A 461,373-nucleotide genomic window follows, 5' to 3' on the forward strand; every position below is an offset into this window, starting at 1 on the left:
CAACGCTCAAGCCCTGGTAGGCAAGGTTAGGAACCTTGGTCCACAAACATGACAGGCGCGGCGGCCCTCAGCCTTGCGTTTTTTCGTAAATTTGCACAATTCCCTTTATCGTAAGCAACTCGTCGATGTGGTTGAGGTAATCGCAATTTCTGAAAAGGCCCACTCCTCCCCCAGTGGCTATAACACGCAGGGTCCGGGTGCTCTCGCGCATTATCTGCTTTGTAATGCCTTCAACCATTGCTCTATATCCCCAATAGAGCCCAGCTTCCAGCGATGCAGCTGTGGAATCACATACTATTTTTTCTGATTCCCGAGCAAGAGTTTGTGGTAGCAGTGCCGTGCACTCCCTCATACTGTGTACCAAGCAGGATACACCCGGGGCTACAACCTGGCCATACAAGCCGCCATTCCTATCTAGCAGGTTAAAAACGGTGGCTGTGCCCATGTCAATTACCAACAGGTCGCTTGTAGGCCACACGGTTTTTGCAGCAACCAAATCGGCCACCCTATCCGCGCCTATGGTGGGTTGCGCCAGACAAATTTTAAGTCCAAATAAGTCTGCATGGGAGTTCGTAATGAACACCGGAGAAATGTTAAAAAAGCGCTCAAACAGCTCTTCTACATGTCTGTTAACGACTGGTACAACGCTAGAAATTGCAGCCCCACGCACCCCTGCGAGAATATCAGCAGACCTGCGCGACGCCAGCACGCTGATACACGAAAAATACTCAGCAGCAGTTCTTTTCCCGCAGGTAGATATCCTCCACTTGTCTACAACTGTGCCATTTTCACATAACGCAATCTTAGTGCTAGTATTGCCAACATCGACCGCAACTATCATGCTGCTTTACTGCACATCTACGCCCACAGCCTGCTCTACTTTCGAAAACCCCTCTTGTGTCAGAAGTTCGGCTAGCTCCATATTGATCTTTTTCACTACTCCAAAACCCTCGTACACTAGGGCGGTATACAGCTGCACCAACGATGCACCGGCTTTTATTTTTTGTAAAGCCTGCGCTCCGCTGCTCACACCCCCACACCCTATTAGTATCACCTTGTCCCGGAGCAAGGAATACATTTCGGAGAGCACTGTTGTGGACAGGTCAAACAACGGCCTGCCGCTTAACCCGCCCTGCGTGATTGACTTATTTCTATCTTTTCCCAAAAGGCTGAGGTCGGTAGTAGTGTTACTAACTATCAATCCGCTGATTTTGTGCTTCACAATCTCTTCAGCTATGTCCTGCTTGAGCTCGTCGCTTATATCTGGGGCTATCTTCAAAAATATGGGAACAGACTCCGCCTGGTCAACGGAACGCCGCGCATCTCTTACGGAGGAAAGAATCTCACTCAAAGGGCCCCTGTTCTGAAGGTCACGCAGCCCCGCGGTGTTGGGCGATGAAACGTTAATGGTGATATAGCTGGAAAGCCCGTATACACTCCTGACCATCTCGGCATATTCCGCGGGAGGATCAGTACAAGTTTTGTTGATACCCAAGTTGGCGCCAAACACCAAGTTGTTTAGCTCTTTTCTGTCAATTTTCTTGATGAAACGCTGTATGCCCTTATTGTTGAACCCTAGGCGGTTTACCACAGCTTTTTGGTCCACTATCCTGAAAAGGCGTGGCCTTTTGTTTCCCGACTGAGGTTTTTTTGTCACAGTGCCGGCCTCTACGAACCCGAAGCCCATGCCTATGAGGGGTTTTATGACCTCGGCGTTCTTGTCAAACCCAGCGGCCAGCCCTATAGGCGTCCTAAACCTTAAGTGGCACACCTCAATGCTTAAACACTCGGGCATTTGCCCCCGCACCTCCGGGAACAACCCATGCTTTAGTCCAAAAATCACAAGCCCGTGGGCGACTTCAGGTGGCACCCAAAAACGTGGACTATGGCTAAACCTGAAGAACGACACTGCTGCACCTAAACCATATTCCGAAAATAATACCACGCACGACAGCAAACACCAAAGCTCCTGTGAGGTGTATTTACCACTATCTGCCATAACTGCAACAACTATCAATACATACTAAGTAACGACGTGATATACTGGCGGTTGTGTGCCCAGATAGGGATTCACGCCCGGCAATCGCAGCAATCGCAACTGCGGCCGGAAAACGCACATTTTCCACGCGCACCAAAGCGCCGTTCTGACATTTTATAGTCTCTGTATTAGAGGATAGGTGATGCGGGTTTTGTCTGTGGACAACACGCGGGAGTTGAGAGTCCTACAAACTAAATCTTCCCCGATAGAAAAGGTAGACGATGAAGTTTTAGGGCTTGTTGACCGGATGACAAAAGTGATAAATACCAGCGGAACCGTTGGGTTTTCTGCTATCCAGCTGGGCGTTTCCAAGAGGGTTTTTGCAATCAACGTGGCTAGCGGGCTGTTCGACGCGGCGCAGGACATCAAAGTGTTGTCTGGTTATCACTCACTCAATGGGAATAACCTGGTTTGCGTGAACCCCAGAATAGTGAGCTTTTCGGGCGAAACGGTGGTTTTGTTTGAAGGGTGTCTTTCAGCCAGCTCTTACGGCTTGATCGGAATAAGTAGGCCCAAGCATCTCGACCTAAAATACACGGATCTCATGGGTAATGAGTGCGTTATAAGGGCATATAACTGGCTTGCAAGGTGCATACAACACGAGATGGACCACCTCAACGGGGTGCTGCTCGCCAATCTGGTTGACAACATCAGAAATCCAGAGGCAAACAGCGTTTCCGAAGAAGATCTTAATACTGTTCACATACTTTTGGTGGATAGAAAATCCTAAGCCATGCAGATGGCGCCTGACTTGCAACCTTTCTATTCTCGCTTGCGCGCTCGGATTGCCGTTCGCCCATTATAGCGCGTTAATATTGATACGCACGATGCGATATACCACACGGGTACGCAACACAGACAATGGTATATACAATTGGTATGCACAATATTGGCTGGTGCGTGCTGGTATTGCCTGATACAATGCCGGACTATCTTTGTTTATGTGCGGAGGAGTGCGTGGTTATATCAATGAACGGCCCTAGTTTCTTTTCTGGAGACTCAGTAAAAAATTTAGTAGTAATGCTGCATGGTAGGGGAGCAAGTGGCGATAACATGATCTCTCTCGCTCCGCATATGTCAAAAGAACTTCCCTCTGCTCAATTTTTAGCTCCACATGCACATATGAACTACGGCAATGGCTACACTTGGTTTTCAGACAGTGTGCGAGACATGGAAGAAAGCACTGCGTTCGTTGAAATTATGCAGGCAGTTCAGGATGTGAACGAGTTTATAGACGCGCAGCTAGCTAGATTCTCAATAGGTGATAGCGAGCTGTCTTTGGTAGGGTTTTCCCAGGGGGCAATGCTTGCCATATACGTTGGGTTGTGCAGAGCAAAAAAATGCGCCTCCATTGTGGCCTACTCTGGGGCTATACCGTTCCCCCATGCTCTGGTGCCCAAAATCCGCTCGAAACCCAATGTTTGTGTCGTCCACGGAACTGATGACTATGTAATTCCAATCCACTATTTTAGCGAATGTGTGGGTTTTTTACGTGAGCAAGGCGTGCCTGTTGTTGAGCACAAGCTGCAGGGCCTTGATCATTCGATTAACAGTGAAGGCGCAAAGATTGGTACGAAATTCATCAAAGACAATTTTACAGTGCCTAAACCATAGCAGCTCCTACCGCCACTCTGTGGTGTGTTGCACAGATATCTATGATAGGGTGTGTTTTGAGTGCCGCGACGTAGTTCGTTGATGCTAGATTGCTATATGCGCGTGGTAAATATACCCGGGCTAGTTATGGCGCAAACGTCGGACCACGGCTTGTTTGGCCGTGCAATGAGGAAATGTCATTTGGTAGATGCGGTACGCAGCATTGTGTTCGGGTTGCGCGGCCCTGAATGAGATTAATGTGCTTCGTAACCCTTATGCTTTGGTCAATAATTTTTACCTCAAGCTCGACATATTAGGGGTAGTATGGCCAGATACGTTCTTTCTGTTGATGGTGGCGGTATACGGGGCATTATTGCCGCCAAAGTGCTTTATGAGGTAGAGCAAAGGCTCGGCAAACCCGCCGGTGAAGTTTTCGATTTGTTTGTAGGAAGCTCAGTAGGGGCGATTATAGCTGTCGCTCTCGCTCTAAGGAATGGTCAGGGAAGGGCCGAGCATACGGCTTCTGACTTATTGGGATTTTTTCTAAAATTTGGTCCGCGCATATTTGCCTTTTCATTGGTGAGGCAAGCGCTGTCTGTAGTTGTAGGTACAAGGTTCTCCCCGAAAAATTTGGAAAATACGCTCAGTGGCTTTTTTTCTAACCTGAAAATGGGTAACGTTACGGCGAACATTATGATACCGAGCTACGATCTTCATACGGGGTACACCTTCATGATGCGCAATTGGGAGCCTAAGTTTCAGGACCTGAAACTCGTTGACGTTCTGCTTGCGGCATCGGCGGCCCCCACAATTTTTCCCCCAAGAAATGTCGTTATCCAAAACACAAAATGCTGCATGATCGACAGCGGGCTTGTTGCTAACAATCCATCCATCTGCGGATATGCCGCGTCCAGCGTGCTGTATCCGGGCGAGGAAGTGTATTTCCTGTCGGTGGGGTCGGGTGAGCGGTCTAAGCCCGTATTGCGCGTACGAGATAGCCTAGCGTTTTGGGCGCTAAACGTAGCTAACGTATTTCTTGATGCAGGTATGGATGCTGTAGATTACCAAATGACCAGGATGGTCGGCAACTACCGGTACACCAGGATAACTGGATTCCTGAACCGGGCGAGCCACAACTTTACCGATGCCTCGCGCAAAAACATGCAGGCACTGCAGAGTGACGCGGATGACATTATAGCGCAAAACTCAGAGCGCATAGACCGGTTTATTGATGCGGTTGTTGGCGGGTAACGCGGCCGCATGGCTGGTTGTTTTCGCAGGCGTCTTTATGGGGCATGCGGCGCATACTATCTGGTGCTTTGTGAGCGGGCTTGATAGATTTTTTCGAAGGTGTATCATGGCTGATAATGCCTTTCAGCGGTGTTTGCGTGAGGGAAGCTGATAGTAGCCCCATGGATGTGTTTGGTCTATGGTATTCTGAAATGCTGCGGGCCACTGGCGCCCATATGCGTGAGCCGTCTGCAATGGTGCTTGCTACTTGCGATGTTCAAAACAGGCCATCGGCCCGGGTCGTACTGCTCAAAAAGTATGGTGAAGCGGGGTTTGAGTTTGTTACAAATTTTAACAGTAGAAAGGGTAGGGAAATTGCCGACAATCCGCAAGTTGCACTAGTTTTTGACTGGCGACATATCGGCAGGCAGGTGCGTGTGGAGGGGTTGGCGACGCTTATGGATGCGAGCGAGTCTGACGCATATCATGCTTCCCGGTCCCGCGAGAGTAAAATCAGTGCATGGTGCTCGCAGCAGTCTGCGGTTTTAGAGAGTAGAAAACTGTTGCTTGAGCAGTTTGAACGCGAGCGGCAGAGGTTCGATGGCCAGGAGATTCCCCGACCGGGGCACTGGGGGGGTGTTAGAGTTGTCCCGCACGTGGTGGAGTTTTGGGAGGATGGAGCGCACAGGCTTCATTCCAGAAAGCAATACAGCCGCGGAGATAGTGGCTCATGGAGCTGTGTTGATCTATACCCATAGTGGCCTATGCGTACTGCATCTCGCTCAGGCAACGCCTAACCGCGGTTCCATCGTTGAATTCTACCGATTTTCCCGCAATTTGTTGGGTGGTCTCGTGCCCCTTGCCGGCTATTAGTAGTACATAGTTGTTACGAATTGCAAAATTTACTGCATAATGAATCGCGTCGCCCCTATCTGGGATTTCAATTGCATTTTCGCAGTGCAACATGATTTCTTTTCGTATGGTTTCTGGGTTTTCACTTCTCGGATTATCATCTGTCACTATAACCACATCAGCGTACTGACTGGCCACCATACCCATGGTTTTGCGTTTCTCTCTATCGCGGTCGCCCCCGCACCCGAACACTAACACTGTTTTTTGGGGGAATCCGTGCCACTTCAGCGAGGTTAGGGCATGCTTCAAAGCATCGGACGTGTGCGCATAATCAATAATTATGCGGTCACCTATAAGCTCCATGCGCCCTCGTGGGGATGCTAACCTGTCAATGGGAACATCTCTGTGTCCGGATCCTGAAGCCGCTACTATAGCCAATGCGCATAGCAAGTTTGATATTTGAAATTTTCCCAAAACTGGAAATGCCCCGTCGTAAATCACCTCACCGCACATTTTTACTGTTATGTTGTGCCCTTGTGTATTGCGTTCCAGGCGGGCCAACTTTACGTCACCGGTGTCAACCCCGTAGGTAATTATGTTGCGGCCCGCCGCCAACTCCCTTAACTCCTCATACTGTTCCGAGTCCGCGTTTAGCACCGCGCATCCCTCACGTGACAACACCTCGGAGAATAATTTTTGCTTTGTAGCCCAATATTTTTCCATACTACCGTGGTAATCCAAGTGGTCACCGGAGAGATTGGTGAAAGCTGCAGTGCTGGCTTTTACCCCATACAAGCGCTTTTGTGCCATGCCGTGACTCGAAGCCTCCATGCACAGGTATTTGACTTGCAGGTCACGCAGTGTGCTCAACGTTTTATGCAGCTCCACCGCGTCAGGTGTGGTAAATGAGGTGCTGCTGGGCAAAGTTGTGTTGCCTACTATGGCGCCCAAAGTGCCCATGCTGGCCCCTGTGTGCCCGGTAAGACACCAAATTTGCCTACAGAAATCCGCCACAGAAGTTTTTCCATTCGTGCCCGTCACTACTGCGACGAACTCGGGCTGACTGCCGTGGTAAAACTCGGAAGCCAATTTGTAGTAAAGATCATGCTGCATGGGGCAGATGATTATTTGCGAATGATCTACGTGCGGTAATCCACCAGCATTGCCGGCAACTATAAATTTTGCCCCAGCCTTGACTGCATCCGGCACGAACCCTTTTGCGGCTTCTGACAAGCACACGAAGATAAATCCGGGCTTCACGCTTCTGGAATCAGCGGTGATCCCGGAAGCCTGACCAACCAGCTCCCTGACAATGCTGTCGATGTTCATAGGGCGTGTAGCAGCAATTTTTTGGGGGAGTAAAGCATACAACGTGGTGTATCACAAGCACATTTTGACGTCTGTTACAACATACTTACAGCTGTTGAAAGACGTGGTTTTTGGTGGAAAGCGGGTACTGGCTGCCCGACTGCAACAACTCTCTGCGGCGGCAGAACAACTCCCAGCCATTTGCCTGGCCCCCTCATGATGCGCGTAACCCCAGTGTGAACTATGGCAGCCTGGACAATGCCCTTTCCACCGATGATATTATTTCCTCTGGATCTTCCAAGCCACAGTAAACCCGCAGCCCGTCAATGCCAGCTTGCGGCGCGTTTATTAGCGACCCCTTGGAAACTATGGGAATCACTATGCTTCGACACCCTCCCCACGACAACCCAATTTTGAAAGTATCGATTCCCTCCAGCGCGCGATCCACCTCTTCGACCGAGTAATTTCCGTCAAACATCAAATTAACGAGGCCCAAGCCATACTTCCCGCGGCAATACTTTTCCCAAACCTCGCGATGCGGGTACGATGGCAGCCCCGGGTAAATTACCTGAGATATTTTTTTGTGTGCCTGCAGCCTAGAAGCCAGGGCGATCGCAGTACTTTGCACTTGCTGCATGCGCACTCTCATGGTTTTCATCCCGCGCTGTACCAGGTAGCAATCGTCAGATGATACGTAAATGCCGTAGTTCCGGTGGTCCACATACAGCCTGTCAAAAATCCCCTCGTCGTTCACTATCAGGGCGCCCATCATTACGTCTGAATGCCCGCCAAAATACTTCGTTAGGGAATACATCACGATATCTGCTCCACAGTTGAAAGGGTTGAACACCGTGGGAATGCAGGAGTTGTCACACAAAACTACTATGCCACGCTTTTTCGCGAATGCTATTATGGGCGACACGTCCTCTATGATTAACCTGGAGGAGCTGAGGGTTTCAATAAATATCAAGGACGTCTTCTCATTTGCCATCTTTGGCACATCCTCGGCTGATTCGTACACAGAGACACTTCTCCCAAGTCTGGGGCAAGACTCCTGTATGAATCTGTGCAGCTTGAAGTACGCCTTTTTTGGAACCAGAATGTGCGACCCTGCGTCACAGAATGTTACACAGGCCATGGTCAAACACAAAAGGCCCGACGGGAATAGCAGCGCATATTTTCCCCCATCTATGGCCCGTACATCCTCAGCAAGAGACGTGCAAGATGGAGCAGCGATGTTTCCGTAGCTTGCATCCACGCCAACCATCTTACCCGATGAGTTGCAATACCCACCGTACGCTCTTATGATTTCTCTAATGCTGGAAAAAGGAACAGTGGAACGCCTATACACCGGGTATGTGGTAACTACCCCACAGCTTTTTACCTCCAACGGATCCGCATCTGGTTGCTCCTCTGGGCGCCTAGTTGTTGTGTCGGCCATCTTTCCCCTCCGCCGTCTGTTCGTCACTGGTTACCAGAAAAAAGGAAACAGAGTGCACCATTTTCACCTCGTCTGATAAAACCTCGTGCATCAACCGCCACCTGTTCAGTCTACTCATGCCCGCAAAGCGATCTGAAACTACCAGGATTTTCATGTGGGATACAGCATAACCCCGGCTCCCCACATGCCCTGCATGATTATGCGACTCGTCAACCACTTCCACGTGTGCCCCAGCCACGTGTGCGAGTATTTTCTCCCGCACCAGCCCAATGATTTCTGCACGCTTACCGTCAAGTGGTGTGCTCGAAACACCAGAACCAGCACCTCCAGCTGGCCCTGTACTTTGAGCTAAACCAAGCTTCATACCGAGGCACCGCATATAAACCGGGGCAATTGTGGGCGACACCGTGTTAATTGTCAACACAAACCACGCCCCATTGCCGCATTTAGCCACACAGTTAGTGAAGTGTATGTAATGTGTACAAGCAAAATTAGCGTGAAGAGTTAATCGCGTGTTAACGCTCGGTAAGATACAACATAATTGTTTTATGCCTTAAAGGAAAAGATGCGGGAGTTATTATGACTCCTAAGTGGTTTTGGAGATTATTATGAGAGCCAGTAACATAGCGACGCCTCTTTCCGTATTCTGTGCGTGCGCAGGGATATACCCTTTCCTCGCCGTGAGTGACGCCGCAGATAACCCCGATGACGGTGATAGGTGCATGTTAGGGAAGGATATTCTCAAAAAGGATCAAAAGGGCGGTCAACCCTATGCCCTGACCGCATTGCATGTGAATGATTGCCGCCATGGTAGCGCTGAGTTTAACCTCTTCTTGGGGATAGAAGCCGACGACATGTGCAAATTGCCACATGCTCCACAGATACATGGCTTCGACGAAGCAATTATCGGTATGTGCGGAAATTGGGGATACGCGCCAAACAAGCGTGACTTTTTGGATATGCTTGAGAACTCCTCCGCTGCTGAGGTGGCGCAGCGCATTTATGACGGACTCAGCCATAAAGTGTTTGCTACCGATGCTGATCTCGTACTCTTTAAGGAGGAGCTGGCTGAGCTATGGTCTGGCGGAAATGGGGCTGCAAGCGCATTTTGCGGTGTGCCAAGCAGTGAGGAGCCACGAGGTATGCACTTTTACGGAAGGTATGTAGAAGCCCAGGATAAGCAATGGGTCGAGAGAAACTATGATGGCCTGGAGAATGCCGATGATTGGGATTTTGCCCCATCGGCCAAATTTGTAATTCCGGGAGGTGGTGTGAGAGTTGGCAACAAAGAGGAAGTGGAAGTCAATTTTTCTCATGCCGGTGATATAATGAGGGCGACTGAGACTTACAATGGGTTGGCTCCTAGCTTACTATACGATGAAGGAAAGCTCTGCGTTTATAAGAGCGATGAAGGGCATGTCTACGCTCCAGCAGTGGCAACTAGCGGCGGCAAAGAGAAACCACGCATCCTACTGCCTGGCCCAGTGGCGCTCGTGGGAGATGCCGGAGTGTTACTGTATGAATGAATACTTGGAAGGTGGCAGCTATTAAGGTGGCAAACCAACGTGCATAGCCATTGTAGCCATTAAAGTCAGCGCGATGCCCACGTTGTTACGGCTCGGTGAGATGTTGTACCACTGGTGAGTGGACGTAACTCCGCGCGGCGGCTACCCGACCGACACATGTGTAGCATTCCAAGCTACAGCGGCCTTGGGGACCTAGCGAATTCTACCAACGAAGAACATTCCCCCATTGTGGCAGTAATATCCAAGCAGCGCGTAATGTGCCATGAGCGGAGTTCAAGCACCGAGTTGGCACTTGCATAGCGCATGTCCTGCCCAACTGTTGGTGATAGACGCAGATTATGCCTCGGGCCTTTTCACGACAAGTCTTGCCTGTATAATGTTCCACTAAGTTTAGGTGTTCATGGGCTTGCATGATTGATGGACTTTTCGTTCATCTTAGAACGCACAGCGATTACTCCCTTCTGGAGGGGATGATCAAGATAGAATCGCTGGTGGCGATGTGCGTGGACCAGAACATGCCGGCAGTTGCCCTGACCGATTCTGGAAATCTATTCGGCTCCCTGGAATTTTCTGATTGTGCCGCAAGTTTTGGTGTGCAGCCCATAGTTGGGTGCAACATCATGGTGCACGATGCGGGCGAGGACTTGGGAAACATTCTAATGCTCACGAAAAGCCACGAAGGCTTCGTGAATTTGATTAGTCTAGTAAGTAACGGATTCAAAGAAAATCAATCAGGAAAGGCTAATAGGGTTGATGTTAACAGCCTACTGCGGCAAGGTTCGGGGTTGCTCCTGCTAACCGGGGGGCACGATGATATTTTAGCCCGCGCCCTGCTTGGGAAAAGCGCCGGGATGGGGGCAATAAATGCGATTCTAGAAACGTTTGGCAATGATGTCTACGTAGAGCTGCAACGCCATGGGTTAGAATCCCAGAAGGAGGTAGAGGGGCTATTGATTGGTTTTGCATACGAGCGCAATATTCCCCTGGTTGCCACGAACGACGTGTTTTTTGTACGTAGGGGCGATTTCCAAGCGCATGACGTGCTATCTTGCATTTCGGACGGGACATATATAGTGCAAGAAGGTAGGCGCAGACTCACCGAAGAGCACTATTTTAAGACGTCCAAGGAGATGTTCGAACTGTTTTCTGACATCCCAGAAGCTGTGCGCAACACTCCGATGATTGCCCGAAGATGCGCGTTTATTGCGGAAATTAGAAAGCCGTCATTGCCGCACTTTCCGTGTTCAGGTGGTAGAACTGAGGCTGAAGAGTTGACGGAATGCGCGAAAACAGGATTGGAAGCGCGATTGCGAGCTAAAAACATTGATGGAGATAAGAAGGAGCAATACCATAACCGGCTACAGTACGAACTTGGCATAGTGATATCCATGGACTACTCTGGGTACTTTCTGATAGTGGCAGATTTTATCTGCTGGAGTAAAAAGAACGACATAATGGTCGGCCCAGGGAGGGGATCTGGTGCGGGGTCATTAATAGCTTGGTCTCTCGGAATTACTGACCTAGACCCTATAGAGTTCGGGCTAATTTTTGAGCGGTTCCTGAACCCGGAAAGGGTCTCCATGCCTGATTTTGACATAGACTTCTGCCAGGAAAAACGAGACAAGGTAATAGAGTATGTCAGGGAAAAATATGGATACGTAGCACACATTATCACCTTTGGTAAACTACAAGCCAGGGCCGTGCTCCGCGATGTTGGTAGGGTTATGCAAATACCCTATGCGCAGATCGACAAAATATGCAAGATGATCCCCCATGATCCCGTAAGCCCGGTGACACTTTCTGAGGCTATAGAGATGGACCAGAACCTCAAGCGGGAACAGGAGAGTGATAACACGGTCGCTAAACTTTTTGAGATATCACTTAAACTAGAGGGGTTGTACAGACATGCTTCGGTGCATGCAGCGGGAATTGTGATATGCGACAAGCCGCTTGAGGATTTTGTCCCCCTGTACTACGACCAGTCGTGTTCGTTGCCAATCACGCAATACAACATGAAGTACGTGGAGAAAGCTGGACTGGTGAAATTCGACTTTCTGGGGTTGCGCACCCTTACGGTCCTAGACCAGGTACGATCTCTTATACAGGATAGAGGGGTCAGCATAGAGCTTTCCGAGCTGCCGCTTGATGACGGCAAAACATATGAAATGCTATCGACAGGAAACTCCGTAGGCGTGTTTCAGCTTGAAAGTGCGGGCATGAGGGAGGCTATCAGCAAACTCCGCCCCGACGGAATCCAGGACATAATTGCTCTGATATCGCTATATCGTCCCGGCCCCATGAACAACATTGCCATATATATAGCCCGTAAACACGGATTGGAGAAACCCGATTACATACATCCGATGCTGGAAGGGGTCCTGAAGGAAACGTTCGGGGTAATTATATATCAGGAGCAGGTTATGGAGATAGCCAGGATTCTGGCTGGGTACAGCCTTGGTGGTGCTGACTTGCTCAGGCGTGCGATGGGTAAGAAGATTAAGGAAGAGATGGACAAACAGCGCCAGGATTTTGTAAATGGCGCGATCAAAAATGGTATAGATCGCGGTAAGGCCAGCTACATATTCGATTTGGTAGCGAAGTTTGCCGGATACGGATTTAATAAATCACACGCTGCCGCATATGCACTCATTAGCTTCCAGACCGCATATCTGAAGGCAAACTATACCAAAGAGTTCTTCACTGCATCAATGAACCTTGATATCGGCGACAAAGACAAGTTAGAGCTTTTATGCCAGCAGGCCAGGGCGTGTGGTGTCCAGGTGTTGCCGCCTGATGTGAATTCCTCGGGCGTGTTGTTTACCATCTCAGGTGATGCGATCAAGTATGGATTGGGTGCATTAAAAAATGTAGGACAAACCGCCGCCAGGGAAGTTGTACCAGAGGCTGGCAAGAAGTACAGCGACATATGGGATTTCGCGCGTAACATGCGGGCGAAATGGGCGTGTAAACGGGTTATGGAAAGCTTGATAAAATCTGGCGCACTGGACAGCATACATCCCAATAGGAGGCAGTTGTTTGAATCTTTAGGGACGATACTGGATGTGATTGATGATACCAGAAACAGTGCGGAATCCAAACAATTCAATCTGTTCGGGATCACGGAGGGGCACAAACTCTTGGAGGTGGAAGACTGGTCTGAGGAGGAAAAAATTGAGCACGAGTTCTCCACCTTAGGTTTCTATCTGAGGTACCACCCCTTGGCCAAGTATGAAGGAATTTTACGGGGCCTGGGCGTAAAGTTTGTTAGTGAGTGCCAAGATTCTTCAGAGTCAGGTGTTAAAAAGTCTGCAGGTGTGATCTCTAGTGTGAGGATAAGATCTGCGAACAAAGAGAGATTTGCGGTTGTAAGGATCTCCGATCCTTACGGGGTTAACGATGTTGCATTTTATAACAGTAGGGTCATAGAGGCCGGTAGAGACCTGTTTCACAGCGGAGTTTCAGTAATGATAGACATGGACTATAACTCAGTAAAATCGCGGCTGATCGGAAAAAATATATACAGCTTTGGTGATGGGCTCACCGCCATGACTCAAAAAATGAAAAACATAGTTATTCACTTCAGTCAAGGTCATTACGAACCCAACACGCTTGGGAAGATCTTGCGCAGAGATCGGGGTAAAACAGAAGTATTTGTCGAAATGCCTTCCAAGGGTAACTTGGTGCTGATAAAACTACCTGGCGTGTTTCAGATCACGGCTGAAGCTTACATGAAAATTTTGGGGCTGAGCTGGGTGCAAAATATTAGCGTCAATCATCAGAGGTTTTACCAATAAACAGGAATGGGTGTTGTGCCATAATTTTTCCAATCCGGTGCACGTCTAATTGTGGCTGATGCTCCACTCCTGCTCCTTTGCCGCGCATCTATTCACAGCCGCTGTGGCGAAGGGCTGGGGTGTGCTGTGGCGCACTATAGCCCGCGTTTCCGCAATAACCGGATGTATAGACCCCGTGCCCGAACGCTTTGCATCATTTGGGTGAAATGGTGTAGAATCCGCTTTTCACTCGTTAAGATATGTCCAACATGGAAGGGCATGGATGCAGGTTGGCGTCCGATGAATTCACATGCGTCTACGGCGCGGAGCTCGGGTGTGCCGTAATTAGGATTCCCGGGTGCGCGGAGGCATCGTGCATCTCGCTACTTCTGGCCGCGCAGGCTGCAGGTGCTTCGAGGGTTTACGGTGTGCAAAAGTGCGCGCAGGTCCTCGATGTTGTAGGAGTGCTGGACGCTTTGGGAATAAGTGTAGCACACGAAAATGGATGCTACGTCGTTGAAGGAGCAGGTGTTGGAGGTTTGGCCGAGCCCCACCGCGAAATTTGTGTCGGATATTCCCCGCTTGTTGCGTGTATGACCATCGGTATGTTGGCCGTGCACCCGTTTTCTACGTTTCTGTTTAGGGGGCGCAATTATCGCATTTCTCCCGACATTGCCGTGTACGGAGATAATGATGTTAGCATGGTAATGGCAATGCTTACGTCTATGGGCGCAAGGTTTATGTCCAATGGAGCGGCGTTTCCTGCGCTGATAATTGGCACGGACGAATGTGTGCCGGCCGCGTTTGACGGGGTAATTCCTTCCGATGCGGTGAAGTCTGCAATGTTGCTGGCATGCATAGGCGTAGGTGGGAAAAGTAATATACGCGCAAAAAGCGCCCTGAGCGGGTACACGGAGCTGCTGCTGAAACAATTGGGCGCCAGAATTTGTGTGGAGAGGAGAACCGACTGCGGCGCAGACACAATAGTGATAGACGGGCAACAAGAGTTAGTTGCGGGGGAAATTTGTGTTCCTGCCCCCGCGTCTGAGGCATTACACGCTGTGGCGGCCGCAGTGATGACGCGCGGTTTGCCCGTCCTAGTCTCGGGGATTTTAGTGGATGACGCGGTGAGGGGTGTGCTCAATGTATTTATCAAAATGGGCGCATACGTAGCCTTGGTCCCCAATAGGGGCCTGTATGATGCGAAAATCAGGGTAGGGGTGCTACGTGGGGCCAGAATCGAGTGTGCGGAGTTGCGCAGCATAGCCATGGAGCTACCCGCAATATGTGCTGTATGCGCATGCGCTGTGGGAGCCACGACGATTACCGGGCTGTCTACGCTGGGGGATAGCGCGCGCGATAGGTTAGACACAGCCGCCACGGGGCTGGCAAAATGCGGCGTTGAACTCAGTATGGGGGATGACTCTCTCATAATTCACGGGTGCGGCGACGAAGTTGCTGCGGGTCGTGGGAATGATAAAGCAGCGATTTCGGGCATGGCCGCCCGTATCGCCACATCGGTTGGTGGGCACGCAAGCCACGGGTTGGTGAAATTTGTGGAGATGTTGAGCAATTTTAGGGAGGAAAACCCGTCCGTGGTGCTTTTACGTGGGACACCAGCGACGAAAAAAGTTCTTAAAAGTTGTTGACAGGGTTTGGGCTATGGTAGATACTCCTACCCGGGGCTGAGGTGGCCCTGTTGCTTGATTAGTTGGAAGGGAAACTTTAGAGTAGAAATAGAGGCGGCGGTGCGCGCAGCTAAATATTTTATTTAGTGCACTTAAGCTTATTTTGTTTTTGGTTTTTGCATGAGTCCAGATCATAATTTGCTTTTGTGATTTTAATCAAACTTGAGAGTTTGATCCTGGCTCAGAACGAACGCTGGCGGCAAGCTTAACACATGCAAGTCGAACGGACCGTATACGCAGCTTGCTGCGTGTATGGTTAGTGGCAGACGGGTGAGTAATGCATAGGAATCTACCTAGTAGTATGGGATAGCCACTAGAAATGGTGGGTAATACTGTATAATCCCTGCGGGGGAAAGATTTATCGCTATTAGATGAGCCTATGTCAGATTAGCTAGTTGGTGGGGTAATGGCCTACCAAGGCGGTGATCTGTAGCTGGTCTGAGAGGATGATCAGCCACACTGGAACTGAGACACGGTCCAGACTCCTACGGGAGGCAGCAGTGGGGAATATTGGACAATGGGCGCAAGCCTGATCCAGCTATGCCGCGTGAGTGAGGAAGGCCTTAGGGTTGTAAAACTCTTTCAGTAGGGAAGATAATGACGGTACCTACAGAAGAAGTCCCGGCAAACTCCGTGCCAGCAGCCGCGGTAATACGGAGGGGGCAAGCGTTGTTCGGAATTATTGGGCGTAAAGGGCATGTAGGCGGTTTGGTAAGTTAAAGGTGAAATACCAGGGCTTAACCCTGGGGCTGCTTTTAATACTGCAGGACTAGAGTCCGGAAGAGGATAGCGGAATTCCTAGTGTAGAGGTGAAATTCGTAGATATTAGGAGGAACACCAGTGGCGAAGGCGGCTGTCTGGTCCGGTACTGACGCTGAGGTGCGAAAGCGTGGGGAGCAAACAGGATTAGATACCCTGGTAGTCCACGCTGTAAACGATGAGTGCTGAATGTGGGGGCTTTTGCCTCTGTGTTGTAGCTAACGCGTTAAGCACTCCGCCTGGGGACTACGGTCGCAAGACTAAAACTCAAAGGAATTGACGGGGACCCGCACAAGCGGTGGAGCATGTGGTTTAATTCGATGCAACGCGAAAAACCTTACCACTTCTTGACATGGAGGCTAGATCCTTCTTAACAGAAGGGCGCAGTTCGGCTGGGCCTCGCACAGGTGCTGCATGCCTGTCGTCAGCTCGTGTCGTGAGATGTTGGGTTAAGTCCCGCAACGAGCGCAACCCTCATCCTTAGTTACCAGCGGGTAATGCCGGGCACTTTAAGGAAACTGCCAGTGATAAACTGGAGGAAGGTGGGGATGATGTCAAGTCAGCACGGCCCTTATGGGGTGGGCTACACACGTGCTACAATGGCGACTACAATAGGTTGCAACGTCGCAAGGCTGAGCTAATCCGTAAAAGTCGTCTCAGTTCGGATTGTCCTCTGTAACTCGAGGGCATGAAGTCGGAATCGCTAGTAATCGTGGATCAGCATGCCACGGTGAATACGTTCTCGGGTCTTGTACACACTGCCCGTCACGCCATGGGAATTGGCTTAACTCGAAGCTGGTGCGCCAACCGTAAGGAGGCAGCCATTTAAGGTTGGGTCGGTGACTGGGGTGAAGTCGTAACAAGGTAGCTGTAGGTGAACCTGCGGCTGGATTACCTCCTTTAGGCTTTTTGTCTGCTGTTCCGTCTTATGGCAGAGCGCAGGCAAACGTGCCGCCGTCTCTATTTCTGTTTTTGGTTTCGGAGGCCGCGTGGTGTTAAGGTCCAGACCTTTGTCTCCACATTTGCAGGTCTACAAGCTGCCTGTTGCTGCCTTGCTCTCTATCACTCATAGGGCTTCGGGCCTTTTCCTCTTTTTTGGATTGTCGGTGCTGTCGTGGCTTTTTGTCCTGCTGCGTTGTGCGCCAGACTGTATCGCGCCCTTCTTGGCTAATCCCTTGGGATTCTTTCTTGTGAAGCTGCTATCGTTCTCTTGCTGTGTGGCTTTTTGTTACCACTACTTTAATGGGGTGCGGCATCTTTTGTGGGATTGTGGTGTTGGTCTCGACAAAACAGCTGTCACTGCCAGCAGCGCTTTTGTGCTGCTGCTGACGGCCGCGTTCTCGGTCGTCGCATTCTTTTTTGTTTGGTTGTAGTTCTGGCTCTTATGGGTGGAAGGTCTGTATATTTTTGGTGGATGCAAAGAATAGCTGGGCTGGTTATGCTGCCCGTACCGTTTTTGTTTGCGTTTTTCTACCGCTCTTACGGTTTTGAGTCTGTCCATGCTGCGGACTATGGCTTTTGTGCCAGCGTATCTGCTATTGCGCTTCTTGTTGCCGCGTTTTACCACGGGGTTTTGGGCGTGCAGGTGGTCCTGGAGGATTACGTCCACTCCGAAGTTCTGCGCGCCTTCATGATTACATTCTTCAGGCTATTTGCCCTGGTCACCGTGTGTGCGGTAACCTTGGCGATGCTTTTTGGACATAACATTAGGTGAAGCTGACGGCGTGTCTGCTGGTGTGCTACCCCACTCTTGAGCTATGGGGCAGGTTGGTTGGGCCGTGTGCCCTGTTGTGAAGTTTATTAATTTTTAGAGAATTTTCTCTAGAATGTTCCCCTTGCGTGTTGGGTTATTGAAGCGGGGATTATGTCCAGAGAGCTTAGAAATTTGTGGACATCGGCGGCACGTGGTGCCAGTGATGTTGGGACGAGTATTAAAGAGTCTAGTGTACCGGGGAAAGTTTTAAAAGCTTTGAAGGTCACTTTTGCTCTTAATCTCAAGAACATTGCCAGGTTGGACCCCCAAGGAAATGGTGAACAGCAGAAGGTGCGTGTTCCCATGCTCATGTCGCAGCTTGTGGATCGCAGCCAGCCATGCGAATTCCTACCTCCCTCATGCTTCAGCGGGAAAGGTAGTAAGATGAGGCTCGAGAAGGGGCAGCTTATAGTTAAGGGCAGGGCGCTCCCGCTAGAGCCGATAAAATCAGAGGGTCTGGGGCTGGATAGGGCCGTCACTGCTGACGGAAAGCTTCTTTACGCGATTAACACCAATCACCAGAAAGAGGCGTTGCTGGCCTTGGGGTTGGATTTGGAAAAGTACAAAAACAAAAGGCTGGTAGTGGCATGCGAGGGGGATACTGTAGTCCCCACTGCTGTGGGTGATGCGGAAGCAAAGGTCATGCGGGCTATCTACAATGCTGAGGTGACGGCTGAGACCAAGCGCATTGTGAACGAGAAAACTGGTGCTACTTCGTGGCTTCTTACTGTAGCAATGGCTGTGCCTTTTAACACGTGTGCGGCCGTACTCAACTTTGCTTGTATGATTCCGCAGGGAGCTCTTGACGTTTGCGCGCGCCTCCTAGGTGCTGGTGCTGCCAGTATGGAGCGCGAGGCACGACACCGCATTGTAGCCAAACAGAAGGGTACCGTTACGGGCCTGGGTTCGCCTGCGGGGTTTATAATGTCGGGGTTTGCCCTCAGATGCATGGAGAAAATTGCGCTGCTTGGCAAGGGCGCGATCGGGAGTATAAGAAAGGTTTCCGTGAGCACTGCCAGGGCTATCCCGATTCTGGTAAACTCGGCATATAACCTTAACGCTTCCCAGCTGCAGGTCGGGAAGCAGCTTCTCATCAGTTCCGGAGACGAGGCACTTACTTGCTTTATAGACAGCATCAAAGACATGAGTGAGGGGTTGGGTTTTTACTTGGATCCCAAGGGAGAGAGGTCCCAAAGTGCGTCGGCGCGCGATGACGTACCTGCTATAGACACGGGAGTTGGGGAAAGTCAGCAGGACAATTTTCCTGAAGCAAAGGGTAGGGGACAACAGAAGGGCGCCGCGTCCGCGCGTGGAGCGAATGATGATGGCTGTATTGTCCTGAGCGAGGCTGATATGCTAAAGGTTGTAGGTGCGGGCGCAGACCTCATGAGTAGCGGGACTACCGTGAGCTATGGCACGAGTAAGGGACTGCAGGATATCTTCGCATCTGCCAGGAACCGCGGTCCCGGCGCAATGAGATAGCAACGAAGCGCTGTCGGCTGGCCTGTATGTGGGTGGATGCGGATAATAGCATGCACTTGGTCAGTGGTACGGCTTCCCTGTAGTGCGCTTCCTACAAGTTTTGACACCTGTGAAGCTGTGGTGTGTTGGCATCTAGTTCCGCCAGTAGTGGGCATAGTGGGTTGTTGGTGTTGAACAGCGACGGCTGGTTAAAGTCAGCAGGACAATTTTCCCGAAGCAAAGGGTAGGGGACAACAGAAGGGCGCCGCGGCCGCGCATGGAGCAAATGACAGTACCCATATTGTTCTAGGTGCGGGTACAGATCTAAGGAGTAGTGGAACTACTGTGAGCTATGGTACACGTGGGGAGCTGCAAGACAACTTCATATCTGCTGTCAAGAGCCGCGGTTCCGGTACCGCTAGATAGCGACAAATAATTTGCCGCGGGACGTTTGCGATATTATTGATGCAAGTGCCGGGTGGTTGGTACGGGTTTGGCGCCCGCGCACACCCTATACTCCTGGCGTGAAACCGTCCACCTCCGCCGAGTTTTCAACCTGGTGCACTAAGGCGTATTAGCGTCTGGGAACAGTTCGTAGTTGTGAAATACGGGGTTGTATCCATGCCCAATCTTGGGTGCAGCACGCATTGTGTTTGTTAGATAGCCTATGGCTGACTCCACGCTCTCCTCCGTTGACAGGCCGCACGCAATGAAGCTTGCTATGGCGGACGACAGTGTGCATCCAGTGCCGTGAATCTTCCCAGGAATTCTGGCGTTTCTGAAGCATAACACGCCGCTGTCCGTGAGGAGTATATCCTCCACGTATTCTTCGTCTGAGTGCCCGCCCTTTACTAAGACGCCGCCAACCCCCAAAGCTTTAATAGCCTCTCCCGCCTTGATTGCGTCCTGCTTCGTGCTTATCTTCACCCCAGATATGTGCTCGGCTTCCGGAATGTTGGGTGTGAGTAAAGATACCTTCTTCAGAAGCGCGCCAGAGCATTTCATAAACTCCGTGGCCTCGACCAACTCAAACCCGGATGTTGCAACCATCACTGGATCGAGCACCACAGGTATTCCGACGGGAATCAAACGTGCTACAGTTTCCATAAGACTAGGTGGCAGCATTCCTATCTTAATTGAGTCTATTTGTATGTCTGACAAAACGGCCACAACCTGCTTCTCAACGGCTTCTGGAGCCAAGTTCCAGGTTCCGTAAACTCCCGTGGTATTTTGCGCAGTTACGGATGTTATGCAAGTGGCAGCGTAACATCCCAGCATAGTGATGGTCTTGATGTCCGCCTGTATCCCGGCTCCTCCTCCAGAGTCAGAGCCAGCTATGCTTAGCACTTTTCCTCTATACAGGACCGCCCCTCCTAATTACCGACCTAACAAACGGAATGGTAACACCCCTGGCGTTGGTTGGCAATTCAGTATCTATAAGGTTTACCACATCGCTAAGTTTTTTGAATGACCGCTCAACATTGTTGAGTATGTAGTTAACAGTGCGAACATCTATGTGCATCTGCCGATCGGTAAATAATTTGACCAGCATTATCCGCAATAATTCCTCGTCCGGATCGGCAAGGCTTGCACTCATAGCGGATACTATCCGAGATTCCAAGTCTTTCAGTTGGTAATTGAGCATGTGCGGCGGCAGTGAGGATGTCATCAAAAGGGGTTTTCCGGCTTCGCGCGCAAAGTTATAGCAGTGCAATACCCACGATTCATCCCTTAGGTTGTCTATGTCTTCAATGATAACAGCGCTGCTTTCTCTTATGGTGCCTATCGCTTCGCCTATCACCTGGCCGTGGCATATGAAGCTTGCCTTTCTGAGTTTTTGCCACATGTGTGCTAGGTGAGTTTTTCCCGAACCAGATTTTCCGTAGAGTACGAAACAACCCCAACTGTAGGTGTTCATTAACAGGTTGTAAGTGTGCCTATTGTGGTCCAAAAGTATGTAGTCAGAGCATTGGTACGAGTGCACTTCCTGTGTGTCAAACAGCTTTAGTTGCCTGTACATTCACTTACCAAGGTAGAAGTTGCTGTGTTTGTACTTCTCCACAGCAAAATGCGTCAAAACGCTCACAATTGCAGTGACCGGAATGGAAACTAGCGCCCCCAAAAGGCCGGCATGCGCGCTAAAAACCACCATCCCAATTACCACCCACCCGGGATTCAGATCCAATTTTTTGCTAAGCAGGACCGGAGTGATGATGTTCGATTCTACTACGTTCCCAACCACAAATACCAATATCACCGCCGCAGTGCCGGTCCAACTGAAATCCTGGAGTATGGCCAGGCAAGCACCGAGCGAGGCACACAGAATTGGTCCTATATACGGTATAAACGTCATGATGCCAGATATGACGCCGAGTACCAAAGAGTATTCTAGCCCCACTACTGCAAAACATATGCAGTAGTATATTAGCATAATCAGACACACGGTGGTCTGGCCCCTTATGTATGCGGATACTATGCTGTCAATCTTTGACATGCAATGGGAAAAGCCTTCTAGATAATGCCTGGGGACCATGAGAAGGGCGTTTTTTACCACGATTGGCCAACTTCCCAAAATGTAGAATAACAGCAGCAGGGTAATGAAGACCTTTGCAGCGATTGTCCCAATCCCAACCCCGGATTGTACCACTCCAACGGCTACTTTGATGAAATTTTTGTACAAGCCGTCAAGCAGTTTGATAAACTCTACGTGGTTGCCGCTGAAAAGGTTATGGGGGGACAGCGCTTCGGGGTTCATCGCGCCAATGACCCCGTCGTAACGTAACATATCATAAGCCAGCAGGGCGTTTTTTATACCCTCAACACCCGCGAAGGGCAACTTGTCAACAAGTAGCTTGGCTAGTGCTAGCGTTTGGGAATACGCTATTGGTACCAAAAATACCAATAGGGCTGCAAACACACCGACCGAAGAGAATATTATTGCGAAAGACGAAACAGGCCTGGGGAGACCTATGGACTCTAGCCTATTCACCAGGGGGTTCAGCAAATACGCCAGCACGGCTGCAACGCAGCACAATGGCAGCACGGGCCGCATGACAAACACGAGGACAGCAGCGCAACCCGCCCCCAACAGGCAGTTTAAGTACTTCACCCCTTCACCCTTAGCAACTTTGTGGGACAGTACGGGCAGCAACCCGCAGGCATTGTATAATATTAGTGAGCTTGGTTCAATAATTATAAGTATGTTATATCTAGCCGGGCTCTGGTGCCGGTATGCCCAAAAAATATGCTGACCGTGTGCGTTGCTGACCAACCGTAGGCCGAAAAGTTTACGAGCTAGGCAAAAAGTGCGGCGGCCTACCGACACCCAGCGAATTTCCACATTTGCTGTAGACCAAATACGTGCGACAAACAATACTCCACCGATTTGCCCGCTCTGCTCTTCCCGCTATTGACCGGGTGTTAATTCTAAGGGCTGGTCGGCACGGTTCCTCCGAACGCTCCCGCCACGGGGTTGAGGGCGAGGAACAGTCGCTTATTTGCAGGCTCTGCCCACGTAGCTGGCCCCGATTTCAAAACTGGCCCCGCGAAGTTCCTGCATCCCACACATGTTCTTCATGGGGGGCGAAGACACGGCTAACAAAAATATGCCCTATGTATGATTGGAACGAGTAGGGCGAGCTTGAATCACTCATCCCTTTCTGCGCTCCAAGCCATTTGTATTGCTTCTAAGATTTTTTCGTTGCACCCGTCGGTGTCATCATCAAACTCTGGCAAACCGACCACCATGGACTTTAACTCGGTGAATCTGAGGGCGAAAATGTCCTGGTTTGGGTAGGCATCTTCCAGCGAGCAAGCTATATCTTCCACATCAACCCACTTCATGGATTTGACTCTCATAAAAAGTACGTTGCAGGATGTTATCGTAACTGGTGTTGCAGTCAAAGACAAACTATCCGTTTCGCAGTTTGGGTTCCAGCTGTATTGTTGGTAAACTAACTGCCAAGGTGTGCGGCCCATACACGTGCGGGCAATTATCATTCAATGCAGGCGCTACGATGGCCATTTAGGTGGCTCATGATTGGATACGAAATTGGTTGACACACTTGCTTAAAATGATCATACTTCCTCCCCGTATGGCGTTAATTCGCATCGTGGAGCTGTGGGGGTGTTCTCATTCTCCATTCGGTTGTTGTTGTGTAGGTTGTATTGTGGCGGTTGTAGAGAGAAAATACAGGGCGAGTCGTAGGTTGGGGGTAAACCTTTGGGGGAGGTCCAAGGACCCCGTTGCTACCAGGAATTATCCTCCGGGCCAACATGGGAGCATGGGGTACAAGAAGCTCTCAAGTTTTGGTAGGCAGTTCGCGGCGCATCAGAAGTTTAAATGCTACTACGCGATGTCTAGTAAGCAGCTGAGGAATACATTCCTCAGGGCCTACAATAGAAAGGGTGACACTGGTGATAATCTAGTTGGGGCTTTGGAGTCACGCCTTGCTGTGGTTGTATACAGCGCGGGTTTTGTACCCACTGTGTTTTCTGCACGGCAGTTGGTTTCCCACAAGCATGTGACTGTAAACGGCAAGGTGGTGAATATACCCAGTTTTTCGGTGAAGCCTGGTGACGTTGTGCAAATAAGAGAACGGGCAACAGAGCTTCCTATGGTGCTTGCTGCTATACAGTCGCAAGAGAGGCGCGTTCCAGATCATTTAGAGGTTGACACTGCACAGCGCTCTGCGCGTTATCTCAGGGTACCTAAGTATTGCGAGGTTCCTTATCCTGCCAACATGGAAGTGAATTTGGTCGTTGAGTTCTTTTCCGGGTAGTGGCTACCCCTTTTGTCCATGTGGCGGAATGGTAGACGCTGCGGACTTAAAATCCGCTGACCTTGCGGTCGTGGGAGTTCAAGTCTCCCCATGGGCACCACCGCGCGTGTATGCTGCCATTGTGCTTGCAGGTGTGGTTCGTGTTGGCGTCGGAAGGTTAACTAGGTGAACTGGCCAAGACGGGGTAGTGCACTTCCCGCTGCTGTAGTCGCGCCTTCCTTCATTGTTCTGGATCTTATCGTTGGGAAGTTGGTCCCATATCACACGTTTCGCATATAAATTCGGAATCGTATACTCCTGCTCTCGGCTTGTGGTCCGTTGTAATGTCCGCGATTTTGCACTCGCTGTACAAGTGCCAGGGCTACGCGACGTACGGTTTAGCAACGAACCGTGATGCGATATTCGGGGTGTGAGAGCTAATCTTGTGCGCGACTGTAGAGAAATAGGAGCTCCTGTTTGTGGTTGGGAACCACAGAGATTTCCAGCACGGTACCGTCTTGCAGGGTTAAAGCGTCATGATACGGCTCCGCTAGCTTACCGAAGAGCTCATACTGTTGCTTTTTGAGTAGCTCAAAAGACCCGTCATCCACAAATTCCTTTTCATGTATCTTGTGTATAATCTCTGAGTAGATTGCGCCGCCCCTCATCCATGACTGGTCCAGTTGCCAGAATTTGCTAAAGTGGCTATTGAAGAACAGCAATCTTCCGTCGCTACCATAGAGAGCCGCAGCACATGGCAGACTGTCAAGAAGGCTCTTTTGCGCTTTCGAGTGGCCTTTTACTTCTTGTGTGAGCTGCCAGCTTTGTGTGATGTCTTGCCCGTATCCGACAGAGCCTCCATCCGAGGTTTTCACTTCTGTTAGTAAATAGAGCCTTCTCTCGTTATCGACAATCATGAATGCCTTTTCCTGAAATTCGGTTTCGCTGCCCGCAACCTTGGAACTGAGCTGCTTGACTAGCGTATCACCCTGGTTGTTCTGTACCAACTTCAGATAAAAAGGATTGTGCAGCTCCACTTCGGCATTTTTGTTTCTTTTCCACACCGGGTAGGGTAGTGCATCAATTACGCTGCTACAGTTGCTAAGTTCCTGTGCCAGCTTTGTGTTTTTGCGATTGAGGCTTGCGATTAGCGACCTTCCCCCGGTCACATTCTGGATCCACAGCAACACACCGACTATCTTGTCCTGGTCGTCAACTATGCTTTGCCCGTAGCACGAGCAATAAATTTCTGCGTCCTTCCCCTTTAGATCCATCGTAAAAGATTTGTTGATCTTGCGCGCTTCGGTAAAGTTTTTCCTCAGCTGATCGGACTCTTCAAAGAAGTTTGCCAGTTCATTGAAGGAACAGAACACGCTGTTCAGCAGCATCTGCAAGTTGGGAGAGAAGCGTTCCACCCGCTTTTTCTCATCCCAAAGATAGAACCCGTCCCCAAGAGACAGCAGCAGACTTGTGAGCAAATTGTTATTGTGGCGAAAATCGCTTATGCTTAAACTAGCATAAAAGCAGAAAACCGCCAGCACTGCTAGGACAAAGACCAATACATAGCCGGCAGCATACGTAAACATTAACTAACTTTCTCTTATACTCCTCCACCGAGCACTAGTCTACCTTTCCCAGCTATGCTTCATGCCATGAGCGAGGCATACAGCGACAAATTTCCAGTCATCCTGAACCCTAACCTGCAGTACAGATCTACGGACCGCTTGACGCACTGCGCCACGGCGTACCTGCACCTGTATAACTCCCTGGCCATCTCTAATCTCTGTAGTACCATATCACTAGCTATGCCCATATTCCTGTACTCCGGTAGCACCCCGTCGCTATAAAGGCCCACTACCTGATTACGGACGTACATCCCACACAGCCCCACAGTAGCACCGTGTAACTTAGCAAGGAAGAACCTGAGGTTCGAAGGCTTATGCCTAACCATCCCCCTCAACAGTATTGCCAGATCGTTTATATTGCAATAGAAAATTTTCGATGCCATACAATCGAGTTCAGTTAGTGCAGAATCCGTGCTGACAGCTTCTAGCACAAGATTTGGGCCGTGATGCTTAATATGGGCATGCGTTGGTATCTTCATAAATGCCTTCTTCACCACTGTTGGTGCGGCGAGCCCTAATTTATTTACTGCCCTACTGAACTCCTTAGTGTGGGAATCCACAACCCAGGTCGTGTCGATTTTTTCTTTTTCCAGGTAGTCCAGGGTACTTCTGGCAGATTGCTCGCACTCCTCATATGTTCCATCTGTGGGGAATACGTAGTTAAAGGAGGAGTCCGGACGACCGTTTATTGTGAGTATCAAATTACCTACTTTGCGGACTGTCCCCCCTGACATGTTAATCGCATACGACATGTACTCCCTCAGGTTGTCCGTGGCTAAAGAAGAGAAATGCATTTTGGATTCACCTCCTACATAGAGCTTGCGCTCACCACTGCGAGACACGCAATAGACGCCGGTATAGCAGCGAATATGTCGTCAAGCATAACGCCCAGAGCTCCCCCTACTTGGGCATCTACCATGCATACCGGCCACGGCTTTGCCACGTCAAAAATTCTAAAGCACACAAACCCGGAACATAGAAGGATTGTCTGATGTAGCGCATCACTAGGCAAGTGTACGCCAAAAACGCCATGTTGTGTGAGCATGCAGGGTATCACAAGCACAAGCGTCTGTCCGCAGACCTCGTCAACAACAACCTCAGCAGGGTCATGCCTTCCGGGTTTATCTGCAAGGTAGCGAGCTACGGCCCACAAGCCCAGGACGAACGTTACAACCACCAAAAAGGCACCACACGCCGCACTAGAAACTATCAAGGGAAAAAACACGAGAGCTGCTGCGCTCCCTGCAGTGCCCGGAGCCACAGGCGACCTGCCACACACCCACACAGTGGATACACACCGCGCAAACGCGGACAAAAAAGGACTACGCGGCACGCCGGCGCGGCAAATACCAGCAGCAAGGGTGGAGACAAAGCGCCAGCGGCCACTGGCCAGGGAGCATCACCCAAGCCACCACTGGTTTACTGGGTGGCGTTCACACGTCTGGCTGCCACTAGCCCTGACACAAGGACTCTTAATCCTGCGCTCTCCCTTGGAAAACAGACCGCCGCATCCCTGCAACCCGCACGCAGCAACAAGCAAAAGGAGCACCACCCTAGAAAATCTCATACAAACCACCACAAAAACCCACCGAGAGGCGAGGGACCCCTAACGCCGGGCCACGCGCCATGCAAGCCAAAAACAAACGGTCCGCATTATAAACCAATAAACCTTGCAGTCAAGTCTGTAGTGAAGACGATCTTGCTATTGACATACCGTTAGTATGGTAGTATCAAGGACCGCTGAAGCGGTGTGGTGCGGAGATGTCTGTGGTAGCTCGCGTTCCGCTGCTTTAGGGTTCCGTAGCTCAGCGGTAGAGCACCTGACTCTTAATCAGTGTGTCGCGTGTTCGAATCACGCCGGAACCACTCAGCGCTTTTGCTGGAGCATCCTGTGTCAGAGTTTTTAGGGGGTGGTGCTGGGGCTTAGTAGTTGGGTTACCGCCGCGGCTATGCCTTTAAGTGAGAGTAGTCCAATGCGGCAAACCCGGGCTGCTCGTGCGGATATGGCGGAATTGGTAGACGCGCTAGGTTTAGGTCCTAGTGGGCCCGGCCCGTGGGGGTTCAAGTCCCTCTATCCGCATCCTGTGTGCTCCCTTAATTGTGGTGGAGTGTTTTATGCAGCGGTTCTACGTTGTAAAAGAGGTCTTGAGTGATAAGCTGAAGCGGGTGTACGAGTTTACTGTCGGTAACGAGTACCTGGAGCAGCAGGTGGATGACAGGCTGCGCGAGATTGCAGCAAATGTCAGAATGGATGGGTTCAGGAAGGGTAAGGTTTCGCTGGACCTTGTGCGGCGCAATTGCGGCGAAGATGTCGTAAGAGAGGTGCTTTCTAAGGTTGTTGACGACGCCTCATCGCAGTTCATGCAGGAAGGCGGCTTTGGGGATGTTGTAACTTCAGAGGTCAGGATCACTTCTCACCCCAAGGTGTGCTCTACAGAAGGGAAAGGTGGGGATCTGGTATACGAGCTGCAGTTTGAACTGATGCCAGAGGTTCCATCCGTCAATCCAGAAGACATTGCGCTCAAGGAAATGGAGGCAGAGGTCGGGCAGGAGGATGTCGAGAAGTTTATTGGCGAACTCAAAGCTCGATACCCTAGTTTTGTCGTGTCAGATAGCCCAAAACGGCGCGCAGCCGCTGGAGACAAGGTTGTAATCGACTATAACAGTTCGTTCAAGGGCAAGGCACTGAGGGGCGGAAGCGCGAAGGGCTTTGTGGCAGTGCTCGGCGGGGGCCATCTACCCAAGGAGTTCGAAGACAAAATAACCGGGATGAAGGTTGGGGACGTCAAGGAGTTCAAGCTTGGGTTTCCGAGCGATTATAGAGTGAGGCTCTTTGCAGGCAAAGAAGTTGAGATGTCAGTTAAACTTGTGAGCATCATGGTCCCCAAAGACGTTGGTGACCGCGAAGAGCTAGCGAAGAGTTGCGGGTTTGGCTGCGCTGAAGATATGGTAAACTTTGCCACCGAAAGCCTAAAGGGCCGTTTTGCCTTCATGAGCGATGCTCTGATGCGTAAAGAGTTGTTTGACCATATGGAAACAATCTACCAAGGCCAAGTTCCGGAATCTGTGGTGTCTCAAGAGTCCGCTAGGATTAGGCGTGAACTTGCCCCGAGCGAGCTTGAAGCCATGGGGGAAGATGGCATCTTGAAAGAAGCTGAGCGGCGCGTGAGGCTGGGTATGCTGTTGATGAAGGTTTCTCAAGATAACAACATCGCCGTGGAGGCACGTGACATTTCGGCGTTTGTTCAGTCTAACTATCTGAACTACGGGGCAAGTTTGGAGAGTGTGCTCAAACTTTTGAGGTCTAATCAGGGAGTTAGAGATCACATAAGGGGGAAGGTGCTTGAGGACAAGGTGGTCAGATATATGGTTGCCAAGGCCAAGAAAGAAAGGCAGAATGTGCCCGCCGGAGATCTAAAGTCGCTTTTCGAGAGTATCTAGAGTTTTGCTGGGAGCTGTTGGTCCTGGTGCTTTGTGGGGGTTTGAGAGGGAAATTATGAACTTAGTACCGATGGTGGTTGAGCAGACCAGCAGGGGAGAGCGCGCGTATGATATATACTCCAGGTTGTTGAAGGAGAGGATAATATTCATAACCGGCACCGTGGAAGACAATATGGCCAGCCTCATTGTAGCGCAGCTCGTGTTTCTCGAGGCTGAAAATCCCGAGAAGGACATATCTCTATACATAAACTCTCCCGGGGGAGTGGTCACCGCGGGCCTGTCTATATACGACACCATGCAGTATATAAAGCCTAAGGTATCCACATTGTGCTTGGGCCAGGCGGCGTCTATGGGCGCGCTGCTGTTGGCAGGTGGGGAGCCTGGTATGCGATATGCACTTCCAAATTCTAGGATAATGGTGCACCAGCCTTCTGGTGGCTTCCGCGGCCAAGCTACTGACATAGAAATACATGCCAGGGAGATATTGGAGATCAAACGCAGGCTGAACGAGATATACGTCAAGCATACTGGAAAATCCCTTGAGGAAATAGAAAGCAGCATGGAGCGCGATAACTTCATGGTTGCGGAAAAGGCCAAAGATTTTGGTATAGTCGACAAGGTGATAGACAAGCGGGGAGGGGAGCAGATATAGGAAAGATGGATGTCAGAGGCTAGAAAAGGCGCCTATAGCTGCTCGTTTTGTGGAAAGCTTCACAGCGAGGTGAGGAAGCTCATAGCTGGGCCTAGAGTTTACATCTGTAACGAGTGTGTAGAGCTCTGCAGCGGGATATTGCAGGAAGAAGGCAGGCCCGCGAGGCAGGGTGGGTTTGACCTAAAGCCTCCGGAGATAAAGCAGGTGTTGGACGAGTACGTCATAGGGCAGGAGCACTCCAAGAAGGTGCTGTCGGTTGCCGTCTACAACCACTACAAGCGTCTGCGAAATTCTGGAGTCATCAGCGAGGTTGAGATATCAAAATCCAACGTGTTGCTGATAGGCCCAACTGGCTCGGGGAAGACCTTGCTCGCACGTACGCTGGCGAGAGTGTTGCAGGTCCCATTTGCCATGGCGGATGCCACAACGCTGACCGAGGCCGGGTACGTTGGTGAGGATGTAGAAAATATTCTGCTTAAGCTATTGCAAGCTGCCAACTTTAACGTGGAGGCGGCACAGCGGGGCATTATATACATTGACGAGGTCGATAAAATCTCACGGAAGTCGGAGAATGCCTCAATAACCCGCGATGTTTCTGGGGAAGGAGTCCAGCAGGCATTGCTGAAAGTGATCGAGGGCACCGTCTCTTCTGTTCCACCTCAGGGCGGCAGGAAGCACCCCCACCAGGAGTTTATACAGATAAACACTGATAACATCCTGTTCATTTTCGGTGGGGCGTTTGACGGCCTTGAGAAAATTATTGAGGCGAGGAATCGCGGCAGCTGTATGGGCTTTGAAGCAAATGTTCAAAAGATCGCCGATAAACGCAAGGACATTTTGTGCTATACTGAACCTGAGGACCTCGTAAAGTTTGGATTGATACCAGAGTTTGTCGGGAGGATACCGGTTGTCACCTCCCTGGGCAGGCTGGACGAGGAAACCCTTTATCGCATATTAGTGGAACCAAAGAACTCTTTGGTTAAGCAGTATACTAAGCTATTTGAAATGGACAACCTTGAGCTGAAATTCGACAACGCAGCTCTCTTAGCTGTTGCAAAGAAGGCTGTTGCTCGGAATACTGGAGCCAGAGGATTACGGGCCATTATGGAATCTTTGTTACTCGACTTCATGTTTAACCCTTTAGGCTGCGAGGGCGGTAAGGTTGTTGTCGACGCTGCCATGGTTGAGGATGTTATGATGAGCAGAAACTGTTTTGAGAGTGGCTAGGTAAGGTGGGGGTTCTTTATGGAAGAGAGTAAGGTTTTGTCGCTGCCTGTTTTGATGCTGCGGGACACTGTAGTCTTCCCCAGGGTCGTCATGCCCCTTTCCGTAGGTCGGGGTAAATCTGTAAGTGCCTTGGAGCATGCTGCCAAGAATGATAGTTGCTGTAAAATTCTACTCCTAACGCAAGTGGATGGCTCCATAGACAACCCGAGTAATGATGATCTGTACAGGGTTGGCACAGTCGCAGATGTGGTGCAATTGCTAAGGCTTCCTGATGGAGTGTTGAAGGTTCTGATTAAGGGCGAAAACAGAGCCAAGGTTCTGAATTTCATCGATGGTGATGATTTTTTGAGCGCGGAGGTTGAGGTTGTTGAGGATGATGAGAGCATAACCATAGACAACAAGATAGAAGCGCTGAAGCGTTCTGTGCTGAAGGAGTTCGATATATGGCACAAGCTCAGCAAAAAAACCCAGTCTGAGGTTGTTGCCTCCGCATATGAAATAAAAAAACTAGGGCACCTGTCCGATATTGTTGCATCCCACCTCACCATCAGCGTTGAAGATAAGCAGAAGGTGATGGAGGAGTTTTGCGTCGTCAAGCGCCTAGATATGGTTTTTGGCCTCGTGAAGCTAGAAATTAGCGTGCTTAATGCCCAAAAGAAGATTGATGATAGGGTAAGGTCGCAAGTTGAATCTACCCACAAGGTGTATTACCTAAACGAACAGCTCAAGGCCATACAGCGCGAACTGGAAGAAAGCGACGGTGCTTGCTGTGATAGCGACTCCGCGAGTGAGTTTGAGAAGAAGATAAACACCGTGTCTCTTTCTGAAGAGGCCAGGGAACGCGCCTTAAGCGACCTTAAGCGCTATAAAAAGATGAACTTGATGTCGCCTGAGGCTAACATCATTTCCAGCTATCTCAAGTGGCTGCTAGATCTCCCCTGGGGCAAGTTTAAGAATACCAGGATAGACATGGAGAATTCACTGAAAATTCTCAATGGGAACCACTATGGCATGGACAAAGTAAAGGAGCGGGTTTTGGAATTTTTGGCTGTCCTCAAAAGGGTGAAAAAGCCAAAAGGCCCGATTATATGCTTTGTTGGGCCTCCAGGTGTGGGGAAGACTTCACTTGCGAAATCTATAGCAGAAGCCACTGGGCGCGAGTTTGTCCGCGTATCCCTGGGTGGTATCCATGATGAGTCCGAAATACGTGGGCACCGCAGGACGTACGTTGGGGCAATGCCTGGGAAGATCATCAAACAGTTAAAGCAAGCGAAAACATGCAACCCTTTGTTTTTGCTAGATGAGATTGACAAGGTAGGATCTGATTATAGGGGTGATCCAACCGCCGCGCTGCTTGAAGTGCTCGATCCGGACCACAATAAGCACTTTGTGGATAACTATCTGGAGGTCGAGTTTGACCTTTCTAATGTGATGTTCGTTGCAACTGCAAACAGCCTTAATATGCAAAAGCCGCTGCTGGATCGCATGGAGGCTATACAGCTATCTGGTTACACCGAGGAAGAGAAGCTGCATATAGCTAAGTCACACCTGATTCCCAGCCTGCGCAAGGAACACGGTTTGCGCGACAAGGAGTGGGAAATCTCCGATGGGGCGATTTATGATCTCATGAGGTTCTACACCAGAGAGAGCGGAGTCAGGAACCTGAAGCGGGAGCTGGCTTCTCTTATGAGGAAGGGAATGAAGGAGATTTTAACTGATAAAACTAAGACCGTAACCAGCCTGTCTATAACCTCTGACAACATCGGCAAGTATGCGGGAGTGCGTAAGTATGATTTCGGCATTATAGAGAAGGACAGCCTGGTTGGTGTGGTCACAGGCCTTGCATACACCGACACCGGTGGGGACCTGCTTACTATAGAGTCTGTAACCATGCCGGGTAAGGGGGGCGTGAAGTATACCGGAAAGCTTGGCGAGGTTATGCAGGAATCTGTAAAAGCGGCCTATAGCTACGTTCGATCCAGGTGCGTAGGGTTTGGTATAAAGTCTAGGGATTTTCAAGTCAATGACATACACATCCACGTTCCCGAGGGGGCTACCCCCAAAGATGGGCCATCTGCCGGCATTGCGATGTGCACTTCTATAGTCTCACTCATGACGGGTATCCCCGTGAAGAATACCGTAGCTATGACCGGCGAGGTTACACTGAGGGGTAGGGTGTTGCCCATAGGTGGCTTGAAGGAAAAGTTGCTGGCCGCGCTGCGTGGTGGGATTACAACTGCTATAATTCCTAGCCAGAATAAGAAAGACATTATCGAGCTTCCGGAAAGCGTCACTCGGTGCATGGAAATAGTGCTGGTCTCTAGCGTTGATGAGGTGATACAGGGCGCCCTCATGGGCAAGATTGTGCCGTTGAGCGAGGATGAGGTGTTTGTAGACAAGGTCCCCAGCGTTGATGAAGGGGGGGACTGCACCCTGTTCAACTAGGAGGCGGTTGTGACGCACACGGCCGCGTTGCCGTGCTGTTGGTGCTAGGTTGCGGTGTGCGTGGCACGTTGCATATGTTTTGGTAGTGTTGTGGGTGGTGCCCAGGCTCTCCACGCGCTTGGTGTAGAATTGTGTGACGCGGAGTGTGCGCGGTTTCCGTGCGGATCTTTGTGTTGTGGGTCCGGGGATGCCGGAGCCTTGTTCGTGTAGGTTTACGGTGTTGGCTTTATAGCCTGTGCGCTCGGCTGGCGTGTGTGCATGTGGTTGAGGGTGCTTGACCGGTGGTTTTTGGTCCACTAGAACCGGAATACTCGTTGTAATTTGCGTGCGGTGTCGTACAATGGGCTAGTGATGGGGCTGTAGCTCAGGGGTTAGAGCAGCTCGCTCATAACGAGTTGGCCGCAGGTTCAAATCCTGCCAGCCCCACACTCTAATCAGGCTTGCCGGCTTCTGTTGCGTGTACGTCTCCTCTGGGAGCTATGGCCCAAAATTGCGTGTCCGGCCTTTAGTTGTGGAGGTGTTGTGAAAGTAATTTTCATGGGATCTTCAGAGTTCTCTGTGCCGACTCTCGAATTTCTAATAGGCTCTCAGCATGAGGTTTTAGCTGTTTATACCAAGGCCCCAAAACCTGCGGGCAGAGGGCATCTGTTGACGAAAACACCAGTGCATGCCTATGCAGATGCGCATAATGTTCCCGTTAGGTCACCAGCGTCGCTTAGTTCTGATAGCGAACGGGACATAATTGAAAAGTACATGCCTGATGCCATAATTGTGGCCTCCTACGGAATGATCTTGCCGCGGTGGATGCTTGAAGTTCCCCGCTTCGGGTGCATAAATGTCCATCCCTCCCTGCTGCCTAGGTGGAGAGGCGCAGCGCCGATGCAACACGCAATATTGTCCGGAGACGCGGTGACCGGGGTTACCATAATGCAGTTAAATGAGCGACTGGACGCCGGAGATATCTTTTTGCAGGAAAGCACGCCCATAGGTAGCCGGGAGAACATTGTCGCGCTGAGCGAGAGGCTATCAAGCATGGGTGGTAGAATGCTCCTTAAAGTGTTGGATAATTTAGATACCATGAGGTCCGTAAGCCAGGATGATGCCGGGGCCACCTATGCCGCGAAACCCTCAGAGTTCTGTGTGAATTTCAACGATGCCGCGGATTATATATGTCGGCAGGTTAGGGCATTTTACCCGAGGATGTTTTTCTTTTTGGACGGTAAGCGAGTTAAACTTTTGGAAGCCGATAACTACGAGCTTGCCGGGGCGCAGATCGGTGATGTAGTAAATGACGAGCTACACATACAATGTGGGAACGGCACCGTCCTCGCGCCGAAGATTGTGCAACCAGAATCAAAAAAGCCCTGTGACATACGCAGCTTCCTACGCGGGTTTCGAGGTTGTGTGTCCAATGTGTTGCAACGGTAATCAGTCTGTTCGCATCAGTAGTGTAACCTCACAAATGGTTATGCTACACAGAGAGCATGGCCTGGCGCGTACCGATTCTTGATCAGTGTGGTATAAAGCTTGGAAGGGGCGGAATTGACAATTTTGCCTTTCTGCAATAGCATTGGGGCCATTGATTAGTGTTATCCGTAGCTATGGGTTACGTTATTGCGGCCTTTTACCGCTTTGTCCACCTGCACAATTACTATGACATGAAGCCTGTGATTTTGGAGTTTTGCTTGTCACGCGGCATTAAAGGAACTGTGATTCTGGCCGAGCAGGGCATCAATGCGACTATAGCCGGAAGCCGCCAATCCATAGGGGAGTTTTTTTCTTTTTTAGACTCGGATGACCGGCTGCGTGGCATGAAATATCACGAGAGCCACTCCGATAGAGAGCCATTTGCCAAGATGAAAGTTCGGCTGAAGCGTGAGGTGGTGCGCCTGGGCATCGACGGGTTTGACTGCTCGCTTAGGGGAGAGTACATTGACCCCCGCGACTGGGACGAGTTTGTGTCTTCTCCTGATGTGCATGTGATTGACACGAGAAACGACTATGAAGTCAGGCTAGGTAGGTTCAAAGGTGCGATAGACCCCGGTACTTCCTCGTTTAGAGAGTTCCCTGAGTGGGCAAGGAACTGGGCACTGGATAAGGAAAGAGATACCTGCGTTGCCATGTACTGCACTGGGGGCATAAGGTGCGAGAAGTCTACTGCCTTTATGCGTAGTTTGGGCTTTCGGAACGTTTACCATCTCAGAGGTGGCATACTGAATTACCTGGAAACTGTGCGCGGCGATGATAGCCTGTGGGAGGGAGAGTGCTTCGTTTTTGATGATAGAATAGCTGTCGATCGAAACGTGTCTCCCAGCGAGGATATAAAATGCATTAAGTGTGCGGGTGAGGTGGATGCCAGCGATCTCCGCTCTGTGTCCAAGGGGAACATCATGTGTTGGGACTGCAGGCTACAGGCATGAGGAGGTGCGCTACGCCTTCTCGTGTCGGTGGCCATACGGTGAGTTTTTCCACTAATCTTCAGTCCTTTCCCCGCGGTCTGTCTGCCTTCCGTCCCGGTTGGCTGCGTTAGGATTTTCTGCTGCCACGATGGGCCCTTCCCGCATCTGCTATTGCTGGCGGTCATGGTTTGTGTTACCCTGGCGCAGTGCTCTCTCACTCTGCTATGCGTAATAAGGCTGTTTTAGACTTGCATCTTGTCTCTGATTCCACGTGTGAGACCGTAATTGCTGTGGCAAGGTCTGCGGTTGAGCACTTTAAGTCTTTAGAGGTCAACGAGTTTGTATGGTCGCTGGTTGGCAGCAAGCGTCAGGTGGATAAGGTTATGCTGAACATCAACCCCGAAAGGCATAACCTCATAATGTACACCGTGGTTGATGATGACCTCAGGAAGTACTTGAAAGAAAAGGCGACGGCGCAGAGCGTCCGATGTATACCGGTTCTCGCGCACGTCATAAGGGAGATTTCCTGCTACCTCCAGGTGACAAAAGACCCTAACGCGCATCCGCACAAGCTCGGTGACGAGTATTTTAATCGCATTGATGCCATAAACTATACCATTTCCCACGATGATGGCCAGAATTTGTGGGACATAGACCAGGCCGATATCATCATAGTGGGCGTGTCGAGAACTTCCAAATCTCCCACCAGTATATACCTCGCATACCGCGGGTACAGGGTTGTGAACATTCCTCTGGTGTGTTCCGTTCAGCTACCGGTAGACCCGGCCACAATTGCGGACAAGCTCGTTGTTGGGCTCACTATTGACGCTGATAGATTAATACAGATTCGCAGGAATAGGTTAATCTCGATGAAGCACCAGGAAAATTGTAACTACGTAAGTTACGAGCAGGTTGTGGAGGAGATTAACGAGATGAAAAAAATATGCGCGAAAAACAGATGGCCCACAATAGATGTGACGCAAAAATCTGTTGAGGAGATTGCAGCCACGATCATACAATTTTTCAACAGGAAGAATAACCGAACTGGGGATGCCCTCTACTAGCCATGATGCGTGCTTTTGCCTGCTGGGGCGGGGCTCATAACCTAGTGTGGCGGCATGTGCCACGGAATACTGCGAACTTAGTAAAACTTAGTTGGTGTGAAATGCATCTGATGCGCGGAGACAATATGGCCAGCTGCGCGGTTGCGGAGGGAAAAATATGGGTGCTTTCGGCTCCGGGTGGCGTGTAAGTAATCTTGTATAACGACATTCTTCGGGGAATAATGGGCAAAACCTCAAGCGAACCTTTATCGGTATGAAATGCATCTGATGCGCGGAGACAATATGGCCAGCTATGCGGTTGCGGAGGGAAAATATGGGTGCTTTCGGCTCCGGGTGGCGTGTAAGTAATCTTGTATAACGACATTCTTCGGGGAATAATGGGCAAAACCTCAAGCGAACCTTTATCGGTGTAAAATGCATCTTATGCGTGGAGACAATATGGCCAGCTGTGCGGTTGCGGAAGCCGTGCGTGATGCCCATTTGCAGGGTGAAGGGGACGTTTACGCCGTCAATGCGGAATGCGCTGACGGCACCTATGCGGATTATTACTTTGATGGGAATGAGGAAATAAAACTCCTGTACAAATGCCCCGGGCCCACCGACTGTGATACCTTTGCCCGCTCCTACAGGCACGTGGCCGATCATGTGCTAAACACGACAAAGTGCAAGGATATGAAAGACGCGAGGCTTGATTGTATTGTGCTGGCCAGGATGCTAGCGAGCGCAGTCGTCTCTGGTGGCTCAGTTGCAGATTGGAATCCGTACAACATCAATGGTGAATACTTTCCTAGGATTGCAAGTGGGTTTGATTGTCGGGATACTATGTATGGCTTTGATAAGCTTGAAAACATAGGTTTGTATCTCATTGTGCCTGACGATACCTGGTTTGAGCGAGCAGTGCGTTGTGGCGTGAAAACCATCCAATTGAGAGCCAAGGAGGCGCCGATAGGCGAGGTTGATAGAATGGTCCGGCGCTGTGCGCAGCTGTCTAAAGACAAAGGGGTATGCTTGATTGTGAACGACCATTGGAATATCGCCATAGAACATGGGGCACATGGTGTACACCTGGGCCAGGAAGATGTGCAAACCGCAGACCTGGAAAGTATCCTAAAATCTAAAATGAAGCTGGGCTTGAGCACGCACTGCTATCATGAACTGGCACGCGCATGCTTTATTCGCCCTTCCTACGTCGCTCTTGGGCCGGTGTTTCATACTACCTCGAAGGATATGAGGTTTAAGCCTCAGGGGTTACAACTACTAAAGCAGTGGGTGCAGTGCGCTAAGCTTCCTGTGGTAGGCATTGGGGGGATAGATGCGTCTAATATAGGGTCCGTCGTCAACTGCGGTGTATCAGGTGTGGCCGTGATTTCAGCCGTCACCGGAGCTGAAGATCCAGAAGCTGCCATGCTGAACCTTCAGCGGGCCTTTGATGTGTAGAGGTTTTTTGGGTACACGACGTACACCTGGGCCAGGAAGATGTGCAAACCGCAGACCTGGAAAGTATCCTAAAATCTAAAATGAAGCTGGGCTTGAGCACGCACTGCTATCATGAACTGGCACGCGCATGCTTTATTCGCCCTTCCTACGTCGCCCTTGGGCCGGTGTTTCATACTACCTCGAAGGATATGAGGTTTAAGCCTCAGGGGTTACAACTACTAAAGCAGTGGGTGCAGTGCGCTAAGCTTAAGTCTCCTCCGAACCATTCAACGGTATGCTTATGCCAATTAGTGATATTATATTCCCGTTTTTCTTCAAAATTTTGAATGAGAACCCGTGCAACTGAAAGGCCTCGCCTTCTTCTGGTATTCGCTCTACTTCATGTAAGATAAGGCCGGCCAGTGTAGACGCCTCTTCCGGTAAACTCCAGCCCAATTCCCTATTGACGTCTCTAATCGGTGCCTCACCGCTGATGTAATACTCGCTATTGCTAATGGCCGTTATGAAACTCTCAGGTACAACATCGTGCTCGTCAGAGATATCTCCAACTATCTCCTCCAAAATATCTTCCAACGTTACTGCGCCCTGCAAGGTGCCATATTCATCAACAACTAAGGCCAAATGCCTACGCTTTTTGCGGAAGTTGTGCAGTTGGACACTAAGAGGTGTTGTATCGGGTACAAACCAGGGCTTGATCATTATCCTGTAAATGTCTTTTTTGGTGACGTTATTGCTTTTCTCGCGCACCAAATCGGTCACGTCTCTGACGTGCACAACACCAACTATCGACTCTTCGCTCTTCTGCCACATTGGGATTCTACTATGGCTGCCCTGTAGGATCTGCTTTACCAGAACATCTACGTCCTCGTCTATGTTTAGCGCGAACAAATTCTTTCTGTGCGTCATTACCTGAGATATTTCGGTTTCCGCAAGGTCTAGCACGCTGCTTAGCATGTCTAGATCCTGCTTTAACATGGTGCCCTTGCTTCCGTGCATTAATATCAGGCTTCGCATGGCTTCCGCCGCCGAAACTATTTCTTTTTGTCCTTGCACTCCAAGTATTCTCAGTGTGTAGTTGACGATATGCGTGATTAGTGAGCACAACGGCGAAAGAACGAACGAACAGCAGGCCACAAGCCTGGCGGAGCGCAGGGATATCTTTTCAGGATTGTGTATGGCATACGTTTTTGGTAGGACTTCCGCGAACAGCAAAATAGAAAGGGTAACCGTAACTGTGGAGACCACAATTCCCTCTGGGCCCAAAAAGCCCAGAAACATAGCAGTTGCGACTGAGGAGGAAGATATATTAACTATCGTGTTGCCAACAAGCATGGCGCTGATGACCATCTCTTTCCGCCTGCTGAGCGATTCCACAATTTTCGCCCTTCTGTCCCCGCCAAGGACCAATCTGTGTATGGAGGAGGCGCTCACGGAAGTCAGCGCGGTCTCCGCAGCCGAAAAAAAGGCGGAGGCCAACAGCAAAAAAGCGAAAATAAGAAACACTACAGGGAACAAAACCCACTCCGGGCCGACTATACACAATAACCGTACATCCTTCAAGATGAATTTTTCCCCGTGATTTTGAAGTGGTTTTGAAAAACCCGGGCGAGAAAGCGTATTTTTACGGTTTTTTATTGTTTATGATTCTTGTATAATGGCCAACTGTTGTTGGATTCATGGCGTAGTGGAGAGGTTCAGTGATGCACCCGGTGGCCTACCTTGTTGATACATTGCTGAGCATATATAACATGGCGCTCATTACCTGGGTGTTGCTGGGGTGGTTGATTGCCATGGGCATTGTTAACAGGTATAACGAGTTTGTGTACCGGGTGTTCTCTGCGCTGTCTAGGGTGCTGAACCCTGCTATCTCCGTGCTCCGTAGGTATATACCCAATGTTTCGGGTTTTGACTTTTCTCCTCTGATACTCCTGGTGGCTATAAGCTTTTTCAGATATGCCCTGCGCTACTATTTTGGATAGGTGGTACATGCTGAAGGATTGCGTTGCGGCTTGGTGCAGGTTCACTTTCCATTTTTTGGCGGCCATATTTGTTACCCTGTCTGTGCTCACGTACGATCCTTCTGATGCATCGCTGAACACGGCTGGTATGCTGAGTGATGCCACCATCCAGAATTTGATGGGTATTCCAGGTGCGTATGTAGGGGATATTGTAGTGCAGTTGTTCGGGCTCTCCGGGGCTTTGTGCGGGGTGCTTGGCCTTTTTAGGTTAAAGCGTGCGCCCTCTCTAGTGCGCAAAATACACATGCCGTGTGTCCTGAGTGTTGCCGCTGGGGTGGGTGGTATACTGTCAAAGCTATCTCTCGGCGTAACGAGTAAATTCTACCATGGGGGTTTCATAGGGGCCAAGCTCGCATCACTACCCACTTCCGTGCTGGTAGGGTTGATCGTTGTGGGGATGGTTGGCTCTGCCGGCTGGGGGCCGATTGTTGCGCTGTATGAGCTTTTTGTGAAGTTTAAATCTCGGATAAGCGGGCTTAACGTTGGCGATTGCAGTGATGACTTACTGGTGGTGGAAGGGATTCCTCATTCGGTCGAGTATCCGGCGCTGTTGCCTACGTTACCACAGTTTGTACCTGAACCTACTACGTCTCCGCCGCAGGCTCCGCGCGCCACCGCGGAACAGCCGCGGCCCTCGCCGCAGCCGCGCACCTGTACCGAGGATGACGCCGCGTTGGCTCGTAGCGCTGTTCCAAAGCAGCCAAAAAATAGAGCAGAAAAGCCTGCAGTGTTTGCTCTGCCGAAGGTGAAATTACTGGCGGAGCATTTGCCGTCGACTGGGGCTAGTTGCGACAATATGCCCGACCACCGGGACGAAACCGATGCCCTGTATTCAGTGCTGAAGGATTTTGGTGTATATGGCAAGATAATCGACGTGCGCCACGGGCCGGTGGTGACTTTATATGAGTTTGAGCCCTCTGCTGGGACAAAATCATCTAGGGTGATAGGATTGTCAGACGATATTGCTCGGTCCATGAGCGCGCTGTCTACCAGGATTTCGGTGATTCCTGGGAGGAATGTTTTGGGTATAGAAATTCCCAATCAGCGCAGAGAAATTGTGATGTTGCGCGGCCTCATAGAAAGCAGGGAGTATGCTGATCCTGACCTCAAGCTTCCAATAATTCTCGGTAAAGGCATAGATGGGGAAGCGGTAGTTGCCGACTTGACTAAAATGCCGCACCTGCTGATTGCTGGAACCACCGGTTCTGGTAAATCTGTGGGCATCAATACCATGATTTTATCGCTATTGTACCGCCTCACTCCCGAGCAGTGCAGGATGATCATGATTGACCCAAAAGTGTTGGAGCTATCTATATATGACAACATTCCTCACCTGCTTACTCCGGTGGTTACTGAGCCCAAAAAGGCGGTGGCTGTGTTAAAATGGGTGGTGTCAGAAATGGAAGAGCGCTATAGGCTCATGTCCGCGGTGGGTGTGCGGAATGTTACCGGCTATAACGCGAAGATCAAGGAGGCAATAAGCAGCGGGGCCGTGCTTGAAAGGGTATTGCAGACGGGCTTCGACGCGGATACGGGGGAACCGGTGTTTGAGAGGACGCCCATAGAGAAGGTCCAATTTCCCTACATAGTTGTTGTGGTGGATGAAATGGCCGATCTCATGATCGTGTCGGGCAAGGAGATTGAATCATCCATACAGAGATTATCGCAAATGGCCCGTGCTGCCGGAATACATATAATAATGGCTACGCAGAGACCTTCGGTTGATGTTATCACAGGTGTTATCAAGGCGAATTTCCCCACTAGAGTCAGCTTCTCTGTGACTTCCAAGATAGATAGCAGGACAATTCTTGGAGAGCAGGGTGCAGAACAGCTACTCGGCATGGGTGACATGCTATATATGGTCTCCGGGGGGCGAATAAGACGGGTCCACGGTGCGTTTGTTAGCGACAATGAAGTGCAGGATGTTGTAAACCACTTGAAGATGCAGGGAAGGCCGGATTACATAGATGGTATTGCCAAGGTTCTTGAGTGCGAAGAAAAAGATGTGGAAGACCTTCGATATTCCTCTGATGACAGCCTATACGAAAAGGCGGTGGCAATAGTTCTTCGAGATCGTAAAACGTCTATAAGCTACGTACAAAGACAACTAAGAATAGGGTATAACAGGGCGGCAAACCTCGTCGAGCGCATGGAAAGGGAAGGGGTGATAACCTCAGGGCAGCTCGGCAAGCGGGAGATTGTGGAATGATCTGCAGCTGATACTGCCTCCAGCAAGTACCCACTGTTGTGACAGTTATACGCCAAATTTTTTCAAGGGAGGGGATTAAGCCTTAGCGCGCAAAAAGGACGCATACCGACGTGTTGCAGTAGCAAACACTGTTTGTGCTCAGACTGGTACAACTTCCAAAGACTGGGTGCCGATGATGATCTGCACCAGGTTACTATTGGTGCTCGAAAGGGAAACCAGTTCCACGTGAAGCACACGCTACCATGCGATCATCAAAAAAACAGTAATAGGTGGCCTAAGCCATCGCAGGTGCGGTACGTGCGTTAGACGCCGAGCTATGCTGCACTAAGGTTGCAGTGCTAGCATATTCTGGCGTGTTAGAATTATCGCCCAAACTTCTATCTTCAAAGCTGTTCACAAGTGAGGACTGGGGCGATTCGGCGCCCTTTTCTGTGTACACCTTAGCAATTTCAAGGAGGATAAATACGCAGGTAAGGAAGATCTGCGTCCCCAAAAGCACCCTGTCTTGTATGTTATAGAGGAGGTGTGTATTGCCCTGGAGCAGGTACGCCTCGTACACATGGCATAAAAAGTGCGCAAATTCAAACAGTGCAATAGTCAGGAATAAGCCAGACTGGAAGCAGTACCAGTTTTTTCTGCGCTGCGACATTACGGCGGGGCCAGAGGCGGAATCTCCCCTGCGGGCTACATCTAGCTTTTCCTTCTTGTATGATACGGAAACCTCATAGACCCTCAAGAATGCCGAGAGAGCACCAAGCGCGGGCGCCATGACGGCCAAGCACATAGCCGCCAGTTGCATGTGCACGCTTGATGAGAGGGCCATTGTGATTGAAGCTAAGGATATTGTAATCCACATCAATCCCGTTGTTATGGTTAGAGCCTCCCCTGCAAGTTGCACCGACTGCTGTTTGGCGTTTATTTCCTTTTTCTTATATGCCTGCCTCACCCGTATAGCGGAGAGCACTGCGTTCACTAAGAGAATACAGGAAAGCGCGGCGTATAATGCATAATACGCCACGACGACTTTGGCTTTGACACTAGCGTTTGCGCCATAGTCCAGGCAATATATGGTGAAAGAAGACGAGAGCGCTTCTATCACCATCAGGGAAAAGGAGGCGATCAGAAAAATATCTGTGCTATTTGATTGGCGCTTTTCTTCAATTTTTTGGATGAACCGCGACGCTCTGCCTATACGGCCCCTTGCCGAGTGGGTTTTACTTTCTTCTTCAAGAAGGTCTGACAAAAGTGGTGCAGAGGAATGCCTGCACCTGACACGTTTTAAACTAGAAGGCACACTACACCCCAAGAAGAAACCTGCACAGCGCAAGTATTGTAACCTTTATTGGTTAAGAAATCAATAAAATACTTACGTTATTTTTTTTGTTCTGAAACTACATAGAGCGCTTAATAAGGTGAGCATCGCACAGTACCCACACAGAACTCAGAGTTACCCGGGTGGCTGCCGACTTGCGGGGCACTTACAGCTGTCCAGCAATACGATCTGATGCTCCGGGCAGTGGCCACTTCTGGCTTCATTCCTGTGTAAATTCTGCTCTATATCTCCTCCAGGCAGCGCGCAAATATGTGCAATGCCTCTTCGATTTCGCCTTTGGAAACTACGAGCGGCGGCAACATCCGAAGCACGTTTCTGCTGTCAGCTGTGGAGAGAAGCAACCCTTGCTCCAAAACCTTACCAGCAAAAGCACGTACGTTTACCTTGGTGTTCATCTGCAGCCCAACCATGAGGCCGAGCCCCCTCACTTCTTCAATGATGCCACTGAATTTTCCTGACAACTTTGTGAGTTCATCAACCAGATATTTTCCATTGTTGGAGACATTTTCAAGGAACCCCTCGCGGAGAATTTCGCTCACAGCTGCGTACGCTACAGTTGTTGCTAATGGGTTACAACCGAAGGTGGACCCGTGCATGCCCACGGCAGCAAACTGTCCGGCATTTTTTGTGATGAGACAACCACCTATAGGGAACCCCCCACCCATGCCCTTTGCAATTGAACACACGTCCGGATGCACGCCAAAATGCTCATACGCGAAGAACTTGCCGGTCCTTCCCGCTCCGCACTGCACGCAGTCAAAGAATAACAGCATATCATGCTCATCGCATATGTCGCGTAAGCCTTTGAGAAACTCTCCTCCAAGAATATGCACGCCGCTCTGGCCCTGTACCGGCTCTACCAAAATCCCACCTATGTTGCCTTTGCTGACTTCACTTCGCACTGAGTCTATGTCAGGATTAACACTAACGAACCAGTCTACATATGGGTGCAGTAGCCGCATAAAATGCTGCGGTTCGTTCGCCGAGCAAGCAGCGTAGGTTCTGCCGTGGAAAGAGCGCCTCATGGTTAATATCTTGTATCTTTCCGGCCTTCCCTTGCCGTTTTGGTACGATCTGATGATTTTAAATCCGCACTCTACGGCTTCAGCACCGGAATTGCAAAAAAACGCCAAATCCGCAAAGCTACAGCCCACCAACTTTTCTGCGAGCCGCTCAGCCTCAGCTATGCGGTACATGTTTGATACATGCCAGAGAGTTTTACCTTGGGTTTCTAGTGCGTTAACCAATGCAGGGTGGCAATGTCCAAGAGAAACGGTGGCAATTCCAGACACGAAGTCTATGTATCGCTTGCCTTGCGTGTCGTACAGATAAACCCCCTCACCGCGCGCAAAACTTACATCAAACGGTGCGTAAAACGGAACGATACAACTATTACCCACAACTGCCCCTCAACTTCCGGCTATGACTGACGATACTGTGAAAGTCCTCTGTAGGTCAACAAGATTACTCTTACCTAAAGTTTATATAGACGTACAGTTTAGAAGGGTACGCAATTTAAGTATTGATGTGAGCGCGTTATGCTATTAACCTCGCCCATAGCTAGTGGTCGGGTGCGGATACGTGCTTATCAGACACTTTAAAAATCTATCTTTAGCGATGCTTGTTACACTATTTATCGGCGCGACTTGGTATGTGCATGTGAAAGTGCTAGAGCGCACTTTAGATATGGCTTCGGCAGAGGATATTGCCGACATAGGCCAGGTGTTGTCACATACGATACTAGACAAATATACTGACTTGCTTCGAACTATTCCCACACACGTGAGCACTGACCCTTACCATGTTAATTTGATGATAAAACTGCGTGCAGAGTTTGTACAAGCGTTGCAAAACCTTACTGGAGTGACGGTGGTGTTGCACGGTTCTGGCGGTATCATATTCACTGTGGGGGAGGGCTCCGTTGAGGGCTCTGCTGGCGGTGAGTCTTTATCGGAGGCACAACTCGCAGCTCTCGCGAATGGCGATGTTTTACGGGGAGTGGTTGCGGATGGTCGGATTTTTACCGTATTTCCGATCGTGTTGCAAGATGACGGCCCCAAAGTTTTTTTGCAGGTGATAAAAAATTACGGAAAGCTTTCCCAGGCCCTTAGAGGCGTGCACGGAATGTTGGTCATACCCGTTGGAGTAGCAATACTGAGCTGCGTGTGTTTGGTTGTATTGTTTTACAGAAGGAGTGCAAGGCTGCTTAGCAGCCAGTATGATGCGAACCTAGAACTTCAGGAGCAGAAGGAAACTGCTGAAAGAGAAAGCGTAAGCAAGTCTCAGTTTTTGGCCAACGTCAGCCACGAGTTGCGCACCCCTCTCAACTCTATTATCGGCTTTTCTGAAATCATTCAGTCGGAGTCGCTGGGCCCAATTGGCAGCGAGGAATATAAGGAGTACATAAATGACATTCACCAATCGGGTGTGCACCTGCTGAGCTTGATAAACGATATTCTAGATTTTTCAAAGGCGGAGGCCAACAAGCTCACCGTAGAGTTCGTCAAATTTGACCTAGGTAAGATTGTAGATTCGTCCTTCACAATGGTGCTGCCCCGGGCAAAAGATGCTAAGGTGGAGCTCAAAAAGGAAATGCCAGAAGAGCCCATTGTTATGCTTGCGGATCCGAAGAGGATGAAGCAGGTTATCATAAACGTACTGTCAAACTCGGTGAAATTTACCCCGGAAGGTGGGCTGGTTAAATTGTGTGCCGAGATCAGGGGTGAGCAACTTATAGTGGAAATCAGTGATACTGGTATTGGTATTGCCCAACAGGATTTGTACAAGGTGATGTCCGTCTTCGGGCAGGCCGACAGTACGCACTCTCGCAAGTATGAGGGCACAGGGTTGGGGCTGCCTTTAAGCAAAAAGCTTGTGGAGCTTATGCAAGGGACCTTCAGCATAAAAAGCGAGCCGAACCTGGGCACTATAGTGACATTAACATTCCCGCACAAGCAGGAAGGTGCGAAAGAGGGAAAAGCCTTTTAGATCACCCGGCTTATCACAACTCGGGCTTGGGGTTGAAGGTTAGAACTATCTCGTGCCACAGGTTGTAATCGTTTCTGTTTAGCCCCATGAGTGGGCTGCACTTGTACACCGCTCTCAGTGCGCTATCCGCTACGGCGCGGAAGAAGGGGTTGCTGTTGTATAAATGAGTATCTGTGATGCCAGCCCTAACCACCTTTCCGCTGGGAGCCAGCACCACGCCGACTTTCACCACCATGTTTTCTACATCTTTTGCGCCCGCGGGGACGGTCCAGCATTCAACGAACCGACTCCTGATGGAGTTTGCTATCCTTACCGCGAGCTCGTGCTTTTCGTCGTATTTAGCCTCACCGGAATCCACTTCATTTTCCGCGCCGGGCGGCCCGATATTAGCCTCACGCTGCACTGCTTGCAGTATTCCTGACAACTCCTGCTCTGCGGTTTCTGGGAAATCTTGCGCGTCAGCAGCAACGGGAAGCGGTTCCACCGCCGGAGGAGCAGCCTGCTGCTGTGGCTGCGTAACCAACCTCTCCCTTTCCATGGCCTTCCTCCCCGGGGGCGGAGGTATTCTTTTTATCGGCTCCACAACGACACGCTCAGCCTTTTCTGTGGGCCTATACTCGACTTTTCTTTTCTGAAGGACGACGGGCTGCCTACCCGCCCGAACATTATCTGCTTCCGCCACGGGAACGGAACCGAACACTATAACCGCATTTCCTGCGTCATGCTGTACCTTGCCTCGCTCCATAGCCCAGGTGCCTGCGAAGTAAACACCACCAGCGACCACGTGCAAAAGCACTGACAAAGCCACGTGAACGTTGTTCAAAAGCACACTACGTGCGGCCTGCACTGCTCCCAACATCGGCAACCACGCTATTATCAGCAACCAGAGCCACCTTCCTGAGGCCGTAACCAGACAACAAATTAACCACCCTCATGATCGCCCCGTAGCTCACGCCCTCGTCACCACGCAAGAACACCTGGGCCTCCTTGCCCTTAGTTGCGGACATGAGGTCAGTCTCCAGATTTGCCTCTCTGGAAAGCTTATCGTTCACATATATAGTACCTTTCTTGGTAATGGTCAAGACAACTGATTGCTCGGAGTCCAAGCCCAGAGCCCTACTTGCGTTGGGAAGATTTACAAGGAGCGATGGCAGGGCCTTCTCTGTATGCGAAACCGCGAATATCACCAGAAGTATGAGCACTACGTCCACGAAGGGTGTTATATTTATCTCGGAACGAAACCTGCGAACTTCCCTGCGCTGCTCTGACAATCTGTGCGATGCGGACCTACTCCTCATTATCTGCAAATGCCTCGAGCTCGCACACCAGATTGCTTAGACGGTTGGACATCCTTGTTATAAGTGCTGTGAACCTGTTATAGAATATGTTGGCGGGTATTGCGACAAGCAACCCCAAGGCGGTTGCGAACAGGGCTTCAGCCATGCCTGGGCCGACAGACGCAATGCCCACGCTTGCCCCAGCTGGGATGGAGCGCAAACTGCCTACAACCCCCCATACGGTTCCAAACAGCCCTATGAAAGGGGAAGAGGACCCGATGGTTGCCAGAAGCTCTACGTTGTCTTCAAGCTTGTCTAGGGTTCTACTTAATTCTGCGCTCACAAACCTGTGCAACCCCGCCTGCTTGTTCGTAACCAGCTTGGAGTTTTGCATTCCGTAGTTCAATATTTGCGACACAATGCCCGTGCTATGACCTATAATCTCGGTTAGGTTGGTGAAAGTTCTTCTGGAGCTGAAACGCTCCTCGAGCTCCCGGATTTCCCTGGCCCGTTTTCTTAGCACCAAATGCTTCTTCAAAATTACTGACCAAGAAATTACAGAAAACGCAACTAATATGAGCATGGTGGCCTTAACTACAATGTCTGCGTTAGAAAACGCACCAAGCATAGACAAGCTGTTCTGGATATCAATGGACGATTCGACTACATCCCTCATAAACAAAAACCACCGAACCACTGCCAATTTCTATACCCTTAATCTGCTGCGGTCAATGATAAAAAAAGAAAGTGCTGCCGCCGTAAGTTGTTTATGCACTCAAGTGTGCGGCTGTGAGGCCTGCTAGCGCGTTGTTTGCTTTCCCTAGTACAGGGTAGTAGTTTTCTCTTTGTGCGCTATAATGACCTTGTGTTGCACTGGTTGTGTGTGGTGACGTCGTGCCTATAGTTGTGTTAGATGCCAAGACTGTAAATAAAATTGCTGCTGGGGAGGTAATAGATTGTCCCGCTAGCGTGGTGAAAGAGCTTGTTGAAAACTCGATAGATGCGGGTGCCACTACCATAAATGTGCTAATAGACAAAGGCGGACGCAACCTCATTTCCGTGATTGATGATGGATGTGGCATACCCAGGGATGAAATGGAGAGAGCGTTTATCTGTCATGCCACGTCTAAGCTTCCGGATAATGACCTCAACAATATTAGGTCGATGGGGTTTCGGGGAGAGGGGCTGACGTCCATTGCAGCTGTTGCCAGAACTAAAATGGTTTCAAAATATAGAGGGTGCACCGAGGCCTGGTCTATAGTGCTCGAAGGAGGGGAGAAAACCAGAGATTTGTCACCTGAGGCATTACCGTGCGGGACTTCTATAGAAGTTAGAGATCTGTTTTTTGCCACTCCCACCAGGCTGAAGTTTTTGCGCACGGAGAAGGCGGAAACCCAAAGCATTGTTGATCTGATGTACAGGTTTGCCACAGCCAGATTCAGTACTGCGTTTTCCCTAACCATAGCTGACAAGCAGATTTTTAAGTACCCTGCCAGGGAAGATTTGATGTCGCGTTTGTGGGAGATGAAACCCTTTGGTGATGCGTTTCGGGAGCAGTCACTCGAGGTACGTTTCCATTCAGATGCCATAAACATCACCGGGTATATTAGCGTCCCCACGTTTAATCGATCAAGGCCCGACATGATATACACATTTGTAAACGGTAGGCCTGTACACAGCACCCTCTTCATGGGTGCGATAAAGTCCGCATATAGCGAGTTCATTCCCAGAGATCGGCATCCAGTGGTTGTGATGTGCATGGAGATCTTGCCAGGTGATGTCGATGTTAACGTGCACCCCAGTAAGCTGGAAGTAAGATTCCGGAATCGCAAGCAGGTGTACAGTGTGGTTGTTGAGGCGCTGGCAACGGCCTTGTCTAGCAATGTGTACAGAGAACTGCCTCCCCGTACCCCAGTTGGGGGAGGATTGGACCACTTCGCTGTGGATAATACGCCAGTTTTGGATACACCACACTACGGTAAAGTACACGATTATGGTGTGGCAGTAGGCCCAAAGCTTTCCGTACAGCAGACGGGGGGGGGGGGAGAATTTTCATCAAAGCCTGAGCATGCCATCGAAAACCCCCCACGCGCGGCGGAGCTGTTTTCTTTTTTGGGAAGCGGTAGCAGTAGGCGCACAACGCGTCCGGTTCTAAGCTATGACTCAGAGGCTCATATCGTGCCACTGATAGAAGAATTACCGCTAGGCAATGCGGTATGTCAGCTTTTCGACAGGTATATAGTATCGAGGGCCGGGGACCATGTAATCATAGTAGATCAACACGCTGCGCATGAGAGGCTCACCTATGAGTACATGAAAAAGGTAACAGCCGATGAGGGGATGAAACGCCAGGTGCTACTCATGCCTGAGTTAGTTGAGCTAGACAATGAATACGAATTAGAGTTGCTGGGCGAATATAAGGAAAAACTGCTAAAATTTGGGCTAGTAATCGAGCCTATGGGAAGCATGGTTGTGGCCGTGAGAGAGGTTCCGGCAATTCTTGGGGTGTTTGACGTCAAGGCAATGATTGCCAAAATAGTGGAGAGCATTGTCGAAGTGGGTGACGCGTTGTTCATGCGCGAAAAGATAAAACACGTGTGCGGAACCATTGCCTGCTACAGCTCAATAAGAAGTGGCAGAACGTTGAAATTGGAAGAGATGAACAGCCTGCTGAGGCAGATGGAAGATACTCCACATTCCGGCCAGTGTAACCACGGTAGGCCGACGTATGTAAAACTCAGTCTGTCTGAAATAGATAGGCTGTTCGAACGCAGGTGACAGGCAGTGTTACTAGTTTTCCAGAGACAGGGCGAATCTGTTACCGGGAAATCTGTGCACCTTTCTCAATAGCTCCAACTCAATGAGTTCAGCGAGTAATGTACTTGTGCCAATTTTTGTGCAAGCTGCCAGATCTTCAATGTCTGTGGGAGAAACGCTCAGTTGTTGGAGAATCGCGCGTCGAATTGCCGCAGAGCCTGCCCCATCTGTGGCAACGTCTTGCCGGGCGGCATGTCGCAGGCTGTTCGCCGCTATTGGACGTGCGCTGGGGTTCAACGCTTGTATAATATCTTCCGCAGATTCTACCAACGTGGCACCTTGCTTGATGAGATAATTGCTGCCTGAGTATTTGGGGTCCAAAGCCAAGCCCGGCACCGCAAATACTTCCCGGCCCTGCGACAAGGCAAAATTTGCTGTGATGAGGGACCCAGATCTGCGTGATGCTTCTACCACAACTGTGCCCCAGGCCATGCCGGATATTATACGATTGCGTTGAGGGAAAAAGCTCGCCTTCGGCAGCGACGAAAATGGCAGCTCAGTCACAACTACGCCGCCGTTGTGCACTATTGCGCGGTACAAGTGCAGGTTATCTTTGGGATATACAACGTCAATCCCGCTCGCAGTAACTGCGACAGTAGGCATTTTTTCAAATATCACGCTATGCACCGTACTATCGATTCCCCTTGCCAAGCCTGATACCGTAACAAACCCGGCTTTAGATAGGTCAAATGCTATTCCATATGCAATACGTTTTCCATTCGCCGATGCATTGCGACTCCCCACCATCGCAACTTTATTGTTTTTGTTTAACAAAGCTACATCACCAAGCGCGGTTATAACCGGGGGAGGATCGTATATGTGCAGCAGCATTTGGGGGTACTCCCGCTCAAACATACTTATCATCCTTGCGCCCAGTTTTCTGCACAGCTCAACTTCCTTTTCCGCATCGTCTTCTGGACATATACGCCCCACGTTACCGAGCTCTCCATGCGCGAGTGCATCGAGCGCAAGTTCCGGAGTTTTATATAGTTTTATGAGTTTCTGAAAGGCAATCGGGCCGATTTTTGCAGTGCGCATGATGCGGATGCAAGCGACTAAACAGTCGCGGATGACTGCCGCGCTAGTGATGTTGGTACTGGGGTCCAAAAAAGCCCGTAAAAGTTACTTTATTAACTAATATAATAACTACAAAAAGCAATCGTGCAACGGCTCAAGCGTGACGTGCACACAATTCTGTGATGTGTCTCAATAGTTTATCCAGGGTGCAAGTTTGGTCTACGGGGCCATAGATGCGAAAATGCGCCCAACTGCGACGGCGCCATGGGGTAGGGCTCCAGCCGGAAACCTGGTCATCGCAGCCGCGCCGGAACCAGTACAACATTAGGGCAGGGTGGACTGCTGGGAGGTTTGAATTGCTGGGGGTTATAACCGAATGGGCTTGGGCTGGCTATGTGGAATTTTCTGGTACGCACGACAGATTTAGGATTGCCCCAGTAAAGGTTTTCTGGAATCGCGCGCATTGTGTGCATGGGTGGGTGAAACATGCAAAAAGCTCCTCAAGTGCCCGCGTGCAGCAAGTGCATACTGCCTGGCTGTGGCTCGCCCCGGCCATGATGCGGCAGCCGGGGTAACGCATGGTGCAATACTAACCCACAACTGCTGCAAAAGCCCCCGTTTATCTCATGCCCCTTCGTGGCACAACTTGTTGTATATCCATCCGCCTCCTAGCAACCTTTCTTTGTCATACAGCACACACGCCTGCCCTGGTGATACGACGCAGTCCTCTTCGAGTACCACCGTTCCATAGCCGTCCCCGTCACTTGTTATAGTGGCACGGACAGTGGCGCCGGATGATCGCAGCCGGGCATCAACCGCCAGTCCGCGCTTTGGAATGTTGTAATCAGGGAGCCAATTCAGATTCTTCACGAACAATGCCCTCTTCATTAGGGCAGACTGCGGCCCAACTACCACAGTGTTCTGCGCCGCATCTAATCTTACTACATACAGCGGATATGGTGCAGAGATGTTCAGGCCCCTGCGCTGCCCAACGGTGAAATTCGATATGCCATCATGCTCGCCAAGCAAGCGGCCGTCGACGTGCACAATCTTGCCCTTTTTGACCGATGCGGGGTCCAAATTCCGCAGAACCTCCCGGTAGCTATTTTCGGGCACAAAGCATATATCCTGGCTGTCTGGTTTATCTGCCACCTCCAAGTTGAGTTGCTGCGCCAACAGCCTAACGTTGCTCTTCGCCAAATCACCTAGGGGAAATCGCAGGAATTTTAATTGTTCAGAGGTTACGGAGAACAGAAAATAGCTCTGGTCCTTCTGCGGGTCTTTACCCCGCAATATTTGCTGCTCACCGGCAATCTCAACCCTTCGAACATAGTGTCCAGTTGCTACAACATCGCCGCCTATAGCTCTGGCTGCCTTGAGCATATCTCTGAACTTGACTGTTTGGTTGCATTTCACGCACGGTATGGGAGTTTCACCCCGCTTGTATGAATTGATGAAATCGTCTATAACCTCCCTCCTGAACACTTCTTCATAGTCCAGGACGTAATGCGGGAACCCGAGCGTTGATGCAACGCGCTTTGCGTCATATATATCCACACTGCCGCAACAAGACTTTGCTCCAGACGCCGGTGAGCTGCTGTGCAGCTGCATTGTGGCCCCTATGACCTTATACCCACGTTCATGCAGTAGCGCGGCGACCACCGAGCTATCCACACCCCCCGACATTGCAACGACCACGGTTGTCTCTTCGGGTGGCTTGCCAGAAACTAGCGGATCCAAATTTAAGCTGCCATCAAACACCATTGCGGGGGAGGGTATAAACTGCACGGTAGGATTCTATGTGGGATTTTGCCGCGTCTCAAGTTGAAAGTGCAAGCACACTAAAACCCCGCGTTCACGACCCATGTAAACTGCGGTGCCTGCGGGTGATGGGTACAGACTTCCCGGTCAGTCGGCTACAGACTTGCTTGTCGCCCTGTGACGACGTGTTGGTCAGCATGAAGATATACTCGGACTAAAATTCATCCTCCACGTTGCTGACGTGTCGCGAGCTTGCGCCACCAACGAGATGGGCCAGAACGGGTTGGGCATCAGAATGTGTAAGTTTATTCTCTTCAATCAACATGTTGATTTTCGCTATTATATCCGAGTTCTCTATTTGTGCCACGTTCCCACTTCTTATCGTTTCTTTGACCTTGTTGTCGAACATTATAAAGTCATACACGTAAACACACGGCTTTCTCATTAGTAGCACTTGTAGGGTTGCGCCTAATACGTGTGAAGCCAGGAAATTAATTCCTGACTCCATGTCTGGAAATAGGGTGAGAACTCTTTCCAGCATGCACGAAGTTGAAACAGCGTCTACAGCTGCTATGACCAACATTCCTGTAGTAACACATCTGTGTACCACGCTTATCAGATTGCTGTTGAGCTCTGCAAACACTACAATGTCCGCCGCTTGCTTTGTGATGAAGTCAAAATTTGCCTGAGATGCGTCATAAGTGCTTATTATGGAATTGTCTGATCTGGGCAAGAATTCCGCTTCCATGCCGAAAGTCAAGATATGCTTTTTCTGGGTCGTACCGATTTTGTGCAGCAAGCACTCTATCGTGTAATTTTTGTTGTGGTGCGCCGCTCCTCCCAGCAATATTACTCCCCTAGGTGCATATGTGGCTATGCGAACAAGCTCCTGTGGGATGTCATCCTCCGATGGGAACACCAATTCCCTAATATGAACCGTAACCTTCGCTTCAGACCCGGGTTTGCTGACGTCTCTTGCTGCGTGGATATTCAAAAAATGCGTCTCGTCAAACTCCACATTCACGCCGATCTCCCCATCACTATCGAACTTGGCTTGCGCCTCTGCCGACAGCACTGCGGACAATATGCTTGTAATGTCGTTTTGGTCGATCTTTCTCACTTGCAGGAATTCTATGTGGCCTAACCTCTTGATTGCAGGAGGCTGGCCAACGACACAGTAAAGGTGGGACGCGTTGTGCTGTATAGACGACGCAACCAACTGTTTGAAATACTCCATTGCTACGTTCTTGCATGCCCTGCTGGCGCAATGCTAAGGCATTTTTATTTCACAACTATTAAATATGATTCTTGTAGTATATGCCCACTGTTGTGGCTGTTTCAAACTCGCATCACGCGCGTTACGTTACCGCGCCCAGTGCGTTTCCAGTTGTTGTGAGCAGAGCTTGTGCACCCGCAACGGGCGATATCGTGGTAAATTGAAGACCGCGCTGGTGCGCAGCGAAGCCCACAACGCCTCAGGCATGTGTAGGGATCGGTGCAATAAGGAAACGCATCAAGTATGGGGCCGGCGTGGAACCTACACGGCCCCGAACACCAGCGATGCATTCACTCCCCCAAACCCGAAGGAATTTGACATCGCACTTGACACCTTATGTTCCTGCGCGTTCAAAGGCACCAAGTTCAAATTACTGTCTTCCGAAGAATTTTGCAAGTTTAACGTTGGAGGCACGACCCCATTGCGGATAGATAGTATGGAAAAAATGGCTTCCACACCCCCGGCTGCCCCCAACAGGTGGCCGATAGAGGATTTTGTGGAGGATATGGGCATACGGTATGCGTGGTCACCAAACACCGATTTTATTGCGGAAATCTCAACACTGTCTCCCACCGGCGTTGAGGTTCCATGCGCGTTTATATACCCCACACTTTCTGGAGCAATCCCAGACATTTGCAGCGCGCGTTTCATTGCGTCCGCTCCCCCCCGACCTTCAGGGTGTGGGGCTGTCACGTGATAGGCATCTGAAGTTATCCCGTAACCGACGAGCTCCGCGTATATATTCGCACCCCTCATCTTTGCGTGCTCATAGCTTTCCAGTACCAGAATGCCGGCACCCTCTCCGATCACAAAGCCGTCCCTGTCCCTATCCCAAGGACGAGAAGCGAGCTCTGGTGTATCATTGAATTTTGTCGATAGGGCCTTTATGATGCAGAACCCAGCCACTGCCGCCCTACACAACGCACCCTCCGCTCCACCAGCGAGCATAACGTCCGCCTCTCCTGATGCTATGACTCGCGCCGCGTCGGCAATGGCGGCGGCCCCCGTCGCGCAGGCACTCACTGATGCGTTGCAGTACCCCGTCAGCCCGTGTCGTATGGAAATGTGTCCAGGGAGTAAGTTGACCAGACTTCCTGGTATGAAAAACGGGCTCACGCGCCTAGGCCCGCGCTCGTGCACGGCTATAACATTTCTTTCTATGCACGGTAAGCCGCCTACGCCGGACCCTACCAGTACTCCGATCCGGTCAGGGTCAAACTCCGTGCCCAGCAAGCCGGCGTCGGACAACGCCATATCTGCTGCGGCCACCCCGAAAATGATGAAGCGGTCAGCCTTTTTTACGTCTTTTTCTTCGACCCACTGAGTGGGGTCAAACACGTTCTCCCCTGACTGGCCTTCGGAAATCACCTGGCCCCCGACTCTGCACTCAAGGTCATGAGTGTCAAACCCGCTAATGGCACTTATTCCCGACTTCCCATTGACTAAACGGTCCCACACATCGGGGATCTGAAACCCCAGCGGTGTTACCAGGCCCATACCAGTTACGACAACCCTAGCCCTATCAGCCATACAAAACCGAAACAACTCCCGAATATTGGAAGCAAACCCTCAGAGGACCAAAAGACCGCGTGACAGCGAGATTTGATGAAATTGGAAGATCCAAACGCCGCACCGCAAACGGGCAGATGCTACTCAGACTTAGATTTGCCATGTATGTATTTACATATATCATCTACGGTTTCCAATCCCTGCGCCTCCTCGTCGGTAATCTCTATGGAGAACTTCTCCTCCAGGGACATAATCAGATCCACAAAATCCAGGCTATCCAGGTTGAAATCCTTGGCCAGGTTGGTAGTCCCAGAAAGAACCTGCTTCTGCTCATCCTTCAATTTTAGACAGCCAATCACGGCCTCCATGACCTTAGATTTGATGTCTTCCAAAACAGCATCGTCAGACTTCAAGTTCCCTACCTCACCACCTTCCATGACGCACCCATAAACTAAAAACAGAAACCACGGACCGTGCCAGAACCGCACAGCACTGGCAATATATACCTCTAAAAATCAAAAAATCAAATAGAATTGCCGCGTGAAATCGTAAAAACAGTCAGAGTCCCCGCCGGATTTTACTGTGCGTCTTCCAAACTTGATAGTCTGCAGAGTTGTATACATGTTGGCTAAATGCCACATTACTGCCTGCCTTAGGCCGTTCACGTACGGCGGTTCCACAATATGTAATATGCTTCTATTGCCGGCATGCGCGCGTAGTTTCATGTACACTGAAGGGTTCCTGTGGCCGTGTTGGGTTGATATGCTGACATGGAAATGTTTTTACCGATCTAAGCGCAAGACAGGGACACTGCTCCCACCAGAGGCATCGCGTAGCTCCTCGACGTGTTGCTCTGTGCGGCCGTCATGCCTCACACCAACTCCCAAAAAACTACGGAGCCACGAATGGCGAGGTTTGAACAAATTGCCAATACAAACACCAGTGCCGGCAATAGCACGCCCACACAACTAGCGCACCGCGCGCCATCGACGCGAGGACGAACACCCCAGCGAAAGCAGCGGCAAGCTGTGGACGTTACCTCGCCATACTGGTGCCGGTGCACCAGACCATACCCTACCTAAGCTTTTCTTCCTTAAACAGGACGTGCTTCCTAGCAACAGGGTCATACTTACGGAAAGAGAGCTTCTCAACCAACTTTTTAGGGTCACGCTTTTTGACGTAAAAATAGCCAGTACCCTCGCTGCTGACCAACTTCACCAACAGACCAGAACCTTTTTTAGCCACAGCAGACCCACGAAACGCAAAACTGCAGAATTCTACATGTACGGATATCGTCGGTCAAGCTGTTTGGTAAAAACGGTTGACATACCTTGTGGAGTAGGTATGTAGGGGGGCTAGCCCCCGCGTGTTGGAGGTCTACATTCGTGTTTGTGGCTTCGTGATATGCTTAAGTCGTTATTCAAAGTTGTGGTCAGGCTCGTAGGCTTTCTGATTCCCGTGAAGGTAGTGAGCACTTTTTTGGGCATAGGCCATCTACCTGCTTGGCAGGAGCACTGGGCTGCCCTTGCTGCACTGTTGATTGCCCACGTGTCTTGTTACTTGGTGTATGGGTTTTTCCCTCCCTTGTATGATGCCGCGTTTGCTACCGGCCTCAAGCTTGCTCCGTTCTTCCTACAAGCGGCGGTTTTCCTGCTCATTATCGGCATGTCGTCTATTTTTATACTGCAAAACGGCGATAAAGGTGCGCCCGATATGGGGCATGACACCATAGTCATTCAATCAGCGTTTGGTCAGTTACTCACTGCAGCTGTATCAATGCCGGCGTCTGTTGCTCTGTACGGTATTGCAAGCGGTGTGTATGACAAGGTTTGTGCCGACATCTTTACATGCCCGCTGTGGGCGAACTATTCCATGCACCTCTTCATATTCTTCATAGTGCCGTTTGTGTTTTATAACCTCATGGTTGTTATCAGGCCTTGGCCTGCCTCCCTGCTCAAGTTGCGGTACAGCAACTGGTTTTCGGTTATGATGGAGGGGATGACGCTCTCGCTGTATGCCATGCTAGCAATGTATCTCTTGGCGTTCATCTGTGCAGGGTTGCAGGTGTCTTATGCCTTGAAATACAGTGCCGCGGTTTTGCATATTGCGTTTATGCGGTGGGTAGGGTAATGAGAGAATGCGGCGTTCTTTTCTTCATCAGTAGCGTATTGGCGCTTGCTGCCGCCTATGTTGGGGAGGTTGTGTATCACTTGATTCCGTGCAGGTTGTGCCTGTATGAGCGGGTCCCATACTTTGCCGCGCTTTTTTTCTCCATTGTTACAATGTTGAGAGGAGATAAGTACTCACTCTATTGCACTGCCATGTGTTATGTGGGCAGCGTGGCCCTTTCAGCGTATCATGCAGGCTTGGAGTACGGTTGGTTTACGGATTTCTTGCACTGCGCTGGTGATGTAGACCCCCGTGCAAGTGTTGATGACATAAAGCGCAATCTGCTAAGCAATGACGTCGCTCCTTCGTGTGGTGTTCCGAGCTTTGTCTTTCTTGGGCTCTCGATCTCTGGATGGAACGTCGTATACGTGACCGGGTGTCTGCTGTTGGCTTTTGCGGTGAAGAAACGCGGCTTCAGAGGAGTGTGCAGAGCCGTGTTGGATGTCGTAGCTGCCAAAGGCAAATAGCCGCAGGGTGCGGTTTTATTGTCAAACTTCGGAACGGCTTGGGAGCCTGCCTACATCAGCGCATGACCTGGTTGTATACTGCTTTTTTGGGAGCCTAGCATCGCGCAATTGTGGTCTGAGCCGGAGGCGGGAGGCCGATCGGGGATTTGAGCATGCCTTTATTGGTGATGATGTGTTGGTCACTTGGGATGTTGCAATCTATGCACATTGGAATATTTCCTGGCGGCCCATAGACATTCCGTTGTGGGTGACCCGAATTTCAAGCGCGTACAGTGATGTGTGCATGCGGTACGCTGGTAGAGTTGCTCAAATTTGCTGTTTAAATTCTCAATACGGTGGCGAGGCCACACTTCCGGCTCCCGATGGTGTGCGTCTGCGCTGTGTGCATTGTGGTGCTGTATTTGCCGGGCTTTAGCGCCACAGCAACAACCGATGTGTGGCATGAATGCACTTTTCGCAATCTAGATGTGTTACACGTAACATAAACATCTTTTCGTGCACGACTCAGTGCATTTTCGGTGTGGATGCGCCAATAACTGTCATATAGGTTTGTGTTTACGCAGCGTTTATGTTGCATGCTGCCTGCACCCGCGCTAAGTGCAAAATGCAATATTTTGAATGTGCACTCGGGTTCTGCTGTACGGCGTGGGAACTGCGCTGTGATAAACTTACAACTAGTGGCTAGTTATTACGTTTTAATTTTTATATTATGCCCAGGGTTTGGCTGCGCGTGATATGCCGCCATGCACGCCATCAGGGGGTTAACAGTCGGGTATTTGGATTATGCTCCGAGCGCACGGCTAACAGCGCAATAACCGAATTGGATGTGCATTTGGGTATCATATTTTCGAAAAACAGTTGCAGTTACACATTACCTGTTGACCACTTGCCCTAAAATGTGTATGGTGACCGGAGTGTGTGTGATGCCGTGTTTGCTCTGTATGGGGCGAACGCCACGGCTCGCAGTTGAGTTGTGCTTATAATGGGGTTTGCCTTATGTCTTGGGAGCAGTTTCTAAGCGGTGATGATTCACCACGCCGCGATGTTGTCCTGCAAGTGCCGGAGGATGGCGGTTCCGGTATTGGTTCGAGAGTTGAGTTGATTTTGCGTTTGCCGCTGTCGCTTGTGTTGCTTGCCACTACGTTGCTCCTGACCACTGTCACCTATGTGGCGATGACTGTCGCGATGATTGTTGTGCTGCCCGTCAGGTTTCTTGCTGGGTTCTTTTCCAAACGGGGCCGTCAGGCATCTGCTGGTGAGGAAGAGGAGGGTAGGGAGCCTGTCAATGGGGTGCGTAACTTCTTCACGTCCCTCGTAAAGCTTGTTCCCGTCATCTTCCTGTGGCCCTTCATAGCCATTTTCACGTCTGTTCCGGCGATGATTGTTTCCACCTTTATGTACGTGAGTTCGATAGTGAAGAGCTGTGTGGAATATTTGACGTGTGCGGTCACCTTCGGCGATCCCACGAAGGTGGGGTATTTGGGTCGCGCGCTGTACGACAACTACGTGAATGCCTCTGGTATCAGGGCTGCCACTGATCTGGCAGTTGGCTTCTTTGACGAGAGTGGTCCCCACGCTGGTGCGACTAATTATTGGAATGAAGTAAAGTCCGCTGTCGTAGACCAGCCCATGGATATCATGAAGAGCATGCTTGGCGGGGGCCTTGCGGCAGGCGTCAGTGGCCTCGGTAGTATTGGTGGTCTCATTGGTGGAAAGACTGCGGCGGGTTCAGCGGGCCTTGACGGGGGTGCGGTGGCGGATGTTGCTCCAGGGGCGCGCCTCGCTGTTGATGACGTGGCGCCTGCTATGTCACAGCATACTGCAGCAGGGGCAGACGGAACACAACCGGCGGGGCACGGCAGCCAGGTGTGGGGACTGAGCGTATAAACCTACCTTTGTCCCCCCCCCCCGGCGGGGGGGGGTTGTAGTGTAGTGCTCTCGGGCTGAGGCCCCCGCGGCTGGTGGGTTGTGGTGCGCCGCGGTTACCTTCTGGCCTGGTGTTGCGGCATATCGTATTGCGGCCCCAGCCGGTGCTCGTGAAGTTCTACGAATGATGGCCCGCGTGTCGCTGCGCCCTTGCCTAGTTTGTGTGGGCAGTCCAGCTTGGTGCTAGGAGGAGATGTGGCTGCTGGGGCGTTTGCCTCCTGCTCGTGTTCCTCTCCTTGCGGGAGGGTGCCGTTGTGTTCGTTGCTGTGAAGCGGTGAGGGCCCGGCTGTTCCGGTGTCTGCCGCGCTGGCGCCCTGTTGTGCCGGTTGGCGGCCGGCGTGAGGCTGTCTTTCCCTCTCTTCCTGTACGTTTTCTGCGGTGTTGTGTGTGTCGGTTGTTGCGATCTCCCCGCTATCGTTGGTGAGGGTGTCATAATTGGAACTGCAGCTGCACCTGAAGATGTTCACAATAGCGCGTGCCAGCCGGGCTATGAATGACCCTATAGCTCTGAACATACCGCATAGGAGGTTCCACGGTGCCATGTACCATGGGGTGCGTCTGGTGTTTTGGTCTTCATCAACACCTTGGTTAACAGCAGTCCCTTGGTTGGCGCTCGTCTGTGGTGACGGTCTGGTTTCCTCCACCATGGGGGTTGCCCCGCACTCCCTTAACCTAATGTGCAAAGTTTCTTCCACTGCTGTGTGTTGCTCGGTTGTATTGCTGGTGGTGGTGGCTGCTTCACTACTCCTCGGGAATGCCCTAACTTGCCCCTTCCTGTTCTGTTGCAGCATTTCTTTCACGCTTATTTTCATGTCCTCCATTTTGTGGACAATCACCATACCCTCAGCTGGTATAGCATCCGGTATGCTTACAGTTTCTGGCTGCGCGTACGAGCTTGTGAGCATTTTCAGTGGAGGTAGCATTGCTTCTCTGCCAGGCAGGGCTATACGCGTGTACACGTTTTTATAGGATATCGTGTTGTCTTCGGGGGAAAAATGCAGCTCGTAGCTAATGCTTGTTCTCGCCAGCCCCAATACCCATGGTGCCGTCGAGTGCAGTATGAGAATGTTTACTTTATTGCTATCGGTACAGTTGATGAATACACTGTGTGTTGGTGTTTGTTCGCCGGCAGGGGATGATCTATTTATAAGCCCTTCTTCCTTCCACAACACGCCAAAATTTTGCAGTTCCCACTGTGTGGTAATGTTCATCATATCAAGTTTGGGCCAAGCAACCGCTCCTGCTTGATTGAGGGAGCTCACCATTTCCTCTATAAGCGCGGGGTGCGGAATGGCATAATTAGATTCCGTTGAATTTTGTGTTGCCCTGACGAACATAGCTTTGAGCGCGGAAAATGACTTCAGCCTCTGCCCCTGCGGATCAAATTTAGGCATGTATTCGCTTTTGTACTGCATGCCGTGCAATGCCGCCAACTGTTCCGCATTGGCAGTATCGCTGTGGTCGGCACCAAGGACGCTGGCCAACTCCTCTGCCGCATCTTCAGCGCGTGTCTGAACCTCATTTACTGTTATGTCCTCTCTTGGGAAGTCAACAAAAGATGTGCGACCGGTTTTAGTCGGCCCATATAGTTCCAATCCCCCCCTTATTGCGTGGTTCACATCACGCCTACGTAATGTGTGTAATAAAATCTCGGCGGCCACTTGACTTACTGCACTGCTTTGGTGCTTTGGTGTTCGTGTGGTGCCCTCTGCGTCGGCCAGCTGGCTGACTATTGATTCTATTTCCTCGTTCGATAGTTCCACGTAGGTGTGTGTGCGCACGTTGTGTAGCGAGTACACATCTACGAGTGGCTGGGCAGCCGCTGCCGCAGCTTCACCTACCGCGACGTTGCTGCTACTTGCTGGTTGCGGTGCGGTTGCCGGACCAACGGTTGCCTGCGCATGCGGCGCGTTCTCCTCTAGGTGGGCTGAGCTGCTGCTGGCGACCACATGCTGCGTGGGAATGCGCCGTGCGTCACCAATCTCCACAAGCGGTTTACGCTCTTCTTCCGGTGTTATGACAAGCTCCTCACCACCACTATCAGCGCTTAGAAAGCCGCTACTGCTCCGGTCACTAAAATTTTCTGGCACCAAGGTTCTCTCAGATCCGCTACTACTTTGCGCATCGTCGCTAAGTGATGTTGCATCATTAAGGCTCGAAGAACGACTGAGCGCGGGGCTCTCGGGCACAGTAAAGACGGCCTTGATGCCGGCGCCCATCAAAGGTGCAATTGCAATAGGCCTTTGAGTTTTTTCAGTGTCTTCGTTCGCCAGCGCATTTTCGTGCTGATTGCCCTCCCTCCGTACTGCCGTGGATTTTCCTTGTGCAAGTAATTCATAAGTTGGTGCTGTCGGTTGCTTACGGAACCAATCCGTTATAAACGCTTCCTCATGCTTCCAATCAGTTGTGTGTGGGAATGTATGCCCAACTATGCCATGCAATGCGTAATTTCCGCTTTCTTGCGCCAGCGCGCTATCAACTTGGTGCTTGATCTCCATTGTTGAGAAGTTTGTTGGGGAATCAGCGCGGTCTAGAATTGCAGCCCTACATATAGTCCTTTCGTTTTTCAGGCTTTGTTGCTGCTCCGGTTTTGGTGCATTCCTCCCCAGGAAATTGCCTATCCTGGCCAGTGTACCTGCAATTAGTGTTTGAGAGGTATCATCAGATGCTTGTTCCCCTTTCACGTGCTGCCGCGCATCTCCTGCAACGCCAGATTTGTCGCCCCTCGCTCTGGCCTCGTCCAGTTGCACTACTAGAGAAATCTCCTCATGCATTTGGCTGAACGGTACTTCAAAGTGTGGGTATTGCATTACCACAACAAGATCGCTATCTCTAGGCTGATAGTCGCTACCCGCGCTCCTCTTCCTGATTATGTGGTTTAGTATTTCCTTGGCGATCTTGAAACGTACGGTGGTTTCATAACGTACTGCGCCTTCTACCGCGGAAACTTCCGTCTCCATTAGTACATCCAATTTTCCTGTGCCTTCTGACTCTGCGGGGCCGGTGTGCATTTGTGCTGGTGGCTGGGGGATTATCTTGAGAGACAAGTCGTATTCCAAGCGCACTCTGTCATATGAAATCCTGTGGACATGGCGACTTTCTTCTACTCCTCCACCTGTCATATCGTGCTTATGCACAAACTGGAGAGCTGCTTCGGCACAGCTTCCTGATATACATTCGGAATTGAAAGCTTTCACTATTTCAAATATCAGCGCCTGATGCACGTGTGATTCAGGAATTGCACGCACGTTCCCGCGTATTCTTTGTATGGTTTCCTCTGGACCCATGACTGAGTACTGCCTATTAAGCAATAGATGGTGCATGACATGTACCCCGACGGCTAGGTTCGGCAGGTGTCTGTTGCACCATTTAGCGGGTGCGGGCATAAAATCCGGTGCAAGCACGAGAACACCGCCCTCGACCTCTCGCCTTATGCGATCCAGGTCTTCTACCGATATTTTAGGAACCTCTCCTCCGTCTACTGTTGTGAGTAGCCCCCTATGGATGCAGCCACAGAACTCTTCTCCAGACAACGCTTTCAAACACGCATGTTGCGTGATGGCCGCCCTTGCCGCGTGCGGATCTGCTACGCGTCCAAGTTCTGCGATATCTTCGCGCCAAAACTCTACACTGTTGGCATCAAGTTCGACAGCGGGCATGTTATTACCTCAAGAAATACAATAGAGCGCTTAAGGTAACAACACACTACGGGCGAGATGGTAACACAGTTTCAGTGAAAAGGAAATGTTGACGGTGCTGTGGTACGCGTTACCCCAATATAGCCGCAGAGAATTTGCAAGTGCTAGCTGCAATTCTGCAACGTACTGGGGGAAGATTTGCTTGCTCAAAATGCGTGTAGTCGCATGGCGCGCACGTGCTGTGGAGTTAGTGTTAGGCGGATGCATGTGTAGGAAAATTGACGTGCGTAGCGTGGCAGGAATAGTTTTTTTTGCGGGTGATATATGTTATCATCCTCTGTGTTTGGTGTGGTTCTGCGATGCGAAGTAAATCTGTGGAAAGCATGATACGGGTTGACCACGCTGGTGAGTATGCGGCGGTGTGCATATACCACGGGCAAGGCATTGTGTTTTCGCGCACGCAGGATGCTGATAAATTCAGGAAATGCAAGAGCACGAACGGGTGCACTTCGGATACTTTAATAACTTGATACTTCAGAGGAGGGTGCGCCCCACGCTATTTCTGCCTGTATGGCACGTTGCAGGAGTTGCACTTGGTTATGTAACTGCCATGATGGGTAAGGAGGCGGCGATGGCGTGTACGGCCGCGGTTGAGGAGGTTATTTGTGACCATTACAACGGTCAGGTTGCGCAGCTAGATGACAGTGAGCGTGATCTAAGCGAGAAAATACTACAGTTTTGTGCCGAAGAACGCGAGCATATGGAAACTGCTATCGACTGCGGTGCTGAGAAGGCTTTTGGGTATAAGCTGCTGTCTTCCGCAATAAAAATGGCTTGTAGGGCCGGAATTGCGATTTCTAAGGTCCTGTAAGATTGTGCCAATTGGTTGCTTAGCTAAAAAATTACAAGAGGGTCGGTGTTTGCTAATTGTAAAATAAGCATGGTCAGGAGCGCTAAAAGCATGGTTGCTGCTGTGCTGATGTCAGCGTTGGTGTTGTGCGAATTTCTACTCAGCGGAGTGATGCACAAATTTACTCCCAGGTTTGACATGCTTTTCATGGTTTTGGCGTACAGCAGGAATATCCCTCTGGCAAATCTTCCGCTGTTTATCGTTGGGGTGTTTAGGGACATAATATATTTTTTCCCCGTTGGGGGTTCTTCAATATTTTACGTGGCCGCCAATATCGTTCTTTCCGAGGTACAAAAGAGGCTTTCTGGTAATCTGGGTGTGGTTATTTCTCTGTTTTGCGTTAATGGAATTCAGTGGATTGTTTGGTATATGACGCTCGGCGAAGCATCACAGATATTTTACCTGGGACTACAAATGTTGTGGGGCGGAATTGCGCATATACTAGCATCCAGAAATTGGAGGAGGAGGTACAGTATACTGCAAGTCCGCAGGCCGTGGTAGGGGGTATTACGCTGTGGAACATGGCTTTGTGCGGTTTCTCCACAAATCTCAATACACTATTGCTGGCCGTGCCTTCCCGCACCAGTGTGTGGGAGGTTTTAACCAAAATTGTGCCGCATCACGCTGGGTATAACGCACTGTGTAGTTCAAAAAAGGCATTTTCGATTTTAGGTTCTTGCAAGGTTGAGGGAACTTCGGCCTGATCGCTTGGGTTTTCCTCTGTATTACTTTTTGTGTCTGTTGGCACGGTCTTGTTGCATCTATCCTGTTTTTTTGGTTCAGAAGTAGCCGCATCTGCCTCGTTGTCTGCCTCATTGGTTGCGGCAGATAAGTTTTTGGCACGTCGCAAAAATTTTGGGAAGAAAGAGGTGTTCTCTTTTTGTGTTTCAGTAGCTGATTGTTTGTCAGATTTATCACTTGCCTCTCCAGGCGTATCGGTTGCAGTTGTCGGAGATTGAGCCGCATGTTGGGTGCATAGTTTGTATATGCAAACCAGGGGGGTTACTATCAAAAACTTTAGTATGAGTAGAATGCTTTTCCATATTGCTGATAAGAGCCACAACAAGCGCGATTGTGGCTTCTCTTCCGAGTGCGGGAGCGGTTTTTTTACGTTTGATCTACCGCGTCGGTGAGATGCACTTTTCCCTTCAGTAGGCTGCCCAAATTCTAACCCACGCTTTTTTACACTATCCAAACCGCGGAATCCTTGCGGTATATCATAGTCGGAAGCCTCTTTTCCTGAGCGGCTGTCAGCGCTTGGCTGTTTGTGTGCCTCTACGAACCTCGCAATATGAGACTCAAACGAGCGCTCGTCTGTGTCTGCGCCTTTTGTAGAAGCCTGTGTCACCATTTGTTCAATCCACTGGAGTTGCGCCATGTTTGGTCGGTACTCCGGCTTATCTGATTCCACGAATGTATCACGGGTATCGCTCCCACGTGCAGCGTGATCTGTACCACGTTTCCCGTCCTTGGTGTCTGATTGTACCCTTGGCGTTTTTGCCAAATCCCCTGTTGTCACCAGCGGTTTCTGGTGTGCGCTCTGTTCCGGTTGTACCGTAGGGACTGTGGTGTGATGCTCCGCCAGTGCAATGCCTCTATGCTTGGGGGCTACCCCGACAGGTTTCCTGGGGTATGGGCTCAAAAGTGTTCTATACTCTTTCGCGCTGTGCCAGCAGGTTGGTAGGGTGCTTGTCACGCAGGTGTGTGTCAGCTCCGGTATGGCGAACGTAATGAAATCCGTTGAGCGATAGCGTGCCCAAGAGCAATGGTGCAACTTGAACCCTCTTGGCACACGTCTCACTCCTAACTTGGCTTCGCTTATAACTATCTCAGGCCTATGTTCGCTGCCTGCTGCACGCTTTGTCACTACGTAGGAAAGTAGTGCGTGTATATTTTGCCCAGACAGGGGTATATGCACAGAGCCGTGTTCGATTACTTTATATCTCTCTTCTTGCTCATCCGGGACCTTTAGGGGGACTTTAAAGGATATTTTTTGAAAATACTCCGGCTTCGTATTCCGCCTGTCGGCACAGCTATCAGCTATAACCGTATGCAAGAACTTACTCAGCAGCTCTTCCGCGTCCTGGTGTGGTGATACAAAAATGTGTGTGCAGATGTCCTTATTATTTTTCAGGAACCCAACATCTTTGAACAGAATTTGTTTCTGTGGGTTTTCGCAGGAAAACTTAGGCGCGATGCGTGCATGCATATCTGCGTCTCGCTTTTGCATCTCTTGCGCATCTAGAAGCGCCTGGAGACGCTGCTTGTACGTTAGAACTTGTTGGGGGCTCAGGCTACTGCTGCCTAGCATATCTGCGGCTTCCAACTTGCTTGCAGCCCTAATAAGGTCGAGTTCAATAGACAAAAACACGCGTTTAAGGCATTGCTTTGCCTTCCACGCGCATTCGTTAGAGCTGTTGTTGCCATCCTCCGATTTTGCGGTAACGCGGAACGATAGATCGCGCAGTTCTACGTCATCGGTGCCAGAAGATTGATTGCGTACTGCAACAAGGTCATAGTTTATGGTCATTATTACGTCTTCCACAGGCGCGTTGTTGTAGACATCCTGAACTTTGAATGTGATGATTTCTTCGCAACGCATGCCTATGGGAGGGCAGTTTGGATCAGGTGCGGCAGCTTTTTGTGTTCGACTGCTACTACCAAAAAACGAGTGTATCCAAGACCGCTGCTGGGGCTGTTGTGGCACGGCACTGTTGGGGATAATGTTGCAAATTTTGATATCGCTTCTACAGGCACTTATCTGTGGGTTTGGGGGATAATCGATACATGCTTGCAGTATATTAGTGAGGATCGTTCGCTTCTCCGGAGGGGTGTACAATGCAACCCAAGCTGTAATGACGTGTGCGGGTGCTTTAGGGGCGTCGCTTGATCGCAGAATTATGTCTGTCAAGGCATCGACGCCGGCTATTGCAAGGCGTCTATGGTCTACAGACGATCTGATTATGAGATTTTTATTCATAATCACATTGGCCGCGCCTTCAACGCCAGTTGGCTCTTGCGTTGTGAACAGCCTCTCTCCCGCCCCGTACAGGAAATGCGCCTCTACAGCGTCATCCAACTTGTTTTTGAGTCGTACCCTAGATGTTCCCCCGGCACTATGTTGTGACACCTGCTGCTGTGTAACAGCGGGTGCCGCCCTCTTGTCTCTTTGTTGCTGACTCATTACCATATGCGCAACGAGGTGCCTGTGTACTCTACAGGAAGGCATATGGCGTTTTAAGGAAAAGCGCCTCACACGCCCGCCAGACAGCAGGCATGGTAAAACAACGTTAATGTATGGGGGACCGACAACCGTGAATTGCGGCACGCGCGGTTTCTTGGGTGGAGCAGCTTAGCCCTGTGCAACAGCCCGCGTTACAAGTGTGGCGCCACATGCATGCAAAGACGTATCCCGGCGGCGTACGTTCCCGCTCCGGGAGTGTTATGTTGTCACATTCTTGCGCGCCTACTCACGCCGCCGCTGCGTGCATGTAACTGGTCAGCAGCGGCACTATCTACAACTGTGGTTGGATTGCCACCACGATGACGGCCTGGCCTCGTGCTGGCGGTGCGCGATGTGCTGACACTGGAGACAGGTGCTGTTCTGCTACTGCTGGAATATGATACGGGTGTAGCATCGGGTGTGCGCCCCTCTGATTGATAGTACCCATCATCAACCGAGTTCACGCTGCTAAGGTCAACTTGCGGCCTTGCTGTCTGAGCTTTAGGATGGCTTTTGGCTCTGGAATCGCTCCCGTGTGCGCGTAGTTCGTCATATACATATAGCACATCTGTTGCGCTATTGCGTGTGGAAAAGCACCTAAATGTCCAAGAAAACATGGTTTTTATGCAGGTCCAAGCCAAGAGCAGGACCCGGACAACGGCGTTAAGGATTCTCGTGTACCACGCAACCCGACTTACCGGTTCGAATACGGTTGATGCGAAGCTGTCATCCATCCGTCGTGACCTGTAACTGGGCGTCTGCAGGTCATCATCTCTGCTATCATAGCTGCTATCATAGCCACCATGAGCCGCCGTTATGGCGCCATACAACGATTCCTGTGCGGTGGATCTCTCCCTCCTTTTGGCTCTTGTTGGTTTTCTGAGCGGGGCTGTCTCGCTTGCCTGAGCCCTACTTGGTCTACTTGGCCTACTCGCCACTTCCTGGTCGGATAGGCTACACTCGGTATCGGCCGCACTCAGACATGCTGCTATGTCTTGTGATAGGTCATTCACTGGCTCCACCGCGCCACGAGCGGCTTCCGCTTTGGATGCAGCGCTGTGCTTTGTGATGGTATGGCTTCCCAACTCCATTTCTTCGGGTTCCGCATCCCCACCTTTTGATGCGAGCACCTCATCTTGGTCTTCTTCTTCATCCACTGTCTGATCTTCGGATTCAGAAGAACCACCATCACGCGTCCCAGATAGCATTACTGCTGCGGGTTCTGGGCTAACAACGTGGGCCTCCTCATCCTCATCTTTTTGCTGTGGAGCTGTAGCTTGCAACTTCCGCACAAACTGCTCTTCTTTGTCATGCGGCTTCTGAACATGCCGCTCCTTCATGCTTGTGACCGCGATTATCGCCTGAAGTGGCAAGGCGAGCGCATCGCTCCGCAAAGACGCCTCTCCCAGCTTTCTGCCATCTTTTGTAGACATACTTACTGTTACTGACGGGTTACCCATTGCAAAAAAATTCTTTCCGTCTTTGGTGCCGCGGTATCGCAAGGTGTATGACATAGTGACCTTGATGTTCAAAGGCGCGTCAGTAACGACGCTTTTTGCGCTGAATGCCAGCTCATGAGTCATGCCAATCCCTCCGCCCAGCCGTGGGGGGAGACGGTCTTTGAACACCGAGGTACCAATATCCTCCCATTCAGACTCTCTGTCGTCTATTCTGGTTATGCCCAGTGCTGTACAGAAGAACTTAACAAATTTATCGTAGTTGGCGCGTGACAATGTGTTGGCGACTTCATCGTAGCATGCAGCAATGCTACCTTTGGGCTGCGTGAACCCCTGCCCACCTAATTCACAATCTTCAGATAGCACGTCATACGTGCGATCAGGGGCGGAAATGTACTCACTGCCCAAAAGCTTATCGATGCCGTGAAGCCCAACGAACTCCATGATGCACGTCCGCATTTTTTCGGAGACTGACTGCCCGGGACCACGCGACTCGCTGGAACCCTGTATAAGATATTTATATCCAGCGAAGTTATCTTGTGCTGACTGCATCACCGCCAGCGCCTTCACGGGTTCAGGCATGCGATTACTAGGTATCCTTACTATTCTGAATTCGTTATCCCGTTCCAACTGAAGGGAAGTGTACGGTTTCGCTGCCTTCAGATTTGTGTTGCTACACGATTTCACTGCAGCAACCGGATGTGTGATCCTCAGCTGCTTGAGCCCGTTGTCCATTTGCGCTACGCAAACATCGTAACAAACCACCAGGTGCAAGTTTTCTGTCTGCCACCACGCCATCGGAGCCACAAGAGCGTGCTGCACAACGCGAATCTTATCCTGCGGCTTTCCGTCTTCAGAGGTGGATTGATCAAATTGCAGAAATAACTTCTTGTCAACGATAGCAGCCTTACTCGGGAATCGCGTGTAATCTTGAAATTGGCTGAGCAAAAACTGCGTGAAACCCTCATGCGAAAAGTTGCCACATAGGTTAATTGTGGCCTCAAAAAGCGAAGTGTGAGTCTGGTGGCCAATTTCTTTTATCCATGTTTCCAGCAACTCCAGGAGTTCAAGCCTCTTCTGCGCGAGTTCGGATAGATTGTCGCTGTGACAAGGCGCGAACCTTACTGAGCTTACAGATGATGCACCTTGCGCTGCCCTGCCGCGGCGACTGCGCCCCACGACGTGTATCGCGTCCATATCATACAAGCGTAATAGTTTTCCAACCGCACCCGAGGCCAATGTGCGTGTTTTGGGTATGATAGGCCCGGTGATGTCGTGCGCTACATGCACACTTTCCTCTTCGCTGTCATTGAATGCCGCGGCCCCATAGTATTTCGCCATCTGCTCAAAGACCACCTTGCCCTGGTCTACCACCTCGACCGCTTCCTTGCGCTTTCCGCCTACACCATCTCTGCTCTGGCTTGGGGAGAATAAAGCGCCATCCTTGGCAACATCAATTTTCCCAATAGCGTCTCTGAATTTGTCACACCGTATGCGTGTGTCCCCTTTCAGTGCGATGTCAAACACCTGAAAGCTGCCTGAATCAATGCTGCTGTTGCCTACTTGCAGGCACTCATCCAGATTGAACTGTGGGTTTACAAACCGCATGCCCAATTGCGCTTTTGTCCCCAACAACGCCACTTTTTCGCCTTTTTTTGTTACCCAGTCGTATCCATGTACAATGTATGATACAAAAGCGTGTACCTTCAGGCTCGTATTGTTAGGCCTACTGCCCTTTGGGTAGAGGATAAAGTGCTCTTCGACTCTGTGCTGGGATCCTGATTCCTGATGCTCCGTGTTGATACTACTCCCGGATACAAGCCCTCTATGGGAGACACAGTGCTTTTCTATCTCCATGGATATAGGGTCGACATTCTGACTGGCCTCGTTATACACGGCTTGACTGACGAGGAAGTTCAAAGTATCACGCTGCACGCCTTCACTGGTAATTATCGGCCTGTCTGGGTGTGCCACCCCATAGCGCTCGTAACTATCCTCCAATAGGTCTTCTGAGACGAAGCACCACTGGTCTTGGCTGCTTGCGCTGTACTGCGCCGCAGGTGTTTGCTTTGCTGCTAAGTTGGTGTAACCACAGCGTTGTGCCGTTGCAGCATCATCCCACGCGGCGTTTGTGCTGAGCTCCGCGCGCCTCTTAATGTTTATGCGCTCAAACGATGCGGTGTCCACTTCGTCCTTGGTGAGGAACAACGAATTTCCGCGTCCGTTATCTACTATCTTAACATGGAGCTTAAGATCCTCTATCCGGGTGGCGCTTTCGCAAGAATCTGGAATCTCATATTTATGCACAACGTCATAGCGGAGTACGGCGTGCATATATTTTCCGCTTTCAGACCCGATGACTGCACGCTTCTCCACGCTAGAGTGCTGCTCTCTATTCCTACTGGTGGGGAATGAGCGTTCATGGGCTATTTTGCTCTGTTTTAGAAATGTTGCGTGCTTGACTACATCAATGTCAGTCGGATTTACCTGCAGAGCTGGGCCAAGAAGACCCCGGAAAATACGTGGGGTATACTCCACACCAGCGGCGCCGTCAAAAAGCCTACCGAGGTAGTCATCGCTGCTCAAGAGCCTTGTCGGAGTTTCAGTAATGTCACGCCGTACACCCGGCGTACCGTCAGCTGCTGCTGGCGGCAGGTAGATCTTGTATTTCTTTGCTGCGGGCTTGTGGGTGCATTTGTAACCCTCTTGCCTCAGGTTTCGACACAAGTCATTGGTGATTTGGATGTTTGTATTCACCGCATCCATCACCACCGATTTGTCGCTCGATAACTGCTCGTCCCGGCTTAAGGTGCACGATGTGTGCATCGTAAATGTGCCCAGGCTCTCTCCTTTGGTGTTGACAACGTTAAACTGTACACGCTCTTCTACAAGGTACGCAGGCGTAATTTTCCCCTTGCGTTTTTCAAGCTGACCACGCACACCCGAATATTTGGGGATTGCCGAAATTGTGAAGTGCGAATACGGACAAACCTCGAATGTTGCGAACTGTATGCAGTCAGGATCAAAGCACTCAGCCAAAAACTTAGGTAAGTGTGTGCGCGCATCGGGCGTTGCCTCAACGAGTTTGATCACGGCCCGCCACGCCTCTTTAGGGATGCTGGAATACGGCGATCCTATGACATTCGCCACCTCTACGAATTTGTCCGCAAGTAGGTCGTCACTCGCTGCCTCTGGACCGTCAAAGTCTATAGAAGTTAGAACCTGCTTGCTATTCAGCCGCTGCGCAAGCTCGTACATGTATTGAAGTAGTGCGAGAGCGGGTTCGAATTTTCTGTTTTCGCTTTCCCCTCTGTATAAGCACCCCGGGTCCGTCATGAGCGACTTACCCAAGTCGCTGGGTGCTTTCAGCAGTTTTGGACCCATTGGAACCTCAGTTTACGGCAGCCACCGACCTATGATCGTGCACCAAAACAGCGCCAGAGCCCAAAAAGGGTGCCGAGACCGTGCAACACGCACCGCCCACCACTGGCAAGCCACTGAAACTGGGGGTGCACAACCCCGCGCCGGTATTGTACCATTTATGTACCAGTTGTGCAACACCGCACACATTCCGCTGTATTGTCTGTTCCCGATAGTCTTTGAGATCGTCACCACGGTGCATGTATCATTTGCAAATTGATAACAACACTTTACAGTTTACGTGATGCGTGCTTCGGGAGCGACATATGCCGATGTAGGCATTATTTTTTGATGTAAGCATCTTATTGATGATTTTTTGTTCATTATTGGCGAACGAGGCCGCGCGGTAGTAGGGCACAACACCCATGATAGAACCCGCAAGAGTGCCCTACAGGTGCGTGCTACCTGCAGCCGAGCATACGGCACTCCCGTGGACTGAAGCTTGCGTAAATGGTTACGTGCTCCAGACTGCTACCAAACTCTAGGCTCCGCTCATCATGGCGGCGGCACTGTAGTTGGATGTCACTACGCTAGCCACCTCACTGTCGTCCAGCACGCTTCCGGGCGCGCATTTCTGTGCACCTACCCTTTCAGATGAAACCGCCGCTAATGAGGCGCCAATATCTTGCTGCGTGCGGGCATCTTCCCGCGTCTCAATGTCATCATCAATGGGGCTATTGAACAGATGTGTGTACTCATCGCTCCCCAACTCTTCCACGCCGCTTCCGTGCATACGTGGCTGCTGTTTGGTGCGTTTTAGTGCGGCGAAATCGCGCAGGTTTACTGTGCTAGTGTTGTCTGCCGTTTCGGGAGCGCAGCAGCAACAGCGTAAGATAAGGCTATAGCACCACAACGCCGCTGCAACGATACACGCCCACAGTTTTAGAAGCAGTCCCACAAACCACCAAAACCACACCACAATGAAACACCGCTCCTTTTTTTCGTGATCGTCCGGTGAACTTTCCACGACAAACACGGTATTCTCAACCCACTTACTCGCTTTTCTTTTGGCTGTAGCTCTCTCTTTTGATGTTGCTGTAGCCCTTTCCTTCAACGTTTCTGTAGCCTTCTCCTCTTCCAACGGTGTTTTGACCTTCTGCTCTTCCAACGTTGCCGTAACCTCCTTCTCTTCCAACGTTGTTGTAATCCCTTCTTCTCGCGACCCTGTTGTAGCTCTTTCCTGCAACGTTTCCGTAGCCGTTTCCTCCTTCAACGCTGTTTTGACCTTCTTCTCTTCCGACGCTTTGGGGGCTGACGGGTGTTTTTTGTGCGGATGTGCCGTTGCGTACTCAGTTTTTGCATTTTGGTACGGAGCAAGTACCGATTTAGACCTCGTATCGGGGATTGAAAATATGGCAGCCTGGGCCGCTCCGCCTCGCTTTTTGATAGTTAGCTTGGCATTGGTGATCACGTAAACAATATAAGTGTTTCCGCTGCCATCATCCCGGTTACGGCGCTGTTTGGATATTGCATACTCCACAGATATGCTGAGCACGTCACTATCCACACTGACATCTGCGGCTTTGGTCACCTTATATGATTTGTGCGAATCCCCAAGTTTTGTAACATTGCTGCTTATGTTATAGATGGTGGGGGGTGTTGCATCTCCCCGATCGAGGCATATTTGCGCCATGCGCGATATTACATGTGAGGTATAGTTTTTTGCATCAACATCTTTCGGGAATAGTACTGCGCGCAGCGACTCTCTATTGTTGAGGGCGCGTCTAATTTTGTCCGCATTACGAAACTTACCGCTTGTCAGCCACAGACTGGAATCCTCCTCACTTTCGGTACTGGAGGAGCAGGCCGCATCCCTGTTTACCTCACGAGACTCATCACTACGTAGTGGCTGCACAGGTGGCTGCACAGCATCCTTCTTGCTTTCGGTGTCGGAACGGGTTTTATACTCATTTGCCCTATGTTCGAATGAGACAGCAGAGATGTCGCTGTTGTCCTTCTGCTCTGACGTGCCACCTGTCGACGAATCTGGGGTGCTATCGGCAGACTTGGAGGCTGTTGTGGACGCTGTTATGGCGGTTCGTGCGGTGGATGCATTGCTTATGATACCCCGCGAAGACCAGACCGTGACCGGGAATTCCATCATGTTGCAACTACTGGCACCTGACTGGCCCTGCGCACATCCTACTTTCAGGTTGCATATTACATACTCTGTATCTTTGCCATGCTCAAGATTTTTGGAGTAAAACTCGGTTTCAACGAGCAGTACATCATATTCGACGTGCACAAATATATCTTCAGCAGTGCTTGATGTTGGCGATATCTTATAGATCCGCTTCACTCTTGTGCCCGCTATTACACCTACAACCTCGTTCCCTCTGATTGGGTAGCTTGCACTACTTTGCTCCGTAACGTCTTTTATTGTGATTCCAAAATGCTTGGCAACGGCCCGAACAAGCCCGCTTATCTCGAGAGCGTTGTCTGCGCCTCGACGAGATAACGGTGGCACGAGAGAGCGCAGAGTGCTGTTGCTTATCTGGCTCAGCTGCAGCACGGAGCCACTACTATTTTTCGAGAAAAATTGTGATATTCTCTCCTTAGCTGCGTTTGTGGTGCACTGAAACTTGCTGCTGCCACCTGGCGACGACGGTTTTAGGAACATGCCTTCATACAGCCCGCGCTGGCCTATGAAAGCACTGACTGCCAAAGAAGGTGCGCATTTCGCGGCAAGAAGTTGTGACAAGTCACTCACCACGGAATCTTTGCACCATGGGTATGAGAGAACTTTGGGCGAAGCATGACCTTCTGTAAGGATAGGGGCCGCAGTAGCGCAGATGTTTTCGATTGCTAGCTCTGCGCGCCCGTCTTCGCGCGTATTCAAAGATAGTTTATAGCCCACGTTCACAGACGTTTTAAAAGCTTGATCACCAATTTTGTACTCCAGCTGCAGGTTTCTAGTGATCGTGACTTTACTATGCGTTGCTGGGTCACTACACAGTTTCAGTTTCTGTGTAATTGTTGGCTGGATTCTGCTCAGCTCTTTATCACTGTGAACCACGGTGAATCCGTTAGAGGTTGTATCGCATGTGTTTATTATTGCGCGCAGCAGCAGGTCAGCCATACCTGGGTGCCATTTTAATGCCAGTCTGAGCGCACTTAATGCACTGTCGACGTTATCAGAGGAGTCGCTTCTTTCAGCTGCAGTAAGTACCTCTCCGTTTACCTCTACATCTCCGTTGCGCAACAATGCAGCAAAGCTGTCGTCAGCGCGCTTTAAGCTTTCCTCACCGGCACAGGTAATTCTCACGAGGCTTTCGATGAGCGCTGCGTTCATATCCGCACTCACCGCGTGCTGTTCTGTCACGCGTTTTAGGTATTCAACATGGTTCGAGGCACTGCTGATAGTTGGCCGCAGGTCCCGCTCGTAGTCGTTCACGACGATAATGGGAAGCGCGATGGGATTAGCTTGAATATCGGCCTCATCGTCTCCGGAGGGGGAATGTGTCCCGGTATCTGTGCCCCGTTCTCCGGCACCATTTTGCTCTGATGCCTCATGTGACCTCGGTGCAGCGCTGCCATGTATAGCGAACTGCTGCTTCACCGCACTGGTTTCTGCGCTACACGAGGCAGCTAGAAAAGGACTCAGTGTAAATGTTTGAGCATGCACAAGGCGTACTGCCAGCGTGGGTGCAGATTTAGGGTCTTGTACATTACTAGCTGAATGTCTCTTCGGTGCGGGGTATGACACGAAGGCGTGGACGTTATACGGCGCGTTGTCCACTCTGAACACGTAATGTCGCTCCAGGGCGTCATGACCACTACCACTGGTTTTTATGGTTCCTCTGTGCAAGATGCTATGCTCTGCCAGGCGCGTCAGGGCAGGGTGCTTATCAGGGGCGTCTGCGTAGTATAGAGTTTCGGCTACAGCCTTCATCACGGCATCGTACCCATCGCTTGTTATGCCACCGTATTGCGCGTCTTTGTGCAAGAGCGTCGTGTTCTGGTACACATACGCATCGGTTAGCAGCGTTCCATATACATCTGCGGTAAGGTCGACCATGCCGAGTGTTATGATGTCGGACTGTGAACCAGGCTCGAATGCTGTGTTAGGTGCTATTATGGCGTCGTGCACATGAATATCACTGCTTCCACTGTCACTAGGTGTGGATTCTGATGCGTTTGCTGCGCCCTCTGGCTTCCACATCGTGTCGAGCACAAGGCGCCCGCTGGGTGCCACAATGTTTTTGTTGGAGAGGGCGTTCCTGACCCCGAGCTGCACGTCATACGCCTTATGCTCGGTACTTTGCCCGCTGCGGGGGGGAATTAGTTTATATGCGAGGTGGACGTAAAAGCACTTGTCGGGTGTGCTACCATCGCTAGACGTTACGCGTGCTACATAGCGCTTGTCGATCCTCAGGCCACCATGTGACCCTGTGAAACTACGGGTGGAAACGTGTGCTAAAACCTGTGCACTCTGCTGCCCATTACTGCACAGCACCTTCTGCACGATATCTTGTACCTTGCCGCTTGCAAAAGTGTTTTTCAGCTGTTCGGTTTCGTTGTCTGCACTGTGCGTACTGCCACTTACGGATGTTGTGCCACCTGCTACGCCACCCTGGACAGCTACCGCGTTTATGTCACTACTGCTCATGTCTAAGGTCCCCCCCCCCCCTCCTTTCTCTATCCAGTATGCGGCGATAAAGGGTATGCATGCGCGCGGTAGAACCGCGTTGGCGACGGTAACGTGCGCCGAACAGCCAAATCAACAACATATTGTTGACTGTGTGAGACAAAGCTACGTTCCCTTTCAGCGGTGACGAAAACCAGGAGGTCGCTGCCGCAACGGTGCTCCGCACCTCCTTGATGAAAAACCACCAGGCCAGGACCTAGACCGCGCTTCCACCTCTTCTATCCGTGGTCACCACGCACGCCAACATTTTATTTGGTTATTTGCCAGCACTCACGGCCGCAGGCCAAGAAACTCCTCCACCCAGCAAGAGTACCCAAGTATGCCAAAACCCAACAGCGTCCAGTGAACAAGAACACACCTGCACCTTCTGCTGTCTCGCCTTAACTACCCACGACGCGCCCGCAACTTCAGCGGTAGCCGGGCAACCCATGACGAACATGAGCAAAACCCAGCGCGCACAACAGGCGCGTGTATTGTAGGCGATACCGGTAAGTAAGTCAATAGTTTTTTGCGCTTTAAGCACGAGTAATTGAGCCGTCATTTCTCGTAATACTGTACGATGCCGCTTATGTAGCCCAGAAAATTTATGCTATTTATAGCAATGCACTATTGCAGATGGGCAAAACTAGAGGGAATTTGGTTGCGGTGAAGTTCCTGTAGTGATGATGCCGCATATGGTGCGCTTTGAGCGTGTAAACGCCAAGGTTGCAGATGCCCAAACTCTGTGCCGGAGAAATCAGAAATACGCCCCCGTGAGCTCACTGTTTTCACAAATACGTAAGGCGGTTTTTTGTACAGTCTCTGCACAATTGCAACGCGTCTTGTATGCCCTTTGCAGCTTTTGCATTTAGCAGCGCTCCCGCACTACGCTCAAACTACCTGCGACCTCTCCTGGCAGCTGTTGCGCGCTCACCTGCTGGGTGGACTGTGCTGTCGCTTATCACTTCGGAAGGGGGGCGCTTGGGACTATGGCGAGGAAGGCGTTCAAAGTCATCATACTCATCGTGGTATATGTCATCGACCTCTGCCTGTGCGTTATGGCGTACATCGCCATTTGTGTGGGACAAATGTGCCCCGTGTGAGTCACCAGGCTTGTTCTCGATGAACTTGCCGATGTCCATTCCGTATTTTGCAAAATCGTCATGTACGGTGCTTCGCACTCCGAAGAGATTCTTGAAGAATTTGAATATCTTCCCAAAGAATTTACAAACACAACCCAGTATTTTGCTGAACCAGCCGACCTTTTCTGTACTTACTGGTACGGTGTGCAGCGCATTTTCCTCTGTGAATTCGGGTATGGGCTGTCGTTTTTGTTGAGCGCGCCTTTTCTCTTGCTTGTCCGCACCTTTGTTCTTTTGTGCGCCACCGCCGGCCGTTAACGTGCCAGCACGGAATGCGCTTTTTTGTTTTGCTTCATACTCTGCTAGAGCGGTGCGCCATGGCGTGTTAACCGCAGAGACTACATCATCTATTGGCAGGACGGTTGCGCCTGAATTCTCGGTGCGCCCCAGGTGGATGGCAGCGTTTTTTATTACGTAATTGGTTGAATATACAGAAGCTTCTTTCGCAACTTGGTATCGTACGGAAATGTAAAGTGTTCCGTGGATCCCGGCATCTACTGTAGCGCTCTTTACGACATCGAACTCCTGCTGTAGATCTGAGAAGTCTACTTCGCTTTTTATGTTACCCACGACTTGCACATTTTCAGCCGCTTCAGGCCCACCAAGAGGAGTAACGCTTGCCTCTGCTATGCGCATGAAGAGGTTTGTTTCAAAGCTAATATCGTCATCTGTGGGGTAGAAAATTTCTTGGCACAACAGGTTATCCCTATCCCTAAGCGCGTTCCTTACCTCATCAACGAAGTTAAACCTTCCGTTGTCAGCGAATAATTGCGTTTTCTTGATGACAGTGCCACGCGCTGACTGGCGGGTCTGGTGCCACACCTCGGATTCGTCATATACACCGGCTGCGCCACCTTGTGCTCCTCCACTTCGGATATGGTGCGCTGGCTTAGCAATATGCGCCGCCCTGTTTTCTGTCTCGTCATCTTCTAGCAGATCATAATCCTCTTCCTCGTAGTCTTCCTTGTAGTCTTCGGAATTCAAGTCCTCGTCGTCACTACCATAGGTATCAAACTTTGCTGCCTTGCTGTGTGCATTCCGTGCCGCCATGCCTGCTTCGCGCCGCTGTTCCATTGCCTGCAGTACGCGTGTTGCGCTCCACCGCCCTGATTTTGGTGCTGTGATATCTGTGATATCATATTCTTCTGCATCACTGTCGATGGTATCGTCCTGCCCCACCTGAGTGCTGCTGGTTTTATGTGTAGGTGTTACCCCTGCATCCTGCGCTGTTTTCATCGATGACGACACCTTGCCGGCAGTTTTGCTCCATTCTTCCTCATCTGCATCGGTTTGGGCAACGGGGGAAACGCTGTCTTTATCCTGCGATGCTTCAGGATGCTGTGCCCTGGTTGTGTGCTGATTTATGCTATCCAATTTAGATTGTGTTGCAGCGATACTGCCGCGCCTACCAGGGCCGATTCCTGACTGTGTTCCTACCGAAGTACGTCCACGCAATTCCTCAACGACGCCCTGCAGCACGTCGCCGGTAATGGGAACAACTACGCTCTCCGCGTCTTCAAACCTGATGTTTTGTACATCGTCTTCTGTTGCTACTGCCAACTCTATATTCGAGATTACGGCATAGGCGCCACCATCATCTATTTTGGTAGATATGATGTAAGACAAGACAGCGTGCACATTGCCCATATTTTGGGCATTTCTGGCTGCTGCGCGTCTAACAGCACTACCATGGCGTGTGCTGCTGCGCCAATACTTTGCTGTAGCAACATGTTCTTCTCGAACCAAAATTGCCACAGAGCCATCGCTATTAGTTATCTCTTCTGCGGTCACTATTGGTTTGCCATTCGGCGAGTCAACCAATACAACATCTGGTGTGCCTATGGTCTTTTGCAGTGCATCTAGCAGGCATCCGTTAGTAACATTCGGTACCGCACCCAATACCCCGTGTAGGAGCGAGAATTGCGCATCCTGCCCCGAAAACGTCTGGGGATCAAATATGGTGGTGCGGTCCATGACGCTGCGTGCATGCCTAGCGTGCCACTCATTACCCAGAACCAATTTGGACAAGTCGGATTTGGCGCATATTGCATCACAGTTTTGGTCTGGGCTAAGGATGATCGTACTAGGTGGTGCACTTACGCTGCCAGCCTGAGTTGCTGTGGATTTTGCGTAAGATTGTGCGCCGCCTTGCTGCACCGCTTGCAATAGTTTTTGCGCTGACTGTTCCCTAAGCTTTGTTGCAGCATCTTGTTCAGCGCTCAATGCTGGCACAACGTACTTCGTGAATTGAGGCGGATGTTGCCGTGACACACGTTCTTTGGTGTTTATTTCATACGTTAACTCCGCCTCAGATGGGCTTCTTCCGTCACTTCCTAGTGATTTAACCAAAACTTTCAAATCAGATAATTCGTACTCCCCATCGGTGTCCGTGCTGCGTATGTTGTAGCTTACCTTTACCGCCAGAACGTCTAGCACTTCTTTTGTTTGCGTGTCCTTGACCTGGATGTTGTGTACTTCTTGCACGTTTTGGACGCCATTCTCAACCGGAGGTTTTATTATTTTGGGGCCGTCTGTGGCATGCGTGCTAAGACTACCACCATTGTACATGCACGCTTTGGCGAACTCTAGCAAGCCCTCACGCTGTCTTGTAGGCTTTAGCAGGTATTTCTTCAGGAAATCTTCTATGCTCTCACTGCCGGCGCTTTCTTCAGTGTTTTCGGGCCTGTGTCCACCATAAATCAAGCTCCAAGGAGTTTTGGCTGCAGAACGCATTACCTGATCTGCCGCACTCTTTAGCTGAAAGGCGGGTGTAGCGGGCGCTTTGGGCTGTGAAGCGGGTTGTTGAGTGCCGGCTTGTCGCGATTGCGCAGTTGTGGTACCTACACCCGCTGCCACACTTTCTTCGGGGCTGCTGGGTCGCGATATTTCCTCCAGGTAATTAGCTATATTCTTATCTTGTTCAGGGTCACTGCTCATACGTGCGGGAGCCAACGCGCTAGCCGTAGCAGCAATCCGCTGTTCCGAGCTTGCAAATGTTGTAGCAGGCTTTTGTGCTGCATCAGACGACGTAAGCGGCCTCTGCGGGGCTTTGGTGACGTCGGGCACCGGTAGGGAAACCTCAGAGGTTCTGGTGCTTTTGTACAGCAGTGTGGTGCTTGAGCCTGGAGATTTTATATTGACCGTCAGATTGCTGATTTTATATTTATCCTGCTGGATAGTGGGCGTTACTTCATACCGTATCTCTGCTGTTAGGGTGCCCACCCTCTCATCTTCGTTATTTTTGACGATGAAGTTATGATGCTCGGTGACCACTACTAATGCGGTTTTTTTGTCAGGGTCACTTTTGAGGCTCTTAGCGGATGTGTGTGCTTGTATACGCTCCCCTGCGACAACTTTGAGATCAGCGTTTGGATCGAAGCAGATGCTTGTCTTTATGAAATTCAGCAGGCCATCACGCTTGCTGGGTTCCTGATATAGGAATTTCGCGCAGAAGTCCTGCATGTCGCCGGATTTCGCACTCTTGCTATTGTGCCCATGATGCTGTCCGGCATAAATCAAACTCCAAGGATGCGGGACCGCATCTCGCATTGTCTGGTCTGGTGCGGTTTTGAGCGTGAAAACGGCGTTACCAACCGGTTCTGTGGGTGCAGGGTGTTGTTCACCATGTTGTGCGCCACTTGATGATGCTTGCATCGAACTACCCGCCGTATCCTGATCTGCTACCGCGGTACTGCCTGCGCCAGCTGATGGTTTAGCGTGTGTTGCGTCGTGCGACGGCTTCTTTTGCCCCGGTGTAGCGCCACTGTTGCTGCGTGCATCCACCAAGCTTATCCTCGATTCTTGTTCTTCATTTGGGTCATGGCCTCTGAATTTATCAGCCACCGCTCGCAGTAATTTATTGGGAAGCTTAACTGTTTCTATGCCGGAAAAGCTTATTTCTTTCTTTGCATGTCCAGTGGCTACGTTAAGCTTTACATCTGATATGATGATGTTCTGTGCGTCTTTGTCGACAGAGATCGTGTAATGTAGCGTAGCATCCACATAGCTTGGCGTTTGGTGCGCCTGTCCTATAGTCGTACTGCGTTCCGCCCCTACACTATGTTTTGCTTCAACTCGAATCGCTGCACCACCGCCACTGTCTGTTATATTACTCTTGTTTATCTGCATTGATCTGGCGGTTAATGTTACACTTGGTGTGTTTATGCACCTTTTCAGTGCATCCAGTAATAATGCGTGCGTACTACTCGGTGTTGTGTCTAGCACCGTTGATAAGAGAGTGAGCTGCTCATCTATACTCAGGTGCTCAAGGTTAGGGGTTGTACCGGAATCATCCATATGATTGGTGCGCCAGTCTCTCCCAAGAACCAATGCGGCCAACCCCTGATCCTCTACTAGCTGCTGGCAGGCCTTAGGGTCCGCTAGAGCTAAGCCTGTTTTTAACTCCGTCGGTAGACCATTGTGCAGTGTTGCAGCCCCTGCAGACGCGCTGGTAGCACCCTTACGCTTATCTTGTCCCGTGACGAGGCTCCCCTCATCAAGCTCATCTTCTTCAAGTTCAGTCTCCTCTTCGGGATCATCTGCTTCCGCAACAGCGCTCTTCTTAGCAACTCCTTTAGACTTGGCGCCCTTCCCGGATTTGGCACCTTGTTTTACGTTCCTCGCAGGTTTGGTATCCTCCTTGAGCTCATCTTCTTCAAGTTCAGTCTCCTCTTCGGGATCATCTTCTTCCGCAACAGCGCTCTTCTTAGCAACTCCTTTAGACTTGGCGCCCTTCTGCGATTCATCGGCAATTGTGACTATTTCTTTGCCACCAAAGTTTATGTTTTGCTCGATGCCTTCGTCTTCAACGACTAGATGCAGCTTCACATCTGATATGAAGAAAACATTCTGTGCGGCGCTGTCAGCGGAGATCACGTAAGACAGCGTAGCACTTACATCACCTAGCTCTACTGTCTCAACATCTGCGATACTTCTCGCTTTGACATTATGTTTTTCTTCAACTTTAATCGCTGTAGCACCACCACTGTCTACTATATTCCGCTTTTTTACTGTCACTGACTGGGCGTCTAATTCTACATGCGGTGTAGCTATGCACGCTGCCAGTGCGGTTAGTAAAAGTTTGTGAGCATTGCCGCCCGGTTTCGTGGTCAGTACCTGCGTCAGGAAGGCTAGTTGCTCACTTGTATTCCATGACGCAGATGCTCTGGGGGTTGTCGCATCATCCACGTGCTCTCTGACCCAGTCTTGGCCCATAACAAATTCGCACAACCCGCGGTCATCGACCAGCTTCTGACAATCCTTGGGGCTGGCTAGGAATATGTTGTATGAGGCACCTTCATTAGCTGTCCCGCGGGCCTCAGCAAGCCCGTTACGAAGTGTTGCACTGCCATATTCGTCTTCTTCTGTCTCAAGATGCTGTGTTTTTGCAGTGCTATTCCCGGCTGTAGGTTTCTTGTGTGCCAACTTTGGGACGCGCTCGCAAGCCTTTATGCTGTGCCTTAGCTCTTGCGTGGATGGACTGCTGCCACTCCCTATTGACTTGACCGCGACTTGCATATCGGACAGCGTATACACTTTCGCTACCTGGGTTTTGTTGACCTTGTAAGCTACCTGTACCAATAGGACCAAAACTTTGCCGTCTCTGGAAACTCGGATGAAATGTTTTTCTGTAACCGTCACAGGGCTGACCGGTTGCCCATCTCCATCTTTCTCAACATCCACTCTTATTTCTGGAGTGTTAGTTTCCATATACAGATTGCTACCGTCCTGCACACACGCCCTTACGAACTCTAGCAAGCCTGCACGGCATTTTGTAGGCTTGAGCAGGTAGTTCTTCGTGAACGTTTCGACGTTGTCACAAGATGCAGCTTGTACAGTTTGTTCGTGCTTATCCCCGCCGCAGATCAAGTCCCAAGGGGTCTTGGCTGCATTACGCATTGCCTGATCTGGTGCATCCTTGAGTGTTATATCGGGTGCTGTGCTACCCAAGCCAGTTCCGCCTGCAGCGGATGATACACCAGCCGACTGTCCCCCTACTCCCTGCTGCAGAGCTGTCGCTGCTTTCGTTCGAAGGTATGCACTTGATTGTTGCATGTCATCTCCCTCTAGTGTTTCGTCGTGGCGGTATCTTGCATTGAAGTTCACCACCAGTGGGCTTTGTTGCGGCCTGTTTCCATTTTGGCCCATGGATTTAATCTCAGCGCGCATGTTTTTAAATAGATAATTCGGGCTATGGTGGCTGATTTCGTAAGATAACTTTACTTCCAACACATCTTGCACGGATATTCCGTTCGGGTGCCCGACAAGCAAATCACTGAGAATGCGTCCTGATTTACCGCTTATATCCACCACATCAACCAAGTGCGTTTCTTCAACCTTCACCATGGGAAAAGTGACACCCTCTGTTACGTACGTTAGTGTCGCTTTTAGTGATGGTTCGTTGGAAGAGTGGGCCAAAACCCTAATGGAGGGGTTTTTGGTATCAATGCATTTTTCCAGGAATTGCAGTAAGCCAGGGCGTATACTCGTAGGCTGGACTACATTGCGCGCGAATTCCACCATCTGTTCGTCACGCTGGATGGTGCTAATACCCCTACCAATATTGTCAAACAACAACAGCTTGCTGTGTGCCCCAGGTTGAGTGTTTGGTGTACCGTAAGGCGCTCCTGTTTTAATTAGGTCCCACGGGGTCTTGGCTATATTACGCATTGCTGTATCTGCGCTGTGCTTGAGACTTACTCTACTTGTGGGCAGTATTCCTTTCTTGTCTTTTGGTAGGACAACATCCTGCACGTAAGGTACGTGAAATTTTTCATCACCCAGTTTTGTATGCCCATGCAGCGCTCTGGGGTCAAGGGGCAGAGTGTGTGCGTACGTAGAATTGTGAGTAAGCTGATTCTTGATTGCGCGCCCGGCCAAGCTTATGGGTTTGACTGTCACTCTTAAGTCGCCAAGGCTGCACTCTTCAGAGTTGTCTGTGGTACAAAGTGTGAATTGCACAATTGCTTCCAACGCGCCGATGCACTCTACTGTGCCTGTTATTCCGCTGCGTTTCATAACCTTCACACAATGCACTTCTGCCACCCGCACTGCAGAAACAGAGGGATCGCCCACAATGATGGGGTGTACTACCGTGACAGGGTTTTTTGTGATTCCAGTTGCAGATATTTTGATATTGGTGCTTTGTCCGCACGAGTCGACAAGACTCCGTAGGTTACTATTCTCTGCGGTGTGGCTACGCGCGTATCTGAGAGGTGTGGAATCGGTGCTTCGTATGCACGATTCGAGAAAATTCAACAGGCAACCACGCTCTGTGGTGGGTTTAAGCGTGTGTTTGAGAACATTGACCAATTTTGGGTCACATTGCATTCCTCCCAGCAGCGCTACGCAGTGCAGCTGCATTTTATTGCTGGGTTCTATTTGCGCCTCTATAATCTGGGCTTCGCCTTCTTCGGCAAAGTCATATGCAACATCAGTGCGAATCAGATCCCACGGAGTTTTACCGCGGTCACACGTAACTGCATCGGCCTTTTCCTTAAGCCTGAATTTAAGATCTTTAGGTATGCAACTGACATCGGGAATATTATTTGTTCTTCTGCTCAACAGGCTAGCGCAGTACTTCTCTACTGCATCGTCGCCTGCCTCCACGACATCTTGCTGTATTGTTGGCATGTAAACCATGCCCCGATGCGCGCTTAGTACCCGTGCGGAGGTGTCTGCTCCTGCAAAACTACCAACCTCTAACTTCAGATCACTGAGCAAATAACGGCCAGGGGTAAGTTTGGGAGATGAAACTCTATATGCCGCGGTGACCCACATATTTCCCATAGATTGCAGGTCTGCATATCCTTTTTTGCTTACCTCGAAGACCTGTACAACGTGCTTCTCCACAACCTTGATAGCGGCATGTTCGTTATAGCGTGCCTTGTCTGGTTGTATTGTAATCAGTGGTGTGGGGGCGCTTGCTTCTTGCGAGATTACTAAGGTCCGCGAATCCTGGACAATTGATTCAAGTGCTAGGTTCAGCAGCCCAGCACGCTGCCCTGTGGGCTTTGCAATGGTGTGCAGCACTTTTACCAAGGTTTCGTCGCAACACAGTTCGTCATCATTGCGGAGTTTCTGGGAATACACGACCGGTGCGCATGATGTCGTTCCGAAGCCTGGCGGTGGTGGCTCGCTACGCCCTAGTACTGCATCCCACAGGTTGCCAGCATCGCTATCATCCATTCGCAAGCGGAGCTGCTTCGGCTTTTTTCTGAACAATCCCATGATACAAATCCCACGTGTATGGGCTCTAGACGCGCCTCCCATCCATGCACACGCTGATGATCTACAGGTGTTGAATTTGAGCGCAAAGAAACACGACGTAACTGACGCGAGTATGCCAGATTGTACTCTCGCGCGGTGAGAAATGTGTAAACAAAGGAGGAAACTTGCCTCAGAAGCTGTTTATATTATGCATTATTTTGGTTGAATAGCTTCATTGCCGCGCACATCTATGTCGCCCGTTTGTAGGGATATCTGTGCTGCGTGGATCTGAGCGTTTTCTCCAGCCCTAAGTCTAGTATGTAATGCGCAGATTGCTAGCCAATTAACGCTAAAAGGTGCCTCGGGCCATTGGGATACTGAGGGAATTCACTTCTATGTTACTCATTACTGTTGTGGGAGCATCATCGATATCTGCTTTTCTATCTGGGCGACTATGGCGTACTTGAATGCGCTGTTCTTCTCTGCTACTCTGGGCTTTATGTCGTGCCCTACGATGATTGCCGCGTGAGGAGCTGTGTGCCTGTGGGTGCCTATGGGCCAGATTTTCTGTGGTTACTGCCGCATTGTCGCTTGTGGTTTGGCTACCATGCCGCTTGAAACTGAGACAAGAGGCGAGTAGGGTGAACGGGTAGGTGATGAACTTCCATATTGCGCACAAAATTGCTTTGAGGGCTGCGCAGATTCCGCCCAAAATTTTTTGGTGCTTTTCTTTGGTGGGTGCTTGTTGCGTTTGCAGATCACCATGCTTGTGTTGCGACCTTTTTTCGCGGGTCTTATTGTACATGGCCTCCGCATCAGTAAAGGGTAAGCTGTCCTTGGAAGCCATGTTTTCAATTTTGAAACATGCCACCTGTTCTGGATCAGTCCCCAACACTGAAAGTTTTGGGTTTGTTATCCTGTACTTAGGCCTATTGGCAGATTTACTGGGGTGTACTGTGTAGCTAAGGTACACACCTATTTCTTCGTGGCTATGTATGTGCGCCACAGTTGCCTTATGTGTGACGTGGTATGATCCTCCCTTCCTCAGTCGGCTCCTGCTGGAAATCTTACCCTCAATTTTGAAGTCGGAACCCGCTAAGGAAGACCGCTCAGTGATCCTTTTAATTATGCCCAGGATTAGATGTTCAGCAAGGCCACAATTGCTCTTTGGTTGCGCGAAGAAGAGGTGTTTTACCCAGGGTGTGTCGCCCAAAATTGCTGTGACATCATTTGCAAGTTTGAATTCTGTGCCTGACCACAGAAAAGCCGCCTCCGCTGCGTTACAATTTCCCAATTGCTTACCGAGTTGTAAAGGTTCAGGTCCTTCGTTGGGTTGTATTCCTTCAAAAAGGTCTGCATGGTAGCGCACAAAAAGTTTAGCGGCCTTCTGCTTGAGCTTGTCGGTAACGCTCCAATCCGTCAGCGACACGCCATCATAGCTTTCAACTACTTTTAGGACGATCGATGTCATTTGTTGGATGAATCTGCTGTCGCACTCGAACTCCTGGCCGGTGCAGGATAAAAATTTTTCGCTAATTTCTTGCTGACAGGCTGTAAACACCTCACGGATGCGCGCCTCGGAGATTGCGACGTTATTGTCTTTGCGCGATGATGCAAGTAAGTTGGCTACCAGACGGCTAATCTCTACGTTTGTAATTAACTCGATTTCGTATTCTTGTTGGAGTAAATCGCAAATACCCATCATTGCCGATGCGAAAAACATTGCCGCGGACCAAAATGGCATTGTAAATACCGGCTCAGTGGGCAAAGATCGATCGGGATGGGTTTTGCCGTTTTCGTACATGGTCTCCTGCTCCTCCGAATCTGGTGTTATGTCAACGTGCTCGTCCTGCACGGGCTCAATCATCGCGTCTGTTGTTGGGATGTCAGGGGCCAGCTCGGCCAGTATTTTTTGTCGAACCGTTTGCGCAATGTCGTTTTCATGCACGCCGGTTGCCCCCTGTGCGGCCTCTATAACAGTTGTTACTATGTACTGCGCGTGATTGTGTATACAGTCAATCTTCTCCTGCTCTGCAGCGTTTGGTATATTATCCCCCACTATTGCGGGGTCATTCAGCATTTCGCGAATAAATTCACCATAGGCTTTAGCAACAAGTTTGGGGGATATCCTAACCGTTGTGCAGTTAGGTATTGCGTCTGATCCCAGAACATCCTCACTTGGGTCTGCCAAATGCTGCGTGTTGTTGCATAGACTTATGATTACCTCGCGCACGGTACGCATGGATGCCGCTAGCGCTGTGACGTAGCGGTCTTTAGGTACATCTATTTCATCACTCGGTGCGGCCTCCGGCGGGGATATAAAGCTATTGCGGGTCTGCTGAGTATCCGCATTCTCCACGTCAGGCGCGACATCTACATCTTGTGTTGTTGTAAACTCGGCAGATTGTGTAAGCTCGGCAGATTGTGAATACGTATCATCGCTGGGTGTTGCAAGATCTGCATCGGGCGTTACACTTTGGGCATTATCATCTACATCATCTACACTCTGCGCTGGTACGGTGTTTTGCGCTCCAGATGAGGGCACCTCTGATATATTTGTGCTAGTATATGTTAGTTCGGCGCCATCGCTGTGCCTTATTGTAACTTCTAGATCGCAGATTTTGTACTTACATGGCTGTGGTGTGGGCCTAACTATGTATTTCATATCCGCTGCAAGAGCGCCGATGTCGCTACCGGCACTTTTTACGGTAAATGTGTGCTTCTCTGTAATCTTCGCTGCTACTATTTCAGTTTTGTCGTTCCTTATCGCCCGCATGCTCGCCCTTGTGGTATTGGCGGCAACGTCTATACTGGCACTAACGCCCTTATCAATGGAAGCGGCTATGAACTTGAGCAGGCCGTGCCGGTCTTTGGCGTGCTTACATAGATATTGGCTGCAAACATCCTGAACGTGTTCATACTGTGCTGCCTTGTTGTCATCGTGGTGCTTCGCGGAATAGATGAGGCTCCAAGGAGTAGGAGCCGCGAGACACATTTCCTGGTCTGGTGCACTTTTTAATTCGAGAGCGGGTGTAGCGGGGGCCGCAGAGTGTGTAGTGCCTTCCACTTCTGGTGCTTCAGACGATCCTTCGGATGTGCCTATCTCTGGGGGAGGATGCGCAACCGTCGCGCCCCTCTTCAGCTGATGGCTCACCACTGCCATCTGTTTGTGTTGTGTCTTCATTGTTGTTGTGCACTGGACTCCGACCTATGCCAAGGGGCAAATGAGCGGCCCCATACGCGCTGATATGCGCAATACCGTAGCTCCTGCTAGTGGTCCACGCGGATGACACCACATGCCCCTGCAGCAACCAACGATATACTGGGGTGGTGCCATTGTAGCCATACCAGGTGTGTGTGCAATTTACACTTGCAAATTGGTGCCCATTGCGCACATTTCGCGAAAGCATGAGGTAAGTTTTCTGGGGTGCAAGTGCTGAGTATCTTGTCTAGCGCCGCTTCGGTTTGGCATATACTCTGTACAGTGTTAGTGATCTCTGTAGTGACACAAGAGTCCGTTGGATTGGAGCTACCAAATCAAGACGGCACCCCCACGCTTGTGTAACCATGTGGTAACCGCGGTCTACCTGAGCTTTCATCTCGTTTGTGCGTTGTTTGCGGAATGCTTATCGCTGTGCACAGTCTTCATTTGAAGTTGTGTATCTATGGTATAGGTTGCGGTAGTGGCTCACCTGATGGCCTGCTGCGCTTCGCGAAAGTATTAGGTAAGTCCCTGGGAGTGCAAGAACCATGTGGCTGGTCCATGCGGGTTTGGGTTTGTTCTGCCCTTATATTTTCCATCAAAAAGGGCTACCCAGCAAGCGGTTAGAGCTGTGGGGCAGTGGGCTGGATGCTAACAACCATGCTGCATGGAGCCATCTACATTTTTTAGAACTTGCACGTGCTCTGCAGGGAGCTCCTTTATGAATCGCGATATCTTCATGGGCTGCCTCCAGTTGTTTACCTCCCTCACCGCGACGCAGGATATAAACAGCTGCTCTCGTGCTCTGGTCATGCCCACGTACGCAAGGCGACGTTCTTCTTCCAGGGCATTTCCAGTGGAGTCATGTATAGATTTTTCGTGGGGGAACACTCCCTCCTCCCAGCCGGGTAGAAACACCAGTGGGAATTCCAGGCCCTTAGCCGCGTGCAAAGTCATCAGGTACACATGGTTGCTGGCCTGCTCAGGTGAGTCTACCTCAGTTACCAAGCTGATGTGCTCTAAAAACTTGGTTGCATTCTCAAAGTTCCCCACGGCGGCGAACAATTCTCTAATGTTTTCGATTTTCGATGCGCCGGCATCCCCCTCGTCTTTCAGCATGTTCATATAGCCAGAACCCTCAGCTATAGCCTGCATCACGGTTGTTAGAGACGTAGTATCCAAGGTTTCTCGCCAGCATTTGAATTTGTCGAGCAGATTTTGCAGAGTATTGGAGGTCCTTTCTGGCAGTAGTCCGAAGCGTATCATAGACTCCCCAGACTCGAGCAAAGACAACCTATTGTCCCTGGCGTATGCCCGCATTTTTGCGACCGTAGAGGCCCCAAGCTGCCGCTTCGGTTTATTCACTATCCTCTCAAACGCTATGTCATTTTTAGGGTTCGTTACCACCCTGAGGTATGATACGAGATCTTTTATTTCCTGTCTGTCGTAGAACTTGGTGCTACCTATTATTTTGTAGGGAATTCCGCACCTGACCAAATACTCCTCGAACACTCTGGTTTGAAACCCGGCCCTGACGAGTATTGCAGTTTCGTCGAATCTATATTCGCTGGAGCCTTTTATGTACTCACTAATAAACTGAGCTTCCATCCTGCCATCCCAGAATTTCATTAGGCCAACTTTTTGCCCCGCATGGTTTGTGGTCCAAAGTTTTTTACCCAGCCTGGACTTGTTGTTGTTTATAATTGCGGAGGCTGCACACAATATGTTAGAGGTTGAGCGGTAGTTACATTCCAACCTGACGATCTTCGCTTCAGGAAAATCGTCGGCAAACCTCAATATGTTCCCAACTTCAGCTCCGCGCCAACTGTAGATAGACTGGTCATCATCCCCGACACAGCAGATGTTTTTACGTTTTTGGACGATTAGTCTGAGCCACAAGTATTGTACTGTGTTGATGTCCTGATATTCATCCACCATCACATACTTAAACTGTTCCTGATAGTGGGAAAGAACGTCTGCATGGGCACTGAACATCGATACGTTGTACAGAAGAAGATCGCCAAAGTCAGCACAGTTGAGGGCCTTCAGCCGTTCCTGATACTCATAATACACGTCACGCACTATGTTAGGGCACTTTTGCAATTCCGTATCTGTAACACCTGCGGGTAGTAGCCCCTTTTCTTTCCACCTCTGTATCGCATGCATCATTTTTTTGCATTCCTCTGCGGGGTGCCCGGGTTGTGTATCATTCACAATGGCTTTTATGAGCTGCAGCTGGTCATCTGGGCCTATGACTGTAAAATCTCTCCTTAGGCCGACTCGCTCCGCGTTGCTACGCAGTATTCTGGCCGCAATTGCGTGAAATGTTCCCAGCCATATACCAGTGGTATCGACAATCTCGCTCACTCGAACAAGCATCTCCCGCGCGGCTTTATTTGTGAATGTTACTGCCAGAATCTGGCTGGGAAACGCGAGCCCACGCTTGATGATATAACCCATCCTTGAGGTTATGGTGCGAGTTTTACCTGTTCCAGCTCCCGCTAAGATAAGAACAGGCCCATCAACACAAAAAACGGCCTCCTTCTGCTCCTCGTTTAAGGATAGCAGAAAACTTTCCTCTGGATTGCACCCCGACATATGCTGGGCATCATCTACTGGGAAGTCACAATGTTCCATAATGTCAAGGCTCCGAGAACGTGGGCGCAAGCACCTGTCCCATTATGGACCCTAAGGGAACGCACAATCAATAAAAACTAAACAGACGCCCAATGCAAACTGCCATGCTACGCTGGTTGCACGCATAGCGCCGTGTATTGTTGACAGTATTTACAACGTTGTGGCACACTCGTATGTTATTAATTCCTTAACTTTGTGGAGTGTGTGTTATGGATAATAGCACTGCCATGCAGAGTAGTACTGCTGGGGGGGGGGGGATCCTCCAACAACGTGGAACGTTACTTCCGCACCTGCCGGCGTGTAGTGTGGATTATCAAGCCGGCCTATTCTGCTGTTGCTATTGTGGCCACGACCCTTTCGTCGCTATTGTTGGTGACTTTTGCTATTGTGGCCACGACCCTTTCGCCGCTATTGCTGGTAATTTTTGCTATTGTGGCTTACGTAGCAGATTCCCGCACTACCGGAATCGACGCCGAGACGAGTGTGACCACCCGTGCCGCTGAGGTTGCTAGTTGGCAGCTGAAACAAGAATGTCGCAATATCGATGCTAAGTATGGGCTGAGCGCACCCGATGCTGACAGCATCAACCACCAAGCAACTATCCACCGTGCTGCTGAGGTTGCTAGTTGGCAGCTGAAACAAGAATGTCGCAATATCGATGCCAAGTATGGGCTGAGCGCACCCGATGCTGACAGCATCAACCACCAAGCAACTATCCACCGTGCTGCTGAGGTTGCTAGTTGGCAGCTGAAACGCGAGTATGAGAGGCTTTGTTTCAGAAGTGCGGTGCGCCTTGTCTCGATTGTCGGGGATTTACACAGGGTATGCTATCTCGGCGGACAAGAGATTACTGGAGTTCGTGAAGATGTGCGTGCTGCCATACTTATGGGAACTATCAACTACATAGCACGTGCTGCAGGATGCATCGCATGGGACGCATGTCTTAGCTTAAGAGGTGCCGATCCATCGGCAACGCTCAACGGTGTCTTGCTCACTCCACAAGCACGGCAAGGGCGGAGTGCTGGTGGGTCAAGGGCAGGACTCTACTCTCGGATCGTAAATGATTTGAGATGGAGGGGGAGTCGCAGCACTGAAGAGCTTTGTTCAGGAATTGCGCGAGCCCTTGTCTTAACTGCCTGGGATTTATGCAAGGCAAGGCATCCCGAGCAAGATATTGCTGGAGTTCGTGAAGATGTGCGTGCTGTCATACTTATGGGAACCATCAACTACATAGTGAGTAGTGCGACGAATATCGCATGGGACGCATGTCTTAGCTTAAGAGGTGCCGATCCATCGGCAGCACTCGACGATGTCCTGTTATTAGCATGGCAAACACGGGAGATAGCGTGCAGGTATGAGAGGCTTTGTTCAGGAATTGCGCGAGCCCTTGTCTTAACTGCCTGGGATTTATGCAAGGCAAGGCATCCCGAGCAAGAGATTACTGGAGTTCGTGAAGATGTGCGTGCTGCCATACTTATGGGAACTATCAACTACATAGCACGTGCTGCAGGATGCATCGCATGGGACGCATGTCTTAGCTTAAGAGGTGCCGATCCATCGGCAACGCTCAACGGTGTCTTGCTCACTCCACAAGCACGGCAAGGGCGGAGTGCTGGTGGGTCAAGGGCAGGACTCTACTCTCGGATCGTAAATGATTTGAGACGGAGGGGGAGTCGCAGCACTGAAGAGCTTTGTTCAGGAATTGCGCGAGCCCTTGTCTTAACTGCCTGGGATTTATGCAAGGCAAGGCATCCCGAGCAAGATATTGCTGGAGTTCGTGAAGATGTGCGTGCTGCCATACTTATGGGAACCATCAACCATATAGCGAGTAGTGCAGGATGCATCGCATGGGACGCATGTCTTAGCTTAAGAGGTGCCGGTCCATCGGCAACGCTCGACGATATCTTGTTCGCACCGGCACAGCAAGCGCAAGGGGCCGCTCTTTAGCCAAAAAGTTTGCTGAAGACAGAAGGGGGAGGCGAAAAGCCTTTCCCTCACCAAAATTCTAAATCCAACCACAACAATTGCCTCCTCTATAGCGGAGAGTTTGATGTAAAGGAGTGTGCAGTCGTACTTTATTGTTGAGAGTTTTACAACGTTGTGACACACTCATATGTTATTAATTCCTTAACTTTGTGTGGTGTGTGTTATGGATGATAGTACTGCTATGCCGAATGGTACTGCTGGTGATGGGGGGACACCACTCTAGTGGTGTACGTGTTGCTTCTGCAGTTACTGTTGCGGACGATACTATATCTGGGGTAGAGAATTCCTCGCCAGATTAGGGTACACCTACGGGAGCAATCGATAAGCAATACAAACTACGCAAGGAACTTAGCGCTATCGACATAAACCGCAAAGCATACACAGCCCTCCGTGCCATCGATGAAAAGTACAGGCCTCGTACTGGGCCGCCTGGAGACGTTAAGAGCGCGCTTACCACCGTTGCACGATACGACTCGACACAGTCCAGTAAGCAACAACTAGCGGAGAATGCGGTACTTGGACAGTTACCAAGTGAAATACTTGGTTTTGTTGAGAATTACATCAGTATTGTTGATCGTGCTAAAAAACTGCGCTAGCCTCTTCTGCGGGTTCACTTAAGGCAAAGGACTCCTCTCGCATTCAAGGTACACCGAGTACACCTGCACAATCTGCTACTTCTCCGGGACAGAGGCCCACTGCTGCTGCGTCCGCACCTACGGCCACCAGAGGAAGCACAACGGGTGGGGGAGATGCCGCATCGACTGCGAGTGGAGGTACACCTACAGGCACCACCCCATTGACAACAATATCCAGCTATGCTTCAGTCACACCGGCACAATCTGCTACTTTGGGACAACGGTCCGTTGCGTAACCTGCTTCCATCCGCGACTTTAAACTGCGTAATTTGGTGATACGCTACGGTGCGTTTCAGATGTTGTGTATATCAGCTATGCCATACTTTGAGGTGTAATAGCCGCACGGCAACCGAGACAAGGCGTTGCTTGCTGGGGATGCGGGGCACATTTCAGACTTGAATTTGGTGTGTGTTCTGCAAACAATTGCCTTGACCTCGGTGATTCGGGGAATTAAGATGGGTGGTCTTATAGATTGTGGTGTTCCTTGTCCAGATGAGCGGGGGCGTTTTACCGGTTTCCATAGAGCAGGAGTTAGAGAGCTCCTACCTTTCTTACGCCATGAGCGTTATTGTAAGCAGGGCGATACCTGATATCCGCGATGGCTTAAAGCCCGTTCACAGAAGGATTTTGTACTCTATGTACAAGTCTGGGTATGATCACAACAAGCCCTACAAAAAGGCTGCCCGCGTTGTGGGTGACGTAATGGGTAGGTATCACCCTCATGCGGATACCGCCATTTATGACGCGTTGGTGAGGATGGCTCAGGATTTTTCCCTCCTGGTGCCGCTGATTGATAGCCAGGGAAACTTCGGTTCGATAGACGGTGATCCTCCCGCTTCTATGCGATACACAGAAGCCCGGTTGTCTGAGGCCGCGCACTTTCTACTTAATGACATTGACGAAGACACTGTAGATTTTCGTCCCAACTATGACGAGAATGAGGAGGAGCCCGTAATACTGCCTGCCGAGTTTCCAAACTTGTTGGTTAACGGCGCAGGTGGGGTTGCTGTTGGGATGTCCACGAACATTCCGTCGCACAATTTGGGTGAGGTTGTTGACGCGTGTGTAGCGTATATAGAGCGTCCTGAGATCACCCTGGACGAGCTGATGGCCATAATTCCTGGGCCGGACTTCCCAACCGGTGGGGTGATCATGGGAGACGCCGGAATCAGGTCTGCATTTGCCTCTGGTAGGGGCACCATAGTCGTTCGTGGTAGAACCCATACGGAAGAACTGCCTTCGGGTAGGCAAGCCATCATAATTGATGAGATTCCGTATCAGGTCAACAAGGCGAAGCTTGTCGAGAGGATTCACGAGCTTGTTAAGGAGAAAAAGATAGAGGGTGTTGCGGATCTTCGCGATGAGTCTAATAAATCTGGTGTGCGGGTAGCCATAGAGCTCAAGCGGCAGGTGGATTCTCAGGTGGTGCTCAATCAGCTTTTGGGGCTCACGCCTCTGCGCACGAGTTTTAGTATCAATACGCTTGTGTTGGAAAACAATAAGCCTCGGGTTATGTCTTTGCCCGAGATTATTGCCACGTTCGTTGACTTCAGAAAGGAAGTTATAGTCCGCAGGACGAGGTTCAGGCTCAAGAAAATTAGGGAAAAAGCGCACCTGTACATAGGGATGTATATTGCGGTGCTGAATATCGATGAAGTTGTTTCCATTATCAAATCCTCAAAGGATAGTGCGGAAGCTTCTGCCGCGCTGCGGGAGCGTAGATGGGCCCCCTCCGCGGATATTAGAAACATGATAGAGCTAGTGTCTGACAGTACTGGTGTTGTTGAGGGGGGGATGTACCAGTTAACCGTTCCCCAAGTCAAGGCTATTTTGGAAATGAGACTACAGCGCCTTACTGGGCTTGAGAAAGACAAGCTGGAGGCGGAACTGGAATCCATGGTTGCCTTGATCACCGAGTACACCAAAATTCTGAGCACGGATTCTCTGCTTATGGATATAGTCAAGCAAGGGTTGCTTGATGCAAAGGCGAAGCTTGCCACACCCAGGAACACGGCTATAGAGCAATCTGTTGATGAGATTGACGCGGAAAGCCTGATCCCCAAGGAAGAGATGGTCGTCACGGTTACCATGAACGGGTTCGTGAAGCGCGTAAAACTGTCTAACTACAGGGCGCAAAAGCGCGGTGGTAAAGGGCGTGTGGCCCAGGGCATAAAAGAAGAGGACGTCACCACTAAGCTGTTTGTGGTGGACACCCACACCAGCGTGCTATTCTTCTCCAATGTGGGTAAGGTATATAAGCTCAAGGTGTACAAGCTCCCATTGGGTGAGCCGAGCTCCCGCGGTAGATCACTAGTGAATATTTTCCCGCTCTCCGATGGGGAGACCATTACCAGTGTTATGCCACTTCCTAGCTGTGACGACGAGGTAGGCATAGCGAACCTCGATGTAGTATTTGCAACTGCCTCTGGCAACATACGGCGTAATGCACTGTCAGATTTTCAGTACGTTCCATCGAGCGGGAAAATCGCTATGGTTCTGACTCCTGGTGACCAGTTGATATCTGCACACGTATGCGGGTATGCTGATCATGTACTGCTTTCCAGTAGGTTGGGTAAGAGCATCAGGTTTGCCGTGAGTAATGTGAGGCAGTTTCGTGGAAGGACGTCAGACGGGGTTAGGGCTATCAGGCTTTCTGCGGGTGATCAGGTGATTTCTATGTCCGTGCTGCATGGCATAGAGGCGAGCTCTGAACTCAAGGAATCTTATCTGAAGATTCCGGTGGAAGCCAGGGTTGCTGCATCCCACAGTGGTGTGGTCAGTGATGAGGTCGCGCCAATGCTCGAGGAGCACACTATCGAACGAGAGCAATTTTTGGAGATGGCGTGCAGTGAGCAATTCATACTTACGGTAACCGAAAATGGGTTTGGGAAGAGGACATCTGCGTACGAGTATCGCATCACTTCCAGGGGTGGAGTAGGGGTCGTAAACATTCTAACTACGGTAAGAAACGGCAATGTGGTTGCCAGTTTTCCTGTGTCTCAGACCGATCAGGTTATGTTGATTACCGATAAAGGCAAGCTGATCCGTATAGCGGTGACTGATATCAGAGTTGTCGGGCGTAGCACTCAGGGTGTTACTTTGTTTAAGACCGAAAAAGGCGAAAAAGTTGTGTCTGTGGCCACTGTGGTTGATGGCAGCAAGGAAGAAGATGAAGAGCGGCCTTCAGGTGATGAAGAATAATGAAGGACGTTGATTTGCTCTTCGGTAGGTTTTCGGAGGATAACCCGCACCCACGCATAGAGCTGCGGTACCGGAATGAGTTTACCTTGCTGGTTGCTATAGTGCTGTCTGCGCGCACCACCGATGTTAGCGTCAATAAAATCACAGATAAGCTGTTCGATGTGGCGGATTCACCCCAGAAGATGCTAGCCTTGGGGGAAGATGGGCTGAAGGGTTATATCGACAGCATAGGGCTATACAACTCCAAGGCAAAGAACATAATAAAGCTGAGTGAGATAATTGTAAAAGATTATGGCGGGGTAGTGCCACAGGACTTTGATGCCTTAACTGACCTTCCAGGGGTCGGCAGAAAAAGTGCCAGTGTGTTCTTGAATTCCGCGTTTGGAATTCCTGCTATCGCGGTTGATACGCATGTTTTTAGGGTGAGCAATAGGATAGGGCTGGTCAAGGAAAGTACTGTCCTAGGGGTGGAGAACTCGCTTAACAAGGTTGTTCCGGAAAAGTGGAAGCTGTATGCCCATCACTGGTTAGTCTTACACGGGAGGTATGTGTGCAAGGCGCGCGCTCCCCTGTGCCATAAGTGCATTATTAATGACTTGTGCGATAGCCGCGATCAGTGGTCTCAGAGCTAGTTAACTGCATGCTGGGTCTGCGGCGGCGGTTCCATACCCGTCGATGTGGTTTACCGTAGTTCCGGTTGTAGAGCTGAGGTTTTCTCGTGCTCTTGGGTTGCCATGGGGGGTTGCTACTAAGCCTCTGCCCAATATTATGGCACTGCTGTTCCTAATACGCGAGATTTGCTAAGTTGAGTGTATCACGGCGCTGGCATATTTCTTCGATGCGCTGCAGTGGCTGTTTGTATCCCGGTGGACCCGCGTTGCTGAGTCAATATCCGGTGCATTATCTCTGGATACCACCAAAACCTTGACTACGAGAATAGGTGTCACTACAGTACTATGGCGAGGTATGTGTTTGGTGTAGGTAATGGAAGGAGAGGCCGTCAGGGGGTTTTTCGTAAGATTTAGGGGGTTGGTTGTTGTTTTAGTGCTGCTTGTGCTGGGCGCCTCTGGGGCTGCGTTTCTGTTTGAGAATCGTCGCGAAGAGATGTTTGAACGAAGTGGTGACGCAGTATACTTTGCGTTAAAGGGTACCGGTGAGGAAGGCATAAAAAGCCTGGAGGAAGTATCGCGTGATGAAGGTGCAGGTGCCCATCTGGCGAAGTTTAGGTTGGCGCATTCCTATGTGAAGGATAAGAAGGATGTGGCTGCCGCGCGTGATATGTACGCGGAGCTGGCTGCGGTTAAGGGGCTTGCCCGTGAGTTGAGAGAGTTGGCTGAGTATTTGAGTGTTGTTTTGTCTATGAGTTTGGGTGAAACTGGCCCTGAGCTTGAAAGCAGGCTCATGCACCTTGCCTCGAGTAAGGATGGGGTATACAAATCTTCAGCAAAGGAGGCTTTGGTGGTGCTACAACTTAGGCGCAAGGATGTAAACTATGCCGTTAGTATTATGCGTGAAATATTGGGAGATACGGCCTCTAGCCCCGAGGTCAAAAGTAGTGTAGAGAGCCTGTTGAGAGTTTATGGCGATTAGATTTTTATGTGAGCAGGGCTTGAAAAATTCGTGCCTAATGGCTAGGTAGAGTAGAGCTGTTGGATTGGTTGGAGTAGGGGGTACTATGGGCGACGTCGAGGAGTTGAAATTTAGCGCTGAAGTGGGCAAGGTTCTGAGTCTTGTGGTCCACTCCCTGTACACTAATAAGGACATCTTCCTGCGCGAGGTCATCTCAAACGCCTCTGACGCCTGTGACAAGCTCAGGTATTTATTTTGCTCTGACCAAAGCCTCATGGAGGCGGGAGAAGAGCTGAGGATTGTTATCAGTGTAGACAGAGACAGGCGCGAGCTCACTGTGCGGGACAACGGTATAGGGATGAGCCGCAAGGAGCTGATAGACAACCTGGGGACTATTGCTAGTTCTGGAACCCAAAGATTCTTGGAGGAATTCAAGGGTGGCAAGGCGCAGGGGTGTGACCTAATCGGGAAGTTTGGCGTCGGGTTCTACTCGGTGTTTATGGTTGCAACCGATGTTGTTGTGGAGTCATGCAAGGCCGGGGAGAAAGTTGGCCACAGGTGGCAGTCTTCAGGCGACGGTGTCTTTTCCGTATCAACAATTGAAGGGGATGTAAGCAGGGGTACCAAGGTTATCCTAACACTCAGGGAAGACGAATTCGATTTTCTCGATAAGTTCCGCATTGAGCACATAGTGACCACATACTCCGACCATGTTGGTTACCCGATATACCTAATAGCGAGTGACGGCACCGAGGAAAAGCTCAATAGCGGGGTTGCGATATGGACAAAGCCGAAGGACGAGATTTCTGAAAGCGAACACATGGAGTTTTTCCGCTCTATTTCGCACATAGGAAGCAATCCGTGGATGGTAATACACAACAAGAATGAGGGGACTATAGAGTACATAAACTTGCTGTACGTTCCTTCTGTGAAGCCATTCGATTTGTTTCACCCGGACAGGCGGTGTTCTGTGAAGCTGTACGTGAATAGGGTGTTTATCACTGAAGATAACGTGCAGGTTATTCCGCAGTATATGCGGTTTCTTAGGGGTGTGATTGATTCATCTGACTTGCCGCTGAATATTAGCAGGGAGACTTTGCAGAACAATATGGTGATCGAGAAGATCAAAGCTTCTGTGACCAGGCGGGTGCTCACCTCACTCCGGGAAAAGGCGGATAGTGACCCGGTAAGTTACAAAACATTCTGGGAGAATTTTGGCCCGGTGCTCAAGGAAGGCCTGTGCGAGGCAATGGATACCGAATCTAGGGAGTCAATCCTCTCCGTGTGTAGGTTTTATAGCAGCAACAGCAAGGAGGGGGAGCTTATAAGTCTGGGAGATTACATATCCAGGATGAAACCCGGGCAGGAGCACATTTTTTATCTATCTGGGAATGACCTTGAATCCGCAATGCGCAGCCCGCAAATAGAGGGAATGGTCAGTAATGGGATTGAAGTGGTGCTGCTTGTGGACCCGGTGGATGACTTTTGGACTAGCGTGGTGCTTGAGTATAAGGGGGTGCCGTTTAAGTCTGTGACGCGGGTGGACGAGAGCGACCTGGAGAAGTTTACCGAAGGTGATGACCAGCAGAGCACAAAGAAGAAAAAGGAGAAAAAAGACACTGACGACGCACAGCAGAAGGAAAATGTGGAGGCCTTTATCGATTACATGAAAAAGGTGCTGGGGGATTCTGTAAGTGATATAAAAGTTTCGCGGAAGCTCACCACTAGCCTCGTGTGTCTTGCCGTGCCGGAACACGCGTTGGATATTAGAATGGAGAGATTCTTGAGAGAGCAGAAACAGCTTAGTTACAAGGGCAGCAGGATACTCGAGCTCAATATTAAGCATCCCGTATTGAGTGGGCTGCTCAGGGAATACAAAGACAACGGGGAGAGCGAATTGCTAGAGAACATGGTGCATGTTCTGTTCGATCAGGCCTGCATCATAGAGGGCGAAGAAGTCAATAGCGCGGTTGATTTTGCAAACCGCATGAATCAAGTGCTGGCTAGACTGTTCAAGAAGTAGAGGTGTGCGCTTATATACCAACCCACGAGTTTTTAGGATTGAGAAGAATGCCTGCAGCCAGATAGCTCGCTGTACGCGAATCTCTTGCCCAGAAATGCCCATGCCCACCAGTCGCCGTAGACAGCTCTAGGTGCCGCCATACGTGCGCCCTGTACCATTTAGTTTTTTGGAGTTGCAAGGGTGCCGTTTTGGAATTGAAAAATGCCTGTGGAGAAGCCGGGTAGCCTAGTCTCCTTCAGTCAGCTATGGTCTGGGCTTGTAACGTCGCCGCTCTGGGGCCGCTGCGCATTGTTGTGCGGTGTTCAAAAATGCGTGCCAAGGCCGCTTCGAGGCAGTTGCGCCTTGCTTTCGGAGGCATTTACTTTGTTTGTATGAGCTACAGCCTGCACGGTTGTGCGGGCCTAGGTTTGGGCGGTGTGTGTTGTAGGCAGGCTTGGCCGCACTGTGGGTCTCCCCCACCCGTTTTTGTCGGAGTGTTGCGCGGGACATATTGTGAGTATGATCCAGCGGTCCCGCACCAATGTTGTAACCACAGCTCGTGCGCTGTGCCACCAGGACGACGGATAGCCCGATGTACGCGAATCTCTTGCCCAGAAATGCCCACCAGTCGCCGTAGACAGCTCTAGGTGCCGCCATACGTGCGCGCTGTACCATTTAGTTTTTTGAGTTGCAAGGGTGCCGTTTTGGCATTGAAAAATGCCTGTGGAGAAGCCGGGTAGCCTAGTCTCCTTCAGTCAGCTATGGTCCGGCGGGCTTGTAACATAGCCGCTCCGGGGGTACGCATTGTTGTACGGTGTTCAAAAACACGTACCAGAGCCAACTTCGAGGCAGTTGCGCCTTGCTTTCGGAGGCATTTACTGCGCGCCCTGCACTGATCATCCAAGATTGAGCGCTAAAAGCAGATATGTCTTGTGCTGGTGGATGGAATATGTGGATGCATAAGTCTGCACCACCCCAGTGGGAGTGCAGATGTGAAATTGCGGAGCAGTTGCCCCAAGCTATTCAGGCCAGAATCTCCAGAGCAGAAGAACGTATACCGCACACATTCTTGGAGCGAGGCTTTTACAACACAACACCAACGCACGAGTAGCCAAAAAGGCACACGCCAACAAAAAACACTTGCGATTCTTTGGTGAAGTATGTAGAATTACCACCAAGCGGGGAGCTTAGGTGGCTTTGTTCTACTAAGATAAAGTGTGTGTGTGTTACCTAATGGTTATGCATTGACCGTAGAACAAAGCCCCAGTTGCCCAATTAATTTCTTAATTAGGTTACCCGCATTGTAGCCGGAGTGCTTCCCTTAGTCAATAGGGATGTTTGATTTTTGTGCGGGGGAGCCGGATTTTTTGTTCTTGTGCGTTCCTTTGCTGTGTGGGGTTTTTGCTTGTATCCTGCGTGTGCGCGCTAGTCTTCGCGATGGTTGCGGCTTATGCGCCAGACAGCCGGGCTGCGCACAATTTCCGCCACTGTTGGCCTTTCTTACTGCATGTGGGGATGTTACATACGTGCGGCTACTACCGAAAAATACTCTGGTGATGCATGGCGGTACGCGTCTCTGGGCCCCCTGTTTAATAGCGACAAATTCCGGTCCTCTTCCGGCTCCTGGTGCTGTACGTACCCTGCAACATTTGCTGGTTGGGTGCCTATACGTGCGCGGGCTGACGACGTTGCCCTTGTTGAGCGTGTTTGCGTGTAACCATAATGGCTTCAGTTCGCATTTCCAGCTTTGGCGCTCATGGCGGCTGCATATAGCTAGATCCATATAATGCCTCGCTGAACTGAGCTGGTTGTTGTGTCATGATGGAGTAAGTGGTAGCTGGCAACGCTCCTGTAGGAGGGTGAGACATATACAATCTCTCGACGAAAAACGCTAGGTAATCTAGTTGGCCTTCCCCGGTTGCGCCCCCTCACCAATGGGGCTCCGGCAGTTGTGTGTGGTTGCCGGCTACAGGAAGAGTGGTGGAGGCGCCTCTGTGCGATCTTGCCAGAAAATTCCGCAGGTCTTCTTCACATTATTTAAAGTCACCATCATTAAGGGTATTGTATGGGGTACCACCATTGGACCGTACATTTGCAATACATGTGATGCCGCACAATAATTTCGGTTTTCGTTCCCAGCTTTGCTCATGGCGGCTGCATATAGAGCGGGGCGACCTTCAGCACAAGATCAGTTGTTGTGGCCTGTTTTTGGCCACAAAGCGGCATCAGCAGCCACTTTTTGTGTGGGTGCAGTGGGGACATTCTGCCGCTGAGAATACCGGTTGTGTAAAGTTGGGGCCTGTGACTCCACGCATACTCATGGCGGCTGCACATAGAGTGGGGTGACCTTCCCCGGTTGCGCTCCCCCATGCCACGGGGTTCCAATTGTGCGTGGTTGCTGGCTACAGGAAGAGTGGCGGTGTTTCCTCTGCGGTGGGGCGTGTACCATTCATAAAAGTCAAATTGCTAGGTAATGACGTACCTTGAGGAGAGAGCCGCGCGTAGCGTGCCCTCGTCTAGGTAGTCTATCTCTCCCCCAAGAGGAATGCCACATGCAAGCCTAGTCACCTTGGCATCAGTGCCCTTCACCATCTGAGCTATGTAATGGCACGTCACTTGTCCGTCCATGTCATTGCTCGTTGCAACGACAACACGCAATTTCAATCCCATCCCCGGTTTGGTGCTGCCTCTGCGATGTATCTACGCTTCGTGCTCTTTGAACGTTTTACTGAATATGAAGTCAACGTGTTTCGTGTAGTAATCAAGATCGGAAAGCGCGTCTAAAACGTCTGGTGAGATTTTGCCGAGAAGTTTGTGGGCCTTCACATTATTTATAAAGTCACTACCACTGTTCAAGGCGTCCATTGCGCTGTCCTGTACAACTTTATATGCGCTTTCCCTGCTCATGCCCGCATCTACCAGCGCCAACAAAACTCGCTGTGACAGCAATACACCCCTAGAAGAGTTCAAATTTGCTTTGACCCTCTCCTCATCAATTTTCATATCACGTAAAACACCAGCTAGGCGCACCAGCGCGAAGTTCAGGGTTATGCAGGCATCTGGTGCTATGAACCGCTCAACCGAAGAGTGGGAAATATCGCGCTCATGCCACAGCGCAACGTTTTCCATGGCGGGAATAACATAGCTGCGCACCATCCTGGACAGGCCAGTCAAATTCTCACCCAGAATGGGATTTTTTTTGTGAGGCATGGCAGAGCTGCCTTTTTGTCCGGACGTAAATGGTTCAGCCACCTCCAAGACTTCCGTTTGCTGCAAATGACGGAGTTCCGTGGCGACTCTTTCTATCGAAGAAGCTATGACACCGAATATTGCAAACAGTACCGCGTACCGATCCCGCGGCACCACCTGGGATGCTATGGTCTCAGGCACCAGCCCCAATGCCTGTGCAACATGCTCCTCCACATATGGGTCAAGATGTGCGAAATTGCCCATAGCACCGGAGATCTTGCACACGGAGATTTCTTGCTGTGCGCTCACCAAGCGTTGGTAATTACGCGCAAATTCGGCATAGAACCTTGCGAGCTTGAGCCCAAATGTTATTGGCTCTGCGTGCACACCGTGGCTCCTGCCGACGCACAATAGGTATTTTGTTTCTTTTGATCTTGCCTCTAGCGCGCGCATGACTTCTTCAATATTTTTCAGAAGAATGTCACAGGACCGTTTTAACCTCAGCGAAAGGCATGTGTCTAGCACATCGGAACTGGTCATACCGTAGTGCAAATACCTTATGTCTGTGTTTGAGGATTCCGCAATGTAAGAGAGAAATGCTATGACGTCGTGCTTCACTTCCGCTTCTATGGCTTGAATCCTGCTTACGTTGAAGTTACCCCCAAAATTGCGCAAGCCGTCCAGTACGTGCTGAGGGACAACTCCCAGCTTAACCTGGGCCTCGCACGCCAACACCTCTATGGCCATCCAAATTTCGTATTTTGTTTTCTCTTCCCAAATTGTAACCATTTCCGGAAGACTATAACGCTCAATCACGCCAGGGCCCAAAAGATTAACGGATTAATGATGCAACAGATCCGCAGTTTTTGCAATAACATACGGTACGTCATCACATGCCATTTTACACATTTTGCCAGACGTGCAAACGTGCCATATCGCCCGTCGGGAGTGTTCAAGCACAGCCGACCTGGGTGAGGTGATGATAAGCCCCTCATTTGTGACCAAACTTAATTGATGTGGTGCCCATGGTTGGGCCAAAATGTGGCATTGCACAAAAAGTGTGTGGCGTATAGGGCCTATATCTGTGTGCTGCCCGGCGCAGGCTCCCATTCGATGCCTCATCTCTGCCCATGATTGGGTGCTGAATTTAGTAATTTATTTTCTTGATTCATAATTTGTGCTCATTTATGATTGAGCGCTGCAGTTGCGGGAGTAGCTCAGTGGTAGAGTATAACCTTGCCAAGGTTAGGGCCGAGGGTTCGATCCCCTTCTCCCGCTCATTGCTCCTGTGGGTCTGTCTGCCTGGTTGCACGGTGTGGCCGTGTAGTTTTTTGCGGGAGTAGCTCAGTGGTAGAGTACGACCTTCCCAAGGTTGGGGCCGAGGGTTCGATCCCCTTCTCCCGCTCTTCAGTTGGGGTACGTTTGGTGTTGCGCAAAGTAGGGTTATACCGGCACCTAATTACCAAGCCCAAGTATGCTGCTGAGTTGGAATGACGGCGACCACAAGCCATAGGTATATCAGGTATCTCGTGGAGTTTTGATAGATGTGTATTCACCTACTCCATGATGAGTACGATATAAAGCATTGCCAGACATGGCATCTTGATTTTTAGCATCATTAGCGCGAGACTTAACTTTGTGGCTTTGATAAGTTGTGTCTGTGCTGAAAAAGAATCTGGCTGGTAGGCTCCTCATTGCACGTGATGCGGTAAAGAAGGCGCTCAACTCTATTCCCTGCGATGTAGCTGGTGTCTACAAGATGTTGGGTGCAAATGGCCTGGTTCTGTATGTAGGGAAGGCCAAAGATTTGAAAAAGCGCCTGCGCAGCTACTACAATTTTAATCAGATGTCGGACAGAATCCTGGCGATGGTGGGCCATATAACCGAGCTTGATGTTATAGTAACGCAGAGTGAGGCGGAGGCGTTGCTGCTGGAGGCGCAACTCATCAAAACTCTCAAGCCGAAGTATAACATCATAATGAGGGACGATAAGTTCTACCCGTACATTCTGCTTTCGAAGCACGAATACCCGCGTATCGTCAAGTATAGGGGAAGAAAGGAGGCCGGGCTGGGAAAATGCTACGGGCCTTTTATATCGTCACTAGTGGTCAAGCTGGTTATATCTGCGCTTAGGAAGGCGTTTCAACTTCGGTCATGTTCAGACAACTTTTTCGCCTCGCGAGATAGGCCATGCATTGAATACGAAATGCGCAACTGCTCGGCGCCGTGTACCCGCAAGATTTCAGAAGAGGATTATGCGAAATCTGTACATATGGCGCACAAGGTTTTGACGGGCAAGAGTAAGGAGCTGCAGAGAGAGTTATTTGACTCAATGCGCAAGTTTAGTGACAACCTAGACTATGAAAGTGCTATGGTCTACCGTGACAGGCTGCAGGCGCTAAAATCCATTCAAGAGTGTGTGTCATTCCAGACGGAGATGTCATGTGATGCCGATTTTGTCTCAATATATGGGCGCTCTGGCACATATTGCTTGCAAGTTATCTCCTTCCGGGGCGGCATAAGCTACGGTAGCCAGCCATATTTTGTTGATGATGGCAATTATGAAAGTGAATCAGACGTGCTAGGCATGTTTATGCTGCAAGTGTATAGCGATCCGCCCGGTAGAGTATACGTAGACTGTGAAAGTGACTATTGTGAGGTGATAAATGCCGCGTTGGAGGAGCTGTTAACACGCAAAGTTGATATTCTTACTGCAAAATCGCACGAGGAATTGAAATTTTTGAGGCTGGCGCGCAACAGCGCGATGGAGGCCCTTAATCGCAGATTACGTGACAAGGCGCTTCCCGCAGAATTGGAAGAGCTTGCCGAGCTTTTTGGGCTTCCAAACCCCCCAGAGAGGATAGAGGTGTATGACAACAGCCATATTTCTGGCACGCACCCATTTGGAGTAATGGTAGTATGTGGCAAGGATGGGCTGCTGAGGAAGGAATATCGCAAGTTTAAAATTCAGACAGTGCTCAATGGGGATGACTATTCAATGATGCACGAAGTGCTCTTCAGGAGGTTCAGTGAAGAGAGCCCATCAGTGCCAGATTTTGTACTCATTGACGGGGGTAGGGGGCACATTTCCTCGGCCATTCAGGTGCTGGGTGACCTTGGCATTCCCTTTGCATGTATGGCCAAGGGTAGTAACCGTAATGCAGGGGAAGAGGTGTTTTACCTGCCAGATGGAAGGAAGATATGTCTAGATCCTGATAGTAAACTGATGCTATACATGCGAAAAATACGTGATGAAGCGCACAGATTTGCAATTACCTCCCACAGGAGTAGCAGGGATAGGACGCTATCGTCGGCAGTGCTGTGCGATATACCGGGAGTTGGTAGTGCCAGGCGTAGGGCCTTGATTACATATTTTGGCTCGATAGATGGCGTGAAGCGTGCCAGAACTGATGAAATTAGTAAAGTGCCGGGAATTAGTATAAAGCTTGCACAGAGGATATACGCCTATCTCAAACAAGGTATGGCGCAACCTTGACCGCCAGTAAGCTGAAGTAAGAATGGCTGGATATTGCAAATGCGAAACACGGGACGAGAGCGCGCAACTGCCCCGATTGGTGTGTTGTGGCAATGATCTACCAGGATGAGCGGTAGGGCACAGCCAACTATTTTCTATGATTACTGCGATGTTCTGGTTGTATTGCAGAGGAACCCGTCATGATTCCACTTGGCCCTGCGCCAAGGTTGTCGTCCCAAAGCTGGTCTAGGGTTACTTTGCCGGCGGGACGTGTTACCGTCTTCTGCGGCAGTCTCTGTGCCGACTGCGCAGCGTATGGCAATTGCGCATCATCAATTTCTGCTTCTACATCAGGAGCGCGCGCTCCTCCCCTCGATGCCTTTGCGCCTTTACCGCGGGCGCGGTCAGACGGGGGCACGCAATTATTACCGCCTCTCTGGGCTAAGCATCGAGCGTACATTTCGAACATAGGGTCATCTTTACTGGCCGGGTCAATGTCAATGTCAGCGTCATCATCTCCTGCCAAGGCACCAAAGCCCGCTCTAGCCGTCATTCGCGATTGCTCACCATATTCTGCTTCCGCGGCAGGGGCGGTTTTTGGTCGTGCTGCCGCCATCGGACGAGATTTTTTCGGCGTTTCAGCAGAGGGGTATACGAAATCGGGTGCAAAAACGCTCTCAAGGTTATCGTAAGTGCTCGACGTGACAGGATTTAACGACCCGTCTTCCCCGAAGAAAAACTCGACGCTTTCGCCGCCACCGCCATCATCTTGCACCTTTTGATCTTTTGGTTTCAAGTTCTTTAGGCTAACCCCAGGGTGTTTCTTGGGGAGATTGTCTATCTCAAGAAGCGCCTCATTGTATTCGTCAATACCAGCACTCGTTATCGTTTGTGGCTGCCTCAACCCAGCAGTGCCACTCTTCTGTGTGGGCTTCTGTGAATCTGAGTATTCAAAAACTGTTCCCGCTTTTTTGCTCGATGCGCCACCGAAGAAATCTCGGAGCTCACTACTATTCATAACTGCTATATCATCACCGCCACCACCAACGTCCCCGCCGTGACTTGCCAATGGGGTCTGCGCCGCCGCCCCTTGCGCGCTACTTGCTCCCTGCTGCGCGCTACTCTTAGGAGGCGCACCGAAGAGTGCGTTCATGTATTCTTGAATCTCGTCATCACTCCTCCCTTGCAGCTTTTTGGGCATGCTGAGTAACGCCTTAAACAAGGCCGCTATTTCTTTGTCATCGGCGTCATCTGCTATGGTACTGTCGGGAGTATATGCAGCTTGTTGCATGCTAGGTGCTACGCCCACTTGCCCTGGCGGTGCCGAATAAGCTGCAGCATATTCTTCCTGCGCACTCTCACCCCGTTGTGCGGATTGTTGCGGTGATTCTCCCTTCAGCAATGCGGCGATTGCTTCTTCCCTTTCGGTGTCATCTTGTTCCAATATTTGCCTAACCAGTTCTTCCCAGACTGTTGCTGGCTTAGGAGCACTGTTGCTTGCCTGTTGCTTAGTAGCAGGTGCGGCCTTGCCCTTGCCCCCTCCTGTAATCAGTTCCCCTTCAGCCTCAACGTACTTCTTGCTGCTGGAGCCAGCTTGCGCGTTTTTGGCAGGCTGTGCCTTACCAGCTGCTGGTTTAGGGGTTGTACGCTGTTGTGTAGAGGAAGAGCCAACTAGTTTCTCCCCCTTGCCAAAAAACTCACTATATTTTGATGGCGCGCCTGCATCAGTAAATTGCGCATCAAATGCTGAGGGGCCGAACGGATCAAAGACAGCTTCATCTGTGCCAAAGAAGTTTAGAAATTCATTGTAACGCTTTGGGTCTTCCAAAATCTCATTAAGGTCAGACATATTAAGGTCGGATGCTGCGCCGTACCAGGGGTCCTTTTTACCATCCCAAGCCCTAACGCGGTCCCTAAAACTCTCTACTGACTTCTTCAAGTCGTTTTTCTGCTGTCTGGTCAGTGCATCTGGTAGCTTGATATTATCCAGCAGCTGGTCTACTGCTTGAGCCAACATCTCGCGCTGCTTGTCCGTCATGGTGGCTATGAGCCGGTTATGGTACTCCTCCTCAAAATCATCCAGCGCTTTGTTTATTCTCTTCTGTGTATCCGCATCAAGCTTGCTCAGTTTCTCAGCCGAAGCCTTCATAGCTGCTTTCTGCTCCTTGGTGAGCTCTGAGCCCCTGAGCACTGCAAGGAACGGGTGCTGTCCTTCTAGTGCGCGCAAGACTGTTTCTTCGTCTGAATTATTGGCACCCTTATTAGTATCAGACTTACTGTAAACTTCTGCCAATTCTCGTATTAAATCTTGCACCTGGTCTGCGCTTAGGTTTACTTCCCCATCCTCTGCATCGGACGATACCGCATTCTCTATGACCGCTCTCCACTTGCGCTCTGCCTCTAGGCTCAGATTCCTGGTTCCATCCTCGTCCAGTTTGATATCCAGCCCCAGGTCTTTATACTGATCCTTGCCAAAATGTTTTTCTAGTAAGGTTTGTAGATGCTCCTGAGCCGCAGAAGGTTCTTCTTGCACTGCCATTGCAACACTCAACTCGAGTAGCGACTTTTGGCTAAGGGCGGTTCTCATCAGTGATTCTAGGGCGACGATTTTGCCCGCGGTAACGTTCAGTGCTCCAAGCTTGTTACCGCAAATAACGTCCGGAATCACTGAGATAAGTATGTCCCCAGCCAATACTGCAGTGTTAAACGTTGGGGATGAGCTTGCGATTTCGAACAATAACAATATTGGTGGGGCAGTAAGTGCCTTGAAACCGTCGGTCCAGAAGACTTGCTCAAACTCTCTGGTGTAGACCGGGTTGCCATGCCTTCTTGCATGGATAATCGGCCCGATCCACGCCCCAATCCTTGCTGTTTTTACAAGGAAGTTTAAGGCCTGTGATACTGCTGTCGGCATAGTGCCAACTGCGGCGTGCAGCGCAAGTTCGACTGCAAGGCCGACCAGACAGCACAAAATGGTAGTTTTAGTGCTGTACGGAAAGTTCGAGACGTCCTTCCTGGAAGTTGCAGCTATAGCAACCTCATACGCATTACGAACCTTTGATGGTTGTTCAATCAGTGAGAGTGGCAGGTATAGCCGATATAGGCTCCATCCCAACGCGGTAGTAAGGGGCTTGTACTCTATGTGGGGAGTAAACCCAAGCATTGTGTTCATCATCAGCTTTATCCCCATGGATGCAACCAGGGGGGACCACATGCTTGGTGGTTTGAACTCTTTTTTGCCGCCGTCTGACTCTGTATATTTGCGAATCCACTCACCCTCATATCCAGAGAACATGATTCTGGGGAACGTTATATACATCATGAGCGTTTGCATTATGGTCGCAGGTAACGCTACAGGGCTTGTGAACCGGGCTACTTCTGCCGCTGTTGCTGTTGCCGCCGCCGTTGTGGATTCTACTGCCGCTCCAGCCGCCGCCGTTGCCGCTGCTCCCTCAGCAGCAGTTATTCCAAGTGTTTTACCCAAAGATTTCACGCCCTGTGCAGCCAGCAGCCCTAGTTGAGGGGCGCTCAATGCCAACGAGCCCGCAGCTGCGGTGTATCCAAGCGCTGCACCGCAAACTGCTGCTGGACCTACACCTCCAGATGCCAAAGTAGCAATGAGTGACGCTGCCATGAAAGATGTGTATGCAACCAGAACCTTTCCCGAGTGTTCGGATATCTTCTTACACATTTTCAGGATTTTCGACACCTTTGGGTTGGCTTTCTCATATGCCCGAATTGCTTCTTGCCTGATTTCCTCCACATACGTAGAGAGCAATACGCACCCGTAAAGTAGCGCCGCACACTTCCTTTCCTGGTGGAACATCGCCTCCAGGTCTTCTTCATCGGGGCATCGCTCCTCTACGGGCAGCCCCATCTCCTTTCTTTTGAGCAAATATGCTATAGCCAATGACCGCATTATCAACCAGTCAGGCGAGAGGAGCCTATAATCTTTCCCAATCAAGATCTCCACGGCTGACTTTGCCGCGTCTTCCCGGTTGCCGCTACTGCCGCCGCTCCCTAGATACATACCGGCAGTTTGGGATTCCGCCTTTTTCTTCTTAAGTTTGACGCCTTTCTTATCATTAAGCGCCCTTTCCATGGGGGTGGGGTCACCTTCTTTGGGGATGGTGTCATCCATGGTATCGATGACCACGCCTTGTTCGTACGTTATGCCGCCAACCGATTGATTAACTATCTTTTCTACAAAGTCAGTAAATGTGCTGAGATCTGATAGGGAGCCCTCGATGTGTCCTGCTTTGAGTGCATTCCTGAACTCTATCAGCATTCGGGCGAACGTTTGCGAGCGATTTGGCCGCAGATAGTGCTCTCTAACTTCCTCATCTGCTAGGGATAACACGGTCATGAACGCGCCGCCGACGTGCTCGCGCTCATAGGTTCCTGCGATCTTTGAGAGGAAATCTTCTGTTACAAATACGGACAGGTTATGCGCATCTTGCGGCTTGGGTATGGTGATATCGCGCAGTAGCCCCACAGCCTTCCCCTTGAGCCCCGTCCAAGGGTTGTGCTGCTTCATCGTTGTTTGGAGCAACTCTATGAGATGTGTCTCTGTTGCGTCGATAAATCTTTTCGGCACGGCTCGTGATGGCTAGTTTGCTGGCTCGAAGATCGGACCACTCCCCCCCCCCCCCGTATCGGGGGCCGGTCGCTAGGCGAAGCTCCGGTGCTATCTAGCACCTAAAACCACACACTCAGCACCATAAGTCCAACCCTGAATTGTACCACATGTGTGGCATATTGTCAATGCACCGCACCCGTACACGTGCCTTACGTCACATGCGGTACCTTAACTAAACTGAGCGCGCAAACGCGGCACTGAAGGGAAAATTACGGGAAAAAGCCTCAACAACCGCACACACAACCACTAGCATAAGCTAGCCACAAACCATCTCCTGTAGTGTACAGCAATATCATAGAGCGCGCAACAACAGTGTGCGGGTTTGTGCAGCAAATCAGCCTTCATGGCCGGCTACTGCGCACGATAGCAGCGTACATTTTTTTGAAAAGTATGACTAAATCGTTACCAGGTGGTGATACTCACAGAATTTCTCCGTAATCGACGGCAGTAGGGATCCCACCGTCTGACTCAAGCACCATTGCTCCATGGGTATCTATGTTCACAAACTTTCCTTCAATTATCATATTATTGTTGGTTATGACGCGAATTTTGTCTCCAGGGGTGTGACCCCGGCGCATCCACAGGCTTCGCAGCTGTGCGAACCCCATAGTTTCGAGGACATCTAGGAGTTTGGCAAAATTTTGCAGCATTAGGTCAAGGAGTTCCAAGTTCGATAGCTTCAGCTCCGGGATATAATCATGCAGCGAAGCCGCATATGGGGGAGGGGCGTACATGTTCACTCCTATACCGCACACGGCCCAATCAATTTCGCCGCCGATCATTTTGGTCTTGATCAAAACCCCGGAGATTTTCTTTCCGTCTACCATTACGTCATTTGGCCATTTATATCGGATGAGAGCGTTTTTTGTGCTGCAATTGTGTGCCTCGAAAACCTGTTCCAAAGTCACTCCCACCGCTAGTGACGATAAGAAAGAAAGAGCCGCCACCTGCGCACTCCTTCTGGTAATTATGCTACAGTACAAGTTGCCTTTAGGAGAGTGCCATTCCCTTCCGTACCTGCCAGTGCCTGAGGTTTGCTCATCAGCTATGATTACCGTACCATCCGGAGCGCCGCTTTGGGCGAGCTCTATTGCCTCTAAATTGGTGCTGCGTGACACGCTGGTGTGATGTATAACGAACCCATGCACGGCTGGGCTCAGAAATCTAGCTGTGCGTAGTGCACTGGGGGCGAAAAACCTGGTATCCTATCCCCCAAAATCTGCGAGAATGACGGCTTAGACTTTATCAGAGAGTACCACTCCTTAAGGGTCGGGCTCAAGTCCCAAGGGAAAATGCCCATGTAGTCTAGTAACGAGATGTGCGCGGACAGTGCAACGTCTGCAAGGGTAAACTCACGAGATGCAAGCCACCCATTGGTGTTTATGAGATGCTCCATATATCTGACGTGAGACTGCAGGTTTGACATAGACGCCCGAATCAAGTTAGGGTTCGGACTGCCGTGCTTGGTGTATTGCTTAGCGATTTTCTCGTTGATTACATACCTTGTGACTTCGTGATAAAACCTGCAATCTATCCAGTAGACAAGCCTACGCACCTTGGCGCGCTCGTAGGGAGACTTCCCCATACGCGGCTCACCACCGCACACCTCTTCGATGTACTCACAAATAGCCTGGCTATCGACTATAACACTTCTGTCACTGACCAACACCGGAACTTGGGATACCGGATTTATCTCTAAAAACTCCTTTCTACGCCTCCAAGGGTTTTCCTCCACCAGGGAAAAATCCAGCCCTTTCTCCCTCATGAATACTCTTACCTTTCTGGAGAAGGGGCAAGGTGGGAAGTAGTACAGAGTATTGGCCATTTGGCAACTGCATGAACGAATCGTGCATCAATACCACACTCAAGCCAGAAGCACAACGCCCTGGCTTGAGTACTGAGCCAACTTACCTGTTCTTCCACTCATCAATAAGATCCAGAACGGTACCGTTTTCAAAACCTTGTTCTGGCACATCAATAGTGAGAACCCTGCTCTGAGGTACACAAGATGGTCCACAAGCTGCGAAGCTGACGTTTAGCCTGACATGTCTTACGCCTTCGGCAACTTCAAGCTTTACCGGGAATACTACGGTGCCTGAGTATACATTGCTTTTTAGAGTTTTGTCTGCCGCCTTATCGACAATTTCAGAATGTTTTGGCCAGTGGATGGTATGCTCTTTCACCTCTTCGCTTTCAAATGAGAACACAGTTGGCATGCCGGTGTCCCCTGGCTCCTTAGCGCATATATGCCACCCCGATTCGACGTCAAACGTTACTGCAGCATTCACAACATTACCGGAGACTGAGCCAACGTCGACCTTAGTGTTCACGTGGTTCAAATACTTGCCGCTGTCAGCAGCATGTGCGGCCGACACGCAACACAACAGAAGAGAGAATTGCAACGCTGCCAAACGCATAAAAGTACCCATAGGAAGCCTCATATCACACATTACTAGAGCGTAGGTTATCCTCTTTTTTTTGTTTTTGCAATGATCTGTGCCTACCTAATTTTTTTGTACCACACAGTAGGGGGGCCGTAGCTTTGCTCAGAACCAAGCGCGTTCACATTTCTGGAAAATTTGCAATCCTTGCCGTTGTACTATTGCCCCTTGGTGACACGTGTGGATGGGTCTATACCCTAAAAACACGCAGGTGTTCCACAGCATTTCTGGGTTGCTGAACAAATGGTGGGTATACAGAAAGAGTTGACTAGCTCACATATCGCACGCCTGGGTTGTCGTCATTATTTTAAGATCTGGGTGCACTTGTGAATAGGTACAGTGAGTGGTACCATGGCTTGTGGCAGCGTCAGCGGTAATACTGTGGTCGAGGGACTGAGACTGGATAATGTGTCGCATAAGTACAGGAAGACAGATTTCCTGCTGAGCGTTGACTGCTTTTCCGGAGATAGGGGAGAGGTCATATGCCTACTCGGCCCGTCCGGATGTGGGAAGTCCACAATTCTAAAATTAATTGCCGGGTTGGAAAGGCTGCGCACCGGCGTGATAATGGTCAATGGAAGGGTGCTAAGCGATGCACAAAACAACACGCACGTTCCCACAGAAAAGAGAAATGTGGGGCTGGTATTCCAGCATCCATCGCTGTTCCATCACCAAACCGTGGAGGAAAACGTTGCGTTCGCGGTAAAGGAGCAGGGCAAGGAAAGAAAAACCCAGCGCGCGCTACACATGCTGCGCTTGCTAGGTATGGATAGCCACAGGGGTGCGTACCCCCACATGCTTTCTGGGGGGCAGCAGCAGCTTGTGACGATTGCCAGAACTATGGCCCAGAATCCAGAGATCATCCTGTTGGATGAGCCGTTTTCTAATCTGGATATCATTTTGCGATCTAAAATTAGGGCTGATGTATTGTCCATAATAAGGCGTGAGCGTATTACCACTCTTTTGGTAACGCATGACCCGGAAGAAGCGCTTGAGGTTGCAGACAAGATCTATGTGATACGTGAGGGCAGGATAGTGCAATGTGGCGCCCCGGGCGAAATATACAATAATCCAAAAGATGCACACTTGGCGCAATTTTTTGGGAAGTCAAATTACTTTGAGTCCGTTGTGTGTGATGGAAAAGTTGCAATATCGGGAGTTGGTGATATTGACGCAAGCTCGTTTGGGGACGGGAGCAAGGTGGCTGTGTGTATGCGGCCCGAGGCCATTTTTTTGCGACAGAGCAGCGGAATTCCTGCTACGGTGAAACTTGTAAGATTTTTTAACAGTATGGTATACATAGAGGTACAAGGTTGCGCGTATTGGATGAAGTTTACGGGTTCTGTTTTGCCCGAAGTTGGTGATGTGATATCTGTATCTTTTGATCTGGGCAAGGTTTTGTTGTTCAGGCTATAGTTGTTTGGGCGGGTTGCGTATATGAGTTTAGGTCCGTGGCAGATTTTTCTTATATTTCTGATCATTCTAGTGTTGTTTGGTGCTGGTAAATTACCTCAAGTTATGGGTGATCTCGGAAAGGGCATCCGTAGTCTGAGAAAGGAGTTAAAAGATGGCAAGCTGGCGCATAACAACGATGAGTCTAACAATTGACCTGAACAGTCAGCAGTGTGCAGAAGCGGGCCCCTCTTTGTGTATCGTCTTGGTTGGGTGTTTGCGCTGATATGGACATAACTAAGCTTATAAATCTTTTTGCCAAGCTTCCGAGTTTGGGCCCTGCCTCTTCACGTCGCATAGTAGTTGCATCTGTTGCGGCATAGGCAGGACGTAATGGTGCCCCTCGCTGCCGGAATTAGAGAGTTAGAAATGCACACTAAGGAGTGCACAATCTGCCACAATTTAGACACCATTTCTCCCTGCTCCATATGTTCCGATAAGGGTCGGGACCAAAGCATTATCTGTGTTGTTGAGGAGTTGGGTGACTTGTGGGCTTTCGAGCGCGGGAGAATATATTCCGGGGTATACCACGTGCTGGGGGGAGCATTGTCTGCCCTCTCTGGTATTGGTCCGGAAGACCTAAATCTGGGTGGAATTGTAGATAGGATTCGCACGCATGGGGTTAAAGAAGTCATCGTTGCAACGAGCAATGACATGGACGGACAAGTGACGTGCCATTACATAGCTCAGATGGTGAAGGGCACTGATGCCAAGGTGACTAGGCTTGCATGTGGCATTCCTCTTGGGGGAGAGATAGACTACCTAGACGAGGGCACGCTACGCGCGGCTCTCTCCTCAAGGTACGTCATTACCTAGCAATTTGACTTTTATGAATGGTACACGCCCCACCGCAGAGGAAACGTCATCGGCTAGCAATTTTGCATTGGACAGGATTGCAACTCCCAAGGCTTAAGGTGCCTCCACCCATTTTTCCTTGTAAAGTCACATCGGGCTAAAATGTCTGGCCCCGTTCAGCGAGGCATTATATTGATCTAGCCACATGCAGCCGCCATGAGTATGCGTGGAGTCACAGGCCCCAACTTTACACAACTGGCAAGATATAGCTAATCACCACGCTGCTGAAGGCAGCTCCGGAAACTGTTTGCGATTGTCTCCATCAGTTCAAAATACCCGTCCGTACCCCGGATGTTGCGTCCAAGCGGATCTAGTGCGCATATTTTTATTTTCTTGCTTACAAGCCTGTAACGAGATGCACTATGCAACGGGTCAGTAAAAATACATCGCACTTCATGCTCCTTTGCAGCCTTTTTTGCGAATGACAACCCCTTTGCGGTAACACTGACTGTATGCCCACTGCCAGACAGTGCGGCCACGAAGTTCAGCCCGAAGTACCTGTCAAAATATTGATAGGCATCATGCTCTGCCATGTACGGTGTGTCTCTGATAGGTGCGAGCACTGCGCTGATTCTGCCAGCCATGTCTTTTATCTTTGCAAGCGCAGCTTCCGCGTTTTGCCTGTAGGCATGAGCATTTTCCGGATCCTCTTCAGAGAGAACCGTGCAGATTTTTTGTACCATTTTGCTGGCGTTATCTGGATCTAGCCATATGTGCAGGTCCTTTTCATGCGTGAAGCGCCCACCGACGGCCCTTTCTGTGAGCAACGTTACCTCATCTGAAAGTTTCACGAGCCTCCTGCCTGCTCTGTTGTCCAGCCTTCTAACGAAGGACTCCAGCCTGTCGTCGATATAAAAAACTATGTCTGAGGAGTTTAGCTTTGCCATGTCGGAGGGCTTGAGCACGCAATCGTGTACGCATGATGCGCCAGTTGTGGGCAACGATGGCTCTACCACCCCATGGGCCACTGCGCTTATCAGAAAATATACGGGATTTATGGTTGCAGCTACCCTTGGAACGGTATATCCTCCTACCGGCAGCAGCACCGTGAGCGCTACCATGAATGAGATCACATGTCGTCTAATCACCAGCATTTCAGGCAGCCCGCAATAAAAGGAGGAGAGTCGAGAGTCTCGTCGAGGCGCGCGATACTCACGGCCGATAGTCTAACACTATTTTACGAAGATAAAAAGGTTATAGATAACGTTAGCTTTTCGGTAAAATTTGGGGAGATTGTAACTATTTTGGGCCCAAATGGGGGCGGCAAGACCTCGTTGGTGCGCGTTCTTGTGGGGATAAACAAGGCATACAAGGGTACAGTGCGTTATTTTGGTAAACTGGGAATAGGCTATCTTCCCCAGAATATCAAGATCAATCGTCTTATGCCCATGACGGTCGAATATTTTCTTCTGCATACCTACCTGGGGAGACGTGCAGTCTCAGATTTGGAAGACTCGATGAAATACGTTGATGTTGAGCGGCTGTTGAAGCGGCAAGTGGCCGAGCTATCCGCTGGCGAAACCCAGTTAGTGCTACTTGCTAGATGCCTGATGATGAAGCCTGATCTTATAATTTTGGACGAGCCTGTGAGCTGCATGGATATTGAAGCGAAGCACAATTTCTACAAACTAGTTGCACGGCTGGTTACAGAGTGCGGTGTGAGCGTCCTCATGACATCGCACGATCTGCACTGCGTGATGTCATGCTCTGACAGGGTTATTTGCGTAAACCACTCAATACGCTGCGAAGGCACGCCCGAGGAAATCACAGAAAACGCAAAGTTTCTGAGCGTGTTTCCGAATAATGTTTAGCGTAATAAAAAGCTGCGCCAGAATGTTGCGCATAGTGACGGCTATTTTGTGCCATGGCATCTTGCCGTACACGGGCTTCCTATCGCTCAGATTGCGTTCAAAAACCCGTGCGGAGAGGTTGTGTATTCTTTTACAAAGCTTGGGCCCAACGTTTATTAAGTTTGGCCAATTTCTTGCTGCTAGGGTAGACATAGTGGGGGAAGACGCGGCGAAGAACCTGCTCCGTTTGTGTGATGCGCTACCACCATTTTCATTCGACGACGTCGTAAAAACGATTGAGTGTGATTTGCGCAGACAGATGGGTAGCATCTTTCGAGAATTTGATACGGTGCCGGTTGCCGCGGCGAGCGTTGCCCAGGTTCATAAGGCAAAAACACTAGATGGTGAACTCAGGGCGGTGAAAGTGCTCAGACCCGGGGTGGAGCAAGATTTCCGCAGGGATATAAGACTTATGCGTCTATTGGCGCGTATTTTCGGTGGGTGCCGCGGGTTGCAGAGATTCCAGCTTGGGCAACTGGTTGAAATGTTTGCGAGCATATGCAGACTGGAGCTAGATTTACGCTTCGAAGCGGCGAATGCGGAGGAGTTGAGGGAGAACACAAAGGCGGATCGCGGGATATTTTGTGTGCCAAAGGTAGACTGGAATTGCACCTCCAAACGCGTTCTTACTTTGCAGTGGGTAGATGCTGTGCCGATTTACGAGATTGACAAATTGCAAGATCGTGAGTCTTTGGCCCGCAATCTGATTTTGTGTTTTTGTAACCAGGTGTATAAAGACAGATTTTTCCACGCTGACATGCATCCCGGCAACCTCATGGTAGACAGCAACAATCGGATTGTTGCGGTGGATTTCGGCATCATGGGCAGGATTGATGAGGAAACCTGTGTGTATATCTCCGAAATATTCATAGGCTTTTTGAGTAGGGACTACCGCAGAGTTGCTGAGGCACACCTTGATGCGGGGTATATTCCCGGAAGGTGCGATGAGTTTATCACGGCCTGCCGCGCGATATGGGAGCCTATAGCTGATATGAGCGCGCAGGGGTTTTCCATGGCGGAGTTGCTTACCCAACTCTTTATGGTTACCAGTGAGTTTAACATGAAAGTGCAACCACAGTTGCTTTTGTTGCAGAAAACCATGGTGTTGGTTGAAGGGATATGTAGGCAACTGGCGCCGGATATGAACCTGTGGAAAATTGCAGAACTGTGGGTGCAGGAACATGGTGACAATCACGGATATACCGAGCGGTTTAAAAAGTCACAGGTTTATAGGTCCATGAGAGGCATGCGGATGTTGGCGTCCAAGATTGACCGCAGCCTTGATATTATAATTTCCCATGATGGATACAGGCAAGGCCGGGGGCAGACCACGCAACTCGGCGCTGCCCCGTTTTTGATGCTTGTCATAGTTGGGCTGTTGGTCGTACTAGTGATAGTGAAGTGAGCGTGGCAGATATGTTGATTATAGATCAGGTCTGATTATGCTCTCTGAACGCGCAAAGGCCTACTTTGGCTGGTTGACTACAGTTATGATGTTGGTATCTCTGAGCTGCTCAGAGTGCATGTACTCCGCGTTTGGACAAGTGGTGCTGCACAGCGAGCTCAGAGTTGCCACACTCATGTTTGCACGTATGTGTTTTTTTGCCCTATTTCAACTTTTTTCTGGAGCGTTAATAGACCACTATGGCGGTAAATTAATGCTGCCGGCGGCCGCGTTGTGTATCTGCGTAGGCGTACTTTTTCAAATGCTTGCTGGTGAGCAAGGTTTCCTTTTTATGGTAATGCTTTCACAGCCGATTCTAACCTTCGGAGCCTCTTTTTGTTTTATCGGTGCTGGATATGCAAGCATGAACTTTTTTACGCCACCCATGTCTGGTGTCATGTTCGGGCTTGCCCAAATGGCCCACGGCCTTTCGTATGCGCTGTTTGGTGTGCTTTCTTTTTACCAAAATCACTTTCTCATGGAGCACTTCAAGTTTTTGGTATCGTGCATCATCGCGGTACAATTTGCAGTTTTTCTCATGGCGTTGTGTGCTGTGCAGAATCCTCCGGGCTATAGAGGGGCCTCAGGGCACATGCAGTTCCTCCAGGTGGTGAGGAATATGCGCGATATCGTCACAACCAGGGATGCGCTATATGCCTCCATAGTTGGTGGTATGATGTTTGGCATGTTTTTTGCCGTCGCGGGTTTTCTGTTGTATAAACTGGACTCTAGGGTGGTATATCTGGTTTCCGTATATGCATGGGTAGGCTTCTCCCTTGGGGCGCCCTTTGCATGTTGGGTGCTGGCTGTGTTGCAGGATAAAAAACGCGTCCTTTTCGCGTTTTGCGTATTTCAAATGTGTAGTCTACCGATAGTTGCACTGCTTATACAGCGAATGCTGTCTGCCGAAGATCCCGCATTGGTGGCGTATTTGTGCTATTTTGCATCGTTTTGTTTCGGATTTGCTGCCGGTGGGCACATGATAGCATTTACTTTCGGGTGTAACATGACGGCTGCAAGGGTTACAACCTTCTGCGCGATCGTCAATGGCGCGATGTGCACCATAGCTGGCGTTGTAATTCTGGTGCTTACTTTGCTGTCAGAATACTACAACCTTACAACGTTGTTAAGATACTCCGCGGCTGTGGCTTGCGTGCTAGGCTGTGTGGCGCACTGTAGCCTTACTAGAGCGCGCGGTAGTTAGTACTGTTGCAGGGGTGTCGCCCGACAAAAATTTGCTCAATGAATTGGTGCTGCCCAGTCTATTGGCTTTGGTACGCACATAAACGGTGCGGCTGGTTTGGCCGATTATTGGCTGATTATTGAACCAGACACAGCTCAAGCCTGTACGGCGGATCGGCAGGGGCTACATGCTGTGGGGGGGAAGGGAGATTGTATCGGTGCAAATAATGCCCTTCAAAGAGCTGCGCGCTCCTTCTTCCAGCACTTTTACGCTGAATATCTTGTTACGGTACCCCGCCGGGTCTCCATCCACAGAGATGTACACCGGCTGCATGTGTTCGCTCTTGCCGAATACCTCGTTACTGCAACTGCGCGAGCCTTCTGTGCCGCATACCAACACTGATACAGTCTTGCCTATCATGCTCTTGGTGAAAAGGCGCTGCTGGGTGAGCAGCAGGTGCTGCAGTCTATGCAAACGGCTGCTTTTTTCCTCCTCCGGTACCTGGTTCGTATACTCTGCGCCGGGGGTCCCAGGCCTTGGACTGTACTTAAAGCTGTAGGATGTGGCAAACCCAACGTGCCTGACTAAGTCCATTGTAGCTTCAAAGTCTTCTTCGGTTTCTCCGGGGAAGCCCACGATGAAGTCTGACGAAAGTGCAATATCGCTCCTGGCCTCTTTGAGGGTGTCTATTATATCCATATACTCCTGCACCGAGTGTTTGCGGTTCATTTTACGTAGCACGGAATCTGAGCCAGATTGCACTGGTAGGTGGACACAAGGCAGCAACTTAGGTTCGTGCTTATGTGCGTCATATAGTGAGCTATGCATATCCTTTGGGTGGGAGGTTGTGTATCGTATCCTCTCAATGCCGTCAACTTCCGCCACCTTCCGTATTAAACGCCCCAAGTCCCACTCGTTACCCTTGTAGGTTCCATGGTATGCGTTTACATTTTGCCCAAGCAGTACAACCTCTTTTGTGCCTCCGTCGGCGAGTTTTCTCACTTCCGCCAGCACATCTTCAACCGATCTTGAATACTCTGGCCCCCGAGTGTAGGGCACTACACAAAAGGTACAGAACTTATCACACCCTTCTTGGACTGATACAAACGCCGAAACTCCGCGGCTGACCAGCAAATCTGTAGATATTACATCAAACTTAGAGATGGCGGGGAACTCAACATTCATCTGCTTTGCGTCCCGAGTGGCTTTCATGATCAGCTCGGGCAACGTGTGTATGCTCTGCGGCCCTACCACAACATCAACAAACGGGGCCCGCTCAAAGACTGCTTCTCCCTCAGCCTGTGCAACGCACCCTGCCACCACTATCAACGCACCTTCTTTGCGGAGCATACGCATCCTTCCAAGTGCGGAATATAGCTTTTCTGCTGCCTTTTCTCTTACGTGGCAGGTGTTAACCATTATGATATCTGCGTCTTCCGGGCGCTGGACCGCTGCAAAACCTAACGGCCTGAGGATATCCTCAACCATCAAGGAATCATAAACGTTCATTTGGCACCCGTAGGACTCTATATACAGCCCTTTTGTCATAAACCGCGATGTGAAGGCGATCGTGAATTCTATAATATTTTGTGCATAGACACAACACGAATCTCTGCGCCGTATACTCTGCGCGCGTGGCTAGAAATCTCTTAGTGCTTTGATTACCAATGGTATATGTATACTGCTATTTGGGGGTGTATGATATACAAGAAAAGCTTTTGCGTTTAAAACGCGTTGGAGTGTGGATAAACCCCCCAAGGTGCACCTGTAGGCCTGCAATCCTCACGCTAGCAATTTTTAACGTGTGTTGCCTGTGCTCCCATTCCACGCTGATTACATCTCCCACATTTAGTGAAGCATATTTTATGGGCAGAGATATCCTGAAAAAGCAATTCTGGCTTGCGGTGAGGTGTTGTAAATCATCCACTATGGCCTCCGCATGTAGATCATCAAGCACCAGTGATGTTTGTAAAATGCCTGAGGCTTTTGGCCCACCAACTTGGCATGCCTGCGGGTTTCTAAGCCTCGGCTGGTAGCCAAACCTGCGGCTTACGTATAGCAGTGCTTGCGCTTCGCAGGGGGCTGTGGGTGCGTAAGTTACCTGGTAGCTTCCCGGAACTACATCCTCGTCCGGTATGTGCAGTACAGATTCCGGGTCAGAGTCCGAGAAGACCAATTCCCCCGCCTTTTCCCTGACGTCCAGGCAGTATATTTTTTGTAGTTCCTTGACCACGGCCTCCGCTGATGTGTAATTGTGGATTGAATATCCCAGCACGAGCTCGTCCGCTTCCTTTGCGGTTGTGGAACGCAGGCCTACCTTGCTGGTCACGCTTTGGAGGATTGCAGACAGTGTGGTCGCGTCTATTTTTCCGTTTATCCAATGGCCAGTCTGCCAGTTTTGGTAGAAATATGGCTCCGTTTTAACGTACGGCTCGAGATTCCACGCGTAAAGGAACATCCTCTCCACAATTTCTGAGGGGTGCCACGCGTCAAAAGTGCCTTCTATAGCGGTTTTTTGTGCGACAAAATCTACGCTATCTGGTGTTGCGTTTTCTGCAGCACTAGCGTGTTGTTCGGGCGATAGCGGCCTGTATGTGCAGTCTGCCACACTTCGGAAACCATATTCTATGAACCATACCCTTTTGCTTTTAGGTTGCCACGCGGTTTTGGTATTGTTATGCCGGTTTACATGGCTGCTGCTCCACCATTGGCCTATGTTTTTGTACGCAGAGCTCAGATGGGAGCTTTCAGATTGTCCTATAGTCGGGTGCTTGTAGGGGCCATCATACCCTTCACTGCTGTGCCAAGATTGTGCAACGCTTTGTGCGCTGAACCTATGCGTGGGATTTGGGGTGTCTGTAAGGGGGAAATACGCGTTGATGCCGACGACGTCAATATGGTCAGATGCCCACAACGCGTCTAAGTTGTATACCCCGTTGTGCGAGTGATATTCGTCCCAATTTGCCGCGTATGTTACAACTGTGGCGTTTCCAAGCACCTGCTTTGCCAGTTCAGCCAAGCGTATGAGTGCCTCTACTGCCGGGAACGATTCTGCGTCATCTTTGATTCTGGTAAGCGATGTAAGACCGCTGCCTATTACGAACGCATCTATGGTTCCCCTGGTAAGTAGGCAGTAGTGTTCTATGAATGGCCGGTATCGCCGACTGAAAAACTGGTCGATGTCTTGCGGGTTCTCGCACGTCAATTGTGTGCCTTCTTCGAAATTTACGATCAATTTCGGCAGTAATAGTATCTTATAACCCCTGGATTTAAGCTCCCATATGTATCGCACTAAGGACGCATCGTGGGTGGTTCCCTTGGGCGGCTGCCGGCCATCTTTTAGCCTAAGTTTGTATGCATTTGTTGCGGTAAAATTACCAACCTTCCAGGCGTCTGGAGTTATCTTGACGTCATGCTCGTATATGGTCGCGGGGCGGACCCCGCAATGCTTAATGTTTTGTCCGTCAGTAAACCAGTGAACCGTTACTGCCACCCATTGCACGTTAGGTAAAATGCTCTGCATCGCATCCAGGGCTAATAATGCGTTTGACCGCGTATAACCACCCATCCCGTTGATTTTTGCTGCAGTTCCATATGCAACTGTTTGTGTACCTACAACCGCGACTTGTATTGCCCTGTGTATTTCAGTGTCATAAGAAAATTCTCCTCTACCTATGGTGTGTATGCTATTGATTTTCTGCGTAATATGGCCTTCCAAAAAACCTTCTGGATACGCAGTGACCTCAAACACAAAATTCGGCACTGCATTGTTGTAGTCTTGAAGTGGCAGGTCCTCTATCACGATGTACGCGATGCCGCGGTATGCGGGGGTGTGTTCCCCTGCGGGGGACATTAGTGGATCGGGTGCTTGGTCTTCGGTGCCCTTGTATAGCCTGTGTTTTATTGTGGACAAATCTAGCGGTTTTCCATTTGCCCACATGCGAGAGAGTCTGTGTATTGGTCCCGAGCATATGGCAATTGCCAGTGTTGCGTGGCTGCTTGTGGTGCGTTTTGCTGATTGTGAGCCACGTGTTGTGTAGGTTTCTTGGTGCCTTGCATACCTGATTGGTTGTGCCCATATTATGTTGCCTTGTACTTGTGCAGTGCCATACACTTTGCACAATGTCTTGCCGTATGTGGATGTTTGCACCCTGGTTTCCTTTGGGGGTTTTTTGGCTTGCGTGCTGCCTCTGTTCCGCAAGTTGGGCGCTGATAGCCCTTCGGTTGTAACTCGGTTGAGTGCCTCTTCGATAGATTGTGTGACAGACTTCCAGACTGCTTGATTTACTACGCTAGCGATGGTAGACAATATTGGTGTTGTTGACATAATTTAACCCGGGATAGTTGCAGTAATTTTCATACAAGGTGTGCCGCAGTTGTGGGTGGTATTGCCCGGTGCTCTGGTGGGGACAGAGCGCCCCAGCATCGGAATGTTAGCATATGCCTTTGCCGCGGCAGAGCACGAAATGGCCGTGTGGATTTTGTCACGCCGCTATGCAGGTGATGCGTCTCAGGTTTGCTAGTGTGTTCAGCTACGACGCAGTTTGTCTACATCTGGTGTTGCTAAGGCGCCATGCTGGGGTATTGTGCAGACCATCGGCTCGTGGCACTAGCGGGTTTGCTCACTCCTCAAGAGGTTGGTATACGGAATTTAAATCTGGTACGTGGGGCTCTCCCCGGAAGTTACTCGTATTGTCGAATTTTCTACTGCAAGTGAGAAAGTTTTTGTCACACCCGGCGATTATTGAGTACGCATCTCCCGGTAGTATTGGGTAGGGCGCACTTCTGGCCAGGTGTACCATATAGTGTCTGTGGCCGCGCACTTCCACGGATATTCCCCGATTCTCTCCATCCAGAAATGTGACCACTCCGTGTTTATAGTAGCAGTCTGCGTAGGGAAGCTTGGTATCCTCCAGGGTTAGGTGATCCACCACTTTGTCTACTGTACTTTGAAACGTGAATTTCTTCCTGTCGAGCTTACACTTGCTGTCACAAAATTGTGCCCTGCAATGGGGAGAAAATAATATACCAATTTTGTCGGATAAGGCGCTCTGGATTCCCTCGAGTGAGATTTTTAGCCTGTGATTTTCGACCGTGATAGTGCTTACCATTCCGACGAACAGCGTTATTTTTTCCCGCGATACATCATCATAATCGATTGAAAATATCTCTACCTCAATGCGGCTGCGCTGCCCACTTGCGAGAGCTTGCTCTCTCATAATGCTGCCATATTTTGTTATCTCGATCGAGGCTATGCTACGGTCCTTGCCACGATATATAGGGCCGAAGTTTATGCCATAGCCGGAGCTATAAACAGCATTGTCGATTTCGAGGTTTTCGTCATGTTCTGTGAGCCTTATGTCAGCGTTTTCGGCCGATATCCTGCAACAAAGCGCGGTGGTTATTACTGCGTGAGAGGTGTGAGCTGGCAGTTTTTGTGCTGCATTTTTCATGGGCGTTATCCTCAGATATTAATAAATTGATTTTGTAGAGATCGGTGTACAAGGATCCCGTACTAGAGGGTAAAACCCAGCCTGACAATTAGTAAGCAAAAGTTATCCAGGCTAGGGAACCAACATAGCGCCGGGAGAATGTTAGCTTTAAATGACCGTGAAAGTATGTTAGAGTGGTCGCGATTCTCCACACTGTGCGAGGATTTTTGTTGCTGCGTGAAGGTGTACGTGGTGTCTTACAGGAGCCAGAAGGATTGTTTGTTTGGGGATAATGCACTTCTTGTGGAAGAGGTGTACAGCAGGTATGAGCGGGGAGATGCGGAGCTTCCGAATTGTTGGAAGAGCTTGTTCACTCGCGCATTGGAGGATAAATACCCTGCCGAGTGTGCGCAAGCCACTTCTGGTAATGATATAGCTGTGGACTCTAAGGTTCTGTGTCTACTGCATTTTTTTAGGTCTTACGGGCATCTTGCAGCAGATCTTGATCCCCTAGGCATGGCAGGGAAGGTTGCGCTTGATCATGATAAGTTTATCGCTTCTATAATAGGGGACGGCGAAGCTGCTTGGCGTGGGTCTGGGTCTTCGTTGCCTTCAATTTTGCAAGCTCTCAAAGAAACCTACTGCGGCTCAATTGGCTATGAGTTCATGCATATACCCTCCAGTGAGGAGCGCGATTGGCTGAGGGATAAGATTGAAAATACCAGCAGGGTAATCGCGCCTGAGCGCAAGAGAGAGACCTTGCGGTGTTTGCAGGAGACCGAATTGTTTGAGCAGTTTCTGCATGTAAGATATCCAGGATACAAGAGGTTTTCTGTTGAGGGCGGGGATGTGCTTGTTCCCTTGCTTGAGAGAATAATTGCCCTTGCGCCGGGGTTTAACTGCAAAGAAGTTGTGCTAGGTTTATCGCACAGGGGGCGGCTGAGTGTACTTACTAGGGTGATGCGCAAACCATATGCTGCAGTGCTGTATGAATTTTCTGGGGGTATGGCGTACCCAGAAGGGTTGTCGTTATCTGGGGATGTGAAATACCATTTGGGGTACTCGACTGACACAAAAATTGGGGGTGAGACGGTGCACCTGTCGCTCGCGTATAACTCCTCTAGCTTGGAATCTGTTAACCCTGTCGTCATGGGTAGAGTGAAGGCTAAGAGCGACGAAAAACGCCAGCCTGTGCTTGGAATTTTGGTGCATGGGAACGCTGCCTTCATCGGCCAGGGGGTGGTCTCAGAGGGGTTTACCTTGAGTGGAGTTGCGGGCTACTCTCCGGGCGGAATTGTGCATGTGGTAGTGAACAACCAAGTTGGCTTTACCGCGGACCCCGAAAGTTCTATGACGTCTTTCTACTGCTCGGATGTAGCGAAGATGATAGATGCCCCCGTGTTTCATGTTAATGGTGATGATCCGGAGTCAGTACTGTTAGTGGCGGATCTGGCCATGGAATACAGAAGCAAATTTGGGAAGGATGTAGTGGTTGATATAGTCTGCTACAGGCGCTTTGGTCACAATGAGGGTGACGAACCTATGTTTACCCAACCGCTGATGTACAAACGCATTGCCGCGCACAAGACCGTTGCCAGCTTGTATGCAGAACGGCTCATAAGTGAGGGAGTGGTTACCAAGGAGGATGTTGATAAGTCGCGTGGGGAGTTCCGCGCAGTGTTGGAGGAGGCCTTTGCCGAGTCTGCGAAGTACAAGCCAGAAGAGGAGGATTGGTTTCAGGGTTGTTGGCAAGGTCTCAGGCGCCCAGATCCGGGCAACTTTCAGGATTATCTTTCAGAGACTGGGGTTGAGAGGAGCAAATTGCTCGCCTTGGTAGACTCTCTATGTGCCATCCCGGAGGGGTTCAACGCGGAAACGAAAATCGCCAGGATGCTGGCTGGCAGGCTCAAAGGTGTGCAGAGTGACTCAATAGATTGGGGTACGGGCGAAGCTCTGGCTATTGCCTCGCTGTTGGTCGAAAAATTCAGGGTTCGCCTATCTGGGGAGGATTCTGCCAGGGGCACGTTCTCCCATAGGCATGCTAGGCTTGTGGACCAGGTTACTGGGGAGCACTACGTACCTCTGAACAATCTAGGCGTGGAACAGGCCAGGTTTGACGTCATGGATAGCCCGCTTTCTGAGTATGCGGTTATGGGCTTTGAGTATGGGTATAGCTTGGATTCCCCCAATGTATTAGTCATTTGGGAGGCGCAGTTTGGTGATTTTGCCAACGGTGCGCAGATAATTATTGACCAGTATGTCGCTGCTGCTGAAACCAAGTGGATGCGGTCCAGCGGATTGGTACTATTGCTACCGCATGGGTATGAAGGCCAGGGTCCAGAGCATAGCTCCGCGAGAATTGAAAGGTATTTGCAGCTCTGTGCCGAGGACAACATGCAGGTTGTCAACTGCACGACTCCCGCGAATTTTTTTCATGCGCTGCGTAGGCAGCTGCATAGGGATTTCAGAAAGCCGCTGGTGGTGTTCACTCCGAAATCTCTACTGAGGCATAAAATGGCTGTGTCCAAAATCTCAGACTTTGAAGGTCATTTTATTCCGGTGATTGGCGAGGTTTCGGATGTTAATTCCAGTGCGGTACGTCGGGTAGTGGTGTGCAGCGGGAAGGTGTACTACGATCTTCTAGCGGCAAGAGCTGATAAGACAGATGTTGCACTTCTGAGGCTGGAGCAATACTACCCGTTCCCGACCGAGTTATTGGCTAATGAGCTTGCGAAGTACAAAAAAGCTTCGGTAGTATGGTGCCAGGAAGAGCATTTTAACATGGGCGGCTGGAGTTTTGTGCGCGATCGGATTGAAGAGTCCATGCGGTGTGCCGGCATTTCCGGGTCCGTATCCTATATCGGTAGGTCTGAGTCTGCGTCCACGGCGGCAGGGTACCCAAGCGCACACGCGACGCAACAGCAGGCTATAATAGATTCCGTATTTGCATAGTGGTCCTGCCAGTGTTTGTACAGTAGGTGTAAAAAGCTTTTCCCGACCGATAGGTTAGTTGCCGCAGGTGCACCAAGTGCTTATGTGCGTCCTTTAAGTGTGCCGGCATCCCTTTGCGGGCATATCTGAGCCACATGAAATTGCAGCGCGCACCCTCGCATAGAGCCCCGTACAGGTTTTGTAGCAATGACAAGTGGCTGGATGAAGTGTCACTTACCTGTATGCCGAGACGCAGACTGATCATCTGTTTTGCGAAGTGCACATTAGGGTGTATTGATGGACATATATGTATGCCGAAGGTGCCTCCTGCCGTGGTTGCGGAGCTATGCAAACTCTGAATGCATGTATTGTTCTTTACGAACCAGCAGCCGTGGTGTGTGCCACAAAGCAGCGCCCAATCCCGCGAATGGTGGCACCTGCACAGGTTTTAACCGCCACGTATGCCTACCCATGCCACCGCTCTATGAATGTACAACGGTAGGTTGTGTATGCGGGCAGCTTAATGCCCTCCTCAAACCGCTTTACCGCGCACTAAATGCACAATGGGGCGTGATGAACGCCCCACCCGTACAGGTTGTCGAGTTTTTATTCAACCGTGGGCTTGCTGCCTTCGATCTTCAACAGCTTTATTGCACTCCCGTTTATGATGCTCCCGCCCACACGCTTTGTTGTGTAAAACGCGACGAAAGCTTTGCTCGTAAACGGGTCACGCAAGATTTTCATATTTCGATTTTCCACAATTTTGTACGCGTTTTTAAAATCCCCAAACGCTATTATCGGGAGTTTGGCATTGGCGATAGCCGGCATATCTGAAGTTTGGTATACCGGTGCCCCCAGCAGCGTTTCCTCCCCGGATGGGCCAGGTTGCAGTAAATACTGTCCGGAACCGGATTTGAGTGAGCGTATTGCCTGCAGCACGCTTCTGTGCATTATAAACGCTCCTCTGCCGGCAAAATATTCGTCCAGGGAGTAGTACAGTGAAATGATGGCGTCGCTGTTCAGCTGTTTTGCGGATACTCTTTCAATTTGTCCTTCGTCCTTCCCGTCCTCAGATGACAGTATACCGGATGGCTTCTTGTCCCCATCCCCGGAGATGAAAGCCTCATTTTCTTTCCTGCTGAACGCATCTACCAGGTTGTCTATGAGCCAGCCTTCCAGATCTACTAAGGAGTCATCCAAAAGCTTTTTTGCAATCTGCGGTTGCGCGTATAACTCGTGCAAGTATATGGTCGTCTTGCTCATTTTTGGGGCTGCTGTATCGCTTTGCACTTCTCCTCCCCACCCCACGAAGGTATCCTTATTGTTGGTGGTGAAATATTCGAGGCTGTCTCCCGATACCTTCTCCACCGAGCACAGTTTGCGCATTACAGAGCTTTGAGATAAGCGCTTGTCTATATGCATGGAGATTTCTCTCGGCATGAGGTACGCTAGTGCTGAGCTGCTATCAAGGCCTTTTTGTTCAAAACCTGTAACTTGTCCGTTGCGTATGTATTCTGATAGTGACTTGCGCTCTAGCGCTTCGGGGTCCTCGCAGAGGTTGAGGCGCTTTGCGGCGAGCTCCAACCTGTCTAAGCGATCACTTTGCTGGTCAAATTTGCGATTAATCTCCTCTATATGTCTGACTTTCAAGGGGAGTCGGTTTTCCTCATGAGGGCCGTCATCGTGCTCTTGGAGCTCGTTGTATGCGGGTATGAGGCTTGTAACGCTGTCTTTTACTTCAAAATTAGGTACTGTCATGTAATTCCTAGAAATTATGAAAATATGCAGGTAGAGAGATTCTTGGTGAGAATCATAGTAGCGCTCTCCAAGGGCATTATTACCTGATTACCTGCTTGTACGTAAGCAAGAAACTTCGAAAAGCTGATAATGCATGCGAGAATTGAAATGCACGCACGGCAAGACGGCTGAACACTGCACCTTCGCCGCGATTAAGTTTTGCCACTCCAGAGCGCGCTACAGTTGGCTATGCATTGCCTTCTGTTGCCGTAGCAAGTCTAATGTTTCTAGCACATTCTTGACTGCAGTCTGGCCGCTGCTAGTGAGCTCGACCAGGGGCAGGCGCACTTTCGGCCGCATTTTACCCATCAAGCTGAGTGCATATTTGGTGGGTGATGGACTGGGCTCGATGAATAACACTCTGCTTAACGCTGCCAAATTTCCGCTCACTTGTTTTGCCATGTTTATTTTCCCCAGTGCATGGAGGCGATACAATTCCACGGCCATCTTTGGCGCAACGTTAGACACTACAGAAATACACCCGGAACCCCCATTCATGTAAGAAGCAAGCGCGGTTTCATCCTCGCCAGAAAGGATCGCAACTTTCTCGGGTAGAATTGCCTTCAGCGCTGCCACCCTCTCAGCCCCAGTGCAGTCTTTTATGCCAACAACCCTGGGCAATTCCGCAATTCTTCTAATCGTGTCGTTAGATATGTCAATCGCTGTTCTTTGTGGGACATTATAAAGCACTATCGGTATGTTGGTTGCGTCATGCACGGCTCGGAAGTGTTGATATACTCCCTCGTCACTCGGCCGATTGTAGTACGGCACTACTATCAAAGCTGCATCCGCCCCGGCAGATTGCACGAACAGCGCCCTACTTATAGTTTCTGTGGTACAGTGAGACCCCGCACCCGCGATGACCAGGATGCGCCCCCGTGCAGTTTCTATGCACAGCCTCACTACTGTGCAGTACTCCTCAAAATTCAGGGTAGCAGACTCTCCGGTAGTGCCGCACGGTACTATCCCGGAGATTCCTGAAGAAATCTGCCAATCCACAAACGAGGCCAGCGCTCTTTCATCCAGGGATAAGTCATCTCTAAAGGGGGTTGCCAACGCGGTAAAGACTCCACTAAGCTTCATGGCCGGCCCGTTTTACATAGCGTCGAGTTAGCAATAACACTTTTACGCCGCAAGCGCAAGTTAGCACCGGCACGTACCCACACTTTGTGGATGAAAAAGTGCAGAAGCCCAGTGGGTGCGGCATAAGAGACCGGTAGCCGCGCCACCGACAACAGGCAACCTGCATCCATGGTGAGCTAAGCTCCCTGACCGTGGCCGCCGTCAGGATTTTTGTGCTCAGGGTTTTTCCGGATGGCCGAGTATGTGAACGTGAAAATGTGGCACCACTTGCCCGGCCGATTTCCCATGGTTGGTGACCAACCTATACCCTCCGTGGTGGAGCCCAAGCTCTCTGGCTATCGCGCCCACTGTCCTGAAGAAGCCTGCGATATCGCAGTCAGATCTTATGAAGTCATCGTATGATATGTACTTACCCTTGGGTATCACAAGAACATGTACTGGAGCTTCCGGACGAATATCGTGAAAGGCCAAAACCTGCTCGTCCTCGTACACCTTTCTACAAGGTGCCTCGCCCCTCAAGATGCGGGCAAACACATTGCCGCTGTCATACTCCCCTATTGCTGCGCTATTGGTCATGCATCTCTGCCGGTTGAGACAGCGCGTGCGGACGCTGCGGCCTGTCCTGGGGCTGAGGTGGGGGTGAACGACGCTGCCTCTGACTGCGACACTCCGCTATTGACTACCCCATCAAGCCCTGCGGAAGCGCTATGGACCAATGCTTCATCTAGGGTGATATCTGCTGTAGCCTTGCTGATATCCTGAGAAGCAGCTGCGCCGCTGCACTTTTTTAGGAACTCAGATTGCAACTCCGCTGTCTCCTTTGCGCTGGATTTTCCCCCAATCTGGGACCTGGCATACGGCCCCACTGTTGCTGCTAGGGAAAAGCTTTCCGGTGTAATATCACCGGGGCCAGCTCCTGATTGCTGTGCTGCACTTAAACCAAGAACCATGTCATCTCCCACTTCAGATCCACTACTATCTACGCTGTGCTGAGCATTGCTGTCAACATCTGACTCTATATTATGCCCGTGTTGCGCCGTCTGAGAACTTGGCCCGGTCGCGTCACTGCCGCTACGTGCAGACCCGTCATTTTTTATATTGCTGACTTGATCACCAGTTTGGGAATGCCCCATATCCCTCTTGTACGCCATTTCCTTTGCGAGGCTGTGTGCTAGTGTACGATTTTTTATCCCGACGCACTCAAGAACGGATTCAATTTCCTTTTGTATCTGATCTACAGTTTTGTTTTCGGTATCTAAGGTAACCTTAAGCGTCCTTTCAAAGCCATCTCGAGTGCGAGTAACGGCAATCTTGCCGCCACATTTTGCAAGATGTTCTCGAAGCGCTACCAGCTTTTCATAGCCCTTCATGGCCTCTTGGTTTTTCATCATCCCCTTTACGTCAATGAGGGTGTCGCTGGAAAAATTCACTCCAAGTGCTGAGCTCTTCGGATCGAGTCGCTTCTCTTCGCTGCTATCAACTGCATCCAATATTTTTAGTGCGTCGTCGTTGAAGACGTAGTTTGCAATTGTAAGAGTCAGCTTGCCGGATTGGCCATAAGATGCGCTTACGTCGTTACCGCGAGCCCTCTCGCTAGGTGTGTTCTGTATCCTACCAACCCTGCTTTTAAATGGGCTCCACTCGTCCGAACTTCTAACTCTACTAACCAAGTTTTTGATATTCTGCCAAGTATTGCGGGTGGTTGAGGCATGTTTATTTGTTTTTGGTGGGGTAGTGGCGAAATCGGCGGCAGTTGCGGCACCAACTCCCGCTTTCTTGAGAGCTTCACTCGCCTTTTCCTGCAAATTTTTATCGGTGCTCATACTGACCCCCTAAATCTCATACCCATCACGCGGCATCTAATCGGCTTAGATCCGCAATTGACCAAACCTAAACGCATCAGACAACGGCGGCAGCACCCCATCCGGCACCCCTCCATGCTGGCTTGATGCAGACCCGTCAAGCCCCGTGCAACACGTCAAAAGCATCAAGAAAACCACAGGATTATAGATACTCAGCGTACAGCATGCAAAAGTTTAAAACATCAACCCACCAAACGAACGCAAAAATTTTGGTGTACGTATCCGGTATTGTGTATAAAATCGCAACCCAAGCACACGCAACGGTTAGCGCATACTTAAGCACGCAAAGGTTAACACATGGTTAAGGCAAGCGACAATACGGAATATACTCCCATAATCAGGCAGTATAAGTCACTAAAAGACCAATATGAGGGGTGTTTGCTGTTTTACAGGCTTGGGGACTTTTACGAGCTTTTTTTCGACGATGCGGTTGTGGCATCTAGGGCTTTGGATATAGTGTTAACCAAGAGGGGCGCTGGAACCCCTATGTGCGGTATACCCACGCACAGTGCAGACAGCTATTTGGGAAGGTTAGTAAAACTTGGCCACAAGGTTGCCATATGTGAGCAACTTGAGACGGTGGAGGAAGCGCGCAAGCGGGGGCATCGGGCCCTGGTTAAACGAGATGTAGTGAGGATAGTAACGCCTGGCACTTTGCTTGAAGACGGGTTGCTGGAAGCGAGTGAGAACAACTATCTGGCGTGCCTTTCGCGTGTGGGAGATAGCTACGGTGTGGCGTGGATGGACCTATCTGCAGGAATATTCAACGTGCGTTCCAGTAGACTGGAGAACATTGACAGCGAAATACAGCGGATACGCCCCAGGGAGTTGCTAATTTCCGATCGACTGAAAGAGCAACGGGAAGTTGAACTGATTTTGCGTAGGCATCGGTGCGCAGTTACCAGCCATAGCGAGAGTTTCTTCGATGTCAAAAAAGCAGAAAAGGTCTTGTGTGGGATATATGGAGTGAATACCCTGCGGGGATTAGGAAATTTTACAGATGTGGAGGTGTCTGCATGTGGCTCTTTGGTTGAGTACGTGCGCACAACGCAGAAGAATAACCTTCCGAAGTTAGGCTATCCGAAAGTGTGCGATAGCAAAAGCTTTGTACTCATAGACGGTGCAGCGCTGCGGAACCTTGAGTTGTTTTGCACCCAGTCTGGGGAGAAAGAGGGGGCCTTGGTATCCGTCATAGATAGAACCGTGACTGCGATAGGAAGCAGGCTCCTAAAGCGACATCTTGCGTTTCCATCCTCCTGCCCACACGTCATAAATAGCAGACAGGATGCTGTGGAGTTTTTCGTAAAAAGCCGAAATATATGTGAGAGCATAAGAGATGTCATGCGTGGGATCCCTGATATGGAACGTATCCTGACTCGGATCAAGCTGCTTAAATGCTCGCCGCGGGATGTTTGCATGTTAGGAAAGGCCCTCGCAAAGATTCTGCGACTGCAGCAGATCATGCTAGAAGTGGACAATCCTATGTTGGTCAGGATTGTTGGTGAGTTTGGTGAGCATGAGAAGCTGCTGAAGTTAATAAGCGGCACCATACTTGAAAATAATGCAGCAAACGCCAGAGATGGTGGGTTTATAAATCCTGCATGCAATGCGCGTCTAGCCACGGTTGTGCGCATTGAAAGTGAAAGTGATAAACTCATGCAGGACCTGCGTGATAAGTACCGTAAGCTTACTGGGATAGGCAGCCTCAAGATTGCGTACAACAGCGTGCTCGGGTATTACATAGAAACCCCTGCTTCGCATAAACTTAAAGATACAATCTTCATACACAGGCAGAGCCTGGCACATACGATGCGCCATACCACCGCGGAGCTTAGGGAACTTGAGGAGACAATCACCGCTGCCAAAAGTGAGATTATGGAGCTTGAGGCTCAGATTTTCCGCGGACTTTGTCTACGAATTTCGGAGGAGGCGCAAAGCGTCGAACTTGCGGCCAATGCGGTTGCGGAGCTGGATGTTTTGATTTCACTTGCCAGGTTGGCGGTGGAGAACAAATATGTCAGGCCTATTGTTGATGATAGCAGAGAGTTCGCAGTAAAAAGAGGGCGCCATCCCGTGGTTGAGACGGGTGTGCGGTTCATTGCCAATGATGTCAACCTCTCGGAAGATGGCAGGATGTGGCTCATTACAGGGCCAAACATGGCCGGGAAGAGCACTTTCCTCAGGCAGAATGCACTCATAGCGATTTTGGCGCACATCGGGTCATTCGTGCCGGCGGAGAGTGCGCATATAGGGGTTATAGATAAAATTTTCAGCAGGGTAGGGGCTTCGGACAGCATATCGTTGGGATATTCCACATTTATGGTAGAAATGGCTGAGACCGCGGCTATCCTAAACCAAGCAACCGATAGGTCTTTGGTAATTCTGGACGAAGTTGGTAGAGGCACGGGGATCCACGACGGATTTTCCATAGCTCTGGCGGTTATAGAGCATATTCACGACGTTACGAAGAGCAGAGCTATATGTGCCACGCATTATCACGAACTGCCGAAATTTAGTTCTTATCTGAAGAACGTGCAGTGTTTTTACATGAAAATAGAAGAGTGGCAGGGCCAAGTTGTATTTCTACATGAGCTAGTAGCGGGGATTTCGGGCAAATCTTACGGGATATACGTTGCGGAACTTGCCGGGTTTCCCAAAAATGTTCTGGAGAGAGCCAGATTTTTTATGGGGGAGCTCGGTGAAAGTGGTAGTCTGAGTTCAAATTGTGAGGGTCTAGTTGGGCAGCACAGCACCTGAAGTGGTGCAGGTGGAGGATTGTGCTGAGGTTATACATGCTGCAAAACAAGGTTTCAAGGAGCTCTTGCTGCGATATGCAGAGCAAATGACGTTACCCCGGGAAGACTTTCTACCTTTTCTGCATATGAACTTCTGTCGAGGATACGTGGAGGTGTGCTGTGCCCGGCATCTTGTGCGCTTTAACCACGTGCGGCACGACGCCCTGAAGTGCCGAAATAGCTTCCGCACCGGATCTGTGTCGGAAAGTGGTGATCCGCAGCAGTAGGTTTACTATTAGCGGTAAATGCCGGGGTGTAAGCTGCCTGCTGCAGGATACTGTCATATGCGTGCGGCACTACGCCTGGGGTTGTAGGCGTTACTTTAGGTTATACCCGTATCCGGCTGTAATATCACTTGAGCGCACATATCCCCTGTGCTAAACTGGCCAGGTTGCGGTGTGGTGTGTTGGCTTGTGCGTAAACTCTGGAAAAGAATTACCGGCCTGAACGAAGTTGTATTCGCTGTGCTGCTGTGCATGAGCATAGAAAGCTACGACTTCATCGTCTACGGCATGCTTAGTTCCATTATGGCAAAAGTGTTTTTCCTGCAGAGTGCCTTTCTGTCTGATCAAGGAGATCGCGCCACATACTTGTCCTCGCTCATGGGTTTTTTAGTTTTTGCGTCTGCTTTTGTCGCGCGGCCGCTGGGCGCAACGATGTTTGGTTATTTGGGTGACAGGAAAGGCAGAGGACTGGCGCTCAACATCTCTGCTGGTATGCTGGCAGGTTCAGTTTTCCTCATATCTGTGCTTCCGACTCCTAAAACTTGGAGTCTTGCTCCTATTGCGCTGGTTGTGTTGAGAATCATTCAAGGGTTGGCCTACGGCGCCGAAGTTGGTGGTGTTGTACTAATGGCTGAGAGTGTTGAAAAACACCAGGTGAAGATGACGTGGGTCATCGGAACTGTGTTTGGTAACGTTGGGCTATTTCTTGGTGCGTTTGTGTTGCGATTGTGCGAGACTGCCCTTACGGAGGCCCAGATGCACGAGTGGGGGTGGAGAATTCCATTTTTGGTTGCGGGTGTGATTAGCTGTGCGCTTCCTTACCTGCGATCTAGAATCAAAGAAAGCCCGGATTATATGGAGTATAAAGCAACTGGGCGCAAGGAAAACATCCTCAAATCTCTGCTGCAAAACGCCGGTGGAGTGCTGCTGGTTTTTGCTATGGCTGCACTTTCCTCTGGGTTTTTTTATCTATCCATGGTTTACATGGACTTGGGCCACAAGTCAGGTACTTGGGAGTACGCAGTCTTACTATCGCTACTGACGCTAGCTCCTTGCTGCAGTTTGTTTGTGTCTGATGCTGGCAAGAACAGGAGCTACTTTCTGGTCTTGTTGGCCCTCATAATAGTTGCGATGTACCCGGTTGTGCACTTCATCTACGAAGGCCACATGGTTGCGCGCATAGTGTTTGTGCTAATATTCAGCGTATACTGGGGGTGGTGGGGGCCGTTGGTTGTGCTAATTTTCCCAGTGGGTGCGAGGCAAACATGTTTTTCAATGCCGCTCAGCATGGGATGCACGCTAGGTGGATTTTCCCCCGCAATTTGTCTGTGGCTTTCCCATGCAACGGGGCTAGATGGCGTTCCTGCATTTTACCTGATCTCCTTTGCCGTCATAGTTTTCGCAATGGTTGCGCTTTTCCTGCGGGTTGAGGGTGGATCGTACAAGTTTGCATTTTCCAGAAGAAAAGAAGGGGGGGGGGACGGAAGTGGCCGAGGCTGAGGTACCTGAGGTTTTTTAGGTGTGGGCCATGCTTCTGATTGTGCACCACCCGTATCTGGTGTGTAATGTTCTTGATCGCACATCGCCCCTGTGCTAGTCTGTAGAGCTGTCCTGTGGTGTGCTGATTCGTGTACAAACTCTGGAAAAGAATTACTGGCCTAAACGAGGTTGTGCTTGCCGTTTTGCTGTGCACTGCCATAGAAAACTACGACTTTACTGTTTACGGCATGCTTAGTTCCGTTATAGCGCAGGTGTTTTTCTCAGAAGGTGCCTTCCTGTTTGACCAAGGAGAGGGCTCCACATACTTGTCCACACTTATGGGATTTTTAGTTTTTGCATCTGCTTTTGTTGCCAGGCCGCTGGGCGCAACAATGTTTGGTTATTTGGGTGACAGAAAAGGCAGAAGGCTGGCACTTAACATCTCTGCTGGTATGCTAGTGGGATCGGTCTTTTTCATGTCCGTCCTTCCAACTCCTACTACTTGGAGCCTTTCCCCCATTGTGCTTATTGTGCTGAGGATTATTCAGGGATTGTCATACGGCGCCGAAATCGGTGGCGTTGTGTTGATGGCTGAAAGCGTCGGCAGGGACCAGGTGAAGGTGGTATGGGTCATCCGTATTATACTTTGCAGCGTTGGGATACTTGTAGGCACGTTCGTGTTGCGGGTATGTGAGGCCACCCTTACAAAGGTTCAGATGCACGAGTGGGGGTGGAGGATTCCATTTTTTATCGCAGCCGCGGTGAGTTGTTTTCTTCCCTACCTCCGTTCCAGAATTCACGAAAGCCCGGATTATTTGGAATATAAATCTACCGGGCGCAAGGAAAACATTCTCAAATCTTTGCTACAGAACGCCGGTGGAGTACTGCTGGTTTTTGCCATGGGTGCACTTTCCTCTGGGTTTTTTTATCTATCCTTGGTCTGCATGGACATGGGCCACAGGTCGGGTATCTTAGAGTATGTCATCTCATTGTTGCTTTTGATGCTTGCATCCTACGCGAGCCTGCTTGTGTCTGATGCTAACAAGAGGAAAAGCTGCTTACTGGCTGTTTTGGCTATTATAGTAGTTGCGATGTATCCGGTTGTGCACTTCATCTACGAAGGGTCAATGATCGCACGCATGGCGTTTTTCGTGATGTTCGGCTCATATTGGGGATGGTACGGGCCGTTTGTTGTGTTAATGTTTCCGGTGGGTGCGCGGCAGACATGTTTTTCTGCGCCTTACAGCGCTGGGTACCTTCTAGGTGGTTTTTCCCCAGCCATTTGTCTGTGGCTTTCCCATGCCACTGGGCTAAATACTATTCCGGCATTTTACCTGATCTCCTTCGCCGTCACAGTCTTCGTGATGGTTGCGCTTTTCTTGCGGGTTGAAGATGGATCATATAAGTTTGTACTTTCCGGAGAAGGGGGGGGGGGGAAGTAACAGCCCCGCACCGGAAACTTATGGGCTGATGATCGGCCCACACGGGGCCTGTTGTAGCTTGAAGGATGACTTTTGCACCAGGTTCATGACTGTCTCAACCAACTCTCCACTGAACCCTGACCGCACAATTTCCTCCTGCGTTTGCCCGAGGTCTACAAGTGCGTGTAACACGCGATCTAGGACGGAATATTCCGGCAAGGTGTCTTGATCCTTTTGGTCCGGCCTTAGCTCGGCTGAAGGGGCTTTACGTATTATCTCTTCTGGTATTACATTTGTCTTTTGACAAAGACTACCCCGCGGTATTTTGTTGTTCCGCCACTTCGCAAGTTCGTATACTCTGGTTTTGTACACGTCTTTGATTGGGGCAAAGCCCCCGCACATATCACCGTACAGAGTCGTATATCCCGTTAGTAGCTCGGATTTATTGCCAGTGGCGAGGAGCAACCATCCCATTTTGTTACTAGCCGCCATCAGGGATATTCCCCGTATTCTAGACTGCATGTTTTCCTCGGCCACGCCTGAGAGAGAGTTTGCAGGGAGTGTACTCAGCGCCCCAAGCGTGGTGCGGTAAATTTCCTCTATAGACATTACTGTATGGCTGGTACCAAGATTTAGCGCACACTTTGCCGCATCTTCCACGCTCGAAGGAGTAGTATATCTTGTTGGTAGCATGAACGTGTGTACGCACTGCGGCCCCAGGGCATCAGTAGCTATGGTGGCAACCAGCGCGGAATCTATCCCCCCGGACATGCCTAAGACTACGCTAGCAAACCCATTTTTGTGGGTATAATCCCTAAGCGCGAGCATGAGGTTTTGATAATCTTGCTCCTCACTTGTTGGAGGTTCTCCGACGCTGTCTAGCGTAGCGCACGGATTCATAATACTCTGATCTTCGGACCAAAGGGCACACAAGTGTGCTTTGTCGTTGTTACAAAGCAGAGATCCTCCGGGAAACACTCGGTGCTCATATCCGCCGAGTAGGTTAACGTATGCCAATGTGGCGCCGCATTTGCCAGATAGCCTGACACACGAGGATAAGGCATTTGGCCACCCGTGCGTAGATTTTCCCATTAGTATCAGTAGATCTAGCCCATTTGATGGTATACTTGCGCCACCGTGCTCCACGTCTGGGCTTTCCTCAAGCAGTAACGCGGCGGTCAAACCACTCACACTAAACATCACAAAAGCATCTCTCAAACGCTTTGGTATGTGCATCAAGGTTCGTATTGTGCCGCCGGATAGCAGGTAAATCACCTCACAAAGCTGTGCATCTCTGCGCTCAACGCCACCCACCACAATACAGGTTTGTTTGTTCAGTGTGTGCGAGGCCAGGTTTTCTAGATATTTGCGGTACAACGCTGTAAACTCCCCGAATGGTAGAGGAGCCTTGTCCAAGTATCCGGATATCGCACATCTGCTTAGCAGCATGATTCTAGCCCCGCTACTTACAGCTTTTTCATACCCTGCCAATATCTTTTCAAAGTTGCCTCGCACATCTCTTGCGTTGTAATTTAGCTGCGCAATGAAGACGTCAAACACCGCTTTCTACCGAGTTTTCAGCATTCTTGCCACTTCTAATGCAGCATAAGTGATAATACACCTGGCTCCTGCGCGTTTCATGCTGATTAGTGCTTCATACATGCATTGGTTGTAATCCAGCCAGCCACTTGCCGATGCGGCCTTGATCATGGCATATTCGCCACTGACCTGATATGCAAAAACCGGCACTTCAACCGCGGCACTTACTGCTGCGATTACATCCAGGTGAAACATCCCCGGTTTGATCATTAGCATATCGGCACCTTCATCGACGTCAAGACGTGCCTCCAGCAGGGCTTCCCTGGAATTAGCGACATCCATTTGGTATGTGCTTTTATCTATGGACTGAGACATCGTGCGGGAGCCGACTACCCCGCGAAATGGCTTATACAGGCACGAACAAAACTTTGCGGCGTAAGAGAGTATACAAACATTACTGAAGGCGCAATTATCGAGAAACTCCCTAATGGCGCCAATCCTACCATCCATCATATCTGAAGGAGCGACAACGTCACAACCCGCAGCTGCGAGCACTGCAGCCTGTTTGCAGAGTGCAGTTATTGTTGCGTCATTATCCACCTCGCCATCCACTACTATGCCATCGTGTCCGGAGGTTGTGTAAGGATCAAGCGCGACATCCGCAATAACCCCAATTTCGGGTACGCAGTCTTTTATATGGCGAATTGCGCCGCAAATTAGGTTGTTTGGATTATATGCCTCCTCCGCGTCGGTGGACTTCTTACATCTGGACGGGAACACAATTACGGCGTTGATTCCCGCCTCTAGCGCTTCACGCGCCAAATGTGCCGCACCTTTGGCGGATACATTCCGCATACAGTCCAGACCTTCTACCGGAATTATGTCTTCGTCATGCTCATGGACGAATATTGGCAGTATTAGGTTGCCAGCGCAAAGTGCAGTTTCCCTGACGATATTGCGCATCCAAGCGTGGGCGCGCCTGCGCCGCATTCTTGTTTTTGGAAACTGCATTTGAAACTCGGTCCGCTCTTCCACACAGAGTTTATTTTCTTTAACTGTATGCAGCAACTAATTTATATCGCAAAATGCCCAGCGCAGTTTCGGAGTAGTGGCCAATAGAGCAGCACACAATGGGCACGGCAGCGACGGGTAAAAAGTGAACAACAATAAGGGCTTACGCGTATAGATTATTGTGATTCTAAAATTAGTTGATGCAGCCAAGCGTAGCGTCTAACCTTCGAAGGTTTTAGTTGGGAAGTTCAACATGGACCACGTGGGGCAAATTTTTGACCGCTGTGAATTGCGGAATGAAACCCTTAATAAGAGTAAAAAGCGGCTTTTGTGTGCTACGATTCCTTTCGTGGTCTTTTTTATTATCATAACATTTAGGTTGATAACGCTCACGGCTGTGCCGCACGAGGAGATCAAACCCGCGGTGAGCAAGAATGCGCAGCCTAAAGGTCGGTTCACTATACTAGATCGCAATGGTGAAATACTTGCGACGGATATAGCCACGGTGTCGCTTTCTGCCGATACGACTGTGATGTCCAATCCTGAATTGGTGATAGAAAAAGTATCGGCCATTCTGCACGATGATAGTGAGCGTATACGCAGGCTGCTGTCGCCGAAGAAAAAGTTTATTTGGATTAAACGTGACATAACTTCCACAGAAGCGGCAGAGATCAAAGAGGCGCGGTTGAAGGGGCTACACTTAACGCAGGAAGTCAAGCGCGTATATCCGCACAACAACTTGCTCTCTCACATACTAGGCTATGTTGACCCGGATGGTAGGGGAATTTCAGGTATAGAGAGATATGCAGACATATTCGGTGTGCAGGGCGACGTCAAGCTGTCAGTAGATGTTAGAGTGCAGAATGTTGTAAGAGAAGAAATACTGCGCCAGATGGAGAAGTATAACGCGGCTGCGGGGATTGGGATCGTAATGGACGTGAGGAATGGTGAAATCCTCGCTGCAGTGAGTTTGCCAGATTTTGACCTCAATAACCGCTCAAAAGCCGAAAACTATCAAAAATTTAACCGAGTGACCTTGGGTGTGTATGAAATGGGTTCTGTGTTTAAGCTATTCACGGTAGCAAGCGCCATAGACTCCGGCAAAGTCTCAGTTGAAGATACGTATGATGTCTCACAGCCTTTTATCATTGGCAGGTACAAGGTCAACGATATGTACAAGTCGCGCAGCCCGGTGTTGAGCGTGAGAGAAATTTTTGCGCAGTCTTCAAATGTAGGTATGGCAAAAATCGCCATGGATTTGGGTAAAGACATTCAGCTGGAGTACTTTGAGAGGATGGATTTGCTGTCAGATTTGGGCTTGGAAATTCCAGAGGTGGGGTTCCCAATTTTCCCCAGAGAGTGGAGTAACAGCACCGTTGCTACAGCTTCGTACGGATATGGAGTTGCAGTTACTCCGGTGCACGTTGTGCAGGCTGCGGCCGGGCTCGTAAATGACGGCATCATGCATGATGCCACGCTTATCTTCGGAAAAGGGACGGAGGGTAGGAGAGTAGTGAGCAGCGAGACATCGCGCAAAGTTAAGCAGCTACTGAGATTTGCGGTTGAACGCGGGACTGGCAAGCGGGCAAACGTCAAGGGATATCTGGTTGGAGGGAAGACGGGATCGGCGGAGAAAGTCATAGATGGTAGGTACCGCAAGGACGCAAACTTGGCATCATTTTTGGGCATATTTCCCATTTCTGAGCCGAAATATGCGATCATGGTGATGATTGACGAGCCCAAAGGCTCAAAAGTTACGGGTGGTGCCGTGTCTGCGCCGGTTGTGGGGAGAATAATAAGTAGAATGGCCCCCATACTGAGCATTGCTCCGGTGGCGGGATAGTGACAGGGTTTCCCTCGCTGTCACACGGCTGCGTAAACATTGTGCCCTGGAGCGGTCTCGCGTAACATGTGCGCTAGTGTGTTTGTAACACTCAAGCTTATGAACGCCAGGGTTTTGACTGTACACTGCAGTGAATCGTTTGTAGAAACGGTTGCACGGTATGCGATTGCGCACCGGATAGACGCAGTAGTAGTGCCTAGTTCGACGGATGCACAACTACTCAGCCATGAAGTATCCAAGCTTACGGCACATGGCGCCAACCTCGACATTCTGGCATTTACAAGCGTTGATGGGTGTGCGGCCACCGCTTACGATGCCTCTATGGGTGCGGCAGGGCAACTTTTACTACTGGCCCAATTTGTGGCACAGTGGAGCGCCGCCCACCGCGCAGATTACCCGCTACAGATAGCAAGCGAGCTGTCGCTCCTATTGGATGAATTGCACACAAATTGTGTGGGGCCGGATGCATTACAAGTTTTCGGTGATGATGAGCTTTCCGGACGCTGTCGCATGATCGATTTTTTGTGCGATCTGGTGCCGTGGTGGGAGCAGGAGCGTAAAAGCCGCGGCTTGGCCCCATCGGGGTGCGGCATTGGCCCACTTGTAGAGGGTTTCGAGCGGTCCGGCAAGAGGATTATGGTGGCAGGGATTGTGTTTGGCAAAGTATTTACACGCTTTCTCCGGCTGCTCATGCACAGCGTTTCGGATGCCGTAATTGTGCTCCCGTACGTTGATCTTGGGCTTTCTGATCGTGAATGGCAAACTCTGCACAGCGAGCATTACCAATACTATGTCATGCAGCTACTGAAAAATCTTGGCGTGGGTAGAAATGAGGTGGAGAGGCTTGGCCAAGTTAAGGTGAATCATGTAGTTGAGCGGCTGTTTAATTTTGAGCTAACCAGTCACCTGGCCATGAACTATGGCACTGGGGAGGATATTGAGCTCATTGCGTGTTCCTCTGAGGCCGAGGAGGCTGTTAAAGTTGTGGAAATTCTGAAGTCATGCACAACAGAAGCACACCGTGGTGCGAAGGCCGAATTTTCCTGTATCGGTGGATGGGCTGCGAGTGCAAAGCCCACTCAGACAGCGGTCGATGTTGATAAGGACACGATTAGATCTTTGGAAGGGAAGAGCGTCACGTTTGTTGGGAGTGACTCGCTCGCTGCCAGAGTAGATGCGCTGTTGCGTATTGGTGCGAATTATTGCGATTATGACGAGATAATTTCCGCGCTGGTGCTGTGTTCAATTGAGGTAGTGGTTTCGTCCGGGAATGCGGTGCAGCTGCTGTGTATGCTTAAGCATCCACTAGTGAGGCTTGGATACGATGCTGACGAGTATCGCAAACTGCTGGCCGAGTTTGAAATTAGAGTAGTGAGAGGACACTCGGCTACAGGCTTTGAAGCAATAGGCAGTGCCATTAGGGAAGAGTTTCAGCAGTTGGAAGAATTTTGGCGCAAAGTTGTTGAAGCAATATCACCGATGATTAATGTGCGCGAAGGCTCCACGATTGGTGAAATAGCTGCCGCGCATGTTCAGTGCCTAGAAAGATTGATGAACAAGCTAGACACCAGTGAATGCACGCACGCGCTGAATAAAATAAGCACATTTTTTTCCTTGTTTGATAACTATTGCATGGGCGTGGCGGTATTTTCTCTGACGAGCTACAAGGAAGTGTGCACTCTATTGGTGCGGGCCTTCTTTACGATAGAGCGCAACAAATTGTTTGGGGTCAACCTTGCGACCAGAGACGCTGTCATACTTTCGGGGTTCAGCGAAGCCGAGTTCAAACCGCGCTGCAGCCACCTACTTAACAACTGGGTGCGTGAAAGGTTAGGCCTGCCTCTTTTGGAAGAGTATTGTGGGCGCATGATGTATGTGTTGTACAGCTTTTTTTATGCAAAGAAGCTTCGGATTACGAAATCAGCTGAAAGCTTTGGCGTGGCGGTGGCAGAGCCGATTTGGATTAGATATCTCACGTTTCTACTAAAAGATCGTACCGAGCGCTATGCAGCCACCCAGGCTGTTGTCAGTAGCAATGTCGTTGCCGATCCGCATCGTGCATCGGCCCCCAATCCTGGGTTGGACGTCAGGAAAAAGGCGATGTCTGTGCTTACCGCAAAAGCCGTAGACACCCTGATCAGCAACCCGTACGTGTTCTATGTACAGTACATTTTGAAGATGTTCCCCACCAAAACTGTAAACACGCAACATTCAGTGCGGGGTTTCAACATTATTGCACACAAGATCCTGCGTGAATATCTGGTGAGCATTGGAACGGAGGCTGGAGATTATAATCTTCTGTTGGAGATAGCAAAGCGTCAGTTTGATGCCATTGCCGTTACCCATCCGTACGCGCATGTGCTATGGTGGCCGAAGTTTGAAGAGATGGCGCGTAACTTTTTTGCGGTAGACAGTGAACGCAGATCCGCAGCCTCCCGTACAGAGTCGGGAAAAAGTTTTGTCTGGTACGTAAGTGAAGAGATACAAGTAATCGCCCGGTGTGATAGGGTAGAGTATATGAAAGATGGCAGCGTTATGGTTGCGTGCAACAAGGTTGGCGCGGCGCCTTCTAAGGCTGACATGCGATGTGGATTTGCGTCAAGGGCCATAGTAGACGCTGTATGTGTTGCGGAGAGTACCGGAGCGAACGTGGCCTCTTTCGCGTATTGGAAAATAGCCCCGTGGACAGTTGAAGTGGTGCAGGTGGAGGATTGTGCCGAGGTTATACACGCTGCAAAACAAGGTTTCAAGGAGCTCTTGCTGCGATATGCAGAGCAAATGACGCCATTTTCACCCCGGGAAGACTTTTCTACCTTTTCTGCATATGAGCTTCTGTCAAGAATACGTGGAGGCGTGCTGTGCCCAAATGCTGAAGCGTGAAGGGTTAGACGCATCAGTTGTGTGCCACACTTGGTGGCGATATCACTTGAGCGCACATATCTCTCCTGTGCTCGTTCTGTAGAATGCCGAAAATGGCTTCGTGCCAAATCTGCGTCAGAAAGTGGTGATCCGTAGTAGCGGGTTTACTGTTAGCAGCATAAATGCCGGGGTGTAAGCTGCTTGTTTTTCGCGGTAGATGCGCGTATTGTGTGCGCTGCCAGGTGTGGGGTGTGCCGGATGAAAATTATTTGAATACCCGTACCCCCTATGCTAAACTGGTGAGCTGCCCCGTGGTGTGCTGTTTCGTGTACAAACTCTGGAAAAGAATTACTGGCCTGGACGAGGCTGTGCTCGCCGTGCTGCTGTGCGTGGCAATAGAGTATTATGACTTTGCAGCTTACACGGCGCTCAACTCTACAATTAGCAAAGTGTTTTTCTCGCAAGGCGTTTTCCTGTCTGGCCAAGGAGAGGACTCCACGTACCTGTCCACGCTTGTTGGTTTTTTAGCCTTTGCAGCTGCTTTTGTCGCACGGCCGATGGGCGCAACAGTGTTCGGTTATTTGGGCGATAAGATGGGCAGAAGGCTGGCGCTCAACATCTCTGCTGGCATGCTGACAGGGTCGGTCTTCTGCATAGCGATCCTCCCAACTCCCGCTACTTGGAGCCTTTCCCCTGCTGTACTTATTGTGCTGAGGATTATTCAGGGATTATCATACGGTGCGGAGATAGGTGGCACTGTATTGATGGCCGAAAGCGTTGATAGGAGCAAGGTGAAGACGGTATGGGTGGCAAGGTTGACATTTTTTAGCGTCGGGATACTTCTAGGCACATTTGTGCTGAAGGCATGCGAGGCCACTTTTACGGAGGCCCAGATGCACGAGTGGGGGTGGAGAATTCCGTTTTTAGTTGCGGGTGCAGTTAGCTGTGTGCTTCCTTACCTCCGCTCTAAAATTCACGAAAGCCCAGATTATGTGAAATATAGAGCAACTGGGCGTAAGGAAAACATTCTCAAATCTCTACTGCAAAACGCTGGGGGAGTGCTGCTGGTGCTCATGATGAGCTCGCTTGCCTCTGGGTTTTTTTATCTATCCATGGTCTACATGGACTTGAGTCACAGGTCAAGTATCTGGGAGTATTCGGTTGTGTTATTACTTATGACACTTGCGAGCTATAGCAGCCTGCTTGTGTCTGATGCTAACAAGCGAAGGAGTTACTTTTTGGTCCTATTGGCCTTTATAATAGTTACGACGTATCCAATTGTACACTTCATCTATAAGGGTGACGTGACGGCCCTTATTGTGTACCACGTAATGCTTGGCACGTACATAGGATGGTGTATACCATTTGTTGTGCTAATTTTCCCGGTGGGTGCGCGGCAGACTTGTTTTTCGATTCCCTACAGTGCGGGGTACCTTGTGGGCGGGTTTTCCCCGGCGATTTGTCTGTGGTTTTCTCATGCTACCGGGTTCGATAATGCCCCAGCATTTTACCTGATCCTTTGCGCTGTTGCAGTTTTCGTTATGGTTGCGCTTTTCCTGCGAGTTGAAGGTGAATCATACAAGTTTGCATTTTCCAGAAGAAGGGGGGGGGGGGAAGTAACAGCCCCGCACCGGAAGCTTATGGGCTGAAAGCACGCACCTGAGGTTTTATAGATGCGGGTGGTGATGCGTACGCCTAGCGCGTCTTGTGCGCTTTAACCGCGTGTAGCTTGGGTGGTCAAGGAGTGTGGATACCGTAGCGGCACAATGCCGGCCCTGCTACTTACAGCTTTTTCGTATTCTGCCAACACTTTTTCAAAATTGCCGCACAACCTCCAGTGGTTGCAACTTAGCTTTGCAATGAAGACGCCAGCACTGCTTTCCATGGGTTTTCAGCATTCCTGCTGCTTCTAATGAGGCATAAGTGATGCCACGCCCGGGCACCTGCACAGCTGGTTAGCGCCTAGATTAGCTCCTAATACGCTGGTTGCAGTCCAGCCACTCGCCGATGCTACGCCCCCTCAGAAGGGTATTTCATCCATATCTTCGTCCGCAAAACTGACCTCTTCAACGATGGCGTTCTCAGGTAGGCCAGCATCATCCACGCACATCCCAGGCTCCTCATGGGGACCTGCAGCGTTTTGCAATGCATCCTGGGTGGCGGCTCCACCTCCCCTAGGATCGAGCAAACAGAGCGCGGAGTTAAACCCCTGCAGCACTACCTCTGTAGTGTACCTATCGTTGCCGTTCTGGTCTGACCACTTCCTAGTGCGCAACGAGCCTTCTATATAGACCTTACTGCCCTTGCGTGCGCAGGTCTTCACAACGCGAACGAGCCCCTCACTGAACACGACTATGCTATGCCACTCCGTCTTTTCGGTGCGTGCCCCAGACGCCTTGTCTAGCCAGCTCTCAGAAGTTGCCAGGGAAAAACTTGCCATTTCTTTGCCATTTTGCATAACCCTGACGTCTGGGTCTTTCCCCAGATGCCCAATCAGGATCACCTTATTAACACCAAGCGAGGACATATATCCGAACCGAAGTACCAGAAGCGCGCACAATCTTAACCGTGTAAGGTATCCAGTTCAAGCTTTTGTTGTGGGTCCCACCCGTACGTCGGGGTCATAAGCGCGGTTGGCACGGATTATGCACCATAACGGGCGAAGTATAGATGGACGGAGTCTGCTAAATGTTATAAAACTGCAAGGTTTGTATTAGCCTTCTAGCTTGCGTGGAAAGCTCGTTGCTCAAGATAAAGCATAGAACACTTAGCAGTGTGGCAAGGGTCGTCGGTGAGGTGACCGATGTTGTCATGTCCTGGGTTGGCAACATAAGTAGCGATCTTGCCAGAAGCCAGGATATGGACAAGCTTCTTGGGAAAATGCAGGAGTGTGTTAGCCCGAAGGGTGGGGAAGTTAAGGCGAGGCACAATACTATATCCCTTGGAAATCTCTACCTGCACCTGTCTGATGTGGGCAAGGCCAAGTTTCTGCGTATGTTGAATGACCAGTTCAACTCTAGTAAGGAGGATATAAACCGCAAGATCAGTGCATACGTAAACAACAGCAACGCAGATCTCGAGGAAAAACTTAAGTTCGAGCTCATCTCCGTTCTGCTCTCTCCCAGGTTGGCCATTCTTAGGCAGTTTATGTCTCTGTCGGAAGGAGTGAAGTTTCTTGTGGATATGCGGGCCGATGTGGTTACGCTAATCAGAAAGGGAGAAGATTTTTTCGCGCTTGAAAGAGATTTAAAGAGTGTACTATCTTCGCTGTTTGATGTTGGCTTGTTAGATTTGCATCAAATAACCTGGGATTCTCCGGCATCACTACTGGAAAAGCTAATATTCTACGAGGCGGTGCATGCAATATCCTCCTGGGATGACCTGCACTACAGGTTGGATTCCGACCGTCGGTGTTTCGCATTTTTTCACTACAAAATGCCGGGGGAGCCGCTGATATTTGTGGAAGTTGCCTTGGTTGACACTGTGGCGGACAACGTGCAGGCACTGCTGGATGGTAGCATTCCTAAGAAAGATCCTGCCGATGCCAAGGTTGCGGTTTTCTACTCGATCTCAAATACTCAAGTTGGTCTGAGTGGGATTAATCTGGGAAATTTTTTGATCAAAAGAGTGGTTGAGAGGCTTTCTTGCGAGTTTCGCAATATAAAGACCTACGTGACGCTCTCTCCCGTGCCTGGGTTTGTGCAGTGGCTCAAGAGCCTGACTCGGGATGAGGTGGTTATACTACAAAAATTGGGCATTACGCACACTCTTGGTGAGGTACAATCACTTGTGGGCAAGGTCAGTAAGTATGGGAGCTTTGCTCTACCAATACAGGAAATGTTCCTAAAATTGTGTGCACATTACCTAATCAATGAGAAGAAGGGCAACAGAGTATTAGACCAGGTCGCGCACTTTCACCTCAGCAATGGTGCGTCGGTTAAGCGGCTAAACTGGATGGCTGATAAGTCAGAAAAGGGACTAGCGTGTTCCATGGGCATTATGGTAAATTACTACTACGAGATTGCCAAAATTGATGACAATCATGAGTCGTACGTGGTGCACGGGAAGGTGATTGCTTCCAAGGAAGTGTCGGCCTTGTTGAAAAAGGGTTGATGTGGGGCGAGTGTGGCGGCAAATACTGGGATAATTAAGGGAAACACCCACGAGTGGGAGATGGTTATAGGCCTTGAGGTGCATGCTCAGGTTATTTCAAATAGCAAGCTATTCTCCGGGGCCTCTACGGGTTTTTGTTCCGAGCCCAATACGCAGGTAGCGTTGTTTGACGTGGCAATGCCGGGTACTTTGCCGGTGCTGAACGCCCGTTGTGTGGAGCAGGCGGTTAGGACCTCACTGGCGCTCTCTTGCGAAGTTCACAAATACTCGGTTTTTGACCGAAAAAATTATTTTTATCCTGATCTTGCATCTGGCTATCAGATAACGCAATTCTACTTTCCAATCGCAACTGACGGGCATATCACACTTGACGAGTGTTGTAGTAAGGACGTCAGGATATCCAGAATCCACCTGGAGCAAGATGCCGGTAAGAGTATGCACGTTGGGGATAAAACCTACCTAGATTTTAACAGGGCTGGGGTGGCCCTGATGGAAATTGTGTCTGCACCCGATTTTCGATCTCCGGAAGAGGCTGCTGAGTACATCAAAAAACTGCGTATAATATTGCGCGCAATAGGGACTTGCGATGGCGACATGGAAAACGGTTCCTTGCGTTGTGACGCGAACGTTTCTGTCAGAAAAGTTGGTGATAGCAATCTGGGTGCGAGGTCTGAGATCAAAAACCTCAATTCTATCAAGCATCTGGCCCAAGCAATAAGGCATGAGGCGTGCAGACAGGTGGAGGTGCTCGAGAGCGGTGGGGTAGTCAGCCAGAGTACCATGTTGTTCGACGTTGATACGTGCACTACCAGATCTATGCGCGAGAAGGAGGATGCATGCGACTACCGCTATTTTCCAGACCCGGATTTGTTGCCGTTGGAGCTCACTACGGCATTCATCGACAATATACGCGCGTCTCTACCTGAGCTTCCGTCGGAGAAGAAGCGTAGGTATATGCAAGACATCGGCCTATCACGGTACGACGCGGATATTTTGTCTTCGGACAAGGACGTGTCAGCATATTTTGAGTCTGTCGTAGCCAAGCACGCCCCGGATTTGGCCGTGCCGTGGATCACTGGAGAACTTTTTGGTGCGTTGAATAAACGTGGGTCAAGCATTGCGGATTCACCCGTAAGCGCGGGACGTCTGGTGGAGCTGTTAGACTTGGTTGCTGATGGCACAATATCTGGGAAAATGGCCAAGCAAGTTTTTGCGTTGATGTTTGAAACAGAAAAATCTGCCTCCGATATAGTGCGTGAGCAGGGCTTGTGCCAGATCACCAGTGAAGAAACTTTGGCCCCTATAGTGGATAGAATAATAAGTGAGAGCCCCGATGAGGTTGCGGAATATAGGCAGGGCAAAACAAAACTTTTGGGGTACTTTGTTGGGAAAGTTATGAAGGAGACCAACGGTCAGGCCAACCCGGGGCTTGTGAATACATTAATAAAACGCCGACTTGCCGAAGACTGAGTGCGTACTGCCACCTTTCGATTTTTTGGTGCTTCGGTACGCACTTAACCGCGTGCCATTTTGAAGGTTTCGGTGTGCTACTGTGGGGCTATAGCGTCTTTGCTGCAATTACTGGGGTTGTATTTTAACGCTGTACCGTGCACAATTGCTCTTCTGTAGCTTACTGTTGACCTGCCTGTGATTGCATCGTAGCTTCACGGGTGCACTGCCTGCGGTATTTAGGCGGTTATGCACTCTTGTCTGTATGTTTTGCTCAATGCCTGCTTGCAATGGGCTGCTATGGGCCGCTTTGCGCTGTATCGTACTTGTAGTATTTATCGCAAGAGGTGCGTGTTATACAATGTTCCGCGATCCGTGTGCGCGGCAAAACTGTGATTGACAACGGATTTGTAAGACATTAGCATTCTGCTTGGCTTGTGGGGGTGTAGCTCAGTTGGTTAGAGCGCAAGCCTGTCACGTTTGAGGTCGCGAGTTCAAGTCTCGTCACTCCCGCGTCGATGTGTTTTTGAGAGTTAGTGGGTTGTCTGTGCATACCGGTGGGCTGATGCGTGGCAAAAGAGGTGTGATTATTGGTGTTGCGAATGACCGGTCCCTGGCCTGGGGCATAGCTAAGGTTGTTTGTGAACATGGCGCCGAAGTTGCATTTACCTATTTTTCTGATGCTTTAAAGAAAAGAGTAGAGCCGCTTGCTGAGTCCGTTGGCTCTAAGTTGGTCATGCCGTGTGATGTTTCTGATCATGAGTCCATTGATAGCATGTTTTCCGTGCTTGAGAGGGAGTGGGGCAGCATAGATTTCATAGTCCACGCAGTAGCTTTTTCTGACCGCAATGAGCTTCAGGGTAGGTACATAGACACCACGCTAGATAACTTTTTGCTGTCTATGCATGTCTCCTGCTATTCCTTAACTGCCGTCGCCCGCAGGGCTGAGTCTATGATGGAAGGTGGGGGAAGTATTCTAACTCTCTCTTACTACGGCGCTGAGAAGGTGGTTCCCAACTATAACGTGATGGGTGTTTGTAAAGCGGCTCTTGAGGCCAGTGTCAGGTACCTTGCGGTTGATTTGGGCAAGAAGCAGATTAGGGTGAATGCGATATCTGCTGGCCCTGTGCGTACTTTGGCTGCTGCGGGCTTGGGCGGGTTCCGTTACATATTGGCTTGGAATAGATATAATGCTCCCCTCAGACGTAATACCAGTATCGAAGAAGTTGGAGGTGCCGCTATGTACCTGTTGAGTGATTTGGGTAGGGGGACTACCGGGGAAGTCTTGCATGTGGATTCTGGATATCATGTTGTGGGAATCAAGGATGCTGATGCTCCGGACATAACTCGCGTTAAGGATGAAGTCTAGGCTCAGGTGTTGCCCTTTTGCGTGTCGGTGGGTTCTAGTTTTAGGTGTGTGTTGTCCTTCGTGTATGGTGCATGGGTTGCTTACTGTTGGTAAATGTGCAGCAATTGGCGCGCATGGGTGCCGTGCTGCGCTCTACTGCCGTCAAACTCTTTGTGGGGGCGTTATGATGCGATAATGCTCTGTGCGTTTATTAAGACTTATGTGACACAAAGTAGGTGGTGTATTATTTGGGTTTGGCTTTATGGTTGATGTATCCGAAACTACTGAACGCTGCGTGGTTCACAAAAGGCAGGGGCAAGATGGAGGCGATGCGGCATGGCGCGGTGTTCAGAAAAAGTTGCGGGATTTTTACGGCAGCGCCATATACGACAGTTGGCTAAGCGCACTGGTGTATTCCGGCAATGAAAACGGCCGGGTCGTCTTGCTTGTACCCACTAGGTTTATCAAGGAGTGGATTCTCGTACACTACTTGGAACGCATCCTCAAATATTGGCAAGACGAAAGCGACGCCGTCTATTCCGTAGACATATGCGTGAGCGATGGCGTTGGTGTGCAGCCACAAATGGCCGAACACCCCGATGGGGCGGTAGATGGCCCGCCTGTGGTGATGGTAGGCGGCACTTATGATCACCTGAGCTCTCCTCTGGATCCGAGATTCACTTTTGACAATTTTGTCGTTGGCAAACCAAATGAGTTGGCGTTTGCTGCTGCCAGGAGAGTTGCAGAGTCTTCTGCCCCCATTCCTGGAAGTAATCCGCTGTTCCTATACGGGGGAGTGGGGTTAGGTAAAACGCACCTCATGCATGCCATAGCGTGGTATATACTCAACTCTTCTGTGAAGCGGAAAATCGCGTATCTATCCGCTGAAAAGTTCATGTACCAATATGTTACCGCGCTGCGGAGTAAAGACATCATGCTGTTCAAAGAGCAGTTTCGCTCGGTCGATATCCTCATGGTTGATGACGTGCAGTTCATAAGCGGGAAGGACAGCACACAGGAGGAGTTCTTTCATACCTTCAATGCCCTAATAGACCAGAATAAGCAGTTGGTGATTTCTGCGGATAGGTCCCCTAGCGATTTAGACGGCGTTGAGGACAGAATAAAATCCCGTTTGGGGTGGGGGTTGGTTGCCGATATAAACGAGACCACCTTCGAACTGAGGCTTGGCATTCTGCAACTTAAGATCGAAAAGATGGGCGTGCACGTGCCCAACGAAGTTCTGGAATTTTTGGCCAAGAACATAAAATCCAACATCAGGGAGCTGGAGGGTGCGCTGAACAAGGTTGTGGCCCATTCTTCTTTGGTTGGTAGTAGCGTCACAATTGAGTCTGCGAGCGGCATACTGTCTGATTTGCTCAGGGCCAACCACAGGATGGTTACTGTTGGTATGATCCAAAAAAAGGTGGCCGAGTTTTTTGGCATTAAGCTTGAGGACATGTACTCTGCAAGGAGGTTGCGGGCCCTAGCCAGACCGAGACAAGTTGCTATGTACCTAGCCAAACGGCTCACTCAGAAAAGTCTGCCTGACATCGGTAAAAGCTTTGGGGGGAGGGACCATGCAACGGTTATCCACGCCGTGAAGCAGATAGAAAAGTTCATGGAAGATGACGCCAAGCTTGCTGACGATATAAACCTCTTGATCCGAATGCTCAGATAGCCGCGCCTGGAGCCGCTGTCTTGTGTGTTGCTGGTGTGTAGGCGCACAAAATTCTGGTTCCAGCTTTGTCCGCTGTGGTGCAGCAGGTCGAGGATGTTTCTTGCTAGCTACTGCGGTGCCTGAGGTCTTGGTTAACTTCAACTTCGGACTTTTTACGCTCCTCTCTGAGGGCGAACGTTTCATCTTCTCGCGGTTTTGCCCAGGTTTGCTGTCTTGGCTCATCTCTGGAGAACATTCTCGCGGCAACATGCCCGCCTAATGGGTTGTGTATACTAGCAGTAGTTGCTCTGTCGTCAGCAGTTACAGTTCTCATTGCTCCCACCACGGCGAGAGCCGCCTGTATCGGGAATATCGTGGCTACCATTCCCCCGCTACCGACGATGCACAAGAGGCATACTATCGCGATCGCGCTTGTCACACTACCCAAAAATTCGGGACACATCACATCCGAGCTCCTCGGAGGTTTTTTAGTTCTTATCATATTCTGTATAAACTCTAGTGCGCTTTTTGCCACAGCCTTCATATCGCCATCGCCCCCAGTAATCATCTTCATTTTTTCTGCTACTGATTCCATTGTAGAGGCTTTTTGCTTGGCGTATTGCGCTTCGCGTTTGCTCTGCTCTTCTCGCAAGTCACTTTCAGACAGTGTGTTGGCGAGGTTAGACGCCACGTCGACGAAAGCAACAAGCTTCCGAAAATCTTCACTATCCAGAGAATTTACGTACTCAGTGGGGGTTTTGAGCTTCGTAAGCTTATACATTGCTAGCTCAAGATTAAACCTGGATTCATTGTCACCGTGAGGTAACTCTGAGTCAATATATCCGCTGAGAACGCCAGCTTTTGTGTCGCCAAATGCACGCCTGATTTCTGGCCTTGCTGTGCCGTTCAGAAATGCATCCTGCGCTTTCTGTATTGCTGCCTGCCCCTCTTTCGAACTTGCAAGATTCTGCAAGGCCTCCATACTGTCGACCTGGTTGGCTTGTTGCGCAACAAGTTTTGCAATCTCGGCAGACACGGCCTCTTCCACAGCCTTGTCTACCTCATTGGTTACAGCTGTGCACGCAGCAACAATTCCCTCTGCATCCATTAAGGCCCGCATTGGTATACCTCCATATGCTTAAACTATTGTAACACCCAACCCCGCAAGCGCGATACGCAAGCGGCTGCTGGAGCGGCATATGACCGCAACTGAAGAGTTGTGCAAATGCCCAAGACTTCCTGCCGCGCGGCACGCAACGAACGCGGCCAACGCAGTGAGTGTAGGGTTAGCACAAATGTATTGCAACCGAATTAATTATGATCTTGAATACCAACATGCCGCCGTTGCGATAAGGTGCTTTGTGGTAGTTGGAATACTTGGAGGGTCGTTTGATCCCCCGCATGAGGGGCACTTACATGTTGCGAGCAAGTTAATGAAACTGCTGCGGCTTGATGCCGTGTGGTGGATTGTGGCGATTAACCCACAAAAGTTAGCGGGTACCTACAGCTTGAAAGAGAGGATGTCTATGGTCAAGAGCGTGATTGCGCGCTGTAGGGGCATGAGAGTGATGTGTGCGGATAGCCAGTATAGTTACAAAATGGTCAGAAACTTACAAGCAAGATATCCACAAACCAGGTTTGTGTGGATAGCGGGTTCGGATACCCTATCAACCATGCATAAGTGGTATAGGTGGAAGCAGTTTTGCGAGTCACTGCCAATAGTTTTGCTGGAGCGCCGAGGTTATGTGTACAACGTCTTAAGAATGCCATTTGCGGTTTACATGGAAGATGAGCGCGTATCAGATTTAAAATTCCTACTCAAACGGCGCAGAGGGTGGAGTATCGTCAGAGGGAAAATTTGCGCCGCATCTTCGACGCAAATCAGGAATGCAATGCCCGTGTAGCGGCGAGCACGGCTCGTTTGTCGAGGCTTGGTGTGTATACCAGCTGCCGGATTACATAACGCAGCCAGGTGTATTGCATTTGAGGAATGAGAAAATCATATCAAGTGCCACCACAGCGTGTACAATGCGTATACTGTGTTGGCATGCGTAACAACATAATTGTTTAAAATTACGTGGTTTTGTTTTACCATTACTACCGCGTGCGGTGTTTGGGGAGTGTTGTCGTGCAGCTTGGTGTTAATGTCGATCATGTAGCTACCTTGCGCAATCTTAGAAGCACCGCCTATCCGGACGTTGTGAGGATTGCAAGTAAAGCTGTAGAGTGTGGCGCAGATTTTATTACTGTTCACCTCAGAGAAGATCGTAGACACATAAGGGATGGCGACGTCTTTGCACTGAAGAAGCACCTGGCAGTTCCTCTAAACCTTGAAATGGCTGCCACGCGCGAAATGTTAGAGATCGCAAAGAAGGTTGCGCCCCGATACGTTTGTTTGGTGCCGGAAAAGAGGGAAGAAATTACCACAGAGTCTGGTGTTGATGCGAAAGGCATGTTTGAAATACTTGCGCCGGTTGTATCAGATTTGCGGCAGAGCGGCATTGGCGTTACTCTGTTTATTGAGCCAGAAAAGGAGCAGGTGGATTATGCGAAAAAGTTGTGTGCAGATAAGGTAGAGCTGCATGTAGGTGCTTACTGTCTGAGTAAGTCGCAAGGGGAGCTGGAAAGAATAGCCAACGCAGCGGCTTATAGCCATGAACAAGGAATGGAGTGCCATGCTGGGCATGGAATAGACTACGGCACCGCGGCTACGATAGCTACGATTCGGCATGTATCTGCCCTGAATGTTGGACATTTTTTGATATGTGAGTCTCTGCTCCATGGGGTTGGGAGTGCGGTACGGAATATGAAAAAAATAATCTTGGAACAGCGCCACAACGCCTAGCACGTCAGGAGCACTGTCGCCTGTTATGTGGCGGTTCAGAGCTGTACCTGAAGTAGCAAACGCCGCGAAAGCGCAGCTCCGCACGCCACACAAATTGGAGGCGTGCTCACGATAGCAGGTAGGCTTTGTCCACCGCATGCCGCAGCCAAGCCAAAACCGTGGGCAGAACACACCTCCGGCGGTGTTGGCCTAAGAGAGCGCTGCGACACACGAACACGGCGTACCACACACGCAAAGAGAGACCGAGCCACATTAAACGCCGCCCACGCGGCACACCTCCCACACTGCGCCACGCACAACAGGGCATGGCAACACGACACAAAGCACACACGATAGAACACGCTAGACGCGCGAGAAAACCCCGCACACAACGCCGGCCCGTAAAACGCGCGAGCGCCGCCGCGACAAAGAGAAGGGCAGGAGCCCAACTAAGCGAACACGCGCCTAACCACCGCTAAAGGCAGCCTGGAGGACCATGATAGAACACGCACACGACAGCCCTCCACGCACATCCACACATAAGTACCAAACCGAACTCCAGATTATGCCAAAGTCCCCAACCCAACAAGACGCCACGGGCAGCATAACTCAAAAACAAGCTTAAACGAGAAACACACACACAGAGGAAACAGGTCCCCCCGAAATTGTCACCTACAACAAACAAAAAGCAAGTGCGGCAGTGTCTCTACACATTTACCGTGTCCAACAACTTTCTACTAGACCTGAATCTCACCCTTCTTTTTGGAGGTAGAGTTTCAAGACGTCCAGTCTTGGGATTGTGATACTTCTTCTCGGCGCACTGAATAACGTGCAGCGTGCCAACGTTGTGAAGACGGATGGAATGGTTAGTTTCCAGCGCAGTCTTAACCGCTGACATAACCACATCGTAGGCACTGCTCGAATCTTTCTTTGTGAAGCCCAGATTTGACATCAATGCCCTGACTATGATCTCCTTACTCATAAGTAAAACCCCTAACTTGACATAAGTTAATTGGACCTAGGATATTAGGTTAGTTCGTATAGTCAACTAAATTTGTCGCTATTACCTAACGCATCGTTAAGTGTCGGTGACTTTATGTAATAAACGCAGGGCATATACACCATACTATCGGTGCCGGCACTGTGTGTATACAAGCTCTGGTAGCGCATTTGGGAATATATTAATCCTTTTTATCCTATAGACGCACTATTGGTCGCTATTTCTAAGACTCTGAAGATAGTAACGTCTCTTTGGAGGCGCATGGTGCGTGCTGCGCGGAATACTTCCTGAGCTTTGTGATATCTACCTAGCATATCTGTCACGGTGCAATCGTCACGCTGCTCATCTTTCGTGCCCGCGTTTACAGCATCGCAGATAATGTCTGATATAGCCCTCAGCACGATATATTCTACCTTGTGTAGCGGTAGATCTGTTTCTAATATGCTTCCAATGACCGAGGGGTTTATTTTATGTATTACCGAAATAAGGTTTTCGTATAGCAATATTTCCTTTTCTATATCCTCCGTAACCATACCTGGAATTCCCGGATATATGCGTGTTATTTTATCGCTGAGCTGCTGCATATCGGGAAAATTGCGATCAATCACCAATTTCGTCTCCTCATGGCTTAGCTCATGCAGCGGTAGTATCACGCATCTGGATTTAACAACTACCGGGACGCGATGTACGTTATGGCTAATAAGCAGTATCAACGAGCCCGCGGGTGGTTCCTCCAGGGTTTTGAGCATTGCGTTGGTGGGACTTACGCTTAAATCATCAATGCTATCTACTATTACCACTTTACGCTTAGACCGTATAGCGGTCATATGCAAAAAGTGCCTCATTTCCCGGACCTTATCCACGCTTATTGGCTCAGTGGCGTTATCAATGAGCATGACGTCTGGGTCTGACTCTAATTCTACGGAACCTGTCACATGCTTGGCAAAGGCGCGAGACAACCTGGACTTTCCTATACCCCGCCTTCCGCATAGCAGCCACGTCACAGCGCTGCTATTCGCGAGCAGAGCGCGTTTTTGTGCGGCGTGTCCTATAACTGAATCCATTACGATGTTCCCCCACAAGACCTAACAATACCAGCAATTTTGTGCTCAGAAAACATGCCGATTCTCAATACCTTACGCGATTGTACATCAAAGACTGTAGAGCACATGCCACCAACTGCAGAATCATCTTCCATAAGCTCTGACACACAGTCACGTATTTCCTGTGGGATTTCCATAGCGCGTCTTGCACCCGGCATCCCAGACAGATTTGCGCTGGTAGCGGCTACCGGCCCTCCAAACTCTTCCAATATTGTGCGGGCCATTGCGTGGTCTGGTATCCGCACGCCAACGGTACCTCTAAAAAACTCACCTGGCAAACTTTGGGTGTCATGCAACGGCACCACAAACGTGACTGGCCCAGGCGATAGGCGCTCGATTATACCCCAGTCCTCGTCCTTAAGTGAGGCAAATTTTCTGATCGCGGCCAAGCTATTCAGCAGTATGGGTATGGGCTTGTGATATTGGCGCCTCTTGATTTCATATAGCCGCTGCACGGAATTTGCGCTCAATGCGCTGCATGCCAGGGCGTATAGAGTATCGGTCGGGAAGCAGACTATCTGCTCTTTCCTCAGTGCTTCAACAACTCGCTGCATTTTACAACATTACAACACAAACCTGGCATCGGTGAGATGTTACTGCACCGCTTGTCCACGAAAAAACCAGCCACGGGTACAGCACTTTAGTGGAAAAATGCACGCTTTTCAACATGTGACCGGGCCGCATTTGCACGCCGCACACACGACCATTGATGATGTTGCCTATTAGATTATACGAGCAACCAAAAACCGCCTCGGCCGCGAGGGCTCATATCCTTGATGTTACAACAGGTACGCACTAATGCTCAACTGTGTGGATGTAAACCAGTTGCATGGGTCCAGGAATTTGTTGCGTGTTCCCACCAGGGCCACTATGTGCGCCACACTGTCACACCTCACGGTGATAACGATTACAACAGGTGCAGCACGTCCTAGATGCTTACAGATTCGTTCAATAATTCAAAGTAACATGCGTTTTATATCGCGAAAATAGCTTCGTGCATCCCCATGGTGTGGGACCAATCTCTGCGCTTATTTAATGTGCCTCATCGAAGATTTACATAATGCCTCCCGTCCACGGTCAGCCAGTTATGCACGTTTGGCTGCTGTAATGTCTGGCAAACTTTTGGCTTAAGGGCGCACTCCTCCTGGGCTATTGCGCCGAAAAGATGTACTTACGCTGCCACGGCCCAGGACTGCTTAGGGGCTCCATCGGAACGCATGCGGTTATGGCAGTTATGGCATAGTAGCGCGTTATGTCTAGTGTGCTATGCGTCTGCTATGGTATACAGTACTGCAATTTATGGTGCTCATATGATAGTTTTTGGGCTTAGTGGAGGCGCGGGTTCAGGTAAGAGCACGGTGGCTGCCATGTTTGCCCAATCTTGCAACGCTGCCGTTTTTGATGCCGACAAAATTGTACATAGCATGTATTCCGGTGATGCTACAATCACTGGCTTGGTAGCCAAGTATTTCCCTGATTGCATATGCAACGGGGTGGTTTCTCGGGAGAGGCTGTCCAAGCATTTTTTTTCTTATGGCCCATTGTGGCTGGAATTTCAGTCCATTGTGCACTCCATTGTGTTGAGGCAACAACGTAAATTCATTCTGGAGCAGGGTAAAATAGGGCGCGATTATGCGGTGTTAGATGTTCCTTTGCTGCTGGAGGCGGGATTCTGGCGATGTTGTGACTTCGTTATAAATGTTGACGTTCATAAATCCCTGCAATGGCATAGACTGAGGCAACGTGGCCTTTCGGAGCGAGAGATAGAGTTTTTACTCTCTTTGCAGATGCCGCGCGGAAGTAGGCGCAACTTTGCCGATTTTTATGTAAATTGTGGTGAGCGCAAAGGAGAGGTACTGAAGAGCGTACTGCAAATTGTAGGGAGCTTAAATGCCGGCAGGCACCGCTTCCGAGTTGCGAGGAAAAAACTCGCGATGCGCAGCACGCTGGACCGGCACGCGTCTACAATGGCTTCTCAGCCTGACGCCTGCTAGCAATTTTTCGGATACAGCGGCTTCCTCGCGATTGTAACCTATTGGTCTACCAACTCTTTGCTCAGTTTCATTGAGCAAAATTTCGGCCCACACATGGAACAGAAATTTGCAGTTTTGCCTCCCTTGCCGGGCAGAGATTCATCGTGTAGCGACTTTGCAGTTAGCGGGTCTAGCGAGAGATTGAACTGATCGTACCATCGGAAATCAAACCTTGCCTGGCTCAGCGCGTAATCTCTAGCATAGGCGGATGGATTTCCTTTTGCCAGATCAGCGGCGTGTGCCGCAATTTTATAGGATATCACCCCCGCTTTTACGTCATCAATATTCGGCAGCCCTAAGTGCTCTTTTGGAGTTACGTAACACAGCATCGCAGTGCCGTACCACCCGATCATCGCTGCGCCTATAGCACTAGTGATATGGTCATAACCCGGTGCTATGTCAGTCGTGAGCGGGCCGAGGGTGTAAAATGGTGCCTCACTACAGAGGTGCAGTTGTTTTTCCATGTTCTCTTTTATGAGATGCATGGGCACATGTCCGGGGCCTTCAACCATTACCTGGCAACCATGGTGCCAAGCCACCTTGACCAGCTCCCCGAGGGTTTTCAGTTCCAGAAACTGTGCTTCATCGTTTGCATCGTCTATGGAGCCGGGCCTCAGCCCATCTCCCAAGGAAAAGGCAACATCGTAACTGCCCATGATTTCGCAGATCTCATCAAAATGTGTGTACAAAAAATTCTCCTTGTTGTGCGCTAAGCACCACTGGGCCATAATAGCGCCGCCTCGGGAGACTATTCCTGTAACCCGACCGCGAGCATGCTTGATGTAGTCTTTCAGCACGCCGGCATGGATGGTAAAATAATCCACGCCTTGCTCCGCCTGTTCTATTATCGTCTCTTTGAAAACCTCGAAACTCAGATTCTCAACAACCCCTTTTACCTTGTTGAGTGCTTGATATATAGGCACCGTCCCTATGGGCACTGGGCTGTTTCTTATTATCCATTCTCTGATGTTGTGTATGTCACTCCCTGTGGACAAATCCATAACTGTGTCCGCTCCGTACGCGACGGCGAGCGCCATCTTTTTCACTTCTTCTTCAATGCCGGAAAGCACAGCTGAGTTCCCGATGTTGGCGTTTATTTTGACCAGAAAATTCCTTCCAATTACCATTGGTTCGGATTCTGGGTGATTAATGTTTGCCGGGATTATTGCCCTTCCTGCTGCTATCTCCTGCCTCACAAACTCCGGAGTGATCTCCTGGTGCGCAGCAGCCCCAGTTTCCGAAGAACCTACCTGCATGCGAAGCGCATTTTCGCGAATAGCTACGTATTCCATTTCTGGTGTTATAATGCCATTTTGGGCATAAAACAGCTGTGTGACCGGGCTACCTCCGGCAATTTTCCGCAGGACATTCTCTGCTGCTTTTTGATACCTAGTGCATGAACTCCCGCTGGGAACAAAACTTCTTTGCACGGGGGAAGTATCACGCCTGTTTTCGATCCAAGTGCTTCTTAACTTTCGTATGCCAGATTTGATATCCAGCTTGGCCTCGCGGTCAGTGTAGGGCCCGCCTGTATCGTATACAAGAAACTCAGACGTTCCGTTTTTTATGGCAACCTTACGCATTCCAACATTAACGTCAGAATACAAATTCCCACGCACGTACACTTTAGAGGATGACGGATATACTCCGGAATAATCCATAAAAAACCTAGAACTCGGGCGGAGTATATACCCTTTTGCATCGAGGCACAACACCCCTATGGCAGGGTGCCCATCTTTTTTAGGTTGTGAACAGCGATGAGTATCACACAAGTGGGTATGGTGTATATTGCAGGGGTGCACGCCGCCTTTCAGGCATGCCAGCCGGGTTTAGGATAGAACAGGCGTCACGCCTTCTTGTTTGTTCTCAATAGGATATAAAATGCGCCTTTTCCCCCATGTGCGGGAATTGCCTGCCTGTAGTAGAGCACCATATCAACTATGGAGTCCAGCTGTAACCACCTGTGTAAATTGCTTTTGATGCTGTTATTGCCGGAATTTTTGCTTCCCCATCCTGTGATAACGCGTATGCACCTGTGCCCAGATTGAAAACTGCTCTTTACAAACTCCACCAGACTATCACGTGCGGAGGCCTCGCTGTGTCCGTGCAGATCTATGACCTTATCTATCGGATACTTTCCCTTGTCAACTCTAGCCTTGGTTCCGGCATCTATACTGGAAAATAACCCATACTCTTCTGTGCAAGCATACAGGCCCGGCGACGATTGACGTTTTTGAACCTGTGCCCCAATGGCGCAAGCGCCTCCATTTTGAGTTAAAGCCGGGCTTTCCGTTGCTTGGGTGAGCGCCTGCCTCCCACGGCCACCAGCACAGCCTACGGGCCTGCTTATATCTGCTAGTTTCCTGCCAGCAGTGACCTTTTTCTTACCTTCGGCGATAGGGTGAGCGAGCTTAGCAACACTCCGCCACCACAAATCATCACCTGGACCGGAATCATCCGACTTATACTTATCCATAACAGGCACCAAACCCTCGGCAAGCACTCCTAGCAATGGAAAAGGGCGAAGCCCAACAGCAGCTATATACTAGCTGCCAAATATGGCACTTCTTAAAGCCTTATTCACCCCCTCCTGAGAAAAATTGCTCCTGATCAAGGAATGCAGCGGCGCTGGGATCTTTCTCCCTGAAGCTCTTACCTATCTCCTGGCCTGGCGCACTTTTAGGAGCTGCCTGACTGCTGCGTGCAGCCGCAACCTCCCGTGCGTTGGTAAACTCTTCAAGGTATTTTCTACACCTATTTACTGCCAGCTTGAAAACGGCAGCAAGGTCTAACTGCTCGCCTACTATTTCGCGCAACGCGACCACTGTGTTCTTGTCCCCCTTACGTGCAACCGCGGTGCACGCTCCGGAGCTTAGCTCATGCGCCCTCTGGCTAGCCAAGATCACCAGCCTGAATCTGTTGCCATCATAGCAAGAGAAATACCCAGAATCACCTTCCCGCATCCTACACCTGCAAAAAACCTTCCCGGATTATACGGGCCTATCACCCACATTGCAACAAAATACCTTCCCCTGTAAGCGCTTGTGGACGGTATGAGATTGATATCCGTTGTGTAGGTGTATGCTCCACTGCCTGGCCACAATAAGTTTGAATGGTTTGGGGTGTTGAGAACTTTGTGATATGGTGCGTCACAACATCAGGTGGCATGCGGCTTGACACAGCGCACCACCGACGAGGTGCGGCTGATACGTAATACGGCAGCCGCTGGGCTCTGGATTCAGGGAATGTGCAACAATGGGCTTGTCGTGCAGGGGAATGCTCCGCGCACTCCCGAGGTCAGTAGTCGTCTTTTGACAGCACTATGAGGTTTATTGCGTCCAAGTTGCCTGCAGCCTGTTCTTCCACGTTTGAGAGCCCGGTCTTTCTCATTGAGACTGAAAGTTCTATCTTGCAGTGTAATCTGAGTAGGAATACCAGCAGTCTCTCTAGAGAGAAACCTGCCGCTTTGCCGTTGATTATCTGAGAGACTTTTGGCTGATCTACCCCGAGCACCTTGGCCGCAGCTATCTGATTCCACTGACTCTTATGTATGATTTCCTTTATTATGCCTAAAATCTGAGGCTTTATCTTTTGTCCACTGGGTGCACGCTTTTCTGTCATAGAACTCTCCATCCGGTATCGGGAACGTATATCTTTTTGCGACTATTTTTATACAACGAAGGGCATACCAACAGCCGATTCGATGCTTATCCAACAACGCTGCGACTATAGCTTATGTAGAATGGTATCATATTTATATACAATTGATTAATTTTCTAATAAAGCATAGGTCAAACTTGTTGCGTCAAGCAAATCAGCCTCTGCTTAGGGTTGTAATTCTTATGACAGTTATATACTAACGGTGCACACACTTATGCATGGCAAAGATGCATCCCGGTGCAGAGTTTGTATGCTATGATTGCATATTTTTATGTGTCAGGTTGTGATGTACTTAGTAGGCATAACGTTTATAATCTGAACGGCATGTTGACTTGTCAGCGGGTTGGAATTTTTTGGTATGGGTTATAACTTTAAGCTTGTCGAGCAAGAAATACAAAAGCGGTGGGATTTTAAAATTGCGGGGAATGATGGAATAAACTGCTATGTTTTGGGGATGTTTCCTTATCCCTCTGGAAATATCCACATGGGGCACATACGCAACTACACAATTGGCGATGTGATCGCAAGGTACAAACGCGCGCATGGGCTCAAAGTTCTGCATCCCATAGGGTGGGATGCGTTTGGGCTTCCTGCAGAAAATGCTGCGCTGTCATACGGAGTCAACCCCGCGGTGTGGACCGAGCGCAATATAGAGTCTATGCGCAAGCAATTGAAATCTATTGGCATCTCGTACAATTGGGATAGAGAGCTTGCCACCTGCAAGGAAGACTATTACAAACACGAGCAGGCTTTTTTTCTCGATTTCTTGCAGCAAGGTCTGGCCTACCGTAAAGAATCCTGGGTAAATTGGGATCCGGTAGACAACACAGTACTGGCCAACGAACAGGTTGTAGACGGCAGAGGCTGGCGGTCTGGTGCAAAAATTGAGCGTCGAAAACTGTCCCAATGGTTTCTAAAAATTACCGATTTTGCCGACAGCCTGCTTGACGGGCTAAAAACCCTTGATGGCTGGCCGGAGAAGGTCAAGCTCATGCAAGAGCGGTGGATAGGCAAGACTGAGGGAGTTATTCTCGAGTTTGCAACCAGCTGTGGACAGAAACTGGAAGTATTTTCCACAATGCCGCATATGCTATTTGGGGCATCTTTCTGTGCAGTATCGGCCGAGCATCCCATATTACGGCATGTCACTGATGAGGCTTTTTCTGCGCGTGTGCGCGGCATTATTGAGTGTTCAGGTGATGAGGAAAAGCAGAAAATAGGTGCGGATACCGGGCTTTTTGCTACGCACCCGCTTCTGGACCGTAAACTACCGATCTACGCTGCAAACTATGTGCTGTCAGAATACGGCACGGGTGCGGTTTTTGGGTGTCCTGCACACGATCAACGGGATTTTGAATTCGCGGTCGCGCATGGCCTCGACATATACCAGGTAGTATTTCCCGATGATGGTGTGCAATATGACCTGCAGAAGGAGGCTTATTCTGGGGATGGCACGTATAGGAACTCTGAATTTCTGAACGGCCTCAGAGTTGATGCAGCTCGGAATGCCATGATACAAAAACTAGAGTCTATGGGCGGCTGTAGGCGGGTTACGAACTACCGTTTGCATGATTGGGGCATATCCAGGCAGCGCTATTGGGGGTGCCCAATTCCGGTAGTACACTGCGAGAAGTGTGGTATAGTGCCGGTGGATAGGCAGGATCTGCCCATCTCTTTGCCCGAGGAGGTGGATTTTTCAAGGGGGGGGAATCCTCTAGATCATCATCCTACATGGAAGCATGTTCAATGCCCAAAATGCCAATCAAGCGCCCAGCGCGAGACAGATACTTTTGATACATTTTTTGAGTCATCCTGGTACTTTGCGGCGTTCTGTAGCGAGCAAGGAGGCATCAACGCAGCCGACTGCAACAAATTGCTGCCCGTAGACTATTATATAGGTGGAGTGGAGCATGCCGTATTACATTTACTTTACGCGAGGTTTTTCTGCAGAGCACTTAAGAAATGTGGACATTTAGCGGTGGAGGAGCCTTTTCGCAATTTGATCACGCAGGGTATGGTTTGCCACTCCGTATATAGAGATGCAGCGGGGAACTACTTGTTTCCCGAGGACTCGCAACGCATGATCCGTGACGGCGAGGCCGTACAGCTCGGGAAAGTTGAAAAGATGAGCAAGTCCAAGAAAAATGTTGTGGATCCCAGCCACATCATAAAAAAATACGGGGCCGACACCGTGAGGTTATTTATGCTGTCTGACACTCCACCTGAGCGCGACATCGAGTGGTCAGATGTTGGGGTAGAGGGTGCATGGCGATACTTGGAGCGGTTATGGAGGTTGTTTGAGGACAATAGCTCCATAGGCGCAGATTTTGATACTGCTGACGTGAAAGCTGAAGACCGCGTCTATCTGTCAGGCATACACAAGCTTCTCCGGGGTCTAAGTGCGGATATGGAGCACTGCAGGCTCAACTGTGCGGTTGCCAAATTTAGGGAGATGAGCAACACGGTTTTTGAGATGGTAAAGTGTGGCGTGAGCCAGCAAGTAATCAATGAATCGGTATGTATTTTGCTCAGGGTGATGGAGCCATTTATCCCCCATATAGCCGAAAAGTTATGGGAGCGCATAGGAGGCGAAGGTATGTTATGTAACAGACAGTGGCCGTCTGCGCGAGAAGATTTGTTGACTGAAGATCTCGTCACGATTGCGGTGCAAGTGAATGGCAAGCTGTGTAGTACGCTTAAAGTGGGTGCCCAATGCGATGGTGAAGAGGTAAAAGCGGAGGCGCTGAAGGTTGCGCAGCGCAAGCTCGGTGATAAAGAAGTGCGCAACATTTACTTTGTGCCTGGCAGGGTTGTGAATATTGTGACGAAATAAAACCCGCCAAATTTCCGCATGGCCGTGCACGCTAGTCCTCAGGCCATTTGCGGTATGCGACTCAGGTTTTGAGCGATAAAGGACAGCGCTTGCCCTATAATTATAATGTAGAATTATAATGTGGGTGGAGTGCGACGCAAAAGCAGCCGAAGTGCGCACGCCACGCTACGTTGATATGATGGCTGCCAGCGAGCTTATGTGCACTGGTTCGCCGCACCAACCGGCTTGTTTAGATGGCCAACTGCGCGTTTTGCGAGGCGGAGCGGTGTTGTGTCTCTGTGGATACGTGTTAGAATACGGCAGCTCTTCGGCCGGGTTTGGATGTGATCGTAGATTCGCACTGCCACCTCAATCACTTTGATGATTCTGCGATACAAGATGTGGTGAAGCAGGCCACAGATGCCGGTGTGGCGCTCATGCAGACTGTTTGCACTACGCTGAGCGAATTTCCAACGCTGCTAAAAATTTCCAGTAACCATAAGCAGGTCTATGCATCAGTGGGGGTGCATCCATGCAACTCTGCAGAAGGAGAGTCAGTTTCTGCTGAAGATTTGATCGAATTGGCTAGGGGGGAGAAAGTCATCGGGTTGGGAGAAACTGGGCTTGACTTTTATAGATGTGAGGATGGCGCGGACTGCCAGGAAAAAAATTTTGTGGCCCACATTTCCGCAGCGAGGGAGTTGGGTTTGCCGGTAATCATTCATTCCAGAAATGCCGATGCGAAAATGGCGGAGATTTGCGCCTCTGAGATGAGGGCAGGGGCGTTTAAGGGCGTGATGCATTGCTTCGCCTCGTCTATGGAGCTTGCGAGGAGCTCGCTGGATACCGGACTATATATATCGTTCTCCGGCATACTGACCTTTAAGAATGCCGCATCCCTCAGGGAGATCGCCAAGTTTGTGCCCAGGGACAGGGTCTTGGTGGAGACAGACTCTCCGTTTTTGTGTCCGGAGCCCCACCGAGGTAAAAAAAATTCCCCGGCGATGACGAAGCTTGTTGTAGAATGCTTGGCACAAATTTGGGGGGAGGCTGTAGAGGTTGTGAGCGAGATTACCACCAAGAACTTCTTTGCACTTTTTGACAAGTGTTCACGTCACTACAATGCGCAGTAGTCCGATAATTTGTGCGCTGGATATGATGGATATCACCCGCGCACTTGAGGTGACTAAGGCGATATCCGGCAAGGTTGCCATGGTAAAATTGGGGCTGGAGTTCTTCACTGCATACGGTATTACTGGTGTGCGGCAGGTAATTGAGCTCGGCGTACCCGTGTTTCTTGACCTAAAGCTTCATGATATCCCAAATACGGTGGTTAGGGCCATACATTCGGTCAAAGACTTAAATATTGCCATGCTTACCATTCACGTGAGTGGGGGGAAGGACATGATGCGCGCCGCGGCTGATGCCTTGTCTGATACAAATATACTTCTTGCCGGGGTTACGGTTTTGACGAGCATTGGCGGCGATGACTTCATAGATTTCGGAATACATGAGTCTTTGGAATCTCACGTCATGAGGCTGGTAGGCCTGGCTGTGGGTGCCGGGTTGCGAGCTGTGGTATGTTCTGCCCATGAAGTCGGTGTGATACGTGGCAGATATCCGGACATTACGCTTGTTGTTCCCGGAATTCGCTTTAATTCTGGAGTTGATGATCAAAAACGGACAAAAACACCCATGGATGCGCTGTCAGATGGAGCGAACTATTTAGTTGTTGGCCGTCCTGTGACCCGAAGCCCTGATCCATTAGCCGCAATTGACGAAATTCTCCGCTCCATAGGGGCGCACTGATTCTGCTTCGATTGCGACAATGTGTCCACAACGTGCCCGGGATGTTGTGGTCGCGGCCCATTTTGGGGCTTTTTGGCCGTATGGATGAATGTCTATTTCGGTTCAGGCAAGGCCTTTGGGATGGTATATTTTTTTGGCATATACTTTTCGTCATGCTTTGCCAACACCTCATCTGCCACAAACTTTCCATGTAGCAACCTTCCCTTTACCACCGCGCCTACGCCCTCTCCGAACAACGGGGGGAGCATTCCAGAGTAGACCACATTGAGCTCGGTTTTAAAATCCGTCAGATCGAATGATATGCTGTCGGTGCTTCTGGCTATACTGCCCTTAACCACCATGCCGCCCACCCTTACCGGTAGGTTAGACTCCCTCTGCGGGCCTGATAACAACTCGCTGGTGGTGTAGAAGAAGGATACGCTCTCTCGCAGTTCAGAAAGTATGAACAGCAGCGCGCATCCCGCAGCACAGAATGACGCGAGGACGAAAAGTAACCTCTTATGTTTCCTCTTCATTTTCCATTGTCATGACCTTCCTAAGCAACCTTCTAACCCCGCAGTAGTCACTAACCAAAAACGCCGCGAAGAAAAACAATACGGCGAAGCCAAGCGAATACGCCAAGTACACCGGATACATCTATTGTAACCCACAATACTTATCTAGAGTTGCGTGATCAGTCATACTGTGACCGATAGGGGTCACCACTATATACCCTTGCTCCAAAAGTTGTGTGTCACTCGCATTATCATTACTATTCGGTGATCTCATGTCGTCAAATACGTACGATACACAGCGCCCGTCGCCACTTGTGATCTCGCGCCGTTCCATCGATGGCCCATCCCATTTTATATGACCATCGTCGCAGCTATGTCCGGCAAACTTGACTCCCTGCACATCCGAGTACGGAACATTTATGCTCATGATGCACTTCCCATGCCACATTGTATCGCGCAACAGCCGACTAACCAGAGCCATAACCGATTTTCTAGAATTCTGCCACGACGTTTCGACATTGTTGTCACAGCGCTTGCCATTGTATTGCTGGCTGATCGCAATTGCTGGAACGCCGATATCGAATGCGGCAGCAGCTGCAGCAATAGTGCCGGAGTACGGTACCGTGAACCCGGTATTGGCTCCGTAGTTGATGCCAGAGATCACCAAATCCGGCCGCTTACCCGTACTAGTCATCTCACATATACCAATCACCGCGCTGTCAGCGGGGGTGCCGTGCACCACAAATTCCCGTTCTCCCCTCATATGTGTTTTAATGGGAGTCCGAACGCTTAGTGCCCTGCTTGCAGCACTGCAATCGCGTGCAGGTGCAGACACCCACACCTCAGCGAAATGCCCAGACACGACATCCCTCAAAACCCGCATGCCTACGGAGTCAAAGCCATCGTCGTTTGTGAGTAATACTCTCATTCACAGTATAAATATCAAAAGCCCCCCAGTATAGCACGGATCATGTCCATGCGCTTTTTTTAATTCGGGGCTTCTCGACAATAATTAGCATAAATGGTCCCGTGACAGATACGCTCTGTTTTGTTGGCTCGGCAGCATGATTTCCCAGGTGCGCGGCGTTCTTGGCACGGCATTCCGCGCGAGCAAACATCGGCCTATAACCCGCTGCACGGCAGAATGCACCCTCCCGCCTACAGAAAGCTGGAGATAGGCCCGTATGGTCTTTATCGTTCTACGGCACAAACGGAGGCTGGGTGCATATGGCCGTAGTATGACGACAGCGCGGTGCCAGCTCATGGTGCGAGTACTCGCACCTGGCCTAAGGCATACTCCCGCCGTACCTAGCGCAATCCCAAGCCTGCGCCGCTACACACGATCCAAAACCGTACTGCCTCCCTCCATGCACCCTCAAGATGACCACGCGAGGCAGCCACAGAAAAAAGTGTGCAGTTACTTATTCCCCTTCCACTCGCGATACAAATAGGTTGGACTGCGTGCATGTCCGTAATATTATTAGCGCGGTGCCAGCTCATGGTGTGTGTACTCTACACCCGGCCTAAGGCACACTCCCGCCGTACCTAGCGCAGTCCCAAGCCTGCGCGCTACAGCACCCGATCAAAATGTACTGCCTCCATGCACCCTCAAGATGACCACGCGAGGCAGCCACAGAAAAAAGTGTGCAGTTACTTATTCCCCTTCCACTCGCGATACAAATAGGTTGGACTGCGTGCATGTCCGTAATATTATTAGCGCGGTGCCAGCTCATGGTGTGTGTACTCTACACCCGGCCTAAGGCACACTCCCGCCGTACCTAGCGCAGTCCCAAGCCTGCGCGCTACAGCACCCGATCAAAATGTACTGCCTCCATGCACCCTCAAGATGACCACGCGGGACACTGCATACGACGACGAGCCAAGAATTATCTCTCCCCCTTCCACGGGGAAATAGCGTCAAAATTACGAAAGTCCTGCTGCAAATTCACCGGCTGATACACTACTTGTTTTTTTTGCAGGTCGTACCTAACCTCATCGTATCCGGTTAGAGGGAAATCTTTCAACATGGGGTGCCCAGTAAAGCCATAGTCAGTCAGGATTCTCCGCAGATCTGGATGTCCGTCGAACACGATGCCGTACATATCAAACACCTCACGCTCGAACCACCCTGCAGACCCGAACACCGAAGTAACAGATGGAACATTGTGCCCCTCGACCAGAGGCACTTTACAACATATTCTGGCATTAAACGCCACGCTCAGCAGCATATACACCACGTCAAACCTGGCTTCCCGGGCTTGATAGTCTACGGCGAATATGTCGGTCAAAATTTTGAACTTGCTCTTCTCGTCATCCCGTAATGTGGTAATACACTTAAGTAAATCTCCGGCTTCCAGCCGGCATTCTAATACCCCGTCGCTTCTGACCGCAACCTCCCGCTTCAGGATTTTACCTACGTGCTTTGTTACATGTTCTACACTTTGCTGCATGGCCCCTACGCCCCCCTCACTCCGGGGTTACCCCTTATTATCTTCTGCTGCAAACACAAAATCCCGTAAAGCAGTGCCTCTGCGGTTGGCGGACAGCCTGGAACATAGATGTCCACGGGCACTATGCGATCACACCCACGGACGACTGAGTAAGAATAATGGTAATATCCGCCACCGTTGGCGCAACTCCCCATCGAGATGACGTACTTAGGTTCAGCCATCTGGTCATACACCCTGCGCAGCGCCGGTGCCATTTTGTTCGTTAAAGTTCCAGCGACTATCATAACGTCTGCCTGCCTGGGGCTGGCCCTGAACATAACGCCGTATCTATCAAGGTCATACCTGCTGGCCGCTGTGTGCATCATCTCAACCGCGCAGCAGGCGAGGCCGAACGTCATGGGCCATAACGACCCACTGCGGGACCACCGCACCACGCTGTCGACCAAATCAGAAAATTTGGTGACGACAAAGCCACGGTCCTTATAGCCCTGCCACAGTTCCTGCTCCAGAACTTGGTGTTGCTGGTTTTCCATGTCCTTACTCCCACTCAAGGGCACCGACGCCCCATTCGTAAACAAACCCCACGGCAAGCAGCCCCGCGAAAAAAACCATGGACCAGAACCCAAATGCACCGATTGCGCCCAGGCATACAGCCCATGGGAATAAAAATGCCACTTCCACGTCAAATATGACGAACAGAATTGCAACAACACAGAATTTTATGTCAAAAGAGGAGGAGTCAGGTGCTTCGCCCTGATCAAACCCGCACTCATACGGAGACAACTTACCGAGACTGCCCCTCTTTCCAGCCAGAAAGGCGGGCAGCACGGCGAACACCGAAGACACCATTGCGGCAAGCATGATAAACAGCAGTATTGAAGAATAATCACCTACGCTTGGCATGGGCAACCTACGCCACTTTAAGGACACTCCAGATTCTTGCAAATTTCTCGCTGGGTGTCAATTTTCAATGGTTGTATGGGGTGTGATCGTCAGTGCCGTTAATTAGCCTGTGGTTTGAGTATGCCATGGTGCTGTGGCCCAGTTTTCTCATGTTCCCCATACCCGCTTCAGTAGCTTAAAAGGTTGGGGCAGGGTGGTTGCTCGTTTTGGGAGCTTTCACGCGCTTTGCTGATTTTAGTTTCTCTAACTCGGGCTTTTGAGTGATCTATTTTGAACGTGCTCGGTGGATTCGCACAGGGCACAATTGCTTTTGTCTGTGGTAGGTATGGTTTACCACCTTCGTCCTTGCGTTGTACGCTTATGTCTTAGGGTTTTGTAAATATGGCAGCAAGTACTGCGCTGTTATGCTATTTGGGTATTGCTTGACTAGCTCCGCCGGAGGGCCAAATGCCACTACACTCCCCCCTCTATCGCCGCCCTCTGGGCCTATGTCTATTACGTAGTCTGCGGTTTTTACAACGTGCAGGTTGTGCTCTATCACCACGACCGTATTTCCGAGTTTGGCCAGCATGTGCAAAATACGCAGCAAGTTTTTCACATCAGAAATGTGCAAGCCGGTTGTCGGCTCGTCAAGAATATACAGCGTCCTTCCGGTGGAGCGCTTAGACAGCTCCTTTGAGAGCTTGACTCTTTGTGACTCACCCCCGGAGAGTGTTGTAGATGGCTGCCCTATTCGTACATAGCCCATGCCGACCTCCCGCAAGGCGTGGAGCTTTTCTTTGATCAACGGAATCGCATTGAAACATTCCAGCGCTTCATCCACAGTCATGCAAAGCACGTCTGCAATGGATTTGCCTTTGTAGGTTACATCAAGCGTCTCTCGGTTGTATCTTAATCCGTGGCACTCTTCGCACTTTACGTACATATCCGGCAGGAAATGCATTTCAATTCTAATGTATCCGTCCCCCCTACATGTTTCGCATCTACCGCCTTTGGCATTGAAAGAAAACCTGCTTACGGTATAGCCGCGCGACTTTGCCAGCGGTAGCCCCGCGAACCACGTCCGTATGTGTGAAAACAACCCAACATAAGTTGCCGGATTTGAAGCGGGAGTTCTACCTATGGGAGACTGGTCAATCTCTATTACCTTATCTATATTCTCTAAACCCAGTATGGTATCACACTCTATGTCTGGTCTGATGGGCTCTCCGTCAACTCTGTGCAGCGCGTATTTGTAAAGAGTGTCCCAAATCAGGCTCGATTTTCCACTTCCGGAGACCCCTGTGACACAAGTAAAGCCACCGATGGGGATTTTCACATCCACGTTTTGTAAGTTATTTTTCCGCGCCCCCTTTATTTCTATCCAGTTGGTGAAAGACTTTTTCCCTTTGGGGGGGTCTATGCGCATCTCGCCACTTAAATATTTTCCAGTGATGCTTTCTTTGCTTGCCGCTATGTCTTCGGTCGTACCCTGAGCGACTATCTCTCCACCGTGGGTACCTGCTCCAGGGCCAACATCCACTATATGGTCCGCGTTTAGCATCATCTCGTCATCGTGCTCAATGACTACCACAGTGTTGCCCATATCTCGCAGATTTTTCAGTGTGTTGATCAGTAGCGCATTATCGCGCTGATGTAGCCCTATAGATGGTTCGTCAAGTACGTATAAAACCCCGGTAAGGCCCGAGCCAATCTGCGACGCCAATTTTATTCTTTGGCTTTCTCCCCCAGAAAGAGTTCTGGATTCACGATCCAAAGTTAGGTGGCTGAGCCCGACATTACTGAGAAATTTTAACCGCTTTACCACTTCCTCCAGCAGCTTTGTGCAGACTGCGTTTTCATACTCAGAAAGCTTGCTTGGTAGGCCCTCGCACCACGCGATTGCCTCATCTACCGAGAATGCGCACACTTCGCCGATGTGCTTGCCATCTATTTTTACTGATAACGATTCTGGAGATAGGCGAAAGCCCATACAGTGTGGGCATGTGCTAGAAACAGAGTACCTTTCGGCAATCTTTTCGGCTACTATATTACCACTTTCATTGAGTAGGCCTAATATACCCCTGCTCCCGGCTGGTTTGAACTCCGTATTTAATGTTCCGTCCTTGTTGCCGAATAGGATTACGTTGCGGAGCCCTTCGTCCATCTTGCACCATGGGATGGAGAGATCAATAGCGTGCATTTTTGCAATAAGGGCTATTTCATGTGCGCATTGGTGGGCGAAACTGGGCCCGTGATAGGTATTAGCGGGTGGCCTAATCGGCCCCATAGGGTCAATTGCCCCTTCGAGTATTGAGAGCTCCGTGTTAGGGACGACTAGGTTGATATCTATTGCGTGATTTCGACCCATTCCCAAGCAATGTTTACATGCACCACAAACTGTGTTGAAGGAAAATAATCTGGGTTCCACTTCTCCTATGTGAAACCCGCTCTCTGGACAGATAAAATGTTCCGAAAATACCAAAATCTGGCCAGGCTGGTACTCTTGCGCGGCGCAATCCTGTGGGAGTGACACTATTTCAACGTGCATTATCCCCTTGCCGATTAGCAGTGCGTTTTCCACACTGCTTGGTATCCTGTTCGATTTTTCTTGGGCAATAACGACTCTATCAACCACCACGTAAATTTTATGCGTGCTATCTCGCTGTAGTGGCGGTATTTCGTTTATATCATATACTGTATCATCAATCTTCAAACGCGTGTAGCCGAGCCTTCTCATCTCGGCTATTGATTTCAAGAGTTCCCCGCCCTTTGCCTGGGTTATCGGGGCTAGTATGTGCAACTTTGTACCGATCGGCAGCCCAACAACTTCTTGGGCAATTCTGGACGCGGACAACCTTGATATGGGTTTGCCGGTGGCTGGAGAATGAGGCACACCGATTCTAGCGTACATCAGCCTGAGGTAGTCATGAATTTCTGTTACTGTAGAGACGGTAGATCTCGGATTTTTATGACAATGTTTTTGGCTCACAGATATTGCGGGTGACAGCCCATCAATATGGTCGACATCGGGTTTAGCGTGCAAATTCAAAAACTGCCTTGCATAAGGGGATAGGCTTTCCACATATCGCCGCTGCCCTTCCGCGTATAAAGTATCAAACGCCAGGCTAGACTTACCAGAGCCGCTGACCCCGGTGATAACTATTAACTTGCCTTTGGGGAGATCCAAATCTATGTTTTTAAGATTGTGCTGCCCGGCCCCTCGGATGCTTATCACTCCACCAGACACTACCGGTTACACCTGCTTGCTATAGAGACTAAACTAACAACTTTTTGGCAGCAACGCAACCCCATCAGAAACAGGGTTTTGCACTTCTGTACCGCGCCCAAAACGCACCGTTTTAGCTTTGTTGAGTATGGCGTTAACAAAATTCACCTCTGCATCCTCCAGCGCGTAGGATGCAATATCAACATACTCGTTTATAACAATGCTCTCATTGGTGCTGAAACACAGCAGTTCGCATATACCTGCTCTCATTATAGACAGGCTCACCAGGTTTATCCTGTCCATGGACCAGTTTTTATTGATATGCTCAGAAATTGTGGCGTCAATCTCGGAACACCTAGCGAGCATAGACCGGAGAATTTTGGTCAATAACTTCTTGTCCACTCTTCCCAACCCGAAGACGCCACGCATCTCGCACAGATGCTCCAACAGCCCATCCAAATCCTCCGCTGCGTAGGAAGAAAACATCATGGAATATGCGCCCTGCACGGCAAGAAATCTGGCGGAAGTCTTGCCGGAATACCAGGGAAGATCATCAGATTTGCTGTCTGCTTCCATAAACTTACCCAAGAAACCTCTTGTACAATTCTATCATTCTCAACACAGCCGTGGCCGCGTTACCACCAACATCTTTGCCATTTGGGTCTGCCCTTTCCAGGGCAAGCTCCATGCTGTCGGAAGTTATAATACCAAACCCCAAGGGCACTACATGCTGCACTGCAATATCTCCCAAAGAGGCCGACACGGAGGACGAGATAACATTATGGTGGTTGGTTGCTCCTTTGACAATACATCCGAGTGCTATATAGCCATCATGGCGTTCCCGATCACTCATGATTGCGAATGAGATTGCCGCAGGGACCTCGAAAGACCCAGGTACGGTTATGACCTCATGCTCAACGCTAGCCGCGCCATAAGACTGCAATTTCGCGACTGCACCAGCTATCATGAGCTTGGATATCTCAGGATAAAAATCCCCAATGACTATCAAAACGTTCAAGCTGTTCTGCATGCCCACTCCCATATGCACCAAATACTCTTCTTCACGCGGAATTGTTGACGAGATCTCTTCTATCGAAAATAAAACGGCGCACAAACAACTGCTGCAGCATGGTTATCACATTGCTGCATATCCAATAAAGCACCAGCCCGGCAGGAAAGGAAGAAAATATAAATACAAAAACGTACGGCAGAAACTTCATGACGCCGTAAGGATCCTGGGTAGCTTGGTCTTGCTGGTTGATCTTCTGTTGTAGCACCATGGTTATGCCGAGTATGATGGGCAGTACTCCCACACATATTGGAGGCTCAAACCTAAGTAGCCCGAATAGGTTCAAAAGATTTGCTGTATCATGGCTTGATAAGTCTTGTATCCAGGCGAAAAGCGGGGCATGCCTCATTTCTATGGTAACGAACAAGACCTTATACAAGGCAAAAAACACCGGTATTTGAACCAATATCGGAAGGAAACCAGACATGGGGCTGACACCGTGCTTTCTAAACAGTGCAGAAATTTCCTTGCTGATCCTGACATCATCGGTCTTATGCAATTCTCTGATTCTAGAAATCTCGGGCTGTAGCTTCTTTAGCTTGAACATAGAGACGTACGATTTGCTGGAGAGGGGAAAGACCACAAGCTTGATTGCAATAGTGAGCATAACGATGGCCAAGCCAAAGTTCCCGACAACCTTGTGAAAGTACTGCAACAGTTGGAACACCGGCTTTGTAATGAAGTATAGCACCCCAAAATCCACAGCCTTATCGAACAGTGGTATGTTAAGCCCACTGCGATAATTGTCTAGCACTGCCAGCTCCTTGGCGCCTATGAAAAGCTGTGTTGTGGACTCGGCCTTTCCGCCAGCCGGAATTGTGCCATAAGATCTGCTGAAATCCACCTGGAAATGGTCGACATCATTCCTTGGAACGTGCTTAGCGCGGAAAGCCAACTTGCCTTTGTCGGATGAGGGGACCAAGGCTGTAAACCAGTATTTGTCTGCTAGGCCAATCCAGTGGCTCCCGGTGCCCTCATTCGTTGCGCCAACTCTGGCACCACTGCCTTTTTGCATGTCTTTGTAAGTCCATTCTTGTAGGCCATGGCCAAAGCTCCCTATTGCACCCTCATGAGATATCCAATATGACTTGCCGTCTTGGGCATGCGCCTTATTTATCCTACCATAGTACGACAAACGCAGGTCCTCCCCCGTGGAATTTTCCACTTCTTGAGAGACGCTGAACATGTACGCTCTGTCTATGGAAAATCTCAATCTGAAGACCAGCCCCTGCCCATTGTCCCAGCGGAGGGTAGCTGAGCCCTCACCAGAGGCTTCAGAGCCCTGCTCAACCTCCCACAGCGTATTTTTATCTGGCACCTTCGTTTTGTGTTCAGGGTCAATCCACCCGAATTCTACTATGGAATCTTCCCGAGTGCCCTCTGGCGACATAAGAACGACGTTCTCGGAGTGTTTATCTGTACTCACCTGGTATTTTGTGAGAGAGACATCGTCTACCAAAGCGCCTTTTAGAGATATTGAGGCGCGAACACTGGTGTTGCCCAACCTAACACGCGGCACTGAATTTATTGCATCGACCCTGGGCCTGTATTCTGCAACATCCATTGCCTCTGGGATCAGCGATTCCGAGACCACCTCCCTTTGCTGTTGAGGATATTCCTTAACCAATACTCTCTCATACACAAACCTCCACCCCACCATAACGGCGACAGAGGCTACTACAGCGAGCACCAAATTACGAGCTTCTGACATATACCAAACAATAACGGGTCGCACCGGTGATCTGCCCACATTTTGCTTAAAGCGCCACAACCGGAGGACTGAGGCTAACATATAAAGCACCACAAGGCAACACGGATCTACCGAGGTTTGCACAACAGCGCGACTAAAGTCGCTTACAGGACACGTAATTAGGGAAAACATTGCTAGCAATGCATTCTCACGCCGTATACCCAATTGGTTGTGCCTGTATGACACACGAACAAACTACGGGTCTACAGATTATGCCACGCAGACGCTACACGCCGGCACAACCCGATCTGTGTTACGTAGGGGAAGGCCACAGTACTATTTTGTGTTTTGCTCTGTACTACTAACGGCTTTGCGGGCTTTGGACATTTTTGCTGCGGTGCTACGCGCACTTATGTACGCGTAGTAAATGCCGCCTATTGGTATGGAGACGAAGTATAACACGCCCATCAGGGGGAGTATGACCCACGGGTTTGTGATCGCAAGCACCATCAGCACGGCAAGAATCGTGACTAACATGTAAAACCACCGCCGGGAAATGTTATGATGTTTGGCCGAGATGGTAGGAATATTACTTACGGACAAAAACGCAACAAATGCCAAGTATGCAGAGACTGTGTTTTTATTCAGTATTCTGTCTGATATCCACCGTACGTCTCCATCATAGAATGTCAGCATGACCGGAATTAACGATAGCAACGCGCCTATTGGAGCCGGCACCCCGACGAAAAAACATTTTCGCCAATCTTCCTTCTCGTCCTCGTCGTATAACGAAACATTAAACCGCGCTAGCCTTATGGACATGCACACTACGAATATCATGACCAAGACCCACCCAACCACGCGCATGCTGTACAGTAGCCAAAAATACAGCAAAAACGCTGGGGCAACTCCGAAACTCAAGAAGTCAGCGAAAGAGTCAAGCTGCGCACCAAAGGTTGTGGCTGAATTCAACATTCTGGCCACCCTGCCATCAAGGCCGTCTATCAGCGCGGCAACTACAATAAAAATTACGGCCGGCTCCCACTGCCCAGCGAACGTATATCTTATGGAGGTGAGCCCTGAACAAAGCCCCAGCATGGTGACCATGCTGGGCAGCAATCTTGTTATTGACGGGGAGCAGTGACCAGCCCTCTTCTCCCTAGCTCCGTCACTACTCATCAGATGGTGACCGCAAACTTGCAGGTAGCGAGACTAGCACAAATGTGTGCTGCGGGCAATCTATACCTTATCGAAAGTCAGATCCTTGTGAACAGTAGCCATATCAGCATCAAGTGAGGCGATTATGGTCTCCCCACCCACTACCGTATGACCCTCCGCCACGGATACTGGCATCCCCGCAGGGATGTAAATGTTCATTCTGCTTCCAAACCTGATAATTCCCATTCTCGAACCAAGTTTTGCAGCTTTTCCGGACTCCAGATCGCACACTATCCTGCGTGCCAGCACCCCGGCAATCTGCTCCACCACTATGCAGTGACCACCTACGGATGACTCAATCACTGCCCTTACGCGCTCATTCTCATTTACTGCTCCACCCGAACCTGCAGAGGAGAAACTGCCGGGCCGGTGCTCAACGGACTTGACCACTCCGGAAACAGGTACGCGATTAACGTGCACGTCAAACAGACTAAGAAAGATGCTTATTCTGGTTACTGTCTTGCCATCGTTCAAGGGAGACTCGACCTCCACAATTGAAGTAACAACCCCGTCCGCTGGACTCGCTACCAATGCGTCATTTAACGGTATGACGCGTATGGGATCGCGGAAAAAGTAAGCACAAAGTGCAGTTATCATTGCGAAAATTACGCCCAAGCTCGAAGAGAGCGCGAAACCAATGCACGAACAAAGAAAGGCCAGGCATATGAATGGGTACCCATGCCTGTGAATACTAGGAAAACTCATGTACACTACTACATACCGCAAATAACTCAGATAGATATTAAGGGGTTATTACAAGGATTGCAATTTCTCTGTGCCCAACCATACGTAATTTAAATACCTCTCTATTAACATATAGTGGACACAAATTGTGAATCTCTGTTGCATGCAATCACCATTAGATGAAATTACTGCTTTACACAACTATGAATACTGTAAAACGCGCTACGGTGACGGTTTTTAAACTCATGAACCTGGTGGGTGCACTACGCGCCTGCTGCAGGTAAGGTGGGAGCGGCCTAGTTACCGTCGTTCTGAGTGGTGATCAACCCATAAGGATGTACATCTCTCGAGAACGCTGTTCTGTTGTAGCCTGCTGCGTAGGAATTCGAAATCTACCGCGTTGGCGCACTGGTCCTGGTTTACACAGCTGTAAACAAAGCTTTCCTCGCCAGTTGATGGATTAATATGGCGCTGGATGCACTGTCCACATATTCCCCCCATCATGCACTGCATTGGAGAATTTATTGAGGCCACAATCTTTATTTGCTCTTTAAAACAGGATCGCAACTTTCCTCTCACTGCACTGGAAATTGCGGACATCATGCCGCTGGATCCTACCATGATTATTCTGTCGACTGATTGTAATTTTATCGTAGAGTTTTTTGCGGCGCTATAAGCCTGTATCGCGTCTATAATGTTTCCATGGTGCGATATGTCCTCCGGCCGTTCGTGCTTGATGGCGCCGTCCTCACAGCACCACACGGTGGTGTGCGATGCAGCTTCTATAGAGCGTATTCCGAAAACGCTTTCGAGGCTTCTGTAGCCGGCAAAATACAAAACCTTGCATCCATTTGCTATCAATGCTTTGCCGACTGCAAACAGCACCGCGTTTCCCACACCACCACCTACCAACATCACGTTCTCGTCACTTGGTATTTCGGTCGGAGTGCCTACGGGCCCCATCAAGCTTACTAACTGTCCATCACGCAGTTGGCTGCATAACTTCGAAGACCCCCCCACATCAAGCACCACGACGGTTATTGTGCCATTTTCCTTATCCACAGAAGCCCCGGTCACTGCCACTCCTTCCATCAGAAGCTGTGTATGTTTGGCGTACGGATGGGCGCTACCGAAGTTTTGCAACCTATAAAACTGCCCAGGTTTAAATTTGCGCGCCGCAATGGGAGAGTGTATTGTCAGTTCGACTATATTCCGCGCCGGATAGGTAACAGAGGTTACGTGTGATGAGAAGCACCCACGGACCGACTCCAAAAACATCTCGCTGCTACAGTGTTTGGGGCCCCTCTCCAGCGCCTGTGTTACCAGTTGATACCCGTTTTTTGCGCTTGCTAGTGCCTTGACCACGCTACCTTTATAATAGGGATGCAGGTCTCCGAAGGCGCTTATTGTTTTATCGCGGGAGATAAAAAAGCTTCGCTCATCTAATGATGCGGTTTCTAAGTGATGCCCCGCTTGGTTACACACTGCATCCTTTGTTGGTCTGAAGAGGATGTTACGCTCTTCCAATACGTGGTGCCCCTCGTGCGTACCTACCGCGATTATGGCGCTTCTTGCCGCAATGTGCCTCTCTTTGCCTTCTGCGTCTTTTACCGCAATGTTGGAAACGTGGCCGTACTCGTCTAGCATTATTTCGCTTGGCTGCATACTTTCGGCAAAATACACTCCTTCGGATAGGGCATGTTCGAGCTCTGCACTGTTCAATTTGTATGCGATGGAGGAATTCAGGCTTTTGCGGTAGATGATTGTTACTCCCCCCCAGGCTTGTAGAAGTGGCAGAAAATCTGGCTGCCTTTTTTCTTGTTGTGCCTTTGTTCTCTCTGACCTAATTTCGCGCGCGTGGCTTAGGAATTCGTGGGCAATTGCCCGTTCTTCCTCGCCCCAGCTGCCCTCTACTGCATCTTTGCCCAGCTTTTTTACGAGAGCCTCATACTTCAATAAAAAGTGTTCGACCTGCACTGGGTAGTATGCGAGTAATTCGGTTGCTGCGTCTACTGCGGTTAATCCACCGCCAATTACTACCGCTGGAAGCCTAATTTGTAGGTTAGTAAGAGAGCTGAACTGCGTTGCATTGCCCAGGTGTAATGACATAAGAAAGGCAGATGCCGTCATTACTCCTTTCGCAAGCATATTCCCCATTTGCGGAATTCTGGGTGAGCCGGCGCCCGTGGCGAGAGCGATGTGATGAAAGCCCATGGCGAACGCATCTTCAACGTCTATAGTGCCACCCAGCCGCACTCCGCCGTACATGGTGAAATTTTTTCTCCTTTCAAGAAGCAGCCTTGCAACTTTGAGATAATTCTTGTTCCATCGGGCTGTAATTCCGTATTCAGATACCCCCCCAAAGCCGTATGATGGCCTATCATCCAGGTTTTCAAATAACTCGCTCTTGGCATCTTTGACCAAATCAAAGGCGCATTTTTGGTTTGTTGCCGTGATGCCCGAAAGACGCTCTGGTAGCGCCTCAATTTTTAGTCCATCAATTGCCACCACGTTATGCCCCTCATTAAGTAGGTAATGGGATAAACCAATACCGGCGGGACCAAGGCCTACAACCAAGACATTTTTCCCAGTGGAGTGTTTAGGCAGCACATTTGTGAAGGAAAGTGGATTCCACCTGGTAAACAAAGAATATATCTCGAACCCGTAGCTGAGATTTAGCACATTATCTAATATGTGAGTTTCTATGTAGGGGACGTCCACGGGTTGCTGCTTTTGGTATATGCATGAACGCATACAGTCGTTACAAATGCGGTGCCCAGTCAGCACGCACATAGGATTATCCACCACAACAACTGCAAGTGGCGCCACGATGAGCCCTTGTGCCCTTAAAAGTATTGCCTCGGAGACTTTCACCCTAACTGGGCACCCGCCCATAGGAATGCCGAGCTCGGAGGCCTTCACATTTCCCAGCTTGTCCACAATACCCTTAGAACAGCTGTCGCGTTTTTGTTTATGGCACGTAATGCAGTAGTGTACCTCGCTCAGCGCACGTTCAGATGATGGCGGCTTCGCTATGTTAAAGCCCTCTCTTGCCGTGGAGGTCTTTGCTGTAATTAAATTTAGCCCGAATTTCTGTACCGTGTTTACGGGAATTAGGTTGTTGAAATCCGTCTTGCTTGGTACATGAAACAGCGTGGACTCGCTACCCAAGTGCACCATGTATGCAGCATATTTTGCCGCTACGTCCAGCTGAGGCTCGTACTTTTCTGGCTCTTCCAACCATAGATTCACTTGCTGTGCAAAGCTATACTCTTCAACCGGAATGCTGAAAAATTCTGACAGCGCGTCTGTTATTGTGGTTAAGTTCAACCCTTCCGGGCTACCGTATTTTTTTAATGCATAACGGTGTACGAATGTCCTTTTGCATTTGTGCAGAGCTAGGGATTTTGTGTGGAGCTCCCAATCCCGCCCCATTTCCGCCTCTATGCCGAACAGCTGCGCTATGAATTGTTCCAGTACATATGCCAGCTCTATTATGATTTCCGAGCTCCCGATGCCTTTACTACGCGCGCCTATCAGCTGCTCAAACAATGTGAAGCTGTGCTTTTTTACTGCATTGAGAAACAATCTATCCAACCTTTCCAGGCCCGCGTGGGAGTATAAGCCTTCTTGGCTCACTACATTCACACACCTGGGGTTGTCTATTGTATCTGCGGGAATCTGCCCGTCCACTGCACACATGTGCTCTCTCGGAAAATAATAACCGTGCGTCTACCGCAACAAAATGCGTCCGCGTGCCACAGATGCAGGCCACCCAGCCGGCAAACACACCGGGGTGAGTGCACCTTATAATAGTACGTTTTGCGGACAAACTGCGCCAAGTATATGCTATTGTGCCTGATATTCCAAGTGGTTGCCGTTAGTGCCGGCGGCATCCAGTCCCTGTGGCTGGTGTTTTTGTGGTATTCGGATTTATGGTTAGATAGGTAATTAGCCTTGCCTCTTACCTTAATCATTGTAAATGAAATACAGCGCGATCAATCTTTTAGGATTTTGCCGTGCTTGATAACAAACTGTGTGCCGCACAACCAGCACCGTTACCGGGTGGCTGTGCAGCACTATGTACCCAAGCTTAGTACATCGGAGTAGCTACAGCGATTAACGCGCAGCTCCTCTTGCAGGTGGAGTCGCGCTGGAAGAATCGAATCCGCGCATCAAAGACGAGACATGCTTGCCTTGCTGGGTCTGCTCTCCATCTTTTTGTGAAGAAGTGGATGCGGATCTGCCTGCCTTTTCCGCTGATGCAGGGGATTTTCTTCCCGCCGCCCCTTCTAGATTGCCCATGCTGGGGGCGCCTTGCCTTCCTGTAGAGACCATATCCGAGTAGGAAATCCCATTGCCCATAGCTTTCTGAGCACCGGAATGGCCGCCGATAACTCGCTCGGCCTGCTGCGTTGATTGCCGCTCTGCCAGCATTCTTTCCAAGGTTGGTATGGCCCCTGCAAATGCAGGATTTGCACTGATTTTAGAAATCTTCTGTGTGCTCGCGTCGGCTGTTCTAGACCCAGTGACATCACCATGCTGTTGAGCAACGGAGGCCTGTTGCGCCGAGGTTTTTGCTGCAGTTGCAGGCTTATCGATTTGTGACGAACCATTTCTGGTTGAAAGTACTTTCTTCAACTCATCTACAAACCCCGGGTTTGTGCTCCTGGCATTCTCGTGAACGGGGGCTAAGCCCGGTTTCTTTGCTACTGCACTTGGTGGTGTGGCGCTGCTGCCCACGGTTGGCGATTTCTGCTCAGCTGATTCGGCACGTGCCTTTTCTGCCAGTGCGGCGCTAAATGCAGCTGCCTTGCTTTTGAGCTCATTGAAATCTATTTGTGCGGGAGCAGAAGCAGGGGTGGAAAGTTTAGGAGTGCTAGCCACGACCTTTGGTTTTTCCGCCCTGGAAGCTTCCTGCGCAAACGTGTTTCTGTTTGTGAGTAAAGCGTTCAGCCGGTTGGCAAATTCCGCTCTGGACTCACGTGTTTGGGCGGAGTTTTTGCGTACGTCCTGGATTTCACGCGCAGTACTTTCCGACTGGGCAGAACGTTTAGGGCTTTGCAACCCAGCTTCAGTTACTTGGCCAATCTTGTCAGAGGACATCGCTTTCCCTTGCTGCACGCCAGGTGTAGTGCTGCCAGTGTTCAATGCAGAGGCAGCTACTGGCTTCGGTGCAACAGCTGGTTTCGCTGCAACGGCTGGTTTTGGTGCAACAGCTGGCTTCGCTGCAACGGCCGGTTTTGGCGCGACGGCTGGCTTCGCTGCAGGCGTTGTTGCCCCAGTCTCACGCACGGTACTTTCCGACTGGGCAGAACGTTTAGGGCTCTGCAAGCCAGCCTCAGTTACTTGGCCAATCTTGTCAGAGAGCATCGCCTTCCTTTGCCGAACGCTGGGCACCACATTTTCGCTGTACTCAGGCATACTGCTCATGTTCTGCAGCACAGGAGAAGATTTTTGCTCCCCAGCACCAAGAGTTTTGCTTGAAGTTGCTACCGGCGCAGCTACTGGTTTCGGTGCAACGGCCGGTTTTGGTGCAACAGCTGGCTTCGCTGCAGGCGTTGTTACCCCAGTCTCACGCACGGTACTTTCTGATTGGGCAGAACGTTTAGGGCTCTGCAAGCCGGCCTCAGTTACTTGGCCAATCTTGTCAGAGAGCATCGCCTTCCTTTGCCGAACGCTAGGCACCACGTTTTCGCTGCATTCAGGCACATTGCTCATGTTCTGTAATGTGGAAGGGGAGGGCTTTTGTTCCCCCATGCCAAGGACATTTCTTGGAGCTGCTACTGGCGGAGTTACTGGCTTCAATGTTGCCGCTTCGCCTCTGAAGGGTTGTGCAGCCATGAGCTTGGTAGAAGTTGTAGCGGAACCTGTAGCTCTTGAGGTAGAGCTCGCCATCCGGGCAGCTGGTGCGACAACTCCTGGCGCCGGTTGCTGCATGCCGGGTGTACTGCTCACGTTCCGTGGTGCGGGGGACTTTTGTTCTCCTCCCGTGTCAAGGACCTTTCTTGGAGCTGCTACTGGCGGAGTTACTGACTTCAATGTTGCTGCTGCACCTCTAAAGGGTTGTGCAGCCATGAGATTGGCAGAAGTTGCGGCAGTAGTTCTTGGAGTAGGGCTTACCGCTTGGGCAGCTGGTGCAATTGCTGGCTTCGCTGCAGGTGTTGTTGTTCTAGTCTCGCGCGCAGCACTTTCCGACTGGGTAGGGCGTTGAGGGCTCTGCGAGCCAGCTTCAGTCACTTGGCCGGTCTTTTCAGCAAGCATAGCTTTCCTTTGTTGAACGCTAGGCATAGCGCTGCCAGTGTTCAATGCAGGAGCAGCTACCGGTTTTGGTGCGACAGCTGGTTTTGCTGCAGGTGTTGTTGTTCTAGTCTCACGCGCAGCACTTTCCGACTGGGTAGAGCGTTGAGGGCTCTGCGAGCCAGCTTCAGTCACTTGGCCGGTCTTTTCAGCAAGCATAGCTTTCCTTTGTTGAACGCTAGGCATAGCGCTGCCAGTGTTCAATGCAGGAGCAGCTACCGGCTTCGGTGCGACAGCTGGCTTCGCTGCAGATGTTGTTGCTCTGGTCTCGCGCGCAGCAGTTCTTGGAGTAGGGCTTACCGCTTGGGCAGCTGGTGCTGGCTGCTGCGCGATAGGTGCACTGCTCACGTTTTGTGGTGCAGGGGAGGATTTTTGTTCTCCCGCATCAAGGACCCTTCTTGGAGCTGCTACCGGCGAAGTTACTGCCCGAGTGTCCCCAGCTGGCTGTTTGCTGGCTGTGGGTCGCTGCTGTGCCAGAATCTGTGAATTTCGTGGGGTATCATATACAGGTTCTGCCTTAGCCGCAGCATTTTGCCCTACTAGCTGTGAATTTCGTGGGGTATCATATACAGGTTCTGCCTTGGTCACATTAGCGTATTCTTGCCACTGTGGGTCCACGGCGTCATATATTAGCTCTACTTTATCTGACTGCCCTACTAGCTGCGAATTTCGCGGAGTATCATATGCCGGTTCCGCTGTAGCCGCGGCTGCTTGCCCTACTAGCTGTGAATTTCGTGGGGTATCATATACAGGTTCCGCCTTGGTTGCGGCATTTTGGCTTATTATCTGCGAATTTCGTGGAGTATCATACGCAGGTTCTGGTGCAACATTAGCGCGTTCTCGCCAATGTGGGTCTATGGTCTCATATATTGGTTCTACGACACTGTCTGACTCTCTATCTATAGCGCCGTAGTATTGCTCTCCAGTTCTGAATTCAAAGTCGCTGCTTGCCGATACTGACGATAAACGTGACCTTGCAAAGGTGTCGAACTCATCACCCAAAAGGTCCTCAACTTGGGCCCAATGTTTTGCCTGACCAGGTTCGTTGTCAACGTCAGAGACATCCAATGGGTTAACATACCACGTTGTGGGTTGTGCTCCTGACGGGGAGGAAGATGCCTGTTCTTTTTTAGCATTCTTGTTAAAGGCGGTGATTGTCTTTTTAATCGCAGTCTTAATTCCTTTGCGAACAGAGGTTTTGCTCGAGGAGGTGCTCGAACCTACGCCCGAGTCACTGCCCAGGTCGCTGCTCGAAGAAGATCCAGGGGCCTTCTTGGCGGACACGTCATCTTCATTTTTTAACTTTGAATATGAAATGCTGCTGTTAGGAATTTTAGGAACAGAAAGACCTTTTGTTGTTTTTGTAGGACTAACAGTCCCAAATTCTTCTAAATCACCCTCATATTCGGAAAGTAAAGGAATAGTGTCCTCAGCAAGCGTACCGTGTTTACCTTTATGTAAAAAACTCTTGTTAGGAGCCGCAGGACTTTTTGTCGCCTTTTTAGGATTAGAAGTTTTTGATTCTTCTAAATCACTCTCATATTCGGAAAGTAACGGAATAGTATCCTCAGGCATACTGGCTGTCGATTGTTTAGTTTTCTTTTTCATAAAGATTACCTTGTGTAAAGGATCCGGAAGTTTATTAAAAAATTAATGAAAGTCAATAAATTAATAATTAATATTAATTTCTTTAATAATTTGATGTGGAGTTATATTCCAGGATGGACGCCAATATCAGCACACGCTGTTTCGTAGTGTATTCGGTGTAAATAGTGTAGAATCGTGTGATTTGTCGGTAAGCAAGAGCAGTTGCTGCAGGTATGTAAGGCGCATATATATGAAAAAAGTAGTATTGGCGGCCGGAGGCACAGGTGGGCATATCGTTCCCGCGGCGCTTCTTTGTCAAGTTCTTGCCGATAGGGGCTACAGATGCGTTTTATATACAGACCAGTATTTCTTGCAGTACACGGCAAGGTTTCCCGGCATAAAGGGGTATGTACTTCTACCTCTTTGTAAGAGGTCAGGCGGAGCTGTTCGACTTTTAAAATTTTGTGCGCTTCTCGCATACAGTTGCGTGCTATCGTACATAAAGCTGCGCTCACTAAAGCCGGATTTGGTAATTGGGTTTGGTGCGTACGCGTCTTTTCCCGTGCTGCTGTCAGCTTGGTTGATGTCAGTAGATGCGGTGCTGCACGAACAAAATTCCATCATGGGGAGGGTGAACCGTGTATTTGCCGGGTATGCAAGGGTTATTGCCTGTGGATTGCCGCTGCGCACGGTAGGTAATAAACTCGCACACAAGGTGGCCCATGTCGGGGTACCTACCGACGTTAAAAAAGCGGTCAAGCGGCCCTTGGCGGGTGATTCTATTAATCTTGTAATACTGGGGGGGAGCCAAGGCCTTTGTACGTTTGGGAAAACTTTCGCATTAGCGATTGCGGAACTGCCCACCAATATTAGGGGTAGGGTGTTCGTAACGCAGCAGTGCGGGAAAGGCCAATTGGAGGTGATAACAGAGCTGTATGCTAGACATGGCATCAAGCATAAGCTCAGCGGGTTTTTTACTGACATGCAAAACATAATAGGTGAGGCTGACTTAATTATCAGCAGGGCTGGTGCAACCACAATAGCGGAAGTCATGGCGGCGGGTAGGCCAGCTATATATGTGCCGTACGAGCGATCTTCTTGTAGCCATCAGTTATATAATGCCCAATTGATAGAGAGTTTAGGTGCTGGCTTGTGTATTGAGGAGCGAACTCTCGACGTTTCAAGCGCCAGGGACGCGCTTACAAACTTGCTTGGTGACCGGAACAAATTACAAGAGATGTCTTGTAATGCAGCCAAGCACGCAATGCCCGATGCTGACGCACAATTTTGTGCGATAGTAGACGGCCTACTGAAGGGCTAAGTTGTTTGAATGTGCGGTGCGTTATAGTTACAGAGAAGTAGGAGGAGTTCGGGTTTTTGTGTGTTTGTGGGGGAAGTATAAAGCCTCTTTTTACTTGAGTTACTGGCTGCTTAAGCCTAGAATGAAGCCTGTTTTTTGGGGTCAGCATGGCTGAAAGGGGTAGTGATATAAGGCCTGGTCAAATTCTTGATCATAACGGTTCTCTTTACCTGGTGGTGAAGACCATGCACACCCAGCCCGGCAAAGGGGGGGCTTACATACAGGCTGAGCTGAAAAACCTTAAGACCGGTGCTAAGTATCAGGAAAGGTTCCGCTCTGATGGATATGTAAAACGTGCTATAGTTGAGGAGGTGGAGTATCAGTACATCTTTGGTGATGGTGCCTTGCTCACGCTCATGAACACTGCAACCTATGAACAGGTTTCTATAAGTGCGGATATGCTCGGAGAGAAGGGTGTTTATCTGAAGGAGGGTATTATTCTAACCTTATCCTTCTACCAGGGGCAGGTTGTGGCCGCCAGAGTTCCGGATTATGTGGTTTTGGAAGTTGTTGAAACAGAATCTGTGATCAAAGGCCAAACCGCATCCTCTTCCTATAAATCTGCCGTGTTAGAAAATGGTGAGCGGATAAGTGTTCCTCCTTTTATAAAGGTTGGTGAGCGAATAGTAGTTTATACCGTAGACGATACGTACTACGAGAGGGCGAAGGACTGAATATGTCTGCGCTTTTTTCTCCTGTGGTGAGTGTTATGCTCAGGGCTGTGCGCAAGTCCTCTAGGGGGTTGGTGCGGGACTTTAACGAGATAAGATGTCTGCAGCCTTCCCACGTCGCCGCGGGGGAATTTGCCAAAGCCGCTTACATAAGATCTAGCAGGATTATCAGTGAGGAGCTTTATACCTACAAGCAGGAATGCGGCATACTTTTCGATGATGCTGACATTGGGCAGGATCTGGGCGAGCTGTTTTGGTTTGTGAGCCCTATAGACAGCAGAACCAATTTTACTAACGGGCTGCCGTATTTTGCCACTGTGGTTGCTCTAGTGAAAAATGGGGAGGTCACTGCAGCGGTAGTTGATGCTCCTGTACTGAGGGAAACGTTCTACGTTGACAAAGGTCTGGGTGCTTTTGTGGAGAATTATCAATCCAGATATGCCAGGATGCACGTTGCGAAGAGGGAGAGCATCAAAGCCGCATTGGTGGATGTTTCTGCTGGATGTCCGGATGTTCTATCACTAACTCAAAACCTCGTATCACAGCACGCTGTGCTGCGCTCTATGGGGTCTGTTACGCTTGGGTTTGCATACGCGGCCTCCGCCTGCTATGATATGGTGGTCTATTCCAGAGTTCATGAATACAAAGCCCGTATAGGTAGGCTCTTCATTGAGGGGAGTAAGGGCAGTATGATAAACAAAGACGGGATGCTCATTGCGGGCAGCTTCTTTTTGTGTGATTTTGTCGAGCGAAATTTCTTACGGTGAAAAGGGAATATCTTGTAGAAGGAACGTGTTTTGAAGTGCGCGTAGACAGATATTTGCGGGGCCTTCTGCCGGGTGTTACTCAGTCTTTTATAGAGCGGCTGCTGCGCAGGGGAGAAATACTACTGAACAACACAAAAGCCAAGTCGTCCACGCGGGTCAGCAATGGTGATGTCTTGAGCATAAAACATGCTGACCGCATTGCACTGCGCGAGAAAGAAATACGTGCACTCCAGCATGTGCCGCTTTTGGACCTGATAAGTGGTAGCATACTGTATGAAGATAAAAACATCATAGCAATCAACAAGCCCGCTGGTGTCAGCGTTCAGGGTGGTAGCAAGGTTAAGGTCAGTATTGACGACGTGCTTGATAAGATAAAGCCAGGCGAGTGCTGCAGGATAGTTCACAGATTGGACAAGGACACAAGCGGTGTACTTGTGCTGGCGCGTAACCTAGATGTTGCAAGGTACCTTGCGCGCGAATTTCGAGAGCGGAGAGTCAAAAAAGAATATATTGCGGTTACCAGAGGTGTGCCACAGCCGGCATCCGGGGAGGTGAGCACGCCAATATTTTACAAGGTACGGTCTGCCACCGGGGAGAGCATGATTGAAAAAGAGGCCAAGACTTTCTTCTCGGTTATGCGGATTTTGGGAGATTGTGCGGTGGTGTTGCTGCGTCCAGTTACGGGAAGGAAGCACCAATTGCGGATTCACATGTCGCAGATTGGATGCCCGATAGTCGGGGATAATAAATACCACAAGTGCGATCTTGCTGAGAAGGAGATGCTACACCTGCATGCTTCATTGCTGACCTTTGAATTAATGGGCCGTACACTCAGCATAGCCGCTAATGTGCCCCGCTATATGGAGGAGAAGATTAACCCACTTTAATGCTCGTGAAACCGCGTCCATTTTAAATTTGTTCCGCTTTAATACCCTACGATAACCGGCAAGGGTGGTCGCCTGCTGCGTAAGTGCTAGGTGCGCACTACCCAGGGGATGTGCGACTGCGGCACAGTTCCGGGTTTCAAGCATCATGGTAAGCTGCGGTGTGGCGCACGAATGCTACTAACTCGGTAGTGAAGTACGGCGGAATTACCGTTGAGGAGGGCGAGCCGGGGAAATCACACGCGGCGTTGTTTATGGCTGGTCGTACGATACGGCGTTTCTTGTCTCCTTAGCAGAATATAGGCATTTATCCGCCCTATTTAAAAAGTCCTTAGCCTCCTCAGAAGGGCGAAACTCTGCTACCCCGATACTTACGGTTTTTTCAAGCGCACCTCCGCTTGTGTTGAATGGCTCTTCAGCAATTTTTTGCCGAAGTCGTTCAGCCGCCGTCACGGCTTGATCTATACCCGTTTCTGGCAAGATGATGACAAATTCCTCGCCTCCAAATCTTGCAAGTAGGTCAGATATTCTAATATTGTCGAAAATTCTTTTTCTAAGCTGCTGCAGAAGCTCATCCCCGACAGTATGCCCAAAAGTATCATTTACCCGCTTGAAATGATCTACGTCTATTATCATTACAGACAGATCTTTACCTTTGTCACGCGCTTCGTTCACAATATTTTGGAAGTGCATATCGAAATATCGTCTGTTATAACACCCCGTCAAAGGGTCTGTGATCGACATTTCCGCATTATCTTCCAAGTGCATGCGCAGCGCATCTTGATATCTTTTCCTTTTGACTTGCACATTCGTCCTCGCAAGCAGCTCGTTGCTGTCTACAGGAGCCATGATATAGTCGCTAATGCCAATCTCAAAAGCCCTGCTCAGGATGCCAATATCGTCGCTTTCATCTAGTAGCACCAGTATGGGAGTGTAGCGCGTATTATTGTTACTCCTGAAGTTTGAGCAGAATCTGAGCCCATCGCCACCAAAATTGAGGTCTATTATGAAGAGATCATAGCTTTCCGCGTTCTGGAGATTGACATCCTGCGATGGGTTGTCCAACACCGCGGTTTCTTGAAAATACTCCTGCAGCACGCTGTTCATGTGTTCTGAGCGCACCTTATCACTATCGAGGATCATGATTTTGGCGTTGGAGATCTGGTTTGCGTAGTGCATAATGTTCCCGTCTACCGAGCTCATTTCTGTATTGGTCTTGCCTCTGAGCCTTAGCTCGTCCACGAGAATTTTGAACCTGGTGAGCGATCTGATTCTCGAAAAAAGCGCTACGTCGTTTATTGGTTTGGTCAAAAAGTCATCAGCTCCGGCGCTGATTCCATTTACGCGGTTGTCAGTGGTGTTATCCAGCGCCGTTACCATTACAACCGGTATGTAGGTTGTAGCAGGGTCAGCTCTTAGTCTTCTACAAGTCTCGTATCCGTCCATGCCTGGCATCATGACATCAAGCAAGATTAAATCCGGATGCTTTTCTCTTGCCAGCTGTATGGCCTCTTCGCCGCTCATCGCGGTGAGCACATTGTAGTATTCTTTGGTGAGCTTTGCCTGCAACAACTTGACGTTAGCTATGAGGTCATCTACCACCAGTATTTTTGCTGTCATTATTTTCTTCTCATGCTAAATGATCGTATAACCCGGGATTAGGGTACTATTGGCTGTGGTTGCTGATCAATCGGGTATTGTATTATACCATGCCACCCACACGCGTGCCAATTTCACAGTACGTCAGCACACAGCTATACACACTTGGGCGCTGTCTTACTTGCTGCGGTAGCCGATTAATGGCGCCACCATAGACTTAGTTGTCCTGTTGTTGCGGCTTGGCTTGTGCAGAGGCATCATCCGCCGCGCGTCCTGTCTCTGAGGCATCCAGTGCCTCTTTACCGCGACTATCGCGCCCTATTACATCGCTAACTTCGTAAGCCTCGTATAGAACCCCATCATCGCCCATTATGCGCTTTTTTGGCACTGCATAGCCAGTGCCTGTGCTATCACCACACGCTTCGCGCATGGAATTCCAAACTTCTTCCTTAATTTCTGTGAACTTTCTGTAATATGCCCCGGCGGTTTTTAGTAGCCCGGGAAGCTTTTTCGGATCTGTAACCAGGCACCCAACTACCAGAACCAACACCATTTCTGACAGGCCCACATTAAACATGGTGATCCTTTTCTGCAGTGAAGACACTTAACGCCCTGATTATTAGCACTAATCTACTGAGATCCAATTGTGTAGAGTTTATATCCTCCAAAAATCTGTAGTATCCATCCAGCTGACTCTTGTATTGAGTGCACCAGGAATCTACATGCTCCTGTACCACGCCGTCCACGCACTTTTGCATATCTACTTTCTCGAGTATCATGCGCTTTACTATGTTGCCAGTGATTATGGACTGGTAATCGCTAAGATCATCCAATAAGTTCCTTACAGCTACGCGCTGCCAGTACGGTGAAGCCGCGTCCACTTGCATTGCGAGCTCCCGTATACGACTAAAGCTCAAGACAGAACGCAGCTTGAAGTATACCTTGCCGACCGCAACTATATCTGCCCCTGTACTCTCTGCAAGATGTATTATATCCATGGCAAAAACGGAAAACCGCAACCCACCGATCCTCTGTGCTATTTTGGGATCCAAATTTTGTTTGCGGCAGGTTCTGTTGTGCAGTGTTGTAAGATTCTAAAAACTCCCCGCACAAGATGTTTTCCATGTTCTCTTCGATGAGCAGGGTTTGCGATGACAGGCTCTCTAACCTTGTTTCTACATCCGGGAACTTGTGCATGTGCCGGAGCATCCAGAAAGTTGCCTGCCCAATGAACTTTTGCACTTCCCTGATGATTGTGACATAGTCATTAACGTCTATAGTGCCGTCGACCCTGTCAAGCTCGCTCCAAATATCTTGTAAGTTATATACTCTGGAGATTGTCACATAAACCCTGGCGATCGTGTCTATGGTAATACCCATGCTTTCTATGTGGCTGACGAAAACACAACCCATCCTGTTTACTATGTCGTTGGATATGCATGTGGCGAGTATTTCGTGCTTCAATTTGTGCTGTTTTATATACTTCTCAAACCTGTTCCTCATAGACTCAGGGAAGTATGAAAGCAGATATTGAGATTCGTAGACACTTGCTAGGCCGTGCTGCAGCAAATTGGACTTCATAATTCCCCCTTTTATGAATGTCCGGGTGTACGCTATAAGCACGGCTATCTGCGGGGCAGCAAGCCCCCTGGATTCCGAAATCATCCTCAGGATTTCCTCGTCGCTGGGCAGGAACTCCATGCTGCGGTCCAGGGCATTTATCTTTTCAAGGTACTGCATTATCCGATGGTGCTGCTCTATACGCTTTGTTGCCTGCATGCATTCCAGCATCAACGTTCTGGTCTCGAGTTTATTATGGCGCGCCATGAGAATGCCGGGTATGTCGAGAAGCATGTCGTAGAGGATCTTGTTGCGTTCCTCCAGGGAGATGAATTTATCTCTGACGGCCATTTCCAGGCAGATTTTGAGGTTGACTTCGAAGTCTGAGCAGGTAACACCGCCTGCGTTGTCTATAAAGTCAGTATTAATCCTGCCTCCCTTGCTCGCATATTCTACTCTACCTAGTTGCGTACAGCCGAGATTTCCCCCTTCTATGACCATCGAGGCGCGCAGGTCTTCCCCATTTATTCTGAGCCGATCATTGGCCTTATCACCAACAGCAGGGTGAGTTTCCTTGGACGATTTTACGTATGTACCTATACCGCCGTTCCAGATCATGTCTACTGGCGCTTTTAGCATCGCCCTAATAAGGGCAGTAGGGGAGATGCTGTCCTCCTCGGTGTTCAGTTGGAAGCATTGCTTCATCTCCGGAGTAAGAGTAATAGATCTTGAGCTGCGACAGAACACACCCCCGCCTTTTGATATAAGGCTTGGTTTGTAATCTTGCCAAGATGACCCCGGAGTTTCAAACAAGCGCTTACGTTCCGCGAAGCTTTTTGCAGGGTCAGGAGAGGGGTCAACAAATATGTGTATGTGGTTAAAGGCCCCCAGTAGGCAGATCTTATCGGATAACAACATCCCATTTCCGAACACGTCACCCGACATATCCCCTATGCCAACAGCGGTGAATGTATCTTTCTGTATATCCTTACCCATGGTCCAGAAGTGCCGCTGTGCAGCAGCCCATGCCCCTCTGGCAGTAATGCCTATTTTTTTATGGTCAAACCCAACGGACCCCCCAGATGCAAATGCATCACCGAGCCAGAAGTTATACTCTGCAGAAACTTGATTTGCGTGATCAGAAAAAGACGCGGTGCCCTTATCGGCCGCAACTACCAAGTATGGATCGTCGTCATCATACCTTACTACTCGGCTTGGGGTGACGCACTGGTCGTCTATTACGTTGTCAGTAATGTCCAATATACCACGCAAAAAGCTCTTGTAGCACTCAATCGCGCACTCAACCGACCCCGACTTCTTTGAGTTACCCTTCAGAACAAAACCGCCTTTAGAACCGACTGGGACGATAACGGAGTTTTTCGTCATCTGTGCCTTCATCAACCCTAAGACCTCAGTGCGAAAATCTTCGGTCCTGTCGGACCACCTTATGCCGCCTCTTGCCACCTTCCCACCGCGTAGGTGTATACCCTCAAACGTGTTTGAGTAAACATATATTTCCCTGAAGGGGAAAGGGCGAGGAATGTCGGGGACTGCGCCGGAGTCTAGCTTTAGCGAGAGATAATTTCTACCGTCTTGATAGTAATTTGTGCGCAAGACCGCCAATATCAGGTTATACATGCATCTCAGTATGTAGTCGTGGACCATATCTGAGACTTGTGCAAACAACTCGTCAATTGATTTGCGCACGCCCGCTACCTTGGCGGCTCTGTCACCAGATATATCTGGGTCAAACCTAGCCTCGAATAGCCGAACAAACAAATGGACCATGTAAGAATGCTTCCTAACAACCTTTTGGATGTACGCCTGGCTATAGTTGAATAGGATTTGCTTTAAGTATCTACTTAGCGTTCTTACGAGTAAAACTTCCTTCCATCTTAAGTTTGCCAAAATCACCAAGCTATTGAAGTAGTCGTTCTCAGTTTCTCCGGAAAATACCTTTTTCAACGTCGTTTCAAATCGGCTCTTCACGCTATGATGGTCAAAGGACTTGCTCGCGTTTGCGAGCACAAAGTGGTGCAAACGCACGCACCTCTCCCGCACTGTGATATCATAACTGTGGTGCTGCAGCATTCCCGCGCCCATCTTCTTTACGACGTCCAAAACCTTCGATAGGCGTAAGTCCCCCTCAAGCAGTACGTATATCTTTAGCTGGTAATGGCTGCAGTCTTCTGACAAGTATAGATCTACCTCGCCCTCACCTGTAGGGCTTTCCAATACTTTATGGATCTTCAAGACGTCGTGGCGCGCATTTTCTGGGGAAAAGTACTCCTGATAGCTAGTGGGGAAGGCGTTTACATATCCGGAAAAATCACCCTCGAGCTTCTGAGATAGCACCTGCTGCAGCCTATCTTCCCACCGCTTTGTGGATTCTACCACCATCTTCTCAACTTCCTGCACCGATATAGCATAGGAAGCCGTGCTGTCGGTCTTGATCGTGAATTGCAGTCTTACCAAATCAGACTCATCATACATGTTGTAGTATTTGCCAACGACTTTACCGTCTAGGGCGCCTTCCAGTACGGTAGCTATGCGATCCGCGAGCTCTGTGCTAGCTAGGTTTTTTGGCATGAAGATGATGCACCCAATGAAGCCGTTGATTGCATCTTTCAGCATGAATAGCCGGACTTTTGGGTTGCTGGACAGGAAAAGTATTCCCATCGAGATCTGGAACAGGTCTTCTTCAGAGAAGCGGAAAAGCTCTTCCCTAGAGAACCGCTGCATAATGGCCATCAATGCCTTTCCATTGTGTCCATTTTTCAAGAATCCGGATCTTTCTTTGACGAGCCCGATCTTCTTCCTTATCACCGGTATGTGGCATGCGCTCTGAAATTCGACTGAAGAGGTAAAAAACCCGTAGAAGCACTTTTCCTGTTCCAGATTTCCCGCCTTATCGAACGTGCGCAGGCCTATGCAAATCATGTATCCGTACCTATGCACGTGGGAAACGAAATTTGACTGCACAACGTATAGTGGCTCTTTACTTTGCGTCTGGCAACTTAAAGATTTTTGGGTTTGCTGCCCCATCCTTTGTAACCCCAAGCTGCGTCCCGGATCCAGAACTAGCTCCCCTGACTTTGATTTCGTATACTCACTGTACCCAAGGAACACGAAGCTGTCCTCGCGCAGCCATTTCAGGAAATTGCAGATCTCCTCACGCGATGGGTCATTTTTCATACTCGCCAGCAGTTCGTCCACTCGGCCAAGCATCGGTTGCCAATCGCCTACGCAGCATACAACCGAGTGCAGTGCCTGTTCGACTTCCGTCTTGAGCGTGCTTTGTAGCTCTTCACTTGTAGGTCCCACCACAAAATATGCTACAGATTCGCAAGCATTATCATCGGCGCAGGATGTGGATAGAGCATCAACGCTTACAATTCTGCCGCCTTTCCTCTTCAGGAGCAAAACCGCGTTTGTGTAGTGATATATTGGTAAATTATGCTTTTTCAGCGCTATTATTACGGAGTCTATTATGAACGGCAGATTGTCATTGGCCGTCTCCACTATTGTGAGGGATTTTTCCGGGAACCCTGGGCGCTCCACCGTGAATACGCGCACCATGCTCTCTTTGGGCTTCCTATTACTGATAAAATTATACAGATCTTCTGCAATGTTTAGCAGAAACTGGCTGGTTAATTCCACATCTGTGCTGTAAGAAAAGTTGTAAAACTTCTCTATGAAGCTTTTGAGCAAGCCGTACTCATCAGTTTGTGATGGGAACTTTTCCCGCAGGGCCTTCAGCACAGAGGTGACCACGTGCCCTTCGAAGCCACAAGCACTATCTTCTGGGATGCGCATTACTTTACAACGTATCTTAGGAACAAAAAACAAAAGAGGAGCGTACAAAACCTACTGAAGGCTAGGTTAGCATATCCTATACCGATTAAAACACAATTAATTTACCAAACTTAAGCACAGACACTTCTCGGATACATGGTAACCGTATAACCAGCCGTCGTACACAGTAATGTTGTATTACAAATTTGTCATTTGCAAAATTACTGAGTTTTGTGCCATCCAGAGAATTTTCCAGGATACGTGCGCCGAATATTTTTCATGCACCCCGTATATACATGGCAGTAATTGTACGGGTTATGCTGCATATGTGTGGTTGGGGTATAAAGGTGCTATGAACAAGCGGTTATGATATGTCGCACAGGTGTTACCTGGGTTTTATGTGCAGCACAGCACCCCCAGTATTGCGCTGAAACTCCCAGGTGCAAGTGCGTAAATGCGCTTGCTTGCTGTGTTTACCGACGCACATTTTTCTGTACACGGTTTTGTTATTGTGGTATCCAGCACCGCAGGCTTGTGATTTTGTTGTGGATATGGTTATGACTGCGCGCAGGGGTGGGAAGGCCGTTTCTGATTTATTGGAGGAGGTGAGTGTACAAGGGGCTGCTGATGATAGAGTTACCTTGTATGAACTCAAGATGACCCTGCGTGACAGGGGCTTTGGCGTGCTCATGCTCCTGTTTGCTCTGCCGCTTTCCATACCAATTCCCGTGCCTCCTGGCTATACTACCGTGTTGTCCATTCCGCTACTGCTGTTCTCGGCCCAAATGCTTATGGGGCTCTCCACTCCGTGGCTGCCGGCTTTTTTAGAAAAAAGGTCGTTCAAGCGCGAGTTTTTGGCGACTGTAGTTGAGAGAACGTCTCCAATACTGAGAGGGATGGAGCGGTGGAGCAGGCCCAGGATGTTTGTGGTGTTCAGTGGTGTGGGGGAGAAGGCGGTGGCGCTGATTTGCCTTTTGTGCGCCCTTTCCATTGCAATTCCCCTGCCTTTGACGAACTTCATTCCTGCCGGTGGGATGTCTGCTATGGCGCTCGGCATGCTGAACCGGGATGGCGTTCTGGTAATTTTAGGCGTGTTGTTGGGGTTCTTTGGGCTACTTGTTACCGCAGTGGTACTCATAGCGGGGCCTAAGCTTGTAATCGAGATGTTCTCTGTCCTGTTCAAGTCGTAATATGAGGCTGCATGACACTCTGCATGCCGCCAAGAGGGTTTTTTCTCCAAAAAACAGTGAGCGCGTCGGTGTCTACGTTTGCGGCCCTACTGTTTACGATTTAGCACACATAGGCAACGCGCGGTCCGTAGTTGTTTATGACGTTTTATTCAGGCTGCTAAAGGCGTTATACCCTGAGGTTGTTTACGTTAGGAATATCACCGACGTGGATGATAAAATCATCAATGCGGCGGAATCCGAAAACAAAAGTATTGCGGAGTTGACTGCGCACTACACCAAGCTGTTTCATGAAGATATTGAAGCGCTTAACTGCCTTTCTCCAACCTTTGAACCAAGGGCAACCGAAGAAATTGAAACTATGCTGCATATAATTGGCAGGTTGATTCAGGCGGGGCACGCCTATGTTCGGGGTGGCACGGTATATTTTAGTGTAGAGTCCTATAAGCATTATGGGGCGCTGTCTGGCCGGAAATTGGGTGATATGATATCCGGCAGCAGGGTGGAAGTTGTTGCCGAGAAGCTTCACCCTGGGGATTTTGTCCTCTGGAAACCGGCGACTGATCTTGATATGAAGCTTGGTGCGTGCTGGCCTAGTCCTTGGGGAGTTGGGCGGCCAGGATGGCATGTGGAATGCTCTGCTATGAGCTATCGCTATCTAGGTGATAGCTTTGATATTCACGGAGGTGGCGCGGATTTGATGTTTCCGCATCACGAAAACGAAATATCCCAAAGCTGTTGTGCCTTTCCCGGCAGTGAGTACGCTAGGTATTGGGTGCACAACGGGTTTTTGACGGTCAACGGTGGTGAGAAGATGAGCAAGTCCCTTGGCAATGTTATCACGGTTAGAGGGCTGCTCAGCAACGGAGTGGACGGAGAGGTAATTCGGTATGTGTTCCTGAGTACCCACTACCGCAAGCCGCTTGATTGGGGTGACAAGGCCGTACTTGATGCTAAAGAGGCGCTGAACAAAATATACCGCTCCTGCGAGGGGTTTTCCGCACAACTATTGAGCACGGGTCTAGAAGATGTGGGTGTGCACGACGCAGTTATGGCATCATTGCGGGACGACATGAATACACCGGCAGCAATCGCCGCCCTACATGAATTGGTTAAGGAGATCAATAAAACTAACAACGCTGGGGAGAAGCTGCGATTGGCAAGGGTGCTGAATAAGAGCGCCATGCTGATGGGTATGTTCCGCAATTTTCCGGAAAGAAAACTCCTCGACATGCGAGGCTTGGTTGATGAGGGTGAAATCAATCGGCTCATCGAGAAAAGGGTAGAGGCCAAAAAGTGTGGGGATTTTAAGCTGGCGGATGAGATCAGAGAAAGTTTATCCAACATGGGTATAGGCATTTCTGACGGGAAAGACGGCTCAACGCGTTGGCATAGAAAAAACTAGCTCGATATCCACCTGTCCGGGTTGCGCGCAGGTACTCACTATAAGCGCCATTTGTGTTGCTGTTGTGATGCTTTCGCTAATTTGTATAACCCCCTGACAATGCAGTAATATATCCGACCATAGCACCTCTGCGAGCGGCATTAATTTGGTGCGTAGATGCATGTTGCCACGAAAAAGAGGTGGTTAGTGATTGACAATTTTTGAGTTATTTGTAAGTTTGAGCCGTGGGTATTTTAGGGGGGAGAACATGTCTTTGTTGGATGCCAGGCCAGTATATAAACCCTTCTACTACCCGTGGGCGTATGACGCTTGGTTGTGCCAGCAGAGAATCCATTGGATACCCGAAGAGGTGCCCCTTGCGGATGATGTTCAGGATTGGAAAACCAAGCTGTCCGAACAAGAGAAGAACCTTCTAGTGCAGATTTTCCGCTTCTTCACCCAAGCGGATATAGAGGTAAACAACTGCTATATGAAGCACTATTCGAACATCTTCAAGCCTACAGAGATCTGTATGATGCTCTCGGCTTTTTCCAATATGGAGACCGTGCACATAGCAGCATACTCGTATTTGTTGGATACCATAGGAATGCCCGAGGTCGAATACCAGGCATTCTTGAAGTTTGAGGTGATGAAGAAAAAGTACGACTACATGCAGAGGTTTGAGGAATCCAGGAAGGGTGACAAGAGGCATGTAGCGAAAACCTTGGCTGTGTTTGGCGCCTTCACTGAGGGTCTGCAGCTTTTCGCCTCGTTTGCGATTTTGCTGAATTTCCAGCGTTTTGGTAAGATGAAGGGGATGGGGCAGATTATAGCCTGGTCCGCCAGGGATGAGACGCTGCACACTGAGTCTATCATTAGGCTGTTTAACACCTTCATTCACGAAAACCAGGAGATATGGGATGAGAATTTGCGTGAAGAGCTTTACGGTGCCTGCCGGGTTATCGTTTCGCTGGAAGATGAATTCATCGACCTCGCCTTCGCTTTGGGGGATGTTGAAGGGCTTTCTGCGGCTGAGGTTAAGCGGTACATACGCTACATAGCAAACAGAAGGCTCAAGCAACTTGATCTGGAGCCCATATATGGTGATAACGTGAATCCTTTGCCGTGGCTTGATGAGATTCTTAATGGGGTTGAGCATACTAACTTTTTCGAGAATCGGGTTACGGAGTATTCGCGCGCTGCAACGGAGGGTACCTGGGATGAGGCGTTTGCGGATGGGTAGGAGCTTCCTATCGGTGGTCTGCCGACCCTTGGTTTTTGTGGCTATTTTGGCGTTTGTGCAGGCTGTTTGTGTTCCTGCTCTCGGTGACAGTGGCGAGGATGAGGACATAGCCAAGCTTCCCAAGGCATTTATCGCGGGGGAGCTGAAGGAAGTTATTAAAATGCCCGACAGGCCGTTTTTTGATTTAAGCGGTAAGGAGTTTTCTGCGAAAAACTTCGAAGGGCGAGTGTTGATTGTAGCGTTTTGGGCTCCGTGGAGCTTGGAGTCTGTCGCGTTGCTAAGGGAGCTTCAGGCAATTTGGGATCATTTGAATCAGAAAGAAGCCAAAGATAGGATCGTATTTTTGCCGGTTTCTTACGGGGATGCGCATGCTGTGCAGTCATTCTGCAAGGAATATGGAATTGCACTTACTGTGTACCTGGACACAAATAGGGCGCTTTTTGATTATTTCGATGTGAGGGCTATACCGCTAACCTTGATTGTTGACCGGGGCGGTGTTGTACTGTACCGCATAGACGGCAATGTAAAGTGGGATAGTGTTGACGTGATAGGCAAGTTGCTGTCCATGGCCTCATAGCGGATTTTGGGCGCACTGCGTGCCCAGTAAGTGGAGCTGGGATGCCTCGAGTGCGCTAGCGGGGCCGCCGTTTTGATTGTGGGGCGTCAGTGCAGGGTGAAATGCTGGGCCAATCCAGTGTGCGCTCGTCCCAGCTGCTGGGGCAATACCCACACTCCCGCGTACGTGATTAGGTGTCTGCGTGGTGTTTTCTAAAAAGTATGCGGCTTTGGCAACCAAGCCGGACGGTAGTTTTAAGGTGGTTACAGTCTGCAGTGCGGATAACAAAAAATGCTGCGGAGCCGCACAATCGTTTTTCTGCAGTGTGCAACTGGGGGCATGCGCAGCCCTGTGCCGATTTTAGCGAGTTGTATGTTGTAATACTGTGATATAACCCAAGTGCGCAAAAAAGCGCGTGACGCCTGCGTCACCCACGCCATCCGGGATGCGAAAGAACCACGCAGCGCCGCTGTCGCTATTAGGGTTGTTACGCGAAGCTACGTTCAAGGCATATACGCACAGATCCGCGAAGCATATACCATCTTTTGGCCAGTTCGTGCAGCTTTTCCAGGCTGTTTCTGACTTTTTCTGGCACTGACCTGCCACGAAGACTACGCAGCGCCGCTGTCGCTATTAGGTTTGTTACGCGAAGCTACGTTCAAGGCATATACACACAGGTCCGCAAAGCATATGCCATTCTTTTTGGCCAGTTCGTGCAGCTTTTCCAGGCTGTTTCTAACTTTTTCTGGCACTGATCCGCCACGCTCTTTTGATAGCCAGGTGTTTTGGTGCTGTACAGGGTGTGCGTCCGGCCTTGGTTCCCCAATATATATAGCAAATGGGGCAATTCTACCGCCAAACTCGCATGGGATAATAAACTTCTTGATTCCAGACATGATGCTACTCTAGTAATTGCAAATCGCGCTTCTGAAGACATTCTACATATCTTAAGGTTTTGTGTGTACCACAAATTTATGGTGGACCATAAAAAAGAACCAATATCGGAATGGCCGGGGTGCGCGGTTGTTTTGGGCGGCAAAACCACTTAAACTTGGGCTGTACCGCGTAGGTTCTCCATGGTATCTGACTCAGGTAATATATACGTTAACACATGGGTTTTTGTTTTAAGAAATTCATTTTTGAAAATTCTGCCCACGTGACGATGGATAGGTTTATGAGCCTTGCCCTGTATCATGAAGAGCATGGGTATTATATGACCAGGGTGCCCTTCGGCCGAGCTGGGGATTTCGTAACGTCGGCGGAAATAAGCCAACTTTTTGGAGAAGTTGTTGCACTTTGGATTCTATCCTACCTAGAAAGTGCTGGAATTTCGGAAAAATTTTCCCTCCTAGAACTTGGTCCGGGCAGGGGGACGCTGATGCATGACATTCTGAGGGTGTTTGAACAATTCCCCAGATACGATGCCCTGCTTGAGGTCCATTTGCTTGAAATCAGCCCACTATTGCGCAACACTCAGCGTGCGACATTGGAAAGCTTCTCGGCGCGCAAAGAAATCTCTTGGCATTGTAAATTGGAAGAGCTGCCGGAAAGGCCCACAATTGTGGTGGCGAATGAGTTTTTTGATGCGCTACCAGTGAGGCAGTTTATACGTACTAGCGGGGCCTGGAAGGAGTGTTGTGTATGCAATGATGGAGGAAATTTAGGCATTGTGGCTGTGGACACGCAATATAACCTTGATGAGTATGGTGATGTACCCGAAGGAGGAATAATAGAGCGCTGCGAGGCTGCCAGTGACGTTTTAGCATGTTTGGAAAAAATTATTGTGCGCAATGGGGGAGCGGCCGCCATATTTGACTATGGATATTTACAACCGCCGTACCGTAGTACCATACAATCAGTGAAGAGCCACCATTATTGCGATTTTCTCGATAACATCGGGGAATGTGACATCACCGCACACGTCGATTTTGGCTTGTTGCAGAAGCACGCTCAACGCCTAAATAGCAAGGTTGTGACCCAGAGGGAGTTTTTGTATCAATTTGGGATCCGCGAGAGGCTAGCGTGCCTTGAACGCAATGCTACCGAGAGGCAGAGGCGTGAACTTAAAGGCGCGTTCCTGCGCCTTACGGAAAATATGGGCACGATGTTTAAAGTGTTATTGCTGAACCACGAACGACATTGAGCATTGGTCTGCAGGTTGCCTATAAACTAAGCCTCAGGTCGGCAAGTTGCTCACGCAGCTTTAGGTTGGGTATATATCAATGTGACAACGAATTGTTCTGGCGATATAATCCTGCTCTGCAGGTAGCTTGGAGGCGCGGTGCGTCATGGGTGGCAGCCATTCTGAGAGTGATCATGTAACCCTGGTCAGGGAAAAAGTGAGGCTCCTTGATGTTGTGTCCAAGAAGATCAAACTCATCAAAAGAGGCAGTAACCATTACGTGGGCCTATGCCCATTTCACTCAGAGAAGACTCCGTCATTTCACGTAAACTGCAGCAATGACATGTTCTACTGCTTCGGGTGCGGCGTTCATGGGGACGTAGTACAATTCGTTTCTGATATTGACGGACTGAGTTTTAGAGAGGCCATTGAATATTTAGCGCAGGTATACGGAGTGAGTTTGCCTGCGAAAGCTGGGAGGGGAGAGGCGGATTTCCTGTATGAGCTAATGGACTACGCAGCCCGCTGGTTTGTTGAGCAACTGTCAAAGTCACCCACAGCACTTTCGTATTTGAGGAGCAGGGGCATCGACGAGAAGACTATAAGAAAGTTCAGGTTGGGGTACGTTCCCGTGTCCGGAATCAAGACGTGTTTTGCGTCGTCCCAGATTAGTTTCGAGAAGGTGCGGGATGCAGGCCTGTTGACCAAGAACTTTCAGGACTGTTTATATAACAGGTTGGTGTTTCCCATATGCAGCGCCACGGGCAGGGTGATCGCGTTTGGTGGCAGATCTGTCAGTGATAAGCACTCTCCGAAATACTTAAACTCAGCGGAAAATGCGCTATTTAAAAAGCGAGAAAGTCTATATGGCCTGCACCTTGCACTAGCCGCTGCGAAGAAACTGGGCAGGATCATCGCGGTTGAGGGGTATATGGATGTGCTCATTCTCAGCCAGCTTGGGATAAGCAATGTTGTAGGGTTGCTAGGCACTGCCATGACGGAGGCGCATCTCAGGCACATGTGGGACATTGTGCCTGAGGTAGTGGTTTGGATGGATGGCGATGGTGCGGGGATGAATGCGTCTATGAAGATAGCCCATCTTGCCCTTTCTATAATAAAATCCGGCCATAGCATACGGTTTGTTACCTCTCCGCAGGGGAAAGACCCGTATGATGTCTGTGTAAATTTGGGCCCCGATACCGCCAAGGGTCTCGTTGAGCATGCAAAACTGCTTTCGGAATTCGTGTGGGACTATGAACTAGCCCGTGCGAACATTGCGTCTTCCGGCAAGGTGGTGCCAGAGCAGTGCATGGCCCTTGAGCAGAGAATTCGGGAATACACATCGGAGATTCGGGATGTGCACATAGCGAAGTACTACAAGAGTTTTTTTTACCAGCAAATCAAAGCGCTGCAGCGCGAACAATACAATGGGAGGGGTGCGCCACATGGAAGTGCGCGCGCCATAGAGCAGGGGCTCAGGTCCAGCAGACTCGGAGGCGTCTCTCTGCAGGCATGTGCCGGGGAAAATTACCAAATGCGGGTTATATACACCATTGTTGAGTGTCCAAGGCTCCTTTATGATGTAACGGTTTTTGAGCAGTTTGCCAGCCTTGACTTCGCTGACGATATGCGGCCGCTCCAACAGCACATAGTAGACATTAGAGAGGCACATGGTGGGGAGCTCTCTAAGGCAGATTTGATCGGGGAGTTGTGCTCTAGAAGGGCGGATTTTGAGCCAGCATTGCGTTCAATACAAGAAAAAATGTCGGCCATAGGGTGCGCCTTCGGAACAAAGGGTTGCTCTGATGCGGATGTGGAAAAGCGCGCTAGAAGGGAATGGGAGAAGCTGATGCTCTCAAGACAACTCAGCGAAATCCAGGAGCAGATAGTAAAACTGAGGCTAGAAGGGCGATATGATATCGCACTGAACCTTTCTGAGCACGCGAAGGAGGTGGATGATAGGCTCAGAAGCTTGTGGCGGTGCTAAAACATCTCTTTCCGGTGGGCGTACATTTGGGGCGCTTGGTGTGATGTCGATACCAAACCGCATACGCAGAATTCTCTCTTCCTTGGGAGTTAAGATTGACAGCACTTTCGTGGTTATCTCACACAGACCTGCCAGCACTGTGGTGCGTTGGCCGACACCAGACGCTAGAAAAAGCCGCGTAGCTTCCTAGCGCGGCTGGGGTGCCGCAATTTGCGCAGCGCTTTTGCCTCAATCTGCCGGATACGCTCCCTGGTGACGTTAAAGAGTTTCCCAACTTCTTCCAGTGTGTGATCTTTCCCTCCTTTGCCGATACCAAACCGCATACGGAGAATTCTCTCTTCCTTGGGCGTTAAGGTTGACAGCACTTTCGTGGTTATCTCACGCAAATCTGCCAGCACTGCTGCATTTTCCGGCTTCACAGCCCGTTTATCTTCTATACAATCGCCAAATGTGCTGCTATCGTCATCACCTATGGGGCTTTCAAGGCTTACAGGATCCTTTACGATTTTCATCACTTTGCGGATTTTCTCAACATTCATGCCGAGCCTAGTAGACAGCTCTTCCAATGTTGGCTCCCGACCGATCTCGTGCAACATCTGCCTCAATGTGCGGTTGATCTTATTTACGGTCTCAATCATGTGTACCGGTATCCTGATGGTACGGGCCTGGTCGGCTATCGCGCGTGTTATGGCTTGTCTGACCCACCAGGTGGCGTAGGTGGAGAATTTGTACCCGCGCTTGTAGTCAAACTTATCCACGGCCTTCATCAGCCCTATGTTACCCTCTTGTACGAGATCTAAGAACTGCAGGCCGCGATTGGAGTATTTTTTGGCAATCGATACGACAAGCCGCAGGTTTGCCTTGATCATCTCCTGCTTTGCCTTGTTGGCGGTCCTCTCATGTTTCTGGATCTTTGCGACTAAGGCTTTAAAGTTACCCGGGCTATCTTCCCCTGATAGCAAGCGCACCTTGTTTTGTATGTCCGTCAGGGTTTTCTTCTCTTTCTCAAGCAGGTTTTTCCACTCAGGAGAAGCATTGGCTTGCTCAAAGACTGTATTGTTGTTATATGCCTCGAGGAAACTTTTACGGTCTACTCCGTAACTCTCTACAAGCGACATGAGCGCCGCTTCCTCCGCCGCTATGGCCTTGCTGAGGTTATAGATCTGCTGGGTTACAGACAAAACCGCAGGATCACTGAGCTTCATCTGAGAGACAAGCTCCCAGATATTTTCATGTAGTGCATTATAGGCCTTCTTGTCGTACTTTCCTGAATCTCTTTTCTGCTTTTTCATCTCCAGGATTTTCTCTGCGGACTCTATAGTTGCATCCAAAATGGAAATCACCTTTGGTAAAAGTGCGCTCTCCATTTCCAAGATTGAAGCATTACCCGCTGAAGAGTCTTCCCCTTCATCTTCATCATCAGCTCCATCACCGCCCACATCACTATCTCCGGGTTCCGCCATCTCTTGCTCCCCGTATTCTCCTCCTTCCTCAAATTCCTGTCGAGGAGCACCCCCCCTATAATTTGCGTCCAGATCTATCAGGTCTCTGAGCATTACCTGCTGATTTACCAGGTCATCCCTCCATGACATAAAAGTGCGCAGTACCAGCGGAGCCTCGATCAGAGACCGCAACATATTAATTTTTTCCGACTTAATCCTCTTTGCGATTTCTATTTCCCCCTCTCTGGAGAGCAACTCTACCGAGCTCATTTCGCACAGGTACATGCGTATAGGATCATCAGTTTGGCCGAAATCTAAAGACCGCATTCCGGCCTCATCCTCTTCGTCTTTCGCTGCGTTTTCCTCAGAAACTACAGCGTCGGCCTCTTCTTCATCGCTCTGTTCTAGCACGCCTATTCCAGAGTCCTGCAGCAGGGATATGGTTTCATCGATGCTTTCAGAAGAAACGACGTCATCATCTGACAGCGCATCGCTTATGTCGTCAAAGGTAATTACTCCACCCTGCTTAATGCCTTTAGTTATGAGATTTTTGACAAGTTCTTTATCCATTACGAATCCCACAAAGGAAAACCAAACAATCAGCGGGCAATCCAAACGCAAGGGACACCCAAAAGAACCGCTAATCAGCGAAACGAAGGCCACGCCCTACACGCAGGGCACCAGCCAAAGCACAAGGCCAAGCACAGCGCCATTTCACCTCCGGCGAGAGCACAAAGCACACAATACTCTTGTAACAACGACACCAGCGGAGGTCCCTCCTACCATATATTTGGCACAGTGTCCAACAATTTGCGACCCCACATCACGCATTTCCGCTGGTTCCAAAGAACTCTAACAACTTTTCCCTTATCGCTACCGGGTCACTCATCGTATTAATCTGCGCCCTGAAATATGTGGCACCAGCATTGGAGACGCTATACCATCCAAGATGCTTCCTAAGAATCTTCACGCCTATGTCCTTCCCGTAGTAATCTACTGCACTATCGTAATGCTTTAGCACTATTCTAAGTTTTTCGTCCGCCGAAGGCTCAGGCAATGCCTCCCCTGTTTTCATAAAGTGCAGTGCCTGTTTTATGAGCCAAGGCTTGCCGTACGCCCCTCTGCCAATCATAACCCCGTCTGCACCGGAAAGACTTAACGCACTGGTTATGTCTTGAAGAGTGCGGATATCTCCATTTGCTATCACTGGTATCTTAACACAATCTTTCACGCACTTGATAAACTTCCAATCTGCAGTCCCGCTGAACATCTGGGTCCTGGTTCTCCCGTGTACTGTAACCATCTGTATACCAACGTCTTCAGCTATTTTTGCCAACCTGGGTGCGTTCAAATCTGTTGCACTCCAGCCCATACGCATCTTGACGGTCACGGGAATGGTCACCGCCTTTACCACGCTCTCCATTATTTTTGCAGCTTTCTCCTCGTCTTTCATAAGCGCGGAGCCGGCATGGCCGTCTACTATCTTTTTCACCGGGCAACCAAAATTGATATCTATCGACCTTGCGCCCATATCTTGGTTAATTTTTGCTGCTTCCGCCATAATCTCAGGCACGCATCCAGCCAACTGTACGGCAGTGTTTGCCCCAACGTCTGATTTTTGCAGACTTTGCCGCGTTTTTATTATCATAGCCCGACTGGCGATCATTTCAGAAACTAAAAGCCCTGCACCGAATTCCCCGACGATAGACCGAAAGGGCATGTCAGTAACGCCTGACATTGGCGCCAAAATTACTGGGCATTCAGATATAAGCTGTCTCATTGGCAATTTTATGAGCTGTGCGAGCTAGATGGTATCACCATAACCATGGATGTAGCAACACCGAACAAAACATCGTACGATGAGTGCTTAAGATTTTAATATTGACTTGTAGTTGTGGCCATGCTAGAGGTGGGCACATCCAGGAGTGCAGGGAGTAATGTCTAAGTACCAAATAAACGCTCCGGCGAAGATAAACCTGTTTCTCCACGTAGTGGGCAAGTCTACATCCGGATATCACGTTTTGGAGTCTGTTTTCGCCTTCATCAAGCTGTATGATACGCTCGAAATTGAAATTGGGTCAAAGAACAGGGGCGTGGAATTTGTGCAGTTTTCAGGAATAAGCAAGCACGATAACACCGTGCAGAGGGCTATAGGGCATCTGGTGAGGAGATGTGCTCCAGGTGTTGCCAAGAATGTATACGTTAAAGTTACCAAGAATATCCCCGTGTCTGCGGGGCTGGCTGGTGGCTCTGCCGATGCAGCGGCTATTATACGTCTACTTGGCAAAAATTGGGGTATTAGTGAAGCTGGTATGAACGGCGTTGCAGCATCTGTAGGGAGCGATGTTCCCGTGTGTTTACAGTCCAGAACGGCATTTGTTTGCGGAATGGGGGAGAATGTAAAACTCTTGCCACATGCCAGGCTGCCAAACTACGTCGTATTGGTGAGGCCGAATGATGTATACTTAAGCACTAGAAGCGTATTTGACGCCTATGCTTGCAAGGAATTTTCGAAGAGTATAGGTAACCCACCAGAGGCTTCTGACGGCTTGCTAAGCCTAGTTATGCAGTCTCGCAACGATCTGACTGACACTGCGATATTACTTGTACCTGAAGTGAAAAAAATCCTGGCAGAATTACAATCTTTGGGAGGCTGCATTCTTTCCAGGATGAGCGGCAGCGGGGCCACATGCTTTGCACTGTTTGAGGATGGCGAAGCCGCAAGCGATGGAGTGAGATACCTAAAAGGCCGGCACCCAGAATGGTGGGTGTACGAGACTGAAATCTCCCAGTAAACACCGGCCGGCGGCCGCAGCTGCTTCACACCTCATGCGATGACCTCACACGCGGCCACGCACCCCGGCCTTGAACTCCGATTTTGCCGCGAGCCCGGCCTAACCAGGCTCACGTGTCAAATACCTACTCAGCAGTTGACTGCTCACGCATCCACTGAGCGAGAGATGATCTCCAATCTACGAACTCCCGGCTGGGGCCTTCACCGTGCTCAGGAACGTCTGACGGTGGAAGCTCGTGTGCTTGATGTGCCAGGGATGACACCCAATCTGCAAATTGCCGACTACGGGTTTCCGCATACGCAGTAGACTCAGGCGACAACGGCTCATGCTCTTGCATTGAGCCAAGCGTTGATTCTTCTCCTAAAGTTTCCTGATCGGCAAAAAGTGCGCTGATAATGGCGTTGTAATAGTCCCCCAACACGGAAATGGCACACGCGCCCATTTCATAAATGGCATCTAGAACATAATGATAGTAAGATATTGTGACGGGGCTTCCTGGGTGTTGACATCACCAGCGTCTTGCAAGCCACCTTCCGCATTGATTAGGTTACCTTCCATACCGACTCCAAACTAGAACAGCCTCTCGGATTGTACATCCCGTTTCTTTTGCGCGCAAGTGTTGGCATAAAGGCCCCTGTAGCCGTAACTTGGGGTAGCTATGACGTATATGTGAAGATGCATGTCTTTTTCTGTGCAGTTCCTCGCCACGCACTCCAGAACTTCGCTGTTCCCGAGCCCCACATGCCGAGCAGAGTGTGCCCGCACTGACGGTTTTTTGTGCGATTATACAGGTTATCTTTTTTCGTGTAGCTCATTGCCACGCACTCCAGAACTTCGCTGTTCCCGAGCCCATATGCCGAGCAGGGTGTGCCTCGCACCGATGGCTTTTTGTGCGATTATACAGGTTATCTACGCGCTTTCACGTGCCGAAGAGAGATAACAATCCGGGGCTGATGAGCGGCGCTGTACGGGGCTAGGGCTTATCAATGGGTTTTTCTGGGGGCACAGCCGCACCAGTACGCAATGCTACCCACTCTAAAAATGCTGGACTGCACCTTTCGGCATCTACCGAAAATAGTGCAGGTATATCGTAGGGGTGTTGCTCTAAGATCCTATTGATCGCTTCTTCTCCGAGGCTTTTTACCGTCTTCATGACCGCCACGCATTCTTCGCCTGTGTGCATTTCTTCGTCCCACATGTACATTGACGTGACATTGCAGAATATGTTCACACACGCCACCACGCCGTCCCGCAAGAGAGATGAGCCAATTTTGTAAGCTGTGTCATAATCAGGGAACGTGGCATAAACGACAGACAATCCGTCTTCCATACTTAGCCGAAAAAACTAACCAGCAGGATTGTGCACCTTTGGCTCATCTATTGCAAGCAAGAGCCTCACTTACTTTTTGTAGTAACTGTTTTAGTGTGAACGGCTTTGATAAGAAAAACATCTCATCCAGATTTATGTTTTTGTGCTGATGAAAGATTTCCTCTGCATACCCTGATACGAACATTACCTTGACGTTTGGTTGTATTTTTAATATCTCAGCAACGGTCTCAGGTCCGCTGGTGCCCGGCATTACGACATCGCTTATTACTATATCTATGTGCGTGCTTTTTGCTGTCTCAATGGCTGCTTTGCCTGAATTTGTATCTATAACTCGAAATCCTCTCTTCGACAGCGCTTTGGATGTGAATGCCCGCACCGGGTCTTCGTCTTCTATTAAGAGGACGGAGGCTGAGTTGCCCCACTCTTGGCCCTCTTCAAGCATTAAGTGGCCCACTTCTGGAGGCTCGCTGGATAGTAAGTGCTCTTCAACCCTCTGGCCCTCAGCCAGATACACACGAGGCAGGAGTATCATGAATTTTGTGCCCTCTCCCACCTTGCTGTGGACGTAAACATACCCGCCTGTCTGTTTTACTATTCCATATACTGTAGATAGCCCCAGCCCGGTTCCGTAGGATTCGCTTTTTGTTGAAAAGAATGGGTCAAAAATCTTTTTGATAATTTGCTTATCCATACCATGGCCCGTATCAATAACCTCGAGCACTACGTACTCTCCGTGCTCCACCTGATCTTTGTCTGGGACGAACATGCCTTTAGGTATGGTGGATGCGTCAACTTGTAGGTTGTAGGTGCGCAAAGTCAACACCCCTCCAGAATTCATTGCTGACTTTGCATTCACCACCAGATTCACTATTACCTGCTCCAGTTGGCATAGATCCACCTTCACCAGGCCGATGTTTTTGTCATAATATATCTTCAGCTCTATATCCTCGCTGATCAGGCGCTTTATCATTTGTGATAGATCAGCCACTATGTTGTTAATATCGAGTATCTTGGGTTGCAAGGTCTGCTTCCTAGAGAAGGCCATAAGCTGCTTGATCAGGTTGGTTGCGCGATTGGCGTTCTGCTTGATTTGCATTATATCCCTAAAAGAAGGGTCAGTTGCCGGATGCTGTATGAGCAATAAGTCACAAAACCCAATGATGGCCGTCAAAATGTTGTTGAAATCGTGCGCAATGCCTCCCGCCAATTGACCGATCGCCTGCAATTTCTGCGATTGTTCCAACTGCGTTTCCAAGCTCTTTCTATCGGCGCTATCAGTGATGTAACACACGACCGATATTTCGTTGTTGTGCACCAGTTTGTTCATATATATTTTCACGTAAGTCTTGTTGCACAACTGCCCCTCTATAGACATATTATTGATCGCGCTGCCCTGCAGGTATTTTTTTATCTTTTTGTTATGTACGGATGTAACATGCTCAAATATGTACCCATGGTTCTGCCCATCTGTTAGCGCTTCGAAGGCCTTGTTGTATTTTATAATCTTGCCGTCCAAATCACACTGGGCCATGGCAATTGGGGCGTGAATGAAGCACGGATTCAACTGATAGTCTGTGAGGCTAAACTTTTTGGGAGTCAGCAACCCACATGTGTAACTATTATTACTTTTGTCGTAGAACACTTCTTGGGTTACATGAGCCTTGAACATAGTGCCGGTAGATGTGATAAACACCGCTTCGTCTTCCGCGGCGTCAGACTGATTTTTACTGAGAAAGTCAGAGAACAGTGTATGGCGTTTTATGGCTTCTAACTCGAAAATTCTCAAAAAATTCTCGTTTGCGGAGATAATTACTCCCTCCTGATTGAGTAGGTATGACCCTACTTTGTGCCTGTGCAACAGCCTCTCGTGCACCTCTTCTTTGGTGATCTTCATTGCCTTTAGGACAAAATAGTCCTGCGGCCTCGAGAGCGGGTTTAAGAGCAACCTAAACGTTGCCTCTTGCTCAACATCTACCTGCGGGTTGTCTGCGATCGGATCAAGAATTAGAGAGAAATTAGAGACAGAATTTTTCTTACTCACAGAAAAGTAAGTGCGCACCGGTGATTTGTTCTTCAACGCGCCGAGGAATCTCGCTATTTCATCTTCGCTCAGATTGCCCAATTTTAATATGCTGAAGAGGTTTAAAGGGCGTCTTCCCAGATTTTTGAATCTTGCATTGAATCTTGCATCTGAGTAGACCACGTTCCCGTTGCTTTTTAATATGAGACAAAACTCAGTGTCATGATTTAGCGCGTTTGCAAAAATCATGTTTTGATATTCTATAGTGGCGATTATCTTCGGGTATCGATTAAGCTTCTGCAAGATAACTAGCACGGTTGCGCTCGTGAATAAGCAGTTGAAAACCATACTTACGTATCCGTTCTCGATGCCGAATAAGTATATGCTAAAAACACATAGCAAAGGTAAGATCACAACCGTTGCGGCTTTGATCTTTGAGATCCCATAATCTCGTTCTACAAAATCGACCTTGTTATTTTGCTCGTTGTCGGTGTATCTCTTTTTCACCTAGAACCCCTATCATGCACTACGCCGAGGTGAAGATGGTAACGTGTGCGTACATACCGCAATTCAAACCTCCCGGGCCCATACAATAATACGTACCCGCGACAAAGGCAAATTGGATTTCACACCAACTGGAGATTGTTTGACACACATAGCACTAAGTAGCCAGGTTTATGGTCTTGCCACTGCAGCGGGTACACCACAACCTTTAGCGGCAATTGTGGTATTGTAGCAAAGCCGCAGGTACACGGCATGTAGTTTCCTGGCATACTCCGCGCTTGAGTTTGTGACACCCATGACGGTTCGGATCGACGCAGACGCGCCACCGCGGGCTCCTGAAGTAACTCTGTGCCACACGTTTGTACATCTCCGTAGCAAGCCCGAAAGGCCGCCCACTAGCGCCGGACCAGAGCTGCGGAGTAAGACCCTGCACACTTACGTCTGCCACGCCTGTGCCGGTTCGGAGCAGCACAGGCGTGCGCAACACGGAGGTGCTCTACTTTACCTCAGCTTTAGTGCAACCAATGTTCCTTCCTCAGTCGGAATCACAGAGGCGAGATAGTCCTGCTTATTGGACAGTCTCTCATTGAAGCGCCGCATGCTAGTGTGTGCACTTGCAGGGACTCCATCTGAGGGTGTATCACCAGACACTGTGCGATAGAGGAATACGTTATCGGCGACCAACAGCCCACCTTTCCTTACATTTACCTCAGCCCAGTCAAGATAATCACAGTAGCCGGACTCGTTCGCATCTATGAACATCATGTCGAATGGGGATTTGTCCTCCAAATCTTTTTTAAGTACGTGCAGCGCGTCTCCGCAAAGCACAGTGATCTTGTCCGCCATTCCGCATTTTGCGATGTTTTGCCTCGCCGCGGCGCAGTGTTGTTCATCCTTCTCTATGGTATATACGCGTCCCTCAGGAGGTAGAGCCCTCGCCATGCATATTGCTGAAAAGCCTACGCATGTTCCAACCTCTACTATGGACTTGGTTCCAGTAACTCGGATCAGAAACTGCAGCAACCGACCCTCAACGAATCCCACCTGTCCCTTTACCCACCTTTCGGGTGCCGACGCATGAACTGACAACGCATCACTATCGTCAATCCCAAAACACCTGTCGACATATTGCTCCAGCTGTGCACTGGATAAAACACTACGCATGACAGTACCTCATCGCAAAAAAACAGGCTCAGTGTACTGCTTTTAAAAAAAAACAACAGAGATAGGGTGATAAAATTGTCACTACTGCAAAAAAATGTGGTATGTGTCCATATTCATATGTTTGTCAAAGCCTATTTTGTGTTACCATGGCGCGTGTGGTTTATGCTGGCGACGAGTTGAATAGGAGTGTTGTCGAATGAGTGTTTGTACGCATTGTACAGCTGTAAAATATCTGAGGGTGTGTGATGTCTAGGGCCGATGCTGGTAGTGATGGGATGTCAGCCTTTGATGATCCTGCTTATAGAGAAAGGTATAGGGAGAAGTTTATTGAGGCCCAGAAGCGGGGCATGGATATGGTTGTGTATCCAGACGGGGCTATAGTGCTCATCGAGAACAAGATGGTGATGTACACTTACGGTTGGCACAAGAGACGTAGGGATTTTGAGCGCGTCAAGGCCGGGTCTATGTCTGCTGCGGTATCTAGAAAGAGGAGCAGTGTTACCAGAGATGTCCCTAGTGAGGCCAGTAGCACTGTGCAGTCTGATGAGGACGAGTACGCTTAACCTTGCCTGAGCGCTAGCCTGGAGTTGGCCTGAGCGTCTGCGCGGCGCCCCGAGTTACAGAGCGGTGGGGCTGCGCGTGGTTAGTGGCTGTGCCGCGGCCCTTCAATAATAATTTGCGGCACGCGGTCCGGTTCTAGGTTTCTGTAATTTGGACAGGGGTTGCGTACGCGCGCGTTCTGCTGTATAGCTCTCCTGCTTCTTTATGAGTTGTGTGATGTCTTTGATACTCTCGGTGGCGCAATTCAGGGTTTTTGAGCAAGGTTCTGCCGTGCCTGTTGAGGAATTGATTCTCAGGGCTGGGGCCGCCGTGGTTGAGGAGGTAGTTAGGTATTTTCCCAAAAGACCGGTTCTGGTTTTGTGTGGACCGGGCAATAACGGCAAAGATGGAGCAGTGGTTGCGGGTTTGCTTGAAAAAAGCGGGTGGCCGGTTAGAGTGCTCAGCTATCGCGGGGGAGCTAGGAGTGAGGGTTTACCTGCGTTGACTCCAGAAGGCTTCTCTATACACGAAGACGTGATCATAGATGCTATTTTTGGTATAGGGCTTTCTCGTCCTATGGATGAGGGTTTGCAAAAGATTGTGTCAAAAATAAATTCAAGCGGTAAATACGTCGTTGCCGTGGATATGCCGAGCGGCATAAATAGCGATACGGGGGAAGTGATGGGGGCCGCGATCAGGTCTGATCTTACAGTTACGTTTTCTTGCTTGAAGTTTGGGCACGTCATTTCCCCGGGTCGGTACCACGCGGGTGAGGTACGCATTAAGGACATAGGGTTGGAGGTTAATGGAGCTCAGGCCTTTCGTAATACTCCGGATTTGTGGAGGGCGCTAATTCCTAGGCCGGATTATAAATCACACAAGTACAATAGGGGATACGCGGCTGTATGCTCTGTGGGGGTGCGGTCTGTTGGGGCGGTAAAACTGGCGGCTCTGGCGGCTTTAAGGATAGGGTCCGGTGCGGTTGCTGTTGCCTGTGCTGATGAGGAGATTTGTCTGTATGCCAGTGCTCTGACTGCAGTGATGTATAAGCCATATGAGGAAGTGCTTAGTGATTCTAGGGTCACAACGTTATTGATCGGGCCGGGTGGCGACGTTCTTGATGATGCCTTGAGGTACAAGGTGCTTGTTGCGCTTAACTCTGGCAGAAAGTGCGTACTAGATGCTGGGGGCATATCTGTTTTTCAGAGTGATCCTAACATGCTACTATCGCGTATTGCCGGAGGGAATGTTGTGATGACCCCTCACGAAGGGGAGTTTAAGCGAGTATTTCCAAGTTTGAAAGGAAGCGTTGTCGAGAGGGCTAGAGATGCCGCGCGAATATCTGGGGCAATAATCGTGCTTAAGGGGCATGATACCGTAATTGCTCAGCCAGACGGAAGCGTGGTTGTAAACAACAACGCGCCCAGCTCTTTGGCTACTATTGGGAGTGGTGACGTGCTTGCAGGCATTATTACTGGACTTATCGCCGCGGGGATGCCAGAATTTGCTGCAGCGTGCTGCGGCGTGTGGATACACGGTGAATGCGGGAAGAGGTACGGGATCGGGCTTATCGCTGATGACATAATACAGCAGATTCCCAGGGAACTTAATCTTCTTGTCAATGGGGCAGCTTAGGTTTTGCGGGTTAGCGGTTGATACCTCACCTGTAGTCTACGTGTCGAAAATCCTTTCCAAGGACTTTATTTTATAATATTAGGTTGCTAGCTTCTGCTAGGGGCGGTTTTCTCATGTAGGTTTAGTGATGGGCGTGGTTATTGTAGAATCTCCTTCTAAGGCGAAGACTATTTCCAAGTATTTAGGGGGAAAGTACAAGGTAGTAGCTTCTTTTGGCCACGTTAGGGACTTCCCAGCAAAGAGTGGCTCTGTGGATCCCGATGATGACTTTCGTATGATTTACGAAATTATTCCCAAGTCGGAAAAGTACATAGATAAGATCGTCAAAACCGTAAGCTCGGAGAAGAGCGGCATATATCTGGCTACGGACCCCGATCGCGAAGGTGAGGCTATAGCTTGGCACATAGTTGAAGTATTGCGCGAACGCAGCGCAATTGGTGAAGATGTTGCGGTCAACAGGATGGTCTTCAATGAAGTGACCAAAAGGGCGGTTAATGCGGCCATAAATGATTGCCGGAGCATCAACATGGATTTGGTTCACGCACAACAGGCTCGTAGAGTCTTGGACTACCTGGTGGGCTTTACTCTTTCCCCTTTGCTGTGGAGGAAGCTTCCCGGTAGTAAGTCGGCCGGCAGAGTTCAGTCAGTGGCGCTGAGGCTGATTTGCGAGCGAGAGCACGAAATAGAGCAGTTTGATTCTAAGGAGTACTGGGATATTGAAGTACTGCTGAAAAATAATAGCGGCGAGAAGCTCACTGCAACATTAAAGCACTACAATGGGGAAAAGCTGGATAAATTTGCCATACCCGACGCTGACAGCGCTAATGCCATAGCTGAACATGTGCGAAATGGCACGTATCATGTCGCTTCTGTGGAGGCAAAACAGACCAAGCGCAATCCTTATCCCCCGTTTATCACATCTAGCTTGCAGCAGGAGGCCTCTACTAAGCTTGGCTTTTCGGCAAAAAACACCATGATGGTTGCCCAAAAGCTGTATGAGGGCGTGGATATTGGGGGGGAGACTGTCGGGTTGATAACATACATGCGTACCGATGGATTTTATATTTCCACTGAAGCGATATCTTACATTCGTGACACAATTAAGATGCAATTTGGTGATAAATATCTCACAAAGTCCCCGCGGCAGTATGTGAAGAAGGTAAAAAATGCCCAGGAAGCCCACGAGGCTATACGCCCCACTGATATTACTATGACTCCTGACAGTTTGGCAAAGTATCTTAGTGATGACCAACTGAAGCTGTATGACCTTATATGGAGGAGGACCATGGCCAGCCAGATGGAGTCTGCGGTGATTGATCAGGTTATTGTAGATATCCAGTCAAAGGATGGCTCCGTGGTTCTACATGCTGTCGGTTCCAGCCTGGGTTTTGATGGGTACCAGAAGGTATATGGTACCGATGACGACGACAAGCGTAAAATGCTGCCGCAACTCAAGGTGGGGGAGGCTTGTAATCTTGTAGAAGTGTCCCCCAACCAACATTTTACCCAGCCTCCTCCTAGGTACAGTGAGGCAAGCTTAGTCAAGAAGATGGAGGAAATCGGAATCGGCAGGCCATCTACCTACGCAGCGATTATTTCTGTTTTGCAGGAGCGGGGATATACGCAATTGGAGCAAAAGAAATTTGTTCCTAGCGAGAGGGGGAGGATAGTAAACGCGTTTCTGACCAATTTTTTCAGTCGTTACGTAGAATATGACTTTACCGCTAATCTTGAGGAAGAGCTGGACCTCATTTCAAACGGCAACATGGCCTGGAAAGAGGTACTGCGGCGGTTTTGGCACAAGTTTATTTCCGATGTAAGTACAGTGAAAGGTATTGAGGTAAGTGAAATATTGAAGTCTATTACCAAAGATCTGGAAGGGTACGCGTTTTCATCCAGTTCTGGTGAGGTAGTTGATAGATCTTGCCCCGGCTGTGGGGAAGGTGAGCTCATGCTAAACATCGGTAAGTATAAGGCGTTTTTGGGTTGCAATAGATATCCTGAGTGCAAATACACCAGGGGGATAGGCGGCGAATCTGGTGTCTGCAGAGATGAATTTCCTAAAGTTTTAGGCCTGGATGATGCAACCCAAGAAGAAATTGTTCTCAAGAATGGCCCGTATGGCGAATATTTACAACTTGGGGATAATGCTCAAGGGAAGCGTGTTGCTGTCCCACAGGGTATTCAGGAAATTACTTTAGATGTGGCAAAAAAACTCCTGTCCTTGCCCATAGTTTTGGGTAATTATCCTGACACTGCGCAGGATATAAAGCTCGGAACCGGGAGGTTTGGTCCGTACGTCCTGTATGGAGGCACATATTTTTCTGTGAAGGGCAGGGAGGACTTTTGGAATTTGACCCTAGAAGAGGCGGTTGACGTCATAAACAGCCAAGCGCAGAAGAAATCGAGGCTTTTAGGGCTGCACGACAATGGCAAGGAAATATACGTATGCAAAGGGAGGTATGGTTTCTACCTGAAGTGTGGTGACAAAAATGTTGCTATCAAAGGAAAAAGTGATGATATCACACTGGAAGAAGCCGTGTCTCTGCTGAATCAGAAAGCGTAGAGCGCGCCGTCCCGTGTATGAATGCGTATGCCGTTGGCTTACAGCGCTACGTGGACTATGCAGCGATTATTTTGTTTTGTGGGAGCAAGGTGGCCTCCGGGTCTGGAGGTGCATGAAGAAAATGTCCCAAAAGAGCTCTGCATCGGCCCGCGTACGGCGCTCATCCATTCCGCTGTCTCGGGCTCCAGACGATTCAGGTCAGCCGAACACCAGTGCCGGACGCTTAGTGTTTAAGAAATTTATCTATGAAAATTATGTTGTCCCGCACCGTATGTGCAGTATCCGTAGGTGGACACTCGGCAATGTCGTCGTTATCAGAATCGCCATCCATGCCGAACTCGAGGTTGCCGTACTGCTCTAAGTCTAGAGAAAAATTGGCTAACATGTCGACGTATTTTACCACAGCCCTAAAAGGCACCGTGATGCACTCTTCCTTGCCCTTGAAACTTAAGATGACTCTGAAATAATTATCGCTTACGCATAACTCGCGGAATTGATATTGAAGAACAATCGTCATATTCTCTGGATATTGTGCCCTCAAGTAGTCGGGCAGTACAACCCCGCTGCACCCAGTGAGGAACGAAATGGTAACGTGCACCTCTCCAGTAGAGGGTAGTTTGGACACAAAGTCCAGTGCCTCTCTTACTACGCTGCACATCGCAGCGTAAACCAGTCTCCGATAATCTACTAGATCACTCATTGAAACCTCGCACCAGAAAGCACCCGTGCAGCCAGCCAAACAAAGCGCTGCCTGCCGAGCAGCAGGATACCACAATCGTGCCAGAAAACAAGACGGAGATTAGCTAGGTGTAGCATGTAAACACACCTCCGCCCAAGAGTTGTTGCACATGCGCAATTGGCGGGGGCTTTTCTGTTGCCCGGTAAGCCCCCAAAACCGCGCTAAAGACAAAAACTAGGCAGCAGCTACGAAAGCTGTTTCCATGTTATCATTAGCGGCAACGAAATCATCGTTTGCACTTATAAAAATGACCCACTTATACGGCTGGAATTCCCACCGAGCAAACGCCGTCCTCTTTATTGCGTCTGTCTATCCTGTTTCATCCCCATACAAAGCAACAGTGGAGATGCCGAGCACTGCCCTCGGGTCCAAAACGCCTATTCCAAGAGGCCTTTATTGCCATAGTGAAACCACGGGCAGATTGTATTACCAATGGGCGCGGAAGTCAAGCACATGCTGCGAAACGCAAGAGGGGATGGTACCGCGAATTACAGAAACCTCCCAAACTCAACACGTGCACAAGCTCCCCGGGGTTGGATTCGAACCAACGACACACTGGTTAACAGCCAGCTGCTCTGCCACTGAGCTACCAGGGAACAATGTGAAGCGGGACCATAATACATTTTGTCCCCTCTGGTGTGCAACAAAAACTTACGCTGTGCGCCGCACATTTTCCATTACTTCAACATGGTAATCACGGGAGTTCGTATACGCGCCGTCCCACAACACCGTAAGGGTGAAAGTGTGCCTGATAGATATGGATGCTCATGCTAAAATTTGCAATCGTACACTACTGAATGCGGAGTATGTGGAATAGATACGTTAGCAAGACCCCACGCTAAGAAGCGCGCCAACGGCACGGACATTACTTGTGAATGAGTTTTAGCCTATAGTGAGGCAGCCGCGCGCCCATCTGCATAGCTAAGAGCCAACAAGGCAGCTCCTCCTGTGCACGTGTTCTCGATTGCAAAGCCGCATTCTCTTTACTGCCGGATAGGCGTCATCATTGGCGCGTAGCCAATTCCTGGCTTTATACGTGCAAAACAACAAAGGCTATGGCGTACTCGCCATCGTCGCTCAGCGAAAGCTCTACATTGTGTCCGACATCGCCACTTACAGCAATCCGCGGCTTTCCCAAAGCATCATTGAATACGGATACGCCCCGCATTTCTATTCCACGTCCGAACCCAAGCCCAACTGCCTTTACGTAGGCTTCTTTCGCTGCAAATCTTTTGGCGAAATGCCTGGCCACAGCGTGTGCATTTTTGTACTGCAGGGAATCACGTATTTCGACTTCGGAAAATGCCCTGGTAGTAAATCTGTTGCCGAACCTTTCCAGTAGTTGCTGCATCCTTCTTACAGATACCAAATCCACTCCTATGCCTACTATCACGCCTGCATCCTTGCAATCAAAGCGTCAACAGTACACTTTTCCGTTGCTCCGTTGGCGCGATTTTTCAATTCCACCACTTTGTCCTTCACGAAAGAATTGCCAATAATAACCTGCCAAGGCATCCCCAATAGGTCCATCCTTGCGAGCTTCACTCCGGGGCTGTCTGTGCTATCATCGTACAACGAGCTATCAGCAAGGGCGGCATATATGGTCTCCGCGGTTGTTTTGCAATCCTCATTTGTGGTCAGCAAGTTCACTATTCCCACTTTGAAAGGGGCTATAGATTCTGGCCATCTTATGCCTACATCATCATGGAATACTTCAATAATCGCTGCCACGAGCCTGGATATTCCTATTCCATAGCATCCCATCAGAGCGTGAGCGCTATTTCCATTTTTGTCGTGAAATTTCACGTTCATAGGGGCAGAATACCTATCTCCAAGGTAAAAAACGTGGGCGACCTCTATGCCTTTAGAAACTTGCAAATCGTTCGGGTCCACCCCACAATTTTGCGGATCGTGCGCATCTTCTGTTGCGGCATACACGCTTGCAATCTCCTCGGTAGTGCAGTAATCATTTTTGGAGAGGTCCAAGGCTTTTTTATCATGATACACAGTACTCTCGCCGGTAGGTACGAGCACGTGAAATTCGTGGCTGATGCTGCCCCCAATGGCCCCGCTATCAGCCTTTGCTGCGATGGGTACTAGTCCAAGGCGCCTGAAAATCCTAAAATATGCCGAAAACACGTTTTCGTATGACCTCATTGCGCCTTCAAAATCAACGTCAAAGCTGTAGGCGTCTTTCATCAGGAATTCCCTTCCGCGCATAATGCCATGTCGGGGACGCAACTCGTCACGAAATTTCCACTGTATTTGGTATAGATTAATTGGCAGATCGCGATAACTTTTCAGCGATGAACGCACTACGTCGGAGATGGCTTCCTCGTGCGTGGGGCCGAATACCATCTCTCTACCGCTGCGATCTTGCATGCGAAGCATCTCTGGCCCGTAAGAATCGTAACGCAGTGACTCACGCCACAGATCTGCGGGCTGCACAGACGGCATGAGGATTTCCAAAAAGCCGCTTGAATCCATTTCCTCCCGTACAATGTGCTCTATCGTCCTTAAGACCTTGAGCCCAAGAGGTAGCCACGTATATAGGCCTGAGGCGTTCTGCCTAACTAAACCGGCTCGTAGCGAATATTTGTGAGAAGCAACTACGACATCCGACGACACGTCCTTCATAGTCGGCACGTAGCACTCAGAAAGGCGCATAATTCATACCAGCTAACTTGCTCCCAGTACCATATACAGATGCTACAGTCAAGAAAATTAAGGCTGGTCGCCAGCTGCTAACACCCTTCCATAGGCGTTATTTGGGCAGCACATGCACGCTCATGCTTGTGGCTACGCTATTTGTGACGGGCTTGTCACGCACGCGAACTGCGCTAGTTGCCCTCAATGCGCGTACACAAGCCCCGCAACGGCTTACGCACACCCATGCATGCCGTGCCGCAGCGCGGGTGCTTCGCCATCTTCTAGTTGCGCAAAAAGTCTTCCATTATCAGCAATGCAGCCATAGCAGACCTGTATCTTTCGTAGTCATAAGTACGGACTTCAGAGCCCTCTATGCCGTTGCCATGGGGGGGCGGTGAAGCTAAATTGTTGTCGAGAGCATATATCGCAAGCGCCTCGGGATGATCTTGAAATAGTATGTTGCCATGCATATCCTCCAAGGCTTCTATAATACCATCGTCAGAATACCCAACTATCCTATAGCCCAGGGATTCTAGCTTCTGAATGTTTTCCTGGTCATTACTTACTACCCCACCATGCAAGTCTGGGAAAAACAGATAGGGCCAGCCGTCTCCGTCCAGGAGTGCGTGCTTGGAGACTATGCTCGCCAACTTACTGCCGGGTGCCACCCGCAACTTATGTAGGGCAGCGCCGCTACTATGTGGGTCATCCCCAGATACGGCATGAGACGCCGCCTGGTCTTTGTGTATCAGGTGCCACACCCTTACAACCTTGATACCCATCGCATGTACGATGCCCTGCAAGCCCCCGCACACAGCCATGAGCCTAATGTTTGAATTTTCACGCACTATCTCAGCAATTGCGGCGGTGACTAGCTGCCGATTAGGGGTAGGGGGGTAAGGTTCCGCGTCCAGGTTGTAGAAGTTGCCAGGTATAAACACTCGCGAAATCCCCTCCTTTTTCAGAAAATCTGCGACCTCACGCTTTATCTTGCCTGCCTCTAGCCCACGAACCTTCGACATATCTCCTGCGGCTTCCTTGAGGGATGCTTCTCTGATGCGCGCAAAGTCCACGATCGTGTTATAATCCACGCGCACAACGCGCGCCCCCATTTTTGTGAACATTTCAGCGATGTTGTGAGAGAAAGTGAGTTCTTCTGGGTAAGTTTCCTTTTCGGTTTGCAAGAACCCTACTGCTACTTTGCCTTCACTTCCCGATGTAGCGGCAGGAAGCGGTGAAATTGGCAGCGTTGCGGCGCAGCACAGCAACGCACAGAACACAATCCTAACAAGCATCGAAACAGTAATAGTATGACAACGGCTGGACATTCTCTCTCCCAATAGTACTCCAATGCAACAAAAACACTAAGGCAGAGAACGGAGAACAGGCGGAGCGTGGCCTGGGCTGGAATTGAACCAGCGCGCAAGGATTTTCAGTCCTCCGCTCTACCACTGAGCTACCAAGCCAGACAATGCTGCAAGCAACGCATTGTGGACAGTACGTAGCCCGCTCCTAACCATGCCATTATATGTGTTAATAGTTAACGTTCAAGGAAAATAAACTTCAAAAATATAGTGGATAATTTCTGCCTGAGTCAGATATAATCCCCTCGGTCGCCTATGTTTCGTGGAAGTTGTGGCAATAAGGCTAGGCATATATCCTGGGACTTTCGATCCCATAACATTTGGGCATATCGATATAATTAAAAGGGCCAGCAACCTGGTAGATGAGCTCGTTATTGCTGTTGCAAAAAGTGTGGTAAAGGAAACCATATTCTCTGCAGACATGCGTGCGGCCATGATAGGGCGTGAGATGCAGGCTCTTGGAATTAGTGCAAAGGTTGAAGTCTTCGATGGATTGCTGACCTACTTTGCTCAAAGTAGGGGTGCCCAGGTCATCATTCGCGGGTTAAGAGCAGTGTCTGACTTTGATTACGAGTTTCAAATGAGTTGGATAAATTACAAACTTGTTCCTGGGGTAGAGACTGTATTTTTGCCTGCCGCGAAAGATACTCAGTTTATTTCCTCAAGTTTTGTTAAGGAGGTCGCTCGTCTTAATGGGGATGTAAGCATGTTTGTGCCGGAAAACGTGAAGAAATACCTTTTAGAATTTTACTCCAAAACTCCCTGTGCCACTTAAACCCCTTGTCCCCGCTGGCAGAACGGGCTCAATGAAGGTGCTGCTACGCCGTTCCGGCCGGGAGTGTCCCGCGTTCAGACAGGAATTTCTCTCTAGAATTTTACTCCAAAACTCCCTGTGCCACTTAAACCCCTTGTCCCCGCTGGCAGAACGGGCTCAATGAAGGTGCTGCTACGCCGTTCCGGCCGGGAGTGTCCCGCGTTCAGACAGGAATTTCTCTCTAGAATTTTACTCCAAAGCTCCCCGTGCCCATAAAACTGTGTTCACTGCGGGCGGGTGTGAGCTCTGGACTTGTTCCGGTTAGGAAGTGATACCGCGTTCGGACAGGAATTTCTCCGCGTCTAGCGCCGCCATGCACCCCGTACCCGCGGCCACTACAGCCTGGCGATATACTTTGTCGCGCACGTCCCCGGCCGCAAATATCCCTGGGCAGCTTGTCGCAGTGCTGTCAGGAGAGGTGATGACATAACCATCTGGATCTAGCTCTACATGGCGCCCTGGCATATCGGCCAGTACCTGAGTGTTTGGCTTGTGACCTATCGCTATGAACACGCCCGCGGTCTCTAGGGTTCTTGTGCTTCCGTCTAGTGTGGATTCTAACAACAGTGCGCCCACTTTCTTGTTTTCTTTGTCACCAAGTATTTCCTTTACCACGCTGTTCCACACAACCTCAATTTTGCTATTCTCAAACAATCTGTTCTGCATAACAGCCTCTGCACGCAACTTGTCTCTCCTGTGAACCAGAAACACCTTACTTGCGCTCCGTGTTAAATAAATTGCCTCCTCGACCGCTGTGTTTCCCCCACCTATTACCGCCACTACCTCTCCCTTAAAAAACGAGCCATCACAGGTGGCGCAGGCAGATACGCCCTTTCCCATAAAAAATTGCTCACTATCCATTCCGAGCCACTTAGCCTGTGCCCCGGTCGCGACGATTATGCTATACGCGTAATACTCTTCCCCAAACATACTAGTGCACTTGAAAGGGTACACATTCGCGTCTATTTGAGTTATCTCATCCATTATTTCAGTAGCGCCGCAATGCAGTGCTTGCTGCTTCATATGTTCCATGAGTTCTGGGCCCTGTACCAGAGAGAACCCCGGATAATTTTCAACATCAGTTGTGATCGTCAGTTGGCCTCCAGGTTGCATTCCAGTTACTAGGAGGGGCTCCAAATTTGCTCTCCCGGCGTAGATTGCGGCAGTACACCCTGCCGCTCCGGAGCCCATTACCAACACCTTTACAGGGGCCTTAGCTTGCTGCTGTGGTTCCGTCATTCCTGAGGGCCCAGGCTGTCTGCGTAAGACTGCAAATAGTGCTCAACACCGTGCTGAGTTGCTTCCATGGCCACCTTTCCCTCGGTCCACCCTGCTGGGCACACTTCCCCATGCTTTTTGTGATGGGCTATTGCATCTATAATTCTTAGCACTTCATCGATATTTCTTCCTATCGGTAGGTCATTCACTGAGTGATGGCGGACTATAAAATCCTCATCAATTATTACGGTCGCCCTTAAGGCAACTTTTCCGCCGTATAGCACCCCGTAACTTTCCGATATGGTATGCGAATCGTCGGCTACCAAGGGGAAACTGACCATACCTATTCCGCCTTGCTCTACGGGGGTGTTGCGCCAGTGACTATGTGCGAATTCGGAATCTGTACTTATTCCTATAACCTCAACGTTACGTGCAGTGAACTTAGGCACTCTACTGTGCAGAGACAATATCTCGGTAGGGCATACAAAAGTGAAATCTCGGGGATAAAAGAAGAGCACTGCGCACTTACCAGCGATATGCTTGCTCAGGTTTAAGTCGCACACCTTACCATCGGACATAACCGCCTTGGCAGCGAAGTCTATAGCCTCTTTTGTTACTAAACTCATAAAAATTCTCTGCAAAAACAACCTTGTGGGATCATACTACAAATACCGTGTGCCCAACAACGAGTTTTTAGCAATTGTATGCACCATAAACAACGGCTTTGCAGAGCCGTGGTTGCGCGATAGTTGGGACCCACACATACTTTCCGTACGTCATGATATGTGGTTCCTGTCAGTTGGGCTGTGGGGCAAGTTTTGCATTCATGCTAAAACCTTGCAGCACACACGTATTGCTGCAATAATGGCAGGCCTTTTATGCCGCTGTGGGTCCGCTTTTGGGCTCCAATGGGGGTTCCATCGGCGTCAAGGCAGTCTGCGTGTGTGTTTGGGGAGCGTATGTTTCTAATCAGCGAGAGGCTCAAATCTGTACAACCTTCTCCCACTCTAGAGGTTAGTAGGCTTGCTGCGGAGCTTAGGTCTCAGGGGGTGGATGTAATATCTCTAGGCGCTGGGGAGCCGGATTTTGACACTCCAGATCACGTAAAAGAGGCGGCAATTGCCGCAATACATGCCGGCAAGACCAAATACGCGCCGGTAGATGGTATACCCGAGCTGAAAGAGGCGGTTGTACTGAGTATTCAGTCAGACTATGGCCTCGCGTATTCTACAGATCAGGTGTTAATAGGTTCTGGGGCTAAGCAGTGCATCTACAATTTGTTCATGGCCACGTTGGATCCGGGTGACGAGGTTATAATACCCGCGCCGTATTGGGTGTCGTATACTGACATAGTTAGTATATCGGGTGGGAAACCCGTGGTGGTAGACTGCGGGGAAGAGTTCAAGCTTACCGCTGACCTCCTCGAGCGGGCTATAACGCCGAGAACCAAGTGGCTAATAATTAACTCGCCGTCGAATCCTACGGGTGTTGTTTACTCCAGGGATGATCTACGCGCCATTGCTGATGTGCTGTTGAAGCATCCCACGGTTTATGTCATGACGGATGATATATACGCCAAACTTGTCTATGACGTTGAGTTTGTAAATATTTTGCAGGTTGAGAGTGCCCTGTATGATCGAGTGGTCATCGTGAACGGGGTTTCAAAATCGCACGCGATGACTGGATGGCGGATAGGGTATATAGCGGGCGATGCGCGCGTGATCAAGGCAATGTCTACGATACAATCTCAAAGTACGACGACTGCGAATTCGATAGCCCAAGTTGCTGCGGTCACTGCTCTATCAGGCGACAGTGGTTTTTTGGACCATAGATGCAAAATATTTTCTAAAAGGCGGGACATGGTCATGAAGGCTGTGGAAGATTCTAAAATATTGAAAGCGCAGCTTCCACACGGGGCATTTTACGTTTTCGTGTCATGCAAGGGGGCGGTTGGTAAAAGGGCTGAGGGCTTTGTAATCGCCAATGGTACGGATTTTGCAAAGTATTTGCTCCAGCATAAAGTTGCCGTTGTGCCGGGCGTAGCGTTTGGTGCACCGGATTTTTTCAGGATTTCATACGCACTCGCGGACGATGAATTATCCCGAGCTTGTGACAGAATAGTATCTGCTTGTGCCGCGTTGCTGTAATGTGTTTGTGACTGAGATGTGTAGCAGCAACCGTCGCGGATTGCGCCCTTCTTATCATGAAATCGCTCAGTGCAGCAACCTGTTAGCGTGACAGTCACGGTTTTTAGTCTCCTGGCAAGGTTGAGACACAGCATTGCTTACAGACACACGGCAACTCTACCGGAGTCACCAAGACCTAAACGCTCTGCAAACCCGCCACCAGAGGGAAAACAACCTTTCTCATTCCCTCCCGATAGCCCGCGCCGCTATACCCCTTCAAGCAGCTTTTTATTAATCTTGACGCCGTACTTGTTTGTGAGATGACTAAGCAGCTGCCGCCTGATGGATGATATCGCGCTGCTGGTGAAGTGCGCCTGGAACTCTTTTAGCTCTTTTTCATTGACCTGGCCTGGGGTCTTGATGTCCTTAAGCGTTGCTATAAAAATCTTATTTGCGCCTTGATCTATCACCCCCTCGCCCACGTCACCTATGCGCATTTCAAACACTTGGTCGACAAGATCCTCCGGATAGTTGCTACTACCCTTTTTCCTGTTTACCCTGCTGATATTTTCATTCTTTTTTGTCACAATGCCCACAGCACTACCTGGGTTTTCGCCCGCTTTTAGCTTCGCTGTCAGATCGCTGGCAAGTTTGAGCATCTCACCAACCACGAAAGCATTTTTCCACTTATCTAGCAGCAGAGACTTACTCTCATCGAAAGTCCTGGTCCTTGAAGGCGTGACGCCGGTTACTATGACACTAAAATATGCATTGCCGATGCTGACAAAATGCGAAGGCTTGCCCACCTGGGATGAAAACGCAAGGGGCGGCAAAGCCCCAACTATGCCCGGAAAGGACGACTCCTCCGCATATGTGTGACTCTTGCCTGTAGAGTCCTGCCCGTTACTGTCAAAATCTTTTAAAGCGCCTATGGCAGGCTTTTTGAACACGTCTGCAACTTCGGAGAACGACGTAGCACCGTGACTTATCATCTCATTGGCTTTCCTGATACTGGCGGAAAACAACTCTCTAGCCTTCTGCCTTTTTATGCTCATTGCAACCTTTTCCTTGAGCTTTTTCAGATCTTTTGCGGAAATAGGGTGCTTGCTCAAAATCTTCATGACATGCCACCCCACGACACTGCGGAAGACCCCGCTTACCTCCCCTTCGTTCAGATCAAACACCGTGTTTCGGACCTCGATCGGCAAAAGCTCCTTGGTGACGTTTCGCAGGGTAACTTCCTCCACTGTTGTGCCCAAGTCTTTAACAACCGCCTCGAACGCCTTCCCTTCCTTGATGGCTTTATAGGCGGCGCTTGCTTCGCTCTCACTAGGAAACACGAGATTCAAAACATCTCTCTGGTCATGAAGTTCGCTATTCTTTATCTCGCTTTCTACCTCGTCATTGGAAGCGGTAACCTCGTCCAGCGCGTCGTCCTCGCTGACGATCATATATTCCGCGCTCCTGTATTCGGGCATAATCAGCTCACCATTTTTAGTGCCTTCGTTGTACATCGCTTCCAAGTCACTGTCGGTAGGTGTTGAGGTGTTTTCCACAGCGCTTTGTGAGATTTCCACTATATCTACCGTGCGAGACTGCATAATGCCGCGCAGAACGTCCTGCGCAAATCCGTCGTAATACTGTGAATATACTTCACCTGACCTTGGGAAAATACATTCGGACAACACAAATGCCGGAAGAGAGTCACGCACCTTCCCAATGTATGAAGCCTCAGTCATCCCCGCATCAGCCAGTAGGTCTTTAAACCTTTGTTCGTCTAGCTTCCCGCTTTTGTCCTGGAACATGGGCATGTCCCCTATCAGGTCTCTGATGCTCTTATTGCTTACCCGCAGGTTTAGCTCTTTCGCAAACTTTTCCAGCACCATGTCGTCAACCATCCTGCTAAGCGTCATCTCCTTAACGCCAAACCGCTTTATGTCATCTTCAGATAGCTTTTGGTGCACCAAACTTTCTATATATGACAGCTCCCCACGGTAAGCCATGCTGTACTCCCTCAGTGACAGGCAACTTGAGCCCACTTTCGCCACACACCTATCACTTGCGGTACCGCCAAAGGGTAGCACACTACCGAATGTGACAAACACGAAAGCGCACAACACCGCGGCGAGAACCGCACCCACGAAGACGTTTCTGAGCCTCATAGCAAGCCACCAGCAGACCGACCTGTCTCGAGGAATATAGCAAGCCGCGGCAATCTGCAAGTTTTTTCTCGCGGCATAACTACGAATAATGGGGCCATAACGGCGGTGCGCTGTCACCCATGGTTACTATTTGCAGTGGCATAGGCTGGCTTCCAGTACTTCTAGATTTTAGGTGTAAGAACGGGAATAAATCGGAGCAAGTGGGGTTTCCGGCAATTTGTGCAGCAGTTTATATACAAGAAACTCGGCGGCAGTTCTGGCATTTGTACTGTCGGGAATTTTGCAACAGCGAAGTGTAGCGTAGCCTTCTTCAGATATTAAATTGCGTTCTGCTATGGCGGCATTGGTGATGGGAATCAGCTTGCTGTTGAACACCTGGCTGTACGCGCGGCTGTCGTTGGGTAGCTCTACTATGGACAGTATGTCTTTACCTGTGGGACCGTGTTTTGATATGAGATATGCCTGGAGCTCGAGCAAGGTTACCGCATGTACAGGGATGTTTGAAACCAACCTGAACCCCTGTAAAGCGGCGAGAGAGGCTCTCAAGCCCGTGAAACTGCCCGGCCCAACGGTGGCCACGGTATGGGTGAGGCTAAGGTAAGTAGATCCAGAATCTGCAAGTGCGGAGTCAATGAGAGAAAACAACGACTCGGCATGTCTGTTATGTAAGGGGCTGACCGCCTCAGAGAATTTTTGTCTGTCTACGTCAAATACCGCAACGGCACACTGGGTGCCTGAGGCATCCAACGCCATAACCTTCACCTACACGCCTCCCTATGTTTATTTCTTCGAGATTAGTAGTTTATGGGCCTTCGTAAACAGTATCGCAAATGCCCCGTTCCCAAAAATATTTACAAGCGTGATGCCCGGGTCACACAAAACGTACAACGTGGTTATTAGGGACGACATAGTAGGGGAAAAGTGAAGATACTTTTCTATTATAGGCAGCATCACTATAACCCCACCTCCAGGTACTCCCACTATTGCGAACATGGATATCAGGAAACAGAGCATGAACAAAATGGCGTCAGACGCGGTAACGTACTCAATGCTGCCGAACGTACCCGATATTACTAGTGACATTATTACGATGAAAAAGCAATCTCCCAACATGTGTATGTTGATTACAGCAGGCACTGCTATGTCTACGATATCCGGGTTTTCAGAGTCTTTCTTCACCGATTTTATAATCAAGGGTAGGGAGATGAGGCTAGACATGGTAGTGAAGCCGACTAGTGCAGCGGGTACCATATTTTTAAGCATCGCTATGGCTTTGCGTATAACAAAACGCTCACCTACGCAGTAAAATAGGACAATATACGTAGACACCGCAAGGAACATGTAGAACCCCACCTCCGCGTTGTCGCGGAGCACTTGTGACAGCTGGTCACTCTGCATTTTAAATACGAGCCCAACGATGAAAAGGGGAATGATGGGCGTGAAAACCTTCTCCAGGACAAATGCACTGATGCGCGACAAAGTAGCGGCGGCCTTTTCTGATTTCTGTGGCAGAAATTTTGGTAAAATCATCCCGCACAAAAACCCCGCGATTACGGCCTTGATCGTGCTCACCAGAGGAGGGAGGTGAAACACGTATGAGGGCTCCAGCCCCCCATTTGTTGCTGCATTTTGAAGTACTACGGTTTTGCTGGTAGATGCAATATACTTACCAACACAATACGCTGAGGATATCGACGCCGCATTTGAGAGCACCACCATAGTGATCAGCAGCACTACTATCTTGACTGCATTGCCGCTTTGTAGCCGGCTTACCGACCTGAAAACGACGCCGAATACTATAAACGGTAGTAAAAAGACCAGTACTTCCTTTATGGATAAACTTACGGCGTATGAAAAGGACCGTACTTCATACGGTACGAAATCTGCGAATGCGAATGCCAGCAACGAGAGTGCCAGCAAAAGCCCAAATCTCAGGGAATGTTTATTGAACATATGTTTCCAATCGCTTAAAAAAGCCCCGCGTCTGTGTGCAGGCAAATGCCGGCGCATACGCCATTGTATGGGGCCGAAACCGCCGATGGTATATCCTAAGTTCGTGCATGTAATAAATTTTTGGCTGTTAATCCCAATTTAGTAATATAGAAAACATTTGTTAACGTATGCGACCAGATACGCTCGCTCGTTTGGGCTTTTTCTTCTGATGAAAAAGCAAGTCATGCACCCTTGCAAACAGCACGGAGAACGCCCCATTGCCAAACACATTCACCGCAGTGATTAAGGGGTCAAGCAGAATGAAAAGTGTAGTAGCGAGCGAAAGCATGGTAGGCGAAAAATGCAAATACTGCTCAACCACTGGAAACATAAGCACTAATCCCGTTCCAGCGACTGCAGCCTCGGCAAACTTCATCAACACCACATACACCAGGAAGTGTACGTAATCAGAGGTTGTAACAGCCTCTGTCCCAAGCGTTGCCACCAGCAGCGGCAATAACATTACAGAGACGAAACAGTCTCCGAGTAGGTGTATATTGACGGAACCTGGCACAGATATGTCTGCAATGTGCGGGTGCTTGATGCTCCTTTTCACGGCGGTGAGCGTCACTGGCATGGTCAGCAGACTAGACATTGTGCCCAACCCGGTAACGACCGCCGGAAGCATGTTTTTCATCGTTCCAAGGGCTTTTCGCAGCGAAAAACCACTCCCTGCAAGATACAGGAATGTAGTGTACAAAAACGCAGAGGCAAAGATGTATACTACAACTCCCGCATTGTCCCGCAAACTGGTAAGAGCGCCTTCACTCTCCATCTTGAAGGCGGATCCTAGTATGAATATTGGAAGTACGGGTGCAAATATCCGGTCAAGAATAAAAACACTCAAGTTAGATAACTTTTCAGACAAGTCGATGGACCTTTTGCCCAACACTGCAGGAAGTATTATCCCGCACGTGAAGCCGAGCGCCAGTGACTTTGCGCTGCTGATCAGAGATGGTAAATGGAAAGTGGCATACAGTGGCTCTAGCGTGCGCGCGTTTTGTTGTGCACCTGAGATTATTGAGTGGGTTGCTGAAGTTGATAGGTAGCTTCCGAGGAAATGTGCCACGGCCACCGATGCGGAGTTTGACAGCGCTACCATCGAAATTAGGAGAAGTAATGTCTTTACAGCGCTATCTCCCCGCAATTTGCTTGTGGAGTGAAAAACAATGCTGAAAACTACCAGTGGAAGCACAAACACCAAAACCTCTTTGATAGAGAGGCTAGCTGCGTAGCACAGGGACTTTAGCGTGTAGGGGACATAGTCCGCAAAGCAAAACGCGGCCACCAAAACCAGCAGGAGTAATACAAGCTTGAGCGACTGAGTAATAACCATACGCAAAAACAGGAACAACAAATGGGAGGTGCACCACAGCGGCACGCGCCCTGGACGACTCGAACGCCCGACCTTTTGATCCGTAGTCAAATGCTCTATCCATCTGAGCTAAGGGCGCATCTAAGCAACCGGTAGGTTATCGATTAAACGCGCCCGTGTAAACAAAATTCTTTTAGAAACTTACGTTTTTATCAGGCCTTGCATCACCGAACCTCCAGACATCACTGTGTGCCGATAAATGTGGTCGTTGCTCGCAGTGCCTCAGCCATGGTGCCGTGGCATGTTGCGCGTTAAGTGAGAGCTACAGAATCAATTTGTCAACAAGTTTAAATGTTTGTGCGATGCACAGAATTGTTGCTAACATTCGACGAAGGTCACGTGCTGCACTTTGCTTTGCAGTGCGTAGAGATAAAACGTGGTTCTGAATTGCTTAAGAATTTGAAGATAAAGTCTGCCGGGCCCGCAAGGGTTAAGTCAGCACTACTAATTTTCTGTGGCATTGTGTTGTATTGCACATACCCGCTATATGAGACTAATATTGTGCGGCTACGCGCCGAAACGGCGGATTTGTGTGTTTCTGTTGCAAAGAAGGTACAGGATGTGCTGAAGTGGAACCGCAGTGCCGATATTATTGTGTGTGATGGCGGCATAACTCAAGATGAGGCCGCGGATTCTGGTGGAGTGCTGGTCAAGATCCTCGCTAAGGAAAATGATCATCTTAAACAGATGCTGAACTTCCTTTCCCATCATGCGGATATCAGTTACGTCACAACACGTGCAGTTGTTGTGTATGATGGTACCCGAGAGCATGTTTTTTTACCCATAGGGCGCAGGGAAGGGATTCGGGACCAGCAGGCGGTTGTTACCAGCCAGGGGCTCATCGGTAAAACCACAGATGTGGGCGAGCATAGTGCCAGGGTGCTGCTTATCGCGAGCAAGGATTTTCGCATTCCAGTGATGGTTGTGGAAAGTGGTGTGAATGCCATACTCGCCGGTTCGGCTGAGGGTCTTGTGCTAACCCATCTGTCCTCTAGTAATACCGAACTCCATGATGGCGATTTGGTGATTACTACTGGGAATGATGAAGGATTTCCCCATGGGATATATGTAGGACATATACTGGCTCAGAATAAGGTGGTGACGTCGGTAAACCTGAGGGAAATAGGTGTGGTAAGCGTAATGAGCGCGAAGCACATGCACGGCGAGAGCATCGACTAGCTAGCGTATGCGGTACAGGCGGCACACACACCGAAGGTATCACTTTAACCGAGAGAACACACGGCCCCCGCATCTGTATATACTATCAGGTGGTTAGAATTGGAAACTTCAATCCTGCTTGAACAGTACGTGTGATAGGGCATCCATTTCCTCCAGTACCTTGCCTGTGCCCAATGCCACGCAGCACAGCGGGTTAGATGCAACTGCAACCGGGAGCCCGGTCGTTTCGGCCAGCAAGCGGTCTAGATTCTTGAGCATACCACCACCGCCGGAGACCATAATGCCCTTATCCATGATGTCAGAAGACAGCTCAGGAGGTGTGCACTCTAGCGCAACCCGTACCGCAGATACTATCTGCCCCACTGGCTCTGCCAGACTTTCTGCAACCTGCCTTTCCGACAGATATACTTCCTTTGGCACGCCGTCGCTGAGGTCTCTACCCTTTACAATAACGGTGTCACCATCTCCCGATTCTGGAGGGCAGGCGGCCCCAATGCTTTTCTTGATTCTCTCCGCGGTTGTCTCACCCACCAAGAGGTTATAGTGCTTCCTTATGTATGATGCTATGGCTTCGTCCATTAGGTCTCCACCGCTCCGTACCGAGCGAGAGTATACTATTCCTCCCAGGGATATGACAGCCACTTCGGTTGTCCCACCGCCCACATCAACGATCATCGATGCTTCAGGTTGGGTGACTGGCATTCCAGCGCCAATTGCCGCAGCCATGGGTTCCTCTATCAGGAAAACCTCTCCGGCTCCCGCACCTTCGGCCGCATCCTGTATAGCGCGCCTCTCAACGGGAGTGGAGCCAGAAGGAACGCATATCACCACTGTGGGGCTGTTTATGGTTCTACGCTTGCTGGCGTTTCTAATGAAGAACTTGATCATCTCTTCCGCGCCTTTAAAGTCAGCTATAACTCCATCCTTCAACGGGCGTATAGCCTCGATACCGCCGGGAGTCTTTCCCAGCATCATTTTCGCTTTGGCCCCGAATGCATACGGGACGTAATTACCCCTTTCCTTCAGGATAGCCACTACAGACGGCTCATTAAGCACTATGCCCCTGCCTTTAACGTACACTAGAGTGTTTGCTGTTCCCAGGTCAATTGCCATATCACTAGCGAAAAGCCCGCTGCAAGACAGGGCATGCACGCACCGATCGAAAAAACTTGCCGCCCGCATGTTCAGGGCATCAGGCAATAGATCTAGACTCACCATAACAATATACCAAAGTAGGAAACCAGCACCCACCGCCATGCAGCCACAACCCAATGGCACACACGCCCGACGGTGCACACATGTACACACATCTATATAGCACATATAGAATCAAAAGCACGCCCTGAGTCCAAATTTTTTATACCAATAAAGGAATATTTTGTTTTTTGCTGCGATTAGTCGCAAAGGCTGCTAACGTATAGATCGTGAGAGCTTAGCTAGGTGCGGGATAATTGCAAAGTGCGAGAGTAAAATATGGATGGCTAAACGTAGATAAGCCTCTCCACATGAGTTCCGGCAGTGTGGTTGGTAGGGTAAAGAAGATTTTTAACTGCAAAGTTGGCCATGCGGGCACGTTAGACCCTCTAGCAACCGGGGTGCTGCCTGTTGCTGTAGGTGAGGCGACGAAAACCATACCGTATGCGGTTGATGGGTTGAAGTCGTATGCAGTTACGGTACAATGGGGGTCTCAACGCTCTACTGACGACGCTGAAGGTGAGATTATCAAGACGAGCAGCTTGAGGCCGAGCGCGGATAGTATAAGAGAGGCATTAGGCCAGTTTGTGGGGAATATACGGCAAGTACCTCCGGCATTTTCTGCGGTTAGAGTGCGGGGAGTAAGGGCGTATCGTCTTGCGAGAAGGGGGGAAGCCGTTTCACTGCCACCCAAGGAGGTGTGCATTGTCAGCATAGACTTGCTGTCTGCGGACGAAGAAAGCAACACTGCAGATTTCCTTATTGTATGCAAAAAGGGGGTGTATATTCGCTCATTTGCGCGCGACTTGGGCGCATCCCTTGGGTGTTTTGGGTATGTTTCCTTTTTACGCAGGAAAAGTGTAGGGCCTTTCTCGGAAGAAAATTCCGTAACATTAGACAGACTAGAGGCATTGGCGGATGCTGATGTTCTGAATGAGGCGCTACTTCCGATATCATACGTTATGGGGGATGCTCTTTTAAGGTTGCACGTAGATGCGGAGGTGGCGGAGATCGTGAAAAAGGGACAAAGTGTGAGTTTACAGCGCACAAGCTTAAATGGCTTGTATGCCGCTGAGAATTATGATATGTGTTACCTAAGCCGGGTGGGTGGCGTTCCTGTCGCTGTCTGCAAGGTTGTAAATGGCACCGCTAGGCCGGTGCGCGTTTTTGATGTCTAAAGTTCTTTATGTAGCCGAGAGGAGGACCTTGCGTTTTTATGTCTATTACACCTGCTAAAAAATCTGAATTGATCTCCGAGTACAAGGTTAAAGATGGGGATACGGGTTCCGCGTATGTACAATGCGCAATTCTCTCGGAAAGGATACGTAATCTGACTGAACACCTGAAAGTTCACAAGAAGGATTTTCACTGTAGGCGTGGCCTCATGGTACTTGTTTGCAAGAGGCGCAAGGGGCTTCAATATGTCAGGAATAAATACGGGAACGATGCGTATCTGGATTTAGTCAAGAGGCTTGGCATAAGGGATGTATTTCACTGATGTTGTTGTTTGTGCGCTATAGGCGCTTTTTAGAGGGTAGGAATTGTTGGTATGTTTGATATAACGAGGAAGTGTGTAGAGTGGGGAGATAGGCTATTAGTTATTGAGAGTGGTAAGATAGCTCGCCAGGCGGATGGTGCCGTTGTTGTTGATTATGGGGGGACTTCTGTACTGTCGACCGTTGTCTCGCAAAAGTCCAAGGAGCCGGTTGATTTTTTGCCGTTGACAGTTCAGTTTCTTGCGAAGAGTTATGCTATAGGTAGAATTCCAGGTGGGTTCTTCAAGCGGGAGGGTAAGCCCTCTGATAGAGAAACGCTGATCTCGCGGTTGGTTGATAGAAGCATTAGGCCGCTGTTTCCCACGGGGTTTTGCGACGAGATTGTCATTGTGTGCAATTTGCTATCTTATGACCAAGTGAGCCCACCGGAAACCGTAGCGCTCATAGGTGCGGCGGCGGCTCTGGCTATATCGGGAATACCGTTTCCCACACCCATAGCCGGTGCGAAAATTGGTTACATCAGAGAGGAAGAGCGCTACATACTGAACCCCTCGGCTGAGGAATTGGCCAGGAGCGAGCTCGACATGTTTTATTCGGGTACGAAAAGCTCTGTGGTTATGGTGGAGTCGGAGGCATCTGAACTTTCCGAAGAGGAAATGCTGGGTGCTGTGACTTTCGGGCACGAAAATTGTGCTCAGGTCTTGGATTTGATTGAAGAATTTGCTGAGGCTGCGGGCCCAAAGGACGTTGTCGAGTTTGTTCCGCACGACATAGGCAAGGTGGTATCCGATATAAGTAGTGGCTACTCAGAGAAATTTTCGGTCGCGTACAGTGACCACAATAAGAAACCAGAGTGCTCCAGCTTGATGCCGCCAGGGAAGGCCTGTACTCAGATTTGTGCAGGAAAACACGTTGAGGAGAGCGGTGAGTATACCGAGCAGGAGGTCCTCTTAGCGATCAAAACATTCGAGCGGTCTTTGGTTCGTGCCAGAGTCTTGGACACACTTAAGCGTGTTGATGGTAGAGGCTTCGATCAGATACGCAACATTGAAATAGAAGTCGATTTAATCCCCAGGTCTCACGGCTCCGCGCTGTTTACCCGTGGTGACACGCAGGCTCTAGTAATAACTGCGCTTGGTACTCCGCAGGATGAACAGGTGGTTGATGGCTTCGACGGAGACCGGAGGGAGAGGTTTTTATTGCATTACAACTTCCCGTCTTATGCGGTTGGTGAGGCTGCGGCGCTTCGTCCTCCAGGTAGGAGAGAAATAGGGCATGGAAAACTCGCTTGGAGGGCTATTCACCCGGTTTTGCCGACAAAGGCGGATTTTCCTTACACCATTAGGGTTGTGTCTGAGATTACTGAGTCCGACGGGTCCTCCTCTATGGCCACAGTGTGCGGCGCGTCTCTTGCGCTCATGGATACCGGCGTGCCACTTAAGTCTTCCGTGGCTGGAATTGCCATGGGCCTCATTAAGGAAGGTGACAGATACGCGGTGCTGTCCGACATTATCGGGGACGAGGATTATCTTGGGGATATGGACTTCAAGGTTGCCGGAACCAAGGATGGTATTACTGCTCTCCAGATGGACATGAAAATACGGGGCATAGGCTTTGACATAATTGAAAAGTCCCTCCAGCAGGCTAAGGATGGTAGGCTGTTCATCATAGGTAAGATGGATAAGGTAATCAAGGAATCCAGAGAGGGGGTGCGAGACCACGTGCCCAGGATGGAATCCATGATTATCGATAAGAATAAAATCAAAAACGTCATAGGTACCGGCGGGAAGAACGTCAGGGAAATTTGTGAGAAGACTGGCGTTAAGATTGAAATATCTCAAGATGGCACCGTTATGATATACGCTGTAAGCAGGGATGCCGTTGAAGAGGCGAAGAACATGATAATGTGCATAGTCTCTGAGCCTGAGGTCGGTAAGGTTTTTAGTGGCGTGATCAGCGAAATTGCCAAGTACGGTGCGTTTGTCAGCTTCTTGGGCGGTAGAAGAGGGCTTGTGCACATTAGCGAGATAAAAAACGAACACATAGGTTCGGTGTCCGATGTCCTGGCTGTTGATGATAAGGTGAAGGTTCTCGTTATCGGTATCGATAAAGATCACGTGCAGCTCTCAATGCGTAGAGTTGATCAAGATAGTGGGGATCTGTTGGAGCATGAGTCATATTCTTCTAATAAGAAGAATGGCCCTCAGTTCGGAGATGCCAGCGGCGGTGCTTCCGGATTCCGAGACTATGCTTCTGGCCCCGCTAGGGAGAGAAGGCGTAGTGGTGGCAGTGGCGGAAGGCCCGTGCGTCGCCGTAGTGCTGGAAGTTCAGGTAGCGGCAGTGGCGGATGTTACAGTGTTCCTCAGCATGTTGGTACGCCTGATCCGGTACATGGTAACGACAGACGTAGAGGTAGCGGGCCGCAGCATGCCTCTGGTGGGGGCGGCAACAAGAAGCCCAGGTTCTTTTAGGCTGAGTGTCCTTCGATAGGAGGCTTGTAAGGCACCGCAGGGCCCGTGCGTGCTTCGCTTCAGCTCCGCTTTTTTTTGAGGTGGCCGCTCTCATTTGTGACAGAGTGGCTATCCTCTTGCGGAATTGTCCTGTCAGCGTGCTGATTTTGGGATGCAGGAATGGCCTTGTGGCCAGCGAGCTGTCGCGCATTTTGCCTGATGGCTCTAGCATAGTTCAGTGTGATGTTTCGCTTGAGATGCTTGCTGGTGTGGGCGGGGGGCTCCTAGTTGTTGCTGACGACGAAGCGCTGCCCTTCAAGGATTGCAGCTTCGACTTTGTCATCAGTAATCTTTCCTTGCATAACGTTAATGATTTGGCCAGGGTGTTTGCACGAGTTCGCGCTATACTCAGGGATGGTGGGGCTTTCGTTGCAGCAACCTTTGGCAGTGGGACTCTGTATGGGGTTAAAAAAGCCTTGGCCTCCGCTGAGGGGCTGCGTGTAGCGCCCAGAATCCAACCCTTTCACTCTACCCCCTATATGCTTGAGTGTCTGCAACTTTGTGGCCTTTCCGGGCTTGTTGCAGAAGTTAGTACTGTTGAAATGGCTTATAATAGTCTGTATGACCTATTTCATGGCCTCAAAAACATGGGGGAGGGTAACACCATACGCCGAAATTATGAGCCGCTTAGCAGGAATGTTATGGAACGAGCATGGGGCCTATATAAGCAGTCTATAAACGAGCATGATGCTGCCGGCGCTCCCGTACAATTTGAAATTGTTGTGCTGAAGGGTAACAAGTAGAAGCTGGCGCCACATGTTCTGGATCATGCAGTAAATCGGTGGTCCGGTAGCACGCCCGAGAACCTAAGGAGAATTATTACGTTGAAAGGGGAGAGATAGTGACTTAAACTCTCAAAGACGCTATTTTTGGGCTTGTGGTGGGCGAAAGCACTATACGAAATTTTGCTATTATAGCGCATATAGATCACGGAAAATCTACCCTGGCTGACAGGCTAATAGAGGCTTGTAATGCGCTGTCGGACCGCGATATGAAGGACCAGGTGCTCGATTCCATGGACATAGAGCGGGAACGTGGCATCACTATAAAAGCCCAGACTGTAAGGTTGACGTATGCTGCTAAGGATGGCGTCGTCTACCATCTTAACCTTGTTGACACGCCTGGGCATGTTGACTTTTCATATGAGGTTAGTAGAAGCCTGGCGGCGTGTGAGGGGTCACTACTGGTAATCGATAGCAGTCAAGGGGTTGAAGCTCAGACGTTGGCCAACGTCTACAAGGCGATAGAGAATGATCACGAAATCGTTACTGTACTCAATAAGGCCGATCTCGCGTCTTCTGATCCTGAGAGGGTAAAGTCACAAGTTGAAGAAATTATCGGCTTGGATGCAAGCGGTGCGCTGCTGATTTCTGCAAAAACCGGGATGGGTATTAGTGATGTCTTGGAAGCAATAGTCCACAGGTTGCCGGCTCCCGTTGGGGATGCGAATGCCCCGCTGAAGGCGATTTTGGTCGATAGTTGGTATGATCCATACCTTGGCATTGTTATTTTGCTGCGTGTAAAGGATGGGGTGCTAAAAAAGGGCATGAAGGTGGCCATGCTGTCTACGGGGGCGGTATACCAGGTAGACAATGTTGGGGTGTTTACCCCGAACAAACAGATGGTAGATTCTCTATCTGTGGGTGAAATAGGATTCATTACCGCGGGGATAAAAGAAATAGCAGATTGTAAAGTTGGCGATACCCTGACCGAGGATTCCCGGCGATGTGACAACCCTTTTCCCGGGTTCAGGGCTACGTGTCCAGTGGTCTTTTGTAGCCTATTTCCGGTGGATGCAAGTAGCTTTGAACACCTGCGGGAAGCGTTGGGAAAGTTGCAGTTGAATGATTCAAGCTTCACGTTCGATATGGAGAGCTCTACTGCACTCGGGTACGGCTTTCGTTGCGGGTTTTTGGGCATGCTGCATCTGGAAGTGGTGCAGGAAAGGCTGGAGCGCGAGTTTGATCTCGATCTTACCGCAACCGCGCCCAGCGTCGTGTATAGGGTTACCGACAAGCACCGTGTTACTAAGGAGGTTCATAATCCGAATGATCTACCCGAGTCCCACGAAATACTTGGGGTAGAGGAGCCTTGGATCGCGGCAACAATTATGGTGCCTGATCAATATCTTGGTTCAATACTTGCCCTTTGCAATAGTAAGCGTGGGGAGAAGGTGGATTTGTCTTACACCGGCAGCATGGCCCTGCTAAAATATCGCCTGCCTCTGGCGGAGGTGGTATTTGACTTTTATGACTCGCTGAAATCCGTTTCCAAGGGATATGCGAGTTTGGATTGGTACGTAGACGGCTACGTGCCAACAGAGATATCTAAACTTACCATTCTTATTAACTCTGAGCCCGTTGATGCGCTGTCGTGCATAATACACAAATCTAAGGTTGAGTCTCGAGGTCGGGAAATATGCGAAAGGCTCAAGGATTTGATTCCCAGACAGCAGTACAAAGTTGCGATCCAAGCCGCTGTAGGGGCGAAAATTGTAGCTCGGGAAACTATATCTCCCTACAGAAAGGACGTAACGGCTAAGGTGTACGGGCGCGACGTGACGAGAAAGATGAAACTTCTGGAAAAGCAGAAGAAGGGAAAAAAGAGGTTGCGGTCTATTGGTAATGTCAACGTTCCTCAAAGCGCGTTCATACAGGCCCTAAAAATGAAGGACTGACGCGCATGAATGCATGAGCCTGGTGTGACTGCGTGCACAATCTGGGCTATGGCTTTACTTGTGGCGATTGTGGCCGACATCCGGCTCACCCTGTCGTACTTTCAAGTCCGATTTACATCAGACAGCTTGCCCAGCATTCAGCCAAGGCACTGCTTTTGGGCTGGACGTCAGTTAGGCGGCAGGAAGCGCGCATAGCACGGGGTGATGGTCCAGATGTGTGCGCAAATCCCACCACGCCTGCTATTCCTTTCGGATTGTAAGTGTTTTTACTGCCTTTGTTGCCAAACAGCCACGAAAGATTTGCTCCTAACACTGCGGCGTAGGCGCTTTCAGCGGGTCGTCAGCATATAGCGGCCGGCAGTTTATTGCGACCATGGTGGATAGTACGGGATGTGTGGCTGGCGTGATAGTCTAGCGGAAGATAAGGTGTTATGCGCAGATGCCACCTCAAACCTGGCTACGCCATTACAATGCGATAAGCTAAAAATCTTGAGTGCCATTGTGGCCTTTCCTCTGCGTGGCTGTGGGAGCACAACTAAATTGATGCTGTGGCGGGAGCGGCTGCCTACAGGGTGCGGTTTGGTCGAGCCTCATTGATGTATACGGGCTTTGTCATTTGTGCTATGTGGGTAAACTCTCCATCTGTGGGAATTTTGATGCATGCACTTGGCATTCGGCGGTGGTTGCGCCGAAGATTCGGATTTGTTCCGGTAGGGTTACGAAAAAGTATCATCAAATTGGTATAAGATGCGCCGGGTCCTATCAATTCCTGGGTTGAAACGATCTACCGCTGCCACAATGGGATACATGACCACTTTCTCAAGGGAGCCGACTCGTCCCGCCCGAGTGAGATATTGCCTGTGGCAGCTTACGTGCCACTTGCCGCCCTGGGGTATGCAGAAACGCATGTCAGGGCTTTGGCGTAGAATCACGCTGCATCTATTGGCTTGTGGTTTATGTAGTTTGCAAGGTACACGACGTCAGACGCTTCTGCCGAAAGACTTATTCCACTCTGCGCCTACTGAGTAAATTCTGAGAGCCCGCCTGTTCTTGTGCCTAAAAAACAGCAAGCTAGGTCTTGCGAGTATCATGCTGGCAACGTGCATCGCTGCAATCATCACCAGGACCGCAAATGGCCTCAACAAAACCACACCCAGCTCTTTTGAAATATTGGCCCGATTGACAAATAGTAGATAACATATTGCATGCAGCAGCAGCGTGTTCAGCAAAGCGGCGGCCACACAAGAGGTTAGCATCCTATTGCCTAGGTATTCCCTGATGATTGACTCTATATCGTCGTACCGATCGTTGCTCTCATAACTATTCATGATTCCCTCTGAAGCGTGCACCCGAGTGTCATGCGGGATAAACTTCCACGCTGTAGCAGGTGCGATAACCTCCGAGTAGTCTACCTTCGTTGGATTACATATTGGTTAACCTGCTACAGTTTAGTATCATGCCTTAATCCGTGCTATGGTACCTGCATTACAACGCAACGCTTGAGTGATGTTTACGGCTGTAGTATTGTGCTTATGGCAGACATTTCCATATACTGTGCAGTATGGTTGTGCTCCCCAATTGTTAAAATTTAGTATATTAATCTTGCGATTACACGTTCCGTATGTTACAATCAGGCCGCCGGTGTGATAGCGTGCTGGTTGTGTGGTTGTCCTCTTTCCCGATGTTGGGTCGTTCGTTTTACGTCGCACAAGTTTGTACGCTGTGCCCCTGGCAGTGTAGGGTTTATTTGTTTGTGTGTGTGTTATGTCAGCAGAGTATGTGTCCACCCAGTCAGATGATAGCTCGTCAGCGAGTGGTCAGCAGCAAGAGAGTAGTGTGTCATCTCAAAGTGAGGCCAGTACATCGTCTCAATTAGGAGCTGATAGCTCGTCAGCGGGTGGTCAGCAGCAAGAGAGTAGTGTGTCATCTCAAAGTGATCAGGCCAGTACATCGTCTCAATTAGGAGCTGATAGCTCGTCAGCGGGTGGTCAGCAGCAAGAGAGTAGTGTGTCATCTCAAAGTGATCAGGCCAGTACATCGTCTCAATTAGGAGCTGATAGCTCGTCAGCGGGTGGTCAGCAGCAAGAGAGTAGTGTGTCATCTCAAAGTGATCAGGCCAGTACATCGTCTCAATTAGGAGCTGATAGCTCGTCAGCGGGTGGTCAGCAGCAAGAGAGTAGTGTGTCATCTCAAAGTGATCAGGCCAGTACATCGTCTCAATTAGGAGCTGATAGCTCGTCAGCGGGTGGTCAGCAGCAAGAGAGTAGTGTGTCATCTCAAAGTGATCAGGCCAGTACATCGTCTCAATTAGGAGCTGATAGCTCGTCAGCGGGTGGTCAGCAGCAAGAGAGTAGTGTGTCATCTCAAAGTGATCAGGCCAGTACATCGTCTCAATTAGGAGCTGATAGCTCGTCAGCGGGTGGTCAGCAGCAAGAGAGTAGTGTGTCATCTCAAAGTGATCAGGCCAGTACATCGTCTCAATTAGGGACTGATTGGCGGCAAGAGATGCGCTCCAAGGTTGCGAGTGTTGAGTACATGTTGGCTGCTCGTGCCCTTATTTCTGTAGGGGTCTATGCTGCTCAGGGAGAGATCGCGAGATCGCGAGGGTGTGCTCCCCTGCGTGTTGCAGAAGTCGAAGAAATCGTGAAGGATGGCCTTGTACGCAGCCACTTTCATGATAGTGGCCTTTCACTAGGCTCCATACGACTCGTGCTTATGCAGGTTGGGGATAAGTTGGGGCTACAAGGTTTGAAGATTGGCGAAGGGTACGCCACCTATCTCGCGCAAGCGTTTGCTGACAGCGTGGTGGTTGCGGCTGATGTTCAGAGTAGTGGTGCGTGCTCTGCCAGCCTTGACAGCGCGATCGCAAACGTTGAGACGTCGTGGTCCCTGCACGGCGGCCTGGTAAGCAAAGGTTTTGACCGTGATACCAAAGTAGAAAGGGGCGACCTTGAGGCTTTTGTCGACTTCATGTTTGGCGGTGTGTCGTACAATGATGGGAACGCGTCTGCGGCTAGGAGCGTATTGGAAACGCTTGCCGGGCACGTCGATGCACTTGGTATATCGTACAATCAGCTGGATAAGCTTGATGCTGACACTTTGTATAGTGTCGTATCGTTTAGTGCCGGTTCCGCAATAGACAGAGGTGCGGTTAGCGATGCGGCTGACAAGTTCCGTGTGATGATGTTTGGTGGTGCTCCTGCGGGGCAAGAGAAAACTGCCGAACCTGAGCATGAGGCTGCGACCCCGTCAGCTAGTAGCGTTCCGTCAACTGTGCATGGTAAGGTCGTTGATGCAGTTGACCGTGCAAAAGAAGCGGCTAAGCAGGCCTATGCAGGCGTGCGTAAGCGGTATGTGGCGAAGCCTTCGGACACTACTACACAGCTTGTTGTAGCTATCACGGCGCTGCTTATCACGGCGTTTGCTATCTGTGCGTGTTTGGAACCTAGGCTTATAGGGGCGTCCGGTCCGCTGATTTGGGGCTGCCTGGCACTAGTAGCACTGCTGCCATTACTTGGTATGGCTGTGCATACGGCAGTGAGTGCTTCGAGTCAAAAGAAGGCTGCCGGTGGTGCGCAACGGGTTGCTGCTCAGGAGAGGTCTAGGGAATTGTCCCGTGCGAGACAGGAAGATCAGCAGAAGTTGCATGTTCCCGCGATACTGACCGGGTTGAGCGTGCTTGTGTTTATTGCTGCCGTCGTGGCTTGTATTGCTGTTGACGCGAGGCGCGGGACGTGGCAGGGCAGCATATGTTTCCTAGCCGCATTTGTGTTGTTTGCGATCAGTGCCGCTGTTGTAATGGCAACACGTGACCAATCGTTGGCAGAAGAGTGTGATAGCAAGTGTGCTACAGCTCGTACGGCTCAAGCTGTACCCGGTGGCCAGCAGCAGCCGCGTGCTACCGAGGGCGTTGTTAGCGGTGGCGGCCAAGAAGGCGGGGCTGGTGTTCCCGGAACTTCCGTGCCGTCAGCCGAGTCTGGGGCCGTACCTCCTGCTACCATTATGGTTAGTGTGGATCCACAACTTGTTGCTACTTTGGGAGCAGGTGTGGCGCAGGCGGCGGCGTAAAGCCCGCTTTATAGCTTGGGTTTTGCTTCATAGGTGGCGATTGGCGGCTGTTGAGGAGTGGATAGGTGGCATGAACGGGGCGTTGGGTTGCTGCAACGTCCCGGTAGGCAAGAGTTTCCGGTCTTTGATAGAGTCGATCCCGCCGAGGCAACGGTGGTTGTAACCCGCAAAAATGCGCGGCGGGTCCGTGTCGTCTTTCCCCAGCTTTTGGTAGTTTGCCGTAGCAGCTGCGGCGTTAGCTTTGTTGCTGTCCTTGGTTGCTTGGGTTGTGTGCTTGGCAGGTGCCGCGGCTTTCATATGAGCGCTGCGGTGACCGGCCTTTGCTGTTTGTGCTTGTTGGAGTGGGTGGCACTAGCGGTGCGGTGCTGGGGCCTTTCTCCGGGGTTTGGAGCTGAGCCTGTCCCTGAGGCTAGCGACTTGGTGCGGCTTTTCGTGTTTTGGTCGAGCGGAAGTTGGACGGTGCTTGTGCGGTGCCGGTCAATTGGACGCTTCGGTCACCTGCGGTGTTGCCAGGGATGAGATGTAGGTGCCTACAGCAGCGTGTGTGACCCGGGGTGGCGTGTTTGATGTATGAGGTGTGTGTAATGGATGAATCACTGCAGCGTTCTAGGGAAGGATGGGGGCCATTTATGGTTGATCCTGCCAGAGCGACGGTGGCTAAGGCTTGCAAAGAAATGCGCGACAGATCCATGTCGTCTTTTGCTGGTGCTGGGCAGTTTATCATAACAATGTCGGCTCTTATTGCCGCCGTGATTGCTATTTGCGGTGCGTGTCTGCAGCCCGCTGTTGCTGGTAGTGCACTGAGTTGGAGTTGTCTGGCGTTCGTGTTGCTATTGTTGCTCGTGGTGGCAACCGGGGTGATAGTAGCGGCCAACAACATAGCAGACATTGCGACAGGGAGTGATGTGAGAATAGTTAAGCCCTCAAGGAAGGGTTGTCGAGAGCTGTCTGATGATGGTGGTCGTTCCAAGGCTATGGTTGCGTTGGCGTGCATATCTGCACTTGCACTTATTGGCGTCATTGTTGCTTGCATATGTATTGACGTAAATCGTGGGGGATGGTGCGGTGGTTTTATGTTAGCCGCGCTGGTGTTGTTCACGATTGCCGCTTTTTTTGGCACAGAGCTCTCACGTGGTCACACAGGTTACACAGTAGTGGAGTACGGCCCCGACGAGGCTTACCATATCACAGTTAACGCAGTTCCTGCCTCAGATGGCCAGGAAGCTAGTCGCGGCTCGAACGAAGACTCGGGCCAAGTGAAAACTGCTGATGTCCCACCAGATACCTTCGTGGTGACTGTTGGGCTGGATTCTCCCGATTCTCTGGCTACGCTGGGGAATTTTGTTGTGTTGGGGTTCTCACCGCAGTTGCAGTGTAGAGTTTATACGGAAGCGTAGCGCGTTGTCTTGATTATGCGCTGCGCAGTCGCGTCTTTGTAGCCTGCCCTGCTGGATGCCCCGCTGGAGGACTTTTCTCCGGGTTATTTCCGCATGAGTTTTGTGGGAAAGTGGGGCCGCTGTCCGGTCTGTGTTCGTCCGCGGTCAACTTAGTTGAGCTAATTAGGGGCGAGTAGATCTTTTAGCGTGCATGTAAGTATTGGGATATGCGCGATTCCCTGTGCAGAGTACGGGGCATGTTCTGAGTAAGTATAATGAGTGAGGGTAAGGTGCTGTGGCTTGTGGGGCGAGCGTTTTCAGCCTTTAAAACCAGTTATGAGTTTTCAAAATCAGCAATTAGGAGCTGTGGCGTCAAGCATGGTGTTTGTGGTTTGGCGCCCTTAATGTCTTTTTTGATCTTCTATCTGCTGATTTGTTGTTACGCAATTGATGTAGAGCTAGGCTTCTTATGCCAGTCAGCGCTTTTCTAGGTAGTGTGTGCTATGAAAAGTCACAATACAAGCCGTCAATGCCAAAAGGGGCCAAGGCCCCGCACCGCGGCTGGTGATGCTGGCGGATCGTCGCCTTTTTGTGGAATTGCAGCGCCCAGTATACCTAACAGTGCAAAAATCAACAAGGTGCAGACTCCGGGTTATGTTGGTACGCCGAAGACTAAAATAAAATGGCCCAGGTTTTATCTCCCTAAAGTTTACGTTAAGAGCGCAGCAGCGTCCGCGGCGCTTGGAGTGATGTCCTGCTGTTTTCTGGTAGAGCTCATATGTGCCGCTGTTACATATTGTGGTGCAGTGCCGGCTGCCATCGCGCCTTCGGCATGGTTGATTGTGTATCCAACTTTGGGTCTGGCGCTTACTTGTGGTATGTGCGTTGCATGGATGCGGCGCAGACGCAACACTTGCGTGAGGTTTGCAGACGCAGCATTATCGCAAAAACCATCTGATAATATTCCGACTCTGAAAACATTGCTGGTCGCATTATTTGTGGTGTGGGGTCTTTGCTTGGTGGCCGGCCTTCCAAATTGGGAGAAATGGGCTGGGATCGCGGATACCATCGTATGCTGCCTACCGGTTGCTGCCCTATTACTGCTACTTTTCGGGTTCTTTGTTGAAGAGGCGTACCCGCGGTGTGAAATGTGGACCATGCCTGCAGATTCTGCGCCAACAAAGAGCTCAGTGACCCTCTCGCAAACCGACAATAACGCAACCTGCGGGGCGTTGCCGCTTGGCACGGAGTTGGATACACCAACTGTGCACCCCATGGAAGCGAGAGGGCGTGAATCGAGCGAGATTCATACTTTGCGAATGTTATATCCTCTTGAAATGCATTTGTTAGACTCAAATCTGCAGATTTAGCTGTAAGCCTCCTTGATTATCGCGCTTTCTGTGTCCAAGGCCCCAGCGTTACCCCCTATTCGTCGAGGTTGAGGGTTTGATTGCGAGAATGTCCGGGTTGATCGCCGTACATATGCCTTTTTAGGTGATGAAGTTTGTTTCAGTACGGTGCCACAACATCCAGGTAGTGTCGTAAGTTGCGCGCGGGTGCGGCGGCTCTGGCATTTAAAGCCAAACTTAGTGAGGTACAATACCACGCTTTTGCAGGGTGCGGCATATAGCAGCCTTCTCGGTATTTTAAAATTTAGTAGATTTTATTGCGTGCACACGTGTTCATATGCTACAATCCCCCCGCGAGTGTGTGGTGCACGAGTTTTCACGGGTTGTGTGGTTGCCTGTTTTCCTAGTCAGATGGGCTGTCTGTGTTTTGAGGGTGCTGCACGGTGCTCTGTGGTAATCTAGCGTTCATTTTACGGTGTGTGTTTGTTGTGTTAAGGGAAAAGAATCGGCCCGGTGGTGGCTCCGGAAACGTATGGGCAGCGGGGAAAACTGTCAGGTTTAGCGACAAGGTTCATAATATTTCGCCTGTACGTGTCAGAGTTGGTGATCCTGCAATGGGGACGGTGATCGGGGCCAAAAGGAAAATACGGGAAAGGTCCATGGTATCTTTCTTTGGTGCTGGTCAGTTTATAATAACAATCGCGGCTCTGGTCGCTGCGATATTTGCTATCTGTGCGTGCCTGCGGACTACGCTGGCTGGGCCATCTGGTACGCTAATTTGGGGCTGCCTGGCGTTGGTCGTATTACTTCCGTTGCTCGGTACGGTTGCGTACATGGCGGTGCAGGACGAGAGAGAAGATGGTGTTGTGGCTGATTATGCGCGAGTTGTCCGGGAAGGATCTGTGTGGGAACATCAGCGGCAATTGTTAGAGGATAGAAGTACGTTTTCTGGCATGCGCGCACTGGCCGCGATGGCCGTGTTTGAGTTCATCTGCGCAATAGTTGCTTGTGCGTGTATGGCCGCCAAGCCCGGAACGTGGCAAGGCAGCGCGCTGTTTTTAGCTACATTGGCGTTATTCATGGCTTCTGCGGTTGTTGTAGTTGGAACGCGGCGCCACTCGTCCGTGTTGGTGTTGAGTGACGCCCCAGTTGTCGGATTATCGCCAGACGTGAGGCCCGCCGCGCCTAGTGGCGGTCAACAAGCTCCAGTAACTGCTGTGCCTGCGGATGCATGCCGCTCAAGCGCTGACGCTCCTGGTACCTCTGTGTCGTCAGTCGTGCTGGATTCTACTGCAGCTTCGGGTGCTGGGGTTTCGGGGCAGCAAGCTGCATTGCATCTCGCTAGAGAAAACGGTGCTTCTGTTGGCATCTGCGCATAGTGGGTAGGAATAGGGGTTGTCGTGGCCTCTGGACGCGTGTTTTCGGCATTCAAAATTGATAGCAGGGCGGCAAAGTCGTCTGTTGGCGGTACGGGGGAGGTACGTGGTGGCGTGGAGTGCTGCGTACTTCTGATATCTTCTGTAGTTTTCTTTCTGCTGGTTTATGGCTTAGTTGTTGCGCGCGTTGACTCTTCCGGGAAGCTCGCCGTGGGCATAATGGGGTGTGCGCTTGTCGCGTTCCTCGCCTCTGCGCTTATTATTTTGCCTGTAATGGCATTGAAGGATTTGGGCCACGACGGCAACAATCGGCCTTACGGCCATCTCGCTTTATATTGCGAAGTCGATAATCGGTCGCGCCCCAGCAAGGTTGTTGATAACACTGATCCTTGCTGCAAGCGTGTAACGTACAAAGTTGTCGTGCTGTGCGCGCTTGTTGCTGCGCTAGCCATTGGCGCGATACTTTATGCCCTCTCCGATGCCACTGCTGCACATTTTGCTGTTGTAGTCATGATTTTTATCGTGGCCAGCTTGCCTGCTGTTACGATGCTTATGTGCGACGATGTTGCAGAGCATGAGGGTGGGCGGCTACACGCGATATGTGCATTAGCAGAGGGTGGCCCCCCGGAGATGAGCGTACTCGCTTTACACAATTGTGAACCCGCGCCCGCCACTTTAGTGTCAGGATCTAAAGTTGCTGTAGAAGTAGCTGTTGCAGCTGGGTCTACAGATAGTCAATCAAGAAGCGTTCGGTGACTTTATTCAAGACAAAATATGGCGCGGGCCGTCATTTTAGTTGTGGCAAGCCCGCTTCTTTGGCGCTTGTGACGTTATGCCGCATGCACCGGCACCGCACGCTTTATATCATAGAGTTGTTTGAGATGTTCGGCCTTCTCGGAATGGGCTGAAAATCATCCTAGTGATGCATCAAGTATGTGTATGAACATCCTGATTATCTACTAGTAAAGCCGCATTCTTTAACGAGTTTCCACACTTTTTATTTTTTTGTATACACACGCTAGCCATGTTTCAAGAGGATGATAAGGTGAAATCAGCACACTACAAAGATGAACGCGGCTTGTATCCGATGCTTCTTCACTGTGTGTTTCTCTCTCGCACGCCCACCGCAGAGTGCATGTGATCGCATGCATGTAATTGTCTGTGGTGGTACTGCCTCAGCCTGCCATGTTTGATGGAATTGGTTCTAGGCGGTCTTTCTTCAGCACATTATGGGTGTTGTTTCCCATCCAGCTATACTTTCCCGCAAATTGACTGTGAAAGTCTGTTTATACAAATAACGATTATGATATTTCCTTGATATTCCTACTCTTTCTAGGGTTTAAAGGCATAAATGATGTTGTGCGCTTGTAATTTTGGATATTTCATGATAAATAGTAAAAATATTCGATATTAAGCGACATTCTCGTTACCAATACGGAAGATTTTAGGGCTTTTCCCACATGGTGAGACGGATTTGCAGCGCATTTTACATGAACTGTACCGTGTATCCGGCTGTTTTTCTTCCCTGGTTATGTTGGCAACGATGAGTCTGCGGTTCCGAGAATAGTTATTTGTGTAATTGGTGAAATATATGCCGGATCAAGCTTCTCTGAGCCTGTTGGGCGACGACACAGGCGGTATAGGTTATACGTTGTTGAACGAAACTGATGACGAAACTGGTATTGATACTCCACGAAGGGGAGTGCGAGAAGTAATCGTTCTGGCGCTGTTGTTTGTTGTTGCGGTTGTGAGTGCAGTGATGTCAGTTGTGTACTCCGCCAATCCGACGGCGTTAGCAGCCCTCATACCAATCGCAGTTGTTTTTGCTTTGGCATTCATTGGTGTTGCTGTTCGGTATGCTATTTCACTTAGAGCTAGCGCTGCACATACTGAGGACCAACAGAGGGACGCATCGCCAGAAAGATCACAACAGCCTGCACAAGCACATCAGCCCACACAAGAAGTTGCGCAGCAGCCGCGCAGCACACCGGAGGAAGTACCACATCGCGGTGAAACGGCCTCCGACGCTGATGTTGCACCTACTCGTTCCAGCGGTGTTTCTCAGTCTACGCCTACTACACCATCAGGTGCTGAACATACCTCTTCACTAGGGGCTGGCGCAGAATCCGTTCGCCCTAGGGGTGCTTCTCAGTCTGCGGCCTCTTCGCCTATGGCTGGTGCAGACCCTACTCGTTCCAGAGCTGTTTCTCAGCCTGTGCCTACTACACCATCAGGCGTTGAACATACCTCTTCACCGAGGGCTGGTGCAGAATCCGTTCGCCCTAGGGGTGCTTCTCAGTCTGCGGCCTCTTCGCCTATGGCTGATGTTGCACCTGCTCGTTCTGGCACTGTTTCTCAGTCTACGCCTACTACACCATCAGGCGTTGAACATGTCTCTTCACTGAGGGCTAGCGTAGAATCCGTTCGCCCTAAGAGCGCTTCTCAGCCTGCGGCCTCTTCGTCGAGGGCTGGTGCGGTACCTGCTGGAGGTCAACGGCGGGATACATTACATCAACCCACACACGAAGTTGCGCGACGGCTGCGTATGGCGATGAAAGCAGCGTACCCTCGCGATGACATATATTTCCAGGAAGAGGATGTGGCATTTGCTGCTGGTTTTTCAGCGGATGCTGACTGTGCATTTATGCGACTCTCTCCGGTTGAGCGGTCTTCGTTGCGAGCTAATGAAGAAGCCGCACGTATCCTGAGGATGCTTGATAGTGGGCAGGCAATCGGGACCCCCCAACTTTTTCATTGTGACAATAAGCTTCACATACTTGCCCGTAATGGCGCAATTTTTAGAGTTGATAGCGCAAGCATAGTACCTGCTGAATGCCTGGATTCTACCGAGTCACTCGGAGATTCGTGGATGTTATTGCGGCCGCAGTTACCAGAGGGACAACGTATAGTTGGGCTGGTGCGTAAAGTGGATACTAGATGCGGCGAAGTGCAGTTTCCACGTGATATGTGCTATGCAGTCGCCCACTGTGGGGCACTAGCTGATACTATTAAGAAAGTGATGTTGGACCACAGCTCCGCAGCGCTGCCTGAGTCTCCAGAAAGTAGGATGCAGATATTTCGCCAGTATGTTGTCTTGCACTACAACTTTGCAAGCGAATCAGCCAAAACGCGGGAAAGGCAGTTGCCGTTGGAAGACGTGCGTAGTTTTATGAGAAGTCCCGCAGGGGCCGGGTTTACACGCGACCTTTTTGAGTATCGAGCAAGCTTTCAAACTGCTGTAGAGCAAGATAGGCATATGCGTCCAGAATGCCGCGCGTTCTTAAATTGTGCGCTTTCTGTTCTTGATTCCCTTGGCCAGGAAGAAATTTTCAGGTCCGATGGGGTATCTCAGGAAGTCATGTGCCTGCTTTATTCTCTTTCCGGTGCCACATATCTTGTAAAAAGCGATCACGACATTATGCCCGCGGGCATGAATGAGTTCACGAAAGGGCTGACCGCTAAGTTCTTGGCTGACGAAAATTTCAGGGGTGCACTCATAAACCTTATTGTACGTGAGGTGGCAGAAGTTGTACTCAAAGAGCAATTACCGGACCAGAAGACTAACAGGAGCAATAAAACAAATATGCCCAGGCTGGATGGAGTGTTAGCTCACATTTCCAGTAGGCAGGGAGCACTATGGATGTGTCGTGCAATTCCTGGGCTTGTCCAGAGTGTTACCACTGCAGTGCTGGGATTTTGTGGGGTGCGTGATGCCAATCATCTCAACGTTGTTAGCCCCAGAATAGTTAGTCAATTACATGTTATTCCTGGTTTTGACGAAGTAGCTACAGGAAACCGTTTAGCCGAGGAAGGCGCGAGAGTTTCTGCACGCTATGAGCAGCTTTGTGCCGATACTGCGCGTAGTGCTGAGATAAGGCCTTTAATTGTGGCAGCAGCAGCGGCCGAGGCTATGCAGAGGCCTGAAATGGGGCAGGGAGATGCGGATGCATGGGATAAGGAGGATTGTTTTGCGTTGGTTACTGAGAAGTACCGCAATTCTCCGGATTTGGCTGATGCCACCGCGCGTGCCACAACTGCTAGGAGTATAATATCTGCACTAACGCGTGATGCTGTAGAAGAGGTTGTTGCCCATACCACGGCTTCTTGGATTGAGCAGCAGTTTGCTGGTGACATGGCACGGCATTACCTTGACGTAATAGTGCAGGGTAAACCTGGTGTAGGTGAGCATCTTGCTAGATGGCTACGTAATGATGCTCTGCACCAAGAACCCGTCTTTGCCTCCGCCTTTAGCACCGAAATCAGAGGCGCTGTTTTTCATACACAGGAAGTTGATGTTCTTGCTATGTCAGAAGGGCTTCAACCAGTGTTCGGTGATTTATTAGCTCCGCAGTTTTCTGTAGAAGATTCTCAGACAGCTGCTGAAAGAGCCTCTTCGAGTAGTGCAGAAACTGAGCGCAGTTCGCCTAGCCACAGTGAAGGAGCTGTAGACCAGACAGCGCTCCCACAGCAAGCGAATATCGCACCAGCCCTGAATGCGGGCACTTCTGATTTCCCTGCGGTGAGTAGAATCGGTGATGAGGGAAATGCGATAGGTGATGCATCATCAAACTGTGTCCTATTTTTTCTCCGGCCAGCCGGCGATGAGAAGATAAAGGGGAATGATGACGTTGTCAGATATGTTAATGGAGTGCGCAATAGTGGCGGCACAAGCGATGCACCACACATTTTTGGTGTGGACGGATCATTCTATATAGTTGGGTGTGATGGTAGCCTTTTCGAACTTGCGTCTATAAATACTCTGCATACTGGGTATGGAGCCAATACTACGGCTATTCCCGATGGAGTTTCATGGGTTTTGGTGCGCACAGACTGCACCGCAATTGAGGATGGTCTACATGTTGCGTCCCACCCGCATCTTACTCTAAAAGTTGAGAACAACTACAAATTTCCCAGTGATCTACGTCACTCCGTCGCTCACACTGATAGCATTGAGGTGGTGCTAAAGAAGCTGATGCTGCAGCTAGCAAACACCAACAGCATTGAATCCCTATATTTGAGGCGATCATGCCTACACCACTACGTTAGGCTTCAACGCGCGCTTATTTCTAACATTTTTGGGACAGAAGGGGGAGCAGCGGAAGAACGGACAGGAGCGCCGACGGAGGAAACACTGCGTCGTTTTATGTTGTTTAGCGATATAGGAAACGGGTTTGCTCGCGACCTTTTAGACCACCAGGAGGAGCTTGAAGCTATTTTGAGCGATGAGCTGCTCCTTACACAAGCAGACCGTGACTTTTTTGCCTCAGTGCTGGCTACCGCTCAAAAAAACAGTGCAGAAATTCCCCTAGATGACCCCGGTGTTCCGTTGGAGACCATGTGTGGGATATATGCGCTCGCTGGGGGTGCTCTGCTGTTACAAAATGATGTTACACAAGATGCACGAGTGCGAGTAGGACACTCAGAATTACTCTGCAATTTTCTAGGTGATCCAGGTTTTAGAGATACGCTCATTGCCCTAACTGTACGGGGTGTAATAGCAACAATTAATGAGGTAAAACGTGAGAGGCCAGATCTAGAAGACCCCAAAGCGTTTTCAGATGAGGTGCTTCGTACTGTTTATAGTGCCACACGTAGTAGCACACTTCCGATGATTTGCAAGTCCATTCCCGGGCTTGTTGAGAGTGCAATAGCTGTATTGGCTAGATTTTATAATCTGCAAGGTGCAGAAACCAAAGTGGCGAGCCATGGGCTACTTGCGCACATGCACGTGATTCCCGGTTTTGGCATGGCGGATTTAGGAAGGGCAGAAGCTGGCAGAGGAAGGCAAATAGCGCAACAGTGTAAGATTCTTCAAGAGCGTGGTGCCAGTGTGAAGCATGCGCTACCCGTAATAGTAGCACGCGCAGCAATGCGTGGTGAGTCTATGGAAGGCTATTTGAACGAGGTACTTGCTGCATACGAACGCGGAGAAGAAAAGATTTCTAACGTCACTGAGTGCATGGTGCAACTCAGGAAATGTATGCCAACACTGGAATCTTCGACTTTGCGGGAATTAGTTTATAACGCTTTTGCCACAGGGGTCGCGTCTATGCTTGATAATGACCCGCAGAACTATTCTAAGCAAGCATTTTCGGGGATTGCGCGTGGTGCTGATACGCTAGTGGGCGAGCTGCTTGCACGCAGAGCGTTAGAACTGCCCGAAAACCTATGTTTCTCCAAATTAATGGGGCAGAGGCTCTCAATGTGCATTGAGGTCGATTCTGAAGTTTTAGGTGTATCGAGCGACTTATACCCCGCATTCCGTAGTGTGCTTAAGACCCAATTGCCTGGCGATAGCGATACAAGACAACAACGAACTGACAGCGCGCAATCACGGGATGAACGCTCTGGTAGTGAAATAAATATAGCTCCTGAGGTGATGCGTAAAATTGCTGAGCGTGAAGCTGCACGCGTTACTCGAAATTTGCGTTCTACAGGGGCAGATGGAGGCCTGCACACAGGTTCGCTATCAACTAGTTTGCCAGGTTCATTGTCTGATTTGTCGCAATCCGGTGTGTCGCAAGCTACTCCATCGGGGCGGGATTTGCACAGCGCGTTCTCGGCGGGTGGTGATAGAACTTCAATGCCAGGTACTAGTGGTGTTGGGAAAGAAGGGAAAGTGCCTTTGGTAGAATTACCTCAACAACCCGTTGCGACGCCAGTTGGTGCTACACAAGCCCAAAAGCACCTAGCAGAGCAAGATTCACGTAGTGCATCTCCAACACACACCAACTCCTCTGTGGAAGAGGGTGAAGGCGATGAAACAAGTATGTTCTTCTCAGCCAATTTTGAGCAACCCGTTGTGACGCCAGCTGGTGCTACACAAGCCCAAGAGCACCTAGCAGCGCAAGGTTTACATGCTCAGGGATCGGATGGTGGCTTTAGCGCTGATTCACTATCAACCATCAGTGGTTCACTCAACTCATTTTTATCGGGTGTTACCATAAACCATGACCGCTCGCGCAGCCAATCCCCAGTGGGTGGCAGCAGAACTCCGGTACCCGGTGCCGCTGGTAATGACGGGGGAGAAGCTAGCATGCATCCCGCAGAATTGCCTCAACAACCCGCTATGGCGCCGGCTAGTTATACACCGGTTCAGGAAGATCTAGCGGAAGAAGGTTTTGACACAGTTGACGCGGCAAGTGATCCTGCCACTGAGTTACAGCAGGCTACAGCCGCTAGAGTTGGCGGCCGTTCACGACGCTCGTCTCTTTCAGGGGAAAGTGACGTGTTAAGGGTGAGTGAGAACGTAGTGTATGCTGGCGAAGAGACTCTCAGAAGGCATGACAGCGTTGCTGATCACCGCGTAGTGCTTATTTTGGAGGAATTTGACGTTAACACACTGCCGAACACGCATCCGGTAAAGGCAGGAATGTTAGTCGCCATGGGGCGGGGTGCTAACGATACCGCTATAACATTCTATCAACAGCCTATTGCATTGCGGGAAGATGGCTGCGACGCGCACACTTTTTGCGTAATGCACGGTAAGAGCTTTAAAGTTGCTCCTGATGTACGCGTGGCGCCTCCCGGCAGGAGCATTGGTACTTTATTGTCTGAGATACCTTCATCGCCTACGTCTACCAAGGTCGTAGTGAAAGTTCCTATTGTGGCTGGGGGCCTGTCGCTCAGTGATGGTAAGCTGAATTTTCAACGAGCAGAATTTGATATTAGTGATTTATCGCTCCCAGCTGCACGCAGGATAGATCGTAATAGTTTAATGTCGCTGATGCTCAATGACTATGTTGCCTGCACACTGAATGGAAATTTGCTGGGGGGCGGTACTTTTATCGCATATTTGGGTCTTCAGCAGCAACTTTGTAGTGACTTTGTCACGCACAGGCAGGACTGTGGTGAGGCTATGATCATTCCAAACCAAGAATGGTCAAGGTTTATTTGTAGTCCCATGGGCTCCAAATTTGTCAATGATGTTAAGAGATACATGTCAGGCTTCCGCGATGCGCACAATGTAATGCCTGATTCGGATAACAAGACGCGTTTGCAGAGCGTTATGACGTCAATATCCCACAACGTAGTGAGTGCGGATGGTGATGGCACGTCTGTAGAAGTTTTGAAGGCGCTGCATGCCCTTTCACACGCAGGGTATCAAGTTGATTGCACAAGTGTGGGGGCAGAGGAGCGGACCAAGGCGATCGTCAGGAAGTTTCTTGCTGATGACGAGTTTGGCATGGCCCTGATAATGGCAGCAATGTCATCATGTCTGGACGCGCTTGTAGTGCATTTTAGTAAATCTAGTCGTCTTGGTGGTCCAGCAGATGACGGTGCGTCAGTGCGTGGCATGTTGAACAGCGTTGTGCCTGATATATGCCGCCGCATTCCCGGGCTAACTGAGGGCATGGTTGGTTTGTTGCAGAGGGTTGTAGGTGTTAACCGCGTCAACATAGACCAACATGGGCGACAAACAGCTATCGTGACGAGCATAGAAAAGTGGGTAGACGGTAGCCACACAAATTCCGAGCAGACAATATATGGCTGTTCCCTTGATGAGTATCTCGCGAATGCAGATGCATCGTATATGCGTAATGCGATCGTCGCATGTGCACAGGCTAAGGCCGCGCAACGCGGAGGTGCGTCAAACAGGCAGGGTTATTACAGCGAGGTAATGCAGGAATTTCTTGGCAGCGGTAATGTCCCAAGTGTTGAAGAGTGCGAGGAGCGCATTGGAACGGCAATAGCTGGCTTTGACGAAAATATGCTTGCGGGACTTGTTGCAGATTCCGTTGCGCACAGAGTTTATAAGAACCTGGTTTGCTCGCCCGGCCTTGTGTTTGATTGCGAAGAGAGGTTGATCAGGGCCTTTTATGGGCACTTCAGCAACAACGAGCGTCCCCAAGGCGGGGCAGTACAATTTGCACGTGATCTCAGCGCTCATAGCAAGAATGTTATTAGCAAGTTTCTTGCGGCGGAAAAAGAGACCGTGCGTGAATTTTTGCCTAGCATCATGAATAGCCATAGCGACGTGTCATTCTTTACTAGAAACACCCGATGCGAGGTGTTTATTTGTGAGCCCGCGCAAAGTGCGCGGAGTGCGACGCCGCATACGCGCAATCATGAACTGATAGGAGAAGAGCAGGGGGTAGGTGCTGCGCAGCATTTGCGGTAGTCGCCCTCTAAGCATCCCATTTTTTACGTTTCCACTAATTTGAACGAGGACTTAATCTGCTATGAATGACACAATAAAGCCATCTGCCGGGAATGTTACTACGCTGCGATCCATGCAGCCGCCCAGCATCCTTGAACTTTTTGGGATTGCGGAGATTACCCACGAGGATATATCAAGTACGCGTATCGTACTTGTATTGCAACCGGTTGGTGTTGCCGAAATTCGTAGTATTACCGACGACGGTCTCAAAGGTGAAATTTTGGACGATATTACAACACGCGCTAATGATCACCAGACGCCCAAGTTTTACTTTTCCGAGGAGGGCGCGACGGGTGGCGGGATATATTGCAACCTTTCCAGAAATATCTTTCGGGTTATTGGATATAGGGTTTTGAATCGAGGCAGTAGCTTACCTCCCGTACCTCCAGGGTTGATGCACATGATCTTCAAGCCGGCACTTCCCGATTATATGAAAATACCAACTGTGGGTATGCAACTCAGGGAGACTCTTGGTTCATTTCCAGGGGAGTTTTGCTATCCGGTTGAGATTAAGCTTACGTCTAAAAACCTGCTCAAATTAATGTTTTTGCCTTCGCGTTATGCATATAGTGAGGATGGTCCATTTGATCTTTACTTTAAGTTACAATGGAGGTTGCTATACAATCATTTACAGTCGTTTTACGGCACCGAGATTTTGCAACTGGGTGAACAACACAATGAGGGGGTGTATTCGCACGTAATGTACGGGGTAGGGTATAGAGTTTTTAATGATATTGCGTGTTGTGCGGGGGAAGCGAGACTTATGTATAGGCACCCCCGCGCACTTGCCCGAGCAAACACTGTTATGAGCTGCGCGAAATTCACACGGTGTTATACAAACATGATAAGGAGTCTCGGGCATGCAATGGAAGTTGAGTCACCGGATGGTACAGAGCTTCCGGTGATGTCTGCGCTGTATGTGCTTTCCGCCCCGAGTCTGCAGTGCGTGAAAGATCTGACCGGATTAGACCAGCAGAGGGAGATAGTTGCCAGATTACTGTGCGACGCAGATCTGAGAACCGCAGTAGTGACTGGTGCCCTTAAGGCAGTTGCGACCATGTATGCGTCGGATTCCTGCACTGGTCGCATAAATTATGACGTTTTCACTGCGCGGTTTCTTCCTCGTTTAGCGATGAACACTTCAGGGCTACCGGAGAGCATATACGGGCTTGTGAGCACATATTTGGATTGCGATCCTGCGTACAATATTGATATAACCGTAGGCATTATTACCCAACTATGCGCAATTCCAGGATTTCACAGGGCGGCCGCAATATCGGAAGGCGGTGGTGTCAATACTCGTTCGATTTTATTGAACGGTACTGCTCGCAGTGTCATAGCTCGTGACCATGTGGAAGGCTATGCAATGATGGCTGAGGCGCTTGTTCGGTCTAGAAGCAGTAATACAGATGTCTGGACTCTATATGGAGTGTTGACAGAGGAGTGGGGTGCGCAACAACGTTTGGATGCTGAGGCTCCGGAAGATGTGCTCAGCTATTTTAGGCACTCCGTCTCTCGGCTTGACAAATCTGGCCTACAAGAGCTTGTTGCGGCTATGGTTGCAGATCAAATATCTGCATTGCTTTTTGAAGGGGAACAATGCTCTGCTGAACTACTAACTGACCCTCGTATAGGGGAAGTGCGCAATGAGGCAGTGATAAATGCTTGTATGAAGGCAAGCGAAAATGGCCCACTATCGGACTTTTTTCCCTCACTCATGCAGGATAAGATAAGAACCCATCATGTGGCTACGAAGCTGGAGTACGGACTACGTTTGCCTGGCGGTGGCCCTTCTCCGACTTCTATGTCTGGGATAGACGCCACCGCACCTGATTCTGGAATTGGAAGGTGACCACCATAGTGGATTTAGCATAGTTTACTTTGGGTATTGCATACTTGGGTGGTTTTTTGGATCTAAAGCCATAAATACATTTTGTACTACCGAGATATCCGTAGGTATTTTGTTTAAAAGTAAATTTTTTTTAGAAAATTTCCTAAATTCGGGTATTTTTATGGTATACTAACAACTCACTTGTTGTTAGTATCGGACCAAATGCTGATGTGCGAGGTTTTACGAACATCACAACCACTCAGGTTATGCCAAATAATGCAGTATCACTCCTTTGCAAGCCAACGGAGCGCGTATTTAGGATAGAAATTTGCTTGGATAAACTGGGAGCGTTGTCCGCGCTACTTCCAGCTGGGTAATAAGCCAATAGGCCGCCTTTTAAACAAAATCGGAGTAATATGCATGAACAACATAGTTAAAGCCACTGTGTCAATATTAACCGCGGCGTTTTTAATCACCCTGAGCTTTGTTGCAAATACTGTGGCGGCGGCTATTCTGGTACCTATTTGCTTTATGTGTGCACTAGTCTTCTATTGCTTTGAGTTGTGCTTAGCACTGACCAAAAGTTCCATAAATTGGTTAAGGGACAGTGTTGGCTTTGCTCACAACAAGGAGATTGCGTTTAGGATTGAGCCGGATAGCCCCAACGGCATCAAATTAGATGATATAGCCAGTGGTCGATGTAATGAGTACAACGGCGTTAATCTGCAAGATCTACTAGTACGGTACGCACACTATCACGAGGCAGAAGGTAAGTACATTTTTCCTCAAAGTGCCGAACCTGTGATTCTTGTGTCCGGTTCTAATCAACACTTTTTAGGCTGTGGAGACACTGTTTATCCGGTGCAACCCCTAATGAACAAACCGGCGTCCCTGTTCCCGCCCCGTAGGAAAACATCGCCCTTGAGCTATATGTGGATGCAAGATCCGGATTATGGCCTTGTAGATGAGAGAGATGCTGTTCGAGAGATTGTCTTAAAAACAAATTTTGTGGTTACTGGGCCGCGAACCAACGATGTGCGTCTTCAATACGTGGATGGTAGCGGACAAAATTTTTCAAGGGTAAAACTCATCACCCCCTCAGTAGTGATGAGCAAGACCAAGGACATGACTCCGATGCGCCTGGCACTTCTATCCCCCTACATATTGCCAGATGATTCGGAGTCTGTATTCTTTAGGCGCTATGTAGCGCTGGCCAGAGCCCGTATGCAATATAATGGTGGCGATATACCTTGGGAGCTAGAGTGGGATATACGCACAAATGGGCGCCAGTTTTCGCGCGTTCTTGTATACAATAAAGTTACTCTATCTCGGATGAATGCGAGATTCTTGAATGGCAGCTTAGAGCTCATTTTTAAAGATATTGAAACCAGGCCCTTTGAGTATGATGCGGCTAGAGTTGCGCGACACTCAAGGGATATGTTGCTCCTATTGGGTTTGTCGCACAGCGGAGAGGCGATATTCAAGCCTATCACTAAACAAAGCAGGCTTTGGTTAGTATCAGAGTTTATGCACTCACGGCAATTTCAAGATGCCGTGGTCTCAGCTGCTATGGCTAGCGTGACAAATAGCATTGATAGGGGTCTAACTTCTAAAGCTGCTATTTTGAAAGCCATGCCATACTTGTGTAAGCAAATTCCTGGTTTGTGTGAGGCTGTCTACACCATAATTAGGGCTGCGAAGTATAATAACGGCGTGTGCGAGGAAGGTGAGTTGGATGCTTTGGCGCTTTATAGCGTTTCGAATGTATTGCGTGGCCGAGACAAAGATTGTGCGCTTGACCTACCCGGCGTAGACGAGGAGCATGCATTTGAAGGTATGAGCGACAGAGAAATAGAGCGTTTTGACGCACTCAAAGATAGTGCTTTGCGCGCGTCCCATGTTTTGCATGGTGACAACAATAATGTAGATGACATGTATAAAACTGGACGCCGCGTATTGCGGGACGAGAACTGCTCTGCAATAATCGCGTATCTGGTGGCGCATAATGTGCGGTCAAATGGTATGCACGCGGGAGGGGTATTCCATCTGCATACGCACGATATATCAGACACATTAATTGTGGATTATATACGAGCTGATTCGGTGTTACGGGACCACGCATTTGAAAATGGTGCAAAGTTAGAATTTGCCGATAGGCAGGAGCTAGAGATGCATCCCGACGCTCGCGTGGAGACGCGCGTATTTCGGGAGATTGCGTACCCTCCCGCGTCAGGTACATTGCTTGATAATACTAGAGTTACCGCAGTGGGAGCAGAATCCAGAGCTCCTGGGCCAGTGCCCGGGGCAGCGAGTGCATAATACTCCGCAGTGGTTAGGAATGCGCAGGTTGGGTGCGTGATCAAACTGCTGAAGGGCTAATAATCCTCCAGAAAGTGCAGCCGCGGTATGTGCGGCTTTTGTGTGCATGTGGGAATGTATAAAATCTATCAAGTAGCTTACATGGACTGTGTTTGCCTGATAGCGGCGCTATTATAGATGCTGCTGAGTGTGATTCTGAAGCTGAAAGACACCAACAAAGCGGATTACCCGCAGTTCAACAGGTGGCCACCTAAGGCAGTTTCTGGACCTGAAATTATAAATATATTTACATAAGTTGATGTATCTGCAAACATTGGGTTATAAAAGTAAAAGTTTTTAGAAAGTTCCTAAGTTCAGGTATTTTCATGACATGACGCAACTTGTCAGTATAGGGCTAGATGCTGGCGTGAGGTTTTTTCACGCATAGCACACTATACAAATTAAGTGTGAGCGCGCCGCTTGGTAGCAAAGCTTACGTGATTACAGGGTGCGACAGCGATGCGCAACTTTTTACCGATGCACACTTGAAGTAGCCAATCGGCTCGACGGACGATAAATGAAATTGGAGTAACACGCATGAAAAAGATAGCTAAAGTTATTTTGTCGGTATTAACCACGGCATGTTTACTTGCCTTGTGTCTCGTTGTAGGCACCGTATACGCAGTTACGGTACCCGTTTACTTTCTGTGTGCGCTGGTTTTGGGTAGTTTTGCGGGCTGTGTAGCGCTGACCAAAAGTGCCATTGCTTGGGCAAGGGATAGTGTCGGTCTTCCTCATAACAAGGAGGTTGTGTTCAGGGTTGAACAAGATAGCCCCAACGGCATCAAACTAGATGATATAGCCAGTGGTAGATGCAGCGAATACAAGGGCGTTGATCTGCGAGATGCACTACGAGAATACGCATTCATTGACCAGGGGAAGGGGAAGTATGTCTTTCCAGCGAAAAACCCTGTGTGCTTCGTTTCCAATTCCGGTCAGCACTTTTTAGGGCATCTAGACACTATTTACCCGGTACGGCTCCCGACAGCGCGGCCGGCACACTTGTTTCCACCCAAGAAGGCAGACATGTTTCCTTATTGCATTGGGGGGCGACGTAATAATTCTGTAGATGATAGGCGTTTTGTTCATGAGTTTGTTTTAAAAACAAATTTTATCGTAACCGGGCCGCGCACCAATGGTGTGCGTCTTCAATACGTGGGTGGTAGCGGACAAAATTTTTCAAGGGTGAGGCTCATCACCCCCTCAGTAGTGATGAGCAAGACCAAGGGTATGACGCCAATCCGCCTGGCACTTTTGTCTCCCTATGTGGTGCCAAGTAACTCCAATTCTGTGTTCCTGAGGCGCTACATCGCACTGGCTAGGGCTGGTGTGGACGAAGATGGAAGGGTTTCTAATGCATTCGAGAAAGATATGCGTGCAAATATGCGACAATTTACACATATTTCTGCATATGAGAGGGGCGCCTTGTCTCCGGAAGATATGGCGTTTATGCGTTTCAGTATGAATGTGCTTCGCTCTGCCGCAGATGATCGGTCTTCTGAATGCAGTGTGGCCGCGCTTGAGCAGCACTCAAGACACATGTTGCTCCTATTGGGTTTGTCGCAGGGAGAAGAGGCGATGTTCAAGCCTCTGACAGAAGCAGGTAAAGTGTGGCTAATGTCAGAGTTTATACACTCACCGTCATTTCAAGATGCCATGATCTCAGCTGCTATGGCCAGTATGGCAAGTAGCGTTGATAAGGGCAGAGTTTCTAGGGAAGATGTTTTGAGATGCATGCCATATCTATGCAAGCAAATTCCCGGTTTCTGCGAGGCTATCTATACCATAGTGAGAGCTGCGAAGTATAATAACGGCGTGTGTGAGGAAGGTAATCTAGGCGGGTTACCACTTTACAATATCGCGCGTGCACTCAATAGACACGGTGTTCAACTACCCGATATAGATGAGGATAGCGCGTTTGCGGGCATGAATGACAGAGCGAAAGGGGAGTTTGAGACGTTTGTGGAGCAAATTTCACGGGCATGCCGCCCCCCAGATGCTGACGACATGAATAGTATGTGTGGTACTGGACGGCGAGTATTACAGGATAGGCGCTGTTCCGACGCGATTGCATGTTTGATAGCCCGTAGGATATCATACTTGTGCGATAGTCGCAGAAAACCAGTGGACAGCCTGTGTACGCCTGCAACATCGGACGAGTTTATCACAAATTACATACGGGACGATCCTGTATCACGGGGCCACGTACCTGAACGCTGGGTCGGATTGAAACTTGCCGATCGGCAGGAGTTGGCGATAGCTTCTGACGTTGACACAGTGGTATACAAATTTCCAGGGCTTGTATATCCCCCTGTACCAGAAGCGGGTACATCGCTTGATAGCTCTGAAGTTACCGCAGTCAGCGCAGAATCCAGAGCCACCAGGCCGGCAGCAACTGGGGCAGCAGGTGTGTAACGTCTAGTGTTAGAGTGAGAGGTGTTCGAAGCTGCGGTCATAGGCAGCTTCGTAAGCATGGAAATTGTAAACTCGCCAAGTAGCTTTGTTAAGCGTGAGTTGTGTTTGTCTGATAGCGGTTCCTGCGAGCGCTTTTATATACATGTAGACGATCACCACAACGGACTGGACATGGCTCGCTCCGGATGTTGCAAGTTTAAAGCGACCTCCGGGTCCAAAATTGTAAATATATTACATATATTGATATATCTATGAATATTAGGTTATAAAAGTAAAAGCTTTAGAAAGTTCCGAAATTCAGGTATTTTGGTGCCGTAACACAGCTACTCTCAGGAGGTGTGTTGTTTGTTACATTGCGAGCTAGTGTGAGCACGCGCACTTGGTAAAAAGCTCATGTTATACAGGGCACAGGGAACGCCCGTCGTAACTTTTGACTGATGCATGCTTGCAACAACAAGTTGATAGGCTTGAGACGTATAAACAAAATTGGAGTAACCCGAATGAAAAACACAGCCATTGCCGTTCTGCTAATACTAGCTTCCATGTTTTTACTCGTGCTATGCTGCATCGTAGGCGCTGTGTCTGCGATTGTTATGCCTATTTATTTCATGTGCAAACTGGCTTGCCATTTGTTTAAGTCATTTGTTGCACCGGTGGCTCAGCAGGGCATAACTACAGTTAAGGTACTAGCCGGCCTTCCTTACCCCAAGGAAGTTGTGTTTGAAATTGATCAGGATCTTCCCGAAGGCATCAAATTGAGTGATATAGCTGATGGTCAACGCAGTGAGTACAAAGGTGTCGATCTGCGAGATGTACTTCAGTATACGGTTTATGATCGGGAGACAAAGGTGCGCGTCTTTCAAGATAGCACCCCAACATGCCTGATATCCAGTTCTGGTCGGTATTTTTTCGGCTATGGAGACACCCTTTACTCTGTGCAATATCACCCAAATGCGCTGCCATCTTCCTCTCTCTTTCGTAGAATGCTTTTACCTTGTGGCAGGGTAGGCAAGAACGTGATTGTTTTGAAAACAAATTTTGCAGTAACTGGGCCGCGTACTAATGATGTAACTTTTGAATATGCTATGCTGCAAAATGGCATTACTAGGATGAAGCTTATTGCTCCCTCGGTATTGCTGAACAAAACTGCAGGCATGACCCCAACCCGTTTAGCGCTCTTATCCCCTTACGTGGTGTCAAATAATTGCGAATCTATATTCTTAAGGCGCTACATCGCACTGACTAGGGCTCGTGTAGGTGGGTCTGACGGAGAGTTTCCAGTTGCGGTGATGTGGGACATGCGCACAAATATGCAACAATTTATGCACATTCTTACATATGCGAGGGGTGCTTTGTCCCTGCAGGATGCGAGGTTTCTGCGTGATGGTGTCAGATTCATCCAATCTACCAGGAATGAGGTTATAAAATATGGCGCGGCCGCACGTGCCAAGCATGAGGCTGATGTATTGCTTCTATTGGGTCTATCGCAAAGTGACGATGCAATATTTAAGCCTATCACGGAGAAAGGGAAACTGTGGGTGATATCAGAATTTATATGCTCACAGCAATTTCAAAATGCCGTAATCTCGGCATCTATGGCTAGTGTGAAAGATAGTATAAGTAACGGCATGGTTTCTAGAGAGGATATTCTGGAAGGTGTTCCATACCTGTGCAAGCAAATTCCTGGCTTATTTGAAATTGTTTATGTGCTGGTAAAAGCCGCGGTATGCGGCACGTATGAGGAAGGTTGTTTAAACAATCTGGTGCTTCACAACATTAGAGGCACAATGCGTTTCATGGATAGAGTAATGCCAGATGTAGATGCAGGGCCTGAATCTGGGGGTGTGGACGGGGGAGTCATTAGGGATTTTAACGCACTCAAAGAAAAAGCCGTGCGGGCGTCTGAGCTCTCGCATGGCGGCAATGTTCGCAACATGTATACCATTGGGCAGCGCATATTGCGGAGCGAGCGCTGTTCCGACATAATCGCGTGTGTGGTAGCTCACAGGGTATCGTCTCTGTGGGATTCTGTTGGACAGTCGGTGCACGACCTGTGTGCGCACGCAACATCAGACGAGCTGATTACAGACTATTTACAAACTGACTCGGCGTTGCGTAACTACGCATTTAGACGCCGTGGTGCGGGATTAGAGCTCGCTGACAGGCAGGAGTGCGAGATATCCTCCGATGTCGGGATAAATGTGTGTAAACTTCCCATACTTGAATGCCCCACACCCGCGTCAGATACATCGCTTGATAATCCGGAAGTTGCTGCTGCAGTTGGACCAGAACCCATTATGGCGGCTACAACCTCGACCGGGGCAGTGGGCACATTGTGTACCAGTATTTAGGGATGTAACCTGGTGTGCGGTCAGATGATGAGCGTGCCGACACTTTCCGGAGTTTAGGGTTGTGTGTAACCGCGGCTTCCGCGCGCGTGGGAGTTTTTGCTGTTGCTGAGTGGGAGCGTTGGTCAAAACGTGAGATGACCGACCCGCCGCCAAAGCTATATATAAATTGAGTGGGACATTTTCGGTCAGAAGTTGCAGGCTGCAAAGTCAAGGTCTGTACCATAAAGACGTGCAGTGGCACGGAGCATTCGATATTATACACATTTTGGCATGTATAAAGTTCGGAATAGTGGAACCCCCGGTTTTTGTACACTGTATGGCAGTTGTTCGAGATGTACAGGTACTCCGATGAGGTATTGCCTGTGCAGCGGATACAGTCATAGCACACCGCTCGCATTTGCTGAGGTTGCTGTATGCGCACATTGCATGAAATCGGCCCTGGATGGGAAATTGTAAATGTACTTGTGGCTGCTGATGCGCATACCAGTTAGGTTATAAAGTAAAAAATATTGGAAAATTCCTAAAATTTAGATGCCATTGTGCTATAATACAACTAACTTGTAGTGAATGAATATTGTACTTAGTGTCAGTACAGTGTTTTCCATACATGATGCGCACCACCAGCGTTTAGTTGGAATAGTGCAAGTATTTGCTTCGTCATAGGCCAATGATTCAGCCCATATGGCCGGGATGAAAGTTGCTGCAATGAGCTTATTAAAAAGGTGCGTACAGACGGCACTGCTAACGAGATGATAGGCCAGATTGGCCCGTATAATAATGAAAGAATTGGGGTATATGCATGAAAAACATAGCCAAAACCGTTGCGTACACACTTGTCTTTGCGTCTCTACTTGCGCTGTGCTGTGCCGTGGTCGCAATAATACTGGTTTCATTACCAATTGTGGCCGCCTGCGTCATAGCCTGCTATTTCATGTACTCGCTGCTCATGCCAGCAATCCGGAGTGCTGCTGCCAAGATTAAAGAGAGTTGTTTCATACCTTATCGCCAGTTAATAGTGTTTGGAATTGATGAGGATAGCCCAAATGGCATCAAATTACGTGATATAGCCAACAGTACGTGCAGTGAGTATCAGGGTATCGACCTGCGAGGCGTACTCCAACATGCTACCCATGCTGAAAGTGCAGACGAGTATTTTTTTCCGGGAGATGAACTGGTATGCTTCGAGTCCTCTAGCCCTGAGAGGCTTTTTTATGGCTATAACGATACCCTTTACCCTGTGCGGTACCTGGGGTTTACGTATCCTGATTTGTTTCTGCATAGGGTGCGTTCGGTTTTACGCCGGGAAGAAAGCCGCGTGATTGTTATGAAGACAGGTTTTATTGTAGCTGGATCACGTGCTAGTGAAATAATTTCTAGGGGTGACTCACCAAGTAAAGGCATGCGCAGACTGAAGATGTTTGTTCCTGCCGTGGAGTCACGCGATACTAAGGATATGAACCCAACTCGTGTAGCGCTTCTCTCCAAAAGTGTCGTGCCATATGATTCCAAGTCTCTATTTTTGAGGCGCTATGTTGCATTGATCGTGTCTAGTATATCTAAAAACGGGGCGATCATCCCTGCGCTGTTGTGGGATATATATAAAAATGCTGAACAATTAGCATATGTTACTGCACACAAAGGCGGTGTTTTATCCGATCCGGACACGGAGTTTCTGGCCCGCATGGTGGGTTTTGCCCAGGATGCTGTGCGCACTCCACAATTCCGGTGCGGTCAAGACGAACGTTTGGCATGGGATGGGTGTGTATCATTGCTGCTGGGTTTGTCGCAAAGTGAGGGGGCAATGTTTGATCCTGTCACGAAACGGGGCAAGCTTTGGCTAGTGTCGGAGTTTATACGTTCAGATAAATTTCAAAGCGCTTTAACAGCATCAGCTCTTGCTAGTGTAGGGCACAGCCTAAATTCGGGTATAACCAGTAAGGATGACATTATGGCAAGGATGCCCTATTTGTGTAAGCAGATTCCCGGTTTATGTGAAGCTGCATATGCAATGGCAAAGATTGAGGTTGATGGTGTGTACGAGCAGGAATCCTTGAGCAATGTAGTATTGTACAATGCTCGCCGAGCAAACAGGGAGTTGAGTGTACTGCCCAGCGTTAGCAGGGAACGTGCGTTAGAGGATATGAATGGTGCAGGAGCAATGGAGCGCTTTGAATCATCTGTCAATAGAGCTCTATCTTTACTGCTTACCAGCGTACGGGATGGTACTACCGATATTGACCGTACTTCAATACGTGATCTAGCGCGTAACGTGTTAAGCAACAGTCATAGTTCTGACATCATTGCTACGCTGACAATCTGCAATATACAAAGGTTAGGCGCGGACATCACACTGTTGTTGGGTGCTGCCTCTACCGACATGATGGCAGGTGGTATGATAGCAGAATATATACTAGAAGAAGCGCGGTACGACTGTAAAATTGCCAGCGGTGCCGTGTTAAAACTTGCCAACAGGCAAGAGTGCGAGATATTTTTCGATGCTGAAACACGCATATATCCAGGAGATGTACTTTGTGAGCGTGCCAGATTAACATCAGGAACTTTGCTACAAAACCCTTTAGTCGTTGCAGCAGGAGAATCAAGGGCTACGGAGCCGGTGCGCGAAGCCTGCTAGTTATATGAGCTAAGTCAAGGTTTTAGTGCATGTAGCGAGTTGTGGATCAGTGCATTACTGGGAGCAAGCTGCATGGTGATGAGTGTACTTCAAGGAGATCAAGCTCTGGACATCATTCTCCTTATGACAGAACCTTATGTTTTGGTTGTACGTGAATGAATTATGACATACGTCGCGCGCTATGGTTGATAATACATCAGTGCCTGCGACAGGGGACGTGGATGTTCGCGGGTCTAGTAGTTCCCGTTTTGGAACCTACAGGGTGGGACGTGCCTCTGGAAGCTGTCATGCTGACAATAACGCAGTGCTCCCAAGAGTTGCTGTAGTGCGCCATGCGCTGGTTATAATATTGGTTGCTGTACAGCTAGTTTGTGTGGTGCTGGTAACTTATGATCTAGTAAAAAAGGGCCATCTATCGGTCTGGAGTGCGGCCCTCATGGCTGCATGTAGCATCATGTGGGGGGTAGTACTACTTAGATTGGCATACTTATTTTTGCGGCGGAGGGCCAACGTTGCAATGGTGCTTAACGCGCAGCTCCCGACGGACCCTCTCATCAGTGTGCCTGCATCTACTGCAACCGCGGGACGTGAGATCGGAAGCCGAACTGACCGCTTATCTGAAGTGCAAAATAATCTGCACGGAGTACAGGCGGTTTCTGATATTCAGCCTGCTGGTCACGTAATTTTGACCGCAAGCTACTTGGGAAGGGCCGAAGACCATCTTTCGGCTTCTGTTGGACCTGGAGTGAGTGCATCCCGCGTTGTGTTTCACTCAGGTGGGCGGGGAGAAATCTTATGTGTTATAGGGCGTGAAGTTTTTAAGGTTCGCTCGTGGGCTATCGGACGTGTAAACCCCATGGTGCCGGGGTGCGTCCAAATTATTTTGCGTCCGATATTTCCCCAAGATATGAGTATTGCAAGACATGCAATGTATTTTAAACGTAATGGAGCAGCCGGGGCCGAGCCGATGCATTTATTGAAGGTAAGAGTTACAACGGAAAGTTTACTGTCGATTATGTTTGAATCTGGCATTTACACCGATTGTGTAGGAAGTTCAGAATCCCTGAGACACTACGTGGAGTTTTACTCACGCCTATTGCTGCGTTGCTTGCCTGGAAGCTCCGGAGACAGTGCGGTGGGAGGTGAAGTGGCGCACTGGGGCAGAGAAGATGCTTTGAGGTGCGCTGGACGGGGCTTATTGCAGATGGTCGGCAGCCATGCCGGGATTAGGCGGTTTGTGTGCGATATTATTACCCATAGGAGGGCATTTGAGCGGCTTGTAAGTTTCGGGTCTATTACAAGGCTAGAAAAGGCATTTATAGGTTCCTGCCTAAACTCCACTGCAGAGTGTGATGTAGCCGCCTTAGGCGGAAATGGGGCAGATACCTCTCGCGAATTCGTATCTGCGCTTTATGCGATAACGTGCACATACGAGCAATTCTTCAAAAATTTAGATGATACTCACCGTACACGATTGATAATCTCGAAGTTTCTTGCTGACAAAGACTTTAGGACGGTAATGGTAGCAAGAACTATAAATGCGGTACACAATGCAATTTACAGCATCAAGAGGAGAAAGGCGCAGATAACGCTTGATGCAATACTCAGCCATGGATGCATAGAAGAGTCCCTACCGTACTTGTGCAGGTGGATGCCAGCATTGTTTGAAAGCGTCAGCGCAGTTTTGCTCATTAACTCATATGGGCTGACGCACATGCAAGATCTTGATGCATCAATTGTCAGATGGTTAGCTGTCATTCCTGGGTTTGAGGTAATAAATACGAATGGTGTAGTAGAGGTATTAGCCAAGTCTACGGAGCGGGGTAGGGGGATTACTCCGGATTCAGAAGTGGATACACGCTTTTTAACGGCAATTGAGATCATAAGTAAGACAGCAGAATTTAATGCTTATGTCCCGAGCGCCGCCCAAGCATTATACACTGGTACCGAAGATAGTAACATGACGAGACCCATGAAAACACTGCAAACCCCGCTTGCAAGGCTGAATCCAGAAGGCTTGAGAGCAATAGTAGCTTTTGCAGTTGCCTGTGAAATTGCAGATTTGCTTCCTGATGGCCAAAAATGCTCCCTCAATGCTTTGCGCGAGATCATTGGACCGGAAATAAGTTCTAGAGCGATGTTGAGAATACTAGAAAATGCCGGGCAGAAACAATGCGGCTTTTTTACATCATTAATATCGGATGTTGTGTACGTACGCTACCCATCTCTGGACAGAGAGCTAGTCGGCGTGCGATTTCCCGCGGTTGAGGAGACCTCTTCCATTGATGTGACAACAGAAACCAGTGTTGAAACTCCGTACAGGCCGCCACTTCAGAATCTATGACGGTATCCGTGGCTGGTTAAGTGTACAATGCCACCCTTGCTGTCATACACTCTAATGCCCGGCTGCGCAACTATTGCGCCCACTTTAGTAACCTTTACTTTAAGATCTGCCGCTATGCGCATTATTTGTGCGTGGTTTTCTGCTACAGCGGTGAAAGCAAGTTCATAGTCATCCCCTCCGCTGCAAATGCGCTCTATAAGTTCTGGATTGCGCCTTAGTACGTCTTGTGCCGCATCGGACATTGGAATCTGGTTTAAGTGTATGCTCGCACCCACGTTTGATAACCTACATATGTGCCCTATATCTTGAACTAGCCCGTCTGAAATGTCTATGCATGCTGAGGCAATGCTACATATTCTACTACCCAATGCAATTCTGGGCTCTGGCAAATCATACTTGTGCTTTAAAGCGTGGCACTCTCCATCGATCAAGCCTTGGTACGCCATTAATCCCAAAGTAGCATCTCCTATGTTGCCGCTTACATACAGAAAATCTCCAACTTTTGCCTGCGACCTCGTCATACTTTGCATACCGGGAACCCCCATGGCTGTAATGCTTATAGTAATGGTACCCGTGTTGTTAGACGTCGTATCGCCGCCGATTAAGTTAACATTATAGTTTTTATTATCTTCCCTCAGGCCATTGCTGAATTGCTCCCACCATTCCTCGGTTACTCCCTGTGGTAATGACATACCAAGCATGTACCCGTAGGGCTGGGCCCCCATCGCTGCAAGATCGGAGAGATTCACCCTCAACGCCTTTTTTGCTAATAGAGTCGGAGCACTATGGTGGAGGAAGTGAGTTCCCTCCACTAGAATATCTTGTGTAACGATAAAAGACCCGTTGGGGGAGGAAATTTTTCCTGCATCGTCATTCTCAGTGCTAAATCCGCTGCGCATCAGGGGGCGTATGTATTTCTCTATACACGCAAATTCATCCATGCTTGGCGTTTCAGTAGTAATCGGGCGGGTTTGCGGGCCAGCGGGCGAGCGTTGCATATTGTTTGAAACTTTGGGTTTTTCCACCTCTACGTCCATTTTCCATATATTATCAGTGCTTTACCTGATGACGCAAACATACTGCTTCTTGCTGTTGCACTATACTTAATTAAAATTGTTATAGCTTTCGCTTCTTAGTCAAGAAACAAGGTTGTTTTCTTGGAAAATACACTGAATAATGTACGAGACTCTGTTTCGGTCGGCTGTGGTGTCTTTGTGTGTGTATGAACTCTGTGCAGCAATTTTTGAAAGGGCAGGTGCATTTTTGAGATGTGCGGGTCTTGCAATTGCAGATTTCCGCAGACATGATGGGCTCGTGTATTCTGGGTATTTGGCGTTCATTTTCCTTCTCGCTACCTTTCCCTTTTTGGTATTTTTTACCGCTATGACCTCCACAGCACTAAATGTGCTGGACAAGCACGAAGATTTCCTGCAGGGGCTAGTCACTTCGCTGCTTAGCGAACTGCCGCATGAGACCATTGCTGCGCTTTTGCCTAGAATAAACGAGATATTATCTGGGCCTCCGCAGAGTTTGTTGACTGTGGCTGTAGTGGGTATTGTTTGGACTGCCTCCTCAGCCATAGAAGGCATGCGTACAGTGTTGAACAAGGCATTTAGGGTTTCAGCTCCGCCACCATATATTCTTGGTAGAATGCTGAGTATCTTGCAGTTTTTGGTAATAGTTTTGGTGATGATGTTCAGTGTGTTATTCATAGTCTTTGTGCCAATAGTTCTCGATGTGCTTGATCAAAAATGGGGCTACCTGGGCTATATAAAATACACATTGAGTGAAGTGATACTGTGCCTTTCCGTCGCGCTTTTGTATTTTATGGTTCCGAATACGAGGCAGCGTATAGGGGTTATACTGCCGGGGGCAGTTGTGGTGACAATATTATGGACCGCATCTTCGTTTACCTTCTCTTGGTACTTATCAAACTTTCGGGTGCTACACACAATGTACGGCAACCTTTCCGGCATTATTGCGTCCATGCTCTTTTTCTACATTCTTAGCATATTTTTTATATACGGGGCGGAGTTGAGTTACCGGCTGTCTAAGCAATTTTGATGCACTGTAGGGAAGGTGGCCACCATGCGGGCGGCATACCGTTGAGGTTGTGGAGCGGAGCTCGGGATCTCTGCGCGCATAATTTGCTAAAATGCCTTTTCAGATGTTACGTAGATCGTTAGAATACCGGATCTACGACGGTGTCTGGTTGCAGAGTCTGGAGTAGGGGGCTTTCGGCTGCGTGGTGGGTTGCATGTACAATTTTGAAAATCTGTGGTTGCCATATAGCGGCGTGCTATCACCGATCGATGCTGTGAAGGTCGTGTCCGGCAGTGGGTGCTACCTTGAATTAGAAAATGGTAGAAAGCTTCTGGACGGCATATCCAGCTGGTGGAGCGTCTGCCATGGGTATTCCCACCCCCACATAGTTGCAAAAATGCGCGAACAGGTAGAGAAGCTTTCCCATGTGATGCTTTGTTCTGGCCTGGTACACGAAGGGGCGTGCGAGTTGGCTTCAAGGCTTGTGGGGCTGGCGCCACCTGGGCTACAGAAGGTTTTCTTTTCTGACTCTGGGTCTATGGCTGTGGAAGTTGCGATGAAAATTGCAGTGCAGTATTGGCACATTGTTGGTAGGCCACAAAAAACCGGCTTTGTTGCGTTCAAAAATGCATACCACGGCGACAGCATGGGGTGCATGTCGGTTTCGGACCCTATGGCTATACATGGCCCGTGGTTTTCTGGCTATTACCCAGCGCAACACCTGTTTGATTTGCCGGTAGACGAGCGAGATTTCGAGTTGCTGAGGCGTAAGATAGAGCAAATTGCCCATGAAGCTGCCGCGATCATAGTGGAGCCGATTCTCCAAGCTGCTGGGGGGATGCGTCTTTATCCCCCTGAAGTGCTAGCGTCGCTGCTTAAACTCGCAAGGGAAGCCAATATTCTCTTTATTGTTGATGAAGTTGCAACTGGCTTTGGTAGAATTGGCACCATGTTTGCGTGTGAGCAGGCACAAATTTCTCCTGATATTATGGTGCTGGGCAAGGCCATGACTGGCGGCATGTGCCCGTTGTCGGCAACGTTAGTGTCTTCAGAAATTTGCGGGCCATTTAAGTTGTGTGGTGAAAGGCTGATGCATGGCAACACTTTTGCAGCAAATCCCTTGGCGTGCGCTGCCGCGAACGCTTCGCTTGACCTATTTGAGGACGGGTCACTAATGCGTAGGGTGCAGGTTATTGAAGAGCGCATGAGCCGCGGGTTGGAGCCACTTAAGGGCTTGAAGTACGTTCACAATATTAGGGTAAAGGGGGCTGTTGCCGCCATGGAGATAGCTGCGGGCAATTTTGATCATCTGCAGGAAAACTTCTTACGCAAGCTCATAGATTGTGAAATCTGGATAAGGCCAATTGGAAATACAGTGTACCTAATGCCCCCATTGATAATTTCTGACGCAGAGTTAGAGCATCTACTCACCGCGGTGTGTACTTTGGTGCACTCTTGTAGAGAGCGTCTAGAGCTGGTGGTCTAATATGCAACGTGTTGCAACCGCGGGTGGGCTGTGCCATTAAGAGACGGTGTGAAATAAGACGTAAATTCCATGCCTTGGTGCATCAAGGTACACTGGTGCGCGTGGGCCCGCACACGCGGGGGAGTTACACACGCACGGTTGTACATGCGCCCCGTACCGTGTCTCCGTTAGCTCGGATTGCCGTTTTATAAGCGCCGTGTCCATGCCAATGCTTACGGATAATTACTGTTGATATTTTGTGGGAAATGGAGAATAATCCTCCGATTCCCGGTTGGAGAGGTGGCCGAGAGGCTGAAGGCGGCGGTTTGCTAAACCGTTATACAAGTAACATTGTATCGAGGGTTCGAATCCCTCTCTCTCCGCCAGAGGTGTTGCTTAGTTTTGGCTTCCTGCGCTAAGCGGCAGGGGCGGGTGGATGTCTGCTTGTAGATTGCCGGTTGGGGGATATGTACCTTCTTACGAAAAGGCGTGGGTGCAGAAATATAAGATCTGCGGTCGAGAGTTTTGTTCTACAAAAGTGCGAAGCGTGGCGGCTGAGCAGAACGGAAATCCGAATCATGCTCAACTGGAGAGATATAGTTGGGGCGCGAATTGCGGAACTTGCACGGCCCGACAAGGTGGTTTTTTCTAAGGATAACTCTGGGATATTGTACTTGAGTGTTACTCACGGGGGGCACGCGATGTTCATTCAATACGCAATACCCGGCATTATTGAGAAAATTTCCGTGTATTTTGGGTTTAAGGCTATATCATCAATCAAAATTCGGCAATAGTAGACCATTTAGTTGGTGATTGCTTGTGAGTGGTGGCTGAGCGGCCGGCGATGTTTATTGGTGATAGCACCTAGATGCCGCGCAACTGCGCGTTTTTTGTCGGGTGTGGTTGCCATGCGGTGCAAGCCGTTGATTTCACACTTCACAGGTGCCTGCCGTGATTACCCCGTAGAGAACTGATATTGCCGTGACTGCAGGAAGTTTGATACTGCACAAAGTTGCTCCACAGAAAGGTTTTCCGCCCTCACGGACGGCGGTATCCTACACTCTGCAAGCAACGCATCGAATTCTTGGTGCGGCAGCCCCAGCGCGTTGCGCACGGTCTTTCTCTTGCAGCCGAATGCTTTTTTTAGCATCTTGAGCATGTATGAGTAGTCTACAGGAAATCTTAAATTGCCCAGGGGTGTGATGTTGACTACAGATGAGCAGACCTTTGGGGGAGGGGAAAAGGCGCCGGGCTGCAGGTCTTTTACTTTCTCTACGTCGCACAGCAGTTGTACCAGCACGGATAGTATTGAGTAACTCTTAGTGCCGGGTTTGGCCACCAATCTCTCTGCCACCTCCTTTTGGAACATTAGGGTTAACTTCTCAAAATTATGTATGTATTTTAACATCCTGAGGAGTAGAATCACAGATATGTTATACGGCAAGTTGGCTATCATCTTGCTTGGCGCTGAGATCATCGTCTCCAAGTTTATTTCCAAAACATCGTGCTCTATATACCTATAGTTTGGATATTTCTGCATCAGACCTTTATGCATAGGCGATAGTCTGCGATCTTTTTCAATTGCCAGTAGACTTGCGACTTTGCTCCTTAAAATTATCTCAGTCATGGTCCCAAATCCAGGGCCAACCTCTATTATGTTATACCCTTCTATACTTCCAGCGTAGGAGACTATCTTCTCCGCCATAGAAGGATCCAAAATGAAGTTCTGTCCGAGCGATTTATATGCTTTATGCCTGATGGTGCGCATTGTACAATTGCTTAAGAATCGCCAATAGCATAGCCGAAAATTAACCTTTTGACTTTTATCTTAACATGTATATCATTCTGTCACTAGCTGTTGCGGCTTGGTTCCTCGCGTCGCTGGCCGGCTTAGCTTTAATTGGTAGAGCACCTGACTTGTAATCAGGGGGTTGTCGGTTCGAGTCCGGCAGCCGGCTCTCTTGTACTGAGTGTGGAGCTTATGTCCTTTCTTGTCGTAGCTAACTGGAAGATGAATGGGGATACCGCTCTGGTGAGGGATTTTCTTGCTGCGATTGACACCAGCTTTGCATCGGACCTTCTCAACAAAGGCCCGCTTGAATTGGTCATATGCCCTCCGTTTACTTTGATGTCAGCGTTCGACTCTAGGTGTCCATCGGTAAGGCTTGGGGCGCAGAACTGCTTTTCTGGGGTTAGTAAAGGCTGTACTGGTGAGATAAGTGCTGCAATGTTAAAAGAGTGTGGCTGTGACTATGTCATCCTTGGGCACTCTGATAGGCGTGGTACATTTGCTGAAGAAAATTCAGACATCAGACTAAAGGCTGAATCCGCTATAGAAGAGGGGATTACACCTATAATATGCGTTGGTGAGACACTGCAGGAAAGGAATAGTGGCATCTCTAGTGATATACTAGTCGAGCAATGCAGCAAATGTTGCCCGAAGTACGGGGAATTTATAATTGCATACGAACCGGTTTGGGCCATAGGAGGCTCAACTATTCCTGATTTAGAGATAATAAGAGAATCTTTTGATACAATCAGGTCCCATGGTTCTGCGCGTACCATACTTTACGGCGGGTCTGTAAACCAGGGCAACATACGCGCTCTAAAGTCACAAATTGATGGCCTATCTGGAGTGCTGGTTGGAAGTGCAGGAACGAAAGTAGATGAGTTTTGCGGAATTATAAGCAATGTGTTGGAATTATAGGTTTTTTATGCTCCGAGCGGTCGTTGCCGGGTTCATCACGATTTGTAGTTGCTCATTTTTATTGTTTGGTAGACCGGCAGTTTCTGCCTCCCAAAAAAGCTTTCTGCTCGTTGGGACGGGGTCTATGACCAACATATATTATTCCGTAGGTGGTGGAGTATGTAAGTTTGTTGTGCTTGGTCATGGTGAGGCGGGTGGATCGGAGCAGCTAATTTGCTCTACTTCCACAACCGCTGGTAGTGTTTATAATTTGAACTCCATGCGCAGGGGTGCTATGGACATCGGCATGGCCCAATCTGATGTAGGATACCACGCGTATACGGGTAATGGTGTGTATTCAGGCATCCCTCCTATGGATAATTTGAGATTGCTTGCCTCTATGCATAAAGAATACCTCACCATAGTTGTCAGGAAGGATTCTGGTATTAAGTCCATAGACGATATAAAGGGCAAGAAAATGAATGTGGGTGCTCCTGGCACTGGGGTCAGGACGGCTATTCTAAATCTATTTGAAACCAAAGGGTGGACGATAAAAGACCTTCTTGTAGCTTCTGACCTAAAATCTTCAGAGCAGATTCAAGCGTTGTGTGACGGAAAAGTGGATGTAATAGCAGATTTTGTAGGGCACCCGAATGCTGGAATGCAAGAAGCCTCTGCTACTTGTGACGCTGTTGCACTTTCGCTGGATGATGCTCTGATGGCAGAGTTCGTGGAGAAATACCCGTACTATACCGCTGGTTTGATACCCGGCAATACATATAAAAACAATCCTCAAGACGTTAAAACAATATCGGTGCGTGCTTCAATGTACGCTACAACTGCGCTATCAGACGAGATGGCATATGCGGTGGTGAAATCCGTTGCGTCTCATATTGACAGATTTCGTGAGCTTAGCGGTGCTCTGCGGAAACTTGTACTCAGAGATCTGGTAACCAGTGGTAGTGCGGTTCCGCTGCACGACGGCGCAGCACGCTTTTACAGAGAAGTAGGCATGTTGAAATAGCTCCGCACGATGTCCGGTGTGGGGTGCATTTTGGGGATAGAGACCAGTTGTGATGAGACAGCAGTTGCAGTCTTAGATCAGCGCAGTGTACTGTCACATGAAGTATTATCCCAGAAGGAGCATTCATCTTTTGGTGGTGTAGTACCGGAGATTGCAGCAAGGGCCCATTCTGATTTTCTGCATGTTCTGGTCTCCAAGGCTATGGGTGGTGCCCATATAGGGTTTGATGACCTAAGCGCGATTGCAGTAACATCTGGCCCTGGATTGGTGGGTTCACTTATAGTTGGTGTAATGCTTGCCAAGGCAATTGCATATGTGGCACATAAACCCATCATTGCTGTGAATCACCTTGAGGCTCATGCACTAGTGGCACGTATGATTTATGCTGACCTTGAATTTCCATTCCTAGTGTTGATCATATCTGGGGGGCACTGCCAATTCTTGATCGCACATGATGTCGGTAGGTATACAAAACTTGGTGAATCGGTTGACGACTCGCTGGGGGAGAGCTTTGATAAAGTGGCCAGAATGCTTGGCCTAGGGTATCCAGGTGGGCCTGAGGTGGAAAGTTGTGCTCTCAAGGGGGATGCGCACAGGTTTCCGTTTCCTAGGGCCCTGAAAAGCAGGCCGGGGTGCAACTTTTCGTTTTCTGGGCTCAAAACCGCGGTGCGCTATACCATCGCCAAGGAGGGAAAGTTAGACAACCAGGCTTTATATGACATTTGTGCGTCATTCCAGCAATGCGTTGGTGAAATTTTGGTGAGTAGAATTGCGAATGCGATGGCGGCGGCGAAATCTGCCGATAGTAGCATCAGTAAAATGGTTGTAAGTGGAGGCGTAGCCGCCAACAATTTTTTGCGCGGCAGCATACGCAAATGTGCCAATGAACTCGGATTTGATGCAATATTCCCTCCCCAAGAGCTGTGCACGGATAACGGTATTATGGTCGGATGGGCCGGGCTCGAAAACCTACGCAAGGGCAATTTCTCGTCCTTAGAGCTCATTCCCAGGGCTCGCTGGCCCCTCTGCCCGTAGCTCCTTGCAGCGCTTGAGACTCTTATTAGTCACAACCACGGTCTTCGCGATCATATCGTGCCATGCTCTCTTGCGTGCGTCAAAATTTGACCACACAATCCCAAGCCCTAATGGTATGCCAGATAATGCGGTGCTAAAGAACCTCTTCGTTGCCTGTCCCAGGCTCATAGCCTCTAGCGTATTCTCATCTATTACTCGAAGTCCTACTAATAACTTGCCTGCAGTGCCGGAAAAATTTATCCACATGTACACGTTATAGACAAACACTATAACTAGTTGTACAACTTGCAGCGCAACCGCTTTGTATATCTGCTTGTTCCTCAGAACTCTCTCGTCCTTGGTCAAGGAAGCACCCATTCTGTGCTTTTCCATCGCTTTGAAGGCATTCTCACTTTTTGGAAAGGTGAGAAAAAAAACTGCGTGCACCAACTGCAGCATAAACACTATAATGGCGAGGTCTACCATGGTGCTTATACACCTTCTTGCGCCTGAAACGTAACGCAGCTCACCGTCTTTTGGTGCCGTGGCCCGCCCAAAGGGAAAAAGTAGCTTATCTGAAACCCAAGAAAAAACCTTCTGTAAACGCTGCATTGCAAACTCCCTGGACAAGTCAGTTGGTCTATTATAAAACCGTGAGTACTTTTTTCATCGGGAATTTTTGTGGTCGTTCGGTTGAGTATAGCTGGGTTATCGGTTTATACGCAAATAGGGGTGTATGACTGGGAAAAGGCGCTGAAACAGAAGGTTCTAGTGAATGTGCGCCTCTCGTACCCCGCGAAGTCCAACACAATATGTTACTCACTACTGAAAAAGCGGGTGATAGCGGCATTGGAAGTGCATGGGCGTGAGTTGCTGGAGGACGTGGCCAAGGATCTCGTCGGCTGCATAGTGAAGGAGCACCCCGTTGTTGACGAATGTATAGTAGAGTTATCTAAGCCAGCAGCTTCATTTATGAAAGATAGCGGGACCTCTGTTGCGGTTATTTGGAGAACAGGAGATCCGCTTGGCACTTGACAAATCCTAGCAATTTGTTAGAGTGCGGCAAGTTCAGCATTTGCTTTTTTTATGCGTAGTTCCCGGTCTGCAAAAGTGTCGCTCGTTGGTGCTGGTAACATTGGAGGGGCGCTGGCGCATATGCTTGGTGCATCACAGGTGGTGAAGGAGTTGGTACTTGTTGATGTTGCGGGAGGGATGACGGAAGGTAAGGTTCTCGATGTAGGGCAGGCATTGGCCTTATTAGGTTCTGATGTTTATATCACAGGTGGCTCAGATTACGCTGCGATAGAGCACTCTGACGCCGTGGTAGTGACTGCTGGGATTCCCAGGAAAGAGGGGATGAGCCGTGAGGATTTGCTGAACACAAATGCTGCAGTTGTGCGGAATATTGCCGAGAATATTGCCAAGTATTCTCCCGGAGCCCTTGTGATTGTTGTCACCAATCCGCTAGATGCTATGGTGTGGTGCATGTACAAATACTCCGGTCTGCCGGCGAATAGGGTAGTAGGCATGGCTGGGGTCTTGGATTCCGCCCGCTTTTCCTTTTTCTTAGCTCGGCATATGAACGTTTCGGTGAGCAGCGTCTCGGCGATGGTTCTAGGCGGGCACGGGGATCTTATGTTACCGCTGCTTAGGTATTCCACCGTGGGCGGAGTGCCGGTTGAGAGCTTAATAGAAAGCGGTCGTTTGAATCGGGGCGATATTGCTGCAATCGTGGAGAGAACCCGCAAGGGTGGAGAGGAGATTGTCAAACTGCTGAAAACTGGTTCCGCGTACTGTGCACCCGCGGCTTCGTGTGCACACATGCTTGAGTCTTACGTTCGAGATAAGCGCTCGATCATGCCGTGTTCTGCGTATCTAGATGGCCAATATGGGGTGCGCGATCTGTTTGTTGGTGTACCGGTGATTATAGGTGAGAAAGGAGTGGAAGAGGTCGTCGAGTTTCCCTTGACCGCGGAGGAGCAGGCCGTATTCGACCAGTCCGTGGAGCTCATACGTGGTTCTGTTAGCGCGATATCTTGAGGGCTTGCGGTGCGTAACTGGCTGAGTCTATCATACTGCAGCCTATGCTGAGCAAGCAATTGTAAGCAGCTGTTTTCCCTACCAAATAATGACCCTTTGAGTGCCTTTGCCATATCACATGCAGAGAGCCCATTATTATTTTTATGATGTAGGGCTGCTCCATGGGAGACCAAAGTTTCTAAGATTTTGATATGCCCATCAGTAATATTTCCCCGGTTTTGCACCAAGTGGATGAGCAGGCTCTGCAATGGGGTATTCCCATCTTTATCCAGCTGGTTTATATTACTCCCAGTCTGCATTGCAGCGATGAAAGCACTATGATCTCCAGAAGTGGCTGCTATATGCAGCGAGCAAATAATTCACATCCACATCATCACTTGTCACACACCAATCGTTCTGCAACACTCTGTACTTCATACCACTAATATTCTGCACGATAACCCCTCTAGCGCGCAGCATGGAACACACCTCACTTGGTCTGACAAACTTATTCCAGCTGTGTGTTCCCCTAGGCACCCATCGCAAAACATATTCTGCAGCTACTATCGCCAATATCATAGACTTTAACGTTCTATTCATCGTAGAAAGAAACAGCATGCCTCCCCTTTTGAGTAATCTGCAGGCATTTTCCAGACAAGATTCTAGATCTGTGACGTGTTCAACAACTTCCATCAGCGTGACTACATCGTAAACTTCTGGATGATTCGCACAGAATTGATCCAGATGTGCGCAATGGTGGTTGCAGTTAACAAGATAGACAGAAGCGACGCAAATGTTGATAAGATTACCAATGATCTACTGCAACATGGCGTGGTGCCGGAGAAGCTTGGGGGAGACGTCATGATTGTCCCCGTCTCTGCGAAGACGGGAGAGAATTTAGACAAGCTGAAGTCCAGTATATTACTGTTGGCTGAGATGTTAGAGTTGAGAGCCCCAGTTGAGGGTAGGGCACAAGGCGTGGTAATAGAATCAAAAATAGAAAGGAATTGCGGCGTTGTCGCTACTGTAATAGTGCAAAGGGGTACGCTGCGCAAGGGAAACGTAGTAGTAGCCGGAGACGGTTCATACGGGAAAGTGCGCAACATGTTTGATGACAGTGATAATAGTGTCGAAGAAGCATTACCCTCAATGCCCGTTAGAGTTTTAGGGCTTGATAAAGTACCTAAAGCGGGTGACGTCTTTCTGGTAATGCCTTCTGAAAAACACGCCAGAGATTTACTTGAGCATAGGGCAGGGATTAACCTCTCCCGTGGACGCGACTCTGGTAGGAATGACAGCGTTTTCACAGGACCGCTGTTCTCTATGGACAGGCCCGAAGGGGTCAACATGATACTAAAGGCCGATGTAGCTGGGTCCTTGGAGGCTATTCTCGCTCAGTAGCGCAAATCGAGCACGAAGAAGCGCGCACCAAACAGACGGGCAGGGGACCCAGAACGTTCCCTGCTACTTCACCGCTGCAGAATAAGCGTCCCTAATACTGACAAATATGCTCTCATACAGGTCTATCTGGTTCAAGAACTTCTCGACCCGCTCCTTCATGTACCGAAACTGTACCTCAGGAATCGCGCTAGACTTAAAGGCGCTGACTATATCACCCCTAAGAGCCTCCGCGTACTCCCTAGTGGCACTCAAATGGTTCAGCGTGGATTCTATTATTGCACCGGGATCTTCGCTCGTCTCAGGCATCTATATATACTACAGGTATAACATCACAGGCGGTAATACACTTTAAAAGTTTAGTTGTAAAGAAAAATATGGCGAAAAGAAGGGGTAGGGAGAGACATTCTCATAATTATTTTGACTTTATTGGATATATGAGTGAGACTACCAACCGAGGGTCGCCTTCTGTATTATTGATTCTCAGTCTGAGCGCGTGCTGTGTTGGTGGTAGATAGGGTTTTCGTTGCTTCGGATCATGCGGGTGTGCAGCTCCGGCTTCTTCTCGGTGCATACCTGGGGGATCTTGGGTGTGAAGTTGCTGACTGTGGCTGCGATGTCGGTGATGATGCTGCGGATTATCCTGACTGCGTGCCGGGCGTGGTTGATTGCGTGTCTGACACAAGCTTTGGGGTGCTGATTTGTGGCACAGGGATAGGGATGAGTATCGCAGCAAACAGGAATAAGTGGATCAGGGCCGCGCTGTGCCATGATCCGACGTTCGCTAGGCTTGCTAGAGAGCATAATGACGCGAACGTCTTGTGCTTTGGTGCCAGATACGTAGAGCCTGATGTGGCTAAGTCTGTGCTATACACATTTCTCACTACCAGGTTCTTGGGTGGGAGGCACGCGGCCAGAGTGAAAAAGTTGGGTAGTGGCTAGCTGCCGAGCGCCGTGATCTAGCCGTGGTCTATAGGTTGGTATGCTTGCCTCTGTGACGCAAATAGAACTCCTGGCTGTTCTGGTCTCAGCGCATGTGCTGTAGTGTTGACGATGCGGAAATCCGCAGATTTTCTAGTTTGGCCTCTGAATGGTGGGATGGGGATGGCTTTGCTGTCTTGCACAAAGTGAACCCTGTAAGGGTAAAATACGTACTTTCACAGTTGGATAGCAGCTCCTCCAAACGTTCCTTACTAGACATAGGATGTGGCGGAGGTATATTTGCGGAGTCCATGGTGAGGCTAGGTTTTTCCGTCACCGGAGTAGATCCCAGTCAAGCAAGCATAGAAGCTGCTTCAACGCACGCACGTGTAGCTGGATTGGATATCCATTACCATTGCGCACATCTGGACCAATTCTGTGCGAATCATCCAGAAGTTTACGATGTAGTCACGCTGATGGAAGTTGTTGAACACGTCACAGATCTAGAATCTTGTCTGGAAAACGCCTGCAGATTACTCAAAAGGGGAGGCATGCTGTTTCTTTCTACGCTGAATAGAACGTTAAAGTCTATGATATTGGCAATAGTAGCTGCAGAATATGTTTTGCGATGGGTGCCTAGGGGAACACACAGCTGGAATAAGTTTGTCAGACCAAGTGAGGTGTGTTCCATGCTGCGCGCTAGAGGGGTTATCGTGCAGAATATTAGTGGTATGAAGTACAGAGTGTTGCAGAACGATTGGTGTGTGACAAGTGATGATGTGGATGTGAATTATTTGCTCGCTGCAAAAAAGCTCTGAAGTTTGCATCTATTTTTTGCGATGCTGCTCAGACATACTGTATCACCTGTTTCTACTGCGAATGTTGCGGCGGCGTGTAATTATGGAGTAGGGGAGACCTCTATAAGCTCTCCCCCAGCGAGTCGTCAACCGATTCACCAAGTTTTGTATACCTACCGACATCATGTGCGATCAAGAATTGGCAGTGCCCCCCAGATATGATCAACACTAGGAATGGAAATTCAAGGTCAGCATAAATCATACGTGCCACTAGTGCATGAGCCTCAAGGTGATTCACAGCAATGATGGGTTTATGTGCCACATATGCAATTGCCTTGGCAAGCATTACACCAACTATAAGTGAACCCACCAATCCAGGGCCAGATGTTACTGCAATCGCGCTTAGGTCATCAAACCCTATATGGGCACCACCCATAGCCTTGGAGACCAGAACATGCAGAAAATCAGAATGGGCCCTTGCTGCAATCTCCGGTACTACACCACCAAAAGATGAATGCTCCTTCTGGGATAATACTTCATGTGACAGTACACTGCGCTGATCTAAGACTGCAACTGCTGTCTCATCACAACTGGTCTCTATCCCCAAAATGCACCCCACACCGGACATCGTGCGGAGCTATTTCAACATGCCTACTTCTCTGTAAAAGCGTGCTGCGCCGTCGTGCAGCGGAACCGCACTACCACTGGTTACCAGATCTCTGAGTACAAGTTTCCGCAGAGCACCGCTAAGCTCACGAAATCTGTCAATATGAGACGCAACGGATTTCACCACCGCATATGCCATCTCGTCTGATAGCGCAGTTGTAGCGTACATTATCCCCAACCCACACAGACATTGTAGTCTGGGCTGGAACGATAGTTATGGTGTGTTGTTGTGAAATTCATACTCATAACTTTATATATCCGGCTTCTATTCGAGATTTTGATTTATTTTCCATAATATATATTATGTATTCAAGCTAATTGAGAAATTTTCTATCCATTTCCGCCCCAAATTCTCACATACTTCTTCAAGTTTGAGTTTTAACGTCGGAACAGAAGCGGGATTGGCATCCCCTTCCCTACTAGATTGCTCTAATTTGTGGGCGTGCCTCCTCTGCCGATATTGTGTTATGAGCCCATAATAAGAACTGCGTCATGCTGTCAACTTGGTCATCATGCTTGTAGTACGGAAATGAACATACCTCTTGTTCAAAATCACCCAGCCATGAAGCTTCGTGTGGGAGAAATACACGGCCTGACTCTACCATCGGGATAATCTTAAAAACCCTAATGTCTTTTGTACCTGTAGGGACAACCGATATGATCGGCAGATGGCTCAACTCTTGGGTAAGTTGAATACCGCTTGCCTTGCTCTCAATAAGTACGGCATGCGGCTTCCACAGGCTTTCCAAGTGCAAAACTAATCCCTTGAGCGCGACGTATTTGAGTTTGACTCTGTGTACTTCCAGTAGGAAGAAGTCCCTACCCTTGTGTGCCCAGATGGTGCATACACTAAAATTGCTACTACGGACCGTGGTACTCGCGGTGTCCCAACTTTGCACTATCACACACTCTTTGTGTGGTATTGGATCAACATAACGCCTGAACCATTGACGCTTTATGATGCCTTTGCCCAGATTTATAGGATCTTGTTGGTATTGCGAGGAAAACGCGTATGTCCCAACGTCTTGCTTCAAGCGCTCTATGTACCGAACACTCATGCTTTTGCGCAAAGGCTCGTTATCTTGCCTCACATGCAATATCCTCCTCGATTTTCGGCCATTGCTCCGTAGTATACGTGGCAAAGCAAAAGCATACACTTTGGTTTTTCTGGTGGATACCAGTGGTAGGGATAAATGGTGCCAACTGTTGCCATAGCCCTTTTTTGCTAATAAATGCCCGGTTAGATCTTCTGTGTGCAGCCTATGCATGACCACAACCACAACTCCGTTTTTCCTATCGTTCAACCTTGTCAACAGGCTTTGATCGAACCAATTGCAGACTTTTTGTCTATATGTTTTACTTTCAGATTGTAAAGGATTCATCGGATCATCCACTATCAGGAAATTGCCACCCTCCCCCGTAATTGTTCCTCCAACTGAGGTGGCAAATCTATACCCTAGCTGTGTAGTTTGGAACCGATGCTTTGTATTTTGATCTCTGACGATTTTTACTTCCGGAAACAGCTCCTGGTACCAAGTAGCTTGCAATACATACCTAGTATCCAATGAAAACCTTTCGCTTAAAATTTGCGAGTAACTTGCGGCTATAATACGAGCTTTTGGGTTTAAACCTAAAATCCATGCGGGCCATGCAACGCTCACGCATATAGACTTCATAGATCTTGGTGGTACGTTTATTATAAGGCGCTTAATTTCCCCAGCTAAAGCCGCTTCCAACCTGTCTGACATTGCTCTTATATGCCAGTTGTCAACGTATCGGCTATCGGTGGCGACAGTCCCAAAGACAAGCTTTAGAAATTCAATAAATTTCATACAATAACTTCCGGTTGATTTCAGATTTTTTGCATCTGCTTGTGGTTTATGGGTTACCGCGCGATGCACATACAACCATGTCTGCGGCCTGAATCTTTTTCCTTTTCCTTCTGTTGATGCTCAAGTCCTTTGAGAATGTATTGCACAACGACGTCTCCTTTGAACATTTGCGGGAAAATTAGTGCGAATAGCAGATTCATTAGAAGCTTAAAGATAAACGATATACCTTTCTTATTCTGCGGTTTTTTCAATGCACGGCCGTATATTGCGGCTTCACGTATGTTGGATTCTTTGGTTTGTCCTGCCCTCTGCGTTGGGTCCATACCGTGTGCAACTTTCACTTTTAGCATGGTCTTGAATACAGAGTGAGTTGAATGTGCCACTCTGTGTTGCCACTGTTTGTGTGCGCATGTAGCCGCCTTTTTCACTTTGCACACGCGTATAATATCCTCTATACTCCGGGAAGATTGTTTGCACTGCAACATCCTTCTTGGCGCGATATCGGCCCTTGCTGTCCACTTGTTGTGTGTGCGTACTTTATACTTCTCGAGAAGGTGCAGATGCTCCTTCCGGGGCCTTCCTACACCTATCGCTTTTGACGTGCATGAGCGCGCATGGGCGTGGGTTTTTAGTATCCCACGCACTATCATGGCTTGGCTGGGTGTACCGTGCCTTAACACAAGCCCTATATAGCGCTTCGCTTCCGGGGAGTACTTGCTTGCTATTTGGCCGTGGAAAACTACCCTGCCCATGTATGAGAACGTGCAATATATGCGCAATCTTACATGTTTGAGATAAACTTATAGTTAATTTATTCATATGTTGAGAGTTAGTCGTCTTTCGCGTTTTGATAGTAGTGAACTAGCCCACTGCTAATCAGCGCCACGTTGAAAGTGCCTAAATTTCCGACCTCATAATGCCACTCATATAGCTCAACAAAGCACGTCATAGTCACTTTTGTTCTCCAAATGTTGCTGCCAAGCAGCAATGTACAATTCAGAGCGCGGTTTTCAAATGAACCCTCCAGCAATACGCTTTCTGCCGCTGAATGTTCTGCAATTCCCGTGACGCGCACCGCAACATTCTTGTCTCCTGCGCCGTTGAGAGAGTTTTTCCACCCCCCTGAGAGAGCGCTTCTAATCTCAGAATTTTTGTTACGTAATGTTAGTCGAACGCTCTGAATACCATTTAAAGTGACGTAGTCGCCGCTTTCATTTCCGAATTTTAAGACTATCATCTATTAACACCTCAAAGCTCAGGGTAGATTGAAAGATCTCTCCGTTTCGCACTACTCTATATCCCTTACTGACAAATATGAATTCCTGCTCCTGGAGCAGCTGCTGTAATGCATTCCTTGCGTACTTCGCAATTTTTATGGTTTCTAGAATGCCGTAACTGAAGATGTAGCATGCCATGTGCGCTTTGCAAGCCACTTTGTCAAATGTTGCTATATCTTCAGCATGGCGTATATGCAGATGAGCATACGGTATGCTTGCAACGGTGGGGGCCTGCTCATATATGCAGCTCACTAAATTTCTCATGATATGGTCCGATCTCAGGCGCTCCAATACCAAAACATACAGGTCTGCAATGTTCACAGCACTAGCCTTACTTCCCTAAAGGGCATGTATATCTCCTTGATAAACGCCAGATGTTCGACGGTCATGGAATCTCGCCTTTTATAGGCGACTGCTACATGGTGCAATATTCCATGCTTGATTTGTGTGGGAACGTCCCGCATGTCCGCGTACCCAGCCTCGTACACTATCTCTATTTTTGTGGCGCCGATTGCCGCGTGTACCACACTAGATTGCAGATTATCAATGGAATACTCTTTTCTTGTGACGGAGCGCAAAGAAGTATTTTGCGTTGCTACGCTCACAGATACTACAGAAACAACTGGGCCAAACGGCAAATATATTTTTTTTGGAATATTGCCTCTACTGTAGGATAATACCCAGGTTTGCCTGCCGAGAGATTGTCCTATATACCATTGAGCGTACTCTGAAGACATTGATATGATGCTTGTCAGTAAGCTGTCCTCACTGCTGTTGTTGATTCCCAAAAAAGATTTTACCTCTGTCAGTGCGACGGGAAAATGCGTTGGTGGTGCTTTGCGCACTACGTGAAAGGCAGGATTTGCTAGCATGTATACCCCTAAACCACAGTGAAATTTTTAAGAGCTTCTTGTATAATTTCTAGCATCATCTTGCTCATAATCTCCAAGTTTTTCTGGTACAAATGCGAGATGCTTGCCGTTTGACTGATATTATCGGGGGTGACTTCTGCAAATAACTGTGCGTGCTCCTTCTGTGATGGTTGTATCAGCTCTTCCTCTAGCATATCTCTAAATTGCTCCAAAAATGCATGAAGAGTACTATCTAACATACTTTGTAACTGCTTTTCCTTCTTTTCAAAGAGCTCGTCAATTTCTCTGAAGACTGCATCAAATGAAAGGTTATGCTTGCTGTCTATCTCACAGCTGCTTTTATGGCTCATATTAGGAAGATTGTAGTGGAGACATAGTGGGATTTTAGAGTGAGTCGCTCGTTACCGGGAAGCAATTTTCTGAGGATTGGTCTATGTCGTGTCGTAAAGGTGAAGCCCGCATTGCCTCTCCGCGGAGGATTCTCCCTTATTAATGCGCGCAGTTTTAGACATTTAGCCGGGTTTCTTGCCTGAAACTAAGAACTTGCGTTAAGAGGGAACGACGCTAGGGGAGGTTACCGAAAATGCAGCGCAATGCCGGACTGTGGAGGTTTGAGGCTATGCTACCGTGCAGCTGGGCTCTCGCGTGGTCATATTGCATAGCAACTGCAGGCAAGTTAGCAAATTTCACGATGCCACAAGGGAGGCGCGTGCGTGATTGCCCGTCACATGACGCCGAGCTAAATTATGCCCGCCCAAGTATGCGCACTACAAGAGTGTGTTGATGAACGGGCTATACAACGGCTCTATCCTTGTGAATCTTAAATTCAGGATTGGCAAGCTGTCCCGTGATCATTCATCTTCTAGGCAAGTTAAGGACACGCTACCTCCGAGCGCAGCGGTATTGACCGTAACGGTTTTCTCTGTCAAAAATCGATGTAAATAGTGCGGACCGCCAGCCTTGGGACCGGTTCCCGACAGCCCTCGGCCTCCAAAAGGCTGCACTCCTACTACAGCACCGACTTGGTTTCTATTCACGTATACATTACCCGCTCCTATTCTGTCAGTGATATCGTCAATGCTGCTCTGTATTCTGCTCTGTATAGCGAAAGTGAGCCCGTATCCGGTGCTATTTATGTCATCAAGTATACTTGGCAGGTCAGATTTTTTATATCTTATGACGTGCAGCACAGGCCCAAACACTTCTCGGCTGAGCTGGGACATCGATTCTAATTCAAAAATGTGAGGGGGAAAGAAATACCCCTCTTCTTCGCCGGATAGATAGCTGATATCCGCCTTGCACAGCAGTTTGATCTTCTTTTTTCGCATCTCCTCTACATAAGAAGTTAGCATGTCAAAGCTTTGCTGGTCGATTACTGGGCCTATGTCGGTGCTAAGCGCCATCGGATTACCCAACCGCAGCTCCGCCACAGCGCCTAGAAGCATTTCTATTGTTTTATCTGCAATTTCTTCCTGTAGGAACAGTACTCTGAGGGAAGAACAGCGCTGCCCAGCGCTCTTGAACGCGGAGGTGATAACATCTTCAACCACCTGTTCTGGTAGTGCCGAGCTGTCAACCACCATGGCATTGATGCCCCCAGTTTCTGCGATTAGTGGGATTATATCCCGGCCCCGTCCAGCTATCGCTTGGTTGATGATATTCGCGGTTTCAGTGGATCCAGTAAACGCGACGCCCGCGATGTTCGCGCTGCTAAGCAAGGCATTGCCTAACACTTCCCCTCGTCCGGGTACAAAATGTAGCACGTCAGTTGGAACACCCGCCTCGTATAGCAGCTTTACTGCTTCATAAGCTACCAGAGAGGTTTGTTCAGCAGGCTTGGCTATGACCGTGTTACCGGTAACAAGAGCTGCCGCAATAGGACCTAGGAAAATGGCCAGGGGGAAGTTCCAGGGTGATATACAAACGAAGGTCCCACGACTCTCAAAATAGAGATAATTCTCTTCCCCAGCCGGCCCGGGGAGCTTTATCGGATCAGTCAGCTGATCTCTAGCAAGCATTGCGTAGTACCGCAGGAAATCCACCGCTTCCCGAATTTCCGCGATGACGTCAGAGATTACCTTTCCACCCTCTCTTACTAACAGGGAGAAGAACTTGCCCCGCTCTTTTTCAAGCAAATCTGCAGCATGCTCCAAGATAGCAGCGCGCTCCCCTACCGGAGTGTTGCTCCATCTATAAAACGAGCTTCGTGCAGCCTCTATACTTTGCGCAGCATGTTCAGCGGTGGCAAACAACACCTCTCCCACCTTGGTGCTGAGGCTTGCAGGGAAGAACACTTCGTAAAGCTCCCCTTCTGTGATATCTTGACCGCCGATTATTGGGTATGCCTTCCAGTGCGTGTCGTTAAATGCGCTAACTTCCTCACTTAGCGCAAGCATAGTAAGCGAATCAGAAGTGTTGACCCCAGCGGAGTTTACCCTACCATCCGGGAACATATCCGCAGGTAGTGGGATATAAGGGTGTGGGGCGTACTCAAAGGATTGTGCCTTTTCTAATGGGTCAGCGCACAAGCACTCCGCGGGAATATCAGAATCGTTGATCATATTGACGAAAGAAACGTTGGCCCCGTTCTCTATCAACCGCCTCATCAAATATGGTAACAACTCTTGATGCTGTCCTATGGGAGTGTACACACGGCAACAAACGTTCGGTGCAACTTCCTTGGTGACATAATCGTACAAATCTTGCGCCATGCCATGCAGACGCTGGAACTCAAACCCCGGATGGTCTTTGTCAGTCATTTCCAAAATAAAGGATACGGAGTGAGCGTTATGAGTTCCGAAAACGGGATAAAAGGTTCCAGGCTTACTTAAGAGCTTTTGCACACATGCAAAATAGGAAACATCCGTGTACACCTTTCTGGTGAACACCGGATATCCATCCAATCCCATTTCTTGCGCATTGCGGATTTCATAATCCCAGTAAGCACCCTTCACTAACCTAATGATCATCTTGCGGTTTGCCCTTATCGCTATATCCTCCACAAAGTCAATAGCGGCCAGCGCCCTTTTTTGATAAGCTTGTATGACAAAACCAAGCCCCTCCCAACCATTAAGAGAGCTGTCGGAAAACACTGTGTCCAGAATCATAAGAGACAGCTCTAACCTACGCGCCTCTTCAGCGTCTACTGTCAGTTTAACGTTGTACTTCTTTGCAACCTGACACAACTCCAATAATTTGGATGATATGTCTTTTAGTACGTAATCCGCCTGGCCGAATTCATATCTCGGGTGCAGAGATGATAACTTAACCGATATTCCGTGCCTTGATCCTAGATCATCTACTGCTTGCGCATTAGAACCCAACGTCTCCAGAGCACCCATGTAGGCAGCAAAGTATTTGTCTGCATCTGCGCGAGTTTTCGCAGCCTCTCCTAGAACGTCGAAGGAGCACACGTGTCCGGCATCATAGCTTCTTGCAATTGCCTCTTCGATTGTACGTCCGCACACGTAGTGCTTGCCCAACACCTGCATAGCTTGTAGGGCGGCTTTTCTTATCACGGGCTCACCCATGTCTTTAAGCAGATTGCCCAGTATGCCGTACCATCGGGAGTCATCAACTTCCCTGAGCATATGCGCACCGATGCTAAGTGCCAAAGTGGACACATTGACAAATATCGACGTAGAGCGCCCTATATGCTTGTTCCAAGTGGTGCGGGCGATTTTATCCCTTATCATGTCGTCTATAGTGCAATCATCGGGGATTCTAAGCAGGGACTCCGCCAAGCACATAAGCGCCAAACCCTCTTCGGTTGACAGCCCATATTGCTGCATGAACGCATCTATAATGGTGGTGTTTTTGTTTGCGCGTACCTTTTCTATTATTTGCTTAGCCAAGCTATATATCCGCACCTTTGATTCTTGAGATACTTCAGTGCGCTCAGTTAAGTATCTTACATAGCTTTTCTCATCGGCGTTGTACAACCCCTGCATGCGCTTGCGCAACTCATCAGGTGATTGTAGAGGACTGATCATCATGTACTGTTACCCGCAAAAGAATCAACAAAACGGCAAAACACTCTTACCGAGCTACAACAAAGCGCCGCGCAGGGGCCGCGCAACATGAGCCCAAGACCCAAAAAACCCGCACCACTTGATAGGCTGTACTCGAAGTGTCTGCAAAATACAGTAGTAAAACACAAATGCGCCGTAATGATACAGAATGGCATTGCGACTGTCGAGCAAATTCGTTACTCTGAGCGAGTACTGGCTTGGGGCTGTATGGGGATAGAGATGTTTGATGTGTCTGGAAAAAGATTTTTGGTTGTGGGAGCATCTGGAGGCATAGGTTCTGCCATATCTGTCGCTCTATCCAGGGCAAATGCCGAGCTGTGCATATCGGGAACCCGCGCTGATGCGCTGCAAAATGTGGCGTCGCAGTGTGCGAAAAGCGCGCATGTGCTACAGTGTGACCTTCTAAATCGTGAGGAGGTAGATACCTTAGTAGATAGGGCTGCTGAGCTTATGTCAGGAATTGACGGAGTGGTCTGCAGTGCCGGCATAGTGCTCGATAAGCTCTCACTCCGCATCACTGATGAGGATTGGGATAGAGTCATAGCGATTAATCTGAATGCCGTATTCAAAATCAACAGAAGTGCATGCCGTGCCATGCTGAAAAATGCGGGTGGTAGAATCATAAACATCTCATCGATCGTGGGTGTCACCGGTAATGTCGGACAGGCGAATTATTCGGCATCTAAAGCTGGTATAATAGGTATGAGTAAGTCTTTGGCCTTGGAATTTGCATCTCGAGGAATCACGGTAAATTGTGTTGCTCCGGGGTTCATAGATACACCGATGACGGCTCCACTACCGGAAAAACAAAAGGAGCACATCTTGAATAACATACCGATGGGCCGCATGGGCACTCCTGAAGACATAGCCTCGGTGGTTCTGTTTTTGGCTAGTGATGCCAGTAGCTATATAACTGGACAGACCATACACGTGAATGGTGGCATGTTGATGTGTTGAGTATAGATGTTTGTGGGCACAATTTACGTACAGAAACTTCTTGTACATATACATCAAGTGGTGCGGGCGATTTTATCCCTTATCATGTCGTCTATAGTGCAATCATCGGGGATTCTAAGCAGGGACTCCGCCAAGCACATAAGCGCCAAACCCTCTTCGGTTGACAGCCCATATTGCTGCATGAACGCATCTATAATGGTGGTGTTTTTGTTTGCGCGTACCTTTTCTATTATTTGCTTAGCCAAGCTATATATCCGCACCTTTGATTCTTGAGATACTTCAGTGCGCTCAGTTAAGTATCTTACATAGCTTTTCTCATCGGCGTTGTACAACCCCTGCATGCGCTTGCGCAACTCATCAGGTGATTGTAGAGGACTGATCATCATGTACTGTTACCCGCAAAAGAATCAACAAAACGGCAAAACACTCTTACCGAGCTACAACAAAGCGCCGCGCAGGGGCCGCGCAACATGAGCCCAAGACCCAAAAAACCCGCACCACTTGGAACAAGCATATAGGCGTTCTGCGTCGATATTTGTCAATGTGTATTGGCGCTTAGCATCGGTGCACATATACTCAGGGAACTCGAACGGCGAGTGCTTCTCAGCTGGCTGGGCTTTGCCAGATAAATCCTACAGCGCAAAATGATTAGTGCGGGTATTTCGGCCTTGACGGCGTTGGATACTGATCCTAGATGCCTTTATTCTGCAGTTTTGTCACGACAGCCAAGCAAGATAGCGGCCTCAATCTGGGTACGCACTCTTCTTTCGTAGACATTTTTATAATATTAAACTAAAAGTTGAGCTTAGGAAGATAAGCACCTAATCTTCAGGTTTATCATGCTTCTCGCGTTCTTGGTATGACAGACATTATGGCAGTTGCCAGCGCCAAGCTGGCAGCCCAAGCTCTTATCAATCTATTCGTATTGTGTTGGGTGCACGAACTCGCGGATGCGCTTGCCCCGGTTAGCCGCCGGCTCGGACACATACAACGTGGATACCCACTTGGCGGTTGTGGCTAAGGAGGGATTCGAACCCCCGACCCGGAGATTATGATGCTCCTGCTCTACCCCTGAGCTACCTAGCCCGAGGACAACGGGATATCACATCTTGCGCCGTGTTGCAACCTGCATATTTAGACACATCTGCCCGGTGGGTGAGGGGATGGTTTTTGATATGCAAATTGTTAACGGTTTTCATTTACCATATTTGGGTGTCCCTACCCCTGCAAACTTGTGGCCGTCCGTTACTCCGGTCTACCACTCCGAGAAATACGCGCCATTGCAGGGCTTAAACTCACAGGCGGGCGCGCACACCGCTGTACCGGCTCATCAGCAGCCGTGGTCCAGTATAGAAGCACAACGAGTCAAATGAGTCACAGGAGTTAAAGTACACTTTGAGTTATGCCGCACACGCACAAAAGGGATACGACATTTACTATGCTCATTCAGAAGGAAGAATGTAAGTCCTCCTCCAACCGGTTAGTAGCTATCCCACAAAAAAGGAAGATTATATTGTTTCAGCCGAACGCGCTAAGCACCACTGCGCGTATGGTATTTATAAGCCACTGGATATGCTTGTGTATGGCTTACTCTTTCGCGTTGGCAGCAAGTACCATACCCAAGGAGGCCGTAATCGGATTTTTTGCCACAGCTTCTGTATTGGCGGTTTGCGGGTACGCCATAGTTCTATACCTAAAAACGCGCAGCTACCGCAAGAATGAGCAGATACAGGAACTTGCTCGTCTTGAGAGGATTAATACATTTGCGACATGCGCAGAGGCAATAACTGTCATTGGCCTTTCAGCCGCGTCAATAGGGTTCTTGATTTCTGGCATCAGTGCCCCGCGCTACTTCTCTGTTATCGGATGCTTTGCATCAATGTGTGCGATTTTGTCTAGGGTTGCCTCTATGACAGCTGATCACAAGCAGTTGCAGCTTGTTGGTCAATACATGGACAAAGAGGAGTACGATTCGAGAGTCAAAACTGTAAGGAATGCCAAGGTGCTCGGTTGCTTAGCTATAGCGTTGGGGGCCGTAAGCATCTGCATGAATATCGCATCAATCAGTAGTAGCAGCGTCCATACCGGCGGATTGGCTTGGAATATGGCAAAGACTATAGCAAGTTGCGGCTGGTTGACCACTTGTGTTGGGTCTTTCGTCCTCATACGTATGTCCCAGCGCAACCGTTGCTACAATAGACTTCTTTCAGAATGCGAAGTTTCAGCTGTCACTGAGACGCTTACGCAGGACAGGCAGAAGCCTGTGAAAAACGCGTTAATAGCGCTAGGCACTAGCACCAGATAGGGTTCAGATCTTATCATCTTCTTACAATTAGAACATTTAGGAGGTTGTTGTGCACGGAAGTTTGTTACCTATCACACCGTAAGTTAAATCTTGAGCGGTATAGCAGAGTCTTTCCGTTGGTTAAACCTTATAAGTAATCTTCAACTTTAATATAATCAGTGCAGATGTACTTGGTATTTCCCAGCTTTAAATAGTACTCTTACCCCTTGAATCCCCTGCCTTCTCAATTCAGATGCAACCCTCTTTGCATGCGCCGCCTCAGTCACCTTCAAAATATAACCAACACTGGTTTTTGCTGTGATGAGGTCTTTCCTGTGACGTTCTTCCAGTTTTGCATATCTGGCTTTGTTTGAAAGTTGTTCATATAATATGTTTCTAGACATTTTTCCCAGATAAAGCACTTTAACTTTTGCAGTACCTTTGTCACGAAAACCAAGCAATATAGCGGCTTTTTCTGAGAGGTCTATTATCCTATTCTCAACAAATGGGCCACGATCATTTACTTTTACTATTACCTTTTTACCATTTTCCAAATTTGTGATTTCAACAAAGCTGGGCATGGGTAGGGTTTTGTGTGCGGCGGTGAGCGAAAATCTGCTGAATACATCACCATTGGCGGTGAGTTTGTTGTGAAAGCCCTCGCCGTACCAGGAGGCAATACCGATTTCTTCGTAGTGATCATAATACTGGGGCTTGTAAGCTACACCATTTATGGAATAACTCGTACCAATTTTGTAGTGAGCGCCATTGTGGCCCGACTTGGTGGCAGAAGTTGTGCATCCCTGCAAAAGCCCTAAAGCAAGACACACCAAAGATAGAAAGATAGGATATGGCACTAAGAGCACAGCCAATGTAACTCACTAGAAGGTCGCAAAAAATGCGTATATGGTCAATATCATTGCGTCAACTTTTAAAATACAATCAAAACCTTTTTAAGCAATTCTGCAGTTTTCACGCAAGCGTTGCATAAGCGCCCCTATGTCGCTATGTGCTGGTGCCAACATTGTGTTTTCGTCGTGAGTTGCTCGGCCAACAAGATGTGCAACGAACTACACAAGTTTGCGCAATACACACATAACTGGGGCATGATCCGACGGTGATTCTAGCCCCCTAACACTAGAGAGAATGCTGCACTCAACCAGCTTATCTACTGCGTTTGGGGAAAGCAGTAAGTGATCTATCCTCATACCCCTGTTTCTCTGCCATGACCCTTCCCTATAATTCCACCAGCTGAATTCTTGCTTGCCTTCGTGCAAAATTCGAAAAGCGTCTGTGAACCCTAAGTGCAGAATCTCACGCAGCCCCGCGCGTTCTTTCGGATGGAAGCACAACTTTCCATCGAGCGCTTGTGCATCGTATACATCTATATCGTCAGGAGCAACGTTATAGTCCCCGCCTATAACTAACCAATCCTCCCGTGCAAGTAATTTTAGCAGCCTTGCCTTGAGGCACCGCAGAAAATTGAGCTTGTAGACAAAGGTTTCTGTATCAACTTCCTGCCCATTTGGTACATAAACACTTGCAACTCTTACCTTAACATCTTGATAATCTACCAAACATTCCAAATACCTAGCCTCCGTCACAGAGTAGCTACCCGTGTCTTGCACTGTACCAATTTCTTCCTCTGCATCAAAAACGGTATTACACAATTCGCCCACTATTGGGTACTTGCTCAATATGGCTACCCCATTTCTTGATTTCTGCCCATGGATGTAGCACTTGTACCCTAGATCCTCCAGCTCTGCCAGGGGGAATTGATCGTCAGTGCACTTGGTCTCCTGTAGTAGCGCAATATCTACATGGTGTTCAGTTAACACGCTGCATAAGTGAGCCACCCTTTTTCTGACGGAGTTCACGTTCCACGTCAATATTCTGATCATTCTCCCTGAGACACCTGAAATCATTAGGGGAATTAACTCCTCAATGAGCTGGCATGTCAAGCTACAAATCTGGGAGGAATGTATGGGAGGGAAGCCGGGAGTAGCGGATCCACCCACTCACTTTAGGTGGTGGGTTTGTTGTGGTGTACCACCGAAAACTTCATCCCCAGTTCTATTCCGTGCGAATTGAATGCAAAGTCTTGAAAATCATAAAACGTGCTGTTGCCGTCTTCGTCATATATTGCGTCGGTTTTATACTTCCAATGGTGTTGGCGGTAATTATACCCTACGTATGCCTCCAAACCCGGAACGATTGGGTAAGAGAGGCCAATTTTGGATTGTGTAACCATCCCGTATAAATCTTCAGAGTGCTGCCGCAACCCTTGATACCGCAATACCTTGGCCATACCCACGCTGGAACCGGCATATAAGCTGACCTCTCCGCCCAGTGGATAGTGGCCATATAGTCCATAGGATATAGACAGCCTCCTAACCGAAAGCACGCCCCCAGCTTCGCGCGCCGTCATGGTTTCATCACCCAGCACCTGCCTAATCACATGAAGAGCGCTGCCCCTGCCCTCTTCCAACACAGGAGTGGCCATAGAGGTGCGAAATTCGAATTCGTGATATAACCTACTAGTGGCAGCTGGCCAAATGGAAGATGCATAAAAGTCCCAGCTGCTGCCAATACGCGTAGAGTATTGTAGGTGCAGTGGGTTATCGTAGACTACATTGTGCACGTAACCAATTCTGCATTGCGGCGCTTTTAAGAGTAATTTGTTCAACTGTGCAGTAATAGACCCCGCCTCCATAGATGAGATCCCTAAGACCAAGCCTAACACTGATAGAGCTGCCATACGCGCTTTAATAGACGTGCAAACCGTATTTCAACTTAATATATTAATATATTAAATATTATCAATACAAATCTTCCAAAGGTGGCAAAATAATTACGCGTGGGCCGAAGACCATGCCGCTACACGCAAACGCGCTGCTACTCAATCCAACCGCCCTGTTAAACGGTGGGCATGCGGACTATGGCGAGCACGCTTCATTACATGGCTGCACTGCAAGCTTCGCACTGTGTGCACCACACACGGAAGTGAGAATGTTTTACTTGACTGCACACGGTAAATATAGAAATATCTCAGTATATGTGGCACTGGTAGGGAAGAAGGCCGTGAAGGTTATGGGGTCTTTAAAGTCAGCGAAAAGTCGCGACAGAGACTGTAAGATAGTACGCAGGAAGGGGCGTATATACGTTATAAATAAGAAAAAGCCCAGATTTAAGGCAAGACAAGGATATTAGTTTAGCCGGTCACTTTGTTGTAATTGGCATGTATCGCTTTGGCCGTCATTTGGGCGTGGTTGGTACTCCCCCACGTGTGGGGCTTGCGGTCAGCACCTCCAAGGTTAGGCTATGTGTTATTTTGGTTGCATGCGTGGTAACGTGCTATCTCGGTGCGGGTGCCATGTTTGGAGAGCGGGGCTTGCTCGCTATGCTAAGGTTGCGTCAAGAGCTGCGTAGGTACGAAAGTGACCTAAGTAGAATAGTGCAGCTGAAAGAAGAAATGAAGCGTAGGAACGCGTTGCTGTATGAGGACTCACTGAGTCTGGATCTACTTGACGAACGTAGCAGGAGCGTGCTTGGCCATGTGGAACCAGATGAGCTCGTTGTAATACTAAAACCGCAATAAGGACGAAGCGCGTTACTCGCGCATCTTGGCCTCCATTGTGTCATTCAGTTCTGCGCTCCCAATGCGGGTAGGCGGTGATTCCTCATTGCTGTCCGTTGTCGCTGCCTCGAGGTTGATATCTTGCGACGCCGGTAGGTTACTTTGTGCTTGCCTCCTGCGCATTCGTGCTAGAACGACGGAATTCCAAATCAGGGCCGCAATGGCTATAATTCCGATAAATCCTCCGATGTTCATTATGAAAAAAAGCGTCGAGCCTTCTTGAATGCTTGTTATAGCACCGTGCATCAACAAAGAACCCAGGACTATGCCAAGAAAAACCATGCACCCTACGACCACCCGCTCCTTGTGTGACGTATAAGCATGAGCGCGCGTTACGGGTATGCTAGACTCTCCCCTACTCTCACGCCCCTGGTTTTCAACCCTGGCGCTTGTGCTATCTTCAGCGACGCCCAGCTCATGATGCACATTTTTCCCAAAGAGAAGAAAAAAGCAGCTGCAAAAATGCAAGCCACCCCGCTCAATTCTACGGGAAGCGGCACCGCCCTCCAATGAAAAACGACGCACGGCCCCACAGCGGCCAAGAAACGCCGCGCTTGATAGCCAAACGGTGGGCCTGGGAAGAATCGAACTTCCGTCCTCACGCTTATCAGGCGTGCGCTCCAACCGCTGAGCTACAGACCCTGTAACCTATACTGATGATAAGCAAGACTGAGGAACAACATCCACAAAAACTTTGCCGCCTGTCCTCTTGCGAAAACAGACAACCCCAGCAATCTTGGAAAATATGGTATGGTCCTTGCCCATGCCCACATTCCTTCCCGGATGATACCTTGTGCCACGCTGGCGAATTATTATGTTACCGGGAATGACAAGCTCGCTCCCAAACTTCTTAACCCCGAGCCTTCTACCTCTTGAGTCTCTACCGTTAGAAGAACTACCACCGGACTTTTTAGTAGCCACAACCTACCCCACCTTAAGCACACGTAAAACGACCAACTCCTGCCTGTGGCCGATTTTTCTCCTGTAATTCTTGCGGCGCCTCTTCTTGAATACAATGATTTTATCATTCCTACAGCGCGCAACAACCTCCGCAGTAACCGCAGAGCTCTGTCTCTGGAGCACAGCATCCTTCTTTTTTCCTCCGAAGGTAGCGAGACTGTCAAGCTTGACCTTCTCACCCACGCTGACATCCATCAATTCCACTTTGATTACGTCACTCTCCTTAACCTTGTACTGCTTTCCGCCAGCTTCAACCACAGCGAACATACTCAAAGCCTCTAACCGATATACCGCAAGCGTCCGGATTTTGGCCTACAAGAGCCCCTATGTCAATAAAATCTGACACCAAGTGCTCATCTAACCACGAACGCACTGAGATTATACTGAAAAAATTACCCAAGTCCATACCCAAGTTAGCGTCCAAACCCCCAGCGCGTCACAATAAGTGTGCAACACATTAAAATGTCTGGGTAGTGGCACCCACTGCAAGATGTATTATGGGCACTGATCGCGAGGAGTATTTTTACGCCAACATAGACCGCATATGTCGGTGCTAAGCGCCATAGGATTACCCAGAATTACCCAACCTCGGCTCCGCCAAGGCACCTGGAAGTATATTTATGCCTCCTCCGCAACCTCTTCCTGAGGAACAGCGCCTTGAAAGTCGAAATTGCCTGTAGTTGACCAAATGCTCTACCTCTCGTTGCTTTGTTTACTTTTTCGTAAAGATTGTTTATTCTGTCCACCATTGGGTGTGAGGGCCGTTGTGCTAAGTGCTAGATCAGTTGCCAAGATTAATAGGGTTGTTGCGCGGCAAATCCTAGATAGTAGGGGCCGTCCTACAGTTGAGGTCGAGGTTTTGCTGTCAGATGGTGCCGTAGGTAGGGTCTCTGTTCCATCTGGGGCTTCAGTTGGGAAGTTTGAGGCTGTGGAACTTAGGGATGGTGACCAGGCCAAGTATGCTGGGCATGGGGTACTCAAACCGGTGCAGCGCGTCAACACAACGGTCGCCGATTCATTAGCTGGAGTCTCTCCTTTCGATCAGAGAGCTGTTGATGAAATTCTGCTGTCGCTGGACGGAACGAAAAACAAGTCTAAATTGGGTGCAAACGCCACTATAGGAGTTTCATTGGCTGTGGCAAAGGCCGCTGCAGACAGTGTTGGCATCCCGTTATACAAGTATTTAGGGGGAGCGGTTGCGAGAGAAATGCCGCTGCCCCTGGTAAACGTTATCAATGGAGGTCTGCATGCGGATAACTTGCTTGATTTTCAAGAATTCATGATAGTACCCGTAGGTGCCAAGACATTTGCTGATGCGGCGCAGATATGCGCAGAGGTGTTTTATAAGCTTAAGGAGGTACTCAAGAAAATGGGGCACTCCACTAATACTGGTGATGAAGGAGGTTTTGCTCCAAATTTGGAGGATAATACAGACGTGCTTGACGTCTTAGTAGAGGCAATTGAAAAGTCTGGGTACCGAGCCTCTTCTGACGTTGCCCTCGCTATGGATGTCGCTGCGTCAACATTTTACGATGGCACATCATACAAATTTTCCGGCAAATGCCTAACCAGCGGTGAGTTAATTGCATGCTATGAGGATATGGTTTCCCGGTACCCTATAATTTCCATAGAGGATGCTATGGCGGAAAATGACATAGAGGGATGGAAGGCAGTTACCAAGCGTCTGGGAGACAAAATTCAGTTGGTAGGGGATGATCTTTTTGTGACCAATCCCGCCCTCATTGCTAATGGAGTGGAAAACAAGTTGGCTAATGCAGTTCTGGTTAAACCCAACCAAATTGGCACCCTCACTGAAACCATAGATGCAATAAGATCTGCTCAGCGGAATAATTATAATGTTATAATTTCACACAGGTCTGGTGAAACGGAGGATGTTACAATCGCGCATATAGCGGTTGCAGCAAATTGCGGGCAGATTAAGTCAGGCTCGTTTTCCAGGTCAGAGCGCCTGGCAAAGTATAACGAGCTCCTGCGTATAGAAGAAGACCTGGGTAAGAGTGCTCTTCTTTATAATGTGATATAGCATGAGTTTTGTCGACGAAGCAAAAATCCACGTAAAAGGAGGAAAAGGAGGCGACGGGTGTGTGAGTTTTCGGCGGGAGAAATTCATAGAGTTTGGTGGCCCCGATGGTGGGAACGGAGGGAATGGCGGCTCGGTGATATTCGTCGCCAGTAGTGCTGTAAACACTCTGCTATACTTCAGATATAACCAACACATAAGGGCAGAGAATGGTAAAGCTGGATCTGGTAAGGGAAAGTTTGGGGCTGCTGGCCGCAACCGCGTAGTAGAGGTGCCGGTAGGAACCCAGTTGTATGACGAAGATGGGAATACTCTAATAGCAGATCTGAACAACATAGGGCAGCAATACACAGTAGCAGCAGGTGGTAGGGGCGGGATTGGCAATGCCCAGTATAAGAGCTCTACTAATCGTGCACCTACATACTTCACCTACGGAACACTGGGAGAAGAGCACTGTGTTCTGCTGAAGCTCAAGATAGTCTCAGATGTTGGAATAATAGGCATGCCTAACGCTGGGAAGTCTAGCTTGTTATCACGTTGTACTGCATCGAAAACCAAGGTTTCTGACTATCCGTTTACAACCCTAGAACCACACTTGGGAGTTGCGTACGCAAACGGGTGTGAGCTAGTGTTAGCAGATATTCCTGGCCTAATAGAAAACGCCAGTTCTGGTGCAGGGTTAGGGCACAAGTTTCTCAAACATATTGAGCGATGCGTCATACTCCTACATCTGGTAGATTGCTCGCTTCCAGATATAGTCAGCGCCTATGAGCTGGTCAGGCAGGAGCTTAAGCTACATAGCCAGGAGCTTACTGGTAAGCAAGAGGTGGTCATACTAAACAAATGTGACCTACTCTCGGAAGGGGAAGTGAGGGAGAAGCAGAAACTTCTTGAGAGCTCGACCAAGAAGGAAGTAATTACCTTATCTATGGGTGATGAGCTAGACTCCCTGATTGTATTTCTACATGCGCAGGTGAAGAAGGCAGTTGTAACTGAACCATCAGATACATCGTTTGACCCATTTCTGTATGTCCACTACAACAAGAAGTAATGCTTATGGGTTCATTGGTACAATATGGTTTCTCTCTGGCCCTGTAGACACCAAGCTTACTGGCACTCCAACCAACTCCTCAAGCCTACTGATGTATGACACTGCATTTTCTGGAAGGTCACTACGTGACACAGCACCCAATGTGCTAGTGCGCCATCCAGGTAAGGTTTCATATACAGGCTCAAGCCTGTTTTGTATGTGGGGCAGTTTAATATTCAATGTGCAGGTCAGGACGCTTTTCCTTCCCATCATAGGAGGGTATACCTTTTTTGATCTGCTTCGAAAGAACTATATGGTTGTCACGCCGCAGATATTTCGCAGCGAGCATGGCCAGTCTTTCTGGGTTGTTTAGAGCAGTCCACTCGGCCTTTAATATGCTTATTTCATCATTTACTTTAACTATCTCCTGCTGCACCTGCACCAGTGACTTTTGCATGTCTCTAACGTAGAACTTTACCCTAAACACTCCTATAGTAAACGCGCAAACTGCACAAAAGCACGGTATGTATGCGCCTTTCATGCCTATTCCACCCTAGCAATGGCTCTTAACTTACCCGATCTGGACCTGGGATTATTTTTTACCTCCTCATCTGTCGGCATGATTGCCTTTTTATTTATCAAGCTAAAACCCATATCGCATAGGGACCTAAACTTATGTTTGACAACTCGGTCCTCCAGAGAATGAAAAGACGTCACCAAGATTTTACCACCTATCTTCAACACCTCAGCTGCTGCTTCAAGACCAGCTTGCAGTTCTTCCAGTTCGTTATTTACCCATATTCTAATTGCTTGAAACGTTCTTGTAGCTGGATCTATAGGATGTACACGACTTCTTGGAACTGCAGACCTGATTATTGTTGCTAAATCTCCAGTATTGTTAATCCTGCACTTCCTACGTGCATCTATTATCGCCCGGGCGACCCTCCTAGAGTACCTCTCCCCTCCATACTGGTAAATCACATCCGCCATTTCCTTTTCCGGCACCGTGTTTACAAACATTGCCGCATCTCTTAAGGCAGAAGAGCACATGCGCATATCTAAAGAGCCACTGTTCATGAATGAAAATCCCCTGCTAGCATCAGCAAGCTGCATCGCTGATGTGCCTAAATCGAAGACCACGCCGTCTACTTTATCAACCCCGAAAGAAAGCACTACCTCTCTCAGTTTACTGAATCTGCTAATCGCGAGGTTAAGCCTACCCGGAAAGCTCTGCAGCAATTCATCGAAGTATTTTTTGACGACTACATCCTGGTCGATAGCATATACAACACACTGAGCCGTTTCTAATATTCTTCTGCTGTATCCGCCGCCGCCAAAAGTTGCGTCAACATATACACTTCCATCTTTTGGAGATAAAGCTTCCACAACCTCGTTCAATAGTACAGGCTTGTGTACCATTCCACTTCACAGTTCGTTCTTACGGTACAATAATCGTCGTTTGCTAGCCACTATTCAAATCTTTTTTGGGATACGGCCTACCAAGGCTTTTTAGATCATATGCATAGTGAATACCCATTCGGCAAAACTGACCACGGCTCAGCTCATGAGGGAGTATGTTAATACGGCACTTCACGCACAACCGGTCGCGCTGTTTCTGTATACGTCGCTTTCCGTAATTATGAGATCTAACTTCTGATCATGCTCGGCAACAGGAATTTTGTGGTGAAGCTGCGCATTATACGCAACCCCTATGCATAGGCACCGAAAACTACGCCTAAAGAATGCTATTGTATAGTCGTAATATCCTCCACCAAAGCCTAATCTGTTTAAACTTCGGTCAAATGCTACAAGCGGAACAAACAGCACTTCGGGAATGATAGTTTCTTCACCTGAAGCGTAACAGTTCCAGCGCTTGAAGGCCAAAAGCCTGCTTCCTTGTTGCACGACCGGTACGAGTACGGTATTACCCTCCTCTTTCACGAACTGCATGAGTGGTAATACGTCTATTTCCCCATCACGCGGTATATATCCTGCTACTGTCCCGCCTTTACGCAGTTTCACATTGCGCATGCAATTCTCTTTAAGCATTTCCGCTGCCTTGCGTACATCAAAAATGCTTCTACGTAAGCCGCGGTAATGGCCCCTCAGAAGGGATTTTTCTTCCATAAAAGTGAGATCCTTTCACACAACCACAAAACCGTAAGCCATGGTAACCATGTTTTGGCATCCGGGCGAAAACATTATTACCAGAACATCGGCTAATTGTAATTAAAAATCGTAATAGCACCGCGGCAATTCCCGTTAGTGTTGTAATAAAGACACTTTTTTTAAAAAAAATCTTTTTTGTTTAAATATGTGTTATATTTTCCTCAGCGAGATACGTAAATACGGGTTTTAATGCTGCAAATTGCACATTAAATCTTCCACTTAGTAAACAAAAGACGGGTCAAATGTGTCTGTTATGCAACAGCACATGGGACCTGGGTTTAGGCTACGTATTTCTCAAAACATGTATTTTAAAATGGCAGCAACAAATGATTGGAGAAGACATCGCAGCTGTAACCAGCCCAGCTCAACACGAAGGCTTAAGCGAAGAACAAGAAGATACGTCGCAATCACAAGGTAGTACGCGGCCCCATGCAACTACGCACGCAGACAAGACAAAAATCATACTGGCAGTTGTCTTTGTTGCGTTGGTTATATACCTAGCTGCGTCATTCTATGTGGCAGCAACTCAACTTTCCGCAGCAGGACTTGCCGTAGTTGGAGCAGTAAATGCCCTAGTAGTAATATGCACCATCATCTGCATGTGCATTTGCGTAGCAGGCAAGGAGGACAGAAGCCTCGAGCGCATCTCTCAAGATCCAATCTTGTCCACTGAAGAAGTATCATTAGGCACCATAGAATGTGACGGGCCTACAGTAGCGGAAAATGCACCGCATCAGGACTTACATAATGGCGGCGCTAGGCCTCTTACAGCGGCAAGCGAAGTTGATACAGCGCACACATCGGCGCCACAGCCTGGCCCGTTTATTCCGGCTGGAGATACTAATAAGAAATCGCCCACTACAAGACCTGTAACTATAACTACTAAGGCCGAGATTACGCCCCCACCCGCACCGCGGCGTTTTGGGTCTCCCAAACACTCAGATATAGGTCCACTGGCACCACAATCCAGCCCACTATCATTCATTTGCAAGCAAACGCCTGCTGAACAACCTGTAGCCGCAACTAATGCGGTTGATGCATTGCCTCCATTGCCACCAGAACGTTCAAAATCCGCTCGGAAGTTGGGTGAGCATTCACCGGCACAACAGCACTTACCGCCTTTGCCAGAAGGAGTGCAACTTTCGTCAAGTAGTGCGCAGCAGCATGGTGCTTCGCGGATACACATCGAATCAAAAATTAAGGCGGGCATTGACGAGCCGTTCACTGCCACTTTACCGCTATTGCCGCGACACACTAGAACTGGCTCACTTTCTGACACTAAATCTCCACTGGCACCACAGCGTTTTGGGTCTCCCAAACACCCAGGTGCAAGTTCAATAGCGCAATGGCCTAGTACTCTGGCATCTACTAGCAAGAAAACTCCCGCTGCAAAGCCTATTGTGAATATGCCTGATGCCGACTTGCCTGCTGATACCGCATCTCCACTTGTGCCACAGTCGGATCCAACCTCTCTGGCATCCACCGATAAACCGGCGCTTGCTAAGAAGCCTGTGACCGCGATTGGCGCCGCGTCTAAACTAGTACCAAAATGCTCAAAATTCGCTCGGAAGTTGAGCGCAGGGTTATTACCGAAACACCTGGGCAACTCTCAGCAGAAATCCACCCTACCAACCACTCCAGCCGGGAATACTAGCAAAGCAACTACCGCGAAGCCTGCAGATATGGCCGGTGCCAGCTTACTTTTGAGCACTACACCTCCGCCGGTATCACAATCTAGTCCATCCACTTTGCAATCTACTAGCGAGAAAGTCCCTGCCACACAATCTATTACTATAACTACTAAGGCTACACCCCCACCCGCGCCGCGGCGTTCTGAGTCTCTCAAATATATGGGTATGAGTTCTCTGGCACAACGGTCCGGCATCCCGGCACCTACTAGCAAGAAAACTCCCGCTACAAAGCCTATAAGTGTGATCGATGCCGACTTGCCTGCCGATACCACGCCCCCACTTGTGCCACAGTCGGGTCCAGCCTCTCTGGCATCCGCCAATAAGCCGGCACCTGCCAAGAAACCTGTAACCATGACCAGTGCCGGGCCGGCTTCTGCTGCCAAACCTCCATTAGCAGCACCACGAAGCTTTGGGTCTCCCGGGCGCATGGGTGTAAGTTCACTGGCACAACAGCGGCGTGATGTTCCGCAGACACACAACGCATCAGCAATTGACAAACTGTTGGACATCGACGAACTGTTCGCTGCCACTCTGCAACAGCTGTCGCAAAAACAAACTGGCACCGGGCCGGCTTCTGCTACTAAGCCTCCATTAGCAGCACCACGAAGCTTTGGGTCTCCCAGGTGCATGAGTGTAAGTTCACTAGCGCAACGGTCTGGCACTCCGGCATCTACCAGCAAGAACACACCTGTGACCGCGATTGGCGCTAGCTCATCCTCTGATACCAAACCTCCACTTGTGCCACAGTCAGGTCAAACTTCTCTGGCGTCTACCGATAAACCGGCACCTGCCAAGAAGCCCGTAACCATGACCAGTGCCGGCCCATCTTCTAGCACTGTACCTCCACTTGTGCCACAGTCGGGTCTAACTTCTCTGGCGTCTACCGATACTACGAGACCCGTGACGAAGCCCGTGACCATGATTAGTGCCGGCCCATCTTCTAGCACTGTGCCTCCAGCGGCACCAAAACGCTCAAAAGCTCCTGAGAACTCGGGTGTAGGTTCATCCGCACAACAGCACTTACTACCCTTACCAGAGGGAGCGCAATTCCCGTTAAGTAGTGCGCAACAGCATGGTGCCGCGAAGGCGCACAACGAACCAAAAATTGACGATCTGTTAGGCATCGACGAGCTGTTCGCTGCCGCTCTACAACAAACGGGCGATACGGAATCCAGTACAAGGGAGCTTGAGCATAAACCGGCACTACATGATCAACCGCAATCATCGCCTTGGACCACAGGTCGCACCATGCAGCTTAGCGTCAACGCACCAAAATTCAAGGCGTCAAATGCTCACAAATCGTCACTGTCATTTAAAGCTGTAGCTAGTGCTGTGAAGCGCGGAACAGCAGGTAATTTAAAGACACAGTTGCAATCTGGTGTGCGCAAAGCGCAGCACGGTTTGTTGAAGAAGGTCGAGCACGCAACTGATGCCCTTTCTAAGCGTGCTGCCACTAAGCCTTCTCGTTATGAACGCTTGTCTCCCGAAATTACAAGACCATGTTCCCCTGCACACTCCGATGTTGCAACTCCTGACGATTATTCTGATACCGCAGCTATTATCCATTACGACGGCAATCAACCCCACGGTGCGGAAAGTAGTGGTACCATAGCGGATAGCTTATATCCTACAAATTGGGAAGCGTGCAGCGCAGCTACCCGAGTAGACGAAGAAAGTAGCGCAGCTGATGCCCAATGCCAAAAAGCTCAGGTGGCTGGAACTCCGCATAACTCAGATGTGGCATCATCGGCAACAAAACCCACTACTACTTTAAAGAAAATCAAGAAAAAGGCGGCAAGTTTGGGTAAAACTGTGACGCGTGCTGCATATGTTGCCTACATAGGTGCAGAACTGGCGTTTGGAATACACGATGCGGCACCCTCCAAGGCCTATGGGTTCCAGTTGGCACCAGAAATTGCCGCAGGCGGCCCTCAGGACGTTTATCTGCTAATCCGCGGTAAAAAAGCGCACCTTTTTGCCCTGGCTGCAATTTCAGATGTCAAGACCCGCAACTTGTGGTTATGTACAGGTAATCTTCACACTAAACGTGGGCATATTTCTATATCAAATCTGGAATTCCGCATAATGTCTGCAGGCGATGAGCGCAGTTTTGAGTATAAGTCACAGTATCAAATCGCGCTAAAGCTTATAATGCCTCCTTTCGGCGCCGTGCCCCGCCTACTGACCAGCGCACAACACGCGTTTTCAATTTCTCACAGCGGTAAAAGCAGGGATATTTTCTTGACCACACGAGTTGGCACGAATAGTAGAACAAACATAATAAAGCTAGTTGCTACAAGCGCCCCCTTTAAAAGCTATAGAAAGGCCTTCTTTTACACATATACAGAATCTGTAATCCACGCTATGGTCGAGCATATGAATGCCGCAATGCGCAGGGAACTAACACATGTAAACCAGCAATCACTCACGATTTGTGCAGCGCTTGACATATATGCTCAGCAAAGTCACGAGGGCATGCAGCGTACAATTACCGATTTCTTTCTTCGTACTCCGCTGGGCCGCGCAGTGTATTCTGACACGGCATTGTGCATTGAGTATATAGGAGAGCTCATTAGGTTTTGCAGTAGCTTAGACAATTATCCCGCACACCATGCGCTGTTCTGGAGGCTCGTGATACAAGAGGTATGGGGTGATTGCAGATTTTTAGGCAACGGAGCTCCAAGGCATCTCTCACGCGCACTCGAATATGACACAGAATTTGTCATAGATTTGCATGTCATCTGCGCGTCAGTATGCAAAAAACAGGCAATTACCGACAGGGAAGAAGTATACTCTTTCATAGAAACACTTATGCATTTGCATAAGTCTACATCAGACTCGCTTGGCACACGCTTGGTACACTACATAGCACTCGCAACAGTTGCGAGTCCTAGACTGAGCAAAGGGCTCAAAGCTGCAGATATACAGCACGAAAGGTGGAAAAAGCTACTGCGTACTGCGGAACATACGCTAAAACTATATCAACTTGACGCGGAAGCTTCTACCATCAAAGCGCTAAGTAAGACAAGCGGAGCAAAACACCCATGTCGCATTAATACCGTGCTTTTGAGTGATTTTACCGAGACGACGGCATATGGAATTGCTCTACAGAACGACCAAAAACTACAGCAACTGCGCAATATATTGGGCCCAGACTACGCGCCACATCAGTTGGCGCTCGCACCGGAAAGTGTCGCACATATAGTGGACACACACACCCATGAAAAAGGAGGTGAGTTCATCCCCTACGCTGTGTTCGTCTCACACTTGCAGGATGTGTACTTACGCGTTGCAGGCAAATATTACTCACAAAGTGTTGTTCCGAAGCTGCTATCCCATTGGGGAAAGATACGTGAACAAAATTCGCACGTTTTAGGCGCGCCCAAAAACGAAGATGCTCGGGCAGCGATAAGATTACTCGAAGCCAAGATATCTAACGTAAAATGGTGTACATATGATAGGGCGCCAGCGCCTCTATCGCCTAACACCAGATTAACCTCTCACACCATAAACTATCCTTTTTCAGATAGAACGATTGAACGGATTGGAGACGCAGCCTTTACCGGGTTCTTATCTGTAGTTAGTGTCTCCCCGGCAATGCAAAGACTGCACCTCTTGCAGCCAGAGTGTAGTATCCACCTCGATGTAGCTCGTGCAATTTCTTGAGGTGCATTTCCGGCTTCACAGCAGGGCATAGTGGCAATAGAGCCATTTCTTGGCACTATGTGGAGCCGGAGTCAGAGCTAAATTCTATTATGATAAATCATAGATTAATTATGATTTTACGTAATCTCCCTATGAAATTACATAAAATTAGATATGTCATTTAACACATAATTCAGAATTAGCCATTAGTGTACTCAGCTAAATGGCTTATAGGCAACCAATATGAATTTGCTCGATACAAGAGGAGCTCCTCAAAGCGCGTTACCAGTCCGCGAATTGCTACTCGCAGCAGTTGCAGCAGCGGCAACCATAGGCATAATAAAAGTACATAATGATAAAAAACGCGCTCTATGTGTTTGCGTCTCTTGTATGGCCGCAGCGTGCCTTATACAACAGAAAAGAAAATTCTTCCGCGATAACATACAAATTTTTTTTGCCGAAAACGCGAAAAAGGGAGTAGTCACATTTGCAGAAGCATCGATTACAAAAATCTCTATAGCTGCCAAAAATGCGCGAGATGAGGACGGACAATATGCGATGGTTGCCGAATTGAGCAGGCCTACAATTAGTATCCAAGGCAAAAAGAGCCGCGCCATAAGGGCAATAGATATACAAAGCTACGGTCACAGCTGGGAGTATGCCACCAACTCTGACACCCCTCAAATGACGGTGTGCATATCTGGAAATAACAAAAAAAGCTCTGTGGAAGCTGATTTTCCCTGCTTGAGAGGTAAAAACAGCCTACTATTGGATATCAGGTCTAAAAGATACGAGGAGTATATACCGCTTTGTCGGGTCCGCAACGCTCATGACTACATCAGAAAAGCTCTTGAAATGAAGCTTAGAAGGCAATCTTTTCTCCAAATACTATTGGCAAAATATCTCTCTGAGGAGCATTTCCCCGCAAATAGAGAAAAAGCCATGTATCTGATACATAACTTTGGCAACATATTGCAAAAAAGCTCGGCCATGGCCATGAGTAAAGCCCTAGAAAAGCTAGTACGCATTAATTTTGAAATAACGCAATCTAAACCGGAACTTTCAGGCACATCGTCAAGCACGACAAAGCACCCGTCTGTCAGGCTCACCCACCTAGGGGAAGATCAATTTAAATCATTGGAGTCGGATATTCTCACACTTGTGAAAGCAAGAGCATGTGAGTATGAAAATTTGCATGAAGCCCTAAGCCATGATGCATACAAATCCGCCATAAACCCGGGCATAGAGGACATAATCGCATGCTATCCAGATAGAGTTAATCAGACAACAAACGCTTTTCTCAAAACACATATTGCATCCTACAGAACCCTGGCACCAAGAATGAAGGCCATACACAGGTACATAGAAATTTGTAGAAAACACCACAATAAACGGCTGCAACGCACTGCGGATTGCGACGATCCTAAAACCGCAGATAGTTACGCCTACAAAGCCGTCTATGACTTTGCAAAACAAGAGGGTATCTCCACAGATGATTTGCATGCCATAATCGAGCATGCGCGGTACAAGTTGTGCAGAAAATACAGAGGGCTATTTGTGGATGATATAACCGGTATAACGCAGAAAGTTACCGCGCGACTCTGCAAAATCAGGATAAAACTCGGAAAATTTGAGTCCAAAGATGCCGACGCAGAAGACTATGAATTATGCTATGAGATTGATGAACCGGATGAATCATGCGATCGAACAATAGAGGCCCCACTATCAGACTACATAAAATACCCATTACGGGGCTTTAGGTAACACATCAATTAGAACCCCTCCGCGTGTTGGGTTTGTCCATCGCTGCAGCTCGCCACCTCCGCTTCGCTGGCATACCCTACCCTTATGGGCCCCTCTCACCCGGGCGATAATAGATGCACGTAGGAAGTGCAGGATTAACAATACTGGAGATTTAGCAACAATAATCAGGTCTGCAGTTCCAAGAAGTCGTGTACATCCTATAGATCCAGCCACAAGAACGTTTCAAGCAATTAGAATATGGGTAAATAACGAACTGGAAGAACTGCAAGCTGGTCTTGAAACAGCAGCTGAGGTGTTGAAGATAGGTGGTAAAATCTTGGTGACGTCTTTTCATTCTCTGACAGCGTATTCTTCGGTGATTATATACCTCGCCCACGCATACGGCGGCTACACAGAGCATAGGCGTCCATATCTGAGGATGACGTATCATCATTGCGAACAGCATGTGTCTGCACTACCTTATTTACAGAGACGCCGCAGTGGGCAAATTTTTCCGCCCAATTCACGGGCAGGTGATTTCCAGGCTATCATCTACCACTTGACTCACTACTAGAATAGCGCTCTTGGCTCACTGCAGGTGTGGCACTGATGACTATAACCTTTCGCTCACTCTCCTTCCGCATTCTACATGTCTGGGACACAGCAGTCGGGGCATCATCTGCAACAAGTGGGCTTTGCTCATTCACACTGCGAGCACGTGCTTGCTCCACGGAAGAGTCTTGCGAGGAAGAAGGGTATTGTATATAAGAAGAAGAGGAAGAGCCTGAAACAGATCTAAAAACATTTTCCGTGCTACTACATGACGAATCATTGTCTCCGCGCAAGCAATGCTTATCGCAGGCCCTAGAAACAACGGTAGCGAGCGTGGTTAGGCAAGCGACCAATGCGCACAACCCTGCACCGGCGGCACAAGCTATAATGCACAGCCTGGTAACGTCATGAGCAATCTCACTGTAAAACAGTGCGGCAGATATTGCCATACCAATAAAAAATACGCAACTCAGGGCAAGAGACGCTTCGCGCACTATGGGAAGTATCTCCGACATAGGGACGCTACAACTTTCCTCATATACGGTCTCATAGTATCGCCCACGCATATATCCTCCATAATTCGTCCACGTCGATGTATACCGCAGCGTTTATATAGCTGCATTATTACAACATATCAGATATAAAAATTATGTATACACAATATAGTGCTAAAATTGCAATTTATCTGGATATACACACTATCGGATTGCTCTGCCACCCGGCACTTGGACCTCAAATGGTGCCTGCTCTTGAATTTGGCACTTCTGTGATAACGAAGTAAGCCCTGCAATAGCTTCGTACTGATGCCCAGCTACCATGTCAGCGTGGCGCCAATTATATAGTGCGGGGACCTCCGCTTGGCAATTATATTCGCGCAAAACCTCCCCCATACGGGCATTTTCCAGTGTATCTCCGTAAAGACGTAGAACCGATGTTGCAATCACTGCTGATAATGCGTCATGAGTCAAAAACCGAAATCCTAACGCATTACACATGTGGTATAGCATGGATGCAGCTCTTTTCGTCACTCCGCCGTCGCGCTCATGGTCTATCCTGAGAGTATTGTGTGCGCGTATAGCGTCTTGCAGATCCATTCCCGTCTCCGCCGTAAACCGCCGTGCCATGAATGAGTATGCAGCACAGTGCATAAGCATCGGAAAGTCATAAAACGCCGACATACATACTTCTAGATCACCTTCATACAATTCTGCCATCTGCTGAGTTGTGGTAGAAGAGTGAAATAACAAACCAAAAATCCGAAAACACCTACTATGGGTGTATCCAGCATCTTGAAATCTCTGACATAACATGCCACCAATAGTATAATCCATGCATGCCGCAACATATTTTATTTCCGGACGCTTTCTTAAAAAATCACCAAGTCGCCCTCTCAGGATTGCCCCGTCTACTGCTCCGTCGACAAAGCATCTGCTTTTTTCGGGCAGCAATGCATATGCTAGAGCAAGCAAGTTCAAATTATCCTTTAAGTGGTTACTTTCCCCGATTAAACCTAATTTGGTGCGCAGCTTCGTGCTTGTTGCAAGTGTTAGTAGAGTGCTCATCATCTTCACTTCATCAGCGCTACAGTTGCCGGAGTTTTTGTCCCAAAACTTTGACACGGTGAGAAACAACCCCTTGTTGTACGCAACGTCTGTGAGCACATTGACGACCTCCCTATGCGAAAGTGATTGCATCTCCCAAGATACTGACAACATTTTACAACAACGGCTGTCTACTTGCTCTACGGAAGAGGCGAGAAGTAGATGTTTGTATATGCAAACATAATTGGCAAAAAACGTGCTGCCAAAACCGCTTGATAACGCGCTGCAGCCGGACATAATCCTGAGTATGTCTGCCCTGGTGCTGATATGACACCTGAATATCAAAACCGGGGGCGCAGATTTTTGCTTTGGAAAGACAATCGCTACACTTTCGGCTCTTTTCACAACATCCTTGAATTGCTGATAGCTACCAAACCTATTCGTGATATAACTTCCAGAAAGCCTAATTGCCGCGGTTGTATCATCGTTAGGGGCCACACACACCGCGTGCGGGAACACTCCTTTTTTAACAACGTACCATGAATAACGTTGAGACATAAAAGTCAGCTTGGTGCCACTTCTGAGCATCCCCTTCCAACCCTTCGGGGAAAAAATATCCCGAAAGCGCGATATTGACCTATCGCCAACTGAAGAATTTATCTTCAAGAGCAAGGCCGGATCACAGCAGCCAGTCATGCGGTATACTGCAAATACCATCATGGAAATTCCCAACGCCAAACCGCACACAAGCGCGGCAGTACCCCGCATGACCGCGGGAGCACGCCATTGGGCGATACCCACACACGCTGCGCTTATCACCACACAAACCGCAAATACTGCGAGCAAAGCACTCACAGCGCATAATATCCCATCTCTCCACGACGAAGATAGGTTGCTTCGCCTTGCTTCTTCAGAGTTTACCAACGCACCTGAATTTGCTATTTGTCCTTCCATATTCACCCCCTCCATCCACTGGCCAAGATAGCACCCCCACAGATTGCGCGGGCACTATCGCACTACTCGCTAGGATATGGAAATTTTGTCGGGCATTTGTGTGTTTAAAAAAGAAATATATGCCAACTTTGGTCTTGGGTAATAATTGTTTAACTATTTAATAAGTGTGCAACATCTCACCCAGCAATTACCACGCGTTTTCCGTGGCGGCGTCGGTAATTAGCAAGGCATTTTTTTTGAAGTTGAGTATTGGAAGTTTAGCGGAGTTTCGGGGAACAATACTTTATATATGTCATGGCACGCAAGCGCAGATTCAGAAAACCCTACCAATATCAGCTTTAGCTTGCCTTGGTAGTGCGCCACATCTCCTACGGCATATATCCTTGTGCGTGCAGTTCTGCATGTAGACTGGTCTATCGGTATATAAAAACTCTCAACTCCGAGACCCCAATTGGCAATCGGCCCGAGTTTTGCTGAAATTCCAAAAAACGGTAATAGAAAATCCGCATCTATGCGGGTTTCTTCTTTAGAGGATATATTCCTAATAATAACCCCATTTAGCATTCCATCGCTGCCTGCAAGCCCAGCAAGTTGGTATGGGACCAACAACTTGATCTGTCCTCGCTCAGCAAGACTTTCCAAGTTACGTAGAGTATTGGGAGCACAGCGAAATGAGTGCCTACGGTGTATTACATGTACTGAATCCGCAACCTCAGATAGGCTTACCGCCCAATCTGCTGCAGAGTCCCCTCCCCCCGCAATTACTACTCGCTTGCCGCGAAATCTTGATACATCACTTACGTGATAAAAAACGGACTTATCTTCATATTCTGTAATGCCGTCTAAAGGGGGACGATTGGGGCCAAACCCCCCGGAACCGGCGGCAATTACAATTGCTCTGCAGCGCACCCCCACTTTTTTATCTGTTACAACAACGAAGTGTTCTCCTTCCTCTAGTACTTGTTCCGCAGTGTGCCCCAGCAGGTAGGTAGGCTTGAACGGGTCAGCCTGTCGTTTCAGATTATTCACCAAATCCCTAGCCAAGGTTACGGGATACGCTGGTATGTCATATATCGGTTTTTCTGGGTACAGCACTGCACATTGCCCCCCCACCTCACTTAGGGCATCGATGACGCAAGCACTCATCCCAAGCATTCCTGCCTGAAAAACAGTAAAAAGCCCGACCGGACCGGCCCCAATAATAGCCACATCGCTAGTAGCGTGTATTTTCACGCCAATCACCTCCTAAAATTTACCCGTCAAACGTACCACTTCTAAGGTGCTGGGTGATGCGCTCCCGAAGATGGGTAAGATGCGGCACTAGCTAACTCCAGAAACTACCATATTGTCGAACCTCAAAGTTGGGGAATTGACAGATCGCAAAAACGACAAATCATTTGCCGCGCGCATGCCAGCAAACATATCTCGCAAATTCCCAGCCACCGTTATGCCGTGCACCGGATGCGTGAGCTGGCCATTTTCAATCATAAAACCAAAGGCGCCCTGGCTATAATCCCCGGTTGTCAGATTGACCCCAGAACCGAAAAGATCAGTTATGTACACACCTTCTTTGATGTCTGACATCAACAACTCAGGGGAGGTATCACTGCCCTTGATATAAAAGTTGCTAACCCCCGGGCTCACCGAGGCATTACTGCATCTTATTGCGCTACCTGTAGTATGCAATCCGAGTTGTTTTGCAGTACGCATGTCTAGCAGCCAACTTTTTAGGACCCCACCTTCAACCACGTTATTCCTACGACTGCCAACCCCTTCCCCATCGAATGGCCTTGTGGAGAGCCCACCGGGCATTAGAGGATCATCGACAATATCAATATCGCCGCGAAAAATATTGCCACCAATGCTATCAACAAGAAATGACGTTTTATCAGCTACTGCGCTGCCGTTAATCGCCGCAGCAAAACTTTTTAAAAAGGCGGACGCTACCCGGTTTTCAAACAATACGGGAACCTTGCAGGTTTTCATCTCACGTGCATTAAGCCTTCTGAACGCCCTGGCAGCTGCGTCTTTACCCAAAATTTCCGGCTTTTCCAGGTCAGCAAAGCGATTCTTTACAGAAAAGCTATAATCCACTTCCATCTTCCCGCCATCGGAGGATACGACAGATACAGAAGTAGAAAAACAAGACCGTTTGTACGAGCCCATAAACCCGTTGGAAGTGGCAAGCACCATTTCACTGTTCGAGCGAGAAAAAGATGCACCTTCGGAATTTACTATCTTACCATCATAAGAAAGCGCTGCATCTTCCATAATGTTGAGTATTTCGCAAATCCTTGAGACCTCAACTATTGAGTCATCAAACAACAGCATACTGCTTATATCTTCGCGATACTCGCCGCTTACATCGCTGATAGAAATGTATGGATCTTCAGGCATGGATGACGCTATTGCAATTGCAGCATCCACTAGTTCAGAAATTTTACTTGGGTCATTAAAGGAAACACAGGAACACCGCTTACCGTCAATTATGACTCGTAAGCCTATCTTGCAATCTTTAGAGTACGTAGTTTCTTCGTGTTTGAGCAAACGCTGAGAAACAGCTGTGGACTCACCTGCGCAGACTATTATCTCCCACGCCACACCTCTAGACCGGACAACTTTGATGACTTCATCGGTAATCTCTCGGGTATTCAAAGCATGCTCCTAAGAAAATTTATACCCTATTCTACAGAAAAACTCGCTGCGCACATTCTGATTGTTCTGAAATTCACCTAACATGCAGCTAGTCTGCAATTTGAGATCACTAACAGCCTCTCCTCCCAAGTATTTTGCACACCAGTGCTTTGCCTCAATCAGCACCGCGACACCCGCAGGCTTTAGGAGTTCACTCAAAAATTGCGCGATTTGGACGGTCATACGCTCTTGCACCTGCAAACGCTTGGCAAATATGTCTACCACCCTAACTACAGTACCAACCCCAATTACAGTGGCCTTGGGAATGTATGAAATATTCACTACCCCAGCCATCGGAGACATATGATGCTCACACGTAGAAGAAAAGTTCACCCCCCGTAGCAGTATCATATCGGAGTAGCCTTCGTTAGCAAATACAGAATTGCGAAAGTCATGCGATGATTCGAGCGCATATCCCTGAAAAGACTCCTTATAGGCATTCAAAACCCTACCCGCCGCTAGGGACAGACCTTCCCTGTCAGGAGAATCATCAATCCATCGTATCAGAACTTCAATCGCCTCTTTGGCGTCTTTATCGGAAGGCTTGCGGGCTAAATCCTTATGCATGGCAGGCTAGCCCAAAGCTTCACATCCACTGACTATCTCTATCAAGTCAGTGGTAATTGAGGCTTGTCTTGAACGGTTATAGTCTAACAGTAGGCGATTCAACATACTTTTCGTGTTAGAGTTAGCAGATTCCATGGCAACCATACGGGAGCAATGCTCACAAACCAAGCTCTCGCACATTGCGAGGTATAGCTTGCCTATGAAGCTGTTTATGTATAACTTCTTGCGCACAGACGAAGAGTTGGGATCATAATTGCACATGACCTCTTCCGTGCTGGCTTCACGGCCTTCAGTGCTTTCTTTCGCACTATCAACTATCAAAACATCTTCAGCGGTCGGCTCCTGCCGCGCGGAACTGTAAAATCTACTGTAAAGCGCAACCACCCGGCTGTAGGCGGAAAAATCCACACCCAGGCTATAAAGCATACTTTTAAAATTCAGAAAGCCAATACCTCTTGGTTGAGGTATGACCCCCACAACTTCACCAAAAGCCTGTACATTCGCGCAGCCAACCAACTCGTGCGCCTTTTTTCCCACAAACAGAAAGCTTAGCCTCTCCCCACCGCTGGAGGAGGCCATGGATGAAACATATTCGCGCAGAAACTTAGCAACCGAGTGGTTAAAGCCTCCACACAGCCCTTTATCAGACGAAAACACCACCAGTAGAACTCCAGACGCCCCGCCGGCCTCCGCTAGGTATCGATGCTCGCTATCCTCCTTGGCTATGGCACTGCAATAGTCGCGAGCGCAGACAAGGCCTTCCCTAGCTATGCGGAACTTGGAAGCGGAAATCATCTGCATGACCCTGGTTGTCTTTTGTATAGACCTAACACTCCTTATCCTTAGCGCAAGAGCTTTGAGATTGGCCATAGACACACCAGACTGTCACGCTGCAAGTATATTGTTTTTTGGCCGTCGTACAAGCTCTAAAAGCAATTCCAAAATAAAAACGGTACAGAAAAACCCGATAATGCCTATTGCGTAGATTGAAATATGTGTATGAGCCGACATAGCAGCCTTGTTGCAGACAATAAGCATACACATGCTTGTGCACAACGAGATGCGCGTTACAAAAGCCCAGCTTCCTGTTTATGAGTCGTCTAACATGAAGAATTTGGGCTTGACATCCGTATAGATTGAGAGATACTTACCCTTGTTCTTTGCTTGCTCCCAATGTCTGACACCCGCAGCAGTCGAATCAAGCCGATGACCCTGAACTTTGGGCCGCAGCATCCAGCTGCTCACGGGGTTATGCGCTTGATCTTGGAGATGAGCGGCGAGGTTATCGAGAGGATTGACCCACACATAGGCTTGCTTCATAGAGGCACTGAGAAGCTTATAGAGTATAAAACGTACCTACAAGCGCTTCCGTATTTTGATCGCCTCGACTATGTCTCCCCAATGTCACAAGAGCACGCCTATTCTTTGTGTGTAGAAAAGCTGCTGCAGTGCGTTGTTCCACCAAGAGCAAAATACATTAGAGTGATTTTTTGTGAGCTCACAAGGGTCCTCAACCATCTGCTCAATGTCTCTAGCCAGGCGCTCGATACAGGCGCCACAACTCCACTTTTGTGGATGTTTGAGGAACGGGAAAGACTGCTCTCCTTCTATGAGAGGGCCTCTGGAGCCAGGTTTCATGCCGCATACATAAGGCCGGGGGGAATTGCGGCGGACGTGCCTGATGGCCTACTGGATGACATACACGCGTTTACGGAGAGCTTCCCTAAGCTCCTTGACGACGTAGACGGTTTGTTGACCGAAAATAGCATATGGAAGCAGCGCAATGTTGACATAGGCGTAGTGTCAAAGGCGCAGGCGCTAGACTGGGGGTTTTCCGGCCCCATGTTAAGGGCGTGTGGAATACCTTGGGATCTGAGAAAGAGCCAGCCATACGAGATATACGAAACCTTAGATTTCAAAGTGCCCGTAGGTAGCAATGGTGACTGTTATGATAGATACCTGGTGCGAATGGCCGAGATGCGTGAGTCCATCTCGATCATCAGACAATGTCTAAACGGCATACCTGAAGGGCCGGTGAAGACCGACGATCGCAAAATCGCTCCACCTAGAAGGGAAGAGCTAAAATACTCCATGGAAGCGCTGATTCACCACTTCAAGCTGTTTTCTGAGGGTTATAAAGTCGCCAAAGGTGAGGCATACGTTGCGGTGGAGGCACCTAAGGGCGAGTTTGGGGTCTATATAGTATCGGATGGCACCAATAGGCCTTACAGGTGCAGGATAAGGGCGCCGGGTTTCGCTCATTTACAAGCAATAGATGCAATGGCTAGGGGGCACATGTTGGCTGATCTTACCGCAATCATAGGGTCACTAGACATCGTATTTGGAGAAATAGACAGGTAGGGTTATGGATCAAAGTTCGGAGAAATTTGAGTTTACACCCGAAAACTTGGAGGAGGCCCGCAAGTATATCAGCCATTATCCGGACGATCGGAAGTCCAGCGCAGTGATGCCACTGTTGCATCTAGTGCAAAGCCAAGCTGGGGGGTTTATACCGCAGTCAGCCATAGGCTACATAGCCGATCTTCTGGGCATGCGTCCAGTTCATGTTCGGGAGGTTGTTGAGTTTTACTCTATGTACAACACCGCTCCGGTGGGGAAATACTTAGTGCAGGTCTGTCGCACAACTCCCTGCTGGCTGCGCGGGGGAAGTGATATATTAAATACTTGCAAGAAAGCGCTTAAGATTGATGTTGATGAGAGCACAAAAGATAACCTCTTCACGCTCAGAGAGGTTGAATGCCTCGGGGCTTGCGTTAATGCCCCGGTCGTGCAAATAAACGAGGACTACTACGAGGACTTGGATTCCGAAAAGATGGGAGAGATTCTACACAAGCTCAAACACAGTGAGAACTAGAGAGATAGTTTTAGACACTGAAACCACAGGTCTGGATGCAGCGTCGGGTGATAGAATAATAGAGATTGGCTGCGTGGAGCTGGTCGATTTTGTAATGACGGGCCAGGTTTTTCACAAGTACATCAACCCAGAGCGTGATATCCCCATTGCAGCAACAAAAATTCACGGCATCACAACCGACATGGTAAAAAATATGCCGAAGTTTGCCGAGATGGCAGACCAGTTTCTCAATTTTGTGCAAGATAGCGTGCTAGTGATCCACAATGCCGGGTTCGATCTCAAATTTATTGAGACAGAAATGGAGCGCATAGGCAAGACGAAGCTGTACAACCCCGTTGTGGACACGCTCGAGGTGGCCCGCAGAAAGTTCCCCGGCATGCCAGCAAGCCTGGATGCCCTGTGCAAGAGATTTGACATTTCAACTAGTAGCCGTAGGTTCCACGGAGCATTGAAAGACGCAACTCTTCTGGCGAGAGTTTACGTTGAGTTGTGCGGCGGAATACAGAGGTCCCTGGGTTTTGTGAGTGGAGACCTCACCCAATCGACTAGAGCAAGCAAAGCATCCAAGCCAGTATTGCAGGCTCCACGTGCGTTTACCATAAGCGACCTGGAGCTCAAGCTACACGCGGAGTCCATCAGCAAGATGAAAGACCCTATATGGAATATGTACCTAAAGACGAGTGACTGACCACACGTACGCCACCGGCTACTGCAGCTTTGGGTACTACCTTCCGCAGTGATAGTCAGAAAAGCTTACGGCCTCTGCCACGTGATTCTCCGCAACCTCCCCGCACACTGCCAGGTCTGCGATTGTCCTGGCGACCTTTAAGATTTTCGAGGCATCTCTGTTTGACAAGCGCCCGATATCGAGCACCTTGGCCAACAGTTTACCCGCCGCATCGCTCATTCTACGCGTTATAAATTTTTCAACTTCACCTGCAGTTAGCATCGCATTGTTCTTCCGCATGTCACCATATCTGGCCGCCTGTATAGACCTGGCCCCAGTTACCCGTGCCTTCATTGACGCAGAGCTTGTAGAATTATCACAAGTTTTCTGGGCAAACATACTGACATTTTCTACTTCCACTTTGATGTCTATCCTACTCATAATCGGCCCAGAAATTCTCCCTTGGTACTCCGCACCACATCTGGGTGCCCTGGCACATTTTCTGCCCGAGTCATTAATGTATCCGCATCGGCACGGATTCATCGCAGCTACAAGTTGAAAGTTCGCGGGATAGGTTATGTGGGCATTGGCTCTTGATATAACTACTTGCCTATCTTCCAGAGGCTGCCTTAGGGATTCCAGTACGGACTTAGAAAATTCGGGCAGTTCATCGAGAAATAACACCCCATTATGCGCTAAAGTTATTTCCCCAGGTAAAGCTTGCCTGCCCCCACCAACCATTGAGGCAAGTGAGGCGGAGCTGTGTGGCTCACGAAATGGTCTGGAAGCCACAAGGTGGCGCATACCCTTATGCATTATGCTAGAAATAACATTAATTTCTAGCACCTCTTGTGCATCTAAATCTGGAAGTATGCCTATTAACCTCTTGGCTATCATGGATTTACCAGACCCAGGCGGACCTATCATTAAAATGTTATGGCCCCCAGCAGCTGCAATCTCCATAGCACGCTTCGCCACAGAATGCCCCCGCACATCTTGCATGTCAGGCATCACCTGGGCAAGACGGCCACCAGCGTGCGGCTCCTCATAGACAGGTAAATCATGGTGAGCAAATACCCCTGCTGCGCCCTCAACTTCATTAAAATAGTCTACCAGTGACGATAGGTGCTTTGGGCCCAATACCGGGATATCACAAACCAGCTTGGCTTCCGTCATATTGCCATGTGGGCATACAACCCCCTTGTGCAGCTTTCTTGCATTCAGCATAGCAGCCAAAACGCCAGATACAGGCGTGATTCTGCCATCCAGCGCAAGCTCACCAAGAACAATGTATGAAGCAAGCTTTTCAGGTTGTCTCAGCGCTCCTGTAGCGCTCAATATGCCCAAAGCTATTGGCAAGTCATAATGGCTCCCTTCTTTAGAAAACCCTGCTGGCGACAAATTAACGGTAATCCTCTTAGGTGGCATAGGGGCTTTTACCGAGGATAATGCTGCACGTATTCTATCCCGAGATTCCGCAACAACCTTATCTGGCATGCCTACAATATTAAACGCCGGAAGGCCCCCTGCCACATGCACTTGCACTACAACATCTACCGTACATACCCCAACAAACGCCACTGTGTGCACATCTGCAAACATTGTAACAAAGGCCCAACAAACCCACCATTTTAGCAAAGGCAGTGTAAGTTGCTAGTAAAAATATTAATATATTAAGATATTTGTATACTATACGCCCAACAGCGCAATTGCTAACCTCCAATTATGTAATTTTAGACAAACACTACTACATTCGTTGGTTAAATTGGCACTACCGAATATATGATTATTATGTATAATGGCCATCATTGCGGATATTGCTACAATAATATGGGTATTTATTTGGTGCGTGAGGCTGCATTTTCCGCGCAAAAATATGAAAATATTTTTACTATTCTAGTTAAATAATTACACTCTATAAAATTGTTAGTAGCCCTTTGTATGAATGAGCATTTAGAATTATTGCCGACGTTTTACAGCGTACCTTTTTCGAGAGTATATCTATGACATCTTACATAACAAGGCGGGCGCGGCTTTTCTGCTATGCTGCGCTCACGACCATAGCACTACCGTGCATGTCTGCATCCGCTACAGAGAGCGGTGAAGGATCTGCGACCGCAGATTTAGGCATACGTCTAGGCATGTACAGTGAAGGGGAGAGATTTCCTCTACAATCCCAAAAAACCGATGATGTTGCCACACAAAACGCCAGAAGCTACAGCGCGCTTGCCGGGGTGAGGTACGTAGTTACCACAAAAAAGCTCGGCAATTTCTCAGCAGAGGTCGGATATGCATACCGCTCAGAACAGCTTGTGCATAGTTACAACTTTGCAGAGATGAAGAAGCGTATAGGTGACTACTCATCCTTGTATGCAGAAGCGAGATGGGGAACCAATGGCCTGCTTTTGGTACAAAATCTGGGGTTTAGCCTGGGTGCCAGTATCGGCGGCGAAAAGGTTGACCAAGGCACCATGCCAGTGCGCTTCATGGGCGGATTTACATATAAGGTTGGCGGAATCACCAGTATATATGCCGGGCTGCAGTATGTTACACACTTACAGTCGGTATCACCTGTGAGTTTTTCCCTAGAAGACTACAAGGGAGTTTCAAAGTACGTAGTGGGAGTGGAATTTGCCGTATAGAGATGTATATTACGCACCAATAATCCAGAATCCTACCAAATGAGGAAACACGGCGCACTGGCCAATAGAAATGCTGGTGGCATCATCGCCCACTGTGAAGTGAAAGTGCGCCTCTTCCCTATTTTATGAAGATTAAATTCATCCTCAGACATCCACAGCTCACTGAAAATTCCTCAAATACAACATTTGTAATGAGCGCAGCAAAATATCTAAAACGGGTATGTGCCTTATCTACTCTATGAAAGCGGTGTTTTTGTTATTTATGCTGATAAGCCTAGAGCACGTAAATACCATATATAGTATCTATACTTTGACTAGCAGGCAGTTTTATGCTAAAATGTGACGTGTGTGTGCTTTGCCCACAGCTTACTGTAGAGTTAAGTTGCGCTAGCCATAGGCACAACCTGTCGTATGTGAGTAACCTGTCCTACCAATATGAGAAACATCATAAAAAGCATCGCGGATGCAGCAATAGGCCCCGAGGCGGATTTTCGTGTTGTAAACGAAGCAGTAGTGAGGGCCATACTATTCGCGCTATTTCAGGGACGAGCTCATAGGTACCAACTAAAGACGCAGAGAAGGGCCAGGGGCTTCCGGTACCTGTTTTCCGTAAGTGCGGCAGGTAAAACCATTAGCTACGAAAAGTTGCGGGACATGTGCGCCCGTAACACCGTAACACACAACGTGCAATGTGAAGCAGGGCTTGAGTCGCTATGCAGGTATACCTTCTCTATTGTTGCGTTTATGCCTGAGCACGTTAATGACCTGCTTTTCTCACTGAGCGCGGGTTCTGGTAACAGTTCGGCAGTTGTTGAAGCTGTAGTAAAACTTCACCGTGCAGCTGCACAACTGAAGAAGACAAGAAAATGTTCGGGCGATAGATGCACTGTACGGTGGGATAAGATATATGCCATATTTCGCAACTCCTTCTTATCCGCGGTTCAGTCGTCAACACCTGCTGAGCTAGAATGCTTTGCGTATAAAGTGTTTTCAAGCAAGGCGTGCGATGTAGTCTCTGAAAAGTTGAGTAACCTAACTCATATACTGGATCAAGAATCCATCATAGATAACGCGGCCGAGATTGCCCAATTGCTGGGTTTCTTATCTAACTTTGACCCAAGGCTTTCGTCACATCATAAGTTTAGTAACGTCGGAGAGTCTAGCAGGGATTTTGCTCTTGCAATCGACGTGGATGCGGTGCGAGACGCCGTTTCAGATTGTAACTTGTGGCACCACCTTGTAAACCTGGTGATAGGCGTGCGGATGCGCAAGCGTGCCAAGGTTAACGCCAATACGCTCGCTGCTGCATCAATGCTGTTGAACATGCACCTGAAGATCTCTTCGTGCAATGTGGAGGCGATTCTCTTTGAAGATGGAAGCATTGCCTATGCGTTCGCGCGTACTTTTTCATTCCCCGTCATGAAAGCGGCAAGCTTTGGGGACATAAGCGAGGGCATTCTTGCGAGCCCTGCAGGGAGAAGCTTGGTGGACTTGATGATTAAAAATCACAACGCACGTGAATCCTGCAAGTTCCCATTGTCTTACAGTGAAATCGCTGTGGTCATCAAACACCTGAACGCAATAATGCGGGATATCAAGATGCGCGAGAGTATAGCGTACTACATAAACGACGCAGTATGTAGAGACCCCAATGGCAACGCAAATGTCTATACCATGGCTATGGGAGTGGCTGCCGACATAGACGCGCGCCTCAAATTTATGCAAAAATTCGTCGAGAGCCCAGATTATAAGTACTTGACTGACTTCCTGATGCAGTCAAGTTTTTCGGACACTCACGAACATTTTCGCAGGTTCTTGATTAAACAGCGGGGATATGACGTAACCCGTTCCGTAGCTGAAAAGAGGGTGCAAAGCGCATCTAGAAAAGTTGGCACTGTGCTGATATACGCAGGTTACGTGGCTTCCCTGTTGGCAGTTGCGGGTGGCATAGGTGCGATATGCTACCATTCGCTGTACGTCACCACGCCCACAACAAACCACAGCTTCCTCATTGGAGGTATTGGGCTTATTGTGGTAAGCATAGTGATAGGGTGTGCGGCAAGGTTTACCCATTGCAAGAAGAAACGCGTTGAGAGCGAACACGCGGCAGCAGAGGGAGAATCTGGGCTTGTATGCCGTCCTGAAAATGAAGGGGGCGAGGCAGCAGATATAGACCAGAATGAGTGCAACAGCGGCGTCAGGCGGATTGCGGGAAAAAGCGACTACATAATACCGGTCACTATAGAGTGCGGTACCAGCATAGGAAACAACTCAATCGGCGCGTAGAGAGCAGCACTCAAGCAGCATAGCAGACACCCCCAAAAACAGAGGGTTGCTCCCCCTACTCAAGCCGCGAGTCACATAAACCCGGGGGCAACCACACCAACGGTAAACGTAGTACGGGGAGCCGCGCAGGACTAGTTTCCTCCACCACAGACTTTCTTCATCCTTTCGTAGGACTTACTAAACCCCCTGAGTGAGTACACACTTTCGATTTTCCTGCCATCCTCAGCGTACCCTACAGCCGACATGCTAAGCCCACGCTTAAATGCGTCTATCAACGCAGAGTCAATGTCGGCGTTTTCAGCCCACGCAACCTGGTCATCAATTATGGACACCGAAAAAGACTTTTTCTGATCAACAGTGAGTACCACAGGCTTGTTGCCATATTTGAAGCCGAACGTGACGCTAACCTCATCGAAAACGTCGCTCACTCTAGTAACCATTATTGCAGCGTCACCACGGGTCTCACCATCACCATGCTTCACGGGAAACGATAGCAAATAGCAGAACCTCTGGCCCTCTTGAACTGCGGTGTATATGCTCCAGTCTCTGTTTTTCTCGACCAAATATACGTTTCCTACCCCAGAAAGTAAGGCATTGGAAGACCATCCGTAGAAAGGCAGACAGCAGAGGATACCACAATATGCCAAAAATCTCATGATTAACATCCTACGTTCACCCTATTAGCTTCAATAAATGATTTGATTTTGCAAAGCGCCTGTAACTCTATTTGTCTGACCCTCTCCTTCGAGACTCCATACTCTTCACTCAGCTTCTCCAGAGTGTCCGGACGTTCCTGCAGTCTGCGCCTGGTGAAAATGTCTCGGTGCCTATCATCCAGGGTGGCGAGGGCTGAATCAAACATAGACTTCTTAATGGCACTCTCCTCATCTGCAAGGTACATAATCTCCTGGCTGGGCAGCGAGGAAGGTACAAGATCTTGCAGTTCAACAGAACTCTCCCCATGCACCTGCTCATTAAGCGAAACGTCCCGATTGGCAAAAAACCGGTCCATCCTCTCAACTTCCTCCTCTGAAGTGGCGCACTCCTCCGCAATAGCTTTGATTTCCTTTTTGGTCATAGAAGAACCACAGCTCAACAGCCGCTTTTTAATCTTTCTAAGGCTGAAAAACAGCTTCTTCTGCGCCTGCGTTGTACCTACACGTATGCAAGACCATGAGCGCAAAATATAGTCTTTGATAGAGGCCTTTATCCACCACACGGCATACGTCGCAAGCCTGAAGCCAAGATCCGGGTTAAACCTTTTCACCGCCTGCATCAGGCCTATATTCCCCTCCATGATCAGCTCCATAATGGGGAGACCGTAGCTTTTGAACCCCATGGCTATCTTCACCACCAACCTTAAGTGGCTAGTCACCAACCTATGGGCATCCGCAACTGACCCTCTTCTGTACCAGTTCTCTGCCAGGCGCTTTTCCTCTTCTTCAGAAAGAATGGGAAATGTGCGCACCTGGGCAACGTACGAAACCAGGTCGTCAGACCCCATGTAAGAAAACACCGACGCTGTGAGCATACCAGAAGCACTCCCCATTTCACAACCACCTGCTAGCAATACAGGTGCCATATAGGTAGAGTATACTGAATTTTCAAGACTTTGCTAGTATAATGGTTGCTGGTGTACGGGAGATGTTGCAATGAACGTGATCATCACATGTAGAGGGTACAAGGCGACAGCAAGCATAAAATCCTATGTTGAAGATAGTATTTCTTCCCATTTAGGCAAGTACTTGCACGATAGTCCGCAGATTAACGTAAGGGTAGTCATGGCAAAAGAGGCACACATGTTTACTGCGTGCGTCTCGATACATGAAGATCACCACGAATTTGTCAATGCATCAAAAAGTGCTGAAACGGTATACAAGGCCGTAGATGCCGCAGTCACGCACGTGGCTAATGGGCTGCGTAAGTATAAAGAAGAAAAAACAGATAAAAACCACACCGCAAATTGAAGGGCCACAAAGGACGAGATGAAGTGATATTCTTCATCAGCGAAGAAGCTGGTGGCCCGGGCGTTGAAAACTCGCGCCTCTATATACCTTTGTATATATGTATATCAGGAGGGGGGATATCGCTTAGGAAAATGCCTGCAGGAGGAGCAGCCATGGGAAATGGGATTGTTGTCGATACCCGCGTTGCTGTCCACAAACACAAAAATCGTAAAGAATGGTATGTGTCAAAGGGAGCACCCTAGCTTGGAGTTAGCCTGACAAACGCGGTGGTGGGGTAAAATAGCCGCGCATAACAGCGGCAAGCGTACTTGGGAGTGCCATGATATCCCCCGGCGCTGCATGCGTTGGTAGGTATATCCGCATTGGTGTGCACTTTCACGGCGGTTCAGGAGTAGTATATAGTCCTTCTTAATCTGGCCATCGCATGATATTAGTACTCAATGTTAGAGCATCTGTGGTGCGCAGTAGTATGTCAACCAAAGCTAGCATATACGACGTTACTCCCATTGCACAGTTTCTCAAGAGGCATCAGTCTTTAAGCTACTCTGTTTTCTGTATGTATAATTCGCTAATGTCCAAGCTTCCGCGTTATCGCAGTTATTCCAGAAGATAATTAATATTGTGGTAATCCGTTAGCATGTAATGTCTGCATAAATCAAAATGATCGGAGAAAAATAACAAATGCAAGGGGGATCTGGCAACATCCGCAGTGAGCTGTTAGAAGCAATACGCACCAACAATGCTGAAGGTGTCCGAAAGGCGTTGAAAGCGCTCCCGGCGGAAGAAAAAGCCGTCGCGATGTGCCGTCCAATTTTTGACAACAAACCGTTGTTGCAATATGCGCTCGCACAAGGCAAAACCAATACGAGCCCAGATGCATTTAAGGCAATTCTGGAATTTTGCACTCCCGATATCCTCAACACGGCGGATCCTAACGGTAATCAGCCAACATTTATGGTACTCGAAGCCCCCAAAGAATACCTGGATGCCATGTTGGAAACAAAAGGCGTCAACTGGGGGACCAGTAATGCAATGGGTGACACTCCCCTCTCCCACGCGTTAAAAACCATTGAATGCGATGTTCAGTCCTATAACAAGTTAGCGCAGCTGCATCCGCACGTTTTGTACCGGGTAAACAAAGCTGGCAACAACATTTTGCATTCTGCGTGTGAATCCGGCAAGTGGAACAATATTGCACTCGCCATGAATCTGCGCGATACAGTATTGGAGACCCCACTCGGAAGCAACGCAGGCGGGAGCGCCGTAGACTTACTAAACCAAAAAAACGGCTTGGGTGAAACCCCGCTGCACATAGCTTATAGAAAACTTTCTGCAGACGACTCCAGAATATTTGAATATTATCCAGACGTCGCAACCAAAGTAGATCTCCTAGCTAAGGACAAAGAAGGCAAATCGGTAATCTACAGAGCGGCAGAAGCTAATAATGACTACGTATATACTCTGTGCAACGACAATCCTAGCTATGCCCGAGAGCTGGCCATGGTTGGGCTGGAGCGCGACGATCAATCCATAATCGACAGGCTTGTCGGGTCTCAATTCTCGCCGGACAACCCACCAGACCTGCTTAAAGAGTGTGTTCATGAGTTACTAAAAGACCCAGACAGGCTGGTTAAGTGTCTAAACGCCGGAGATGCAAGAACTGACCTGTGGGAGGCCCTATATAACACACTAGAGACATCTGAGGACAAAGCAACCTTCATGTGTTGCGTTGCGGCATCAGCGCATTACCAACTCGCCTGGAGGCTAATCGGAGCGCGATCAGAAGAATCACACGCCCTGAGCGATAATATGAACCTGGCTCTGGAGCGCAGCCGCAGCCTTGAGAACCCAAATCTGCTGGGCAGTATGGTGTCCAGATTTCCTAATTCCAGTTGCGCTCGTGCAGATAAAATAGCCGAATTTGCCCAGAAAAACCCGACTGCGGACACCTTGCTAACTACACTTGAACGCACTGCAGAGTATCGCTCGGCTGGTACAATACTAAAAGCGATATCGCAGCGCAATTGTTCTGGTACCTCAGCAGTGAGCAAAATGATAAGCTCATCTGACGGGGATAAAATATTCAAATTCCTTGATGGCGTGTCACAGCACATCGTCGCGCTGGGCGGCCGCTCAACAGATTATGATCGTACCATCGAGGAAGGCATACAGTCGCTACGGGAAGAGGTATTCAGGAGCACACTAAGCCTCGCAAGTACCGGGGACATTGACAAAATGCGCGCCGTATTTAGGGCGATGCCAGACTCAGTATACGCGGAAGACCCTATATCAGGTAAGAGCGTATTGGAAGTGGCTTCTGATGCTGGTCACACGCAAGCAACACACTTCTTGCTTGAATTCCATAAGAAGATCTCCAGAAATGCCGAGGTAAGCACCGACGCTGAAGACCTGCAGCACGCTATAGAGAGCATAATACAAGTGGCTAGGGTCGCTCCGGACACCGCAAGCAACATGGTTGAGGGTATATTGCGGAGCGGAAAATCCATTCCGTTACCTGACGCCAATAGAATATTGCAAAATGCAGCTCCAGAAAATGCGCACAGATTGTCGGCTGTCCTTGAGAGACAATACCCAGGGATTACAGAGCAAGTGTCACAGCAACGCGCTGCGCTCCCACAGCGGCAAAAAGGCTTGGCCGAGCTGTACGCACCCAGACAGAGCGTCGAGGGCCCAGCGAGCACCAGTACCAGCTCAAGTGCACGCATTGACAACGACAATGAAGTGTTGCGAGACTATGGATTGCTGAGCAAGTACGTTCCTATACTTGCAAGTTCAGCGGATGAACCGCACAAATTTAAAAAGACCCTCAAAGACGATTTTCAAACTTTTGAATCCCTCAAGCAAGCAGCCCACGCCGACAAAACTGGGCATAGCATCTTCACGCTGGTAGCAATGCGTGGCACACCAACACAAATGGACCTGCTCGTATCCAGATTTGGCGAAGTACAGACCCAGAATCTGGCCTTCAAAGCCGACTACGAGAGCTTCTCTTCCTTGGGCTCCCCTCTGCAATGCGCGATCAGGGGCGGCAATCTTACCATGGCGCATCACCTATTGGGGAAGATGGACCCTGGCAAAATATGCGTGCAATACGGCGCAAGCAAAGACAACCTACTGCACACTCTGGTAAAAACCGGAAGGTCGGATATTCTGTTTTCTTTGCCCCACGCTACACAACCGCCTAGCACAACACCCGACAAAAGGCTATCGTCACTTGTGATGGACGCAATCGCGCAAAAAAATGCCGATGGGAAAACACCCATGGATATCGCAATGTCCACGAGCGAGGAGTCACGTAGCGCGTTATGTGCATTCATCACGGGCGCACTACAAAGCAAAGATATGGAACACCTGCTGGGCAGCGGCGTGATGACCGATCTGGCATTGCAACACAACAATCCTTCGATGATGAGGTGGGTGTTTGATCTCGCTGAAAAATTTAACGCTAATCAACAAGCAGATGTAGCTAGCACGCGTATTGATGTATTGGGCAATCAGAACAATACCAAAGCCCTGATAGCTCGGACCGCCCGGAACAGTAACCCTGAAGTGCACCGGGTCTTACTAGAGAAGATACGAGAAAAAGATCCCAAACAGTTCCCGGCAGTATCTAAACAGCTCCTGATGCACCTAGCTGAAAATAATCTATACAACCCAGCACTATTTAGCGACTTGGAAGAGTCAGCACGTAGCTCCCAGGATACAACAATACGCGATGGTTTAATACAGCAGGCAATAAACCACGATAACCCGGACCTGATCGGGCACATTGATGCAGGGGATGCGTGTGGGCGCCTGTCGCAAATGTTATGGCAGGAGTCGTCACAATCTGCGGGTGCAACACCGCCATACGCCGTGCTGAAGGACAATATGTTGGCATTCTTCATGGCAAATTTAGATGAGGCAAGTTTTAACAGATTTGCGGACGAGAATTTGATCTCGCATATTGCAGAACATAACATGCCCAAAGCATGTGAAGTATACGTACAACGCTCTCCCGATAATAAATCACTGTTAGACGCTGCTATCCGTGCAGGTAACATACAAATAGTGGAAGCAGTGCTCAACAGGAACCCAGACGTTTTGCTGAGCGCTCATAGTGTGCCAGATGGCACAACACACCAGTCTCTGTACGACTTTGCCACCTCAGTGTGCCCTAAAGACGGGGCCGGAAGTGCTATGTTGCGGTACCTTGCACATCGAACCGTAAATGCCGTTCTAGAAAAAGACAGGGCAGCAAGTGCGGCTATGCGGCCAGCCGAGGCATCTGCACAGCACGGGCCAGAATCTGCGCCGTTTTCCCCTGGTGGTGCATTTGCTAACACGCTGAAGAGTATACTGCTAAGACACAACTTGGGTTTGAACACCGAAAATCGCCAGATCATTAGCGGATATGCGTCGGCTGCGGACGGTAATGCGTTTCAGCATGCAGGAAGTGAAAACCTGCTGCGAATAGCGTTGGAATCTCGAGATTGCCAGGCAGCAGAAAAATTGCTAGAAGACTACATACAGCGTAATGGAAGGGAGCCCAACGATCGCACTAGAGAGATTATTAATCAGAGCGTGGATGGTCGTTCCATATTACACCTAGCAGCCTCGCATGGTAACTACAAAATCCTCTCAGATCTCATAGCACTCGGTGGCGATCCAGCCCGTACCACAAATCGCGGGGAAAACGTGGCACATTTGTGTGCACAAAGTGGTATGAAAAGGGAGGACGGCACTTATGCCTTTGCTCACCTAATTGATGACTCTCGTGCAAACGGCGTTCCTCTGAACACAGTTGACAGTAATGGCAAGGGAATACTTGAGCATGCCGCCAACTGCAACGATAAACCAAGCACTGTAGAAATGCTGGAGCTCATCCACAAGAATCCAGAACTTGATTCTCAGCTAATAAGCCAAAAAGAGGGAAAGAGGAGAGATAGTTTCTTTCGTAATACTATCGCGGGTGCAAACTTGAGGCGGCGAGATGACGCCGTTGACACTTTCCTGGATGATCATCCTCAATTAAAGGCTGATGCAAAGCAAGATTTATCGCTCAAATTTCTAGAGGATACTAAGAATCTGGATGACGATGCCCTGGCAAATCTACTAACAAGTACATCCCTGCACTCATTTAATGAGATATATCCTCTAGAGCGTGCAAGCCCAATCGTGGGGCAGCCCAGAAATGTGTTTATTGGGCACCAGAGAGATCTATTTTCTATCGTCAATTCAAGAACGGTCAAATCGCACGACCTAGCAAGCATGAGTCGCATGCCCATAGAGGCGTTTTCGGCTAGAGATTATAGAACTGGAGTCTCCCCCATAGAACACGCAATCGCCATAAAGAACCTTGACTTCATTAAGTATGTGCTAGAACACAGAGCCAGTGAGCTCAGGCCTAACATATGCGACGCCGCAGGGGACAATCTACCAGTGCAGCTGTCAAGGTTTGTTGCTGAAAACCCTGACATTCTGCAGCAGGACAGGCGCTTTGCTGAAATGTACACAAATTTGCTTGAGCAGTGCAGCTGTATCACACAATCTAGAAGTCAGACCTCTGTAAGAGGGATACTAGAAAATAATGTGCGGCTCGCGCCTTTGCGCAGCAAAGCCATAGATGCCGCCAATAGGGAGTCACTCTTGAAGGATAAACTATCCCTAATTGAGGATAAGCTGCGAGAGCGCCATGACCCACAAGCGGTAAACCAGCTTGCAGCGTTCGTGAAGGACAACCCAGCATTCAGCAGAAATTCGGCCAACACGTTCCGCACCTTATTCTCGCGTGCTATATCAGACGCCGTGTCTGCGCATCAAGGCCTCAGCGACCATCACAAAAAGTATATAAAAGAGCTTATTAAAAATAGCGACACCAGAAAGTTACTGACCAACGTAGACCATGAAGGGAATAATGCCATACAGAGTGTATTGCATGAGCTATCAAAGAGTAAAGTTGGCATAGGCATAGCCAAAGCTGAGGTGTTGCAGGAAGTATTCTCAGCACTTTTGGAAAACCTGAGCAACGAAGACCCTGAACTGCTAAAGGAAATACTCTTAAAGCACAGAAATGCACGCGGAGAAAACTGCCTAGAGACACTTGCTTCAGTCAAACCTGCGTATGACACATTCAGAGCAATTGAAAACAAGCTCGGGGCTAAAGCTATAGCCAATTTTTGTGATCTTAACACGATATTGGTAAGGGCATCCAACCAGGCGGCCCTTCAGCGCCATATTTACGAAAATTATGCCGTGTTCCCAGTTGGCGGATGTGATGCCGAGCAAAATGTTCGCGTGCATATAGCAGCCACTTCTGGAGATCATAGTGCTTTCATCGCTGCAATGCAGACTGGGAGTAATATAAACCAGCTGGATAAAGATGGGAATACCCCATTGCAGAGCCTGCTCATCCACTTGGTGCAAAACCGGGGAAATATTACTGATGGGCATATCAAAATCTTAGAAACTTTGGTCTCCCATGGAGCAGCCCTACATCATAAAAATAATAATGGGCTCTCTGCATGTGATATGGCAAAGGCACTCAAAGGGTCATTATTTGGTAGGGAAAACAGCTGCTTACAATTGCTTGCTCAGCATAGGCTGCAGTATGATAGACTCAAGCAAGAGGCACAAAACGAAACGGACAAACGCTTCGTCAGGCACAAGGAGAAAGACCAATCCTCACACTGCGACATATCTGGCGCGACTATAGCGATAAAACTGGGCGGTGGCACGCTATTGGCCACCAAGCTGCTCTACAGTGACTTATGTAACAAGAACAATTTGAGTAAAGCTACATTTGACTTTAACCAAGGCCAAGACCGAGGTTACGTAGAAAAAGTAGGCAACAAGCGCAACTATGTAGCTACTGAAGGCGTCGTAAAGCTGACTTTATCCTGGAAGCCGGCGCAAGGCCCCGAACAGAAAGTGGTCGTAATGGTCCATGCGGACGGGAAGATAAGCGTAGCACCTGATTCCATAAACAAATGTGGCAGCAAAGGGGAAAAGTTAAACTTCAACAACTGTAGGGTATACGTAGGAGGGTTTTCTCTGGAAGATGCGCTGAGAAACGGCGTCTGGAAAGCTGAACCAGCGCAAGTTGCAGCGGATCGTGCGCGAAGCCTAGACGTCGCGCAGGAAACAGGGCAATCACCCGATATGGGCGAACAGCGCTCAGGAGAACGAGGTCCTGAACGTGATGGAGATGCGGCAACGCCCGTCATGCAGGACGCACATAGTGACCCAAGCGCCGACGTACAAGAGCGCAGTGGCACAGCATATCGTAGGCAGCGGAGTGCATCTTACCCTGATGTAAGGCCGAAAGAATCAGATTCTGACCTACCCCAACTACAGAACTACATTAACGGTGTCTCTGGCTCTGAACTAAGCTCTGCACCACACCCTGCACCGCGCAGCAGTACCGCTGACCGAAGGGATGGCCCCGACGGCGGTGCGTCTTTTCGGGCAGAGGTTGGTCAACCGCACGCGGAAGGGTTGCAGTCACCCCATAGTGAAGCGCAAAACCCCGGGAACCGCGAACCCGGACATGACGGAAATATGGCATCGCTCACCACACAAGACGTTAATGCTATACAAGAAGAGCCGGGTGGTACAACTCGTGGTAGGCAGCGGAGTGCGTCTTACCCTGATGTGAGGCCTGAGGCAGAAGATCCTCAGCCACTGCACCCTGTACCGCGCGGCAGTATAGCTGACCTAGGGGATGGCTCTAGCGCCAGTGTGTCTCCTCAGACAGAGCCTGGCCCACCGCACACAGACACAGCGCAAATGTACAGTGGGGTTGGACGTGAAGACGGAACTGAGGAATCCCCTACTACACCTTACCCAACCGCACAAGCATACGGCGAGGAGGCAACAGATGACGCGGGGAAATCTACGTACAGCTCTGAGCCACATAGTGTAATTGATGGGCAGGATCACGGCGCCGTTGACGAAGTACGCGGCAACACTGTAGACGCAGCAGCAAATATTGGCGGTGACAGCATCGGCAATTCAAAGCAACACTCCGACCAGGAAGAAGCTATACCACAACCAACGGCTAGCGCGTTGACAAACTTTGAACGCGTCAATGCAGCTGCTACAACTGAGCAAAGTGCACACGCTGTTGGCACCCTCAAATATATACAAGATGGTGCACAGGGGACTCGGGAGTGGGCCAGCATAACGGGCGTGTGCAACTATATTAACAACTATTATGCATTTAATACCAACGAAAATAGCGATGTGGCCTCAGCCGCCGCAGCTATTAAGGCGCTTCGTGACCAATATACGGCAGACGATGATGCTGGGAAGGAAGACGCTGCACGCGAACTCAAGGAGGCGATCCCCGCAACGTTGGCGCAACATAACATTGAATTTAAAGATTTGGGCACAAACCCAACGGTCACTGTGCTCAACGGTGTGGTGCAACACCCCAACATCAGCATACCCGATCACTGGACCTCTCCTTACGGGTTTGGAAAAGATCTTGATGCTGAAATAAAGTCAGGGCTACAGTTCATAACAGACGTTTGCGATCGGTCCTCGGTGGATTGTACAATCAACATGCCTCTGCGGCATCTTCCTATGTTGGCAATAGCTGTACAGAAAATCAAGGATAGCCCCCCTACAGAGGTTGATCTAAACGCCCCTAACATTAGCTCGGCAGATGGAGAAAGGATATTGAAGGATATCGCGAACACCTGCATGCTGTGCGATGAAATTACCGTGGGATCAAGAAGACAGGCCAGCACTGCGTACGGGATGCCAAGCGCGCGGCAATCTGCACCCCATGAAACGGGCGAACAACACAGCTTGGATCGGGAACGCAGCAGATCAGTAAGCTTTGCGTCGTTTACAAGCGACGACGAAGGCGTGATAAGCGCAGAGGATGAAGAGTATTGCACGCAGGCAGATAGTCTAAGTGTGGCAGAAGAGGACCTCCACGAGCTTTCATGGGATCCCACTTATGACGCCGGGCTGCACACAGGGCAAGCTAGCAGTGCACTTGCGGCACCAGATGTAGCGGAGCAATACCCCTATGTTGAGGACGCAAAACTCCCCCCTTCATCACAGCTCTCACAGAAAACTGCTGATATATTGCGCGGCCTAGGAGTACAGGACAGCAGCAACAACCTGGCTTCAGATCAAAGCCATGAAGACCAGGAAACTGTATCAGAGGCAGGCGTCCTAGATACAGTGACTGCTTGGCAGAGTATCATGCACGTGTGTAAGCAGACCGGCTCTTACTACGCATTTGACATACCAGCTACCTGCAATATTGAGGATATTGCATCAGCTCTATCATCACGACACAAAACTATAGAGAACGATACTACGCTCAGTGCAGATAGGCGAAAATCAGCAATAGCAGAGGCAATAGTGGAAGTTATGCGTGACCATGGCGCAAGATGCGCTGTGCTCGGCACCCCGATACTGCAAATAACCAATGATGACATACAAATAGAGGATAGTGGCCAAAAACTCTCCGAGGAATATAACTCACCTTACGGATTTGGAGCAGAAGTTGATAGTCAAATAAAGTCCGCGCTATCGTCGGTCCGGGAAATTGCACGTAGATCCTCTAATAACTTTACAATGCGAATCTCTCTGGAATATCTGCCGAGGATCGTAGAGGCGGTGGAACAAGAAAGGGCGCAGCCACCATCAGGTATAACGTGGCCGCAGTTGGGAGCTGGAGAAGAGTCAGCCATTGATCAGACAGATGGGCAGAGACTCCTCAAAGATATAACAAATACCTGTTTGCATGCTGCAACAGAGCTCGGCAGTCCGCAGGAAATTTTTTCTGGCTCGGTGCAAGAAATTACGGAGCAGTTTGAACACAAGAAAGAGAGAGCGCGAAGTAGCAGTGTGTCCAGCACTTTCTCAACCCGCAGTAGGTCTTCCACAGCTTCTTCCACAGATTCAGAGCAAGCACCGGTACTAGCACGGTTATCCAGTGACGCCAAACAAACGCTGGAAAGTGCGATAGCGGGGCTGACCGACAGTTTGCGCAGTACTACATCTGGGCATGACAGCGCAGCAGAGTCATTGCAACGGAAAACAGGACCTGATGATAGGGATGCATCCCCCAGTATAGGCGCACAAATACTTCGTGCTGAGAATTGGACAGGCTCAGGCCAAAGCTTTCCAGAAACCTCGATAACACTTGTGGAGAATGAAGAGCATGATGGCTCAGGTCTACCTAGAACACCTACCCCTACTCCAGAGGTAAAACAGCACGAGGGGGGAATTGAGCGGCAATAGTTGCCTTACATATTAAAATTTACAGGAGGATGCAGACCCAGCTTGTATCTACAGCGTACCAAGCTGTTCCCCCAGCCTAAAAGTTCGCGAGCGGCTTGCGCACCCGACCTCTAGGCAATTGTGGGAGGGTCTCACGCGGCCGCTGTTACTTAGGCAGCTTATCTAGATATAAAAGTACCCCAGAAACCACCATCACCCACACGAAAGAAAACGGCAGAAATACTTTCCATCCCAATCTCATGAGCTGGTCATACCGATAGCGTGGTATGGTCGCTCTGACCCATATAAAGCAAAACAGCAGCAACAGAACCTTCAGGCAGAACCACACAAATCCGGGAATCAAATACAGAAATTGGACGTCTATTGGGGGATACCACCCACCCAAAAAGAATATCGTCATCATGGCACTGACGAGAATCATGTTGGCATATTCACCCAAAAAGAACATGGCGAACGGCATGGATGAATACTCAACGTTATATCCGGAAACCAGTTCCGACTCGGCCTCAGGCAGATCAAAAGGATGGCGATTCGTCTCGGCGAGTATTGAAATAAAAAACACGAACGCCATGGGCAGCAATAGCAAATCCACCCAGTACGGCATGGTGTGACGCATCACAACAATGTCAACCAATCTTAGAGACCCAGCCGATACAGCCACTGACAGGACAACCAGCCCCATGGACACCTCATAGGAAATCATCTGGGAGGCAGATCTGATTGCGCCTAGAAACGCATACTTTGAGCCACTAGACCATCCTGCCATGATGATCCCGTAAACCTCTAGAGAAGATATGGCAAAGATGTATAAAACCCCCAAATTGATATTGGCAATAGACGCGGGAATGGTAGTTTCAACGCCGTTGACCACATACGTACTGGCCCCAAGAGGTATGACCGCCCACCCAGACAGCGCGAGAGTGAATGTGATAACAGGCGCAATAAAGAAAGCAAAATTCCTCGACTGCAGCGGAACAATACTTTCTTTGGTCACCAGCTTTAGCGCGTCAGCAAACGGTTGTAGCAGGCCAAACGGCCCAACAACGCTCGGACCGTGCCTCAGCTGCATAAAGGCAATAACTTTGCGCTCCATGTATACAAGGTACGCAACCGAAATCATAACTCCCACAATCGCGGAGAGCATGACAAAAACCGACGACCCAGACGACAACAGTTGAGCCATCAATCTCTGGAGGATATCCATATCAGCAGGCTTTCTCTGTGAAAAATTTAGTACACTTGGCCATGGTCGCAGACGCCCTGCTTATAGGATCAGTCATATAAAAATTCCTTCGCTCAACAGTAAACTCCCCCTTCAATGCGGGCAACCGCGGCTTACCGCCTTTGCTAGGCGCGGACCATTTTGCAGCAACCAAGCTCCCTATGTTTTCTTCCCTAAACTGGTCGCCAACGCTCGCAAGCTCCTTCCAAACGTCAAAAACTGAACTATAACGAAAATCGCATCCAACGCGCTCTGCCAGCATATTTAATATCATCCAATCCTCCACTGAATCCCCAGGGGAGCGAACCGCAACCTCAGTTCTTTGCACCCTCCCTTCAGTATTGACGTAAGTGGCCCTTTTTTCCGTATACGCAGCACCGGGCAGTACAACATCCGCAATGTGCGCACCACGGTCCGCATGATGCCCCTGATACACCACAAAGAGCGCAGGATTGGCGTCCTTTACGGGGCCGAGATCTATCTCATCCGCACCGAGAAGATATAACATCTGGAAATCGCCACTGGAAGCCTTATGCAAAATCTCGCGTACTCCAACTTTGTTTGGATCTTTCGGAAGGAAGCCTATATCCAACCCCCCAACCCTAGCGGCCGCTCTGTGAAGCACATTAAACCCATTCCAGTCATCCCGAACCATATTAAACTTCTCTGCAATGCGGGCAGCCAGCTCCAATACTTCCCCTCCTACATCCGAAACGAGCGCGTCTTGCCCTAGCACAATCATCGGCCTTTTTGAAGCCTGCAAAGCCCCGCAAAATTCGTGATGTCCATCGTAAATATCCCGTAACACGCTGAGCTCTCGCCCCAAATCCTGCACCGCATATGTGTAGTCAAAACCACATCCCGCAGCAGCAATAACAATGCCGCCGCCCAGATATCGTTTGCGCAGTCTGGCATTTATTATGGGTGCGTCAAACCTCAGGTTCGCATTCACCAGCAAGCACAAGTCTGCCTCTTCTATGCCTGCAATCGACGTATTAAACAGGTACATACTTCTGGGGTTTGGCGGCAGTTTAGCTCCATCTTGCCTGCATTCCATGGTTTCGCTACCATGGTGACACATCAGCTTTTTCAACAAAAACATAGATTCACAATCCGCCAGGTCACCAGAAATCGCGGCTATACCACCAGGCGGCGTATTACGGAAGCGTTCCATAACCAGTCCAAGCGCTTTATCCCAACTAGCCTCTACAAGCTTATTGCGCTTTCTCACATAAGGCTTATCCAGGCGCTGAACATTCAAGCCATCGTACGAGAATCTCGTTTTATCTGAAATCCACTCCTCATTTATGTCTTCATTCAGCCTCGGCAGAACGCGCATGACCTCAAGACCGCGAGAGTCGACCCTGATATTGCTGCACACAGCATCTAAGACGTCTATCGTGTCACAATGAGAGAGCTCCCACGGCCTGGCCTTGAATGAATACGGCTTTGAGGTAAGAGCGCCTACGGGGCATAGATCTATTATATTGCCAGACAACTCGGAAAGCACACCCTGCTTGATGCAAGAATCTATCTCCATGCTTTCCCCCCTGCCAAAGGTGCCGAACTCATATGTTCCTGCAACATCTGACAGAAACCTCACACACCTGGTGCAGTGGATGCACCGGTTCATCGAGTTTTCTATAAGGGGGCCAAATGCCTTTTTCGATACGGCCCTTTTACATTCATCATACCTACCGATACCGCGCCCGTAGCCCATAACTTGATCTTGCAGGTCGCACTCTCCCCCTTGATCACAAATTGGGCAATCCAGAGGATGATTTATCAGTAGTAGCTCAAGTACACCTTCCCTGGCCTTGCGCACCCTTTCGCTGCCAGTGCTTATCTCCATACCTTCAGATACAGGCATGGCGCACGAAGCAACGAGCTTGGGTTGCCCGGTAATTTCCACCAGGCACATCCTGCAATTTCCGGCTATAGCCAGACGTTCGTGATAGCAAAACCTCGGAATTTCGACCCCGGCGCTCTCACATGCCTGGAGGACAGTAACCCCCTCTTCGACTTCTATCTCCGTAGAGTTTACTACCACCTTGACCACGGCACCCCTATATGCTTGACCACTGCACCGGAATCCCGTCAGAGCCCTCGACCAGATTACCGTCGTCAAACTGGGCCGCCATGAACACGTGCCCTTTATCCCTATCAACGTACCTTACGGGCTTCACTGCCTTTCCGGCATACATCTTGGCAGAGCTACCTTTCTTACGTTGGTTAGGATTATTTTTGCTAGCAGTTTTAGCAACCTTGCCACCTTTTGCCATCGTAACCTCCTAAAAACAGGACCAATTTTATCAGGTGACATCACCCCGTCAACAACAATAACCAAGATAGGTCCGGAAATAGCGCGGAAGTAAAACTAAAAGATACCCCAACTAATGCGACCGGGTATAATCCCAACAACCTAGGCCATAGACGCGGCAACTACACCTGGAAAGAAAACCTTATGAGTCAATATTTTCGACTCTGAGCGCGTTATCGTTAATGAAGTCCCTTCTGGGTTCGACAAGATCGCCCATTAGCACCGAGAAGATGGAATCGGCTGCAGCATAGTCCGATATTTTGACCTTCAGCAACGTCCTGGTCTCAGGATTGAGCGTAGTATCCCACAATTGGTCTGCGTTCATCTCACCAAGACCTTTAAACCTCTGAAGCGCCATATCCTTACGACCGAATTCCACCACACTGCTGGCCAGCGTACACGGAGAACGCACCTTCATCTGATAGTCCTTCGCAGACAGCGTCGTGTCTGCTCCAAATATGTCTTCTATACCATCTAACGTGCTGACAATGTTCTGCACATCCCGAGAGTGTACAAAATCCGCACCTATAGCGTATTTGTCGACCATGCCTTGAGATAATCTCAAGATCGTGATCATCCCGTCCTCAGACATCTCGACATTCCACTGATACTCAGAGAACACACGATTCAGATGGGCGGCCATGTCTGCAGGTGAACCCAAGCCACACTTTTTGTATTGCACAATGAGCGATTCGAAAACTTCTTGCGGGATCATCCTGGCATACGCTTTAGTCACATTAGCGATGCGCATACACTTGCGCAGTATGGACTGCAATTCCGCACCAGAGTGCTCTGCCCCTCCGCTAAGCACCAGGCTTCGAGTTGCATTGCCCACGATATAGTCACTCAACGCCTCGTCATTTTTGATGTACGTGTCTTTCCTATGCCTAGTAAGCTTGTACAACGGCGGCTGGGCTATATACAAATACCCCTCGCTTATTATGTCTTTCATGTATCTGAAAAAGAAAGTAAGCAGCAAGGTACGTATGTGCGAACCGTCAACATCAGCGTCAGTCATTATGATGATTTTGTGATACCTTACCTTAGATACGTCAAAACTGCCTATGCCTATACTGCTCCCTATCGCCGTGATGAGTGAGGCAATTTCGCTCGAAGAAAGCATCCTATCCAGGCCGACGCGCTCTACATTGAGGATTTTACCTCTGAGCGAAAGAACCGCCTGGTATCTACGGTCCCTACCCTGCTTCGCAGAACCACCCGCAGAATTACCCTCAACTATAAAAAGCTCGGATAGCTCGGGGGATTTCTCCTGACAATCAGCCAATTTTCCCGGCAATGCTGCAAAGTCAAGCCCACCCTTGTTTTTGATGACCTCACGCGCCTTCCTCGCTGCCTCTCTACCCTTTGCCGACCTGATAACCCGTTCCACAACGCTCATGGCGAGCTTAGGATTGGTTTCAAAAATGGAAGAAAGCTTCTCAAACACTATACTCTCGACCACCAACCTGGCCTCTGAGCTCACTAGCTTATCTTTGGTCTGCGATGAAAATCTGGGATCTGGCATTTTGATCGACAGAACACAAGTCAACCCCTCTCGCACATCTTCCCCTATGATGGCAACCTTGGCTTTCTTCAGGCAACCCTCGCTAGTAGCGTAATTGTTGACACATCTAGTCAGCGCCGAGCGGAACCCGGCAAGGTGCGTTCCCCCATCTTTCTGGCGAATGTTATTCGTGAAGCACAGCATATTTTCGTAGTAAGAGTCATTCCAGCACATGGAGAGCTCTACAGAAATCTCGTAGCCACTCATCATGCCCTTAAGGGAAATGACTTTAGTCACAGGAGTTTTATTCCGGTCGAGATATTCGACAAACGCCGCGGTGCCGCTACTGCCCTCCTCTAAACTGTTACCAAAGTTTGACTCCACAGCCGGAGATTCTCGCATATCCTTCAGTGTAATAACCACGTTAGAATTCAGCAAAGAAAGCTCGCGAACCCTGTTCTCCAGGGTAGAATAGCTAAAATCCGTATGAGAAAACACGTCGCTAGAGGGCATAAAACTCACCCTTGTGCCCTTCTTGCTTCCGCACTCTCCCACCATCTTCAACGGGGAAATAGCAGCCCCGTTTTCAAATCGCATAAAATATTCTCGGCCCTCTTTCCAAATTGTGAGCTCCAACCAGCTAGAGAGCGCATTCACTACAGACACCCCAACACCGTGCAGCCCACCGGACACCTTATAACTGTTATGGTCAAACTTACCGCCCGCATGCAGCTGGGTCATAATCACCTCCGCTGCTGAGACCCCTTCTTCTTCGTGGATATCTATGGGAATGCCGCGGCCGTTATCTGTAATGGCAATTGAGCCATCGCCTGCTATCACAATGTCTATCTTGTTGCAAAACCCCGCCAGGGCCTCGTCAATGGCGTTATCTATGACCTCATATGCCATGTGGTGAAGTCCAGAGCCGTCATCCGTATCCCCAATATACATACCAGGACGCTTTTTAACCGCATCCAGGCCCCTCAAAACGGTTATCGCGCTCGCGTTATAACTACCCATTCTGACACATTATAAAGAACCACCGCCCCATAATACAAAAAATCCGATAAATGTAAAACTGCAATCCACTATAGAGAACACGTGGCCCATATTTAGTACTCAAAACATCTATCTGGCCATTATAATGCGAGTTGCAGCAATGAACACATTAGACAACAAAAAGGTGCGATTCCGGATACGCAACCGTGTACCCCGATGCATTCAATCAGAATTTGCCTTCGGGTTGGGTCGGAAGGCATTCGCGAAATGTGCTCTACGGCGGGCAAATTTTCTTTGCTTCCAAGGTCCATACGCCAGAAAAACGCATTGTGCTCCGGGATGTGAGGCTCTAGAATGGGCCTTTCAGGGTGCACACCACACAAACTGGCCATGGTAAAAAGAATAATTGTAGGAATCAGTGGCGCGTCTGGCGCATTATATGCCATACGCATGCTGCAGAAGTTGCGTCAGTCCGAATATGAAGTCCACCTCGTAGTAAGTGATGCGGCAAAGGTAACTATGGCGCACGAGTGCGGTCATTTACTCACGGTGGAGCAATTGTGCACAGATTATTGTACGCACTACCATGACGTACGCAACGTAGGCGCTTCGATAGCGAGCGGGTCTTTCAAAACCGCAGGGATGGTCATAGTCCCATGCTCGGTACGCACTATGTCTGAGATTGCAACCGGCGTCACCTCTAACCTACTAACCAGAGCTGCAGATGTGGCACTAAAAGAAAGGAGAAAACTCGTACTGATGCTCAGAGAGACCCCACTGCACTTGGGGCACTTGCGCACCATGGTATCATTGACAGAGATGGGAGCAATAATCGCCCCGCCCGTACCATCGTTTTATCACCACCCCGAATCGCTAGACGATATAGTAAACAATTCGGTAGACAGAGTGCTAGGCATGTTTGACATACAGCAGGAGTTACGCGAGTGGCAGGGAATCTAGTCACAACCCCCACCCGGAGATAACACGCAACCCATGTCCCAGCTACAGCCACACAATGCGTAGCCTACCAAGGAAAACTGCATCCAGCAAAGGAGGGGCTGCTGCTTCACGCGCGCTCTGATCCACCCCTAATGCGCACCAGCTTTGCAAACATCAGCGCGCCGAGCACCACGGGAGCGAGCAAGGGCAAGGCCCACAGGAACCGAGCGTGCCCCTCGTAAGGCGTGAAGCTAAGTATTTGCCTTCCGTATCTACCTTTAAGATCAGCCAATATCTCGTCATCCGTGCGACCATTGAGAATCTCGCCCCTTATCAACTCTCGCATATTAACCGCAAACTGGGCCTGCGAATCCCGCAGTGACTCCCCAGAGCACACCAGGCACTTCGTCATTCTGAAAATTTTATCTGCACGAGATTCCACCTCCCCAGGTACCAACCCCGCATCAAGCGCAAAGGAGGCGGCATAGCACGGAAAGGGCATACATAAAAGGAAAAAGAAAAGCAGCCTGGCCACTGACAAAACCATATACACGCACAATAATGTCTACAACAAAACCACGAAGCATGCAAGCAGTGCACCACAAAAACATTGCAGAGCAGGCCATCATCGCACACCATACAGCATGAAAACCGCGGTAGTACATAGAGCTACGGTTGTATCATGAAACTGCCAACATCCTGACGTGCGTTCCATTTTAAGGCTGCTACCAATTTTGCAACCCGAGTAAAATTGGTAAAACGATTATATACAAAGCACGGCGTAACATATGGCAAATTTGCTATTTTTATAATTCACCACTCAGGTTTTTGCCACTAAATCTAGCAGTTTTTCACGCCGGTACACCTCTACGAGTTGCTAGAATTTAGCATACAAGTTGTAATACACCTGATATCACTCTGCAAATCTCCCTACGTTTATCCCACACATCATGCTGGCGGCCAAGCCAGCACACAAGGGCGCGGCAGGTACAAGCAACCCCAGCGGCGGCATATCCGCACACAGGGACCCATCAATTACAAACTTTGAGCGGCTAGAGCCCGGGAATCTTGGCCTCCTTGACCTTATTCATGACCAACTCTGAAAATTCCAGAAATGACATGGTGCCTATAGTGAGCGTGTTGCCATCAGATTTCACGGTAAACGTTATGGTGTCGGCGTCATCTTTAGCAGCAATGGAGACACTCTTTATTGCATCGATGATAACCTCAAAAAGCGCCATATAGTTAACTTCTCTTGCCACCTCACCCACTGCTTCCTGCTCCTTGCCTAGGTGCGTCTGTTGAACAATATCAGAAACAAACTTTGAAAATTCAGCAAAGCCTCTCAGCTCGAAATGCAGATCTGACTTGCACTTTGCAGGCGAGAGTAACATGCAGCTCTCTGACAGTGATGTATTGCCGTGCACCAGCAGGCTAAATCCATCGCTGCGAAGCTCAATATGTTGGATATCCGCATACAAAGCCTTCTCGGCCTCTGCAGACCCACGCAACTGCGACAGGGAAAGACCTTTCGCTTGGAGAAATAAGCCCCCAGACCCATCGGCACTCTTGTTCCTCACAACCTCTGAATTAAGAGTAACAGCAAACCCCTGCTTACCGTCCTCGGAAGCCGGCGCATTATCCTCTACAGACAAATGTGCCCTGTCATACACAGGAACATACTCACCGGAAGCCGCATCAAAGCAAGAAACTCCAGCCTCATCAGAATATGTGAACTTCACTACCTCATTCGTAGCCTCCTTTCTGAGTACAAGTTTCTTGAGCACCTGTAACAGCAAGCTATCTTTAAATACTGCGCTGTAGCTGGCACTGGTTTTGCATTCTATCACACCAGACTCACCCTCCGCCTCTGGCGACAACCCGAATATCTGCACGCTACCACCCGGCAATGCAAGGTTAAACATGTTATCAGACCCATCGTAGGATAGCGATAGGGATTCCGCTACCACTGACACACCACCAACATCTACTTTAAAATTCTGCAGCAGGATCTGACGCGGAATTATCCCTAGTATTTCAATATCTTCATAGCTGACCGATTTTACAGGAAATACGCCATGCCCGGCACCACGCATAGCATCCACAACAGATAGAGAAACCTGTTTTGCAAGCCACCTTGAAGCCGGATAAGCACCCGCAAGGAGGCCGCACACCAGAATCAACAAGCCTGCACCGACTGACTTCAATTTAGTCATAATACCACCGCCAATAGAACACGTACAAAGCCTACTCCTCTTTTTCAGCAAAGGATACATTCCTGGTCTCGCTAGGAAGCATGACACGCAGCCCGTCGAGTTCTTTAGTCACAACAATTTGACATCCCAACCTTGACGTCTCAGTCAGACCAAATGCTAAATCAAGCATATCGTTTTCCTCATCAGACAGCTCGTTATGCAACTCTACCTTGTCATACCACTCCGGATCAATGATTAAATGACACGTGGAGCAAGCCAACGAACCTTCGCATGCACCTTCCAGATCCACCTTATTCCTGTGCGCTAACGTAAGAAGGGTCTCCCCTTCATGAGCCTCATACGTTTTCTCAACTCCATTCTGAGATACAAAAGTCACCGACGGCATTCACAAACCCCGAAAATTGTAGCTACTATTTCTCTTCATGTAAAAGGGCATCTTGCCCCACACAATCAACAAATCTCGTCTTAATCCTTCTGGAAACGTCGCGCATCTTCTTCGCGTCTGATCCGGACATCGCGTTCCTAGCCTCAGACAGCGCATCACTTGCTTCCTGCAGCATAATTCCAGAAAACCGCTCACTAGCCAGTGCCCCCTCCAGCAGCTCGGCAATGCGTGCACATTCTAGCCTCTCCGCACTGAGCTCTCTAGCAATCATATCCTCATCAAAATTCTCTACTGCACTAAGTACATGCCGCTCCACGTCCGCAGGCGTGATACCCTCCAGTTGATTCACCTCTACACACTTTTCCAAGCCAGTAGACTTCTCGCGGACGGACACAACCAGCAGACCGTCCATATCAACTCTGAATTCCACCTTCACCCTAGCCTCACCCGCAGGTAAGGGAGGCACCCCAATGTCGAACCTCGCCAAAGACCTATTAGCATCGGCCATCTCTCGCTCCCCCTGACACACATGTATATGTATAGCAGTCTGGCCGTCAGTATACGTGGTAAACTCTTGTGTCACAAGAGCCGGCACCGGAGTATTTCGAGGTATTATGGTTTCGACGGCCCCTCCCATAACCTCAAGGGACAGAGAAAGGGGTATAACGTCTACTAGCACTTTCCTGCCCGTAGCAGCAGGATTTGAGAGATAATACGCCTGAAGTGCGGCTCCAACGGCCACAGCCCTCTCGGGATCGACGCTATCGAACACCTTCCCGCAAAATATAGAGTCCAGTGCGGCTTTCACACGGGGGATTTTGGAGGATCCTCCAACTAAAATCACTCTCGAAACGTCACACGGCTCGATCCCAGCATCGGAGATTGTCTGCTCCAAAATCTTCATGGTCTTGGAAACCACCTTATCTACAACCTCGGTGAACTCGGCATCAGTGATATGGCACCGAAAAACATCACCGCATATTCTAAACTCGAAGGCACCGCCGCTTCTCCCACTCAAGGCCTTCTTGGCATTGCAGGCGTCAAGCACTAAGCCGTCAGCGTACGGATCGCCACAAACCCGCTCACGCTTCCAACTTTCATACTGTGCCACAACCAGCTCTGCGAGCAACTGGTCGATGTCATCTCCCCCAAGATTGGTATCTCCCCCCGTAGCCAGTACTTGAAAAACCCCATCATGGAGCCTTAGCACGGAAACATCGAAAGTACCGCCCCCAAAATCGTACACGACGCACACTTCCGCATCACCGGCCTGCTCAACTTTGTACGATAGCGCAGAAGCAGTTGGTTCATTCAGCAACCGCAACACCTCAATACCGGCCATCCTAGCGGCATCTCTGGTTGCCTTGCGTGCAATTTCGTCGAAATACGCAGGAACGGTGATAACAGCATGTGTAACATCCTGACCAGTGCAGCTCTTGACTAACTCAACAAGACGCTTGAGCACCTCTGCAGCAACCTCGACTGGCGTTACTACCTTATTTTGGCCAATACTAAGCGCTGCGCTGCCATTTTTATCTGTAACCGTTGCGCCGCAAAATTGGCTGTGGTGTACATCTTTGGCGAGCTTGCCCATCAGGCGTTTTGTGGAGCGCAAAGCACGCAAAGGATTCGCGTCGTGCCCCACCTTGACCGCTCCATCGCGGGTATATTCAACAATCGAGGGAATCAGAGAGCGCCCGGCTGGATCCTCAAAAACTTTAACGCTGCCATCATGCTCTACAACGGCGATCAAGGAGTTGGTTGTACCCAAATCTATTCCGAATGCAACGTCCCATTTCGTCGTTTCAGGCTCAGTAATATCTAACAGCTGCATGCGGCCCCGCTCTTGTTTAGCTTTTTCAGGTATTTAAGTTTCTCAACTTGCAGCGCAGCCTGGTACATGTCACCTATCGCGAAGAACTTCCCCATAAGTTCCTGACATTTTGATATTTCTGACGTGATCGCAGATTCTGCATCCTGAGAATCACACGTGTCAAATACCTCAGACACAAGGTTGTTCCGGTCTTCATTTTGCAGCTTTGTGCCATTGAGTTCTAGAATATACTCCGCCCTTGCTAACGGGGATTTGAGCACAGAATATGCCTCATTCACCTCCGCTATACGCACAACAGCAGACTCTTTTTTGGCGGGATCAGAGAAACAGTCCGGATGCATGCTGCTTTGCATCGCTACATAGTTCCTCTCCATAGTTTTGAGATCTATGAAAAAATTAACTTCTAAACCAAGCAAGGCAAAGTAGTTTTCAGACATAAAAACTATCCCCACATCCGCATCTGCCCTTCTCGTTGGGGTTTTTAAAAACAAAACCGGACGACAACCTGTCGCTATAATAATCGACCGTGGTACCACGGATGAACATCATAGCCTTCGGCTCAATCAGTACCACAACTTTAAACCCGTCGAACACCTTTTCAACTTTCACTTCTAGCGGCCTGGCGCCGTATGCATATTCGATATGGTACTTAAACCCATAGCATCCCTTCTGCTTTACAAGAATTCTAATCGCGACATCAGGGTCCCCCTTATCTGTAAGCAGCTCCTTCATTCTACGCCATGCTGCATCAGTCACAACAATAGGAGAGCGGCTATCACCCTGGTTGCTTTGCTCAATGCTTAGCTCCATAAGCACCTCAACATTTATCCCCTTTGGCAATCTGCTGCTTGCTTTTATAATCGTGCACTGCGGCCTTCACGGCATCTTCGGCCAACAAAGAGCAGTGTATCTTTACTGGGGGCAGAGACAGCTCCTTCGCAAGAACGGTATTCTTCAGCATGCACGCCTCCTCTATCGTCTTGCCCTTTATGCGCTCCGTGGCTAGCGAGCTTGCGGCAATCGCGGCCCCACACCCGAATGTCTTAAACTTGGCATCAACTATTGTGCCATTTTCATCTACTTTTATCTGCAGCTTCATTACGTCTCCGCAACTCGGAGCCCCAACTAACCCGGTTCCAACGTTTAGATCATCTTTAGGCAGAGAACCAACATTTTGCGGATTCTTGCAGCGATCTAATACGGCATCACTGTAGCTCATATATCCTCCTATGCATCCCAATTAATAGTCTTCAAATCGGTACCTTCCTGTACCATTTCCCATAGAGGGCTCATCTCACGCAGCTTGCGCACACTGCGTATCACCAAATCCGCTGCGTACTCAACTTCTGCAAGCGTGGTAAACCGACCTATTCCAAACCTTATGGATGAGTGTTCAAGATCTTGTTCTACATTAAGTGCACGTAGCACATAAGACGGCTCCAAAGAAGCAGAAGTGCACGCGGAACCTGAGCTCACCGCCAAGTCATTAATCGCCATAATGACAGACTCCCCCTCTACATAAGAGAAGCTCAAATTCAGGTTTCCCGGTATCCTTTGGGAGTAGCTCCCATTCAGAACCACATTGGGAAGCTCCCCCTTAATCTTGTTGTAAAGCACGTCCCGCAACCCCCGTATCCTCTCATTCTCGGTTTCCATCTCTTGCACAGCTATCTTAGCCGCCTCACCAAGACCGACCACCAGGGGCGTCGGCACAGTACCAGACCTCATGCCACGTTCTTGCCCTCCCCCACTGAGCAATGGCACCAGGCGCACCCTCGGGTTGCGGCGGCGCACATACAGCGCGCCCACCCCCATAGGACCGTATATTTTGTGCCCAGAAATGCTCAGCAGGTCCACGTTCATGCTATTAACATCTATAGCCACCTTGCCTAGCGCCTGGGCCGCATCAGTGTGAAAAAACACACCCTTGTTCCTGCATATTTTACCTATCTCACCGATGGGCTGGATGACCCCTATTTCATTGTTTACCGTCATGACGGACACGAGTATTGTGTCGTCCCTTATTGCGGCCTCGAGTTTGTCTACCTCCAATATGCCATCTCCCCGCACATCAAGGTAGGTTACCTCAAAACCTTCGGTCTCAAGATGGCGGCACGAATCTAGCACACACTTATGCTCAGTCTTCAGAGTAATGATGTGATTTCCTTTGTTTTTATAGAAGCGCGCCAGTCCTTTTATGGCCAAATTATTAGATTCCGTGGCACCAGAGGTGAATATAACCTCTTTGGGGTCCGCACCTATTGACTCCGCAATTTGCTCCCTAGCAACTTCCACTGCAGACTCGGCCCTCCATCCAAAAGAATGGCTGCGCGAATGCGGGTTAGAGAATTGCCGAAAGTACGGAACCATGACCTCAAGCACCCTGTCATCTACCCTAGTGGTAGCCTGGTAATCAAAAAACACAGGAGGTTGTACTCCCTTGCTCCCCGTCATACTTGTAACCTCCTACTAACCATACACGAGCCCTAGTTAACCGTCATACGAAAGCCATTATAGATTCCATACCAACAATCGGCGATCTTACAAACCTGAGCTTCGGTCACACCAGGCCCTAAACTAATTCTGACAGCGCTCTGCGCACATTCATCGCTGACCCCAAGCGCAGACAGCACGTGCGAGGCTCCGGGTTTGCCTGAAGAGCACGCAGACCCAACGCCTATCGCTACTTTGTGGCTGTCAAAGCCCATAACCTGGAGCTCTTTGCTAACACCAGGCATGGAAACGCACGTAGTATTGGGAAGCCTGTCTACATCGCGCCCAAAGATCACGCATTCAGGCACAAGTTCACCGATTTTTTTCTCCAATAGATCGCGCATTTGCCTTACAGCTGACATTCTACCTACACAAGCTTGTATATCCTCCAATGCTATGGACAAGGAACAAATCGCTACCACGTTCTCCGTACCAGCGCGCAAACCCCTCTCTTGTAGCCCACCAAATATCATGGGCTCTACTTGAACGTTCTTGCCATTGAAAAGCAGTGCACCAGCACCAGGTATCCCGCCAATTTTGTGTGAAGAAATAGTGACAAAATCCGCACCCAACCCGAGCACGCTCACTGGAATCTTCCCACAAGCCTGCACGATATCAGTGTGTACCACAGCCCCGTACTTACGCGCAAGTTTTACAACTTCCTGAACCGGTTGTATCGTCCCCACTTCGTTGTTAGCCAACATGACAGAAACCAAGGCCTTTTTCCCGCCAAGCGAGCTCAAAATGCCATCTAAAGCATCAAGAGATACTACTCCCGAACCATTGACTGGAATCACCATGGGATCCGTCGCCGCGTTCATCACGGAAGGGTGCTCAATGGCGGAGATAATATGCACGTATCCGGCGCTACTCCTGAAAACCAAATTGTTCGCCTCGGTGCCAGAGGAGGTAAATACTACATCATACCCCGCAGCATCGAGCTTGTTGACAACCGTTCTGCGCGCATCCTCAATAACCCCCCTGGTCTTTTGTCCCAATCTATGCACCGAGGACGGATTATAAAAGCCTCCAAACAGCAGCTCATTACCCAGTTTGTGTCGTACCTGTGCGCTCACTGCGGCAGTTGCGTTGTAATCTGCATATATATAGCCGTCATCGCTGTTTACGACCCTGAGATTGTTGTTGAACACATCCAAAATGGAAGTATTCTTCAGATAGTGCATGACATACCTCTCGATGCCATCCCACAAATTGTGGCTGTTACACCTTACGCCAGGAAACGGCAAGCAACCCCCGCGTTCGCTCCCGCATCTGACCATTCTGACTTTATCCCCAACAGAGTCCAGTAGTAAATCCAGCGTTATATGCTCGGGGGGCATTCCAAGAGAGTATCCCCCACCCGGTCCTCTAGTCGATTTTACTAGCCCCTTGTTTTTCAGAGATGTTATCACCCTCTCCAAATAACCCTCAGAGAGGGATTGCTTGTCGGCTATGGAGGAGGCTCTTTTCGGCTTGAATGCACCGCCCGGCTGCCCCTGGTTGAGCAACCCTACCATGAACATCACAGCGTAACGTAACCTTGTGGTCATCAACATGGTAGCCTCACTCTAAACGCGCGTAGTGGCAAAAGCAACAACTGGAGCTAGGTGAAGGATTAAAAAAACCCTTGGTAAGAAGGAACTTTTTAGTTAGCATCTTCACGGTGTACAGTGATAGTGGATAATATACCCCGTGTCAAGTGGGTTTTTCCTGCAAGATGGCTGTGGCGGTATGGTAGAGGTCTGGTAGGTAGGAATGCGAGAGGTTTTTTTTAATGGGCCCGCGGGCAAAATAGAGGGACGATATACAGGAAGCAGGGATGCTGACGCCCCTTTGGTGCTGATACTTCATCCCCACCCGCAGTACGGTGGGAGCATGGACAACAAGATAGTATACAACCTCTACAGGGTATTTGCCGTGAACGGCTTTTCCGTCCTTCGGATAAACTTTCGTGGCATTGGCAAGTCTGCGGGTGTTTTTGACAAGGGCGTGGGAGAACTTAGTGACGCCGCAACAGCTGCGGATTGGCTCCAGAACAACAGTCCTTCGGTTTCATCGTTTTGGGTTGCGGGTTTTTCCTTTGGAGCGTGGGTGGCTATGCAACTTATGATGCGCAGGCCAGAAGTTGACGGGTTTGTTGCGGTATCTCCGCCAGCAAACAGATATGATTTTTCGTTTCTTTCGCCCTGCCCTGTCCCTGGGTTGATAATTCAGGGGGATAATGACAGTATAGCTGAGGAAGCGGCGGTTTCTCAACTCGCGTCAAGGTTGAGCGCCTCTATTAAGAGTGAGCATATGCAGTATTACGTCGTGGAAAGGGCAGACCACTTTTTCCGTGATCATATCAGCCAACTCAACGAGGTGGTTGATGCATATATAAAGTCCAGAATGTCAGCTGGAGGCGAGCAGGCGTTTTCTGATAAGAAGATCAAGGGCAAGCATCCTGTGTACGCTGGGTAGTGTAGGGTTCGCGGTACATTCCTGCCGCATTTCGCTGTAAACCAAGAGGCACGGGCGGTCGCTTTTGCTACATCTCAGCAGTTTTTTACCCAGGTTCGGCTTTTGTCTTGCACATGCTGGAAGTGTAGGACTTGTTGGGCGTATGTGCGTTAAGGCCCAGAGCATCTGTGCTGCCACGGTGCACGCAGCGGCCGATACATCCTTTAAACATGCAAGAGAGACGGGTTTCATACGCGTTACACGTTCACCGCGTCTAGCGCCGGCCAACTTGCGGCATACGGATTTCCCAGAGTGACGACGCGGTGGTTGAAGGCGGGAATTTTGTATTGTACAATCTCGCTTGTTTCATAGGAAAAGCAGTGGTGCACAGTTCCTGGCCCTTCAAAGAAGCGGAGAGAATTCTCCAAGCATTTGGCGAAGAACGAGAGGTAATCTTGTCCGTCGGGTATGGGCCCTCCGGGCTACCACATATTGGAACCTTAGGTGAAGTTGTGCGAACCACGTTCGTGGCTAACGCATTGCGTGAGATTTCACCAAACACTTCAACTAAGATCTTAGCGTTTTCGGACGACATGGATGGGCTGCGCAAGGTTCCGGAAAACATTCCACAATATGACATGGTAGCTGAATGTCTAGGCAGGCCGCTAACATCTATCCCAGATCCATTCGGTACCCATCAGAGCTATGGGCACCACATGAACCACATATTTTGTGAGTTCCTCGATAGGTTCGGAGTTGAATATGAACTCAAAAGCGCCACCGAGTGCTACAAATCTGGGGTATACGATTCTGTACTGCTAAAGTTATTGCAAAATTACGACGAAGCGACCAAAGTACTGCTCGCCACGGTCGGGGAAGAGCGCCAAAAAACCTATAGTCCATTCTTGCCAGTGTGTCCCGAAACGTTGCAGGTTTTGCAGGTTCCCATAGTAAAAATAGACGTTACTAGCGGGACGATTTTCTATGAAGACAGCAATGGAAATCTTGTAGAAACACCTGTAACTGGCGGACGCTGCAAACTGCAATGGAAGGCGGACTGGGGCATGCGGTGGGCGGCGTTTGATGTGCGTTACGAAGCACACGGGAAAGATCTGACGCCCTCGGTAAAGCCATCCGCTGAGGTGTGTAAAATTTTAGGGAAAACCCCTCCTGTTCTGTTCCCGTATGAGCTTTTCCTCGATAGAGACGGCAAGAAGATTTCAAAATCCAAAGGAAATGGCTTCTCCGTCGAGGAGTGGCTATCTTGTGCTCCTTACGAGAGCTTGGCGCTATATGTGTTCCAAAACCCGAAAAGGGCAAAGCGCTTGTGTTTTGATGTTGTACCGAAATTTGTTGACGATTACCTATCTCTGGTCCAGGAATACAACTGCACTCCTAATAAAGACAATCCCGTTTGGCACATACACAACGGCAAGGTTCCGAGCATCGAGCTGTGTGAGTTGACGTTCTGCCTGCTAATAAACATAGCCTCCGCGTGCAACGCAGAAGACGAGCAGATGTTGTGGAAGCTAATAAGGCGCTATAGGGGGGATATTGATTCTAGAGCCGATGTTGCTACTCTGAGCAAGTTGGTAAGTTGTGCCGTTGCTTACTGCCGCATGTTTGTAATGCCAAATAGGTCATACAGGGCCCCTGATGAAAATGAGCGGGGCATGCTTTTAGACCTAGCGGAAACGCTGGCAACGGTGAGGGATGCTGACACCTCTACTGACGTACAGAATCACGTTTTTGCTGTCGGCAAAAAATATCTGCCGAACAATCTGAGGGAGTGGTTCAAGATGCTGTACGAAGTGTTGCTCGGACAGAGCGACGGTCCGAGGTTTGGGTCATTCGTAAAGCTCTACGGAGTAGGCAACACAGTAGAGCTCATCAAAAAGGCTGCATCTGCGGACAGTAGCAATTGACAGAGCAAAATGGGGGTGCTATCCTGCGATCTGTTTTCCGAGGTCTGTCGTGATGTTGAGGTTTTTTGTTCTGTATTGTGCGGCGCTTGCTGTGGGAGGATGTTTTTTTTCATCCGTGCAATATCATGGATATCCGAGTGCGGGCGTACAGTTCTGGGATGAGGTCAAAATAGGTGAACAAAAGCCCGACGTTGTAAGACTGCTTGGGTCACCAGTAATTATCGATGGGGACGCGTGGCTGTACCCTTCCTGCGAGGTTCGTGGGGTTGTTGCATCTGTTGTCAGGAAGTACAGCTGCACCGTTTTGAAGATATCTTTTGACGGCGATAGCGGCACAGTTTCAAATATTGAGCGGCTGAACACACCTATGGGGCGCTTACCAAAGATCGAGAGCACGAGCACACCAATCACCGGAGTTAATGACGGGGCTTGGCGAAGGATAGAGAGCATGTTCAGCAAGTTTCCATTCCGTAGCAAAACGCAATAGCCAATCGTGGATATTTCGCACTTTCGGTGCAAGCTGTTGGGTGTTTTAGTATTCCACCAGTACCAGATATAATCCGTGTGGTGGTGCGGTGATTCCGGCCGCTGCCCTGTTCTTGCGCTCCAGTATCTCTAATACATAAGACGGGGGAAATGCTCCATGCCCACACTGGACTAGTGTACCTACAATAATTCTAACCTGCTTATGTAGAAAAGACTTTGCAGAAACATGCACGAATATATTATTTCCCTCCCTAACGCAGTCAATCCTATCCACTGTGCGCACAGAAGATTTGGACTGGCATTCCTTTGCACGAAAACTTGCGAAGTCTTTCTTTTCACCAACCATGTGGCTTGCGGCCTCTTGCATATCGGATACGTTCAACTGCTTGGGTACGTGCCACATGCGCAGGCGATCCAAGCACGGAGGCGCGTCCCTATTCACAATTTTGTACATGTAGTGCCGCTTTTTGGCAGAAAACCTGGCGTGGAAGCCTTCTGCAGCCTCTTCCAGCGAGAGAATGGAGACCATATCTGACCGCAAATAGTGATTGAGTGCATTTTTTATGACATAGTCTTGCAGCGAGGTGTTGAGGTCAAAATGCACAACTTGGCCAAGCGCGTGCACGCCAGCATCCGTCCTACCTGCGGCAAAAACTGTCACATGCTGCTGGGAAAGGCGATATATAGCATCCTCAATTGATTCCTGCACTGACCGCCCAGCCACACCCTTCTGGCGCTGCCACCCTATAAAAGCAGTGCCGTCATACTCAACAACAGCTCGGTACCTCATCCCAACATGTAGTGTAGAACCGCCTTGCGCACGGCCGCCCCAACTTTAACCTGAAACAGCACGGATGAGTGATTATCAGCCACCTCGTCAGAAATCTCAACGCCCCTGTTCATTGGGCCTGGATGCATGACGATCACATCATCCTTTGCAAGGGATAACCACTTCTCGTCCAGCATATAAAGACGAGAGTATTCTTTATCTAGCATAAAATCTCCATTCGTCATGCGCTCTCTTTGTATTCTCAGCAGCATTATGACATCTGCCCCCTCAATGCCCTCCTCCAAGCTGCGAGTCACCAATGACACTCCATCTGGCACATGATCCACGCGCATCGGTGTTACGACTCTTATATCTGCACCATACCTGGACAACAACCTTATGTTTGACCGCGCGACCCTGCTGTGAAACACATCTCCGCATATCGCAACTTTCAGTCCACGCACTTCCCCACCTTTCAAAGAACGTATGGTAGCGTAGTCAGTAATCGCTTGGGTGGGATGCTCGTGATTTCCATCCCCGGCATTAATCACCAGGCAATCACCAGCTCTTTTGGCAATCTCATCAACCATACAACTCTGATCAGAGCGCACAACCACTAAATCAGTCCCCATAGCAGCCATAGTAGACATGGTATCTGATATGCTTTCCCCCTTACATATTGAAGACATGGCAACGTTTAGCGTCACAGATATGGCCCCCAGCGCCTTTTCCGCGATCTCAAATGCAAGCAGGGTACGAGTGGAACTCTCAAAAAAAAGATTCACTATAACTTTTCCCCGCAACACCTCATCGCTCGCTTCCTGCGCCATATATTTGTTCGCTAAGATGAGCAGATTTTCCACATCCTCATCACTCAGGTCCGAGACCCGCAGCAACTTCTTCAGGTTTCCCATAAAAGCAATACGTATTCAGTCTTGACGGGTGAATTTAACATCATTCGAGAGTGAAAATAAAGAAATTATCGGCACACAGCCGTCCCTTTCTGGCACCCGCGACTACAGCCGGGCAACACAAACAATTCCCAGACAAAAACATGAGTGTGCAGCCAACTGCCGTTAAGCAAGATAACTCTTGCCGGAATTGCCCCACGCTTTCAAAAAGTCTTCCAAGCCGCGATCAGTAAGCGGATGCAAAAAGAGCTGCTTGAAGACCGCCACGGGGACAGTGACGATATCCGCTCCAGCCTTGGCAGCTTCGACCACATGCATAGGGCTTCTCACAGATGCGGCCAAAATCTGTGTAGCAAAGCCATATTGGGAATATACACAGCTTATATCCTCAATCAAAGAGGCCCCGCTGCCGCCTAGATCGTCAATTCTACCCATAAATGGAGAAACAAAGTACGCCCCAGCCTTGGCAGCTAATATTGCTTGAGTGACCGAAAAGCACAGGGTGACGTTCACCTTCACTTTGTGGACGCTAGATAAAGTTTTGCAGGCGCATATGCCGTCAAAAGTCATGGGCAATTTCACCACAACATTTTCCGCAATCTGAGCTAGCTGCAAACCTTCATTAACCATACCATCTGCATCAGTAGCAATTACCTCAACGCTGACAGGACCTGCCACCAGCTTACATATCTCCGCAAGTAGCTCCCTACTTGGCTTCTCAGCCCGAGACAACAACAAAGGGTTAGTGGTTACGCCATCGACAATACCAGTTTTGCACAGAACGGACATGGACTCCGTATCCACAGTGTCCAAAAAGATCTTCACCCTTTCAATACCCGATTAATAAATTCCAAGTCGACCCGGGCAAGCTCACCAAGAAGCCCACCATCGTGCGTTGCCTTTTCTATCACATCCCTTACACCCAGAAGTTTTTCTTCGGCGCAATCCTTAGACAGCACGATAATATCGGCCATTACGCTGCAGGTGTTGTCCTTAATACTCATTACGGCATTGGACACCACTACGATATCAATAACACTACTGGCATCTCTTAACACAACTCCGCCAGGTAGCAAATCCATAACGGCTCGCTCGTGATGCGCCATTACCATAAGCGCCCCAGTAGGGGTGCGCGCAGACAAGGAGCACACATCCGCAAAAGTGAGCTTACGCTCCGGAGAAACAAACTCTACGCTAAAACACTCCATGACAACCCAACAACCTAGCGCATAAACAATTCACAAACCGCAGGGCTTGCACACAGTAAGCCCGGCATGCTACTTCAGGGATGCGGCTTTCTTCACCGCATCGTCTATACCACCCACCATGTAAAAGGCCGCCTCCGGCAGATCATCATACTGTCCTTCTACCAACCCCTTGAAGCTACGCACTGTATCTTCAAGCGATACAAAGCTCCCTGGATGCCCGGTAAACACCTCTGCCACGTGAAATGGCTGGGACAAAAACCGCTGAATCTTTCTTGCCCTTGCAACCAGCAATTTATCCTCCTGAGACAACTCGTCCATACCAAGAATGGCAATGATATCCTGCAGAGATTTGTACGTTTGTAGTATGCGCTTGACCTCCTGCGCAACCTCATAGTGCTCACTACCAACAACCTCAGGCGACAGGGCTTGAGAGGTGGACTCAAGCGGGTCGACCGCGGGGTATATACCCAGTTCTGAAATTTGCCTAGACAATACCGTGGTAGAATCTAGGTGCGCAAAAGATGCGGCGGGAGCCGGGTCTGTCAGGTCATCCGCGGGGACATATATAGCCTGAACTGAAGTAATAGACCCAGTATTAGTGGAGGTAATTCTCTCCTGCATGGCACCCATCTCAGCAGCAAGAGTCGGCTGATAACCAACCGCAGAGGGAATCCGACCCAAAAGCGCAGACACTTCCGAACCAGACTGCGTAAACCTAAACACGTTATCTACGAAGAACAGGACATCCTGCCCTTCAGAATCACGAAAATACTCCGCCATGGTCAAAGCGGTGAGGGCCACCCTCATTCTGGCCCCGGGTGGTTCATTCATCTGGCCATAAACCAAAACGGCCTGAGATTTGCTAGGCTCGTCTCTGCTAATAACCCCAGATTCTACCATTTCACGGTATAGGTCGTTACCCTCACGGGTACGCTCACCCACACCCGCAAAAACCGAAAATCCCTTATGGGCCCTTGCAACGTTGCTGATCAGCTCCATAATCAGCACAGTCTTCCCAACGCCGGCTCCCCCAAACAGCCCAACCTTACCACCCTTTAAGTATGGGGCCAATAAATCCACAACTTTAATGCCAGTAACGAGCACTTCTGCAGCAACTCGCTGCTCAGACAGGCTTGGAGCCTTCGCGTGAATGGGGCGAAATTCTACATCGGAGCTAACGCTCCCCAAGCCATCTATCGGCCTGCCCAAAACATCAAAAACTCTACCTAGGGTACCTCTGCCAACCGGGGCCATCATCTGGTTCCCAGTACTAATAAATTTATCGCCTCTTGAGAGGCTATCTGTGCTCCCCATGGCCACACATCTGACCATGCAATCACCCAAGTGTTGAGCAACCTCAAGCACCAGTTTTTCGCCAGCATATTCCAGTTCGCTCTCCAGAGCACCCAAGACCTCCGGAACGCCACCGTGAGGGAACTCAACATCAACTACAGCAGGCATCACCCTGATGACTTCACCAACACCAGACGGACTGGCAGCCGCGCGTTTTTGAGCAACCTTTCCTTTCATTAGCACCCCAATAACCCATCCAGAAGCGGCACCCCAACCAAGCCAGCACGCCGTGGATCACTAAGGAACCTGACGTGCCCTTAGCCGGACTCGAACCAGCACACCCTCACGGGCAGTAGATTTTGAGTCTACCGCGTCTACCATTCCGCCATAAGGGCCGCATCACCGAACTAGATACTACAATCTATTTTACACAAGTCAATCCTTAATAGAGAGCCATATACAGACCAATCTGCCGGCATCATTGGCACTTTATTCCCGCACTCTACCAAGATTATAGCTTGATGCAACTTGTAGACGTGCAAAATGTCCGCATTGTACGCGGCTCAAAGCGCCCCAATGTAATATCAACTTACCTAGCGCGTGGCCCTCATCATGAAACAAATTGCAAAACAATTTCAGGATATACAAGACGGTAAAAATATGCTAGGAGTGTGCTGCGTTGTTTGTTGTCAGTCAATTGAAGTTGTCGCGCGCGTTATGTCTTACCATTTGCTGGATAAACAAACTAGCGACTTTCTTATCAGCGCGGTAGAGGAAGGTAGGTCCTCAGACATCAAGGAAGTCATAGACCGGGTAGATGGAGTACAGCTTGCCTATTTCCTGTTGACGTTAACCCCCAATCACCGCAGAGAGTTACTAGGATACGTTAGAGACGGTCTCATACCGGAGATCTTGCTGCATCTCGTGCCCGGGTTGCGCAAAGAGGTGATAAAGGCTTTGGGGACGGAAAAGACCGCATTTTTGGTGAGCGGGCTGGATAGTGGGGATATTGTTGAAATTATTGAAGATTTAGACGAAGAATACCAAAACGCAATTATAGACCTACTGCCAGAAGCCCAAGGCACGCTGATAAGAGAGTTGCTTTCATACCCGGAAAAGAGCGCTGGTAGGCTGATCTATAAAGATATAACTGTCGTACCCGAGTATTGGAATGTGGAGCAATTGGTTGACTTTTTATGTAACCATGCCAGGCCCAATAAGAAGTTTCACGAGATTTTTGTAATCAACCCCCAGCTGCAACCTGTGGGAATATTGGCTCTAGACGACATAATACGTGCCAGCAGAAATAGCATGGTCAGGCAGCTGATGAACACCGATATTAAAATCATCAGGCCGGGAGCAAAGCAAGAGGAGGTATCTGAAATATTTCGCCAGTATTCGCTGCTATCCGCACCCGTAGTCAACAAAGACGGGCGTATAATCGGCTCAATCCTGGTTTATGACATAATCAACGTAGTGCACCAAGAGGCGGAAGAGGATGTGCTGCGTATGGGTATGGTATCAGACGGTGATGTGACCTCTTCCACCATAAGCACGGTGGTGAAAAGATTGCCGTGGTTGCTGGTCAATTTATTGACTTCATCCGCTAGTTCCATAGTTATAGGCTGGTTCAGCGAGACGATAAGGAGCTTTATCGCGTTGTCTATCATAATGCCAATGATAGCATCTATGAGTGGAAACTCGGGGTTACAAGCCCTGACTGTGACCATACGCGCCTTGGCGACCAAACAGCTGACATACAGAAACTCACGCAGGTTGCTCTTCAAGGAGCTGTGTGTGGGTTTTGTCAATGGGGCAATACTGGCTGCCATAGCCTCTATTGCCATTATAATAAGGTTTCATAACACCTCAATAGAGGTACTATTTGTCGCCTCGATGATTATAACCTTCTCCATCGCAACCTTTTCCGGGGCGGCGGTGCCCATGTTGCTGCACTTCTTTGGTGCAGACCCAGCTGTTTCATCATCAATAATAGTATGTGCAGCGAGCGATATAATAGCGTTCCTCATATTCCTGGGCCTCGCTACGTTTTCTTAATGTAAATCTACAGAAGCACCCACACGTGCCTGTTTGTTTTGCGCCGCAACCGCGTACTGAAAGCGCCGGCCGCCAGCAGAGTATGAACCAAAGTGTGAAAACCTTAGAGCTGCGTACAGCGTCGGGGTGGAGAGATTCGAACTCCCGACCCCTTGGCCCCAAACCAAGTGCGCTACCAGGCTGCGCCACACCCCGAGAGATCCGGTTAGGGTATAATATATTGCAGTTGGTGTCAATATGCCCAATAACGGGGATGTAGATATTGCAACGCTCGTGTTGGTTAGGACATATCCGTCAGGATGAACACTTCACCAGCGTAAAGTGCGATATATTTCTTCACCGCAACGTGTAAATTCCTTATCATATCTAGTACACAGTGTTTGTTAGCCCAAGGTTATTGACATAGTTAACGTTAAAACTGCAAAGGGTCGGAAAATTTCTTCCACAAGCTGGATACGCAGGCAAATTAACGACCCGTACGTTATGTTGGCGAAAAAGCACGGATATAGGTCTCGCTCGGCGTATAAGCTCATAGATATCGACTGCAAATTTAAGCTCTTGCAGCGGGGTAGGTATGTGTTGGACCTTGGTTCATGCCCCGGAGGCTGGGCTCAGGTTGCAGCTGAACGGGTTGCAGAAGGTGGCAAGGCACATGTAGTTGCCGTAGATATGGCTCCCATGGAGCGAATTCCCAATGTTGACTTTGTGCAGTGTGATGTAGAACATTCACCAGAGCTGCTGCGTGCGGCGCTGCAGGATAGGAAGTTCGATGTTGTGCTGTCAGACATGGCTCCAAAATCCTGCGGGCATCGGCAGGTGGATCATGCGAATATCATCAATCTGTGCGAAATGGCTCTAGATCTGGCAGTGGAGTTTTTACGCTCAGGTGGAAGCTTTGTGACCAAAATCCTGCAAGGGGAATATGAGCAAGAATTTCGCAGGTCGCTGCAGTACTATTTTGCGTCAGTAACGTATTTTAAGCCAAAATCCAGCAGGAGCGAATCCTCCGAAATTTACCTGGTGGGCACGAAATTCAAAAACCCAGAGCATCCTTATGGCAACTCTGAGGATGCACCATCCGAGTGTTAAAGGCCAACTACCACGTCAAAGGCCATAACATGCGGCACAGATTGACAACGCCGAAGAGGCGGGGATTTTTCTATTTTCATCACCTTCGCTTCCCATGGACGAACGTATATAAGCAAGTTGCGCCACACCACATAGCAGCAGTGATGACCACGACAAAATGCGTAAAGCACCTCCCCTTCCCTGGCCCGAACAACCAAGATGCGTGCGTAGTTACCCCTACGAGGCAGAGTGCATTAACATACCATCCACAATGTATTGTTGTTATAAAATCGGCCTTGCATCAGAACATCTGCCACACTTTTCAACCCACAGTTTGCGTGAATATCGCATTTATTATAGTATAGTGTCGCGCGCATGTGCGTGCAGTGGGTCTGGTATACTTTTCACTAAGTTGTGGCACTCTGTGTGCCTTGTTGGCGTAAAGATCCCCCCCCCCCCCCCCCCCCCGCACGCAGCGCTGTTATTCCGAAAAGTATATTGGGGAGCTTGGGATGGGTGCACTAGGAATATTTATAGCTATAGTTAGTAGCGCTGCTGCTGGAGCGCTACTGGAGCGGATGTTTGTTGCTTTAAATGCGGGCGATAAGCACGATGATAAAGTAAGACATAAAGAGTCAGAAGCGGAGGAACGGCGGGGCGAAGAGAAAAGCGCCGAAGCCAGCGTAGCAAAGGAAAAAGCGGCAGGGGAGCAGGAACTTGCATTACAAGAACGAGCAAGTGCCCTGGCACCACTCAACACCGTAAAGGAAATTATTGATACCGGGAGCATTGCCGCAGCAGTCACGAACAGGCTGAAAGACAAAGGCATTCGCATACCAAAGACCACGCAAGCTACAGCGCTGACAGAAGCTGCAGTTCAAGCCATGGTCGAAGAGGTGGCAGAGCGCCTATTTGAATCGCTAGGTCTCTTAGTGCAGGTCCACACCGGTAAGATGACCAAAGAGGAGCTAGAGACAAAGCATCCTCGAACAGCGAGTGCCATAAATAGTGTATCGGAAAGTTTCAAGAAACGGGGCCTGACTTCAGGCAGCAGCGTACAAGATGTTGTGAATACTGTAGTAAACGGTGCGTCTGGGATTTCCGGTGTGGAGCAACGAGCTATTGCTGAAGGTCAGTCCGCTGACACAGCTCCTACAACCAACGCTGCAACTCCGGTAGTGGGAGCTGCTAATACTAACATCGCTGCTGCAGATACAGCCGCTAGCGCGGAAAAAGTTGTTGTTGTTGTTGAGGTTGTCGAGAAGGCGAGCGAGGCAGGGACGGAAGCTTCATGTAGCGGCGCACCCGTCGTCACGATTGAGGATGTATCCGATGACGACGCCCAGCCACCCGCGAAGAATGCTAATGCGGAGACAATCAACACAGGAGAAGGTAGCACACAACCTTCCACAAGTGTGGTAGACCCAACCCTTGCCGGGGGGGGGGGACCGTGCCGCACAGCGCTGACAGTACCATAGCGTGTTTCGAGGCCCCGGTATCTATTGCAGGCGTTAACTCGGTGAGCCTGTGATTAATGCATTGGGGTATTTAATAACTGCAGCTTGTAGCGTGACTGCTGGAGCGCTACTGCAGCAGGGGTGTACTGCTATAGCTGAGGATTATCGCGGTATAAGTAAATCAAAAGAGCAAAAAGCGATATGTGCAAGCGAAGAGAAGGGCGCAGAGGTCAGCGCAGAAGGTGTCCAAGCACTGATTAGAGACGTAAGAGGCATTGTTAACACTGAGGACATTGCTGCAGCAGTCATGCGCAGGTTGAGGGATTCTGGCGTTCGTCTGCCACAAAACGCAAGAGCTCAGCAGGTAGCGAAAAAGGCTGTGGAGGCTATGGTTGAGGAGTTGGCAAAGCGCCTATCTGAATCGCTAGGTCTCGTAGTACAGGTCCACACCGGTAAGATGACCAAAGAGGAGCTAGAGGCGAAGCACCCCCGCACAGCAAGTGCCATGAATAGTGTATCAGACAGTTTTCAGAGACGAGGCCTGACTTCAGATAGTAGCGTACAAGATGTTATTAATAACATAGGGAAAAGTTCTCCCGGAGTTTCCAGTGTGGAGCAGCGAACTACTGCTGAAGATAAGGCTGCTGGCGCAGTTCCCGCAGTAACCACTGCCCATGCGGCATCCTTGGTACTATTGAGCGTATGTATGTTGATGATCTGCGGTACCATAATAGCGATGTGCACAGCTCTTACATTAGAAAGTCCATATGTCATTGCAGCTACGGCAGTGGCTGGTGTAGCAGCCGTACTATGTTCAGTAGCAATTGGATTATCCATATGGGATTTAGTTAAATCCTGTAGGCAAGCAAAGGAAGATAGCGCGCAACCCCCCACAAGTACGGCAGATCCGATCCTTAAGGGAGGCATGGCCGCCGCTTCACCGCCCGGCCAGTCATTAACACATACAGAAGTCCGTGAACACCAGCGTGAATCCATAGTGAAGGCACCGTAACGCGTCACGCAGCCGGAACGGCTTCTAGACCTACACAACGCGGAAAGTGCATGGCTATAAAATTTATCAACTGGCGATGTCAGCCACAGCACCGGCACCCCATTATGTACTTTAGGGCCAAATCAGAGAGACGTATCACCTGGCCCGCATTTGAAGGCCTCCTTGCCACAAAAGCCTAAATGCTGCGCGGCACAAGCCGCTAAATGGGTTTGCCGCACAGCGAACGATAGAATTTAGCCTGAATATGCGCACCCCCAACTGTTGCACGCATGAGCCCTTTAATATGTTCCATACTAGTAATAAGTTGTTATGCAGTGTAGTTGTACACTAGGAATGGGGGAGTAGGCCTGCATGTAGGATATCCCACTTTGTGGGTGCTGGGGGTAGCGACATGCTACCCCCAGCACCCAATTGAACAGATAGCAAAGATGCAAACGTGCGTGCGGGCAAGCCCGTGCCCACCTATGCCGATGGTTTTGAAGTTTTTTGTAACGCTGTTAGGTATTTTGCCTAACTAACCGTATGCAGCTTATACTTTCCGTGCATCACCAAAGCTATGTAATAAGTCTATTTCGGCTCCACAAACCCAGGCAGGATGGTACAGCAAAAGTCCCACAATAGCAATATGGGCGAAACGTAGGGGGGGGGGAAGGTTGAGTCCCAACACACAAATAGGAAAGACACGCGCACATCGTATTGCAGCAGCAAACACTGCACATGCAGTATCTGGAGTGCTCATAAACATGGGCATGCTGATGATGGTCTGCACCGTAGCTGCGCTGTGCACAATAATGTTGTGTACAGTAGCAGCATGTTGTCCACCCATCATTGCAGCTGTAGCAGTGGCTGGCGTAGCTGCAGTGTTATTTTCAGTGATAACAGGATGTTCTATAAGAGATTTAGTTGAATCTTGTAGGCAAGTTAAACAAGTAAAGGAAGAAGGATTAGCTACTGTACAATCATTACAACCTGTTCTTACTCCTGTAACTCCTATAGCTGAGAGAACAGGTAATGGAAGAATTGCCAAGCTCCTGACTGGTAAGGCCAAGGCTGAGGATGCAGCTCAGGCTGCTGTGGATCAGGGTACTGCTGTTGGCGGAACTAATAAGGTTATAGCTGGGGTTGCCACCAGTTCTGGTATTGTCAAGGTCATGGCTGAGGCAGATCCCAGTACGCTGAAGGATGCCATCAAGGCTGTTGGTGGGACTGGCTACGGTTTGGAGGGCATGGGTGCTGGTGCTGTGGCTGGTGGGGTTACTGGTACTGCTGTTGTAACCGGTGTGGGGATTGCTGCTGGCATATGGTATTTAAAAAGTTGTGTTGCTGGTTGTGCCGCTAAGTGTGCTGCTGCATGTGCTTGTGCTGCTACATGCTGTACCAACAGTGGCGCCTCCTGCTGCGCTGCTGTTGTCCTTGGCTGTGTATGTACTGCTGCAGCTGCATGCTGTACTGTAGCATTCATCCCATATGCACTGATGGCATTCTCCATCCTGATCTCAATATGTACAGTTATTCAGACCGTAGCTGATCTTTATTCTGCCAGGGTGCCGGTAGTATCCATGCAAGATCCTGTGCATAAGAGGGATACTACAGAATATGATGTCATAGAGAATTATAAACCACAGAAGATCAGCAGGATAAAGTGGCTCGCTCCTCCAGAAGCTGCCAGTCCAACGCGTAGACTACTCATGGCTGTGGCTGGTGTTGCAGTGGTTGCGTGTATTTCAATTTTGCTATGCTGCTGTTTGCCGACCATCGCAGTGGTGGCTCCGCCGCTGGTCTCTTGTGTGTTCTATGGCTTATCCTCTTGTGTAGGTGGCATTGATGCTTATGTATATAAACGTAAGGCTGCCAAGGCTGCGTTGCCTGTTGAAACTAGTCCCATCGTGCTCGGGCAGCGTGCTTCTGAATGCCCCGAACAACTTCAAAATGAGGTGGCTGTCGAGACTGCTAACATGACTAGTGATAGCGTGCAGCAGACCCAAGACTGGGAACCTGTTGCCAAGGATGCAGAGTGGGAGCCTATACAGCAAGGTCCAGTTGCTGCAAAGGAGGCTGGTGTCGATGGTACTTCCCAAGCGCCATCTGACAAAGCTGACATAATGAAAGTCCTTGAACAAGATGAAGGTTTCCTCAGTGCTGCTGGGGACCTGTTCCAGGCTATGACTGCTGATCTCCAAAATTGGGAGCCTGTCGCACCCAAGACTGTCGCGCAACCGTCAAGAGCAAGATAGGGGGGTAAATTATCCCGGTATGAACGTCCATTTTCGGGTTTGATGCAGACCTTCAGTAAGCTTGGTGATAGCTACGTAAGCGCCGACTAGTAGGGAACTATAGAACACTGCGGGTGTGACAAGAGCGGTACATAGTAGCATAGCTGCTACTAATAGGGTTGTGAAAGCGTAGATGGAGAGAAGATGTATCGCAAGGCAAAATGCCACAAACCCCGCACAAGATGCAATTGTGAACGCAGCCTCTATGGCTGATTGCACCTTATTTTGATGCATATTACCTCCACAAGGTCAGTGGTTGGGCCGTCAGCGGGCCGAGACCGCACACTGCTGTTGTGACGTTAAAACTGGCAGAGCTGAAAGAGAAGCTAAGACGGGACTAGCCTCTATTGATTGGGGTGCTGCTGCATCCTGACTGAGAGCATTGCCCGCAAATGCCTCAGATTGGGGAGGTTTGGGGCGCACTACCGCAGTTGGTACCTGTGCAATACTCATACAATGTTCCACGCTAGCATCTTTACTGATGTATTGACGACCTGCTACAAAACCTAAGAAGCCTGCTACAAGTACCATATAAGGTACAAACACATAGGGAGGGGTGACTTGGACGAGGAAGACTGCTATTACGAGAGCAAGTATACCAATACTGTATAGCCACATTTTGGATATACCGCTATTCATTGCACGCTGGGCAATTGATCTGCGTGCTGCGGTTTTTACAATAGCGTGCCTTTGCTGTTCTGAAAGGCTGAGGGGCCTGTATTGCGTCTCAGGATCTCTACTGAGCTCGTCCTCAAGCCTGCGCTCCACCACATTTTCCCTAGTATCAGGCTGAAATCTGCTTAGGAAATGGTGGGCATGTTCGTCAATTGCTGCCTTAAATGCAGACTCACAGCTGCTAAGTGGCAGAGATGCGCCAGGCTCTTGATAATCACTGATGCCGTAGGGGGTAATACTGCAAGCCTGACTAAAGTTGTCGATATAAACATTGCGAACGCGGATGGGCACGTTGTAAATTCTTAGTAAGAGCCTGCTCAACTCTCCAGATGTGGCGCTGGGGCCGGGCAAAAAGTCTATGAGGCATGCCGCAGATTCTGCCAGCCGTCCATTGCGCAAAAATTCTCGTATGTATAGTACCCTCGGCAAAAAGGATTCATATACCACCTGTCCCATGCGCTCATGAAGTTGCCTCAGGTGTTGAATGCCTGACAGCGAACTCAATATTTTAGATTGCGCAGCCACGGCAAACTGGCTAGTGATCATGGTTTCACAGAGTTCGTTGAGCTCCAGTAAAAATTCCTTCCATTTCAATGGACCAGCCGATGCCCTGAAGCCCCAGAAGAGCGTCTGCAACTCTGCGAGAAGTATATCTGGGCGCTGCATCGCACGCGAGGCCTCTTCCTCATCAAAAAAGTCATGAGAGGTGCGTATCTTGCCCTCACCGACATTTAATAATTTTAGCCCGTCTCCATCTAGCATTATGTCCGAGCCGTCAAAGCTACAACCAGGGTAAAATATGAATATAGCGGCGGCAATTTTCTCCAGATTTTCCTGATTGTAGCGTGACTGGACTTCCAGCGGAGGCATGACCTTTCTCAAGACCGGGGCCACATTTTCAATTAGTGCACTTTTAAAGTCTTGGCTCTCCATAATAAGCCGGATACCATCCGCGTTCATGGCATGGATCAAGTCTTCCCTGTTGATGGCATTGTATAGCTTGGCTACCACACTCGAAAGTGTAGTAGAAAAGCGCAACAGCGGCATAAGGTGTTGTGTTGCATTCTTGCCGATCCTCTCAAGCACGTCGCGGGTCTCAGGGCCGCTGGTGACGCCAGCTCTTACACACTGATACGCTATGATGTTGCTAAGTAAGGCGTTATAATGCTCAGCCATATACACTGAGGCCTTATGTCCCGTGCTCAGCAGTAGGGAATTCACCCTATGCGCATCTCTGGCAATAAGGTGCTTCATGTATTGGTAGAAACCTTGATAGTCTCCCGCATGTAGTATGTCATGAATGTTTGTGTATTCGTCATCCAGATACTCCAATATTGAGAGCACTGTAGCATCCGCCTCCTCTTCCTGAGGGGACGAACGTTTGAGTGATTCTAGATGCACCAAATACGAAAATATAAATCTCAAAACCGTATTTGCTACACTCTTGGCAGCTATACTCTCCGGACTGACGGGAGTGTGGCTTGTGGATAGTAGATCTTGAAATACTTGGGCGTTGAGCCGCATTCTCGACGCCACATCTACGCCATATGTATAGCTGTCTACAGATATAGCGCCTGCGGCATAGCGGTTGACGGTTATCAGCCTGGTGCTGCGCACTTCATCAACTACTGCCCGGCCCCGCTGGAAGTCTACAGAGCGCGCAAATTTGCATACCGTGCGAGTTACCTTTGGCCTAAGGACACCAGGTATATAACTGCCACCCATAAGCTCTGAAAGTAAGGAGTTACAAAGCAATGAGTAGACGGTACCTGCGCTAATGCTGACCTTTGAGAACTTTTGTATATTATCAGCCAATAGCGCCGCAAGTTTGTAGGGGTTACCAAACGGTTCGGTTGCCAGTAGATTCTTACAGTAGTTGCTGTCAAGGGTCACGCGCTTTTCTACAGGAGCAGAGTCTTCCGACGGTGGGTTCGAGCCGCCGCCACTCCCACTTTGAATATTCCCCGCAGAAGTATGCGGGGTTGTATTTGGAGCTTTGGGAAGTTGACCGTTCTGTTTTGAAGCTTGCTCTGGGGCCGGTACAGGACCTTTGGCGGGAACGTTGTTATTCGCTTGAATAGGCCCAGAGCCCACTAAAGCAGCGGCAGTAACTGCACCATCTTGCCCTGTTGAAGCTGGCGTAGAAATTTTGTCGTTCGCCGGAATAAACTCAGGACTCTCTGCAGCGTCTGGAGCGCGTTCGTCTTCCTGCTCTGCTGTTGGCATCTTGGAAAGTTGGCCATTCTGCTTTGAAGCTTGTTCCGGAGCCTGTGTGGGAACTTTGCCATTTGCCTGAGTAGGCCTGAAACTCTCTGAAGCATTTATAATGCGTTCACTATCTTGCTCCGCTGAGGTTGGGGACATCTTAGTAAGCTGGCCGTTCTGCTGCAAAGCTAGCCCTGGAGTTTGTGTAGAAACTTTAGGAGGCTTGCCTGGTCTTACAACAGGTTTTGCAATTTTAGCCCCCGCCAAACTGGGCCTCGTTACGGAAACTTTTTGCTTCGCAGACGCCCTAGAACTATGCAGCTCACATAACCTCGTACCGCGTGCCCCAGTACTTCCGGTACCCACAGCTTCAACACCATTAGTAGCTGCTAAAGACCACTTTGTAGGACTCACAGATGAACTGCGTGTAGCAGCACCCTGTGGCGACTGTGCCCTGTCCCTCAATGTACTCTCGATATCACCATTTGACAGGCATCGGCGTGCCATGGTGCGCGCATACACACCCTTGCCATTTTGCAGTGATCGATTTTGCGCAGGCTCAATAGCGTCACTTTTTAGCGGTTCTTTACGATACATACCATTTTAAGAAGTTTAGCAATTTACCTGTGAATCTTAACATTTCTTAAAATAATATGCACATTATTTAACTAATATTAAAGAGTTATACCAACACCAGCGCAGATATTCTTAATACTTTAATTAAAAATCCTTAATAACTTAAAATATCAAACCTCCCCAATCTGAGGCATTTGCGGGCAATGCTCTCAGTCAGGATGCAGCAGCACCCCAATCAATAGAGGCTAGTCCCGTCTTAGCTTCTCTTTCAGCTCTGCCAGTTTTAACGTCACAACAGCAGTGTGCGGTCTCGGCCCGCTGACGGCCCAACCACTGACCTTGTGGAGGTAATATGCATCAAAATAAGGTGCAATCAGCCATAGAGGCTGCGTTCACAATTGCATCTTGTGCGGGGTTTGTGGCATTTTGCCTTGCGATACATCTTCTCTCCATCTACGCTTTCACAACCCTATTAGTAGCAGCTATGCTACTATGTACCGCTCTTGTCACACCCGCAGTGTTCTATAGTTCCCTACTAGTCGGCGCTTACGTAGCTATCACCAAGCTTACTGAAGGTCTGCATCAAACCCGAAAATGGACGTTCATACCGGGATAATTTACCCCCCTATCTTGCTCTTGACGGTTGCGCGACAGTCTTGGGTGCGACAGGCTCCCAATTTTGGAGATCAGCAGTCATAGCCTGGAACAGGTCCCCAGCAGCACTGAGGAAACCTTCATCTTGTTCAAGGACTTTCATTATGTCAGCTTTGTCAGATGGCGCTTGGGAAGTACCATCGACACCAGCCTCCTTTGCAGCAACTGGACCTTGCTGTATAGGCTCCCACTCTGCATCCTTGGCAACAGGTTCCCAGTCTTGGGTCTGCTGCACGCTATCACTAGTCATGTTAGCAGTCTCGACAGCCACCTCATTTTGAAGTTGTTCGGGGCATTCAGAAGCACGCTGCCCGAGCACGATGGGACTAGTTTCAACAGGCAACGCAGCCTTGGCAGCCTTACGTTTATATACATAAGCATCAATGCCACCTACACAAGAGGATAAGCCATAGAACACACAAGAGACCAGCGGCGGAGCCACCACTGCGATGGTCGGCAAACAGCAGCATAGCAAAATTGAAATACACGCAACCACTGCAACACCAGCCACAGCCATGAGTAGTCTACGCGTTGGACTGGCAGCTTCTGGAGGAGCGAGCCACTTTATCCTGCTGATCTTCTGTGGTTTATAATTCTCTATGACATCATATTCTGTAGTATCCCTCTTATGCACAGGATCTTGCATGGATACTACCGGCACCCTGGCAGAATAAAGATCAGCTACGGTCTGAATAACTGTACATATTGAGATCAGGATGGAGAATGCCATCAGTGCATATGGGATGAATGCTACAGTACAGCATGCAGCTGCAGCAGTACATACACAGCCAAGGACAACAGCAGCGCAGCAGGAGGCGCCACTGTTGGTACAGCATGTAGCAGCACAAGCACATGCAGCAGCACACTTAGCGGCACAACCAGCAACACAACTTTTTAAATACCATATGCCAGCAGCAATCCCCACACCGGTTACAACAGCAGTACCAGTAACCCCACCAGCCACAGCACCAGCACCCATGCCCTCCAAACCGTAGCCAGTCCCACCAACAGCCTTGATGGCATCCTTCAGCGTACTGGGATCTGCCTCAGCCATGACCTTGACAATACCAGAACTGGTGGCAACCCCAGCTATAACCTTATTAGTTCCGCCAACAGCAGTACCCTGATCCACAGCAGCCTGAGCTGCATCCTCAGCCTTGGCCTTACCAGTCAGGAGCTTGGCAATTCTTCCATTACCTGTTCTCTCAGCTATAGGAGTTACAGGAGTAAGAACAGGTTGTAATGATTGTACAGTAGCTAATCCTTCTTCCTTTACTTGTTTAACTTGCCTACAAGATTCAACTAAATCTCTTATAGAACATCCTGTTATCACTGAAAATAACACTGCAGCTACGCCAGCCAATGCTACAGCTGCAATGATGGGTGGACAACATGCTGCTGTACAACAAACTCCACACAAGATTATTGCTGCACACAGCATAGCTAGGACGGTGCTGCTGTTGCACCTATCCTTCAGCAGAGACTCCGCTGCAGTCGCGCTCGGCTCCTTGCCTCATTCCTGCGCTTAAGGGCCGTTTTGCGTTAGCGCATTTCTTCCATGGGAGCGATGGAAAATATCGAGAGGCCTAGGGAAATCACCAGCGCAACAACTTTGACCAGGTAAATCCTGGCTGAGGTTGTGGCAATATCTCCCTCGACAATAAATCGCATGTCAACACTGCGGCTTCCGTGCCCCCATAGCACGTGAAACGCCTCGGCAACCTCCAGTAAGTAAAACGCTATCCTGTGTGGTTCGTGATTGACAGCAGAGGACTCTACTATGTTCGGCCACCTGACCAAAAGTTTGATAAGCGCAATTTCTGGAGCGGAAGACACTCGGGAAAAATCGACGTCTTCGATGGGCAAAAGGGTGGGCGCGTTGCGCATCAGGGAGCATGCCCTTGCGTGAGCATATTGAATGTAGAAAATTTGACTGTCCTTTGACTGCTCTTTTGCCTTTGCAAAATCAAAATCAAGCACCACGTCGTTCTTTCTGGTCATCATGATAAATCTGGCAACATCTTTGCCGACTTCTTCCACTACATCTCTTGCGGTCAAAAATTCGCCGCGTCGCTTTGACATTTTAACCGGCACTCCATTTTCCAAAAAGTTGACCATATTGTGGAGCTTGACGTCTATCGTAGCTTTACCATCACTCAGTGCGTGCACCGCGGCTTTCAGCCTGGATACATAGCCTTTATGATCAAAGCCCAGGCCCAGAATCATGTCATGAAAACCCCTGGAGATTTTATCGAAATGGTAGGCGATGTCCCCAGCAAAATAGGTCCAAGATCCGTCTTCTTTCTGTAGCGCTCTGTCAGAATCGTCACCAAAATCAGTAGACCTGAACAGTAGCTGCTCCCTGGCTTGCCACGCCGCCTCTTCCTCCACACCTCTAGGGCGCTCAAGCGTCCCGTAGTAGAGCATTCCCTTTTGTTGCAAAAATTCTACGCATTTTTCAACTGTACGGCTACGCTGCAGATCTGCTTCATACGTGAACACATCGTGTTTTACGCCCAGAAGCGCCATATCCTCCCGTATCAGATCTAGGATGCTCTTTAGCGCGAACTCCCGGATGACCGCTGTCCTATCTTCAGAGGCAAGCAGCTTATCCCCGTGCTTTTCAACCAGGGCTTTGGCTATAGGTTTGAGGTACTCTCCGGGATAAAGGCCCTCCCCTATCGTAACCTGCTCCCCCAGCGCTTCTTTGTATCTCAAGTATACTGACTCGACCAGTGTATTGATCTGCCCGCCGGCGTCATTTACATAATATTCCCTGGTAACATCATAGCCAACCCATGCTAGCAAATTTGACAGCACATCCCCAAAAACCGCCCCGCGCGCATGCCCTATGTGCAGCGGCCCCGTGGGGTTTGCCGAGACGAACTCCACATTAACCTTCTGCCCTTGGCCCAAATTTACCGCTCCGTAGTCTTTACCCGCTTTGTTTATGTCTCTGATGGCCGAATACCAAACTTCATTGCTGCATTTTAAGTTCACAAACCCCGGAGGCACTACATCTACGCTATCAACACCTTCCACCTCCGCAAGAGCCTGCCGCAGATGCTCCGCAATTTCCATCGGGTTTTTTCTCTTGAACTTACCGACAACCAGCGCAGCATTGGTATATACGTCGCCGTGCCTGTCTTCGGTGGGAGGAGCAACTATGAGCTTGTGTAGCAAAGAATCTGTAACCTCACCGCCCCACAGCTCACCAATCTTCTGGATTACAATGCACCTAAAGTTGCCAAACAAATTAATTGTACTACCAGCTGAAACCATGGATAACCCTGCATTCGACAGCTCCAGTATATAAGCAATCACCAGTACGTAAAAGTCTTATGTGGCCAACATTCGCGCAGGTTGCAAGCCTCTCTCTCCTGGCCAAGCGTAAGAACATCCCTCGGATACCAAGCAGGGCACTCATACATAATTGGTATATATTTCAAATCCGTCCAAATCCGCAGCAGCAAAGTTCGCAGTGTATTTGAGCGCTAAATGTGCTATAGTACCCCCGTGTTGGCTCACCCTAGTGGTCACGTCCATATATGCAGTGGAGGGAAATGGGAGTAGTGATGGGGACGCGTCCGTACGGGGACGAGCACCTGCTGCTTTCCATACTCACGCGTAACAGGGGGTTGCGCAGAGGGCTGACAAGGCTCACAAAAAAGCGTCCTCTACAGATAGGGGATCTTATCGATGCAACTTGGCGGGCAAAACTTCCAACCAATCTGGGACATTTTACTTGTGAGGTGATCGCTTCTGCCTTCTACAGCTATTTCCGTGACAGAATTAAGCTCATGTGCCTATCATCAATTACCCACATCATGAGTACTGCACTTCCAGAAAATGAACCACACCCAACGTTATATGACTCGTTCCAGGATTTTGCTGCCGCGGCGGAGGCCGAAGCACCGTGGTATAACCACTATTTAAAATTAGAGCTGCTGGTACTATCTCAGCTGGGGTTCGCGCTAGATCTGTCCAAATGCGCTGTAAGCAACAGTAAAGACAACTTACTGTTTATCTCCCCAAAAACCGGCAGGGCGCTATCTGAAGCTGTAGGGCATGCATACCGTAACAAGCTTTTACCCCTGCCAAAAGTTTTGCGCAGCATATCATGCGGGGTGGAGACCGAATGCTGCTCGGCCGACGAGTTTGCGCTCAGCCTAAAGATCTTGGGCTTTTTCCTGCACAGACACCTCTTACAGGAAAGTCACACGTTTCAGGAATCCAGAAAGATATTAACCGGGCTACTGGGGTAAGATTCTTGCGTTTTTAAAGAATATTCACTATTAGGTGATAGAAGCAGGTAGTTCAAGGATTCCGACCGGGGGGTTGTTATGGCCATAGGACTAGGCGATCAAGAGCAGAATATGGGGCCAAATTTGGCAGCAGTGCAGTCTTTGCTCGATGCAACCAGAGATATGTCCAGCCATGAGGATGCAGAGAGTGACAAGTCCGCCTTGGCGATAGCGTGCGCAGTCATGGCCACCCCAACACAAGCATTGAAAAGCGACGTGGTGGCAAATCTTTTAGGTAATGTAGACAGGGCTGTAGTCTCTCTGGGGGCAAACATCACTCCGCAAGTTAGTATTTTTGGCCCCACAAGGGGCACTTCAGTATTTTTTGGGTTCCCAATACTCTTCGATAGTATGTCGCACGGAGACGCCGGAGATGGGGGAGGAGATGTGTCTGGAGGAGGAGGCGGTGAAGGAGAATTTACCTCCGGAGACAGTGATGAGGGACATCACCTGGATGCAAGAGATGATCCGCATCTTTACGACCCCTGGAGATTCAATGAATATCCTTACGCGGATGAAGCGATATCGCACGCCTCCCAGGGCATGGATGGCATTTCACACGAGAGAGGCGTGGATATGCATCACGATCTGTCTCCTTCTGCATCCCCAGACGTGCGTCCTGAGCACTCTGAAGGTCGGGGAATGAGCCATTAGCCACTGACCACGTGGTGAGTGCTATAGCAGCGCTGAAACACCCGCTTTCAGTGGCACACAGGGTTGTTGACCCCTCCCACAGCTCACACGCATGTATGCCCAGAGAGGAGTGTGACGCACTAAAGCTTTTACCCTATCCTTTCAGGACGCTTCGCACCCTCATGGCCCGGAATACAACGCCACATCACGCGGGTAAACGTGAACTCAACTCCGCATAGGAGATAGGAGATTGTGCACCAACCATATCCTGCAACTCCACAAAGGTTTGGGGTGACGTAGCAGGTTCAGCGCGCCCTACCCCCTCGGCTGCATGCTGCTCGTTACACTGGTTACCCGATTCATATACCCCCCATCCGGGTGCATTTTCCGCCAATGCAGGCACGTGCACTTCATGACAGCGCCCAGAAAAGATAAGCCAGCATCCCAATGCCATTATGGATATTGCAATGAGAGTTTCGGCGAGAATTGTAATCACATCTCTAGCCACCCCCACAGGAATGTGTTCGTGCAGCAAGGGTACTAGCAGTAAGAGTGCAAACAGGCTAACAAACAGTAGAATGCAAAGTGCGTTGAAGGCCTTAGACCTGGTGACAGCATATTGCGGTGCGGCGCATACAGTTTGGACACCAGACTGTTTTAAGCTAGGATGCCGTACCTCAGATTGAACAGGAGCAGGCTCCGCTGCGGGCGGATTTGTCACTGACCTTTGCTGGGGTTGTTGGCCAGTGCCCGGGTCGTGCGCCTCTACCGGCTGATTGCGCTCCTGAAATCCACGCGCCACAACGGTACTACGTAGGTACGAGCGCAAATAAGTCTTGCTGCTAACGCTTTCCAGCAGACTTGCCATTTTCTGGTCATACACCTGATCAAGACGATGCACGAACAACAACTCCCTGACTGCGGGGATTATTATGTCTTTCCTACTGTCCACATATGATTGCATATCTTGAAGTGGAGTCGTCCTATTAAAAAAGACTCCGGTCCTGGGAGCGTACTGAGAAAAAAGAATTTCTAGCAAAGTATCAACATCTTCAAAATACGCGACCCTTCGCTCCGATACGTCACCGCTTCTGGCCAGCTCGGTCCTGAGCGTTTTTATCCCAGCCATAAACGCGTCAACCTCACACGCCAGCTCTTGCTTCCTTTCAAAGTCTGACTTTAAGTTCAAAAACTCAGATACTGCCTTCTTTCCCTGGGACAATCTATCCATGAGCCCCTCAGCGATCGTGCCCGACATATCTGCGCGCGCACCCTCCCCAAGCTGCCCATCTTCATTCTCCTCTTGGCCACTGAACTCCCCGGATGCGCCGCTGGTACGCCGTACCTGTTCTGCAAGTTTGACGGGTGAGCGGATTAGGAGCGCAATATCCCGAAAAGCTTGTATGGAATCCACCAGCTCTTCAGCCACTGACGGGGCATCCACCCCGTACTTCGTCCGCAACGCCGCAGCCACAAACTTTACCAGCGGTATCCTGTATGCCTTGCCTTCTTCTGACTCAAAGAAATCCCGCGCTGGGCTGTCCGGCGCGATATTCTCGAACGCAGCAAACGCCCTGAGTAGTTGTTCCTTGCCCCCTAATGGCATACGCACCTCACTATGGCCGCACCAAACCACCAGGTAACGCTAGAATACCTCAAGCAAAAAATAGGCCGTACCGGGACGACCTCCACCCACACCGATAATATACCAAACTTGGCAAGCTTGGTACACCGTTGATATATATGGTTTTCCGTGACAAAGGTCCAGGGAATAATGTTTCTGTTGCAATATTAAGCGGGTGGAATGGGATTTTCCGCCGGTAAAGTTTAAGTATTGCTGTAACTGCAAAACATGAGCCCCTGCATGCTCGATTGAGTATATAACCCTACGCCTCTGGGGCCTTTAGGAGCACAGGGCTGACTTGCACAAAAATATGTCAAAGTCCTTGCCGGAAATTTTTGTATACTTGCTACAGTCTTCCACCACAGCCTGAGCAGGCCTATGCTCCAGCGTATGAGAGAAGGTCTGCTGCTTTATAAAGTCATACCAAATGCTTATTGCTTCTATTATCTCAGCCGCATCAGTGTTTATAATGACTTCCGCATGATCAAGCATCTCCAGCCCACAGTCTTTACGGGCCTGCTGTATAAGCCGCATGACATCCCGCGCGATCCCCTCAAGTAGAAGTTCCCGAGTGAGTTCATGGTCTATGTGTAGCACTCCGACCGGGACGCCACCAGAAATTATCTGGCATGCATACTCGCTGTGCACCTTCAGATTTAAAGAGAACTCATCCTTTTGGATTACGCACTGCTCACAGCCTGGGGCGCCAAGCAGCAGACTGCCGTCGCTTTGAACTTCCCACACACCAGCCCTCGCCAAAGTAATTATCTGCTTAACTTTTTCAGGCACTCTCTGGCCGAGTAGCGAAAAGTTCAACTTCAGCTCGAAGGACGCCATATCCCCTATGGTGCTTGCTATCTGTAGACTTTTAACGTTAACCTCGTTGAGTATTATATCTCTATACTGCTGTGGCATATCAAGCAGGCTCTCGCAGTTATACGGGTATACAACCATGCGCCGTAGCGGCTGTCTTACCCGTATGTTATGCGCATTTCTAAGGGAAAGCACGTGGCTGCAAACATCCATAGCTAGCTGCATGTATTCCGCGTTCTTTTGATATTGGTTGACAGCACTAAAACTGTTTGTATCGGGAAAATCCGCAAGGTGAACCGATTTTTCACGCTGAAAGCTTAATCCCAGCCATATAGACTCCGCAATGAATGGAAGAAATGGCGCAATGGTCCTCGCCAGATGGTACAATACGGTATATAACGTGTTATAGGCGTCAGATTTGTCAGCAGTCTTATCTCGCATCCAAAACCGCCCCCTACACCCACGTATGTACCAGTTGTTTAGCTTGTCGGAAAATTGCACTATAGCCGCACATGCAAGCCTTATGTTATAAGGGTCCCTCACCCCGGCTGAACTTGATTCCATAGCCTCCAATACTTTAACCACCATACACGCACATTCGTACAGTATGTATTGGTCCATGATATTTGTAATGCCCTCCAAACTCTCCAGAATGCGCCCCTGCATTTGGTCCGAGTTCGCATATACGGTAAAGAAGCTATAGCTGTTCCATATGGGCTTTACCACACTCTTCAACGTATCACGAACGACGTCACCATCTTGGTCAAGGAGCAAATCCCCACCTATCGACACTGCATGCGAAAGCATGGTAAACCGCACGGAGTCGGCACCGTACTTTTCAAACATTTCCATGGGATCCGGATAGTTGTTTAGCCGCTTTGAGAGCTTCTGGCCTTTAATGTCTAGTACCACACCGTGGCATATGCAACTTTTGAAGGGATGCCTATCAAACAACCCTGTAGATAAAACAAATAGTGTATAAAACCATCCTCTGGTCTGGGCGATGTATTCAGTGATAAAGTCTGCGGGGAAGTGGGAATCAAAAAACTCTTTGTTCTCAAATGGGTAATGCATCTGCGCGTATGGCATGGAGCCAGATTCAAACCAGCAGTCTAAAACATCTGGAACTCTCCGCATCATGGACTTGCCCGTAGGGTCATCAGGGTTTGGGCGCACTAAATTGTCGATGTATGGGCGATGCAGATCTTCCACTGGACCGAAATCTTCCTCCAGCGCCTTAACATCCGGTAGCACCTTCTTGATGGAGCCATATACATCTGTTCTTGGATATTTAGGGTCATCAGATCGCCACACCGGCACTGGAGCCCCCCAGAATCTGTGTCTGGATACCGACCAATCTTTCGCACCATCAAGCCACTTACCGAATTGACCGCTCTGTACGTGCTCTGGCACCCAATTCACTTCCTTGTTAAGCTCAACCATGCGTGCTTTGAGCTTGGTTACCTCCACATACCACGACGACGTTGCTCTGTATATCAGCGGGGTATCCGTGCGCCAGCAGTGAGGGTAGCTATGGGTACACTGCTCCGTTGCGAACCATAGCCCTTTTTCTTTTAATTGTCGAATTACAGCATCAACTACATCAAACACGTGCTGCCCGGCAAAATCGCCAACAGCCGCTGTAAACCTTCCTGCGTCATCTATGGGGCATATTACAGAAAGCATGCCACGGGATTCCTCGCCCAAGTTAGGAATTCCATGCTGTTTGCATAGTAAGAAGTCATCTTCACCGAAACCGGGAGCAAGATGCACTATCCCGGTCCCGGCCCCTTCAGCCACAAACTCCGCGTCCAATACCATAAACGCGTTTTTGCTGTCTGCAAAATATGGAAATGGCGGCATATACTTCACTGCCAACAGCTCCTTGGCCGGTATTTGCACGACCTTAGCGCACTCAAGGCTGTGCCTCTCACAGTAACGCATGAAATGGTCTAGATAACCTGCGGAAAATATTAGCATTTCCGCACCGACAACTGCCCCGACATAATCCATGTTCGTATTTATGGCTAGGGCGAAATTTGACACCAAAGTCCAAGGAGTTGTGGTCCACGCAAGGATGCTGCAAGACTCAACACCTTGTGGAACAAAACCCACCTGCTCAGAGAGTTTGAACCTAACCGTGACCGATTTGCTAACCTTTTCCCGGTAGGCATTATCCATTTTTGTCTCGAAGTTTGACAGGGGTGTTTGGCACGCCCAACTGTACGGAACTACCTTCACAGATTCATAAACCAGCCCCTTATGCCAAAGCTCGTGAAACGCCCACATTACAGACTCCATGAAGCTCTTGTCCATGGTTCTGTAGCCGTTTTCGAAGTCTACCCACCGTCCCTGCCGCTCTACATACTCCCTCCACTGTTGGGTAAACCGCATGATAGAGCTGCGGCAGTAGTCATTAAACTTGTCAATACCAAAGCTTTCTATACTGACCTTGCCTGACACCCCAAGTTCCTTCTCCGCCAGCATCTCAGCCGGTAGCCCGTGGCAATCCCACCCGAATTTTCGCTCCACTCTAAATCCGCGCATGGTTTTGTACCTAGCAACGGCATCTTTGATAAACCCAGTCAGCAGGTGCCCATAGTGGGGCAGTCCATTCGCAAACGGGGGGCCATCGTAAAATACGAAACTTCTGTCCCTAGAGCGAGTGTTTACAGATTCCTCAAAAATCTTTTCGCTGTTCCAATATTGCAGTATCTCTTTTTCTATAGCAGAAAACTCTGGGTTGCCTTTAACCTCCGGATAGTAATTCACATCACCCTAAGCATCGAATAACGAGCACACAATATACACGCTCCTTTGCGCATTGGGAAGTTCCATACGCAGCCCAACAATGTACAACAATGCAGTAATGTAATTGTGCAGTGAAGCTCTCCTCGAGCATCACAATAGCGCGAATAATTGTATCAAGCCAGACACGCAGGCCGGACAAGACATGAGCTAGCCAGGTTATAGGTACGAGCATTACAAGAACAGATTTACCAACCACCATTGCCTAAACAGAAGGCCTAGTAGGCCGAATACTTTGGTCAAGATCGGTCGGAGCCCTGTTTTAGTTTTGTACAATATCTACAAGTAGGTGTATCATTCGCCCCGTAATGTGACTGAGGTGGTTTTATGGACACACTTGAAGGAGAAGCAGCCCCGGAATTTACTATAAAGCTTGAAGATGGCACTGTGGCATCCTCCTCCTCGTACATCGGCAAGAAGAACATAGTCTTATACTTCTACCCAAAGGATGATACACCAGGGTGCACAAGGGAGGCGGAAGGTTTTAGAGACGCGCATGCCGAGTTTGCGCGCCTGGATACAATAATTGTTGGCGTTTCGGGTGATGGTGCGTCTTCCCACGCGAATTTCAGGAAAAAATATCAGCTACCGTTCGAACTAATCTCCGATGAAGATTCCAGTCTTTCCAAGCTGTACGGCACCTGGGTTGAAAAGCACATGTTTAGCAAGTCCTACATGGGTATCGAGCGGTCAACCTTTCTCATAGATAAGCATGGTAAGATACGAAAAATCTGGCGTAAAGTGAAAGTCGATGGGCATGTAGACGCCGTTTTAGATGCAGCAAAAAGCCTGGAAAACGAAACGGTGTAGGCGCATCAAGAGCGTGGTGTATTCCAGAAAAAAGCCCGTAAAGATCAGGCTGTATCACAAAGAGGGCGGCATTGGAGTTGGTGGCAGGGTTGCCTTAAACGCTACTCAGGCTCACTACGTGCGGGATGTAATGCGGGCGAAGCACGGCGATGCTGTATTGCTATTTGACGGAACGCACGGAGAGTGGCTGTGCAGGGTTTCGTGCATCTCAAAAAAAACTGTCGAGGTAGAAGCCGAAAAACTCCTCAGAAAGCACGTCCGCACCAGAACCTTAGTCCTGTGTTTTGCGCTAGTGAAGGGTGAAGCCATGCGTAATGTTGTGAGGCAGGCCACAGAAATGGGCGTCACTCTTTTCCAGCCCATGCGTACCGAATATTCCTCCGCGCACGATATTGACTCAAGAAAGTGCCGCTTATGGGCCGTCGAAGCCTCTGAGCAATGCGGCAGGCAGGATGTGCCTGAGGTCGCGCCTGTAGTGGATTTTCGCACGTTGCGCGAGCTTCATAACCCCGACAGGCAGTTTGTGTTGTGCGATGAAACTGGCGGCGGCAAGCCACCCCGCGAGGTTCTGCAAAACGACCGGGAAGTTTGGGTAATAGTAGGGCCTGAGGGAGGGTTCTCCAACGAGGAATTATGCTCCTGTGAAGATTTTTGCGACAAAATGTCTCTGGGGTCTAGAATACTCAAGGTCGATACCGCAGTGGTGTGCGCCCTTGCGTATGTTAATGAGTGTTACGCCCACAAATAAGCCTTACAAATGCCCGCAGAAGTTGCGCGTAAGCCGCGGAATTACGGTTACGCCTGAATCTACGCGGCATACTGTATGGCCGCCCAGCACAGCCCAACACAGCACAGCCCAACACAGCATAGCCCAACACAGCATAGCCCAACACAGCATAGCCCAACACAGCATAGCCCAACACAGCATAGCCCAACACAGCATAGCCCCATATAGGCAATCAACGAGTATATCAGTATCACAAGCTGGAGAAGTAACTAAACACATTTGGCGTACGCTGCCTCAACAATATATGTAGTACAAATAGTCGCAATGGAGGAGTATATACACTACCTACGGTGGCAAAATCCGCCATAGCATGTTACAATGTACCGGTACGGCTTCAGCTACACTTGTTAGATAGGTCAAGATTGTGTCCGAACTGTTTCTCAGCTTTTGTAGTGGTCCAGGCGGAACAAGCAGGTGCACCAAACTGCGGGACGTGCTCGCTGCCAATCCGGGGATGCAGCGTAATTTGCTTGCTGTCATCGGTCTAACAGAAAACGGAGTACTGAAAATAGGGCGTGATCACGAGTTTTCTGGATGCAGAATCCGGTTTGCGCCTCCTGATAGTAACTCTCAGGGCATGGAAGAGCCATTTTTCACACTCGATACCGACCTGGATAGTGAGCTGAGTAAATCACTGGCGCGGCTAACGCCAGACAGCGTGCTCTTAACTGGGGCAAGTATACAAGATGCGCAGCTTAAGGCCAGAGTCAGCGTCATTGTGAGCAACGCCGAGTCTGTACAAAGTCTGTTTTCCTTCATTGTGCACATCATAGACAGCGGAATAGTGCTCCAAAACGAGGGACAACGTTCTCGCGCAGGGGGCGCAAAAAAGCGCAGCAGCCTCATGTACCGGCTATTTGGGATCGGTTCCGGGCATGCCGATAACGAGCGTAGCGTGCTTACCTCTGTTTTCGAGTGCTACCTAGATTATTATATCGAGCGCGCATTAAGCTTTATCCATGCCGGCGGTTATGACAGCAATGGTGACAGTGCATGGGCGATTGATCCACGTTTTCTGCACGCCACACTAGACGGGCGCGCTTTGTTACATGACGAAATTACCACCGGCATACTGTCTAGGTTGCACCGTGGCCAGGAATTCATTTCGCCCACATGGAGTTCTCAGGCAAGGCACAGGGCGATGCTACTGTCGGCGGTGTTACGTGCCATTAATGAGCTACCTCAAAATGTGAAAGACGAAGTACGCCGTGATAGCTCAACCAAGCAGCGCTCCAGTATAAACTTCCTATGCGCGTGCGGTATTGCAATATACACCTCGGAAGGGCACTACGTAAGCTCGCAAAAATCTGACATAAGAATACGCAACTTGCTGCATGCTCTCATCACTACTGACCCCGCACGGTACGACGAAGCTGCGGGCATGCTTGCACTTTCGTGTCTAAAGTCTGAAGGCAAAAAGTACAACAAAAAGCTTGTACAGTATCTGATGAATGATGCACGTTTTGCCAGCGTGTATCATAGGTACGATATTGACTGCGCAGAGGCGCGGGATTTACTGTTGAAGCTGAAGAGCAAGTACCAGAGGGTTTGTGACCTCGTGCATTCATGCGGGGGCCAACCACCATCCTTTCCCAAATTCTGTACTTGCAGCTTCTTTGAAAGCCTCCTTCCGGCATTAGAGCGTTGTGGTGGGTTTCAGCTTACCTTGCCAATTCAACTAGACAGCAGCATTAGCAGTGTGCGCATGCACCGGGGTACTGCATTTGGGCAGTATACTCCCACTATTTCCGGTTTGGGGCATGGGGGTGCTGATCTGCTATACCAGAGCCAGGGTGCTGACTATGAGAGCACATCCAAATTTGACGATGTTCGCGTGAGAAAAGCGCTGATAAGGGCTGCAGCAGCATTTGTCGTCGCCGTAGTCATACTGGGTATTGCAGCGGCATTGTATTTTGCAGGCGTCATCAGTGCACAGGTAATGCTTGCCATAGGAATCACCGTTGGAGTAGGTTTCGTGCTGTCTATGGTGGGAGTGGCATTGTCATATAAGAGAAGTGGATACGGGCTTGATGTTGTCGGGCATCGCGGCACCCCCATGCTTACTCTATGCATGAACATCCGCGATAGGAGCCTATTTAATGATGCTTGCGAACAGGAGTCTATATCTAGGTTTGGTATAGCAGACGGGAAGCTGTGCATGGAAGGCCGCCCCATACCTAAAGATAAGTATGTAGCACACGTTTTGGGCGCAGAAGATGAAGTTCCACATGGCATGTGTGTCTTGTTTTGTATGCATGCAACGCGGGATGACGGCGATCTTGAGCTTATTAGAACCGTCTCAAACAAAGCTGCGTGGCCCGAGGGGAGTACCACAAATGTATCGTTTACTGAATGCCCGTACATGGGTATGGATGATTGTAATGTGCATTGTAGTGCGAGCGGCCAATGGTCATCTAGGGCTGGGCACATGATGCTCATGAAGACCCTTGCCAAATCCGGAAGGGTGAATTTGCTGCTTTCGTACTTAGATGCGTATGTGGACTTCATGTGCCCGGACGACGGCCGAAACGCCATAGACCCGAAATTCCGCACTTCAAAGCAGTGGAAGCTTTTATGCAGAGATCACGCAGAGCACGACATCATAGCTGCTATATACGAATACTGCAGCATGCATATTGATGGTAGAAGAAAAGCGTGCCTAGAATACATAATCGCGCTGTTACAGGTGCATGATGTATCGAAAACCCCGGGGAGAAAGTCACACTCTGGTGTTCTATCTAAACTGCAACACAAATATTTGGATAAGTATGCGAGCAATCTGCACCGTCTGGTAAACGGCCCGGAATTCCCGTTCTCAGAAGATATATACAGGCTCGCTTTGGCGGAAGAAAGTGGGGTAACATTCGATCCAGACAACTGGTTTCTCTCTCAAACCGTGCCAGTGCGGTTCACTAGATTCATGTGCGCGGACGATCGTACACTAACATATCCTCAGGGCAACTTCCGCGCTGCAGAAGCCGAGGTTGAACAACAAGTTGCACAACAAGAAGATAGCGAGCCCATGGTAAGCGAAGACGGAGTGCATGAGGAGCCGCAGGATTTGCGTTTAGATGCGGAACGCGGTGCAACGGGACGACGCCGCCCTAACGTAATGGATTCCGAACTTGATGATGACGTCTTGAGCCCTATCGGAGCCGGCACCGACATGGGAAATGGGTTTTTAGAGTACGAAGAAACTGAAATATACCCAGATATGCGGTATGCTCCGGAGAAAGATGAGGACCAGGTAGTAAGCGCGCCACAGCAACAACAGAAAAACAGTGGCCCACGTGGCAAGATACCGGCAAGGTGCGGAGTGGAACACGCCGGCAAGATACACATCAACAGCTACCAACAACAAGGTGGTGCACAGGGATTGCGCGCCGGTGGAGGTTAGTAAAAAACAGGTATGCGCCCTGGCAACCCATGGGGAGCACCTGGAGCAAGAATGGTGCAGCCACTCTTAGGAAGCCGCATTATCGCTGAGCCAAGTGAAGTGCGCATCAACGCTATCAACAAGGTGGTGCACAAGGGCTGCGCTCCGGCGGGGCCAGTATGGCAGTGGAATGTCCTCGCGTGGTGCCATAGACGGGACTGCCGTGCAGCAGACCTACACGCCACACGGGCTGTAGCTATATCCAACAAAGAATAGGCAGTGGAATGCCCAGCCGTGGGGGAACGGAACACGCAATAGACCGAGCTGCCATGGAGAATATGTGGTGGAATGTCCTCGCGTGGTGCCATAGCCGGCCACCGTGCAGCACTCCACATCACCGCACAGGTGTATCACCCAACAATGAACACCCATGAGGCAGTTTGCATTATTTCTGTGCTTGGGATAATTTGTAAGTCAGAGCCGCAGCAATAAACTTATCCAGATCCCCGTCGAGCACGGCATCCACATCTCCCGTTTCGTGCCCGGTTCTCAAATCTTTAACCATGCGGTACGGGTGCATTACGTACGACCTGATTTGGTGACCCCATCCTATATCGCATCTGCTGTCATGTTCCTGGGCCATTTTCTTTTCCTTTTCTTGAAGCTCCATTTCGTAAAGGCGACTTCGTAGCAAACTGTACGCCTCTGCGCGGTTTTGATGCTGGGACCTACTGGTCTGGCACTGCACCACTATACCCGACGGCATGTGAGTGATGCGCACTGCGCTCTCGGTTTTATTTACGTGCTGTCCGCCCGCCCCAGAGGCCCTGTATGTGTCAATACGCAGATCCTTCTCAAGTATCTCAATATCAATTTTATCATCAGCTATTGGTGACACTTCCACGCTGGCAAAGCTTGTATGGCGCCTTGATGAAGAGTCAAACGGAGATATCCGCACCAGCCTATGTACACCGCTCTCAGTCTTCGCCCAACCGTACGCCCCATTTCCGGATATCTTAACCGTCACCGATTTCAATCCTGCGGCTTCACCGTCAATCTTATCTACAATTTCTGTAGTAAACCCGTGAAAGGTCCCTGCCCATCTTATGTACATGCGGAGCAGCATAGCAGCCCAGTCATTACTCTCCGTGCCCCCAGCACCAGGACGGATAACCAGGAAGCACCCGCTGCCGTCGGCCTCCCCAGAAAACATGCACTCAGCCTTTTTTTGGCTGACACGACGCTCCAACTGGGTTAACGCGCTCCACAAACCGTCGAGAAACTCGCTATCGCTTTCGTCTGCCACGTCAAGCAACTCGACGCACTCGGCATACTCCTTCTCCAAGGCACGGAATGAGGCCAGAACCTCCTCTACCCTTGCTCTTTCACTAAGTAATTTCTTTGCGTTCTCTTGATCGTCCCACAAGGAGGCAGATGAGCAACGGGAGTCTAACTCCTCCAAAGAACTCGCGAGGGCGCTAACGTCAAAGACACCTCGCTATAGACTCCAGGTCCACCCCAAGCCTATGTATGAATTCCGAAATTGTAGACCTACTATGCACCAACACCCCCAAAGCTATTATGCCTCACCCCTATCTTTAGACGCCAACCTATTGAATACTAGATAAAACAAGAACACACACAACAACAGCTTTAACATAAATCCCATATCTAGGCGACTGCGCCGATGCTAGCAGATAGGCACGGAAAAGGCAAGCCGCGAAAATATCGTGCAACGGGTAACTCCTTGTTTACGTTCCACTAACCCACAAGTGAAAAGTCCCCCTCAACATACTGTACGTCGTCGTTATCTTCGAGATCATTAAGAAAATTCATAAGCTTTGTGTTGAGCTCTGGAGAGTCTACCAGTACCCGCTGTTTCGGCCTCCAAGACAACCTCGCCAACTCGCCGTCAGAGTACTGCGCGTACAATCCATCTCTCACTTTACCAAAGTCCTCCACGCTGCAAATTATGGCATATACTTTATCTTCACCCTCGCCATCTTCTTCCAGATCTATCGCCCCCAGGCTGGTTGCAAGGTTAAAAAGGGCATCGAAACTCTCAATGCTTTCCGCCTTGTATACTACCAACCCTACATGGTCGAAAAGATATGCTATGCTGCCCTTCTCCCCCAATTTGCCACCGTGCTTGGAAAAAATATGCCTGAGCTCACCAGCAGTACGATTGCGATTGTTGCTCAGCGCATGCACAACAATAGCCGTGCTGCCGGGGCCGTACCCCTCATACGTAATCTCCTCATAGCTGTCATCCGCTGCGTTGCCCTGCGCACTCTTTATAGCGGCCTCTATTTTGTCTTTTGGCAGATTTTCCGCCTTGGCAGAAGCTATTGCCGCCCTCAACCTTGGGTTCAGATCCGGGGTTGGCGGGCCGCTTCTAGCAGCAATGATTATCTCCTTCCTGAGTTTGGTAAACACCTTTGAGCGTTTTGCATCCTGCGCCCCTTTACGATGTTTAATATTTGCAAACTGCGAATGACCAGCCATAGCACACCCCCCAATACCGCAAACTGCGCGTAGTAACCCAAGCGCCACCACAGTCTAAGTCTTGCGGGGCAGATATGCAATCCTATTCCGCACAAACCACCAGCGCGGGGCCGCACCTCCTAAGTTACATCCACTGAGCATGGCCAATACCACTAATGCCACCAGCGGCGCTTATGGCCACCGTAGAAAATGGCAAGTCGACCCCGCCACCATGCAAGTAAAATCCACCTAAAAGCCATGTAGATGTTGCAGCGCACCCTCTAAGTTATATCCACCTGAGAACGGTCCACAACCCCAATGTGACCTGCATCGCCTACGGTGCCGTCCTCCGCCCCACAGAAAATGACAAAAAACCGTCTTACTTGCGGCAAAACCCCACCTAAAAGCCATGTAGATGTTGCAGCACTCCCCCGGAATGCTCGTAAATCACAGCAGCCAAATTTAGCATCCCACATTCGTCATGGTAATTCCCTATAACCTGCAACGCCATGGGTAGTTTGCGCTCTGACAGCCCTGCGGGAACGGAGATCGCCGGCAGCCCAGCCAAACTGGCGGGAACCGTGAAAACATCCGTAAAATATCTATCCATGGCACTGAGGGGCTCTTCAATCCCAGTGGCCTCCACCGGGGTGGTCAGCGCAAGTATGCAATCGACCTTCTTGAAGGCCTCTTCAAAGTCTCGTATCACAAGGCATCTCACCCTCTGGGCTTTGTCATAGTAGGCACGGCGGTAACCAGAAGACAGCGTATAGGCCCCGATCAGCATCCTGCGCTTCACTTCCTCACCAAAATTAAGGCTCCTAGTGAGCTCGTACATCTCATCTATGGTTTCACCCTCTACCCTAGTGCCATACCTTATCCCGTCATAACGAGCCAAATTCGACGACGCTTCAGACGAAGCGAGTATGTAATATACGGGCAAGGCATAGGTGGTATGAGGTAGACTGATTTCCACAATTTCCGCGCCACAGTCCAGCAAATGCTTGATGTTCTGATCCCACATCGCTGCTATATCCCCCCGATTTTTCGGGAGTTCGTACTCCTTCGGGATACCAATGCGCACTCCGCGTACATCACGGCTAATACCACCCAAAAAGTCTGGCACAGCCTCCTGAGAAGACGTAGAATCTTTTTGATCGTAACCGCATATTGCATTCAGCATCACCGCTGCATCTTCCACCGTGCGGGCAAGCACCCCAGCTTGGTCCAAGGAGCTCGCATATGCTATCATACCCCAGCGTGAGCACCTACCATAAGTTGGTTTTGCGCCGACAACGCCGCACAAGGCAGCAGGCTGCCGGACAGATCCACCTGTATCACTGCCTAACGCGCCCGCACACAATAACCCAGCCACCGCTGCGCTAGACCCACCTGATGACCCACCAGGCGTTAAATCTTTTCCCTCAGTGCCTTTCCACGGATTTTTGACCGGCCCAAAGCAGCTATAAGTGTTCGAAGACCCCATAGCAAACTCATCCATGTTGAGCTTGCCCAACATTACCGCACCGCTGTCCCACAACTTTTGGGAAACAGTGGATTCATAAGTTGGCACAAAATTTTTTAATATATTAGAGCACGCTGTGGTTCTTACTCCCTTGGTGCAAAAAAGGTCCTTAACCCCCACCGGTATACCAGACATTGGGTGAATGGGCTCCCCACGCTGTAATAGACCATCCGTCCTGTCCGCAGCCGCCAATGCCAATTCAGGAGTGGTTGTGACAAACGCATTGAGTGTATCTTGCTCTACCGCGCCAATATATGCCTCAGTAAGCTCCCGCGCGGAAAAGTCTTTATTCTTCAGGCAACGATGCGCCTCTAAAATCGATAGCTTTAAGAGCTCACGCTTCATACAAAACGGTCAAAAATCCACCGGCGTGATGGAGGTTATCACACTTTGTGAGCGAAGCAACTGAATTTAGGAAATACAGGAACCGAATGTTCATGCCTCTACATCGCAAACATGAAACCACGGTGCCTCGGGCGAGATGTATAATCACCAATTCACGTATATCATGCAGCGGGAGCGTTGCTATATCGCACACACAACACAGCCTACAATAGCGGAGAAGGTTGAGGCTTCCAGCGCCATTCGCTATACTTGCTGTGTGTCCCACTACGTGTAGACTGGTAGGTACTGGTATTATGGTGTTCATGCCGCGCTGGCCGAGAGTTCTAGAATGCCGCGTTCCAGACTTCCAGCTCGATAGAATAACTAAAATGCTGGAGAGGCTGGGTAACCCTGAAAAGCACATGCCCCCAGTTGTGCACGTCGCCGGTACGAATGGGAAGGGTTCCACGATCGCGTTCCTGGCCCATATCTTTCGCTCTGCGGGAATTAGAGCCCATGTTTATACGTCACCACACCTAGTAGAGTTCAACGAAAGGATAGTGCTCAGCGGAGAGCAAATTTCTGATGCCTACTTGGATGAAATTTTGGCAGAGTGCGAAGCAGCAAGTAGTGGCATACAGACTACATTTTTCGAAGCAACAACAGCCGCCGCTTTCTTGGCGTTTTCCAAAGTAGAAGCTGATATCACACTCGTAGAGGTGGGTATGGGCGGCAGGCTTGATGCCACAAATGTTGTCGAACCAATTATGTCAATCATAACCTCCATATCCTTAGACCACACAAGCTCCCTCGGCACAACAGTAGAGCTCATAGCTGGAGAAAAATCTGGAATTATCAAGCGCGGTACAAGTTGTGTTGTTGCTCCACAGGAGACAGAATCTATCATGCGCACAATTGAATACTACGCAATGCGTGATCAGGCATTTTTATATCGTGGAGGCATCGAATGGTCTTGCAAAAAAAGTAGCGGTAGGATGCTATTTTCCACCGGCGAGGCCTCGTATGAGTTCCCCCTCCCATCACTGCCCGGTGACCATCAGGTGATTAATGCCGGCAACGCCATAGCCGCATGTAGTATTCTATCTGGAAAATTTGGCTACAAAATTGATTATGAAGACATAGTCGGTGGGCTCACCAACACCAGGTGGCCCGCAAGGCTCGAGAGAATAACTAGCGGGTTCATACCCAAACTTTTACCCAAGGGCTGGAGGCTGTTTTTGGATGGGGCACACAATCCAGCGGGGGCGCAGGTCCTCAGCGATTGGATCGAACAGAGCACAAGTGGTGGTTTATACCTCATAGTGGGCATGACTAGAGGCAAAGATTCCAAAACGTTCTTATCCTGCCTCAAGAAGCATATAAAATTTCTGTGTGCAGTCTGCGTAAAGTCTGAGCCAAGAGCTCAACTCGCGGAAGAGCTCGCGCAGGACGCCGCAGAGCTTGGCATTCCCTCCTCGGCAGAAAGTGATATACAGTCTTCCATCAGGAAAATTCTCAGCATTGGGGATTCTGGCCCAGAGCCCACAATTTTGGTGTGCGGGTCACTATTCCTAGCGGGTGACTTGCTCAAAGAGAGCGTTGTATGCTGATATCACAATTTTATCATGGCTAGGTGGAAGAGTTATCAGGTCAAGGCGAGGTTGTCTACCATCACTGCGATTCATGTTTGACGCCATGTGGAGTAACTGGCAAATATATGCTAACTCTGGGTCTCGATGAGTACTTCCGTTGTAGTGGTGAGGGTGTATGTATGCTCCTGTGGTCAGGCTGGGAACAAGAGGAAGCACGCTGGCACTAATACAAGCAGAGGAGGTCAAAGCCGCAATTGCAGCCCACTTTCCTGAGGTCCGAGTGGATGTTACCAAGATAAAAACGTCTGGGGATGTAAAGGTTGACAGGCCACTGTGTGACATTGGCGGCAAGGGCCTGTTCATCAAAGAGATAGAAGAGGCCCTGTTGGCCAATAAGATAGACATTGCCGTACACTCGGCCAAGGATGTTCCGGGCTTTTATTCCGAAAACTTAGACATGCCGTGCGTACTCAAAAGAAGATCTCCCATGGACGTTTTTATATCTGTAAAGTACAAAAGCCTAAACTCCTTACCCGCCGGAGCAAAAATCGGCACCTCATCGATCAGAAGAAAGGTGCAGCTTCTCGCTTTCAGACCAGACCTGGAAATAACCCCCATGCGGGGCAATGTTGACACCAGAATCGCTAAGGTACAATCTGGCGAGTGCGACGGTATAGTGCTGGCTGAGGCTGGGGTGGACAGGATATCTGCACGTGCTAAGATCACCGAGGTATTACATCCAGACGTGATGTTGGGGGCCGTAGGCCAGGGGGCAATATGCGTTCAGTGTAGAAAAAGCGACGAAGGAATAGTGCGTATGCTCGCAAAGTTGAACGACCATGAGTCATTCACGGCCGTGCTGGCTGAGCGAAGCTTCATGAAGGCTGTGAACGGCTCCTGCCACACACCTTTAGCTGCAATGGCTAGGTATGTGGACAGTGGCCTGATGTCGATGAAGTGCATGCTAGCGCATGACTCTCGTACCATGGTATCCGCAGAACGCACTTTTCCTGAACGTGATGCAGAAAGTGTGGGCTTTGAAATGGGGGTGATGCTCAAAGATGAGTTACGGCTTCGTGGCGTATAACTTGCCCAAGGTGCAGGGAACGTATCGCAGGGGCGTTAAAATGCACAATGCAACGTGGTTCAATGTTGGGGGCGTAGCAGAAGTTGTGTTCAAACCCTCAAGTGTAGAGGACCTGGCCGCGTTTGTACGAGATACAAACCTACCAATATCCGTGGTGGGCGTTGCATCAAACCTTATCGTGAGAGACGGCATAGTAAAGGGGGTGGTTGTCAAGCTTGGAAGGGAGTTTTCGTACATCAACTGCAATGGTAACATCATAACTGCTGGATGCGCCACACTCCTGAGCAACCTTGCTGTGGCGGCCCAAGAGAGTGGAATCTCGGGACTCGAGTTTTTTGTAGGCATACCCGGCACTGTCGGCGGAGCAATTGAAATGAACGCGGGTGCGTACGGCGGCGACGTCGCTTCAGTGCTACGTTCAGTCCGGGCAGTAAATGAGCACGGGGAAATTTGCACGCTTTCCAATGATGATATGCGATATTCATACCGAGAGCACGGGCTGGTGGGCAAATGGATTTTCGTTGATGCAACTTTTGTTGGGGCTTGCGGTGACCGTGACGCTATTAAGGGCACAATGCGCGAGTTTATTGCACGACGCAACGATTCACAACCTGTGAGGGGAAGAACTGGCGGATCCACCTTTAAAAACCCTGAAGGGCATCAGGCGTGGGAGTTGATAGACAAGGCGGGATGCAGAGGGCTCCAAATTGGAGGGGCGCAGGTCTCCGAGAAGCACTGCAATTTTTTACTGAACTGCGGCGGGGCAACTGCAAAAGATCTTGAAGATCTAGGAAATGAAATCCGCTGCAGGGTACATAGCATGTTTGGCATAAAGCTTGAGTGGGAAATCAGATTTCTAGGATGTGGGTTGTAGGCACTGCAATGCAGAAATAGTGCGCGTATGCCTGCAACTCCAGCCCTCAGTAAGTTAAGTAATCACACGCGCGTACACGCACCCTACCGGCATACAGTGTACACACCATTTATGCGTAGGGTGGTGTCTTTGACGCATTTTAGCGGATAATTAATACTTTAACGATATTATACGCAGTGCAACTCGCTTGCTGAGCGTGATTGTGACACATGCAACAATAGCTTGAAGCCAACGTTTTAGTAAACGTATTCGGCGCCAGGCGCAATTGCGGTACGTTAACTATGTCTGAAGAATCTCTCATGGCTTCTCCTGGATCTCGATCATCTGGACCGAAGACTTCTGAACACAAAGAGGGGGAGCTCGGTTCCACTGATACTGCACACAAAGGTTTGAACAACGAGGCTTCTGTGCCCGGAGCAGCAGTACCGGAGAGTGCTGTACCCACTACGCCAACACCGACACCGACGCCACCGCCAGGCGTGCCGCCAGTACCGCCACTGCAGCCACGAGAGGAAGCTAGGCGTACCCTGACCTATGCGTGGGGCAATATGCAGCGCGACGAGTACGCGGAGTTTGTAGCGCAACTTGAGAACGTGCCTACGGGGTACGAGGATACTTGGCTACTCGAATCGGACCTAAAGACAATACTGCACCATGCGTGCTCCGCGGGAGATCCCAAATACGTTAGCTACTTGCTGGATCATGGATACAGCATATCAGCCGTTGACATTCAGGCAAATACGCCCCTGCATGACGCGGCAACCGCGCTGGACGATCAGTCCGCGGCCAGGTTGCAGCTGATTCTGGAACATCTTGGGTACGGGCACCCCACTGCAAGAGCGCTCAATCGTCAAGGTGAGGCACCTCTGCATTCTGCGATTGCCTGTGAGAATCTAGAAAATGTAAAGAAGTTCGTTGAGCTCAGCGACTGCAGCCTGCTTGATTTAGAATTGCGAACATTTCTACACCGAGCGGCACGGAACCAAGGCGATGAATTCACGTCACACGTTCTGGAGCATGTGAAAGCACAAGTTGCAGCATCGAAAGACATTGCAAAACACTACAAGGCGCTGTTATGCTCTGAGGACCTGAGTGGTTACCTGCCAGCGCACTATGCGGCCACACGTGGACTGCAAAACTCTGGTATTAAAATACTCCAAGAAACCATCGCGCAGGCACGGATGAGCGGTGGGAACACCGGTGTCAGCAACGTCCTGCAGCACATGGGTGGCGCCGGCAATACAATTCTGAACTGTGCAACAAAAGGTAAGTGCAGACCACTGCTGGAGGAAGCAGTTAAGATTTATGCGCAACACTGCCAAGCCGGATTCTCAATCCAAGATGAACAAGGCAGGGCACCCATCCACAACGCAGCTGGGTACGTTAGCGCGGACCTTTTTGCGAAAATACTTCACAATACAAACACTCAGGCTTTCGATAAGCATACACAAGACGGTGCAAACCTGCTAAGCCTCGTAATGCAGGATAAAGCAGATCGCACCAGACGGCAGGGGAAAATAAAGCTGTGTCTGGACGTTCCCGAAATCGCACAGTGGATAAACACTCCGGGCCTGAATGGTATGGTCCCACTATGTGAGATGTACCTGGAAGGCAACAGCGTAGAGTATATAACAGACCTGATAAAGAGCGATAAAGTAGACGTAGATAGCCGATGCACAGATGGCAGGTCTGTGATACACATTGCAGCGGAAAGAGGCGATGTTAAGGTCTTGGAAGCGCTGTTACTGAACAGGAAGAACGCAAAAGGAGATGCAAAATTCCCTGTATCTGAGGGCCAATGTACTCCTGCAGTTCACGTGCTACAAACCAGGAGCGACGATGACGCTACCCTTGAAGTTATCAAGCGATTGATTCCCCAAGAGCCCTCCTTGGAAGATGTGGCACTCCATGCTGCGCGCTCCGGGAATTATCGTGTACTGCGATATGTGACTGACTGTACACAAGGGCACGGTGGGATTGATGTCAACCGCGAGCTTAGAGACGCCAAAGGGAACGTTGTTAGCATCTGCGGTGAGCTGCTGAGGAACGGGCATATTAATATAGTAAGCAAATTGGTCGAGACCCAGGGCGCAAGACTCGAGGGGATTGACAGCCAGTGTGCCTTGTCCTCTGCAATTCAGGGGAACTGTTTTACAAACAATCGGGGAAATATCGCCGGCTACAACTGGTTTGAACGTGCCTATGCTCAGCTCATGGCGCTGTTCACAGGACTTACAGATATGGTCCTCAAGATTTTCAACGAGGGCATCGCAATCGAGCGTGGCATAAAACTTCTCCTGCAAAACGGCGCTGAGATTCGTGGCTATGAAGTGGAACAAACCGCACTCGGGGATGACGATACACCATTGATCTTCGCAATAAAACACGCGCAGCCAAATACGATCTTGGTTCGGTTCCTGATTAGAAATGGGGCTGACGTAAATTGCCGCGATAGCTCCGGAAATACTGCGCTGCATGCCGCAGTTGAACTGTTAAAATTCCCTGAAAAGCAGAAATGCGCTCAAGAGTTTGTGGACCTGCTTTGCGCCCGTGGTGCCTCTGCTCGCCAGCGCAATGCTCAGGGCCATACTCCACTGCACATGGCAGCTGCGTACAGGAGTATACCCGCATTTGAGAGCATATTGAGGAGCAACAAGCTCAGTGCACTGGAGCGCTCCAGCGTTGATGGGTCTTCGGCGCTACACGTTGCCATGAAGAGCGGCGTGGGTGAAAGTGACATTATGAGAATGCTGAAGAGCTGCCAGCAAATTTTAGCTCCAGTTGAGCTTGCACAGATGTTGAGCACACATGATTCAAGCGGCAACACCCTGATGCATGTTGCTGCGGAGCTGGATTTCAAAGATGTCGTGGCGTTTGGCCTGGACAATGGCGCACAGATGTCTATTAAAAACGCAGAGGGTAAACTTGCTCACGAGCTAGCTCCACCATCAGGCCACATAGCGGGCGGCAAGTTAGCTAGCAAGATGGCCACACAGGTCAACAGCGAGGGAGGAGCTCGTAGCTACAGCACAGTTAAAGTAGATCCTTTAGGGCGTACCAGTCGTGCAAGACGCAATGTACGAACCCCTGCACCCAAAGCTGGTAGCATCGCAGGCAGGATTCCTGCTGCCGCAGCAGGCGGTGCAGCAAATGATGATAACAAAAACAGGGGTACTGGGCCTTCGGGTCCCGGTAGCACCGGCAGTCCATCGCAGGGTGGCAGCGGCGTGCCTGGGGCCTACGGCCCCGACGCGAAGGCGGCAAGTGCGTATGGTGCACATGCACAAGATATTCAGCAACCTAGCGCCCCCGGCCTTGACACTCCTGGCAATGCAGCGGTATGCCCTGATGGTCATGGACACCCTACAACTCACCCATTGAATAATGCTACTGCACCCACAGCACCGCATCCGGATACAAGTGCTGACAGTACACCTCCGCCATATGCGTCTATTTTCGGCATTCTTACCACAGACACAGAAGATACGGCGTACACACGGCCTGTAACATTATATCCGAAGATAGGCGGTTCCGGTTCACCTACCCCAGCTGCAGCTGGCACTGCAGCTCAGGATGTGCAGAGAGCTCTGCATACAGACGCCGCACTTGATGAAAGAGAGGAGCAGGAACGTGGATACGATAGGACGCAATACAATATTGAGGAAGCCCTAGAGAGTGCCATAGACGCTCTTGGTGTTGATAGTCTATCAGGGCTGGTAGGTATGTTCTCTTCAGCAGCGCAGCAGCTGGAACAGTGTAAGGATGGAAAGCAACAGCCCCTCAAAGCCGCTGCGGAAGTAGCAGGCTCAGAAACACTGGCAGATGCGGCAAAGCGGCTTCTGAGTGCTCTTGGTAGCATAACAGCAGCAAGCGATCAGGAAAAAACAGGAAGAGCTGCGGATCAACGAGCGGCAGAGGCGGCAGAAAGCGGCGTGGCAAGCGATGCTCAACAACAAGCACACGGTGCTTCATCGCAATCTACGGGGCAGAAACAGCAAGACGGCACTACACAGGAACAAGGCACAGCGGAAATGGCCGCTCCAGCAACAACCGAACAAGTTGTTATCGGCGGTCTAAGCAGGCTAGCAGCAGCGGCACAATCATCCTTGCGTGCTCATAGCGGAACAACTGCAGAAGGCAAGCAAGAACAAAAAACAAAGGCCACTGCGGCATCATCGGCGCTGAATGCTACTGGTACCGCTGCTGGAAAGGCAAAGAGCGGTGTGGCGAGCGATGCCCCACAACAAGCACATGGCGCTGCATCGCAATCTACAGGGCAGAAGCCGAAGGATGCAAAGCTTAGCACCGAAGTTGAAGGCGCAGTAAAAGTACTTGCCGATTCCATCAATCAAGCAGAGAACGATATGGCGGCGGCGAGCAGTACCTCACAACAACCAGCAGGTAAACAACCTCCAGCACCTACAAAACACCTGTCCAGAGGCTGGTAAGTTTTTCCCCGTGAGCAGCCTGGGCAGGAGCCTTACAGCACCAGAAACTTGAATCGCCGGCGCCCAGGGGGCGCCTCATTTCCCCGGATACCGGGCGCACTCAAAACTCTTGGTACCACCGACATAACCTAGCGCCTACATCCTCACAGCACTACCTACACCTTATCTTTCAACCTCCTACCCCTAGCATCTCGCCCAACTCTACTGAGCACCAACACACTTGAAGTTCTTGGTACCACCTGACAATAACCCGGCTCCCCCTGACTCTACAGGTTTGGGACTCACCCAATGTTGTCTTCCCAATCACACACAAGCCCACACCTCGTCTACTAACCTCCTACCCTTGACACCCAGCCCAACCAATGCCACCACCTCTGCACCGTCACTACCCAGCAGAGGTGGTAGCCTTGGTGGCGGTGCCCAGTTGGGCTGAGTGCCAAAGGTAGGAGGTACGAATGAGGTGCAGGGAGTTCGGAGATAGGGGCTTGGGTTAGTCGGTGGTACAAGGAACTTCAGCTGTGTTGGCGGTGCAGGCGATACCAGTAAATTTGACTATACCGAAGTGCATAAGAAGCAGGTGTAGGTGATACCGAGAACTTCAGCTGTGGCCTTGGCAGTGAGTAGAGTTGGGCTGAGATGCCAGGGGCTGTGGCATCAGGGTTGCGGCGATATGGCAGCAGGAGCATAGAGCTTTTTGTGGGTAACGCGAGCAACCACGGCGTCACAGGTACAAACAGTCGGAACTGCGTCGTTTTATAACTAGAAGAATGCAGGGGACTGAGGGGCAGTAGATGAGTATGTAGGTTAGTAGTACGGCCTGTTCTTCCTGATTCGAAAATCTAATGCCTCTTCCCAAACATCCCCGTTGCAGAGCAGCTTTTCTTTGTTGTACATCAGCTCTTCCCTGGTCTCTGTGGCATATTCAAAGTTAGGACCTTCAACGATTGCGTCAACCGGGCAGGCCTCTTGGCAGAAACCACAGTATATGCACTTGGTCATGTCTATGTCGTACCTTACGGTTCTGCGGCTACCATCCCCTCGCTCTGCCGCTTCTATAGTGATTGCCTGTGCGGGACATATGGCCTCACACAGCTTGCAGGCTATACAGCGCTCTTCACCATCATCATACCTGCGCAGTGCATGCTCCCCACGAAACCTGGTACTCAATGGGCCCTTTTCAGAAGGATAGCGAAGCGTGACCTTGGGCCTAAACATGCTTACCAATGTTAGCATGAACCCTTTTACACCCGCAATGACAACCCCGAACAGAACCATAACTCGCCGCATCTGCTACCCCGTTTATTACCTTACAGCGCGAAACACCCGATCAAACCTCAATTCAAAAGGAAGCCAGCCCTTGCCCCTCTTGAACGAGAGTACAATGACCAAAGCCTTGCCCACAATGTTTTCTATCGGTATGTTGCCAACCTCTGTAACAAAGCGGCTATCTCTGGAATCATCCCGGTTGTCCCCCAACACGAAAATATGCCCCTGGGGCACTACGTAAACTGGAGTATTGTCCAAGGAGCTGTTTTCAAGCTCGTCTAGTATCTCATAAGACTTGCCATTGTACAGAGTTTCAGTGTACTGTTTAAAGGATTTGTTGCCATCGAAAAAATCCTCTATACGCTTATAACCCATTTCCTTGCCGTTTATTTGTAAGCGCCCACCGATTATTTGCACCTTATCGCCCGGAAGGCCTATAACCCTCTTCACATAGTTTGTACCGGGGTTTGATGGCAGACGGAATACAACAACATCGCCAGCCTGGGGAGTAGTGTATAGAACCCTACCCTTGAAAATGGGGGGAGACAGTATAATTGAGTAGCGGCTGTACCCGTAACTGTATTTACTGACAAATATATAGTCCCCCGCGAGCAATCCGCTCTTCATTGAACCAGAGGGTATGTGAAACGGCTCCATTACAAAACTGCGGAAGATAACTGCAGTCAACAACGCAGCCGCCACTACACCTAAAACTCTAAATAGGGAAGGACCTCTCTCCCTAGAAACAGAAGACAAGCAACCCCTCCTACAATGAAAAACTGTTCCCGCAACCGCAGCCAGACTTGGCGGCAGGGTTGTTGACCACGAATCTGGAGCCGTTAATATCCTCTACGTAGTCTATGGTAGAATCTTGTAAGAACTTCCTAGAACAGCGATCTACGAATAGTATCGGCCTTCCAGAAGCATCTGAGAGTATGAGGTCTGACCCACCTTCAACCTCATCGTTATCTTCTTCATCGCCGTCCATGTCGTCAAACCCCGAATCATCATCCTCCGGATATTCATCGGAGGAGTCTGCATCGTCTTCATATGAACCAGTGGCAAACTCATATTTAAACCCAGCGCAACCGCCACTTTGCACAGAAACCTTAAGAAGCGAGGAACCACCCTCCTCTCGCAAAACAGCCATGATCTTATTAACGGCACCCTCGGTTAGGGTAAGCCCACAACTCTCTAGACCGGACATAGAAACAACCGCGCTAACAAAAACCCCGGCGAGTGTATCATGAACTTTTTTAGTATGTCAAACAGATTGCGGGGCCGCCGCATACATAGCACACACAGCCATACAGGCGCAGAAGAAAGTTGTGTGGCAACCAAACTTGTATGATTCTCACGTGCCTAATCACCCAACATTTATGGAGGTTGTTGCGGTGGTACACATCGCTACACACCTACCGAATAGACTATAAGTTGTCTCACAAACGAGTTGCACACAAATATTAAAAAAATCGACATACTTTGCCAGGCAAAATAGGGCCACTTTTGCCAACCCACAATGCAACATATATCCAATCCAGCAGCCACTTTGACTTCACTATGTATACTGCAAGTATGCATTCATAGTGCCATGTACGCGGGGGCACCAGGTTATATGTTTACCATATGTTAACATAACTGCAGGTAGCATTTTTACAGGCAAAACACAATCTTGGAGAGTGGCTGGGTGGCCAGAGCGCAGTCCTAGCGCTTTGCAGTTCCAGGGTGTGGCTTGCTCTAAACCCAACTCCGACGTCCAACCAGGAAAACTCATATGACTGAAGCAACACAGGGCAACCCTACTGCGGCAACCAGTACCGGTACTCACCATCCAGGTATTGTTGGCACACAACCTGTATCACAAGCCTATACCACATATACGAAGAAGGGTGCCGGTGGACTTTTGCAGCATCTAAATAGCAGTAGAAGCGCTGATGCCCCCTCTTGGGAGCAAGAGCTAGGCTTTGGCACCGACCACTGCATACTGGAAGCTGCGGTAAAGAGTGGGGATGAGCAGACAGTAGAGCTCCTGTGCAGAAGGTTTTCTGCCTCAGTGCTGCAGAGAACGCTGCACCTAAACAGCGCGAATGAGTCTCTACTAGAGCAAGCAATTAAGTGCAACGCTGAGCGAAATCCAGCGATCGCTTTGGAGATATTGGGGAAGTTGTGTAAAACTTGTGTCGGAGAGTGCGCGAAGTCCAGTCAAACGTTTGGTGTTGTTGCCAACGATCTTATAGCGTCATTACTTGCTGTGACCGAGCAGTCGAGCAGCAGCAACATTCGTAGCTGGAGTGCTGATCAGTCCTGGCAGTACTCCACCCCTGTCGATGATAGCGATTTAAAGCAGGCACAACAGCAGAGGAGCGAGCAATCGGAGAAATATCGGAAAGAGGCGCAAGACGCATACGAAAAGGCATATCGCGTGCAGGCACATGGTGCATCGCAGACTAGTGCGGACCGCACTCAAACAACGGCCAGCCATGCTCAGCCTTCACCGACGCGACACAATGCCGAGGCACATGATAAACGAGGCTCACCTTCTGAGCAGACAACCGCAGAGGAGAGCGGCAGTGGAGAGGCATTGCAAAGTACTAGTCAGACAGAAGAAGTAGCAACTACCGGTAGCACACATGGAGCACAGACAGAAAGCATGACTGGAGCTAGTGTGGCGACTAGCCACACTGATACAGGTGCACAACACGTCGCAACTGAGCCGAGCGTCACAGCACTTGCGCAAGGTGTAGATAGTGCACAAACAGCTGAAGGAGCAAATACAGGAAAGGATAATGAGCGGGATGTTACCGTAAAAACCGACGTGCAGCCTGGTGAGGAGCACGGCAACAACGCCGTCTCTGTTAGCAAACAAGATGCTGGTGATGGGGTTTCGTATGTGGCGACAGAGGATGCGACCGACGTTGAGGGTGCTACGTACGATCGAGATGAAAGTGAGTCGGGTTTATCGCAGGATGAGTTTGAACAGTTGCGCACCTCTACCGGAGTAGATCTAGAAGCAAGCGGTGCAGTAGCGTCGGAAGCAACTGAGTCCGCTACACCTGAGACAGCACCAGCAAAAGGCGGCGCAGCGACACGCACGCAACAAGCAGCACCCAAGAAGGTAAAAGCGGCGGCGCGGCAGGGTAATGGAGGCCGTTTTCCACGCACCACACACGCTACACACGTCTCACGCCATAGCGACGACCACCAGGTAAGCGGCGCTGGAGCACATAACAGTTTCTTGCAGTTTGCAGCAAAAACTAAGAATGACGTCGAAACCGTGGTAGTAGAGCTTGAGGCTCAGACTCTTCCAGAAGGCGCGTCTGCGTTGCTGGAAACGATTTCCAAAATTTTGCAGGATATCGGCACGCAAGTTCAGAGCGCGAAAGACAAGGTTAGCAGTGTTGCCGCAGACGCTGCTGCGCTGCAAACCCTGCGAAAGAAAGTAATAGATCTCCTAAACAATCTTGTAAACACGATGCGCGATCTATTAGATAAACTTGGCGACGTTGCTAGTGATCAGTCGCGGAAGTTAGGTGACATTTCACGCCAAGTGGCAAACAGAGTGCAGGGGTTTGGAGCTAAGAGCGCTCCTGCCAAACGCGCTGGGGCACCAAGTGACTCAGATGACATGGCGCCCGCAGCTAAAAGAAGAGGATCGGCTCCGACTGCTTACGCTGCGCTGCTTGATGAAATACTTACGGCTGCAGAACAAGGCAAGCTAGCATATGCCCTGCAGCGGCACGTTGATGCTTTAAGTGATCCTAAAACGCTGCACAGCGTGCTGTCACACAGAAATGCAGCATCGCTTAACGCGCTGGATTTGTATGTTGCCAAACCGCAAAACGTTGGAGATATCACCGCTGCAATCAGAGTACTGATGCAACCAGGCAACCAGGCGCTGGGTGCGGTACTCGCCCACCACCTAACACAGGCAGAGGGGCGGCAGAATCAGTCCATTATTCAGAGAATCATCGGTGTGGCAGCTAGCGGGAGTGCCGACCAATCGGTAGTGAATAGCGCAAAAGAGCTGGTCACACGTCTCATAGGCGAGTTGTGCCCAAGTTCCGGCGATGTAGGGCAAAGATTATTAGCGGGGCATGTGGCACGTTCGGCGTTGCAGGCCGACTCTGCAGATATTCTCTCCCATGCGATGACAGTTGCGGCAGTGCCCGGAAGCGATCTCGTGCACAATCCAATACAGGATGCCATAGTCGCCAGTGCAGTAACCTGGATTGAAAATCGTAGGTGTGAAATAGGCAGCGATCAAGATGCACACGCCATAAAAGCGGTAATGTCGCTGCTGCAGTCATGTGGTAAGGTATCACCAAGCGCCGCACAGGAAATAGTTGCCAGGTGTTCTGTTGCGTCAACTGCCGCGCTAGTTTACAAAGTGGCGCGCGAGTGTAACGTCATAGACCCAAGTGCAAAATGCAGCGCAGGAACCCAAGCCTATGTAACACGGTACGAACTCGCGCGCGCCATGAGTGCGCTACATACCGCTGCCGCCAACGTCGGTAGCTCTAACAGTGCTGGTCTGCGTGCATGCGTTGAGGAGTTGCTCGGACATATCGGCACCATTCTTACAGTTGTGTCTGCGCTGACAGGCAGGCAGTGGATAAGCGCTGCTGTGCAGCTTGTGCCGCGCACCCAGACTATAACCGAAAAGATACAGCACGTCTGCGATTCTATTGCCGCGGGGACCACGCCTTCTCCAAACGCGGAAAGTATTACTCAGATATCTGAAGATGCGCAGCAAATATTGCAGATGATTCGCGATGTGGCAAACAAGCACCCAGCGCAGCGTATTAGACACACACTTCAGACGTTCAATGCAAGGGCTGTGTCATCAGAAGACCGGAACCTCGTATCGGCATACGAACGGCTACGTGCAGCTTTGGAGAGTGCGCACGACGCGTACAAGGGGCCGTTCCATGAAATCAGTATTGAGAATTTCGCTAATAGTTTGAACGATGCCGCAAAAGACATAATAAGTGCTATAGACCCTGTAGGGGGCCACGGCGGTACGCTCAGGCTAGAGCTGAGAAGCGCAACACGCAAAATAGTTGATTCTATTTCTGACAACCCACACTTGGTTTTCTGCAGCCAAAAAGTGGCAGAGGAGCTACTACATGCGGCAGCTTTGTTGGAGCTAGCTACCAAACGTGAAGTGTTGAGCGAGCGGGAGGGTTTTGCTACAGATCGCACTGCGCATGAGCTTGTAAACAGTTTTAGAGAGAAGGCCACCAACGCATACTATCACATAACACGAGCTTATCGCCTAGTTGAGGAGCACGGTACAGCGTTGCGAGAACACGGAGGTGAAAGCGTTGCCTTGGCGCTAGACAAGTTGCGAAATGCAGGCAATCACGTAAAGCAGGCTGCAGAGTCTGTTTCCTATAACGTGCGTGTCACTGCCGCGCTGGAGGCGGAGGCATTGCTCGATTATTGTAAAAATGCGCTATTATCTCTTGTATCTCTTGGCGAGAAGCTCAGGGATAGTAAAGCGCTGCAACACCTGCAGAGAGCGGCGCGTGTCGTGTATGAGCACATCGTGGACGCGCTCGTTTTCCTTCGTCTAGCAGCTCAAATTCTGAAGGATATAGTAGTTCACGCAATAAAGGTGGCCTCTGGCAACGCTAGGGTCACTGCTCATAGCCTGAATAACCCAGAAAGCAGCCTACTAGACGTAATGCCCGCTATTTGCGCGAGGATAGGAGATGCGGATACAGCGCTTGCTCGCAGCAATAATGGTGCCGACTACAGTAAGTTAAGGGAGGCACTACGTTCTGCAAATTCTGTGCTCTTAGAAATAGGTGCTGCTCTACCTTCAGGGAATTACGATTTCCTAGATGGTAACGCACCGCATTTAATTTTACACGCGTGTGCGAGGGAGATTTCGCGGCATAACCTCCAAGGGCAGCTTGGCAACAGAATGCGCGAAGTGCTGACAGACCTAGAGAGTGTAGTTGGTAGGCTGGTAGATATAAATGCACTGAATACTTTAGAACAATCCCCAGCTGTAGAAGTCCCCGAAGAGTTTGTTCGTAGCTCACTAAAAACGCTCGCGTATACGCTACAAGTACGTTCCGCTGCGGCCGGGGTACGCGCTCTGGTTCCTGGCAATCGGTTGGCAGAAATAGCAGGGATGCTGCCAGTATCTGACGGCAAAGTTGTTATCACCAGCGGAGCTGATCTTGCAGTAGCACTAAGAGCGTTGATAGAAGAGCATAATATCACCCACGTCAGAAATGCGGCCAATAGAGACGACCCAATCGTGGTACTGAGCGAAATATCAAGAGCGATTGGGAGGAGTGCTGCCGCACGTGGTGCACAAGAAGCAGGATCTGCGACAGATGATGTCGTTACAGCAGTTCCAGTGCAGTTTGTTTATAATGCCCTGGTAGCGTGCTCCAACGCGATGCAGCTTAGCACAGCCATAGATGGGGTGAAGGCCCGGATACCGGGTGACATGCTGAATGAAGTCATGGTGGCAGGCCTACCAAACGATGCTAGGCAAAGCCGCATGGTTTCCGACGCAAGCGTCATCTCCACCATGATAGACAACCTAATCCGGTTACACAAGGGTCTCATGCATCAAGATGCGGTGTACACCGCACACAACGCCCATAATAGAGGTTGCTTGGATCTTGTAAGAGAAGTTATAGATCAGAAAATCACGTTCGATCTGGGCCAGGCAGTCCCAGCATCTGTCTACTCAACTGAGCCTCGTGCAGCATTTATAGGAGGAGTTGTAGAACAAGCGCTGATAATGCCTGACAGCGAGTTTTTAGGTGCACATGCTGAAAGTAGATACGGTGAAGGCGAGAGAACCGTCACCGTCAATACCGATGTTGCACACGGCATAGTCGTGGCGGCAATGCACGCGATACAGGAGGTTGTTATACATGACAGCAGGAGACGTACCATTCCGCCTAGCCTACCAAGTGATGCTGTAAGGCGCATAGTATCAGAGGCGGCAAGCGCTTCTGGTAATACAATGGGTTTGTCCGCGCAAATGGTCTCCGGTGCATTTCAGCGCTTTAGAGACGAAATGGTACAAGTGGGCGCACTTGCACAGGACACAACAATTTGGGATGAGCTAGTAAGACGGGTTGTAAGTGTGGTAATGCACACTGCCGCTCGGTACACTTGCAGTGACGCTTCAGTACGTGGCCACAGTGTGCCATTCCGGCACGTAGAGAAGATGGTCACCTCCATATACATAGACACTCAAAAGGAGCATTGTCGGAGCGCAATACGCGCTGCGCTGAAGGGGGTGCAGGATGTAGACCAAGATTTGGTCAAAGAAGCAGCAAAGTATGCGACTACGCTGGTGATCTGCGGTGGTAGCGCAAATGAGGTTCCTAGGTCAAGTTGTGTCTCATTGGCGTGGAAGATTGCCAGCACCCTGTCAGCAGGGGACAGAACAGTGTGGCACACAATAGCGAAAGGCGTGTTTTCCCTTGTCGCAAATTGCCGGGAGCACGTTGTGGTCTCAGAACAGTTTTTTGTAAACCTATTCACAACGATTCGTGATTCCGTAAAACGTGCGCACGCAGCAGCCAGCGCGGGAGCGAGTAAGGCTCCTATCGCTGTGGCTTTTGCTGAGCTTACAGATGAAATGATACAGAACCTGGCACAGGGGGTTATTAAGATCCATAGCGTTGCTCAAGAGTTTTGGGAAAATGGCACAGTAGTTGAAGAGAGCAGTAAGGTCTCCGAAAGGGAAGCTGAACAGCGCGCAACCACCGCAGCAAACAGTGTTGATGGCGTCCCATTTGGGCTTGCACGCACGGTACTAATCGCAACCATTAGTGCTGTGGTCGAATCTGTCGCTAGGGAGGAACACTTGGGGGCAGCTCATATTAAAGAGCACCAAATCGAAACACTTGTAGAGTCAAAACTCAAGCAACAAGCATCGTCGGACGGGACCCTGAAAATCACTAGCGACCTGGTGTCAGGTATGCTCACCGAGCTTAATAGCGTGATACAACAGACGGCCAGCTCCACCGGGATGAGCAACAGGGCACAAATTTCGGAAGATCTGCATCCAGCGATAGCAAGAATCGCCGTATCCGCAATTAGGGCTGGTAAGACAACGGGTAACAGCATCTCTAAAACACTATTGGACCGCGTGCAGCATGATATCCACGCGGCATGTGGCACTGCCATCACTGCACCAGCAGTGCATTCGCGGCTCGCTAGGGCCGCAGCGCCGCTAGTGCTAGACTTGGCTACAGTATTTGCCGGACTGAACGACGCCAAAGGCGTGATGGAGGAGTTGATAACTGGTAGCAATAGCAGCAATCTAACTGAGGGACAGAAAGAGCGCATACAGTTTGCCATCGGTGCAGCAGAAAGTTTGATGGAGCGCATCAGCACACGCGGTATCAGAGACGGGGCTGAGCGCATACAGGACGATATTAGACTTGTTGTCAGCACCATTGCCGGTATGCACCGCGATGGGAATTTGGCTCCCAGTGACCAATGTGCGATAAGCGCCGCATATGGTGCTCTAGTCGCCCAGCTCGGGTTGGTAGAGGCGGCGCGCACGTCCGAAAATGTAAAGATAGTGCCGGGTTATGGCTATAAAGGGTTTGCGCCCAGAATGGTTGAGGTTGGTCATGCTGCGATGGATGCGGGGCAGCAAAAGCCACATCTATCATCCGACACCGAGGGTGGTGCAGAGCCCGACAAGACAATCACACATCTGAACCGGACTGCTCGTCTGCTGAAAAGTATAAATCAGTTCCTCGTCCACAGCGGGATATATAACACACTGCAAGGCGGGAAGCTCCTGCACCATCTGCGTGCTGTCAGACACCAGCTAGAAATTGCGCAGCAGGCAGCCTTGTTTACGTTACTAACTAAGGTTGCGGGTGGACGCGACACAGAATCTGTGGTACCGCACGAGAGGGCGCTTCAGGAGGCAATTACACGGAGCCAGGAGTGCCTGTTGAATGCTAAGCTTGTAGCAGCCCCATTGTCCAAAGATGCGGTCTCTATGCTCAGCGGGCTATCTGACGCAGTCACATTATTGCAGGAAACATCACAACAAAGGTTTGCCAGCCAGCCTCAAAGGATATTGGGAGAAGATTGGGCGTCGCAGATCTTCAGAATGGTTTCTATTGCCAGAAGTGCGGCAGATAGCGCACAGAAAGAGAAAGTTGCTGCTAGCGCTATAAGCCATGATGAAATAGCGGCACGCAACAGGGCGCTCATGCACTTAGGTGCGGTCGAGAACCTGGTAGGGTTTCTTTACGATGCACGTATACAGCGAGATGCGCGTCTGGTAGCGCAGGTCTTGTCACATCTTGAGCAATGCAAAAATAATTTGAGGGCAGCACAGCTTGTTCACAGACGTGATGCCGCCCGGGCGGAAGGTGCGCAGCGGGATGCTGTGCAACACTACAGCGCCTTCGTGCAAGTTGCTATGCACGCCGTACACATGGCACACGACCTTATATGTGAGCATGTACGCGAAACTAGCCACAACATTTTGGATGGATGGAGAGCCACTGCTAGCAGTCTTGGTGGTGCACAGCCAGACCCGCAGGAGGTACGCCAGCGCGCGGCGGCACTGATAGATGTGTACGAGGCAGCGCGTGACGCAGGTATGCTAGTCTCCAAGGTGTGCATGGAAACTAGAAACAACGTTTTCGTGCCCCGAAAGAGCGCAGCTCAGGTATTGTGCGAATCGGCCTACGCATCAGGGTCAAGAATCATTGGTGCCCCACGACACCAGGAGGTCGAGCACGAGCTTACTATATTGGTTGGTGATGCATTGAGCGCGAAGGCCCTGCTAAACCAAGTTTGCACCAAGCTTGCAGACCATGAAGACGGCGGCATAGTTCGGCTCATGGGGAACATAGAATACGCTACTGATGCAATGCTAAACCGTGATCGCGGCATAGCGGCATCTAAAGAAGTAGTGCAATTATCCAATAGAATTGCGGCATTGACCAAATCTGGTCTTGCAAAATTAGCCACAGCTGCACAGGCAGCAAACTCGCCTGCCGTAAGCGCAACAGATTTGGTACGGGTAAGTGGCGGTGCTACACCAGCCCAGACTCAGGAAAGTTCGGCTTCTGCGGGTAGGACACTAACTGCTGCACAGTGGTTCAAGACAATTGTTGATGTATCATCACATGTGCCCGAGGTTATAAGTAAACCAGCGAAACCAGCGGCGCCTGATACGGGGCTACAGGAGAAGATAACCGGTGCTTCGCAGGATCTGTCGCAGGTCGTGCAGTTGTTGTACGGCTACGGGCTCAATAAAGAGCTGGATACCGCACAGAAAGGCGTGGTCAATGCTCTAAATAGCGCTGTTGGCCTACTGCCCCTGCTCACAGGAACAGGAGGCTATAGTATACCGGGTAGTCTGCACCCCAACACCGTCAACGTGGTATACCGGTTGGGAAGCAGCGATATCCCACAAGGCAATATTGGCGCCCTAGCAGCAAGGTTTGAGGTCATTACCTACAAGCTGTCGCTGCTGATGTCACTCGGAGATTTGGAGAGCGTTGCCAAGCAACTTGCAGATATACAGGATTCCGACGCTAACCTGCATCAAGCAAAGAGACAGCTTGACAGCATCGTATCAAATGTGACCGCACTTGTGAAGTCGGTTGTACAGCAAATTGAAAATGCGGCTCCGGTACGGAGCCTAGAGGCGTCAAATGCCGAGGGGAACCGCGTTGTACTGCAGGAATTGAGAAGTGTCGCAGTAGGTGCACTCACCCGTAGTTACGAGCAAAGGGGTCTGCAAGGGCTGCGTGAGTCGATCAAAAGTGTGCGTGAATCAATAGGGCAGCAATTCGTTGTTGTGGACTCTACTCTCCTACAAAACATGTTTAGCCTGAGAGATGTAGATTCTGCTGAAGTTCTGTGCAGTGAGGCTGCGCTTCCGCCAGAGCATGACCGCGTGGAGAAGGTTATAGCAACCATAGCCGATGCACTGCGCACCGGCCGGATAGACCCAGTGCGTACCCTATCCTGCTTAGACAGGGTTCTGAAAAATTCTGTCGCTCTGGGGACTCTACACACAGACGAGACAGGTGCGTATGCACTGTGTGAGGCTGACGTTACAGACATGCTAATGGCCTTCTACAAGCACAATGACGAAGATGGTATTAGGTTCCTGCGCGGAAGATGCGGTGCATATACTATCGATAGCAGCAGGATAGAAAGTGCCGTGTTAGCTAGGTTGGGCAACAATGCATCGCTCAATACAGCTGATACGCTGCTGCTTGACTCGTACCAGCAAGACATATTTACCGATCCTGACGTGTCTATAAGGCAGTGTCAGAAAGTGGGGGCTAGCTTCTTGGCAATACACCTCGACAGAGCATACGGTCAAAGAGGTATGCATAGGGAGGGATCAATTAGGAAAGACGGTATTGGAGCTGCTAGACGTAGGCAGCCGGCCGACAGACGAGCTGCAGGCCTTACTACAAAGCTGTTCCAGAAAATGCCCAAGATGGGAGAAGACCAGCAACCTTGGTACTCGAGAGTGTGGCAGTGGATCATTGACGTGGTAAACTGGTTCTATTCGGTAGCCCGTACAGCGGTGATGTTAATCCTGGGCAAGGGTGGTAAAGCTCAGGCATCATTGCAACAGCAGGAGGAAGCTCGGCAGGCTGATATAAGCTCTGCGCGCTCCGCTGACGCTGGAAGCGGTAAGGGAGCACCGGATGATGGGCATGACCACGGCGCTGACGACAAGCCAAAAACATCTCCCCTGTCTGCTGTGGCAGTGCGCAGGAGTAGTGAAGCACACAAGATGGGTGAAGAAGCCCAGCAGCCTTGGTATATGCGGTTGTGGCAGTGGGTCAAGGATGCAGTAACCTCTTTTGTCCAGAAGTTTCTCTATCCCATCTTCACTCGTATTGTTGGTTCCAAGGCAGAAAACCGCTTTGTAGAAACTGCTGAGCCAGGAAAACGCGCAGCACAAGAGGTACAGCAAGAGCGTAGCAATGATCGCAACGTTGCAAAGGGAGAAGAAAGCCACCGTGGTGGCGCTTCAGAAACTGTTGAGGCAACAAAATCTGAGGTTGCTGAGGAACACTCTTCACCGGAATCAGAAAACCACGAAGAGAGGTTACGTGCTGCCGATGGTGATGCGCATCTTAAGAACCGTAAACAAGGTGCGGGAGGAAAATGGCTGGAAGCAGAAGACGTACCTTCAAGCACCATAACGGATCCGGAAGTGGAAGAAGTTAGTGCTGTCCAAAGTCGCCGCGGCAGCGTTCAACAATGAGAGCTCAAAGGCAATCTCATATGATTAAAATGGAGCAGCCCCTCATCCCGCGAACCTGTGTGTTATAACACAAGGAAACGCGGCCTCCCTCGGAGGGCTGCTTCGCGCACATGAGCTACGTATCACGGCATCCAGCCTCTAACAGCGGCTACACTGCAGCAGTGCTCACCGCGGGGCTTTGATGAGGGTTATAGCAGCCTATAGGCGCACCACCAATCGTACAGTTTATTAACCCAGCGGAGCCAGATCTCACCTAAGCCATGTAAAACTCCCTCTCAGTGCGATGCATACCCCGATCCGTGCGGGCCATATTGCACAGGTACAACTACAAGCCGGAATACATGATGCACAAAAACCAGCGCATCAGGGGGCTAACCTTCGCACAAGTGGCTCATGACATCTGCGCAAGCAAGGCGTGCTTCCCGGCAAGGCATCTATCGAATTTAGAAAAAACCAAGTTAAGCTTCTCTAGCACAGTGGGGCTACTTTCATGCAGAATTTCCGTATTATCCATAACCTTACTGCGAGTCTTTTCCAGGAGTTGAAGTAATTCCCCTTCTATATCTTGTAACGCCCTGAATTTTTGCTTATCACGCAGGCGCAGGCATTCCATCTCTTTTTCTATCACAAAAACAATCTGCATGGTAAGCTCTGTTATGTATTCAAGGGGCTGCTGCATCGTGACTCACCTAACACTTTGATGTTGATGCCAGCTTCCGGGAAAAACCTTAACCTTACGTTACGGGGGATATACAAAATTGCCGCGGTATGAAGTGCGTTATATTAGGCGGCTATGTGCATGTCGGAAAACACCCCCATGCCACTCTTCCCCACACACTTAGGTATCTCTTCCGGTACCCAATGTAGCTGCACCGCCACAGCCCTCTGCACCAGTATCACTACCCGGTAACTGGTATCTCCCAACCTCTACCTAGTCCCTACTCTCTCACACCACCACCCAGATCCCCTCAGCCCCTGCAGTCTAGTTATAAAACGACGCAGTTCCGACTGTTTGTACCTGTGACACCGTGGTTGCTCGCGTTTACCCACACAAAGCCCTATGCTCCTGCACCATCTACACACACTGACCAGAATCACCTGTACCACCTAACCACACTCTACAGGTTTGAGACTTACCCAATGTTGTCTTCCCAATCACACAAGCCTCTGCCCACTGAGGTCCCAGCCCAACTTTGGCATCTCAGCCCAACCAACACAGCTCTCTGCACCACCACTCCCAGCAGCACCTCATCTCCTAACTTAGGGCTTGGCTGGCTTGGGGCTGCTGTTGACTGCTGTATGCTGTGCACAGTCGAAGTTCTCATTTTCGCCACCCAACCCCTTAGCAAACTTAGCCATAAGCTTACCAGCACCAAAGAATATAGCTGTAAATACAACCAACATTACAATAGCAGGCCATGCAAGCTTACCAAAGATAGCCATAATGCTAGAACCTAGTATCACCCCAGTCATGATGGGTAGTCCCAGCTTCTGCACAAACCGTATAACATTGCATATAACAACAGTCGCTGTATCATCATCCTTAGCAGCCTCAGCCCCAGCAGGTACACCATGTAAGATACCAAATGCTAATACTCCAGCAATGAGTAAGAATCTAAGTTTTAGCAACATCACCACTCTCCCAAAACCTCTACGTCCACCCTTGCACTAACTGGTATTACCCTCAATACAGTGGCCATAAGCTTACCAACACCACTCACCGCTTTCCCATATCAACTAGTCACCCAACCTCATCTCCTACCCCATGACTTCTCAGGCTCATCCCACTGTGGTATTGCTACCATCTATAACCACCTAATGTTGTTCCTGGGGTACAGTCAAAGTTCTCCTCCACACCATCACCCAAGTCCCTACTCTCCCACGCCACCCAGATCCCCCACCTCTGTGTACTACTCGCACCCCCAGCGTTCCTGGTGTACATAGATTAAAGAAGGAAGTAGTAGGTAGTATAGGAAGAGGAACAGCTAGTCCTGTAAGGGCAATGTTTAGTAGAGAGATCTCAGATGGAGATACATTACTTGCTGGGGAGATGGTAGGAGTTGATGAAGGACTAGTTATACAAGAACTGAGCAGACCAGAAGAATTAGAAAAGCTACAACATGAACTAGCAAAGCAAGTAAGTAAATTAGCTGAACTTGGAGAACTTAAGTGGTTAGAGCAACTTGAGACACTGGAGACTGAGGAGTTGGAGAAGGTGGCGAAAAGAGCCACACAGAAGCTCAGTATATTGGAGGAGCAGCCAGGATACACCTCACTAGAGGAGCTGGAGAAGAAGCTGAAGGAGATAGAGGAAATAAGGAAACTGAAGGGACCGGAGGCAATCAGAAAGCTTAGAGACTTGGAGAGGCTGGAAGCTGAGAAGTTGGAGGAGGTGAAGAAGAAGGTAAAGGGTTCAGAGCTTGCAGAGCATTTGGACAAAACGTGGTTGCTACGCAGGATTGGAAGAGTAGGGCAGGAACTAGCAGCGATAAGGGAGCTGAAGGAATTGGGGCTAGAGGAACGGCTCAGGGTACTAGCTGAGATTAAGGAAGTTAGAGCATTGGCAGAGAAGCGGAAGGCTGGGGGACTAGAGATTCAGGAGGGGTTACAGCTGACTGAGAAGATTAGAGCATTGGGTGGACAGCTGGATCTGCTGGAGGCACGAATATTATTGGGGCTAGAAGCTGAGAAGATGAAGGAGGTGGAAGCGGCAAAGGAGGAAGTGGAGATTTTCCTGGGATTGCTCCACAACAATGACACAGAGACCAAGAAGATAGAGGAGGTGAAGACTCTGGTAATGCGGGTGGGTGACAGTCAGGGACTAAGGGGTCCGTTGGTCAAGAAGTTAGAGGAGCTGGCTAAGAAGTTGGAGCCAAAGGTGGGTGGCAATACAGGGTTTCAGGGTCAGGTAGGGCTAGTGAAGGATCTTAAGAAAAAGCTAGAAGAACTAGCAGCGATAAGGGAAGCATTGGAGCAACTGAAGGTGGAACCAGCGCTGCTAGAAGGGATAAAGAGGGAGGTGCTAACACAGCAGAGTACTCAAGTTACACGTAGGGAGAATAATCCACAAAGCAAGGCAGAAGGTAAACTAGAAGAGATAAGAGCGCTTAGAAAGCTAGGACAGTTGGATGAGCTAATACCAGAAGAGAGATTGAGAGAATTGTCCAAGGTTAAGGAAACACTGAAGCGGTTGAAGGGTAAGGAGCTAGTAGACCTAGAGAGGAAGCTAGAAACTATGGGGGAACTAAAGCAGGAGATAGAGAAAATCAAGGGGCAGGAAGACTTGAAGCAGCTAGAGGCTAGGAAGTTGGAGGAGGTGAAGAAGGCAAAAAGGGAAGTGTTTATTCTGAGGACAAAGGAAAGTCTGGAGAAAGAGGGGAAGCTGGAGGAGTTAAGGGGCTATAAACTCAAGAAGGCGATAAAGAAGCTGGAAACCTTGATAGAGAAGATACGAGGGGTCAGCACGCTGAAGGAACAGTGGGAGCCAAAAGTTGAGAAGCTCAAGAGCAAACTAGAAACACTAGCTGCCATAAGGGAGCTGAAGAAATTGGGGTTTAAAGATTGGTTGAGACTCAGGACACTAGAGGAGCTTACAGAGATAGCTGAGCAGCGTGGAGTTGCAACAGTGATGAAGGCAGCATTAGCTAGTGCGATGGAGATAGCTAAGAACAGGGGTTGGACTGATTATTTAAACAGTCTAGATGTAAGTGAGAGAGCTAATGCTGCAAGGGAATTAATTGCTGCTGAGAAGATTAGAAAATGGGCTAGGGATATTAATAACTTGGATGCTGATGAACGGGCAATGGTCGCTGGGGCCCTAACCCCTTCTACAACAGTGTGACTCACCACTCTCCCCCGAAACATCACTCACACTTCCAACTCTACTGGGCACCACCAAGGGCAGCCAGCCTCTCTTGGCACCTCATCTCGTACCCTCTTGGCCTACCAAATCTCGACCCTGCCACCACAGCCCTCTGCACCGGTGTCACCTGCATAACCCGTCTCCCAGTCTCTTGTACCTCAACACCTGCATCTCATCTTCCTTACCCAATGTGGCATTCCACAATCTTTGTCCTCTCTACTTACCCCCTACTTCTTACCGGCACCACTCACTGCTTTCCCAGGTCAACTAGTCACCCAACCTCTAGCACCTTCAGCATCTCAGCCCAACTCACCACAGCTCTCTGCACCTTCAACAGCTCTAGCAAAAGCCCCGGCAACAACTGCCTTATCCTCCTTACTCAGGTTATTAATGTTATTCGCCATCCCCTGCAAGTTGATGGTGTCTTTGTTCCCCTCAACAGAAAGCAGTGTGTCTGTACCCTCAGTGAACACCTCACTAATCTTGGTGGTGGCAGTGCTATCGGTGGTACCACACTTCTTAGTGCCATTACTGCCTTCGCCCTTGCCACACACATTCTGGCTCACCTTCTCACCATTAGTAGTACCCTCTACTGCTTTACCCCACTTCTTGGCTTCACCCTTAGTCATCTTACCTAAAGCAGTGGCAAGACGGTCTACCTGACCTCTTGCTGTATCATATGCTAACTCCTTTCCTAATAAGAATACTGAAGCTGTATCCTCATTAGACTTCTTACCTCCCTTAATGACAAACCTTTCATACCCTACTTCTACTTCAACCCTTGCTCCTCCAATACTATACCCAATGCTCCCCTCTAGGGCTGTGAGCATGCTATGGTAGCCCTGATATGGTTATTCATCACAGCAGGTTCTACTAATGCCGATACTATCAGCAGTACTAACACTGCTGACGATACAGCTACCAAGGTTATTTGTGACGTCATTGTCTTCGTGCAGAAGCTGGGATTACCCATCATGACAGGGGTGGTACTAGGTTCTGGCGTCATGGCTTGGCACACTTGCATGGCCTGCCATGGTAATGCTGGTTGTGTGTACAGCCATAGGTAAGCTTATGGCCACTGTATTGAGGGTAATACCAGTTAGTGCAAGGGTGGACGTAGAGGTTTTGGGAGAGTGGTGATGTTGCTAAAACTTAGATTCTTACTCATTGCTGTAGTATTAGCATTTGGTATCTTACATGGTGTACCTGCTGGGGCTAGTAAGTCCAGCGAGGGTGCTCAGACTGCTGATGATACAGCGACTGTTGTTATATGTAACGTTATACGGTTTGTGCAGAAGCTGGGACTACCCATCATGACTGGGGTGATACTAGGTTCTAGCATTATGGCTATCTTTGGTAAGCTTGCATGGCCTGCTATTGTAATGCTGGTTGTATTTACAGCTATATTCTTTGGTGCTGGTAAGCTTATGGCTAAATTTGCTAAGGGGTTGGGTGGCGAAAATGAGAACTTCGACTGTGCACAGCATACAGCAGTCAACAGCAGCCCCAAGCCAGCCAAGCCCTTAAGTTAGGAGATGAGGTGCTGCTGGGAGTGGTGGTGCAGAGAGCTGTGGTGGTCGTGCCAAGTTGGGCTGAGTGCTGTGAGGATGTAGGCACCAGGTTATGTAGGAGGCACCAAGAGCTTTGACTGTGTTAGCAGCCTTGGTAGGCTGGGTGCCAAGGGTAGGAGGAGGTACCAGAGGTTGGGATATGCTGTGTGGTACCAAGTTAGACTGGGATGCCAGGGGTTTATAGATAGTGGCTTTGTTATGTCGGTGGTACCAAGAACTTAAAGTGTGTTAATGGTGCAGGGAGCTGTGTTGGCCTTGGTAGTGAGTTGGGCTGAGTGCCAGGGGTAGTGAAGGACACGATTTGGCTGTGCTAGTTATAAGGAAGTCAAGACCGGCACCAAGCAAAGCTAAAGGTTAGGAGATGAAGTGCCGAGTGATGGTGCAGAGAGCTGTGGTGGTCGTGCCAAGTTGGGCTGAGTGCCAAGGGCAGGAGGAGGTACCAGAGGTTGGGAGATGCTGTGTGGTACCAAGTTAGACTGGGATGCCAGGAGTGTATAGATAGTGGCTTTGTTATGTAGGTGGTACCAAGCGCTTTGACTGTATCAGTTATAAAGGCACTGCTAGGCAGTGATGGTGCAGAGAGCTGTGTTGGCATTGGTTGGGAGATGAGGCAGCGGGAGTTCGGAGATAGGGACTAGGTGCATGGATATACAACGTGTGTAAGTGAAAAGCATTATGCGTACCAAGAATATAGTGGGGAGAGGCATTGCTATCTGTATTGTAGGTAATGTGCGGGCGTGCCCGCTGGGCAGGAAGTTGGTGCCAAGTTAAATTTACAGATGAGGCCGCGTTGTGTAGGTATCGGTGTCGTTGATCAGTTTGGTGATGGTAGTGAGCTTAAAGGGTGGCGGTGATTTACAGGGTTCCTCGTCTGCACAGACCGTCATGAACTGCAGCACCAGTCGGGGCTTTGCTATCCACAGTTGTACCATGCGCTACAGAAGCCCGTATATACGTACAGGGTAAACCACTAGGCGGTATAACCCACGGCAGGGTAAACCTAAACTGCCAACATCTGTACTGCATTACATGCATTCAAGTTGCACTCTTCGCCCTTGCAGGCACCCACGCATCTGTCGCGCAATTTACCGCAACGTCCCACACTACGCACTCTTGCAGAGCAATACCATCGGGTAGCGCGCTCTCACCCAATTAGCACACGCACAGGGTAAACCACTAGGCAGTATAACTCATGGCAGGGTATATCTAAACTGCCAACATCTGTACATGCATTACACGCACTCAAGTTGCACTCTTAGCCCTTGCAAAGCGCTTGCGCTCATTGGGGTCTAGGAACCTTTTCCGCAATCTTACGGATTTTGGCGTGCACTCCACCAGCTCGTCGTCGTTTATAAACCCTATCATTTCTTCTAGCGTCATTAACTGCGGCGGAACAAGCCTGACGGCCTCGTCAGAGCCCGCGGCCCGGATGTTGGTCAGCTGCTTGCCCTTCAAGACGTTCACTTCGATGTCATTGCCCCTATTGTGCAGCCCGACCACCATACCCATGTATACCTTATCTTGGGGCTTGATAAACATCGCACCCCTGTCCTGAAGGTTAAAGATGGCATACGCAACTGCCTCACCCTGCCCAGTGGAAATCAACACGCCGTTCACCCTGCCAGGGATATCACCCTTGTGTGGCGCATACCCGTGGAACAGGCGATTCATTATGCCAGTGCCTCTGGAGTCTGTAAGAAACTCGCCATGGTAGCCAATCAGCCCCCTGGAAGGAATCAGAAACACCATGCGCACCCTGCCCTGCCCTGATGGCGACATATCTTGCATATCGCCCTTGCGGAAGCTTAACTTTTCCATGATTATGCCGCTGTATTCTTCATCAACGTCAATCACCACCTCTTCCATGGGCTCCAGAAGGGCTGACCCTTCCTTCTTAAATAGGACACGCGGGCGCGATACAGAAAGCTCAAAACCTTCCCGCCGCATCGTTTCAATCAACACACCGAGCTGTAGCTCACCTCTGCCGCCAACCTCGTAAGAATCACTGCGTTCCCCCTCTTTCACCGTGATTGCTACGTTGGTTTCAGCTTCGGACAGCAATCTATTTTTGATTACAGTAGACGTAAGCTTGGTGCCTTCAGTGCCAGCCAGAGGCGAATCATTCACACCAATAGTCACGGCCATGGTTGGGGGGTCTACGGGGGTAGAGGGAATAGGCACACTTACAGCAACGTCCACAATGCTGTCAGAAACTGAGGCTTTCTCGAGCCCAGCAACGGCTATTATGTCTCCGGCACCGGCTTCATCAACCGGAACACGCTTCAAACCGGAAAAAGACAGCAGCTTGGTCAGCCTGCCGCTCTCCACAACCTCACCGCCCAAGTTTAGCACTTTCACCTGCGAATTGATCTTCGCCCTACCCTGGTATATCTTCCCAGTCAGTACCCTGCCCAAAAACTTGTCTGACTCCAAAAGGGTTAACAGCATACTGAACGGGGCGTTATGGTCATATTGCGAGGGTTTGATATATTCCAGAATCGCTCCAAACAGAGGTGTAAGATCCTTGCGCTCCTCCGACAAATCCTTGACGCACCAACCGCTCCTCCCGGAAGCATAGAGCACGGGGAAATCGAGCTGCTCACTTGTGGCGTTGAGGTTTATAAAAAGCTCATACACCTCGTCCAAAACTTCGCTCACCCTGCTGTCTGGACGGTCAACCTTATTTACCACCACTATTGGCAGCAAATTGGCCTGCAGCGCTTTTGAGAGCACGAACTTCGTTTGCGGCATCGGGCCCTCAGACGCATCAACGAGCATGAGCACCCCGTCTGCCATTGAGAGCACCCTTTCCACCTCGCCACCAAAATCTGCGTGGCCTGGTGTGTCTATCACATTAATCTTATGGCTTCCCCACGTAATCGCGGTACACTTCGCCAGGATCGTAATGCCCCGCTCCCGTTCCAGGTCATTGCTGTCCATCACCCGCTCAACAACTTCCTGGTTATCCCTGAGGGCACCGCTTTGCTTCAGCATGCTGTCTAGAAGCGTAGTCTTCCCGTGATCTACATGCGCAACAATAGCCAAATTACGAACAGATTCGTAATTGTTAGACATAGACCCCCCCGCGACGCAATGGGACAAATCTATAGGATTCGACTAAATAATCAACGATAAAAACCACCGCGCAGCAAGTTATTATGCAATACTATCAACAGATTTTTCGAAAAACTCATACGAGAAGTCTTCCTTCTGCGGGTCAAATCTCACTTCCACCCTGCCCCCGTACGCCAGTTTGCCAAACAACATTTCAAGTGCCAGGTGCTTCTTGATCTTTTGCGCAATCACACTTTGCGCCTTTCTCGCACCGTATCCGTCTTGCTGCCCCATTTTCGTCAGAAATTCCACCGACGCTTTGTCGATGCTGATATCAACACCCTTTCTGGATAGCTGATCTCTGAGCTCGGCAATGAATTTACCAACCACCTTTTCCATCACATCAGCGCTCAGATAGGAAAAGGATACCACCGCATCCAACCTGTTACAAAATTCCGGACCGAAAATCTTCTCTATAGCTTTGTGCTCACTACCTATATGAAAGGTGCGGTCACGGTCAAACCCCACAGCGTTTTGACTAAACTCCACCGCACCGGCGTTCGTGGTGAGTACGATGACAACATTACGAAAACTAACTTTGCGCCCGTAAGTGTCGGTGATGCATCCATAATCCATTATTTGTAACAATATGTTATAAACGCTACTATGGGCTTTTTCTATCTCATCCAGTAACAACACGCTGTATTGGTTCCTTGCTATGGTGTCAGTGAGTAGGCCGCCTTGCTCATACCCCACATACCCTGGGGGAGAACCTATCATCCTGGCAACGGTGTGGGACTCCATATATTCAGACATGTCAAATCTGACCAACTTCATCCCCATGTTCTTTGCCAATTGTTTCACTAGCTCAGTCTTCCCTACCCCCGTAGGGCCGGCCAGCAGGTAACTAGCAAGTGGCTTTTGGTGGCTCCTGAGCCCAGCCTTGGCAATTCTTATTGCATCCACAATCTGCGAAATGGCAGCATCCTGCCCAAAAATAACTTGCTTCAGATTTTCTTCTAAATTCTTCACTTTGTGAGTATCGCTCGCGAAAAGATTGTCGCACGGTATTTCAGTAATTCGCGAAATAATTGATTCAATATCCCTGCCCGTGACAACCTTACCATTTTCGCCCGAGCGCAGCTTGGCATATACCCCGGCTTCATCTAAAACATCCACCGCCTTGTCCGGCAGCATTCTCTCGGCTATATACCTGTCCGACAGCTCCGCAGCATACTTCACCGCTTGGCTGGTATAGTGTACATCGTGGTATATCTCATAATATGACTTTATCCCACTCAGAATCTGTATGGTTTCCTCTACGGTAGATTCTTCAACATTAATTTTCTGATATCTCCTCGCCAGCGCCCGGTCCTTCTCAAAATTGCTGTTATACTCCTTGTACGTAGTGGCACCTATACACCTAATGGAGCCCCTGGCAAGTGCCGGTTTCAGCAGATTACTCGCATCTAACGGGCTTCCGCTCGTGGACCCGGCGCCAATAATAGTGTGAATTTCATCAATAAAAAGAACGGCATTCTTCTTATTCTCTATAGCCCGGATAACCGCCTTTATCCTCTCTTCAAAGTCCCCACGATACCTCGTCCCTGCAAGCAAAGAGCCCATGTCGAGAGAGTATATTTCTACACATTTGAGTTGAGGCACAATATTCCCTTCGACGATGCGCAGCGCCAAACCTTCAACTATAGCGGTTTTCCCCACACCAGAATCCCCAACATACAGGGGGTTGTTCTTCCTTCTGCGCAGCAGGACTTCAATGGTTCGCTCTTGTTCGTACTGCCTACCTATAACATAATCTATCTTTCCATTCTTCGCCAAAACGTTGAGGTTCACACAATAAGCTTCCAGGCTTTCGCCATCTTTTGAGACCACATCTTTGGATATGTGAGGAAACCCAACCGCCCCTCGCTTGACGAAATCTACGTCTTTGCCCAGATCATGCTGATCATACAGCTCTTCCGGATGCTCGTTGCTGGAAATACAGCTCACAACATCAATGTACTTAACGTTGTGCTCATTCAAAAAAGAAACACTGCAGGAGTCTTTTTCCAAAAAAATCTCCGCTAAAACATTCACACCGTTAATTTCATCCTTTCCGGAGGCATGTGCGTGTACTATGGCCCTATGCACCACCTTTTCAAATGCCATGCTTGGCCGCACTTCGGTCACGCTCTGATTCATCGCTATAGACATTTCGTATCTTAAGAAGTTAATCAGAGTTGCCCTCAATCTGTCTATAGACACCCGACACACATACAAAACCCGCCTGACATCAAGGTCATCAGTCAACGCTAGCAGCAGATGTTCAAGGGTTGCACACTCATGACGAAAATCAAAAGCTATCGACAATGCCCTGTGTAGACTGGCCTCAAGGTTCTTTGATAACACGTAAATCCTACCCCCCAACTCTCGGGGCCAGGGTACCATCTAAGCATTAAAATACATTGAAAACAAAATGGGATCAAAAACGCAAAAGCGTGTATACTACCTCGTGAATTACGCGCTATAGCCGGGAAATAACGCATCTGCCATGAATCTCCATTGTAACAGCATTGTTGAGTTCTCCACCTTGTTTTTCCTGGAGATGATTTTGGGCATTGATAACCTAATTTTCATAGCCCTTATCACCTCAAGGCTTCCAGAAGGTCTACGCAACAAGGCACGAATTTGCGGTCTTAGCGTAGCTTTGGTGATGCGCTTTGTCATGTTGTTTGGAGCTTCGCTTTTGCTGTCCATGGATGAACAATTCATTACGCTGTCGCGTGTGCAAATCTCCTACAAAAACATGTTCTTTATAGCCGGCGGGGCTTTCTTGGTGTACAAAAGTGCGCAGGAAATTTATTTAGAGATATTTCCTAAACAAAATTCAAAAATTAGTGCTTCACCCAAATTTTTGCTAGCAATCGGACAAATTATTGGGATTGATCTTATGCTCTCGTTAGATTCCGTGATATCGGCAGTAGGGCTGACTGACAATACACTTCTCATCGCCATAATATTTTCCATATACGCCATTGTTGCGCTATTTTTGTCCAAAGAGGTGTCAGCTATCGTGCACAAACATGCGAGGGTCAAAACAATTGCGTTGTTGTTCATAGGAGCATTGGGAGCGCTGCTCGTAGCAGAAGGCATGGGGCACAACATCCCACACAGCTACCTGTACACAACTCTGCTATTTCCGATAATAATGGAGTGCATGGACTGCTGGAAGGAAAAGCGCAGTTCACAGCATCACAAACCCTAGGTAGCCTGACAAGCGCATGGGCCTACAGCCGCACATATCAGAAATGAAGATGGATAATGGGCTACATCAAGATCACAGCCCGCCACGGGCCCCGGCAACGAAACAGGCATGGGACACAACATCCCGCAGCTATCCACCCGTGTGGCACAGCCGTTCAAAAACTAGTAACCAGCTGTAGATCTCGAGTTCTACAACGCGGCCGCACACCTCACTTTGTGGTGGCCATTATCTCACTAATTCGGAGGAAGTTATCAAATTCAACATCCAGCTTAAAATGCAACCTGGGCACGTACCGCAATTTGAGGTACCTGAATACTGCTCTCCTAATGCTGTTAGACGCATCATTCAACGCGGCGACTACTTCGTCACCATCAACCGACTTGTCCCCAATTGCCACGAACACTGTGGCATTTCTCGTGTCTTCACTAACTTTAACACCAGATATAGACAGCATGCTGCTTAAATCATAAAATTCGCGAATGAACAGCTGGGCAAGTGCCCTCTTGAGAACCGATGCAACCTTCAGGCTGCGTAACCCAGCCGATGGAGTAAAAGCTATCATTCCACTACTCTAGCGTGCTCTACTACTTCAAGAACTTTTATCACATCACCCACCGCAACGTCCTTGGCACCTTCAACCAGCACACCACATTCCAGACCATGGCCCACTTCTTTTACGTCATCCTTAAACCGCCTCAGGACTTTTACCTTGCCTTCGCACGTTACCGCATCATTTCTGTAGATCTTCACCAAGGCGCCTCTACTAACCGCACCTTCGGACACATAACAACCGATGACCGTCCCCCCCTTACCGCTGGAAAACACTTCCCTCACAACCAGCAACCCGACCTGCACCTCTCGTATAATCGGCTTTAGTTTTCCACAAACAACACCCTTCACATCATCTATCAGGTCGTATATCACCCGATGATGGCGTATATCAACATCCTTCTGCCTTACAAGATCTCTGGCCTGAGCATCTACCTTGACGTTAAACGCCAGTACCACGGCTGATGCGGCCTCGGCAAGCAAAATATCGGATTTCGTAACATCGCCAATATCTTTGTGTAGGATATTAAACTTGACCTCCTCGTGCTCGATTTGCGCTACTGAGCGAGAAATAGCCTCCAAGGACCCAGCTACATCGGCCTTTAGTATCATGTTGACCCCTTCGGGCCTGTCCATAGAGAACAGCGGTCCTGTGAAAACGCTGTCATTCCTACCAGAGTCGCGTCCACGGGAGAGGTTAATCCCTGCCCTATGCTCAAGTAAATCTCTGGCGTGTTTTTCAGAAGGCATTACCAGAAAGACGTCACCCGCTTTAGGTACTTTATCAAGCCCTAAAACTCTAACGGGCATTGAGGGTAATGCTTCTTCGACACTATTATCACTGTCATCAAACATGTTGCGCACTTTCCCGTATGAACCGTCTCCGGCTACTACTACGTTTCCCTTGCGCAGCGTACCCCTTTGCACTATTACAGTAGCGACAACGCCGCAATTCCTTTCTATTTTTGATTCTATTACCACGCCTTGTGCCCTACCCTCAACTGGGGCTCTCAACTCTAACATCTCAGCCAACAGTAATATACTGGACTTCAGCTTGTCTAAATTCTCTCCCGTCTTCGCAGAGACGGGGACAATCATGACGTCTCCCCCAAGCTTCTCCGGCACCACGCCATGTTGCAGTAGATCATTGGTAATCTTATCAACATTTGCGTCGCTTCTGTCTATCTTGTTAACTGCAACCACCATGGATACACCCGCCGTCTTAACGTGGTTTATGGACTCCACGGTTTGAGGCATAACTCCATCATCCGCGGCCACCACCAAAACCACTATGTCAGTGACGTTGGTACCCCGGGCACGCATATCGGAGAAGGCCTCGTGTCCGGGTGTATCGAGGAAGGTTATCTTTTTACCATCAACATCTATCTGATAAGCGCCTATGTGCTGCGTGATGCCCCTGAACTCCTTTTCTGCAACGTTAGACTTCCGTAAAACATCAAGGAGTGAGGTTTTTCCATGGTCCACATGACCCATCACGGTCACAACTGGCGGCCTCGGCTCCATTGTAAGGCCACTGTCGCTAATATCAGACAGTTCCCTCTCCATTTGGATTTTACTAACAACCTTGGGCCGGTGACTGAACCTTTCCGCAACTTCGCTCGCCACATCAGACCCGATAGCGGTGCTCTGTCTGGCCTCTATACCCATGTGTGAGAGCACTCGCAACACATCCCCCACCTTCTCTGCCATAGCGGCAGCCAGCGCCTTCACCTCTATTTCATCAGGAATCACAACATCTCTGGATATTCTTCGATCGCTCTTGGAACCGCCCCTACGCCTGGAAGACGCCGTGAGGACATATCTCTCCTCCGTGCCACTCAGGGCATTTTCTATATCCAGTTTGATGTGTTTGCTGGATGCACGGGAAGCCGCAGCCTTTTTGACGCCGCCTCCACCCTCTTTTTCCTTGATCTTCCCGCCAGCGCCTTGGTAAGAATACCTCTTACCCTTGTCGTCGTGCCCCCCTCTTCCAGGGCGCGTACCCGCGGCACCGGGGGCGATGTCACCTAGCACGGGAGTAGCCACGTCCGCAACTGCATCCGCGGCAGCGGCAGGTTCTTTCACGCTGTCAGGCTCGTCTACCACGCTTTCCCCTTCAGGGGGCGCCACCTCTACTTCTTCCTCATCCCGAAGTTTCTTAGCAGCCTCTTTCTGAGCGCTTATACTGTCTGCCGTGTGTATCGCATTAATTCTGGAAAGCTGCTCTCTTGCGGTCAAACTGCATGTAGCAGACCGGGAAATTTGCCCTTGCCTGTTGTCATCAGAAGTATAGGGTGACGTGCCATAGCCCACACCTTCAGCAGGAGATGCGCCGCTTGCTTTTCTTTTTCTGCTGCGCACCTCAACAGTCATGAAGGTTCTACCGCCAGCGGAGGTAGGTGTTTTGGCAAGCGTAGAGGCTCTGGTACCAAGTTTGAGCGTAGGACGCCCACTGCCACCAGAGGAGCCGCAATCTCCTCCAAACTTCTCAACATCACTCATCAACAAGTACCCGAAAAATCTCTAAATCCACCCCATTCGCTTGCGAGACTCCAAAATGATGGAATCCACCTGCTCTTTACTCAATCTTGCCTTGGGAACCATATCATAAAACTCATCGGTACACATCGAGGCGATGTCCTCCACGCTTCTTATGCCACCCTCACACAGCTTGACAACATCTTCTATCTCCAGATACGGAAGCTCCAGAACCTCCTCACTCACGGACATATTTTTCAGCGTCTCAAGCGCTTCTTCGCGTCTACGGGTCAGATACTCAGCAGCACGCTTTTTGAGCTCCACCGCAATCTCTTCGTTAAACCCGTCTATCGCGGTAATCTCGGCAACATCAACCTTGTCCAAATCTTCTATCGTGGAAAAACCTTCGCTCACCAGCAGCTGCCCTATAATCTCCTCGACATCCAACCCATCAACGAAGACCTTAGCCCCAGAACTAAGCTCCTTGGCCTTCCGTGTAGATTCCGTCTCATCCCCAATGACGTCAATCTCCCATCCCACAAGTTCAGAGGCCAGTCTGATGTTTTGGCCATACCGACCTATTGCCAGGCTGACCTGATTTTCCGGAACAACCAGCTCTATCTTCTCCACATCTTCGTCTATGATGACCTTCACAACCTCAGCAGGGGCTATCGCGCTCACCACAAACTTCGCGAGGTCTGATGAATACAACACAACGTCTATCTTCTCCCCGTGCAGCTCAGAGACTATATTTTGTATTCTCACACCCCGCGCACCAATGCACGCACCCACAGGATCCACGTTTTTGTCTGAGGAGAAAACGGCCACCTTCGACCTAGAACCAGGGTCCCTAGCCAGCGCCTTTATGGACACTATCCCATCGTATACTTCAGGTATCTCCTGCTTGAACAGGAGCTCCATGAACCTTTTGCTGACCCTAGAAAGAAAGATCTGGGGACCAGACAGCTCTTCTTGCCGCACCTCTTCTACGTGGGCCTTCACCCTATCATTTGGGCGGAAGACCTCCCCCCTTATGGTGTTGTAGACAGGCAGGTACCCCTCACTACCGTTGAGATCAACCACCACGTTGTTGTACTCGACCCGCTTGACGACCCCGTAGACAAGATCTCCAACCCGGTCCTTGAACTCCTCATACTGGCGCTTGCGCTCCTGGATCATTATCAGCTGCGCAACTTTCTGCCTCGCAACTTTGGCAGAGTTATAGTCAACATCCACAGGAGGCAACGGCTCGAACAAGATATCGCCAACCTTTACATCCTTGCCATCAGCAACCGCATCAGAAACCTTGACCAGCTTGTATTTGCTTACCTCACCAGGCGGAATACCGTACTGTTCGCTGTCAAAGCTCATATCATCATTGACCACCAGAGCCTGCCTGGAGATAGAGACCACACCCGTTTTTCTGTCTATTGAGGCCTTGATCTTACAGTCACCATACTTGCTGCGGCTCACAAGCTCCAAAGCCTGCTCTATTGCATCTACCACCATTTCCAGATTCAGACCCTTCTGCTCCGCAACATCCCGAGCAACTCTGATCAGCTCTAGATTATCAAAATTATACAGATTCACCATAAAACCCCTTGCACGAGCCCGAAACGCCTATTACACCTTGATGGTAGAAGCGGCGCTTTTACGCAACACGCCACGGCGATTCTACTTATGAGGCCAATTTGAGTCAAGACATTTCTCCACCCTGAAAAACAGAAACAAGACATGGTATCTCAGCCATAGAACCGCATAAGGACCATCCCGCTTGCTGCCTGCGAAATATACAGGAACATTAACCACCTGGCTGCCCTAGCGAGTAGCGCCCTGCACGCTTGCCGCCGGCACAATTGCAACGCCGCCGTGCAACGATTTGGAGACGCGCCTCCAGCTGGCATCGCGCTCATCTCCGCTATCACCGAAGAGGCACTCCCGGCCCCTTACTTCCGGACACTGCGTGTTGTGCCAGAAAGTTCTGCTACGTCCCAACATGCACTTGCCGTCCAGCATCTAACCTGCGCAAGCCGTCCAACAGCCACTAGAACGTTCGCACCACCAACAGCGAGCAGTTCCTGTACCGGCACCACCGCAAATCCTCCTAGCTCGCTTCAACTTTTGCAACTTCTCCTTTCTTTTCACCCAATATCAGAATTGCTGGAGTGAACAACAGCGTGATAACCGTGGCAAGCAGTAGCCCTACGGAAGTCGTGGTAGACAATTCAAACCACATTTGGCTGGATGGGGAATCATACAGGACTCGCCTACCTAGAAAATCTATACTTACCCTCAAAGCCATGGGCAGCAGGCCCAAAACCCCGGTGATAACAGTCAAAAATATCGGCCTCAACCTGGAGAGCGCAGATTTCAATATGGCCTCTTTTCTGTCTTGCAACGTCTCAAGATTTTCTCGGTAAGCATCCACAAGCAATATGTTGTTATTCACCACTATACCAGAAAGCACGATGATACCAACCCCGCCCATGACAACCCCAAATGCCTTATAGGTAACCAAAAACCCCAAAAATACGCACGTGGCGGATAAAAACACCGCGGTCATCACCACTGCGACGTAGTAGAAGCTGTTCAGCTCGCCTACCAATACTAACACCATCAGAAGCAAAACTAGACAGAATGCGGTTATCAAAAACTCCCTGGATTCTTCCTGGCTTTCGATGTCCCCAAGAAAACTAGCCGTAACATCGGAGCCAACTTGCTCATCTAAAATACCCTTTAGGTACTCCACCCGTTCACTCATAAGACGCCCCGGCAGCAAGTTGGAATATATGGTAAGTGACCTTAATCCGTCCACTCGTTTTATTACATCCACTCCACTCCTTACTTTTTCTTCAACAAAATAGGAGACGGGAACGGCCCCGTGCACGGTATTTATAGACAGGCGGTCTAACCCTTTAAGTGATCTGTCTCCCTCACGAAACCTGGCCAGAATATCTACGCCATCTTTGGCGCCTTCTGGGTAATATTTACCCACAATGGTACCACTGGTGAGCAACTTGACGAACTGCCCCACCAATACTACATCCGCACCAAATGAAATTGCTTTCTTCCTGTTGATATCAACACTCCACTCCGCTCCCGTAAGCAAGTTGTCGCGAGTGACCCCAGTAAAACCTTGAGACTCTCCCATCGCAGATACTAGAATATTGGCAGCGGCTTCCAGATCCTCAACACTTTCACCCCTTAGGTTCACCTCCAGCGGCTTACCCTTGTTTGGCTTTATGCTATCGCTCTTGACGTCAAACGTTACCCCGGTAATATCCTGCAATCGCTCCATAATTTCCTTCAGCAGCACGGTGGATTTTTTGCGTAGGTACCAGTCCTGAAATTCGATGTTAATTGCACCAATCACCCTGCTGTTCCATGGATCATCCAAGCCGTGCCCGACCAGCGCATAGAGAAGCCTAATCCCACCCACGCCCGCAATTTTTTCCTCGGCGCATCTAATTATTTCATCTTTTTCTTGCAACGAAAGGTTGCTGTCGCTTTTCACTTCTATGACGGCACGGTCAGGCTCAATCTCAGGAAAGAATTCCATCCCGGGACCTACCGTGAAATACGCTATCGTAGCTAGCATCAAAGCCCCGGCGGTGGTGCACACGAACTTTTTTGGGTGATCAAGCACAACACGCAGCACCCTAGCGTACAAGCGCGTCGCACTGCCTAGCTTGCTGATATCCAAATCCTCTATCGCATTGATCCTAGATACGTCTTCCTCGGATGTTGCCGAAGGCTTACCAAACATTGAGCCTAACACTGGAGTGAATACTATGGCCATAATCCAAGATCCCACCAACGTGGAGATTGAAACCACTGGTATGTGCTTCATAAACTCACCAATAATTCCAGGCCAAAACAGCAGGGGGATAAAAACAACCAGCCTAGTCATAGTAGACGAGGCTATAGGCCAAAACATCTTGCAGGAGGCCAACTTGTACGCCGACGTTCTATCCAGCCCGTATACCATCTTCCGATCTGCATACTCGCTCACTACTATCGCATCATCCACCAACATCCCCACGACCATGATTAGGGTGAACAGTATTACGATATTGAGTGTGTAGCCCATGACGTATATGACAACAATCCCCAGCAGGAAGGAAATTGGTATTGAAAGCGCAACCAAAACGGCTGTGCGCACGCCCATAAACGCCATCATTACCAACATCACCAGTAGCACCGAAAATGCCACTGTGTTTTCAAGCTCATGCAGTATGGCTGACACTTCCTGGGACTGATCCTGGATAAAAGGCAGCGACACCCCTTCCGGCAGGAGTTTACTTGCACCCTTCAACAGGGCGGTAACGCGCCCAACAACTTCAGAAATATTGCTCCCGTTCTTCTTGGAGATTTCCAATACAATGCACCGTTGCCCATTAATTCTGGCAAACTCTTTCGCGTCCTCTAAAGTCAGCTTCACCTTTGCAACATTGCCGATGGTGACCACGGCATCACCGCGCGTTTTTAGTACCACATCCAAAATCTGTTTCCGGCTGTCCAATAGGCCATTGACCTTTATTTTATGGCTACCAACCTCCGATTCAAGCACACCATAATCTACAAAAGCGTGGTTTCTTGCTATCGCCTGCACCATATCTGTTAGCTGTATTCCGTGGTGTTCCATAAGTTCTGGAACCAGGTCCAACTCCACAACATCCTTACGCAGACCAACGGCATTTACCTTAAAAACATCACCCAGAGCTTCAATCCTGTACTTTAGCTCACGTGCCACAGAGCACAAAGACCTGGTCGGTAAATCCCCAGCAACAGCCACACTTAGTACGGGCAGCAAACCAAGATTCCGCTCTTCAGCCAAAAGTGAGGTAACATTTCTGGGAAGCTTTGGACGCACCACATCAAGCCGGGCTCTGACGTCTTCCACAGCGGCCTTGATATCCGAACCATGATTAAACTCAAGCACCATGCTGACAACACCGTCCCGCACTACAGAGACAACCTTCTTAACTCCCGTAACCGATCGTATCTCTCTCTCAATGGGCAGAGCCAACAATACCTCGGCGAGCTCTGCTGGCACACCCTCCATAGCGGCGGTAACGTTAATAATCGGAGCTTTAACCCCAGGAATTTTCTCACGTGGCAGCTTATAGTAGAAATACGCCCCGGCAACGGAAATAACAAACAAAACGAACAGGGTAAACCTACTCTTCTCCAAAAAGAACCCTGAAATCTTACTCACAACAACTACACCGTTCCGTCAACATACCACGCACCTGAGGGGCTTGCAGCCGGAGCTCAAGTGCGTCATTCTGCACACTCCCCCTCACAACACACCAAAAAGTGGTGAACATCGTCTATATAACTAGCACAAATTCCAGGAAGATATAACCCCCTATAACGGGCAACCAATGCTGAATGTAAGTTTTCTACTGACAAAACTGCTGAATTCTGCACACAAACTCGTCCTCCTACCTGCGTTCAATGTACCTACAGGCGAGTATAGAGGCTTCGTACAGCAGCAACATAGGAATTGCCAAACCTATCTGGCTTATCACATCCGGGGGCGTCAAAATTGCAGCCAAAGTGAATATAGCCACAATTGCGACCCTGCGTTTTCCCGCCAAAGTTTTGGATGAGATTAGGCCCACTCTGGCCATCATGGTGAGTATTACGGGCAATTGGAATGCCATGCCAAAGGCAAACATCAGTTGCAATACTAAATCTAGATATTCGCTCACAGATGGCATGAAGTCTATGGGTACACCGACTGAGGCATCTCTATTCTCGAAACCCATAAAAAATTTCCATGCCAGCGGGAATATGTAGTAGTACACCATAGCCGCACCGGCGGCGAATAGAACTGGCGCGGCCACTAGATACGGCAGCAAAACCCTTTTTTCCTCCTTGTACAGGCCCGGAGCAAGGAACATATAAAGCTGCCAGGTAAAAATGGGAAATGAAAAAAACAGCGCAGCAGTTGCCCCTACTTTCACATACACAAAAAAGGCTTCGGTGAGGCCTGTGTAGATCAGAGAAAAGTCTTCATTATCGCCTGCAAGCTCCACCAAAGGGACTAGCAGGAACTCATATATCTTATCGGAGAACAGATAGCAGACAATAAACATTCCGATAAAACACACGACGGAGAATACAATTCTTCTCCGGAGTTCGCAAAAATGCCCCGATAGCGACATTTTACCCGTATCCATTGGACGCACCACAATTGCAAGAGTATCGGGGAATTGTTGCATACTTGACGGGATTTACCAAGCAGTCCGCGCGGCAGCACGGCCATATACAGCCCGACCTACCCACCTGTGATAGACCGATCGCTCCCGACCATGTTTCCTAACCGTACTTCCGGTGCACGTAAGACTCAACTATCTCGAGAAACTCCCCGAGCACGTTTTCACCATGGAGCGTGCAGAGCTTTCTACCGTCTTCATACACGGCAGCAACCTCCCTTTCCCCATTTCCAGGAAGGCTAATACCCAAATTCGCGTGCTTGCTCTCACCGGGCCCGTTGACTACACACCCCATAACAGCGACAGTCATATTCACTACGCCGGGGTTACTCACTTTCCAAACCTGCATGCGCCTGTCTATGTAGTGATTAACTCCGCTTACAAGCTTTTGAAAGTAAGGAAAATTTGTGCGCCCACAACCGGGACAGGAAGTTGTTTGGGCAGAAAAAAACCGCAAGCCTAAAGATTGTAGAATTTCCTTACACACTCTAACCTCTTGTGCCCTATCCTCCCTGGAAGTGGATGTGAGCGACACCCTGATGGTATCACCTATGCCCATGAGCAAAAGGTGTGCTATCCCGGCTGTGCTGCTGACTATGCCTTTCAATCCAGTACCTGCTTCGGTCAATCCCAGGTGAAGCGCGTAGTCGGCAGACTCAGACAAGGCAGAATACACTGCCACCAGGTCACGCACTTTGCTGGTCTTACAGGAAAGCACTATTTTGTTGCGTGGAAGACCTATTCGTTCAGCAAGCTCAGCGCTCTGGAGGGCTGACGTCACCAAGGCTTTTCTCATCACCACGTTATCCGGGTACGGACTCGCTAGGGATGCGTTATCATCCATAAGTTTGCCTATCAAGGCCTTATCCAGGCTCCCCCAGTTGACTCCTATACGGACCGGAATATCGTGCTTTATGGCGTATTCTATGACAGATTCAAAATTCCTATCTCTCTTGTCGCCAAAACCTACATTTCCTGGATTGATTCTTATTTTCCCAAGAAACGCCGCATCGTCCGGATACTTATTCAGCAGGTCTGCAACCTCATATTGGCCGCAACCAACAACCATTTTTTCATCGAAGCCATGGCTGACCAAATGCTCAACAATCCTTGGAATGCTTTTTATAGACTCCTCAGAATTTATGGCAACCCTGATGAGTTCAGACCCCTCCTTCGCAAGACAGAGAATCTCTTCCAGATCTGAAGAGAGGCTCCCAGAACCCCCAAGAGCCATAGACTGCACTACTACAGGGCTGCCACCACCTATAATAACCCTGCCCACTCTGACCGCACAGCTGACCCGCGCTACACGTGACGACCCAACAACAGACTCAAACTCCGCTGCATCAGAAGCGGCACGACAACCAACCACTAGGCCCCTCCCACACGGAAGCACCCGCTAGTCCATGTACTGTATGACGTAGTCATCTGCATATTCGTCGTCGTCGAACCGCCAGGAATCCAGAAAGTCACTGCCAACAACTCCTTTCCCCCCACCTCCAGCAGCGCCCGCTCCAGACTTACTGCGGACATCACCCCCGGTCTGCTCAGTGGGCCTCTTAGCTTGTTCTTCACCAGTCTTCTCGGTAGGCTGCCCACCGTCAAGCTGCATAATCCTATCTGGCTTAATCTTATTAGACGCTTTGGTAGATGCGCTCTTCTCCACCGGGGTTAAACCATCTCTTGCAGAACCTGCAGACTTTTTGGCAGCACCCCCATCTGATTTTCTTGCGGGAAGAGCCGCTTTTTTGCTTTTGGAAGTTGGCTCCACCAGCGGCGCAGCAAAGGGCTCCTCCTTGTTGCTGGTAGAGGAAGGTGCAACTGGAACCCCATCTACAGGTACGGGCGCGGCCTCAATTGAGCTCCCACCAGATTTTTCAGTACCCCTCCCTTTCGCAATCTTTTTATCGCCACCACGCTTTTTAGTGGAATCAGCCGCGGCAGACAGCTTTTTCTTGGTATCCTCAAGGTGCTTAACGGCGGCTTTTTTGCCAGCCGAGGTGGATTTAGCCGAAGAAGAACCACCCTTCTCCTCCTTGCTTGACACCGTAGGAACGGCGCCTAGACCCTTGGCATCAGGCCCAACCGCGGCAGGGGGATTAACATTGCTCACAGAAACCTTCCCACTTGAGCTAATACCGGCAGCAGGCGAGCCGGACGCGCCCCCGCTTTGAGCTGTCGACTTGGCGCCAAGAAGGCCACTTTTCTTGGACGGGGTGGACATACGCTTCCCGCCCTCAGGCGCGGGTGTACGTGCCTCTGACTTCTCAAGCGCCTCATCCCCGGGTTTTAGATCCACATTCAGAAACCTCGCACCTTCAACCCGGGCGAGATCCACTCCCTCCTTGTTTATCATACCACCGCCGCTGCCTTCCACTCTGTCTAAGGGAACCGCGCCATATTCGCGTAGCTTCTCAACAACATCACGCTTCCGGACACCAGAACGGCCACTAACGGGCCCCTCAGAGGCCCCCTTGCCCCCAGTGCGCAATTCCCGTGCACCAGAGCCAGCATCCGCCAGAACATCTTCCCTACGCTGCTTGTACACCTCATAAGACTGGGCAAAGTCCTCATCCTCATCGAAGAGCTCCCCACCCGGATTGTACGGAGGAACGTAGTTCCTGCCCATCTCAAACACGCACCTCTCACCGCACGAAGTCACAAACAACGCCAAACCCAACAAAGAAATCACTAACCTTGACATGGAACCAACCGATGAAGCTAACACAACATACCACGTACTAGACACACTCACCACGCCAGACGCGCGAGACATCCACTACACACGTACGAACGTACCCACACGCGTTACATACATTATTACTCGCAGCAGCACAACACTTATCATACAAAAGGCACGCGAGCTTGCACTGTCACCGAATAAATTCAGAAACTTTTAGTGTATCGCAAATCTCCCTAGTTCTTGCTCTACATATTAGGTCATACTCACCCGCTTCTGAGATAGAGTTGACCTCACAGCATGCAAGTTTGTCCATCGCACTCATAATAATGTTGGGTATATCCAAAAACGCAATCTCGAAATTTAAGAATGCTTCCACTGCAACCTCGTTCGCAGCATTGAGTGCTATACATGCAGCGCGAGGCTTAGATGAGCGAAGCGCTTCAAAGCCGAAACCAAGCGCAGGAAAACGCTCGAGGTCGGGCTCCATGAACGTTAGCTTACCATAAGATGCCAGATCGAGAGTGCTTCCGCATACGGTTGCACTCTGGGGCCAGTACAACGCGTGTAGCGTGGGTATGCCCATATCTGGTACGGACATGAGGGAAATGGATGTTCCGTTGGGGTATGCAGCCACAGCGTGCACCACAGATTCGGGATGCACTGTTACGTCAATGCTGTCCGGATCCAGCGAAAAAAGGTAGTGTGCTTCTATAACTTCCAACGCCTTGTTAACCATAGTAGCGCTATCAACCGAGATTTTACGGCCCATCTTCCATACAGGGTGCGCAAGAGCGTCGCTGGGCGTTACAGCCTGCATCTGCTCTCTGGTCCATCGCAAAAACGGCCCTCCAGAGGCCGTCAACGTAACCCTAGCAACGCACCCGTCATGAGCTAATATTTGGAACACGGCATTGTGCTCGGAATCTACAGGAACGATATTGACACCCGTCTGCTTGGCCGCATTGATGAGCAGTTCACCCCCGCAGACCACACTCTCTTTGTTCGCCAAAGCAATCGACTTCACGCCTGATTTTATTAAACGGATGACCGGATGCAAAGCGGCTATACCTGTTATAGCCATCACCGCACTGTCCACATCCCGAGACGCAGCATCCATAACGCCGGCTGTACCCGCCCCTACCTCAACACAAGTACCACGAAGCAATTCCCGAAGCGTTTCATACGCAGCATCTTCAGCTACAACAGCCATGTTCGCGCTCAACAGCCTAGCTTGCGATGCCAGTAAGTGTGCATCTTGCTTAGCAACTAGGGCCACAACTTCAAAGTCATCAGGATTGTCGCGCAAAATCTGAACTGCTTTCTGCCCTATGCACCCAGTCGAACCAAATACAGAAACTCTCTTCCGACCCATATGAAGCACTCAACCGTTCGACCTAAGTGCGCCCTCCAAAAACCCACACCAGGCCCTGGAACAGGATATCAAAATACTGGGCCAAAAACAAGGCAATGACGCTCAACAACATACAAACAACGGCAATAACGGTCAGGCCCAAGTGGTGCGGAAGCGCTGGATGCCCAGCACCCATTGCCGGTTGATCAAAGTACACCACCCTAGCGATACGAAAACAGTAAAAGCATGGTACAATCCCGACTGCACACACAAGCAGAACGTACGGGAAAGCCACGACCGTTGGGATGTCTGACATCACGATAGATTTGAGAAAAAAGTATTTGGGCCAACATCCCAAAAACGGCGGAAACCCGGCAGCTGAAACCATAGAGACGACCAACGCGAAAGCCACAAATGGGCTACTTCGGTGCATACCAGCAAGGCTTGCTAATTCAAACCCTTCATCATCGTACCTGAGGAGTACGGAAAAAATCCACGCATTTATCACCCAACTCGTCAACACGTAGTGGAAGATGGCATACGAAGACGTGCCGTGCAAGACAACCACCGGCAGTACGTACCCGAGCTGCCCTATGTTGGAGTATGCGAGCAACCTCTTTATATTACTCTGCCGCAGAGCACCGAGCTCTCCAACAAGTGCGGACAACCCGGAAACGGAAATAATCCCATATAAAATGCTCTGTTGCAGTATCCCATTCTCCCCAACAATTCGGGCAAGCAGCAAAATCGCCGCAGATTTTGTCACTATAAGAAAGAACGCCATAGCCGCCATGGGAGACCCGTGATAGGTATCCACGGCCCACATGTGAAAGGGCACTACAGCAAGCTTGAAGAGCACGCCTACCAGTACAAACGCACACCCCAAAGTGGCCCCCAGCGAAGCTCGCCCTGCGAGAATCTCCTGCATTACATTGCATTCTAACCCCGTAGAGTACCCGTACACCAAGGAGATTCCATAAAGCATGATGCAAGACGAAAGGGCGCTCAAAATGAAGAACTTAAGCGCAGACTCAGACGCGCGCTCCGAGCTGCGATTAAAGCACACAAGAACACAAGATGACAGGCTGTTTAGCTCAAGCGAAATGTACAAAGAAAGAAAGTGGCCTGCCTGCACTAAAGTCATGGCACCCAGAGTTGCGAATAGCATGACTACAGAAAACTCGTAACGCACCTCCCTTCTCGCGCACAAAAACAGGAGGGAGGCTACAAACCCCGCAACACCTACTAGCATTCTGGAGATGCAAGTGTACCGAGTATGCAACACGAGGCCGTTAAACAGGTGAACGTCTTCAGCAACATGATCGGTAACACCTGACCACCAAGAGAGAACAACCACCACACCCATAGAAACCGCTGACAGCCTGTGTACCCAGCGCGCATCCACTACAATACCCAGCAATAGGGCAATCATCGCTGAGCCCAGAAGATAAAGCTCGGGCAGCATGTATAGCAGTTCTCTCCAGCACATACTCAGCCCCAGGAAGGTTGGAGTTTATGTAGAGGCACTAGTAAATGCTCTACGGCAGGCTTTAACATGGTAAGCAACGGCGCAGGAAAGACGCCAAGCACCAACACGAGGATAGCTAGGATCGCTAAAATAGCAAATTCTCCGGCGTTAATATCACCAAACTTGTCAGAACCCGCAGGAGCGGAACCCCAAACAACCTCTTTACACAGACGCAACATGTACGCAGCACTTAGTACCATACCTACGGCAAAACAAACAACCATTGGCCCGAATGACTTAAAAACTCCAAGCATTGACAAAAACTCCCCCATAAACCCGGAAGTACCAGGAATTCCTGCAGAAGCCATGCTGAAGAACACTATCATCGCGGAAAGCTTTGGCATCTTCGACGCCAACCCACGACACTCAGACATTTCCATGGTCCCCGTCCTGCTATATACCATGCCAACACACAGGAACAGCGCGGCGGATATTAGGCCATGACTCAGCATTTGATAGACCGCCCCAAGTATTCCGGCTTCATTCAAAGAAAACATCCCCGCGGCAACAAAGCTCATATGAGCAACGGAGGAATATGCTATGAGCATTTTCATATTGCGTTGCGCAAACGCCGTCAAAGATGCATAGATCAACGATATCGCACTCAAGCAGACCACAAATTTTGCAAAATGTGCACTAACTACCGGCAACATTTGGATGCAAAACCTCAAAAGCCCATATCCACCAAGTTTGATCAGCAACCCTGCAAGCAGCACGGATCCGGCAGTTGGCGCCTGCACATGCGCGCTCGGCAACCATGTATGGCAAGGAACCACCGGAAGTTTGACGGCAAACGCAACAAAACACAAAATCCAAAAGCATATCTGCCAGCGGAGGTGCACACTAGTCGCCAGCCCGATAGCAACATCATCGAATGACCCGGAAGTTGCGTTGGCAACAGCATCAATACACGCCACAGCCGCCAAAAACCCGACTGAAGCTGTGGCTGTGTATATAAGAAATTTAAATGCAGCACCCACCTTATCGCCGTGCCCCCAAAACCCGATCATGAAAAACATTGGAACCAAAGAGGCTTCGAAGAGAATAAAAAACCACAAGATGTCATGTGTGCAGAAAACAGCAATAACAAGACTCTCTAGTAAAAGCAGCAACGCAAAAAAGGAAGGAACGGTCGGCGCCCCGCCTGGACTAAAAACGCAAAAAAGTGAACATATGAGAAACAGGAAAGTGGACAGCACCGTCAATATCATGGATAGCGCATCCACGGAAAAAACTTGCCCCACCCATGATTGTGGAGCTATTCCTCCAACGAAATCACCCCCGCGCACCAGCGGCACAACGCTCATACAAAACACCACCAGCGTTACAACCACGGCGGCTGGACCCACAACCCTGGACATAGCACCACGCGAAAACGCCGCCAGACAGGACCCCAACGCCGGTATTAGGATCATCAGAAGAATCACCGTATTACAAAACCATATACCACCAACAGTGTAGCAGCTACCACCCCGGACAACATGACAAGAGCATAATCAAACGCGCGCCCGCTCTGCATCTTGACACTATACCTGGCGCATGTGCTCACAGCCCCAGTAATACCACCTAAGAGGAAATAATCAATCACTTTTTGGTCTACAACAACCCGAAAGGTCGTGGCTATCCTGTCCATCGGACGTACTAGCGCCAGGTCGTACAGCTCGTCAAAATAAAATTTATTCTTTAAAACCGTATGGACCGGCCCCACAAGCTTTCCCGGAAGAGCAATAATACAAAACCTATTGTGGTAGGCCACGTACAGTAATGCGCCAGCGATACCCAAGACTGCGGGAAGGAGAGAGAGCAGCAGCCCGCTGTTTTCATGCGCATGCACCCTTAGGCTACCATCCCAGAATGCACCTTCAGTAATACCCCAAAAACTCTTGAGCACCACACCAGAAAATACCGCCCCAACTGCTAGTATCAGCAGCGGGAACAGCATAATGCTACTGGATTCATGTATAGACGAAATCCGTTTTGCAGAAGAATTGTGAAACACTTTTAGCATCAGTCTGCACGAATACACGGAAGTAAGACAGGCAACTAAGTTTGTCACCATAAAGCCAACGCCGCTAGTGCTGCTACTTTCAATGATCAGCTCCTTGGAATAAAACCCAGCAAAAGGAAACACACCCATGAGTGATAGGGAGCCTATCCACATCAGCGCGTAGGTTAGTGGTATATCGCGCCAGCAATTCTTGCTCATATGTGTAATCCTCTGCTCACCAGCGTTAGAGTGGATTACGTTACCCGCGGCAAGGAACAGTAGAGACTTGAAAAGCGCGTGTGTCGCCAAGTGGAAAATCGCCAAGTGGTAGTTGGCAGTGCCGCACGCAACAAACATGTAGCCCAATTGGCTGCAAGTGGAATAGGCTATTATCTTCTTGATGTCTTCCTGCACAATCGCAACTAGCGCCGCAACTAGGCACGTTGCCAGACCTACCACCAGCACAACGTCCAGGGCAGCTTGCGATAGCTCAAAAATTGGCGAGCAACGCGCAATTAAAAACACACCTGCTGTCACCATGGTTGCTGCATGTATGAGTGCAGACGCGGGAGTGGGCCCCTCCATAGCATCTGGGAGCCACGTGTGGAGGCCAAGCTGGGCAGATTTCCCCATACACCCAAGAAACAGCAATATGCACGCAATACTTACAACTTGTATTTGATACCCAAAAACATTTACAACGCCGAAACCCGCTCCGTTTGAGATCTGCTCGAAAATTTCATCGAAACTCAGAGACCGAAACACATAAAAAATGGCCAACATACCACACAGAAAAAACAGATCTCCCACTCTGTTCACAACAAATGCTTTCATCGCCGATCTGTTTGCTGCATCTTTCTTGAACCAAAATCCTATCAGCAGATAAGAGCACAACCCAACGCCTTCCCAGCCAAAAAACAGCTGCACGAAATTTCCGCTGGTAACCAGGACCATCATGAAGAAAGTGAAGGCAGATAGGTAAGCGAGAAACCTGGTTCCACCGCTATCATTGCTCATATACCCTATCGAATACAAATGCACCATCAGCGAGACGGTAGTCACAACAACAAGCATTATGGCAGATAGTTTGTCGATGCAAATTGACCATACAATCGCCATCTCTCCAATCTGGAACCAGGGCATCACCTCAACACTGTAGCGCTGCTGTAGCGTAAGGAATAGGTACCAAGATAGTACGGCTGAACAAAATACGCACGAAGAGATCACGCCGGCAGATAAAAACCTGCTGCGCCCCATAGCCTGTCCGATAATAGCCCCAATTAGGGGAAGCGTAACACAGAGAAACTCGACACTAAACATACAACTACCACAGGACACGGACTATACGGCAGCCCTCACCCCCAAATGTACCATGCACCAAAACGTGCACCTTTGCCACCTTTAACTACATCTTTAACGAACTCGCCTCACTGAGGTCAATATCCCCAACATTTCTGAAATGCGCCAACATCACCGCCAGGCCCACAGCAGATTTCGCAGCCGCAACAGCGAGTATGAACACCGCAAAAGTCTGCCCCTGAATGTCCCCCTTATAGGCGGAAAAGGCCACAAAATTCACATTCACAGCCAGCAACATGAGCTCTAGGGAAAGCAAAACGTTGATCGCACTCTTTCGCCCTATCACTATGCCACAAGCACCAATGACAAACAAAGCAGCCGCAAGCACCAAAAAGTGATCCAGGGACAAGCCGGCATTGACTAAAAACTCCATACCACCTCCCCTACGTGGAGCGAATCAACCAACCTCAGCATAAACGATTCAGTCCGCATCAGAAACGCCCACACCTACTTCAGGTGAAAGTAACTTGATCCTAGATGATCTCCCAACCTGCTGGCCAACATCCTGCTTCAGGGACCGACCACTGCTCCCCCCGACTATCAAAATTAGGCTGCCAACCCCGGCAATGAGTAACAAAACCCCGGCCAGCTGGAACGCATAAGCGTATTCAGTGTAAAGCTGCAAGCCTATAAGGAACACGTTATCCACGCTGCCGAACCCACTGCCAGAACCATCGACTGCAGAGGACTTGGCATGAAAAACCGAGTATACCATGCAGCCAAAAAACAAAAACATGCACGCAACTCCAAGCGGATAGTGCTTGACCAAGCCGTGTCTGGACCCCACTCGACTGATATCCAGCATCATCACAACAAACAAGAAAAGTACGGCAACCGCCCCTACGTACACTATGACGAGCAGCATGGCCACCAGCTCTGCCCCCAACATGATAAACACGGCACTGGAGACAAAAAAAGTCAAAATCAAGCTCAAAACCGAGTATACCGGGTTTGGCAACAGGACAACACCTACAGCAGACAGTACCGCCACTCCCGCAAAGCAGAAGAACAAAAAGCTGAGCACCGACCCCTCACAGTGACAACATTAGGGATGATAGCACAACAGCGCGCAGGTGCAAGTTCATTCGTCCCAACCCATCGGCGATTTACACACAAAAGGCCCAGCTATGACACGATAACCCCAACAGCAGGGCTACAAGCACCATTTCAACTTGCAGTAAATAGAATACGCACGTGGTGCACCGCCCTCGTTCATGAAGCCGCGACCCGGCGCTTTTTCTTTCCCTTGTTACCAATCCGATCTTCAACCACGTGCCTGAAGTGGCGAAACAGGCCTTGTATAGGCCACACCGCAGCGTCCGCAAGCGCACAGATTGTATGGCCTTCAATCTGGGATGCAACGTCAAGCAGCTTGTCTATTTCGCCATCTTTTGCGGTCCCATCAACCATCTTCTTCATCATTCTCCACATCCATCCGGTGCCCTCCCGGCATGGAGTACATTGACCACATGACTCATGCATATAGAAGCGCGAAATTCGCTCAATTGCCTCCACCAAGTCTGTAGACTTATCCATCACTATCAGCCCGGCTGTACCGAGGCCAGATTGTACGGCCTTGAGGGAGTCAAAATCCATCAGCACATCGTCACAAACAGATTTGGGCAACATGGGAACAGACGAACCACCGGGTATGACAGCCAAGAGGTTATCCCAACCACCAATAACGCCACCGGCGTATTTTTCTATTAATTCTCGCATCGGGATCCCAAGCTCTTCTTCCACGTTACACGGCTTGTTCACGTGCCCCGAAATACAAAAAACCTTTGTCCCAGTGTTGTTTGGCCTACCTAAAGAGGAAAACCATTTGGACCCCCTGCGCATGATGTCCGCAACCACAGCGACGGTCTCAACATTGTTTATGGTTGTAGGACAGCCGTATAGACCCACAGCCGCGGGGAACGGGGGCTTTAACCTGGGCATGCCCTTTCTCCCTTCCAGGGATTCTAGCTGCGCGCTTTCCTCCCCACAGATGTACGCACCGGCGCCTCTGTGGATGAAAATATCCAAATCGTAGCCAGACGAGCACGCATTCTTTCCAACCAATCCGTGTTTGTACGCCTCATCCAAAGCTTGGGACAGCACTAGGTACTCATTATAGAACTCACCCCTTATGTAAATGTACGCAGCGGTGACGCCCATGGCGAAGCCGGCTATTAGAATTCCCTCTATGATCTTATGCGGCTCATATCTGATTATGTCTCTATCCTTACAGGTCCCTGGCTCTGACTCATCAGCATTAATTACCAAGTACGCTGGACGGCCTTCAGGACGTGTTTTGGGCATAAAGCTCCATTTAGTTCCCGTGGGAAACCCAGCACCGCCCCTCCCTCTCAACCCAGAATCCTTAACCTCCTGGATTATTTTGTCGGGGCCCAGCTCCAGTATCCGTTTTGTACCATCCCATGCGCCACGCTTCTTAGCCGCCCCAAGATACGGAGACTCTCGGCCGGCAAGGTTGGTAAACGCCGCATCCTCGCTTTTCACTCAACACCCCAACGAGCAAACAAACAGATACTAACCCTCAACTCCAAGAACAGCAAGCCTGTAGAACCAACCACCCGCTTATTTTTGCAAATCAAGTTTCACATTTACTATCTCAGCAAGCGCACGGACACCGTATTTCCAGCCGTAACCGGCCTGTAGAACACTGTCCACAGCACTTACTGCCTTCTCCCCACGCGACCCAACAAGGTAATTTACGTAAAGAAAGAACTCTCCCCAAACCAGCCTAGAAAACCTATTGAACCTATCATCAGCATGCGGCTCCGCTAGTGTGGAATCACCACTCTTGATGCCTCTATAAAGCCCGCTAGAAAGATCTATAACCTGCTCCATCTTTCCATCACGCACATCATACGCACGATAAAACCCCCCTCTACCGCCGCTGGACCCAGTAAACCCGTCAGCAATCATTGCAAAAACGACGTCTGGTAGTTTGGCACGTGCAGCACGCAGCGGGTCATTTTCATCCAATAGCTGCACCAAATCGTCCAAGAAAGCAATAAAATTATCCAATCCGAGCGTGTCTAGGATGGAAAACGGACCTGGTAGCGGGATGCCAGTGCGCTCATTGGCAATCAGATGGTCAGCCACCTCAACCCCAATACCGCATTCATAGGCAGCTGACACGCACGTGGCCACCCAGAAATACCCTATCTTATCAAAAAGCTCGCCCTCGCCCTCAGAGTATGTAAAAACTTCAAGCGTACCTTTATAAAGCTCCTTTATAGAGCTTATAATATCCTCAGACTCTCCGGAGTGGGGGACGAGTTCCAGCACCGATGCTCCGCGGAAAAATGTGGGGAACCGTATTGAGGTCAGTTTGCGGAGCAGTTGTTCCGGCACTTTTTTTCTGAGCTCATCCCGTAACGCGGGCTGCACATCGGAAGATAAAAAGCACGCCACGTTGTCTGGAGCCACGGCGGAGTAAAACTTCGCCTTCTCATCCACCCCACCGGCGATGAGCTCCACTACCCAATCTACCCCGCTTAAATCGCAACATTTTGGATCAAAATTGCGCGGCTCAACACGCTGGTCAAACTTTTTCGAAGCCGCAGCTACATCGTTGCAGAAGAGTACTAAACCGCCCTCTCGCGGTATTAGAGTTTCTACTGCTCTTACGCTAGACAAAGTTGGATCTAGAACCGCTAACTTCTTTATTCGCAAAAGCCCCTCCAAAAACGAGACCAGCAGCCATGTGCTGCCAGCAATGCGCCAGGTGCACAAGTCTATTAGGCGCCGAATTCCTCTTCAACCTTCTTAACTATGTCATCTGGAGGGCTTTCACCCCAACCGGAATAGAGAATCTCGCCATAGAGCGCAACATCCATAGAGCCGCTCTTGCTTTTTGCAAGGAACATTTCTCTCTTACCCTTGTCAACCAGTACATAGTGCCAAGCTGCTCTGCCCTTGTCTTTGCCTCGGACAAGAAAAAGGCAATCCAGCCTGCTTTTCCTGGTAGCACTAGCAAACCCCTCACTGCTTGCTTTGGTAGTTCTAAGAACGCTTTTGTCCTCACTAAAAACCGCGGGTTTGCCGGGCCTATTCTCCACAAGCTTGGCAAACGGCTTACCGGCACCTTCCTCACTCCCTCTCTGAGTAAAAGATTTTTTCCCACCGAACCTAGCGGCGAACCCCTTCCCGCTACCAGCGGAACCCCCCTGATCCGTCATCGTGCAAATCCTTCAAAAGTACAACAATCCGGCAAAACAGCAACTCGCGTAGAGTGTACCATGCGCAGTGCCCGAGTTCAACACTATTTGGTCATGGTAGTTGACATTGATTATCAAAAACATAACCCTACTTTAGGAATACGCGTGGTAAAGTACATGTAGCATGTTTCCCGCGTAACAAATTATACTAGCAGATACCGTGCATAAACTATTTATACTGACCGGGCCAACGGCTTCGGGAAAATCTGAGGTTTCTAAAATAGTGGCAGAGCGCCTAGGGTGCACGATAATCAATTGCGACTCGAAACAAATTTATCAGCATGTTCCAACAATTACTGACCAGGCAGAATACCTGCGGACTAACCCACAGTTCGGGCTGTATGGCTACGTGCACCCGAGCAATAGTTATTCTGTGGGATTATGGCTGGAAGACGCAAAAAGGGAAATATTGCTTGCTTGGGAGAAAAAGTCACCCGCAATAGTTGTCGGGGGAAGCGGGCTATACATCAGCAGCTTGATATATGGGCTTTCAGAGATACCTCCGGCGGATGCGCACATCAGGCAAAAGGCCAGGGCTCTGCTTAGTGAAGTTGGAAATGATACATTTTTCGAATTGCTGCTCCGCAGAGACGCAAATGTTTGCAAAATTGACCGACGCAACTCCAACCAGCTCCTGCGCGCCTTTGAGGTATTCGAGAGCACCGGAGTTTCGATATTCTCCTGGCGGGAGCGCTGCCCGAAAAAGCGCCCCTTTGAAAACTGCGAGGTGTGCGTGTTATTCCCCCCTAAGGAGGAGTTACATCCCAAAATTAATAGCAGGCTGGTTGACATGATAAACTCGTCCGCAGTGGCTGAGGTTGAGTATTTGATGTCACTAAACTTGCCTGCAGACGCCCCAATCATGAAGGCCATAGGAGTGCGGGAGGTCATAGAATATTTACGCGGGA

The 461,373-nt window shown here is 49.6% G+C and carries 313 protein-coding genes, 16 tRNA genes, 1 rRNA gene, 1 other RNA gene and 12 pseudogenes (1 of these 343 only partly in view); 153 read left to right on the forward strand and 190 right to left on the reverse strand.

Annotated elements, in window-relative coordinates; all coding sequences use genetic code 11:
* Positions 1–67: 67 nt before the first annotated feature.
* On the reverse strand, positions 68–841 hold the full coding sequence (locus AMF_RS06065) for a type III pantothenate kinase (protein WP_010267198.1): 774 nt from the start codon (positions 839–841) through the stop codon (positions 68–70).
* A 6-nt stretch (positions 842–847) separates the two neighbouring features.
* Entirely contained in the window at positions 848–1,999 is a 1,152-nt protein-coding gene (locus tag AMF_RS06070) for a quinone-dependent dihydroorotate dehydrogenase (RefSeq protein ID WP_010267199.1), read from the reverse strand.
* Between the two features lie 181 nt (positions 2,000–2,180).
* On the opposite strand from AMF_RS06070, the gene AMF_RS06075 reads away from it, so the two are divergent.
* The 4 genes from AMF_RS06075 to pdxH all read left to right on the forward strand — a co-directional run bounded on the left by AMF_RS06075 (position 2,181) and on the right by pdxH (position 5,619).
* Entirely contained in the window at positions 2,181–2,768 is a 588-nt protein-coding gene (locus AMF_RS06075; RefSeq protein WP_010263124.1) for a peptide deformylase, read from the forward strand.
* Positions 2,769–2,899: 131 nt separating this feature from the next.
* Positions 2,900–3,652, forward strand: a complete 753-nt coding sequence (locus tag AMF_RS06080) for an alpha/beta hydrolase (RefSeq protein WP_010267200.1) — start codon at positions 2,900–2,902, stop codon at positions 3,650–3,652.
* Positions 3,653–3,955: 303 nt separating this feature from the next.
* Positions 3,956–4,882, forward strand: coding sequence for a patatin-like phospholipase family protein (locus AMF_RS06085; RefSeq protein ID WP_010267201.1), 927 nt, complete (start codon positions 3,956–3,958; stop codon positions 4,880–4,882).
* A gap of 116 nt (positions 4,883–4,998) precedes the next feature.
* The gene (pdxH, locus tag AMF_RS06090; RefSeq protein ID WP_010267203.1) at positions 4,999–5,619 is read left to right on the forward strand and encodes a pyridoxamine 5'-phosphate oxidase; all 621 of its coding nucleotides are present in this window, start codon (positions 4,999–5,001) and stop codon (positions 5,617–5,619) included.
* Positions 5,620–5,623: 4 nt separating this feature from the next.
* On the opposite strand, the gene AMF_RS06095 is transcribed toward pdxH, so the two are convergent.
* The 3 genes from AMF_RS06095 to AMF_RS06110 all read right to left on the reverse strand — a co-directional run bounded on the left by AMF_RS06095 (position 5,624) and on the right by AMF_RS06110 (position 8,826).
* Positions 5,624–7,042: a UDP-N-acetylmuramoyl-L-alanyl-D-glutamate--2,6-diaminopimelate ligase gene (locus tag AMF_RS06095; RefSeq protein ID WP_010267204.1), complete on the reverse strand. Its 1,419-nt coding sequence runs from the start codon at positions 7,040–7,042 to the stop codon at positions 5,624–5,626.
* A 220-nt stretch (positions 7,043–7,262) separates the two neighbouring features.
* Positions 7,263–8,462 (reverse strand): trans-sulfuration enzyme family protein, encoded by a 1,200-nt coding sequence (locus tag AMF_RS06105; RefSeq protein WP_010267207.1) that lies wholly within the window; start codon positions 8,460–8,462, stop codon positions 7,263–7,265.
* The gene (locus tag AMF_RS06110) at positions 8,443–8,826 is read right to left on the reverse strand and encodes a BolA family protein (protein WP_010263146.1); all 384 of its coding nucleotides are present in this window, start codon (positions 8,824–8,826) and stop codon (positions 8,443–8,445) included. Before AMF_RS06110 ends, AMF_RS06105 begins: the two co-directional genes overlap by 20 nt.
* A 244-nt stretch (positions 8,827–9,070) precedes the next feature.
* Here AMF_RS06110 and AMF_RS06115 point away from each other — a divergent pair, with 244 nt between their 5' ends.
* The 7 genes from AMF_RS06115 (at position 9,071) to AMF_RS06145 (ending at position 19,443) form a co-directional block, all read left to right on the forward strand.
* Positions 9,071–9,988 (forward strand): hypothetical protein, encoded by a 918-nt coding sequence (locus tag AMF_RS06115; RefSeq protein WP_237696975.1) that lies wholly within the window; start codon positions 9,071–9,073, stop codon positions 9,986–9,988.
* A gap of 410 nt (positions 9,989–10,398) precedes the next feature.
* Positions 10,399–13,782: a DNA polymerase III subunit alpha gene (gene dnaE / locus AMF_RS06120; RefSeq protein ID WP_010267208.1), complete on the forward strand. Its 3,384-nt coding sequence runs from the start codon at positions 10,399–10,401 to the stop codon at positions 13,780–13,782.
* 248 nt (positions 13,783–14,030) lie between these two features.
* Complete coding sequence (locus AMF_RS06125; protein WP_227013243.1) at positions 14,031–15,410, forward strand: 3-phosphoshikimate 1-carboxyvinyltransferase; 1,380 nt, start codon at positions 14,031–14,033, stop codon at positions 15,408–15,410.
* Positions 15,411–15,607: 197 nt separating this feature from the next.
* A 16S ribosomal RNA gene (locus AMF_RS06130) occupies positions 15,608–17,110 on the forward strand.
* 90 nt (positions 17,111–17,200) lie between these two features.
* Positions 17,201–17,581 (forward strand): succinate dehydrogenase, cytochrome b556 subunit, encoded by a 381-nt coding sequence (gene sdhC / locus AMF_RS06135; RefSeq protein ID WP_223822686.1) that lies wholly within the window; start codon positions 17,201–17,203, stop codon positions 17,579–17,581.
* 11 nt (positions 17,582–17,592) lie between these two features.
* A complete protein-coding gene (gene sdhD, locus AMF_RS06140) occupies positions 17,593–17,922 on the forward strand; it encodes a succinate dehydrogenase, hydrophobic membrane anchor protein (protein ID WP_010263158.1) in 330 nt (109 codons plus the stop codon).
* A gap of 150 nt (positions 17,923–18,072) precedes the next feature.
* Complete coding sequence (locus tag AMF_RS06145) at positions 18,073–19,443, forward strand: hypothetical protein (protein ID WP_010263161.1); 1,371 nt, start codon at positions 18,073–18,075, stop codon at positions 19,441–19,443.
* Positions 19,444–19,986: 543 nt separating this feature from the next.
* Here the strand turns inward: AMF_RS06145 and thiD are convergent.
* The 4 genes from thiD to iscX all read right to left on the reverse strand — a co-directional run bounded on the left by thiD (position 19,987) and on the right by iscX (position 23,265).
* Entirely contained in the window at positions 19,987–20,769 is a 783-nt protein-coding gene (thiD, locus tag AMF_RS06150; protein ID WP_010267211.1) for a bifunctional hydroxymethylpyrimidine kinase/phosphomethylpyrimidine kinase, read from the reverse strand.
* A 7-nt stretch (positions 20,770–20,776) separates the two neighbouring features.
* Complete coding sequence (locus AMF_RS06155) at positions 20,777–21,442, reverse strand: HdaA/DnaA family protein (protein WP_010267213.1); 666 nt, start codon at positions 21,440–21,442, stop codon at positions 20,777–20,779.
* A complete protein-coding gene (locus AMF_RS06160) occupies positions 21,443–22,573 on the reverse strand; it encodes an AI-2E family transporter (protein ID WP_223822687.1) in 1,131 nt (376 codons plus the stop codon).
* A 494-nt stretch (positions 22,574–23,067) separates the two neighbouring features.
* A complete protein-coding gene (gene iscX, locus AMF_RS06165; RefSeq protein ID WP_010263173.1) occupies positions 23,068–23,265 on the reverse strand; it encodes a Fe-S cluster assembly protein IscX in 198 nt (65 codons plus the stop codon).
* Positions 23,266–23,588: 323 nt separating this feature from the next.
* Here iscX and rpsD point away from each other — a divergent pair, with 323 nt between their 5' ends.
* Entirely contained in the window at positions 23,589–24,203 is a 615-nt protein-coding gene (rpsD, locus tag AMF_RS06170) for a 30S ribosomal protein S4 (RefSeq protein ID WP_029209777.1), read from the forward strand.
* Positions 24,204–24,217: 14 nt separating this feature from the next.
* Positions 24,218–24,303, forward strand: a tRNA-Leu gene (locus AMF_RS06175).
* A gap of 316 nt (positions 24,304–24,619) precedes the next feature.
* Here AMF_RS06175 and AMF_RS06180 read toward each other — a convergent pair.
* The 3 genes from AMF_RS06180 to AMF_RS06190 are packed head-to-tail and all read right to left on the reverse strand — an operon-like array spanning position 24,620 to position 27,068.
* Positions 24,620–25,768 carry a hypothetical protein gene (locus tag AMF_RS06180; protein ID WP_010263179.1) on the reverse strand — a complete coding sequence of 383 codons (1,149 nt, stop codon included), beginning with the start codon at positions 25,766–25,768 and terminating at the stop codon, positions 24,620–24,622.
* A 59-nt stretch (positions 25,769–25,827) separates the two neighbouring features.
* The gene (locus AMF_RS06185; protein ID WP_010263183.1) at positions 25,828–26,601 is read right to left on the reverse strand and encodes a GNAT family N-acetyltransferase; all 774 of its coding nucleotides are present in this window, start codon (positions 26,599–26,601) and stop codon (positions 25,828–25,830) included.
* A gap of 14 nt (positions 26,602–26,615) precedes the next feature.
* Positions 26,616–27,068, reverse strand: a complete 453-nt coding sequence (locus AMF_RS06190) for a phosphatidylglycerophosphatase A family protein (protein ID WP_237696977.1) — start codon at positions 27,066–27,068, stop codon at positions 26,616–26,618.
* A 533-nt stretch (positions 27,069–27,601) separates the two neighbouring features.
* Between AMF_RS06190 and AMF_RS06195 the strand changes: the two genes are divergently transcribed.
* From AMF_RS06195 to AMF_RS10190, 12 genes are all read left to right on the forward strand, one after another.
* Positions 27,602–27,673: transfer RNA gene (locus AMF_RS06195), tRNA-Lys, on the forward strand.
* 131 nt (positions 27,674–27,804) lie between these two features.
* Positions 27,805–27,887: transfer RNA gene (locus AMF_RS06200), tRNA-Leu, on the forward strand.
* Positions 27,888–27,922: 35 nt separating this feature from the next.
* Positions 27,923–29,248 (forward strand): trigger factor, encoded by a 1,326-nt coding sequence (gene tig, locus AMF_RS06205; RefSeq protein ID WP_010267224.1) that lies wholly within the window; start codon positions 27,923–27,925, stop codon positions 29,246–29,248.
* A 55-nt stretch (positions 29,249–29,303) separates the two neighbouring features.
* Positions 29,304–29,900 carry an ATP-dependent Clp endopeptidase proteolytic subunit ClpP gene (gene clpP / locus AMF_RS06210; RefSeq protein ID WP_010267227.1) on the forward strand — a complete coding sequence of 199 codons (597 nt, stop codon included), beginning with the start codon at positions 29,304–29,306 and terminating at the stop codon, positions 29,898–29,900.
* A 9-nt stretch (positions 29,901–29,909) separates the two neighbouring features.
* Positions 29,910–31,127, forward strand: coding sequence for an ATP-dependent Clp protease ATP-binding subunit ClpX (clpX, locus tag AMF_RS06215; protein WP_010267228.1), 1,218 nt, complete (start codon positions 29,910–29,912; stop codon positions 31,125–31,127).
* Positions 31,128–31,145: 18 nt separating this feature from the next.
* Positions 31,146–33,572, forward strand: coding sequence for an endopeptidase La (gene lon, locus AMF_RS06220; RefSeq protein ID WP_010263197.1), 2,427 nt, complete (start codon positions 31,146–31,148; stop codon positions 33,570–33,572).
* A 353-nt stretch (positions 33,573–33,925) separates the two neighbouring features.
* Positions 33,926–33,998: transfer RNA gene (locus tag AMF_RS06225), tRNA-Ile, on the forward strand.
* Positions 33,999–34,094: 96 nt separating this feature from the next.
* Entirely contained in the window at positions 34,095–35,000 is a 906-nt protein-coding gene (fmt, locus tag AMF_RS06230) for a methionyl-tRNA formyltransferase (RefSeq protein ID WP_010263215.1), read from the forward strand.
* A gap of 173 nt (positions 35,001–35,173) precedes the next feature.
* Positions 35,174–35,992, forward strand: coding sequence for an oxygen-dependent tRNA uridine(34) hydroxylase TrhO (gene trhO, locus AMF_RS06235; RefSeq protein ID WP_010267233.1), 819 nt, complete (start codon positions 35,174–35,176; stop codon positions 35,990–35,992).
* 203 nt (positions 35,993–36,195) lie between these two features.
* Positions 36,196–37,035, forward strand: a complete 840-nt coding sequence (locus AMF_RS06240; protein ID WP_010267235.1) for a pyruvate, water dikinase regulatory protein — start codon at positions 36,196–36,198, stop codon at positions 37,033–37,035.
* A gap of 423 nt (positions 37,036–37,458) precedes the next feature.
* Complete coding sequence (gene thiE / locus AMF_RS06250; RefSeq protein ID WP_244825234.1) at positions 37,459–38,472, forward strand: thiamine phosphate synthase; 1,014 nt, start codon at positions 37,459–37,461, stop codon at positions 38,470–38,472.
* Between the two features lie 26 nt (positions 38,473–38,498).
* Positions 38,499–38,798 (forward strand): thiamine phosphate synthase, encoded by a 300-nt coding sequence (locus AMF_RS10190; protein WP_080510984.1) that lies wholly within the window; start codon positions 38,499–38,501, stop codon positions 38,796–38,798.
* Here AMF_RS10190 and AMF_RS06255 read toward each other — a convergent pair.
* Entirely contained in the window at positions 38,719–39,975 is a 1,257-nt protein-coding gene (locus tag AMF_RS06255) for an HlyC/CorC family transporter (RefSeq protein WP_010267243.1), read from the reverse strand. The genes AMF_RS10190 and AMF_RS06255 overlap by 80 nt on opposite strands.
* Before the next feature lie 197 nt (positions 39,976–40,172).
* On the opposite strand from AMF_RS06255, the gene AMF_RS06260 reads away from it, so the two are divergent.
* Together AMF_RS06260 and AMF_RS06265 are read left to right on the forward strand one after the other, a co-directional pair.
* Positions 40,173–40,451 (forward strand): YggT family protein, encoded by a 279-nt coding sequence (locus AMF_RS06260; protein WP_010263232.1) that lies wholly within the window; start codon positions 40,173–40,175, stop codon positions 40,449–40,451.
* 7 nt (positions 40,452–40,458) lie between these two features.
* Positions 40,459–42,699 (forward strand): FtsK/SpoIIIE family DNA translocase, encoded by a 2,241-nt coding sequence (locus tag AMF_RS06265; protein WP_010267246.1) that lies wholly within the window; start codon positions 40,459–40,461, stop codon positions 42,697–42,699.
* Positions 42,700–42,973: 274 nt separating this feature from the next.
* Here the strand turns inward: AMF_RS06265 and AMF_RS06270 are convergent, their stop codons facing one another.
* Positions 42,974–43,993, reverse strand: a complete 1,020-nt coding sequence (locus AMF_RS06270) for a hypothetical protein (protein WP_010267249.1) — start codon at positions 43,991–43,993, stop codon at positions 42,974–42,976.
* A 260-nt stretch (positions 43,994–44,253) separates the two neighbouring features.
* Entirely contained in the window at positions 44,254–45,432 is a 1,179-nt protein-coding gene (locus AMF_RS06275; protein ID WP_010267253.1) for an aspartate aminotransferase family protein, read from the reverse strand.
* 217 nt (positions 45,433–45,649) lie between these two features.
* Between AMF_RS06275 and AMF_RS06280 the strand changes: the two genes are divergently transcribed.
* The gene (locus AMF_RS06280; RefSeq protein ID WP_044051791.1) at positions 45,650–47,020 is read left to right on the forward strand and encodes a sensor histidine kinase; all 1,371 of its coding nucleotides are present in this window, start codon (positions 45,650–45,652) and stop codon (positions 47,018–47,020) included.
* Between the two features lie 13 nt (positions 47,021–47,033).
* On the opposite strand, the gene AMF_RS06285 is transcribed toward AMF_RS06280, so the two are convergent.
* Genes AMF_RS06285 through AMF_RS06295 form a run of 3 tightly spaced genes read right to left on the reverse strand, consistent with a single transcriptional unit; the run spans position 47,034 to position 48,973 of the window.
* The gene (locus AMF_RS06285) at positions 47,034–47,879 is read right to left on the reverse strand and encodes a cell envelope integrity protein TolA (RefSeq protein ID WP_010267257.1); all 846 of its coding nucleotides are present in this window, start codon (positions 47,877–47,879) and stop codon (positions 47,034–47,036) included.
* On the reverse strand, positions 47,851–48,318 hold the full coding sequence (locus AMF_RS06290; RefSeq protein ID WP_010263244.1) for an ExbD/TolR family protein: 468 nt from the start codon (positions 48,316–48,318) through the stop codon (positions 47,851–47,853). Before AMF_RS06290 ends, AMF_RS06285 begins: the two co-directional genes overlap by 29 nt.
* Positions 48,308–48,973, reverse strand: coding sequence for a MotA/TolQ/ExbB proton channel family protein (locus AMF_RS06295; protein WP_010263249.1), 666 nt, complete (start codon positions 48,971–48,973; stop codon positions 48,308–48,310). Before AMF_RS06295 ends, AMF_RS06290 begins: the two co-directional genes overlap by 11 nt.
* Positions 48,974–49,191: 218 nt before the next feature.
* Here AMF_RS06295 and mutL point away from each other — a divergent pair, with 218 nt between their 5' ends.
* The gene (mutL, locus tag AMF_RS06300) at positions 49,192–51,075 is read left to right on the forward strand and encodes a DNA mismatch repair endonuclease MutL (protein ID WP_041660063.1); all 1,884 of its coding nucleotides are present in this window, start codon (positions 49,192–49,194) and stop codon (positions 51,073–51,075) included.
* Between the two features lie 12 nt (positions 51,076–51,087).
* On the opposite strand, the gene dprA is transcribed toward mutL, so the two are convergent.
* The 6 genes from dprA to rpmG all read right to left on the reverse strand — a co-directional run bounded on the left by dprA (position 51,088) and on the right by rpmG (position 57,922).
* Entirely contained in the window at positions 51,088–52,221 is a 1,134-nt protein-coding gene (gene dprA, locus AMF_RS06305) for a DNA-processing protein DprA (RefSeq protein WP_011114220.1), read from the reverse strand.
* A gap of 534 nt (positions 52,222–52,755) precedes the next feature.
* On the reverse strand, positions 52,756–53,919 hold the full coding sequence (mnmA, locus tag AMF_RS06315; RefSeq protein ID WP_011114221.1) for a tRNA 2-thiouridine(34) synthase MnmA: 1,164 nt from the start codon (positions 53,917–53,919) through the stop codon (positions 52,756–52,758).
* A 187-nt stretch (positions 53,920–54,106) separates the two neighbouring features.
* Positions 54,107–55,129 carry a twitching motility protein PilT gene (locus AMF_RS06320; protein WP_010267279.1) on the reverse strand — a complete coding sequence of 341 codons (1,023 nt, stop codon included), beginning with the start codon at positions 55,127–55,129 and terminating at the stop codon, positions 54,107–54,109.
* 300 nt (positions 55,130–55,429) lie between these two features.
* Complete coding sequence (gene fabF, locus AMF_RS06325; protein WP_010267281.1) at positions 55,430–56,698, reverse strand: beta-ketoacyl-ACP synthase II; 1,269 nt, start codon at positions 56,696–56,698, stop codon at positions 55,430–55,432.
* Positions 56,699–56,817: 119 nt separating this feature from the next.
* On the reverse strand, positions 56,818–57,114 hold the full coding sequence (locus AMF_RS06330; protein ID WP_010263283.1) for an acyl carrier protein: 297 nt from the start codon (positions 57,112–57,114) through the stop codon (positions 56,818–56,820).
* Between the two features lie 637 nt (positions 57,115–57,751).
* Positions 57,752–57,922, reverse strand: coding sequence for a 50S ribosomal protein L33 (gene rpmG, locus AMF_RS06340; RefSeq protein ID WP_010263289.1), 171 nt, complete (start codon positions 57,920–57,922; stop codon positions 57,752–57,754).
* A gap of 159 nt (positions 57,923–58,081) precedes the next feature.
* Between rpmG and AMF_RS06345 the strand changes: the two genes are divergently transcribed.
* The 3 genes from AMF_RS06345 (at position 58,082) to AMF_RS06360 (ending at position 61,200) form a co-directional block, all read left to right on the forward strand.
* Positions 58,082–58,807 (forward strand): hypothetical protein, encoded by a 726-nt coding sequence (locus tag AMF_RS06345; protein WP_010263291.1) that lies wholly within the window; start codon positions 58,082–58,084, stop codon positions 58,805–58,807.
* Positions 58,807–59,313: a disulfide bond formation protein B gene (locus AMF_RS06350; protein WP_010263292.1), complete on the forward strand. Its 507-nt coding sequence runs from the start codon at positions 58,807–58,809 to the stop codon at positions 59,311–59,313. The genes AMF_RS06345 and AMF_RS06350 overlap by 1 nt, the downstream gene beginning before the upstream one ends.
* Before the next feature lie 996 nt (positions 59,314–60,309).
* Positions 60,310–61,200 carry a hypothetical protein gene (locus AMF_RS06360; protein ID WP_037349080.1) on the forward strand — a complete coding sequence of 297 codons (891 nt, stop codon included), beginning with the start codon at positions 60,310–60,312 and terminating at the stop codon, positions 61,198–61,200.
* Between the two features lie 95 nt (positions 61,201–61,295).
* Here AMF_RS06360 and AMF_RS06365 read toward each other — a convergent pair whose 3' ends face one another.
* Positions 61,296–64,898 (reverse strand): hypothetical protein, encoded by a 3,603-nt coding sequence (locus AMF_RS06365; RefSeq protein ID WP_010269624.1) that lies wholly within the window; start codon positions 64,896–64,898, stop codon positions 61,296–61,298.
* 338 nt (positions 64,899–65,236) lie between these two features.
* Here AMF_RS06365 and AMF_RS06375 point away from each other — a divergent pair.
* Together AMF_RS06375 and AMF_RS06380 are read left to right on the forward strand one after the other, a co-directional pair.
* A pseudogene (locus AMF_RS06375) lies at positions 65,237–65,748 on the forward strand (demethoxyubiquinone hydroxylase family protein).
* A gap of 69 nt (positions 65,749–65,817) precedes the next feature.
* Positions 65,818–66,288, forward strand: a complete 471-nt coding sequence (locus AMF_RS06380) for a hypothetical protein (protein ID WP_010263310.1) — start codon at positions 65,818–65,820, stop codon at positions 66,286–66,288.
* Between the two features lie 118 nt (positions 66,289–66,406).
* Here AMF_RS06380 and AMF_RS06385 read toward each other — a convergent pair whose 3' ends face one another.
* From AMF_RS06385 to AMF_RS06425, 6 genes are all read right to left on the reverse strand, one after another.
* The gene (locus AMF_RS06385; protein ID WP_244825236.1) at positions 66,407–68,977 is read right to left on the reverse strand and encodes a hypothetical protein; all 2,571 of its coding nucleotides are present in this window, start codon (positions 68,975–68,977) and stop codon (positions 66,407–66,409) included.
* Positions 68,978–69,237: 260 nt separating this feature from the next.
* Positions 69,238–73,851: a hypothetical protein gene (locus tag AMF_RS06390; protein WP_012658875.1), complete on the reverse strand. Its 4,614-nt coding sequence runs from the start codon at positions 73,849–73,851 to the stop codon at positions 69,238–69,240.
* A gap of 517 nt (positions 73,852–74,368) precedes the next feature.
* Entirely contained in the window at positions 74,369–78,496 is a 4,128-nt protein-coding gene (locus tag AMF_RS10515; RefSeq protein ID WP_012658876.1) for a hypothetical protein, read from the reverse strand.
* Positions 78,497–79,410: 914 nt separating this feature from the next.
* Positions 79,411–87,885: a hypothetical protein gene (locus tag AMF_RS06415; protein ID WP_241759978.1), complete on the reverse strand. Its 8,475-nt coding sequence runs from the start codon at positions 87,883–87,885 to the stop codon at positions 79,411–79,413.
* A gap of 328 nt (positions 87,886–88,213) precedes the next feature.
* A complete protein-coding gene (locus tag AMF_RS06420; RefSeq protein WP_244825244.1) occupies positions 88,214–91,027 on the reverse strand; it encodes a hypothetical protein in 2,814 nt (937 codons plus the stop codon).
* A 690-nt stretch (positions 91,028–91,717) separates the two neighbouring features.
* Positions 91,718–93,703, reverse strand: a complete 1,986-nt coding sequence (locus AMF_RS06425; RefSeq protein ID WP_010269683.1) for an ATP-dependent helicase — start codon at positions 93,701–93,703, stop codon at positions 91,718–91,720.
* Positions 93,704–94,045: 342 nt separating this feature from the next.
* Here AMF_RS06425 and AMF_RS06430 point away from each other — a divergent pair, with 342 nt between their 5' ends.
* From AMF_RS06430 to htpG, 5 genes are all read left to right on the forward strand, one after another.
* The gene (locus AMF_RS06430) at positions 94,046–95,650 is read left to right on the forward strand and encodes a hypothetical protein (protein WP_244825246.1); all 1,605 of its coding nucleotides are present in this window, start codon (positions 94,046–94,048) and stop codon (positions 95,648–95,650) included.
* A 1,166-nt stretch (positions 95,651–96,816) separates the two neighbouring features.
* Complete coding sequence (gyrA, locus tag AMF_RS06435; RefSeq protein WP_010269688.1) at positions 96,817–99,525, forward strand: DNA gyrase subunit A; 2,709 nt, start codon at positions 96,817–96,819, stop codon at positions 99,523–99,525.
* Positions 99,525–100,157 carry an endonuclease III gene (nth, locus tag AMF_RS06440; RefSeq protein ID WP_010267352.1) on the forward strand — a complete coding sequence of 211 codons (633 nt, stop codon included), beginning with the start codon at positions 99,525–99,527 and terminating at the stop codon, positions 100,155–100,157. The genes gyrA and nth overlap by 1 nt, the downstream gene beginning before the upstream one ends.
* Positions 100,158–100,509: 352 nt before the next feature.
* On the forward strand, positions 100,510–101,115 hold the full coding sequence (locus tag AMF_RS06445; protein ID WP_010267354.1) for a hypothetical protein: 606 nt from the start codon (positions 100,510–100,512) through the stop codon (positions 101,113–101,115).
* 85 nt (positions 101,116–101,200) lie between these two features.
* Complete coding sequence (gene htpG, locus AMF_RS06450; RefSeq protein WP_010263346.1) at positions 101,201–103,117, forward strand: molecular chaperone HtpG; 1,917 nt, start codon at positions 101,201–101,203, stop codon at positions 103,115–103,117.
* Between the two features lie 2,445 nt (positions 103,118–105,562).
* Here htpG and AMF_RS06465 read toward each other — a convergent pair.
* Positions 105,563–105,748 (reverse strand): annotated as a pseudogene (locus AMF_RS06465) (recombination mediator RecR); the annotation flags it as partial.
* Positions 105,749–105,796: 48 nt separating this feature from the next.
* A complete protein-coding gene (gene purB, locus AMF_RS06470) occupies positions 105,797–107,101 on the reverse strand; it encodes an adenylosuccinate lyase (protein ID WP_010263357.1) in 1,305 nt (434 codons plus the stop codon).
* A 390-nt stretch (positions 107,102–107,491) separates the two neighbouring features.
* Between purB and AMF_RS06475 the strand changes: the two genes are divergently transcribed.
* From AMF_RS06475 to uvrC, 3 genes are all read left to right on the forward strand, one after another.
* Positions 107,492–107,563 (forward strand) — tRNA-Gly (locus AMF_RS06475).
* 55 nt (positions 107,564–107,618) lie between these two features.
* Positions 107,619–107,690 (forward strand) — tRNA-Gly (locus tag AMF_RS06480).
* A gap of 249 nt (positions 107,691–107,939) precedes the next feature.
* Entirely contained in the window at positions 107,940–109,781 is a 1,842-nt protein-coding gene (gene uvrC / locus AMF_RS06485) for an excinuclease ABC subunit UvrC (RefSeq protein WP_010267361.1), read from the forward strand.
* Positions 109,782–109,908: 127 nt separating this feature from the next.
* Here uvrC and cpg1 read toward each other — a convergent pair whose 3' ends face one another.
* From cpg1 to AMF_RS06505, 4 genes are all read right to left on the reverse strand, one after another.
* On the reverse strand, positions 109,909–114,357 hold the full coding sequence (gene cpg1, locus AMF_RS10390) for a Cpg1 family polymorphic protein (protein WP_012658885.1): 4,449 nt from the start codon (positions 114,355–114,357) through the stop codon (positions 109,909–109,911).
* A 461-nt stretch (positions 114,358–114,818) separates the two neighbouring features.
* The gene (locus AMF_RS06495; RefSeq protein WP_012658886.1) at positions 114,819–115,547 is read right to left on the reverse strand and encodes a biotin--[acetyl-CoA-carboxylase] ligase; all 729 of its coding nucleotides are present in this window, start codon (positions 115,545–115,547) and stop codon (positions 114,819–114,821) included.
* An 8-nt stretch (positions 115,548–115,555) separates the two neighbouring features.
* A complete protein-coding gene (locus tag AMF_RS06500; RefSeq protein ID WP_010267365.1) occupies positions 115,556–116,224 on the reverse strand; it encodes a glutathione S-transferase family protein in 669 nt (222 codons plus the stop codon).
* An 82-nt stretch (positions 116,225–116,306) separates the two neighbouring features.
* Positions 116,307–116,816 carry a protein-disulfide reductase DsbD domain-containing protein gene (locus tag AMF_RS06505; RefSeq protein ID WP_223822662.1) on the reverse strand — a complete coding sequence of 170 codons (510 nt, stop codon included), beginning with the start codon at positions 116,814–116,816 and terminating at the stop codon, positions 116,307–116,309.
* A 375-nt stretch (positions 116,817–117,191) separates the two neighbouring features.
* On the opposite strand from AMF_RS06505, the gene AMF_RS06510 reads away from it, so the two are divergent.
* The 3 genes and pseudogenes from AMF_RS06510 to recR all read left to right on the forward strand — a co-directional run bounded on the left by AMF_RS06510 (position 117,192) and on the right by recR (position 119,108).
* Entirely contained in the window at positions 117,192–118,256 is a 1,065-nt protein-coding gene (locus AMF_RS06510) for an ABC transporter ATP-binding protein (protein WP_010267367.1), read from the forward strand.
* A 21-nt stretch (positions 118,257–118,277) separates the two neighbouring features.
* Positions 118,278–118,448 carry a twin-arginine translocase TatA gene (gene tatA / locus AMF_RS06515; protein WP_010263388.1) on the forward strand — a complete coding sequence of 57 codons (171 nt, stop codon included), beginning with the start codon at positions 118,278–118,280 and terminating at the stop codon, positions 118,446–118,448.
* 71 nt (positions 118,449–118,519) lie between these two features.
* Positions 118,520–119,108: pseudogene (gene recR, locus AMF_RS06520) on the forward strand (recombination mediator RecR).
* Between the two features lie 248 nt (positions 119,109–119,356).
* On the opposite strand, the gene AMF_RS06525 reads toward recR, so the two are convergent.
* A complete protein-coding gene (locus tag AMF_RS06525) occupies positions 119,357–120,241 on the reverse strand; it encodes a metal ABC transporter substrate-binding protein (protein ID WP_012658889.1) in 885 nt (294 codons plus the stop codon).
* Between AMF_RS06525 and AMF_RS06530 the strand changes: the two genes are divergently transcribed.
* The 3 genes from AMF_RS06530 (at position 120,221) to AMF_RS06540 (ending at position 123,645) form a co-directional block, all read left to right on the forward strand.
* Complete coding sequence (locus AMF_RS06530) at positions 120,221–120,958, forward strand: metal ABC transporter ATP-binding protein (protein ID WP_012658890.1); 738 nt, start codon at positions 120,221–120,223, stop codon at positions 120,956–120,958. The two genes, AMF_RS06525 and AMF_RS06530, sit on opposite strands and share 21 nt — an antisense overlap.
* Complete coding sequence (gene ubiB / locus AMF_RS06535) at positions 120,951–122,402, forward strand: 2-polyprenylphenol 6-hydroxylase (RefSeq protein WP_010263403.1); 1,452 nt, start codon at positions 120,951–120,953, stop codon at positions 122,400–122,402. The genes AMF_RS06530 and ubiB overlap by 8 nt, the downstream gene beginning before the upstream one ends.
* An 85-nt stretch (positions 122,403–122,487) precedes the next feature.
* Positions 122,488–123,645: an MFS transporter gene (locus AMF_RS06540; protein ID WP_241760223.1), complete on the forward strand. Its 1,158-nt coding sequence runs from the start codon at positions 122,488–122,490 to the stop codon at positions 123,643–123,645.
* A 162-nt stretch (positions 123,646–123,807) separates the two neighbouring features.
* Here the strand turns inward: AMF_RS06540 and miaB are convergent, their stop codons facing one another.
* The 3 genes from miaB to AMF_RS06555 form a co-directional block, all read right to left on the reverse strand.
* Complete coding sequence (gene miaB, locus AMF_RS06545) at positions 123,808–125,172, reverse strand: tRNA (N6-isopentenyl adenosine(37)-C2)-methylthiotransferase MiaB (RefSeq protein WP_012658892.1); 1,365 nt, start codon at positions 125,170–125,172, stop codon at positions 123,808–123,810.
* Between the two features lie 136 nt (positions 125,173–125,308).
* Positions 125,309–127,564, reverse strand: coding sequence for a glycoside hydrolase/phage tail family protein (locus tag AMF_RS06550; RefSeq protein ID WP_227013250.1), 2,256 nt, complete (start codon positions 127,562–127,564; stop codon positions 125,309–125,311).
* A 682-nt stretch (positions 127,565–128,246) separates the two neighbouring features.
* Complete coding sequence (locus tag AMF_RS06555) at positions 128,247–129,077, reverse strand: DUF2163 domain-containing protein (protein ID WP_010263429.1); 831 nt, start codon at positions 129,075–129,077, stop codon at positions 128,247–128,249.
* Positions 129,078–129,215: 138 nt separating this feature from the next.
* Here AMF_RS06555 and AMF_RS06560 point away from each other — a divergent pair, with 138 nt between their 5' ends.
* Entirely contained in the window at positions 129,216–132,008 is a 2,793-nt protein-coding gene (locus AMF_RS06560) for a 2-oxoglutarate dehydrogenase E1 component (RefSeq protein ID WP_012658894.1), read from the forward strand.
* 585 nt (positions 132,009–132,593) lie between these two features.
* On the opposite strand, the gene AMF_RS06565 is transcribed toward AMF_RS06560, so the two are convergent.
* From AMF_RS06565 to AMF_RS06580, 4 genes are all read right to left on the reverse strand, one after another.
* Entirely contained in the window at positions 132,594–133,745 is a 1,152-nt protein-coding gene (locus AMF_RS06565) for a phage major capsid protein (protein ID WP_010263447.1), read from the reverse strand.
* 216 nt (positions 133,746–133,961) lie between these two features.
* Positions 133,962–134,867 carry a 4-hydroxy-tetrahydrodipicolinate synthase gene (gene dapA / locus AMF_RS06570; protein ID WP_010269726.1) on the reverse strand — a complete coding sequence of 302 codons (906 nt, stop codon included), beginning with the start codon at positions 134,865–134,867 and terminating at the stop codon, positions 133,962–133,964.
* 216 nt (positions 134,868–135,083) lie between these two features.
* The gene (locus AMF_RS06575; protein WP_010267386.1) at positions 135,084–135,443 is read right to left on the reverse strand and encodes a histidine triad nucleotide-binding protein; all 360 of its coding nucleotides are present in this window, start codon (positions 135,441–135,443) and stop codon (positions 135,084–135,086) included.
* A complete protein-coding gene (locus AMF_RS06580) occupies positions 135,440–136,690 on the reverse strand; it encodes an AM410 family tick-upregulated protein (protein WP_010269731.1) in 1,251 nt (416 codons plus the stop codon). The genes AMF_RS06575 and AMF_RS06580 overlap by 4 nt, the downstream gene beginning before the upstream one ends.
* Before the next feature lie 336 nt (positions 136,691–137,026).
* On the opposite strand from AMF_RS06580, the gene mutS reads away from it, so the two are divergent.
* The 4 genes from mutS to AMF_RS06600 all read left to right on the forward strand — a co-directional run bounded on the left by mutS (position 137,027) and on the right by AMF_RS06600 (position 142,669).
* Positions 137,027–139,486, forward strand: coding sequence for a DNA mismatch repair protein MutS (gene mutS / locus AMF_RS06585; RefSeq protein ID WP_012658895.1), 2,460 nt, complete (start codon positions 137,027–137,029; stop codon positions 139,484–139,486).
* 10 nt (positions 139,487–139,496) lie between these two features.
* On the forward strand, positions 139,497–139,751 hold the full coding sequence (locus AMF_RS06590) for a hypothetical protein (protein ID WP_223822660.1): 255 nt from the start codon (positions 139,497–139,499) through the stop codon (positions 139,749–139,751).
* Between the two features lie 186 nt (positions 139,752–139,937).
* Positions 139,938–141,248 (forward strand): MFS transporter, encoded by a 1,311-nt coding sequence (locus AMF_RS06595; RefSeq protein ID WP_100199353.1) that lies wholly within the window; start codon positions 139,938–139,940, stop codon positions 141,246–141,248.
* 128 nt (positions 141,249–141,376) lie between these two features.
* On the forward strand, positions 141,377–142,669 hold the full coding sequence (locus AMF_RS06600) for an MFS transporter (protein ID WP_012658897.1): 1,293 nt from the start codon (positions 141,377–141,379) through the stop codon (positions 142,667–142,669).
* Positions 142,670–142,687: 18 nt separating this feature from the next.
* On the opposite strand, the gene nadE is transcribed toward AMF_RS06600, so the two are convergent.
* Together nadE and hemB are read right to left on the reverse strand one after the other, a co-directional pair.
* Positions 142,688–144,208: an NAD(+) synthase gene (gene nadE, locus AMF_RS06605; protein WP_010269744.1), complete on the reverse strand. Its 1,521-nt coding sequence runs from the start codon at positions 144,206–144,208 to the stop codon at positions 142,688–142,690.
* 6 nt (positions 144,209–144,214) lie between these two features.
* On the reverse strand, positions 144,215–145,198 hold the full coding sequence (gene hemB, locus AMF_RS06610) for a porphobilinogen synthase (protein WP_010267396.1): 984 nt from the start codon (positions 145,196–145,198) through the stop codon (positions 144,215–144,217).
* A 253-nt stretch (positions 145,199–145,451) separates the two neighbouring features.
* Between hemB and AMF_RS06615 the strand changes: the two genes are divergently transcribed.
* The 3 genes from AMF_RS06615 (at position 145,452) to AMF_RS06625 (ending at position 151,549) form a co-directional block, all read left to right on the forward strand.
* Positions 145,452–147,041: a peptidoglycan D,D-transpeptidase FtsI family protein gene (locus tag AMF_RS06615; RefSeq protein WP_010267398.1), complete on the forward strand. Its 1,590-nt coding sequence runs from the start codon at positions 145,452–145,454 to the stop codon at positions 147,039–147,041.
* Positions 147,042–147,119: 78 nt separating this feature from the next.
* A complete protein-coding gene (locus AMF_RS06620; RefSeq protein WP_241759789.1) occupies positions 147,120–149,921 on the forward strand; it encodes a PD-(D/E)XK nuclease family protein in 2,802 nt (933 codons plus the stop codon).
* 161 nt (positions 149,922–150,082) lie between these two features.
* Positions 150,083–151,549 carry an MFS transporter gene (locus AMF_RS06625; RefSeq protein WP_012658899.1) on the forward strand — a complete coding sequence of 489 codons (1,467 nt, stop codon included), beginning with the start codon at positions 150,083–150,085 and terminating at the stop codon, positions 151,547–151,549.
* A 371-nt stretch (positions 151,550–151,920) separates the two neighbouring features.
* On the opposite strand, the gene ssb is transcribed toward AMF_RS06625, so the two are convergent.
* Positions 151,921–152,427: a single-stranded DNA-binding protein gene (ssb, locus tag AMF_RS06630; RefSeq protein WP_010263519.1), complete on the reverse strand. Its 507-nt coding sequence runs from the start codon at positions 152,425–152,427 to the stop codon at positions 151,921–151,923.
* 203 nt (positions 152,428–152,630) lie between these two features.
* Between ssb and AMF_RS06635 the strand changes: the two genes are divergently transcribed.
* The 5 genes from AMF_RS06635 (at position 152,631) to dnaA (ending at position 158,488) form a co-directional block, all read left to right on the forward strand.
* Positions 152,631–154,013, forward strand: a complete 1,383-nt coding sequence (locus tag AMF_RS06635) for a malonyl-CoA decarboxylase (RefSeq protein ID WP_010263522.1) — start codon at positions 152,631–152,633, stop codon at positions 154,011–154,013.
* A 12-nt stretch (positions 154,014–154,025) separates the two neighbouring features.
* On the forward strand, positions 154,026–155,483 hold the full coding sequence (gene gatB, locus AMF_RS06640; protein ID WP_010267403.1) for an Asp-tRNA(Asn)/Glu-tRNA(Gln) amidotransferase subunit GatB: 1,458 nt from the start codon (positions 154,026–154,028) through the stop codon (positions 155,481–155,483).
* A gap of 418 nt (positions 155,484–155,901) precedes the next feature.
* Positions 155,902–155,975, forward strand: a tRNA-Asp gene (locus AMF_RS06645).
* Positions 155,976–156,027: 52 nt separating this feature from the next.
* Positions 156,028–156,831 carry an enoyl-ACP reductase FabI gene (fabI, locus tag AMF_RS06650; protein ID WP_044051808.1) on the forward strand — a complete coding sequence of 268 codons (804 nt, stop codon included), beginning with the start codon at positions 156,028–156,030 and terminating at the stop codon, positions 156,829–156,831.
* 241 nt (positions 156,832–157,072) lie between these two features.
* A complete protein-coding gene (dnaA, locus tag AMF_RS06655) occupies positions 157,073–158,488 on the forward strand; it encodes a chromosomal replication initiator protein DnaA (RefSeq protein WP_010263982.1) in 1,416 nt (471 codons plus the stop codon).
* A 103-nt stretch (positions 158,489–158,591) separates the two neighbouring features.
* Here the strand turns inward: dnaA and AMF_RS06660 are convergent, their stop codons facing one another.
* Positions 158,592–159,587, reverse strand: a complete 996-nt coding sequence (locus AMF_RS06660) for a hypothetical protein (protein ID WP_012658900.1) — start codon at positions 159,585–159,587, stop codon at positions 158,592–158,594.
* A gap of 241 nt (positions 159,588–159,828) precedes the next feature.
* Here AMF_RS06660 and AMF_RS06665 point away from each other — a divergent pair, with 241 nt between their 5' ends.
* Complete coding sequence (locus AMF_RS06665) at positions 159,829–160,371, forward strand: nicotinate-nucleotide adenylyltransferase (protein WP_227013255.1); 543 nt, start codon at positions 159,829–159,831, stop codon at positions 160,369–160,371.
* 224 nt (positions 160,372–160,595) lie between these two features.
* Entirely contained in the window at positions 160,596–161,312 is a 717-nt protein-coding gene (locus AMF_RS06670; protein WP_010263989.1) for a pyridoxine 5'-phosphate synthase, read from the forward strand.
* Positions 161,313–161,997: 685 nt separating this feature from the next.
* On the opposite strand, the gene AMF_RS06675 is transcribed toward AMF_RS06670, so the two are convergent.
* From AMF_RS06675 to AMF_RS06685, 3 genes are all read right to left on the reverse strand, one after another.
* Positions 161,998–162,273 carry an HU family DNA-binding protein gene (locus tag AMF_RS06675; protein ID WP_010263991.1) on the reverse strand — a complete coding sequence of 92 codons (276 nt, stop codon included), beginning with the start codon at positions 162,271–162,273 and terminating at the stop codon, positions 161,998–162,000.
* 209 nt (positions 162,274–162,482) lie between these two features.
* Positions 162,483–163,355 (reverse strand): hypothetical protein, encoded by an 873-nt coding sequence (locus tag AMF_RS06680; protein ID WP_010267408.1) that lies wholly within the window; start codon positions 163,353–163,355, stop codon positions 162,483–162,485.
* Positions 163,355–163,948, reverse strand: coding sequence for an L-threonylcarbamoyladenylate synthase (locus AMF_RS06685; protein WP_010267410.1), 594 nt, complete (start codon positions 163,946–163,948; stop codon positions 163,355–163,357). Before AMF_RS06685 ends, AMF_RS06680 begins: the two co-directional genes overlap by 1 nt.
* Before the next feature lie 756 nt (positions 163,949–164,704).
* Here AMF_RS06685 and coaE point away from each other — a divergent pair.
* Entirely contained in the window at positions 164,705–165,388 is a 684-nt protein-coding gene (coaE, locus tag AMF_RS06690) for a dephospho-CoA kinase (RefSeq protein ID WP_035017901.1), read from the forward strand.
* Positions 165,389–165,426: 38 nt separating this feature from the next.
* Here the strand turns inward: coaE and thiC are convergent, their stop codons facing one another.
* From thiC to AMF_RS06710, 4 genes are all read right to left on the reverse strand, one after another.
* Complete coding sequence (thiC, locus tag AMF_RS06695; RefSeq protein WP_012658904.1) at positions 165,427–167,229, reverse strand: phosphomethylpyrimidine synthase ThiC; 1,803 nt, start codon at positions 167,227–167,229, stop codon at positions 165,427–165,429.
* Positions 167,230–167,273: 44 nt separating this feature from the next.
* The gene (locus tag AMF_RS06700) at positions 167,274–167,903 is read right to left on the reverse strand and encodes a Smr/MutS family protein (RefSeq protein WP_010267416.1); all 630 of its coding nucleotides are present in this window, start codon (positions 167,901–167,903) and stop codon (positions 167,274–167,276) included.
* Positions 167,904–168,003: 100 nt separating this feature from the next.
* The gene (gene rpoZ, locus AMF_RS06705) at positions 168,004–168,390 is read right to left on the reverse strand and encodes a DNA-directed RNA polymerase subunit omega (protein WP_012658906.1); all 387 of its coding nucleotides are present in this window, start codon (positions 168,388–168,390) and stop codon (positions 168,004–168,006) included.
* Positions 168,391–168,724: 334 nt separating this feature from the next.
* Complete coding sequence (locus AMF_RS06710) at positions 168,725–169,048, reverse strand: helix-turn-helix domain-containing protein (RefSeq protein ID WP_010264009.1); 324 nt, start codon at positions 169,046–169,048, stop codon at positions 168,725–168,727.
* Positions 169,049–169,445: 397 nt separating this feature from the next.
* On the opposite strand from AMF_RS06710, the gene leuS reads away from it, so the two are divergent.
* The 3 genes from leuS (at position 169,446) to pyrF (ending at position 173,708) form a co-directional block, all read left to right on the forward strand.
* Positions 169,446–171,920, forward strand: coding sequence for a leucine--tRNA ligase (gene leuS / locus AMF_RS06715; protein WP_041660065.1), 2,475 nt, complete (start codon positions 169,446–169,448; stop codon positions 171,918–171,920).
* Between the two features lie 323 nt (positions 171,921–172,243).
* Positions 172,244–173,032, forward strand: coding sequence for a TatD family hydrolase (locus tag AMF_RS06720; RefSeq protein WP_010264018.1), 789 nt, complete (start codon positions 172,244–172,246; stop codon positions 173,030–173,032).
* A complete protein-coding gene (gene pyrF, locus AMF_RS06725; RefSeq protein ID WP_037350003.1) occupies positions 173,022–173,708 on the forward strand; it encodes an orotidine-5'-phosphate decarboxylase in 687 nt (228 codons plus the stop codon). The genes AMF_RS06720 and pyrF overlap by 11 nt, the downstream gene beginning before the upstream one ends.
* Positions 173,709–173,800: 92 nt before the next feature.
* On the opposite strand, the gene ccmE is transcribed toward pyrF, so the two are convergent.
* The 14 genes from ccmE to AMF_RS06790 all read right to left on the reverse strand — a co-directional run bounded on the left by ccmE (position 173,801) and on the right by AMF_RS06790 (position 193,332).
* Positions 173,801–174,223 (reverse strand): cytochrome c maturation protein CcmE, encoded by a 423-nt coding sequence (gene ccmE / locus AMF_RS06730; protein ID WP_010267421.1) that lies wholly within the window; start codon positions 174,221–174,223, stop codon positions 173,801–173,803.
* Positions 174,207–174,344 (reverse strand): hypothetical protein, encoded by a 138-nt coding sequence (locus AMF_RS10520; RefSeq protein WP_010264029.1) that lies wholly within the window; start codon positions 174,342–174,344, stop codon positions 174,207–174,209. The genes ccmE and AMF_RS10520 overlap by 17 nt, the downstream gene beginning before the upstream one ends.
* Entirely contained in the window at positions 174,345–175,130 is a 786-nt protein-coding gene (gene surE / locus AMF_RS06735; RefSeq protein WP_010267422.1) for a 5'/3'-nucleotidase SurE, read from the reverse strand.
* A gap of 958 nt (positions 175,131–176,088) precedes the next feature.
* Positions 176,089–176,652, reverse strand: coding sequence for an NADH-quinone oxidoreductase subunit C (locus AMF_RS06740; RefSeq protein WP_010264046.1), 564 nt, complete (start codon positions 176,650–176,652; stop codon positions 176,089–176,091).
* A gap of 5 nt (positions 176,653–176,657) precedes the next feature.
* A complete protein-coding gene (locus AMF_RS06745; RefSeq protein WP_011114280.1) occupies positions 176,658–177,185 on the reverse strand; it encodes a NuoB/complex I 20 kDa subunit family protein in 528 nt (175 codons plus the stop codon).
* A gap of 4 nt (positions 177,186–177,189) precedes the next feature.
* Positions 177,190–177,555 (reverse strand): NADH-quinone oxidoreductase subunit A, encoded by a 366-nt coding sequence (ndhC, locus tag AMF_RS06750; RefSeq protein ID WP_010264049.1) that lies wholly within the window; start codon positions 177,553–177,555, stop codon positions 177,190–177,192.
* A gap of 358 nt (positions 177,556–177,913) precedes the next feature.
* On the reverse strand, positions 177,914–180,784 hold the full coding sequence (gene uvrA / locus AMF_RS06755) for an excinuclease ABC subunit UvrA (RefSeq protein ID WP_010267424.1): 2,871 nt from the start codon (positions 180,782–180,784) through the stop codon (positions 177,914–177,916).
* Between the two features lie 33 nt (positions 180,785–180,817).
* The gene (gene nusB, locus AMF_RS06760; RefSeq protein WP_010264051.1) at positions 180,818–181,339 is read right to left on the reverse strand and encodes a transcription antitermination factor NusB; all 522 of its coding nucleotides are present in this window, start codon (positions 181,337–181,339) and stop codon (positions 180,818–180,820) included.
* Between the two features lie 4 nt (positions 181,340–181,343).
* The gene (locus AMF_RS06765) at positions 181,344–181,805 is read right to left on the reverse strand and encodes a 6,7-dimethyl-8-ribityllumazine synthase (RefSeq protein WP_010264055.1); all 462 of its coding nucleotides are present in this window, start codon (positions 181,803–181,805) and stop codon (positions 181,344–181,346) included.
* Positions 181,806–181,824: 19 nt separating this feature from the next.
* Complete coding sequence (gene yidC / locus AMF_RS06770; RefSeq protein WP_011114285.1) at positions 181,825–183,543, reverse strand: membrane protein insertase YidC; 1,719 nt, start codon at positions 183,541–183,543, stop codon at positions 181,825–181,827.
* A 315-nt stretch (positions 183,544–183,858) separates the two neighbouring features.
* Positions 183,859–184,701, reverse strand: coding sequence for a CDP-diacylglycerol--serine O-phosphatidyltransferase (gene pssA / locus AMF_RS06775; RefSeq protein WP_012658913.1), 843 nt, complete (start codon positions 184,699–184,701; stop codon positions 183,859–183,861).
* A 60-nt stretch (positions 184,702–184,761) separates the two neighbouring features.
* On the reverse strand, positions 184,762–185,445 hold the full coding sequence (locus AMF_RS06780) for a phosphatidylserine decarboxylase (protein ID WP_010264061.1): 684 nt from the start codon (positions 185,443–185,445) through the stop codon (positions 184,762–184,764).
* Positions 185,446–185,724: 279 nt separating this feature from the next.
* Positions 185,725–189,126 carry an FAD-dependent oxidoreductase gene (locus AMF_RS06785; protein WP_010267426.1) on the reverse strand — a complete coding sequence of 1,134 codons (3,402 nt, stop codon included), beginning with the start codon at positions 189,124–189,126 and terminating at the stop codon, positions 185,725–185,727.
* A 417-nt stretch (positions 189,127–189,543) separates the two neighbouring features.
* Positions 189,544–193,332: a hypothetical protein gene (locus tag AMF_RS06790; RefSeq protein WP_012658914.1), complete on the reverse strand. Its 3,789-nt coding sequence runs from the start codon at positions 193,330–193,332 to the stop codon at positions 189,544–189,546.
* A 229-nt stretch (positions 193,333–193,561) separates the two neighbouring features.
* Between AMF_RS06790 and AMF_RS06795 the strand changes: the two genes are divergently transcribed.
* The 4 genes from AMF_RS06795 to AMF_RS06810 all read left to right on the forward strand — a co-directional run bounded on the left by AMF_RS06795 (position 193,562) and on the right by AMF_RS06810 (position 196,996).
* Complete coding sequence (locus AMF_RS06795) at positions 193,562–194,632, forward strand: UDP-N-acetylglucosamine--N-acetylmuramyl-(pentapeptide) pyrophosphoryl-undecaprenol N-acetylglucosamine transferase (protein ID WP_010267429.1); 1,071 nt, start codon at positions 193,562–193,564, stop codon at positions 194,630–194,632.
* 146 nt (positions 194,633–194,778) lie between these two features.
* Positions 194,779–195,345, forward strand: a complete 567-nt coding sequence (efp, locus tag AMF_RS06800) for an elongation factor P (RefSeq protein WP_010264096.1) — start codon at positions 194,779–194,781, stop codon at positions 195,343–195,345.
* A 2-nt stretch (positions 195,346–195,347) separates the two neighbouring features.
* A complete protein-coding gene (locus AMF_RS06805; RefSeq protein ID WP_010264099.1) occupies positions 195,348–196,109 on the forward strand; it encodes an inositol monophosphatase family protein in 762 nt (253 codons plus the stop codon).
* Positions 196,106–196,996 carry an RluA family pseudouridine synthase gene (locus tag AMF_RS06810; RefSeq protein WP_010267430.1) on the forward strand — a complete coding sequence of 297 codons (891 nt, stop codon included), beginning with the start codon at positions 196,106–196,108 and terminating at the stop codon, positions 196,994–196,996. The genes AMF_RS06805 and AMF_RS06810 overlap by 4 nt, the downstream gene beginning before the upstream one ends.
* A 249-nt stretch (positions 196,997–197,245) precedes the next feature.
* On the opposite strand, the gene AMF_RS06815 is transcribed toward AMF_RS06810, so the two are convergent.
* The 3 genes and pseudogenes from AMF_RS06815 to AMF_RS06825 form a co-directional block, all read right to left on the reverse strand.
* Complete coding sequence (locus AMF_RS06815) at positions 197,246–198,613, reverse strand: PleD family two-component system response regulator (RefSeq protein WP_010267432.1); 1,368 nt, start codon at positions 198,611–198,613, stop codon at positions 197,246–197,248.
* A gap of 196 nt (positions 198,614–198,809) precedes the next feature.
* Positions 198,810–199,169, reverse strand: coding sequence for a Sec-independent protein translocase subunit TatB (gene tatB, locus AMF_RS06820; RefSeq protein ID WP_010264108.1), 360 nt, complete (start codon positions 199,167–199,169; stop codon positions 198,810–198,812).
* Positions 199,162–203,968 (reverse strand): annotated as a pseudogene (locus tag AMF_RS06825) (NAD-glutamate dehydrogenase). Before AMF_RS06825 ends, tatB begins: the two are co-directional and overlap by 8 nt.
* A 530-nt stretch (positions 203,969–204,498) precedes the next feature.
* Here AMF_RS06825 and AMF_RS06835 point away from each other — a divergent pair.
* The 4 genes from AMF_RS06835 (at position 204,499) to AMF_RS06850 (ending at position 208,338) form a co-directional block, all read left to right on the forward strand.
* Complete coding sequence (locus tag AMF_RS06835) at positions 204,499–205,137, forward strand: exopolysaccharide biosynthesis protein (protein ID WP_206740258.1); 639 nt, start codon at positions 204,499–204,501, stop codon at positions 205,135–205,137.
* Position 205,138: 1 nt separating this feature from the next.
* Positions 205,139–206,539, forward strand: a complete 1,401-nt coding sequence (gene cysS / locus AMF_RS06840; protein WP_010267437.1) for a cysteine--tRNA ligase — start codon at positions 205,139–205,141, stop codon at positions 206,537–206,539.
* Between the two features lie 247 nt (positions 206,540–206,786).
* Positions 206,787–207,761, forward strand: a complete 975-nt coding sequence (locus AMF_RS06845) for a ribonucleotide-diphosphate reductase subunit beta (RefSeq protein WP_010264119.1) — start codon at positions 206,787–206,789, stop codon at positions 207,759–207,761.
* Entirely contained in the window at positions 207,754–208,338 is a 585-nt protein-coding gene (locus AMF_RS06850; protein ID WP_227013320.1) for a TlpA family protein disulfide reductase, read from the forward strand. The genes AMF_RS06845 and AMF_RS06850 overlap by 8 nt, the downstream gene beginning before the upstream one ends.
* 438 nt (positions 208,339–208,776) lie before the next feature.
* Here the strand turns inward: AMF_RS06850 and AMF_RS10395 are convergent.
* Both AMF_RS10395 and AMF_RS06855 read right to left on the reverse strand, forming a co-directional pair.
* Positions 208,777–208,924: pseudogene (locus tag AMF_RS10395) on the reverse strand (DUF2610 domain-containing protein); the annotation flags it as partial.
* A 4-nt stretch (positions 208,925–208,928) separates the two neighbouring features.
* Positions 208,929–209,213, reverse strand: coding sequence for a DUF2610 domain-containing protein (locus AMF_RS06855; protein ID WP_010264133.1), 285 nt, complete (start codon positions 209,211–209,213; stop codon positions 208,929–208,931).
* A 215-nt stretch (positions 209,214–209,428) separates the two neighbouring features.
* Between AMF_RS06855 and AMF_RS06860 the strand changes: the two genes are divergently transcribed.
* Positions 209,429–210,460 (forward strand): class I SAM-dependent methyltransferase, encoded by a 1,032-nt coding sequence (locus tag AMF_RS06860; RefSeq protein WP_011114296.1) that lies wholly within the window; start codon positions 209,429–209,431, stop codon positions 210,458–210,460.
* 145 nt (positions 210,461–210,605) lie between these two features.
* The gene (gene dnaG / locus AMF_RS06865; RefSeq protein ID WP_010264140.1) at positions 210,606–212,426 is read left to right on the forward strand and encodes a DNA primase; all 1,821 of its coding nucleotides are present in this window, start codon (positions 210,606–210,608) and stop codon (positions 212,424–212,426) included.
* 164 nt (positions 212,427–212,590) lie between these two features.
* Here dnaG and rpoD read toward each other — a convergent pair whose 3' ends face one another.
* Positions 212,591–214,438: an RNA polymerase sigma factor RpoD gene (gene rpoD / locus AMF_RS06870; protein ID WP_035017905.1), complete on the reverse strand. Its 1,848-nt coding sequence runs from the start codon at positions 214,436–214,438 to the stop codon at positions 212,591–212,593.
* A gap of 253 nt (positions 214,439–214,691) precedes the next feature.
* On the reverse strand, positions 214,692–215,648 hold the full coding sequence (dusB, locus tag AMF_RS06875; RefSeq protein WP_181005425.1) for a tRNA dihydrouridine synthase DusB: 957 nt from the start codon (positions 215,646–215,648) through the stop codon (positions 214,692–214,694).
* A gap of 145 nt (positions 215,649–215,793) precedes the next feature.
* Here dusB and AMF_RS06880 point away from each other — a divergent pair, with 145 nt between their 5' ends.
* Entirely contained in the window at positions 215,794–216,663 is an 870-nt protein-coding gene (locus tag AMF_RS06880) for a 4-(cytidine 5'-diphospho)-2-C-methyl-D-erythritol kinase (RefSeq protein WP_011114301.1), read from the forward strand.
* A 124-nt stretch (positions 216,664–216,787) separates the two neighbouring features.
* Here the strand turns inward: AMF_RS06880 and AMF_RS06885 are convergent, their stop codons facing one another.
* The 4 genes from AMF_RS06885 to AMF_RS06905 all read right to left on the reverse strand — a co-directional run bounded on the left by AMF_RS06885 (position 216,788) and on the right by AMF_RS06905 (position 221,681).
* Positions 216,788–217,105: a hypothetical protein gene (locus AMF_RS06885; RefSeq protein ID WP_012658921.1), complete on the reverse strand. Its 318-nt coding sequence runs from the start codon at positions 217,103–217,105 to the stop codon at positions 216,788–216,790.
* Between the two features lie 531 nt (positions 217,106–217,636).
* A complete protein-coding gene (cutA, locus tag AMF_RS06895) occupies positions 217,637–217,993 on the reverse strand; it encodes a divalent-cation tolerance protein CutA (protein WP_010264156.1) in 357 nt (118 codons plus the stop codon).
* A gap of 43 nt (positions 217,994–218,036) precedes the next feature.
* Positions 218,037–220,520, reverse strand: a complete 2,484-nt coding sequence (locus AMF_RS06900) for a response regulator (protein WP_010267450.1) — start codon at positions 220,518–220,520, stop codon at positions 218,037–218,039.
* A gap of 498 nt (positions 220,521–221,018) precedes the next feature.
* Positions 221,019–221,681, reverse strand: a complete 663-nt coding sequence (locus tag AMF_RS06905) for an O-methyltransferase (RefSeq protein ID WP_010267453.1) — start codon at positions 221,679–221,681, stop codon at positions 221,019–221,021.
* A 245-nt stretch (positions 221,682–221,926) separates the two neighbouring features.
* Here AMF_RS06905 and AMF_RS06910 point away from each other — a divergent pair, with 245 nt between their 5' ends.
* The 3 genes from AMF_RS06910 (at position 221,927) to topA (ending at position 226,422) form a co-directional block, all read left to right on the forward strand.
* Positions 221,927–222,244, forward strand: coding sequence for a DUF2671 domain-containing protein (locus tag AMF_RS06910; protein ID WP_010264171.1), 318 nt, complete (start codon positions 221,927–221,929; stop codon positions 222,242–222,244).
* 214 nt (positions 222,245–222,458) lie between these two features.
* The gene (locus AMF_RS06915; protein WP_010264174.1) at positions 222,459–223,856 is read left to right on the forward strand and encodes an NAD(P)H-hydrate dehydratase; all 1,398 of its coding nucleotides are present in this window, start codon (positions 222,459–222,461) and stop codon (positions 223,854–223,856) included.
* Between the two features lie 127 nt (positions 223,857–223,983).
* Positions 223,984–226,422, forward strand: coding sequence for a type I DNA topoisomerase (gene topA / locus AMF_RS06920; protein WP_010264176.1), 2,439 nt, complete (start codon positions 223,984–223,986; stop codon positions 226,420–226,422).
* Positions 226,423–226,645: 223 nt separating this feature from the next.
* On the opposite strand, the gene AMF_RS06925 is transcribed toward topA, so the two are convergent.
* From AMF_RS06925 to AMF_RS06950, 7 genes are all read right to left on the reverse strand, one after another.
* The gene (locus AMF_RS06925) at positions 226,646–227,122 is read right to left on the reverse strand and encodes a ClpXP protease specificity-enhancing factor SspB (RefSeq protein ID WP_010264180.1); all 477 of its coding nucleotides are present in this window, start codon (positions 227,120–227,122) and stop codon (positions 226,646–226,648) included.
* Between the two features lie 158 nt (positions 227,123–227,280).
* Positions 227,281–227,614, reverse strand: a transfer-messenger RNA (tmRNA) gene (gene ssrA, locus AMF_RS10235).
* Between the two features lie 70 nt (positions 227,615–227,684).
* Positions 227,685–227,757, reverse strand: a tRNA-Asn gene (locus tag AMF_RS06930).
* 434 nt (positions 227,758–228,191) lie between these two features.
* Entirely contained in the window at positions 228,192–228,554 is a 363-nt protein-coding gene (locus AMF_RS06935) for a holo-[acyl-carrier-protein] synthase (protein ID WP_010264187.1), read from the reverse strand.
* Entirely contained in the window at positions 228,551–229,828 is a 1,278-nt protein-coding gene (gene proS, locus AMF_RS06940) for a proline--tRNA ligase (RefSeq protein WP_010264191.1), read from the reverse strand. Before proS ends, AMF_RS06935 begins: the two co-directional genes overlap by 4 nt.
* Positions 229,829–230,091: 263 nt before the next feature.
* A complete protein-coding gene (locus tag AMF_RS06945; protein ID WP_010267459.1) occupies positions 230,092–231,105 on the reverse strand; it encodes a gamma-glutamyl-gamma-aminobutyrate hydrolase family protein in 1,014 nt (337 codons plus the stop codon).
* 100 nt (positions 231,106–231,205) lie between these two features.
* A tRNA-Phe gene (locus tag AMF_RS06950) sits at positions 231,206–231,276 on the reverse strand.
* A 160-nt stretch (positions 231,277–231,436) separates the two neighbouring features.
* Between AMF_RS06950 and coaD the strand changes: the two genes are divergently transcribed.
* Positions 231,437–231,949, forward strand: coding sequence for a pantetheine-phosphate adenylyltransferase (gene coaD, locus AMF_RS06955; RefSeq protein WP_010264198.1), 513 nt, complete (start codon positions 231,437–231,439; stop codon positions 231,947–231,949).
* A 300-nt stretch (positions 231,950–232,249) separates the two neighbouring features.
* Here the strand turns inward: coaD and trxB are convergent, their stop codons facing one another.
* Positions 232,250–233,227: a thioredoxin-disulfide reductase gene (gene trxB, locus AMF_RS06960; protein WP_011114307.1), complete on the reverse strand. Its 978-nt coding sequence runs from the start codon at positions 233,225–233,227 to the stop codon at positions 232,250–232,252.
* A complete protein-coding gene (locus AMF_RS06965) occupies positions 233,224–233,832 on the reverse strand; it encodes a peroxiredoxin (protein ID WP_010267463.1) in 609 nt (202 codons plus the stop codon). The genes trxB and AMF_RS06965 overlap by 4 nt, the downstream gene beginning before the upstream one ends.
* A gap of 333 nt (positions 233,833–234,165) precedes the next feature.
* On the opposite strand from AMF_RS06965, the gene AMF_RS06970 reads away from it, so the two are divergent.
* Positions 234,166–235,353 (forward strand): pyridoxal phosphate-dependent aminotransferase, encoded by a 1,188-nt coding sequence (locus AMF_RS06970; RefSeq protein WP_037348537.1) that lies wholly within the window; start codon positions 234,166–234,168, stop codon positions 235,351–235,353.
* Between the two features lie 245 nt (positions 235,354–235,598).
* On the opposite strand, the gene AMF_RS06975 is transcribed toward AMF_RS06970, so the two are convergent.
* The 5 genes from AMF_RS06975 to AMF_RS06995 all read right to left on the reverse strand — a co-directional run bounded on the left by AMF_RS06975 (position 235,599) and on the right by AMF_RS06995 (position 240,940).
* On the reverse strand, positions 235,599–237,494 hold the full coding sequence (locus tag AMF_RS06975) for a peptidylprolyl isomerase (RefSeq protein ID WP_037348536.1): 1,896 nt from the start codon (positions 237,492–237,494) through the stop codon (positions 235,599–235,601).
* Between the two features lie 168 nt (positions 237,495–237,662).
* Entirely contained in the window at positions 237,663–238,247 is a 585-nt protein-coding gene (gene tsaB, locus AMF_RS06980) for a tRNA (adenosine(37)-N6)-threonylcarbamoyltransferase complex dimerization subunit type 1 TsaB (RefSeq protein ID WP_010267469.1), read from the reverse strand.
* Positions 238,248–238,274: 27 nt separating this feature from the next.
* A complete protein-coding gene (locus AMF_RS06985) occupies positions 238,275–239,447 on the reverse strand; it encodes a cation:dicarboxylate symporter family transporter (RefSeq protein WP_010267470.1) in 1,173 nt (390 codons plus the stop codon).
* 160 nt (positions 239,448–239,607) lie between these two features.
* Positions 239,608–240,843, reverse strand: coding sequence for a cation:dicarboxylate symporter family transporter (locus AMF_RS06990; protein ID WP_223822852.1), 1,236 nt, complete (start codon positions 240,841–240,843; stop codon positions 239,608–239,610).
* Between the two features lie 23 nt (positions 240,844–240,866).
* Positions 240,867–240,940, reverse strand: a tRNA-Arg gene (locus AMF_RS06995).
* A gap of 233 nt (positions 240,941–241,173) precedes the next feature.
* Between AMF_RS06995 and mreC the strand changes: the two genes are divergently transcribed.
* Positions 241,174–242,040 carry a rod shape-determining protein MreC gene (gene mreC, locus AMF_RS07000; RefSeq protein ID WP_244825253.1) on the forward strand — a complete coding sequence of 289 codons (867 nt, stop codon included), beginning with the start codon at positions 241,174–241,176 and terminating at the stop codon, positions 242,038–242,040.
* A gap of 108 nt (positions 242,041–242,148) precedes the next feature.
* Here mreC and AMF_RS07005 read toward each other — a convergent pair whose 3' ends face one another.
* Positions 242,149–243,222, reverse strand: a complete 1,074-nt coding sequence (locus tag AMF_RS07005) for a rod shape-determining protein (protein WP_044051809.1) — start codon at positions 243,220–243,222, stop codon at positions 242,149–242,151.
* 269 nt (positions 243,223–243,491) lie between these two features.
* Here AMF_RS07005 and truB point away from each other — a divergent pair, with 269 nt between their 5' ends.
* From truB to lepA, 5 genes are all read left to right on the forward strand, one after another.
* The gene (gene truB, locus AMF_RS07010) at positions 243,492–244,412 is read left to right on the forward strand and encodes a tRNA pseudouridine(55) synthase TruB (protein ID WP_011114317.1); all 921 of its coding nucleotides are present in this window, start codon (positions 243,492–243,494) and stop codon (positions 244,410–244,412) included.
* Between the two features lie 38 nt (positions 244,413–244,450).
* Positions 244,451–244,732 (forward strand): 30S ribosomal protein S15, encoded by a 282-nt coding sequence (gene rpsO, locus AMF_RS07015; RefSeq protein ID WP_010264232.1) that lies wholly within the window; start codon positions 244,451–244,453, stop codon positions 244,730–244,732.
* Between the two features lie 51 nt (positions 244,733–244,783).
* Positions 244,784–247,201, forward strand: a complete 2,418-nt coding sequence (gene pnp / locus AMF_RS07020; RefSeq protein WP_012658930.1) for a polyribonucleotide nucleotidyltransferase — start codon at positions 244,784–244,786, stop codon at positions 247,199–247,201.
* 5 nt (positions 247,202–247,206) lie between these two features.
* The gene (locus AMF_RS07025) at positions 247,207–247,983 is read left to right on the forward strand and encodes a class I SAM-dependent methyltransferase (RefSeq protein WP_010267480.1); all 777 of its coding nucleotides are present in this window, start codon (positions 247,207–247,209) and stop codon (positions 247,981–247,983) included.
* 137 nt (positions 247,984–248,120) lie between these two features.
* On the forward strand, positions 248,121–249,917 hold the full coding sequence (gene lepA, locus AMF_RS07030) for a translation elongation factor 4 (protein ID WP_010269856.1): 1,797 nt from the start codon (positions 248,121–248,123) through the stop codon (positions 249,915–249,917).
* 980 nt (positions 249,918–250,897) lie between these two features.
* On the opposite strand, the gene AMF_RS07035 is transcribed toward lepA, so the two are convergent.
* Positions 250,898–251,245 (reverse strand): hypothetical protein, encoded by a 348-nt coding sequence (locus AMF_RS07035; protein ID WP_010264237.1) that lies wholly within the window; start codon positions 251,243–251,245, stop codon positions 250,898–250,900.
* A 434-nt stretch (positions 251,246–251,679) separates the two neighbouring features.
* Positions 251,680–252,390, reverse strand: coding sequence for a hypothetical protein (locus AMF_RS10575; protein ID WP_244825255.1), 711 nt, complete (start codon positions 252,388–252,390; stop codon positions 251,680–251,682).
* 32 nt (positions 252,391–252,422) lie between these two features.
* Here AMF_RS10575 and msp1a (AMF_RS07040) point away from each other — a divergent pair, with 32 nt between their 5' ends.
* The 11 genes from msp1a (AMF_RS07040) to AMF_RS07115 all read left to right on the forward strand — a co-directional run bounded on the left by msp1a (AMF_RS07040) (position 252,423) and on the right by AMF_RS07115 (position 281,177).
* Positions 252,423–253,985 (forward strand): major surface protein MSP1 subunit alpha, encoded by a 1,563-nt coding sequence (gene msp1a / locus AMF_RS07040; protein WP_244825257.1) that lies wholly within the window; start codon positions 252,423–252,425, stop codon positions 253,983–253,985.
* A 584-nt stretch (positions 253,986–254,569) separates the two neighbouring features.
* A complete protein-coding gene (msp1a, locus tag AMF_RS07050) occupies positions 254,570–255,382 on the forward strand; it encodes a major surface protein MSP1 subunit alpha (protein WP_227013258.1) in 813 nt (270 codons plus the stop codon).
* A gap of 1,771 nt (positions 255,383–257,153) precedes the next feature.
* Positions 257,154–258,089, forward strand: coding sequence for a major surface protein MSP1 subunit alpha (gene msp1a / locus AMF_RS07065; RefSeq protein ID WP_012658934.1), 936 nt, complete (start codon positions 257,154–257,156; stop codon positions 258,087–258,089).
* 21 nt (positions 258,090–258,110) lie between these two features.
* The gene (locus tag AMF_RS07070; RefSeq protein ID WP_010267502.1) at positions 258,111–258,842 is read left to right on the forward strand and encodes a hypothetical protein; all 732 of its coding nucleotides are present in this window, start codon (positions 258,111–258,113) and stop codon (positions 258,840–258,842) included.
* Positions 258,843–259,677: 835 nt separating this feature from the next.
* Positions 259,678–267,207, forward strand: a complete 7,530-nt coding sequence (locus AMF_RS07075; protein WP_010267507.1) for a hypothetical protein — start codon at positions 259,678–259,680, stop codon at positions 267,205–267,207.
* A 61-nt stretch (positions 267,208–267,268) separates the two neighbouring features.
* Positions 267,269–269,098, forward strand: a complete 1,830-nt coding sequence (locus AMF_RS07080) for a hypothetical protein (RefSeq protein WP_010267509.1) — start codon at positions 267,269–267,271, stop codon at positions 269,096–269,098.
* Positions 269,099–269,497: 399 nt separating this feature from the next.
* Positions 269,498–271,396: a hypothetical protein gene (locus AMF_RS07090; RefSeq protein ID WP_010267513.1), complete on the forward strand. Its 1,899-nt coding sequence runs from the start codon at positions 269,498–269,500 to the stop codon at positions 271,394–271,396.
* 576 nt (positions 271,397–271,972) lie between these two features.
* On the forward strand, positions 271,973–273,850 hold the full coding sequence (locus tag AMF_RS07095; RefSeq protein ID WP_010267515.1) for a hypothetical protein: 1,878 nt from the start codon (positions 271,973–271,975) through the stop codon (positions 273,848–273,850).
* A gap of 629 nt (positions 273,851–274,479) precedes the next feature.
* Positions 274,480–276,201, forward strand: coding sequence for a hypothetical protein (locus AMF_RS07105; protein WP_241759993.1), 1,722 nt, complete (start codon positions 274,480–274,482; stop codon positions 276,199–276,201).
* 799 nt (positions 276,202–277,000) lie between these two features.
* Entirely contained in the window at positions 277,001–278,833 is a 1,833-nt protein-coding gene (locus tag AMF_RS07110) for a hypothetical protein (RefSeq protein WP_010267520.1), read from the forward strand.
* A gap of 181 nt (positions 278,834–279,014) precedes the next feature.
* Positions 279,015–281,177: a hypothetical protein gene (locus tag AMF_RS07115; protein ID WP_010269903.1), complete on the forward strand. Its 2,163-nt coding sequence runs from the start codon at positions 279,015–279,017 to the stop codon at positions 281,175–281,177.
* On the opposite strand, the gene thiL is transcribed toward AMF_RS07115, so the two are convergent.
* Complete coding sequence (gene thiL, locus AMF_RS07120) at positions 281,165–282,214, reverse strand: thiamine-phosphate kinase (RefSeq protein ID WP_010269906.1); 1,050 nt, start codon at positions 282,212–282,214, stop codon at positions 281,165–281,167. The two genes, AMF_RS07115 and thiL, sit on opposite strands and share 13 nt — an antisense overlap.
* A 139-nt stretch (positions 282,215–282,353) precedes the next feature.
* Between thiL and AMF_RS07125 the strand changes: the two genes are divergently transcribed.
* From AMF_RS07125 to AMF_RS07140, 4 genes are all read left to right on the forward strand, one after another.
* On the forward strand, positions 282,354–283,241 hold the full coding sequence (locus AMF_RS07125) for a YihY/virulence factor BrkB family protein (protein WP_011114332.1): 888 nt from the start codon (positions 282,354–282,356) through the stop codon (positions 283,239–283,241).
* A 181-nt stretch (positions 283,242–283,422) separates the two neighbouring features.
* Positions 283,423–284,706 carry an adenosylmethionine--8-amino-7-oxononanoate transaminase gene (bioA, locus tag AMF_RS07130; protein ID WP_012658938.1) on the forward strand — a complete coding sequence of 428 codons (1,284 nt, stop codon included), beginning with the start codon at positions 283,423–283,425 and terminating at the stop codon, positions 284,704–284,706.
* 273 nt (positions 284,707–284,979) lie between these two features.
* Positions 284,980–285,071: transfer RNA gene (locus tag AMF_RS07135), tRNA-Ser, on the forward strand.
* Positions 285,072–285,152: 81 nt separating this feature from the next.
* Positions 285,153–285,479 (forward strand): DUF721 domain-containing protein, encoded by a 327-nt coding sequence (locus AMF_RS07140; RefSeq protein WP_010264343.1) that lies wholly within the window; start codon positions 285,153–285,155, stop codon positions 285,477–285,479.
* 161 nt (positions 285,480–285,640) lie between these two features.
* Here AMF_RS07140 and rsmA read toward each other — a convergent pair whose 3' ends face one another.
* Positions 285,641–286,453 carry a 16S rRNA (adenine(1518)-N(6)/adenine(1519)-N(6))-dimethyltransferase RsmA gene (rsmA, locus tag AMF_RS07145; protein WP_010267525.1) on the reverse strand — a complete coding sequence of 271 codons (813 nt, stop codon included), beginning with the start codon at positions 286,451–286,453 and terminating at the stop codon, positions 285,641–285,643.
* A gap of 116 nt (positions 286,454–286,569) precedes the next feature.
* Here rsmA and AMF_RS07150 point away from each other — a divergent pair.
* The 4 genes from AMF_RS07150 to tsaD all read left to right on the forward strand — a co-directional run bounded on the left by AMF_RS07150 (position 286,570) and on the right by tsaD (position 289,430).
* Positions 286,570–286,643, forward strand: a tRNA-Thr gene (locus AMF_RS07150).
* Positions 286,644–286,666: 23 nt separating this feature from the next.
* Positions 286,667–287,392 carry a triosephosphate isomerase gene (locus tag AMF_RS07155; RefSeq protein WP_010267526.1) on the forward strand — a complete coding sequence of 242 codons (726 nt, stop codon included), beginning with the start codon at positions 286,667–286,669 and terminating at the stop codon, positions 287,390–287,392.
* A 7-nt stretch (positions 287,393–287,399) separates the two neighbouring features.
* On the forward strand, positions 287,400–288,395 hold the full coding sequence (locus AMF_RS07160; RefSeq protein ID WP_010264345.1) for a TAXI family TRAP transporter solute-binding subunit: 996 nt from the start codon (positions 287,400–287,402) through the stop codon (positions 288,393–288,395).
* Between the two features lie 9 nt (positions 288,396–288,404).
* Entirely contained in the window at positions 288,405–289,430 is a 1,026-nt protein-coding gene (tsaD, locus tag AMF_RS07165; RefSeq protein WP_012658940.1) for a tRNA (adenosine(37)-N6)-threonylcarbamoyltransferase complex transferase subunit TsaD, read from the forward strand.
* On the opposite strand, the gene AMF_RS07170 is transcribed toward tsaD, so the two are convergent.
* The gene (locus AMF_RS07170; protein WP_010264366.1) at positions 289,389–290,021 is read right to left on the reverse strand and encodes an RDD family protein; all 633 of its coding nucleotides are present in this window, start codon (positions 290,019–290,021) and stop codon (positions 289,389–289,391) included. The genes tsaD and AMF_RS07170 overlap by 42 nt on opposite strands.
* A 69-nt stretch (positions 290,022–290,090) precedes the next feature.
* On the opposite strand from AMF_RS07170, the gene AMF_RS07175 reads away from it, so the two are divergent.
* Both AMF_RS07175 and mdh read left to right on the forward strand, forming a co-directional pair.
* A complete protein-coding gene (locus AMF_RS07175) occupies positions 290,091–290,444 on the forward strand; it encodes a dihydroneopterin aldolase (protein WP_010264370.1) in 354 nt (117 codons plus the stop codon).
* 51 nt (positions 290,445–290,495) lie between these two features.
* A complete protein-coding gene (gene mdh / locus AMF_RS07180) occupies positions 290,496–291,449 on the forward strand; it encodes a malate dehydrogenase (RefSeq protein ID WP_012658941.1) in 954 nt (317 codons plus the stop codon).
* Between the two features lie 17 nt (positions 291,450–291,466).
* Here the strand turns inward: mdh and AMF_RS10660 are convergent.
* Both AMF_RS10660 and ubiG (AMF_RS07190) read right to left on the reverse strand, forming a co-directional pair.
* Positions 291,467–291,796 (reverse strand): annotated as a pseudogene (locus tag AMF_RS10660) (hypothetical protein); the annotation flags it as partial.
* Positions 291,765–292,244, reverse strand: a complete 480-nt coding sequence (gene ubiG / locus AMF_RS07190) for a bifunctional 2-polyprenyl-6-hydroxyphenol methylase/3-demethylubiquinol 3-O-methyltransferase UbiG (protein WP_338022826.1) — start codon at positions 292,242–292,244, stop codon at positions 291,765–291,767. The pseudogene AMF_RS10660 and the gene ubiG (AMF_RS07190), both read right to left, overlap by 32 nt.
* On the opposite strand from ubiG (AMF_RS07190), the pseudogene AMF_RS07195 reads away from it, so the two are divergent.
* A pseudogene (locus AMF_RS07195) lies at positions 292,179–292,671 on the forward strand (translation initiation factor IF-2); the annotation flags it as partial. The gene ubiG (AMF_RS07190) and the pseudogene AMF_RS07195 sit on opposite strands and share 66 nt — an antisense overlap.
* A 221-nt stretch (positions 292,672–292,892) precedes the next feature.
* On the opposite strand, the gene AMF_RS07200 reads toward AMF_RS07195, so the two are convergent.
* On the reverse strand, positions 292,893–293,135 hold the full coding sequence (locus AMF_RS07200; RefSeq protein WP_010267564.1) for a hypothetical protein: 243 nt from the start codon (positions 293,133–293,135) through the stop codon (positions 292,893–292,895).
* Between the two features lie 192 nt (positions 293,136–293,327).
* On the opposite strand from AMF_RS07200, the gene AMF_RS07205 reads away from it, so the two are divergent.
* Positions 293,328–293,768: an RpiB/LacA/LacB family sugar-phosphate isomerase gene (locus AMF_RS07205; protein WP_012658943.1), complete on the forward strand. Its 441-nt coding sequence runs from the start codon at positions 293,328–293,330 to the stop codon at positions 293,766–293,768.
* Positions 293,769–293,860: 92 nt separating this feature from the next.
* Positions 293,861–294,565: a bifunctional 2-polyprenyl-6-hydroxyphenol methylase/3-demethylubiquinol 3-O-methyltransferase UbiG gene (gene ubiG, locus AMF_RS07210; RefSeq protein WP_010267566.1), complete on the forward strand. Its 705-nt coding sequence runs from the start codon at positions 293,861–293,863 to the stop codon at positions 294,563–294,565.
* 109 nt (positions 294,566–294,674) lie between these two features.
* On the opposite strand, the pseudogene AMF_RS07215 reads toward ubiG (AMF_RS07210), so the two are convergent.
* The 9 genes and pseudogenes from AMF_RS07215 to putA all read right to left on the reverse strand — a co-directional run.
* Positions 294,675–295,172: pseudogene (locus tag AMF_RS07215) on the reverse strand (tRNA (adenosine(37)-N6)-threonylcarbamoyltransferase complex transferase subunit TsaD); the annotation flags it as partial.
* Positions 295,173–295,181: 9 nt separating this feature from the next.
* On the reverse strand, positions 295,182–295,379 hold the full coding sequence (locus AMF_RS07220; RefSeq protein WP_010264417.1) for a TAXI family TRAP transporter solute-binding subunit: 198 nt from the start codon (positions 295,377–295,379) through the stop codon (positions 295,182–295,184).
* Between the two features lie 250 nt (positions 295,380–295,629).
* Complete coding sequence (terL, locus tag AMF_RS07225) at positions 295,630–297,042, reverse strand: phage terminase large subunit (RefSeq protein WP_010267576.1); 1,413 nt, start codon at positions 297,040–297,042, stop codon at positions 295,630–295,632.
* Between the two features lie 53 nt (positions 297,043–297,095).
* Positions 297,096–297,794: a hypothetical protein gene (locus AMF_RS07230; RefSeq protein WP_010264420.1), complete on the reverse strand. Its 699-nt coding sequence runs from the start codon at positions 297,792–297,794 to the stop codon at positions 297,096–297,098.
* Positions 297,795–297,871: 77 nt separating this feature from the next.
* The gene (locus AMF_RS07235; protein WP_010264423.1) at positions 297,872–298,279 is read right to left on the reverse strand and encodes a phage tail tube protein; all 408 of its coding nucleotides are present in this window, start codon (positions 298,277–298,279) and stop codon (positions 297,872–297,874) included.
* On the reverse strand, positions 298,254–298,640 hold the full coding sequence (locus AMF_RS07240; protein WP_010267580.1) for a hypothetical protein: 387 nt from the start codon (positions 298,638–298,640) through the stop codon (positions 298,254–298,256). The genes AMF_RS07235 and AMF_RS07240 overlap by 26 nt, the downstream gene beginning before the upstream one ends.
* Complete coding sequence (locus AMF_RS07245) at positions 298,637–299,191, reverse strand: head-tail connector protein (RefSeq protein ID WP_010267583.1); 555 nt, start codon at positions 299,189–299,191, stop codon at positions 298,637–298,639. The genes AMF_RS07240 and AMF_RS07245 overlap by 4 nt, the downstream gene beginning before the upstream one ends.
* A gap of 8 nt (positions 299,192–299,199) precedes the next feature.
* The gene (locus AMF_RS07250) at positions 299,200–299,541 is read right to left on the reverse strand and encodes a hypothetical protein (protein ID WP_010264432.1); all 342 of its coding nucleotides are present in this window, start codon (positions 299,539–299,541) and stop codon (positions 299,200–299,202) included.
* A gap of 501 nt (positions 299,542–300,042) precedes the next feature.
* Positions 300,043–303,183: a bifunctional proline dehydrogenase/L-glutamate gamma-semialdehyde dehydrogenase PutA gene (gene putA / locus AMF_RS07255; protein ID WP_029209799.1), complete on the reverse strand. Its 3,141-nt coding sequence runs from the start codon at positions 303,181–303,183 to the stop codon at positions 300,043–300,045.
* 258 nt (positions 303,184–303,441) lie between these two features.
* On the opposite strand from putA, the gene fabG reads away from it, so the two are divergent.
* Entirely contained in the window at positions 303,442–304,179 is a 738-nt protein-coding gene (fabG, locus tag AMF_RS07260) for a 3-oxoacyl-[acyl-carrier-protein] reductase (protein WP_029209697.1), read from the forward strand.
* Between the two features lie 59 nt (positions 304,180–304,238).
* Here the strand turns inward: fabG and AMF_RS07265 are convergent.
* Together AMF_RS07265 and AMF_RS07270 are read right to left on the reverse strand one after the other, a co-directional pair.
* Positions 304,239–304,562 (reverse strand): annotated as a pseudogene (locus AMF_RS07265) (bifunctional proline dehydrogenase/L-glutamate gamma-semialdehyde dehydrogenase); the annotation flags it as partial.
* 631 nt (positions 304,563–305,193) lie between these two features.
* Positions 305,194–305,265 (reverse strand) — tRNA-Met (locus AMF_RS07270).
* Between the two features lie 496 nt (positions 305,266–305,761).
* Between AMF_RS07270 and AMF_RS07275 the strand changes: the two genes are divergently transcribed.
* Positions 305,762–306,484, forward strand: coding sequence for a hypothetical protein (locus AMF_RS07275; protein WP_227013308.1), 723 nt, complete (start codon positions 305,762–305,764; stop codon positions 306,482–306,484).
* A 155-nt stretch (positions 306,485–306,639) separates the two neighbouring features.
* Here the strand turns inward: AMF_RS07275 and AMF_RS10635 are convergent, their stop codons facing one another.
* The 3 genes from AMF_RS10635 to AMF_RS07290 form a co-directional block, all read right to left on the reverse strand.
* Positions 306,640–307,335 (reverse strand): septal ring lytic transglycosylase RlpA family protein, encoded by a 696-nt coding sequence (locus tag AMF_RS10635; RefSeq protein WP_010267593.1) that lies wholly within the window; start codon positions 307,333–307,335, stop codon positions 306,640–306,642.
* Positions 307,336–307,533: 198 nt separating this feature from the next.
* Complete coding sequence (gene xth / locus AMF_RS07285; RefSeq protein ID WP_010264475.1) at positions 307,534–308,388, reverse strand: exodeoxyribonuclease III; 855 nt, start codon at positions 308,386–308,388, stop codon at positions 307,534–307,536.
* A gap of 98 nt (positions 308,389–308,486) precedes the next feature.
* Positions 308,487–308,966, reverse strand: coding sequence for a hypothetical protein (locus AMF_RS07290; RefSeq protein ID WP_241759973.1), 480 nt, complete (start codon positions 308,964–308,966; stop codon positions 308,487–308,489).
* A gap of 578 nt (positions 308,967–309,544) precedes the next feature.
* On the opposite strand from AMF_RS07290, the gene ykgO reads away from it, so the two are divergent.
* Together ykgO and AMF_RS07300 are read left to right on the forward strand one after the other, a co-directional pair.
* A complete protein-coding gene (gene ykgO / locus AMF_RS07295) occupies positions 309,545–309,673 on the forward strand; it encodes a type B 50S ribosomal protein L36 (protein WP_010264484.1) in 129 nt (42 codons plus the stop codon).
* Positions 309,674–309,701: 28 nt separating this feature from the next.
* Positions 309,702–310,061: an FtsB family cell division protein gene (locus AMF_RS07300; protein ID WP_011114353.1), complete on the forward strand. Its 360-nt coding sequence runs from the start codon at positions 309,702–309,704 to the stop codon at positions 310,059–310,061.
* A 12-nt stretch (positions 310,062–310,073) separates the two neighbouring features.
* Here the strand turns inward: AMF_RS07300 and AMF_RS10240 are convergent, their stop codons facing one another.
* The 5 genes from AMF_RS10240 to AMF_RS10530 all read right to left on the reverse strand — a co-directional run bounded on the left by AMF_RS10240 (position 310,074) and on the right by AMF_RS10530 (position 311,466).
* Positions 310,074–310,625: a hypothetical protein gene (locus tag AMF_RS10240; protein ID WP_029209864.1), complete on the reverse strand. Its 552-nt coding sequence runs from the start codon at positions 310,623–310,625 to the stop codon at positions 310,074–310,076.
* 44 nt (positions 310,626–310,669) lie between these two features.
* A tRNA-Ile gene (locus AMF_RS07310) sits at positions 310,670–310,742 on the reverse strand.
* 6 nt (positions 310,743–310,748) lie between these two features.
* The gene (gene rpmA / locus AMF_RS07315; protein WP_010264498.1) at positions 310,749–311,021 is read right to left on the reverse strand and encodes a 50S ribosomal protein L27; all 273 of its coding nucleotides are present in this window, start codon (positions 311,019–311,021) and stop codon (positions 310,749–310,751) included.
* A gap of 3 nt (positions 311,022–311,024) precedes the next feature.
* Positions 311,025–311,327, reverse strand: coding sequence for a 50S ribosomal protein L21 (gene rplU / locus AMF_RS07320; RefSeq protein ID WP_010264501.1), 303 nt, complete (start codon positions 311,325–311,327; stop codon positions 311,025–311,027).
* On the reverse strand, positions 311,311–311,466 hold the full coding sequence (locus tag AMF_RS10530; protein WP_010264504.1) for a hypothetical protein: 156 nt from the start codon (positions 311,464–311,466) through the stop codon (positions 311,311–311,313). Before AMF_RS10530 ends, rplU begins: the two co-directional genes overlap by 17 nt.
* Positions 311,467–311,808: 342 nt before the next feature.
* Between AMF_RS10530 and eno the strand changes: the two genes are divergently transcribed.
* Both eno and cgtA read left to right on the forward strand, forming a co-directional pair.
* Positions 311,809–313,104, forward strand: coding sequence for a phosphopyruvate hydratase (gene eno, locus AMF_RS07325; protein ID WP_044051792.1), 1,296 nt, complete (start codon positions 311,809–311,811; stop codon positions 313,102–313,104).
* Position 313,105: 1 nt separating this feature from the next.
* Positions 313,106–314,152 carry an Obg family GTPase CgtA gene (gene cgtA / locus AMF_RS07330; RefSeq protein ID WP_012658952.1) on the forward strand — a complete coding sequence of 349 codons (1,047 nt, stop codon included), beginning with the start codon at positions 313,106–313,108 and terminating at the stop codon, positions 314,150–314,152.
* 3 nt (positions 314,153–314,155) lie between these two features.
* Here cgtA and AMF_RS07335 read toward each other — a convergent pair.
* From AMF_RS07335 to AMF_RS07360, 5 genes and pseudogenes are all read right to left on the reverse strand, one after another.
* Positions 314,156–314,356 (reverse strand): annotated as a pseudogene (locus tag AMF_RS07335) (adenylosuccinate synthetase); the annotation flags it as partial.
* 4 nt (positions 314,357–314,360) lie between these two features.
* The gene (gene ftsL / locus AMF_RS07340; RefSeq protein WP_010264534.1) at positions 314,361–314,672 is read right to left on the reverse strand and encodes a cell division protein FtsL; all 312 of its coding nucleotides are present in this window, start codon (positions 314,670–314,672) and stop codon (positions 314,361–314,363) included.
* A gap of 2 nt (positions 314,673–314,674) precedes the next feature.
* Complete coding sequence (gene rsmH / locus AMF_RS07345) at positions 314,675–315,550, reverse strand: 16S rRNA (cytosine(1402)-N(4))-methyltransferase RsmH (protein WP_010267607.1); 876 nt, start codon at positions 315,548–315,550, stop codon at positions 314,675–314,677.
* Between the two features lie 171 nt (positions 315,551–315,721).
* Positions 315,722–316,258 (reverse strand): 5-formyltetrahydrofolate cyclo-ligase, encoded by a 537-nt coding sequence (locus AMF_RS07350; RefSeq protein ID WP_010267610.1) that lies wholly within the window; start codon positions 316,256–316,258, stop codon positions 315,722–315,724.
* A 1,651-nt stretch (positions 316,259–317,909) separates the two neighbouring features.
* Positions 317,910–318,419, reverse strand: a complete 510-nt coding sequence (locus tag AMF_RS07360; RefSeq protein ID WP_010267615.1) for a hypothetical protein — start codon at positions 318,417–318,419, stop codon at positions 317,910–317,912.
* On the opposite strand from AMF_RS07360, the gene AMF_RS07365 reads away from it, so the two are divergent.
* The 3 genes and pseudogenes from AMF_RS07365 to mraW form a co-directional block, all read left to right on the forward strand.
* Positions 318,418–321,657, forward strand: a complete 3,240-nt coding sequence (locus tag AMF_RS07365; protein WP_010267618.1) for a hypothetical protein — start codon at positions 318,418–318,420, stop codon at positions 321,655–321,657. The genes AMF_RS07360 and AMF_RS07365 overlap by 2 nt on opposite strands.
* Before the next feature lie 222 nt (positions 321,658–321,879).
* Positions 321,880–323,400, forward strand: a complete 1,521-nt coding sequence (locus AMF_RS07370; protein ID WP_010267620.1) for a hypothetical protein — start codon at positions 321,880–321,882, stop codon at positions 323,398–323,400.
* Positions 323,401–323,494: 94 nt separating this feature from the next.
* Positions 323,495–323,740, forward strand: a pseudogene (gene mraW, locus AMF_RS10245) (16S rRNA (cytosine(1402)-N(4))-methyltransferase); the annotation flags it as partial.
* Positions 323,741–323,927: 187 nt separating this feature from the next.
* Here mraW and AMF_RS07375 read toward each other — a convergent pair.
* From AMF_RS07375 to AMF_RS07400, 6 genes are all read right to left on the reverse strand, one after another.
* A complete protein-coding gene (locus tag AMF_RS07375; RefSeq protein ID WP_010267621.1) occupies positions 323,928–324,497 on the reverse strand; it encodes a hypothetical protein in 570 nt (189 codons plus the stop codon).
* A gap of 132 nt (positions 324,498–324,629) precedes the next feature.
* On the reverse strand, positions 324,630–326,426 hold the full coding sequence (locus AMF_RS07380; RefSeq protein ID WP_225318134.1) for a hypothetical protein: 1,797 nt from the start codon (positions 326,424–326,426) through the stop codon (positions 324,630–324,632).
* A gap of 219 nt (positions 326,427–326,645) precedes the next feature.
* On the reverse strand, positions 326,646–327,668 hold the full coding sequence (locus AMF_RS07385) for an NAD(P)/FAD-dependent oxidoreductase (RefSeq protein WP_012658954.1): 1,023 nt from the start codon (positions 327,666–327,668) through the stop codon (positions 326,646–326,648).
* 78 nt (positions 327,669–327,746) lie between these two features.
* Positions 327,747–329,081 (reverse strand): TldD/PmbA family protein, encoded by a 1,335-nt coding sequence (locus AMF_RS07390; protein WP_012658955.1) that lies wholly within the window; start codon positions 329,079–329,081, stop codon positions 327,747–327,749.
* Positions 329,082–329,090: 9 nt separating this feature from the next.
* Complete coding sequence (gene folE, locus AMF_RS07395) at positions 329,091–329,687, reverse strand: GTP cyclohydrolase I (protein WP_012658956.1); 597 nt, start codon at positions 329,685–329,687, stop codon at positions 329,091–329,093.
* A 6-nt stretch (positions 329,688–329,693) separates the two neighbouring features.
* Positions 329,694–330,557, reverse strand: coding sequence for a F0F1 ATP synthase subunit gamma (locus AMF_RS07400; RefSeq protein WP_010267630.1), 864 nt, complete (start codon positions 330,555–330,557; stop codon positions 329,694–329,696).
* A gap of 303 nt (positions 330,558–330,860) precedes the next feature.
* Between AMF_RS07400 and AMF_RS07405 the strand changes: the two genes are divergently transcribed.
* From AMF_RS07405 to dnaQ, 3 genes are read left to right on the forward strand one after another with little or no spacing between them, the layout of a single operon-like run.
* Positions 330,861–332,048 carry an NADH-quinone oxidoreductase subunit D gene (locus AMF_RS07405; RefSeq protein WP_029209802.1) on the forward strand — a complete coding sequence of 396 codons (1,188 nt, stop codon included), beginning with the start codon at positions 330,861–330,863 and terminating at the stop codon, positions 332,046–332,048.
* Between the two features lie 4 nt (positions 332,049–332,052).
* Complete coding sequence (nuoE, locus tag AMF_RS07410; RefSeq protein WP_010267635.1) at positions 332,053–332,562, forward strand: NADH-quinone oxidoreductase subunit NuoE; 510 nt, start codon at positions 332,053–332,055, stop codon at positions 332,560–332,562.
* Positions 332,552–333,250 carry a DNA polymerase III subunit epsilon gene (gene dnaQ, locus AMF_RS07415; RefSeq protein ID WP_010264567.1) on the forward strand — a complete coding sequence of 233 codons (699 nt, stop codon included), beginning with the start codon at positions 332,552–332,554 and terminating at the stop codon, positions 333,248–333,250. The genes nuoE and dnaQ overlap by 11 nt, the downstream gene beginning before the upstream one ends.
* A gap of 36 nt (positions 333,251–333,286) precedes the next feature.
* On the opposite strand, the gene AMF_RS07420 is transcribed toward dnaQ, so the two are convergent.
* Complete coding sequence (locus AMF_RS07420; RefSeq protein ID WP_012658958.1) at positions 333,287–334,831, reverse strand: YifB family Mg chelatase-like AAA ATPase; 1,545 nt, start codon at positions 334,829–334,831, stop codon at positions 333,287–333,289.
* Between the two features lie 401 nt (positions 334,832–335,232).
* Between AMF_RS07420 and AMF_RS07425 the strand changes: the two genes are divergently transcribed.
* Together AMF_RS07425 and AMF_RS07430 are read left to right on the forward strand one after the other, a co-directional pair.
* A complete protein-coding gene (locus AMF_RS07425) occupies positions 335,233–335,871 on the forward strand; it encodes a hypothetical protein (RefSeq protein WP_010264575.1) in 639 nt (212 codons plus the stop codon).
* A 435-nt stretch (positions 335,872–336,306) separates the two neighbouring features.
* A complete protein-coding gene (locus AMF_RS07430; RefSeq protein ID WP_010264583.1) occupies positions 336,307–338,157 on the forward strand; it encodes a hypothetical protein in 1,851 nt (616 codons plus the stop codon).
* A gap of 131 nt (positions 338,158–338,288) precedes the next feature.
* Here AMF_RS07430 and AMF_RS07435 read toward each other — a convergent pair whose 3' ends face one another.
* Both AMF_RS07435 and AMF_RS07440 read right to left on the reverse strand, forming a co-directional pair.
* Positions 338,289–338,822 carry an invasion associated locus B family protein gene (locus tag AMF_RS07435; RefSeq protein ID WP_010264587.1) on the reverse strand — a complete coding sequence of 178 codons (534 nt, stop codon included), beginning with the start codon at positions 338,820–338,822 and terminating at the stop codon, positions 338,289–338,291.
* Positions 338,816–339,706 (reverse strand): RNA polymerase factor sigma-32, encoded by an 891-nt coding sequence (locus AMF_RS07440; protein ID WP_010267642.1) that lies wholly within the window; start codon positions 339,704–339,706, stop codon positions 338,816–338,818. Before AMF_RS07440 ends, AMF_RS07435 begins: the two co-directional genes overlap by 7 nt.
* Positions 339,707–339,809: 103 nt before the next feature.
* On the opposite strand from AMF_RS07440, the gene hpf reads away from it, so the two are divergent.
* Together hpf and ankC are read left to right on the forward strand one after the other, a co-directional pair.
* Positions 339,810–340,124: a ribosome hibernation-promoting factor, HPF/YfiA family gene (gene hpf / locus AMF_RS07445; RefSeq protein WP_010264593.1), complete on the forward strand. Its 315-nt coding sequence runs from the start codon at positions 339,810–339,812 to the stop codon at positions 340,122–340,124.
* Between the two features lie 681 nt (positions 340,125–340,805).
* Positions 340,806–350,390, forward strand: a complete 9,585-nt coding sequence (ankC, locus tag AMF_RS07455) for an ankyrin repeat domain-containing protein AnkC (protein ID WP_012658960.1) — start codon at positions 340,806–340,808, stop codon at positions 350,388–350,390.
* Positions 350,391–350,535: 145 nt separating this feature from the next.
* Here the strand turns inward: ankC and nuoH are convergent, their stop codons facing one another.
* The 4 genes from nuoH to gyrB all read right to left on the reverse strand — a co-directional run bounded on the left by nuoH (position 350,536) and on the right by gyrB (position 356,456).
* The gene (gene nuoH, locus AMF_RS07460) at positions 350,536–351,594 is read right to left on the reverse strand and encodes an NADH-quinone oxidoreductase subunit NuoH (protein ID WP_012658961.1); all 1,059 of its coding nucleotides are present in this window, start codon (positions 351,592–351,594) and stop codon (positions 350,536–350,538) included.
* 1 nt (position 351,595) lies between these two features.
* A complete protein-coding gene (gene nuoG / locus AMF_RS07465) occupies positions 351,596–353,671 on the reverse strand; it encodes an NADH-quinone oxidoreductase subunit NuoG (protein WP_010264599.1) in 2,076 nt (691 codons plus the stop codon).
* 7 nt (positions 353,672–353,678) lie between these two features.
* Positions 353,679–353,894, reverse strand: a complete 216-nt coding sequence (locus tag AMF_RS07470; RefSeq protein WP_010267645.1) for a hypothetical protein — start codon at positions 353,892–353,894, stop codon at positions 353,679–353,681.
* 180 nt (positions 353,895–354,074) lie between these two features.
* Positions 354,075–356,456: a DNA topoisomerase (ATP-hydrolyzing) subunit B gene (gyrB, locus tag AMF_RS07475; RefSeq protein WP_012658962.1), complete on the reverse strand. Its 2,382-nt coding sequence runs from the start codon at positions 356,454–356,456 to the stop codon at positions 354,075–354,077.
* 333 nt (positions 356,457–356,789) lie between these two features.
* On the opposite strand from gyrB, the gene AMF_RS07480 reads away from it, so the two are divergent.
* Positions 356,790–357,395 carry a UbiX family flavin prenyltransferase gene (locus tag AMF_RS07480; protein ID WP_012658963.1) on the forward strand — a complete coding sequence of 202 codons (606 nt, stop codon included), beginning with the start codon at positions 356,790–356,792 and terminating at the stop codon, positions 357,393–357,395.
* Positions 357,396–357,501: 106 nt separating this feature from the next.
* Here the strand turns inward: AMF_RS07480 and AMF_RS07485 are convergent, their stop codons facing one another.
* The 9 genes from AMF_RS07485 to AMF_RS07525 form a co-directional block, all read right to left on the reverse strand.
* A complete protein-coding gene (locus AMF_RS07485; RefSeq protein WP_241759976.1) occupies positions 357,502–357,921 on the reverse strand; it encodes a cytochrome c-type biogenesis protein in 420 nt (139 codons plus the stop codon).
* Between the two features lie 505 nt (positions 357,922–358,426).
* Positions 358,427–359,590: a hypothetical protein gene (locus tag AMF_RS07490; RefSeq protein ID WP_037349533.1), complete on the reverse strand. Its 1,164-nt coding sequence runs from the start codon at positions 359,588–359,590 to the stop codon at positions 358,427–358,429.
* A gap of 31 nt (positions 359,591–359,621) precedes the next feature.
* Entirely contained in the window at positions 359,622–359,975 is a 354-nt protein-coding gene (locus tag AMF_RS07495; protein WP_010264616.1) for a ferredoxin family 2Fe-2S iron-sulfur cluster binding protein, read from the reverse strand.
* A gap of 25 nt (positions 359,976–360,000) precedes the next feature.
* A complete protein-coding gene (locus AMF_RS07500) occupies positions 360,001–361,809 on the reverse strand; it encodes an Hsp70 family protein (RefSeq protein ID WP_010267651.1) in 1,809 nt (602 codons plus the stop codon).
* Positions 361,797–362,246, reverse strand: a complete 450-nt coding sequence (gene hscB, locus AMF_RS07505; RefSeq protein ID WP_010267654.1) for a Fe-S protein assembly co-chaperone HscB — start codon at positions 362,244–362,246, stop codon at positions 361,797–361,799. Before hscB ends, AMF_RS07500 begins: the two co-directional genes overlap by 13 nt.
* The gene (locus AMF_RS07510) at positions 362,239–362,619 is read right to left on the reverse strand and encodes a HesB/IscA family protein (protein WP_010267657.1); all 381 of its coding nucleotides are present in this window, start codon (positions 362,617–362,619) and stop codon (positions 362,239–362,241) included. The genes hscB and AMF_RS07510 overlap by 8 nt, the downstream gene beginning before the upstream one ends.
* A gap of 7 nt (positions 362,620–362,626) precedes the next feature.
* Positions 362,627–363,028, reverse strand: coding sequence for a Fe-S cluster assembly scaffold IscU (iscU, locus tag AMF_RS07515; protein WP_010267658.1), 402 nt, complete (start codon positions 363,026–363,028; stop codon positions 362,627–362,629).
* A gap of 8 nt (positions 363,029–363,036) precedes the next feature.
* Positions 363,037–364,263, reverse strand: a complete 1,227-nt coding sequence (locus AMF_RS07520; RefSeq protein ID WP_012658969.1) for an IscS subfamily cysteine desulfurase — start codon at positions 364,261–364,263, stop codon at positions 363,037–363,039.
* Positions 364,264–364,295: 32 nt separating this feature from the next.
* A complete protein-coding gene (locus tag AMF_RS07525) occupies positions 364,296–365,858 on the reverse strand; it encodes an aminotransferase class V-fold PLP-dependent enzyme (protein WP_012658970.1) in 1,563 nt (520 codons plus the stop codon).
* 199 nt (positions 365,859–366,057) lie between these two features.
* Here AMF_RS07525 and AMF_RS07530 point away from each other — a divergent pair, with 199 nt between their 5' ends.
* The 3 genes from AMF_RS07530 to AMF_RS07540 all read left to right on the forward strand — a co-directional run bounded on the left by AMF_RS07530 (position 366,058) and on the right by AMF_RS07540 (position 369,153).
* Positions 366,058–366,762, forward strand: coding sequence for an alpha/beta hydrolase (locus AMF_RS07530; RefSeq protein WP_010264631.1), 705 nt, complete (start codon positions 366,058–366,060; stop codon positions 366,760–366,762).
* Between the two features lie 302 nt (positions 366,763–367,064).
* Positions 367,065–368,666, forward strand: coding sequence for a lysine--tRNA ligase (locus tag AMF_RS07535; protein WP_012658971.1), 1,602 nt, complete (start codon positions 367,065–367,067; stop codon positions 368,664–368,666).
* 52 nt (positions 368,667–368,718) lie between these two features.
* A complete protein-coding gene (locus AMF_RS07540) occupies positions 368,719–369,153 on the forward strand; it encodes a hypothetical protein (protein ID WP_010267666.1) in 435 nt (144 codons plus the stop codon).
* A 45-nt stretch (positions 369,154–369,198) separates the two neighbouring features.
* Here the strand turns inward: AMF_RS07540 and truA are convergent, their stop codons facing one another.
* The 6 genes from truA to AMF_RS07570 form a co-directional block, all read right to left on the reverse strand.
* Positions 369,199–369,942, reverse strand: coding sequence for a tRNA pseudouridine(38-40) synthase TruA (gene truA, locus AMF_RS07545; RefSeq protein ID WP_010264637.1), 744 nt, complete (start codon positions 369,940–369,942; stop codon positions 369,199–369,201).
* Complete coding sequence (locus tag AMF_RS07550) at positions 369,939–370,835, reverse strand: aspartate carbamoyltransferase catalytic subunit (protein WP_010267668.1); 897 nt, start codon at positions 370,833–370,835, stop codon at positions 369,939–369,941. Before AMF_RS07550 ends, truA begins: the two co-directional genes overlap by 4 nt.
* 162 nt (positions 370,836–370,997) lie before the next feature.
* Positions 370,998–371,657, reverse strand: a complete 660-nt coding sequence (gene fsa, locus AMF_RS07555) for a fructose-6-phosphate aldolase (RefSeq protein ID WP_010267670.1) — start codon at positions 371,655–371,657, stop codon at positions 370,998–371,000.
* Positions 371,654–372,040, reverse strand: a complete 387-nt coding sequence (locus AMF_RS07560; protein WP_010264642.1) for a hypothetical protein — start codon at positions 372,038–372,040, stop codon at positions 371,654–371,656. The genes fsa and AMF_RS07560 overlap by 4 nt, the downstream gene beginning before the upstream one ends.
* A 69-nt stretch (positions 372,041–372,109) precedes the next feature.
* Positions 372,110–373,570, reverse strand: a complete 1,461-nt coding sequence (atpD, locus tag AMF_RS07565) for a F0F1 ATP synthase subunit beta (protein ID WP_037348976.1) — start codon at positions 373,568–373,570, stop codon at positions 372,110–372,112.
* 75 nt (positions 373,571–373,645) lie between these two features.
* Positions 373,646–373,728 (reverse strand) — tRNA-Leu (locus tag AMF_RS07570).
* Positions 373,729–373,945: 217 nt separating this feature from the next.
* Here AMF_RS07570 and mgtE point away from each other — a divergent pair.
* Positions 373,946–375,391 carry a magnesium transporter gene (gene mgtE, locus AMF_RS07575; protein ID WP_080510989.1) on the forward strand — a complete coding sequence of 482 codons (1,446 nt, stop codon included), beginning with the start codon at positions 373,946–373,948 and terminating at the stop codon, positions 375,389–375,391.
* A gap of 121 nt (positions 375,392–375,512) precedes the next feature.
* On the opposite strand, the gene AMF_RS07580 is transcribed toward mgtE, so the two are convergent.
* Positions 375,513–375,586 (reverse strand) — tRNA-Pro (locus AMF_RS07580).
* Positions 375,587–375,874: 288 nt separating this feature from the next.
* On the opposite strand from AMF_RS07580, the gene AMF_RS07585 reads away from it, so the two are divergent.
* The 4 genes from AMF_RS07585 (at position 375,875) to AMF_RS07600 (ending at position 381,162) form a co-directional block, all read left to right on the forward strand.
* The gene (locus AMF_RS07585; protein ID WP_010264647.1) at positions 375,875–376,480 is read left to right on the forward strand and encodes an RlmE family RNA methyltransferase; all 606 of its coding nucleotides are present in this window, start codon (positions 375,875–375,877) and stop codon (positions 376,478–376,480) included.
* A 491-nt stretch (positions 376,481–376,971) separates the two neighbouring features.
* Positions 376,972–377,937 carry a hypothetical protein gene (locus AMF_RS07590; protein ID WP_012658975.1) on the forward strand — a complete coding sequence of 322 codons (966 nt, stop codon included), beginning with the start codon at positions 376,972–376,974 and terminating at the stop codon, positions 377,935–377,937.
* A gap of 49 nt (positions 377,938–377,986) precedes the next feature.
* On the forward strand, positions 377,987–378,928 hold the full coding sequence (locus tag AMF_RS07595) for a hypothetical protein (protein ID WP_012658976.1): 942 nt from the start codon (positions 377,987–377,989) through the stop codon (positions 378,926–378,928).
* Positions 378,929–379,581: 653 nt separating this feature from the next.
* Positions 379,582–381,162 carry a hypothetical protein gene (locus tag AMF_RS07600; RefSeq protein WP_012658977.1) on the forward strand — a complete coding sequence of 527 codons (1,581 nt, stop codon included), beginning with the start codon at positions 379,582–379,584 and terminating at the stop codon, positions 381,160–381,162.
* 303 nt (positions 381,163–381,465) lie between these two features.
* Here the strand turns inward: AMF_RS07600 and AMF_RS07605 are convergent, their stop codons facing one another.
* The 3 genes from AMF_RS07605 to argS form a co-directional block, all read right to left on the reverse strand.
* Entirely contained in the window at positions 381,466–384,495 is a 3,030-nt protein-coding gene (locus AMF_RS07605) for a hypothetical protein (RefSeq protein WP_227013313.1), read from the reverse strand.
* 787 nt (positions 384,496–385,282) lie between these two features.
* Positions 385,283–386,752, reverse strand: a complete 1,470-nt coding sequence (locus tag AMF_RS07610; RefSeq protein WP_012658978.1) for a hypothetical protein — start codon at positions 386,750–386,752, stop codon at positions 385,283–385,285.
* A gap of 101 nt (positions 386,753–386,853) precedes the next feature.
* Entirely contained in the window at positions 386,854–388,593 is a 1,740-nt protein-coding gene (gene argS / locus AMF_RS07615) for an arginine--tRNA ligase (protein WP_010267708.1), read from the reverse strand.
* Between the two features lie 266 nt (positions 388,594–388,859).
* On the opposite strand from argS, the gene recO reads away from it, so the two are divergent.
* On the forward strand, positions 388,860–389,576 hold the full coding sequence (gene recO / locus AMF_RS07620) for a DNA repair protein RecO (RefSeq protein WP_012658980.1): 717 nt from the start codon (positions 388,860–388,862) through the stop codon (positions 389,574–389,576).
* Between the two features lie 78 nt (positions 389,577–389,654).
* A complete protein-coding gene (locus tag AMF_RS07625; protein WP_010267714.1) occupies positions 389,655–390,269 on the forward strand; it encodes a hypothetical protein in 615 nt (204 codons plus the stop codon).
* A gap of 184 nt (positions 390,270–390,453) precedes the next feature.
* Here the strand turns inward: AMF_RS07625 and AMF_RS07630 are convergent, their stop codons facing one another.
* Entirely contained in the window at positions 390,454–391,854 is a 1,401-nt protein-coding gene (locus AMF_RS07630; RefSeq protein WP_010267717.1) for a hypothetical protein, read from the reverse strand.
* Positions 391,855–392,151: 297 nt separating this feature from the next.
* Positions 392,152–395,457: an isoleucine--tRNA ligase gene (gene ileS / locus AMF_RS07635; protein WP_010267720.1), complete on the reverse strand. Its 3,306-nt coding sequence runs from the start codon at positions 395,455–395,457 to the stop codon at positions 392,152–392,154.
* Between the two features lie 363 nt (positions 395,458–395,820).
* Here ileS and AMF_RS07640 point away from each other — a divergent pair, with 363 nt between their 5' ends.
* The 3 genes from AMF_RS07640 (at position 395,821) to AMF_RS07655 (ending at position 400,487) form a co-directional block, all read left to right on the forward strand.
* On the forward strand, positions 395,821–396,303 hold the full coding sequence (locus tag AMF_RS07640) for a peroxiredoxin (RefSeq protein ID WP_010264686.1): 483 nt from the start codon (positions 395,821–395,823) through the stop codon (positions 396,301–396,303).
* Positions 396,304–396,316: 13 nt separating this feature from the next.
* Positions 396,317–397,051 (forward strand): 16S rRNA (uracil(1498)-N(3))-methyltransferase, encoded by a 735-nt coding sequence (locus tag AMF_RS07645; RefSeq protein WP_010264688.1) that lies wholly within the window; start codon positions 396,317–396,319, stop codon positions 397,049–397,051.
* A 403-nt stretch (positions 397,052–397,454) separates the two neighbouring features.
* Positions 397,455–400,487 (forward strand): hypothetical protein, encoded by a 3,033-nt coding sequence (locus AMF_RS07655; RefSeq protein ID WP_012658984.1) that lies wholly within the window; start codon positions 397,455–397,457, stop codon positions 400,485–400,487.
* Positions 400,488–400,911: 424 nt separating this feature from the next.
* Here the strand turns inward: AMF_RS07655 and prfB are convergent.
* From prfB to gatA, 3 genes are all read right to left on the reverse strand, one after another.
* A protein-coding gene (gene prfB / locus AMF_RS07660; protein WP_407059591.1) for a peptide chain release factor 2 occupies positions 400,912–402,010 on the reverse strand; the annotation gives its coding sequence in 2 pieces (ribosomal slippage) (positions 400,912–401,952 and positions 401,954–402,010; 1,098 coding nt in all).
* 217 nt (positions 402,011–402,227) lie between these two features.
* The gene (locus tag AMF_RS07665; protein WP_023441441.1) at positions 402,228–402,971 is read right to left on the reverse strand and encodes a YebC/PmpR family DNA-binding transcriptional regulator; all 744 of its coding nucleotides are present in this window, start codon (positions 402,969–402,971) and stop codon (positions 402,228–402,230) included.
* Positions 402,972–403,350: 379 nt separating this feature from the next.
* A complete protein-coding gene (gatA, locus tag AMF_RS07670) occupies positions 403,351–404,820 on the reverse strand; it encodes an Asp-tRNA(Asn)/Glu-tRNA(Gln) amidotransferase subunit GatA (RefSeq protein WP_010264692.1) in 1,470 nt (489 codons plus the stop codon).
* Between the two features lie 293 nt (positions 404,821–405,113).
* Here gatA and AMF_RS07675 point away from each other — a divergent pair, with 293 nt between their 5' ends.
* From AMF_RS07675 to AMF_RS07690, 4 genes are all read left to right on the forward strand, one after another.
* The gene (locus AMF_RS07675) at positions 405,114–406,409 is read left to right on the forward strand and encodes a bifunctional folylpolyglutamate synthase/dihydrofolate synthase (protein ID WP_012880673.1); all 1,296 of its coding nucleotides are present in this window, start codon (positions 405,114–405,116) and stop codon (positions 406,407–406,409) included.
* Positions 406,410–406,566: 157 nt separating this feature from the next.
* Positions 406,567–407,478 (forward strand): hydroxymethylbilane synthase, encoded by a 912-nt coding sequence (hemC, locus tag AMF_RS07680; protein WP_010267733.1) that lies wholly within the window; start codon positions 406,567–406,569, stop codon positions 407,476–407,478.
* Positions 407,453–408,352 carry a UDP-N-acetylmuramate dehydrogenase gene (gene murB, locus AMF_RS07685; RefSeq protein WP_010264698.1) on the forward strand — a complete coding sequence of 300 codons (900 nt, stop codon included), beginning with the start codon at positions 407,453–407,455 and terminating at the stop codon, positions 408,350–408,352. Before hemC ends, murB begins: the two co-directional genes overlap by 26 nt.
* A 281-nt stretch (positions 408,353–408,633) precedes the next feature.
* The gene (locus AMF_RS07690) at positions 408,634–412,800 is read left to right on the forward strand and encodes a type 4 secretion system effector protein (protein ID WP_012658987.1); all 4,167 of its coding nucleotides are present in this window, start codon (positions 408,634–408,636) and stop codon (positions 412,798–412,800) included.
* Positions 412,801–413,604: 804 nt separating this feature from the next.
* On the opposite strand, the gene nuoI is transcribed toward AMF_RS07690, so the two are convergent.
* The 3 genes from nuoI to AMF_RS07705 are packed head-to-tail and all read right to left on the reverse strand — an operon-like array spanning position 413,605 to position 415,273.
* Positions 413,605–414,087: an NADH-quinone oxidoreductase subunit NuoI gene (nuoI, locus tag AMF_RS07695; protein ID WP_011114403.1), complete on the reverse strand. Its 483-nt coding sequence runs from the start codon at positions 414,085–414,087 to the stop codon at positions 413,605–413,607.
* 15 nt (positions 414,088–414,102) lie between these two features.
* A complete protein-coding gene (gene lepB / locus AMF_RS07700) occupies positions 414,103–414,822 on the reverse strand; it encodes a signal peptidase I (RefSeq protein WP_010264705.1) in 720 nt (239 codons plus the stop codon).
* Between the two features lie 10 nt (positions 414,823–414,832).
* Entirely contained in the window at positions 414,833–415,273 is a 441-nt protein-coding gene (locus tag AMF_RS07705; protein WP_010267743.1) for a HesB/IscA family protein, read from the reverse strand.
* A 567-nt stretch (positions 415,274–415,840) separates the two neighbouring features.
* On the opposite strand from AMF_RS07705, the gene AMF_RS07710 reads away from it, so the two are divergent.
* A complete protein-coding gene (locus AMF_RS07710) occupies positions 415,841–426,322 on the forward strand; it encodes an ICP22 family protein (RefSeq protein WP_012658988.1) in 10,482 nt (3,493 codons plus the stop codon).
* 391 nt (positions 426,323–426,713) lie between these two features.
* Here AMF_RS07710 and AMF_RS07715 read toward each other — a convergent pair whose 3' ends face one another.
* Both AMF_RS07715 and AMF_RS07720 read right to left on the reverse strand, forming a co-directional pair.
* On the reverse strand, positions 426,714–427,001 hold the full coding sequence (locus AMF_RS07715; RefSeq protein ID WP_010264730.1) for a hypothetical protein: 288 nt from the start codon (positions 426,999–427,001) through the stop codon (positions 426,714–426,716).
* Positions 427,002–427,582: 581 nt separating this feature from the next.
* Entirely contained in the window at positions 427,583–427,954 is a 372-nt protein-coding gene (locus tag AMF_RS07720) for a TrbC/VirB2 family protein (protein WP_010270129.1), read from the reverse strand.
* Positions 427,955–428,324: 370 nt separating this feature from the next.
* Between AMF_RS07720 and AMF_RS07725 the strand changes: the two genes are divergently transcribed.
* Entirely contained in the window at positions 428,325–430,163 is a 1,839-nt protein-coding gene (locus AMF_RS07725; protein ID WP_050810877.1) for a hypothetical protein, read from the forward strand.
* Between the two features lie 341 nt (positions 430,164–430,504).
* Here AMF_RS07725 and AMF_RS07730 read toward each other — a convergent pair.
* Positions 430,505–431,017, reverse strand: a pseudogene (locus AMF_RS07730) (P44/Msp2 family outer membrane protein); the annotation flags it as partial.
* On the opposite strand from AMF_RS07730, the gene AMF_RS10260 reads away from it, so the two are divergent.
* Positions 431,018–431,251, forward strand: a complete 234-nt coding sequence (locus tag AMF_RS10260) for a TrbC/VirB2 family protein (protein ID WP_011114088.1) — start codon at positions 431,018–431,020, stop codon at positions 431,249–431,251.
* A 72-nt stretch (positions 431,252–431,323) separates the two neighbouring features.
* Positions 431,324–431,716: a TrbC/VirB2 family protein gene (locus tag AMF_RS07735; protein WP_041660051.1), complete on the forward strand. Its 393-nt coding sequence runs from the start codon at positions 431,324–431,326 to the stop codon at positions 431,714–431,716.
* 1,281 nt (positions 431,717–432,997) lie between these two features.
* Here the strand turns inward: AMF_RS07735 and typA are convergent.
* Positions 432,998–434,830: a translational GTPase TypA gene (gene typA / locus AMF_RS07740; RefSeq protein WP_010264770.1), complete on the reverse strand. Its 1,833-nt coding sequence runs from the start codon at positions 434,828–434,830 to the stop codon at positions 432,998–433,000.
* An 81-nt stretch (positions 434,831–434,911) separates the two neighbouring features.
* Positions 434,912–437,218, reverse strand: a complete 2,307-nt coding sequence (locus tag AMF_RS07745; protein WP_010267765.1) for an AAA family ATPase — start codon at positions 437,216–437,218, stop codon at positions 434,912–434,914.
* Positions 437,219–437,360: 142 nt separating this feature from the next.
* On the opposite strand from AMF_RS07745, the gene AMF_RS07750 reads away from it, so the two are divergent.
* Positions 437,361–438,074, forward strand: a complete 714-nt coding sequence (locus tag AMF_RS07750) for a TerC family protein (RefSeq protein WP_010267767.1) — start codon at positions 437,361–437,363, stop codon at positions 438,072–438,074.
* A gap of 208 nt (positions 438,075–438,282) precedes the next feature.
* Here AMF_RS07750 and rbfA read toward each other — a convergent pair whose 3' ends face one another.
* The 17 genes from rbfA to AMF_RS07835 all read right to left on the reverse strand — a co-directional run bounded on the left by rbfA (position 438,283) and on the right by AMF_RS07835 (position 460,426).
* A complete protein-coding gene (gene rbfA / locus AMF_RS07755) occupies positions 438,283–438,636 on the reverse strand; it encodes a 30S ribosome-binding factor RbfA (protein WP_010264781.1) in 354 nt (117 codons plus the stop codon).
* Positions 438,633–441,125: a translation initiation factor IF-2 gene (infB, locus tag AMF_RS07760; RefSeq protein WP_041660052.1), complete on the reverse strand. Its 2,493-nt coding sequence runs from the start codon at positions 441,123–441,125 to the stop codon at positions 438,633–438,635. Before infB ends, rbfA begins: the two co-directional genes overlap by 4 nt.
* Before the next feature lie 21 nt (positions 441,126–441,146).
* A complete protein-coding gene (nusA, locus tag AMF_RS07765; protein ID WP_010267781.1) occupies positions 441,147–442,694 on the reverse strand; it encodes a transcription termination factor NusA in 1,548 nt (515 codons plus the stop codon).
* Between the two features lie 225 nt (positions 442,695–442,919).
* Complete coding sequence (locus AMF_RS07770; protein ID WP_010267782.1) at positions 442,920–443,117, reverse strand: hypothetical protein; 198 nt, start codon at positions 443,115–443,117, stop codon at positions 442,920–442,922.
* 88 nt (positions 443,118–443,205) lie between these two features.
* Complete coding sequence (locus AMF_RS07775) at positions 443,206–446,319, reverse strand: efflux RND transporter permease subunit (protein ID WP_010267784.1); 3,114 nt, start codon at positions 446,317–446,319, stop codon at positions 443,206–443,208.
* A gap of 229 nt (positions 446,320–446,548) precedes the next feature.
* Complete coding sequence (gene tatC, locus AMF_RS07780) at positions 446,549–447,289, reverse strand: twin-arginine translocase subunit TatC (RefSeq protein ID WP_010270164.1); 741 nt, start codon at positions 447,287–447,289, stop codon at positions 446,549–446,551.
* 139 nt (positions 447,290–447,428) lie between these two features.
* Complete coding sequence (ispG, locus tag AMF_RS07785; RefSeq protein ID WP_010267785.1) at positions 447,429–448,697, reverse strand: flavodoxin-dependent (E)-4-hydroxy-3-methylbut-2-enyl-diphosphate synthase; 1,269 nt, start codon at positions 448,695–448,697, stop codon at positions 447,429–447,431.
* Between the two features lie 27 nt (positions 448,698–448,724).
* A complete protein-coding gene (locus AMF_RS07790) occupies positions 448,725–450,101 on the reverse strand; it encodes a TRP75-related protein (RefSeq protein ID WP_012658994.1) in 1,377 nt (458 codons plus the stop codon).
* Between the two features lie 97 nt (positions 450,102–450,198).
* Positions 450,199–451,380: a 1-deoxy-D-xylulose-5-phosphate reductoisomerase gene (gene dxr, locus AMF_RS07795; protein WP_010264810.1), complete on the reverse strand. Its 1,182-nt coding sequence runs from the start codon at positions 451,378–451,380 to the stop codon at positions 450,199–450,201.
* A 22-nt stretch (positions 451,381–451,402) separates the two neighbouring features.
* On the reverse strand, positions 451,403–452,848 hold the full coding sequence (locus AMF_RS07800; protein WP_010267787.1) for an NADH-quinone oxidoreductase subunit N: 1,446 nt from the start codon (positions 452,846–452,848) through the stop codon (positions 451,403–451,405).
* A gap of 2 nt (positions 452,849–452,850) precedes the next feature.
* Positions 452,851–454,314, reverse strand: coding sequence for a complex I subunit 4 family protein (locus AMF_RS07805; protein WP_010267790.1), 1,464 nt, complete (start codon positions 454,312–454,314; stop codon positions 452,851–452,853).
* A complete protein-coding gene (gene nuoL, locus AMF_RS07810; RefSeq protein ID WP_010264824.1) occupies positions 454,311–456,194 on the reverse strand; it encodes an NADH-quinone oxidoreductase subunit L in 1,884 nt (627 codons plus the stop codon). Before nuoL ends, AMF_RS07805 begins: the two co-directional genes overlap by 4 nt.
* 85 nt (positions 456,195–456,279) lie before the next feature.
* Positions 456,280–456,606, reverse strand: coding sequence for an NADH-quinone oxidoreductase subunit NuoK (gene nuoK, locus AMF_RS07815; RefSeq protein ID WP_012658995.1), 327 nt, complete (start codon positions 456,604–456,606; stop codon positions 456,280–456,282).
* 48 nt (positions 456,607–456,654) lie between these two features.
* Entirely contained in the window at positions 456,655–457,257 is a 603-nt protein-coding gene (locus AMF_RS07820) for an NADH-quinone oxidoreductase subunit J (protein WP_010264832.1), read from the reverse strand.
* Between the two features lie 188 nt (positions 457,258–457,445).
* Positions 457,446–458,738 (reverse strand): NADH-quinone oxidoreductase subunit NuoF, encoded by a 1,293-nt coding sequence (gene nuoF / locus AMF_RS07825; protein WP_010267794.1) that lies wholly within the window; start codon positions 458,736–458,738, stop codon positions 457,446–457,448.
* Between the two features lie 78 nt (positions 458,739–458,816).
* A complete protein-coding gene (locus AMF_RS07830) occupies positions 458,817–459,920 on the reverse strand; it encodes a 3-hydroxyacyl-CoA dehydrogenase (RefSeq protein WP_227013300.1) in 1,104 nt (367 codons plus the stop codon).
* A gap of 65 nt (positions 459,921–459,985) precedes the next feature.
* A complete protein-coding gene (locus tag AMF_RS07835; RefSeq protein WP_010264834.1) occupies positions 459,986–460,426 on the reverse strand; it encodes a hypothetical protein in 441 nt (146 codons plus the stop codon).
* Between the two features lie 199 nt (positions 460,427–460,625).
* On the opposite strand from AMF_RS07835, the gene miaA reads away from it, so the two are divergent.
* A protein-coding gene (gene miaA, locus AMF_RS07840) for a tRNA (adenosine(37)-N6)-dimethylallyltransferase MiaA (protein ID WP_010270171.1) crosses the window boundary here: on the forward strand, positions 460,626–461,373 show its 5' portion. It continues 170 nt past the right edge of the window; 748 of the gene's 918 nt are visible here — the first part of the coding sequence; it begins with the start codon at positions 460,626–460,628; its stop codon lies off the right edge, out of view.

Origin of the sequence: Anaplasma marginale str. Florida (assembly GCF_000020305.1) — a bacterium.
Lineage (GTDB): Bacteria > Pseudomonadota > Alphaproteobacteria > Rickettsiales > Anaplasmataceae > Anaplasma > Anaplasma marginale.

Bases quoted from the DNA above. Each gene is read 5' to 3' on its own strand.
- AMF_RS06925 (WP_010264180.1), bottom strand. From the start codon at position 227,122: ATGAGTGATCTAGTAGATTATCGGAGACTGGTTTACGCTGCGATGTGC.
- AMF_RS07525 (WP_012658970.1), bottom strand. From the start codon at position 365,858: ATGTTGATGACCACAAGGTTACGTTACGCTGTGATGTTCATGGTAGGG.
- argS (WP_010267708.1), bottom strand. From the start codon at position 388,593: ATGGTTTCAGCTGGTAGTACAATTAATTTGTTTGGCAACTTTAGGTGC.
- AMF_RS06070 (WP_010267199.1), bottom strand. From the start codon at position 1,999: ATGGCAGATAGTGGTAAATACACCTCACAGGAGCTTTGGTGTTTGCTG.
- infB (WP_041660052.1), bottom strand. From the start codon at position 441,125: ATGAGTGATGTTGAGAAGTTTGGAGGAGATTGCGGCTCCTCTGGTGGC.
- nth (WP_010267352.1), top strand. From the start codon at position 99,525: ATGAAGGACGTTGATTTGCTCTTCGGTAGGTTTTCGGAGGATAACCCG.
- AMF_RS06575 (WP_010267386.1), bottom strand. From the start codon at position 135,443: ATGACCAATAGCGCAGCAATAGGGGAGTATGACAGCGGCAATGTGTTT.
- trhO (WP_010267233.1), top strand. From the start codon at position 35,174: ATGGGTTACGTTATTGCGGCCTTTTACCGCTTTGTCCACCTGCACAAT.
- AMF_RS06815 (WP_010267432.1), bottom strand. From the start codon at position 198,613: ATGACAGCAAAAATACTGGTGGTAGATGACCTCATAGCTAACGTCAAG.
- AMF_RS07075 (WP_010267507.1), top strand. From the start codon at position 259,678: ATGCCGGATCAAGCTTCTCTGAGCCTGTTGGGCGACGACACAGGCGGT.
- AMF_RS06805 (WP_010264099.1), top strand. From the start codon at position 195,348: ATGTCTGCGCTTTTTTCTCCTGTGGTGAGTGTTATGCTCAGGGCTGTG.
- AMF_RS07080 (WP_010267509.1), top strand. From the start codon at position 267,269: ATGAATGACACAATAAAGCCATCTGCCGGGAATGTTACTACGCTGCGA.
- AMF_RS06710 (WP_010264009.1), bottom strand. From the start codon at position 169,048: ATGACAGAAAAGCGTGCACCCAGTGGACAAAAGATAAAGCCTCAGATT.
- tsaB (WP_010267469.1), bottom strand. From the start codon at position 238,247: ATGGCGTTGGATGCCTCAGGCACCCAGTGTGCCGTTGCGGTATTTGAC.
- AMF_RS06115 (WP_237696975.1), top strand. From the start codon at position 9,071: ATGAGAGCCAGTAACATAGCGACGCCTCTTTCCGTATTCTGTGCGTGC.
- AMF_RS06965 (WP_010267463.1), bottom strand. From the start codon at position 233,832: ATGAGTTTAGTAACAAAAGAGGCTATAGACTTCGCTGCCAAGGCGGTT.
- AMF_RS07405 (WP_029209802.1), top strand. From the start codon at position 330,861: ATGTCTGACACCCGCAGCAGTCGAATCAAGCCGATGACCCTGAACTTT.
- AMF_RS06500 (WP_010267365.1), bottom strand. From the start codon at position 116,224: ATGGCCAATACTCTGTACTACTTCCCACCTTGCCCCTTCTCCAGAAAG.
- gatA (WP_010264692.1), bottom strand. From the start codon at position 404,820: ATGAAGCGTGAGCTCTTAAAGCTATCGATTTTAGAGGCGCATCGTTGC.
- AMF_RS06905 (WP_010267453.1), bottom strand. From the start codon at position 221,681: ATGCGTAGTGTTTTATCCAGTGCACAGCTGGAGCAATATGTCGACAGG.
- nuoI (WP_011114403.1), bottom strand. From the start codon at position 414,087: ATGCGGCGAGTTATGGTTCTGTTCGGGGTTGTCATTGCGGGTGTAAAA.
- miaB (WP_012658892.1), bottom strand. From the start codon at position 125,172: ATGACAAAAGGGCTGTATATAGAGTCCTACGGGTGCCAAATGAACGTT.
- AMF_RS07155 (WP_010267526.1), top strand. From the start codon at position 286,667: ATGTCCTTTCTTGTCGTAGCTAACTGGAAGATGAATGGGGATACCGCT.
- AMF_RS07420 (WP_012658958.1), bottom strand. From the start codon at position 334,831: ATGTTTGCAGATGTGCACACAGTGGCGTTTGTTGGGGTATGTACGGTA.
- AMF_RS06530 (WP_012658890.1), top strand. From the start codon at position 120,221: ATGTCGTCTAATCACCAGCATTTCAGGCAGCCCGCAATAAAAGGAGGA.
- tatB (WP_010264108.1), bottom strand. From the start codon at position 199,169: ATGTTTAATGTGGGCCTGTCAGAAATGGTGTTGGTTCTGGTAGTTGGG.
- AMF_RS06075 (WP_010263124.1), top strand. From the start codon at position 2,181: ATGCGGGTTTTGTCTGTGGACAACACGCGGGAGTTGAGAGTCCTACAA.
- AMF_RS06445 (WP_010267354.1), top strand. From the start codon at position 100,510: ATGGAAGGAGAGGCCGTCAGGGGGTTTTTCGTAAGATTTAGGGGGTTG.
- AMF_RS06580 (WP_010269731.1), bottom strand. From the start codon at position 136,690: ATGAGCACCGATAAAAATTTGCAGGAAAAGGCGAGTGAAGCTCTCAAG.
- AMF_RS06790 (WP_012658914.1), bottom strand. From the start codon at position 193,332: ATGAAAAAGAAAACTAAACAATCGACAGCCAGTATGCCTGAGGATACT.
- AMF_RS07490 (WP_037349533.1), bottom strand. From the start codon at position 359,590: ATGACTAAATTGAAGTCAGTCGGTGCAGGCTTGTTGATTCTGGTGTGC.
- AMF_RS06945 (WP_010267459.1), bottom strand. From the start codon at position 231,105: ATGCTTGTTAGGATTGTGTTCTGTGCGTTGCTGTGCTGCGCCGCAACG.
- hemB (WP_010267396.1), bottom strand. From the start codon at position 145,198: ATGCAGTTTCCAAAAACAAGAATGCGGCGCAGGCGCGCCCACGCTTGG.
- typA (WP_010264770.1), bottom strand. From the start codon at position 434,830: ATGTCTAACAATTACGAATCTGTTCGTAATTTGGCTATTGTTGCGCAT.
- AMF_RS07090 (WP_010267513.1), top strand. From the start codon at position 269,498: ATGAACAACATAGTTAAAGCCACTGTGTCAATATTAACCGCGGCGTTT.
- AMF_RS07725 (WP_050810877.1), top strand. From the start codon at position 428,325: ATGTTTAGTAGAGAGATCTCAGATGGAGATACATTACTTGCTGGGGAG.
- AMF_RS07140 (WP_010264343.1), top strand. From the start codon at position 285,153: ATGTACCTTCTTACGAAAAGGCGTGGGTGCAGAAATATAAGATCTGCG.
- sdhD (WP_010263158.1), top strand. From the start codon at position 17,593: ATGGGTGGAAGGTCTGTATATTTTTGGTGGATGCAAAGAATAGCTGGG.
- AMF_RS07835 (WP_010264834.1), bottom strand. From the start codon at position 460,426: ATGACGGATCAGGGGGGTTCCGCTGGTAGCGGGAAGGGGTTCGCCGCT.
- coaE (WP_035017901.1), top strand. From the start codon at position 164,705: ATGATAGTTTTTGGGCTTAGTGGAGGCGCGGGTTCAGGTAAGAGCACG.
- AMF_RS06540 (WP_241760223.1), top strand. From the start codon at position 122,488: ATGATGTTGGTATCTCTGAGCTGCTCAGAGTGCATGTACTCCGCGTTT.
- AMF_RS07540 (WP_010267666.1), top strand. From the start codon at position 368,719: ATGTTGAGGTTTTTTGTTCTGTATTGTGCGGCGCTTGCTGTGGGAGGA.
- AMF_RS07770 (WP_010267782.1), bottom strand. From the start codon at position 443,117: ATGCTGGACGGCAAGTGCATGTTGGGACGTAGCAGAACTTTCTGGCAC.
- mdh (WP_012658941.1), top strand. From the start codon at position 290,496: ATGCGTAGTTCCCGGTCTGCAAAAGTGTCGCTCGTTGGTGCTGGTAAC.
- AMF_RS06510 (WP_010267367.1), top strand. From the start codon at position 117,192: ATGGCTTGTGGCAGCGTCAGCGGTAATACTGTGGTCGAGGGACTGAGA.
- AMF_RS07630 (WP_010267717.1), bottom strand. From the start codon at position 391,854: ATGCCATTAGGGGGCAAGGAACAACTACTCAGGGCGTTTGCTGCGTTC.
- AMF_RS07365 (WP_010267618.1), top strand. From the start codon at position 318,418: ATGGGTGTAAGTTCACTGGCACAACAGCGGCGTGATGTTCCGCAGACA.
- rpoD (WP_035017905.1), bottom strand. From the start codon at position 214,438: ATGGATAAAGAACTTGTCAAAAATCTCATAACTAAAGGCATTAAGCAG.
- rplU (WP_010264501.1), bottom strand. From the start codon at position 311,327: ATGTTCGCTGTGGTTGAAGCTGGCGGAAAGCAGTACAAGGTTAAGGAG.
- AMF_RS06350 (WP_010263292.1), top strand. From the start codon at position 58,807: ATGAGAGAATGCGGCGTTCTTTTCTTCATCAGTAGCGTATTGGCGCTT.
- atpD (WP_037348976.1), bottom strand. From the start codon at position 373,570: ATGAAAGGAAAGGTTGCTCAAAAACGCGCGGCTGCCAGTCCGTCTGGT.
- AMF_RS07375 (WP_010267621.1), bottom strand. From the start codon at position 324,497: ATGCGTGGGCGATACTATGAGACCGTATATGAGGAAAGTTGTAGCGTC.
- proS (WP_010264191.1), bottom strand. From the start codon at position 229,828: ATGCGCCTTTCTGAGTGCTACGTGCCGACTATGAAGGACGTGTCGTCG.
- gyrA (WP_010269688.1), top strand. From the start codon at position 96,817: ATGAGCGGGGGCGTTTTACCGGTTTCCATAGAGCAGGAGTTAGAGAGC.
- AMF_RS07750 (WP_010267767.1), top strand. From the start codon at position 437,361: ATGAATCTCCATTGTAACAGCATTGTTGAGTTCTCCACCTTGTTTTTC.
- AMF_RS06125 (WP_227013243.1), top strand. From the start codon at position 14,031: ATGGAAGGGCATGGATGCAGGTTGGCGTCCGATGAATTCACATGCGTC.
- AMF_RS06765 (WP_010264055.1), bottom strand. From the start codon at position 181,805: ATGGGAGTGGGCATGCAGAACAGCTTGAACGTTTTGATAGTCATTGGG.
- AMF_RS07160 (WP_010264345.1), top strand. From the start codon at position 287,400: ATGCTCCGAGCGGTCGTTGCCGGGTTCATCACGATTTGTAGTTGCTCA.
- rpoZ (WP_012658906.1), bottom strand. From the start codon at position 168,390: ATGCGGGAAGGTGATTCTGGGTATTTCTCTTGCTATGATGGCAACAGA.
- AMF_RS06080 (WP_010267200.1), top strand. From the start codon at position 2,900: ATGGTATATACAATTGGTATGCACAATATTGGCTGGTGCGTGCTGGTA.
- AMF_RS06330 (WP_010263283.1), bottom strand. From the start codon at position 57,114: ATGGAAGGTGGTGAGGTAGGGAACTTGAAGTCTGACGATGCTGTTTTG.
- AMF_RS06985 (WP_010267470.1), bottom strand. From the start codon at position 239,447: ATGTTCAATAAACATTCCCTGAGATTTGGGCTTTTGCTGGCACTCTCG.
- tig (WP_010267224.1), top strand. From the start codon at position 27,923: ATGCAGCGGTTCTACGTTGTAAAAGAGGTCTTGAGTGATAAGCTGAAG.
- dusB (WP_181005425.1), bottom strand. From the start codon at position 215,648: ATGAGACAGCTTATATCTGAATGCCCAGTAATTTTGGCGCCAATGTCA.
- AMF_RS07125 (WP_011114332.1), top strand. From the start codon at position 282,354: ATGTACGAGACTCTGTTTCGGTCGGCTGTGGTGTCTTTGTGTGTGTAT.
- dxr (WP_010264810.1), bottom strand. From the start codon at position 451,380: ATGGGTCGGAAGAGAGTTTCTGTATTTGGTTCGACTGGGTGCATAGGG.
- AMF_RS06345 (WP_010263291.1), top strand. From the start codon at position 58,082: ATGCTTAAGTCGTTATTCAAAGTTGTGGTCAGGCTCGTAGGCTTTCTG.
- AMF_RS06290 (WP_010263244.1), bottom strand. From the start codon at position 48,318: ATGAGGAGTAGGTCCGCATCGCACAGATTGTCAGAGCAGCGCAGGGAA.
- AMF_RS07115 (WP_010269903.1), top strand. From the start codon at position 279,015: ATGGTTGATAATACATCAGTGCCTGCGACAGGGGACGTGGATGTTCGC.
- pdxH (WP_010267203.1), top strand. From the start codon at position 4,999: ATGCCTTTCAGCGGTGTTTGCGTGAGGGAAGCTGATAGTAGCCCCATG.
- AMF_RS07800 (WP_010267787.1), bottom strand. From the start codon at position 452,848: ATGTGCTGGAGAGAACTGCTATACATGCTGCCCGAGCTTTATCTTCTG.
- AMF_RS06425 (WP_010269683.1), bottom strand. From the start codon at position 93,703: ATGGAACATTGTGACTTCCCAGTAGATGATGCCCAGCATATGTCGGGG.
- clpP (WP_010267227.1), top strand. From the start codon at position 29,304: ATGAACTTAGTACCGATGGTGGTTGAGCAGACCAGCAGGGGAGAGCGC.
- AMF_RS07735 (WP_041660051.1), top strand. From the start codon at position 431,324: ATGTTGCTAAAACTTAGATTCTTACTCATTGCTGTAGTATTAGCATTT.
- AMF_RS07095 (WP_010267515.1), top strand. From the start codon at position 271,973: ATGAAAAAGATAGCTAAAGTTATTTTGTCGGTATTAACCACGGCATGT.
- AMF_RS06680 (WP_010267408.1), bottom strand. From the start codon at position 163,355: ATGGATTCAGTTATAGGACACGCCGCACAAAAACGCGCTCTGCTCGCG.
- AMF_RS06285 (WP_010267257.1), bottom strand. From the start codon at position 47,879: ATGTTGGGAGCAGTGCAGGCCGCACGTAGTGTGCTTTTGAACAACGTT.
- AMF_RS06265 (WP_010267246.1), top strand. From the start codon at position 40,459: ATGCTGAAGGATTGCGTTGCGGCTTGGTGCAGGTTCACTTTCCATTTT.
- AMF_RS07110 (WP_010267520.1), top strand. From the start codon at position 277,001: ATGAAAAACATAGCCAAAACCGTTGCGTACACACTTGTCTTTGCGTCT.
- AMF_RS07790 (WP_012658994.1), bottom strand. From the start codon at position 450,101: ATGTCTCGCGCGTCTGGCGTGGTGAGTGTGTCTAGTACGTGGTATGTT.
- AMF_RS07245 (WP_010267583.1), bottom strand. From the start codon at position 299,191: ATGCTAGCAAATCCTGCCTTTCACGTAGTGCGCAAAGCACCACCAACG.
- recO (WP_012658980.1), top strand. From the start codon at position 388,860: ATGCAGTGGAGGGAAATGGGAGTAGTGATGGGGACGCGTCCGTACGGG.
- gyrB (WP_012658962.1), bottom strand. From the start codon at position 356,456: ATGGGTAGTTATAACGCGAGCGCGATAACCGTTTTGAGGGGCCTGGAT.
- AMF_RS07350 (WP_010267610.1), bottom strand. From the start codon at position 316,258: ATGGAAGAAAAATCCCTTCTGAGGGGCCATTACCGCGGCTTACGTAGA.
- AMF_RS07495 (WP_010264616.1), bottom strand. From the start codon at position 359,975: ATGCCGTCGGTGACTTTTGTATCTCAGAATGGAGTTGAGAAAACGTAT.
- AMF_RS07470 (WP_010267645.1), bottom strand. From the start codon at position 353,894: ATGGCAAAAGGTGGCAAGGTTGCTAAAACTGCTAGCAAAAATAATCCT.
- lon (WP_010263197.1), top strand. From the start codon at position 31,146: ATGGAAGAGAGTAAGGTTTTGTCGCTGCCTGTTTTGATGCTGCGGGAC.
- AMF_RS06260 (WP_010263232.1), top strand. From the start codon at position 40,173: ATGCACCCGGTGGCCTACCTTGTTGATACATTGCTGAGCATATATAAC.
- dapA (WP_010269726.1), bottom strand. From the start codon at position 134,867: ATGAAGCTTAGTGGAGTCTTTACCGCGTTGGCAACCCCCTTTAGAGAT.
- AMF_RS06110 (WP_010263146.1), bottom strand. From the start codon at position 8,826: ATGAAGCTTGGTTTAGCTCAAAGTACAGGGCCAGCTGGAGGTGCTGGT.
- AMF_RS07440 (WP_010267642.1), bottom strand. From the start codon at position 339,706: ATGGGGAGTGCTTCTGGTATGCTCACAGCGTCGGTGTTTTCTTACATG.
- pssA (WP_012658913.1), bottom strand. From the start codon at position 184,701: ATGAGTAGTGACGGAGCTAGGGAGAAGAGGGCTGGTCACTGCTCCCCG.
- trxB (WP_011114307.1), bottom strand. From the start codon at position 233,227: ATGACGGAACCACAGCAGCAAGCTAAGGCCCCTGTAAAGGTGTTGGTA.
- folE (WP_012658956.1), bottom strand. From the start codon at position 329,687: ATGCATAAGGATTTAGCCCGCAAGCCTTCCGATAAAGACGCCAAAGAG.
- AMF_RS06615 (WP_010267398.1), top strand. From the start codon at position 145,452: ATGGACCACGTGGGGCAAATTTTTGACCGCTGTGAATTGCGGAATGAA.
- mgtE (WP_080510989.1), top strand. From the start codon at position 373,946: ATGAAACAAATTGCAAAACAATTTCAGGATATACAAGACGGTAAAAAT.
- AMF_RS06885 (WP_012658921.1), bottom strand. From the start codon at position 217,105: ATGGGCGCGTGTGCCATTTCCGTGTTGGGGGACTATTACAACGCCATT.
- AMF_RS06795 (WP_010267429.1), top strand. From the start codon at position 193,562: ATGAAAAAAGTAGTATTGGCGGCCGGAGGCACAGGTGGGCATATCGTT.
- thiL (WP_010269906.1), bottom strand. From the start codon at position 282,214: ATGGACGTAGAGGTGGAAAAACCCAAAGTTTCAAACAATATGCAACGC.
- AMF_RS06780 (WP_010264061.1), bottom strand. From the start codon at position 185,445: ATGAGTTTTCCTAGTATTCACAGGCATGGGTACCCATTCATATGCCTG.
- AMF_RS07290 (WP_241759973.1), bottom strand. From the start codon at position 308,966: ATGGCCACTCCTGTGTTGGAAGAGGGCAGGGGCAGCGCTCTTCATGTG.
- dnaA (WP_010263982.1), top strand. From the start codon at position 157,073: ATGGTTGATGTATCCGAAACTACTGAACGCTGCGTGGTTCACAAAAGG.
- AMF_RS07035 (WP_010264237.1), bottom strand. From the start codon at position 251,245: ATGAATAGTTATGAGAGCAACGATCGGTACGACGATATAGAGTCAATC.
- AMF_RS06910 (WP_010264171.1), top strand. From the start codon at position 221,927: ATGTCTAGGGCCGATGCTGGTAGTGATGGGATGTCAGCCTTTGATGAT.
- AMF_RS10520 (WP_010264029.1), bottom strand. From the start codon at position 174,344: ATGTATCCGGTGTACTTGGCGTATTCGCTTGGCTTCGCCGTATTGTTT.
- ubiG (WP_010267566.1), top strand. From the start codon at position 293,861: ATGTGCTGTAGTGTTGACGATGCGGAAATCCGCAGATTTTCTAGTTTG.
- fabI (WP_044051808.1), top strand. From the start codon at position 156,028: ATGCGTGGCAAAAGAGGTGTGATTATTGGTGTTGCGAATGACCGGTCC.
- AMF_RS06085 (WP_010267201.1), top strand. From the start codon at position 3,956: ATGGCCAGATACGTTCTTTCTGTTGATGGTGGCGGTATACGGGGCATT.
- AMF_RS07275 (WP_227013308.1), top strand. From the start codon at position 305,762: ATGGCTTACTCTTTCGCGTTGGCAGCAAGTACCATACCCAAGGAGGCC.
- AMF_RS07710 (WP_012658988.1), top strand. From the start codon at position 415,841: ATGACTGAAGCAACACAGGGCAACCCTACTGCGGCAACCAGTACCGGT.
- AMF_RS07690 (WP_012658987.1), top strand. From the start codon at position 408,634: ATGTCTGAAGAATCTCTCATGGCTTCTCCTGGATCTCGATCATCTGGA.
- AMF_RS06660 (WP_012658900.1), bottom strand. From the start codon at position 159,587: ATGCGGGCCTTAATGGATGCAGAGGGAATTGTTGCTGCGTGCACAGCT.
- AMF_RS07170 (WP_010264366.1), bottom strand. From the start codon at position 290,021: ATGCAGCGTTTACAGAAGGTTTTTTCTTGGGTTTCAGATAAGCTACTT.
- hemC (WP_010267733.1), top strand. From the start codon at position 406,567: ATGTATGCTCCTGTGGTCAGGCTGGGAACAAGAGGAAGCACGCTGGCA.
- ccmE (WP_010267421.1), bottom strand. From the start codon at position 174,223: ATGAAGAGGAAACATAAGAGGTTACTTTTCGTCCTCGCGTCATTCTGT.
- nuoK (WP_012658995.1), bottom strand. From the start codon at position 456,606: ATGGAGTTTTTAGTCAATGCCGGCTTGTCCCTGGATCACTTTTTGGTG.
- cutA (WP_010264156.1), bottom strand. From the start codon at position 217,993: ATGGAAGACGGATTGTCTGTCGTTTATGCCACGTTCCCTGATTATGAC.
- AMF_RS06380 (WP_010263310.1), top strand. From the start codon at position 65,818: ATGGTCAGGAGCGCTAAAAGCATGGTTGCTGCTGTGCTGATGTCAGCG.
- nuoL (WP_010264824.1), bottom strand. From the start codon at position 456,194: ATGTTTAGTGTCGAGTTTCTCTGTGTTACGCTTCCCCTAATTGGGGCT.
- AMF_RS06855 (WP_010264133.1), bottom strand. From the start codon at position 209,213: ATGTCTGGAATCAAGAAGTTTATTATCCCATGCGAGTTTGGCGGTAGA.
- AMF_RS06975 (WP_037348536.1), bottom strand. From the start codon at position 237,494: ATGAGGCTCAGAAACGTCTTCGTGGGTGCGGTTCTCGCCGCGGTGTTG.
- dnaE (WP_010267208.1), top strand. From the start codon at position 10,399: ATGATTGATGGACTTTTCGTTCATCTTAGAACGCACAGCGATTACTCC.
- AMF_RS06915 (WP_010264174.1), top strand. From the start codon at position 222,459: ATGTCTTTGATACTCTCGGTGGCGCAATTCAGGGTTTTTGAGCAAGGT.
- tatA (WP_010263388.1), top strand. From the start codon at position 118,278: ATGAGTTTAGGTCCGTGGCAGATTTTTCTTATATTTCTGATCATTCTA.
- AMF_RS07560 (WP_010264642.1), bottom strand. From the start codon at position 372,040: ATGGAGTGTTTTAGCGTAGAGTTTGTTTCTCCGGAGCGTAAGCTCACT.
- AMF_RS07430 (WP_010264583.1), top strand. From the start codon at position 336,307: ATGAGAAACATCATAAAAAGCATCGCGGATGCAGCAATAGGCCCCGAG.
- AMF_RS06185 (WP_010263183.1), bottom strand. From the start codon at position 26,601: ATGCATTTCTCTTCTTTAGCCACGGACAACCTGAGGGAGTACATGTCG.
- fabF (WP_010267281.1), bottom strand. From the start codon at position 56,698: ATGGCTGATAGGGCTAGGGTTGTCGTAACTGGTATGGGCCTGGTAACA.
- xth (WP_010264475.1), bottom strand. From the start codon at position 308,388: ATGATTTCAGGTGTCTCAGGGAGAATGATCAGAATATTGACGTGGAAC.
- AMF_RS06565 (WP_010263447.1), bottom strand. From the start codon at position 133,745: ATGACAGTACCTAATTTTGAAGTAAAAGACAGCGTTACAAGCCTCATA.
- rsmA (WP_010267525.1), bottom strand. From the start codon at position 286,453: ATGCGCACCATCAGGCATAAAGCATATAAATCGCTCGGACAGAACTTC.
- msp1a (WP_227013258.1), top strand. From the start codon at position 254,570: ATGGATGAATCACTGCAGCGTTCTAGGGAAGGATGGGGGCCATTTATG.
- AMF_RS06320 (WP_010267279.1), bottom strand. From the start codon at position 55,129: ATGGAGTATTTCAAACAGTTGGTTGCGTCGTCTATACAGCACAACGCG.
- AMF_RS07530 (WP_010264631.1), top strand. From the start codon at position 366,058: ATGCGAGAGGTTTTTTTTAATGGGCCCGCGGGCAAAATAGAGGGACGA.
- AMF_RS06745 (WP_011114280.1), bottom strand. From the start codon at position 177,185: ATGGAAAACCAGCAACACCAAGTTCTGGAGCAGGAACTGTGGCAGGGC.
- ankC (WP_012658960.1), top strand. From the start codon at position 340,806: ATGCAAGGGGGATCTGGCAACATCCGCAGTGAGCTGTTAGAAGCAATA.
- pyrF (WP_037350003.1), top strand. From the start codon at position 173,022: ATGCGCAGTAGTCCGATAATTTGTGCGCTGGATATGATGGATATCACC.
- AMF_RS06505 (WP_223822662.1), bottom strand. From the start codon at position 116,816: ATGCGTTTGGCAGCGTTGCAATTCTCTCTTCTGTTGTGTTGCGTGTCG.
- terL (WP_010267576.1), bottom strand. From the start codon at position 297,042: ATGAAATTTATTGAATTTCTAAAGCTTGTCTTTGGGACTGTCGCCACC.
- AMF_RS07005 (WP_044051809.1), bottom strand. From the start codon at position 243,222: ATGCGGGCGGCAAGTTTTTTCGATCGGTGCGTGCATGCCCTGTCTTGC.
- AMF_RS06180 (WP_010263179.1), bottom strand. From the start codon at position 25,768: ATGTTTACGTATGCTGCCGGCTATGTATTGGTCTTTGTCCTAGCAGTG.
- AMF_RS06675 (WP_010263991.1), bottom strand. From the start codon at position 162,273: ATGAGTAAGGAGATCATAGTCAGGGCATTGATGTCAAATCTGGGCTTC.
- AMF_RS07550 (WP_010267668.1), bottom strand. From the start codon at position 370,835: ATGGGAAACCTGAAGAAGTTGCTGCGGGTCTCGGACCTGAGTGATGAG.
- ubiB (WP_010263403.1), top strand. From the start codon at position 120,951: ATGTTTAGCGTAATAAAAAGCTGCGCCAGAATGTTGCGCATAGTGACG.
- AMF_RS07715 (WP_010264730.1), bottom strand. From the start codon at position 427,001: ATGCAGCAGCCCCTTGAATACATAACAGAGCTTACCATGCAGATTGTT.
- AMF_RS07705 (WP_010267743.1), bottom strand. From the start codon at position 415,273: ATGTCCGGTCTAGAGAGTTGTGGGCTTACCCTAACCGAGGGTGCCGTT.
- AMF_RS06415 (WP_241759978.1), bottom strand. From the start codon at position 87,885: ATGGGATTGTTCAGAAAAAAGCCGAAGCAGCTCCGCTTGCGAATGGAT.
- hpf (WP_010264593.1), top strand. From the start codon at position 339,810: ATGAACGTGATCATCACATGTAGAGGGTACAAGGCGACAGCAAGCATA.
- AMF_RS07625 (WP_010267714.1), top strand. From the start codon at position 389,655: ATGGCCATAGGACTAGGCGATCAAGAGCAGAATATGGGGCCAAATTTG.
- AMF_RS06625 (WP_012658899.1), top strand. From the start codon at position 150,083: ATGCCGGGGTGTAAGCTGCTTGTTTTTCGCGGTAGATGCGCGTATTGT.
- AMF_RS07230 (WP_010264420.1), bottom strand. From the start codon at position 297,794: ATGGGCAGGGTAGTTTTCCACGGCCAAATAGCAAGCAAGTACTCCCCG.
- AMF_RS07585 (WP_010264647.1), top strand. From the start codon at position 375,875: ATGTTGGCGAAAAAGCACGGATATAGGTCTCGCTCGGCGTATAAGCTC.
- AMF_RS07500 (WP_010267651.1), bottom strand. From the start codon at position 361,809: ATGCAGCTGTTAGATATTACTGAGCCTGAAACGACGAAATGGGACGTT.
- AMF_RS07590 (WP_012658975.1), top strand. From the start codon at position 376,972: ATGGGTGCACTAGGAATATTTATAGCTATAGTTAGTAGCGCTGCTGCT.
- AMF_RS07485 (WP_241759976.1), bottom strand. From the start codon at position 357,921: ATGGTTTTGTCAGTGGCCAGGCTGCTTTTCTTTTTCCTTTTATGTATG.
- ssb (WP_010263519.1), bottom strand. From the start codon at position 152,427: ATGTCCTCGCTTGGTGTTAATAAGGTGATCCTGATTGGGCATCTGGGG.
- AMF_RS06970 (WP_037348537.1), top strand. From the start codon at position 234,166: ATGTTTCTAATCAGCGAGAGGCTCAAATCTGTACAACCTTCTCCCACT.
- AMF_RS10575 (WP_244825255.1), bottom strand. From the start codon at position 252,390: ATGTACTGGCCTGATCACTTTGAGATGACACACTACTCTCTTGCTGCT.
- AMF_RS07220 (WP_010264417.1), bottom strand. From the start codon at position 295,379: ATGTACGCTACAACTGCGCTATCAGACGAGATGGCATATGCGGTGGTG.
- AMF_RS06845 (WP_010264119.1), top strand. From the start codon at position 206,787: ATGTCTTTGTTGGATGCCAGGCCAGTATATAAACCCTTCTACTACCCG.
- AMF_RS06105 (WP_010267207.1), bottom strand. From the start codon at position 8,462: ATGGCCGACACAACAACTAGGCGCCCAGAGGAGCAACCAGATGCGGAT.
- AMF_RS06155 (WP_010267213.1), bottom strand. From the start codon at position 21,442: ATGTACAGGCAACTAAAGCTGTTTGACACACAGGAAGTGCACTCGTAC.
- rsmH (WP_010267607.1), bottom strand. From the start codon at position 315,550: ATGGTACACAAGCCTGTACTATTGAACGAGGTTGTGGAAGCTTTATCT.
- AMF_RS06385 (WP_244825236.1), bottom strand. From the start codon at position 68,977: ATGGTAATGAGTCAGCAACAAAGAGACAAGAGGGCGGCACCCGCTGTT.
- rpsO (WP_010264232.1), top strand. From the start codon at position 244,451: ATGTCTATTACACCTGCTAAAAAATCTGAATTGATCTCCGAGTACAAG.
- pnp (WP_012658930.1), top strand. From the start codon at position 244,784: ATGTTTGATATAACGAGGAAGTGTGTAGAGTGGGGAGATAGGCTATTA.
- tatC (WP_010270164.1), bottom strand. From the start codon at position 447,289: ATGGATACGGGTAAAATGTCGCTATCGGGGCATTTTTGCGAACTCCGG.
- AMF_RS07435 (WP_010264587.1), bottom strand. From the start codon at position 338,822: ATGTTAATCATGAGATTTTTGGCATATTGTGGTATCCTCTGCTGTCTG.
- AMF_RS06420 (WP_244825244.1), bottom strand. From the start codon at position 91,027: ATGGCAGTGGTGAGCCATCAGCTGAAGAGGGGCGCGACGGTTGCGCAT.
- AMF_RS07510 (WP_010267657.1), bottom strand. From the start codon at position 362,619: ATGGAGCTAAGCATTGAGCAAAGCAACCAGGGTGATAGCCGCTCTCCT.
- AMF_RS07610 (WP_012658978.1), bottom strand. From the start codon at position 386,752: ATGCTGTGTGCAGCAATAATCTTGTGTGGAGTTTGTTGTACAGCAGCA.
- murB (WP_010264698.1), top strand. From the start codon at position 407,453: ATGAGTTACGGCTTCGTGGCGTATAACTTGCCCAAGGTGCAGGGAACG.
- nusA (WP_010267781.1), bottom strand. From the start codon at position 442,694: ATGGTGAATCTGTATAATTTTGATAATCTAGAGCTGATCAGAGTTGCT.
- AMF_RS07640 (WP_010264686.1), top strand. From the start codon at position 395,821: ATGGACACACTTGAAGGAGAAGCAGCCCCGGAATTTACTATAAAGCTT.
- iscU (WP_010267658.1), bottom strand. From the start codon at position 363,028: ATGAGCTACAGTGATGCCGTATTAGATCGCTGCAAGAATCCGCAAAAT.
- cysS (WP_010267437.1), top strand. From the start codon at position 205,139: ATGAGGCTGCATGACACTCTGCATGCCGCCAAGAGGGTTTTTTCTCCA.
- nusB (WP_010264051.1), bottom strand. From the start codon at position 181,339: ATGGAAGCAGACAGCAAATCTGATGATCTTCCCTGGTATTCCGGCAAG.
- AMF_RS06550 (WP_227013250.1), bottom strand. From the start codon at position 127,564: ATGTGGGCAAATGGAAAACCGCTAGATTTGTCCACAATAAAACACAGG.
- AMF_RS06555 (WP_010263429.1), bottom strand. From the start codon at position 129,077: ATGAAAAATGCAGCACAAAAACTGCCAGCTCACACCTCTCACGCAGTA.
- AMF_RS07200 (WP_010267564.1), bottom strand. From the start codon at position 293,135: ATGCCTGAGACGAGCGAAGATCCCGGTGCAATAATAGAATCCACGCTG.
- rbfA (WP_010264781.1), bottom strand. From the start codon at position 438,636: ATGATAGCTTTTACTCCATCGGCTGGGTTACGCAGCCTGAAGGTTGCA.
- AMF_RS07665 (WP_023441441.1), bottom strand. From the start codon at position 402,971: ATGGCTGGTCATTCGCAGTTTGCAAATATTAAACATCGTAAAGGGGCG.
- AMF_RS10515 (WP_012658876.1), bottom strand. From the start codon at position 78,496: ATGAGCAGTAGTGACATAAACGCGGTAGCTGTCCAGGGTGGCGTAGCA.
- thiE (WP_244825234.1), top strand. From the start codon at position 37,459: ATGCGTGGAGACAATATGGCCAGCTGTGCGGTTGCGGAAGCCGTGCGT.
- AMF_RS07250 (WP_010264432.1), bottom strand. From the start codon at position 299,541: ATGAGCCATAAAAGCAGCTGTGAGATAGACAGCAAGCATAACCTTTCA.
- putA (WP_029209799.1), bottom strand. From the start codon at position 303,183: ATGATCAGTCCTCTACAATCACCTGATGAGTTGCGCAAGCGCATGCAG.
- AMF_RS07480 (WP_012658963.1), top strand. From the start codon at position 356,790: ATGGGCCTTTCAGGGTGCACACCACACAAACTGGCCATGGTAAAAAGA.
- AMF_RS06365 (WP_010269624.1), bottom strand. From the start codon at position 64,898: ATGCCCGCTGTCGAACTTGATGCCAACAGTGTAGAGTTTTGGCGCGAA.
- AMF_RS06525 (WP_012658889.1), bottom strand. From the start codon at position 120,241: ATGCTGGTGATTAGACGACATGTGATCTCATTCATGGTAGCGCTCACG.
- AMF_RS06240 (WP_010267235.1), top strand. From the start codon at position 36,196: ATGCGTAATAAGGCTGTTTTAGACTTGCATCTTGTCTCTGATTCCACG.
- clpX (WP_010267228.1), top strand. From the start codon at position 29,910: ATGTCAGAGGCTAGAAAAGGCGCCTATAGCTGCTCGTTTTGTGGAAAG.
- htpG (WP_010263346.1), top strand. From the start codon at position 101,201: ATGGGCGACGTCGAGGAGTTGAAATTTAGCGCTGAAGTGGGCAAGGTT.
- surE (WP_010267422.1), bottom strand. From the start codon at position 175,130: ATGAGAGTATTACTCACAAACGACGATGGCTTTGACTCCGTAGGCATG.
- AMF_RS06360 (WP_037349080.1), top strand. From the start codon at position 60,310: ATGTCTTGGGAGCAGTTTCTAAGCGGTGATGATTCACCACGCCGCGAT.
- AMF_RS06860 (WP_011114296.1), top strand. From the start codon at position 209,429: ATGGGTTTTTGTTTTAAGAAATTCATTTTTGAAAATTCTGCCCACGTG.
- AMF_RS06065 (WP_010267198.1), bottom strand. From the start codon at position 841: ATGATAGTTGCGGTCGATGTTGGCAATACTAGCACTAAGATTGCGTTA.
- AMF_RS07425 (WP_010264575.1), top strand. From the start codon at position 335,233: ATGACATCTTACATAACAAGGCGGGCGCGGCTTTTCTGCTATGCTGCG.
- AMF_RS07520 (WP_012658969.1), bottom strand. From the start codon at position 364,263: ATGACGGGGAGCAAGGGAGTACAACCTCCTGTGTTTTTTGATTACCAG.
- AMF_RS06295 (WP_010263249.1), bottom strand. From the start codon at position 48,973: ATGAGGGATGTAGTCGAATCGTCCATTGATATCCAGAACAGCTTGTCT.
- mutS (WP_012658895.1), top strand. From the start codon at position 137,027: ATGGTTAAGGCAAGCGACAATACGGAATATACTCCCATAATCAGGCAG.
- AMF_RS07370 (WP_010267620.1), top strand. From the start codon at position 321,880: ATGAATTTGCTCGATACAAGAGGAGCTCCTCAAAGCGCGTTACCAGTC.
- AMF_RS07360 (WP_010267615.1), bottom strand. From the start codon at position 318,419: ATGCGCCCGGGAGACCCAAAGCTTCGTGGTGCTGCTAATGGAGGTTTG.
- AMF_RS06740 (WP_010264046.1), bottom strand. From the start codon at position 176,652: ATGCAGCAAAGTGTAGAACATGTAACAAAGCACGTAGGTAAAATCCTG.
- AMF_RS06685 (WP_010267410.1), bottom strand. From the start codon at position 163,948: ATGCAGCGAGTTGTTGAAGCACTGAGGAAAGAGCAGATAGTCTGCTTC.
- nuoH (WP_012658961.1), bottom strand. From the start codon at position 351,594: ATGGATATCCTCCAGAGATTGATGGCTCAACTGTTGTCGTCTGGGTCG.
- AMF_RS06850 (WP_227013320.1), top strand. From the start codon at position 207,754: ATGGGTAGGAGCTTCCTATCGGTGGTCTGCCGACCCTTGGTTTTTGTG.
- AMF_RS07235 (WP_010264423.1), bottom strand. From the start codon at position 298,279: ATGATAGTCTTAAAATTCGGAAATGAAAGCGGCGACTACGTCACTTTA.
- cgtA (WP_012658952.1), top strand. From the start codon at position 313,106: ATGAGTTTTGTCGACGAAGCAAAAATCCACGTAAAAGGAGGAAAAGGA.
- efp (WP_010264096.1), top strand. From the start codon at position 194,779: ATGGCTGAAAGGGGTAGTGATATAAGGCCTGGTCAAATTCTTGATCAT.
- AMF_RS06145 (WP_010263161.1), top strand. From the start codon at position 18,073: ATGTCCAGAGAGCTTAGAAATTTGTGGACATCGGCGGCACGTGGTGCC.
- iscX (WP_010263173.1), bottom strand. From the start codon at position 23,265: ATGAAGTGGGTTGATGTGGAAGATATAGCTTGCTCGCTGGAAGATGCC.
- AMF_RS07400 (WP_010267630.1), bottom strand. From the start codon at position 330,557: ATGGCCAATCTCAAAGCTCTTGCGCTAAGGATAAGGAGTGTTAGGTCT.
- AMF_RS07380 (WP_225318134.1), bottom strand. From the start codon at position 326,426: ATGGAAGGACAAATAGCAAATTCAGGTGCGTTGGTAAACTCTGAAGAA.
- AMF_RS10530 (WP_010264504.1), bottom strand. From the start codon at position 311,466: ATGGACTTGGGTAATTTTTTCAGTATAATCTCAGTGCGTTCGTGGTTA.
- AMF_RS07300 (WP_011114353.1), top strand. From the start codon at position 309,702: ATGTATCGCTTTGGCCGTCATTTGGGCGTGGTTGGTACTCCCCCACGT.
- hscB (WP_010267654.1), bottom strand. From the start codon at position 362,246: ATGTCTGAAAACTACTTTGCCTTGCTTGGTTTAGAAGTTAATTTTTTC.
- AMF_RS06700 (WP_010267416.1), bottom strand. From the start codon at position 167,903: ATGGATAAGTATAAGTCGGATGATTCCGGTCCAGGTGATGATTTGTGG.
- yidC (WP_011114285.1), bottom strand. From the start codon at position 183,543: ATGTCAGAAGCTCGTAATTTGGTGCTCGCTGTAGTAGCCTCTGTCGCC.
- AMF_RS06280 (WP_044051791.1), top strand. From the start codon at position 45,650: ATGCTTGTTACACTATTTATCGGCGCGACTTGGTATGTGCATGTGAAA.
- msp1a (WP_244825257.1), top strand. From the start codon at position 252,423: ATGCGCTCCAAGGTTGCGAGTGTTGAGTACATGTTGGCTGCTCGTGCC.
- AMF_RS06095 (WP_010267204.1), bottom strand. From the start codon at position 7,042: ATGAACATCGACAGCATTGTCAGGGAGCTGGTTGGTCAGGCTTCCGGG.
- truA (WP_010264637.1), bottom strand. From the start codon at position 369,942: ATGAGGTACCGAGCTGTTGTTGAGTATGACGGCACTGCTTTTATAGGG.
- AMF_RS10260 (WP_011114088.1), top strand. From the start codon at position 431,018: ATGGTAGCCCTGATATGGTTATTCATCACAGCAGGTTCTACTAATGCC.
- leuS (WP_041660065.1), top strand. From the start codon at position 169,446: ATGGGTTATAACTTTAAGCTTGTCGAGCAAGAAATACAAAAGCGGTGG.
- AMF_RS06785 (WP_010267426.1), bottom strand. From the start codon at position 189,126: ATGTGTGCAGTGGACGGGCAGATTCCCGCAGATACAATAGACAACCCC.
- ndhC (WP_010264049.1), bottom strand. From the start codon at position 177,555: ATGCCAAGCGTAGGTGATTATTCTTCAATACTGCTGTTTATCATGCTT.
- AMF_RS07720 (WP_010270129.1), bottom strand. From the start codon at position 427,954: ATGTTGCTAAAACTTAGATTCTTACTCATTGCTGGAGTATTAGCATTT.
- topA (WP_010264176.1), top strand. From the start codon at position 223,984: ATGGGCGTGGTTATTGTAGAATCTCCTTCTAAGGCGAAGACTATTTCC.
- AMF_RS06390 (WP_012658875.1), bottom strand. From the start codon at position 73,851: ATGGGTCCAAAACTGCTGAAAGCACCCAGCGACTTGGGTAAGTCGCTC.
- tsaD (WP_012658940.1), top strand. From the start codon at position 288,405: ATGTCCGGTGTGGGGTGCATTTTGGGGATAGAGACCAGTTGTGATGAG.
- AMF_RS07675 (WP_012880673.1), top strand. From the start codon at position 405,114: ATGGTGTTCATGCCGCGCTGGCCGAGAGTTCTAGAATGCCGCGTTCCA.
- nuoE (WP_010267635.1), top strand. From the start codon at position 332,053: ATGGATCAAAGTTCGGAGAAATTTGAGTTTACACCCGAAAACTTGGAG.
- fabG (WP_029209697.1), top strand. From the start codon at position 303,442: ATGTTTGATGTGTCTGGAAAAAGATTTTTGGTTGTGGGAGCATCTGGA.
- AMF_RS06835 (WP_206740258.1), top strand. From the start codon at position 204,499: ATGGTTATGACTGCGCGCAGGGGTGGGAAGGCCGTTTCTGATTTATTG.
- dnaG (WP_010264140.1), top strand. From the start codon at position 210,606: ATGGGTGGCAGCCATTCTGAGAGTGATCATGTAACCCTGGTCAGGGAA.
- ftsL (WP_010264534.1), bottom strand. From the start codon at position 314,672: ATGAAAGGCGCATACATACCGTGCTTTTGTGCAGTTTGCGCGTTTACT.
- AMF_RS06560 (WP_012658894.1), top strand. From the start codon at position 129,216: ATGTTAGCTTTAAATGACCGTGAAAGTATGTTAGAGTGGTCGCGATTC.